Source organism: Ferrigenium straubiae, from assembly GCF_051257895.1.
Taxonomy (GTDB): domain Bacteria; phylum Pseudomonadota; class Gammaproteobacteria; order Burkholderiales; family Gallionellaceae; genus Gallionella; species Gallionella straubiae.
Genome location: NZ_CP194331.1, coordinates 686,633 through 1,148,005 on the forward strand (window position 1 = coordinate 686,633; position 461,373 = coordinate 1,148,005).

The 461,373-nt window shown below is 60.2% G+C and carries 419 protein-coding genes, 12 tRNA genes, 2 pseudogenes and 1 riboswitch (1 of these 434 running past the window's edge); of the genes and pseudogenes, 153 read left to right on the forward strand and 280 right to left on the reverse strand.

Annotated features, from left to right (window positions below; translation table 11 throughout):
* Positions 1-76 precede the first annotated feature (76 nt).
* From rplU to proB, 4 genes are all read left to right on the forward strand, one after another.
* Entirely contained in the window at positions 77-388 is a 312-nt protein-coding gene (gene rplU, locus ACRRNM_RS03135) for a 50S ribosomal protein L21 (protein ID WP_435626789.1), read from the forward strand.
* A 21-nt stretch (positions 389-409) separates the two neighbouring features.
* The gene (rpmA, locus tag ACRRNM_RS03140; RefSeq protein ID WP_435626790.1) at positions 410-667 is read left to right on the forward strand and encodes a 50S ribosomal protein L27; all 258 of its coding nucleotides are present in this window, start codon (positions 410-412) and stop codon (positions 665-667) included.
* A 67-nt stretch (positions 668-734) separates the two neighbouring features.
* A complete protein-coding gene (obgE, locus tag ACRRNM_RS03145) occupies positions 735-1,799 on the forward strand; it encodes a GTPase ObgE (RefSeq protein WP_435626791.1) in 1,065 nt (354 codons plus the stop codon).
* Between the two features lie 3 nt (positions 1,800-1,802).
* Positions 1,803-2,921, forward strand: a complete 1,119-nt coding sequence (gene proB / locus ACRRNM_RS03150; RefSeq protein WP_435626792.1) for a glutamate 5-kinase — start codon at positions 1,803-1,805, stop codon at positions 2,919-2,921.
* 304 nt (positions 2,922-3,225) lie between these two features.
* Here the strand turns inward: proB and pbpG are convergent, their stop codons facing one another.
* The 11 genes from pbpG to ACRRNM_RS03205 all read right to left on the reverse strand — a co-directional run bounded on the left by pbpG (position 3,226) and on the right by ACRRNM_RS03205 (position 13,167).
* Entirely contained in the window at positions 3,226-3,990 is a 765-nt protein-coding gene (pbpG, locus tag ACRRNM_RS03155) for a D-alanyl-D-alanine endopeptidase (protein WP_435626793.1), read from the reverse strand.
* 198 nt (positions 3,991-4,188) lie between these two features.
* Complete coding sequence (locus ACRRNM_RS03160; protein ID WP_435628631.1) at positions 4,189-5,985, reverse strand: ABCB family ABC transporter ATP-binding protein/permease; 1,797 nt, start codon at positions 5,983-5,985, stop codon at positions 4,189-4,191.
* 78 nt (positions 5,986-6,063) lie between these two features.
* Positions 6,064-7,245, reverse strand: coding sequence for a cardiolipin synthase ClsB (gene clsB, locus ACRRNM_RS03165; protein WP_435626794.1), 1,182 nt, complete (start codon positions 7,243-7,245; stop codon positions 6,064-6,066).
* The gene (locus tag ACRRNM_RS03170; protein ID WP_435626795.1) at positions 7,242-7,997 is read right to left on the reverse strand and encodes an endonuclease/exonuclease/phosphatase family protein; all 756 of its coding nucleotides are present in this window, start codon (positions 7,995-7,997) and stop codon (positions 7,242-7,244) included. The genes clsB and ACRRNM_RS03170 overlap by 4 nt, the downstream gene beginning before the upstream one ends.
* Positions 7,998-8,088: 91 nt before the next feature.
* Positions 8,089-9,243 carry a quinolinate synthase NadA gene (gene nadA, locus ACRRNM_RS03175; protein ID WP_435626796.1) on the reverse strand — a complete coding sequence of 385 codons (1,155 nt, stop codon included), beginning with the start codon at positions 9,241-9,243 and terminating at the stop codon, positions 8,089-8,091.
* Positions 9,240-9,695: a dihydroneopterin triphosphate diphosphatase gene (nudB, locus tag ACRRNM_RS03180; protein ID WP_435626797.1), complete on the reverse strand. Its 456-nt coding sequence runs from the start codon at positions 9,693-9,695 to the stop codon at positions 9,240-9,242. Before nudB ends, nadA begins: the two co-directional genes overlap by 4 nt.
* Positions 9,696-9,698: 3 nt before the next feature.
* The gene (locus ACRRNM_RS03185; RefSeq protein WP_435626798.1) at positions 9,699-10,097 is read right to left on the reverse strand and encodes a barstar family protein; all 399 of its coding nucleotides are present in this window, start codon (positions 10,095-10,097) and stop codon (positions 9,699-9,701) included.
* Between the two features lie 2 nt (positions 10,098-10,099).
* On the reverse strand, positions 10,100-10,462 hold the full coding sequence (locus ACRRNM_RS03190; protein WP_435626799.1) for a ribonuclease domain-containing protein: 363 nt from the start codon (positions 10,460-10,462) through the stop codon (positions 10,100-10,102).
* 3 nt (positions 10,463-10,465) lie between these two features.
* A complete protein-coding gene (aspS, locus tag ACRRNM_RS03195) occupies positions 10,466-12,265 on the reverse strand; it encodes an aspartate--tRNA ligase (RefSeq protein WP_435626800.1) in 1,800 nt (599 codons plus the stop codon).
* A gap of 28 nt (positions 12,266-12,293) precedes the next feature.
* On the reverse strand, positions 12,294-12,914 hold the full coding sequence (locus ACRRNM_RS03200; RefSeq protein WP_435626801.1) for a DUF502 domain-containing protein: 621 nt from the start codon (positions 12,912-12,914) through the stop codon (positions 12,294-12,296).
* A 7-nt stretch (positions 12,915-12,921) separates the two neighbouring features.
* Complete coding sequence (locus tag ACRRNM_RS03205; protein WP_435626802.1) at positions 12,922-13,167, reverse strand: FmdB family zinc ribbon protein; 246 nt, start codon at positions 13,165-13,167, stop codon at positions 12,922-12,924.
* Positions 13,168-13,388: 221 nt separating this feature from the next.
* On the opposite strand from ACRRNM_RS03205, the gene ACRRNM_RS03210 reads away from it, so the two are divergent.
* Positions 13,389-15,317: a methyl-accepting chemotaxis protein gene (locus ACRRNM_RS03210; RefSeq protein WP_435626803.1), complete on the forward strand. Its 1,929-nt coding sequence runs from the start codon at positions 13,389-13,391 to the stop codon at positions 15,315-15,317.
* A gap of 46 nt (positions 15,318-15,363) precedes the next feature.
* Here the strand turns inward: ACRRNM_RS03210 and uvrB are convergent, their stop codons facing one another.
* Positions 15,364-17,388: an excinuclease ABC subunit UvrB gene (gene uvrB, locus ACRRNM_RS03215; RefSeq protein WP_435626804.1), complete on the reverse strand. Its 2,025-nt coding sequence runs from the start codon at positions 17,386-17,388 to the stop codon at positions 15,364-15,366.
* A 162-nt stretch (positions 17,389-17,550) separates the two neighbouring features.
* Here uvrB and ACRRNM_RS03220 point away from each other — a divergent pair, with 162 nt between their 5' ends.
* The 3 genes from ACRRNM_RS03220 (at position 17,551) to ACRRNM_RS03230 (ending at position 20,161) form a co-directional block, all read left to right on the forward strand.
* Positions 17,551-17,856, forward strand: a complete 306-nt coding sequence (locus tag ACRRNM_RS03220; RefSeq protein ID WP_435626805.1) for a hypothetical protein — start codon at positions 17,551-17,553, stop codon at positions 17,854-17,856.
* Positions 17,857-18,045: 189 nt separating this feature from the next.
* The gene (locus ACRRNM_RS03225; protein ID WP_435628632.1) at positions 18,046-18,435 is read left to right on the forward strand and encodes a DUF2784 domain-containing protein; all 390 of its coding nucleotides are present in this window, start codon (positions 18,046-18,048) and stop codon (positions 18,433-18,435) included.
* 532 nt (positions 18,436-18,967) lie between these two features.
* A complete protein-coding gene (locus ACRRNM_RS03230) occupies positions 18,968-20,161 on the forward strand; it encodes a pyridoxal phosphate-dependent aminotransferase (RefSeq protein WP_435626806.1) in 1,194 nt (397 codons plus the stop codon).
* Between the two features lie 101 nt (positions 20,162-20,262).
* Here ACRRNM_RS03230 and ACRRNM_RS03235 read toward each other — a convergent pair whose 3' ends face one another.
* Positions 20,263-23,823 (reverse strand): adenylate/guanylate cyclase domain-containing protein, encoded by a 3,561-nt coding sequence (locus ACRRNM_RS03235; protein ID WP_435626807.1) that lies wholly within the window; start codon positions 23,821-23,823, stop codon positions 20,263-20,265.
* A gap of 42 nt (positions 23,824-23,865) precedes the next feature.
* Positions 23,866-25,575: a hypothetical protein gene (locus tag ACRRNM_RS03240; RefSeq protein ID WP_435626808.1), complete on the reverse strand. Its 1,710-nt coding sequence runs from the start codon at positions 25,573-25,575 to the stop codon at positions 23,866-23,868.
* A 70-nt stretch (positions 25,576-25,645) separates the two neighbouring features.
* On the opposite strand from ACRRNM_RS03240, the gene ACRRNM_RS03245 reads away from it, so the two are divergent.
* A tRNA-Asn gene (locus ACRRNM_RS03245) sits at positions 25,646-25,721 on the forward strand.
* A 155-nt stretch (positions 25,722-25,876) separates the two neighbouring features.
* Entirely contained in the window at positions 25,877-26,131 is a 255-nt protein-coding gene (locus ACRRNM_RS03250) for a winged helix-turn-helix transcriptional regulator (protein WP_435626809.1), read from the forward strand.
* 289 nt (positions 26,132-26,420) lie between these two features.
* Here the strand turns inward: ACRRNM_RS03250 and ACRRNM_RS03255 are convergent, their stop codons facing one another.
* Positions 26,421-27,296, reverse strand: coding sequence for a hypothetical protein (locus tag ACRRNM_RS03255; protein ID WP_435626810.1), 876 nt, complete (start codon positions 27,294-27,296; stop codon positions 26,421-26,423).
* Between the two features lie 121 nt (positions 27,297-27,417).
* On the reverse strand, positions 27,418-28,707 hold the full coding sequence (locus ACRRNM_RS03260; protein ID WP_435626811.1) for a hypothetical protein: 1,290 nt from the start codon (positions 28,705-28,707) through the stop codon (positions 27,418-27,420).
* A 345-nt stretch (positions 28,708-29,052) separates the two neighbouring features.
* On the opposite strand from ACRRNM_RS03260, the gene ACRRNM_RS03265 reads away from it, so the two are divergent.
* On the forward strand, positions 29,053-29,694 hold the full coding sequence (locus tag ACRRNM_RS03265) for an MBL fold metallo-hydrolase (protein WP_435626812.1): 642 nt from the start codon (positions 29,053-29,055) through the stop codon (positions 29,692-29,694).
* 510 nt (positions 29,695-30,204) lie between these two features.
* Here ACRRNM_RS03265 and ccmI read toward each other — a convergent pair.
* The 17 genes from ccmI to ACRRNM_RS03350 all read right to left on the reverse strand — a co-directional run bounded on the left by ccmI (position 30,205) and on the right by ACRRNM_RS03350 (position 47,376).
* Positions 30,205-31,455: a c-type cytochrome biogenesis protein CcmI gene (gene ccmI, locus ACRRNM_RS03270; protein WP_435626813.1), complete on the reverse strand. Its 1,251-nt coding sequence runs from the start codon at positions 31,453-31,455 to the stop codon at positions 30,205-30,207.
* Positions 31,452-31,940 carry a cytochrome c-type biogenesis protein gene (locus tag ACRRNM_RS03275; protein ID WP_435626814.1) on the reverse strand — a complete coding sequence of 163 codons (489 nt, stop codon included), beginning with the start codon at positions 31,938-31,940 and terminating at the stop codon, positions 31,452-31,454. The genes ccmI and ACRRNM_RS03275 overlap by 4 nt, the downstream gene beginning before the upstream one ends.
* A complete protein-coding gene (locus tag ACRRNM_RS03280; RefSeq protein WP_435626815.1) occupies positions 31,937-32,464 on the reverse strand; it encodes a DsbE family thiol:disulfide interchange protein in 528 nt (175 codons plus the stop codon). The genes ACRRNM_RS03275 and ACRRNM_RS03280 overlap by 4 nt, the downstream gene beginning before the upstream one ends.
* Positions 32,461-34,452: a heme lyase CcmF/NrfE family subunit gene (locus ACRRNM_RS03285; protein ID WP_435626816.1), complete on the reverse strand. Its 1,992-nt coding sequence runs from the start codon at positions 34,450-34,452 to the stop codon at positions 32,461-32,463. Before ACRRNM_RS03285 ends, ACRRNM_RS03280 begins: the two co-directional genes overlap by 4 nt.
* Positions 34,453-34,468: 16 nt before the next feature.
* Positions 34,469-34,954 (reverse strand): cytochrome c maturation protein CcmE, encoded by a 486-nt coding sequence (gene ccmE, locus ACRRNM_RS03290; RefSeq protein WP_435626817.1) that lies wholly within the window; start codon positions 34,952-34,954, stop codon positions 34,469-34,471.
* A 1-nt stretch (position 34,955) separates the two neighbouring features.
* Positions 34,956-35,138 (reverse strand): heme exporter protein CcmD, encoded by a 183-nt coding sequence (gene ccmD, locus ACRRNM_RS03295; RefSeq protein ID WP_435626818.1) that lies wholly within the window; start codon positions 35,136-35,138, stop codon positions 34,956-34,958.
* 145 nt (positions 35,139-35,283) lie between these two features.
* Complete coding sequence (gene ccmC, locus ACRRNM_RS03300; RefSeq protein ID WP_435626819.1) at positions 35,284-36,021, reverse strand: heme ABC transporter permease CcmC; 738 nt, start codon at positions 36,019-36,021, stop codon at positions 35,284-35,286.
* A gap of 5 nt (positions 36,022-36,026) precedes the next feature.
* Positions 36,027-36,710, reverse strand: a complete 684-nt coding sequence (gene ccmB, locus ACRRNM_RS03305; protein ID WP_435626820.1) for a heme exporter protein CcmB — start codon at positions 36,708-36,710, stop codon at positions 36,027-36,029.
* Positions 36,711-36,723: 13 nt separating this feature from the next.
* Positions 36,724-37,338 carry a cytochrome c biogenesis heme-transporting ATPase CcmA gene (gene ccmA, locus ACRRNM_RS03310; protein WP_435626821.1) on the reverse strand — a complete coding sequence of 205 codons (615 nt, stop codon included), beginning with the start codon at positions 37,336-37,338 and terminating at the stop codon, positions 36,724-36,726.
* A gap of 170 nt (positions 37,339-37,508) precedes the next feature.
* Positions 37,509-38,675: a cytochrome b/b6 domain-containing protein gene (locus tag ACRRNM_RS03315; protein ID WP_435626822.1), complete on the reverse strand. Its 1,167-nt coding sequence runs from the start codon at positions 38,673-38,675 to the stop codon at positions 37,509-37,511.
* A 2-nt stretch (positions 38,676-38,677) separates the two neighbouring features.
* Entirely contained in the window at positions 38,678-39,196 is a 519-nt protein-coding gene (locus ACRRNM_RS03320) for a diheme cytochrome c (protein ID WP_435626823.1), read from the reverse strand.
* Positions 39,197-39,209: 13 nt separating this feature from the next.
* On the reverse strand, positions 39,210-39,599 hold the full coding sequence (locus ACRRNM_RS03325; RefSeq protein ID WP_435628633.1) for a DUF1924 domain-containing protein: 390 nt from the start codon (positions 39,597-39,599) through the stop codon (positions 39,210-39,212).
* A gap of 367 nt (positions 39,600-39,966) precedes the next feature.
* On the reverse strand, positions 39,967-40,374 hold the full coding sequence (locus ACRRNM_RS03330; protein WP_435626824.1) for a hypothetical protein: 408 nt from the start codon (positions 40,372-40,374) through the stop codon (positions 39,967-39,969).
* Positions 40,375-40,467: 93 nt separating this feature from the next.
* Entirely contained in the window at positions 40,468-43,230 is a 2,763-nt protein-coding gene (locus ACRRNM_RS03335) for an MtrB/PioB family outer membrane beta-barrel protein (RefSeq protein ID WP_435626825.1), read from the reverse strand.
* 20 nt (positions 43,231-43,250) lie between these two features.
* Entirely contained in the window at positions 43,251-44,204 is a 954-nt protein-coding gene (locus ACRRNM_RS03340; protein WP_435626826.1) for a DmsE family decaheme c-type cytochrome, read from the reverse strand.
* Between the two features lie 365 nt (positions 44,205-44,569).
* Complete coding sequence (locus ACRRNM_RS03345) at positions 44,570-45,937, reverse strand: sigma-54-dependent transcriptional regulator (RefSeq protein WP_435626827.1); 1,368 nt, start codon at positions 45,935-45,937, stop codon at positions 44,570-44,572.
* A complete protein-coding gene (locus ACRRNM_RS03350) occupies positions 45,934-47,376 on the reverse strand; it encodes a sensor histidine kinase (RefSeq protein ID WP_435626828.1) in 1,443 nt (480 codons plus the stop codon). The genes ACRRNM_RS03345 and ACRRNM_RS03350 overlap by 4 nt, the downstream gene beginning before the upstream one ends.
* Positions 47,377-47,877: 501 nt before the next feature.
* Between ACRRNM_RS03350 and ACRRNM_RS03355 the strand changes: the two genes are divergently transcribed.
* Positions 47,878-49,197, forward strand: a complete 1,320-nt coding sequence (locus tag ACRRNM_RS03355; protein ID WP_435626829.1) for an enoyl ACP reductase FabMG family protein — start codon at positions 47,878-47,880, stop codon at positions 49,195-49,197.
* Positions 49,198-49,280: 83 nt separating this feature from the next.
* On the opposite strand, the gene ACRRNM_RS03360 is transcribed toward ACRRNM_RS03355, so the two are convergent.
* The 19 genes from ACRRNM_RS03360 to sdhC all read right to left on the reverse strand — a co-directional run bounded on the left by ACRRNM_RS03360 (position 49,281) and on the right by sdhC (position 68,875).
* Positions 49,281-51,173 (reverse strand): SurA N-terminal domain-containing protein, encoded by a 1,893-nt coding sequence (locus tag ACRRNM_RS03360; protein ID WP_435626830.1) that lies wholly within the window; start codon positions 51,171-51,173, stop codon positions 49,281-49,283.
* Between the two features lie 70 nt (positions 51,174-51,243).
* Positions 51,244-51,320 (reverse strand) — tRNA-Asp (locus ACRRNM_RS03365).
* 15 nt (positions 51,321-51,335) lie between these two features.
* A tRNA-Val gene (locus ACRRNM_RS03370) sits at positions 51,336-51,411 on the reverse strand.
* Positions 51,412-51,422: 11 nt separating this feature from the next.
* Positions 51,423-51,710: an HU family DNA-binding protein gene (locus ACRRNM_RS03375; protein WP_435628634.1), complete on the reverse strand. Its 288-nt coding sequence runs from the start codon at positions 51,708-51,710 to the stop codon at positions 51,423-51,425.
* Positions 51,711-51,837: 127 nt separating this feature from the next.
* Positions 51,838-54,264 (reverse strand): endopeptidase La, encoded by a 2,427-nt coding sequence (lon, locus tag ACRRNM_RS03380; protein WP_435626831.1) that lies wholly within the window; start codon positions 54,262-54,264, stop codon positions 51,838-51,840.
* Positions 54,265-54,363: 99 nt separating this feature from the next.
* Positions 54,364-55,623 (reverse strand): ATP-dependent Clp protease ATP-binding subunit ClpX, encoded by a 1,260-nt coding sequence (clpX, locus tag ACRRNM_RS03385; RefSeq protein WP_435626832.1) that lies wholly within the window; start codon positions 55,621-55,623, stop codon positions 54,364-54,366.
* A gap of 43 nt (positions 55,624-55,666) precedes the next feature.
* Positions 55,667-56,275, reverse strand: coding sequence for an ATP-dependent Clp endopeptidase proteolytic subunit ClpP (gene clpP, locus ACRRNM_RS03390; protein ID WP_435626833.1), 609 nt, complete (start codon positions 56,273-56,275; stop codon positions 55,667-55,669).
* A gap of 4 nt (positions 56,276-56,279) precedes the next feature.
* Complete coding sequence (tig, locus tag ACRRNM_RS03395; RefSeq protein ID WP_435626834.1) at positions 56,280-57,578, reverse strand: trigger factor; 1,299 nt, start codon at positions 57,576-57,578, stop codon at positions 56,280-56,282.
* A gap of 35 nt (positions 57,579-57,613) precedes the next feature.
* Positions 57,614-57,698 (reverse strand) — tRNA-Leu (locus tag ACRRNM_RS03400).
* A gap of 43 nt (positions 57,699-57,741) precedes the next feature.
* A complete protein-coding gene (locus ACRRNM_RS03405) occupies positions 57,742-58,887 on the reverse strand; it encodes an oxidoreductase (protein ID WP_435626835.1) in 1,146 nt (381 codons plus the stop codon).
* Complete coding sequence (odhB, locus tag ACRRNM_RS03410) at positions 58,887-60,128, reverse strand: 2-oxoglutarate dehydrogenase complex dihydrolipoyllysine-residue succinyltransferase (RefSeq protein WP_435626836.1); 1,242 nt, start codon at positions 60,126-60,128, stop codon at positions 58,887-58,889. The genes ACRRNM_RS03405 and odhB overlap by 1 nt, the downstream gene beginning before the upstream one ends.
* Positions 60,125-62,977, reverse strand: coding sequence for a 2-oxoglutarate dehydrogenase E1 component (locus ACRRNM_RS03415; RefSeq protein ID WP_435626837.1), 2,853 nt, complete (start codon positions 62,975-62,977; stop codon positions 60,125-60,127). Before ACRRNM_RS03415 ends, odhB begins: the two co-directional genes overlap by 4 nt.
* Positions 62,978-63,053: 76 nt before the next feature.
* Positions 63,054-64,340, reverse strand: coding sequence for a citrate synthase (gene gltA / locus ACRRNM_RS03420; RefSeq protein WP_435626838.1), 1,287 nt, complete (start codon positions 64,338-64,340; stop codon positions 63,054-63,056).
* A gap of 24 nt (positions 64,341-64,364) precedes the next feature.
* The gene (locus ACRRNM_RS03425; RefSeq protein ID WP_435626839.1) at positions 64,365-64,598 is read right to left on the reverse strand and encodes a succinate dehydrogenase assembly factor 2; all 234 of its coding nucleotides are present in this window, start codon (positions 64,596-64,598) and stop codon (positions 64,365-64,367) included.
* Positions 64,595-65,290 carry a succinate dehydrogenase iron-sulfur subunit gene (locus tag ACRRNM_RS03430; RefSeq protein ID WP_435626840.1) on the reverse strand — a complete coding sequence of 232 codons (696 nt, stop codon included), beginning with the start codon at positions 65,288-65,290 and terminating at the stop codon, positions 64,595-64,597. Before ACRRNM_RS03430 ends, ACRRNM_RS03425 begins: the two co-directional genes overlap by 4 nt.
* Before the next feature lie 11 nt (positions 65,291-65,301).
* Positions 65,302-66,378 (reverse strand): nuclease-related domain-containing protein, encoded by a 1,077-nt coding sequence (locus tag ACRRNM_RS03435; RefSeq protein ID WP_435626841.1) that lies wholly within the window; start codon positions 66,376-66,378, stop codon positions 65,302-65,304.
* Between the two features lie 18 nt (positions 66,379-66,396).
* Positions 66,397-68,160: a succinate dehydrogenase flavoprotein subunit gene (gene sdhA / locus ACRRNM_RS03440; RefSeq protein ID WP_435626842.1), complete on the reverse strand. Its 1,764-nt coding sequence runs from the start codon at positions 68,158-68,160 to the stop codon at positions 66,397-66,399.
* Positions 68,160-68,507 (reverse strand): succinate dehydrogenase, hydrophobic membrane anchor protein, encoded by a 348-nt coding sequence (sdhD, locus tag ACRRNM_RS03445; RefSeq protein WP_435626843.1) that lies wholly within the window; start codon positions 68,505-68,507, stop codon positions 68,160-68,162. The genes sdhA and sdhD overlap by 1 nt, the downstream gene beginning before the upstream one ends.
* Complete coding sequence (sdhC, locus tag ACRRNM_RS03450) at positions 68,501-68,875, reverse strand: succinate dehydrogenase, cytochrome b556 subunit (RefSeq protein WP_435626844.1); 375 nt, start codon at positions 68,873-68,875, stop codon at positions 68,501-68,503. The genes sdhD and sdhC overlap by 7 nt, the downstream gene beginning before the upstream one ends.
* Before the next feature lie 124 nt (positions 68,876-68,999).
* On the opposite strand from sdhC, the gene ACRRNM_RS03455 reads away from it, so the two are divergent.
* From ACRRNM_RS03455 to ACRRNM_RS03495, 9 genes are all read left to right on the forward strand, one after another.
* A complete protein-coding gene (locus ACRRNM_RS03455) occupies positions 69,000-69,983 on the forward strand; it encodes a malate dehydrogenase (RefSeq protein ID WP_435626845.1) in 984 nt (327 codons plus the stop codon).
* Between the two features lie 180 nt (positions 69,984-70,163).
* Positions 70,164-70,382 (forward strand): YfhL family 4Fe-4S dicluster ferredoxin, encoded by a 219-nt coding sequence (locus ACRRNM_RS03460; RefSeq protein ID WP_435626846.1) that lies wholly within the window; start codon positions 70,164-70,166, stop codon positions 70,380-70,382.
* Positions 70,383-70,625: 243 nt separating this feature from the next.
* Positions 70,626-73,682 carry a formate dehydrogenase-N subunit alpha gene (gene fdnG / locus ACRRNM_RS03465; RefSeq protein WP_435626847.1) on the forward strand — a complete coding sequence of 1,019 codons (3,057 nt, stop codon included), beginning with the start codon at positions 70,626-70,628 and terminating at the stop codon, positions 73,680-73,682.
* A 9-nt stretch (positions 73,683-73,691) separates the two neighbouring features.
* Positions 73,692-74,567, forward strand: coding sequence for a formate dehydrogenase subunit beta (fdxH, locus tag ACRRNM_RS03470; protein ID WP_435626848.1), 876 nt, complete (start codon positions 73,692-73,694; stop codon positions 74,565-74,567).
* Positions 74,564-75,196, forward strand: a complete 633-nt coding sequence (locus ACRRNM_RS03475) for a formate dehydrogenase subunit gamma (protein WP_435626849.1) — start codon at positions 74,564-74,566, stop codon at positions 75,194-75,196. Before fdxH ends, ACRRNM_RS03475 begins: the two co-directional genes overlap by 4 nt.
* Positions 75,196-76,152 carry a formate dehydrogenase accessory protein FdhE gene (gene fdhE / locus ACRRNM_RS03480; protein WP_435626850.1) on the forward strand — a complete coding sequence of 319 codons (957 nt, stop codon included), beginning with the start codon at positions 75,196-75,198 and terminating at the stop codon, positions 76,150-76,152. The genes ACRRNM_RS03475 and fdhE overlap by 1 nt, the downstream gene beginning before the upstream one ends.
* The gene (gene selA / locus ACRRNM_RS03485) at positions 76,149-77,594 is read left to right on the forward strand and encodes an L-seryl-tRNA(Sec) selenium transferase (protein WP_435626851.1); all 1,446 of its coding nucleotides are present in this window, start codon (positions 76,149-76,151) and stop codon (positions 77,592-77,594) included. The genes fdhE and selA overlap by 4 nt, the downstream gene beginning before the upstream one ends.
* Positions 77,533-79,524: a selenocysteine-specific translation elongation factor gene (gene selB / locus ACRRNM_RS03490; protein ID WP_435626852.1), complete on the forward strand. Its 1,992-nt coding sequence runs from the start codon at positions 77,533-77,535 to the stop codon at positions 79,522-79,524. The genes selA and selB overlap by 62 nt, the downstream gene beginning before the upstream one ends.
* A 59-nt stretch (positions 79,525-79,583) precedes the next feature.
* Positions 79,584-79,680 (forward strand) — tRNA-Sec (locus ACRRNM_RS03495).
* A gap of 208 nt (positions 79,681-79,888) precedes the next feature.
* Here ACRRNM_RS03495 and ACRRNM_RS03500 read toward each other — a convergent pair.
* The gene (locus ACRRNM_RS03500; protein WP_435626853.1) at positions 79,889-81,403 is read right to left on the reverse strand and encodes a fumarate hydratase; all 1,515 of its coding nucleotides are present in this window, start codon (positions 81,401-81,403) and stop codon (positions 79,889-79,891) included.
* Between the two features lie 142 nt (positions 81,404-81,545).
* Here ACRRNM_RS03500 and ACRRNM_RS03505 point away from each other — a divergent pair, with 142 nt between their 5' ends.
* From ACRRNM_RS03505 to ACRRNM_RS03525, 5 genes are all read left to right on the forward strand, one after another.
* Positions 81,546-81,752, forward strand: coding sequence for a SlyX family protein (locus ACRRNM_RS03505; RefSeq protein ID WP_435626854.1), 207 nt, complete (start codon positions 81,546-81,548; stop codon positions 81,750-81,752).
* Positions 81,753-81,800: 48 nt separating this feature from the next.
* Positions 81,801-82,256: a TerB family tellurite resistance protein gene (locus ACRRNM_RS03510; protein ID WP_435626855.1), complete on the forward strand. Its 456-nt coding sequence runs from the start codon at positions 81,801-81,803 to the stop codon at positions 82,254-82,256.
* Positions 82,257-82,501: 245 nt separating this feature from the next.
* The gene (locus ACRRNM_RS03515) at positions 82,502-83,113 is read left to right on the forward strand and encodes a LexA family protein (RefSeq protein WP_435626856.1); all 612 of its coding nucleotides are present in this window, start codon (positions 82,502-82,504) and stop codon (positions 83,111-83,113) included.
* A gap of 6 nt (positions 83,114-83,119) precedes the next feature.
* Positions 83,120-83,596 carry a LexA family protein gene (locus tag ACRRNM_RS03520; RefSeq protein ID WP_435626857.1) on the forward strand — a complete coding sequence of 159 codons (477 nt, stop codon included), beginning with the start codon at positions 83,120-83,122 and terminating at the stop codon, positions 83,594-83,596.
* Between the two features lie 104 nt (positions 83,597-83,700).
* Positions 83,701-84,051 carry a hypothetical protein gene (locus ACRRNM_RS03525; RefSeq protein WP_435626858.1) on the forward strand — a complete coding sequence of 117 codons (351 nt, stop codon included), beginning with the start codon at positions 83,701-83,703 and terminating at the stop codon, positions 84,049-84,051.
* A 67-nt stretch (positions 84,052-84,118) separates the two neighbouring features.
* Here ACRRNM_RS03525 and ACRRNM_RS03530 read toward each other — a convergent pair.
* Positions 84,119-84,230 (reverse strand) — tRNA-Arg (locus ACRRNM_RS03530).
* Between the two features lie 332 nt (positions 84,231-84,562).
* Here ACRRNM_RS03530 and ACRRNM_RS03535 point away from each other — a divergent pair.
* The 3 genes from ACRRNM_RS03535 to ACRRNM_RS03545 all read left to right on the forward strand — a co-directional run bounded on the left by ACRRNM_RS03535 (position 84,563) and on the right by ACRRNM_RS03545 (position 86,712).
* The gene (locus ACRRNM_RS03535) at positions 84,563-85,318 is read left to right on the forward strand and encodes a hypothetical protein (protein WP_435626859.1); all 756 of its coding nucleotides are present in this window, start codon (positions 84,563-84,565) and stop codon (positions 85,316-85,318) included.
* Between the two features lie 173 nt (positions 85,319-85,491).
* The gene (locus tag ACRRNM_RS03540) at positions 85,492-86,010 is read left to right on the forward strand and encodes a hypothetical protein (RefSeq protein ID WP_435626860.1); all 519 of its coding nucleotides are present in this window, start codon (positions 85,492-85,494) and stop codon (positions 86,008-86,010) included.
* A 36-nt stretch (positions 86,011-86,046) separates the two neighbouring features.
* Positions 86,047-86,712, forward strand: a complete 666-nt coding sequence (locus tag ACRRNM_RS03545) for a DUF2026 family protein (RefSeq protein ID WP_435626861.1) — start codon at positions 86,047-86,049, stop codon at positions 86,710-86,712.
* Positions 86,713-87,199: 487 nt separating this feature from the next.
* Here ACRRNM_RS03545 and ACRRNM_RS03550 read toward each other — a convergent pair.
* The 3 genes from ACRRNM_RS03550 to ACRRNM_RS03560 all read right to left on the reverse strand — a co-directional run bounded on the left by ACRRNM_RS03550 (position 87,200) and on the right by ACRRNM_RS03560 (position 88,676).
* Positions 87,200-87,276, reverse strand: a tRNA-Arg gene (locus tag ACRRNM_RS03550).
* A 15-nt stretch (positions 87,277-87,291) separates the two neighbouring features.
* A tRNA-Ser gene (locus ACRRNM_RS03555) sits at positions 87,292-87,385 on the reverse strand.
* A gap of 55 nt (positions 87,386-87,440) precedes the next feature.
* Positions 87,441-88,676, reverse strand: a complete 1,236-nt coding sequence (locus ACRRNM_RS03560) for an aspartate kinase (protein ID WP_435626862.1) — start codon at positions 88,674-88,676, stop codon at positions 87,441-87,443.
* A 123-nt stretch (positions 88,677-88,799) separates the two neighbouring features.
* On the opposite strand from ACRRNM_RS03560, the gene ACRRNM_RS03565 reads away from it, so the two are divergent.
* The 5 genes from ACRRNM_RS03565 (at position 88,800) to ACRRNM_RS03585 (ending at position 96,985) form a co-directional block, all read left to right on the forward strand.
* On the forward strand, positions 88,800-90,653 hold the full coding sequence (locus tag ACRRNM_RS03565; protein ID WP_435626863.1) for a single-stranded-DNA-specific exonuclease RecJ: 1,854 nt from the start codon (positions 88,800-88,802) through the stop codon (positions 90,651-90,653).
* Between the two features lie 4 nt (positions 90,654-90,657).
* Positions 90,658-91,920, forward strand: coding sequence for an MgtC/SapB family protein (locus ACRRNM_RS03570; RefSeq protein WP_435626864.1), 1,263 nt, complete (start codon positions 90,658-90,660; stop codon positions 91,918-91,920).
* 267 nt (positions 91,921-92,187) lie between these two features.
* Positions 92,188-93,292 (forward strand): peptide chain release factor 2 gene (gene prfB, locus ACRRNM_RS03575; RefSeq protein ID WP_435626865.1). Its coding sequence is split into 2 segments (ribosomal slippage): positions 92,188-92,268 and positions 92,270-93,292, totalling 1,104 coding nucleotides; the frame shifts between segments, so codons are not numbered across the junction.
* Positions 93,293-93,308: 16 nt separating this feature from the next.
* A complete protein-coding gene (lysS, locus tag ACRRNM_RS03580) occupies positions 93,309-94,808 on the forward strand; it encodes a lysine--tRNA ligase (RefSeq protein WP_435626866.1) in 1,500 nt (499 codons plus the stop codon).
* A gap of 11 nt (positions 94,809-94,819) precedes the next feature.
* Positions 94,820-96,985 (forward strand): heavy metal translocating P-type ATPase, encoded by a 2,166-nt coding sequence (locus ACRRNM_RS03585; protein ID WP_435626867.1) that lies wholly within the window; start codon positions 94,820-94,822, stop codon positions 96,983-96,985.
* A 66-nt stretch (positions 96,986-97,051) separates the two neighbouring features.
* Here the strand turns inward: ACRRNM_RS03585 and ACRRNM_RS03590 are convergent, their stop codons facing one another.
* Together ACRRNM_RS03590 and ACRRNM_RS03595 are read right to left on the reverse strand one after the other, a co-directional pair.
* Positions 97,052-97,537, reverse strand: coding sequence for an FKBP-type peptidyl-prolyl cis-trans isomerase (locus tag ACRRNM_RS03590; RefSeq protein WP_435626868.1), 486 nt, complete (start codon positions 97,535-97,537; stop codon positions 97,052-97,054).
* Positions 97,534-98,013, reverse strand: coding sequence for a peroxiredoxin (locus ACRRNM_RS03595; RefSeq protein ID WP_435626869.1), 480 nt, complete (start codon positions 98,011-98,013; stop codon positions 97,534-97,536). Before ACRRNM_RS03595 ends, ACRRNM_RS03590 begins: the two co-directional genes overlap by 4 nt.
* A 194-nt stretch (positions 98,014-98,207) precedes the next feature.
* On the opposite strand from ACRRNM_RS03595, the gene ACRRNM_RS03600 reads away from it, so the two are divergent.
* Positions 98,208-98,699 carry a hypothetical protein gene (locus tag ACRRNM_RS03600; protein ID WP_435626870.1) on the forward strand — a complete coding sequence of 164 codons (492 nt, stop codon included), beginning with the start codon at positions 98,208-98,210 and terminating at the stop codon, positions 98,697-98,699.
* Between the two features lie 129 nt (positions 98,700-98,828).
* Here ACRRNM_RS03600 and ACRRNM_RS03605 read toward each other — a convergent pair whose 3' ends face one another.
* From ACRRNM_RS03605 to dapA, 4 genes are all read right to left on the reverse strand, one after another.
* The gene (locus ACRRNM_RS03605; protein WP_435626871.1) at positions 98,829-99,113 is read right to left on the reverse strand and encodes a hypothetical protein; all 285 of its coding nucleotides are present in this window, start codon (positions 99,111-99,113) and stop codon (positions 98,829-98,831) included.
* A gap of 62 nt (positions 99,114-99,175) precedes the next feature.
* Positions 99,176-99,943 carry an MBL fold metallo-hydrolase gene (locus ACRRNM_RS03610; protein ID WP_435626872.1) on the reverse strand — a complete coding sequence of 256 codons (768 nt, stop codon included), beginning with the start codon at positions 99,941-99,943 and terminating at the stop codon, positions 99,176-99,178.
* A gap of 18 nt (positions 99,944-99,961) precedes the next feature.
* Positions 99,962-100,645 carry an outer membrane protein assembly factor BamC gene (gene bamC / locus ACRRNM_RS03615; protein ID WP_435626873.1) on the reverse strand — a complete coding sequence of 228 codons (684 nt, stop codon included), beginning with the start codon at positions 100,643-100,645 and terminating at the stop codon, positions 99,962-99,964.
* Between the two features lie 25 nt (positions 100,646-100,670).
* Positions 100,671-101,549, reverse strand: coding sequence for a 4-hydroxy-tetrahydrodipicolinate synthase (gene dapA, locus ACRRNM_RS03620; RefSeq protein WP_435626874.1), 879 nt, complete (start codon positions 101,547-101,549; stop codon positions 100,671-100,673).
* Between the two features lie 92 nt (positions 101,550-101,641).
* Between dapA and ACRRNM_RS03625 the strand changes: the two genes are divergently transcribed.
* The 7 genes from ACRRNM_RS03625 to ACRRNM_RS03655 all read left to right on the forward strand — a co-directional run bounded on the left by ACRRNM_RS03625 (position 101,642) and on the right by ACRRNM_RS03655 (position 110,853).
* Complete coding sequence (locus tag ACRRNM_RS03625) at positions 101,642-101,905, forward strand: FeoA family protein (protein ID WP_435626875.1); 264 nt, start codon at positions 101,642-101,644, stop codon at positions 101,903-101,905.
* Entirely contained in the window at positions 101,902-103,689 is a 1,788-nt protein-coding gene (gene feoB / locus ACRRNM_RS03630; protein WP_435626876.1) for a ferrous iron transport protein B, read from the forward strand. Before ACRRNM_RS03625 ends, feoB begins: the two co-directional genes overlap by 4 nt.
* 518 nt (positions 103,690-104,207) lie before the next feature.
* Positions 104,208-105,536: a TolC family protein gene (locus tag ACRRNM_RS03635; protein ID WP_435626877.1), complete on the forward strand. Its 1,329-nt coding sequence runs from the start codon at positions 104,208-104,210 to the stop codon at positions 105,534-105,536.
* Positions 105,533-108,628 carry an efflux RND transporter permease subunit gene (locus tag ACRRNM_RS03640; protein ID WP_435626878.1) on the forward strand — a complete coding sequence of 1,032 codons (3,096 nt, stop codon included), beginning with the start codon at positions 105,533-105,535 and terminating at the stop codon, positions 108,626-108,628. Before ACRRNM_RS03635 ends, ACRRNM_RS03640 begins: the two co-directional genes overlap by 4 nt.
* Positions 108,625-108,933, forward strand: coding sequence for a DUF3240 family protein (locus ACRRNM_RS03645; protein WP_435626879.1), 309 nt, complete (start codon positions 108,625-108,627; stop codon positions 108,931-108,933). Before ACRRNM_RS03640 ends, ACRRNM_RS03645 begins: the two co-directional genes overlap by 4 nt.
* A gap of 100 nt (positions 108,934-109,033) precedes the next feature.
* Complete coding sequence (locus ACRRNM_RS03650) at positions 109,034-109,459, forward strand: hypothetical protein (RefSeq protein WP_435626880.1); 426 nt, start codon at positions 109,034-109,036, stop codon at positions 109,457-109,459.
* Positions 109,460-109,605: 146 nt separating this feature from the next.
* On the forward strand, positions 109,606-110,853 hold the full coding sequence (locus ACRRNM_RS03655; protein ID WP_435626881.1) for a carbohydrate porin: 1,248 nt from the start codon (positions 109,606-109,608) through the stop codon (positions 110,851-110,853).
* Between the two features lie 111 nt (positions 110,854-110,964).
* On the opposite strand, the gene ACRRNM_RS03660 is transcribed toward ACRRNM_RS03655, so the two are convergent.
* The 3 genes from ACRRNM_RS03660 to ACRRNM_RS03670 form a co-directional block, all read right to left on the reverse strand.
* Entirely contained in the window at positions 110,965-112,959 is a 1,995-nt protein-coding gene (locus ACRRNM_RS03660; protein ID WP_435626882.1) for a UvrD-helicase domain-containing protein, read from the reverse strand.
* 541 nt (positions 112,960-113,500) lie between these two features.
* Positions 113,501-114,592, reverse strand: a complete 1,092-nt coding sequence (locus ACRRNM_RS03665) for a hypothetical protein (RefSeq protein WP_435626883.1) — start codon at positions 114,590-114,592, stop codon at positions 113,501-113,503.
* A 249-nt stretch (positions 114,593-114,841) separates the two neighbouring features.
* Complete coding sequence (locus ACRRNM_RS03670; protein ID WP_435626884.1) at positions 114,842-115,720, reverse strand: SUMF1/EgtB/PvdO family nonheme iron enzyme; 879 nt, start codon at positions 115,718-115,720, stop codon at positions 114,842-114,844.
* 252 nt (positions 115,721-115,972) lie between these two features.
* On the opposite strand from ACRRNM_RS03670, the gene ACRRNM_RS03675 reads away from it, so the two are divergent.
* The 6 genes from ACRRNM_RS03675 (at position 115,973) to ACRRNM_RS03700 (ending at position 120,636) form a co-directional block, all read left to right on the forward strand.
* A complete protein-coding gene (locus ACRRNM_RS03675; RefSeq protein ID WP_435626885.1) occupies positions 115,973-116,176 on the forward strand; it encodes a hypothetical protein in 204 nt (67 codons plus the stop codon).
* Positions 116,177-116,496: 320 nt separating this feature from the next.
* Positions 116,497-117,618, forward strand: a complete 1,122-nt coding sequence (locus tag ACRRNM_RS03680) for an efflux RND transporter periplasmic adaptor subunit (protein WP_435626886.1) — start codon at positions 116,497-116,499, stop codon at positions 117,616-117,618.
* A gap of 3 nt (positions 117,619-117,621) precedes the next feature.
* Positions 117,622-118,812 carry an ABC transporter permease gene (locus ACRRNM_RS03685; RefSeq protein WP_435626887.1) on the forward strand — a complete coding sequence of 397 codons (1,191 nt, stop codon included), beginning with the start codon at positions 117,622-117,624 and terminating at the stop codon, positions 118,810-118,812.
* Positions 118,813-118,815: 3 nt separating this feature from the next.
* The gene (locus ACRRNM_RS03690) at positions 118,816-119,523 is read left to right on the forward strand and encodes an ABC transporter ATP-binding protein (protein WP_435626888.1); all 708 of its coding nucleotides are present in this window, start codon (positions 118,816-118,818) and stop codon (positions 119,521-119,523) included.
* Between the two features lie 51 nt (positions 119,524-119,574).
* On the forward strand, positions 119,575-120,162 hold the full coding sequence (locus ACRRNM_RS03695) for a TetR/AcrR family transcriptional regulator (RefSeq protein WP_435626889.1): 588 nt from the start codon (positions 119,575-119,577) through the stop codon (positions 120,160-120,162).
* A gap of 132 nt (positions 120,163-120,294) precedes the next feature.
* Positions 120,295-120,636, forward strand: coding sequence for a cytochrome c (locus tag ACRRNM_RS03700; RefSeq protein ID WP_435626890.1), 342 nt, complete (start codon positions 120,295-120,297; stop codon positions 120,634-120,636).
* Positions 120,637-120,680: 44 nt separating this feature from the next.
* On the opposite strand, the gene ACRRNM_RS03705 is transcribed toward ACRRNM_RS03700, so the two are convergent.
* From ACRRNM_RS03705 to surE, 4 genes are all read right to left on the reverse strand, one after another.
* Entirely contained in the window at positions 120,681-121,535 is an 855-nt protein-coding gene (locus ACRRNM_RS03705; RefSeq protein ID WP_435626891.1) for a radical SAM protein, read from the reverse strand.
* A gap of 106 nt (positions 121,536-121,641) precedes the next feature.
* Positions 121,642-122,556, reverse strand: a complete 915-nt coding sequence (locus tag ACRRNM_RS03710) for a peptidoglycan DD-metalloendopeptidase family protein (protein ID WP_435626892.1) — start codon at positions 122,554-122,556, stop codon at positions 121,642-121,644.
* Entirely contained in the window at positions 122,553-123,209 is a 657-nt protein-coding gene (locus ACRRNM_RS03715) for a protein-L-isoaspartate(D-aspartate) O-methyltransferase (RefSeq protein WP_435626893.1), read from the reverse strand. Before ACRRNM_RS03715 ends, ACRRNM_RS03710 begins: the two co-directional genes overlap by 4 nt.
* Positions 123,206-123,949, reverse strand: coding sequence for a 5'/3'-nucleotidase SurE (gene surE, locus ACRRNM_RS03720; RefSeq protein WP_435626894.1), 744 nt, complete (start codon positions 123,947-123,949; stop codon positions 123,206-123,208). Before surE ends, ACRRNM_RS03715 begins: the two co-directional genes overlap by 4 nt.
* Before the next feature lie 301 nt (positions 123,950-124,250).
* Between surE and ACRRNM_RS03725 the strand changes: the two genes are divergently transcribed.
* Positions 124,251-124,907, forward strand: coding sequence for an FkbM family methyltransferase (locus ACRRNM_RS03725; protein WP_435626895.1), 657 nt, complete (start codon positions 124,251-124,253; stop codon positions 124,905-124,907).
* Here ACRRNM_RS03725 and ACRRNM_RS03730 read toward each other — a convergent pair.
* Positions 124,851-126,011 carry an IS30 family transposase gene (locus tag ACRRNM_RS03730; RefSeq protein WP_435626700.1) on the reverse strand — a complete coding sequence of 387 codons (1,161 nt, stop codon included), beginning with the start codon at positions 126,009-126,011 and terminating at the stop codon, positions 124,851-124,853. The two genes, ACRRNM_RS03725 and ACRRNM_RS03730, sit on opposite strands and share 57 nt — an antisense overlap.
* Before the next feature lie 184 nt (positions 126,012-126,195).
* Here ACRRNM_RS03730 and ACRRNM_RS03735 point away from each other — a divergent pair, with 184 nt between their 5' ends.
* A complete protein-coding gene (locus ACRRNM_RS03735) occupies positions 126,196-126,420 on the forward strand; it encodes a hypothetical protein (RefSeq protein ID WP_435626896.1) in 225 nt (74 codons plus the stop codon).
* 64 nt (positions 126,421-126,484) lie between these two features.
* On the opposite strand, the gene ACRRNM_RS03740 is transcribed toward ACRRNM_RS03735, so the two are convergent.
* Genes ACRRNM_RS03740 through ACRRNM_RS03760 form a run of 5 tightly spaced genes read right to left on the reverse strand, consistent with a single transcriptional unit; the run spans position 126,485 to position 131,841 of the window.
* A complete protein-coding gene (locus tag ACRRNM_RS03740) occupies positions 126,485-128,065 on the reverse strand; it encodes an AAA family ATPase (protein ID WP_435626897.1) in 1,581 nt (526 codons plus the stop codon).
* Complete coding sequence (locus tag ACRRNM_RS03745; protein WP_435626898.1) at positions 128,062-128,277, reverse strand: DUF2997 domain-containing protein; 216 nt, start codon at positions 128,275-128,277, stop codon at positions 128,062-128,064. Before ACRRNM_RS03745 ends, ACRRNM_RS03740 begins: the two co-directional genes overlap by 4 nt.
* Positions 128,274-129,062 (reverse strand): formylglycine-generating enzyme family protein, encoded by a 789-nt coding sequence (locus ACRRNM_RS03750; protein ID WP_435626899.1) that lies wholly within the window; start codon positions 129,060-129,062, stop codon positions 128,274-128,276. Before ACRRNM_RS03750 ends, ACRRNM_RS03745 begins: the two co-directional genes overlap by 4 nt.
* 1 nt (position 129,063) lies before the next feature.
* On the reverse strand, positions 129,064-129,459 hold the full coding sequence (locus tag ACRRNM_RS03755; RefSeq protein WP_435626900.1) for a DUF1257 domain-containing protein: 396 nt from the start codon (positions 129,457-129,459) through the stop codon (positions 129,064-129,066).
* 33 nt (positions 129,460-129,492) lie between these two features.
* Positions 129,493-131,841 (reverse strand): protein kinase domain-containing protein, encoded by a 2,349-nt coding sequence (locus ACRRNM_RS03760; protein ID WP_435626901.1) that lies wholly within the window; start codon positions 131,839-131,841, stop codon positions 129,493-129,495.
* 259 nt (positions 131,842-132,100) lie between these two features.
* Between ACRRNM_RS03760 and ACRRNM_RS03765 the strand changes: the two genes are divergently transcribed.
* The 7 genes from ACRRNM_RS03765 (at position 132,101) to ACRRNM_RS03795 (ending at position 140,490) form a co-directional block, all read left to right on the forward strand.
* Positions 132,101-132,241 carry a hypothetical protein gene (locus tag ACRRNM_RS03765; RefSeq protein WP_435626902.1) on the forward strand — a complete coding sequence of 47 codons (141 nt, stop codon included), beginning with the start codon at positions 132,101-132,103 and terminating at the stop codon, positions 132,239-132,241.
* Positions 132,242-132,250: 9 nt separating this feature from the next.
* Positions 132,251-133,234: a patatin-like phospholipase family protein gene (locus tag ACRRNM_RS03770; protein WP_435626903.1), complete on the forward strand. Its 984-nt coding sequence runs from the start codon at positions 132,251-132,253 to the stop codon at positions 133,232-133,234.
* Between the two features lie 70 nt (positions 133,235-133,304).
* Positions 133,305-135,275: a RelA/SpoT family protein gene (locus tag ACRRNM_RS03775; protein ID WP_435626904.1), complete on the forward strand. Its 1,971-nt coding sequence runs from the start codon at positions 133,305-133,307 to the stop codon at positions 135,273-135,275.
* A gap of 147 nt (positions 135,276-135,422) precedes the next feature.
* Positions 135,423-135,908, forward strand: a complete 486-nt coding sequence (locus tag ACRRNM_RS03780) for a bacteriohemerythrin (RefSeq protein ID WP_435626905.1) — start codon at positions 135,423-135,425, stop codon at positions 135,906-135,908.
* A gap of 142 nt (positions 135,909-136,050) precedes the next feature.
* A complete protein-coding gene (locus ACRRNM_RS03785; RefSeq protein ID WP_435626906.1) occupies positions 136,051-138,537 on the forward strand; it encodes a tetratricopeptide repeat protein in 2,487 nt (828 codons plus the stop codon).
* Between the two features lie 219 nt (positions 138,538-138,756).
* Positions 138,757-139,065 (forward strand): hypothetical protein, encoded by a 309-nt coding sequence (locus ACRRNM_RS03790; protein ID WP_435626907.1) that lies wholly within the window; start codon positions 138,757-138,759, stop codon positions 139,063-139,065.
* A gap of 207 nt (positions 139,066-139,272) precedes the next feature.
* Complete coding sequence (locus tag ACRRNM_RS03795) at positions 139,273-140,490, forward strand: hypothetical protein (protein WP_435626908.1); 1,218 nt, start codon at positions 139,273-139,275, stop codon at positions 140,488-140,490.
* 254 nt (positions 140,491-140,744) lie between these two features.
* Here ACRRNM_RS03795 and ACRRNM_RS03800 read toward each other — a convergent pair whose 3' ends face one another.
* From ACRRNM_RS03800 to ACRRNM_RS03830, 7 genes are all read right to left on the reverse strand, one after another.
* Positions 140,745-141,845: a DUF484 family protein gene (locus ACRRNM_RS03800; protein ID WP_435626909.1), complete on the reverse strand. Its 1,101-nt coding sequence runs from the start codon at positions 141,843-141,845 to the stop codon at positions 140,745-140,747.
* A 190-nt stretch (positions 141,846-142,035) separates the two neighbouring features.
* Positions 142,036-142,359: a (2Fe-2S) ferredoxin domain-containing protein gene (locus tag ACRRNM_RS03805; RefSeq protein ID WP_435626910.1), complete on the reverse strand. Its 324-nt coding sequence runs from the start codon at positions 142,357-142,359 to the stop codon at positions 142,036-142,038.
* Positions 142,360-142,469: 110 nt separating this feature from the next.
* Complete coding sequence (locus ACRRNM_RS03810) at positions 142,470-144,083, reverse strand: AAA family ATPase (protein WP_435626911.1); 1,614 nt, start codon at positions 144,081-144,083, stop codon at positions 142,470-142,472.
* A gap of 67 nt (positions 144,084-144,150) precedes the next feature.
* Positions 144,151-144,774: a 4Fe-4S cluster-binding domain-containing protein gene (locus ACRRNM_RS03815; RefSeq protein WP_435626912.1), complete on the reverse strand. Its 624-nt coding sequence runs from the start codon at positions 144,772-144,774 to the stop codon at positions 144,151-144,153.
* Between the two features lie 170 nt (positions 144,775-144,944).
* Positions 144,945-146,567: an Hsp70 family protein gene (locus tag ACRRNM_RS03820; RefSeq protein ID WP_435626913.1), complete on the reverse strand. Its 1,623-nt coding sequence runs from the start codon at positions 146,565-146,567 to the stop codon at positions 144,945-144,947.
* On the reverse strand, positions 146,564-147,097 hold the full coding sequence (locus ACRRNM_RS03825) for a nucleotide exchange factor GrpE (RefSeq protein WP_435626914.1): 534 nt from the start codon (positions 147,095-147,097) through the stop codon (positions 146,564-146,566). The genes ACRRNM_RS03820 and ACRRNM_RS03825 overlap by 4 nt, the downstream gene beginning before the upstream one ends.
* 67 nt (positions 147,098-147,164) lie before the next feature.
* On the reverse strand, positions 147,165-148,994 hold the full coding sequence (locus ACRRNM_RS03830) for a hypothetical protein (RefSeq protein WP_435626915.1): 1,830 nt from the start codon (positions 148,992-148,994) through the stop codon (positions 147,165-147,167).
* 171 nt (positions 148,995-149,165) lie between these two features.
* Here ACRRNM_RS03830 and ACRRNM_RS03835 point away from each other — a divergent pair, with 171 nt between their 5' ends.
* Complete coding sequence (locus tag ACRRNM_RS03835) at positions 149,166-149,366, forward strand: hypothetical protein (RefSeq protein ID WP_435626916.1); 201 nt, start codon at positions 149,166-149,168, stop codon at positions 149,364-149,366.
* 684 nt (positions 149,367-150,050) lie between these two features.
* Here the strand turns inward: ACRRNM_RS03835 and ACRRNM_RS03840 are convergent.
* From ACRRNM_RS03840 to ACRRNM_RS03885, 10 genes are all read right to left on the reverse strand, one after another.
* The gene (locus tag ACRRNM_RS03840; RefSeq protein WP_435626917.1) at positions 150,051-166,712 is read right to left on the reverse strand and encodes a VCBS domain-containing protein; all 16,662 of its coding nucleotides are present in this window, start codon (positions 166,710-166,712) and stop codon (positions 150,051-150,053) included.
* A gap of 15 nt (positions 166,713-166,727) precedes the next feature.
* The gene (locus tag ACRRNM_RS03845; RefSeq protein WP_435626918.1) at positions 166,728-166,970 is read right to left on the reverse strand and encodes a hypothetical protein; all 243 of its coding nucleotides are present in this window, start codon (positions 166,968-166,970) and stop codon (positions 166,728-166,730) included.
* A gap of 14 nt (positions 166,971-166,984) precedes the next feature.
* Complete coding sequence (locus ACRRNM_RS03850) at positions 166,985-167,284, reverse strand: hypothetical protein (RefSeq protein WP_435626919.1); 300 nt, start codon at positions 167,282-167,284, stop codon at positions 166,985-166,987.
* Between the two features lie 294 nt (positions 167,285-167,578).
* Positions 167,579-167,872, reverse strand: a complete 294-nt coding sequence (locus ACRRNM_RS03855; RefSeq protein ID WP_435626920.1) for a hypothetical protein — start codon at positions 167,870-167,872, stop codon at positions 167,579-167,581.
* A gap of 183 nt (positions 167,873-168,055) precedes the next feature.
* Complete coding sequence (locus ACRRNM_RS03860) at positions 168,056-168,967, reverse strand: integrase core domain-containing protein (RefSeq protein ID WP_435626921.1); 912 nt, start codon at positions 168,965-168,967, stop codon at positions 168,056-168,058.
* Between the two features lie 181 nt (positions 168,968-169,148).
* On the reverse strand, positions 169,149-169,499 hold the full coding sequence (locus ACRRNM_RS03865; protein WP_435626922.1) for a hypothetical protein: 351 nt from the start codon (positions 169,497-169,499) through the stop codon (positions 169,149-169,151).
* Positions 169,500-169,544: 45 nt separating this feature from the next.
* Positions 169,545-170,912 carry an HlyD family type I secretion periplasmic adaptor subunit gene (locus ACRRNM_RS03870; protein ID WP_435626923.1) on the reverse strand — a complete coding sequence of 456 codons (1,368 nt, stop codon included), beginning with the start codon at positions 170,910-170,912 and terminating at the stop codon, positions 169,545-169,547.
* Positions 170,913-171,105: 193 nt separating this feature from the next.
* Positions 171,106-171,190, reverse strand: a riboswitch (cyclic di-GMP riboswitch).
* 264 nt (positions 171,191-171,454) lie between these two features.
* On the reverse strand, positions 171,455-173,683 hold the full coding sequence (locus tag ACRRNM_RS03875; RefSeq protein WP_435626924.1) for a peptidase domain-containing ABC transporter: 2,229 nt from the start codon (positions 173,681-173,683) through the stop codon (positions 171,455-171,457).
* A 320-nt stretch (positions 173,684-174,003) separates the two neighbouring features.
* Positions 174,004-174,642, reverse strand: coding sequence for a tyrosine-type recombinase/integrase (locus ACRRNM_RS03880; protein ID WP_435626925.1), 639 nt, complete (start codon positions 174,640-174,642; stop codon positions 174,004-174,006).
* Between the two features lie 187 nt (positions 174,643-174,829).
* Entirely contained in the window at positions 174,830-176,482 is a 1,653-nt protein-coding gene (locus tag ACRRNM_RS03885; protein ID WP_435626926.1) for an SEL1-like repeat protein, read from the reverse strand.
* Between the two features lie 155 nt (positions 176,483-176,637).
* Here ACRRNM_RS03885 and ACRRNM_RS03890 point away from each other — a divergent pair, with 155 nt between their 5' ends.
* From ACRRNM_RS03890 to ACRRNM_RS03910, 5 genes are all read left to right on the forward strand, one after another.
* The gene (locus ACRRNM_RS03890) at positions 176,638-177,012 is read left to right on the forward strand and encodes a helix-turn-helix domain-containing protein (RefSeq protein WP_435626927.1); all 375 of its coding nucleotides are present in this window, start codon (positions 176,638-176,640) and stop codon (positions 177,010-177,012) included.
* 485 nt (positions 177,013-177,497) lie between these two features.
* Positions 177,498-177,653, forward strand: a complete 156-nt coding sequence (locus ACRRNM_RS03895) for a hypothetical protein (RefSeq protein WP_435626928.1) — start codon at positions 177,498-177,500, stop codon at positions 177,651-177,653.
* The gene (locus ACRRNM_RS03900) at positions 177,650-177,913 is read left to right on the forward strand and encodes a hypothetical protein (RefSeq protein WP_435626929.1); all 264 of its coding nucleotides are present in this window, start codon (positions 177,650-177,652) and stop codon (positions 177,911-177,913) included. Before ACRRNM_RS03895 ends, ACRRNM_RS03900 begins: the two co-directional genes overlap by 4 nt.
* Positions 177,903-178,169: a hypothetical protein gene (locus ACRRNM_RS03905; RefSeq protein WP_435626930.1), complete on the forward strand. Its 267-nt coding sequence runs from the start codon at positions 177,903-177,905 to the stop codon at positions 178,167-178,169. The genes ACRRNM_RS03900 and ACRRNM_RS03905 overlap by 11 nt, the downstream gene beginning before the upstream one ends.
* Positions 178,166-178,792, forward strand: a complete 627-nt coding sequence (locus tag ACRRNM_RS03910) for a hypothetical protein (protein WP_435626931.1) — start codon at positions 178,166-178,168, stop codon at positions 178,790-178,792. The genes ACRRNM_RS03905 and ACRRNM_RS03910 overlap by 4 nt, the downstream gene beginning before the upstream one ends.
* A gap of 3 nt (positions 178,793-178,795) precedes the next feature.
* Here the strand turns inward: ACRRNM_RS03910 and ACRRNM_RS03915 are convergent, their stop codons facing one another.
* Entirely contained in the window at positions 178,796-179,077 is a 282-nt protein-coding gene (locus tag ACRRNM_RS03915) for an integration host factor subunit beta (RefSeq protein WP_435626932.1), read from the reverse strand.
* A 479-nt stretch (positions 179,078-179,556) separates the two neighbouring features.
* On the opposite strand from ACRRNM_RS03915, the gene ACRRNM_RS03920 reads away from it, so the two are divergent.
* Both ACRRNM_RS03920 and ACRRNM_RS03925 read left to right on the forward strand, forming a co-directional pair.
* A complete protein-coding gene (locus ACRRNM_RS03920; RefSeq protein WP_435626933.1) occupies positions 179,557-180,108 on the forward strand; it encodes a hypothetical protein in 552 nt (183 codons plus the stop codon).
* A gap of 108 nt (positions 180,109-180,216) precedes the next feature.
* Positions 180,217-182,616, forward strand: coding sequence for a S8 family peptidase (locus tag ACRRNM_RS03925; protein WP_435626934.1), 2,400 nt, complete (start codon positions 180,217-180,219; stop codon positions 182,614-182,616).
* A gap of 125 nt (positions 182,617-182,741) precedes the next feature.
* On the opposite strand, the pseudogene ACRRNM_RS03930 reads toward ACRRNM_RS03925, so the two are convergent.
* The 4 genes and pseudogenes from ACRRNM_RS03930 to ACRRNM_RS03945 form a co-directional block, all read right to left on the reverse strand.
* A pseudogene (locus ACRRNM_RS03930) lies at positions 182,742-182,897 on the reverse strand (transposase); the annotation flags it as partial.
* 72 nt (positions 182,898-182,969) lie between these two features.
* Positions 182,970-184,196: an IS256 family transposase gene (locus tag ACRRNM_RS03935; RefSeq protein ID WP_435626935.1), complete on the reverse strand. Its 1,227-nt coding sequence runs from the start codon at positions 184,194-184,196 to the stop codon at positions 182,970-182,972.
* Between the two features lie 135 nt (positions 184,197-184,331).
* A complete protein-coding gene (locus ACRRNM_RS03940; protein ID WP_435626936.1) occupies positions 184,332-185,585 on the reverse strand; it encodes a type II toxin-antitoxin system HipA family toxin in 1,254 nt (417 codons plus the stop codon).
* Positions 185,572-186,024: a helix-turn-helix transcriptional regulator gene (locus ACRRNM_RS03945; RefSeq protein WP_435626937.1), complete on the reverse strand. Its 453-nt coding sequence runs from the start codon at positions 186,022-186,024 to the stop codon at positions 185,572-185,574. The genes ACRRNM_RS03940 and ACRRNM_RS03945 overlap by 14 nt, the downstream gene beginning before the upstream one ends.
* A 602-nt stretch (positions 186,025-186,626) precedes the next feature.
* On the opposite strand from ACRRNM_RS03945, the gene ACRRNM_RS03950 reads away from it, so the two are divergent.
* Together ACRRNM_RS03950 and ACRRNM_RS03955 are read left to right on the forward strand one after the other, a co-directional pair.
* Complete coding sequence (locus tag ACRRNM_RS03950; protein ID WP_435626938.1) at positions 186,627-187,853, forward strand: IS256 family transposase; 1,227 nt, start codon at positions 186,627-186,629, stop codon at positions 187,851-187,853.
* A 188-nt stretch (positions 187,854-188,041) separates the two neighbouring features.
* Positions 188,042-188,248, forward strand: a complete 207-nt coding sequence (locus ACRRNM_RS03955; protein ID WP_435626939.1) for an Arm DNA-binding domain-containing protein — start codon at positions 188,042-188,044, stop codon at positions 188,246-188,248.
* Between the two features lie 134 nt (positions 188,249-188,382).
* Here ACRRNM_RS03955 and ACRRNM_RS03960 read toward each other — a convergent pair whose 3' ends face one another.
* From ACRRNM_RS03960 to ACRRNM_RS04005, 10 genes are all read right to left on the reverse strand, one after another.
* Complete coding sequence (locus ACRRNM_RS03960; protein WP_435626940.1) at positions 188,383-188,901, reverse strand: phage virion morphogenesis protein; 519 nt, start codon at positions 188,899-188,901, stop codon at positions 188,383-188,385.
* Positions 188,902-188,989: 88 nt separating this feature from the next.
* Complete coding sequence (locus ACRRNM_RS03965) at positions 188,990-190,258, reverse strand: PBECR2 nuclease fold domain-containing protein (RefSeq protein ID WP_435626941.1); 1,269 nt, start codon at positions 190,256-190,258, stop codon at positions 188,990-188,992.
* Positions 190,251-190,748: a DNA N-6-adenine-methyltransferase gene (locus tag ACRRNM_RS03970; protein ID WP_435626942.1), complete on the reverse strand. Its 498-nt coding sequence runs from the start codon at positions 190,746-190,748 to the stop codon at positions 190,251-190,253. Before ACRRNM_RS03970 ends, ACRRNM_RS03965 begins: the two co-directional genes overlap by 8 nt.
* The gene (locus ACRRNM_RS03975; protein WP_435626943.1) at positions 190,748-192,316 is read right to left on the reverse strand and encodes a DUF935 domain-containing protein; all 1,569 of its coding nucleotides are present in this window, start codon (positions 192,314-192,316) and stop codon (positions 190,748-190,750) included. The genes ACRRNM_RS03970 and ACRRNM_RS03975 overlap by 1 nt, the downstream gene beginning before the upstream one ends.
* Complete coding sequence (gene terL, locus ACRRNM_RS03980; RefSeq protein WP_435626944.1) at positions 192,306-194,042, reverse strand: phage terminase large subunit; 1,737 nt, start codon at positions 194,040-194,042, stop codon at positions 192,306-192,308. Before terL ends, ACRRNM_RS03975 begins: the two co-directional genes overlap by 11 nt.
* Entirely contained in the window at positions 194,035-194,529 is a 495-nt protein-coding gene (locus ACRRNM_RS03985) for a DUF1804 family protein (protein WP_435626945.1), read from the reverse strand. Before ACRRNM_RS03985 ends, terL begins: the two co-directional genes overlap by 8 nt.
* A 1-nt stretch (position 194,530) precedes the next feature.
* Positions 194,531-194,935 (reverse strand): hypothetical protein, encoded by a 405-nt coding sequence (locus tag ACRRNM_RS03990; protein ID WP_435626946.1) that lies wholly within the window; start codon positions 194,933-194,935, stop codon positions 194,531-194,533.
* Positions 194,925-195,458, reverse strand: coding sequence for a lysis system i-spanin subunit Rz (locus tag ACRRNM_RS03995; protein WP_435626947.1), 534 nt, complete (start codon positions 195,456-195,458; stop codon positions 194,925-194,927). The genes ACRRNM_RS03990 and ACRRNM_RS03995 overlap by 11 nt, the downstream gene beginning before the upstream one ends.
* On the reverse strand, positions 195,455-195,691 hold the full coding sequence (locus ACRRNM_RS04000; RefSeq protein ID WP_435626948.1) for a hypothetical protein: 237 nt from the start codon (positions 195,689-195,691) through the stop codon (positions 195,455-195,457). The genes ACRRNM_RS03995 and ACRRNM_RS04000 overlap by 4 nt, the downstream gene beginning before the upstream one ends.
* A complete protein-coding gene (locus ACRRNM_RS04005; protein WP_435626949.1) occupies positions 195,688-196,206 on the reverse strand; it encodes an N-acetylmuramoyl-L-alanine amidase in 519 nt (172 codons plus the stop codon). Before ACRRNM_RS04005 ends, ACRRNM_RS04000 begins: the two co-directional genes overlap by 4 nt.
* 134 nt (positions 196,207-196,340) lie before the next feature.
* Between ACRRNM_RS04005 and ACRRNM_RS04010 the strand changes: the two genes are divergently transcribed.
* Positions 196,341-196,526, forward strand: a complete 186-nt coding sequence (locus tag ACRRNM_RS04010) for a hypothetical protein (protein WP_435626950.1) — start codon at positions 196,341-196,343, stop codon at positions 196,524-196,526.
* Positions 196,523-196,744 carry a hypothetical protein gene (locus ACRRNM_RS04015; protein WP_435626951.1) on the forward strand — a complete coding sequence of 74 codons (222 nt, stop codon included), beginning with the start codon at positions 196,523-196,525 and terminating at the stop codon, positions 196,742-196,744. Before ACRRNM_RS04010 ends, ACRRNM_RS04015 begins: the two co-directional genes overlap by 4 nt.
* A gap of 122 nt (positions 196,745-196,866) precedes the next feature.
* On the opposite strand, the gene ACRRNM_RS04020 is transcribed toward ACRRNM_RS04015, so the two are convergent.
* Genes ACRRNM_RS04020 through ACRRNM_RS04030 form a run of 3 tightly spaced genes read right to left on the reverse strand, consistent with a single transcriptional unit; the run spans position 196,867 to position 198,575 of the window.
* Positions 196,867-197,418, reverse strand: coding sequence for a hypothetical protein (locus ACRRNM_RS04020; protein ID WP_435626952.1), 552 nt, complete (start codon positions 197,416-197,418; stop codon positions 196,867-196,869).
* Between the two features lie 18 nt (positions 197,419-197,436).
* Positions 197,437-198,213, reverse strand: a complete 777-nt coding sequence (locus ACRRNM_RS04025) for a hypothetical protein (RefSeq protein WP_435626953.1) — start codon at positions 198,211-198,213, stop codon at positions 197,437-197,439.
* Positions 198,210-198,575 carry a helix-turn-helix domain-containing protein gene (locus ACRRNM_RS04030; RefSeq protein ID WP_435626954.1) on the reverse strand — a complete coding sequence of 122 codons (366 nt, stop codon included), beginning with the start codon at positions 198,573-198,575 and terminating at the stop codon, positions 198,210-198,212. The genes ACRRNM_RS04025 and ACRRNM_RS04030 overlap by 4 nt, the downstream gene beginning before the upstream one ends.
* Before the next feature lie 87 nt (positions 198,576-198,662).
* Here ACRRNM_RS04030 and ACRRNM_RS04035 point away from each other — a divergent pair, with 87 nt between their 5' ends.
* From ACRRNM_RS04035 to ACRRNM_RS04250, 44 genes are all read left to right on the forward strand, one after another.
* Positions 198,663-198,842 carry a DNA-binding protein gene (locus ACRRNM_RS04035; protein ID WP_435626955.1) on the forward strand — a complete coding sequence of 60 codons (180 nt, stop codon included), beginning with the start codon at positions 198,663-198,665 and terminating at the stop codon, positions 198,840-198,842.
* Positions 198,843-198,844: 2 nt separating this feature from the next.
* Positions 198,845-199,075 carry a hypothetical protein gene (locus ACRRNM_RS04040; protein ID WP_435626956.1) on the forward strand — a complete coding sequence of 77 codons (231 nt, stop codon included), beginning with the start codon at positions 198,845-198,847 and terminating at the stop codon, positions 199,073-199,075.
* A gap of 74 nt (positions 199,076-199,149) precedes the next feature.
* Positions 199,150-200,112: a hypothetical protein gene (locus tag ACRRNM_RS04045; protein ID WP_435626957.1), complete on the forward strand. Its 963-nt coding sequence runs from the start codon at positions 199,150-199,152 to the stop codon at positions 200,110-200,112.
* Positions 200,109-200,495, forward strand: coding sequence for a hypothetical protein (locus ACRRNM_RS04050; protein ID WP_435626958.1), 387 nt, complete (start codon positions 200,109-200,111; stop codon positions 200,493-200,495). Before ACRRNM_RS04045 ends, ACRRNM_RS04050 begins: the two co-directional genes overlap by 4 nt.
* Positions 200,482-202,167 carry a Mu transposase C-terminal domain-containing protein gene (locus ACRRNM_RS04055; protein WP_435626959.1) on the forward strand — a complete coding sequence of 562 codons (1,686 nt, stop codon included), beginning with the start codon at positions 200,482-200,484 and terminating at the stop codon, positions 202,165-202,167. The genes ACRRNM_RS04050 and ACRRNM_RS04055 overlap by 14 nt, the downstream gene beginning before the upstream one ends.
* A complete protein-coding gene (locus ACRRNM_RS04060) occupies positions 202,167-203,111 on the forward strand; it encodes an AAA family ATPase (protein ID WP_435626960.1) in 945 nt (314 codons plus the stop codon). Before ACRRNM_RS04055 ends, ACRRNM_RS04060 begins: the two co-directional genes overlap by 1 nt.
* An 8-nt stretch (positions 203,112-203,119) precedes the next feature.
* Positions 203,120-203,440, forward strand: a complete 321-nt coding sequence (locus tag ACRRNM_RS04065; RefSeq protein WP_435626961.1) for a hypothetical protein — start codon at positions 203,120-203,122, stop codon at positions 203,438-203,440.
* Complete coding sequence (locus ACRRNM_RS04070) at positions 203,437-203,778, forward strand: hypothetical protein (RefSeq protein ID WP_435626962.1); 342 nt, start codon at positions 203,437-203,439, stop codon at positions 203,776-203,778. Before ACRRNM_RS04065 ends, ACRRNM_RS04070 begins: the two co-directional genes overlap by 4 nt.
* Positions 203,765-203,962, forward strand: coding sequence for a hypothetical protein (locus ACRRNM_RS04075; protein WP_435626963.1), 198 nt, complete (start codon positions 203,765-203,767; stop codon positions 203,960-203,962). The genes ACRRNM_RS04070 and ACRRNM_RS04075 overlap by 14 nt, the downstream gene beginning before the upstream one ends.
* Positions 203,959-204,204, forward strand: a complete 246-nt coding sequence (locus ACRRNM_RS04080) for a hypothetical protein (protein WP_435626964.1) — start codon at positions 203,959-203,961, stop codon at positions 204,202-204,204. The genes ACRRNM_RS04075 and ACRRNM_RS04080 overlap by 4 nt, the downstream gene beginning before the upstream one ends.
* Positions 204,194-204,457 carry a hypothetical protein gene (locus ACRRNM_RS04085; protein WP_435626965.1) on the forward strand — a complete coding sequence of 88 codons (264 nt, stop codon included), beginning with the start codon at positions 204,194-204,196 and terminating at the stop codon, positions 204,455-204,457. Before ACRRNM_RS04080 ends, ACRRNM_RS04085 begins: the two co-directional genes overlap by 11 nt.
* A gap of 12 nt (positions 204,458-204,469) precedes the next feature.
* The gene (locus ACRRNM_RS04090) at positions 204,470-204,685 is read left to right on the forward strand and encodes a hypothetical protein (RefSeq protein WP_435626966.1); all 216 of its coding nucleotides are present in this window, start codon (positions 204,470-204,472) and stop codon (positions 204,683-204,685) included.
* Positions 204,686-204,703: 18 nt separating this feature from the next.
* Positions 204,704-205,324: a DUF3164 family protein gene (locus tag ACRRNM_RS04095; protein ID WP_435626967.1), complete on the forward strand. Its 621-nt coding sequence runs from the start codon at positions 204,704-204,706 to the stop codon at positions 205,322-205,324.
* Between the two features lies 1 nt (position 205,325).
* The gene (locus tag ACRRNM_RS04100) at positions 205,326-205,616 is read left to right on the forward strand and encodes a hypothetical protein (RefSeq protein ID WP_435626968.1); all 291 of its coding nucleotides are present in this window, start codon (positions 205,326-205,328) and stop codon (positions 205,614-205,616) included.
* Positions 205,613-205,885 carry a hypothetical protein gene (locus ACRRNM_RS04105; protein WP_435626969.1) on the forward strand — a complete coding sequence of 91 codons (273 nt, stop codon included), beginning with the start codon at positions 205,613-205,615 and terminating at the stop codon, positions 205,883-205,885. The genes ACRRNM_RS04100 and ACRRNM_RS04105 overlap by 4 nt, the downstream gene beginning before the upstream one ends.
* 67 nt (positions 205,886-205,952) lie before the next feature.
* A complete protein-coding gene (locus ACRRNM_RS04110) occupies positions 205,953-206,228 on the forward strand; it encodes an HU family DNA-binding protein (RefSeq protein ID WP_435626970.1) in 276 nt (91 codons plus the stop codon).
* Positions 206,229-206,299: 71 nt separating this feature from the next.
* The gene (locus ACRRNM_RS04115) at positions 206,300-206,512 is read left to right on the forward strand and encodes a hypothetical protein (RefSeq protein ID WP_435626971.1); all 213 of its coding nucleotides are present in this window, start codon (positions 206,300-206,302) and stop codon (positions 206,510-206,512) included.
* Complete coding sequence (locus ACRRNM_RS04120; RefSeq protein ID WP_435626972.1) at positions 206,512-206,979, forward strand: regulatory protein GemA; 468 nt, start codon at positions 206,512-206,514, stop codon at positions 206,977-206,979. Before ACRRNM_RS04115 ends, ACRRNM_RS04120 begins: the two co-directional genes overlap by 1 nt.
* Positions 206,979-207,383, forward strand: a complete 405-nt coding sequence (locus tag ACRRNM_RS04125; RefSeq protein ID WP_435626973.1) for a hypothetical protein — start codon at positions 206,979-206,981, stop codon at positions 207,381-207,383. The genes ACRRNM_RS04120 and ACRRNM_RS04125 overlap by 1 nt, the downstream gene beginning before the upstream one ends.
* Positions 207,384-207,393: 10 nt before the next feature.
* Positions 207,394-207,651 (forward strand): hypothetical protein, encoded by a 258-nt coding sequence (locus ACRRNM_RS04130; protein ID WP_435626974.1) that lies wholly within the window; start codon positions 207,394-207,396, stop codon positions 207,649-207,651.
* A gap of 187 nt (positions 207,652-207,838) precedes the next feature.
* The gene (locus ACRRNM_RS04135) at positions 207,839-208,861 is read left to right on the forward strand and encodes a phage protease (RefSeq protein WP_435626975.1); all 1,023 of its coding nucleotides are present in this window, start codon (positions 207,839-207,841) and stop codon (positions 208,859-208,861) included.
* A 27-nt stretch (positions 208,862-208,888) separates the two neighbouring features.
* The gene (locus ACRRNM_RS04140; RefSeq protein ID WP_435626976.1) at positions 208,889-209,809 is read left to right on the forward strand and encodes a Mu-like prophage major head subunit gpT family protein; all 921 of its coding nucleotides are present in this window, start codon (positions 208,889-208,891) and stop codon (positions 209,807-209,809) included.
* A gap of 87 nt (positions 209,810-209,896) precedes the next feature.
* On the forward strand, positions 209,897-210,301 hold the full coding sequence (locus tag ACRRNM_RS04145) for a hypothetical protein (RefSeq protein WP_435626977.1): 405 nt from the start codon (positions 209,897-209,899) through the stop codon (positions 210,299-210,301).
* 116 nt (positions 210,302-210,417) lie between these two features.
* Entirely contained in the window at positions 210,418-210,909 is a 492-nt protein-coding gene (locus tag ACRRNM_RS04150) for a phage protein Gp36 family protein (protein WP_435626978.1), read from the forward strand.
* Positions 210,909-211,391 carry a phage tail terminator protein gene (locus ACRRNM_RS04155; protein WP_435626979.1) on the forward strand — a complete coding sequence of 161 codons (483 nt, stop codon included), beginning with the start codon at positions 210,909-210,911 and terminating at the stop codon, positions 211,389-211,391. Before ACRRNM_RS04150 ends, ACRRNM_RS04155 begins: the two co-directional genes overlap by 1 nt.
* On the forward strand, positions 211,388-212,848 hold the full coding sequence (locus tag ACRRNM_RS04160; RefSeq protein WP_435626980.1) for a hypothetical protein: 1,461 nt from the start codon (positions 211,388-211,390) through the stop codon (positions 212,846-212,848). Before ACRRNM_RS04155 ends, ACRRNM_RS04160 begins: the two co-directional genes overlap by 4 nt.
* Before the next feature lie 75 nt (positions 212,849-212,923).
* Positions 212,924-213,286 (forward strand): phage tail tube protein, encoded by a 363-nt coding sequence (locus tag ACRRNM_RS04165; protein WP_435626981.1) that lies wholly within the window; start codon positions 212,924-212,926, stop codon positions 213,284-213,286.
* Positions 213,287-213,293: 7 nt separating this feature from the next.
* Entirely contained in the window at positions 213,294-213,623 is a 330-nt protein-coding gene (locus tag ACRRNM_RS04170; RefSeq protein ID WP_435626982.1) for a phage tail assembly protein, read from the forward strand.
* Entirely contained in the window at positions 213,620-213,748 is a 129-nt protein-coding gene (locus tag ACRRNM_RS04175) for a hypothetical protein (RefSeq protein WP_435626983.1), read from the forward strand. Before ACRRNM_RS04170 ends, ACRRNM_RS04175 begins: the two co-directional genes overlap by 4 nt.
* Positions 213,749-213,766: 18 nt before the next feature.
* Positions 213,767-214,075 (forward strand): Gp49 family protein, encoded by a 309-nt coding sequence (locus ACRRNM_RS04180; protein WP_435626984.1) that lies wholly within the window; start codon positions 213,767-213,769, stop codon positions 214,073-214,075.
* Positions 214,076-214,165: 90 nt separating this feature from the next.
* Positions 214,166-216,253 (forward strand): phage tail tape measure protein, encoded by a 2,088-nt coding sequence (locus ACRRNM_RS04185; protein ID WP_435626985.1) that lies wholly within the window; start codon positions 214,166-214,168, stop codon positions 216,251-216,253.
* Complete coding sequence (locus tag ACRRNM_RS04190) at positions 216,250-217,434, forward strand: DNA circularization N-terminal domain-containing protein (protein WP_435626986.1); 1,185 nt, start codon at positions 216,250-216,252, stop codon at positions 217,432-217,434. The genes ACRRNM_RS04185 and ACRRNM_RS04190 overlap by 4 nt, the downstream gene beginning before the upstream one ends.
* Positions 217,427-218,440, forward strand: a complete 1,014-nt coding sequence (locus ACRRNM_RS04195; protein ID WP_435626987.1) for a phage baseplate assembly protein — start codon at positions 217,427-217,429, stop codon at positions 218,438-218,440. The genes ACRRNM_RS04190 and ACRRNM_RS04195 overlap by 8 nt, the downstream gene beginning before the upstream one ends.
* On the forward strand, positions 218,437-218,952 hold the full coding sequence (locus tag ACRRNM_RS04200) for a phage baseplate assembly protein domain-containing protein (RefSeq protein WP_435626988.1): 516 nt from the start codon (positions 218,437-218,439) through the stop codon (positions 218,950-218,952). The genes ACRRNM_RS04195 and ACRRNM_RS04200 overlap by 4 nt, the downstream gene beginning before the upstream one ends.
* Positions 218,952-219,350, forward strand: coding sequence for a phage GP46 family protein (locus ACRRNM_RS04205; RefSeq protein ID WP_435626989.1), 399 nt, complete (start codon positions 218,952-218,954; stop codon positions 219,348-219,350). The genes ACRRNM_RS04200 and ACRRNM_RS04205 overlap by 1 nt, the downstream gene beginning before the upstream one ends.
* A gap of 62 nt (positions 219,351-219,412) precedes the next feature.
* Positions 219,413-220,465, forward strand: a complete 1,053-nt coding sequence (locus ACRRNM_RS04210; RefSeq protein ID WP_435626990.1) for a baseplate J/gp47 family protein — start codon at positions 219,413-219,415, stop codon at positions 220,463-220,465.
* Between the two features lie 2 nt (positions 220,466-220,467).
* Positions 220,468-220,782, forward strand: a complete 315-nt coding sequence (locus ACRRNM_RS04215) for a hypothetical protein (RefSeq protein ID WP_435626991.1) — start codon at positions 220,468-220,470, stop codon at positions 220,780-220,782.
* Positions 220,783-220,821: 39 nt separating this feature from the next.
* The gene (locus ACRRNM_RS04220) at positions 220,822-221,034 is read left to right on the forward strand and encodes a hypothetical protein (RefSeq protein ID WP_435626992.1); all 213 of its coding nucleotides are present in this window, start codon (positions 220,822-220,824) and stop codon (positions 221,032-221,034) included.
* Entirely contained in the window at positions 221,027-222,217 is a 1,191-nt protein-coding gene (locus ACRRNM_RS04225; RefSeq protein WP_435626993.1) for a hypothetical protein, read from the forward strand. The genes ACRRNM_RS04220 and ACRRNM_RS04225 overlap by 8 nt, the downstream gene beginning before the upstream one ends.
* A gap of 13 nt (positions 222,218-222,230) precedes the next feature.
* Entirely contained in the window at positions 222,231-222,647 is a 417-nt protein-coding gene (locus tag ACRRNM_RS04230) for a hypothetical protein (RefSeq protein ID WP_435626994.1), read from the forward strand.
* Between the two features lie 147 nt (positions 222,648-222,794).
* Positions 222,795-222,983, forward strand: coding sequence for a Com family DNA-binding transcriptional regulator (locus ACRRNM_RS04235; RefSeq protein WP_435626995.1), 189 nt, complete (start codon positions 222,795-222,797; stop codon positions 222,981-222,983).
* Positions 222,955-223,119: a hypothetical protein gene (locus ACRRNM_RS04240; protein WP_435626996.1), complete on the forward strand. Its 165-nt coding sequence runs from the start codon at positions 222,955-222,957 to the stop codon at positions 223,117-223,119. Before ACRRNM_RS04235 ends, ACRRNM_RS04240 begins: the two co-directional genes overlap by 29 nt.
* A 60-nt stretch (positions 223,120-223,179) precedes the next feature.
* Positions 223,180-223,692, forward strand: coding sequence for a DNA-methyltransferase (locus ACRRNM_RS04245; RefSeq protein ID WP_435628635.1), 513 nt, complete (start codon positions 223,180-223,182; stop codon positions 223,690-223,692).
* Between the two features lie 163 nt (positions 223,693-223,855).
* Positions 223,856-224,842 carry a tyrosine-type recombinase/integrase gene (locus ACRRNM_RS04250; protein ID WP_435626997.1) on the forward strand — a complete coding sequence of 329 codons (987 nt, stop codon included), beginning with the start codon at positions 223,856-223,858 and terminating at the stop codon, positions 224,840-224,842.
* A 14-nt stretch (positions 224,843-224,856) separates the two neighbouring features.
* On the opposite strand, the gene ACRRNM_RS04255 is transcribed toward ACRRNM_RS04250, so the two are convergent.
* The 10 genes from ACRRNM_RS04255 to ACRRNM_RS04300 form a co-directional block, all read right to left on the reverse strand.
* A tRNA-Pro gene (locus ACRRNM_RS04255) sits at positions 224,857-224,933 on the reverse strand.
* A 43-nt stretch (positions 224,934-224,976) separates the two neighbouring features.
* Complete coding sequence (locus tag ACRRNM_RS04260) at positions 224,977-225,342, reverse strand: MerR family transcriptional regulator (RefSeq protein WP_435626998.1); 366 nt, start codon at positions 225,340-225,342, stop codon at positions 224,977-224,979.
* Positions 225,323-225,634 (reverse strand): integration host factor subunit alpha, encoded by a 312-nt coding sequence (locus tag ACRRNM_RS04265; RefSeq protein WP_435626999.1) that lies wholly within the window; start codon positions 225,632-225,634, stop codon positions 225,323-225,325. The genes ACRRNM_RS04260 and ACRRNM_RS04265 overlap by 20 nt, the downstream gene beginning before the upstream one ends.
* A gap of 9 nt (positions 225,635-225,643) precedes the next feature.
* On the reverse strand, positions 225,644-228,070 hold the full coding sequence (gene pheT, locus ACRRNM_RS04270; protein WP_435627000.1) for a phenylalanine--tRNA ligase subunit beta: 2,427 nt from the start codon (positions 228,068-228,070) through the stop codon (positions 225,644-225,646).
* A gap of 10 nt (positions 228,071-228,080) precedes the next feature.
* Positions 228,081-229,064, reverse strand: a complete 984-nt coding sequence (gene pheS / locus ACRRNM_RS04275) for a phenylalanine--tRNA ligase subunit alpha (protein ID WP_435627001.1) — start codon at positions 229,062-229,064, stop codon at positions 228,081-228,083.
* 78 nt (positions 229,065-229,142) lie between these two features.
* Positions 229,143-229,502 (reverse strand): 50S ribosomal protein L20, encoded by a 360-nt coding sequence (gene rplT, locus ACRRNM_RS04280; protein ID WP_435627002.1) that lies wholly within the window; start codon positions 229,500-229,502, stop codon positions 229,143-229,145.
* 10 nt (positions 229,503-229,512) lie between these two features.
* Positions 229,513-229,710, reverse strand: coding sequence for a 50S ribosomal protein L35 (gene rpmI, locus ACRRNM_RS04285; protein WP_435627003.1), 198 nt, complete (start codon positions 229,708-229,710; stop codon positions 229,513-229,515).
* A gap of 133 nt (positions 229,711-229,843) precedes the next feature.
* Positions 229,844-230,368, reverse strand: coding sequence for a translation initiation factor IF-3 (infC, locus tag ACRRNM_RS04290; RefSeq protein WP_435628636.1), 525 nt, complete (start codon positions 230,366-230,368; stop codon positions 229,844-229,846).
* 24 nt (positions 230,369-230,392) lie between these two features.
* Positions 230,393-232,306 (reverse strand): threonine--tRNA ligase, encoded by a 1,914-nt coding sequence (gene thrS / locus ACRRNM_RS04295; RefSeq protein ID WP_435627004.1) that lies wholly within the window; start codon positions 232,304-232,306, stop codon positions 230,393-230,395.
* Between the two features lie 47 nt (positions 232,307-232,353).
* A tRNA-Val gene (locus ACRRNM_RS04300) sits at positions 232,354-232,430 on the reverse strand.
* A gap of 260 nt (positions 232,431-232,690) precedes the next feature.
* Between ACRRNM_RS04300 and tpx the strand changes: the two genes are divergently transcribed.
* A complete protein-coding gene (gene tpx / locus ACRRNM_RS04305; protein WP_435627005.1) occupies positions 232,691-233,200 on the forward strand; it encodes a thiol peroxidase in 510 nt (169 codons plus the stop codon).
* 21 nt (positions 233,201-233,221) lie between these two features.
* On the opposite strand, the gene dnaB is transcribed toward tpx, so the two are convergent.
* The 8 genes from dnaB to ACRRNM_RS04345 form a co-directional block, all read right to left on the reverse strand.
* Complete coding sequence (gene dnaB / locus ACRRNM_RS04310; protein ID WP_435627006.1) at positions 233,222-234,604, reverse strand: replicative DNA helicase; 1,383 nt, start codon at positions 234,602-234,604, stop codon at positions 233,222-233,224.
* Between the two features lie 105 nt (positions 234,605-234,709).
* The gene (gene rplI, locus ACRRNM_RS04315; protein WP_435627007.1) at positions 234,710-235,159 is read right to left on the reverse strand and encodes a 50S ribosomal protein L9; all 450 of its coding nucleotides are present in this window, start codon (positions 235,157-235,159) and stop codon (positions 234,710-234,712) included.
* Between the two features lie 11 nt (positions 235,160-235,170).
* Positions 235,171-235,443: a 30S ribosomal protein S18 gene (gene rpsR, locus ACRRNM_RS04320; protein WP_435627008.1), complete on the reverse strand. Its 273-nt coding sequence runs from the start codon at positions 235,441-235,443 to the stop codon at positions 235,171-235,173.
* Between the two features lie 9 nt (positions 235,444-235,452).
* Positions 235,453-235,749, reverse strand: a complete 297-nt coding sequence (priB, locus tag ACRRNM_RS04325) for a primosomal replication protein N (protein ID WP_435627009.1) — start codon at positions 235,747-235,749, stop codon at positions 235,453-235,455.
* Between the two features lie 2 nt (positions 235,750-235,751).
* Positions 235,752-236,135, reverse strand: a complete 384-nt coding sequence (gene rpsF, locus ACRRNM_RS04330; RefSeq protein ID WP_435627010.1) for a 30S ribosomal protein S6 — start codon at positions 236,133-236,135, stop codon at positions 235,752-235,754.
* 154 nt (positions 236,136-236,289) lie between these two features.
* Positions 236,290-237,066 (reverse strand): TrmH family RNA methyltransferase, encoded by a 777-nt coding sequence (locus ACRRNM_RS04335; RefSeq protein WP_435627011.1) that lies wholly within the window; start codon positions 237,064-237,066, stop codon positions 236,290-236,292.
* A gap of 92 nt (positions 237,067-237,158) precedes the next feature.
* A complete protein-coding gene (locus tag ACRRNM_RS04340) occupies positions 237,159-238,397 on the reverse strand; it encodes a cation:proton antiporter (RefSeq protein ID WP_435627012.1) in 1,239 nt (412 codons plus the stop codon).
* Between the two features lie 293 nt (positions 238,398-238,690).
* A complete protein-coding gene (locus ACRRNM_RS04345) occupies positions 238,691-238,894 on the reverse strand; it encodes a hypothetical protein (protein ID WP_435627013.1) in 204 nt (67 codons plus the stop codon).
* Between the two features lie 15 nt (positions 238,895-238,909).
* Between ACRRNM_RS04345 and ACRRNM_RS04350 the strand changes: the two genes are divergently transcribed.
* The gene (locus ACRRNM_RS04350) at positions 238,910-239,263 is read left to right on the forward strand and encodes a hypothetical protein (protein WP_435627014.1); all 354 of its coding nucleotides are present in this window, start codon (positions 238,910-238,912) and stop codon (positions 239,261-239,263) included.
* A 200-nt stretch (positions 239,264-239,463) separates the two neighbouring features.
* Here ACRRNM_RS04350 and ACRRNM_RS04355 read toward each other — a convergent pair whose 3' ends face one another.
* Together ACRRNM_RS04355 and ACRRNM_RS04360 are read right to left on the reverse strand one after the other, a co-directional pair.
* The gene (locus ACRRNM_RS04355) at positions 239,464-239,652 is read right to left on the reverse strand and encodes a hypothetical protein (protein WP_435627015.1); all 189 of its coding nucleotides are present in this window, start codon (positions 239,650-239,652) and stop codon (positions 239,464-239,466) included.
* Between the two features lie 162 nt (positions 239,653-239,814).
* Positions 239,815-240,288 (reverse strand): DUF4124 domain-containing protein, encoded by a 474-nt coding sequence (locus ACRRNM_RS04360; RefSeq protein WP_435627016.1) that lies wholly within the window; start codon positions 240,286-240,288, stop codon positions 239,815-239,817.
* A gap of 264 nt (positions 240,289-240,552) precedes the next feature.
* Here ACRRNM_RS04360 and ACRRNM_RS04365 point away from each other — a divergent pair, with 264 nt between their 5' ends.
* A complete protein-coding gene (locus tag ACRRNM_RS04365) occupies positions 240,553-241,557 on the forward strand; it encodes a metal-dependent hydrolase (RefSeq protein WP_435627017.1) in 1,005 nt (334 codons plus the stop codon).
* Positions 241,554-241,994 carry a YbaN family protein gene (locus ACRRNM_RS04370; RefSeq protein WP_435627018.1) on the forward strand — a complete coding sequence of 147 codons (441 nt, stop codon included), beginning with the start codon at positions 241,554-241,556 and terminating at the stop codon, positions 241,992-241,994. Before ACRRNM_RS04365 ends, ACRRNM_RS04370 begins: the two co-directional genes overlap by 4 nt.
* On the opposite strand, the gene ACRRNM_RS04375 is transcribed toward ACRRNM_RS04370, so the two are convergent.
* The 5 genes from ACRRNM_RS04375 to earP form a co-directional block, all read right to left on the reverse strand.
* Complete coding sequence (locus tag ACRRNM_RS04375) at positions 241,995-242,624, reverse strand: tetratricopeptide repeat protein (protein ID WP_435627019.1); 630 nt, start codon at positions 242,622-242,624, stop codon at positions 241,995-241,997.
* 78 nt (positions 242,625-242,702) lie between these two features.
* On the reverse strand, positions 242,703-245,000 hold the full coding sequence (locus ACRRNM_RS04380; RefSeq protein ID WP_435627020.1) for a GAF domain-containing protein: 2,298 nt from the start codon (positions 244,998-245,000) through the stop codon (positions 242,703-242,705).
* 17 nt (positions 245,001-245,017) lie between these two features.
* Positions 245,018-245,458: a hypothetical protein gene (locus ACRRNM_RS04385; protein ID WP_435627021.1), complete on the reverse strand. Its 441-nt coding sequence runs from the start codon at positions 245,456-245,458 to the stop codon at positions 245,018-245,020.
* Positions 245,459-245,610: 152 nt separating this feature from the next.
* Positions 245,611-246,165 (reverse strand): elongation factor P, encoded by a 555-nt coding sequence (gene efp / locus ACRRNM_RS04390; RefSeq protein WP_435627022.1) that lies wholly within the window; start codon positions 246,163-246,165, stop codon positions 245,611-245,613.
* 2 nt (positions 246,166-246,167) lie between these two features.
* On the reverse strand, positions 246,168-247,427 hold the full coding sequence (earP, locus tag ACRRNM_RS04395; protein ID WP_435627023.1) for an elongation factor P maturation arginine rhamnosyltransferase EarP: 1,260 nt from the start codon (positions 247,425-247,427) through the stop codon (positions 246,168-246,170).
* An 81-nt stretch (positions 247,428-247,508) separates the two neighbouring features.
* On the opposite strand from earP, the gene fliD reads away from it, so the two are divergent.
* A complete protein-coding gene (gene fliD, locus ACRRNM_RS04400) occupies positions 247,509-248,471 on the forward strand; it encodes a flagellar filament capping protein FliD (protein WP_435627024.1) in 963 nt (320 codons plus the stop codon).
* 49 nt (positions 248,472-248,520) lie between these two features.
* Here the strand turns inward: fliD and ACRRNM_RS04405 are convergent, their stop codons facing one another.
* From ACRRNM_RS04405 to ACRRNM_RS04475, 15 genes are all read right to left on the reverse strand, one after another.
* Positions 248,521-249,720, reverse strand: coding sequence for an ABC transporter permease (locus tag ACRRNM_RS04405; RefSeq protein ID WP_435627025.1), 1,200 nt, complete (start codon positions 249,718-249,720; stop codon positions 248,521-248,523).
* Positions 249,721-249,732: 12 nt separating this feature from the next.
* Positions 249,733-250,938 carry an ABC transporter permease gene (locus tag ACRRNM_RS04410; RefSeq protein WP_435627026.1) on the reverse strand — a complete coding sequence of 402 codons (1,206 nt, stop codon included), beginning with the start codon at positions 250,936-250,938 and terminating at the stop codon, positions 249,733-249,735.
* Positions 250,935-251,621, reverse strand: a complete 687-nt coding sequence (locus ACRRNM_RS04415) for an ABC transporter ATP-binding protein (RefSeq protein WP_435627027.1) — start codon at positions 251,619-251,621, stop codon at positions 250,935-250,937. Before ACRRNM_RS04415 ends, ACRRNM_RS04410 begins: the two co-directional genes overlap by 4 nt.
* A 67-nt stretch (positions 251,622-251,688) precedes the next feature.
* Positions 251,689-252,222 (reverse strand): manganese efflux pump MntP, encoded by a 534-nt coding sequence (locus tag ACRRNM_RS04420; protein WP_435627028.1) that lies wholly within the window; start codon positions 252,220-252,222, stop codon positions 251,689-251,691.
* Positions 252,219-253,397, reverse strand: a complete 1,179-nt coding sequence (locus ACRRNM_RS04425; RefSeq protein WP_435627029.1) for an efflux RND transporter periplasmic adaptor subunit — start codon at positions 253,395-253,397, stop codon at positions 252,219-252,221. Before ACRRNM_RS04425 ends, ACRRNM_RS04420 begins: the two co-directional genes overlap by 4 nt.
* 68 nt (positions 253,398-253,465) lie before the next feature.
* Positions 253,466-253,541 (reverse strand) — tRNA-Thr (locus ACRRNM_RS04430).
* An 83-nt stretch (positions 253,542-253,624) separates the two neighbouring features.
* Positions 253,625-254,545 (reverse strand): 4-hydroxy-3-methylbut-2-enyl diphosphate reductase, encoded by a 921-nt coding sequence (gene ispH, locus ACRRNM_RS04435; protein ID WP_435627030.1) that lies wholly within the window; start codon positions 254,543-254,545, stop codon positions 253,625-253,627.
* On the reverse strand, positions 254,526-255,002 hold the full coding sequence (gene lspA, locus ACRRNM_RS04440) for a signal peptidase II (RefSeq protein ID WP_435627031.1): 477 nt from the start codon (positions 255,000-255,002) through the stop codon (positions 254,526-254,528). The genes ispH and lspA overlap by 20 nt, the downstream gene beginning before the upstream one ends.
* Entirely contained in the window at positions 254,995-257,862 is a 2,868-nt protein-coding gene (gene ileS, locus ACRRNM_RS04445) for an isoleucine--tRNA ligase (RefSeq protein ID WP_435627032.1), read from the reverse strand. Before ileS ends, lspA begins: the two co-directional genes overlap by 8 nt.
* A 9-nt stretch (positions 257,863-257,871) precedes the next feature.
* The gene (locus ACRRNM_RS04450) at positions 257,872-258,798 is read right to left on the reverse strand and encodes a bifunctional riboflavin kinase/FAD synthetase (protein WP_435627033.1); all 927 of its coding nucleotides are present in this window, start codon (positions 258,796-258,798) and stop codon (positions 257,872-257,874) included.
* 44 nt (positions 258,799-258,842) lie between these two features.
* On the reverse strand, positions 258,843-259,730 hold the full coding sequence (locus ACRRNM_RS04455; RefSeq protein WP_435627034.1) for an MBL fold metallo-hydrolase: 888 nt from the start codon (positions 259,728-259,730) through the stop codon (positions 258,843-258,845).
* The gene (locus tag ACRRNM_RS04460) at positions 259,727-260,590 is read right to left on the reverse strand and encodes an HDOD domain-containing protein (protein ID WP_435627035.1); all 864 of its coding nucleotides are present in this window, start codon (positions 260,588-260,590) and stop codon (positions 259,727-259,729) included. Before ACRRNM_RS04460 ends, ACRRNM_RS04455 begins: the two co-directional genes overlap by 4 nt.
* Before the next feature lie 103 nt (positions 260,591-260,693).
* Entirely contained in the window at positions 260,694-262,160 is a 1,467-nt protein-coding gene (gene tldD, locus ACRRNM_RS04465; RefSeq protein ID WP_435627036.1) for a metalloprotease TldD, read from the reverse strand.
* A gap of 3 nt (positions 262,161-262,163) precedes the next feature.
* Positions 262,164-263,003 carry a carbon-nitrogen hydrolase family protein gene (locus ACRRNM_RS04470; RefSeq protein ID WP_435627037.1) on the reverse strand — a complete coding sequence of 280 codons (840 nt, stop codon included), beginning with the start codon at positions 263,001-263,003 and terminating at the stop codon, positions 262,164-262,166.
* 12 nt (positions 263,004-263,015) lie between these two features.
* Positions 263,016-266,951 (reverse strand): YhdP family protein, encoded by a 3,936-nt coding sequence (locus ACRRNM_RS04475; RefSeq protein ID WP_435627038.1) that lies wholly within the window; start codon positions 266,949-266,951, stop codon positions 263,016-263,018.
* Between the two features lie 174 nt (positions 266,952-267,125).
* Here ACRRNM_RS04475 and glnE point away from each other — a divergent pair, with 174 nt between their 5' ends.
* From glnE to ACRRNM_RS04495, 4 genes are all read left to right on the forward strand, one after another.
* On the forward strand, positions 267,126-269,828 hold the full coding sequence (gene glnE, locus ACRRNM_RS04480) for a bifunctional [glutamate--ammonia ligase]-adenylyl-L-tyrosine phosphorylase/[glutamate--ammonia-ligase] adenylyltransferase (RefSeq protein WP_435627039.1): 2,703 nt from the start codon (positions 267,126-267,128) through the stop codon (positions 269,826-269,828).
* A gap of 74 nt (positions 269,829-269,902) precedes the next feature.
* Complete coding sequence (locus tag ACRRNM_RS04485) at positions 269,903-270,091, forward strand: type II toxin-antitoxin system HicA family toxin (protein ID WP_435628637.1); 189 nt, start codon at positions 269,903-269,905, stop codon at positions 270,089-270,091.
* A 4-nt stretch (positions 270,092-270,095) separates the two neighbouring features.
* The gene (locus ACRRNM_RS04490; RefSeq protein ID WP_435627040.1) at positions 270,096-270,308 is read left to right on the forward strand and encodes a type II toxin-antitoxin system HicB family antitoxin; all 213 of its coding nucleotides are present in this window, start codon (positions 270,096-270,098) and stop codon (positions 270,306-270,308) included.
* 273 nt (positions 270,309-270,581) lie between these two features.
* Positions 270,582-271,187: a hypothetical protein gene (locus ACRRNM_RS04495; protein WP_435627041.1), complete on the forward strand. Its 606-nt coding sequence runs from the start codon at positions 270,582-270,584 to the stop codon at positions 271,185-271,187.
* 69 nt (positions 271,188-271,256) lie between these two features.
* On the opposite strand, the gene ACRRNM_RS04500 is transcribed toward ACRRNM_RS04495, so the two are convergent.
* The 13 genes from ACRRNM_RS04500 to ACRRNM_RS04560 form a co-directional block, all read right to left on the reverse strand.
* Entirely contained in the window at positions 271,257-273,038 is a 1,782-nt protein-coding gene (locus tag ACRRNM_RS04500) for an adenylate/guanylate cyclase domain-containing protein (protein ID WP_435627042.1), read from the reverse strand.
* Positions 273,035-273,850, reverse strand: a complete 816-nt coding sequence (locus tag ACRRNM_RS04505) for a hypothetical protein (RefSeq protein ID WP_435627043.1) — start codon at positions 273,848-273,850, stop codon at positions 273,035-273,037. The genes ACRRNM_RS04500 and ACRRNM_RS04505 overlap by 4 nt, the downstream gene beginning before the upstream one ends.
* Complete coding sequence (locus ACRRNM_RS04510; RefSeq protein WP_435627044.1) at positions 273,831-274,772, reverse strand: MlaD family protein; 942 nt, start codon at positions 274,770-274,772, stop codon at positions 273,831-273,833. The genes ACRRNM_RS04505 and ACRRNM_RS04510 overlap by 20 nt, the downstream gene beginning before the upstream one ends.
* Positions 274,769-275,197, reverse strand: coding sequence for a hypothetical protein (locus ACRRNM_RS04515; RefSeq protein ID WP_435627045.1), 429 nt, complete (start codon positions 275,195-275,197; stop codon positions 274,769-274,771). The genes ACRRNM_RS04510 and ACRRNM_RS04515 overlap by 4 nt, the downstream gene beginning before the upstream one ends.
* 210 nt (positions 275,198-275,407) lie before the next feature.
* A complete protein-coding gene (locus ACRRNM_RS04520) occupies positions 275,408-277,831 on the reverse strand; it encodes a S41 family peptidase (protein WP_435627046.1) in 2,424 nt (807 codons plus the stop codon).
* 16 nt (positions 277,832-277,847) lie between these two features.
* Positions 277,848-279,482, reverse strand: a complete 1,635-nt coding sequence (locus ACRRNM_RS04525; protein ID WP_435627047.1) for a DUF4384 domain-containing protein — start codon at positions 279,480-279,482, stop codon at positions 277,848-277,850.
* A 43-nt stretch (positions 279,483-279,525) separates the two neighbouring features.
* Positions 279,526-281,904 carry a CHAT domain-containing protein gene (locus ACRRNM_RS04530; protein WP_435627048.1) on the reverse strand — a complete coding sequence of 793 codons (2,379 nt, stop codon included), beginning with the start codon at positions 281,902-281,904 and terminating at the stop codon, positions 279,526-279,528.
* A 39-nt stretch (positions 281,905-281,943) separates the two neighbouring features.
* On the reverse strand, positions 281,944-284,211 hold the full coding sequence (locus tag ACRRNM_RS04535; protein ID WP_435627049.1) for a CHAT domain-containing protein: 2,268 nt from the start codon (positions 284,209-284,211) through the stop codon (positions 281,944-281,946).
* A 169-nt stretch (positions 284,212-284,380) separates the two neighbouring features.
* Positions 284,381-285,175: a DUF4384 domain-containing protein gene (locus ACRRNM_RS04540; RefSeq protein ID WP_435627050.1), complete on the reverse strand. Its 795-nt coding sequence runs from the start codon at positions 285,173-285,175 to the stop codon at positions 284,381-284,383.
* 280 nt (positions 285,176-285,455) lie between these two features.
* A complete protein-coding gene (locus ACRRNM_RS04545; RefSeq protein WP_435627051.1) occupies positions 285,456-287,540 on the reverse strand; it encodes an SUMF1/EgtB/PvdO family nonheme iron enzyme in 2,085 nt (694 codons plus the stop codon).
* Positions 287,541-287,686: 146 nt separating this feature from the next.
* Positions 287,687-288,445 (reverse strand): ABC transporter permease, encoded by a 759-nt coding sequence (locus ACRRNM_RS04550; RefSeq protein ID WP_435627052.1) that lies wholly within the window; start codon positions 288,443-288,445, stop codon positions 287,687-287,689.
* Positions 288,446-288,456: 11 nt separating this feature from the next.
* Positions 288,457-289,284, reverse strand: coding sequence for a hypothetical protein (locus ACRRNM_RS04555; protein ID WP_435627053.1), 828 nt, complete (start codon positions 289,282-289,284; stop codon positions 288,457-288,459).
* A gap of 81 nt (positions 289,285-289,365) precedes the next feature.
* Entirely contained in the window at positions 289,366-290,673 is a 1,308-nt protein-coding gene (locus tag ACRRNM_RS04560) for an adenylate/guanylate cyclase domain-containing protein (RefSeq protein ID WP_435627054.1), read from the reverse strand.
* Between the two features lie 187 nt (positions 290,674-290,860).
* Here ACRRNM_RS04560 and ACRRNM_RS04565 point away from each other — a divergent pair, with 187 nt between their 5' ends.
* The 4 genes from ACRRNM_RS04565 (at position 290,861) to ACRRNM_RS04580 (ending at position 294,600) form a co-directional block, all read left to right on the forward strand.
* Positions 290,861-291,781 (forward strand): branched-chain amino acid transaminase, encoded by a 921-nt coding sequence (locus ACRRNM_RS04565; protein WP_435627055.1) that lies wholly within the window; start codon positions 290,861-290,863, stop codon positions 291,779-291,781.
* Positions 291,782-291,792: 11 nt separating this feature from the next.
* Entirely contained in the window at positions 291,793-291,993 is a 201-nt protein-coding gene (locus tag ACRRNM_RS04570) for a zinc-finger domain-containing protein (RefSeq protein WP_435627056.1), read from the forward strand.
* A 205-nt stretch (positions 291,994-292,198) separates the two neighbouring features.
* The gene (gene waaF / locus ACRRNM_RS04575; RefSeq protein WP_435627057.1) at positions 292,199-293,227 is read left to right on the forward strand and encodes a lipopolysaccharide heptosyltransferase II; all 1,029 of its coding nucleotides are present in this window, start codon (positions 292,199-292,201) and stop codon (positions 293,225-293,227) included.
* Entirely contained in the window at positions 293,227-294,600 is a 1,374-nt protein-coding gene (locus ACRRNM_RS04580) for a phosphomannomutase/phosphoglucomutase (RefSeq protein ID WP_435628638.1), read from the forward strand. The genes waaF and ACRRNM_RS04580 overlap by 1 nt, the downstream gene beginning before the upstream one ends.
* A 47-nt stretch (positions 294,601-294,647) precedes the next feature.
* Here ACRRNM_RS04580 and ACRRNM_RS04585 read toward each other — a convergent pair whose 3' ends face one another.
* The 26 genes from ACRRNM_RS04585 to ACRRNM_RS04710 all read right to left on the reverse strand — a co-directional run bounded on the left by ACRRNM_RS04585 (position 294,648) and on the right by ACRRNM_RS04710 (position 320,119).
* Positions 294,648-295,112 (reverse strand): response regulator, encoded by a 465-nt coding sequence (locus tag ACRRNM_RS04585; protein WP_435627058.1) that lies wholly within the window; start codon positions 295,110-295,112, stop codon positions 294,648-294,650.
* 12 nt (positions 295,113-295,124) lie between these two features.
* Positions 295,125-295,289, reverse strand: a complete 165-nt coding sequence (locus ACRRNM_RS04590; protein WP_435627059.1) for a hypothetical protein — start codon at positions 295,287-295,289, stop codon at positions 295,125-295,127.
* Positions 295,286-298,024 carry an alanine--tRNA ligase gene (gene alaS, locus ACRRNM_RS04595; RefSeq protein WP_435627060.1) on the reverse strand — a complete coding sequence of 913 codons (2,739 nt, stop codon included), beginning with the start codon at positions 298,022-298,024 and terminating at the stop codon, positions 295,286-295,288. Before alaS ends, ACRRNM_RS04590 begins: the two co-directional genes overlap by 4 nt.
* A 115-nt stretch (positions 298,025-298,139) precedes the next feature.
* Positions 298,140-298,604 (reverse strand): recombination regulator RecX, encoded by a 465-nt coding sequence (recX, locus tag ACRRNM_RS04600; RefSeq protein ID WP_435627061.1) that lies wholly within the window; start codon positions 298,602-298,604, stop codon positions 298,140-298,142.
* A complete protein-coding gene (gene recA / locus ACRRNM_RS04605) occupies positions 298,588-299,688 on the reverse strand; it encodes a recombinase RecA (protein ID WP_435627062.1) in 1,101 nt (366 codons plus the stop codon). Before recA ends, recX begins: the two co-directional genes overlap by 17 nt.
* 82 nt (positions 299,689-299,770) lie before the next feature.
* Positions 299,771-300,262 carry a nicotinamide-nucleotide amidase gene (gene pncC, locus ACRRNM_RS04610; RefSeq protein ID WP_435627063.1) on the reverse strand — a complete coding sequence of 164 codons (492 nt, stop codon included), beginning with the start codon at positions 300,260-300,262 and terminating at the stop codon, positions 299,771-299,773.
* A complete protein-coding gene (locus ACRRNM_RS04615; protein WP_435627064.1) occupies positions 300,262-301,431 on the reverse strand; it encodes an O-succinylhomoserine sulfhydrylase in 1,170 nt (389 codons plus the stop codon). The genes pncC and ACRRNM_RS04615 overlap by 1 nt, the downstream gene beginning before the upstream one ends.
* 222 nt (positions 301,432-301,653) lie before the next feature.
* On the reverse strand, positions 301,654-303,180 hold the full coding sequence (gene purF / locus ACRRNM_RS04620) for an amidophosphoribosyltransferase (protein ID WP_435627065.1): 1,527 nt from the start codon (positions 303,178-303,180) through the stop codon (positions 301,654-301,656).
* A gap of 38 nt (positions 303,181-303,218) precedes the next feature.
* Positions 303,219-303,713: a CvpA family protein gene (locus tag ACRRNM_RS04625; RefSeq protein WP_435627066.1), complete on the reverse strand. Its 495-nt coding sequence runs from the start codon at positions 303,711-303,713 to the stop codon at positions 303,219-303,221.
* Positions 303,710-304,348 carry an SPOR domain-containing protein gene (locus ACRRNM_RS04630; protein ID WP_435627067.1) on the reverse strand — a complete coding sequence of 213 codons (639 nt, stop codon included), beginning with the start codon at positions 304,346-304,348 and terminating at the stop codon, positions 303,710-303,712. Before ACRRNM_RS04630 ends, ACRRNM_RS04625 begins: the two co-directional genes overlap by 4 nt.
* 24 nt (positions 304,349-304,372) lie before the next feature.
* Positions 304,373-305,635, reverse strand: coding sequence for a bifunctional tetrahydrofolate synthase/dihydrofolate synthase (gene folC, locus ACRRNM_RS04635; RefSeq protein WP_435627068.1), 1,263 nt, complete (start codon positions 305,633-305,635; stop codon positions 304,373-304,375).
* Between the two features lie 268 nt (positions 305,636-305,903).
* Positions 305,904-306,785 (reverse strand): acetyl-CoA carboxylase, carboxyltransferase subunit beta, encoded by an 882-nt coding sequence (accD, locus tag ACRRNM_RS04640; protein ID WP_435627069.1) that lies wholly within the window; start codon positions 306,783-306,785, stop codon positions 305,904-305,906.
* A 111-nt stretch (positions 306,786-306,896) separates the two neighbouring features.
* Positions 306,897-307,697 (reverse strand): tryptophan synthase subunit alpha, encoded by an 801-nt coding sequence (gene trpA, locus ACRRNM_RS04645; RefSeq protein WP_435627070.1) that lies wholly within the window; start codon positions 307,695-307,697, stop codon positions 306,897-306,899.
* A gap of 27 nt (positions 307,698-307,724) precedes the next feature.
* Positions 307,725-307,934, reverse strand: a complete 210-nt coding sequence (locus ACRRNM_RS04650; RefSeq protein WP_435627071.1) for a type II toxin-antitoxin system HicB family antitoxin — start codon at positions 307,932-307,934, stop codon at positions 307,725-307,727.
* Between the two features lie 2 nt (positions 307,935-307,936).
* Positions 307,937-308,188 carry a type II toxin-antitoxin system HicA family toxin gene (locus ACRRNM_RS04655; protein WP_435627072.1) on the reverse strand — a complete coding sequence of 84 codons (252 nt, stop codon included), beginning with the start codon at positions 308,186-308,188 and terminating at the stop codon, positions 307,937-307,939.
* 2 nt (positions 308,189-308,190) lie between these two features.
* Complete coding sequence (gene trpB / locus ACRRNM_RS04660; protein WP_435627073.1) at positions 308,191-309,432, reverse strand: tryptophan synthase subunit beta; 1,242 nt, start codon at positions 309,430-309,432, stop codon at positions 308,191-308,193.
* Positions 309,368-310,000, reverse strand: coding sequence for a phosphoribosylanthranilate isomerase (locus tag ACRRNM_RS04665; RefSeq protein WP_435627074.1), 633 nt, complete (start codon positions 309,998-310,000; stop codon positions 309,368-309,370). Before ACRRNM_RS04665 ends, trpB begins: the two co-directional genes overlap by 65 nt.
* Positions 309,997-310,785, reverse strand: a complete 789-nt coding sequence (gene truA, locus ACRRNM_RS04670) for a tRNA pseudouridine(38-40) synthase TruA (protein WP_435627075.1) — start codon at positions 310,783-310,785, stop codon at positions 309,997-309,999. Before truA ends, ACRRNM_RS04665 begins: the two co-directional genes overlap by 4 nt.
* Positions 310,782-311,396 carry a CbiQ family ECF transporter T component gene (locus ACRRNM_RS04675; RefSeq protein WP_435627076.1) on the reverse strand — a complete coding sequence of 205 codons (615 nt, stop codon included), beginning with the start codon at positions 311,394-311,396 and terminating at the stop codon, positions 310,782-310,784. The genes truA and ACRRNM_RS04675 overlap by 4 nt, the downstream gene beginning before the upstream one ends.
* A 208-nt stretch (positions 311,397-311,604) precedes the next feature.
* Positions 311,605-314,268 carry a FimV/HubP family polar landmark protein gene (locus ACRRNM_RS04680; protein ID WP_435627077.1) on the reverse strand — a complete coding sequence of 888 codons (2,664 nt, stop codon included), beginning with the start codon at positions 314,266-314,268 and terminating at the stop codon, positions 311,605-311,607.
* 87 nt (positions 314,269-314,355) lie between these two features.
* Positions 314,356-315,378 (reverse strand): aspartate-semialdehyde dehydrogenase, encoded by a 1,023-nt coding sequence (locus ACRRNM_RS04685; protein ID WP_435627078.1) that lies wholly within the window; start codon positions 315,376-315,378, stop codon positions 314,356-314,358.
* Positions 315,379-315,551: 173 nt separating this feature from the next.
* Complete coding sequence (gene leuB / locus ACRRNM_RS04690; protein ID WP_435627079.1) at positions 315,552-316,619, reverse strand: 3-isopropylmalate dehydrogenase; 1,068 nt, start codon at positions 316,617-316,619, stop codon at positions 315,552-315,554.
* 104 nt (positions 316,620-316,723) lie between these two features.
* Positions 316,724-317,368 carry a 3-isopropylmalate dehydratase small subunit gene (leuD, locus tag ACRRNM_RS04695; RefSeq protein ID WP_435627080.1) on the reverse strand — a complete coding sequence of 215 codons (645 nt, stop codon included), beginning with the start codon at positions 317,366-317,368 and terminating at the stop codon, positions 316,724-316,726.
* Entirely contained in the window at positions 317,368-317,487 is a 120-nt protein-coding gene (locus tag ACRRNM_RS04700) for an entericidin A/B family lipoprotein (RefSeq protein ID WP_435627081.1), read from the reverse strand. The genes leuD and ACRRNM_RS04700 overlap by 1 nt, the downstream gene beginning before the upstream one ends.
* A 10-nt stretch (positions 317,488-317,497) precedes the next feature.
* Positions 317,498-318,901, reverse strand: coding sequence for a 3-isopropylmalate dehydratase large subunit (leuC, locus tag ACRRNM_RS04705; RefSeq protein ID WP_435627082.1), 1,404 nt, complete (start codon positions 318,899-318,901; stop codon positions 317,498-317,500).
* 39 nt (positions 318,902-318,940) lie between these two features.
* Positions 318,941-320,119, reverse strand: coding sequence for an MFS transporter (locus ACRRNM_RS04710; protein WP_435627083.1), 1,179 nt, complete (start codon positions 320,117-320,119; stop codon positions 318,941-318,943).
* 39 nt (positions 320,120-320,158) lie between these two features.
* Here ACRRNM_RS04710 and grpE point away from each other — a divergent pair, with 39 nt between their 5' ends.
* The 5 genes from grpE (at position 320,159) to ACRRNM_RS04735 (ending at position 325,216) form a co-directional block, all read left to right on the forward strand.
* Positions 320,159-320,761, forward strand: coding sequence for a nucleotide exchange factor GrpE (gene grpE, locus ACRRNM_RS04715; RefSeq protein WP_435627084.1), 603 nt, complete (start codon positions 320,159-320,161; stop codon positions 320,759-320,761).
* 173 nt (positions 320,762-320,934) lie between these two features.
* On the forward strand, positions 320,935-322,878 hold the full coding sequence (gene dnaK, locus ACRRNM_RS04720; protein ID WP_435627085.1) for a molecular chaperone DnaK: 1,944 nt from the start codon (positions 320,935-320,937) through the stop codon (positions 322,876-322,878).
* 33 nt (positions 322,879-322,911) lie between these two features.
* Positions 322,912-323,274 (forward strand): four helix bundle protein, encoded by a 363-nt coding sequence (locus ACRRNM_RS04725; RefSeq protein ID WP_435627086.1) that lies wholly within the window; start codon positions 322,912-322,914, stop codon positions 323,272-323,274.
* Between the two features lie 36 nt (positions 323,275-323,310).
* Entirely contained in the window at positions 323,311-324,429 is a 1,119-nt protein-coding gene (gene dnaJ, locus ACRRNM_RS04730; protein WP_435627087.1) for a molecular chaperone DnaJ, read from the forward strand.
* A 343-nt stretch (positions 324,430-324,772) separates the two neighbouring features.
* Positions 324,773-325,216, forward strand: coding sequence for a VOC family protein (locus tag ACRRNM_RS04735; protein WP_435627088.1), 444 nt, complete (start codon positions 324,773-324,775; stop codon positions 325,214-325,216).
* Here the strand turns inward: ACRRNM_RS04735 and ACRRNM_RS04740 are convergent.
* The 21 genes from ACRRNM_RS04740 to radA all read right to left on the reverse strand — a co-directional run bounded on the left by ACRRNM_RS04740 (position 325,208) and on the right by radA (position 349,283).
* A complete protein-coding gene (locus tag ACRRNM_RS04740; protein WP_435627089.1) occupies positions 325,208-327,487 on the reverse strand; it encodes a PAS domain S-box protein in 2,280 nt (759 codons plus the stop codon). The two genes, ACRRNM_RS04735 and ACRRNM_RS04740, sit on opposite strands and share 9 nt — an antisense overlap.
* Entirely contained in the window at positions 327,484-327,933 is a 450-nt protein-coding gene (locus ACRRNM_RS04745) for a response regulator (RefSeq protein ID WP_435627090.1), read from the reverse strand. The genes ACRRNM_RS04740 and ACRRNM_RS04745 overlap by 4 nt, the downstream gene beginning before the upstream one ends.
* Positions 327,933-330,317, reverse strand: coding sequence for an ATP-binding protein (locus tag ACRRNM_RS04750; RefSeq protein ID WP_435627091.1), 2,385 nt, complete (start codon positions 330,315-330,317; stop codon positions 327,933-327,935). The genes ACRRNM_RS04745 and ACRRNM_RS04750 overlap by 1 nt, the downstream gene beginning before the upstream one ends.
* Positions 330,314-331,561 carry an ABC transporter substrate-binding protein gene (locus ACRRNM_RS04755; protein ID WP_435627092.1) on the reverse strand — a complete coding sequence of 416 codons (1,248 nt, stop codon included), beginning with the start codon at positions 331,559-331,561 and terminating at the stop codon, positions 330,314-330,316. Before ACRRNM_RS04755 ends, ACRRNM_RS04750 begins: the two co-directional genes overlap by 4 nt.
* A gap of 59 nt (positions 331,562-331,620) precedes the next feature.
* Positions 331,621-332,418: a dienelactone hydrolase family protein gene (locus tag ACRRNM_RS04760; protein ID WP_435627093.1), complete on the reverse strand. Its 798-nt coding sequence runs from the start codon at positions 332,416-332,418 to the stop codon at positions 331,621-331,623.
* Positions 332,419-332,561: 143 nt separating this feature from the next.
* Complete coding sequence (locus tag ACRRNM_RS04765) at positions 332,562-333,389, reverse strand: 3',5'-cyclic-nucleotide phosphodiesterase (protein WP_435627094.1); 828 nt, start codon at positions 333,387-333,389, stop codon at positions 332,562-332,564.
* A gap of 153 nt (positions 333,390-333,542) precedes the next feature.
* Complete coding sequence (locus ACRRNM_RS04770; RefSeq protein ID WP_435627095.1) at positions 333,543-333,848, reverse strand: DUF190 domain-containing protein; 306 nt, start codon at positions 333,846-333,848, stop codon at positions 333,543-333,545.
* Positions 333,849-333,858: 10 nt separating this feature from the next.
* The gene (gene crcB, locus ACRRNM_RS04775; RefSeq protein WP_435627096.1) at positions 333,859-334,242 is read right to left on the reverse strand and encodes a fluoride efflux transporter CrcB; all 384 of its coding nucleotides are present in this window, start codon (positions 334,240-334,242) and stop codon (positions 333,859-333,861) included.
* Positions 334,243-334,249: 7 nt separating this feature from the next.
* Complete coding sequence (locus ACRRNM_RS04780) at positions 334,250-334,564, reverse strand: hypothetical protein (protein WP_435627097.1); 315 nt, start codon at positions 334,562-334,564, stop codon at positions 334,250-334,252.
* Positions 334,565-334,633: 69 nt separating this feature from the next.
* Entirely contained in the window at positions 334,634-335,917 is a 1,284-nt protein-coding gene (locus ACRRNM_RS04785; protein WP_435627098.1) for a hypothetical protein, read from the reverse strand.
* Complete coding sequence (locus ACRRNM_RS04790; RefSeq protein ID WP_435627099.1) at positions 335,914-336,480, reverse strand: chalcone isomerase family protein; 567 nt, start codon at positions 336,478-336,480, stop codon at positions 335,914-335,916. The genes ACRRNM_RS04785 and ACRRNM_RS04790 overlap by 4 nt, the downstream gene beginning before the upstream one ends.
* Positions 336,481-336,511: 31 nt before the next feature.
* On the reverse strand, positions 336,512-337,708 hold the full coding sequence (locus ACRRNM_RS04795) for an acetyl-CoA C-acyltransferase (RefSeq protein ID WP_435627100.1): 1,197 nt from the start codon (positions 337,706-337,708) through the stop codon (positions 336,512-336,514).
* A gap of 17 nt (positions 337,709-337,725) precedes the next feature.
* Complete coding sequence (locus tag ACRRNM_RS04800) at positions 337,726-338,007, reverse strand: type II toxin-antitoxin system RelE family toxin (RefSeq protein ID WP_435627101.1); 282 nt, start codon at positions 338,005-338,007, stop codon at positions 337,726-337,728.
* Complete coding sequence (locus ACRRNM_RS04805; RefSeq protein ID WP_435627102.1) at positions 337,997-338,251, reverse strand: type II toxin-antitoxin system Phd/YefM family antitoxin; 255 nt, start codon at positions 338,249-338,251, stop codon at positions 337,997-337,999. The genes ACRRNM_RS04800 and ACRRNM_RS04805 overlap by 11 nt, the downstream gene beginning before the upstream one ends.
* A 130-nt stretch (positions 338,252-338,381) precedes the next feature.
* Positions 338,382-339,197: an NYN domain-containing protein gene (locus ACRRNM_RS04810; protein ID WP_435627103.1), complete on the reverse strand. Its 816-nt coding sequence runs from the start codon at positions 339,195-339,197 to the stop codon at positions 338,382-338,384.
* A gap of 33 nt (positions 339,198-339,230) precedes the next feature.
* On the reverse strand, positions 339,231-341,816 hold the full coding sequence (locus ACRRNM_RS04815; RefSeq protein ID WP_435627104.1) for a 3-hydroxyacyl-CoA dehydrogenase/enoyl-CoA hydratase family protein: 2,586 nt from the start codon (positions 341,814-341,816) through the stop codon (positions 339,231-339,233).
* A gap of 120 nt (positions 341,817-341,936) precedes the next feature.
* The gene (locus tag ACRRNM_RS04820) at positions 341,937-342,335 is read right to left on the reverse strand and encodes an acyl-CoA thioesterase (RefSeq protein ID WP_435627105.1); all 399 of its coding nucleotides are present in this window, start codon (positions 342,333-342,335) and stop codon (positions 341,937-341,939) included.
* A 1-nt stretch (position 342,336) separates the two neighbouring features.
* Positions 342,337-344,241, reverse strand: coding sequence for an AMP-dependent synthetase/ligase (locus tag ACRRNM_RS04825; RefSeq protein ID WP_435627106.1), 1,905 nt, complete (start codon positions 344,239-344,241; stop codon positions 342,337-342,339).
* 119 nt (positions 344,242-344,360) lie between these two features.
* Complete coding sequence (locus ACRRNM_RS04830) at positions 344,361-346,808, reverse strand: acyl-CoA dehydrogenase (protein WP_435627107.1); 2,448 nt, start codon at positions 346,806-346,808, stop codon at positions 344,361-344,363.
* A gap of 59 nt (positions 346,809-346,867) precedes the next feature.
* A complete protein-coding gene (locus ACRRNM_RS04835; protein ID WP_435627108.1) occupies positions 346,868-347,857 on the reverse strand; it encodes a GGDEF domain-containing protein in 990 nt (329 codons plus the stop codon).
* A 67-nt stretch (positions 347,858-347,924) separates the two neighbouring features.
* A complete protein-coding gene (gene radA / locus ACRRNM_RS04840; RefSeq protein WP_435627109.1) occupies positions 347,925-349,283 on the reverse strand; it encodes a DNA repair protein RadA in 1,359 nt (452 codons plus the stop codon).
* A gap of 223 nt (positions 349,284-349,506) precedes the next feature.
* Between radA and ACRRNM_RS04845 the strand changes: the two genes are divergently transcribed.
* Positions 349,507-349,806, forward strand: coding sequence for a DUF1540 domain-containing protein (locus ACRRNM_RS04845; protein WP_435627110.1), 300 nt, complete (start codon positions 349,507-349,509; stop codon positions 349,804-349,806).
* Positions 349,807-349,845: 39 nt separating this feature from the next.
* Here the strand turns inward: ACRRNM_RS04845 and ACRRNM_RS04850 are convergent, their stop codons facing one another.
* Complete coding sequence (locus tag ACRRNM_RS04850) at positions 349,846-350,931, reverse strand: lipid A deacylase LpxR family protein (protein ID WP_435627111.1); 1,086 nt, start codon at positions 350,929-350,931, stop codon at positions 349,846-349,848.
* Positions 350,932-351,234: 303 nt separating this feature from the next.
* On the opposite strand from ACRRNM_RS04850, the gene ACRRNM_RS04855 reads away from it, so the two are divergent.
* The gene (locus ACRRNM_RS04855; protein WP_435627112.1) at positions 351,235-351,981 is read left to right on the forward strand and encodes a fused MFS/spermidine synthase; all 747 of its coding nucleotides are present in this window, start codon (positions 351,235-351,237) and stop codon (positions 351,979-351,981) included.
* 55 nt (positions 351,982-352,036) lie between these two features.
* Here ACRRNM_RS04855 and ACRRNM_RS04860 read toward each other — a convergent pair whose 3' ends face one another.
* From ACRRNM_RS04860 to ACRRNM_RS04870, 3 genes are all read right to left on the reverse strand, one after another.
* Entirely contained in the window at positions 352,037-352,555 is a 519-nt protein-coding gene (locus tag ACRRNM_RS04860; RefSeq protein ID WP_435627113.1) for a cytochrome b, read from the reverse strand.
* Between the two features lie 221 nt (positions 352,556-352,776).
* The gene (locus ACRRNM_RS04865) at positions 352,777-353,763 is read right to left on the reverse strand and encodes a formylglycine-generating enzyme family protein (protein WP_435627114.1); all 987 of its coding nucleotides are present in this window, start codon (positions 353,761-353,763) and stop codon (positions 352,777-352,779) included.
* 105 nt (positions 353,764-353,868) lie between these two features.
* A complete protein-coding gene (locus ACRRNM_RS04870; protein WP_435627115.1) occupies positions 353,869-355,740 on the reverse strand; it encodes a TolC family outer membrane protein in 1,872 nt (623 codons plus the stop codon).
* A gap of 359 nt (positions 355,741-356,099) precedes the next feature.
* Between ACRRNM_RS04870 and ACRRNM_RS04875 the strand changes: the two genes are divergently transcribed.
* A complete protein-coding gene (locus ACRRNM_RS04875) occupies positions 356,100-356,759 on the forward strand; it encodes a transglutaminase-like cysteine peptidase (RefSeq protein WP_435627116.1) in 660 nt (219 codons plus the stop codon).
* Positions 356,760-356,786: 27 nt separating this feature from the next.
* Positions 356,787-358,709, forward strand: coding sequence for a bifunctional diguanylate cyclase/phosphodiesterase (locus ACRRNM_RS04880; protein WP_435627117.1), 1,923 nt, complete (start codon positions 356,787-356,789; stop codon positions 358,707-358,709).
* A gap of 98 nt (positions 358,710-358,807) precedes the next feature.
* Here ACRRNM_RS04880 and ACRRNM_RS04885 read toward each other — a convergent pair whose 3' ends face one another.
* The 13 genes from ACRRNM_RS04885 to ACRRNM_RS04945 form a co-directional block, all read right to left on the reverse strand.
* The gene (locus tag ACRRNM_RS04885) at positions 358,808-359,602 is read right to left on the reverse strand and encodes a FecR family protein (protein ID WP_435627118.1); all 795 of its coding nucleotides are present in this window, start codon (positions 359,600-359,602) and stop codon (positions 358,808-358,810) included.
* A 295-nt stretch (positions 359,603-359,897) separates the two neighbouring features.
* On the reverse strand, positions 359,898-363,284 hold the full coding sequence (locus ACRRNM_RS04890) for a retention module-containing protein (RefSeq protein ID WP_435627119.1): 3,387 nt from the start codon (positions 363,282-363,284) through the stop codon (positions 359,898-359,900).
* Between the two features lie 138 nt (positions 363,285-363,422).
* Positions 363,423-364,043: a helix-turn-helix transcriptional regulator gene (locus tag ACRRNM_RS04895; RefSeq protein ID WP_435627120.1), complete on the reverse strand. Its 621-nt coding sequence runs from the start codon at positions 364,041-364,043 to the stop codon at positions 363,423-363,425.
* A gap of 5 nt (positions 364,044-364,048) precedes the next feature.
* The gene (locus tag ACRRNM_RS04900) at positions 364,049-365,743 is read right to left on the reverse strand and encodes an HlyD family type I secretion periplasmic adaptor subunit (RefSeq protein ID WP_435627121.1); all 1,695 of its coding nucleotides are present in this window, start codon (positions 365,741-365,743) and stop codon (positions 364,049-364,051) included.
* Complete coding sequence (locus ACRRNM_RS04905; protein WP_435627122.1) at positions 365,740-367,947, reverse strand: type I secretion system permease/ATPase; 2,208 nt, start codon at positions 367,945-367,947, stop codon at positions 365,740-365,742. The genes ACRRNM_RS04900 and ACRRNM_RS04905 overlap by 4 nt, the downstream gene beginning before the upstream one ends.
* 304 nt (positions 367,948-368,251) lie before the next feature.
* On the reverse strand, positions 368,252-372,250 hold the full coding sequence (locus ACRRNM_RS04910) for a pilus assembly protein (RefSeq protein WP_435627123.1): 3,999 nt from the start codon (positions 372,248-372,250) through the stop codon (positions 368,252-368,254).
* 17 nt (positions 372,251-372,267) lie between these two features.
* A complete protein-coding gene (locus ACRRNM_RS04915; protein WP_435627124.1) occupies positions 372,268-372,753 on the reverse strand; it encodes a hypothetical protein in 486 nt (161 codons plus the stop codon).
* The gene (locus ACRRNM_RS04920; protein WP_435627125.1) at positions 372,750-373,790 is read right to left on the reverse strand and encodes a PilW family protein; all 1,041 of its coding nucleotides are present in this window, start codon (positions 373,788-373,790) and stop codon (positions 372,750-372,752) included. The genes ACRRNM_RS04915 and ACRRNM_RS04920 overlap by 4 nt, the downstream gene beginning before the upstream one ends.
* Entirely contained in the window at positions 373,787-374,359 is a 573-nt protein-coding gene (pilV, locus tag ACRRNM_RS04925; protein ID WP_435627126.1) for a type IV pilus modification protein PilV, read from the reverse strand. Before pilV ends, ACRRNM_RS04920 begins: the two co-directional genes overlap by 4 nt.
* On the reverse strand, positions 374,356-374,826 hold the full coding sequence (locus ACRRNM_RS04930) for a GspH/FimT family pseudopilin (protein WP_435627127.1): 471 nt from the start codon (positions 374,824-374,826) through the stop codon (positions 374,356-374,358). The genes pilV and ACRRNM_RS04930 overlap by 4 nt, the downstream gene beginning before the upstream one ends.
* Before the next feature lie 2 nt (positions 374,827-374,828).
* A complete protein-coding gene (locus ACRRNM_RS04935) occupies positions 374,829-375,227 on the reverse strand; it encodes a type IV pilin protein (RefSeq protein ID WP_435627128.1) in 399 nt (132 codons plus the stop codon).
* A gap of 326 nt (positions 375,228-375,553) precedes the next feature.
* The gene (locus ACRRNM_RS04940; RefSeq protein WP_435627129.1) at positions 375,554-377,467 is read right to left on the reverse strand and encodes an ATP-binding cassette domain-containing protein; all 1,914 of its coding nucleotides are present in this window, start codon (positions 377,465-377,467) and stop codon (positions 375,554-375,556) included.
* A 70-nt stretch (positions 377,468-377,537) separates the two neighbouring features.
* Positions 377,538-378,713 (reverse strand): MFS transporter, encoded by a 1,176-nt coding sequence (locus ACRRNM_RS04945; RefSeq protein ID WP_435627130.1) that lies wholly within the window; start codon positions 378,711-378,713, stop codon positions 377,538-377,540.
* A 73-nt stretch (positions 378,714-378,786) separates the two neighbouring features.
* On the opposite strand from ACRRNM_RS04945, the gene ACRRNM_RS04950 reads away from it, so the two are divergent.
* Positions 378,787-378,861 (forward strand) — tRNA-Arg (locus ACRRNM_RS04950).
* 680 nt (positions 378,862-379,541) lie between these two features.
* Here ACRRNM_RS04950 and ACRRNM_RS04955 read toward each other — a convergent pair.
* The 5 genes from ACRRNM_RS04955 to alr all read right to left on the reverse strand — a co-directional run bounded on the left by ACRRNM_RS04955 (position 379,542) and on the right by alr (position 385,422).
* Positions 379,542-381,509, reverse strand: coding sequence for a bifunctional aldolase/short-chain dehydrogenase (locus ACRRNM_RS04955; protein ID WP_435627131.1), 1,968 nt, complete (start codon positions 381,507-381,509; stop codon positions 379,542-379,544).
* A gap of 169 nt (positions 381,510-381,678) precedes the next feature.
* On the reverse strand, positions 381,679-382,755 hold the full coding sequence (gene mtnA, locus ACRRNM_RS04960; RefSeq protein ID WP_435627132.1) for an S-methyl-5-thioribose-1-phosphate isomerase: 1,077 nt from the start codon (positions 382,753-382,755) through the stop codon (positions 381,679-381,681).
* A gap of 75 nt (positions 382,756-382,830) precedes the next feature.
* Entirely contained in the window at positions 382,831-383,358 is a 528-nt protein-coding gene (locus ACRRNM_RS04965; RefSeq protein ID WP_435627133.1) for an adenine phosphoribosyltransferase, read from the reverse strand.
* 119 nt (positions 383,359-383,477) lie between these two features.
* Positions 383,478-384,338 (reverse strand): S-methyl-5'-thioadenosine phosphorylase, encoded by an 861-nt coding sequence (locus ACRRNM_RS04970; RefSeq protein WP_435627134.1) that lies wholly within the window; start codon positions 384,336-384,338, stop codon positions 383,478-383,480.
* Positions 384,339-384,357: 19 nt separating this feature from the next.
* Positions 384,358-385,422, reverse strand: a complete 1,065-nt coding sequence (gene alr, locus ACRRNM_RS04975; protein WP_435627135.1) for an alanine racemase — start codon at positions 385,420-385,422, stop codon at positions 384,358-384,360.
* A gap of 96 nt (positions 385,423-385,518) precedes the next feature.
* Between alr and lplT the strand changes: the two genes are divergently transcribed.
* The gene (lplT, locus tag ACRRNM_RS04980; protein WP_435627136.1) at positions 385,519-386,745 is read left to right on the forward strand and encodes a lysophospholipid transporter LplT; all 1,227 of its coding nucleotides are present in this window, start codon (positions 385,519-385,521) and stop codon (positions 386,743-386,745) included.
* A 103-nt stretch (positions 386,746-386,848) separates the two neighbouring features.
* Here lplT and ACRRNM_RS04985 read toward each other — a convergent pair whose 3' ends face one another.
* From ACRRNM_RS04985 to ACRRNM_RS05015, 7 genes are all read right to left on the reverse strand, one after another.
* Positions 386,849-390,559, reverse strand: a complete 3,711-nt coding sequence (locus ACRRNM_RS04985) for an EAL domain-containing protein (RefSeq protein ID WP_435627137.1) — start codon at positions 390,557-390,559, stop codon at positions 386,849-386,851.
* Positions 390,560-390,808: 249 nt separating this feature from the next.
* Positions 390,809-391,561: a uracil-DNA glycosylase gene (locus ACRRNM_RS04990; RefSeq protein ID WP_435627138.1), complete on the reverse strand. Its 753-nt coding sequence runs from the start codon at positions 391,559-391,561 to the stop codon at positions 390,809-390,811.
* The gene (gene rimI, locus ACRRNM_RS04995) at positions 391,554-392,012 is read right to left on the reverse strand and encodes a ribosomal protein S18-alanine N-acetyltransferase (RefSeq protein WP_435627139.1); all 459 of its coding nucleotides are present in this window, start codon (positions 392,010-392,012) and stop codon (positions 391,554-391,556) included. Before rimI ends, ACRRNM_RS04990 begins: the two co-directional genes overlap by 8 nt.
* Entirely contained in the window at positions 392,009-392,698 is a 690-nt protein-coding gene (tsaB, locus tag ACRRNM_RS05000; RefSeq protein ID WP_435627140.1) for a tRNA (adenosine(37)-N6)-threonylcarbamoyltransferase complex dimerization subunit type 1 TsaB, read from the reverse strand. Before tsaB ends, rimI begins: the two co-directional genes overlap by 4 nt.
* Positions 392,698-393,171 (reverse strand): 2-C-methyl-D-erythritol 2,4-cyclodiphosphate synthase, encoded by a 474-nt coding sequence (gene ispF / locus ACRRNM_RS05005; protein ID WP_435627141.1) that lies wholly within the window; start codon positions 393,169-393,171, stop codon positions 392,698-392,700. Before ispF ends, tsaB begins: the two co-directional genes overlap by 1 nt.
* On the reverse strand, positions 393,168-393,857 hold the full coding sequence (gene ispD / locus ACRRNM_RS05010; protein ID WP_435627142.1) for a 2-C-methyl-D-erythritol 4-phosphate cytidylyltransferase: 690 nt from the start codon (positions 393,855-393,857) through the stop codon (positions 393,168-393,170). The genes ispF and ispD overlap by 4 nt, the downstream gene beginning before the upstream one ends.
* A 42-nt stretch (positions 393,858-393,899) precedes the next feature.
* A complete protein-coding gene (locus ACRRNM_RS05015; protein ID WP_435627143.1) occupies positions 393,900-395,174 on the reverse strand; it encodes an O-acetylhomoserine aminocarboxypropyltransferase/cysteine synthase family protein in 1,275 nt (424 codons plus the stop codon).
* Positions 395,175-395,354: 180 nt separating this feature from the next.
* Between ACRRNM_RS05015 and mfd the strand changes: the two genes are divergently transcribed.
* Both mfd and ACRRNM_RS05025 read left to right on the forward strand, forming a co-directional pair.
* On the forward strand, positions 395,355-398,759 hold the full coding sequence (mfd, locus tag ACRRNM_RS05020) for a transcription-repair coupling factor (protein ID WP_435628639.1): 3,405 nt from the start codon (positions 395,355-395,357) through the stop codon (positions 398,757-398,759).
* Positions 398,760-399,180: 421 nt separating this feature from the next.
* Positions 399,181-399,633 (forward strand): hypothetical protein, encoded by a 453-nt coding sequence (locus ACRRNM_RS05025; protein ID WP_435627144.1) that lies wholly within the window; start codon positions 399,181-399,183, stop codon positions 399,631-399,633.
* A 78-nt stretch (positions 399,634-399,711) separates the two neighbouring features.
* Here the strand turns inward: ACRRNM_RS05025 and ACRRNM_RS05030 are convergent, their stop codons facing one another.
* The 15 genes from ACRRNM_RS05030 to ACRRNM_RS05100 all read right to left on the reverse strand — a co-directional run bounded on the left by ACRRNM_RS05030 (position 399,712) and on the right by ACRRNM_RS05100 (position 419,395).
* Positions 399,712-401,232 carry a cytochrome b N-terminal domain-containing protein gene (locus ACRRNM_RS05030; protein WP_435627145.1) on the reverse strand — a complete coding sequence of 507 codons (1,521 nt, stop codon included), beginning with the start codon at positions 401,230-401,232 and terminating at the stop codon, positions 399,712-399,714.
* A gap of 441 nt (positions 401,233-401,673) precedes the next feature.
* Positions 401,674-403,050: a hypothetical protein gene (locus ACRRNM_RS05035; RefSeq protein ID WP_435627146.1), complete on the reverse strand. Its 1,377-nt coding sequence runs from the start codon at positions 403,048-403,050 to the stop codon at positions 401,674-401,676.
* Between the two features lie 35 nt (positions 403,051-403,085).
* Entirely contained in the window at positions 403,086-403,652 is a 567-nt protein-coding gene (locus tag ACRRNM_RS05040; protein WP_435627147.1) for a hypothetical protein, read from the reverse strand.
* Complete coding sequence (locus ACRRNM_RS05045) at positions 403,645-405,579, reverse strand: FAD-binding oxidoreductase (RefSeq protein ID WP_435627148.1); 1,935 nt, start codon at positions 405,577-405,579, stop codon at positions 403,645-403,647. The genes ACRRNM_RS05040 and ACRRNM_RS05045 overlap by 8 nt, the downstream gene beginning before the upstream one ends.
* Before the next feature lie 77 nt (positions 405,580-405,656).
* Positions 405,657-406,505 (reverse strand): SCO family protein, encoded by an 849-nt coding sequence (locus ACRRNM_RS05050; RefSeq protein WP_435628640.1) that lies wholly within the window; start codon positions 406,503-406,505, stop codon positions 405,657-405,659.
* A 214-nt stretch (positions 406,506-406,719) separates the two neighbouring features.
* Positions 406,720-407,583 (reverse strand): heme o synthase, encoded by an 864-nt coding sequence (cyoE, locus tag ACRRNM_RS05055; RefSeq protein WP_435627149.1) that lies wholly within the window; start codon positions 407,581-407,583, stop codon positions 406,720-406,722.
* Between the two features lie 200 nt (positions 407,584-407,783).
* A complete protein-coding gene (locus tag ACRRNM_RS05060) occupies positions 407,784-409,490 on the reverse strand; it encodes a cbb3-type cytochrome c oxidase subunit I (RefSeq protein ID WP_435627150.1) in 1,707 nt (568 codons plus the stop codon).
* Positions 409,491-409,496: 6 nt separating this feature from the next.
* Positions 409,497-410,054, reverse strand: coding sequence for a hypothetical protein (locus tag ACRRNM_RS05065; protein WP_435627151.1), 558 nt, complete (start codon positions 410,052-410,054; stop codon positions 409,497-409,499).
* A 346-nt stretch (positions 410,055-410,400) separates the two neighbouring features.
* Entirely contained in the window at positions 410,401-410,544 is a 144-nt protein-coding gene (locus ACRRNM_RS05070) for a hypothetical protein (RefSeq protein ID WP_435627152.1), read from the reverse strand.
* A 438-nt stretch (positions 410,545-410,982) separates the two neighbouring features.
* The gene (dapB, locus tag ACRRNM_RS05075) at positions 410,983-411,789 is read right to left on the reverse strand and encodes a 4-hydroxy-tetrahydrodipicolinate reductase (protein WP_435627153.1); all 807 of its coding nucleotides are present in this window, start codon (positions 411,787-411,789) and stop codon (positions 410,983-410,985) included.
* Positions 411,790-411,799: 10 nt separating this feature from the next.
* On the reverse strand, positions 411,800-412,555 hold the full coding sequence (bamE, locus tag ACRRNM_RS05080) for an outer membrane protein assembly factor BamE domain-containing protein (protein WP_435627154.1): 756 nt from the start codon (positions 412,553-412,555) through the stop codon (positions 411,800-411,802).
* 45 nt (positions 412,556-412,600) lie between these two features.
* The gene (gene recN / locus ACRRNM_RS05085; RefSeq protein ID WP_435627155.1) at positions 412,601-414,262 is read right to left on the reverse strand and encodes a DNA repair protein RecN; all 1,662 of its coding nucleotides are present in this window, start codon (positions 414,260-414,262) and stop codon (positions 412,601-412,603) included.
* 21 nt (positions 414,263-414,283) lie between these two features.
* Positions 414,284-415,156 carry an NAD kinase gene (locus ACRRNM_RS05090; protein WP_435627156.1) on the reverse strand — a complete coding sequence of 291 codons (873 nt, stop codon included), beginning with the start codon at positions 415,154-415,156 and terminating at the stop codon, positions 414,284-414,286.
* A 136-nt stretch (positions 415,157-415,292) separates the two neighbouring features.
* The gene (locus ACRRNM_RS05095) at positions 415,293-418,364 is read right to left on the reverse strand and encodes an efflux RND transporter permease subunit (protein ID WP_435627157.1); all 3,072 of its coding nucleotides are present in this window, start codon (positions 418,362-418,364) and stop codon (positions 415,293-415,295) included.
* Positions 418,361-419,395, reverse strand: a complete 1,035-nt coding sequence (locus ACRRNM_RS05100) for an efflux RND transporter periplasmic adaptor subunit (RefSeq protein WP_435627158.1) — start codon at positions 419,393-419,395, stop codon at positions 418,361-418,363. The genes ACRRNM_RS05095 and ACRRNM_RS05100 overlap by 4 nt, the downstream gene beginning before the upstream one ends.
* A 355-nt stretch (positions 419,396-419,750) precedes the next feature.
* Between ACRRNM_RS05100 and ACRRNM_RS05105 the strand changes: the two genes are divergently transcribed.
* The 7 genes from ACRRNM_RS05105 to ACRRNM_RS05135 all read left to right on the forward strand — a co-directional run bounded on the left by ACRRNM_RS05105 (position 419,751) and on the right by ACRRNM_RS05135 (position 425,696).
* Positions 419,751-420,278, forward strand: coding sequence for a pyridoxamine 5'-phosphate oxidase family protein (locus tag ACRRNM_RS05105; RefSeq protein ID WP_435627159.1), 528 nt, complete (start codon positions 419,751-419,753; stop codon positions 420,276-420,278).
* Positions 420,275-421,219, forward strand: coding sequence for a radical SAM protein (locus tag ACRRNM_RS05110; protein ID WP_435627160.1), 945 nt, complete (start codon positions 420,275-420,277; stop codon positions 421,217-421,219). The genes ACRRNM_RS05105 and ACRRNM_RS05110 overlap by 4 nt, the downstream gene beginning before the upstream one ends.
* A 141-nt stretch (positions 421,220-421,360) precedes the next feature.
* Positions 421,361-422,017: a thermostable hemolysin gene (locus ACRRNM_RS05115; protein ID WP_435627161.1), complete on the forward strand. Its 657-nt coding sequence runs from the start codon at positions 421,361-421,363 to the stop codon at positions 422,015-422,017.
* 13 nt (positions 422,018-422,030) lie between these two features.
* Complete coding sequence (locus ACRRNM_RS05120; protein WP_435627162.1) at positions 422,031-423,554, forward strand: AMP-binding protein; 1,524 nt, start codon at positions 422,031-422,033, stop codon at positions 423,552-423,554.
* A complete protein-coding gene (locus ACRRNM_RS05125) occupies positions 423,541-424,218 on the forward strand; it encodes a TenA family transcriptional regulator (RefSeq protein WP_435627163.1) in 678 nt (225 codons plus the stop codon). The genes ACRRNM_RS05120 and ACRRNM_RS05125 overlap by 14 nt, the downstream gene beginning before the upstream one ends.
* Positions 424,215-425,021, forward strand: a complete 807-nt coding sequence (locus ACRRNM_RS05130) for an SDR family oxidoreductase (RefSeq protein WP_435627164.1) — start codon at positions 424,215-424,217, stop codon at positions 425,019-425,021. Before ACRRNM_RS05125 ends, ACRRNM_RS05130 begins: the two co-directional genes overlap by 4 nt.
* Positions 425,022-425,057: 36 nt before the next feature.
* Positions 425,058-425,696 (forward strand): hypothetical protein, encoded by a 639-nt coding sequence (locus tag ACRRNM_RS05135; protein ID WP_435627165.1) that lies wholly within the window; start codon positions 425,058-425,060, stop codon positions 425,694-425,696.
* Between the two features lie 74 nt (positions 425,697-425,770).
* On the opposite strand, the gene gstA is transcribed toward ACRRNM_RS05135, so the two are convergent.
* Positions 425,771-426,385, reverse strand: coding sequence for a glutathione transferase GstA (gstA, locus tag ACRRNM_RS05140; RefSeq protein ID WP_435627166.1), 615 nt, complete (start codon positions 426,383-426,385; stop codon positions 425,771-425,773).
* Between the two features lie 159 nt (positions 426,386-426,544).
* Here gstA and ACRRNM_RS05145 point away from each other — a divergent pair, with 159 nt between their 5' ends.
* Together ACRRNM_RS05145 and ACRRNM_RS05150 are read left to right on the forward strand one after the other, a co-directional pair.
* Entirely contained in the window at positions 426,545-426,991 is a 447-nt protein-coding gene (locus ACRRNM_RS05145) for a hypothetical protein (RefSeq protein WP_435627167.1), read from the forward strand.
* Positions 426,975-427,235 (forward strand): hypothetical protein, encoded by a 261-nt coding sequence (locus ACRRNM_RS05150; RefSeq protein WP_435627168.1) that lies wholly within the window; start codon positions 426,975-426,977, stop codon positions 427,233-427,235. Before ACRRNM_RS05145 ends, ACRRNM_RS05150 begins: the two co-directional genes overlap by 17 nt.
* Before the next feature lie 264 nt (positions 427,236-427,499).
* Here ACRRNM_RS05150 and ACRRNM_RS05155 read toward each other — a convergent pair whose 3' ends face one another.
* The gene (locus tag ACRRNM_RS05155) at positions 427,500-428,876 is read right to left on the reverse strand and encodes a diguanylate cyclase (RefSeq protein WP_435627169.1); all 1,377 of its coding nucleotides are present in this window, start codon (positions 428,874-428,876) and stop codon (positions 427,500-427,502) included.
* A gap of 56 nt (positions 428,877-428,932) precedes the next feature.
* Positions 428,933-429,769 (reverse strand): phosphoserine phosphatase SerB, encoded by an 837-nt coding sequence (gene serB / locus ACRRNM_RS05160; RefSeq protein WP_435627170.1) that lies wholly within the window; start codon positions 429,767-429,769, stop codon positions 428,933-428,935.
* Positions 429,770-429,911: 142 nt separating this feature from the next.
* Here serB and ACRRNM_RS05165 point away from each other — a divergent pair, with 142 nt between their 5' ends.
* A complete protein-coding gene (locus tag ACRRNM_RS05165) occupies positions 429,912-430,526 on the forward strand; it encodes a pentapeptide repeat-containing protein (protein WP_435627171.1) in 615 nt (204 codons plus the stop codon).
* A gap of 54 nt (positions 430,527-430,580) precedes the next feature.
* Here ACRRNM_RS05165 and ACRRNM_RS05170 read toward each other — a convergent pair whose 3' ends face one another.
* From ACRRNM_RS05170 to smc, 20 genes and pseudogenes are all read right to left on the reverse strand, one after another.
* The gene (locus tag ACRRNM_RS05170; protein ID WP_435627172.1) at positions 430,581-432,275 is read right to left on the reverse strand and encodes a putative bifunctional diguanylate cyclase/phosphodiesterase; all 1,695 of its coding nucleotides are present in this window, start codon (positions 432,273-432,275) and stop codon (positions 430,581-430,583) included.
* A gap of 31 nt (positions 432,276-432,306) precedes the next feature.
* Entirely contained in the window at positions 432,307-433,380 is a 1,074-nt protein-coding gene (locus ACRRNM_RS05175; RefSeq protein ID WP_435627173.1) for a protein-glutamate methylesterase/protein-glutamine glutaminase, read from the reverse strand.
* The gene (locus tag ACRRNM_RS05180; RefSeq protein ID WP_435627174.1) at positions 433,368-433,889 is read right to left on the reverse strand and encodes a chemotaxis protein CheD; all 522 of its coding nucleotides are present in this window, start codon (positions 433,887-433,889) and stop codon (positions 433,368-433,370) included. Before ACRRNM_RS05180 ends, ACRRNM_RS05175 begins: the two co-directional genes overlap by 13 nt.
* The gene (locus tag ACRRNM_RS05185; protein ID WP_435627175.1) at positions 433,889-434,755 is read right to left on the reverse strand and encodes a CheR family methyltransferase; all 867 of its coding nucleotides are present in this window, start codon (positions 434,753-434,755) and stop codon (positions 433,889-433,891) included. The genes ACRRNM_RS05180 and ACRRNM_RS05185 overlap by 1 nt, the downstream gene beginning before the upstream one ends.
* A gap of 29 nt (positions 434,756-434,784) precedes the next feature.
* Positions 434,785-435,090 (reverse strand): hypothetical protein, encoded by a 306-nt coding sequence (locus ACRRNM_RS05190; protein WP_435627176.1) that lies wholly within the window; start codon positions 435,088-435,090, stop codon positions 434,785-434,787.
* Between the two features lie 80 nt (positions 435,091-435,170).
* Positions 435,171-437,048, reverse strand: coding sequence for a methyl-accepting chemotaxis protein (locus ACRRNM_RS05195; RefSeq protein WP_435627177.1), 1,878 nt, complete (start codon positions 437,046-437,048; stop codon positions 435,171-435,173).
* A 42-nt stretch (positions 437,049-437,090) separates the two neighbouring features.
* On the reverse strand, positions 437,091-439,001 hold the full coding sequence (locus tag ACRRNM_RS05200) for a methyl-accepting chemotaxis protein (RefSeq protein WP_435627178.1): 1,911 nt from the start codon (positions 438,999-439,001) through the stop codon (positions 437,091-437,093).
* Positions 439,002-439,039: 38 nt separating this feature from the next.
* A complete protein-coding gene (locus ACRRNM_RS05205) occupies positions 439,040-440,536 on the reverse strand; it encodes a methyl-accepting chemotaxis protein (protein WP_435627179.1) in 1,497 nt (498 codons plus the stop codon).
* 130 nt (positions 440,537-440,666) lie between these two features.
* Positions 440,667-441,212, reverse strand: coding sequence for a chemotaxis protein CheW (locus tag ACRRNM_RS05210; RefSeq protein ID WP_435627180.1), 546 nt, complete (start codon positions 441,210-441,212; stop codon positions 440,667-440,669).
* Positions 441,213-441,332: 120 nt separating this feature from the next.
* Entirely contained in the window at positions 441,333-442,973 is a 1,641-nt protein-coding gene (locus ACRRNM_RS05215; RefSeq protein WP_435627181.1) for a methyl-accepting chemotaxis protein, read from the reverse strand.
* A 144-nt stretch (positions 442,974-443,117) separates the two neighbouring features.
* Positions 443,118-445,295: a chemotaxis protein CheW gene (locus ACRRNM_RS05220; protein WP_435627182.1), complete on the reverse strand. Its 2,178-nt coding sequence runs from the start codon at positions 445,293-445,295 to the stop codon at positions 443,118-443,120.
* A gap of 115 nt (positions 445,296-445,410) precedes the next feature.
* Positions 445,411-445,683 (reverse strand): annotated as a pseudogene (locus ACRRNM_RS05225) (winged helix-turn-helix domain-containing protein); the annotation flags it as partial.
* 113 nt (positions 445,684-445,796) lie between these two features.
* A complete protein-coding gene (locus ACRRNM_RS05230) occupies positions 445,797-446,120 on the reverse strand; it encodes an STAS domain-containing protein (RefSeq protein ID WP_435627183.1) in 324 nt (107 codons plus the stop codon).
* A 19-nt stretch (positions 446,121-446,139) separates the two neighbouring features.
* Positions 446,140-446,508 carry a response regulator gene (locus ACRRNM_RS05235; RefSeq protein WP_435627184.1) on the reverse strand — a complete coding sequence of 123 codons (369 nt, stop codon included), beginning with the start codon at positions 446,506-446,508 and terminating at the stop codon, positions 446,140-446,142.
* Between the two features lie 9 nt (positions 446,509-446,517).
* The gene (locus tag ACRRNM_RS05240; RefSeq protein ID WP_435627185.1) at positions 446,518-447,702 is read right to left on the reverse strand and encodes a methyl-accepting chemotaxis protein; all 1,185 of its coding nucleotides are present in this window, start codon (positions 447,700-447,702) and stop codon (positions 446,518-446,520) included.
* Positions 447,703-447,960: 258 nt separating this feature from the next.
* Positions 447,961-448,608 (reverse strand): response regulator, encoded by a 648-nt coding sequence (locus ACRRNM_RS05245; protein WP_435627186.1) that lies wholly within the window; start codon positions 448,606-448,608, stop codon positions 447,961-447,963.
* A complete protein-coding gene (locus tag ACRRNM_RS05250; protein WP_435627187.1) occupies positions 448,605-450,107 on the reverse strand; it encodes a histidine kinase in 1,503 nt (500 codons plus the stop codon). Before ACRRNM_RS05250 ends, ACRRNM_RS05245 begins: the two co-directional genes overlap by 4 nt.
* Before the next feature lie 16 nt (positions 450,108-450,123).
* Complete coding sequence (locus ACRRNM_RS05255; protein ID WP_435627188.1) at positions 450,124-450,576, reverse strand: response regulator; 453 nt, start codon at positions 450,574-450,576, stop codon at positions 450,124-450,126.
* Between the two features lie 9 nt (positions 450,577-450,585).
* Complete coding sequence (locus ACRRNM_RS05260; protein ID WP_435627189.1) at positions 450,586-453,453, reverse strand: MASE3 domain-containing protein; 2,868 nt, start codon at positions 453,451-453,453, stop codon at positions 450,586-450,588.
* 317 nt (positions 453,454-453,770) lie between these two features.
* Positions 453,771-457,301 carry a chromosome segregation protein SMC gene (smc, locus tag ACRRNM_RS05265; protein WP_435627190.1) on the reverse strand — a complete coding sequence of 1,177 codons (3,531 nt, stop codon included), beginning with the start codon at positions 457,299-457,301 and terminating at the stop codon, positions 453,771-453,773.
* Between the two features lie 168 nt (positions 457,302-457,469).
* Here smc and queF point away from each other — a divergent pair, with 168 nt between their 5' ends.
* The gene (gene queF / locus ACRRNM_RS05270) at positions 457,470-457,889 is read left to right on the forward strand and encodes a preQ(1) synthase (RefSeq protein ID WP_435627191.1); all 420 of its coding nucleotides are present in this window, start codon (positions 457,470-457,472) and stop codon (positions 457,887-457,889) included.
* A 12-nt stretch (positions 457,890-457,901) separates the two neighbouring features.
* Here the strand turns inward: queF and ACRRNM_RS05275 are convergent, their stop codons facing one another.
* Complete coding sequence (locus ACRRNM_RS05275) at positions 457,902-458,087, reverse strand: hypothetical protein (protein WP_435628695.1); 186 nt, start codon at positions 458,085-458,087, stop codon at positions 457,902-457,904.
* A 33-nt stretch (positions 458,088-458,120) separates the two neighbouring features.
* Positions 458,121-458,384, reverse strand: coding sequence for a hypothetical protein (locus ACRRNM_RS05280; RefSeq protein WP_435627192.1), 264 nt, complete (start codon positions 458,382-458,384; stop codon positions 458,121-458,123).
* Positions 458,385-458,450: 66 nt separating this feature from the next.
* Here ACRRNM_RS05280 and ACRRNM_RS05285 point away from each other — a divergent pair, with 66 nt between their 5' ends.
* The 3 genes from ACRRNM_RS05285 to ACRRNM_RS05295 form a co-directional block, all read left to right on the forward strand.
* Positions 458,451-460,241: an EAL domain-containing protein gene (locus ACRRNM_RS05285; RefSeq protein ID WP_435627193.1), complete on the forward strand. Its 1,791-nt coding sequence runs from the start codon at positions 458,451-458,453 to the stop codon at positions 460,239-460,241.
* Positions 460,234-461,106 (forward strand): lysophospholipid acyltransferase family protein, encoded by an 873-nt coding sequence (locus ACRRNM_RS05290; protein WP_435627194.1) that lies wholly within the window; start codon positions 460,234-460,236, stop codon positions 461,104-461,106. The genes ACRRNM_RS05285 and ACRRNM_RS05290 overlap by 8 nt, the downstream gene beginning before the upstream one ends.
* An 88-nt stretch (positions 461,107-461,194) precedes the next feature.
* Positions 461,195-461,373, forward strand: partial view of a GNAT family N-acetyltransferase gene (locus ACRRNM_RS05295; protein WP_435627195.1) — the beginning only. It continues 622 nt past the right edge of the window; only the first 179 of its 801 coding nucleotides appear in the window; its start codon is at positions 461,195-461,197; the stop codon falls past the right edge of the window.

Consider the following 461,373-nt stretch of genomic DNA (forward strand, 5'->3'; position numbering starts at 1 on the left):
CGAATTCGGATATTTATGTATAATTCGCGCCTTCGCGAAAGTATCGCCCAAAAATCACCATAGTAAGAGGTTGTTTATGTATGCAGTCATCAAGACCGGCGGAAAGCAATATCGTGTCTCTTCCGGCGAAACTTTAAAGATCGAGACCATCCCCGGCGACGTGGGCAGCGCGGTTGTGCTGGACAAGGTACTGATGGTTGCCGACGGCGACAAGCTGTCCGTGGGCAAACCCATGCTGACCGGTGCCTCCGTGCAAGCGACCATCGTATCGCATGGCCGTGGCGACAAGGTGCATATTTTCAAGATGCGCCGCCGTAAGCACTATCGCAAGTCGCAAGGTCATCGTCAAAATTACACCGAAATCCGCATCGACGGCATTTCCGCATAATTCTTGTAAGGAGCAGATAGCATGGCATCAAAAAAAGGCGGCGGCAGTACCAGTAACGGACGCGACTCACACTCGAAACGACTGGGCGTGAAGAGCTACGGCGGCGAACTGATCAATGCGGGCAGCATCATCGTGCGCCAGCGCGGCACGCAATTCCACCCCGGCGAGAACGTCGGCATGGGCAAGGATCACACGCTGTTTGCCAAGATCACCGGCAAGGTAGTATTCGCCATCAAGGGCGCGCAAAAGCGTAGAACTGTTTCGATCGTCGCCGCATAAGCCGCGCCGCTCGAAACAAATCGGCCCTATCGCAAGGTAGGGCTTTTTTATTTTGGGTATAGACCGTATGAAATTCATCGACGAATCCAGGATCGAAGTCTTTGCCGGCAAGGGTGGCAACGGCGCGGCCAGCTTTCGACGTGAAAAATATATCGAGAAAGGCGGACCGGACGGCGGCGACGGCGGGCGCGGCGGCAGCGTCTATGCGCTGGCGGACCGCAACATCAATACGCTGGTCGATTACCGCTTCACCCGCGTGCATCGCGCCAAAAACGGCGAATCCGGGCGTGGCTCAGACTGCTACGGCAAGGGCGCGGACGATATCGTGCTGCGCATGCCGGTCGGGACGGTGATTACCGACATCAACAGCGGCGAGGTCATCGCCGACCTCACCCACGACGGCGAGAAGGCCCTGCTGGCAAAAGGCGGCAAGGGCGGCCTAGGCAACCTGCATTTCAAGTCGAGCACCAACCGCGCGCCGCGCCAATGCACGCCGGGTGAACCCGGTGAGGAACGCGAATTGCAGCTCGAACTGAAGGTGCTCGCCGATGTCGGGCTGCTCGGCATGCCGAATGCCGGAAAATCAACCTTTATCCGCGCCGTTTCGGCTGCGCGCCCCAAGGTGGCCGATTACCCGTTCACCACGCTGCACCCCAATCTGGGCGTGGTGCGCGTATCGCATGAGAAGAGCTTCGTCATCGCCGACATCCCCGGCCTGATTGAAGGCGCAGCGGAAGGCGCCGGACTGGGGCATCAATTCCTGCGCCACCTGGCGCGCACCCGCCTGTTGCTGCATCTGGTAGATATTGCGCCGATGTACGAGGGAACCGATCCGGTTGCCGAAGCGCGCGCCATCCTCAACGAATTGAATAAATACGACCGGTCACTCTATGAAAAACCGCGCTGGCTGGTGCTGAACAAGCTGGACCTGCTGGAAGACCGCGAGGAGAAAGTAGCCGCCTTCCTCAAGCAGTTCAGTGATTTCGACCGCCACTTCGCCATCTCGGCGATCAACGGCGAGGGCTGCAAGGAACTGACTTATGCGATCATGGAGCATTTGCAGGAAATGGCCGCACGAGAGCAGCAAGCCGCTGCGAACAGTGCACAGGAAAGCGATGCAAGCACAATTTAGATCATGAAAACCGTATTGACCCAATGCAAACGCATCGTCGTCAAGGTCGGCAGCAGCCTGGTGACCAACCAGGGGGCGGGGCTGGATCTCGACGCGCTGGGCAACTGGGCACGGCAGATCGCCGCGCTCAACGCCGCTGGCCGCGAGGTGGTGCTGGTCTCCTCCGGCGCAATCGCCGAAGGCATGCAACGCCTCGGCTGGCACACCCGCCCGACCTCGATACACGACTTGCAGGCTGCTGCGGCAGTCGGGCAGATGGGGCTGGTGCAGGCCTATGAAAGCTGTTTCCGCAAACATGATCTGCATGCCGCGCAGGTGCTGCTCACCCATGCCGATCTGGCCAATCGCGAACGCTACCTGAACGCGCGCACCACGCTGACCACCCTGCTCTCGCTACGCGTCATCCCGATCATCAACGAAAACGACACGGTGGTAACCGATGAGATCAAGTTCGGCGACAACGACACGCTGGGCGCACTGGTCACCAACCTGATCGACGCCGATGCGCTCATCATCCTCACCGACCAGAGCGGCCTGTACACCGCCGACCCGCGCAAAGACCCCAATGCCACACTGGTCAGCGAGGCTCAGGCAGGCGATGCGCAGCTGGAAAGCATGGCGGGTGGCGCAGGCAGCACTATCGGGCGCGGAGGCATGATCACCAAGATACTCGCGGCGAAACGCGCGGCGCGCAGCGGTGCGCATACCGTCATCGCATCGGGTCATGAGCACGATGTGCTGCTGCGCCTGATGCAGGGTGAGGCCATCGGCACCCTGCTCACCGCCCCATCCCTCCCCTTGGCCGCGCGCAAGCAATGGCTGGCCGGCCATTTGCAGGTTGCGGGGAAGCTGGTGCTGGACGGCGGCGCGATCAAGGCGTTGCGCTCCGGGGGCAAAAGCCTGCTGCCGATAGGCATCAGGAACGTATTCGGGGAATTCGAGCGCGGCGCGGTCGTCGCCTGCGTAGCCGAAGACGGCAGCGACATCGCGCGCGGGTTGACCAACTACAACGCCGAAGAAGCACGGCGCATCGCGGGCCATGCCAGCCAGGAAATCGAAACCTTGCTCGGCTACGGCGGCGATGAAGAAATCATTCATCGAGACAATCTAGTTTTGCTGTGAAACAGCAAAACTAGATTGCGGTGGAGGCTAACTTGCGAAGCAAGTTAAGTCGCAAAGCGACGGCCGGAACCACAACTACCTCTACCGTAAAAACAGCAAAACCAAGTTGCGGCGCAGGCTCATATCGGCAAAGCCGATGTGAAGCTGCACAGCAGCGTGTCGGAGCCACAACTCTGCTTATGCGCTACTGTTTGGAAAAATATTTAGGTCAGCACAGCGCAATCATCGCGACCGCAATGCAATCACCACGACCGCGACCAGCACTACCAGAATGATCAACTCGATAAACAATATCGCGACGCGATCAGCTGCGGGCCGCCATTTGAAGGTGAACGCGCGCGTTGCTGCTCTCCATCCATTTCTTGATGCGGTTGGCATCGCCGACACGGGTATTTTTCCCCCATGAATCAAGCAGCACGATAATCACCGGGCGCTGGTTGATGGTCGCCTCCATCACCAGACAGCGTCCCGCCTCGCTGATGTAGCCGGTCTTGCTCACGCCGATATCCCACGATGCGTTCCTGACCAGGGGGTTGGTGTTGACGAAGCGCATCTCGCGCCCTCTCCAGCCGTCCACGGAGTGCGACGAGGCGGTGGTGTATTGGTGTATCAGGGGATAGTTGCGTGCCGCCGAGACCATCTTGACCAGATCATGCGCCGTCGAAACATTGCTGCTGTTCAATCCGGCAGGGTCAAGAAAGCGCGTGTTTTGCATGCCGAGTTCGTATGCCTTGACGTTCATTGCCGAGATTGCCGCGTCATGCCCGCCCGGATATGTGCGTGCCAAGGCATTGGCAGCGCGGTTCTCCGAGGCCATCAATGCCAGTTTGAGCAGTTCGTTGCGTGTCGATTTCATGCCGATGCGCAGGCGCGAATGCGTGCCTTTGAGTGTATCGATGTCCGCTTTATCGATGGTGATTTCTTCATCAAGGGGCAGCTGCGCATCCAGCACCACCATCGCCGTCATCAGCTTGGTAATTGACGCTATGGGAGTCTGCGTATCGGAGTTTTTGGCATACAGCGGACTCTGCGCATGCTGGTCGTAAATCAGCGCAATCGCAGAATGCAAACGGGGTGCGGAACTGGTGGCGGCTATTACGCCGGACTGAGCGTGAGCCGGTTTGAATACGGCTCGCTTTCCATGATATTCACCCGCATGAGCCACTAACATTTGTCCGGCCAGCAGACAAATCAGCAGTATTTTTTTCACGTAAAACTCCCCCTGAGCCACTTATTTTTGCGTAGCATACATGAATATTGATGTAAATCAATAGACAGGATGGATTTTCTCCTCTTGCTTCTGAAGATTCCACATTTGCGCATAAAGCGCGTTGTGCGCCAGCAACTCGCGATGCGAACCGCGTTCGACGATGCGCCCCTTGTCCATCACCAGGATCTGGTCGGCATCCACCACAGTGGACAGGCGATGCGCGATGATCAATGTGGTGCGGTTCCGCGCAATCGCATGCAGTTCGGCCTGAATCGCCTTCTCCGATTTCGAGTCGAGTGCGGAAGTCGCCTCGTCGAAAATCAGGATCGACGGATTCTTCAGGATGGCGCGCGCGATCGCCACACGCTGTTTCTCGCCGCCGGATAGCTTCAGGCCGCGCTCGCCCACCGGGGTGTCATAACCCTGCGGCAGCGATATGACGAAATCATGGATATGCGCGGCCTGGGCCGCGGCAATGATTTCCTCATGCGTCGCATCGGGGCGGCCATAGGCGATGTTGTAGTAGATCGTGTCGTTGAACAGCACGGTGTCCTGTGGTACGATGCCGATCGCCGTGCGCAGGCTGCTCTGCGTCACCGAGCGGATATCCTGGCCGTTGATGAGGATGCGCCCCTGCTGCACATCGTAGAAACGGAACAGCAGCCGCGACAACGTCGACTTGCCCGCCCCGCTCGCGCCGACCACCGCCACGGTGTGCCCCTCCGGGATCGCAAAGCTCACATCGAACAGAATCTGCCGGTCCGGCGCATAGCCGAAGCTAACGTCATCAAAACGCACTTCGGCCCTGCCTGCCTCCAGAAGTTGTGCGTCCGGCGCGTCCGCGACTTCGCGATGCTCATGCAGCAGGCCGAACATTTTCTCCATATCCGCGAGGGCATGGCGAATTTCGCGATACACGAAACCGAGAAAATGCAGCGGCATGTACAGCTGGATCATGAATACGTTGACCAGCACCAGATCTCCCATCGTCATCGTTCCCTTGACCACCTCGTCCGCAGCCAGCAGCATCAGCGCGGTGATCCCGATGGCGACGATGAAGCTCTGCCCCGCATTCAGGTAGGCCAGTGAGGTGGTGTTGCGCACCGCCGCGACCTCCCAGTGCCGCATATTCTCGTCATAACGGTGTGCCTCGTACTGCTCGTTGCCGAAATACTTCACCGTTTCGTAATTCAGCAGGCTGTCTATGGCGCGGCTGTTTGCCTTGGAATCGAGATCATTCATCGAGCGGCGCACCACCATGCGCCACTCGGTGACGAACAGGGTGAACGCGATGTAGACCAGCAGCGTGATGAACGTGATCGCCGCAAACCAGATGTTGTATTTGCCGAGCAGGATCGCGGCCACCAAGCCGATTTCCAGCAAGGTCGGCAGGATGTTGAACAGCATGAAATTCAGCAGGAAGCCGATGCCGCGCGTACCGCGCTCGATGTCGCGCGACACTCCGCCGGTCTGGCGGTCGAGATGGAAGCGCAGGCTCAAGCTGTGCAGGTGCTCGAACACCTGCAAGGCCACGCGCCGGATCGCGCGCTGCGTCGCCTTGGCAAACACCGCATCGCGCAATTCGCCGAACAGCGTGCTGAGCATGCGCAGCACGCCATAGCCGACAATCAGGAATACCGGCACCGCCAGCGCCGCCTGCGGCTTGTCCAGCGTATCGATGATCTCCTTGAGCACCAGCGGCACGGAAACATTGGCGAGCTTGGACAGCACCAGCAGGGTCAGTGCGATCGCGACGCGCCACTTGAATTCCCATAGATAAGGCAGCAGGGAGCGGATGGCCTGCCAATCGCCGCGGTGATCGTTGTGGGCATCAGAGTGCGTGGAAGGTCGCATATCGAGGCAGGAAAAATAACCGGGACGCATTATATCCGTACATCATGCGCAAGATGGGCGACTGGCTCAGATACTAGGCTACGAACCCTGCCCGTGGTTTCCCGCCATACCGATCAACAGGCGCACCACGCTGTAACTGAGACGCGCGATCAGGCGGCCGAAAAAATGGCGTGTCCCGCGGTATTCATCCCCGATACGCACTGCATCGTTGTCGATTGCAGACAGCAGACTTGAGCGCAGCTCGCCGGCAAATCCCGCATCCCGTATGGCGAGATTCGCCTCGCGCGCCAACAGCAAACTGAACGGGTCTATGTTGGAGGAACCCACGGTCGCCCATTGACCGTCTACCACGGCAACCTTGGCATGCAGATAACTGGCCTGGTATTCATAAATTTCCACGCCCGCCGCCAACAACCGGTCATAGAGCGCATGCGTCGCATAGTGCTGCAAGCGGTATTCGACCTTCCCCTGCAGCAGCAGCATTACACGGACACCGCGCCGCGCCGCACGCTTCAGGGCACGGCGAAAAATCCGCCCGGGCAGGAAATAGGCATTGGCGATGATGATTTCGTGCTGCGCGCCGGCAATGGCCTTAAGGTAGGCACGTTCAATATCGCGCCGGTGGCGCAGGTTGTCGCGCAACAGAACAGCGATGTCCGGCGCAGCCGCAGGCTCCATTTTCTCCAGAATAAATCGCTTGATTTCCTTGCTGCGCCGGCGGAAGTTGGCCCATGACACCACCCCCCACAGGCGCCGCATGGCCATATGGATTTCGCCGGCGACCATGCCTTGCACGCGTACTGCATAGTCCAGCCGCGGCATGGTGAAATCGCTGTACTCCGGAATATCGTTGGTGATGTTGATGCCACCGACGAAGGCCACCTTGCCGTCCATTACCGCCAGCTTGCGGTGCATACGCAGCAGGCGGCGCTTGCGGCTGCGCTGCAGGGTAAAGGGAGAAACTTCGCGCCTGAACCATTGCACCTCGACTTCCGCCCTGCGCAACTCGTCCACCCGGTATTGCGGTAGCTCCGCCGAGCCGAAGCCGTCAAGCAGGACACGCACCGCCACCCCGCGTGCCGCGGCACGCCGCAAGGCATCGGCGATCATGTGCCCAGTTTCGTCCTCGGCGAAAATATAGGTTTCCAGATAAACCGAATGCCGCGCGGCATCGATGTCGGCACACAATTGCGGGAAAAACGCCGCACCGTTCTGCAGCAGCGCGAGTTGATTCCCGGCAACTTGATGGCCGGCGCTCATGTCATTTCGGACAGCCGCCTTAACCGCGTCGAAAGCGCGGCATGGTCTGACAAACGCCCCCAATTCCCGCCGGCATGCACATCGCTGTGCAGCACGCTGAAGCCGCGCACATAAATGCGGTCGAGGCGAAACAGCGGGAGGCTGGCCGGGTAGCTGCGCGCCGGCCTCCCACCGTGCAGGTGGAAGACATCCTGCATGCCCAGATCGCTCGCGATGGTCCGACCCATCTGGTTGCGCCAGTCGTTGAAATCTCCGGCGATAATCAGCGCTGCTTCAGGAGGAATGTTGTTGCGGACATATTCGACGAGGATGCGCCCCTGCTCGCGCCTGCCCTTGGCAAACAGGCCGAAATGCACGCACAGGCAGTACACGAGCTGCCCGTCAAGATCGATCTCGCAATGCAGCAGTCCGCGGCTTTCGAAGCGATGCGCGGAAACATCCATATTCAGCGATTTCACGATCTGGAAGCGGCTGAGGATCGCATTGCCGTGATGCCCCGCCTCGTATACGCAATTCTTGCCGTAGACGCAATGCGGCCAGACCTCTTCCGCAATGAACTCGTGCTGCGCGCTGTCCGGATAGTTGTGGTAACGCTCGGCATGACGCGCGTGCTCGCCCTGCACTTCCTGCAAAAACACGATGTCGGCATCCAGCTCGCGCAGGCGGTCGCGCAACTCGTGTACCACCACGCGGCGATTGAAATGGGAAAAGCCCTTGTGAATGTTGTAGGTGGCGATTTTCAGCGTAGTCATGGGCGCATTATCAATTCAAGTCGCAGGCACAGCAAGGCCGCGGCGGCAAAACTCTCATGCCGCAGACCGCAAAATGCATTGTGAATCAAAATCAGGCGTTGCCGATGCCGCGCGTCGGCAGATTGATCTGTTTCGCGAAGTCCAGCATGCGCCGGATCGGCAGCGCGGCGCGCCGGATGACCGCAGGATCGACGAAAATCTCGTTCTTGCCCGCACCCGCAAGGGGTAGGCCGGTGGGTACCCCGCCGCTACGCGGCGACCCTCCCGCTCTCTCCAGCACTTCGGCGAGGTTGATGAGGCCGTTCATCGCCATCCACGGGCAATGGCTGCAACTGGTGCAGGTCGCCCCGTGCCCGGCAGTCGGCGCTTCGAGGAACACCTTGTGCGGCGACAGGGTGCGCATCTTGTGCAGGATGCCGTTGTCGGTCGCGACGATGAATTCGTTTGCATCGAGCTGCTGCGATGCCTTGATGAGTTGTGTCGTGGAGCCGACCACATCCGCCAGCTTGACCACCGCGCGCGGCGCTTCGGGATGCACCAGCACCTTGGCTTGAGGGTGCTGCGCCTTCAGCTCGAGCAGTTCGCGCGCCTTGTATTCGTCGTGCACCACACACGAGCCCTGCCACAGCAGCATATCCGCGCCGGTCTGTTCCTGCACGTAGCTGCCGAGGTGCCGGTCCGGCGCCCAGAGGATTTTTTCGCCGCGTTCCTTGAGGTGCCTGACGATGGGCAACGCGATCGAACTGGTCACCATCCAGTCGGCACGCGCCTTCACCGCCGCGCTGGTGTTGGCGTATACCACCACGGTACGGTCGGGGTGTGCGTCGCAGAACGCGCTGAATTCGTCCGCCGGGCAGCCCAGATCGAGCGAGCATTCCGCCTCCAGGTCGGGCATCAGCACGCGCTTCTCCGGATTCAGTATCTTCGCGGTCTCGCCCATGAAGCGCACGCCGGCGACCACGATGGTTTTCGCCGGATGCTGGTGGCCAAAATTGGCCATGTCCAGCGAATCGGACACGATGCCGCCGGTCTCCTCCGCGAGGTCCTGCAGGTCGGGGTGCACGTAATAATGCGACACCAGCACGGCATCCTGCTCCTTGAGCATGCGCTTGATACGCGCGATCAGCTCGGCCTTTTCGCCCGGCTCAGGCTCGCGCGGCCGCTTCGCCCACGCCTGCATCGTGCTGCAGCCGGTCTGCGCGGCATCTGGATGTTCGTACGGGATATGGATCACGTTCTCGTTCATGGTGTCTTTCTGGCCGCGCGGCCGGGCAGTTCCAGGATCGCGGCGCGATTGCTCGGCGAAAAAACCTTCTCCGCCGCCTCCTGCCACGCCAGCCACTGGAAGTTCAGATGCTCGTGCGGCGTCAATTGGACAGGCAGGCGCCGCGGGAGTTGCAGGCCGAACACATGCTCGGTGTTGCGCGTGGCGCCAGGCGAATAACGATGGCGCCAGTGCGGGTAAATCTCATATTCGTTCTGCGCCTGCCAGTCACTCAGCACATATTGCTCCACCTCCAGCCCGGTCTCCTCGCGCACCTCGCGCAACGCCGTCTCGCGCAGCGCCTCACCCGGCTCGCAGCTGCCGGTGACCGACTGCCAGTAGCCCGGGTGATCGGCGCGCTCCAGCAGCAGCACTTCAAGTTCGGCGGTATAGACCACCACCAGCACCGAGACCGGCTGTTTGTAGCGCGCCATACCTCAGACGAAAAAGATCCAGAACGGCTTGTTGCGCTGCCGCCAGTACACCACCGTATCTGCAAGGATATCCTGCGCAATTTCGCGATCGTTGGCGGACAGGCCGAAGGTGTCGCTGACGTTGCGCAGCAGCAGCACGTGACCCGCCGCCCCGCCATGCCACGACAGGTCGCACAGCGCATCCGCCAGCGCATCCCAGTTCGCGCCGAATTCGGGCGGAAATGCGGCTGCTTGCGCCAGCGCATTGAGCAGATTCAGCTTGCCCTTGACTCCCCTGAGGTCGGCATCGAACAGCGCGAAGCCGGCCTCGCTGGCCGCGTTGCGCAACTCGTCCACGCTGCATCGCAGCGTATAGCTGCCTGCCGCAGCAGTATCGTTTAATTGTTGTGTCAGCGAATTCATGGCTATTCTCTGATGCGTTTGAAGGTTCGGTAATGGTCGGGGCTGTAATAACATTCGGGCAATGGCCCGCACACGATGCGCCGTGCACCGCGATTGCGCGCCCCGGGCGTTTTCACCGTATATTCGTAATAGTAGCCGCGCGGCTGCTTGGGCAGGATGCGTTCATAGTTCCTGAACACCACACCGTCGCGCTCATAGGCGAATGGCCCGCCACGTTTGATGGCCTGCAAGGTGTCGCGCGCCTCAGCGGGCAGCTCGGCCACCGCGATGAGCGGCAGGCTGGCCTGCCCTGCCGTATCTGCCGCCTGCACCTGCGGCAACCACAGCAACGCCGCCAGCAGCCAGAGGCGCAAGTGACGCGACATCGTCTAGCCCTTCGCGACTTCCACCGATGTCTGCACCTGCTTGCGCAGATGGATATGCAGTTCGCGCAACTGTTTTTCGTCCACCGCGCTCGGCGCGTGGGTCAGCAGGCATTGCGCGCGCTGCGTCTTGGGGAAGGCGATCACGTCGCGGATCGATTCGGCGCCGGTCATCATGGTGACGATACGGTCCAGCCCGAATGCCAGCCCACCGTGCGGCGGCGCGCCGTATTGCAGCGCGTCGAGCAGGAAGCCGAATTTGAGTTGCGCTTCCTCCGCGCCGATGTTGAGCGCGCGGAACACCTGCGACTGCACCACCTCGCGGTGGATACGCACCGAGCCGCCGCCAAGCTCCCAGCCGTTCAAGGCTAGGTCATAGGCCTTTGCCAGACAGCGCCCCGGATCGCTTTCCAGGAATTGCAGATGCTCGTCTTTGGGCGCAGTGAACGGATGATGGCAGGCCGTCCAGCGCTTTTCTTCCTCGTCGTACTCGAACATCGGGAAGTCCACCACCCACAGCGGCTCCCAGGCCTTGCCGTTGGTGTAACCCTTTTCATGGCCGATCTTGCTGCGCAATGCGCCGAGCGCGTCGTTGACAATCTTGGTCTTGTCGGCGCCGAAGAAGATCAGGTCGCCGTTCTGTGCGCCGGTGCGCTCGATGACGGCCTTCAGCGCCGCCTCGTGCAGGTTCTTCACGATCGGCGATTGCAGGCCGGTCTCGTTGAGCTGCGTGATGTCGTTGACCTTGATGTAGGCCAGTCCCTTTGCGCCGTAAATCTTCACGAACTCGGTGTAACCGTCGATCTCGCCGCGCGTGAGCGTAGCGCCTCCGGGAATGCGCAGCGCCGCGACGCGGCCGCCGCTGGTGGCCGGCCCGGAAAACACCTTGAAGGCGACATCCTGCACCGCATCAGTCACCTCGGTCAGCTCCAGCGTAATGCGCAGGTCCGGCTTATCCGAGCCAAAGCGCGCCATCGCCTCGGCATGGGTCATACGCGGGAAGGGATTGGGCAGGTCGACATCCAGCCCTTCCTTGAACACGGTGCGGATCAGCTCTTCCATCAGCGCGGTGATCTGCGTCTCGTTCAGGAACGAAGTCTCGATATCGACCTGGGTGAATTCCGGCTGGCGGTCGGCGCGCAAGTCTTCGTCGCGGAAGCACTTGGTAATCTGATAATAGCGGTCGAAGCCGGCCACCATCAGCATCTGCTTGAACAGCTGCGGCGACTGTGGCAGTGCGAAAAATTCGCCCGGATGCACGCGCGACGGCACGAGGTAGTCGCGCGCGCCCTCCGGCGTGGACTTGGTCAGCATCGGCGTTTCGATGTCGATGAAGCCGCGGCTGTCGAGGAAACGGCGGAACGCCATCGCCACCTTGTAGCGCAGCATCATGTTCTTCTGCATCTGCGGGCGGCGCAGGTCGATCACACGGTGTGTCAGACGTACGTTCTCGGAAAGATTTTCGTCATCGAGCTGGAACGGCGGCGTCACCGAGGTATTCAGCACCTCGATCTCGTGGCACAGGATTTCGATTTCGCCGCTGCCGATATTGGCATTGGTCGTGCCCTCCGGGCGGCGGCGCACCTTGCCGGTGACGCGCAGCACGAATTCGTTGCGCACCGATTCGGCGATCCCGAACATCTCCGGGCGGTCGGGGTCGCAGACAACCTGCGCCAGCCCTTCGCGGTCGCGCAGATCGATGAAGATCACCCCGCCGTGGTCGCGGCGGCGATGCGCCCAGCCGCACAGGCTGACGGTTTGGTCGAGTTGGTCGATGTTGAGCAGTCCGCAATAATGAGTTCGCATGGTTGTTTCTGGAAAGATCCGTTCTGAATTAAGGGTTATGGGTGATGGCACGGTGCTTTGCGGTTTCGGTATCCGCGACCACCCCCATCGAGACGATGGAGCGCAATGCCACGTCCACCGTCATCTCCAGCTCGATGGTGTCGGCCTTGCGCACGTAGAAATAAAAACCGTTCACCGGGCTGGGCGTGGTGGGTATGAACACTGCGACATATTCCTCGTCGAACTGCCCTGCCACCTCGCCCGGCACGCTGGTCTGAAACGCCAGTGACCAGGCCTGCGGGTGGGGGTAACGCACCAGCAGCACCTTGCGGAACGAGTTGCCGCTGCCGGACAGCAGGGTGTCGCTGACCTGCTTGACGCCCTTGTAGATGCTGCCGACGAACGGCACATGCAGCATCGCCTTTTCCGATGCTTCCCAGAGTCGCTGGCCGAACACGTTGCGCATCAGCAGTCCGGTCAGCACCACCACACCCAGCGTCAGGATGATGCCCAGACCGGGAATGTGGAAAGGCAGCAGATTGTCCGGACGCCAATGCTCAGGCAGCAGCAGCAGCGTCTGGTCCATCGTGCCGATGACCAGATTCAGCGCCCAGATGGTGATGCCGAGCGGCACCCAGACCAGCAGGCCGGTGATGAGGTATTTCTTCATCGGCTAATCAGCTTGCCGCCGCACAGGAACCGCCGCCGCAGCAAGGTGCGCTGGCGGGTTCAGCCTTGGTCGGGTTCTTGAAGTCGGTGGCGTAATAGCCGTTGCCCTTCAGCTGGAAACCGGCTGCGGTCAATTGTTTGGCAAAGGTTTCCTTGCCGCATTCCGGGCAAGTGGCGAGCGGCGCATCGCTCATTTTCTGCAGGACATCCTGTTGCAGGCCGCAACTGGAACAAGCGTAAGCATAAATAGGCACAATTTCCTCCTATCCGGGTAATTTCAAAGGGGCGCATTATACATTAGGGGCGGTGCTTGCCGCGAATCTTGAAATAACGTTTAATCCGCTCAACACAAAGAAATCCGAGGCGCCAGTCGAAGGAAGGATTGCCCGGCAATTCCAGAGTGCGCAACAAGATTACAACCTGTACCACAGAAGATCGGCTTCACATAAGTTGTTAATATATAAGGAGTCATTTCATGCTTCCCCGCAGCCTCCAAGCGAAATTCATCCTGCCCGTTTCAGCACTGGTCGTCGTCGTCACGCTTATCCTCGTCGCAGCCATTTCGATCGGCAACAGCCGCAGCATCGAGCAGTCTGCCCAGAGTGAAAGCCAGGAAAAGCTCTCCAACATAGCGCGGATTCTTGCCGTTACCGACGCTATCATGATGGAGCGCGTGAAGGGCTCGATGAAACTGCTCATCGAGCGCGGCGGCGCTATCGGCGTTCCGCGCCAGGGCAATCCGGTGGAAGTCGAAGGCAAAATGCCGCCCGACCTGATTTTTAGCAACCAGCCCCAGGCACACCACTTCGAACTGGTGGATGGCGTGACCTCCAGCCAGGGAGGCACCGCCACGTTATTTTCCAAGTCGGGCGAGGAATTCGTGCGGATCAGCACCAACGTGAAAAAAAGCGACGGCAAACGCGCCATCGGCACGATACTCGACCCCAACGGCAAGGCCATCAAGGCTATCCGTGCAGGCCAGGCTTTCTATGGCCAGGTAGACATCCTGGGCAACCCATTCCTCACCGGCTATGAACCCATACTCGACGCCCAGAAAAATACTGTCGGCATCTGGTACGTGGGCTACAAGATCGACATGCAGGCCTTGCAGCAATCCATCTCTAGGAGCCGCATCCTGAGCGGCGGCTTCATCGCGCTGCTGGACGACAAGGGCAAGGTGCGATTCCATTCCGAAAACGTCACCCCCGAAACAGTTCTGGGTGTTGCAAACGGCAACATCCAGGGATGGGAGATCAAACGGGAAACCTTCACCCCTTGGGGTTTCGGGATCGTATCGGCCTACCCCAGGGACGAAGTGAGCGGCGCGGTCAACAAGGCCATCTTCGTCGTCGTGGCGATAGGCGTGGTGCTGGGCGGCATTCTGGTGGGCTTGCTGTTCTGGCTGTCGCGTTCGCTGGTTATCAACCCGTTGAACGAGGCGGTTGCCGCCGCCGGAAAAATCGCCAATGGCGACCTGTCCAATCTGGTCAGCACCCGGCGCGAAGATGAAATTGGTGCATTGCTCAATGCGCTGGGTCACATGCAGGAATCCCTGCGCCAGATGATCGGCAACATCACCAGCAACGCGCGGCACATTTCCGAGCTATCCGATTCCCTTTCCACCACCTCCAACGATGTGGCGAGCCAGTCCGGACAGCAAAGCGAAGCGGCGGCTTCAGCGGCGGCGGCAGTTGAAGAACTGACCACCAGCATCGAGCACATGGCCGAGAATGCCCGCGATTCCTTTGCGCTGGCCCAGGAAGCCGGCGAAACCGCCAAACGAGGCGCCGGCATCGTAAGCCAGGCTTCGGCGGAAATGAGCAACATTGCCGAGAGCGTGAATCAATCCTCGCAGCGGATCCTTTCCTTGGGTGAACACTCCGCCAACATTTCCGCGATTGCCAGTGTTATCAAGGACATTGCCGACCAGACAAACCTGCTGGCGCTCAACGCCGCCATCGAAGCGGCGCGCGCCGGCGAGCAGGGGCGCGGATTTGCCGTGGTGGCCGACGAGGTCAGAAAACTCGCCGAACGCACCGCCAAATCCACCGATGAAATCACTGCCATGATCGGCGCCATCCAGTCCGAAACGAAGCACGCCGTGGAAACCATGCATCAAGGGCAGCAACGCGTCGATACCGGAGTGGCGATGGCCGGGGAGGCCGGCCTGGCCATGGGCGAAATCAGCAGCGGCTCGGAACGGGTGGTGGATGCGGTCAACAGCATTTCTGCCGCCCTCCAGCAGCAAAGCTCCTCCAGCGGCCTGATTGCATCCAACGTGGAAAAAATCGCCACCATGTCGGAACAAAATGCTCTTGCCATTCAGGATGTCGCCCAGGCATCCGCCCAGTTACGGGAATCCGCCAACTCACTGCAGGCTGCGGTGGCGCGGTTCAGGGTATAAATCCTCCAGGGCCTCGGCAAGTTAAAGCTTTCCGAGACCCTGGATCTTACAGCGCCGACAAAAACACGCTCTCGCGCAGTTTTTTCAACTGGTCGCGCAGCTCGGCGGCACGCTCGAATTCCAGGTTTTTCGCGGCTTGCAGCATTTCCTTCTCCAGCCGGGCGATTTCCTTCGACACATCCTTTTCGCTCATCGCCAGATATTTTGCCTGCTCCTGCGCAGCCTTGAGTTGGCTGCGCGCGGCTTCCGGCTCGTACATGCCCTCGATGATGTCCTTGATACGCTTCTGCACGCCCTGCGGCGTGATGCCATGCGCGAAGTTATAGGCCACCTGCCTGGTGCGGCGGCGCTCGGTCTCGTCGATCGCGCGGCGCATCGAATCGGTGATCCTGTCGGCATACAGCAGCGCCTTGCCGTTGAGGTGGCGCGCGGCGCGGCCGATGGTCTGGATCAGCGAGCGCTCTGAGCGCAGGAAGCCTTCCTTGTCGGCATCGAGGATCGCGACCAGCGACACCTCGGGGATGTCCAGCCCCTCGCGCAGCAGGTTAATGCCGACCAGCACGTCGAACATGCCGAGGCGCAGGTCGCGGATGATCTCGACGCGCTCCACGGTCTCGACGTCGGAATGCAGATAGCGCACCTTGATGCCGTGCTCGGAAAAATATTCGGTGAGCTGCTCCGCCATGCGCTTGGTCAGTGTGGTCACCAGCACGCGCTCGCCCTGCTCCACGCGCAGGTTCACCTCGGACATCAGGTCGTCCACCTGGTACGTCGCGGGGCGCACCTCGATCTGCGGATCGATCAACCCGGTCGGGCGCACCACCTGCTCCACCACCTGGCCGGCATGTTCGGCCTCATAGGTCGAAGGCGTGGCGGAGATGAAGATGCTCTGGCGCATCACCTTTTCGAATTCGTCGAAACGCAACGGGCGGTTGTCCATCGCGGAAGGCAGACGGAAGCCGTAGTTGACGAGATTCTCCTTGCGTGCGCGGTCGCCCTTGTACATGCCGCCGATCTGCGGGATCGTGACATGGCTCTCGTCGATGAACATCAGCGCATTGGGTGGCAGATAATCCAGCAGCGTCGGCGGCGGCTCGCCGGGCTTGCGCCCCGACAGGTGGCGCGAGTAGTTCTCGATGCCCTTGCAGAAGCCGATCTCGTTAAGCATCTCGATGTCGTGGCGGGTGCGCTGCTCGATGCGCTGTGCCTCAACCAGCTTGTTCTCGCGCTGATAGAACGCGATGCGCTCGGCCAGCTCGACCTTGATGGTCTCCAGCGCGGCCAGCACCGTGGCGCGCGGCGTGACGTAATGGCTGGAGGGATAAACAGTGTAGCGCGGCACCTTTTGCAGGATATGCCCGGTGAGCGGATCGAATAGCGACAGCGTTTCGACTTCGTCGTCGAACAGCGTCAGGCGCAACGCGTGCTCGCTGCTTTCTGCAGGGAAGATGTCGATAACGTCGCCGCGCACGCGGAACGTCCCGCGATGGAAATCCAGCTCGTTGCGCTGGTACTGCATCTCGACGAGGCGCTTGATCACGTCGCGCTGCGCCATTTTTTCGTTGTGGCGCAGGTGCAGGATCATGCCGTGGTAATCCACCGGATCGCCGATACCGTAGATCGCCGATACCGTCGCGACGATCACGGCATCCTCGCGCTCCAGCAGCGCCTTGGTCGCCGACAGGCGCATCTGCTCGATCTGCTCGTTGATGCTGGAATCCTTCTCGATGTATACGTCGCGCGACGGGACATAGGCCTCGGGCTGGTAGTAGTCGTAATAGGAGACGAAATACTCCACCGCATTCTCGGGAAAGAAATCGCGCAGCTCGGAATACAGCTGTGCCGCCAGCGTCTTGTTCGGCGCCATCACGATGGCCGGCCGCCCGGTACGTGCAATGACGTTGGCCATGGTGAACGTCTTGCCCGAGCCGGTCACGCCGAGCAGCGTCTGGAACGACAAGCCGTCCTCGACCCCCTCCACCAGCTGCGCGATGGCCGTGGGCTGGTCGCCTGCCGGTTCGAATGGCTGGTGCAGGCGGTAGAGGCTGTTGGGGAAGGTGATGACGTTCATGATGAGGCGCGTATTGTACGGGGAATGGGGCAATTGCCAAACGGGAAGCCATCGCGGAAAATGCTTCCACAGCAAGGGGCGAAAAACCGTTTCGATCATGACCCGGTTTCTAACCTTGGCTCTGGTTCTTTTCTGCCGGGCATTATCGGAGAGGTGATATAAATGAAAACATTAGTAAACGTTCTGGTGCTTGTGGCCGGGTTGTCAGTGTTACCGGCACCGGCCGCCTATGCCGCCGCGGTGGTGAAGTACGAACCCAAGACAAACACCACGATGAAGGAAGCCCTGCTTAATCTCAAGAATGAGCGCGTGACTCTCACGCTCGAATCGGGCCAGGAGATTGAAGGAAAGGTGACTATGGTTGGGGACTCCGTTGTGTATATCACGCAACTTGCCGGAAAAGTTTTTTTCGACGCTGTAGTGAACATAGACAAGATTAACGCTATCGTCTTCAGAAAAGAATACTGATCCAGCACGGATCAAACATCTCACATTATTTTTTCAACAGCGCATCAAAAGCCAGTGGGGACATCACCAACGGCTTGGTTTATTTGACTTCTCGATCTCCTCCGCCAGTTGCGCGATAGCCGTTGACTACCCGCCCGCTGGTTTAAACGGAGATACCTTTAGCTAAGGGGGACGATCATCTACCTGTTCCTGGCCGATCTAATTCTTGCCACCCATGCATTGTTCGCAGCATTTGTCGTTCTGGGGTTGGCTGCGGTTCTGCTCGGGAAGTATCGGCAGTGGGGCTGGGTCAAAAATTGGTGGTTCAGGCTAGCGCACCTTGTAGCTATCGGCATCGTAATTACGGAGTCATGGCTGGGCCTAGTATGTCCGCTCACCGAATGGGAGAGCCGTGCAAGAGAGGCGACGGGTGGTGAAGCCTACTCAAGCTCTTTCATCCAGTACTGGTTGCAAAGAGTGTTGTTCTATGACTTTCCCCCTTGGGTCTTTACGGTTGCCTATACAGCATTCGGAATGCTGGTGCTGGTTGCCTGGCTGCGCGTGCCACCAGAACATCCGCAAAAACAGAAATCCGGCTAGGCATCCCGTCTCATCATTTTGCAGAGAATGGATAGCGAAGATTACCTTTGACAGGCTTGCAAAACATGATATGGTTGCAAAAAAATGCCGTACGGCATGAACCGTACGGCACAAAGCCAGCTGTTGCTGGCATGCTTCACTTGGAGAGAGGAAGCAAACCTGTAGGGAGACGTACATCAAGCGGCCTTATTTCTGAAGCCCGCTTCTCAGGCATGATTTTCAGAATCCAACCATGCATAAAAATCACTTAACGATCATATGGCTAGCTAAAATTACGGCCGCCAGCCCGAAGCACCTCCCCCAATACCCGCACAGATTAAAAGGTTTTTACAAAAGAAGCCCTGATGTGCGTCAACTCATGGTCAATTAAGGATCGAAAGGCTGCCGATTCCTGAAAGCCGGCATGGCTTTCTGCTCTGGGGATCCGCCCGCTCATCAAGCCGTACCTCATTTTTTCCGCCTTTTAATCCATCCCCTCTTCCCTGCCGCATAGGTATAATTCGCTCCCTCGTTCAAACAGCAAGGACATATCTTGAAACTCTCGACTCGCGTACAGGCCATCAAGCCCTCACCAACTCTCGCCGTCACCGCCCGTGCGGCGAAGCTGAAAGCCGAAGGTAAGGACATCATCGGGCTGGGTGCGGGCGAACCGGATTTCGATACGCCGCAGCACATCAAGGATGCGGCTATCGATGCAATCAACAAGGGGCTTACCAAATACACCCCTGTGGGCGGCATCCCCTCGCTGAAACAGGCCATCATCGCGAAATTAAAGCGCGACAACGGGCTCGACTACGCCGCTAAGCAGATCCTGGTCTCGTGTGGTGGCAAGCAGAGCTTCTTCAACCTCGCGCTTGCCTACATCAACCCCGGCGACGAGGTCATCATCCCCGCACCGTACTGGGTGTCCTATCCCGACATCGTGATCATCGCCGAAGGCAAGCCGGTGATCGTTGAGGCAGGCATCGAACAGGGTTTCCGCATGACCGCCGCGCAACTCGAAGCCGCGATCACACCGAAAACAACGATGGTGGTCATCAACAGCCCGAGCAACCCGTCCGGCGCGGTGTACACCTTTGAGGAACTGAAGGCCTTGGGCGAGGTGCTGCGCAAGCATCCCAACATCCTCATCGCCACCGACGACATGTACGAGCATATCGCGCTGACCGATGCGAAGTTCGTCAACATCCTGAATGCCTGCCCCGACCTGTATCCGCGCACCATGGTGCTGAACGGTGTGTCCAAGGCCTATTCCATGACCGGCTGGCGCATCGGCTACGCGGCGGGGCCGGAGAACATCATCACCGCGATGGAGAACGTACAATCGCAGAGCACTTCCAACCCGACCTCTATCTCGCAGGTGGCGGCGGAAGCTGCATTGAACGGCGACCAGGGCTGCATCACGCCGATGCTCAAGGCATTCCGCGAGCGGCATATGTTCGTGGTAAATGAATTGAACAAGATAGCCGGCGTGCAGTGCCTCATGGCGGGCGGCGCGTTCTACGCCTTCCCGGACATGCGCGGGGCGATCACAAGGCTGCACCAGCGCGGCACGATCAAGGCCGCGACCGACATCGCGCTTTCCGAATATCTGCTGGAACAGGGTGGTGTCGCCGTGGTACCCGGCTCGGCCTTCGGCAGCGAAGGTTATGTGCGCCTCTCGTTCGCCACCTCGATGGACAATCTCATGAATGCGCTGGAGCGCATAGCGAAGGCGCTTTCCTGAGATTGCGGCTTCGACTACCTTCAGGTTGGTCGAAGCCAAAATCTCCTGTACTGGAGCGCCTCACCAAGGCATTAGGTTGATTTTCTGCAGGTGGATTGGAATTACCGTGCCATCTGCAATGACGGGCTGTCGGTAGTCCCGCCGACCTGCAGCGCAGCCGATCCCATCCCTGTGCGCATGGTCAAGTCGGCGACGATGCGCCCGGACATCTGCTGCTTGGCGATGTCCACTGTGCCCGTTGCATTCAACACCCCGGCATTCATCTTCAGCTGCCTGAAGTGGTAGTCCCCGTTGGCATAATACAAATTGCCGCTCAAGTCATCGAAATGGGTACGTCCGCCTGGGAGGTTTTCCTTGCTGCGCAGGCGGGCGGTCTCGACGATATCGACGCCGCTGATGACGCCTTTCCGGACGACGAAGGTGCCTTCCAGTGTCGCCGCTTCGGTGAGTTTGGACAGACCCGGCGACTGCATCTGGAAGCGCGCCGTACCGTCCATGTCGCCGCTCAGCAGCTTGTTCACGTTCTGCAGGGTGATGGTCTTGGCGGTCAGGCTGCCTTGGGCGCGCCAGCCGGAACGCCAGTCGATGCGCGCATCGCCGAGCAGCACCCCGCCCATGATGCGGCTGTCCATCTCGGTGATCACCAGGCTGTCAGCAGTCAGCTCTCCCTTCGCGCTCAAGTCGTCGAAAACCCAATTCGGCAGCAGCGGCAATGCACCGCGCACCGCGATCGATACCTGCATCTTGTTTTCCGGCACGGCATTCATGTCCAGCGCAAGCTTGTCTCCCTCGGCATGTAATTTCGCCTGGATGAACTTCCCGGCCTGATCGAAACGCAACTCTCCGCCGATGCCGGACAATTGCACGCCATCCGCTTCCAGCTTGCCTTGGTTCAGTGTAATACGTGCAACCGGATACTGGGTGTCGGCGGCGATTTTTTGCAGCCAGGCGGACACTTGCGGCAAGGCCGCACCGTTGACCTGCACCCCCTCCAGTTCGATCCCGGTAATCGGCTTGTTAGAGGAAAATAAGGCGGGCAACGCGAAATCGACCCGTGCCTGCTGTGCCTGGATCGGCCTGGTCTCGCCTATCGATACGTCCTTCAATTCCAGGCGCGGGGTAGGCAGCAGCCGTCCTGTCAATTGCCCGACATGCACCGGCTGCTGCAAGCTGGCAGTGAGCGCTTTTTCGATGCCGGTCGCGTAGTCTTTCATGGGCAGCAACGGCGGGGCGACAAACAGCGCGACCACCAGCGCCACGAACGACCCGGTGCCGATCTTGCCCCAAGGCAGCGGTTTGCGGTGCGCCCGTGGAGCCGGCACCTCCTTGGCGGAGCGCGGCGCCTCTTGCGGCTGGGCGGCGCGTTCTGCGCTGGCCTTGGCGGCGCGCTGCTCGGCCTCCGCCCATGCCTTGGCCTGTGTTTCCGCAAGCTTCGCCACCTCCTCAGCCGAAGGCATGCGTGCCTCTGCGGCAGGCTTGGCCGCGGCTTCGGTGGGCGGCGTTCCAGGCACACTCGCCGGAGGCAATGGCGCTGCCGACGGCTGTTCAGGTACGGCCTGTGCCGCCTCGACCGCTTTCCCTTCTTCCGGAAGCTTGTATTCAGGAAGTTTGAACTGGTCCTGCCCCCCCATCAGTGTGGCAGCCTCCCCCTGAGGTTCGGGCTCTTCATGGGCCACGGCGGGTGATCCAGGAGGAGTCACTGCCTCGGGCATGGCAAAGCTGAACGGCTCCAGCTTGATCGCCACAGCAGGCTCACTGGCTTGCGGCAATACGGCTTGCGCAACCGGTGCCGCAGCATCCACCAATTCATAGACGGTGTGCTCTCGCTCGTGTTTGTCTTTTTGCAGGCCGCGATACTGGAACAGATCGGCATATTCGTCGCTCAGTCGCGAAACGAAATCATAATAGGGGCGGGAAATGTATATCTGGTCGATGCCGGCGAAGCTCATCACGCGCTGCGCATCGTTGATGCCGTCGCCGACCATGTTGCTCCGGCCGTTCATGTCCTTGGCGATATTGACCGGGCCAAGATGAATGCCGATGCGTACATTCAGGTCGGGGAAATCCTTGTGCTGATTGGCCATCACCGTCTTGCGGAATTGCATCGCCACTTCCAGCGCATCCTCCGGATGCTGCAAGAAACCTATCGCCGCGCCGTCTCCGGTATCCAGAATGATGCGCTCACCTTCATCAAGCGTGTTCAGGCAATCGGAAACCAACTGGTTGAACTGTTTTTTGATCTGGATTTGCTTATTGACGGATTGCTTGGTGTAGCCGACCACATCGAAAAACAGCACGGTCACGCTGGTGGATCGCGCCGTCGCCGCTGCCACGGCCTTCGGCCTGGCTTCGGCTGCCGCTTTCTGCCTGGCGAGTTCCGCTTCTTCGCGTGCCTTGGCGGCCTCCTGTTCGGTCTTGAGGCGTGCCGCTTCGACCTCCTGCTGCGCCTTCAATCTGGCCGCCTCGGCTTCCTCCTGCACACGGCGCTCCGCCTCTTCCCTGGCTTTCGCCTCTGCCTCGGCTTTCGCCTTGGCTGCTTCAAGTTCGGCGCGCACTCGCGCAGCCTCCTGCTCCGCCTTCACCCGCACGGCTTCCGCTTCTTCTTTGGCGCGGCGTTCGGCTTCCTCACGCGCCCTAGCTTCGGCTGCCGCTTTCTGTTTGGCGAGTTCCGCTTCTTCTCGCGCCTTGGCCGCTTCCCGTTCCGCCTTGAGGCGCGCCGCTTCGGCTTCCTGCTGCGCCTTCAACCTGGCCGCCTCGGCTTCTTCCCGCACACGGCGCTCCGCCTCTTCCCTGGCTTTTGCCTCAGCAGCAGCCTTCGCCTTGGCCGCTTCAAGTTCGGCGCGCACTCGCGCGGCCTCTTGCTCCGCCTTTACCCGTGCGGCTTCCGCTTCTGCCCTGGCGCGGCGTTCGGCTTCTTCGCGCGCCCTAGCCTCGGCCAACGCCTTCTGTTTGGCGAGTTCCGCCTCCTCGCGCGCCTTGGCGGCTTCGCGTTCGGCACGGAGGCGGGCTTCTTCCGCCTCCTTTTGCGCCTTTAATTTCGCCGCTTCGATCTCCTGCCTGGCTTTAGCCTCAGCGCGTGCCCTGGCCTCCGCTTCGGCCTTGACCCGCGCGGCTTCAACCTCTTGCTTAGCCTTGGCTTCGGCCAGCGCACGCGCTTTGGCTTCAGCCTCTGCCTTGGCCTTGGCCGCCTCGAGTTCGGCGCGAGCCCGCGCCGCTTCCTGCTCGGCCTTCTGCCGCGCTGCGTCAGCTTCCTGTTGCGCCTTTAATTTTGCCTCTTCAGCCTTCTTCGCCTCGGCCGCCAGCGCTTCCGCAGAGGGCGCGCGAAATGCGGCGGTGAAGTCCAGTTCCTCGACGCCTTCATCCGCCGTTTTTTTAAGCGGAGTAGCCATCTTGAGCGGGGTAGCCATCTTGGGGGTGCCAACAGGCGCGACTTTTTTCTGAGGAAATTTATCCTGGATGAAACCGCCCTTCTCCAAGTCCTTGAACATCTCATCGAGGACGCTGCGCAGGCTGGGTGCAGCGCGTTTGCTGATTTCGCCGAAAGTTGCGGTTCCGTCCACCATCGACAAGGCGCGCCTCATATCCCCGACAAGGTACGCACTCCTATTGCGTACCTCATCTTCGCCCTTGGAGGTTCTGACAAAAGTAGTATTACTGTCCATGTCGCATTCTAACTGATGGCGCGCTTTATTTTTGGTTGTTAATTACTTCGTTGCGGGCGCGGTATTTTTGTTGCCGTTTTTATCGTCGTTCTTGCCAAATAGTTTGTTCAAAAATCCGCCGACCTTGATCCCCACCGCCGTCCCGAACCCCGGCCCGAGGATCGCCGTGCCCACCGCTGCCCCCGCCAAGGCCGATCCGCTCGGCCTGACTGCCGGTTTATCCAGCGTCCCCGAAACTGTCAGCGGCATACTGACCAGGCCAGCCGTTCCCTTCACATCCGCATCCAGCGCCCCTTTCAGCAGCAGCGAATGGCTGATGTCCAGTTTGCCCTCGGCATTCAGCGAGCCGGATGCAATTTTTAGTTTTTTGAAATGATAACCATTCGCATCCATGGTAAGCAAGCCGCTCAGATCATCGAAGCGGGTCACGCCCCCCTTGGCATAGGCCTTGCCGGGGTTGCTTGCCGCCTGCACCAGATCCACCTTGGTCAGCACGCCGTTGCGCAGGTGAAAATTCCCGGTCAGGCCGAGGTTTTGCGGGAACTGCTCCAACTCGTCCAGGCGCAGGGAAAGTTTTGCCGCGCCATCCATGCTGCCGGTAAACAGCAATTCATCGGTAAGGGCTTCCACCAGGGACTGCATCACAATCCTGCTCACGGCGATTTCAGCGGCCAGCAAGGCATTCTTGCGATCGATGCTCATCGTCCCCGCCAGCTTGCCTCCGTACAGCCTCGCCTCCAGCGCATTCAACTCCATACGTTCCGGCTGCACCACAATGCGCGTCTTGATCTGATCGAACACCAGTGGATTCCGCAATCCATCAGCAATATGCACCGTGGCATGGCTGACCAGCACTTCGCCGGAGAAACGAAGATTGCTTTTCAAGCCACTCAAGGTGTTTGCCTTGCTGCCAAGCGTTCCCTTTGCAGAGATCGCACCGGTCAATTCGACCGGCTTACCCAGCAAGGCCACCACCTGCTCCAGTTGCGCATCTGCCCGGCCCAGTGTCGCCTGCACCTGCCAGCCATCCGAAAAGTCAATTTTGCCAGAGCCGACCACACGAATGCCGTGCGATGCCACGGAAAAATCCCGCACCACAAAATCCCGCTCGCCCAGCATACCCACCACCTGCAATTCGTCCATTTGCATCGGCGGAAATTGCGGGGATTGCGGCAAGGTCCAATCCCGCGCCTGCATCACCACACCAAAGTATCGATCGGGCTGCGGCACCAGGATGGCCGTCACCTTTTTCCCGTCTATCGAAAACGACGCGAGTTTCAATTGGCCAGTATCCGCAAATTCCAGCTTGCCCTCGACCGGCCCCAGCGCCATCCCCGGAGTTATCAGGCTCATTCCGGACAACTCCAGTTCGCGCACCGGCACGCTCTGCGCGATAACAGGAGTGCTGGTAAACAAATCCAGTAGTTTGCGCACCTGCGCAAGATGCGCTGTGCCATCCTTCAGGGTGATGTGCTCCACCACGACCTTACCCGCGAGCAAGCTGGGCAAATCCAGCCCCACAACAACCGACTGGGCGGCAACCCCTTGCTCTCCACCCACCTGTACATCCTGCAACTCAAGATGCGGCAAAGGCAGTGCGGTGATGCGGAGATGCCGGACACTGACTGGCTCGCGCAACTGCCCGCCCAGAACCTGCTCAATCTCGGGCACATAGGCATCCAGCGGGGTCAGGTAAATCGCCACCATTGCCAGCATCAGCAAGGCAAGCACACCAACTAACAGACGCTTCAACCACTTCATGAGAAGCCAAATTTGAGGTTGACCGGACAAGGCAAAATCTCTATCATGCGCACCTCTTCATTCCCTGATAGCTCAGTCGGTAGAGCGACGGACTGTTAATCCGCAGGTCCCTGGTTCGAGTCCAGGTCGGGGAGCCAGAATTTTTAGCATATAGATTCAATCGCTTAGGCCATCCTTTCAGGGTGGCTTTTTGCTTTTCGAGGTAACTTACGAGTGATTGATATTCAGATAGTCCGCAGGTCAGCATTAGAAAGTCCGTGGGTCGCATAACAAAACTGGAGGCACCGCAATTATGAATGAAATCCTACAGTATCTGAAAAAGAATGGTGAGCAACTCGACACTGAGATTGCAGTTGCTACAGGTAACTCGCTTGCCAGCGTTCGCCGCCACCTGTCGGAGCTCACCTCCAAAAACGAGGTCGTAGCGTGTTACACGATCAGGTATGTGAAGGGCAAGAAAGTCGAAGGGATGGCTTGTCGTGTAGCTGGATATACCCCTCCTGCAGCACCGGGCAGGAAATCAAAGGCTCAGCAGGCGGCTAGTTAGAAACTCATTTGGCAACTATTGGGCCACTCTTCGGGGTGGCCTTTTTGTTTTTCTGGGGGATAGTTATAGTGATCGGTATTCAGATGACGCTGTGGTTGCCGGAAAGCCAGGCTAACTACACTCCCCTGAAGAATCACTGGTGAAATGTCAGCAAACGACCCGAAGCGGAAGTCATGTTGGGCGACTCGGCCGTCTGCTCCTCGGCCGAAGCGGTCGTTTTGACGGTTGGGATTTTCTGGCGGTTTTTGCCTTCAACTAGTCACTAGGTAATCCGGGAGTATTCGTGCTCCTACTGGAAAGTGTGTAGTTTCGCTCTCATCAGTACATCGCCTAACCGTATTTCGCTATAGCTACGGATTTTTACGCAGCCACTAGCTGTCACTCCAAGGCGGGCATTGCTGGTATCGACAAGCCACCATGGAAACTTAGGTTTGCTTCCTGCGAAGTTCGGAGGCAAATCTTGCAGACGCTCCATCACAAGATACTTGCCGGTGCGGGAGCATTCCAGTGTGCCAAAGAATTGGTATTCGTCGGCATTCATGTCCGATAACGCCCAATGGACCAAGAACTCAATCCTGTTTGATCTATGAGATAAAGTGCAGACTTTGATCACATAATCTGCATGTCCCTTAACTTTGTGAACACTGCGCCCATTATCAGTACCGATTCGTTCGCCAAGAAGGGCGGTGTAGTCCTGATCAAACCCGTTCGGAAAAAGTCTTGCTTGAGGTTGTTCATCGAATCGTATATTCCATCCTGCTAAGACATCATCCAACCTCAACATCCCGTAATCGCGAACCTTCACTTCGCCCAACGTTGTCCGTCCGAAGGCTGAGGGTTTCCTATCGTTAAGCCAAGCCGGGTATTTAATACCACTCAACGAGCCACTAACGTCATCCAACCGTTCCATGATGAGATATTTTCCTGTGGCACTAATGGATTTGACCTCGCCGACTAGTTTTGCAGCAGGCTCTGGCCGCCCATGCAACGCGCTGCTGACCAAATACTCGCACCAATTGGCGAAAGTATTGTCGTCCTTGCTGATCTTCATAACAAGATTGGGAAAGCCATTTACATGATGGACAAAGCGATGCATCCCTTCGGCAAATACTTCTCCGCAAAAGTCTTCGAAGATGGAATCTTGGCTCTCGGGTACAGGGATCATGGTGTTCTTAGTAGTTGGTGATTTTTTGACTGTGCGAACTCAAGAGGTTTTTTCAAAGCATGCATGGCTAGAATTTTAAACACGGCGAGCTGATCCTTGAGCCATTTCGGCGGAACCAATCTCATGGCACCTCAGAATTTCCCATCCATATGACGTTGCTCTTGGTCACAATTGGCGGCGCAAGATCAGGCAACTGTGAGTAAATGTGGTCAACTGCCAACCTAAGTTGCTTGAGATAATTGTGACACGATAAGTTATCGACTTTCGTCATCACTTCAGAGGCTTGTGTATGCTGATCAATGTCGGTTTCGTGTTCTTTGGCATGCATAAAACCGTTGCGCAATGCCCGAAGTTCATCAAGGGAATCGTATGCAATTTGCCCAGCTACTAGCGGCGCATAAGCAGCACCCTTTCGACTGGCCAATGCAGAGGCGGCGTCGTTGATTTTACTAAGGGGCGTACGCTTATCATTGTGGCTTGGGTGCGCGGCTGTTTGAAGGTAAACCAATTTATTGGCTATCGCCTCAATACAGGCCGCGGCCGCCACTGCGCAGTAGATTCCGTGAGCGAATGCCTCATCTTTCCTGCCAGCTGCGCGGTGGGCCTTCATTGCATTAAATTCGACAAGGGCCTTCTCGTAGTGGAGTAAGGCAAATGACACTTCGATCTTCGGTTGCCCTCCTGAGTTATGGGTTGGGCGGTCGTACTTCGTTAAGATAGGGGCATCATAATCGACCGATTCCATATCTACAGAAATACGAGCATGAAACACCTCTGCGGCAGACAAGCTCAACACATTCTGCTCAAATGTTTCGTCCATCAACGCCGAGAGTGCCTCCAGATCCGGAAGTGAGGCCTTAGGTGCATTGAGGTATTCGTTGTTGTATCGATCCCTCAGATCAGACAACTTGGTAAGATCGAAGTGGGGGGAACTGGTCCGGCTTTGGCCTTGAACAGTGATTAATTCTCCAAACTGGTGTTGATAGACATCAGCCCCATTGATATAGATAAAATGCGTTCCTTCTGCACACCAAGGTGTGCTTCCTATAATCAATGGAGTGTTGAAATTCATCAATCCGTGCGCTTTAGAATTAGCCTTTCCGATAACAAAGGCTCGGCTATTATTGCCGAAGCCGGCATTCGTGCCGCCACCTCCCAACAGCCCCAACAAGCGAGATGCAACGTCTTCAGCGCGAAGGTTCTGCCACAACTGGCCACTGGAAAATACGGGAAAGTACGTGAGTGATGCTACTTTTTCCTGTAGACGTGTGAAATTGATTGCCAAGTAGGGCCATTCTGGGGCGACCGTCCAAACATCTCTATCGCGTTGTAGGATGTGTTCAATTTTCAGTTGCTCCAGGCTTGAGGCAAACTGGATAGAGGCCCCGTTAGTTGTTTTAAAAGTATCCATATTTGTTTCCAATGCTGATCAACGAAGGTCAATCATAGGATACTGAGGAAAATTTCGCATTCAGCCTGATGTCTACTTCTGGCACGAAGCCGTCTTTTGTTTCCTATAGCGGCACACCCGAAATCCGCTGCACATGTAATGAGGCCCTGCGCCTACCCGACTTTCCCCACAATTTCCGTGGATGCCCCTGTCGATACCCTGTGGACAACGCCTGATTTTCCAGCCGGATCAGGTCACTACCCTCACTGATTAAATTCCGCACGACTTATCCCTGTCTCGGGCTTTTTTATTTGTCAGAAAGGTTTGCGCCTTATAATTCCACCGCCCTAATCTTTCAGAACTGTCATGAAATATCGCGTCATACCTGTTACACCTTTTGAGCAGAACTGCACCTTACTGTGGTGCGAAAAAACCCGTCATGGTGCCGTAGTGGATCCCGGTGGGGATGTACCAAGGATATTGGCCGCAATAGCAGAGGAAGGGGTTACAGTCGATAAATTGCTAATCACGCATGGGCATATTGATCATGCCGGTGCTGCTGCCGAGCTGGCCAAGAAACTCAATGTGCAGATCGAAGGGCCACATGCCGATGATGCCTTCCTGCTCGATGAGCTGCCGAGGCAATCGCAACGCTATGGCTTTCCTTTGGCCGCACCCTTTACTCCAAGCCGCTGGTTGAAGGATGGCGACAGCATACAGATCGGCGAAGAAAAGCTAACGGTATTGCATACACCGGGACATACACCTGGCCATGTGGTGTTTTTTGCCCCCAATGTAAATCTGGCGCTTGTTGGGGATGTGCTGTTTCGTGGCTCGATAGGGCGCACCGATTTTCCGCGCGGCGATTTCAGCACACTGATTGCCTCTATTCGTGAGAAGCTGTTACCACTGGGAGATGATGTAGCTTTTATCTCCGGGCATGGCCCGATGTCCACATTCGGCAAGGAACGCCGCTCAAATCCGTTTTTAATCGACAATAATGGCTGACTGGCCACTCCTCATGGTGCATCGCCTCAGAAGCAGCCGTTCAGTGATCTTTGCCATTACCGCGTCTGCCCTGCTTCAGGCTTGCATCTACGTACCAGTTACGAAGGAAACTTACGACGCAGACTGCCGAATCGCTTCAAAGCATATGGAGCTTGAGCCGGTACAAATTGCAGCTATCAACCACTGCAGGCATGATGAGTGCGTTGCCATTCTTGCCGCTGCCTCAGCGACCGCAGCAGCCAGTGCAGTCATTTCGGGGAGTATCGTAGTCGCAGGAAATGTAGTCTACTGGTTTGAGAAACAGGGTCAGTGCAATATGGCGTTGAAATAACGGATCGTCCAGGTCGGGCAGATAGATAAGGGTTGCAGCAATGACAACCATCCTCAGCAAGCATCAAGGTTTCCATCCGGAATAATTTCTGCAGTTGCGTGATATGCCAGCCTGGTTGGATCAAAAAAAACGGCATCCAATTCTGCAATCAGATGCCGCGATAGTAGAGCATTCAGCAGTTATTGCACGATCGAATCAATCACGATATTCAAGCCCTTGGCACCCGGCTTGACCGTACCCGTCGATCCCTGCAGGTCGCCGGGCTGGGCGATCGGGTTGCCTGATTTGGAGACGCGCGCCACCACCACAACCTGGTCGAAGCCGGACAGTTTCGCCTGTGGTTGCATCGCCATGCTGTCGTCGAGCGTGAATTGCAGCGGCAGGTCTTTCACCTGCTTGCGCAAGACGGCAAGCAGCGTCTTTTGACCCTGTGCCTCGCGCGCAAAAATGAACACCACATCGTCCGGCGCGGCTTTGCCGGCTAATGCCGGGTTCAATGAAACCTTGCCGCTGATCGGTTTGGTCGACGTTTGTTCCGGGGCCTTGGCGGCAGGCAGCTTGGCCAGCTTTTCCTTACCGCCTTTTTGCAGCGCAAGGAATTGGCGCGCCTGCTGGATGCCGTTGTGGATCATTGGCAAATCGGGATTACCCTGCGGCAGCAGATCGGCCAGTTTCGTCCAGTACGTGATGGCCGCTGCATAGTCGCCGCGCTCCATCGCCGCCGAACCTGACAAGGCCAGCACCATGGTGTTGCTGCCGTCCAGTTCCAGTGCCCTGTTGAGGAACTTGGTCGGTTCGCCCAGCAGGGACTGGTTGTTAGTCATCGCATAAACATCGGCGTAACTCGCCCATATCTGCGCTTCGTCGGGCACCAGCTTGACCAGTTGCCCATAGGCGCGCACCGCATCGGGAAAGCGCTGTAACTCGCTGTAGGAACGCGCCAGCACCACCCAGCCATCAGGATTCTCCGGCCGTTGTGCCAGTTCTTTTTCCAGCTCCTGCAGCTTGGCTTCGGAGCGGATGATGCCGAAATCGCCTGCCATGGCGGTATCCTGCTGCGGCGACAGCGCCTTGGTGTTGCCGGTTGTAAGGTAGAGCGGCACGCTGACCAATGGCAGCAATATCGCCAGCACGATCGCCAGTATTTTGGCAGGATGGCGCGGCGGCCTGGATGGCTGTTCGGCAATCCTGACCTCTTCCAGCAGGCGCGCCTGCAACTCGCGCTTGCCCTGTTCGTAGGCATCCTGCGTCAGCATCCCGTCGCGCAAATCGGCTTCGAGCTCCGCCAGCTGGTCGCGCAGAATCTCCAGGTTGGCGGCATCGCGCCGCACCTCGCCAGCGGCATTATTGCCGCTACGCCACAGGGGCAACACCACGAACGGCAGCGCCACGATCAGCAACACTGCGCAGATTATCCAGAATAAGGTCATGCTTGCGGGCCTTTCGGTTGTTTCGGCGAGGCCGGCGTTTCGTTCAGTAATTCAGCGGCGCGCTGCGCGTCTTCCGCCGACAATTCGGCTTCCGGAATCTGGCTTTTGCGCTTGCGCAACTGGTAGATCAGCATGCCCGCACCGGCCAGCAACAGGATGAACGGGCCAAACCAGAGCACCAGCGTGGATTTTTTCATCGGCGGGTCGTACAGCACGAAGTCGCCGTAGCGGGAAACCAGATAATCGATTATCTCCTGGTCGCTCATGCCCTTCTGCATCTGCTCGCGCACCTCGCGGCGCAGATCCTCGGCGAGATCGGCATGCGAACTGGCCAGCGATTCGTTCTGGCAGACCAGGCAGCGCAAATTTTCCGCTAAACCGATCATGCGCTTTTCCAGCACCGGGTCGGCGGCCATGTCCTTCGCTTCACCGGCATGGGAAAGAGCCGGCAGCAGGCACATCAGCAATATCAACAGATACTTCATTTGGCTTGCAGCTCCTTGACCAGCGGAATGATTTTCTCTTTCAGGATTTCCGGCGTCACCGCGCCGATCTGCTTGTGCTGGATGACGCCCTGCTTGTCGATCACATAGGTTTCCGGTACGCCGTATACGCCGTAATCGATGCCCACGCGGCCTTCGGCGTCGGACACAACCAGGGTGTATGGGTTGCCGTGCTTGCGCAGCCAAGCCTCGCCGTCCTCGCGTTTATCCTTGTAGTCCATCCCGTAGATCGGCACGATGTTCTGGCGCGCCAAGTCCACGAACACCGGATGCTCGTTTTCGCAGGCCGTGCACCACGACGCCCAGACATTGAACAGCCACACCTTGCCCTTCATGTCCTGCGGCGAAAACTGTTTCGCCGGCTCATGCAACTGCGGCAACGTGAACGCGGGCGCCGCCCTGCCGACCAGCGGCGATGGTACTTCGCGCGGATTCAGCCCCAGCCCGACAAACATGAAAGCCGCTACAATCAGAAAAACTACCAACGGAAGTATGAAACGCATCATGATGATTTGCCCTCTGTCGCCAATTTGTCACCCGTGATGCTATCGTCTCCGGGCTTACGGTGCAGGCGGTAACGGCGGTCACTGATCGCCAGCACCCCACCCAAGGCCATCAACAGGCACCCCGCCCAGATCCAGTCGACAAACGGCTTGATATAGACGCGCACCGCCCACGCTCCCTTGCTGTCCGGGATCGGCTCGCCCAGGGACACGTACAGGTCGCCCAGAAAACCGGTGTCGATTGCCGCTTCGGTCATCGGCATGCCGGATACGTTGTACTGGCGTTTTTCCGGATACAGCTCGGTGACCAGCTTGCCGTTCTTGCTGACCGTCACCCGCCCTTTTGCCGTCACGTAATTGGGGCCTTCTGTTTCCGTGATGCCGTTGAAGCGGAATTCGTAGCCGCCCGCCTGCACCGTATCGCCAACATCCATGCGCACATCGCGCTCGGTTTCATAACCTTTCACCAGCGTTACGCCGATGATGAACACCGCCACGCCGAGGTGCGCAAACTGCATGCCGTAATAGCTCAGCGACTGGTTGCGCATGCGCTGTATGAAATTGCCGCGCCCGGCCAGGCGCTCACGCAGGCTCAGCAGCACCGAGGCGATGATCCAGAATGCCAGCAGCAGGCCCAGCGCGATCATGGCCGTCCATTTGCCCATCGTCAGCGGCAGCAGCAGCGCGATCAGCAACGCGCTGGCAAATGCCCAGCGCACGCGCTTGGCCAGTTCCGGTGCGGAGAATTTTTTCCAGCGCGCCAGCGGCCCCAGGCCCATCATCAGTACCATCGGCACCATCAGCGGCACGAATATCGCGTGGAAATACGGCGGACCTACCGAGAGCTTGCCCTGGCCGAGCGCATCCATGAACAGCGGATAGAGCGTGCCGATGAACACCGAGGCCGAGGCGACCGACAGCAGCACGTTGTTCGACAGTAGCAGCGATTCGCGCGACAGCAGATCGAACTTGCCGCCCAAACCGATCTTCGGTGCGCGCCACGCAAACAGCAGCAGCGACGCGCCGATCACGACCACCAAGAAAGACAGGATGAAGATGCCGCGCTTGGGGTCGGTGGCGAAGGCATGCACCGAGGTCAGCACGCCGGAACGCACCAGGAAGGTGCCCATCAGACTCAGGGAGAATGCCGCGATGGCGAGCAGCACCGTCCAGCTCTTGAATGCGTTGCGCTTCTCAGTCACCGCCAGCGAATGCATCAGCGCGGTGCCGACCAGCCACGGCATGAACGAGGCATTTTCCACCGGATCCCAGAACCACCAGCCGCCCCAGCCCAACTCGTAATAAGCCCACCAGCTGCCCAGCGCAATGCCGCCGGTCATGAATACCCATGCCACGGTCGTCCATGGGCGCGACCAGCGCGCCCAGGTGGCATCCAGTTTCCCGCCCAGCAAGGCGGCGATGGCGAATGCAAACGCCACCGAGTAGCCCACATAACCCATGTACAGCATCGGCGGGTGCAGCACCAGTCCGGGATCCTGCAACAGCGGATTCAGGTCGCGCCCATCAACCGCAGCAGGCAGCAGGCGATCGAACGGGTTCGAGGTGAGCAGCATGAACAGCAGGAAGCCCACCGCAACCAGCCCCATCACGCCAAGCACACGCGCCACCATCTCTTCCGGCAAGTGCCGGCTGTACACGGCAACGGCCAGCACCCATGCGGACAGGATGAACACCCATAGCAGCAGCGAGCCTTCATGCCCGCCCCACACGGCGGCGACGCGGTAGGCGACGGGAAGCTGGGAATTGGAATGCTGCGCGACATACAGCACGGAAAAATCGTTGACAACGAAGGCGTAAGTCAGGCAGGCAAAAGCGATAGAAATGAACACAAACTGGCCGTACGCAAGAGTACGCGCGGTGCCCATCAATACCACGTTGTCGCGTGCCGCGCCGATGATAGGCAGTACACCGAGGCACGCCACCAGAAACAAGGAAACAATTAACGCAAAATGACCAATCTCTGGAATCATGCTGAAGCTTTCAAAATTATTTGGCGGCAGTCGCCGCAGGTGCGCTTGCCGGAGTGGCCGCAACGGCGGAAGCGTTCGCGGTCTCGGCTTTCTTCAACGCATCGGCGGCCTCGGGCGGCATATAGTTCTCGTCATGCTTGGCGAGCACCTCGTCGGCATGCATCACGCCGTCGGCCCCTACCTTGCCTTGCGCGACCACGCCTTTGCCTTCCGTAAACAGATCCGGCAGGATGCCCTTGTATACGACCGGTATGCTTTTGTGCTTGTCGGTAATCACGAAATGCACCGTCAACCCGTCCGTCTGGCGCTTCACGCTGCCTTCCTCTACCAGGCCGCCGATACGGAAGCTGCGCCCATGCGGCGCCTCGTTGTTGAAAACCTGGGTTGGGGTGAAATACAGGCTGACGTTGTTTTGCAGCGCGTTCAGCACCAAGCCGACGACCAGGGCCAATGCGGCAACGGCAACCACGATAAATACAAATCTTTTCTGGCGCGGCTTCATCTCAGTTATTTTCTCCAGCTTCGTCTTCCGCCTCACGCATCAGGAGCACCTGCTGCAAGGTAATCTTTCTCTTGTGCCTGACCATCGCAATCTCAATCGCAAAGATGAGGAAGGCAACGGCGTACGAACCCAGCCAAACATAGGTGAGCGGATTTTCCCGCATCCAGATATCCAGGCCGCTCATGACCGCACCTCCGACACGTTATCGATGGAATCAGCAGATTGCAGTTGGAGGTGCGAGGCGGTCATTGGCTCCGGCATCACGCGCTGCGCGCATGAGCCTGCACCGCAACTGCGTTGTCCCGCCCCGGATGCTTCGCAACGCCGTGTCATGACCGCACCTCCGGCAATTCGTTGATCCAGGTAGTGTTGCGTTCGCGCTCCAGGATGATGCTGCGCACGCGCGCCAGCACCACCGCGATCGCATACAGCCAGCAGGCCGCCAGCACGGTGAACATGGCCTGCTGCATCGCGACATGCATGGAGGTGCCGCTGAATTTGATGCTCGCCCCCTGATGCAGGGTGTTCCACCACTTGACCGAGAAATAGATGATCGGCACGTTCACCGAGCCCACGATCGCCAGCAGGGCGCTGGCGCGATCGGCGCGGCGCGGATCGTCGATCGACGCGTGCAGCGCGATGAAACCCAGATAGAGGAATAGCAGGATGAGCTCGGAAGTCAGGCGCGCATCCCAGACCCACCATGCGCCCCACATCGGCTTGCCCCACAACGCGCCGGTCCACAGCGAGATGAAGGCGAACAGCGCGCCGGTAGGTGCGATGGCGGTAGCCATCATGGCCGAAAGGCGGGTATTGAAAACCAGCCCCAGCGCCGCATAGCCCGCCATGACCAGATAGAGGAACATGGACAGGATGGAAGCCGGCACATGAATGAAAATGATGCGGTAGAACTCGCCCTGCTGGGCATCGACCGGCGCCACCGCAAAGCCGATATACAACCCGATTGCAAGCAGAATTGCGGCGGAAAGCGCAAACCACGGAATCAGTTTACCGGCCAAACCATAAAAGGTTGTCGGTGCGGAATATTTAAACCAGTTTATTGCCAACTTAATTACTCCATCGAAATACGTAACGCCTGCGCCGTCACCCAGGGGGTGAATACCAGCGCCAACACCAGCAACGCGCCCAGCAATGACAGGTGCGACGCCGCGCTCAATCCGGTTGAAACCGCCTCGACCGCCCCAGTGCCGAAAATCAGTACTGGAATGCACAGCGGCAACACCAGCAGCGACAACAGCACACCGCCGCCGCGCAACCCCAGCGTCAGCGCTGCGCCGATCGCACCTATCATGCTCAACACCGGCGTCCCCAACAGCAGGCCGATAACCAATACACCCAGCGCCTGCGCCGGCATGTCGAACTGCAAGCCCAGCACCGGCGCCATCAGCACCAGCGGCAGACCGGACACCATCCAGTGCGCGGCCATCTTGCCCAGCACCAGCATGGACAAGGACTGCGGGGCGAGCATCATCTGCTCCAGCGTGCCGTCCAGATAGTCCGCCGAGAACAAGCGCCCCAGCGACAACATCGAGGACAGCAGCGCTGCCACCCACAACACGCCCGCGGCCATCTTGCGCAGCATGTCCATCTCAGGCCCGACGCCCAGCGGAAACAGGCTGACCACCATCACGAAGAAAATCAGCGTGGTGAGCACATCCGCGCGGCGGCGCATCGCGAGCACCAGATCGCGCCGGATCACCAGCGCCAGCAGTCCGGACAGCGAGGATTTCTTCATGCCGCTGCAACCATCATGACAACGACAGGCCGTGCATTTCCACTCCCGCCACCTGCAGCGGCTGATGCGTGGTGAAAATCACCATTCCCTGCCGCGCCAGATGCTCCGCAACCAGTTCCTGAATCAACGCCACGGCTCCGACATCCAGTGCGGTCAAAGGTTCATCCAGTATCCACAGCCGGGCATCACTGACCAGCAAGCGCGCCAATGCCACGCGCCGCCGCTGGCCTTGTGAGAGCACCTTGGTCGGCAGCCTCTCGCGGCCGCGCAGCCCCATGCGGCGCAACGCGGACAGCGCCTCTTTTTCATCCAGCTCAATCCCGGAAAGCCCGGCGGAGATGCGCAGGTTCTCCAGTGCGCTCAGTTCATCTTTGATCGCATTCAAATGCCCGAGATACAGTACCTCGGCATAATAATCCTCGTCCAGATCGCAGGTGTTTTTGCCGCCCCAGGTGATCGCCCCCTCGTCCGGCATCAAAAAGCCGCACAGCGTGCGTAGCAGGCTGGTCTTGCCGCTACCGTTCGCGCCCTGCACTTGCATGATCTGGCCGGGGTGCAACGCAAAGCTCAATCCGGAAAACAATCGATGATCGCCGCGGCTGCACGCAAGATTGCTGACTTCCAGCATGGATGGAAACCTGAAATTAATACTATGGGATTATATACGATTGAGCGATGGGAATGCGCGCACACGCACCCTAAAATTAAGGCAAAACTCTCCTGCCACCACCTTGCTCTTGTCAGGAAAGGTTCAAGAGCGCGGCGATGGCAAAGGTGCGAGGCCTGCCAGCCAGCGGATCAGCGCGGAATAAACATGGCGGCATCTTCAAATGTTCCGGCTTCGGCATCCAGATGGCAGGCAGCGCAATTGGCTTTGCTTTTCACCTTGGGTGAATGCCACACGGATTCCGCAACACCCTGGTGTTTTTTGACCCAGTATGGCGTCTCCGTAACACGCAATGGAACATCCCCGGCCTTGATGGATTGGTTGATTTTATAGGCGGCCTCCCGGCTGCTGTTCTCGGCGGCGTTATTCACTAGAAATGCGAGCAGGACTTCGCTCGTGGCATTATCCAGTGCCAGGTCCGTCCCGAAATGTTTCTCCTGCTCGGCCATCATTTTCTGCCAGGAGCGCGCGGGCAAAAGGCTTGGGTGAAAGGCCAAGTGGCAGCTGCCGCACTCTTCGCGCCACTTTTGATCATCCGCCAGCTTTGGCCCGGCAAAAGCGACTCTCGGCAATCCGTGGTCCCCATCCTCATATCCGATAAGCCCTTCAACGGGCTCATGCAGCGCATAGGAAAACCACCACCCTCCGAAGGTCACGGTGGCCACCAATAACAGAATACCAACCCTGCGATACGGTCTGGATACGGGCGTCCCTTCCGGCGCCTCCTTCATTCCCGTGACCATCGAGCGCGGCAGGTTTTCCCTGTGCAGCCAGCTCTCCATCGCCACCCCCGCCAGATGTCCGAATACCAGAAGCAACATCAGGTTGGCGGCAATATCATGGCCTGCCTTGAATATCCCGGCTGTCGCGATATCCACCACATCGACAACCGCTCCGTGATGCTCTTCCCCGCCTTGCGTGAACAGGCCGGTAATCGTCACCACCAGTGCCAGGGCAATCAACAGATAAACCGCCTGACTCCCTGCCGGATTATGCCCGATATGGCGCGCACCGCCGCCTGATATAACCTGGCGCAGGTAAGACAAACCGGCTATCGGACCATACAAAAATGAAGTGAAGCGGGCGTAATGTCCGCCCACCATCCCCCAGATCAGGCGAAACCCGATCAACCCGAGTATCAGATAACCGAAGAAGGTGTGGACGGAAAGCCATTGGTCGTTTTCACTGGTAAGCCACGCGGCAGCAAAGCTTATGGCAAAAAGCCAGTGAAAAAGCCGGGTCGGCACATCCCAAACCAAAACACGCCGACTCAAGATAACCCCTTGCAGCTTGAGCATACTTATCGTTGTTTTATGCCGAAATGACTGCGCTCCATCTGCAGATGGCAAGCCGCACAATTGGCGCGGCTCTTTACTTCCGGGTCTTCCCATGCACGTGCGGGAATTTTTCGCACCCCGTGCCTGCGCTTGAACCAATCGGTTTCTGTGATGCGCAAGGGTGTTGTACCTTCAGTCCAATGGTTGTTGGAATTGTTCGCCAGGAAAGCGCTGATCTCTGCGTTTATTTGCTCGGGCACAGTCGCATCGGCGCCAAAGTGCTTATCCAGGCTGCCCATGATTTTGCGCCAGGATTCGGTTGGCAACAGCCCTGGTTCGAAAGCAATGTGACATGAGCCGCATTCGGTTTTCCAGTTGTCGTTGGCCTGCACGGTTGCGGCCAGGTTGCCGCGCTTTTCCCCAAATCTCCCATGTAACGCACCATCTTGCTCATCTTCGGCCTGCGCGGCAGGCATCATTCCAATCATGATCAATGCAGCAACGGCAAGCCGCCGAAAAAGTTCCGGATAGTAATTCAACATGGCAATATCCTTACTAACGGAGGGTAAGCAGGTAGGTGAGCACGTCGCCCTTTTCCTGCGCCGTACATTCACGGCCAAGCACATCGTTGCAATTGCGCTTGAACCATTTTTCCACCTTGCTTGGGTCGGAAAAACGTTCCGCATTGGCCGATGGCGCAAGCGGCTTGACGAGTTTTCCTGTTTTCGCATGCTTTCCCTGTGCTGCGGGGTTTTCGGTGTGACAGGAAGCACAGCTCCATTCACCGCCATGCGTTGTCTTGAAAAATGCTTCTCCACGTGCAGCCGAGAATCCCTTGAAACCCGACATGCCTTCTCCCGCATCCTGCCGAATAGCAGACAGAATCTCATCCGGAGTTTGAGCGAAAACCGGTGACGCAGCCAATCCGGCAACGGCCATGAACACCAGGCCCAATATATGAAATCCTCGAAACACTTTTGATCTCCTTCAATCAAACTACGCAATTACAAAACAACAGACCAATCTTCCTGCCTAATCTCTCCAGAAATTTCACACTACCTATATGGCGGCATTATGGCTTGGCATTCATTCGAATATTCAAGGAGAATTGTTTCAAAATGTTGTCGCATGGATTCTCGTGAATGAATAATTCGACAAAGGCGTCATAGACGGCAGGGCGACAACGAAAGGGCACGTCATCCATCAAGGCAGGATATGTTGTGGCGCCCGTCAAATGAATCAAACACCAATACAGAACCGGCGGCATCGCTGAAGCTCACAGCCGGAATTGAACAACTCGACTGTTGCCTGTTTATTTTTTTGCCGGCACCACGCTATCCACAAATATGATGGTGTCGAACGTGCGGTTCAGTGACTTGCTGAAGAACTTGTTCATTACCACACCGTCCGAATATTCGACGCTGGTGCCCTTGGTGATATTGTTTTTATAGGCGGCAAGCCATACTGGTTCCTTGTCGCCGGTTACCTGCAGGTAGGTGTACATGGGTGAGTCGATCACCTCCAGCACTTTTCCCTTGTGGGTAAGCGGGATAGACGGTGTAGCGGTGACCGCCATGTGCCCGGCAGGCAGTGAAGGAGCCGGTTTTGTGGCGGGTGTGGCTGCGGACTTGGCTGTATCGGTGTTTTGCTGATCGGTTGCCGCAACGGCAGTGCCGGCGATTGTAGCCAGCGTCAGCAGCGCAAAAACGGTTTTCATCATGATTTCCTTAAGTGAACAAATGGCATTCGCGTTCCAGAGAATGAAAAAAATGGGGCAGCCAGGTTCTGGCCACCCCATAACTCTCTGGGAGAATTACAGCTTGAAATCTAACATGACGCCCACCGCGTGGGAGCGATAGTTCTGCGGCCCCATATCGAAAACAAACCCGTCGGTCACACCGGCAGCAGTCAAACTCGCAGCAGGAGAAGCCTGGATGGTAGTGTAGTGCCAGTCGGTAATCCTGCCCTCCTCAAAGTGATAGAGCAATTTGATCGACAAGTCCTTAGTCTGGGGGATCAGCAGCTTCAGATCCAGGGTGTTCTGGTCAAAGTTCATGTCTGGCATGCCAAACCCGGTGAGGGGACCGGCTTGCAAAGCTGCAGTCGGCCCATAGGTATAGCCGGTTGTCGTGACTCCCCTGGTATGGGTGAAATCCGCCTGCAGTTTGGTCTTGCCAAAGTCGTACAACATGCTCAAGCCAAGAATATCGTTTCGGTCCTTGGTGTTGATGTCGAACCTGGCCAGCCTGTTGTATGGCAACGCGCAACCGCCGGGATTATTCAAATCCGTACAGGTGAGAGCCCAACCAGCCGGGTTAGGTGCAACAGCGAGTGTGCCGGCAGCAATACCGGCTGTGGCACTTGCCATGTTGTAGTTGCCCGTCTGATAGGTATAGAAGGCAGAAGCCGACAACTCTGTCGAAGGCTGGTAAGTCAGATCCAAGTTAAGCGTATCCTGATTTCTTTTGCTGGTACCCAGAAGGGCATCCGGAAATTTGCCGCGCTTCACCTGCATGGACGCCCCTGCATCCAGCTCCGGCGTCACGAGATAGTTAAAGCGGGCGTTGAGGATGCCCTGATCCCGGTCTGCCACATCCATCCTGCGCGTCTCGTACAAGGCTGTAGTCTGATAGGCGGCCGCCGGCAATACAACGGCCACAGGAAGGGCGGGATACAAGGCACCGCTCATCTGCGTGGTACGGAACTGTGTGGTGGTGTATTGGGAGCCGCGGCGCGTATCGTACTCATAAGATACGCGCAGGGTTCCTTTCTCATACCCGCTGTTGACGAAGCCCAGTTTGAGCTTGTCTTCCCAGGTCTTGTCCCGCTCACGGAAACTGCGCTTCACGTCTTCCCTTTCCAGTGCGGCATTCAGGCTAGAGTATTTATCGAGCTTATAGTCTGCCGAGATACCGTAATTGGTTTGCCTGGAATCGTAGGGCGTGTTCTGGATATAGATGGCGGTAGACGGTGCGGCGATGTTGGGCTGGAAAAGGCTGACTGCCGCACCATCGTTGAGAATACGTCCCCATACGCCATTGCACCCCAATGCATTGATTCCCCCGGGCGTAATCCCGGCAGCAGGGCTGTTGTCCGCATAGATGGCATTCGGGTTACATGCCAGATAATGCGTACTGTTCTGGGTCGCGTAATGGCGCAGCTTGGCCTTCACGTCCAAATCATCCTGCGGCTTGAGCGCCAAGCCCAGGTCAATCAGCTGGTTGTTGATTTTCGCGCCCGCTGTTAACTGGCTGAGCGCTCCGGTGGTATTCCAGGCCCCGGCCGCCGTGTTGGTTACGTTCATGGCGGCAATTCCAGGTATGGCATTCACGCTAGGCGGAATCAGCGCGTCGTTCTGCCGGTTGGTGCCCACCGAAACCGTGGCGGTGAAACGGCCTTTCATCCAGTCGGGAAGCTGGCGCTCATATTCGGCAGTGGCATTATAGGCCTCGTTGTCCGGAACCAGGTCGAAACGTCCCTGCGTCAAGGCTCGAGCAGCCACACCGTCCGCAGCTACAGCAAAATTCCCGAACGGAATCTGTATCGTTTCGGTGCCGATATGGTTGCGGAAAATGGAAGCCGAGAGGCTCAGATTGAGGCTGTTGAGGCCATCGGCGTACTGGATGCCCGCCAAAAGATCATGAGTGTTGTAATCGATCGATTCAGGCGCCTCAATGAACGGCGTGGCCTGCCCACCGCCGCCACCGATCCCCGCCACCATGCCGAATGGCCGCGAGCCCACGCGATGTTCATTGGTGTAGCTGGCATAGACCTTGGACTCGTCGCTCACATTCATGTCGAGGCGCGCTCCACCCTTTTTGCGCACGATGCTCAGTTCAGTACCTGCGTTGGCATTTGCGACAGCAATGACGCTGGCTGCATCCGCCGGGGTTATCCCCGGTGCAACTGCACCGGCGCCTGTACCCCCCGCCACCAGGCCTGGCTTCAGGGTGAGAGTACCTGTCCCGACGCCGTTAAAGATGTTGCGGTAAGAGGTGGTGAAAACATGCGGTGTCTCGTTGTAAAACGCTTTGACTTTCCAGTCGTTGTAGCGGCCGAAGGACATACCATAGTACTGATCGCTGTTTGTGACCCCGCCGCCGCTCAGGCTCAAGAAGCTGGCAGAGTCAGCCTGCTCCGCCTCCACGCCGAAGTTGTTGATATACAGGCTGTTGGCGGGGTCTTTGTACATCCTGAAGAGGGCATTCTTCTTGTTGTTGTCGCCGCCCATGATGCCGATTTCCAGATTTTTTGTGGAAGTCCACCCTGACGAGTTCTTCTCACCCTCCTCAGACAATGCGTAAGGAGTGCCATACAACTGACCGGTCGGGGTGTGTCTCCCATACGAAGAATTCGCCTCCAGCGATACCGGGCCGGCAGGATAGCCGGGGTTGCCGGCATTACCGAGCACGGTGTCTACCCCCACGCCCGAATCGGCAAGGGCGGGAACGGATGCCATCTGGGCAAACGCCGCTCCTATGCAGACAGTGAAAAGCTTCAAGCGAGGACTGATACTCATGGAAAATCTCCTATTACGTTTTGTTTCGACCTGACCGGAAAATGCTATGCGTTTCATGTTGTCGTCTCCTCGTCAGATCAACGCTGGAAGCGCGCGCCGGATGGATGGTTGCTGCCGTGTATCTGCGAGTGGCAGCTCTGGCAGGAACGCCCCAAGGCACGGTTACTGTTTTGACCGCCGCCAATAGCTATGCCAGGCACGGTATCCTGGTTATTGATAAAGTTGAACTGGTGGCCGCTCTGGTGGCATTGCTGGCACAGGAAGGGGCGAGCCACATTGAGCAGCTTGTCCTGATTCGAACCGTGCGCCGCATGACAAGTCAGGCAGCTTTCCTTCGCCGGTGCATGCTCCCAAAGGAAGGGACCGCGCTTTTCGGCATGGCAGGTGTAACAGATGTCATTGACGCTTTTCGCCTTGAGCAACGGCTTGGTCACCGAACCGTGCGGATTGTGGCAATCCACGCAACTCATCTTGCCCTCGGGAACCGGCATGTGCGAACGCCTCCTGAATTCGGATTGCTGTTGCTTGTGACAGGATTGGCAGGTCTCGGTAATGCTGGCTTTCTTCAGCAGGCCGCCAGGAGAGAATTTGGCCATCGGGTTGTGACAATCGCTGCAGCTAAGCTTGTTGGTATCGTGAGTCGAACCGGACCAATACAGGCGGTTCCCGCCCTTATGACAGGACAGGCAGGTGCTCGTCTGTTTCTCGGCCGGGGTTCCCCATTCCCGGGAGAAACCGATGATGGCGCTCTTGTCGGTAGGATTCTCGGCATGAATGGAACCCGGCCCGTGGCAGGCTTCGCACACCTGCTTTTCCATCTGGTTCCGCGGATTTTCGCGGAATACCTTGGCATGCAGGGTGTGCCCGAAAACATTGCTCTGAACATCATGACAGGTGGCACAGACTTTTTCGCCAACATAGCCGGCGGCATTTTGCGCCGCAGCGGCAGGTTCAGCGGCCAGTGCCATCCGGCCGGCAGACAAGCCTAGCAACAACATGACAAACCCCACCAGCGCTGCACCCCTACCCAAGAATCGCTCCCAAATCATTTTCTACTCCCCTGGAATAAAACAAAAAAACTAAATAAAAACCCAACCGGAAAACTGGAACACGCACCAATCCGCCCAAGAAAACATGGGGATAAAGATCACTGTCGGAGATATAAACCAGGTTTACAGACTCCCCTTACAGCAACCCCAAGCTCTTGATCGGCCTATACGGGTTACAAGCTGTTACAAAATGCAATCAAACAGAAACAAAATCCATTTAGTTAACGCAATCTTCGTGCCAAGATAGCGGCCAAATGGCAAACTCATTTAATCAATGAGTTGCTGAGGGTATGGAGAGGGAAAAAACAGGAAGGTAATTTCAGGCTGTCATGAAAACATAACAACTGTCATGCATCCATGACAAGCCCGAGTCGTTTCAGGTAGGGATAGAGATTTTGGCGCGCCATTCCAGAAAGGCGTGCGGCTTCGGACACATTTCGGCCGGCAGCCTCAAACAGGCGTGAAAAATATTCGCACTCGAATTCCTCGCGTGCATCGCGGAAGGTCGATAACGGACGTGGGGTACCGTCCGCCGCGGCCACCGCTGCACCGAGAGTGCCCAGGTCGCTCGCTGCGATCAGGCCCGAAGACTTTATTGCCACGACACGCTCGATGATGTGCTGCAGTTCACGCACATTGCCTGACCATGTCGCCGTTTCGAGGCGTTCCATTGCCTCAGGCGTGAAAGGGCCGACTTGCCTGCCAAACTTGCGGTTGAAGTGGCTGAGAAAATACTGCGCCAGCGGCATCACATCCTCCACCCGCTTACGTAGCGGCGGAATATGCAACGCCACCACCTTGAGGCGGTAGTAGAGATCGCTGCGGAATCGGCCGGCGGCCACCTCGTCCTCCAGCGACTTGTTGGTCGCACAGATCAGCCGGAAATCGCTGCAGCGCTGCGCCGTGGCGCCCAGCCTGGTAAACTTGCCCTCCTGCAGCACACGCAACAGACTGGATTGCAGCTTGGCGCTCATATCGACAATCTCATCAAGAAACAGCGTGCCGCCATCGGACTTTTCAAAATAACCCGCCGTGGATTTTGCCGCCCCGGTAAACGCCCCCTTTTCATAACCGAACAACGTGCTTTCAAGCAGTTGTTCGGAAAGCGCACCACAATTGACTTCCAGCATGGGGCTGTCCGATCTGGAGCTGGAGCGATGAATAAGCTGGGCAATCAGTTCCTTGCCGGTACCGCTCTCCCCCTCGATCAGCACCGTTGTGTCCAGCGGCGCCACTTGGCGCACTTGGGCGAGCAACCCCTCGATGGCCGCCGAGCGGCCGATAATCACCGGCGCAGCTCCTTGTGCATCCAGGCTCTCGCGCAGCTCGGCAATCTCGCGATAGGCGCGATCCAGTTCGAGGGAGCGGGCAATGACGGCATCCAACTCCTCGATATTCTCAAAGGGTTTTGTCAGGTAGTCGAACAGGCCTTCCCGCACAGCACGCACTGCGTCGCGTACCTCGGCATACCCTGTGATCAGGATCGCCACCTGATGCGGCCGTTCGCGTCTCATTTCGGCAAAAAGATCCAACCCGTTGCCGTCCGGCAAGCGCTGGTCGAGGAGGATGAGGTTGAAATCGGTTTGGAGGAAGACTCTGCGTGCTTCGGCCGCATTTGCCGCCATCTTCAGATCGACCGGCTGCGCGCGCAGCAGCCCCTCAACCAGCCGCTGCGTAAAAGGGTCATCGTCAACCAGCAGTATTTTTGCCTTCATTCTTCAATATCCTTCTGAGGCTCCGCCGCGATGGTCGTTTGCGCCGGCAGCCAGATAATGAAGCTGGCACCGCCCTCAAAATTGTTTTCCGCATATAACCGCCCGCCATGCTGGGACACGATATGCTGTGCCACCGACAGCCCCAGTCCGATGCCGTTCTTGCGCGTCGTGTAAAACGGTGTGAACAGATGTTTCATGGCATCGGGTGACAATCCCGAACCATGGTCAGTGACTGTAATCGCCCAGCCGTCCACTCCCTCGTACGGTTTGGCCGAAATGCTGATCCAGATCGGCCCGAGCGGATCGGACTGGACGGCGTTGCTGATCAGATTGAACAAGGCGTGACGCAGCAGTACAGGATCGACCTGCAGCACCACCTCCCTGTCTGATGCGACCAATCCCACGGATGGTCCACCCTCCACGCTTTGCGAGAAGAAGTTGATGGTATCGTTCATCAACCAGTTCATCTCCGTCGGTTGCGGCTCGGAGCGCGCGAGCTGGTTGAAGCGCAGCATGCGCTGCACGAAGTTGCGGCAATGCTCGCCGGCTTTGCGGATATCACCCAGGAGTTCGCGGGTGCGTTCCGGCTTGTCGATCTCGCGCTCAGCCAACTGCGCCAGGTTGACGACTCCCACCAGCGGATTGTTGATCTGGTGTGCGATTTCGCTGACCATGCGTCCCATGGCCGAGAGCTTCTCCATCTGCACGATGCGCTCATGCTCGGTGCTTAGTTGGCGGAACTGTGTTTCCGCATCACGCTGGCGGCGATAGACCGAGCGAAACAGATGAAACAGTGCGAAGAACAGTATCGTTCCACCGATGGCAATAACCAGCCACAGCAACAACACACCATGCCGCAGGGTACTGATCAGGTCGTCTGCCGAGCGGTACACCTCCACCAGGCCCTTGATTTCCCCTCCGGGAGCCCCCGTTTTTTTAATCGTGATCGGCACAAAGAACTCGATCAACCTGGTGTGCGGCAGGGGATGCTTTAGATGTGACGGGGGATTGTATGGGTCGAAGATGCCACTGGGAATTCCTCCCCACATCTGAGCGAGGCGTTCCCTGGTTCTCGGTTTTTCTTGGCCGACCATTTCCTTCACATCCGACCAGATGACGGTGGTATCGGCGTTGTATAACTTGATGCGTATCACGCCCGGAATGTTTTTCAACAGCAAGAAACTCTGCTCGAAGTGTAGTTGCGACGAGGTGCTCTTGTAATTGTCAAAATCCTCGGCCCTCAATTCCTCCCGTGCAAGAAAGAGCACCATTTCGCGAACAATTACCGATTCATGCTGAATGAGCTCGTCCTCGAAGAATCTTGACTGTGTATAGCCAGTCGCTGCAACCATGACCACAATCAGTACCAGGCTGACCAGTGTGAAAGTGCGCGGTGGTGTGCTTTTAACCCAACGTCTATTCCAAATTTTCATCGACATCCTAACCACCGGCTACAGCCATCAACCAACCCGTTTGTCTTAACCGTTGTTGCCATGTTAATTCCATTCCGGTTAACCCGATAAATATATCTCCGCAAAGCAGGAGAGCGTCTTGCGCCCGCACTCCGTCGAACGAACACATTCGCTTTGGCAATATCGCCTATTCATAGCAGCCCTGTCAATCAATAGTGCCGCCCCTTTCCAGCATGTGTGTGAACCTGAAATTGAACAGCGTTGGAATATATATGTTGGCTCCTCGAAAAACCTGCCGCACAACTCGATTCCACCGCCATATGAAGTTCTTTCCAAACATCCCTGCGAATACCAGGGCCACCGTCGCTCTCTACTCTCATGTCAATTAAGGTAAACTCGGCAGCTGTAAATCAGGATTCTCATGGAATGAAAAGCACCAGATTGGCTCCGGCAAAGGGTTTGGCCGGAAGCCAAATCGAGCTATCATTAGTAGAATAATAACTGTTCGTTAAGCGGAAGGCAGGTTTTATGAGTTCACGAGTGTCGTTGAGGGAAATTCCGAAGAAAAATATCTTTCGGAAGGGTGATGTTTTCGTGCTTTTTGGCGAGCTGTTTGGCCGGGGCTATGCCAACGGCCTGATCGACGAGGCCCGCAGGACGGGCATGACGATCGTCGGCATCACCGTCGGCCGCCGCGACGAAAACAACGCCTTGCGCCCGCTGACCGACGAGGAACTCTCCCAGGCCGAGGCCAATCTCGGAGGACGCATCATCAATGTTCCCCTGATGGCAGGGTTCGATCTGGACGCACCCACCGGCGAACCGACACCGACGGATCTGCTTGGCAACATGACCCTGAAAAGCTGGCAGGACGACAAACTCGATTGGCAGCATATCGAGAAATGCCGCGAAGCCGGTGTGCGGCGTTTCAAGAATTCGCTGGCACAAGTGATGTCCGAACTGGATGGCATGATTCCGGACGGCAGCAATGTCTTCTTCGCCCATACCATGGCCGGCGGCATCCCCAAGGTGAAGGTCTTCCTAGCCATCGCGAACCGGATATACAAAGGCCAGGGCGAACGCTTCATGTCTTCGCGAGCATTGCTTGACAGCGATCTTGGCAAGCTGATCCTGATGAATTTCGACGAGGTCACCGCCAACACATTCCAGCACCTGATCGAGGGCAGCGCCGCAATACGGGCTCGAGTGGAAAAGGCCGGGGGGCAGGTGCGCTATACGGCCTATGGTTACCACGGCACCGAGGTCCTTATCAATGGCGGTTACGAATGGCAGACCTACACCAACTACACCCAGGGTTACGCCAAGATGCGTCTCGAGCGCGCCGCCGAATCCGCTTGGGCCGCCGGCATCAAGGCGACGGTATACAACTGCCCCGAGATACGCACCAATTCTTCCGATATCTTCGTCGGCGTCGAGCTCTCCCTGTTCCCCCTGCTGAAGGCGTTGAAGCGGGAAAATGGCGGCGCCTGGGCTGAATCGCAATGGCAGGTTTGCAGTGCTCTGTTGCAGGAAGGCTCCACGCTGGAAGGGCTATTGCAGAAGATCAACGACTACAACGCAAGCGAGGTAATGAAAGGCTTTCGCAATTTCGAGGCCTGGCCGATGGACAACAGCCGGGAACTGGCCGACCTGATGATAGGCACGTCGGATGAAATCACCCAGATGCACAAAGACCGCAAGGCGCTGGTGACCGATTTTCTGAGCGCCCTGGTGCTGGAAGGAACCGGGCCGTTGATGTTTTACGAAACCTCGGATCCCGCTGCCCCGGTTATCTGGCTGAATCACGACATCATCGCAAAGCAACTCATTGAAAGACACTGCAAGTAAATTTGGCGCAACTCGAGCTTGCCGCCAAATAAAAACGCCACCCAAGGGTGGCGTTTTTATTGGGTCATGCCTTACGCGCTTGTTTAATTCCCCGGCGCCTTTTCCGGCAAAGTCACTTTGATGGTTGCCTGCTGCTTGGCGTCGGCCAGATAAGCCTTGAACATCTCCTCGCCGGCCAGTTGGCGCAATCTTTGCGCATAGCCGGCCAGTTTTGCATCGTCAGGCTTACCGCCTTCCTTGACAGCCTCTATGCGCACCAGCAGATAGCCGTTTTGCGGCGTTTCCGCCCCGGCATACCGCGGCAGCTTGACTGCATCCGCCTGGAATATCTTGCGTACCAACTCCTTGTCCAGCGAACCATGTTGCGCACGGCTGATGGATTGGGGGGGAGTCCAGCTCAGCGCAGGCTTATCGCCGTGCTGCAATTGCTCCAGCAGCGTTTTGCCCTGTTTGACAGCCAGCTCCATTGCCTGTTGGCGCAGTAATTTCTGGCGGATCATTTCCTGCACCTCGTCCAGCGCACGTGCAGCGGCCGGCTTGTATTCCAGAACCCGTGCGGCAACCAGCGTGTTGGGGGCCACCTCGATCGCCGCGGTATTGCGTTTGTTTTTCACGGTTTCATCGGTGAAGATTGCCTGCAGCATTTTTGTCGTCCAAGGCTCGCCTGCGGCAGCCCCCTTGACCAGCCACCCGCTCTGCTCCATCTTCGCACCGACCAATTCAGCCGCCGGCTTCAGGGTATCGCTCTGTTCATAGACGGTATTGCTGAATTTTTCCGCCAGTTCGGCAAACAGGTCGGCAGCTTTTTGCTGGCGTAGTTTATTGATGACACCTTCGCGCACCTCCTCGAATGGTGCAATTTTTGCGGGTTTAACCGCGAGCAGCTTGATGATGTGATAGCCAAAATCAGATTTCACCACCCCGCTGATTTCCCCTTGTTTGAGCGCAAAGGCGGCATCGTCGAACGGCTTGACCATCATGCCTCGGCCAAAGAATCCGAGACTCCCGCCATTCGCTGCGGAACCAGGATCCTGCGAGTTCTGCTTGGCCAGCTCGGCAAATCCCTCGGGGGTTTTTCTGGCCTGTTGCAGCAACTGTTCGGCCTTTGCCTTGGCTGCTTCCTGCTCGGCCTGCGGCGCGGCTGCGGCTACCGCAATCAGGATATGCGCCGCCTGGCGCTCCTCCGGCGTACCGAAATCGCCCTGATGTTCGTCGTAATACTTGCGCGCATCTTCCGTTTTCACTTCGGCTTTTGGCAGCAAATTCGCCACTGAAAGCTTCACATATTCGACTCTGGCCTGCTCCTGAACCTGGAATTCTTTCTGGTTTTGCTCGTAATATTTTTTCAGCGCGGCCTCATCCACTTTCGCCTGCGCCAGATAGGGCTGGAATGATACGGGCGATATGCTCACCACGCGCTGCTGTTCCATCAGGCGGATAACGTTATCCGCCACACTGTTAGAAACAAATCCATTCTGCAGGTAGGCATCGCGCAACTGCTGGCCGAGCAGCTCACCGCGCAGGCGCGCCTCGAACATCAACGGCGACATATTCTGGTTTGCCAGCGCAGCCTCGTAACGCTTCTTGTCAAACTTGCCGTTATCCTGGAACGCTTCGATACTTTGAATAACCTGCGCCATCTGCTCGTCGCTGACTGCCAGGCCGACAGCCTTGGCGCGCTCAATCAGCAGGCGCTGCGCAACCAGGTTGTCTATCACCGCATGCCTCATTTCAGGATTGTCCAGCATTGCGGCATCAAAATTTGCGCCCAGCATCTGGCGCAAACGGTCCTGTTGCTGGCGCAGTGAATTTTCAAACTCCTGCTGGGTAATCTTTGCATCGTTCACCGTGGCGACTACTTCCGCCGTATTCCCGGATTGCCTGTACGAGTCCATTCCCCAGAATGCAAACGGCAAGATGATGAGCGCCAGAACTATCTGCACCAACCGCTTTTTTTCATGGACAAAATCAAACATAGTGGCAGCACCAAGCTATTGATTTAAAAGAAACAGATGTGAAAAAGGCGAACTTTCGTTCGCCTTGATTTGGCGGAGTGGACGGGACTCGAACCCGCGACCCCCGGCGTGACAGGCCGGTATTCTAACCAACTGAACTACCACTCCAATAAACTTGCTTGTTGGTGGGTACTGACGGGATCGAACCGCCGACATTCGCCTTGTAAGGGCGACGCTCTACCAGCTGAGCTAAGCACCCAACAAAGTCGACTAGTTTACAGCATCCTTCAGACCTTTGCCAGCTGTAAATTTTGGAACCTTGGCTGCCTTGATCTTGATCGTCTCGCCGGTGCGAGGATTGCGACCAGTACGTGCAGCACGCTTGCCAACTTTGAAGGTGCCGAAACCGACCAGGCTTACCGTATCGCCTTTTTTCAATGCCTTTTTAATCGAATCTACGGCTGCATCCAGCGCACGGCCGGCAGCTGCCTTGGAAATATCAGCGGATTTTGCAATTGCATCAACCAGATCAGATTTATTCACGTAAGCCCCCTTAATTATTGAGTGGTTAAAAACAGGATGAAGTCCTGCAACGGCTTTATATCAAGGCTTCGCAGCTTTGGTCAAGCGATTGCGAAAATTTTTTTCATCTTGCACCACGACCGACTAGCTGCTATCAATTTTTCTAGTGCTTGGTTACCAGCGTCGCTTCCTGAGTGCCGCCGGCTGCCGGCAATCCAGCAGGTGCGGTGGTTTCAGGCGATTCCGGCAGAGGCTCCGGGGTGCGCTCCAGAGCCAGTTCCAGCACTTGGTCTATCCATTTAACCGGGTGGATATCCAGCCGGTTTTTGATATTGTCTGGAATTTCTGCAAGGTCCTTAGTATTTTCTTCCGGAATCAAAACTATCTTGATCCCCCCGCGCTGAGCCGCCAGCAGCTTCTCCTTCAGGCCGCCGATCGGCAACACTTCACCGCGTAGGGTAATTTCACCGGTCATCGCCACATCGGCGCGTACCGGTATCCCGGTCAACGCCGAGACGATGGATGTGCATATACCAATCCCCGCGCTCGGGCCATCCTTGGGGGTTGCCCCTTCGGGCAAGTGGATATGCAGATCCGACTTCTGGTAAAACTCTTCATTTATGCCCAGCCGCTTGGCACGACCGCGCACCACACTGATGGCGGCCTGGATGGATTCCTGCATCACTTCGCCAAGCTTGCCGGTGGTAGTGGTCTTGCCCTTTCCCGGCAACACGGCGGTTTCGATGGTGAGTAACTCACCGCCTACTTCCGTCCATGCCAAACCGGTGACCTGACCGACCTGGTTGTTCTTTTCGGCTATCCCGTATGAATAGCGACGTACGCCGAGGTATTTATCGAGGTTGCGCGCATTGACCACGATTTTCTTATCGCGCTCTTTCAGCGAAAGCGACTTCACCACCTTGCGGCAAATCTTGGAAATTTCCCGTTCCAGGCTGCGCACTCCCGCCTCGCGCACGTAATAGCGCACGATGTCGCGCAACGCACTCTCGGAGATGTTGATTTCCTCAGGTTTCAGGCCGCTGTTCTTGATCGCCTTGGGTACCAGGTAGCGCGTGGCGATATTGATCTTCTCATCTTCCATATAGCTGGAAACATGAATAATCTCCATGCGATCCAGCAACGGTTCAGGAATGTTCAGGGTATTCGCGGTCGCCACGAACATCACGTCGGAAAGGTCATATTCCACCTCGACGTAGTGGTCGACAAACGTGCTGTTTTGCTCCGGATCGAGCACCTCCAGCAGCGCGGAAGATGGATCGCCGCGCATATCCATACCCATCTTATCTACTTCGTCGAGCAGGAATAAGGGGTTTTTCACCGCGACCTTGCTCATGTTCTGCAGTATCTTGCCCGGCATAGAACCGATATAGGTACGGCGGTGGCCGCGAATCTCGGATTCATCGCGCACCCCACCCAGCGACATGCGCACAAATTTGCGGTTGGTGGCACGCGCGATGGACTGCCCCAGCGAGGTCTTGCCCACGCCAGGAGGACCGACCAGGCAGAGTATCGGGCCTTTCAATTTGTTCACCCGCTGCTGCACGGCGAGATATTCGAGGATGCGTTCCTTGACCTTATCCAGACCGTAATGGTCTTCTTCCAGCACCACTTCGGCCTTTTTCAGGTCGGCGCTGATCTTGGTTTTTTTCTTCCACGGCAGACCGACCAGCACATCGATGTAGTTGCGCACAACGGTCGCCTCGGCTGACATCGGCGACATCAGGCGCAGCTTCTTAAGTTCCGCTTCAGCCTTGCTACGCGCCTCTTTGGGCATATGTGCAGCCTTGATTTTCTTTTCCAGTTCATCGAGGTCGGTGCCCTCCTCACCCTCTCCCAACTCCTTCTGGATCGCCTTGACCTGCTCGTTCAGGTAATACTCGCGCTGGCTCTTTTCCATCTGGCGCTTCACGCGGCCGCGGATGCGCTTCTCGACCTGCAGGATATCGATCTCGGCCTCCAGCAGGCCGAGCAGGTGCTCCAGCCGCTGGCGCACGCCAAAGACCTCCAGCACCTCCTGCTTTTGCTCCAGCTTGAGCGGCAGATGGGCGGCGATCGTGTCGGCCAGGCGCCCGGCATCATCGATACCGGCCAGCGAAGTCAAGATTTCCGGCGGGATTTTCTTGTTGAGTTTCACATACTGGTCGAATTGCGCAATCAAGGCGCGGCGCATGGCCTCGGACTCGCTGTCCGTTCCATCTTCGGCAGGAACGATTTCCACCTCGGCGTCGAAATGGCTGTCAGCATCGAATACGCGCAGCACATTGACGCGCTGCGTGCCTTCCACGAGCACCTTCACCGTGCCGTCAGGCAATTTGAGCATTTGCAAGATGTTCGCCATGCTGCCGACGGCATACAAGTCTTCCTTGGAGGGATCATCCTTGGCCGCCGATTTCTGCGCGACCAGTACGATACCCTTGCCTGCCTCCATGGCCGTTTCCAGCGCCTTGATGGATTTGGCGCGCCCGACGAACAGCGGGATGACCATATGCGGAAACACCACGACATCGCGCAATGGCAGCAGCGGGTGCAGGTTGGCTGTTACGACGTTTGAAGTATCTTGTTCTGACATGGCGGTAACCTATTCGTTGACTGTGAGGTTAGATGGGGGTGGTTCTGAAAAATTCAACCACCCCGGAACAAGGCATCAAAACAAGCGTTTAGGGCTTAATCAGGCTGCCTTGGGCGTATCCGCATAGATGATGATGGGTTTGATTTCCCCCGCCAGGCCTGTTTCGTCCAACACCACTTTGCTGACGTTTTCCGTCGATGGCAGATCGAACATGATGTCCAGCAAGGCGGTCTCGAGGATCGAGCGCAACCCGCGCGCACCGGTTTTGCGCGCCAAGGCCTTGCGCGCGATGTTCAGCAGCACCCCCTCGCGGAATTCCAGCTCCACGCCTTCCATCGCAAACAGCTTCTGGTATTGCTTGGTCAGCGCATTCTTCGGCTCGGTAAGGATTTGCACCAGTGCGGCCTCATCCAGCTCCTCCAGCGTCGCCACGACCGGCAGGCGCCCGACAAACTCCGGGATCAGGCCGAACTTGATCAGGTCTTCCGGCTCAACATCGCGCAGGGTCTCGCCGGTCTTGCGCTCGTCCTTGCTGCTGATGGTCGCGCCAAAGCCGATGCTGGCCTTGGCGGAGCGGTTGCGGATGACCTTCTCCAGCCCATCAAACGCGCCGCCGCAGATGAACAGGATGTTGGTGGTATCCACCTGCAGGAATTCCGTATTCGGGTGCTTGCGCCCGCCCTGCGGCGGAATCGACGCCTTGGTGCCTTCGATCAGTTTCAACAGGGCCTGCTGTACGCCCTCACCGGAAACGTCACGCGTGATCGAGGGGTTGTCCGATTTGCGCGAAATCTTGTCGATCTCGTCCACGTACACGATGCCGCGCTGCGCTTTTTCCACGTCGTAATCGCAGGCCTGCAATAGCTTCTGAATGATGTTCTCGACGTCTTCGCCGACATAGCCCGCCTCGGTCAGCGTGGTGGCATCTGCCATCACGAACGGCACATCCAGCAGGCGTGCCAGCGTCTGCGCCAGCAGTGTCTTGCCGGAACCGGTCGGGCCGATCAGCAGGATGTTGCTCTTGGCCAGTTCCACGCCGTCCTTGTCATCGCTCTTGAGGCGCTTGTAGTGGTTGTACACCGCAACCGACAGAATCCGCTTGGCCCGCTCCTGCCCGATCACGTATTCATCGAGCGTCGCATGGATTGCCTTGGGCACGGGCAGATCCGCCTTGCCATCCTTGCCTGTCTTGTCCTGGTCATTCTGGATTTCCTCGCGCATGATGTCGTTGCACAGCGCGATGCATTCGTCGCACACAAACACCGACGGGCCCGCAATCAGCTTGCGCACCTCATGCTGGCTCTTGCCGCAGAATGAGCAGTAAAGCAACTTGTCACCCGATTTTTTATCGCCAGCCATCGCTGTTACCTCTGTATCGTGTTATCGGCAATTCAATAAAATCTTAAACGCGCTTTTCCAGTACCTGGTCCGCCAGGCCGTATTTCACCGCATCCGGCGCGCTCAGGAAATTATCGCGATCCGTGTCGCGCTCGATGGTCTCGACCGGTTGGCCGGTATGCTGCGCAAGCAATTGATTGAGCTTCTGCTTCAGGTACAGAATCTCGCGCGCGTGGATTTCGATATCCGACGCCTGGCCGCGGAAGCCACCCAGCGGCTGATGGATCATCACACGCGAATTGGGCAGGCAGAAGCGCTTGCCTTTCTCGCCCGCCGCGAGCAGAAACGCACCCATGCTGGCCGCCTGGCCGATGCACAGCGTGCTGACATTCGGCTTGATGAACTGCATGGTGTCGTAAATCGCCATGCCGGCAGTCACGGACCCCCCCGGCGAATTGATGTAGAAATGGATATCCTTGTCCGGGTTTTCCGATTCCAGGAACAGCATCTGCGCCACGATCAGGTTCGCCGTGTGGTCGTTGACCTCGCCGACCAGGAACACCACACGCTCCTTGAGCAGGCGCGAATAGATGTCATACGCCCGCTCGCCGCGCCCGCTGGTCTCTACGACCATCGGGATCAAACCGATATTCTGTGGCTCCACATAATGCATCGCGTCATTTCTCCATCAATTCGTTAAAGGGAATGGCCTTGTCCGTCGCCTTTGCCTGCCCCATCGTCCATCCTACGATGTTTTCTTCCAGCACCAGATTCTCGATCTCCTGCAACTGAGAGGGATTTGCGTAAAACCAGCGCACCACCTCTTCAGAGTCGTCAAAGCTTTGCGCGTAATCCTCTACCAGAGCGCGCACCTGCTCGGGTTTTGCTCTCAGGTCATGTTTCTGCGTCAGATCGGCCATAATCAGGCCGAGCCTGACGCGCCTTTCTGCACGTTCGAAAAACAATTCCGGCGGCAATGCCATGTCCTTCATCTTCATGCCGCGCGATTCCATTTCCTGGGCGGTTTGCTGCATCAGGCTCCGTGCCTCCCATTCCACTAGCGCCTTGGGCACATCGAACTTCGCCGCCTTCAGCAAAGCGTCCATCGCCGTTTCCTTGTTGCGCAGCTTCAGGCGACGCGCCACTTCACGCTGCAGGTTGGTGCGCACCTCGCTCTCCAGCTTGCTGACATCGCCACCCTCGATGCCGACGTCTTCGGCAAACTTGGCGTCCGCTTCCGGCAGCTTGGGCGCCTCGACCTTGTGCAACGTAACGGTGAAAGTCACCTGTTTGCCCGCCACATCCTTGCCGTGATAATCGGCCGGAAAAGTCATGTCGAAAGATTTGGTCTCACCGGCCTTCATGCCGGTGATGGCCGATTCGAACTCCGGCAGCATGCGCCCCACCCCCAGTTGGAAAGGGTAATCCCTGGCTTCGCCGCCCTGGAAGACCTCGCCGCCCAGCTTGCCGGTAAAATCGATGCGCACCTGATCATCGGCTTGTGCGGCGCGATCCACCGGCTCGAAGGTGGCACGCTGCTTGCGCAGCGTCAGGATGGTGTTGTCCACGTCGGCCTGCGACAATTCGCAAACCACGCGCTCCAGCGCCTCACCCGACAGATCGCCCATCGCCACTTCCGGGTACACCTCGAAAGTTGCGCTGTATTCAACCTGATCGGCACTCAGATCGTTGGTCTTGATCTCGAATTGCGGATACCCAGCCACCCTCAGGTTATTGAGTTGTGCAGCCTCGTCGAATGAACGCTGCAGCGCCTCGCCCAGGGCTTCCTGATGCGCCTGCGCGCCGTAATGCTGCTCCAGTATCTTTGCCGGGATTTTGCCCGGACGGAACCCGGCAATCTTTGCGGTACGGCCGATCTTTTTCAGCCGGGCAGCAACCTCACCGCGGATGACTTGTTGAGGAATGGCTGCGTTAAGACGGCGTTCTAACGCGCTCACAGTTTCTACGCTGGACATGCTTGAGTTCCTTGAGTTGAAGTTAAATTAGTTGCTGGTGCGAAAGGAGAGACTCGAACTCTCACGCCGTGAGGCGCTGGAACCTAAATCCAGTGCGTCTACCAATTCCGCCACTTTCGCGCTGTTTATTCCAGCCTGCCGGGCGGATTATAGCATCAGGAGTTCATTTTATCCCCACCACCGTGCGCCCGCGCAGCCTGCCTTGCAGCATCAGCGGAAACACTTGCGGCAGCTCGGCGAAGGGCACGCTATGCGCCACCTGCGCCAACAATTTCGGGCGCAGGTCAGATGCCAGGCGCCGCCAGATTTCGCGGCGCAGCGGCATCGCGGTGGCGGCGGAATCGATGCCGATCAGGCGCACACCGCGCAGGATGAAGGGTATCACCGTGGTGTGCAGCTCGATGCCGCCCGCGTTGCCGAAGCTCGCAATCACGCCGTCCTGCTGCATGGTGCGCGTGAGCCACGCCAGCGTCTCGCCGCCCACCGCGTCCAGCGCACCCGCCCACTGCGCCTTTTCCAGCGGGCGCGTGCCCATCACCAGTTCCTTGCGCGGCAGGATTTCCGCCACGCCGAGCGATTTCAGGTATTCGTGTTCGGCTTCCTTCCCGGTCAACGCGACTACATGGTAGCCAAGCTGCGCGAGCATCTGGATCGCGAGGCTCGCTACCCCGCCGGTCGCCCCGGTCACGATCACCTTGCCGCTCTCGGGGCGCAACTCGTTCTGCTCCAGTCGATGGATGGACAGCGCGGCGGCGAAGCCCGCCGTGCCGATCGCCATCGCATCGAATAGCGTCAGCCCCTGCGGCAACTGCGCCTCCGACACGTTACTGGTGGAACTACTAGCCATTCGACTAGGCGAGCCAACTACGCTCGCCAAGTCGCTGGTTATGGCGAAGCCGGCCGCTTGCGGGAGGAGGTGCGATGCTGTTGCTCCCGCACCCGTCGGCTCCGCCGCACCGTGTCGCAACAGCACCACCCAGTCCGCCGGCACCCGCGCGTACTCGGCAAATCCGCCGTCGTGATCCACACCCATGCCATAACCGGTGACCAACACCTCGTCGCCGGGCTTGTAGCGCGCATCCGACGAGCTTGCCACCACGCCCGCCGCATCCACTCCGCCGACACAGGGGAAGCGGCGCACCACCCTGCCCGCGCCGGTCGCCGCGAGCGCGTCCTTGTAGTTCACGCTGGAGTAGTGCACGCGAATCACCACCTCGCCGGGATCGAGATCGTCCAGCGCGAGCTCGACGAAACGGCCGGCAGATTTGCCGTTGTCTTCGAAAATCCGGTAGGCGCGAAAGAGGCTCATCACAAGTCCAGCAACACCCGTCCCGGATATTCCAGGGCTTCCTTGATGGCGACGAGGAACTGCACCGCCTCGCGCCCGTCGATGATGCGGTGGTCGTAGGACAGCGCGAGGTAGTTCATCGGGCGGATCACCACCTGGCCGTTCTCGGCCACCGGGCGATCCTTGGTGGCGTGGATGCCGAGAATGGCGGATTGCGGCGGGTTGATGATCGGAGTGGAGAGCATCGAACCGAACACGCCGCCGTTGGTGATGGAGAATGTGCCGCCGGCGAGCTCTTCCATCGTGAGCTTGCCGCTCCTGGCGCGTTCCGCAAAATCGGCGACCTGCTTTTCGATGGCTGCGAAGGAAAGCTTGTCCGCATCGCGAATGACCGGCACGACCAGGCCGCGCTCGCTGCCAATGGCCATGCCGATGTCAAAATAGCCGTGGTAGACGATGTCGTTGCCGTCCACAGAGGCGTTGACAATCGGGAACCTCTGCAAGGCCTGCACCGCCGCCCAGATGAAGAACGAGGAGAAGCCCAGCTTCACGCCGTGCTTTTTCTCGAATGCCTCCTTGTACTTGTTGCGCAACTCGATCACCGGCTGCATGTTCACCTCGTTGAAGGTGGTCAGAATCGCGGCATTCTGCTGCGATTGCAGCAGGCGCTCGGCGATGCGCTGGCGGATGCGCGTCATCGGGACGCGCCGCTCGGTGCGCTCGCCGGAAGAGATGGCTGTGCTCACTCCCTCTCCGCCCCCTCCCTCCCCCGCGGGGGGGGAGGGGGTCTGTTTCGGCGGCTGCACGACGCCCAGCACATCCTCCTTGGTGACGCGCCCGCCGCGGCCGCTGCCCTGCACTGCGGCAACATCGACTTCGTGCTCATGCGCGAGCTTGCGCACCGAGGGCGGCGCGGCAACTGGCCTGGCCCCCTCTCCTATCGAGGGATAGCCAGCGACTTGGCCGCTGTTTTGTAGCGGCCTAGTCGAATGGCTAGTTGTTCCATCAGAGGGAGTTGCCGCCACCTCCGTATCCAGCATGGCGATCACTTCGCCGCTCGCCACCTTTTCGCCACCGCCTTTCACGATCTTGCTCAACACACCGTTGGCGGGAGCGGGCAACTCCAGCACCACCTTGTCGGTCTCGATATCGATCAGGTTTTCGCCCTCCTGCACCGCCTCGCCCACCTGTTTATGCCAGGCCAGCAGCGTCGCCTCGGTGACTGATTCGGAAAGCTGCGGCACTTTGATTTCAATGCTCATGAGTGACTCCCGGGGATGATCTTGATGTCGAGGTCGAGGCGGAAGGCGGCGGCGATCACCGCCTTCTGCTGCTCCTGGTGTACCGCGAGATAGCCCGCGGCGGGCGCGGCGGACGAGGCGCGTAGCGCGTAGTCGAGGCGCATGCCGGGGCGCAGATGGCGCAGCAAATAATGCTGGATGCGGTGCCACGCGCCCTGGTTGCCCGGCTCCTCCTGACACCACACCAGTTCGGTCGCGTTCGGGTACGCCTCGACCTGCGCCACGAAGTCGTCGTGCGGGAATGGATAGAGCTGCTCGATGCGGATGATCGCCATATCCTGGATGCCCCTGGCGCGCCGCGCCGCGAGCAGTTCGTAATACACCTTGCCGCTGCATGCAATGATGCGCCGCACCCTGCCGGCCTCCAGCGCATCGACTTCGGCGATCACCGGCTGGAATTTTCCCTGTGCCAATTCCGCAAGCGGCGAAGCCGCATCCTTACTGCGCAGCAGGCTCTTGGGTGTGAACACGATCAAGGGCTTCCTCATCGGGCGCAGCATCTGGCGACGCAACAGATGGAACATCTGTGCCGGATTGGAGGGAATGCACACCTGGATGTTGTAGTCAGCGCACAGCTGCAAATAGCGTTCGATGCGCCCCGAAGAATGCTCCGCGCCCTGCCCCTCGTAGCCGTGCGGCAGCAGCAGCACCAGCCCGCAGAGCCGCCCCCACTTCACCTCGCCGGAGGCGATGAATTGGTCGATCACCACCTGCGCGCCGTTCGCGAAGTCGCCGAACTGCGCCTCCCACAGCACCAGCGTGTCGGGTTCGGCCGTGGCATAGCCGTACTCGAAGCCGAGCACCGCCTCCTCAGAGAGCAGCGAGTCGATCGCGATGAAATCCGCCTGTCCCGGCGCGAGATTTTGCAGCGGCGTGTAGGCGCCCTCGTGGCGCTCGCGGCGGTTCTGGTCGTGCCAGGTGGCGTGGCGGTGGAAGAAGGTGCCGCGCTGGCTGTCCTGACCGGAGAGCCGCACCGGGTAACCCTCGGTGAGCAGGGTGGCATAGGCGATGGTCTCCGCCATGCCCCAGTCCAGCGGCAGGTCTCCCTTCGCCATCGCGATGCGGTCCTCGACGACTTTCTGCACGCGCGAATGCAGCATGAAATTCTGCGGCACGCCGGTCAACGGCACGGCCAGCTGCCGCAGGCGCTCCAGCGGCACGGCGGTGTCCACCGGGACATTCCAGGGGATATCGCGCTGGAATTTCTTCCAGTCGGCCGCGATCTTGCTGTCGTGTTTTTCCAGCGCCGGCAGGATCGAACTGTCCCCAGCCTCCAGCGCCTTGCGGTAGGCGGCAATCATCGCGTCCGCCTCGCCCGGTGCGATCGCGCCCTCTTCCTCCAGCCGCCGTGCATACAGCGCGCGCATGCCGGGATGCTGGCGGATCAGGCGGTACATGTAGGGCTGCGTGACCAGCGGCTCGTCCTGCTCGTTGTGCCCCAGCTTGCGGAAGCACACCAGGTCGATCACCACGTCCTTGCGGAACTGCATGCGATAGTCCAGCGCGACCTCGGAGACCAGCAGCACCGCCTCGGGATCGTCCGCGTTCACGTGGAAGATCGGCGCATCGACCATCTTCGCCGCATCGCTGCAATACGCGCCGGAGCGCACGTCGCGCAGGTCGGAGGCGGTGAAGCCGATCTGGTTGTTGACGACGACATGCACCGTGCCGCCGGTGCGGTAGCCGCGCGTCTGCGACATGCTCAGCGTCTCCATCACCACGCCCTGCCCGGCAAACGACGCATCGCCATGCAAGAGAATCGGGATCGCCTTCGAGCCATCCAGGTCCTTGCGGCGATGCTGGCGTGCGCGCACCGAGCCTTCCACCACCGGATCGATGATTTCGAGATGGGACGGATTGAACGCCAGCGCAATATGCAGTTCGCCGCCCGGTGTCGCGATGTCGGCGGAAAATCCCTGATGGTATTTCACGTCGCCGGAGGTCAGATGTTCGGTGTGAATGCCCTCAAATTCGGCAAACAGCATCTGCGGCTGCTTGCCGAGGATATTCACCAGCACGTTCAGCCGCCCGCGGTGCGCCATGCCGATCACCGCCTCCTGCACTCCCTGTGCACCGCAGCGTTGCAGCAAGTGGTCGAGCAGCGGGATCAGCGGCTCTCCGCCTTCCAGCGAGAAGCGCTTCTGGCCGACGTATTTGGTGTGCAGGTAGCGCTCCAGTGTCTCGGCGGCGGTCAGCCGCTCCAGGATGCGGTGGCGCTGCGCGGCGGCGTAATTGGCCTGTCCGTGCACGCCCTCCAGGCGCTCCTGAATCCAGCACTTCTCCTCCATGTCGCCGATGTACATGTATTCCGCGCCGATGCTGCCGCAATAGGTCTGGCGCAGCAGATCGAGGATTTCGCGCAGGCTCATGCGCACGGCCCCGAAGTCGATGGCGACCTCCATATCGGCCGCCTCCAGGCCGTAATGCGCCGGATCGAGCTCGGCGATCACCGGCTTGATGCGGCGATCCAGCGGATCAAAGTTGGCGGCACGCATGCCGAGGGAACGATAGGCGTCGATGAGCTGTAACGCGCGGGACTGCCTACACTCCAGGCCGGCAACCGGCGAAGGCGCATGAACGGCGGGTGTTTCCGGCAGAATCGTAAAGGCGCGCCGGATGGGGCCGTGCGCCACGTCGCGCGCACCATTTGCCGAGGGCGGCAGCGAGTCGAACCAGGCGCGCCAGGCATCCGGCACGGCGCCGGGGGCGGCGAGGTATTGCTCGTACAGTTCCTCGATGAAGGGCGCATTCGCGCCGGACAGCGCCGAGCTGTCGTGCATGGCCTGCATGTAATTTTCCGGTACGGCCATAAGATCGCCCTCTGGTCCAACCGTAAAACGGCAGATCGAGGTTGGCCGATAAAACCGCCAACCCTGCCCGTAACGCCTACCGCTTGTCTATCGGCACGTAATCGCGCCGTGTCGCTCCGGTGTATAACTGCCGCGGCCGGCCGATCTTGTGGTCGGCGTCCGCGATCATCTCGTTCCATTGCGAAATCCAACCCACGGTACGCGCCACCGCGAAGATCACCGTGAACATGTTGACCGGGATGCCCAGCGCGCGCAACACGATACCGGAGTAGAAGTCCACGTTCGGATACAGCTTGTGATCAATGAAATACGGGTCGCTCAATGCGACGCGCTCCAGTTCCATCGCCAGCTCGAACAGCTTGTGGTTCTCCAGCTTGAGCTCCTTCAGCACTTCGTAGCAGGTCTTGCGCATCACTGCGGCGCGCGGATCCATGTTCTTGTACACGCGGTGGCCGAAACCCATCAGGCGGTATTTCTTGTCCTTCACGCCCTGCACATATTCCTTCACGCGCGAGATGTCGCCGACCTCTTCCAGCATCTTCAGCGCGGCCTCGTTCGCGCCGCCGTGCGCCGGCCCCCACAGCGCGGCGATGCCGGAAGCGATACAGGCGAACGGGTTCGCCATGCTGGAGCCGGCCAGGCGCACCGTCGAAGTGGAGGCGTTCTGCTCGTGGTCGGCGTGCAGGATCAGAATGCGGTCCAGCGCGCGCACCAGCACCGGGTTCGGCTCGTAATCTTCAGCCGGGGTGGCAAACATCATATACATGAGGTTTTCCGCGTAGCTGAACTTGTTCTTCGGATACATGAACGGCGCGCCGGTATAGTACTTGTGCGCCATCGCCGCGAGGGTCGGCACTTTCGCGAGCATGCGCATCGCGGATATCTCGCGGTGCTGCGGATTACTGATGTCGAGCGAGTCATGGTAGAACGCCGATAGCGCGCCCACCACCCCGACCATCACCGCCATCGGATGCGCGTCGCGGCGGAAACCGGAATAGAAACGTGCGATCTGCTCGTGCACCATGGTGTGGTGCGTCACGGTATCCTTGAATCCGGCGGACTGCGCGGCATCCGGCAACTCGCCGTTTAACAGCAGGTAGCACACCTCGAGGAAATCGGATTGCTCGGCCAGTTGCTCGATGGGATAGCCGCGGTAATAGAGCAGCCCGGCATCACCATCGATGAAGGTGATCTTCGAAGCGCAACTGGCCGTGACAAAGAAAGCCGGGTCGTAGGTGAACATCCCGAGCTTGGCTAGGTTGCGGATATCCAGCACGTTCTGCCCCAGCGTGCCGGAAAGAATCGGCAGCTCGATGCTGCGCCCGTCGTCCAGAGTCAGTGTTGCGATGCGTTTGCCTTCCATTATTTTTCTCCCAAGTCTGTGCGATCAGGCAGTCCTGATCTTGTCCAGCAATGCCTGCTGCTCGCCGAATGCCGCTGCCGTCCGGCCCGCAACCATGTCCCAGAGCGGGTTGTCGGGCATGTCCAGCAGCGCCTCGAACGCCCGCCGCTCCGCCTCGCCAAGCTGTGCGTAGTGCGCCTCGACGAAGCGCCCCAGCACAATGTCCAGTTCCAGCAGTCCGCGCCGGCAGCGCCAGCGCACGCGCTCCAGGTCCTTCATACGATGCGCCTCACCATCATGTCCTTGATGTTGCCGATCGCCTCGGTCGGGTTCAATCCCTTCGGGCACACATCCACGCAGTTCATAATCGTGTGGCAGCGGAACAGCCGATACGGATCTTCCAGGTCGTCGAGACGCTCGGCGGTCGCATGATCGCGCGTATCGGCGAGGAAACGGTAGGCCTGCAGCAAGCCTGCCGGGCCGACGAACTTGTCCGGGTTCCACCAGAACGACGGGCACGCGGTCGAGCAGCAGGCGCAGAGGATGCACTCGTACAAGCCATTCAGGTGCGCGCGCTGCGTGGGCGACTGCAGCCGCTCAGTTTCCGGCGGCGGGTCGTTGTTGATCAGGTAGGGCTTGATCGAATGGTACTGCTTGAAGAACTGCGTCATGTCCACGATCAGGTCGCGGATCACCGGCAGACCAGGCAGCGGGCGCAGCTCCACCGGCTCCTTCAGCGACGCGAGCGGCGTGATGCACGCCAGCCCGTTGCGCCCGTTGATGTTCATCGCATCCGATCCGCACACCCCCTCGCGGCAGGACTTGCGCACCGACAGGCTGTCGTCCTGTTCCTTCAGCAGCAGGATAGCGTCGAGCAGCATCTTGTCACCCGGCTCGATGTCGAGGTCGTAGTCCTGCATGTACGGCCCTGCATCCACATCAGGGTTGTAGCGGTAGATACGGAATTTCATTGCTTCATTCCCTAGCTATTGACGTGAAACAAACGGCTTGTATTGCATGGTTTGCATTCAAGAAAAAATTTATTACTTTTCTTATGGGGTATTTCAACCGAGCCACAACTTGAGCATACAGACTTCAACGGGCTGTTCTTGTTGCAGTCGTTGCAGTGGAAATAGTAGTTACGCCCAAAAAGTATCGAGACATTCTCACTTGAGCAATGACTGCACACACCGCCGATCAGTCTTTCATTGACATGTGGAGCGAGGGCCGCTGTTGTTTCAACTACCGCATCTGGCAAGCCACTCGTTTTATTCTCATGTGCATTTTTTTGAGCCTCCACCTGCAATGCGGCAATAGACGAAACCATATGAGACGTCATGCGAGAGGCAGATTGAACCATAGCCGTTTGCATTCCGGTCACTAGCTTTTCAATAGCTTTTACCCTACCCGCAAAAGCCTCTTGATATTTTGGTGGGTAATTCTCTTCCACTCGCAAATGTAGCGGTTTGTGAGCTGCGCAAAGAAAATCAGCTATCTTGGCAAGATGCTCTGTACCCATTGGTGAAGGGGCGTCATGCATTTCCGCGAATTCGGCGATTCGTTTTTCGATGCGTTCGGCCACTTGATCCGCCTTGCAGACCTCCGGCAAATTTCCCGAGGTTGGCCACAAAATAACGCCGCTATCAGAGATTGCCACCTGCACGTCAAAAGCGTAGCGATCAAAAACTCCTTTGGGTTTGACGGCAAGATTCAAATAGTCGCGCATAAATCTCAATTGCAGCTTTGCCTGAATAATTGGCGAGGCCATGCCAGTAGAATCTTTCCCATACCAACGTATCCATTGGCCATCATCCTTGATTTGCACCTTACCTGCGACGCTCTTGCTTTCCACCACAACGATGCCATAACGATGCAGCACCAGGTGATCCATCTGAGCAGCGTCGCCGGCATGCTCAAGACGAATGCCGTTAAGTACAAACACATCAGGACTGGGTGCAAAAAAACGTTTCAGATAAAACGCCATTTGCTCTTCGGCTTTTTGTCCAGCAGCAGCATATTTATCTTCTGCCACAAACGGATCTAATTCCTTTTTAATCATCTTCTATATCCAAATGAATTAGTACACTCGCGCCTTGAGCGGGAACGATTCCACCGTCAATGGTTTCAAGCGCACCGGTTTGTAGGCGAGGCGCTGGCCTTCGCTGAAGTACAGGCTGTGCTTCAGCCAGTTCTGATCGTCACGCTGCGGGAAGTCGTCGCGCGCATGGGCGCCGCGGCTCTCGGTGCGCGCCGCGGCGGCGATCATGGTCGCCTGTGCGACCTCGATCAGGTTGTCGAGCTCCAGCGCCTCGATGCGCGCGGTGTTGAACACCTTGCTCTTGTCGTGGATTCCGGTGTGCGCGGCGCGCTCGGCGACCTGCCTGATCTGCTCCACGCCCTCGGCCAAGAGTTCCGGGAAGCGGAACACGCCGCAATGCTTCTGCATGGTCTTGCGCATCGCATCGCCGACATCGTGAACCCGCTCGCCGTCCTTCTGGTTTTCCAGCCGCGCGAGGCGCACCAGGGAATAGTCGGCGGAGCCGGCCGGCAGCAGCTTGGGGTGTGGATGGCTCTGCAAGTCCTCGATGATCTGCCGCGCCGCCTCACGCCCGAACACCAGCAGGTCGAGCAGCGAATTGCAGCCCAGCCGGTTCGCGCCGTGCACCGACACGCAGGCGCATTCGCCCGCCGCATACAGGCCGTGCACCACCTCCTCCGGCCCATGGTGATAGGGGGCGACGACCTGCCCGTGATAGTTGGTGGGGATGCCGCCCATCATGTAATGCGCGGTCGGCACGACGGGGATTGGTGCCTTCGCCGGATCGACATGCGCGAACTTCAGCGCGATGTCGCGGATGCCGGGCAGGCGCTGCTTGATCACGTCGTCGCCGATGTGGTCCACCTTGAGCAGGATATGGTTGCCGTGCGGGCCGCAGCCGCGCCCTTCCTTGATCTCGGTGGCGATCGCGCGCGACACCACGTCGCGGCTCGCGAGGTCCTTCGCGGTCGGCGCGTATCTCGGCATGAAGCGCTCGCCGTCCTTGTTCACCAGATAGCCGCCCTCGCCGCGCACCCCTTCGGAAATCAGCACCCCCGCGCCGTACACGCCGGTGGGATGGAACTGAAAGAACTCCATGTCCTCGAGCGGAATGCCCGCGCGCGCCGCCATGCCAAGCCCGTCGCCGGTGTTGATGTAGGCGTTGGTGCTGGACTGGAAGATGCGCCCCGCCCCGCCGGTGGCGAGCAAGGTGGCGCGTGCCTGAAAGATCATCGTCTCGCCGGTCTCGATCTCCATTGCGGTCACGCCGAGCACGTCGCCGTCCGCGTCGCGGATCAGGTCGAGCGCCATCCACTCGATGAAGAAATGCGTGTTGGCCTTCACGTTCTGCTGATAGAGCGTGTGCAGCAAGGCATGGCCTGTGCGGTCGGCCGCCGCGCAGGCACGTTGCACCGGCGTCTTGCCATAGTCCTGCATGTGCCCGCCGAACGGGCGCTGGTAGATCTTGCCCGAATCGAGCCGATCGAATGGCATGCCGAAGTGTTCCAGCTCGTACACCACTTCCGGTGCGGCTCGGCACATGAACTCGATGGCGTCCTGGTCGCCGAGATAATCCGATCCCTTCACCGTATCGTACATATGCCAGTGCCAGCTGTCCTTGCTGACGTTGCCCAGCGACGCGGCGATGCCGCCCTGCGCCGCGACGGTATGCGAGCGCGTCGGGAACACCTTGGACAGCACCGCCACCTTGAGTCCGGCATGCGCCAGATGCAGCGCCGCGCGCATCCCCGAGCCGCCAGCCCCGACCACCACCACGTCGAAAGTCCGTTTCGCAACCGCCATCACATCTCCCAAAGAATCTGCACCGCCCAGATCACGTAAAGAATCAGCACCAGTATCACCAGCACATGGATCGCCAGTCGCACCCCGGCCGGCTTCACGTAATCCATCACGATGTCGCGCACGCCGACCCACGCGTGGTAGAACACGCTCAGCAGGAACAGCAGGGTGAAGCTGCGCATCGGCTGGCTGGAGAACAGCGCCGTCCAGGTGTCGTAATCCACATAGGGCTGCAGCAGCAGGTAGCCGGCCAGTGCCACGCTGTACACCGCCATCAGCGCTGCCGTGACGCGTTGGACCAGCCAGTCGCGCAACCCGTAATGCGCGCCCGTCACCACACGGTTCACCATAGCTTCGCTCCGAGTAGAACAGTCAGCAGCAGACTCGCCGCCAGCACCACCTTGCTGCTTGCGCGCGCCTGCGCCAGTTGCACACCGTAACCCAGGTCGATCGCCAGATAGCGCAGCCCGGCGCAGAAATGATGCAGGAGCGCCCACAGCAGGCCAAGCAGCATGAGTTTTGCCAGCGGATGCGCCAGCATGTCCATAAGCCGGGTGTAAGTCTCGATGGAAAGCAGGCTGTATTGCAGCATCAGCAACAGCAGCGGCAGCGCGAGAAACAGCAATAAACCGCTGATGCGGTGGAGAATGGAGACGAAACCGGGGAGCGGCAGCTTGATGAGGTGCAAGGCGAGATGCTTCGGGCGTTGTTTGTTCATATTAGTCCCTGCCTGAGGCAATACCGATTTGCGTAATGCTACACCTTTTTCCGTGGCGCGAGAAAATCAAAACAATTATGATTCGGTTTTATTTGCTCTGGCTATTTGCTCATAGGAAAGAAACATGAAAGCACCCATCCGCGTCACCATCACCGGAGCAGCCGGCCAGATCGGCTATGCCACCCTGTTCCGCATCGCCAACGGCGACATGCTGGGGCACGAGCAGCCGGTCATCCTGCAATTGCTCGACCTGCCGCAGGCGCAGACGATGCTGCAGGGCGTGATGATGGAACTGGAGGACTGCGCCTTTCCGCTGCTGCAGCAGGTCATCATCACCGACGACCCCAAGGTCGCATTCCGGGACACCGAGATCGCCCTGCTGATCGGCGCACGGCCGCGCGGCAAAGGCATGGAACGCAAGGACCTCATCGAGGCCAACGGTGCGATCTTCTCCGAGCAGGGCAAGCTGCTCAACGAATATGCGACGCGCCACGTCAAGGTGCTGGTGGTGGGCAATCCCGCCAACACCAACGCGCTGATCGCGATGAAAAACGCCCCCGATCTCGACCCGCGCAATTTCACCTCGATGATGCGCCTCGACCACAACCGCGCCGTCGCGCAAGTCGCGCAGAAGCTGTTCCAGCCAATCCACGACATCAAGAAGATGATCGTCTGGGGCAACCACTCCGGCACGCAATACCCCGATCTCGACCATGCCGAAATTCGCGGCAAGCTGGTGCGTGAAATGCTGCCTGACCTGGGCTGGGTGGAAAAAGAATTCATCCCCACGGTGCAGAAGCGCGGCGCCGCGGTCATCGAGGCGCGCGGCCTGTCCAGCGCGGCAAGCGCCGCGAATGCCGCCATCTCGCATATCCACGACTGGATGCTCAGCGCGCACCATAACAACTGGGTGTCCATGGGCGTGCCGTCCGACGGCAGCTACGGAATTCCAGAAGGCGTGATTTACGGCTTTCCGGTGAGATGCAAACAGGGCGAATACCAGATCGTTCAGGATCTGCCGCTCAGCGAACAGGAACGCGAGCGCATGCAGGACAGCTACCGCGAACTGGTCGAAGAACGCGAGCACGTAAAACACCTGCTGGGATAAGGGTTTCGGCCACAAAAAAATTTCCGGGCGGATGCAACCGAACCGGGGCATCCGCTGTCTGACCTCCCCGAAGCGCAGCAAAGCACCCAACGATTGCGTGGAATGCGTATGCATTCGCTACGCCCTGTCCTCTGACGGGACATCATTTTTAACGGATCAAGCAACAAGGAAATCAGGAAAATGGCACTATCGATCACCGACGACTGCATCAACTGCGGCCTCTGCGAGCCGGAATGCCCGGTAGGGGCAATCTCCGAGGGCGACTACGTCTATGAAATCGACCCGAACAAATGCAACGAATGTGTGGGCTACTTCGACCAGCCGCGCTGCGTCGCCATAGGCCCGATAGATTGCTTCCTGGATGCCAACGGCAACCCGTACCGCCTGCTGCACCCGTAACAGCCCTTTCAACCGACCCGATACGCCGCATTTGTGGCCAGACATGGAGATGCCCGGCCACCGGTTTTTGCATAAATCAGCAAAAGCCTTTATTGACAATAATCCCTCAAAGTGGTCTGATGACCCTACAGAGAGCCTGTGTTTTCCCATCCTGATTTAGTCTTTGCACCGTCTTGATCCTGTCTTTAGTTCGACCCTGGTTTAGTAATGTCACCCGTTACCTAAATGAAGGAGGCAGAGAAAATGCAAGTCACACGAAGGCAATTCTTCAAGATATGCGCTGGCGGATTGGGCATGTCCGGCGTGGCGCTTCTGGGTTTCTCGCCAAACGAGGCACTCGCAGAGGTGCGCCAGTTCAAGCTGACGCGCACCACCGAGACCCGCAACACCTGCCCCTATTGTTCGGTGAGCTGCGGCCTGATCATGCACAGCATGGGGGACCGGTCGAAAAATGCCGCTTCCGAGATCATCCACATCGAGGGCGATCCCGATCATCCGGTGAACCGCGGAACGCTGTGCCCCAAGGGCGCGGCGCTAGTCGACTTCATCCACAGCCCGAACCGCCTCAAGTACCCCGAGTATCGCGCCGCCGGCTCGAACGAATGGAAGCGCATCTCCTGGGACGAGGCGTTCACCAGGGTCGCGCGGCTGCTCAAGGACGACCGCGACAAGAACTTCGTCGCGAAAAATACCGACGGCGCCACAGTCAACCGCTGGGTCAGCACCGGCTTCCTCGCGGCATCGGCGGCGAGCAGCGAAACCGGCTACATCACCCACAAACTTGTAAGGAGCCTCGGGGCTCTCGCGTTCGATAACCAGGCGCGTGTCTGACACGGACCTACGGTGGCAAGTCTTGCCCCTACGTTCGGCCGCGGCGCGATGACCAATCACTGGGTCGACATCAAGAACGCGAATGTGGTGATGGTGATGGGCGGCAACGCCGCCGAGGCGCACCCCTGCGGCTTCAAATGGGTGACCGAGGCCAAGGCGCACAACCAGGCCAAGTTCATCGTCGTCGATCCGCGCTTCACGCGCTCGGCATCGGTGGCGGACTACTACGCCCCGCTCCGCACCGGCACGGATATCGCTTTTCTGGGCGGGGTAATCAACTACCTGCTGGCCCGGGACAAAATCCAACACGAGTACGTTAAGGCGTATACCGACGCGAGCTTCATCGTGCGCGAGGATTACAAACACGAGGAGGGATTGTTCTCGGGCTACAACCCCGCAAAGCGCAGCTACGACAAGGCAAGCTGGATGTACGAGATGGGGCCGGATGGCTACGCCAAGGTCGATCCTGCACTCCAACATCCGCGCTGCGTGTTCAATCTGCTCAAGCAGCACTATTCCCGCTACACGCCGGAAGTCGTGAGCAACATCTGCGGCACGCCGAAGGACCAGTTCCTCAAGGTGTGCGAGATGATCGCCACGACGGCGGTGCCGGACCGCACGCTGACCATTCTCTATGCCCTGGGCTGGACCCAGCATTCCACGGGCTCGCAGATGATACGTACCGCGGCCATGCTGCAACTGCTGCTCGGCAACATCGGCATGGCCGGCGGCGGGGTGAACGCGCTGCGCGGCCACTCCAACATCCAGGGGCAGACCGACCTCGGGCTGCTGTCGAACCTGCTGCCGGGCTACCTGACCCTGCCGGGCGAAAAGGAGACCGACTACCAAGCGTACATCGACAAGCGTACCCTCAAACCCCTGCGGCCGGGGCAGATGTCCTACTGGCAGAACTACCCCAAGTTCCACGTCAGCCTGATGAAGTCCTGGTGGGGCGACGCGGCCACGAAGGAAAACAACTGGTGCTTCGACTGGCTGCCGAAACTCGACAAGGTGTATGACGTGTTGCAGGTGTTCGAGCTGATGGGCCAAGGCAAGATGAACGGTTATGTCTGCCAGGGCTTCAATCCGGTCGCCTCCTTCCCGAACAAGGCCAAGATCAGCGGCGCCCTCGCCAGGCTCAAGTTCCTGGTGGTGATCGATCCGCTGGCGACCGATACCTCCGAGTTCTGGAAGAACTTCGGCGAGTTCAACGACGTGGATGCGTCGAAGATACAGACCGAAGTGATCCGGCTGCCCTCCACCTGCTTCGCCGAGGAAGATGGCTCGCTGGTCAACTCGGGCAGGTGGCTGCAGTGGCACTGGAAGGGTGCCGAGCCTCCCGGCGAAGCGAAGGCCGACCCGGAGATCATCGCCGGCATCTACCTCAAGCTGCGCGAGCTGTACAAGAAGGAAGGCGGCCCCTTCCCCGATGCGCTCCTCGGTCTCACTTGGCCCTACAAGATTCCCCACGCCCCCTCCCCCGATGAGCTGGCCAGGGAATACAACGGCAAGGTGCTGGCCGACCTCACCGATCCCAAGGACCCGACCAAGGTGATCCTCAAGGCGGGCCAGCAGCTGGACGGCTTCGCCCAACTCAAGGACGACGGCAGCACCGCCTGCGGCTGCTGGATCTACTCCGGTGCCTGGACCGAGAAAGGCAACATGATGGCGCGGCGCGACAACTCGGACCCGAGCGGTCTGGGCAACACCCTCAACTGGGCGTTCGCCTGGCCGGCCAACCGGCGCATTCTCTACAACCGCGCTTCCGCCGACCCCGCGGGCAAGCCATGGGATGCGAAGCGCAAGCTGATCGGCTGGGACGGCGCCAAATGGGGCGGAACCGATATCCCGGACTTCAAGGCCGACGTGCCTCCGGGCGACCCCATGAACCCCTTCATCATGAACCCGGAAGGCGTGGCGCGCCTGTTCGCCGTGGACAAGATGGCGGAAGGCCCCTTCCCCGAGCATTACGAGCCTTTCGAGACGCCCCTTGACACCAACCCGCTTCATCCCAAGGTGGTGAGCAACCCGGCGGCGCGCGTGTTCAAGGCCGATATGGAGGGCTTCGGCAAATCCAGGGAATTCCCCTATGCGGGCACCACCTACCGCCTCACCGAGCACTTCCACTTCTGGACCAAGCACACCAAACTGTCGTCTATCCTCCAGCCCGAGCAGTTCGTGGAGATCGGCGAGGAGCTCGCGAAGGAGAAGGGCATCAAGGCAGGCGACCGGGTGAAGGTTACCTCCAGCCGCGGCTACATCAAGGCGGTAGCGGTGGTGACCAAGCGCATCAAGCCGCTGCAAGCCAACGGCAAGACAGTCCACCACGTGGGCATTCCGATCCACTGGGGCTTCAAGGGCGTGGCCAAAAACGGCTACATCGCCAACACCCTGACCCCCTTCGTGGGTGACGCAAATACCCAGACGCCGGAGTTCAAGTCGTTCCTGGTCAACATCGAGAAGGCATAGGAGGCGATCATGACACTTCAATCCCTTGATATCCGGCGTCGTTCCGCCACCACCACCCCGCCGCCCGGCCAGCGCAAGACGCTGGAAGTGGCGAAGCTGATCGACGTCTCCAAATGCATCGGCTGCAAGGCCTGCCAGGTGGCCTGCATGGAATGGAACGACACACGCGACGCGATCGGGACCAACACGGGGGTTTACGACAATCCGCGCGACCTCACCGAAAGTTCGTGGACGGTGATGCGCTATACCGAACTGGAAACTGACCGTGGACTGGAATGGCTGATCCGCAAGGACGGCTGCATGCACTGTTCCCATCCGGGTTGCCTCAAATCCTGCCCCGCGCCGGGCGCCATCGTGCAGTACAGCAACGGCATCGTCGATTTCCACGAGGAATACTGCATCGGCTGCGGCTACTGCATCACCGGCTGCCCGTTCAATATCCCGCGCATCTCCAAAAAGGACGGCAAGGCATACAAGTGCACGCTGTGCTCCGACCGCGTGGCGGTAGGGCTGGAGCCGGCCTGCGTCAAGACCTGCCCCACCGGCGCGATCGTGTTCGGCAGCAAGGAGGACATGCTCCAGCACGCCGAGGAGCGCATCGTCGATCTCAAATCGCGCGGCTACGGGAATGCCGGGCTGTACGACCCGCAGGGAGTTGGTGGCACGCATGTGATGTACGTGCTGCAGCACGCCGACCATCCGCAGCTCTACAATGGGCTGCCCAAGGACCCGCACATCAGCCCGCTGGTCAGCCTGTGGAAGGGCTTCGCCAAACCGCTGACCTCCTTGGCGATCGGGCTCGTCGCCATCGGCAGCATCTTCCACTACGTGACGAAAGGGCCGAACGAGGTTTCCGAAGACACCGAGAAGGAGCTCGAGCCATGAAACACGATCCCGACGATGTGGTCCGCTATACTGCCGCCGAGCGCCTCAACCACTGGATGGTGGCAATAACCTTCATCCTGCTGGCGCTATCGGGCCTGGCTTTCTTCCACCCCATGTTCTATCCGCTGATCCAGCTTTTCGGCGGCGGCACCTGGACGCGCATCCTGCACCCCTTCATCGGGGTATTGATGGCGCTCTCGTTCACCTCCATGTACTTCCGCTTCTGGAAGCTGAACATCGTGACGCCCGCCGACCGTGAATGGCTGCGCCATGCCCGCGAACTGGCGGAGGGCAACGAGCAGAACATGCCGAAGGTCGGCAAGTACAACGGCGGCCAGAAAGTGCTGTTCTGGCTGCTGGTGGGCAGCATGGCGATACTGCTCGTGTCCGGCTTCGTCATGTGGCGAGCCTATTTCTCGGCGCTGTTCCCGATCGGCCTTATCCGCCTTTCCTCGCTCGCGCACGCGGCGGTCGCGGCGCTCATGATCATCCTGATCATCGGGCACACCTATCTCGCCATCTGGACCAAGGGTTCCATCCGCGCCATGACCCGTGGCACCGTCAGCCGCGCCTGGGCAAAACAGCACCATGCGCTCTGGTATCAGGAAACGACAAGGAGCGAAAAATAATGAGCTCGACGATACTGCAACCGGGAGAAATCGAAACGCCGGCAGGCAAGATTCCCTTTCTGCACCTGCCGGAACGCCAGAGCGTTTTCCGGCAACGTGCGCAGCGCCTCAGGAGCCTCGCGGCAAATCACCCGATGGCGGACTTCCTTTTTTTCATGGCGCATCTCGCGGATGCGCAGCAGGCGGCGCTGGAGACCTTCCCCGACGTTCCCCTGCCCGACGCGGAAGCGCTGCATCTGTGCCGCGAGCACGGCATGCCGCCCCTGGCCGCGATGGGATGGCAGCGCGATCCCGCGTGGCGGACAATGCTGCAGGGGATGATGCTCTGCCTGGCTCCACACGCCAATGCTACGGTGGGAAAAACGATCCTCAGGCTGCAGGGGATGCCGGCTCACGAACTGGAAGCACTCGCCGGAAGGATACTCCGTGTGGAATGCGCCGATGCCGACCTTGCACCGGCACCCCTCGTGGCGTCCGCCCTGCAGGTCTACTGGGCTCACATGGCGACCTCCCTCGGCGAAGGCGCTTTTGCCCGCGGCGACATCGCCAACCTCTGCCCGGTCTGCGCCTCGGCCCCGGTGGCGAGCACGGTGCAAAACGGCGGAGCCGAACACGGGCTGCGCTACCTGCAGTGTTCGCTTTGCAGCGTGGAGTGGCACATGGTGCGCGTCAAATGCAGCAACTGCGAGGCGACCAGCGGCATCTCCTATTACGGCATCGAAGGCTCCGAGGCCCCGGTCAGGGCGGAAGCCTGCGAAGAGTGCGGCTCCTACCTGAAAATCCTGTACATGGAAAAAGACCCGCATGTCGAAGCGGTAGCGGACGACCTTGCCACCCTCGCGCTGGACGTGATGATGAACGGGAACGGCCTGCCGCGCAGCGGGCCGAACCTCCTGCTGGTCTCCGCCTGCGACATCGGGGACCATGACGCGATGTCCCGCCGGTATTCCGCATGAGCGCCCGCGCTGCTGCAACCGAATCCAGCCTGCTTTCCATTCCCTCGGTGGACCGCGTGCTCAACCTGCCCGCGGTGCGCGCGCTCGCGGAGGAGTTCGGCCGCAACGCGGCGCTGGCCGCAACGCGCACCACGCTGTCGCAGATGCGCGACAAGGCGGCGCAAGGCGGCATCCTGCCGGGCGACGCATTCGCCGAACCGCACCTCGCCGCAGCCCTGCGCGCCTGGCTGGAGGCGGCCTCGCGGCCTGCATTGCGCGCGGTCTTCAACCTCACCGGCACCGTGCTGCACACCAACCTCGGACGCGCCCTGCTGCCCGAAGAGGCAATCAGCGCCGTGGCGCAGGCGATGGCCTGGCCCTGCAACCTGGAATACGACGTCAAGGGCGGCGCGCGCGGCGACCGCGACAGCCTCGTCGAGCCGCTGCTGTGCGAGCTCACCGGAGCCGAGGCCGCGACGGTGGTCAACAACAACGCCGCCGCGGTGTTCCTCGCGCTCAACACCCTGGGCCGGAGCAAGGAGGTCATCGTCTCGCGCGGCGAACTGGTGGAAATCGGCGGCGCCTTCCGCGTGCCGGACATCATGAGCCGCTCCGGCGCGAAGCTTAAGGAAATCGGCACCACCAACCGCACCCACCTCAGTGACTTCGCGGCCGCCATCTCGCCGAAGACCGGCATGCTGCTCAAGGTGCACACCAGCAACTACGCCATCGTCGGCTTCACCGCTGCCGTGCCGGAACCGGAGCTCGCGCAGCTTGCGCATGCGCATGATCTGCCGTTCATGATCGACCTCGGCAGCGGCACGCTGGTCGACCTCGCGCGCTGGGGACTGCCCGCCGAACCCACGCCGCAGAAATCGCTGGCTGCGGGCGTCGATCTCGTCACCTTCAGCGGCGACAAGCTCCTCGGCGGCCCGCAGGCGGGCGTCATCGTCGGACGGCGCGACCTGATCGCGAGGATCAAGAAGAACCCGCTGAAGCGCGCGCTGCGCCTCGACAAGATGACGCTCGCGGCGCTCGAAGCCATCCTGCGGCTGTATCGCGACCCCGACCGCTTGGCCGAGCGCCTCCCCACCCTCCGCCTGCTGACGCGGCCGACGGACGACATCAAGGCCGTTGCCGCGCGGGTGCTGCAGCCGCTGCAGAACACGCTTGCGCAAGACTACAGCGTTTCGCATTACGCCTGCTCCAGCCAGATCGGCAGCGGCTCGCTGCCGGTGGAGCGCCTGCCCAGCCATGGCCTCGCCATACGCTCCGCTAGGAAAGGGCGCGGCGAAGGTTCGGCGCTGGAAAAACTCGCCACCGCCTTCCGCGCCCTGCCCGCCCCGGTGATCGGGCGCATCGAGGATGGCGCGCTGGTATTGGACCTGCGCTGCCTGGAGGATGAAGCCGGCTTCGTCGCGCAACTGGAAAAACTCAGCTTTAAGGCCAGAGGCCAGGGATGATTTTCGCTGCGTAGTTTTTCTTCCAAAAATTTCTCCGCATGATTACATGATCGTCGGCACCGCAGGCCACATCGACCACGGCAAGACCTCGCTCGTGAAAGCACTCACCGGCGTGGACACCGACCGCCTCAAGGAAGAGAAGGCGCGCGGCATCACCCTCGATCTCGGCTACGCCTACTCGCCCCTGCCCGAGGGCGGCGTGCTCGGGTTCATCGACGTGCCGGGCCACGAGAAGCTGGTGCACAACATGCTCGCGGGAGCGACCGGCATCGACTTCATGCTGCTGGCGGTGGCCGCCGACGACGGCCCCATGCCGCAGACCCGCGAGCACCTGCAGATCCTCAGCTTGCTTGGCCTCACGCGCGGTGCGGTGGCGCTGACCAAGATCGATCGCGTGACGAAACAGCGCCTCGATGAAGCCTATGCCGAAACGGCATCGCTGCTGAAGGGAACTCCGCTGGAGGACAGCCCGATCTTCCCGCTCTCCACGGTGAGCGGCGAAGGGGTGGAGCTGCTGCGCAATTACCTCGCGGAGGCCGCAGCCGCCCTGCCGCCCCGCCCTCCTGCGGGAAATTTCCGGCTGGCGGTGGATCGCTGTTTCACTCTCGCCGGCACCGGCACCGTGGTCACGGGCACGGTGTTTTCGGGGGCGGTGCGGGTGGGCGACCATCTGTTGCTGTCGCCGTCCGGCATCGAAGTGCGGGTGCGCAGCATCCACGCGCAAAACCGCCCGGCGGAAACCGGGCTGACGGGCCAGCGCTGCGCACTCAATCTCGCGGGAACGGATTTCGACAAAAGCGGCGTGCGCCGCGGCGACTGGCTTCTGGCCGAAGCCGCGCATGCGCCGACGCAGCGCCTCGACGTGCGGCTGCGGTTGCTGCCGGGCGCGGAACGCGCGCTGCGCCACTGGTCGCCGGTGCATTTCCATCTCGGCTCGGCCGATGTCCCGGTGCGGGTGGTGCTGCTGGAGCACGAGCTGCTCGAACCCGGAGCCAGCGGCCTCGCGCAGGTCGTGCTCGATCGTCCGATTGGTGCTCTGCGCGGCGACCGCTTCATCATCCGCGACCAGTCCGCGACCCGCACCGTCGGCGGCGGCATGGTGCTCGACCTCTTCCCGCCGGCACACAAGCGCCGCACGCCGGAACGCCTCGCCATGCTTGCCGCACTCGAACAGCCCTCCGCGCACGCAGCCTTGCGAGGCATGCTCGACGCCGCGCCCAACGGCATCGATCTCAGGCGCTTCATCATCTCCGCGAACCTCAGCCCGGCGGAAGCCGACGCGCTGCGCCGCGCTGTGCCGCTGACTGAGGTCAACGGCACCGCCTTCCCCGTACATGCCTGGAACGAGTTGCGGCAGACTGTGCTGGATTGCCTCGCAGATATGCACCGGCTGTCTCCCGACCTTCTCGGACCGGATGCGGGCAAGCTGCGCACGCTGGCAGCGCCGCATCTGCCGCATGCCGTCTTCGGCAGCCTGCTCCGGGAGTTGCGCGATGAGGGGCGCATCGTCCAGAGCGGCCCCTGGCTGCACCTGCCGGAGCATCGCATCGCGCTTTCCGCCACCGACCAGAAGCTCTGGCAGAGGCTCGCGCCGCTGCTGCTGGAGCAGCCCTTCCAGCCGCCCCGGGTGCGCGACCTGGCGCATGCCCTGCAGATGGGCGAGGCGCACGTCCGGCTGCTGTTGCAGCAGGTGGCAACGCTGGGGGAAGTTTACCGCGTGGCCCACGACCACTACTTCATGGCGCAGTCGGTCGGGCAGCTTGCCGCCATCGTGCGCGAAATCGCGGCGAAGCAAGCAGACGGCAAGGTCACCGCGGCCCTGTTCCGCGACCGCATCGGCACGGGACGCAAGCTCGCCATCCAGATCCTGGAGTTTTTCGACGCCAGCGCAGTGACCCGGCGCGCGGGCGACGCACATCACCTGCGCTGAGGCGTTTGGGATATCCTACGCGCTGCCAGTCAATTGTCCTGATCGAAAATCTGATTGCTGGAAGAGATACGTTCCCCGGTGGGGCGGCCAGACTTCAAATCTGGCAAGGGCCGTCAGTCGGTTCTTGGTGGGTTCGACTCCCACTCTTTTCCGCCAGAAATTTCAGCCTGCGAGATAGTTCCCTCCGTCATACCGGCGAAGGCCGGTATCCAGTGGCGCGCAATGCGCGCCAGTCAAAATAAAAGCTCGCTTCCCTTCGACAAGCTGATGGAACTACTAGCCATTCGACTAAGCCCGCAAGCGGGCAAGTCGCTGGTTATCAGGGCGAACGGGCTTCAAAGACCTCTGGTGGAGATCAATGAGCTCAGGCTTTAACCGCCTTGCCGATCTTCACGCGCCATTCCGCCGGGCCGGTCTCGTGCACCGAGGTGCCCTGACTGTCCACCGCCACCGTGACCGGCATGTCCTGCACGGTGAATTCGTAGATGGCTTCCATGCCGAGGTCGGCGAAGGCCAGCACCTTCGAAGCCTTGATCGCCTTGGATACTAGGTAGGCCGCGCCGCCGACCGCCATCAGGTACACGGCCTTGTTGCGCTTGATGGCTTCGATGGCCTCCGGGCCGCGCTCGGACTTGCCGACCATGCCGATCAGGCCGGTCTTTTCCAGCATCATGCCGGTGAACTTGTCCATGCGCGTCGCGGTGGTGGGGCCGGCGGGGCCGACCACCTCGTCGCGCACCGGATCAACCGGACCGACGTAATAGATGAAGCGGTTGGTGAAATCCACCGGCAGCTTCTCGCCCTTCGCCAGCATGTCGGCAATGCGCTTGTGCGCGGCGTCGCGCCCCGTGAGCAGCTTGCCGGAGAGCAGCAGCGTCTCGCCGGGTTTCCAGCTCGCCAGTTCCTCGCGCGTGACGGTATCGAGGTTGACGCGTCGCGACTCAGCGGAGGCATGCCATTCGATCTTCGGCCAGTCGTCCAGCGAGGGAGGCACAAGCTCAGCCGGGCCGCTGCCGTCGAGGGTAAAGTGGACGTGGCGCGTCGCGGCGCAGTTGGGAATCATCGCGACCGGCAGGCTCGCGGCATGGGTCGGGTAGTCCATGATCTTCACGTCCACCACGGTGGTGAGGCCGCCCAGCCCCTGCGCGCCGATGCCCAGCGCGTTGATCTTCTCGAACAGTTCCAGGCGCAGTTCCTCGATGCGATTTTTCGCGCCGCGCGCCTGCAGCTCCTGGATGTCCACCGGCTCCATCAATGCTTCCTTGGCGAGCAGCATGGCCTTCTCCGCCGTGCCGCCGATGCCGATGCCCAGTATCCCGGGCGGGCACCAGCCCGCGCCCATCTCGGGCAGGGTCTCCAGCACCCAGTCCACGATGCTATCCGAAGGATTGAGCGCGGCGAACGCGGATTTATTCTCCGAACCGCCGCCTTTCGCGGCGAGGGTTATTTCCACCTTGTCACCGGGGACGATCTCGAAATGGATCACCGCGGGCGTGTTGTCTTTCGTGTTCTTGCGCGCACCGGCCGGGTCGGCGAGCACCGAGGCACGCAGCGTGTTGTCGGGGTTCAGGTAGGCGCGGCGCACGCCCTCGTTGACCATGTCGGCGACACTCATCTTCGCATCATCCCAGCGCACGTTCATGCCCACCTTGACGAAGGCCGTCACGATGCCGGTGTCCTGGCAGATCGGCCGGTGCCCCTGCGCGCTCATGCGCGAGTTGGTGAGGATCTGCGCGATCGCGTCGCGCGCCGCGGGCGACTGCTCGCGCTCGTAAGCCTTGCCCAGCGCCTGGATGTAGTCGAGCGGATGGTAGTAGGAGATGTATTGCAGTGCGTCGGCGACGCTGGAGATGATATCTTCTTGGCGGATGGTAGTCATTTCGGGTTTCGGAAGTTAAGCATGCGGATTTCAGGGCGCGATTCTAGCGGAATACCCCGTTCGGTTAAACCCGCACCACGCATGAATCCCGATCCCGCGCTAAAATAGCTCCCGAGGCAGCCGCCGAACTTGCAGAGCCATCATGACCGAAGAACGTCTGGAAAACATCGAAGCAAAAATCACCTATCAGGAAGACCTAGTCGAAGAGCTGAACAAAACGGTCTATCAGCAGCAAAAAAAGCTGGAACGGCTAGAAGCGATTTGCCAATCGCTCGCAGGGCAACTCAAATCGCTGACTGAAGCAAGGAATGAGGGAATGCCCGCGAACGAAAGGCCGCCGCATTATTAGCGCACCGCCTATGTCATCAAGAATTCCTGTTGAAAATAGCGACCCGCCATGCTGAACAAATTAAGTGATTTTCTCTCTGCGACCATTGCCCCCGCCGACACCGGGAGCCGCCCCGAACACACCCTGCAACTGGCAACCGCCGTGCTGCTGATCGAAGTCATGCAGTCGGATGCCGACAGCACCGGCGAAGAGCAGGCGGCAATACTCAATATCCTCAAACAGAGATTTTATTTGTCGGATGCGGAAGTGGCGCAACTCTCCGACCTCGGACACCGCAAGTCAAAAGCTGCCAACGATCTTCAGCAGTTTACGTCCCTCATCAACCGGGAACTGGAGCTGTCCGAAAAGGTTTGCATCATCGAATACATGTGGCAAGTCGCCTATGCCGACGGGAAAATCAGCGCACATGAAAACCATCTGATGCGCAGGATCGTCGATCTCCTCCACATCCCGCATGGCGACAACATAGCCGCCAAGATGCGCGCCAAACCTGCCGGGCTGTAAAACACAAGGAAATTACTGGATTGAGCGAGTCAGGGAACGGGTGTATAAAAAATCGAAGTCGCAGTAAATTTGCAAACACGGGGGGCTCCAAATACATTAGCCCCGAACACTAGCAGCAACCTCCCCTGAAAACCATATGCCGAAATATCCAGGCATAGGCGGGAAGCCGCCTTTCCCATAAGGCTTGACAGCAGAACGTTCGTTCTTTTATAGTGCCAGTACGTTCGTTCTGTACAGGTGTCCCCATGACCGATTTCGATTCCCCCTCGCCCGAGTCCAACCCCAGGGACGCGGAGTATCTCGCCCGGCTGCAGGACTATTACGCCGACTGGAAGAGCATCCCCTCCTACGCTTCGCTGTGCGAGGTGTTCGGCATCGCCTCCAAATCCTGGGTCAAGGCGATTCTGGACCGGCTCGGCAAGGCCGGTTTTATCGAGCGCACGCCGGACGGGGTCTGGGTGCCGACACGCCAGTTCTTCGCGCGGCCGCTCGCCGAGTCTTCGGTGCAGGCCGGCATGCCGGTGTCGGTTACGGCAACGCAGGGGGACTATTACGTCATCGACGAGTTGCTGATCGACAAGCCCTCAACGACGACGCTGATCCCGGTGAAGGGCGATTCGATGATCGACGCCGGCATCCATGATGGAGACATCGCCGTCGTCGAGAAGCGCCTGACCGCCAACCTCGGCGACATCGTGGTGGCCATCGTGGACAACGAGTTCACGCTCAAGACCCTGGACAAGGAGCGCGGCCAGTTCGTGCTGCGCCCAGCCAATCCCGCCTTTCCGGTGATCCGCCCGCACGGCTCGCTGGAAATCTTCGGCGTGCTGACCGGCCTGATCCGCAAATACCGGTAAATAATCATGCAACAGACCCTACCCGGCCTTGGCCGCCGCACCCCGCCTTCCGCCCTGCTCTCCCTGACACACCCGAACCGGGAGCTTTTCCACCGGCATCACGCCCTGCTGCGCAAGGCGGTTCCGGCGGGCATCCCCTCGCCCGCCGACGACCAAGTGAAGCAGCACCTGAGCCTCGACGAGCATCTCGTGGAGCACAAGGAATCGACCTTCTTCATGCGGGTCGGCGGCGATTCGATGCGCGGCCTCGGCATCTTCGACGGTGACCTGCTGGTGGTGGACCGCTCCGTGCTCGCCGCCCACGGCTGCGTAGTGATCGCAGTGGTGGACGGCGAATTCACCGTGAAGCAGTTGCTGCACACGCCGGAAGGCAAGATGCTGCGCGCGGCACACCCGGACTACCCCGACATGATGATCGGACCGGGGCAGGATTTCGCCGTCTGGGGCGTGGTGACCTGGAACGTGCATAGGCACAATTCGTAGGCCATGCAGCGCCATCGCGCTGCAACTTCGCAGCACGAAAAAACTCAAGAAACACCGCAGCCTGCCGATAACAAGGCTGTTCAAGGCTTTATAAACTTATAAAAATGGCAAAGGACATCACCGATTACCGAACCCATGATTTCATCAAGGCCGAACCGAACGTAGTATGCGGACAGGTACTGATGGATCGCCAGCGGCATGTCGCCATCGTGGCGAAGAAGATGCCCTCCTCCTTCCACCTCATCTGCGTCAATTCCGGAACGCTGAAGGTCAGGAAGTACACGCCGCAGCAACTCACCGACGAGTGGATGGACGCGGAATATCCTTACGAGAAGGCATTAGCCCATCTGCTGAACATGGGCCAAAAGCACGGCGCTACCGAAACCGCCCGATCCCTGCTGGATGAATTGGTTAGAAACGGGAAAGAGCCAATGCAGGGCAGGCTGTTCTGGTAAGCGGCAACAATCCAGTCGCTGAAAAGAAAAATCGCCTAGCGAGTCAACGCTAGGCGATTTGTTAATTTGGCGCGCCCGAAGAGATTCGAACTCCTGACCCCTTGGTTCGTAGCCTGTGACATCAGGCGGCATGGCTAATTTAATCAAATAGTTGTTCATGCTACCACTTCTTTAAGCGCCTATAAATGTCTATGAGTGCGGTAAAAGTCGTGCAACACTTAAGTAGCCGGCAGTCGATTAATCCAACACAAAGTTGTATGGGCTGAAGCACTTGGTAGTGCTGCCTAAATTTGTAGTAGTCGCGATCTGACCTAGCAGGCTCGATGTCCGATAGTCGGCCATTACTTGCCGTTCAACCCTCCCCCGCTTGAACGGCTGCAGTAGCGCACAAAGCTGCCTGCGCAGTCTCTACAAAACCCGGGGCGATTCACTGTTTGCCGACGTAAAACATTCGTGCTACGCTATTCAACATGTTCCGTTTCGGCGGACTGGGCCATCTGCGGCCTCGGTTATGAGCGACCCAAAACGCAGGATGCTGAGTGGCACCATCGATACGAGTGCCCCCAAAACAGCATCGAATCATTTGTTTTACGTTGGCCAGTACAGATCTTTTTCAGTCATGTGCATTTGGCCGGTTAAACGCTCAGACGGCACGCACACCTACGACTTGAAGAGGCTTTTTATGCGCCACAAAATCGACATCGATTACACTAAACAAGCGGCAGACCATCTGCGCGAAGAAAGCAAGCGCCTTGGCGCAAGCTCAGAAATCAAATCTGGTCACGCTCACATGCTCGTAGCCGCAGCATTCGGCTACAACACGCGCAAGGCGATGCAGGATGACCCCAAGGGTCCATATTTTCACGACCAGAGGCTTAGCAGTGAAGCCGGAGACGTTGAGAAGATCAAGGAAGTTATCGGGCACATGAATGGGGCACCGGTTCAACCCGAACAGGCTCCGTTGATCGCCGGCATCATCCAAGATGGTCTGACGCCTGCATGCATCGAATGCGGCACCCACAGCTCTCATAGCGAACCGCTTGGCCTTGTTGAACCTGGTGATGATTCGGAATGGGTTTGCCCAAGTTGCGCAAGGGACGAATACCAGTACGGACGTTGCCGCTGCTGTGGTGATGACAAGCTCTTCCGCTTGGAGGACTTGGACGACAAAGGGCTTTGCAAAGAGCACGAGGGTGAATTCGATTACAGCCAGGAAGAATTGGACGACATGGAGAGTTTTATCGAAAACGTCCAAAAAGACGGCTGACCAGATAAGTTCTGAGTGATTTCTTTTTTGACAGGCCCCTTCTTGGGGCTTGTTTTTTGGCTGTTCAACTCACGTAATCCCCACTTACAATCGACGGCTATTCAATGTGGATGGACGAAGCAGCCTTTCTGCTAAGCCAATATCTGCTGTTCTGCTTGTGATGGGGATTAAGAGTGGAAGCATTTCGCGCATTTGTGACCGGACCATATCAAACGGCCAAGATCGATTTTGAAAATAAGAGTTGGCACACCGATGCGGGCATCAAGGATGTGCCTGGCTGGTATTTCGTGACGACGAACGCTCCGGTGTCCGTGCTGGCTGCCCAGACGCTTTGGGATACCACCTACATCCAGAAGCAAAACAAGAAGAAGGCTTCGGTCAAGAATTACAATCTTGCGGTGCGAGCTGGCCGACACACAGACGATCTGGCGCGGTTCTGGAATACGACGATTGTCTATTCCGGGATGGCATCAAGCCTGAGAAACCGTGCCAGGGAACACACGTTTGGTGATCCCGGCACAGGTGGCCTAGCTCTCTATCGCTATCCTGCGCTGGCCGACTACAACTGGACTTTCAGCTTCCTGCGCCTCGATGCCCACTTCGAACATTGCGACGACACGGCCACCATTTTGAAGCTGGGTGAGCAGATGTGGCGATCTGCCAACGGCTGGCCGCTGCTTTGCGCTGAATGACCTGAATAGCTACTGAACCTCAGAATTGGCTTAGCAATGAAAAAAACTAAATCAACACCACTCCCGCTCTCCTTTGCCGACTACGGACGGCTGAACCGTATTCTGGTTACCGTCCTAAACAGCGTGGATGCTCATACCGCCAACGGGTGCGTGTTTTTCACGATGGTTGGTAGCTATATCCTCGACAAGGCATTCGGGCTTAAAACTCAACCCGTCTGCGGTTCTGCCTTCTTCCATGTCGATGATGCAACTGACTTTGTGATGGCTTTTACGGACATGGAGACTTTCGAAAAGGGAGAAGTCGCCAGCCACAACGAAGCCTTTCATGCTTGGATCGAATGCAATGGCGTTGTGATTGACCTCATGGCACCGATCTTCCGGGAGAACCTTCTGAAGAAAATCCCGGACTCGAAACTGCGCCTGCCACGGAAAATGTTCCAGAGGCCCAAATCAGAAATGGCCAATTCCCCATTCGAACTGGTACGAGAAGGCGACTTCTATCTGCAAGTGAATCCGGCACTGACCAATGAGTTGATCAAGTTGTTCATGAGCCGAGCTGAAAATGGTGACCTGGCAGATGTCTGCCGACAGTGGTTCAAGCCGACCCCAAAGGCAATTCTTTCTGAGCTTGGCCTGGCAAGTAACGACGGAACACAGAGGGTGATGAAGCTGGAAAAACTGGAACTCGTCGGCAAATGGTGATCAATCGTCGAACGACGATCTATGCCAGTCATCGTGATCATGAAGGAGACTTGTCGAGTCGTTAAGCATTTCGTTGTCGAATCCGTATGGGTTAGCTGCTACATCAAGCCCGGGCGGGTCCGAAGTTTTGTGTAAACCGGACGTGTTCGACTCATCCCCGGCAGACCGCTTTGGCCGACTATCGGACATCGCCTGCCAGATCAGGTCGCGACTACCACACCTAATTAAATTGTAGATATCCGCCATTCCTTCAACCCTCTAAGGTGGGGAGAAATTGGCGCTTACGAACTCAGAAAGGATTGAACTCCTGACCCCTTGGTTGAGCACCAAATCTATACTGGGAATATTTTGGGCCACGGATTCAACACATTGAAAACATGTGAGGATAGAGTTAGTGCCGATGAGTGTTTATAGGTGCGAAATCGTGCAAAAGTCGTGCAGAAAGAAAAACGGGCTAAGCCATTTCTGACCTAACCCATTGATTTTATGGCGCGCCCGAAGAGATTCGAACTCCTGACCCCTTGGTTCGTAGCCAAGTACTCTATCCAGCTGAGCTACGGGCGCGTAATGCTAGTTGCCTGGCGGAGAGGGAGGGATTCGAACCCTCGATACAAGTTTAAGCTCGTATGCGCCCTTAGCAGGGGCGTGCCTTCGACCTCTCGGCCACCTCTCCGAAGGCCGCGCATAGTAATGTATCCGACCCGAAAGGTCAAACGATTACGCGCGTATTACGCATCTTCCTGATCGAGATCGAAGGCTTTGTGCAGCACGCGCACGGCCAACTCCAGATACTTCTCGTCGATGACCACGGAAATCTTGATTTCGGAGGTGGAAATCATCTGGATGTTGATGCCCTCTTCCGCCAAAGTACGGAACATTTTGCTGGCAATGCCGACATGCGAACGCATCCCGACGCCAACCACCGAGACCTTGGCGGCCTTGTTGTCGCCGACCACGTCGCGTGCGCCGATGTGCGGTTGCACCTTGCCTTTCAGGATGTCCATCGCCTTGACGAATTCGTTGCGATGCACGGTGAAAGAGAAGTCGGTCGTGCCGTCCACGCCGACGTTCTGGATGATCATATCCACGTCGATATTGGCGTCGGAGACTGGCCCCAAAATCTGGTAGGCGATGCCGGGCTTGTCGGGCACGCCCAACACGGTGATCTTGGCTTCGTCGCGGTTGAACGCGATTCCGGAGATGATGGCTTGTTCCATTTTGTCGTCTTCCTCAAAAGTAATCAGCGTGCCTTCGCCCGGCTCATCCAGAAACGAAGACAGCACGCGCAGCTTGACCTTGTATTTCCCGGCGAATTCCACCGAGCGGATTTGCAGCACCTTGGAGCCGAGGCTCGCCATCTCCAGCATCTCCTCGAAGGTGATGCTCTTCAGGCGACGTGCCTCGGGCACCACACGCGGGTCGGTGGTGTAAACGCCGTCTACGTCGGTGTAAATCTGGCATTCGTCAGCGCGCAGCGCTGCGGCAACCGCTACGCCGGTGGTATCCGATCCGCCGCGTCCCAGCGTGGTGATGTTGCCGTGCTCATCCTCACCCTGAAAGCCGGCCACGACCACCACGCAGTCGTTGGCGAGATCGGCGCGGATGTTCTGCTCGTCGATACTCACGATGCGCGCCTTGGTGAAAGCACTGTCGGTGAGGATCCTGACCTGTGCGCCAGTGTAGCTCTTCGCCTTCAGGCCGATGTCCTTAAGCGCCATCGCCAGCAGGCCGATGGTGACCTGCTCGCCGGTGGAAATAACCACATCCAGCTCGCGCGGATCAGGGTGTTTCTGGATTTCATGGGCCAGCGCAACGAGACGGTTGGTTTCGCCGCTCATCGCGGAGACCACCACCACGACCTGATGCCCCTGCGCCTTGAACTTCGCGACGCGGCGCGCCACGTTTTTGATGCGCTCGGGGCTGCCGACCGATGTGCCGCCGTACTTCTGAACTATCAATGCCACGATATTTATGTCCGACTTGAAAAATGGACGCAATTCTAACGCACCTGCCCGAAAAAAACGAGGCGGCAAACGGCCAGTTTGCTACACTCGCACCAATTTTTCAGGATTCCACGCAGCAGCCCCATGCCCAAAATCACCCCGCGCAGCATCCCCCCCTCAGCCCTGCAGCGCCTGCTCGACAGCGGCTATACGCCGGCCCTGGCCAGGATTTTTGCAGCGCGCGGCATCGCGGATAGCGGACAACTGGACACCTCGCTTGCGGGCCTGCTGCCGTTCGACAGCCTGAAGGGTGCGCGCGAAATGGCGCGCTTGCTGGCCGATGCCATTGCGGCACACAAGAAAATCCTGGTCATCGCCGACTACGATGCCGACGGCGCAACCGCCTGCGCGGTGGCGGTGCGCGGCCTGCGCGGCTTCGGCGCGCAGGTTGATTTCATCGTGCCGAACCGCTTCGAATACGGCTATGGCCTGACGCCCGAGATCGTCCACCTCGCTGTGCAGCTGCCGCTTCGATACGGCACCGACAAACCATCCGATAGCGGAGAAACGGCAAAGCAGTTACTCCCGCAATCGGCTGGCTGCGCCATAACCAGCGACTTGGCGAGCGTAGTTGGCTCGCCTAGTCGAATGGCTAGCAGTTCCACCAGTAACGTGTTGCAACTGCCCCCGGACATCCTGCTCACGGTGGACAACGGCATCGCCAGCGTCGAGGGCGTCGCCGAGGCCAACCGCCTCGGAATGCAGGTGTTTGTGACCGACCACCACCTGCCCGGCGATACGCTGCCCGATGCGGCGTGCATCGTCAATCCGAACCAGCTCGGCTGCGCCTTCCCGAGCAAGCACCTCGCGGGCGTCGGCGTGATGTTCTACGTGCTGCTGGCGTTGCGTGCCGAGCTGCGAACCAGAGGGCTGATAACCGAGGAGCAGGGACGGAAACTCCTCGAGTTGCTCGATCTGGTCGCGCTGGGCACCGTCGCCGACGTAGTGAAGCTGGACCGGAACAATCACATCCTCGTGCAGCAAGGCCTGCGCCGCATCTGCGCCGGACGCGCCTGTGCCGGCATTAACGCCCTGTTGCAGGTAGCCGGGAAGCGCGCAGAAAAAATCTCCAGCCAAGACCTGGGCTTCACCGTCGGGCCGCGCCTGAATGCGGCGGGAAGGCTGGACGACATGAGCCTGGGCATCGCCTGCCTGCTGGCCGATGACGATGCCGCCGCGATGCAGATTGCCGCAAGGCTGGACGCCCTCAACCGCGAACGGCGCAGCATCGAGGCCGACATGCAGGACAGCGCGCTGGTGGCGCTGGAGCAAGTCGATGTCAGCGGCAACTTCAGCCTCGCGCTGTTCGACGAAGCCTGGCATCAGGGCGTGATCGGCATCCTCGCGTCGCGCCTCAAGGACCGGTTCCACCGCCCCGTGATCGCCTTCGCGCGTGCCAATGATGGCGAACTGAAAGGCTCGGGGCGCTCCATTGCAGGGCTGCATCTGCGCGATGCACTCGATCTCGTCAGCAAGCGCCACCCTTCGCTCATCAGGAAATTTGGCGGGCATGCGGCCGCCGCGGGCCTGAGCATCGCCGAAACAGATTTTGCAAATTTTGCCGCCGCCTTCGAGCAGGTCGCCGCCGAACTGCTCGATGAAAGCGACCTCGCGCAACGCATCGAGACCGACGGTGCGCTGGAGCATGCCGAGATGAGCCTCGACGTGGCGCGCCTACTGGACGAACAGGTATGGGGCCAGGGCTTCCCCGCCCCGCAGTTCAACGACGACTTCGCCGTGCAAAACCAGCGCGTGGTCGGCGAAAGACATCTGAAGTTGCACCTGAAGAAGGAAGGAAAAACAATCGAGGCGATACTGTTCGGGCACAACGAGCCGTTGCCCGAACAAATCCATGCCGTATACAGCCTGAGCGTCAATGAATACAATGGTTCGCAGAGCCTGCAACTCATCATCCGCCACTGGCACGCAAGGGAGTGAAGCAATGGAAACCGGCTTTCTGCAGGGCAATGGCATCGAAGCCTTGCCGCAGTTCCTCACCAGCCTCGCCATTGGCCTGCTGATCGGGCTGGAGCGCGAACGCAACCCCTCGACCAAGGCCGGGCTGCGCACCTTCGCGCTGGTCGCCGTGTTCGGCACCATGGCCGCGCTGCTCTCCACGAAACTCGCTTCGCCCTGGCTGCTGATTGCCGGTCTAATTGCCGTGGCCGGAACAATCGTCGCCGCCTACCTCAACAGCCCCCGCGAGGAAAGCGATCCCGGCACCACCACCATCATCGCGCTCGTGCTGTGTTACGGGCTGGGCGCAATGGTCTGGTACGGGCTCGCAAAGCTCGCCGTAATGCTGGCGATCGGCATCACCGCCCTGCTCTACTTCAAGCCCGAACTGCGCGGCCTGTCACAGAAACTCACGCGCCGCGACCTGGTTGCAGTGCTGCAATTCTCCGTACTGACTTTTATTGTGCTGCCGATTCTGCCCAACCAGAATTACGGCCCCTATGATGCCTTCAACCCGCATCAGGCCTGGCTGATGGTAGTACTGATCTCCGGCATCAGCTTGGCCGGCTATGCCGCGCTGCACATGGTAGGAACCCGCTATGGCGCGCCGCTGCTGGGCTTCCTCGGCGGCTTGGTTTCCAGCACCGCCACCACGATGATCTACGCAAAGCACGGCAAGAGCAACCAGGCCATGCTGAACCTCGCCGCATCGGTGATCGTGATTGCCGGCATGGTAGTGCTGCTGCGCCTCATGGTGGTCAGCGCCGCGGTCGCCTATGGCGCGCTGCCCGGCCTGCTGCCGGTGCTGGCAGGTGGCCTGCTGTTCGGTTTGCTGGTCGCGCTGTACAACTGGCGCAAGCTGGGCAAGGCCGCCGAACTCTATGTGCCGGAGACCACCAACCCGGCCGAACTGCATGCCGCAATCGGCTTCGGCCTGCTGTATGTCGCCGTGCTGCTCGGCTCGGCGTGGATGACAGACATCGCGGGCAGCCAGGGTTTGTATGCCGTGGCGCTGGCATCTGGGCTGACCGACGTGGATGCCATCACCCTGTCCAGCCTGCGCCTCTTCAACCTCGGCCAATTGAGCGAGCAGCAGACCGTCACGGCGATCGCGCTCGCCGTCCTGGCCAATCTCGCCTTCAAGTTCGGCATGGTGTTTTTCATCGGCGGCCGGGCGCTCGCCAAACAGGTCGCCACCGGCTTCAGCGCAATCGCCTGCGGGGTAATAGCGGGTTTGTTTGCGCTATAATCGCGCCCTTTCTGATTCCGTCCACACTGACTGCCTCTAGAAATTCGTTTCTCGGGATAGCAGGCCGGACACGGTGATGCGAAGCATTTGGTGCGGGTAGGCCTGCTGCTCCGCGCTCCCGCACCGGGAGGCTGCGCCACACCGTGTCGCGCGGGCACCGCAAGGAGCCGCACAGCGAATGACGAGGCATATCGGATTGATAGACGAGAAATGAGCGAGCACGCGACGCCGCGATTCGCCCGATAAACGGATTTATAGAGGTAGTCCATGGAAGCCGAACAACTCAACGCCCTTTCCAACCAGCTGCAGGACTTAAGTCTGCGTAGCGCCGAACTGCGGAGGTATCTTTGACTTCGATACCAAGCAGGAACGTTTAGTCGAAGTCTCGCAGCTCTCCGAAGACCCCGCCATCTGGAACGACGCGAAGCGCGCGCAGGAACTGGGACGCGAGCGCAAGATGCTGGAAGGCGTAGTGCTCGGCCTGACGGAAATCCAGCAGAATCTTTCCGACGCCGCCGAGCTGTTCGAGATGGCGAAGGCGGAAAACGACGAGGGCAGCCTCCAGAGCATCGCCGCCGACGTGGAGGACGTGCAGAAGCGCGTCGAGGCGCTCGAATTCCGCCGCATGTTCTCCAACCCGGCCGACCCGAACAACTGCTTCATTGACATCCAGGCCGGCGCCGGCGGCACCGAGGCCTGCGACTGGGCATCCATGCTGCTGCGCATGTATCTGCGCTATTGTGAGCGCAAGGGGTTCCAGGTCGAAGTGCTGGAAGAAACGGCGGGCGACGTCGCCGGCATCCGCAGCGCCTCGCTGAAAGTCGAAGGGGAATACGCCTACGGCCACCTGCGCACTGAAACCGGCGTACACCGCCTGGTGCGCAAATCGCCGTTCGACTCCTCAGGCGGCCGTCATACCTCGTTCGCCAGCCTGTTCGTCTATCCCGAAGTGGACGACTCCATCGAGGTCGAAATCAATCCCGCCGACCTGCGCGTGGACACCTTCCGCGCATCCGGTGCCGGCGGCCAGCACATCAACAAAACCGATTCGGCGATCCGCATCACCCACATCCCGACTGGCATCGTGGTGCAGTGCCAGAACGATCGCTCGCAGCACAAGAACCGCGCCGAAGCCATGTCCATGCTGAAATCGCGCCTGTACGAAGCTGAATTGCGCAAACGCCAGGCCGAACAGCAGAAACTGGAGGAAACCAAATCCGACGTCGGCTGGGGTCACCAGATCCGCAGCTACGTGCTGGACAACTCCCGCATCAAGGATCTTCGCACCAACGTAGAAATCTCCAACACGCAGAAGGTGCTCGACGGCGACCTCGACCCCTTCATCGAAGCCAGCCTGAAACAAGGCGTTTAATAAAAAGAGAACTATCATGACCGAACAGACCGCACAATCTCAGGACACCAACCAGATCATCGCGGAACGCCGCGCCAAGCTGAATGCGATCCGCGAGCAGGGCGTCGCCTTCCCGAACGACTTCGAGCGCAAGCATCTCGCGGGCGATCTGCATGCCGAGTATGGCGAGAAGACGCACGACGAACTGGAGGCCGCGCAGGTTCACGTCGCGGTGGCCGGGCGCATGATGCTGAAGCGCGTGATGGGCAAGGCCAGTTTCGCGACCATTCAGGACATGAGCGGGCGCATCCAGCTATTCGTCAGCAACGGCGACACTGGCGAGGAGGCTCACAGCACCTTCAAGCACCACGACCTCGGCGACATCCTCGGCGCGGTCGGCGTGCTGTTCAAGACAAAGACCGGCGAGCTTTCCGTGCGCGTTACGCAAATACGCCTGCTGACCAAGGCGCTGCGTCCGCTGCCGGAGAAGTTCCACGGCCTGTCCGATCAGGAGCAGAAATACCGCCAGCGCTATCTCGACCTGATCACCAACGAGGACGCGCGCAAGGTGTTCATGACGCGCACCCGGATCATCCAGGCAATCCGCGAATTTTTCATCCGCCACGGTTATCTGGAAGTGGAGACGCCAATGATGCACCCGATCCCCGGCGGCGCGTCGGCCAAGCCGTTCGAGACGCACCACAACGCGCTGGACATGAAGATGTATTTGCGCATCGCGCCGGAACTCTACCTCAAGCGTCTGGTGGTGGGCGGCTTCGAGAAGGTGTTCGAGGTCAACCGCAACTTCCGCAACGAGGGGCTGTCCACGCGGCACAACCCGGAATTCACCATGCTGGAATTCTACGAGGCGTACCGCGATTACAAATACCTGATGGATTTCAGCGAGAGCCTGTTCCGCGAAGTGGCGCAGAAAGTGCTGGGCACAACGCTCATCACCTACCAGGGCAAACCACTCGACCTGGACAAGCCGTTCCACCGCCTGACCATGGTGCAGGCGATCCAGAAATACCATCCGCAATTCACCGGCGCGCAACTCAACGACCGCGAGTTCGTCGTCAGCGAGCTGCAGGACCTCAAGGCGAAGTACAAGCCGGAGGACGGCCTCGGCGGGCTGCAACTGTCGCTGTTCGAGGAGCTTGCCGAGCCGCACCTGTTCGAACCGACCTTCATCGTCGATTATCCCGTCGAGGTATCGCCGCTGGCGCGCAGCAGCGATACGCGCCCCGGCATCACCGAGCGCTTCGAACTGTTCATGGTCGGCCGCGAGATCGCCAACGGTTTCTCCGAACTGAACGACGCCGAAGACCAGGCCGCGCGCTTCGACGCGCAGGTCGCGGCGAAGGAAGCCGGCGACGAAGAGGCAATGTACAAGGACAACGACTATGTGCGCGCGCTGGAATACGGCCTGCCCCCGACCGCCGGCCAGGGCATCGGCATCGACCGCCTGGTGATGCTGCTCACCGACAGCGCGAGCATCCGCGACGTGATCCTGTTCCCGCACATGCGGCCGGAGTAACGCAGTCGCGCATGGCCGGACCAGCCCACATCGACCTGCAAATCACCGGCATGCACTGCGCGTCCTGCTCGGCGCGCCTCGAAAAAGTCCTGAACCAGTTGCCGGAAGTGGCGGCCACGGTGAACATCGCCACCGAAAAGGCGCATATCGACTACAACCCGCAGCAGACCGACCTTGCCGCCCTGATCAAGGCCGTGCAGGGTGCCGGCTTCGATGCTGCTCCGTTGCGCGACTTCGCCGCCGAAAAGCAGGCGCGCCTTGTCGCCTACCGCCGCGAGCAGGTGCAATTCGCCATCGCGGTGCTGCTCTCCCTGCCGCTGCTCATGGAAATGCTGCTGATGTTCTTCGGCGTCCACCTCATGATGCCTGGGTGGCTGCAATGGCTGCTTGCCACGCCGGTGCAATTCTGGAGCGGGCGGCGCTTCTACTCCGGCGCATGGAGCAGCCTGAAGAGTGGCGGCAGCAACATGGACGTACTGGTCGCACTCGGCACGAGTGCGGCCTACTTCCTCAGTTGCGCGGTGCTGCTCTTCAATTTCGACCAGCCGCTCTACTTCGAGGCGAGCGCCGTACTCATCACGCTGATCCTGCTCGGCAAGCTGCTCGAGGCGTGCGCCAAGGGCAAGGCCTCGGGCGCGCTGGAGGCACTGGTCAACCTGCAGCCGAAAATGGCGCATGTCGAGCGCGACGGCGTCATACAGGAACTGGCAGTCGAACGCATGCAGGCGGGCGATATGTTCCTGGTGCGCCCCGGCGAGAGCGTGCCGGTCGACGGCATGGTGCTGGAAGGCTCATCCAGCATGGACGAGGCCATGCTCACCGGAGAAAGCCTGCCGCAGGGCAAGCAGGCCGGCGACAAGGTCTATGCCGCGACGCTCAACCAGCACGGCCTGCTCAAATGCCGCGCGCTGGCAGTTGGCTCGCATACCCAGCTCGCCGCGATCATCCGCCTCGTGGAGCAGGCACAAGGCTCGAAGGCCGCGATCCAGAAGCTCGCCGACCAAATTTCCGCCGTGTTCGTGCCGGTTGTGCTGGCCATCGCACTGCTGACGCTGGCCGCCTGGTGGCTGCTCGGCGGCAGCTTTACCACCGCGCTGATCAACGCGGTGTCCGTGCTCGTGATCGCCTGCCCCTGTGCGCTCGGATTGGCGACACCCACCGCCATCGTCGTCGCCACCGGGCGCGCCGCGCAAGCGGGCATCCTGGTCAAGGATGCCGCTGCGCTGGAGCGCGCCCACCGGCTTTCGGTGCTGGTGGTGGACAAGACCGGCACGCTGACCGAAGGAAAACCGGGCGTAACCGACCTGCTGCCCGCACCGGGAATCTCGCCGGACGAACTGCTGCAGACCGCGGCGCGGCTGGCGCAAGGCTCCACGCATCCGCTGTCGCATGCCCTGCTCGATTGCTCACGCGAGCGGCAGATCGTCCCGGCGCAGGCCGCCGGCATCCGGGAAGTCCCCGGCCACGGCCTGCATGCAGACATTGACGGGAGACGCTACCTGCTTGGCTCCCCGGCCTTCGCCATGCGCGAAGGAGTCACAATCGACGAACAACAGATTCTCGCCCTTCAGCAACAGGGCAAGACGGTGATCGCGCTCGCGTACGACGGGAAGTTGCTGGGCTATATCGCTCTCGCCGACCAGTTGCGCCCCGGCAGCCACGCCGCGGTGGCACAGCTCGCCGCAATGGGCGTCCGTGTGGTGATGCTGAGCGGCGACAACCGCGCCACCGCACAGGCCATCGCGGCACAGGCGGGCATTTCGGAATTCCACGCCGAGGTGCTGCCACAGGATAAGGCCGCGCAGGTGCAATCGCTCAAGACTGACGGGCAACTGGTCGGTATGGCCGGCGACGGCATCAACGACGCACCTGCGCTGGCCGCCGCGGATGTGAGCTTCGCGATGCGCAGCGGCAGCGACATCGCCATCGAGGCGGCGGACCTCACCCTGATGCGCAACGACCTCGCGAGCGTGGCGGACGCGATCTCGCTGTCGCGCGCCACGTTGAAGAAAATCCGCCAGAACCTGTTTTTCGCCTTTGCCTACAACGTGCTGGGCATTCCACTCGCCATGCTCGGCATGCTCAATCCGGTGATCGCCGGCGCGGCGATGGCGATGAGCTCGGTGTCGGTGATCAGCAACGCGCTGCTGCTGAAGCGCTGGCAGCGGCAGGCATAAAATGGAGTTATTCGGCTTCTCTGCAGAAGCGCAGGCGGTTAGGACCGTTCCTGCTGGAGTAAAACACTAGTGAATATGGCCACCTTCATCGTGCACATGCCCATGCGCCAGCTCCTCTGAGGTAGCCGGGCGCACGCCGGTCACGGTGCAATTGAAGGACAGCGTCTTGCCGGCCAGCGGATGGTTGCCGTCCACCGTCACTTCGTCGTCGGTCACATCCACCACGGTGTAGAGCAGATAATCCTCATCTTCGGAATTATCGGGGCCGCCCTCGAACTGCATGCCAACCTTGACATCCTCGGGAAATGCATTGCGCGCCTCCACCTCGACCAGCTCGTGGTCATATTCGCCGAAAGCATCGTCGGGCTGCAGGGTCACGTTGCATTGGTCGCCGACATCCTTGCCGTGCAAGGCCTCTTCGACCAGTGGAAAAATACCGTCATAGCCGCCATGCAGATAGCTGACCGGATCCTCGACCTTTTCCAGCAGTTCGCCCGTGGAGTCGAACAATTCGTAGCGCAGCGAAACAACGGTATCTTTGGCAATTTTCATTTCAGTTCCTTTATCAGTTTAAAGACTTCCTGCGCGTGTCCATGTGCATGAACGCCATACATCACATGGCGCAACATGCCCTGCTTGTCAATCACAAAAGTGGATCGTTGGACGGCATGCTTTTTGTGCCCGTCCACTTCCTTTTCAACCATCACGCCATAGCGCTTGCAGACACGCGCCTCGGGGTCGGAGAGCAGCAGTACCGACAGCCCGTATTTGTCGCGAAACGACGCATGGCTCAGGCAATCATCGCGGCTGATGCCGACCACGAGGGTATCCAGCTTGACGAAATCGTCATCGAGTTCGCTGAACTCGTTGGCTTCCATGGAACAGCCCGGTGTATTGTCCTTGGGGTAAAAATACAGCACGACATTTTTTTTGCCCCGCTGCGAGGTAAGCACAAAAGTTTCCATGTCCGCATCCGGCAATTCGAAATGCGGTGCTTCCATTCCGGTAGTGAGATGAACAGTCTGCATAGATGTTTCCCCCTATGCGGCATTTTAAACACATTTCGGCTGCATTATAAAAATTTTTGTGCCGCCATATCCGGCATGGGACAACTATAATCCTACCCATTAAAAATTGTGCTGCATGCCCGATCGGATGAAATGCTTTACCGGCGATACTTGGGCAGCTAATATTTTCCCCCTCTGGATTTCAGGAGCAAATCATGAGTGACGGCACGCTGCAACACACCAGACTGGACGGCATCGTGGACTACACTGCCGCACTGGATACGCTGTGCAAGCTGGCGCGCCGCGATCTGTGTCTGTTTGACAAGAACTTCGACGGCCTGGGATTCAACACCGAAGTGCGTTACGAGACGCTGCGCAGTTTCCTGCTCGCAAGCCCCGCCAACCGGCTGTTCGTGCTGGTGCACGATACCCGCTACCTGTCCACCCTGTGTCCACGCATGATGATGCTGCTGCACCGGTTCGGCAGCAGCATGTTCATCCATCAAACGCCTGACAGGCTTCATCAGGTCACCGAATCCTTTTCGGTTGCGGATGACGCCCATTATGTGCGCCGTTTCCACTTCGACGACCCGCGCGGCATCCTGGCGCAGCACGACCCGGAAAATGCGCGCATCCTGAAATCCCGTTTCATGGAAATGTGGGGGGCTTCACACCCGGCAGCAGCCACTTCAAGGCTCGGGCTGTAAAAAATAGTTGCCGCCCCCCCTTGTTTTCCTGTATGCAAGAGCTAGAATACGCCGCCTTCGATTTGGGGGTATTCCCGTTTCGATTTCGGGAGCTTCAAAATCAGGTAAAAAATTTTGTGCTTTTTAACTTCAATCTCCCAAGGAAATTAATAATGAAACTCTCTGCTCTCGTTGCTGCTCTGCTGGCTCTTGCCTTGACCGCTTGTGGTGGAAAACCTGCTGAAGCTCCTGCTGCCGCACCGGCTCCTGCCGCTGCTCCCGCACCGGCTCCTGCTGCTGAAGCCGCTTCCGCACCTGCTGCAGCTGCAGCTCCCGCTGCTGAAGCTGCTCCGGCTGCTGCTGCCGCTCCTGCTGCAGCAGCACCTGCAGCAGCACCTGCACCTGCTGCTGCACCTGCTGCAAAGCACTAAGCATCGCGCTTCTCAAGCAGTACAAAAAGCCGGCGCAAGCCGGCTTTTTTATTTTCCTCACCCTGCTCAGATAATTTCGCGCCAGCCGAACCCCTCTTCCTGCGTCGCCACTTCCACCCAGCTCGCTTCGCAGTTCAACGCGCCACTCAACGCCTGCACCGCGAGCCCTGCAGTGTTGTTTTTGCGGCTCAGGTGCGCGGCAACCAGATGCTGCAGACGGCTCGCATCCAGCCGGCCCAGAATACCGGCAGCATCCCGGTTGTTCAGATGTCCGAAGCGCCCGCCCACGCGCTGCTTGAGACTGTATGGATAATCGCCGTCCCTCAGCATGCCGCTGTCATGATTGCATTCCAGCACCAGCGCATGGCAACCACTCAGGGTCTGTTCGATATATGCCGTGCTGCAGCCGGCATCGGTCAGTACGCCAAGCCGCCGTGCGCCATCGCTGAAAACAAACTGTACCGGCTCGACTGCATCGTGCGGAACCGGGTAGGGGGTAATTTGGATCTCACCGATTGCAAATGCTTGGTGGGGATCGATTTCATGGAGACAGGTAATATCGGAAAAATCTACTGCCTGGCTGCGCAAGGTGCCGTGGGTAAGCCAGACCGGCAGGTTGAATTTTCGCGCCAGCCGTGCCACACCGCCAATGTGGTCGCCATGCTCATGCGTGACGGCAATGCCGCTCAGTTGATCAGCGGATACTCCCAGCCGCGCCAGCCGCGAAACCGTGTCCTGCAAGCCGAAGCCGCAGTCCATCAGCACCAGCGTCCGGCCGGCAGCAACCAGCAGTGCATTGCCTTCGCTGCCGCTGCCCAGAGAGGCGAACTTCATGAAGCAGGCTGCCGGCAACTACTGATTGATATTCTTGTAAATCGCCTCAACCATCTGCTTGGCCGCATCATCGCTCGCGCCGTCCTGATCGGTAACGGACACTTCGCATGCCGCACCGCCATCCTTGACGTTCACGCGATAACGCGTATTGTTGTTTTCGCCGCTCTTCCAGAACTGCAGCTTATCCAGCCAGTCGCGCTCCACCTTGGCCGGGCGCAGGAAGTAGATGCCCCTGGCACGATCCTTGTCTTCCACCGCCAGCCCGGCGCGCTCGATAGCCAGCCCTGCCCTGCGCCAAGAGCGGTCGAACGTATCGTTAACCACGATAATCTTGCTGCCGTCGAAAATCTCCTCCAGGCTGGCCGATCCTGCCGGTCCGGAGGCATTGATCGTCGTTTTGCTGCTTGTTGCCGTCACGCTGGCTGCCCTGGTTTCGCTCGCTGACGCTTCCTTGGTATCGCCGGCTTGGGCTGCACCACCCTTGCGGTACTGGGAATAAGTCGCCACCCCTTCATCTTCGCCCTGCGGCACCTTGAAGCGTTCATCGCTAGGGGGCGTAGTCAGGTCAGGCGGCACTTCGAGCGCCGGAACCTGGCCAGCCTCGGTACCGTAATCGACACGCTTGCCGCCCAGGCCAAGCGACTTGCAACCCGCCAGCGAAACCAGCGCCACACAGAAAATCCCGATCTGCCAAACTTTCATTGTTTCTCTCCTGCTATACAGCCAATTAATTGAGTGCGCCGGCCTGGCGCATCGCCACCTCGACCGCCCCGTGCGCAGATTGCGACAGGGGCGTGAGCGGCAGGCGCAACGCATTTTTCATCTTGCCCATGCGCGCCACCGCCCACTTCACCGGGATCGGATTAGCCTCGACGAACAAGTTGCGGTGCAAGCCGAGCAAGCGGAAATTGATTTCGCGCGCCCTCGCAACCTCGCCGTTCAGGGCCGCCGCACACATCTCGTGCATCAGCCCCGGCGCGATGTTCGCCGTCACCGAAATCGTGCCGTGCGCGCCGAGCAGCATCAAGGCCAGCGTGCTGGCGTCGTCGCCGCTGTATACCGCAAAGCCTTCCGGCGCGCGCTGCAGCAGGTCGCTGCCGCGCTCGATGTTGCCGGTCGCGTCCTTGATGCCGACGATATTGGAAATCTGCGCCAGGCGCAGCACGGTGTCGTTGCTCATGTCCGCCACAGTGCGTCCCGGCACGTTGTACAGGATGTGCGGCATATCCACCGCCTCGGCGATGGTCCTGAAGTGCTGGTACAGACCTTCCTGGGTCGGCTTGTTGTAATAGGGCACCACCGTCAGCGACGCCTCCGCGCCGGCCTTTTTCGCGAACGCCGCCAGCTCGATCGCCTCCCGGGTCGAGTTCGCCCCGGTTCCGGCGATGACTGGAATGCGCCCGGCCGCGTGCTTCACCGCCTCGGCGATCAGCAGCTCATGTTCCGCCACGTCCACGGTGGGCGATTCGCCGGTGGTACCGACCACCACGATGCCGTCCGTCCCCTGCGCGATGTGAAAATCAATCAATGCCCGGAATGCCACCAAGTCGAGGCTGCCGTCCTCGTGCATCGGCGTGACGATTGCAACGATACTGCCCTTGATCATTTTTCCTGCCACCAAAATAAAGTGCTGCATTCTACCGCAATACGGCAACGCGCCAAAGGGCGGCGCGACAAAAGATGCGCCCCTGTGGAATAATGGCGCCACTGTTGAATTTACCCTTTGCCATGCCTTCGACCACCCTGGCCACCCTGCACCCCGGCGAGTCCGCGACCATCGTCGCGATCCACGCCGAAGAAGCCCTGCATCAGCGCCTGCTCGCGCTGGGCTTCCGCAGCGGCAACCAGATCGAGCTGATCCGCAAGGCCAGCTTCTCCGGCCCCCTGCAGGTGCGCATCGGCACCACCGACATCCTGCTGCGGCGCAGCGAGGCCGCCAAGATCACGGTGTGCAAGGTATGAAGCGCGTCGCGTTGCTCGGCATGCCCAACACCGGCAAGTCCACCCTATTCAACCGCCTGACCGGGGGCGCGGCGCGCGTCGGCAACTGGCCGGGCATCACCGTCGAACTGCTCAGCGGCAAGATCCTGCTGGGCAGCGACATGGTGGAAGTCATCGACCTGCCCGGCATCTACGACCTGCACGGCTTCTCGGACGACGAGCAGGTGGTGCGCCACTTCCTGCACGACAACGTGCCGGATCTCGCGCTGGTCATCCTCAACGCCACGCAGATCGAGCGCCAGATGAGCCTGCTGCTGCAGCTCAAGCAGCTCAACATGAACATGGTGGTGCTGCTCAACATGGCGGACGAAGCCAAAAAATACGGCATCACCATCGACGGCCGAAAAATGTCCGATCTGCTGGGCGTGCCAGTGTTCCTGCTCAGCGGCAAATACGGCAACGGCTACCCGGAAGCCCTGCAGGCGATCACCAAGGCGCTGCGCTATCCCACGCCCGGCATGGCCGAACAACTGCGCAGCAAGCTCGAGCAGGACGTGCATATCGAAGCGGAAATGGCGCGCGTGCTCAAGCATGCCGTACAAATCCCGGCGCAACTGCCGGAAAACCTCACCGAGAAACTCGACCGCGTGATGCTGCACCCGTGGCTGGGGCTGCCGATCTTCTTCGCCATCATGTACCTGCTGTTTCAGGGTATCTTCCTGCTCGGACAGCCGCTGCAAAACGGCGTCGCCGCGCTGTTCACCTGGCTGCGCGAGGCCGCGCTCGCACCGCTGCTGGGCGGGCTGCCGCAAGCCGTGCAAGGGCTGCTGCTCGATGGCATCTACAACGGCGTCGCCACCGTCGCCGCCTTCGTGCCGGTCATCGTGCTGTTCTTCCTGTTCATGGCGATGGTGGAAGACAGCGGCTACCTGTCGCGCGCCGCATTCCTGATGGATGCGCTGATGGCGCGCCTCGGGCTGGACGGGCGCGGCTTCGTCATGCTGCTGATGGGCTTCGGCTGCAACGTGCCCGCGCTGATGGGCACCCGCGTGATGCGCTCGCGCGCGATGCGCCTGCTCACCATGCTGGTGATTCCGTTCTCGCTGTGCTCGGCGCGCCTGCAGGTGTTCGCGTTCATCACCGCCGCGCTGTTCTCACCCAGGAACGCGCCGATCGTCTTGTTCAGCTTGTACCTGTTCAGCTTCGTCGCCGCGATCCTCACCGCACTGCTGTTCAAGAGCAAGTTCCAGAGCAGCGAACCGTTCGTGCTGGAACTGCCACCGTACCGATTCCCCACTGCCTACCAGATCGTCATGCGCGGCTGGCTGGAAATCCAGCACTTCCTGCGCCGCGCCACCAAGTTCATCATCGCCGGCGTCGTGCTGATCTGGCTGCTAACCCACCTGCCGCCGTCCGCCGCGCCCGCCAGCAGCGACACGCTGGCCGGCATGATCGGCGGCTTCCTGCAACCTATCTTCGCACCGATCGGCATCAACGAACAGCTCACCATCGCGCTGCTCTTCGGCTTCGTCGCCAAGGAAATCGTCATCGGTGCGCTCGCGGTGATCTACGGCCTGAGCGGCACAGCGCTGAGCAACGTGCTGGGGCAGCAACTGGACTGGGTGCAGGCCTACAGCTTCATGCTGTTCACCCTGATCTACATGCCGTGCATCTCGGCCATCGCCACGCTGCGCAGCGAATCCAAGAACATGGGCTTCACCCTGTTCTCCATCGGCTGGTCGCTGGCCCTCGCCTGGCTGGCAAGCTTCGCGTTCTACCAGGGTGCGCGGGCGCTGGGGTACTAAGCAGCATTTCAATGCTGCAATGGCAGACGCTGACAACCGCAACAATGCGTCACTATTAGTGGTATAGTCCGCCGCCATGCGTACTTGCCTTCTGTTTCTTCTTACTATCGTGCTCTCGCTGAATGCCGCCTATGCAGCATCAGTAGGCATTTGTGATGCTTTGGAACAGAAGCAGGGGCATGCTTCACATATCGGACACCATAACCACGAACATGGCGATGACCACGACACACCGCCGCCCGGTGCAGATGATGCAGGCAAGACGCACAACCACGACCATGCACACCCTAGCTTCTCCTCCATTCTGCCGGGTATCGTTAGCGTAATGCCGCTGTCAGGATACAGCCTCCGGTTTACAACTCCAGCCGGTACTTTCGTCTCGGCACCACCACATCTCATCGAGCACCCACCCAGAGCAACTCTCGCCTGATCCGGCGAGGTTCTTCCAGTATCGTTTTTTCGCAATCAGCGACACTAGGCCTCGCCAAATTCAAACGTAGTTGCGTCTGGAGAATCCGATGCTTAGATTGTTATTGCCGCTGGGAATGGCGGCACTGTATTCCATCCCCGTTATTGCACAAACAACCATCGCCACGGCACCTGTTGATTCCATTAAGGCTGACACCTTGTCGGAGCCAGCAAGAAATACCAAAGTCTGGACGCTTGAATCGGCAACCCGTCGCGTGCTGGAAGTGGCGCCGGAGCGCCGGCAGTCCGACGCCGCAGTAGATATGCGCCAGGAGGAATTGACCCAGGCGGGAGCTTGGCCAAATCCAAGCATCGACCTGCGTGCTGATAACAGAATCGGGCAATTGAGCGGACAAGGAGGAACAGGTCTCGCACAGTTGGCACTCTCCCAGCCGCTTCCGTTCCGGCGAATTTCACGTCAACGTGCCGCAGCCGAGTCAGGCCTTTCGGCAGCGCGAGCTAACCGCCAGGCCCAGTCTCTGTTGCTGGAACATGAAGCGGCCAACGTCTTTCATGCGGTGCAGTTTGCCGCAGCGAAACGCCAACTAGCCAAAGAGCGCCTGGAATTTACCAATAATTTCGCAGCAGGCCAGATAACAGCCTATGGAGATCGCCTGAAACGCTATCTGTCGCCGCTTGAACTGGGGCGGCTCGCAATCATGCGCGAGGATGCCCGTCAGGGAGCCATCCTGGCCGAGCGCGACTATGAGAATGCCCGCATCGGGTTCAAGAATCTGCTTGGCCTTGCGGACGGAGCCGCTGCCGAGACCACTCTGCTGACTCTTCCAGCTCGTCCAGCTTCGTTCGAAGCCTTCGCTCATGAACTCGATCGCCATCCCGCCATCGAGGCGGCGCGCCATGAGACGGAGGCAGCGAGGGAGGGAATCGAAGTGGCCGAATCGCAGCGTTATCCGGATCCCGTATTGAAACTGTTCCGTGACCGGGATTTCAACAACGGCGCAACGATCAACGTAACGGGAATAGGCGTCGGCATGGAGATTCCGATCCTGAACCGGAATCGCGCTTTGGAAGGCAAGGCCAGGGCCGAGGCCGAGGCAAGCCGTGCGCGTTACGAGGCGCTGGTTCGGGACGCCAGGACGCGTCTGGAGCAGGCATACGCGCAACTGCTCCGCCTGCAGAACCAGACCGAGCAGGTGAACGCGAACCTGATTGAACCCGCACGCAAAATCTTTGAACTTACGCGCCGCAGTTTTGCCGCAGGCGAGTCCAACGTCCTTGCGCTGGTGGACGCGAACAACGCCTACTTCGATGCCCGTGCCCGTTATCAGGAGTTGTTGCAGGCATGCGCGCTGGCCTCGGTCGATCTGCGGCTTGCTGCCGGATTGTCCATCGTCGGCGGGCAGGAGGTTCAGCCATGATCGCCGCGCTCATCCGATTCGCGCTGATCCAGCGCCTGATGATGCTGATCATCGCCGTCGCGGTGGTTGCCGGCGGCCTGTGGGCGTTCCGCACGCTGCCCATCGACGCCTTCCCCGACATTTCGCCGCCGCAAGTACAGGTGCTCGTCAAGGCGCCGGGTCTTGCGCCGACCGAGGTTGAATCGCGCATTGCCTTCCCGATCGAGATGGAGATGCAGGGCATCCCGCGCCTGAAACTCCTACGTTCGACCACCAAGTACGCAATATCCAACATCGTCATCGATTTCGAGGACGGCACCGACATCTATTGGGCGCGCCAGCAGGTCGCGGAGCGCCTGAACCAGGCCAAGGGCGCGCTGCCCCAGGACGCCGAAGTGGTGCTCGCGCCGATAGCCACCCCCTTGAGCGACATCTACATGTACCGCGTCAGGGGCGAAGGCTATTCGAGCAGCGAACTGCGCAGCATCCAGGACTGGGTGATCCGCCCACAGCTGCGCGCCGTGGACGGAGTGGCCGACGTGAACTCGATGGGCGGCCTGGTGCGCGCCTTCGAGGTGCGCCCAGACCCGGGCAAACTCGCCGCTCAGGGTTTGGCCATCGACGATCTGGAGCGCGCTATCGGGCGCAACAACCGCAATGCCGGCGGCGACCGCGTCAACCGCGAGGACAAGATGCTGCTGGTGCGCACTGTCGGGCAGCTCAGGGATGCAGACGACATCCGCCGCATCACCGTGGTGACGCGCGGCGGCGTGCCGTTGCGCATCGGCGATGTCGCACAGGTCGCGGAGGGATCGCTGGTGCGTTACGGCGGTGTCACGGCGGACAGCGAAGGCGAGATCGTAACCGGCCTCGCGCTGCTGCGCGTCGGCGCCAACAGCCGCACCGTGGCAGAGGCCGTCAAGCAGGAACTCGCACGCCTTACGCCCACGCTCCCGAAGGGCGTCACCATCGAACCATACTATGACCGCACCGACCTCATCAACGCTGCCGTGCTCACGGTGGAGAAGGCGCTCGGCGAGGCGGTAATACTGGTGATCCTGGTGCTGATCGTGCTGCTCGGCAATCTGCGTGCGGCGCTCACCGTGGCGCTGATCCTGCCTTTGACGGTGCTGTCCACCTTCATCCTGATGAACCTGTTCGGCGTCAGCGCCAACCTGATGTCGCTCGGAGGGCTTGCCATCGCCATCGGCATCCTGGTGGATGCTGCCGTGGTGGTGGTGGAGAACATCCACGCCCAACTCGCGCATGCACCCAAGGGGGTGAGCCGCTTGCATCTGGTCTATCGCGCCGCGGCCGAGGTTTCCACCCCGGTGCTGTCCGGCATCCTGATCATCGTCATCGTGTTCCTGCCGCTGTTCTCGCTTACCGGACTTGAAGGCCGCATGTTCGGACCGCTGGCGCTGACCATCGTGTTCGCGCTGATGGGGTCGTTACTGCTGTCGCTCAGCGTAATCCCGGTGCTGGCGAGTTTCCTCATGCGCTCCGGCGCGCATGGCGAAGATCGCATGCTGGCGGCGATCAAGCGCGTGTACCTGCCGGTGATGCGCTGGGCGCTTGAATATCGCAAGTCCGCCGTGCTCGGGGCGATTTTGCTGCTCGTAGCGGCTGGGTCGTTGTTCCCCCTTATCGGCAAGGAGTTCATGCCGGCGATGGACGAGGGAAAAACGGTGGTGAACCTGGAAAAATCCTCGGACATATCGCTCGAGGCTTCGCTCGCGCTGGACAAGCCGATCCAGAAGGCGATCCTGGAAATTCCCGAGGTCACCGGCATGATCTGCCGTAGCGGGGCCGACGAATTGCGGCTCGACCCGATGGGTTTCTACCAGACCGACTGCTTCCTGCAGACCAAGCCGCGCGAGGATTGGGGCTACGGGCTCGAAGCCTTCCAGGAGAAGCTGCGCGAGAAACTCGAACCCTTCGAGGCGCTGGGCGTCGAGGCGGGTTTCAGCCAGCCGATCGACATGCGCGTCTCCGAAATGCTGTCCGGGGTACGTGCCGATGTCGCCATCAAGCTCTTCGGCGAAGATTTCGCCGTGCTTGAGGAATTGTCCGGCAAGATCGAGGCAATCGTCCAGCGCACCCGAGGCGCGAGCGACATATTCCGTGCGCGCCTTTCCGGGCAAGGTTACCTCACGGTCGCCATCGACTCGGCAAAACTCGCACGTTACGGTCTCAACAACGAGGATGTGAACGCCGTGGTCGAATCCGCGGTCGGCGGCAAGGTGGTGACCGAGATCATCGAAGGTAGCCGTCGCTTCGGCGTGCTGGTGCGCTACCCGGAAGCCGCGCGCGCCTCGTCCGCAGCAATCAAGGAACTCCTCATCAAGACCGCGGGTGGCGCGCTGGTGCCGCTCGGAGAAGTCGCCAAGGTGAGCGAAGTTGACGGCCCGGTGCTGATCCAGCGCGAATCGGCGCGGCGGCTGGTCGCCGTGCGCACCAACGTCGAGGGGCGCGATGTCGTAGGCTTCGTCGAGGAACTGAAGGCCGCCATCGAACGTGAGGTAAAACTGCCCGAAGGCTACCACATCGACTACGGCGGTCAGTTCGAGAACCAGCAGCGCGCGGCGCAACGCCTGGCGGTGGTCGTGCCGGTATCGATTGCGCTGATTTTCTTCATGCTGTTTTCGACCTTCCGGTCAGTTCGCCAAGCGGGTTTGATTATCCTGAATATCCCGTTCGCCCTGATCGGCGGGGTGGTGAGTCTCTACCTCTCCGGGCTTTATCTATCGGTGCCGGCATCGGTGGGCTTCATCACGCTGTTTGGCGTGGCGGTGCTCAACGGTGTAGTGATGGTGGCCTATATCAATCAGTTGCGCGAAACTGGACGCACGGTGCTGCAAGCGGTGCAGGAAGGTGCGGAGCGCCGACTGCGGCCGGTGCTGATGACGGCGCTCATTGCCAGCCTCGGCCTCGTGCCGATGCTGCTCGCCACCGGCCCCGGCTCCGAGCTACAGCGGCCACTGGCCGTGGTGGTGATCGGCGGGCTATTCACCTCCACGCTGCTTACGCTGGTGCTGTTGCCCACACTCTACGCCTGGATCGAGACACGTGCCGAGCTGCGCATCAGGAATCCCCAAAGGAGCCCCCTATGAAAAATCTTACGTTGATCGTGCATGCCGATATTCAGCGTGCGCTTGCGGATACGCTGCACAGCCTTGAGCAGGTAACCGGATTTACCTTCATCCAGGTCGAGGGGCACAGCCCTCAGGATGAATATGACCCGGCGCTTTCCGCGCGCGACCGCGTGATCGGCTATACGCCGTACGTTCGTGTGGACATTCTGCTCAAGGACGAGGATGTGGACGATGTCTTGCAGGCGTTGCGAGCCGCCGACTGCGGTCTGACCGGGCGCGGCATCTATCAGGTGACTACGGTTGAAAAACAGGGGGCGTTATGAATCAGATGAACTTGCGGCATGAGGAAATCACCGGCTGTGTTGCTTTTCGAGCGCTTGATATAAATCAAGCAGCTTCAACTTTTTAATGAAAGGAATTACCATGAGCAAATATTACTTGAGCATACTGGCAATCTTGATGTTTACAGGTTGCGCCAGCCCAACTCACCCGTTGGACAAACAAGGCAGTGCACCGTTTGTTGGTGGCGAATTGGTGCATGATCGTGGGGAAGGCAATCTCCTTGTGCTGGAAGCGCCGGATCGCCGTTATGAGGCTCGCGGCTTTGCCGTCGATCGACAGACCAATCTGGCGGAACTGCGCAAGCGCTACTATGGCGTCAATCCGAAGCACTGGGATCGAATCTTTTCCGGTCTCGATACCGAACATGTGGTTTACTCCATTGAGACGATTGCCAGATCCGCAGATGGACATGAAGTCTCGTGCCGCTTGGTATGGAAATTCAACACCAAGCCAGCGGGAGTGTGTGCCGATCAGGCCGGGGGCTCGTTCCCGGTTCGATTTAGGTAACGTTTAAGGGTAGGTTGTCTTGTCAGCCAAGTCGTGCATTTTTGGGAAGGAATTGTGCGACTTTGGCTAGAGGATGTTGTTCTGTGTAGTGGCTAGCTTTCAACAGACGGACAGTGTCGCTGTGATAATAAAAAAGGGGGGGGGGAATGATTCTTCAATATGTTTTTACCTTGGCTATAGCCATTGGTTGCATCGGTTCTGTTGTGGCCGCAGAAGAGAAGGGGCCAGACTGGAATACGGAGACGCTTACCGGTGATTGGGGGGGCGTGCGCTCCAACCTTTATAACAAAGGAATTGAGCTAGGCTTTACCCACAAGAGCGATGTTCTTTCCAATCTATCCGGCGGGATCAAGCGGGGCACGGTATGGATGGGCAACACAGAAGCCAGGGTCAAGATGGACCTGGAAAAGCTGTTGGGATGGAAATCCACTACTGCTTACGTCCAATATCACAGCCAACTCGGTAGCAAATTTAACCGGGATTATGTCGATAGTTTCGTTATCGTGGACAACATCGAGGCGAATAACACGGCACAGTTTTTTCAGGCCTGGATTCAAAAGGGTTTCTATGATGAAAGCCTGTCCGTACTGTTCGGCCTGTATGCGATAGATTCCGAGTTCTACGTCAACGATACCTCCGCTGTGTTTACCCAGACCCCTTATGGCATGGCGAATGATTTGGGGCAGTCTGGCATGAATGCTCCGCCTATCTTCCCTGTGGGAGCATTGGCGCTCCGTTTAAAATACACCTCGCAGGATAAAGGCTTCTACGCTCAATACGCGCTGACGGATGGAGTGCCGGGCGACCCCAACAACCCGCGCGGCACGCATATCCAGTTGAACAAGGGCGATGGGACGCTTTCCATTGTAGAACTTGGGCTCACGCCGCAACCTGCCCCGTCGGAAGAAGGCGAGTATTTCAACAAGACGGCTATTGGCTATTGGCGCTACTCCTCTCGTTTTAGCGACCTTGACCCTCTCAACCCCATACTTCATCCAAGTCAAGGAGCTTATTTCCTGGCGGAGCGCACGCTGATGAACGAAAAGGATCATCCGGAACAAGGATTGGCAGGCTTTGTGCGTTACGGTGTCGCCAGCAAGGACATTCATCAGTCGGACTGGACCGGCAGCATAGGTCTGCGTTATCACGGCCTGATTGCCGGACGCGACGACGACATCGCAGCCATTGGCGTTACCGTCAGTCATGCCAGCCCAACATTTCAACGGCTGAATAACAGCCTGAGCAGCGAAACAAGCACCGAAGCGACCTACCGTATACAGGTTAATCCTTGGCTTGCGGTTCAGCCAACGGTGCAATATGTCCTCCATCCGAATATGAATCCCGCGCGGCAGAACGTATGGATCGCAGGGGCTCGTGTGGAAATCAATTTCTAATCGAATAGCTAAAGGGAATAGGCAATGGCAAATTGCTGCAACGACAAGGCCTGTGGGATTGAAGCGCCTCACGTTGCGTTGGGCAACCGGGGCAATCAAGAACTTCCCTGATTAGCCCGGCTCCTTGTTCAGCATCGCCTTCAGCCGCGCCAGCTTGTCCATGCCCTCGCCCTTGCTGACGGTCGGCGCGGCTTCCTTGTGGCCTCCCGCATAGACCAGCTCCCCTTGCGGCATCTCCTCCAGGAAGCGGCTCGGCTCGCAGGCCGCCCAGTCCTTGCCGCGCTTGCGGCGGTTGCAGTAGCTGATCTGCAGGCTGCGCTCCGCGCGCGTGATGCCGACATACATCAGGCGGCGCTCCTCCTCGATCTGTTTCTCGTCGCTGTCGCGAAACGGCAGGATGTCCTCCTCCGCGCCAACGATGAACACATGCGGGAACTCCAGCCCCTTGGCGGCGTGCAGCGTGGAGAGCGTCACCGCATCCGGCTCCTCATCCTTGCCCTCCAGCATGTTGATCAGCGCGATGGTCTGCACCATGTCGATCAGCGACTTTTCGTCGGCCTCGGCCCTGCGCTTGAGCCAGCCGATGAATTCCTGCACGTTCTCCCATCGGGTCTGCGCCTGGCGTGGCTCGTGGCTGTCGTACAGCCAGGCCTCGTAGTCGATCGCGCGCAGCAGCTCGTCGAGCAGTTCGCCGCACGGGTCCTTGTCGGCGCGCTCCTGGAGGCGGTTGATGAAGTTGCAGAAAATCAGCAGGTCTTCGTGCTGGCGCGGCGGCAGTTGCTGCTCCATCTCGACCTCGAAAGCCGCCTCGAACAGGCTGACCTGGCGCGCCCCGGCGTGTGCCCCGAGCTTTTCCAGCGTGGTGTTGCCGATGCCGCGCTTCGGCGTGGTGATCGCGCGGATAAAGGCGGGATCGTCGTCCGGATTGGCGATCAGCCGCAAATACGAAGTGATGTCCTTGATCTCGGCGCGCTCGAAGAACGACTGGCCGCCGCTCACCGTATAAGGCGCGTGCTGCGCGCGCAGTTGCTCCTCGAAGGCGCGTGACAGGTGGTTGCTGCGGTACAGGATCGCGTAGTCGGCAAAGCGCGTGCGGTGCTCGAACTTGTGCGCCATCAGCTTCATCACCACGCTCTCGGCCTCATGCTCGTCGTCGCGCGCCGCGTAGACGCGCACCGGATCGCCGATGCCGTGATCGCTCCACAGGTTCTTCTCGAACACCTTGGTGTTGTGGTTGATGAGGTGGTTCGCCACCTTGAGGATGCGCTGCGAGGAGCGGTAGTTCTGCTCCAGCTTGATGACGCGCAGCTTCGCGTAGTCGTTGCGCAGGTTGTGCAGGTTCTCGATGCTCGCGCCGCGCCACGCGTAGATCGCCTGGTCGTCGTCGCCCACCGCGGTGAACGCGGCGCGGTGCCCCGCCAGCAGCCGGGTCAACTGGTACTGGCAATCGTTGGTGTCCTGGTATTCGTCGATCAGCAGGTAGTGCAGCCGGTTCTGCCAGCGGAACAGCGCCTCGGGGTGCTCCTTGAACAGCACCACCGGCAAATGGATCAGGTCGTCGAAATCCACCGCCTGATAGGCGCGCAGCGTCTCCTGGTAGCGCGCATAAATCCGCGCATGGATCCTGGCTTCGTCGTTCTCCGCGACCTGCGCGGCCTGCTGCGGCGCGATGAAGGCCGACTTCCAGTTGGAAATCTGTGTCTGGATGTCGCGGATTTCCTGCTTGTCGCCGGAATTGGCCAGCTCGCCGATGATCTTCCAGGTATCGCCGGAATCGAAGATCGAGAACTGCGGCTTGTAGCCCAGCAGCGCAGCCTCCTTGCGCAGGATGTTCATGCCCAGCGAGTGGAAGGTGCTCACCACCAGCCCCCTCGCATCCTTGCCCTGCAGCAGCGCGCCGACGCGCTCGCGCATCTCGCTGGCCGCCTTGTTGGTAAAGGTGATCGCGGCGATGTTGCGCGGCGCATAGCCGCACTGCTGCACCAGATGGACGATCTTCTGGGTGATGACGCGCGTCTTGCCGCTGCCCGCGCCGGCCAGCACCAGCAAGGGGCCGTCGAGATAGGTCACCGCTTCGCGCTGCGCGGGATTGAGCTTGTCCAACATTTCAGGGAGTTAACGGGTGAATGAGTGTTTCTGGAAGGGGCGCATGATACCAAAGCATCCCTGCCGGGGCGATGACGTCCGCGCTATTATAGATAGAGTTCCTGACTTCCAACCCCAACTGGTGGAGGCAAGCTTGGTGTCAGCGCGCCCTCAGGTGGTTAACGTCACGACTCCCCGAAATGCGATCAATTTCTTACACCTGTACCGATATTCCGCTGCCTCTTGCAACTCTTGTCGCCCGGCTCGCACTCGGCCAGTTCGCGGAATTTTTCCTGGCAGTGCCGATCAGCGAGTCCTCGGGTTTGGGGCCGGTTGACTGCACCTGTCAAATACTGTTGCTGCCTCTGGTTTGGCAGGCGCACTGGCCGACGACGCCATGATCTGCCATGGCCATATCCATCGCCTTATTGCAGGCCTCATCACGCACTGGGAGCCGTAGCCATGGAAGTGTAGATTGCGCCGCCGCCCACAGCCGCTTTTGGCAGCTTGCACAGATAGCCGCCATGGTCACCGTGAAGCCGTTGTCATTTGCGAATCCGGTTCAGTTGCACCCGGGCCGGACATCCGTCACTTCTATCCGAACTTGATCCAGCGCACATGCAGGCTTGGGTTCGATCTTGGAGTTGTCCATTCCCCATCCGATAAAGTTGGTTAAAACACCGTTACTGGTAACCCGGCTGCCCGGACAGCTCGCCTGGTAGTACACGTCAATACAAAAAAGCACCTTCTTTATCTTTGGCATTGACCCGGTGGCGCGATAAGAAGGGTCAAATTCTTGTACGACCCGGAGGCGTATACCCTGCTTCATCGCGGCCAAATAGGCCTCTTTCGCCTGCTGTTCCGCTGCCTGCTCCGCCTGCTTTTTGGCCAGGCGATCCGCTTCCTCGCGCTGGCGCTGCTTTTCCCGCTCACTGGCGCGCTCCTGCTGCGCCTGCTCGTCCCTGCGGCGCTGTTCCTCGCGCTGCTGCGCCTCGCGTTCTTGGCGCTGGCGTTCGGCGGCACGCTCCGCCTCCGCACGGCTCTGGTTTTCGCGGTCGCGCACATCCGCCTGCGCCAGTTTCTCGCGCGACTGCCGCGCCTCCTCGTTTCTCCGGGCTTCCCCCCGCTGTTCCGCCTCTCGCTCCTTCCGTTCCGCATTGGCGTGTTTTTGCGCAGCGGCCCGTTCGGCTTGCGCGCGATTGATTTCCCTCACAGACGCGAGTGCCTGACGGTTCATTCTGTCAATGGATTCGAAATTTTTGTTGATTCCATCCATCATGGCCGCGTAAGTCTCGGCGCTGGAATTCCCGGCATACTCCCGCTCCTCCCGTTGTCCCTCCCGTTCCTCTGCCTCCCTCCGTGCCTGCCGTTCGCGTTCTTCCATGGCCTCCGCCAGCTGGCGTGCTTCCTCTTCGCGCCTGCGTGCTTGCTCGGCGCGCTGCCGCTGCTCCTCGGCGATGCGTGCCTTCTCTCCCACGACACCCTGGCGCGCCGCCGCCAGGATCTTCTTGTCTTTCCCGCCGTTCGCCACCTTGGCCGCCTTGGCGAGCTCCTTTTCGCTGCACGAAAAATCGCGCGCGCGGGTGCAATCGTTGGCGCGGTCGATGGCCGCCTGGAAATCCTGCTTGTCCATCTGGTCGAGTTGCTCGGCCATGTCGAATAAATTTTCCTGGGTTTTTGCCTGCACCGGCGCGCAGGCAAGAACTGCGGCAGCCAGGATTGCCGCGAACGGCAAGGAGTCGCGTAACGGGATAATTTTCATGGTGATCCTTTAACAAAATTATTCGTGGGGGCTTCGCCCCCGTTCCCCAAAATAAAAACCTGATCTCCGTTGCCGCGTTCACCGCAAATTTCACAAGGTGTAAAGGGGTAATGCCGAAGGGGTAAGCTCCTTACGCTATCGCTACGGCAGCGTCCTGGCCAGACGAAATCCGAAGTGGCTGTTCCGGATCGTCGGGCCGTACTCGTAACGGTATGTCGCGCGCATGTTCTCCGGACTGTTGCTGTCCCAGGAACCGCCGCGAAGCAAGCGCTCCTCGCAATTTGTCCCGTTGCAATTGCTTAGCCATTCCAACACATTGCCGCTCATGTCGTACAGGCCGTAGCCGTTCGCCTGCTTCTGGCCTACCGGATGGGTCTTGCCGCCGCTGTTGCCTCCGTACCACGCCACCGCGCCGATGCTGCTGCCGCCGCAGTATTCGCTCCGGCTGCCGCCGTAGCAGGCGTATTCCCATTCGGCTTCGGTGGGCAGGCGGTATTGTTTGCCGGTTTTCTGGCTCAGCCTGGTGAGGTATTCCTGTATGTCGTTCCAGCTCACTCTTTCCACCGGGCAGGTGCCGCAGCCTTTGAACATGAGTTCCGGCGGATCCTCACCCATCACCGCTTTCCATTGCCCCTGGGTGACTTCGGTTTTGCCCATCGCGTAGTTTTTGCCGGGGATGGCGACCATGCCCGCTTCGATACTCATAAGTGCCAGGCGCATTTTTTCTTCTTCACGACGCTTGCCCGCCGCGTTAAGCTCCAGCGGACCTAACTGCACCTCGACTTTTTTCACCACGCCGTCGCCCATGTAAATTTCCCGCTCGAACAGGCGGGGCTCGTGCTCCGCATCCCCCCTCTTCTGCACGCGCAGTTTCAGCTTGCCTTCCGGCACCTTCATGTCCAGCGGGCATTCGCCCTTGAGCTTGCCGTTGACATACACCTCCGCGCCCTCGGCATCTCCGTCGCAGACGATGCGCAGCGCCGCCGAACCGGCGGCACTTGCGGCTGTAGATATCAACAAGGCAAAAGTAAACAATGATGTTGAAACAACATTCGCAAGCGGTGTATTTGGCATTTACTTAGTCTCCTTATTTTTCAGTTGGGCCGTTCCGAAACTACCGGATGAGCGAGTATTCCAGGAAGGCGCGCATGATACCAAAGCCCCTTTGCCGAGACGATGTTGATGTCCGCGCTAAATTATTCACGCCCCCTGCCGATATGCTTACCAAAGGGCGGCGCAATGTGCAAAGCCAGCAGAAACAGGAGGTTTATCATGGGCACAGTCAGCATGGACATGAGCAGCTACGAGATCGAACGCGACGATGCGTCCGGTTACGGTGAAGAGGTGTTGTGCGCCGGGTGGGTTCCGGCCCTGGCGCTGCATCAGCCTCGCGAAGAACATCAGTCGATGCCCGCCGATCTGGCGGCGATAGATGTGGAAGCCTTCCTGCGCAAGATGTACACCTGCCAGCGCTGATTTATTACGACTTCTCCTCATCTTTCTCAAAGAGGGTACGGACAGCGGCGCTGAATATGCTGCGCCTGCCCCTTTCTCCATTTCAACGGCAATCTGCGGTAAAACCGCATTTGGCATTCATCCGCCTCCATCGGCAAAAAGCCGCAAGTTCAGCCGAGCCGTGCACTTTGCCCCCCCGCAAACAAACATCGGCATATCTCCCGTGAAACGGTGTTGCATTTTTTGCAGCCCCCATTAAGATAGCAATCAATTACTAACTTAATGGGTGCATTATGCTTAGTCAGAAGATTCGATTGTGGGGGCTGGGAGGTGGAGGAACCTTGATCTTTGCCTGGGTCGTAATGACCCAAGGGCCGCTGGCGCCGGTCAAGGTCACGGTGGACAAGGTTCGGGCTGGAAACATTTCCAGCGGTGTATTCGGCGTCGGAACTTTAAAGGCCAGATACAACTACAACCTGGCGCCGACTGTGACAGGCCGGGTAAAAAGCGTGCTGGCCGACCAGGGTGACCAGGTTCTTGCGGGGCAGGTGCTGGTTGAGATGGATCCTGTCGATCTGGGGGAAAAACTGGCTGGCAGCCAGCGTGTCATCGAAAAAGCAGCCAATTCAATCCTGGCATTGGAAGCAATGCAGAGCGAAGCGCAGAGCCGGCTGAATACGCTCTCTTCGACGTTCATACGTTATCAGGAATTGCGCACGCGCGGCTTTGTCAGCCAGGAGATGTTCGAAGCGAAGCAGCATGAGAAAAATGTCGCCGCCGCAGCCTTGTCAGCGGCGACTGCCAATCTGGCCGCGGCGCGTGAGGAATATGCCAAAGCTCAAGCCGATTTGCGCGGAATCGGAAAATTGCATGCACAGACCAGATTATCCAGCCCGGTCAACGGCGTGATCGTAGCCAGGCTGGTCGAGCCAGGCAGCACCATAGCCGGCGGCCAGGTTGCGCTTCAGGTCATTGATCCGTCCAGCCTGTGGGTAGAAACGCGCATCGCACAAAAGCAGGCCGGCCAGGTACGCATCGGGCAGGAAGCAGAGATTGTGCTTCGTTCGCAACCCCAATCGCCAATCACTGGCAAGGTGGCGCGCGTGGACATGGTCAGCGATACGGTGACCGAGGAGCGGATCGTCAATGTGTCCTTCAACACCGACCGTCCCGGCGCCAGTATCGGTGAATACGCGGAGGTCACCATCAAGCTGCCCGAGCTGGATAACGCTCGCACTATTCCAAGCGCGGCGGTGAAACGCATCGATAAGCAGGATGGTGTCTGGGTTCTGCAAAACAAGGAAGTGAAGTTCAGGCCGATCAGGATCGGAGCCTCGACCATGGATGGGCGCACGCAAATACTGGATGGCCTCGGAGATGACGACGCGGTCATCGTATACAGCCAGCAACCGCTGCGCCCGGGACTGAATGTGAAAGTCGTGCCCGAACTGGTTCGGGGGTAGGCCGTGATCAACCTCGCGAGCCGGGACATTCTGCATAGCCGGGGGAAATTCGTTTTCACCGGCCTGGGGCTGGGCTTGCTGATCGGAGTGACGCTGACCATGGCGGGAGTCTACCGCGGCATGGTGGACGATGCGCAGGTGCTGATCGAAAACGCGGGCGCCGACCTGTGGGTCGTGCAACGGGATACATTGGGCCCCTATGCCGAACCGTCCAGCGTGCGCGATGACGTGGCCAACGACCTGCTGGGCCTGCCGGGTATACGCGAAGCAGGCAACGTGACCTACCTGACCATGCAGATCCGGCACAACCGCAGGGATATCCGCGTGATGCTGGTGGGATATGAAACTGGCAAGCCGGGCGAACCCGCCTATCTTATTGCAGGCCGCCCGATCGCCCGATCGCACTACGAGGCGCTGGCCGACATCAAGACCGGCTTTGCCGTGGGTGACCGCATCATCATCCGGCGCCACGAGTACACCATTGTCGGCCTCACGCGCCGCATGGTCTCTTCCAGCGGTGATCCGATGGTGTTCATCCCTCTCAAGGACGCGCAGGAAGTGCAGTTCCTCAAGGATAACGATGCCTTGCTCAATGAGCGCGCCCGCACTGCCGCCAACCCTGCCTTCAACCGCCCCGGCGTGTCCGGCCTGCTGGATGCGATACAGGCCAGCCAGACATCCAGCCACTTCGTGAATGCGGTTCTGGTGCGGACAGTTCCGGGCATGGAAGAGGATGTCGCTGGGCAAATCGAACGCTGGAAACACCTGCAAGCCTATACCAGGAGCCAGATGGACGAGATACTGGTGGCACGCCTGATCGCCACCTCGTCCCGGCAGATCTTCATGTTCCTGGTGATACTGGCCATCGTCAGCGCGGCCATCGTCGCCTTCATCATTTACACCATGACCATGAACAAGGTGCGCGAGATCGCCGTGCTCAAGCTGATCGGCGCAACCAACCACACGATCAGCGGGATGATCCTGCAACAGGCATTAGGGCTTGGCGTCATCGGTTTCATTGTCGGCAAGCTGTCGGCGACACTGTGGGCACCCTTGTTCCCCAAATATGTTTTGCTATTGTCAGGCGATGCCGTCAGGGGCTTGATACTGGTCATGCTGATGTGTGCCGTCGCCAGCACATTCGCCATTCGCGCCGCATTGCGCATCGATCCGGCGACGGCGATCGGGGGTTAAGCCATGAGCGAGCCGGCCATCCACATCAAAAACCTGAAAAAGCGCTACGGCGAGGGCGAGACGGCAGTGGATGCGCTCATGGGCGTGGACATGACCATCTGGCCGGGCGAAGTGGTAGGCTTGGTCGGCCCGAGCGGCTCCGGCAAGAGCACGCTGCTCAAGTGTCTGGGTGCGGTGATCGAGCCTACCGCAGGGCAAATGACGCTGGGCGGGCAAATGATCTTTGACGAACGATGGAAGATCGATGACTTGCGCACGCTCAGGCGGGATCGCATCGGTTTTGTGTTCCAGGCGCCCTATCTGATCCCGTTCCTGGATGTCACCGACAACGTTGCGCTGCTGCCGATGCTGGCCGGCGCCTCGAATGCCGATGCGCGCAGCCGCGCACAGGAGCTGCTCGATGCGCTGGATGTCGGTCATCGCGCCAAGGCCGGGGTTTCGCAACTGTCAGGCGGTGAGCAGCAGCGCGTTTCCATCGCGCGTGCATTGGCCAACCGCCCCCCTGTCATCCTCGCCGATGAACCCACCGCGCCGCTGGATAGCGAGCGCGCGCTGAACGTGGTTCGCATCCTGAACCGGATGGCGGAGCAATACCAGACAGCTATCATCGTCGTCACGCACGATGAAAAGATCATCCCCACCTTCAAGCGCATCTATCACATCCGCGATGGGCGCACCTATGAGGAAACCGGCGAAGGCAGGCATGTTTGAAAGCATTTTTGAAGGAGAGCTATTTTGAATCAGGGAACAACAAAGCGGCGCTTGAGCACCGAAGAGAGGCAAAGCGAGATCATCCGCGTGGCAGTCGAACTGGCGGCCGAAAAAGGGGCGGACAGCGTTACGACGCAGGACATGGCAGATGCGATGCAACTCACCCAGGGGGCGATCTTCCGGCACTTTGCAACCAAGGATGACATCTGGGTCGCCGTGATGCAGTGGATACGCGACCGCCTGATGAAGGTGCTGGACAAGGCCGCGGCCGATGCCTCCGACCCGCTGGAGGCCATCGAACGCATGTTCTTCGCGCATATCGCATTCATCGGCAAGCATCCGGCCATTCCACGCCTGCTGTTCTCCGAACTGCTGCACAAAAAAAACAGCAAACTGCGGCAACTCATCCAGGAAATCATTTCAGGCTACGAGGCCAAGGTCGCGGGGCTGCTGGAATCCGCAAAATCGCAATCCCTGGCGTCAGACGATCTCGACAGCAAGAGCGCTGCCGTACTCTATATCGGCATGATCCAGGGGCTGGTCATGCAGGCATCGATCTTCGGCGGGAAACGCGCCCTTCAGCAAGAAGCCGAAAAGGCCTTCCCGATCTTTCTTCATGGCATCAAAAAACGTAAATAGCACAATTAAAACCAACCATACGAAAGGGAGCTGCAAATGAAAAAATCATCACTGCTGATAATCGCAACCATGTTCCTCACATTCACAACCCCTGTCGCACAAGCCGCGGAGCCTCTCGAGTTGCAAAAAATCATGAAAGACCTGGGCAAGCACATGCAGGCGGTCACCGATGGCATTTCCCGTGAAGATTGGGATACGGTAGCCAGGACGGCTCCATTGATTGCGGATCACCCTCAACCATCGTTGACCGAGAAAATGCGCATCATGGCCTTCATGGGCTCCGATATGCCGAAGTTCAAGGCATTCGACGGTAACACGCATGATGCCGCCGCAGAGATGGGCCGGCTGGCGCAGGAAAAAAACGGACAGAAGGTCATCGATTCGTTTCATAAGCTGCAATCGGCTTGTCTGGGCTGCCACCAGACATTCCGTACACCCTTCGTGGAACACTTCTATGGCAAACCGACAAACTGATCGGGAGCTAGATTCGCAGAGCGGTCAGCATGTGCAAGACGCGCCTATGTATTTACCCTGACCGGCAAGCCAAGCTTTTCGATGCGTGCCGCAAATGCCTGCAGGCTCTCTACGGGCAGCGCGGACAGGCGCGGCGCTTCCGGCTGCGTGGAAGGCCGCGCCAGGCCATAGAGCAGCACGCCCTGCGGCCTGTGGCCTTCGCGCAGCAGCGCTTCGATGAATTCCAGATAATCCTCTTCGTCCTGCTTGCCGGGCGGCTTGCTGTCAAGCGCGAACCAGCAGGTCTGCAGCCAGGTCGGACACAGCGCGATGGCAGCGATGAGGTTGTCGCGCACCCTGTCCATGCCGGTGGCGGTGTCGTTGATGAGCCTCATTCCCGCCTCGCTCGCGCGGTCCAGCTTGAACCACACTTCGCCGTTGAGCCGTGCTATCGCGCGCACCCCCTGCTGCACTTCGCCGCGGTGCAGCAGGCTGCCGTTGGTGATGAGCACGGTCTTCACTTCTTCCGGCAGTCCGGCCTCGCGGCGCACGCGGCCGATGAGTTCGACGACCTCGGCGAATTCGGCCGCGCTGGTCGGCTCGCCGTTGCCAGATAGCGCGATGTCGTTGATGCGCCGCATGCCTTCCGGAACGCGGCTTTGCATGAAGTCGCCCTGCAGCAGCTCATTTAGAAAATCGCGCAGCTCCTTTTCCAGCAGGGCCAGATCTACCGGCGGCGCGGCGCCGCGCGTCAGGTCGGGAACCTGACAGTAGATGCAGCGCCAGTTGCAGGCGTTGTTGGGGTTGAGGTTGATGCCGACCGAGACGCCACCCGCGCGGCGCGACACCACCGGGTAGACGTAGCGCAACTCTGCGCTGCCTCGGTCGTGATCGGTAACGCTGAGGTTTGTTGCGTTCAAGAAGGCCTCTGAAAATTGCACTTCGACAGGCTCAGTGCGAACGGCTCTACCGCATGCAGTGTATTACCCGTTCGTGCTGAGCTTGCCGAAGCATGGACGGAGGTGCTCAGGACTTCCCGAGCGACAGATACTTCGCCGGATCCACCGGCTTGCCGAAGCGCCGCACCTCGAAATGCAGCTTGACCTGGTCGGCGTCGGTGTTGCCCATCTCGGCGATCTTCTGCCCGCGCGTGACGGTCTGCCCTTCCTTCACCAGCACCTGGTCGTTGTGCGCGTAGGCGCTGAGGTAGGTCTTGTTGTGCTTGATGATGACCAGCTTGCCGTAGCCGCGCAGCCCGCTGCCGGCGTACACCACCTTGCCCGGCGCGCTCGCGGTGACCGGCTGTCCGAGCTTGCCCGCGATGTCGATGCCCTTGCGGTTGGCCGCTTCGGAAAACTCGCCGATCACTTTGCCCTGGGCGGGCATACTCCATTCCAGCGCCTCGTCCGCGCCATTATCGGCATCGCCATCCGGCCTGGCTTCCGGTTTCGTTTCCGGTTTGGGTTTGACTTCTGGCTTGGAGGCGGCCTCGGGCTTGGCCTCCTGAATCTTCTCGATCTGCGCCACCGCTTTGTCGCTGTAGGCGTACTTCGCAAGCCGGGGCTGTTCCTTCACCGGCGGCTCTATCGGCTTGATCTCAACCGGAGCGGCGGGGCGAATGGCCGCACTGCGGAACAGGCGGATCTGCTGGCCGATCTGGATCACGCTGGGGTCCTGGATGCCGTTCAACTCGGCGAGTTCTCGGTAATCGAGCCCGTGATTGAAGGCGATGCTGTAGAGCGTGTCACCCTTCTGCACGACATAGGCCTCGGGGCGCCAATCCTTTTCACGCGGGGCTTTTTTGCGCACTTCCTCGGCCTTGGCAACGCTCTTTTTGGGCGCTTCGCCGCGCTCGACAACCGGCGCGCGTTGTCCGCTCGAAGCGCAGCCAGCCAGAATGGAAGCCGCCACCAACAACATATAAAATTGCTTCGATTTCATTGCTTCCCCATCAATAGCGGTACGAATTTCACCGGCTCCAGTTTGGCCTCGCGGAATCCGCCGGCCTCGCGTTCGACCAGGTACAGCTGCTGCTCCTGCATCCCGACCGGCAGCGCCATTCTACCACCCACCGCGAGCTGCTCACGCAGCGCGGCGGACAGCGCGGGTGCGGCGCAGGCCATGATGATGCCGTCGAACGGGGCCAGTTCCGGCAGGCCGGCGGTCCCATCAGCGTGGCGCACGCTGATGTTGCGCAGTTTCAGGTCGCGCAGCTGTTTCCGGGCGCGCTCGTAGAGCGGCTGGATGCGCTCCACGGTATAGACCTCCTTCGCCACCTGCGCCAGCACCGCCGCCTGGTAGCCGCAGCCGGTGCCGATCTCCAGCACGCGGCCCAGCGGCTTGCCGGCGCGCAGCACCTCGATCATGCGCGCTACGATGTAGGGGCGGGAAATGGTCTGGTTGAAATTGATCGGCAGCGACACGTCGTCGTAGGCGCGGCTCGCCAAGGCCTCATCGACGAACAGGTGGCGCGGCACCTCGAACATCGCCGCGAGTACCGCCTCGTCCCGGATGCCCTGCTCACGCAGCCGCTCGACCATGCGCGCACGCGTGCGCTGCGAGGTCATGCCGATGCCGCTGAGCCGCGTACTCATTGTCCGACCCAGCCGCGCACCGCATCGAGCTGGTTGTATTGGGTAAGGTCGATCTGCAGCGGGGTAAGCGAAACGCGCTGCCGCGCGAGCACATGGAAATCCGTGCCCTCTCCCGCGTCCTGCGCCTTGCCTGCCGCGCCTATCCAGTACACGGTCTCGCCGTGCGGGTTGCTGGCCTTCACCACCGGCTCGGCCTTGTGGCGCTTGCCGAGGCGCGTTACCTCGATGCCCTGCAAACTATCGTGCGGCACATCCGGCACGTTCACGTTGAGCAGCCAGGGATGGCTGTGCGTCTGCCCGGCAAAGCGCTGCACCAGGTCGCTCGCGACCCGCGCGGCCGTCTCGTAATGGGCAAACTCCTTGCCCACCAGCGAAACCGCGATGGAGGGGATGCCGAGCAGGAATCCTTCGGTCGCCGCCGCGACCGTGCCGGAATAGATGGTGTCGTCGCCCATGTTGGCTCCGGCATTGATGCCGGACACCACCATGTCCGGCTGCCGGTCCAGCATGCCAGTGACGGCGAGATGCACGCAGTCGGTCGGGGTGCCGTTGACGTAATAAAAGCCATTCGCGGCGCGGCTCAATCTGAGCGGACGATCCAGGGTCAGGGAATTGGAAGCACCCGAGCGGTCCCGCTCCGGCGCAACCACCACGATATCGGCGACCCGCGCCAGATGCTCGGCCAGGCAGGCCAGGCCGGGCGCGAAATAGCCGTCGTCATTGCTGATCAGGATAAACATCGGTGGATGGGAAATCGGGTCATAAAAACATGGAATAGAGCGGACGGTAACAACGTCAACGCAAGGCGCCACATGATAGCCGTTTCATTGTGGTTTCGCCATAAATTCACGGATGTACAGCGCCCGATCGAGCGCAGCCCGTGGGGTGCCCTGAAGCGGGTGTGCGTATTTTTTCGCTGGCAATCCATTGTCGATGCCGATGAGCTGGCGCCTCCCGGAAATTCATCCTTAAGTTTTCCTTAAGATTCGATTTATATGCTGCATTTCGGGATTCGCCCTATCGAGTAAGAGAGAAACGAGCATGGCCTGCAATATCGACTTATCCCCCACTTCCGCCTTCAAAATCAAGGAAGGGTACCTGAACCGCCGGGTGTTTAACCTCAGGAATAGCATCTATAAGTGGCTTAGGCGCAGGTCCTTACCGTTATTTTTCCGCGGAGGAGATGTCATTTCAATGACATCGATTGCCAACGGCGTCTATGAACCGCATATAAAGTCCCTCATCGATTACCTGGCAGGAAAAGGATATTCGGATTTCCTGATAGACATAGGCGCCAATATTGGCCTGACATCATGCCAGTCCGGGAGGAATTTCAGGGAAATCCACATGTTCGAACCCAATCCCGACTGTGTAAACATACTCAAGGTCAATTCAAAAATTGCCCTGGGCGGATGCAGGTACCACATACATGAATATGGGCTGGGTAATGCCAACGAATCCCTGAAGCTATATGTTCCGCGAAACAACTGGGGAGGCGCTTTCATTAAGCACCCATCCAACAGCTATTCGGACGGCCTGCTGGCAGGCAAGGATGGCTATTCGTCTTTCGACCCGGAAAACTATGATCTTGCGGATATAGAAGTCAGGGCGGCCGATGAAAGTCTGGAAAAACCTGCGGATTCAACCCGTCGATGCAACAAGTTGGTTAAATCGTTCAGCCGGTGTTTCGTAGTTTAGCGTCTTCCTTGGACGTTCATTTAGCTTCCTCGCCACGCCATTTAGCTGTGCTTGCGTGTATCCGGAGATGTCCATCCCTTTTGGGAAGTACTGTCTCAACAATCCATTGGTATTTTCATTCGTCCCGCGCTGCCAAGGATTCTGAGGGTCACAGAAATAGACCTTGATGTCGGTCGCCAAGGTAAAGCGCTTGTGGTCCGCCATCTCCTTACCTCGATCCCACGTCAGCGATTTGTAAAGTTCCTGCGGCAGCTTGTGAGCATGTTTGATCAATGCATTTATGACGGTCTCGGTATCTTTTCCTGCCACCTTCACCAACATCACATAGCGTGTCTGGCGCTCAACAAGTGTCGCAATCTGGCTACTTAAAGTCCCACACAGCAGGTCGCCCTCCCAGTGGCCTGGCACTGCCCGGTCTTCTGCCGTGGCCGGACGCTCGCTAATCGATACCGCATCGGTGATTCGGCCATGATTATCCGTCTTCTGCGTATGATGCCGCGAACGGCGCATGACTCGCGTGCGCCGCAGGTGGGCCAGAAGTTCCTTCTTCAATGCGCCTCTGGCCTGGATGTAGAGGCTGCGATAGATGGTCTCGTGTGACACCTGATAGTCCTCGTCATCTGGATAGGTGCATTTTAGCCATCCGGCAATCTGCTCCGGTGACCATGCCATTTTCAGTTTGCCTGCCACGATATGTGCCATCGCGCGGTTCTTCACCAGTTTACAAGGTTGGGGGCGATGCGCACGCTCCCAGGCAGCCTGGTCGGCCTGGCTTGCGCGATAGCTCTTTCGATCACCGTTACGTTCGATCTCTCGACTAATTGTCGAAGCGGCACGGCCAAGCTTCTTGGCGATAGAGCGGATTGAATCCCCTGCAACGACTGATCGAGAGATTTCTTCACGTTCAGACAAGGTTAGTGCCAGTCTCGAACGACGTCGAGGAATCGGCCGAATGCCGCCGGCCTCAGACAAAATTCGCTCGATTGATGAATGGTATCGATCAAACAGCTGCGCGATCTGCTGAAGGGAATCGCCTTTCTGCCAGCGATCCCACATCAGCGCCTTCTGGGATTCAGTGTAATGAATGCGAGGTCTTTGTTTCATCTGCAACACTCCTTTCGCTTTCGCAAAGTTTAGTGTGTTGCATCGACGGGTTGAATCCGCACTTTTCTCCGGTCTTTCGAGCCAGCAACTGTCGTGCGGCGTAGTGAAGATCGATGTTGAAGGTTTCGAGTTACCCATATTGAAAAGCATAGTCGATACCCTCCCCTCAAATTTCAAATTAATCGTGATTTTTGAAAATTGGGGACATTCGATCAATGTCGAATGCCTTAAGAGGGCCCATCAGAACATCTGCCTGAAATATCTCGAAAAGAAGAAAGTTCTGCATCCCTGGCTGCCCAAGTGGCTGAATTCGCTGTTCTTGTTTTTCATCGGCGGCTACGACATCGTGCTGTCAACGACCGATGAAGTTTCAAGAGTCGGCGACTATGTCCTGGAGATCGGTAATTAGACCGGTTTCGCTGTAGCCGCTTTGCCGCATTTCCCGTTTTTTTCGCGAGCGAATCGAATCCGCTTCAGATATCCAGCGCCCTTACGCGGCGGCTGGCGATGCTGTCGGCGTCGCCCTCCTCCTCGCTTGCCGCCATGCGGCAGTTGACGGTGGCCCACTGGCGCAGGGTTTCGATGTCGCGAGCGCGGGAGCGCGACAGGGGGATGATCTGCCGCGCCGAGTTGAGCAGGTGTTCGGTCTTCAGCGTCTGCTCGGGGGAGGAATAGGCTTCATAGAGCGCGTCGATCACAACCTCCTCCAGCTCTGCGCCGCTGAAGCCTTCACTGGCATGCACCACGGCGGGAATGTCGTAGTCGCTCGGCGTGCGCTGGCGGCGCGCGAGGTGAATCATCAGGATTTCGGCGCGCGCGCGCGGCGTCGGCAGGTCGACGAAAAAGATTTCGTCCAGGCGCCCCTTGCGCAGCAACTCGGGCGGCAACTGGTCGATGTTGTTGGCGGTCGCCACGACGAACACCGGATGGCTCTTTTCTTCCATCCAGGTGAGCAGCGTGCCGAACACTCGCGTCGCCACACCGCTGTCGCCGCTGCCGCCGATACCGGCGAGCCCCTTCTCCATCTCGTCGATCCACAGCACGCAGGGCGCGACGTTTTCGGCCACCGCCAGCGCCTTGCGCATGCGCTCTTCCGACTCGCCGACCAAGCCGGCGAACACGCGCCCCAGATCGAACTTGAGCAGCGGCTTCTGCCATTCCGCTGCCACCGCTTTCGCGCACAGACTCTTGCCGCAGCCCGGCACGCCCACCAGCATCACGCCGCGCGGATTGGGCAGGCCGAAGTCGCGCGCCTTCTGCGAGAAGCCCTCGTTGCGCTGACCGAGCCAGCGCTTGAGCTGGCCGAGGCCGCCGATGCCGTTGAAATCTTCCACCGCCGCGGTGTATTCGAGGATGCCCGACTTGCGGATGATCTGTTCCTTCTCGTCGAGGATGGACTTCACGTCCCGGCCGGTGAGGCCGTGCCTGGAGACGACCGACTTGTAGAGCGCGTTCTCCGCCTCGGAGCGGGTCAGGCCCTGGCAGGCCTTGACGATGGCGTCGACGGCATCCTCGTCGAGATCCACGGTCACCGTCGGGTTCGCGCGCGCCTGCGTCACCGCCTGTGCCACCACCTGCCGGTATTCGCTCTCGGTCGGCAGCGGCAAGTCCACCACCGTCACATCCTTCTGCAGCTCGGGCGGAATCTGCATCATCGGCGACAGCCACAGCAGGGTGCGCGGCGAACCCTTCAGCACCGGCACCAGGTCGCGCAACTGGCGGATCAGCAACGCAGCGCCGGGCGAAGTGTCTTTCAGGTAGGGATGGAAATCCTTGAACAGGAACACCGCCTCCTCTTCGCATTCGGCGACGAAGGCCAGCGCTTTCTCCGGCGTGCGCGTGTCCTCCTTGCTCGCCGGGCGATCCTTTGCATCGACCAGGCCGCGCGAGATCGACCAGACGAACAGCTTGCGCGCGCGCTTGGCCATCTCTCCCTGACGCAGCATCTCGTCGATCAACTCGCGCGCCCGGTCTTCCTCGCTGGAGACGATGGTGACGATGGGATAGCCGGCGCGGATGTAGATGCCGAGATCGTTGACGAATGACTGGGTCATAATTTTTCCCGCGTCTTCACGCCCTCGCGCGCAGCCACCGCGAGAGGATCGTGTTCATGAAATTCGGCGGTGAATTCGCGCTGCCGCACCGTACCCAGCGCCTCTTCGACGGCGCGCGTGAAGGCCAGACAGTTATCACCCTCCCCGCCCTCGACGCGGATCGTGGTAGCGCCGTCGCGGCCGATGCGGACGATCATTTTTTTTGCAGTCATGCCGATGCTCCTTGATCCTGCAGTGCGTTTCTCACGAGGCGCAGCCCCAGATAGTAACCGCGGAAGCCGGGGTGATAGCCGTATCGGTCGGCAGCGCGGAACTTGACCGAAGAGAGGTACCACCAGCAGCCGCCGCGATAAACGCGCGTCTGCCCTTCGCCCGGCCCGCGCGGATCGCGCTTCGGCAAATTCTGGTAATACTTCCAGTCATACCAGTCGGCGCACCACTCCCATACGTTGCCGCTCTGGTTGTACGTGCCGTACCCGCTCGCGCCTGCCGGGTAGCCGTGCACCCGGCAGGTTTCCTCTTCCCCGCGGTTGCCGGCGTAACGGCATTTCTCCGGGTCCCACTCGTTTCCCCAAGGATACACCAGCCCCAGCGGCCCGCGTGCCGCTTTCTCCCACTGCGCCTCGCTCGCCAGTTCGCAGCCCGCCCAGGCCGCATACGCCGCGCTGTCCTCCCAGCTCACACCGACGACCGGGTGGTCGGCCTTCTCCGCCGCAAACTGCCCTTTCCTCCACACCCGCGTTCCATAATCCATCTTGCCCGGCGCCCGATGCCCAGTCTCCTCGACGAACTTCAGGTACTGCGCATTGGTCACCGCATACACCCCGATCCAGTAGCCGGACAACTCCACCCGGTGCGCGAGGCAGTTCTCGCCGACCCCGTCGCCCATCGTGAATTCGCCCGCCGGCACATATACCATCACGCTGCCATCCTTCGCGTTGACCGCGATGCGGTTGTGCAGCGCTTCGTGCCTCCACCGTTGCAGTAACGTCGTCATCTCAATAGCGCTCGCTGACCACCAGCTCGATCTCGCCGTTGGGCAGCACCTTTTCCTGTTCGATGATCAGCCCCTGCTCCAGCACCTGCTGCTTCACCGTCAGGTGCGCATAGGTGCGGTTGAGCGCCTGCATGAAAGTCTCCTGGCGGATATTGGTGTTGAACTCCACCCCCCACCAGTCGGCGCATACCGCGAAGCTTCCGTCTTCCTGGCGCTGGATGCCGATGTCGTAGCGGCTGCCGGTGTCGATCACCACCTGGGCGCGCTCGGTATTGCCCTGGTAGCCGCGTATCGTCACTTCCTCGCCGGCCTGGAAATCGAATTGCAGCTGCCGCAGGCTCTCCTCGAGCAGCGCCCGGTCGCGGATTACGGTCTGCACCTGGGTGAAATGGGACATGGTCAGGTTCTCCTTAACATCGAGCGTAACGATTCAGCAGGCCATGGCGCCGGGGCGTTCGCGCACCTGTGCCGGACGGGCGTTCTCCTCCGCCCAGGCGTGCAACCGGGCGATATCGGCGGCGCGCGATTTCGCGAGCGGCACGGCGGCCTCCAGCGCGGCACGGATATCCGCTTCCGCGAGCGGCCGGGCTCCATCGTCGAAGGCGCGATACAGGCCGTCCACCACCGCCGCCTCGATCTCCGCGCCCGAATAGCCTTTGGCGGCCTCGGCCAGCACGGCGACGTCGAAACTTTGCGGGTCGCGCCCGCGCCTTGCAAGATGCAAATTGAAGATGCTCGCACGCTCACGTTGGCTCGGCAGGTCGACGAAAAATATCTCGTCGAAACGCCCCTTGCGGGTGAATTCCGGCGGCAGGTGCTGGATGTCGTTGGCCGTGGCGGCGACGAACACCGGCGCGGTGCGGTCTTCCAGCCAGGTGAGGAAGGTGCCGAACAGACGCCGCGCCACGCCGTTGTCGCGCACGTTGCCGAGGCCGCTGAAGGCTTTCTCCAGCTCGTCGATCCACAGCACGCAGGGGCTCACCGCCTCGGCGGTGGATAGCGCGCGCCGCAGCCGGTCTTCCGATTCGCCGAGCAGCGAGCCGTACACCTTGCCGAGGTCGAGGCGCAGCAGCGGCACTTCCCAATCGGCCGCGAGCGCCTTCGCGGTGAGGCTCTTGCCGCAGCCGGGTACGCCCGCGAGTACCACGCCGCGTGGCGGGCGCAGACCGAAGCGCAGGCCCTCGGGATCGAATGCCTGGCGCCGCCGCGCAAACCAGTTCTTGAGCGGCTCCAGCCCGCCGACGTCGGCGAAGCTCACGCGCGGGCGGCAGAATTCCAGCACGCCGTCCTTGCGCACCGTCTGCTCCTTTTCGTCCAGCACGCCCTCGGCGCAGCCGGCATCGAGCGCGCCGCGCTGCGCGATGCCGCGGCGCAGCACGCGCTCCGCCTCGCGCCGCGTGAGCCCGAGTAGCGCGCGCGCGAGCGTGTCCCTGATTTTTCCGTCGGGCGCCGGCTGACCTTCCTGCGCGGCAACCTCGTCCGCGAGCCGCTCCATCTCCGCCAGGTCGGGCGGCGGGTAGTAGAACAGGGTCGCGTCCGCGCCCAGCTCTTCCGGCACCTCCGCCGATGCCCCGACGAACACCAGGCTCTTGCGCATGTGCTTGACCGTCCATACCGCATCGCGGATCAGGCGCACGATCACCGGCGTGAAGTGCCGCTGCATGTCGAGGAAAACGTAGATCGCCTCGGCGGGGCCGTGGAACACGTGCTCCAGCGCCTCCACCGGATCGCCGGCAGTCTGCGGCGCGACCTCCTTGCCCTCGCGGTCGCACAGGCCGCGCGTCGCGCTCCACACGTAGAGGCTGATGTCCTTCTTCGCCGCCATCGCCTCGCGCACGCGCAGCAGCGAGGCCAGCGCGCGCTCTTCCTCATGGGTCTGCAGCCAGAGCAGCGGAAAATGGGCGCGCAGATGGACCTCGATGCGGCCTTCGACATCGTTCGCCATCGCGGCGTGGCGCGCTACGGTGCGCAGGTCGGCGACGAATTCCGCCGCGCTCTTGTAGCGCTGCTCCGGGTCTTTCTCCAGCGCCTTGGCAATCACGCGCGGCAACCGTACATCGAACGCGCCGGTTTCCAGCGGCGACAGGTCGGGCTGGTCGTAGAGGATGCGCTGCTTCAGGGCTTCTTCGTCCGGCGCATTAAAAGGCAGCTTGCCGGTCAGCGCCTCGAAGACGATCACCGCCAGCCCCCACAGATCGGCGCTGCAACCCGCGCCGTCCCCGAACTGTTCGGGCGCGAGATAGGCCGTTGCCGTCCGTGCGGATTTGGAATGCTTCATCAACCGGGTCAGGCCGAAGCCGAGGATTTTCACCGCGCCGTCCGGCTGCACGACGATGCAGGAAGGCCGGATGTCGCGGTGTACCGTCAGCCCCTGATGGGCGTAGTCGAGAGCGGCACCGGCCTGCGCCGCGATGCCGATCGTCTCGGCGAGCGGCAGCGGGCCGCGCCGCTCGAGCATGCGGTCGAGGGACTCTCCCTGCACCAGCTCCGCCACGGCGAACAAACAGCCGTCCGCCTCGCCGATGCCAAACGCCGTGGCGATGCCGGGATGCTGCAGCGTGCGAACCGCGCGCAGCTCATGTTCGAGCAGCGCGCGCGCCTCCTCATCCTGCGCATGGGGGATGCACACTGCCACGCGCTGCGGCCAGCCGTTTCCCTGCGGCGCAAGGTTGCCGGCGGCATATACAGTCTTGAACCCATCCCGCTGCAGCGGCGCCTGATCGAGGGCAAAATCGCCCACGCGCTTTTGCGGCGTATCGGTCGAAGTGGCTGGACTCATGCAGTCATGCCTTTCTGTATGTGGTCGCGGTTATGAGTGATGCGAAAATTGTTACTACAGCAAACCTCTGAATCCGGCATCCCCCCGAGCAATTTAGCACATGTGCAATCCGGCGCCATATGGGTAATTTAACGCATTGACCGTTGGCCGGGAAAGACATAGATTGCGGCTAGCCTGTGCTGTACGGCGTACCCAGGCGGACGGTAATGGACGTATGATGCGCCCGAAATGAATATCCGATATTGAAGGGAGCCGCGTCATGGACGAAAGCACAATGGAAAAATCAACAAACGGCAGCGAGGCAAACCACCGCCCGCCTTTCACCGCTATCGACTGGATAATCGCGGCGTTCAGCATCGCCTTGATGGTCTTCATCCTCCTGAACCTCCCTGTTTTTTAGCCTCCCGACATGCAGTCCATCGAGCCTGACCGTCGCCCCGGGGTAGGCTTGGCGCTGGGCAGCGGCTCGGCGCGCGGACTCGCGCACCTGGGCGTGATCCGCGCCATCGAGGACGCCGGCATCGAGGTCGGATTCATCGCGGGCACCAGCATGGGGGCGCTCATCGGGGCGATCCACGCGGCCGGCAAGCTGGACGAACTGGAAGCCGCCTTCCTCGGCTTCGACTGGAAAAAAACCGCCTCCTTCTTCGACGTCGTCCTGCCCAAGTCCGGCCTGCTCGACGGCGCGAGAATCAGCGAACTGGTGCGCGCGCATATCCATGCCGACAGCATCGAGGCGCTGCCGCTTCCTTTCGCCGCCGTGGCGACGGACATCGTCAGCGGCGAGGAAGTCGTCATCAGGAGCGGCGACGTGATCGAGGCGGTGCGTGCGAGCATCTCGGTGCCCGGCATCTTCACGCCGGTGCGCAGCAACGGGCATATCCTCGTGGACGGCGGCATCACCAACCCGGTGCCGGTGAGCGCGGCCCGCGCCATGGGCGCCGGCATCGTGATCGCGGTCGACCTCAACCACGAGATCGTCGCCGGAAAAAACCTGAAACCGCTGCTGAACGGGGAAAAGGCGGACACCGCACCCGGCATGTTCTCGCGCTGGGTGGGCGATTACCGCCTGTCGATGAAGGACATCCGGCAGAAGCTCCTCGCGGGGGACAATCCCGTCTCGGCGCAATTCAGGCAGTGGGCTTCCCAGGAGCCGCTGCCGAGCATCTTCGAGGTGCTGCTGGCCTCGATCAACATCATGGAAACGCGCATCACCCGGACGCGCCTCAGCCTGGACCGGCCGGATGTCATCATCCAGCCGCCGCTCGGGCATATCCGCTTCCTGGAATTCGACCGCGCCGAGGAGATCATCGCGATCGGCTACGAGCACACGCGGCGGCAACTGGCGGCGCTGCCGCCCGAGATGATCGAAAAAATATCCTCTCCCTCGTAATGCCGCGGTAGTGAACGCGGCTCAATCCGTGTAATCTCCGCATCAGGATTTTCCACCGAGCCTGAAACACATGGTTTCCGTCCAGCACGACTTTCCCCCTCTCGCGGGCGAGGACAGCGCAGACATCCAGGCCTGGCTGGCCGCGCTGCCTCCCGCTTATCCGCCCGCCGAGATTGCGCTGATCCGCAAGGCGTGCGAATTCGCCGCGCCGCTCTACCACGGGCAGACCGAAGTCACCGGCACGCCGCTTTTGCGGCACGCGTTCGGCTCGGCGGCCATCCTGATCGGCATGCGCCTCGACCACGAAACCATCGCGGCCGCCGTGCTGCACGCCGTGCCGGATTACCTCGATGAATGGGCCGAGGCGCTGACCGGGCTTTTTGGCCGCAGCGTGACGGCGCTGGTCGAGGGCATCTCGCGCGTGGAGCGCATCCGCCTGTTCAGCGAGATACGCGGCGCGCAGGACAAGGACGAGGCCGCGCGGCAGATCGAGAGCCTGCGCAAGATGCTGCTGGCGATGGTGGAAGACATCCGCGTCGTGCTCATCAAGCTCGCCGAGCGCACCCAGACCCTGCGCAACCTGTCCGGCGCAAGACCGGAGCAGCAGGAACAGATCGCGCGCGAGACGCAGAGCATCTTCGCCCCGCTCGCGAACCGGCTCGGCGTGTGGCAGCTCAAGTGGGAACTGGAAGACCTGTCGCTGCGCCACCTGGAGCCGACGCTCTACAAGAAGGTGGCGAGGCTGCTCGACGAGCGCCGCGTAGACCGGGAGCGCTACATCGCGGAGGTGATCGCGCGGCTCAAACAAAAGCTGGATGCGGCCGGCATCGCGGCCGAGGTGACCGGCCGCCCCAAGCACATCCACAGCATCATCAACAAGATGAAGCGCAAGCGTGTCGAGTTCGGCGAGCTCTACGACGTGCGCGCTGTGCGCATTTTGGTAAGCGATGTTCAGAATTGCTACGCGGCACTCTCGGTGGTGCACGAGCTCTGGCCGCCCATCGCCAGCGAGTTCGACGACTACATCGCGAACCCCAAGGGCAACGGCTACCGCTCGCTACACACCGCCGTGACCGGCCCGAAAGGCCTTGCCGTGGAAGTGCAGATCCGTACCCACGAGATGCATCACGACTCGGAACTCGGCGTCGCCGCGCACTGGCGCTACAAGGAAAACAAAAAGTCCGAAACCGGATTCGATGACAAACTCGCCTGGCTGCGCCAGATTCTCGCGTGGAAGGCGGAGCTGGCCGACAGCGGCAACCTGCAGGAGCAGTTCAGGAACGAATTGCTGCAGGACCGCGTGTACGTATTCACGCCGCAGGGCAAGGTGCTGGACTTGCCGAGGGGCGCGACCCCGGTGGATTTCGCCTACACCCTGCACACCGATCTCGGCCACCGCACGCGCGGCGCCAAGGTGGACGGCAACATCGTGCCGCTCAAATACCCATTGCAGAACGGGCAGCGCGTGGAAATCCTCACCGCAAAACAGGGCGCGCCGAGCCGCGACTGGCTCAGCCCGCGGCTCGGCTACATCAGGAGCGCGCGCGTGCGCGCCAAGGTGCGGCACTGGTTCAAGACGCAAAACCTCGACGACAGCATCGCGCAGGGAAGAACGTTGCTCGAGCGCGAACTGCAGCGCCTCGGCGTGAGTTCCGTCAACCAGGAGAAAATCGCGCAGCGCCTGCACTTCCACAAACTGGAAGAACTGCTCGCCGCCCTCGGACGCGGCGAGATCACTCCGCACCGCGTCAGCCTTGCCGTCCAGCAGGAGGTTCCCGCGAAGCCGGCAGCCGCTCCGCAACCCGTTTCCCGCAAGCCCGCCATGCGGCGCAACTCCGCAACGGGCGTGCTGATCGAAGGAGTGGACAACCTGATGATCAAGCTGGCCAGGTGCTGCAAGCCGGAGAAGCCTGCGGCCATCACCGGCTACGTCACGCGCGACCGCGGCATCACCATCCACCGGCAGGATTGCGCCTTCATGCAGCGCGTGCCGGAAGACAAGCGCGACCGGATGCTCGGCGCGGTCTGGGCGAGAGAGTAGGAAAAATCCGATCGCCAATTCGCCAAAAGAACTAGTCCGTATTACCCGAAAGAACTAGGCCGAAATATATAGGCATTCAGGCATATATGAATTTCCGGAGAGGATGGATATAGTGCGCGCCTTTTTTACAGCGGCCTTTAACGGACAATGGAAAAAATCATATGGTGGAAAAGCAGGCGCCCGGCTGGCTTTGCCTGGTCGAAGCAGTTGAGTATTGGAAACGCAATACTGGACTCGGAGCATCGAAACCTGATAAGCAAGATCAATAACATCCTGCGCATGATCGAAGCGGGGAATGCCGCCGAACTGCCTGGTGCGTTTGAACTGCTCGAAACCTGGCTGGTGACTCATTTTGAAAATGAGAGAATCTTTGCGCTCTCCATCGGCCTTGATTTCGGCCGCCACGACCTCGCGCATCGGCGTTTGCTGGACGAGCTTCAATACCTGCGGGACGAACTGGCAGCAAACAACTGGACCATGCCCGGCAACAAGATCAGGACGCTCTATCAATTTCTGCGCGATTGGCTGGTCGGGCATATCACCGAGGATGACATGCAGATGAAGCCGGCTTTTGGGAACTGCCAGTATGAATATATCCCGTCGTACAAAAACTCCCTGGCCATGGGCAATTAAGCGGCAAGCTTTCCGAAGCCTCGCATCCCGCCCCAAAACGCGCCCCCGCGTAACAGGTGAAGCCTCATAATGGGCAGAGGAGGCTTGCCCGGCAGGCTATGCGAGGCGCTCTCCGGTGCATCGACGAACAAGGATGGCAAGCGTGAAATCCGGAAGAAACGACCCCTGCCCCTGCGGCAGCGGAAAAAAATACAAGAAGTGCTGTTCCGACAAACTCGAAGCAGGCGCGGCATTTCCGCCTCCGCGGCCACCGGCTCATTTCGCTGCGCCAGAAGTGCCTGCCGCACAAGGGACGCCCGGCCATCGGGAAATCGGCGCCCTGGTGTCGCTCTTCAACCAGCAGCGCTACATGGAAGCCGAGCATCTAGCGCGCTCGGTGACGGATAATTTTCCGCGCTACGGTTTCGGCTGGAAGGTATTGGGCGCGGCAGCCAATCAGTTGGGTCGAAGCGCGGACGCGCTGGCCTCCCTGCAGAAAGCGGCGGCACTGCTGCCGGACGACGAAGAGGTGCACTACAACCTCGGCAGCACGCTGCATAACCTGGGGCGGCTGGACGAAGCCGCCGCAAGCTACCGCCGCACGCTGGCGATCAGGCCGAATTACGTCGAAGCGCATAACAATCTCGGCAACACCCTCAAGGACATGGGGCAGCTCGATGAGGCCGCCGCGAGCTACCGGCGTGCGCTGCAGATCAGGCCGGGTTACGCCGAGGCGCACTGCAACCTCGGCAACACCCTCAGCGAACTGGGACAGCCCATCGATGCCGAAGCCAGCCTGCGCCTGGCGCTGCAGATCAGGCCGGATTTCGTCGAAGCGCTCAACAGCCTCGCCCTGCTGCTCAATGCGCAGGGCGATCCGGCAACGGCCCTGAACGTCGTGTACCACTCCCTGCAATACAGAGAAACGCCGGAAGCCAGAAACATCTTCGTCGCCTGCGCGAAACACCTGCACTTCACGCAGGACGACAGCGGCGTCCGCGCGGCGATGGTGCGCGCCCTGACCGAACCCTGGGGGCGGCCGAGCGAACTGGCGCAGGCCGGCTTCGGCCTCGTCAGGCTCAACCCGGACATCGGGGAATGCGTGGCGCGCGCAGCCAATGCCTGGCCTCAACGGCTCGCGGCGCAGGAGCTATTCGGCCCCTCCCCTCTCCCCAACCCTCTCCCGATGCCCTCTCCTCAATCCTCTCCCGCAAGCGGGAGAGGAGGCGAACGAAAAGAGCAATCTTCAATCCCTGCGGGCGAGGGGGCAAACGAATCGCTACGCGGGCCTTATGTTGACGGCCTTGCCGCGCTCGCCAACGATGCGCTGCTCATCGCCCTGCTCGATGCGATGCCCGTCTGCGATATCGAAACGGAACGCTTCCTGACCCTCGCGCGCCATGCCCTGCTCGAAGCCTCCATGGCGGGCGACGAAACCGGTGCCGCCTTGAGTTTCTGCAGCGTGCTGGCGCGCCAATGCTTCATCAACGAATACGTGTTTTCGTTCACCGATGGAGAAATCGGCAAGGCGGGAGAATTGCGCGACTCGCTGGCCGCGGCGCTGCAAGCGGGTGCGCAAATACCTCCGCTGTGGCTTGCTGCGGTCGCGGCCTATTTTCCGCTCGGCTCCCTTCCGCTCGCCGGGCGGCTGCTTGAAAAACAATGGCCCGAGGAAGTCGCGGCCATCCTGAAACAACAGGTGCAAGAACCGGCGGAAGAGCGGGAACTGCGTGCCGCCATACCGCGGCTGACCGCCATCGAGGACGAGGTGTCGCTGCTCGTGCAGAACCAGTACGAGGAGAACCTCTACCCGCGCTGGATCAGGCCCGATCCTGTGGTGAAGGCAAAAGACATCTCCGCCTATCTATCGCAAAAGTTTCCGCTGGCTTCCTTCAAGCGCCCCGGCAAAAGCGACAGCATCGACGTGCTCGTCGCGGGCTGCGGCACCGGCCAGCATTCCATCGCCACGGTGCAGCGCATCGAAGGCGCGCAGGTGCTGGCCATCGACCTCAGCCTGAGCAGCCTCGCCTACGCGAAACGCAAGACGCAGGAGCTCGGCCTGACCTCGGTCGAATACGCGCAGGCCGACCTGCTGAGGCTCGGCTCGCTCGGGCGCAGCTTCGACGTGATCGAATCGGTCGGCGTGCTGCACCACCTCGCCGACCCGTATGCCGGATGGCAGGCGCTGCTCTCCCTCTTGCGCCCCGGCGGCTTCATGGAGCTCGGCCTCTACAGCGCGACGGCGCGGCGGAACATCACAGGCATATGGGACTTCATCGCCGAGCGCGGCTACGGCTCCTCGCCCGAAGAAATCCGGCGCTTCCGCCAGGACCTGATCGATGCGGGCAACCATGCGGAGTTCGGCGCGGCGCTGAACTCGGCGGATTTCTTCAGCACCAGCACCTGCCGCGACCTGCTGTTCCACGTGCACGAACACGGCATGACGCTGGCGGGCATCGAGGAATTCCTGCGAAAAAACAAGCTGACCTTCCTCGGCTTCGAAATCGGCGCCGAGGTGCTGCACGCCTACCGGCAGCGTGTCCCCGAAGACCGCGCCGCCACCGATCTTGCGCAGTGGCAGGTTTTCGAGAACGAGAATCCCGATACCTTCGGGAGCATGTACCACTTCTGGGTGCAGAAGAATGAGTGAGGTTTACAAATTGAAGAGCGCGGAATGAAATCAGGGGAATCAAAAAATTCCGCCACTCCGGCGCAGGCCGGAATCCAGCAAGACAAAAATGCATTTTGTTTTAAACCCACTGGATTCCGGCCTGCGCCGGAATGACGGCGCGGGTGTCACACAACTAGCCGCTGCCGGCACACGCATGTATAGTTCGGCGAGCCAGTTGAATAACAATCAGGAGATAAAATGCAAAGTCAGTTGATCAGGGTCAAGACGATAACGGGAGCACCGATTTACATCAGCCTCTGCGCCGATGAAGACCAGAAAATCTTCGTCCTCATGAACATCACCGCGTTCACCGTCGGCACCTATTTCGAAAGCGCGGAAAAAGCGCTGAAGGAATGCATCGACGTCATCAACAAGGTCCTCGAATACCGGAGCAAGGGCGACAAGATCGAGGCGCTCCATTCGGATCACGGAGGCGCATTCCTCAGCAACGAGGAGATGGCGAGCATCCTGAGCCAGCCGCCCGCCGAGACTTCCCGGAAACACTGAAGAGAACAAACCACCCGCTACTCGAAGGTGCCTTTCCCGGGATTTTTTAGGGCGTCTACTTTATGTTAGCCATCATCAATGTTGTCACCTGCATATGGGATTGATGCCGCGTCGCTACTCTTGGGAATTGGCACTTCAGCGCTCGCCAGTTGGCTTGCGTACTTCATAGCCAAGAGACGCAGAGCATTTGCCCAAGAGGAAGAATCGATGTCACAGAAGGACCGACTAAAAATACTGAACGAAGCACTAACCGTATGCTCTCTGGGCCATATCGCGTTTGATAAGCCCGGCTCAAGACAGACTTTTGGCTTTGGGCCAGAAGCTCTGAACATTGTCGGCGATGACAACAGAAGAACGTTTGACCAAACGATCAATAAGCTTATGGAAACAGGTGTCTCTGGCACCTTGTCAAAAGCAAAGTTTACACAACTGCTAGTGCCAACCTTACAGATCAAGAAGAAGGCGGCTATTGACTTTACGAAAGGAGATTGCGATGTATTCTGGAAAAGCATAGAGGCAATTCCAATCGTAGAGCATCGCGTACTTCGAGAGGTGTTTGGCGCATCTTTCTCCAATAGCACGGACCCGCTGAACATATCGTGCTTTACGATCTACGATTGGCATCGCCACAAATCGCTGATTACAGGGCCACATGTAACTAATGATTCTTGGGTATGGAACGAATCTAAGCATGGCCTGCTGGCTGAATGTAAGGTTCAGGCCCGAGACGAACAGAAGGCCCTGGAACTTGCAGACATTCTCTTTGCCAAGCTGGAATCGACCATACGTTTCATGATTGGCCACCGAACGGAGCGCTTTGAATTCGGCATCCTCAACTATGCTGGCTCACGCCTTTCTCAGCACTACCTGTTCAATGACAATCACATTACTGCGGGCAATTCTCGCAAAGGCTCGATAGAGGCCATCCCCCTTGACGATGAGTATTTTTCTAAGCCAAGCCAAGAGTTTGCACGGTTGCTCGGTCTCTTAGCCTCTCAGTGCAACAGTCTTGAGAGGCGAATACTTCGCAGCGTTGAATGGACTGCACAGGCCCTCATTGACCCAAATCCGGCTAGCGCATTCATCAAGGCAGCTACTTCCCTCGAAGTCCTCTTTAGCGCGACCGAAAAAGGTGTAATTACTCCATCAATCATGGCGCAGATATCTGAAAGTTGCGCTCATATCCTGGGAAGCACGCCTGAGTCGTGTGTGCATATTGAGGCTACTGTTAAGCGACTCTACGGGATTCGATCCGCAGTCGTTCATTCCGGTAAAGATAGCGTTCCCGAAGAAGACCTCGCCACATTCATACACATTGCTCGATCTGTCGCAATTGAGCTCTTAGCCAACAGTAGCTACTTGGCTATTGAGAGCATCGAAAAGCTACATGAAACGCTAAGAATCAAGAAATACCAAGCGCCATGACGATGGCTAACCTCTCGGTCAACACGGACCTCGCGCAACAAGCAACTAAAAGGGGCAGCCTCGCATTATTTTACAACCCGAAGCCGTGGATTGAATTAAGCGAGGCAGCTACCTAGAAGCTGCCTTAAAAATTCGCGAGGAGGGATGGATGCAAGGCGCACGGAGCGCAGCAACCGGAATGTACACAAGTACATGAGGATTGCGAGCACCGCGCAACGCCGCAGACGCCCTCCGCAGCAATTTTGAAGGCAGCTTCAGGCAGGCTCCCCGCAGATCACCCTGTTCCGTCCCTCATGCTTGGCCTGGTAGAGCGCCTTGTCCGCGGCGGCAACCATGCGGTCGGCGAGCTGGTGGTTCCCTGCGGCAGGGTCCGCGGCGGGCAGCATGGAGATTCCGATCGAGATGGTGAGGTTGATCGACTGCCCGGATTGCGCGTAGATGTTTTCTTCTGCGATGCAGCGGCGTATCCGTTCCGCGATCTGGCTGGCATGGTACATATCGGTCTGCGGCAGCAGCACGACGAATTCCTCGCCGCCATAGCGCGCGATCGTGTCGCCCACGCGCAACTGCGACTGGATGAAGCTGGCCACGCCCACCAGCACCTCGTCGCCCGTCTGGTGGCCGTAGGTGTCGTTGATGCTCTTGAACCTGTCGATGTCGAGAAACATGCAGGCCAGCGGATGCTTGTGCCGGCGGGCCTGGCTGATTTCGATCTGGCAGCGGTGCTCGAAGTAGCGGCGGTTCTGCACGCCGGTCAGCGCGTCGGTCAGCCCCATCCGCTTCAGGCGCTCCTGCGAGAGGGCGTTCTCCAGGCAGATCGCGACGATTTCGGCCAACCGTTCGAGGAAGTCCGTCCCGCAGCCGGCGCTATAACGCTCCGGGTTGGCGCTGCCGAGATGCAGGCTGCCGATCAGTTCGCCGTGCCGCATGAGCGGCATGAGCGCGACCGATGCGACCGCCTTCGCGGGAGCCTTGAAGAGGGGCTGGTGGTGCCTGGCGTCGAAGGCGCCCAGATACGGACTGCGTTTCCCGCCGTACAGGGCTTCGAGCGCGGCGGGCGACTTGAGCAGCGTGAGGCCGTTGCGTGCCTCTTCGTTGCCGGCCCCGCTTTCGAGAATCCGGCTGGCCTCGTGCTCCCGATCGACCAGCGCCAGCGTGACGAACTCCACGCCGAACGCCAGCCTGTACTCGGAGAGCAGGAGGTGAATCAGTTCCGGGAGGGAATCGGCGCCGATCAACTGGCGCTGGAGCTGGTCGAAGCGGCGCATCTTGCTTTCGTTCTGCCGTGCCTCGTGCAGCAGCGCTTCGAGCTGCTGGCGGAGTAAATGATTCTCGGACTGGAGATGATTATTCATTTCCTGCGTTATCGGCTACCCAATCCGGTTCTTTAGGAGCTGCTTTCCGAAGTGGCCCCTTGTTTTGTGACGTTCCCCCTTCGATACCTCAGGGCGAACGTGATTTATATTCATGCCGAATCAATAGCCGCCAATCGTCAGTTGAATAACCATCCATGGCTAACTAGCGACTAGCGTCTAACGACTGTTTTCACCAGATCACGTCAGGCAATTTCAGCCTTTCCACGGGCTTGTCGCCGAGCAGGTGCTCCTCGATGATGGCGTTCACGTCTTCCGGTTTTACGCCACCGTACATCACGCCTTCCGGATAGACCAGCACGCTGGGGCCGGTGCCGCAGGTGCCGAGGCAACTGGTGCCGGCTACCGCATAGCGCCCCCACAACTGTCTCTTTTCAAACTGCTGCATGAACTCCTGCAACACGGCCCCGCTGCCTTTCGCCGCGCATGAACCGCGCGGATGATCCTCCGGGCGGGATTGCGTGCAGATGAATACGTGTTTTTTTGGCTTGCCCATTCCTGTCTCCTGGTTAATCTATTATTGGTTCCGGTTTCATCCATGCCGGAGGGGCCGCCATTGTAAGGGAGGAATCCCTGTTCTTGACAAGCGCGCTGCATTTTTCCGCCCTACAGGTCCATCTTGCGTTCCACCCTGCGCGGCTCGCCGGGGGCGCGATTGTCGTCCAGCTTCTCGATATTGACCTCCTCGGTTTTCGCGCTGCGCGATGCGTTGCGCGCCTGGCCGAAGATGACCAGCTTGCGCAGTTCCTCGATATGCTCGCGGTGCGATTTGGCGAGCGGCACCATGGTGGCGGCGGCAGCGAGCAGATCGGCGGTCTCGACCTCGCGCCCGCCGTCGATGAAGGCCGGGAACTGCGCGGCGTTGACCACCGCCTCCAGTTCCGCCCCGACGAAGCCCTCGGTTGCTTTCGCGACGTGCGACAGGTCGAACTTGTTGCGGATGTCGGTGATGCGGTTCTGCCGGAGCAGCACCTCCAGGATTTCTTCGCGCTCGGTGAGGGTGGGCAGGTCGAGAAAGAACACTTCGTCGAAACGTCCCTTGCGCAAAAACTCGGTCGGCAGGTGCCGGATGTTGTTGGCGGTCGCGAATACCGACACCGGAGCCTGCTTCTCCTGCATCCAGGTCAGGAAGGTGGCGAGCACGCGTGCGGCGGTGCCGCTGTCTCCTATCGAGCCGGCAAAGGCCTTCTCGATCTCGTCCACCCACAGCACGCAAGGCGCGATCACCTCGGCGATCTCCATCGCTTCGCGCATGTTCTTTTCCGACGCGCCCAGCAGGCCGCCGAACACCGCGCCCATATCGAGGCGCAGCAGCGGCTGCGCCCACATGCCCGCCGCGACCTTGGCGGTCAGGCTCTTGCCGGTGCCGGGAATGCCGATCAGCGCGACGCCGCGCGGCTTCGACAGGCCATAGTTGCGCGCCTCTTCGGAGAAAGCCATGCGGCGCAATTCCAGCCAGTCCTTGAGTTCGTCCAGGCCGCCGATGCGGTCGGCGTTCTCCACATAGGGATAGAGTTCCAGCATGCCGCTCTCGCGGATGATCGCGCACTTCTCCTCGGTGATGAGGTCGGCGCAGCGCTCGTCCAGACGTGCGCCGGAACGGCCCCGGCTCGCCGTCACCACGGCCTTGCGGAACACGCGCTCGGCCTGGGTGCTGGTCAGTCCGAGCGCGGCCTCCACCAGCTTGATGCGCAGCGACGGCTCGACCTGTTCAAGCGCGCCGCTCGCGCCGGCGGTGCGCTCCAGCAGCGCGTCCATCTCCTCGGCGTTGGGCTTGGCGAGCTCCAGCACCGGCACGTCGTGCTTGAGCTCCAGCGGCAGGCAGTATTCAGGTGTGATGATGACGATGTTCTTGCGTGGCTGAATTTCCGGCAGTTGCGCCGCGAGGTTGCGCAGGCTGCGCAGCGCGCCGCGCTTGGCTTCCCATATCTGGTGGAAATCCTTGAGCACGAAGGTCGCGCTGCCCCTGTAGTCGCGGATCATGCGCAGGATGGTGTCGGCCGTGGCCTCGCGCTTGTCGTCAAACGGCTCTTTCGCGCGCCTGAGGCAGACGAACTGGTCGCCGATGTCCCAGGTATAGAGCCCCTCGCCCTCGGGCCAGCCGGGACGTCCGGACAGCTCCATGAGTTCGCGCAGCACCCGCCCCTCTTCGCTGGTGACCACGTTGACCACCGCGATGCGCGCGTCGAAATGCAGTTTCAGTTCGTCTTGAAAGGACATGTGCGGCTCCTGGTTATCGTGTAATTCCAACTCCGTCTAGTGGCGTCTCTGGAATCATTAAAACTTGTCATGGCTCCCGTAGGTCGGGCTTGAGCCCGACATGTCGGCCTGAAGGCCGACCTACAACATCTACATCAACCGGGAATCCCGTCACCGACACGCTGCCATCTACGCCGATACGGAATTCGCTGCGGCGCGGCCCTAACTCTACGCCGCGGTAGCGTTCGGTCAAGTACAGCAGTTCCTGGTTGCTGCTCGCAAGCAGCGGGTGGTGCTGCGGCAGGTCGCGCCGGTAGGGGCCCGCCGCGAGCAGGTCGGCGGCGGCAAGCAGCCGCCGCACGCCGGGGTTGCGGCTTGTGCGCAGGGTCGCGGCCTCGTAGCCGGTGAAGACCATCACTCCCTTGCCGACGGCGCGCACCGCCTCCGCCACCTCGGCCAGCGCCGCGGCCTGCGCGAAGGGCTCGCCACCCGAAAAGCTCACGCCCTCGGTATCCGCTTGTGCCAGCAGCAGCGCGACCGCCTCGTCCACCGTAGATTCGTAACCGCCCGCGAAAGGCTGGAAGTCCGGGTTGAAGCAGCCTTCGCAGCGTAGCGCGCAGCCATGCACCCACAGCACCGAGCGCAGGCCGGGGCCGTTGGCGCGCGAGTGCGGCAGGAATGCGGCGAGCCTGAGGGTGGATGGTTTGCTCATTACAAGAAACTCACTTCACCACGAAGGACACAGAGATCACGAAGATTTCTCAGGGAATTGCTTGATATTGGAAGATTACCCATAAGGTGAAACCAATTTTGTAGATAGCCCATTGTTCTTCTTCGTGGCCTTCGTGTTCTTCGTGGTTCAAATATGGAATTCATCGTCGCTTAGAGTTTCACGAACGGCATGTTCTTCACCGGCAGCTCCATCTTCTCGCCGCTGGACAGCTGCACATACGAACGGCTGTCCGGGTGCAGGTCCTTCAGCGACAGCGTGAGGCGCTTGTTGGCATCGATGCCGAAGCCCGCGACGAAGCGCTTCTCGCCGAGGGTGCAGGGCGGGTCGGCGTGGATGAATTCCGAGTCGCCGGGATTCATCTGGCGCAGCGCGATGTCTTCGCGGCGCAGCACCTGCACCGGCCTGAGGCTGCCGCCTTCGATCTCGTAAACCGTTTCCGGGCGCACCATCACGGAACGCTCGGTCACCACGAGGCCGAGCCTGGTCGCCCCCTCGCAGGCGGCATTGATGAATTTGTTGCTCACCGTGCCCTCGGTCGGATAGGCGGTTCCCTTCGGCACCACCGGCACCAGCACGTAATCCTTCGCTTCGCGGTCCCAGCTGCGCAGGCAGTAGTCATGCACCAGCTTCTGGTTGAGGTCTTCGCCGGCATAGCGGCACGCGCCGCGCGCAACGGCCTCGAACGGGGATTCGCAATGCACCGGACAGCCGCCGAACTGCTCGCGCACGCGCTGCGCGATGCCCAGCAGCAGGCTGGAGCCTCCGGCGAGGAAGACTGCGCGCACCTGCGATTTTTCCGTGCCGTATTTCCTCGCAGTTTCCAGCGCGCGATCCAGCGTGCGCACCACCAGCCCATAAAGGCTCACACCCCGCAATTCGGGACGCGGCCGTTCAAGCAACTCGCGCAATTCAGTGACGGTAAAGGCGTGGCCGATGAGGCGGCCGGTGATGTCGTTGAACTGCTCGATCTCGACGCGCTCTTCGCCGCCCGAGAGGCGTATCTTGGCATCTTCCACCGCATGCAGCAGGGCGACGCCGACGTCCGCCAGATCATCTTCGGTAAGCTGTTTGGCCTCCTGCATCCGGCGCAGCAGCCACTGGTCCACCAGCGCACCGCCGATCTCCTCCCCGGCGCGCCCGAGCACGTCGCACAATTGCGTCTCCCCCGCGCCCATGTCGCGCGTCTTCACCACCGACACGTCCAGCGTGCCGCCGCCGAAATCGAACACCACGTAGACCTGGCCTTCGCGCACGTGCTCGCCGTAACCGAGGATGCAGGCGGTGGCTTCGTCGAGCATGCGCACCGTGCCGTGATAGCTCTTCAGCACGGCGTCCTGCAGCCAGTCGGCATACTTGTCGTAGGCCTCCACCGGCAGCGTGACCACGAGGTCTTCGCCGGCGTGGTTTGCGGCGGACATCAGGATCTGGCCGATCAGGTCCTCGCCGGCCTGGCGCGGGGTGATGAGGTCGCCGTGGATGCGGCGTGCGCGGTTGTTGTCGCGCAGGATGTCGAGCTTGAACTTACTGAAGGTGCCGCGATGGCTCGCAAGCCCGGCGTTTTCCACCTCGGCGCCGGTGCGTAGCGTATGGCTTTCGCCGTAGTGCGCGAGCGACGGGATTACGGCCGATTCCTGCACAGAGTTCTCTCCCGGCAGCCGGTAGCGGTAGGTCTTGGTCAGCCCGTCCAGGCGCAGGGTTTCGGCGCGGCGCGTGGCTGGGTTCCAGCGTACCAGCACGGTGTTGCAGGTGCCGAAATCCAGCGCCAGCGTCATCTTGTTTCCTCGCCTGCGCGGCTGGCCATGGCTTTGAGCAGCACGTTCTCGCCCATGCGGTAGCCGACGAAGCGCACCCTGATCCTGTCACCGTCATCGACCTCGGCGCCGCCGATGCGCTGATGCCAGCGCGCATCGAAGGCGGCCTCTTCGCCCACCGCACCGATGCGCGCGAGCCCCTCCTCGGCCAGCACCTTTTCCAGCATGCCGAACAGCCTGAACACGTCTTTGAGACGCGGCGCACGCTCCCCGCCCGCCAGCGATTCCATAGTCGTAAGCTGAGCCAGCAGCGGTGCGAGGCGCCGCGCCAGCGCATCGAATCCGGCGCTCGCCGCGCTGTCGCGCTCGCGTATGCCCTGCTCGCGCAGCCGCTCGTATTCTTCGCGCAGCGCGGCGATCTCGCCGTCCTTCTGACGCAGATCGAGCTCCAGCGACGCGACGCGGTTGCGCATATCTTCCGGGGCGCTTCCCGCCAACGCGCCCAACGCGGCGCGGAGGCGGGACATGAAATTATTTGGTTGCGCTGTCATGATCGGATTCCCATTGTTCCTTTCGATAGACCGCCAACAAGAAGTTCAGACATCTTGAAAATTCTTCTCAGAATACTTCATCGGGAGCATCCTCGACTTCGATGGCGTGGTGATCGGTAGCCTCGGCGCCCGTATCCACCGTAATGCCGGCGCCGACAAAAACTTCCTGGAATGCGCACAGGATTTCCAGCAATCCGAGGTTGCGCACATCCAGCTTACCGGCCGCGAGCAGCGCGGTGTGGCGTGCATACTCCTCGGGCGTGCCGCCCACCGGCGCATTGAGCAGCGCAGCATCACAGGCAAATGCCGAGGCCCAGAATACGTGATCCTCGCCGGGCTGTGCGCAGAATGCCAGATCGACGAGCCGCGCGATCAGCCGCTCGGGCCAATGCGCACTCGCTGCCGCAGCGGCGATTCGCGACGCATCGGCGATGCCACGCTTGTAGCCGAGATAGAGGCCACGCGCCTTGACGAAGGGATCGTCGGCCTCGAGGTCGCTGCGCAGCTGGGCATCGTCGGGCTCCTGCACGCGCCACCCGTCGAAGATATCCAACATACCGGGGGGAAGCGCAGGGCCGCTCTCCGCCTTTATTCCTTTCAGGCGCCGGTAGGCGGCTACTGCGCGGTCGACGGCGGCACGCTGGCTGACGCCGCCGGGGCGTGCGGCAATGTCTGACCAGCGTTCGCAGAGATCGAGAACCTGCATCAGTCTGAGGGAGCGGCAGGACTCGAAGAGGCCGTCTTCGTCGGCAACCAGCCTGAGGTTATCGACGCTGCGGGTCGCGTCGGCACCGCTGCCGGCCAGTGCTTCGCGGTAGGCGGCCTTGATGCGGCGGTCGTGGCTCGCGGCGACCGCGCGTGCGAGCCGTTCGCGCAGCGGCTCGGGCGCCATCGCATAGGACTGGATCAGCAAATGGCCGCTCTCGTCGTGCAGCGCTGCATAGCGCTGCAGCCTGCCCGCCACCAGCGCATGCAGCGCTTCCAGCACGGGGTTGCCGGGCTGTCTTTCCTGCTCGGTGATGAGTTGTTCCAGATCACCCGATTGGGAACGCACCCACGCGGCGTAGATGGCGTCGTTGATTTCCTCATCCGTCACCGTCAGGCTGCGTGCGAAGAGGGTGACCGCTTGCAGAATTTCCGGGGCTGCATCTTGATGTGCCGCAGCGAGAATGTCGCGCGTTGTTCTGGCCTGCGCCGCACAACTCGGCGGCCAGCCCAGATGCGCGAGAATGGCCGCGACTCGCACGGTGGGTGCCTGCGCCCAGTGCCCCCACAAAGCCAACACCTTGCCGGTGTCGTGTTCGGCTGTAAGCTGCCGCAGAACGGCGTCGATCCGCGCGGCATCGGGATGATTGCTGTCGAGCGCCTGGGCCAGCGCAATTGCCGCGGCCGGCGTGCCGGGCTGCCTTCCCTGCTCGACGATGAGTTGTCCCAGCTCAACCGATCGCGAACGCACCCATGCGCCGCAGAGGACATCATTGATTTGATCCTCCGCCAGCGGCAGGCTGCGCGCGAAAACCGCCACTGCTCTCAGTATTTCCGGGGCTGCGTCTTGATGCGCTGCAGCGAGGATGTCGCGTACTGTTTCTGCCTGCACGCCCCTATCCGATGGCCAGCCCAGATGCACGAGAATGGATGCGACCGGCGCATTCGGCACCTGCGCCCAAAGCTCCCACAGAGCCCGCACCTTGGCAGTGTCACGCTCGGCTGAAAGTTGCCGCAGGGCGGCGTCGATCCGCGCGGTATCGGGATGCCCCCGGATCAGCGCTTCGGCAAGAACAACTGCCGATGCCGGGTCGGATGACGCCGTCAATTCGCGGATGGCAGACAGCCTGCGAAACCTGCCCAGCAGGAAGGTGCCGTCGTGGAGCTTGCGCCTCTCTTCTTCGAGCGTCATATGCATCGCATTGTGCGTTCGTTATGTTCCCCGTTCCCTCACCTGCCCGGCATTTTAAAGGCACAGATGCGCATGATGCCACTGTACTTTCTTGATGCGCAAGGTTTTAAGCGCACGCTGCGACCAATATCATTTCTGGTGGGTGAATGACCGATTTCGGGCGCTTGCCCCATGAAAAATTCAGCAGCAGACGAGCGGGGAATGACTGTTCATGCGACAAGGCAGGAGCCGAACGGCGCCGATGTTGCCAACAAACAGAGAAGGGAAGGAAAAGCGGGAAAAGCTGCGCCGATCAAAACTGTCGCAATTCAAATTGCGCACACATCGCGTAATGCGCTTGATTTTATTACTGGTCGGGGCGAGAGGATTTGAACCTCCGCGGCGATAGGTCATGATAACCCATGACCAATGAAGCCACCAATAGCAATGCAGCTGGTTGAGCATGATTCATCATAATTCGGCTATTGACCGCCACAAAAACGCCACAAATTCGACGTTGTAGCGCGCAGCTCATTCCGTTTAACCATTGGTAATATCAACAGCCAAGAACTATGGCCCTGAACTTGATCAATCAGTGACAGATCACAAATACCCGTTGATGACCGCAGTTTATTGCGATGTGAAGAACCCAGCTGTATCCACCATCGCGTATGTATCCAACTCACAATACTTGAGCAGATTGTGAGCTTTAACGCCCCGCTCGGACGGATCAGTCTCAAGATTAATGTTGCCCATACAAATAAAAACGACACTAACTTTATTGTTGTTATTCATAATAATATGTTTCGATAAGCCAGAAAAATTGAAGCAATTTTAGTGTATTTCACACCTTATAAAATCAATATGTTGCAATTTAGTTTTGGGGAAACCTTCGAGTCAACTGAATATCGATACGAGGGTTTTGGAAGTGCAAATTTTGGATAACTGCACTTCCACGAACAGAGGCATTAAACGTCCTGCAGAATAGCTGAGCTTGGCTATGAGCCAGGAATAACGCGCCCGACACCGGCGAGGCGAGGTACTTCTGGTATGCCGTAATAAGCGTGCGGCAGTCCGTTAACAACCCAGCCTCTCCAGCCCCTCCTTGAGCCCCGTGAACGTGTGCATCTGCTGGCCGTTGCCCGCTCCCATCTGGGAAATGCCCTGGCGGCCTCCGGAGCCGGAGAGGCCGAGCCTGGAACCAGCGCCTGGGTCGGCATAGATGCCTTCATCGCCGCCGGATTGCTCGAGGTGTTTCTTGAGCCGTTCATTCATCCGCTCCCATTCCGAGCTGATGTCACCCGAGACACCCTTGGCAACGTTCCGCTTAACCTGCCAGTCGATCTGCCCTCCCCAGGAGCCATGCCGATCCAGGGTGCCGAAGGAAGAATATTGCTCGCTTACGCTTTCCTCATCGAACCAGGAGCGGATCAGTTCGTCCGTGCGGCGGGTGCCGGAATCCCCGGCATCCTGCTGCGGGGTATCGTCCTTGTGTTTTTTCGCATCGGAGGAGTGGTCTTGCTGCTCCTGCTCGTTCGGGTGCGCTGCGGAAGCCGTCGGATAATTTTTACCGGCTTTCGCGCCCGGACGGCCCGGTGCGGCGCCGGCGCCGTCGTTGCGGTTATGGTCGTGGCCGGCCGGTGGGGCGTCTTGGCCGTTGCCCAATCCTTCGTTGCCGTGGTTGACCGAGATGCGGAAGACATCCGAGGCGGAGAGGCTGCCGGCCGTGCTGCCGCTGGCGGCCACCTTGTCGGTGGCGGTCACGCGGACATCCACGAAGCCGGTTTCCTTCGGGGTCTCGCCCGAGAAGGTGCGGGTGGCGGCATCGAAGTTCAGCCAATCCGGCAATGCCGAGCCGTCGGCCAGCGTCGCGGCATAATCGAGCGTGTCGCCCTGATCGATGTCGGTGAAGCTTCCGTCCGGCACCTGCCAGGAGAAGTCTTTGTGGAACGTGAAATTCTGGTCGGCCAGCGGTGCGACCAGGATGGGCGCGTCGTTCGCCCCGTTCAGGAAGATATCCAGCACCGAGGATGCGCCGGTGATGCCGTCCGTCGCGGTGTAGCCGAAATGCTCGACGACCTGCGCGTCGCGCCCCAGCGACTGCACCGCCATGGAGGCATTGTCCACGGCATAGCTGTAACCGCCGTCCGCCGCAAGGGTCAGGGTGCCGTAGCTGCCTGCCCTGGTTCCGGCATCGGCCACGCTCAGGACGGTGCCCCGATCGACATCGCTGTCGTTGGCGAGCACATTGCCGGTTGCCACGATGCTCAGGTCTTCCTGGACGGTGGCCGTATCGGCAACGGCGACCGGTGCGTCGTTGACGCCCGCGATGGTCATGCTGACCTGCGCGGTGCTGGTCGCTCCTGCCGTGTCGGTGATGGTGTAGTTGAAGGTGTCGGTGACGGTCTCGCCCTGGGCCAGCGACTGGTAACGGTCGCCGATGTCGAACACCAGGTTGCCCGCCGCATCCATGCTGACCGCATTGCCGAGGGCGGTGATGCTGTCGAATCCGGCGATGGACAGCGTATCGCCCACATCCGGGTCGGTGTCGTTGGACAGCAGGCTCGCCGCCGTAAGCGTAGTTTGCGGCGTGTCTTCATCCATCGTCGCGCCGTCGCCGTTGGCCTGCGGGCCGTCGTTGACGCCGGTGATGGCGACGTTCACGGTGGCGGTGGAAGTTGCCCCCGCGCTGTCGGTCATGGTGTAGCCGAAGCTGTCCATGACGGTCTGGCCCGCCATCAAGCTGTTGAACTGGCCGCCGTGGTCGTACACGATTTGGCCGTTCACCAACGACACGTTCGAGCCCAGCGCGGAGACTGCGTCCACGCCGACGAGCGCCTTGGTGTCGCCGATGTCCGCGTCGGTGTCGTTCGCCAGCAAGACGCCGGGCTGGATCGCAAGCAGGCTGTCCTCATCGATGGCGGCCGCATCGTTCTGCGCCACCGGCGCGTCGTTGGTGCCGGTGATGGTGACGGTGAGCGTGGCCGGGGTGGCCGCGATGCCGTCGGTCGCCTGGTAGGCGAAGGTCTCGGTGACGGTCTGCCCGGCCAGGAGTCCCTGCACGGCGGCACTGGCGTTGTCCAGCGCATAGACATAGCTGCCGTCGGCGTTCAGCACCAAGCTGCCGTAGTTGCCTTGTAGTGTGCCTGCATTGGCGACGCTCAACACGGTGCCTTGATCGATGTCGGTGTCGTTGGCAAGCACGTTGCCCGTCGCGGTGAGAGCGGAATCTTCCTGCACGGCGGCGGCATCGTCGGCCGTGACCGGGCCGTCGTTCACGCCGGTGATGGTGACGTTTACTATGCTGCTTGCGGTCACACCCTTGCTATCGCTGATCGTGTAGACAAAGCTATCGGTTGCAGTTTGCCCTTGCGCCAGTGACTGGAACAGCGTGCCGATGTCGTATTGCACCTGGCCGTTCACCAGCGCCACGGCTGCGCCGACAGCGGAGGTTCCTACGGAAATCACGGAAATGACATCGTTGGTATTCGGATCGGTGTCGTTGGCCAGCAAGGCCGCCACCGGCACATTCATTACGCCGCCATCCTCATACACGGTGAACGCGTCCGGGTTGGCAACCGGCGGGCGGTTCAGCAGCCCCTCGATGCCGGCATGATCGAGGAAGGAGCCGTCGCCGAATTCGATACGACTTACCCCTTCGCCTTGCGCGAACCAGTTGTTCAGCGTGATGAAGTCGGTAGTGCCGAGCACATTAATGACCATATTATCGCCATCGCGCACGCCTTCCAGATTGGCCTCGGTCAGACCGCCGCCGATGTAGAGCGTATCGCTGCCCAGTGCGTCCACGATAGTGTCCGCACCATCGCCGGAATTAAACACATAGCGGTCATTGCCCGCACCGCCCATCAGGGTGTCGTTACCCGCACCACCGATTAGCGTATCCGCGCCAGCGCCGCCATCGAGCAGATTCGCACCACTGTTCCCGGTGAGAGCGTTGTCGAGTGCATTGCCGCTGGCGTTGATATTCATGGCACCAGTCAGCACGAGGTTCTCGACATTGTCCGAGAGGGTATAGCTCACGCCGGACTGAACAGTGTCGATTCCCGCATTGGCCGCTTCCACCACCATGTCACCCACATTGTCCACCACGTAGGTATCGTTCCCCATCCCGCCCGCCATCGTGTCAGCCCCGATGCCTCCATCCAGGGTGTCGTTGCCTTCCATGCCCGCAAGCGTATTGTTTCCGCTATTGCCCGCGATGAAGTTATCCAGCGCGTTGCCCGTGCCGTTGAGGCCGGCAGTCCCCGTGAGAAGCAGGTTCTCGATATTGGCGCTCAGCGTGTAATTCGCACTGGCCAGAACCGTATCGAGTCCTTCATTCGCTGCCTCCACGACAACATCGGCTGTGTTATCCACCACGTAAACATCATCGCCCATCCCGCCTGCCATGGTGTCTGAGCCGGCACCGCCGTCGATCAGATTGTTGCCTGCATTGCCGGCAATCGTATTGTCGAGTGCATTGCCTGTAGCGCTGAGCGCCTCCACGCCGGTCAAAGTGAGGTTTTCGATGTTATTGCCAAGGGTATAACTGATGCTGGACTCGACCGTGTCGATGCCCGCATTCAGCGCTTCGGTCACCACGTCGCCGATGTTGTCCACGACGTAGGTGTCGTTGCCCAAGCCGCCAGCCATTGTGTCCACGCCCAAGCCGCCGTCCAGCGTGTCGTTGCCCGCGTTGCCGGTCAGGGTGTCGTTGCCTTCCAGGCCGGAGAGGACGTTGTTGCCGGTGTTGCCGGTGATGACGTTGTCCAGTGCGTTGCCCGTGCCGTCGATTGCCGCCGTGCCGGTCAGGATCAGGTTCTCGACGTTGCCGGTCAGGGTGTAGCTGATGCCGGATTCGACCGTGTCGATGCCCGCATTGGCGTTTTCGACCACTGTGTCGCCTGCGTTGTCCACCACGTAGGTGTCGTTGCCCAGGCCGCCCATCATCGTGTCGGCACCCAGGCCGCCGTCGATGCGGTTGTTGCCGCTGTTGCCGACGATGAGGTTGTCCAGCACGTTACCCGTGCCGTTGATCGCGGCCGTGCCCGTCAGAGTCAGGTTCTCGACGTTGTTGGTCAGGGTGTAGCTGATGGAGGACTGGACGTTGTCGATGCCTTCGCCAATATTCTCGGTGACGAGGTCGCCCGCGTTGTCTACCACATAGGTGTCGTCGCCTGCTCCGCCCGCCATGCTGTCCGCGCCTGCGCCGCCGTCCAGCACGTTCGCGGCCGTATTGCCGGTGATCGTGTTGTTGAGCGCATTGCCCGTGCCGTTGATGGCATCCGCACCGGTCAGGGCGAGGTTCTCGACGTCTGCTCCCAGGGCATAGGAGATGGAGGACTGCACCGTGTCCGTCCCGGAATTCAGCGCTTCCGTTACCACGTCGCCTGCGTTGTCCACCACGTAGGTGTCGTTGCCTGCTCCGCCCGCCATGCTGTCCGCGCCAATCCCGCCGTCCAATGTGTCGTTGCCCGCATTGCCGATGAGGGTGTCGTTGCCGTCCAGGCCGGAGAGGATGTTGTTGCCGGTGTTGCCGGTGATGACGTTGTCCAGCGCATTGCCCGTGCCGTCGATCGCGGCCGTGCCGGTCAGGGTCAGGTTCTCGACGTTGTTGGTCAGGGTGTAGCTGATACTCGACTGGACGGTGTCGATGCCTTCGTTGAGATTCTCCGTCACCACGTCGCCTGCATTGTCCACGATGTAGGTGTCGTCACCCGCTCCACCCGCCATGCTGTCTGCGCCTGCGCCGCCATCCAGCAGGTCGTTGCCGTCGCCGCCGATCAGGGTGTCGTCGCCAGCGCCCGCATAGAGGGTGTCCGCGCCCAAGCCACCGTCCAGCACGTTCGCCGCCGTGTTGCCGGTGATGATGTTGCTGAGCGTGTTGCCCGTGCCGTCGATGGCATTCGCGCCGGTCAGCGTGAGATTCTCGACGTTGTCGGTCAGGGTGTAGGTGATGCTCGACTGCACGAGGTCGGTGCCCGCGTTCAGTGCTTCCGTCACCACGTCGCCTGCATTGTCCACCACGTAGGTGTCGTTGCCCGCTCCACCAGACATCGCGTCCGCGCCAAGGCCGCCGTCCAGTATGTCATTGCCGTCGCCACCGATCAAGGTGTCGTCGCCAGCGCCGGCATAGATGGAGTCCGCACCCGCGCCGCCATCCAGCACGTTCGCCGCCACGTTGCCGACGATGAGGTTGTTGAGCGCGTTGCCCGTGCCGTCGATGATGTCCGCACCAGTCAGGGTGAGGTTCTCGACATTGTCGGTCAGGGTGTATGAGATGCTGGATTCAGCGGTATCGATGCCGGCGTTGATTGCTTCGATGACCAAATCGCCAGCGTTGTCCACAACATAGGTATCGTTGCCTGCACCACCGCTCATGCTGTCTGCACCCGAGCCGCCGTTCAGCACGTTTGCTGCTGCATTGCCGGCGATCACGTTATCCAGCGCGTTGCCCGTGCCGTTGATCGCCGCCGTGCCTGTCAGGGTGAGGTTCTCGACGTTGCCGGTGAGGGCATAACTGACGCTCGACTGGACGCTGTCGATGCCTTCATCAATGTTCTCGGTGACGAGGTCGCCTGCGTTGTCCACCACATAGGTATCGTCGCCCACTCCGCCCAGCATGGCGTCCGCACCCGTACCGCCGTCCAGCAGGTCGTTGCCCGCGTTGCCGGTCAGCGTGTCATTACCCGCCAAACCGTACATTCCGTTATTGCCGCTGTTGCCGATGAGAATGTTATCCAGTGCGTTGCCGGTGACATCGATATCCGCACTGCCCGTCAAAGTGAGGTTTTCGATGTTATTGCCAAGGGTATAACTGATGCTGGACTCGACCGTGTCGATGCCCGCATTCAGCGCTTCGGTCACCACGTCGCCGATGTTGTCCACGACGTAGGTGTCGTTGCCCAAGCCGCCAGCCATTGTGTCCACGCCCAAGCCGCCGTCCAGCGTGTCGTTGCCCGCGTTGCCGGTCAGGGTGTCGTTGCCTTCCAGGCCGGAGAGGACGTTGTTGCCGGTGTTGCCGGTGATGACGTTGTCCAGTGCGTTGCCCGTGCCGTCGATTGCCGCCGTGCCGGTCAGGATCAGGTTCTCGACGTTGCCGGTCAGGGTGTAGCTGATGCCGGATTCGACCGTGTCGATGCCCGCATTGGCGTTTTCGACCACTGTGTCGCCTGCGTTGTCCACCACGTAGGTGTCGTTGCCCAGGCCGCCCATCATCGTGTCGGCACCCAGGCCGCCGTCGATGCGGTTGTTGCCGCTGTTGCCGACGATGAGGTTGTCCAGCACGTTACCCGTGCCGTTGATCGCGGCCGTGCCCGTCAGAGTCAGGTTCTCGACGTTGTTGGTCAGGGTGTAGCTGATGGAGGACTGGACGTTGTCGATGCCTTCGCCAATATTCTCGGTGACGAGGTCGCCCGCGTTGTCTACCACATAGGTGTCGTCGCCTGCTCCGCCCGCCATGCTGTCCGCGCCTGCGCCGCCGTCCAGCACGTTCGCGGCCGTATTGCCGGTGATCGTGTTGTTGAGCGCATTGCCCGTGCCGTTGATGGCATCCGCACCGGTCAGGGCGAGGTTCTCGACGTCTGCTCCCAGGGCATAGGAGATGGAGGACTGCACCGTGTCCGTCCCGGAATTCAGCGCTTCCGTTACCACGTCGCCTGCGTTGTCCACCACGTAGGTGTCGTTGCCTGCTCCGCCCGCCATGCTGTCCGCGCCAATCCCGCCGTCCAATGTGTCGTTGCCCGCATTGCCGATGAGGGTGTCGTTGCCGTCCAGGCCGGAGAGGATGTTGTTGCCGGTGTTGCCGGTGATGACGTTGTCCAGCGCATTGCCCGTGCCGTCGATCGCGGCCGTGCCGGTCAGGGTCAGGTTCTCGACGTTGTTGGTCAGGGTGTAGCTGATACTCGACTGGACGGTGTCGATGCCTTCGTTGAGATTCTCCGTCACCACGTCGCCTGCATTGTCCACGATGTAGGTGTCGTCACCCGCTCCACCCGCCATGCTGTCTGCGCCTGCGCCGCCATCCAGCAGGTCGTTGCCGTCGCCGCCGATCAGGGTGTCGTCGCCAGCGCCCGCATAGAGGGTGTCCGCGCCCAAGCCACCGTCCAGCACGTTCGCCGCCGTGTTGCCGGTGATGATGTTGCTGAGCGTGTTGCCCGTGCCGTCGATGGCATTCGCGCCGGTCAGCGTGAGATTCTCGACGTTGTCGGTCAGGGTGTAGGTGATGCTCGACTGCACGAGGTCGGTGCCCGCGTTCAGTGCTTCCGTCACCACGTCGCCTGCATTGTCCACCACGTAGGTGTCGTTGCCCGCTCCGCCAGACATCGCGTCCGCGCCAATCCCGCCGTCCAGTGTGTCGTTGCCCGCATTGCCGATGAGGGTATCGTTGCCGTCCAGGCCGGAGAGGGCGTTGTTGCCGGCGTTGCCGGTGATGACGTTGTCCAGGGCGTTGCCCGTTCCGTTGATCGCGGCCGTGCCGGTCAGGGTGAGGTTCTCGACGTTGTTGATCAGGGTGTAGCTGATGGAGGACTGGACGTTGTCGATGCCTTCGTTGAGGTTCTCGGTGACAATGTCTCCTGCGTTATCGACGATGTAGGTATCGTCGCCCGCTCCACCCAGCATGCTGTCCGCACCGGTATTGCCGTCCAGTACGTTATTGCCGCTGTTGCCAATGATGACGTTGTTGAGCGCGTTGCCGGTGCCGTTAATATTGGCCGCACTGGTTAGCGTCAAATTCTCCACGTTGGAAGTCAGCGCATAGCTGACCGAGGAATAAACCAGATCGGTGCCGGCATTGACGGCTTCCGTTACGATGTCGCCTGCGTTGTCCACGATGTAGGTATCGTTGCCCGCTCCGCCTGCCATGCTGTCGGTGCCCGCGCCGCCGTCGATGACGTTCGCGCCGCTGTTACCGGTGATGGCGTTGTTCAGCGCGTTGCCCGTGCCGTCGATGTTGGCCGTGCCGGTGAGGGTGAGGTTTTCGATGTTGTCGGACAGCGTGTAGGTCGCCGAGGCGTAGACGCTGTCGGTGCCTTCGTTGAGGTTTTCCGCAATGGCATCGGCCGTGCTGTCCACGTAGTAGGTGTCGTTGCCCACTCCCCCCGCCATCGTATCCACACCTGCGCCGCCGTCCAGAACGTCGTTGCCCGCATTACCCTGCAGCAGGTCGTTTCCGGCTTCGCCGTACAGCGCATCGTTGCCGTCGCCGCCGATCAGGGTGTCGTCGCCCGCTCCCGCATAGAGGGTGTCCGCACCCAGGCCGCCGTCCAGCACGTTCGCCGCCGCGTTGCCGGTGATGATGTTGTTGAGCGCGTTGCCCGTGCCGTCGATGGCATTCGTGCCGGTCAGGGTCAGGTTCTCGACGTTGTCGGTCAGGGTGTAGGTGATGCTCGACTGGGCAAGGTCGGTGCCCGAGTTTAGTGCTTCCGTTACCACGTCGCCCGCATTGTCCACCACGTAGGTGTCGTTGCCCGCTCCACCAGACATCACGTCCGCGCCAAGACCACCGTCCAGTGTGTCGTTGCCCGCATTGCCGATGAGGGTGTCGTTGCCCTCCAGGCCGGAGAGGATATTGTTGCCGGTGTTGCCGGTAATCACGTTGTCGAGCGCGTTGCCCGTTCCGTTGATCGATGCCGCACCCGTCAAGGTCAGGTTCTCGACGTTGTTGGTCAGCGTGTAGCTGATGGAGGACTGGACGTTGTCGATGCCTTCGTTGAGGTTCTCGGTGACGAGGTCACCCGCGTTATCGACGATGTAGGTGTCGTCGCCCACCCCGCCCAGCATGGTATCGGCGCCTGCACCGCCATTCAGGGTGTCGTTGCCTTCCAGGCCGGTCAGTACGTTCGCACCGCTGTTACCGAGGATGATGTTGTCGAGGACGTTACCCATGCCGTTGATCGCGGCCGTGCCGATCAGGGTGAGATTTTCGGTGTTGTCCGTGAGCGTGTAGGTAATGGACGACTGCACGAGATCCGTGCCCTCGGCAAGATTTTCCACGACGAGATCGCCGACGTTGTCCACGATATAGGTGTCATCGTTCAAGCCGCCCTGCATGGTGTCCGCGCCCGCTCCGCCGTCCAGAACGTCGTTGCCCGCATTGCCCTGCAGCAGGTCGTTTCCGGCTTCGCCGTACAGCGCATCGTTGCCGTCTCCGCCGATCAGGGTGTCGTCGCCCATATCCGCATAGAGTGTATCCGCACCCAGGCCGCCGTCGAGCACGTTCGCCGCCGCGTTGCCCCTGATGAGGTTGTTGAGCGCGTTGCCCGTGCCGTCGATGGTATTCGTGCCCGTGAGGGTCAGGTTCTCGACGTTGTCGGTCAGGGTGTAGGTGATGCTCGACTGGGCAAGGTCGGTGCCCGAGTTCAGTGCTTCGCTCACCACGTCGCCCGCATTGTCCACCACGTAGGTGTCGTTGCCCGCTCCGCCCGTCATCGCGTCCGCACCAATCCCGCCGTCCAGCAGGTCGTTGCCCGCATTTCCGGTGAGGGTGTCGTTGCCGTCCAGGCCGGAGAGGGCGTTGTTGCCTGTGTTGCCGGTGATGACGTTGTCCAGGGCGTTGCCCGCGCCGTTGATCGATGCCGCACCCGTCAAGGTCAGGTTCTCGACGTTGCCGGTCAGGGTGTAACTGATGGAGGACTGGACGTTGTCGATGCCTTCACCGAGGTTCTCGGTGACGAGGTCGCCCGCGTTGTCCACGATATAGGTGTCGTCGCCCGCATTGCCCGCCATGCTGTCCGCACCCGTGCCGCCGTCGAGCAGGTCATTGCCGGCATTTCCGGTCAGGGTGTCGTTGCCCGCGAGTCCGTACAGGCCGTTGTTGCCGGTGTTGCCGATCAGGATGTTGTTCAGTTCGTTGCCGGTCGCGTTGATATTATCCGTGCCGGTGAGAGTGAGGTTTTCGACATTGGATGCCAGGGTGTAGCTCACCGAGGAGAGCACGGTGTCGATGCCAGCATTGAGCGCCTCGACTGTCATGTCGCCTGCGTTGTCCACGATGTAGGTATCGTTGCCCGCGCCACCCGCCATGGTGTCGGCGCCCGCGCCGCCGTCGATGACATTCGCGCCGCCGTTGCCGGTGATGGCGTTGTTCAGCGCGTTGCCCGTGCCGTCGATGTTGGCCGTACCGGTAAGAGTGAGGTTTTCGATGTTGTCGGAAAGTGTGTAGGTCGCCGAGGCGTAGACGCTGTCCGTGCCTTCGTTGAGGTTTTCCGCAATGGCATCGGCGGTGTTGTCCACGTAGTAGATATCGCTGCCTGTTCCACCCGCCATGCTGTCCACACCCGCTCCGCCGTCCAGAACGTCGTTGCCGCCGTTGCCGGTCAGGACGTTTGCCCCGCCATTGCCGGTGATCACGTTGTCCAGCGTGTTGCCTGCGCCGCTGATGTCCGCCGCGCCCGTCAGGGTCAGGTTCTCGATGTTGCCGGACAATGCGTAATCCGCCGAAGCGAACACGCTGTCCGTGCCTTGCCCCGCGTTTTCAACGATTGCGTCCGCGCTGTTGTCCGCGTAGTAGGTGTCGTTGCCCAGTCCGCCCATCATCGTATCGACGCCCGCGCCGCCATCGATGATGTTGGCGCCGCTGTTGCCCGTGATCGTGTTGTCGAGTGCATTGCCGGTGCCGTCGATCGATGCCGCACCCGTCAGGGTCAGATTCTCGACGTTGTCGGTCAGGGTGTAGCTGATGGAGGACTGGACGTCGTCGATGCCTTCGCTGAGATTCTCGGTAACGAGGTCGCCCGCGTTGTCCACGACATAAGTGTCGCTGCCCGCGCCGCCCGACATCGCATCCGCGCCTGCGCCGCCGTCCAGCAGATCGTTACCCGCGCCGCCAACGAGCGTATCGTTGCCTTCCAGGCCGCTCAGGGTATTGCCGCTGTCGTTCGCGGTAATGACGTTGTCCAGCGTGTTGCCCGTGCCGCTGATGGCGTCGGCGCCGGTCAGTGTGAGATTGTCGAGGTTGTCCGCCAGCGTCCAGCTCAGGCTGCTCCTGACTGTGTCCACGCCCTCGCCCGCTGCCTCGGTGGTGACGTCGCCCGTGTTGTCCACGATATAGGTGTCATTGCCCGAGCCGCCCGCCATCGCATCCGCACCTGCGCCGCCATCCAGAAGGTCATTGCCCGCATCGCCTGCCAAAGTGTCGTTGCCCGCCATGCCATACAGGGCGTTGTCTCCGGCGTTGCCGGTGATGACGTTATCCTGCGCATTGCCCGTGGCATTGAGGTTGCCCGCCCCGGTGAGCGTGAGGTTTTCCACGTTGTCGGAAAGCGCATAATCCGCCGAGGCGAACACGCTATCCGTGCCCGCGCCCGCATTCTCGGCCACCGCATCGGCCGAGTTGTCCACGATATAGGTATCGTTGCCCGCCCCGCCCGCCATGGCATCCACGCCAGCGCCGCCGTCCAGCGTGTTGTCGCCGCTGGTGCCGGTAATGCTGTTGTCCAGCGCATTGCCGGTGCCGTTGATCGCGGCCGTGCCGGTCAGAATAAGGTTCTCGACATTATCGCTCAGCGCGTAGCTGACGCCGGCCTTGACGGTGTCCACGCCCTCACCCGCATTTTCGACGACCACGTCGCCCGTGTTGTCGGCGATATAGGTGTCGTCGCCCGCCCCGCCCAGCATCGTATCCGCGCCTTTGCCGCCATTAAGCGTGTCGTTGCCTTCCAGTCCGCTCAACGTATTGGCGGCATCGTTGCCGGTGATGACGTTGTCGAGCACGTTGCCCGTGCCGTCGATGGCCGCGGTTCCCGTCAGGGTGAGGTTCTCGACGTTATCGGTCAGCGTATAGGTGATGGAAGATTTGGCGAGATCGATGCCTTCGGCAGCATTCTCGATCACTGCATCGCCGCTGTTGTCCACCACGTAGGTGTCATTGCCCGTGCCGCCCAGCATGGTGTCCGCGCCCGCGCCGCCATCCAGCGTGTCGTTGCCTTCCAGCGCGGTGAGCGTGTTGTCCGCCGCGTTGCCGGTGATGACGTTGTCCAGCACGTTGCCCGTGCCGTCGATGGCTGTGGCACCGGTCAGGGTGAGGTTGTCGAGGTTGTCCGCCAGCGTCCAGGTCAGGCCGCTCCTGACGGTGTCGATGCCTTCGCCCGCCGCTTCAATCGTGGCGTCAAGCAGGCTGTCCACTACATAGGTGTCGTTGCCGGTTCCGCCGATCAGCGTATCCGCGCCAACCCCGCCGTCCAGCGTGTCGTTGCCCGCCAGTCCCGTCAGGGTGTTGTTGTTGCTGTTGCCGGTGATGACGTTGTCGAGTTCGTTGCCCGTGCCGGTCATGGCAGAACCCAGCCCCGTGCCTTCGGCGAGGTTGAGGTTCTCGACGTTCGCGCCGAGTGTATAGTCGAACGGCGCGATGACGGTGTCCGTGCCCTGCCCCCAGGACTCCGTGACGGTGTCGCCGATATTATCGAGGAGGTAGGTGTCGTTGCCGTAGCCGCCCGCCATCGCGTCCGCGCCGATGCCGCCGTCCAGGATGTTGTTGCCGCCATTGCCGGTGATGACGTTGTTCAGTTCGTTGCCGGTGCCGGTGACCGCGCTGCCGGTGAGGGTGAGGTTTTCGACATTGCCGCCCAGGGTGTAGTCGATGCCGGACTGCACGGTGTCGGTGCCTTCGCCTGCGTTTTCCGTGACGGCATCGCCCGCATTGTCCACCACATAGATGTCGTTGCCGGTGCCGCCGATCAGCGTATCCGCACCGCCTCTGCCATCCAGCGTGTCGTTGCCTTCCAGCCCGGTGAGCGTGTTATTGGCATCGTTGCCGGTGATGACGTTGTCGAGCACGTTGCCGGTGCCGTCGATGGTGGCTGCCCCGGTGAGGGTGAGGTTCTCGGCGTTATCGGTGAGCGTGTAGATGATGGAGGACTTGACGGTGTCGATGCCCTCGGCCGCATTCTCGACGACGAGATCACCTGCATTGTCCACGATGTAGGTGTCGTCGTCCGTGCCGCCCAGCATGGTGTCCGCGCCTATGCCGCCATTGAGCCAGTCGTTGCCCGCATTACCGGTCAGGGTGTTGTCGTTGCTGTTGCCGTTGATGACATTGTTGAGTTCGTTGCCGGTCGCGTTCAGTGCCGTGCCTTCGGCGAGGGTGAGGTTTTCGACATTCGCGCCGAGGGTGTAGTCGAACGGGGCGATGACGGTGTCCGTGCCCTGTCCGCTGTTCTCCGTAACGGTGTCGCCGAGGTTATCCAGGACATAGGTGTCGTTGCCGGTGCCGCCCAGCAGGGTGTCCGCACCTGCGCCGCCGTCCAGCGTGTCGTTGCCCGCGTTGCCGGTCAGGGTGTCGTTGCCGTCCATGCCATAAAGCGCGTTGTCGGCGTTGTTGCCGGTGATGAGGTTGTCCTGCGCGTTGCCGGTGCCCGCGATTGCGCCGCTGCCGACGAGGGTGAGGTTTTCTACATTGTCGGCAAGCGTGTAGCTGGCGCTGCTTTCCACCACGTCCACGCCGTTGGTCAACGGCGAGCCGGTGAGCGGGTCGGCGGTTTCGACGACGACATCGTTTGCATTGTCCACCGAGTAGGTGTCGCCGCCCGCGCCGCCGCTCATGGCGTCCGCACCCGCGCCGCCCAGCAGCCAGTCGTTGCCGTCGCCCCCGGTGATCGTGTCGTTGCCCGCACCGCCCGCGAGTATCTGGTTGATCGGGATGCCGCCCGGTGCGGTGGCCAGCGCGTTGAGCGTGTCGGCATCGATGCTGCCGAGTTGCAGGGTGGTGAGGTCGTAACTGCGCCCGTCGGCGAAGGTGACGGTGTCGAGTTTGTTCTTGTCCGAGGCAAACCAGTGCGCAACGGTGACGCTGTCGCGGCCGTTGATGTGGCGGAACACCAGCGCGTCGCCTTCCTGCGCGATGCTGATGTCGCCCGGGGTGATGGGGAGTTGGCCGGAGCTTGCCGATGCGCCGAAGTGCAGGGTGTCGATCCCGGTATCGCCGAAGGTTTCGAGTATGGTGTCGTGGCCGTCCCCGGCATTGAAGACGTAGGTGTCGTTGCCCGCGCCACCATGCAACAGGTCGTTGCCGGTTCCGCCGATGAGGGTGTCGTTGCCATTGCCGCCCAGCAGCATGTCGTTGCCTGCACCGCCGGAAAGAACATCATCGCCAATTTGACCGGCGACGATGTCATTGGCGCTGCCGCCGTCTACCGTGCCCGTGGCGTTGGTGTGGATGCCGCCGTTGTAGCCGAAGTCGGCGAGGGTGGTGGCGACGGCGGGGTCGGTTGCGTCGGTGGCTGCCCAATCGGTGAGCAGCGCGAGACCATCCCAGCCTGCGCCTTCCAGGGTGGCGCCCATCAGGCGGCGCAGGTCGAGCAGGTCGCCGATGGCTGTGTTGGCATTGCCGGTGTGGGCAGTCGTCAAACGTGTGTCGAGCGCGGTAAAGTCGAGACTGAAACTCCCGCCCGCATCCAGCGTCAGGCCGATATCGTCGAGGTAAGGCTTCAGGCGAGTCTGCACCACGAGCGCGTCGTACACCGATTCCTTGAGTGCGCTGTAAGCCTGGTCCAGCAGCGTAAGCTGGGTGAAATTCATAAAGATGCTGATATGGCTGCCGGTGATGCTCATGCCGGTGACGCCGCCTTGGGCGTTGGTGGTTTCCCACGGCATCTTGTAGAAGCTGCGTCCGTTGAACTGCTCGAGTGCATTGAGCCGTGCCTGATGCACCGCATCGAGGTTGGTGCTGATGGTGTAGCCGTGCGCGGCGGCTTGGGTTTGCATGTCTTCGAAGCCGGAGGTAGCGCCCCAGTCGGCGATCAGGGTATCGAGCAATGCGCGCTGTTCGTTGCGCGTGGTGGCGACAGAAAACTGACCAAGCGAATTGGCGAGGCTGGCGCCTTCAGTTGTCAGAATGCTGGCAGCCTGACGCAGGTCACGCACCACGCCCGAGCCGTGCATATCCGGAAGAGCTTGAGCTTCGGTGGTGAGCGGGATGGCGTCGGCAAAAGTGCGGTGGAAGGTGTCCACGGCGAGGTTGATGTCGGCCATGCCTGCCGTCACACCCGCCGTGCCCGTGGTGCCGTCGGTGCGGGTGTAGCTGCCGGTGTCGGCGATCTGGTTGCCATTCGATAGCAACTGGCTGTGATTGATGCTGGCGACGTTGAAGCTTTCGATGCCCAACTCGGCGAGGGTCTTGAGTTCGCCTGCTTGCGAAACTCCGTCCTGATTCAGGTCTTGCCACACGCGCAGATTGGAAAAATTCGCATCGGCAGAATTCACGACGCCGTCGGCATTGGTGTCTTGTGCAGCGAGCGCTTCGAATCCATCAGCGGCTTTACCAATCACAGCGCCGGTTGCATCAACCAGCGGCGTGGCATCGCCGAACAATTCCGTGCCGTCGTTGATAACGCCGTCACCGTTGCGATCCAGCACTAGAAAACCATCGTTGGGCGCTACCCAGCCCACACTGGTTTGCACGCCCTCGCCGGTGAGGTCGAAGTAGACGGGGTTGACGGCGTTGATGGGGACGGTTTCGAGGCCGTTGCCGTTCAAGTCCAGGGTCAAAGGATCGCGGCGAGGGACGAAGCGTTGGGCGGCGGAAAACAAATCGGCTATTTGATGGGCGACAACTTCGCCGCCGATGCCTCCTGCAATACCTGCCAATAAAGTGAGCCCGCCCGCAATGATCGCGCCCGCCGGGCCTGCGGCATAGAGCGGCAGCAATGCGCTACCCACGAGCTGGGCAGCCGCAAGGCCGCCAGCCAGTCCGCCCGCAAAATCCAGCAGGCCGTTCTTGATGATTTGTTCGGCCCCGGCGGTATCGCCGTTGGCATAGGCGGCGTTGGCATCAAATGCAATCAAGCCCAGTGCGAGGGCATCGCCAATGATGCCAAGCTTGTCGAGGTATTTTGCCGCTGCTGCGGTTTTGGCAGCATCGCCTGCGGCTTCGGCAAGGGTATGGCGTTCTTGTCCGTATTGTTGATAATGCTCATTTGCTAATTGAGCGTTAACTATTGTTTCGCGAGTCTGAGGCATCGATGGAGGATTACCCACCATGTCGGCAGGTAAATCGGCACCGCCAGTCAATCCGACTTTATTGAAGTAATCAGTCGTGCCTACGCCAAGCAGATTTTTGCCTGTTGCATCCGTCGCAATGGATAACGCGCGAGCTTGTTCTGCCGAGGCAGTATTGACTGCATCAAACACAACACGATTCGTGTAGTCGATATGCTCCGGCGTGATCGTGCTGGCGGAGTTCAACACATCAGCTCTCATCCGCACCAAATCTTCGCGAGGGATGCCGTTGATGGTAGGAGCATTGCTATTTAATGCTGCATCAATTTCGGTTTGTGCGAAGACACCGTCTATTGAGGCATTGGGGGTGAAGGTAAGAATATCGCCAGTCGCTGAACTGGCAAGATTGCGCGAGGCATCGTCCCAAAACGATGCGCTGCTGACGCGCGTGGTATTGGTCGCGTCGTAACCACCGTAGATTAAGTTGTAGGTTTGGTCAACACCACCAACAGCACTCTTAAGTGCTTCTGTGAAGTCCATATGACTTAATAAAGCATAAACTGGCGTATCCGCAATCGTCACGACTTGTTTCAATCCATTTCTCAGCGTGGCATTGCTGGTTGCCATCGCCACATCGGAGGCGTATTGACCACCTACTTTTCCGCTAAACAGCAGCAGCCTAGCATCCGGTGCCGCATTGACAGGAATGGCAGAGGTTTCATTCACCAGCCGCCTCAGGCCATCCACGCCTGTGTAGCCAGCCGTCCCAATCTTGCTCAGTGCTTGTTCTAAAGTCAGTCCCATGGTCGGCTCCCCGCTTTATTTGAATTCGACGTTGAAAGAAAGAATGTTCCACCGTACTTTCATGTTCGGCTGGGCGATGGTTCCTCCATCTGCAAATGGATTGAAATATTCATATTCCTGTAATGCTTCTTTTATGAGTTCCTTGATTTCTTCGCGGCGACTTTCAAGTGCTTGCGGGATACGCAGGTTAGAAATTTCTTTAACTTTGTTTAATCCAGTTACGTTGTCTCCTGCCCCCTTTCCGACTACGTTAAACAATATGATCTGCCCATCTACAACCAAAGCGGCATAAGGCAAACGACCATCATCGAGGTATCTCCCCCCCCCCCCCCTAAACCAATCAGGTAAACATTCCGCTTGCGATCAATCGTCCAGAAATTGGAAATCAGGCTGAATGGATGCACGTGGCTATCAATCGCACTGATAGATTGATAATTGACGAGCGCATTCACTTTTTGCTTGTCTTGTTCCGGTATCGCTTCATTCACGAATGCCATGATGGTGTTCTCCTGTTGAAATTGTTCGAATCGGTTGCCGTTGAATTTCGCTGCTTGTACTGATTTAGTCATCATGCCGCAATCCTCCAGTAAGTATCGTTTGCCGATGCCGCCACATTCGTTTCAAATATCCAGTCGTTGCCCGCGTTGACGCAAAGCGTGTCGTTGTTATCCAGACCGGCTGTGACTAAATGTAGTCAACTCAAATTGCCTTTTCTGAAACTCGTTCATTCCAAACCTCGCTTAAGAACTGGCCAGTTCAATTCGCTCCCGTTATCACAGATAGCCATTCCAGATTCAGGGCGCAACCCTACCCGCGTCGCGGCTTAATAACCATATGCCGAAATGTCTATATATTTCGGCCTAGCACTAGGCCGCCAACGGCATTGGATCGTTCGCCGCTTCAATCGTGACATCGGACAGGCTGTCCACGATATAGGTATCGTTGCCCGCCCCGCCCGCCATGGCATCCACGCCAGCGCCGCCGTCCAGCGTGTTGTCGCCGCTGGTGCCGGTAATGCTGTTGTCCAGCGCATTGCCGGTGCCGTTGATCGCGGCCGTGCCGGTCAGAATAAGGTTCTCGACATTATCGCTCAGCGCGTAGCTGACGCCGGTGTCCCGTCCGCGTGTCCGCAGTTCGTTTCCTTGAGTCAATTTCTCCATTTTTTCGCGTCTCCTATCGGTTTTTACTGCTCTAATTCGCTTCGCCAATCTGTTTTTCGTTCGTTATGTTTATCGCCACATCATTCATCTTCCCATTTCACGCTTTTAGCGCGTGACATCGCGGACAGTATGGTTTGCTTCCCCGCTTCGATTTCTGTTTGCCGCGTGTTCCATTCACGCCCGCTAATACCTCAGGTAGTAGCCCGACAGCAGCCCATCCCATGCCTCGAACCAGTGCTCTTTTTTTGGCAGTTGTTTGTGTGGATCAGTGCCGCTCCACGCTTCTGCCGGTGTTCTGCCATCGAGGTTCTGGTGCGGTCTGACGTGGTTGTACCAGTAGCGAAAGATGCCAAGGTCGATATTGAGTTGTTCGATGCCCGTTACGATCCATTGGTCGAGAACTTGTTTCAACGTACCGAACAGACGCTCGACCCTGCCGTTTTGCCACGGGCAGCCGGGTATGGTTCTTTGATGGCGGATACCGAGTCGTTCGAGCCCGAGACGGAATTGTCTTGAAGTAAAAATAGCTTCGTTGTCGGTGCGGATGATCCTCGGTTTGCCGTAGGCGCGGATGACCCGGACGATGCTGGCGATCAGGGTGCGCGAGGTCTTGTCATGCAGCGCCTGCATGTGAAGTAACGCCCTGCTGCCGTGGTCGATGATCCCAAACAGGGAGTGCAGCTTGCCATGGGCATCCGTCTTGCCGGTGAGGTCGATGGCCCAGATGAGGTTGCGTGCCACGGGCTTTGGTTTGGCATGCTTGAGCTTGCGGCGCAGAATCTGGATCTCGTAGTCGTGACGCTGCAGTACGTAGTGGACATAGGTTTTGCCTACGCTGACTTGGCGGGAAGCGGCAAAGCGGCGATTGCAGATGTCGGCGATGGTGCGGCATCCGGCTTGCGGCATGAGCGCCTTGAGGCGGAGGATTTCGGTCTTGAGCCATTCGGGTTTGCGGGGCGAATGGCGGTGTTTGTCCGCATCAATCCCTTGCGGGAGTTTATGGCCATGGCGAGGATACACAGGCGCGCGGAACCAGCGCAACAGGCACTCGGCACAGAGCTGCAACAGTTCGATTATCGTCAACAATATCAGCATTTCAAATAACTCAAATTAGCCACACTGATCGTGCGCCATCTTCCGTTCATGGTTCGACATAACCAACGACCTGGCTGGCGTCTTTTGGCAGCCTAGTCGGATGGCTAGTAGTTCCACCAGGCCTGTCCTGAGCCACGCCGAAGAAGGGCTCACCACGAACGGAGGGATATTCAGCGCTTCCTTATTCTGGACAGGCATCTTTAATTCCTGCTTTCGACTGTATATCCGTAGCAACCGAGCGTAATTTTTCCGCTACGACCCTCAGACTGTTCATTTGCACCCTGGCGGCTTCAACCTTCTCCGCATCGACCGGCTGCCCGTCGGACAGGACCGAATTCGTCACCCGCTCTATGGCGTCGGCAAACCGGTCCAGTGCGTTCGCCCGAGCGAGATAGTTTTCAGTCTTGGCCGTCACCGATTTCCATATGGAATGACTGAAGTCGTCCACCTGTTTCAACAGTTCATCTACAAAAACCTCCCCGCCAGCCAAGCCACGCAACAAAGAAACCGGCTCTTCGTCATGCTTTTTCATTTCGCTTCTCCTGTCAGGAAATCAAAGTTCTCTTGATCGTTGCGCTCACCGCTCCCTCCCCGCTTCCTGGAACGCCCCCAGCACCGGCGAAAGCAGGTATTCGAGGATGGTCCGAGTGCCGAGGTGTATCTCCGCCGTAACCTGCATGCCGGGGCTAAGGCTGTGGCGCACGCCGTCGGCGATGAGGTGCTGGGCCTTGAGGTCGATCAAGGCGCGATAGGCGAACGGGAGGTTGCTGCCGGCCTTGTTGCCGGGCTGCTGTTGCGGGTTGTTGTCGCTGGCGTCGGCGGAGAGGTGCGCGACCTCACCCTCGACCATGCCGTACTTCTGGAACTGGTAGGCGGCGAACTTGATCTTGACCGGTTCGCCGGTGTGGATGAAGCCGACGTCCTGGTTGCCGACCCAGACTTCGGCGCGCAGGATTTCGTCGTTGGGGACGAGGGTCATCAGGATGGTGCCGGGGCTGATGACGGTGCCGGGGGTGTGGGTGGCGAGGTCCTTGACGATGCCGTCGTGCGGCGCCCTGAGTTCGTGGAGGCCGTGGCGGTATTGCTGCTTGGCGAGTTCGCCCTTGGCCTTGTCGAGCTTGTCTTCGATGTCGGCGCGTTCGTTCTGCAGGTTGCGCCGGTAGTCGGCGGTGATCTGGGCGAGCCTGCGGGAGGATTGGTCGAGGCTGGCCTGGGCGCTCTGGATGAGGTATTCCTGCGACTTGAGGTCCTGTTCCTTTTCGATGCGTTCGCGCGCCTTGTCGTTGGCCATGATGCGGCTGACGAAGCCGTCCTTGACGAGCTTCTCGTAGGCCTCGTCCTGCTGGCGGTAGTGCGGCAGGGTCTTGAGCAGCTTGGTGCGAACTTCCTCGGCGGCGGCGAGGTCGCTCTGCGCCTTGGCGTGCAGGCTGCGTTCCTGGGCGAGTGCAGTCTCGTAGGCGAGGCGGTTGGCCTGGTGCTGGGCGCGCGCCTGGCTGTAGAGGTCGGCGGGGTCCCCGGCTTGTTTGGCGAAGGGGCGGCCTGAAAGCTCGGTGTCGATGCGGCGCAGGGTGAGGCGTTTGCTCTGCGCATCCGTATTCAGCGTGGCGACATCGGTTCCGGAGAGGGTAGTGTCCATGCGCATGAGCACCTGTCCGGCTTTGACCCGCTGCCCCTCTTCGACGAGGATGTCGCGGATGACGCCCTGTTCGGAGGGCTGGACGATCTTGAGGTAGCTCTGCGGGATGAGCTTGCCCTCGGCGCTGGCGACGACATCGAGCTTGCCGAGGGCGGACCAGATGAACAGGAGCCCCAGCAGGGTGAGCAGGATATACAGCAGGGTACGCGCAAACGGCGCGGGCGGTTGCGCCTGGATGCGCAGCAGGCCGGGGGAGAAGTCGAGGGGATCGACGCCCGTGAGTTGTTTTTTCCAGCGCTTGGCGCGCATTTATTGCTCCCCGGAGGATTTCAGTTGGATCAATCCGGGCTCGATCCGGGGAGAGGCTACGAAAGATATATCGGGAGAAAATACGTCTGACATGCCGCTTACCGCACCGCGATAAGGGAGATGTACTTTTGCAACTGACCTCACCAACATGACGCCCCTCTCTCCACAAACAAAGGAGCTGCCGAAAACTACCATTGGCAGCCCCGCCATCATAGGTTTTACCCCTTAGACCGGAAACTTTGCGTCCCTGCCTTTCGGCAGGTTTGCCTTTTTCATTGGTGCCCCGGAAAAATCCGGTGGCAAGGAAACTGAACAAGTACGTTTGCCCTGAGCCTGTCGAAGGGCGGGCTTTACGGCTTGCGGATTTCATTCCATGCTCCGTTCATGGTTCGACAAGCTCACTACGAACGGAGGACTTATTCACGCTTCCCTAATTATTTTTGTTTGGGCGTAACGTTAATCCGCGGACAGGCATAAAACAATATGCCGAAATGCATATATATTTCGGCCTAGTCATTTGGGACAATCCGGCGATTTCGTGCCTAATGGCTCACCGCCGCAGCTGTCCCCGCCTCAGGTTTGCCGAACTCGATCACTTCGTCCACCTGCAGCGCCTTGGGCAACTGGTGGGTGATGAACAGCATGGTGACCTTGCCCTTGAGCTTGTTGATGGTGCCGGCGAAGTGTTCGGCGGTCTGCATATCGAGGTTGCTCACCGATTCGTCGAAGATCAACACGCGCGGGCGCTTGAGCAGGGCGCGCGCAATGGCGATGCGCTGGCGCTGCCCGCCCGAGAGGCCGATGCCGTTCTCGCCCACCGGGGTCTGGTAGCCTTGCGGGAGCTGCTCGATGACCGCATGTATCTCGGCCATCTTGCAGGCGTGGACGATCTCCTCGAAGCCGGCGTGCGGATTGGCCAGTTGCAGGTTGTCGTAGAGCGTGCCGGAAAAGAGGCGCGTCTCCTGCGGGACGACGCCGAAGTTGGCGCGCAGTTCGTTCGCGGCGAGGTGGCGGATGTCGTAGCCGTCGAGCAGCACGCTGCCGTCGGTCGGCCAGTAGAACCCCTGCAGCATCTTGGCCAGCGTGCTCTTGCCGCAGCCGGACGGCCCCATCAGCACGGTGAGCTTGCCCGCGGGCAGGGTGAGGTTGAGATTGCGGTACAGGTAGGGATGCTTGTCGCTGTAGCGGAAGCTGACCTCCCTGAGCTCGACCTTGCCCCCTGCCCCGCCGCGCGCACGCGCGGGAACGAGGGCATGCGGTTCGGCGGGGGCGTCCATCAGGTCGCCGAGGCGCTTGACGGCGATGTCGGCCTGCTGGAATTCCTGCCACAGCCCGGCCAGGCGCAGCATCGGCTGGCTCATGCGTCCCGCGAACATCTGGAATGCGACCAGCATGCCGATGGTGAAGCCTTCGTTCCGCATCACGAGCAGCGCGCCGACCACGAGGATGGACAGGGTCATGATCTGTTCGAGTGCGTTGGCGGCGACGTTGTAGCTGTTGGAGAGTTGGCGCGTGGAGAAGCCGGCGGCGAGATAGTTAGAGAGCAGGTCGCCATATTTCTGTTCCAGCACCGGTTCCATCTGCAGGGATTTGACGGTCTCCATGCCGGCGACATATTCGGTGACGAAGGCCTGGTTTTTTGCGCCCAGCAGGAACTGGTGGTTGAGCTTGTCGCGCAGCGCGGGCGTGACGGCGAAGCTCAGGGCGCAGATGAGCGACAGCAGCAGGAGCGCGATCAGGGTGAGCTGCCAGCTGTACCAGAACATCACGGCGAGGAAGATGAGCAGGAACGGCAGGTCGAGCAGCAAGGTGACGGCCGCGCCGGAGATGAATTCGCGCACCGTCTCGACGCCATGCAGGCGCGCGACCAGCGTGCCGGTGGGGCGGTGTTCGAAGTACGGCAGCGGCAGGTGCAAGAGGTGGCGGAACACCTGGCTGCCGAGCACGGCGTCGATGCGGTTGCCGGTGTGCAGCACGAAGTACTGGCGCAGCCAGGTCATGGCGCTGTTGAACAACATGAACATGACCAGCCCCACGGCGATGGCGATGAGGGTGCTCTGTGTCTGGTGAACGATGACCTTGTCAATGATGACCTGGGTGAACAGCGGGGTGACGAGGCCGACGAGCTGGATGGCGAGCGAGGCGATGAGGATGTCGCGCCAGACGCGCTTGTGCTTCATCAGCTCCGGCACGAACCAGCGGAAGCCGAACGGTGTGTGGCCGGGCGCGGGGGGCTGCGGGGCGGAGTCGGTCTGTTCCTCTTCGAGGTCGGCCGCGGTCTGCGCGGTGTCGCGCGCGACCAGCAGGATGTCGTTGCGGAAGTGTTGCGTGAACTCGGCGAGCGGAACGGTCTCGGGCTGCTCGGCTCCTGCGCGGAAGAACAGCACGCGCTCTTCGTCGGCCTTGACGAGCAGCGCGGGGGTTGCAAGCTTGGGCGGCGGAGCCTCCTGTCCTTCTTCCGGATGCGGGACAGCAGCCTCAGTTTCGGTTGCCGGAGCTTCCCCCTGCGTATCTGCTTCGTCTTCACGCAGGAAGGCGACCACGGGGAACGGCATGCGCTCCAGCGTGGCGATGCCCTCTTCATCCAGCACCGTCTCGCCGACCTTGAAGTCCAGTGCCTGCAAGGCGGCGATCAGCGAGGTGCGCGAATACGGCGGCGGAAATTGCTGGCGGATGAGCTGCGGATCGAACGGAAGACGGAATACGCGCGACAGGCTGCCGATCAGCCATAACATGTCCTGCCCGGTGTAGTGCATCTCCTGCCCTTTCAAAAAATCTATCGGTCAAGCATGAGCCTGACATCATGCAAATAATACGGTGTACTTGTTTTCGCAACCACAAACGGTGCGATTCTGAAGCAAGCGCTCCCACCTGACCATAGACCGAAATGCATAGATAATTCGGTCTATGCTGTTATTTAAAGTGAAGATATGCCCCCATTGCCATGTATTTTGCGGCTAACGAAATCAACTATCAGCACGACTACCGGCTAGCGCCAGTGCCCGCACCAGCCGTTGGTCATCCCTGGCGCGTATATGAAACCGGCCTTCCAGCCATCTGAGTATCTCTTCGTCTTGTATGCGCATTTTCTTTAATCCTTCCAGAAGCCCTTGAACCGGTCCGGTGATAGCTGGGTATAACGGACGGTGTGCTGGATGTTCTTGTGCCCCAGATAATGCTGGATGGCGCGTGTGTCCTGCCCGCCCTGTGCCAGCTTGTATCCACAAGCATGGCGCAGCATGTGCGGGTGAACGCTGAATGGCAATTTAGCTTCTTTCCCTGCCCGGCCGACGATCTTGCGGATAGCATCGTCGGTAAGCGGCGCCTTGCGCTCGCTGTTGAACACGTAAGGCATCATGGGATAGTCGCGCTGCAGGCGACGCAGTGCGCGTAGCTCTGGGCCACGTAAGGGATGGACGCTGGGATTACCCTGCTTGAGGCGATTGATGTGTATCAGACCTTGCTTGAGATCGACCTGCTCCCAGCGCAGATTGACCAGTTCGGTGACACGCAAGCCATGACGATATGACAGCAGGATTAAAGTCGCATCACGGTGGCCGTGCCGCCCTACTCTACCGGCCGCATTGATGATCTTTTCGACCTCCTGTTCGGTTAGATATTCACGGCTACGGTAGTCCGCATTCTTGCGGCGCAACGGAACTTTCCGATTTACGGTGTTTGGCGTGTTGCGGATTGGAAACCGCAAGACTGCATTGCTATTTAGCTGCATTGAGTGAACTCTCCGTATAAGGGGCTTTTTACGGAAAGTTTCGAAGTCCTTCCGTAATCAGCAGTTCACTCAATTTACCTAGATTGGAAAGTTTTCAAAGCGATTTTTAATCATCGTGGGAGGTAATCCCATAGAAGTGCCCGTTGATCTTTTTCACTGTCGCCTCGCTATGTGCCGTTTTTACAAATTAGCAAGAACCAGAGTCCCACTCAAACTGCCCATTGAATGGATTCATTTTCTGTTTCGCATGGAAGTGCACCTCACGTCCATCGTCGTAAGTCCGATAACAGTCACCATTCATGCAGTTGGTGTTGCAGCTTACAACGCCGGGTTGTTTAGCAGGTCGAACGGGATAGGGCCCACTGCTTTTAGATGTCTTGATTGGAGCCACCGATGGAGAAGAGCTTGCCTTATCTTTAGCGGATGTTTTCTTTTTGACCTTATTCAACACGTCCATCGCAATTTTGGTGCGCCTATCGGCCTCTTGTGTAATAGCTACATCCAACGCTTCGAGGAACTTGCCATGCTGGCTGATTTTTCTCGACAGGTCTTGTGCCTTGATGATTTCAGCTTCGCTCATTGACTCGGACAGCTTATCTCGATTAGCGGCAGCCTTGTTGGTGGATGAGAAATCTGTCGCTGCTGATATGTTAAATAGGGCATATGCTATAGAATTAACTTTGAATATATATTCATACATCACTCCAAGATTGTTCATCGCATCCGCATCACCTTGATTAGCGGACAGACGATACCACTTCACAGCTTCTTGATTATCTTGCAATACCCCATTGCCCTTCGCATATTGAAGCCCCATATAAAATTGCGCCGCAGAATCACCTTGGTCGGCAGCAAGGCGATGCCATTTAGCCGCTTCCGCATAGTCCAGAGCCACACCTCGCCCGATGTAGTACAAATAACCTAAACTTCTCTGAGCAGATGCATCACCTTGATTGGCGGCAGCCGTGAAAAGCTTTGCCACCACAGCATAGTCTTGCGTCACACCTTGTCCATTATTGTATAGCCGCGCAAGATTTCTTTGAGCTGTTGCATTACCTTGATCCGCAGACTTTCTATACCATCGAGCGGCCTCAGCGTAGTCCTGTGGCACACCCTGACCGTATTCATATTTTGCCCCCAGATTATTTTGAGCCAATGCATAGCCTTGCTCGGCCGCTTTGGAATACCACTTCACTGCCTCCGCAAAATCTTGAGCCTTCCCCAATTTGTCATACATGGCACCGATTTCATGCTGAGCCTCCTTCTGCCCTTGGCTCGCTGATTTTTGAAACCATTTTGCTGCTTCCGTAGCGTTCTTTGACACCCCCTGCCCTGCTCTATACATGAGTCCTAACATGTATTGAGCAGACGGTTCACCTTGGTTCGAGGCTTTGCTGCACATAGCAAACGCTTCTGCATCATCATGCGGCACACCTTTTCCAATAGAGTACATTGCACACAACCAGCGTTGGGCAGTAGCGCTCCCCTTCTCAGCGGATATATGAAACCATTTTGCTGCTTCAGCAAAATCCTGCAACACACCTTTTCCGAAGTAATACATTCCCCCAAGGTTATTTAGCGCTGCTGCATTACCTTGATCTGCCGATTTTCTATACCACTTCACCGCTTCAGCGTAGTCTTGTGCCAAACCTTGACCATTTTGATATAGCAATCCAATCCCGTTCTGCGCATCTGCATTCCCTTGATCCGCTAACGCTTTCCACTCTTTATATGCGTTCGCATAATCATTTGCTTTATAGGCTGCATATCCCTCATCCCACCCAGCTAATGCTGAGACTGAAAATACCAACCCCAAAAATAGTGCTGCGATTCTCTGCATAATTTTTTCCCCTTGTTATTTGATTCAGGAGCTACTGGCATCCAATGTTGATTGGTGCGTATTCAACATTTAGTACCGATACGCAACAAATAATATCATTCTTCATTGATTGTCGAAGCACAACAATATTTGTCGGCACATCTGGAGCGGCAAATATGGCAGCGACAAAGAAGAATCAGGGCAGCAAGCTGGGCGTGATACTGGGCGCGAACATCTCCGAGCGCCGCAAAAAGCTGGGCTGGACGCAGGCGGAACTGGCTGAGCGCATCGGTGTGGATACGGAAACGGTCTCGCGCTTCGAACGCGGCAGCAACCTGCCATCCCTCCAGCGATTGGAGAAACTGGCCGATTCACTCAATATCCCGCTCTATCGTTTGGTCGCGGCCTCCTCTCCCAGAGCTGATGATCAGTCGCACATCCTCAATGAGTGGATCTCCGAATTAACACCAAAGGATCGGGAATTTGCCCTGAGCACGCTCAAGCAGTTGTGCGTGCATCTGGCCACAGCCAAACGCGCGCCTAAGGTGTAGTTTTATAGAAGCACCCTTTCCTCCCCTTCACAGATCACTCTTTTTTTTTCCTCGCCTTTGCCTGTAACGGACTTAGTGCGCAGCCTGCGCACCGTTTTTGCAAATAGTGCTTCGGGAATTTTTCGACCTAGGTAGATTTGCTCCACTCACTAGAGAAAGGAGCAAAAAATGCACTACCGGAAACATTCCCCATCAACCTCCCCGGCATCCCCTGATGTTGTCCCCACGCACCGTTATCGCTTCGATGCCCTGGACAGGATCGCAGCAGGCAACCCCCTGTGTTTATCACCTACCAGCTGTGCTGAAGCTAGGGGCGATGATGAATCTTCTAAAAACATACACCTTGACCACCGAACGGCCGGATACATTCCTGGTTTACTGGACCAACAGCATCATCCGCCCAAAGGGGGTTCTGCGTGTTCAAGTCCTGCCGCAGATCGTCATCGGTACATGAGGTATCGCGCCGGAGCCTGTGGGCGGGTGCCATGAACAGTAACCACGGCAAGCAGGAAGCTCGTTATTTCCTCAACCTGAAGCACAAACTGATCCTGGTCGTGACAGATAACCAGAGCGGAGGGAAACGAGTGGTCACCACCTACCCTGCTACCCGGCATTTCCATCCCATGCCGAAGGCGGCTTGAGCAAGACCATGGAAGAGCAAATGATTACTCAAAAAAGAATGCAGAAATATATCGCCTGGGGGCGCAAAGCAATTGGGTACTCGATGCTTTTGCTGCTGATCAGGCCGCGCGCGCTGACGGCGCAGGATGATGCTGAAATGGCTAAACTCAAAGCCCTGCTGCGCAAATACAACGAGTTGATGGCGCAGTACGAGCAAACCAAAGCAGTTGCTGTCGCTGCCAATGATGAAACTTTCCTGGGAGACATGCATGACCATTGAACACGACAAAGCAACCCTGCTTGCCGCACTCAGAAAACCCGTGCTCATTCAGCAGCAGCTGGACAAGATCATTTCCCGGGCATCTCGTACGGCAAGCCCCCTACCCCCACCGCCGCACAAAATCCCGTTATGGCGGCTTTATAAAGAGTCGACAGCATTCTTGGCTGACGGTATGGCAGTCTGGCCGGCTTTGGGAATAGCCACTCATCTGGATTATCTCCAGGGTTGGATGCACCAGTTATGGATGGCGCTATGATGAGCCACGATCAGCGACTGCATTTACGCTATGCCCATACCGACCGCACTCGGATATTGAAGGATGTTCGCAAAAAGCGGACTTCAGAATTGGCCTGCGATCAGATTTATTTCGTTGGATTCCGCATCAAGGGTGAGGGAGATGGCCGCTATCACCATGCTTTGATCCTCGCGGATGACCATGACAGCTTTCTGGACGGAATCGCCGGGGAATTCAATGCCATTCTGGGCCAGCCATCGGTGGCTTCCGTGAAGGATATTGCTTTGGTATTCGTGCGAAACCTGATGATCCTTGATCCCGAACTGGCGGTCTCTGCCGAGTCGCAAAACATCACAAGCGATATCCAGGAAGAACTGATCCGGAGAAATGATGGCCAGTATCGGTGCACGGGATGGTTGGCGAAGAACGTATTTGCCTGGTCAAGGTTCAAGCCGGCGATGCACTGTTGGCCATGGACAGTGCACGCCGGTCAGTCATGGCAAAGTATCAGAAGGAATGCTTCCCTTGGAGGTGTGCCAGCCACATCCGGAACGGCAGAGTGCTGTGCCTTGTTTGATGCCACAGCGGAGAGGATCAAGCCCTTGCTCAGCTGCGAATCCACCGACAGCGCGTATCTGCACTAAGATTCATTTTGTGTCGACGCGCTCGCGCAGTTCCTTGCCGGGTTTGAAGTGAGGGGCATACTTGGCCGGCACCATGACGGTCACACCGGTCTTGGGGTTACGCCCTTTGCGCGGCGGACGATAATTAATGCCGAAGCTGCCAAAACCGCGCACTTCGACCCGCCCGCCCCTGGAGAGAGTTTTGGACATTTCATCGAGGACGAGCCGAACGGCAAGGTCGATGTCTTTAGTAGTGAGCGCCGGATACAGCAAGGCCAGATGATCGATGAGTTCTGCGCGTATCATGTAACCGCAGCCGATTGCTCGGCCTTGAATTTGCAATTGGAACAGGCTATTAAATTGGAAGATTATACCGGAAGGATTGCATATCCATCAAAACTCTCGCTGTATCAAGCAGTCTATTCACCGCGACATTGGCACGCTAATTCGCTAGCGGCAGACTTGTGGAACCGTAATTTCCTGAGCGGACATGACGAACTCACACAATCGACCCAAAGCGGAAGTTCTGGCTGTGTGCTCAGACCGTCTACTCTTCGGTGCGGCCATTTTCAACAAATAAGGGGAATGTCGACTTTACACATTTTTCCAGACAACCTCATTCATCGAGACTAGGCCGAAATATCTAGATATTTCGGCCTATGTATTCAGGCATGGCAGTGTGCTTAAATGCGCTCGGAGTCTGCGCCCCCATTTCCGTAATGTAACAAAGAGACGCAGGAATTTAGAAGTGAAAATATTTATAACGATAGACCTGAAAGTGTGAAATGGAAAAGTCCACAGTTGCAGCAGCTATAATTGCGCTTCTTGGCGGTTTGCTTGGTGTGTTTGTGGGGCAGAAGATGAGCGCCACGACAGAATCTGACAAATTGATTCGCGAAAAGCTAGATCAGGCATATGTGAATACGCTGGCCCTCCCGTCCCTCGCGCTTGACCTACACTCAGCCGTCCTCGACCCCATATCCGACGCAAATTTCCTTTACACAGCAGGGCGCTACGAGACAGCTCGTACCAAGTATCGTGAAGGCATAGCGCGCGTTGTCGCCGTCAGCGACCTCTATGAACCCAGACTCGATGCTTCCACACAGAAAGTGGCGGATTGCGCGAACAGGTTTAGCTCCGCAGCGGGAGATCAATTTCTTTTGAGGGCAGAACTTGGCGGCAAAGTCATTGTTCATCCCCCGTCCTATATCAATCCCAGCTCACCGCTGGTATTGCCAGAATCAATCAATATGACGGTGGCTTTGCGGCTGGAGTGCGAGAAAGCGACCAATGAACTAAAGAAGTCAGTCGCCTCCGCAATGGAATTACATCTGTGATAGTACAACCAATATCTGCCGGCCAACCCAGCGGTGCAGGGGACGCTACGCGATAAAAGCCGCGCAGCGCCTCTGACCTTGAACGGTTAGCGTTTTCGCAAAGGAGTAATGAGTCTAGAAGATAGGTTGACCGGTTGGATTGGTCCTTCAAGTGACACAGAGCAAGACAAACAAGATCGGACAGAGCGAATGATCCGAGATGCCATTAGCTCTCACGCTCCTTTTAATAATTGCTCTCTAAAAATATATGCGAAAGGAATTGGTAAGCTGAAAAGCTTTCAAAATAATGGAAAGAAGGGGAATAAATTGGAGCGTATTAAAACAAATACTGTATTGATGCTTTTCATTGCGTTGACTTTACCAGCGTGTTCTACGCCAACTGCAAAATACTATTCCGATAATGCATATCTTATGAAAATTAGGGGGCGGTCTGATTTATCACTTGTTGACCAAAAAAAAACGCCTTTGAGTGAGATGGGGACTTATGGGAAGCCTCTTTTAACAGTCCCATCATCATTTATTCATGGAGAAGATTTAACTATTCAAAATACAGACAGTACTCAGACGTTGAGGCTTCAGGGGCTATATGATTATTGGCATTCATTCAGGGCATCAAACGATCCAACTGCAAAATCTCTTGGGGGCGAAGATCATCAAAATGAGACGAAGCCTATTCCGCTAGGTGATGCTTGGGAGAATGCCTATAAAAAAGCTGAAGAAATACACAAAACTTTATCGGCAAACAAAACCTTAGTTGCAAATGATGAAGGGTATGACCTAATCGAATTTGAACCTAATGTGTATATTGAAATGACTGAGGATGTTAATAGAAGTAAACCACCAAGTGACGTATGGGGGTATGAGAAGGATGAGAACGGGAATCCAATTCCAGATTGGTATTTTACAAATAAATATTCACAACTGAACCAAGCAAGGGAAGTTCTCTCAAGTAAGAAGATTGCCGATAAAGATCGAGTGCTGATTGCCCATCTTGATACTGGATTTAGTTCTAAAGATGCCTTGCTGTTAATGAATCCGACAGAGACTGCAAGATCAACTTACAAGTTGGAATACCGTCCTCCGTATGTGCAGGATTGGAAATATGGAGAATTTAAAATTGAGGATTCCCAAAATTTCTTTCAAAAAAAATGTTCTGAAAATTTTGAGGTTCCACCTTTAAACCAAGAGCATGGAGAGTGTCCTGGTCATGGTGTAAAGACTTTATCGGTACTATCAGGTGGCGAGTATAAGTTTGATATTAATGGGAAGACATATATTGTCGGTGCAAACCCATATGCCAATGTAGTGGGGTATCGAATAAAGGATGGTCCGATACATTTTCGTACAACTGAAATGGTTGAGGCGATTAATAGCGCAATTCAAAGGAATGTAGATGTTATCAGCATGAGTGCGGGTGGATTTCCAAGTGGAGCCCAGAGAGATGCTGTAAACCTTGCTTATGATAAGGGTGTTGCGATTTTTGCAGCTACTGGTGATTACTTTAAGGTTCCATTCTTATCAATATTTGGGTTTGGTCAGACCCCATCGATGGTTGGATATCCGGCACGTTATAACCGAGTAATGGCAGTTGCTGGAACGACATATGGTTATAAAAGCTATGGGGATGATCCTTATAGCGAGTGGGTTGGAATTTTTAAAAACGGGCTGAACTGGGATAAATGGGCTGACTGGATGTTGCGAGGAAACTATGGTCCTAAATCGATTATGTCTGGTGGTAAAGCTGTATCAGCGTATGCGCCAAATGTTATGAGTTCACAGCCGTCGCTAGCTAATGGCCTATATACCTCAGTTTCTTTAGCTGGAGCGGGGACATCTCATTCAACTCCACAGGTCGCTGGTGCAGCTTCAATTTGGTTGCAATTGCAACGAGAAAGAATCGTAAGTTTGGGAAAATGGAGGGATAGTTGGGAAAAAGCTGAGGCCGTATATCAGGCCGTTTCGGTCTGTAGTGCTGCTAAAACAAGGCCTGTTGGAATGAGTGATAGTGATTTTGTTAATTACTTTGGGTCTGGGCATCTTAAGGCATTCGATGCACTAAGCTATCAGTTTCCCACTACTCCAAATACATTGCATAAGCGGGCGGAGTCGAGAATTGGACACACGTGGATGATTGACTTATTTATGACCATGAGGAAAGGGGATGTGTTTGATCCATCATGGGAACGTATTCGGAGCTCTATGATGGCTTTAGAGGCCGTCCAGTTTGCAACAATTGACAAAGGCCTTGCCAAAGCAAAAGCCGCATTGGATCAATGTCTATTGGCAGCCGCGACTAAAGACTCCGATTATCAATGCAAGGAGAAAGCTGTTGATTTTCTGGATGCTCTTGAGGCATATCCGGAATTATCCTTGACCTTGCGGAAAGCGGTTGCTCAAGCTTTATCTAAGATTGATCTACGGATATTTGATAATCAAATTAGACTTATTCGTGATGCTCTTGATGAAACGAACCCAGATTCCTGCAAATTGAATAAAGCTGGAGCATGAATTGTTCAATGGCTAATTTGTGCAGGTTACGGCTGACTCCAGTGAATTGCGCACAGTGTGCCCAGCAGTGGAGGCTGGCGTAACCCACCTATACGAGGGTATCCCGAATTTTGTGTAAACGGGATTTCCCTTTCCTTTACGTGAATGCAGTCCAGATAGACGATGGGATACAGCGCATCCAGCGGGCGGGACTGCAATGCCTTCACCTCATTGGCCACGGCATCGGTCACCGAGGAGATCAGCGTCGGTGACACCTCCGTGCCATACATTTCTTCCTGGTGCAGGCCGGTGAAAACGTTGAATGCCTGGTATTGATTGGAGGGTGTCCCGAATTTTGTGTAAACGGGGTTTCTCTACTGTTGCGGCATCCGATCCTCGAACTGGATAGTAAACCGGTTTAGCGCAGCCTTCCAATCCCTGATGGGCATCGTCCATTTCTTGCTGATGTTATTCAGCGCCAGGTAGAACAGTTTCAGTAATGCCTCGTCGCTTGGGAATGAGCCCCGGTTTTTGGTGATCTTGCGCAGGCTCATGTTCACCGACTCGATCGCATTAGTGGTGTAGATCACTCGCCTGATCTCCGGCGGGTAGTCAAAGAACGGGATGATACGCGCCCAGTTGCGCCGCCATGACTGGATGATCGGCGGGTACGCCTCACCCCATTTTTCCTCGAGTTCGGCCAGCCGCAGCCCGGCATCCTCGACGGTGGCGGCGCTATAGATGGCGCGCAAGCCGGTTACGACCTCTTCACGCAACTTCCACGAGACATAGTTCAGGCTGTAGCGCACCAGATGCACGATGCATAACTGCACGTCGGTCTTGGGGAATACGGCCTCGATGGCTTCCGGGAATCCCTTCAAGCCATCGACACAGGCTATGAAGATGTCCTGCACGCCACGGTTCTTCAGTTCGGTCATCACCTGCAACCAGAACTTGGCGCCTTCGGTCTGGGCGATCCAGATGCCCAGCAGCTCCTTCTCGCCGGTCATGTTGATGCCCAACGCCAGGTAGACCGCCTTGGCGCGGACGGTGCCGGCATCCCTTACCTTTACGTGAATGCAGTCCAGATAGACGATGGGATACAGCGCATCCAGCGGGCGGGATTGCCATGTCTTCACCTCGTCGGTCACGGCATCGGTCACCGAGGAGGTCAGCGTCGGCGACACCTCCGTGCCATACATTTCTTCCAGGTGGGACTGGATCTCGCGCACGGTCATGCCACGGGCGTAGAGCGACAGAATCTTGTCGTCAAATCCAGTCCAGCGGGTCTGGTGCTTGGGGATGAGTTGCGGCTCGAAGCTGCCGTGGCGATCGCGAGGAATCTCGATGGGGAGCTCGCCGAATTCACCCTTGAGTGTCTTTTTGCTTTTGCCGTTGCGGGTGTTGCCCGCAGGATTGGTGACGGCTTCATTCTTGCCGTAACCAAGATGCGCTTCCATCTCGGCATTCAGCGCACGTTCGACCAATGCCTTGGTGAGCTGCTTGAGCAGGCCGTGCTCGCCTATCAGGTCTTCCGGTTTCTTGTAGTCAGCCAGCAGGCTGTCGATCAGTTCTTGCGGTAGTGCTTTCGCTACGGTCATGTCCTCTCCTTGCAAAGTGGCGGCAGTTTCCTGCCAAATGACCGTTTACACAAAAATTCTTACACCCTCGACCGCTTGCCTTCGAATCTATCGTAGCTCCACGCCTTAACTTTGGCTGTGCCCTTATATGTGTCCTTATATTAGGAAAGCCGACTTCATTCGGTCGCTTTCGACAGCCGATAATCCCAACCCCTTGGCTACTTCTGTCCATCCAGATACGGCATTGACGACTTCCTCTAGGATGTCTAATGCCTCGTTCTCTTTCAGGCGGTAGAACTCGGCGGTGGACAGGGCTACCTCGATGTCTGGCTCGGGGCTGGTATCATCCAGCGCGAGTGCGTGGAATTCCTTGTTCAGATTCGGATTCATGTCGAACGCATCCGAGAGTCGCCATCCGTCTGTAACCCGGATAAATCCATGGTTGCGTAGGTGATCGTCCCGATTGCTGACTAGCACGTTAAAAAGAACACGCCGAAATAGCTGCGCTAGGTCGGTTTGAATAGAGCCTCTTGCGCCTTGGTTGCTGATGAACTCGGCCATCTCTAAGTAGCTACCAAATTCGCCGTCCTTTTTCTCAAGCAGTGTCATGGCTGACGCATACATTCGCCGAGAGGTCTCTGTTCGGTCGAATCGCTTTACACAAAAGGTGTGATACTTGGATGCAAGCTGGATTGCATGTGAGGGAGGTACCCGGATTTTTGCCTTTTCAGCTAGACGATGTATCACGAGTTCCCAAGCGCCAACGTCGTAAATATCGTCTTTCGCTGGAAATTTCGCGATCCAGAGGCTGCTATCACTCTCTTCGAAATTAGCTTTCGGTCGGGCGCCGCCAAGGGAAGAACCTGGGGCAATCAGCAAGGAAAGCCACTTCTCATACTCGGGAAGTTCCTCAACCCCTTCTTCTTCCAAACGGTCACAGATCAATGCTAACTCGTTAAGATCGGTCACAGAAGGGGTTGGTAGTTCGCTGTTATCCAGGAATGGACCATCTGGGCGGCGAAAGCGCAGGGCGCCTTGTCGAGTGTGGTCATTTACCCCGAGTAGAAAATCCATTTCCTGAAGCGTTCTGCGGGGGCGCCCCTCTTTTTTGGCTTGGATGGCTTCGCGTCGTTCCATGAGTACGCGGCCCCAGCGGTCAGGAGCCGAGTCCAGAAAGACCCCAAAGGAAAATGAGTCTCCGACAGGGTGTTGCTCCCCAGCGTATAACTCCAGTCTGGGATCCAGCATAAAAAGTTGTTGGGCAATCCATTCTGCGGTGTATTCGAAGGATGGTGGTAGAGCGGTGCGAAACTTGTCACGATATAGCGTGCCGACGGAGCCGGAATAATCAAGTTCCTTGGCTTCGAGAAAGACTTCGAAGGCGTCTCGCGCAGGATTATTTTTCGCCATTGGCATTCCCTTTGCGCCGCCCCTTCAGTAACTGGGAAAGGACTTCCCGGTTTCGTTCTCTTGGGTTTTCGTGCTCTAGCGTAGCCGTTCTTGCAAGACGAAGCCGCGTAGCGGCCTCTATGGCAGCAGTGCCCATTTGGGCATTTCTACGAGGAGGCAACGCCCGATCTTGCAGTTTGCGGCCAATAACATCATCCCTAGCCACTTGATCGATATCTTGGTCCAAGCCTAATACCCGCAATGCTTTCATATAAGTACCAATGGCGATATTGGGATCCCCCTTTTCCAAACGGTTCAACGTATCTCGGGATACGCCAAGCCGCTCGGAAAAAAGCACGGTTGTCAATTCCCGGCGTAGCCGGGCATCTCGTAGCCGCTCGCCAAGGGCAGTCAGTTGCTTCGTGATAGACGGAAAAGGGGAATGAAAAGATCTAGCCATGTCCGTTACTTTATGCAAATTTTGAGTATTTGTCAAAAGTATCGGCCATTTATCTATTCTTGCTTGGACTGCAATCCGATCAGTCAAAGATAGATAAATGTCCGATACTAAGGACAACAAATGAGAATTTGCATAATTTATCGGACGCCATCAATTGCCAAGATGTCCGCAACGGCCGATTAGGTGACTTGGCTGGTTCTCGGCCCAGACGGACTTGTGGTTTGGTCGCCAGCGCTTCTGCTCCTCGCATAGCAGGCGAACGTGTCTAGTAACTCGATGGGGGGCACTAGGCTGAAATATCTAGATATTTCAGTCTATGTATTCCAACATAGCAATGTGATTCAATGCGCTTTCGCGAAGTTACCCAAGAAGACCGGTGACATAAAACGGATTGTTGTTCAGTTTCTTGCGGGCTCGGCTGGAAAAGGTAATTACCTACAAAACTCGGAACGTACCATACCAATGAAATTTCACCCAAACTATCCCAATGATAATAATAAAGGACAACGCGAGATATGGCGTGCGTTAAAGAAGAGGGTGTAAGAATTTTTGTGTAAACGGTCATTTGGCAGGAAACTGCCGCCACTTTGCAAGGAGAGGACATGACCGTAGCGAAAGCACTACCGCAAGAACTGATCGACAGCCTGCTGGCTGACTACAAGAAACCGGAAGACCTGATAGGCGAGCACGGCCTGCTCAAGCAGCTCACCAAGGCATTGGTCGAACGTGCGCTGAATGCCGAGATGGAAGCGCATCTTGGTTACGGCAAGAATGAAGCCGTCACCAATCCTGCGGGCAACACCCGCAACGGCAAAAGCAAAAAGACACTCAAGGGTGAATTCGGCGAGCTCCCCATCGAGATTCCTCGCGATCGCCACGGCAGCTTCGAGCCGCAACTCATCCCCAAGCACCAGACCCGCTGGACTGGATTTGACGACAAGATTCTGTCGCTCTACGCCCGTGGCATGACCGTGCGCGAGATCCAGTCCCACCTGGAAGAAATGTATGGCACGGAGGTGTCGCCGACGCTGACCTCCTCGGTGACCGATGCCGTGACCGACGAGGTGAAGACATGGCAATCCCGCCCGCTGGATGCGCTGTATCCCATCGTCTATCTGGACTGCATTCACGTAAAGGTAAGGGATGCCGGCACCGTCCGCGCCAAGGCGGTCTACCTGGCGTTGGGCATCAACATGACCGGCGAGAAGGAGCTGCTGGGCATCTGGATCGCCCAGACCGAAGGCGCCAAGTTCTGGTTGCAGGTGATGACCGAACTGAAGAACCGTGGCGTGCAGGACATCTTCATAGCCTGTGTCGATGGCTTGAAGGGATTCCCGGAAGCCATCGAGGCCGTATTCCCCAAGACCGACGTGCAGTTATGCATCGTGCATCTGGTGCGCTACAGCCTGAACTATGTCTCGTGGAAGTTGCGTGAAGAGGTCGTAACCGGCTTGCGCGCCATCTATAGCGCCGCCACCGTCGAGGATGCCGGGCTGCGGCTGGCCGAACTCGAGGAAAAATGGGGTGAGGCGTACCCGCCGATCATCCAGTCATGGCGGCGCAACTGGGCGCGTATCATCCCGTTCTTTGACTACCCGCCGGAGATCAGGCGAGTGATCTACACCACTAATGCGATCGAGTCGGTGAACATGAGCCTGCGCAAGATCACCAAGAACTGGGGCTCATTCCCAAGCGACGAGGCATTACTGAAACTGTTCTACCTGGCGCTGAATAACATCAGCAAGAAATGGACGATGCCCATCAGGGATTGGAAGGCTGCGCTAAACCGGTTTACTATCCAGTTCGAGGATCGGATGCCGCAACAGTAGAGAAACCCCGTTTACACAAAATTCGGGACACCCTCTCCTCTGATCACACTCCCAAAGCTCGCCCAAGAGACAGGCTATTCCGAGGACGCTTTGCGATCCAAGATCGCGCGCGGGGATTTCGCGGAAGGAATTCATTTCATCAAGGCACCCGATGGGCGCATACATTTCTTAACTGAGGCATATCTACAATGGGTGGGATCAAGCAGCACGGGAAGGGAATCCAAATCACTTTCTACTGGAACGGTAAGCGGTACAGGCCGACCCTCAGGATCGAGCCGACAGCGACCAATCTGAAGTATGCAAACCGTTTGAAAGGGGAAATTGAAGTAGGGAGGTGGGGGAAATCGGATAGTGAAAAAACCAGAAAACACCCCACGAAGCCACGTAAATACTAGATAAAACGGGAAATACCAAAATTCTTGATTCCCGGACAGTTGCGGTATAAATATACGGGATTTTCTGGAAGAATATAAGGGAAATTATCAGGGGAGGTAGGGTATTTACCCCACTTCAAATTCGATTTAATAGGTTATCGAACGCGATTTAATATCACCCTGAGGTAGTCTTCAACAACTTCACCGGCCAGCCTTTGGTCAGAGTCAGGAAAACCAACAAGCTGACGCTGGGGAAGGCCGGGATGCCTTACCCTCTTCCGATACATACCACCGAATTTGAGTGCCTTCGCCTTCCGTGGGCTGATGGTGTACGGATTGGTGCCTGAATTGTGCCACGCAGCCCTCAACGATTCGGTTGCACCGTCAAATCCTAGCCGCAATGTTTCACCATCCACCTGATAATTGAAGCTTTGCAGCATGCGGCCGGATTTCTGCAACGGCCCGCCTTTGCGAGGTTCTTTCAAGGTCAGCGGGGAAAGCTCCTTCCATTTCGAGCCGTCTGGATCAAGGCCAGCATTGTGCCGGTCACGATTTACCCGCAGTAGCGATTCACCAATGCTTCCAAGCAGATCGTGAGGCTGCTCGATTGCCTGTCTGGCGGCGGCCAAGGCGCGCTCAAGATGCCCTACTTGAAATTCAAAGGAAAATTCCATATCATGACTCCCGTGGTTTGGTCAGACTGCGCTTCGGCGCTACTGCACAGTATCCAGACCTCAGACGCGGCCCCTAAAAAGGCCGCGTTTACTTTTTGTATACCAGCCGACCAATGCGCTGTTTGTCGAAGTACGCCGCGCGCGCCGCCTCGGTTTTCTGCGTTCCCATGAAGGCGGTCGCGCCCGTCCAGCCGGTTCTTCCCCACTCGAACACCGCCACGCCGTATTCGTTCGTTCCATCCAACTCGAAGGCGCGCAGGTAGCGGCGCTTGAGCCGCCATTTTCCCTTGTCAACGGTGTCCTGCACCCATACCCACCAGATTTCATCCGGCTCGATCAGCGTCATGGCCAGCAGGTTCACGTATTCCAGGCGATGCGTCTTCTCCGCCTTCGACAGCCATTTGAACTCACCCGAGCCGTCCTGGAACAGGGCTTTTGTGATCGCCAGCGTGCTTCCAGCGGCATCGGTAAAGGCCGCGCCTTGTTCCATGCTCGCGCCGAATACGTCGAGGAAATCTGCAACCGCAACCTCCGGCGCGGTTTCTGCCGGGAGCAAGACGGTATTCGGTACGCTCGTCGGTTTCGGTACCGCTGGCGGTTTGAACGTTGTCGGCCACGGGCGGCCGCGCTCCTTCAGCACGGCGTCGTATCCCTGCAACGGCGGGACGGTGTGCGGCTCCAGCCACGCCTTTCCGGGGTTGTAGGCAAAGCCTGGATCGATGCCTTTCGGAACGCGAACCGTGCGTGGGTTGCTGCCGTTCTTGCCGACAACGCGCTCTTCCCATTCAATCGGCGGCGCGGTATCTGGCCCGGATTTTCCGGACTTTTCCCATAGCTTCTGCGCTTCGGTAGATGTAAGAGAGTCGATTCCGCACTTACATCCCCAACCGTTCTGAGGCTCGTGGGTATCAAACCACGGATCGTCGGATGGCAGGATCAGGCCATCCCATGCCTTGTGTTCGAGGCGCGGATGCTCGATGCTGTGATGTCTATATCGCGCATATGGCCGGAACTCTTTGAGGGCTATCCGTTGTTTATATCGCCCAGCGTTGTAAGCCTGCGTGATATTGGTGTCGTAGATGATCTTACTGCGCCAGCTGGGCGCACCGTTGTGCGCCAAGCCGTGCTTGGCCACGATCTCGTCGAAGCGGGTGCGGAATTCGTCGTAGCCGCCGCCTTCCCACTTGGCTTTCTGGATCGCGTTGTAGAAGTCCTCAACCAGCGCATCGTGCGCAGCGCCTGCCACCACGAAGGCGTGGCTGTGCTGCTCCTGCCAGATGTCCGTCCAGCCTGAGGACGGCAGCTTGATCTTGTTGCGATAGAACTCAATCGCCTGGTCGAATTGAAATTTAGACATGCACGAACACCCCGCGATCGCTGAGTTTCTGTAATGCCCTGGCGCATTCTTCGCCAAATGCCAATAGGACTGTACCCGCGCCACATCTGGATTTCTTATGTTGATTTTCTCGCCCAGGAACGAATTCAATCCTTCCTGCCACAAATAGCATGGCGGTAGATTGCTTCATGGCCTCTTGGCACCAACTGGCATCGGTGCGGCTAAATACCAATGCTATGCCATTGCCGTGTTGAATCAATCTGCGTATCCACATACCAGTATCAGGTCCATAAGGTGGATTTATCCAGATCCTTCCGAACCATGGTTTTTTCAGTCCGTTATCAAAGATCGTGTATTTAACAGTGGCCGGTACCGCTGTTTCCATATCGTGAGGGCTTGCTGGGTCAAGATCAAACGTCAAGCCGAGTTCATCAAAAACCCAAGCGGGCGTGTACCACTCAACGCTTTTGTGTTTTGATATTTCCCGGTGTTCTCCGAACATGCCGCTCATTATTCGGCCCCAACATCGTTCCGCCCAGCCAAATCCGCCGCCGCCATGCCCAGCGCCACATCATCCGCCCACTGCGGGTTGTTCGCGGTCAGCGCCTCCATCCCGGCCAGCGCATCGTCGAAGCTGCCTGCTTCGGCCACGATGGCGCTGATCTGCTGGATAAGCTCCTGTTCGTGTGGGGCGCACAGGGCGGCGAGCTGTGCGCCGTAGGCGCTGGTGATGTCAACGCCTGCATCGACGCGGCGCTGCGCAGCGAGCACAGCCAGGCGCGTCAGAGCAGCATCGGCCGGGCTTGGTTCTGGCTTGTTGCCCGAGGAAACGAGCAGCTTCGCATCCTTCTTCGCGCGCGGTATCTGCATAATCTTGTGGGCATAGTCCACGTCGATTTCCATACCCATTTCTGCGGCCTTGCTAAGCACATCGCCCATTTTCGCCTGATCAACGGTTTCCTCGGTCTGGTAGCCGAATTTCGGCACGCGGTCGGGCGCGAACATGCCGTTGATGAGCGCGATAGGCCTCACCAGTTGATTGTTCCATGTCGGCTCGATCTGGCGCACGTCATGCAGCATGATTTCGCGCCGTACCTTGTCATGCACCTTTCCGAGGGCGTTGGTCGAAGTCTTTCCATCGGCCTGGCTGGTCAGCGTCCCGCCCAGGATCGCCATCGACTGCTTGCGTTCCCAATAGGCCGTGGCATTCAGGAAGTCGTCAACCTTGCCCGCTTGCGCCTGGATGAAATCGATGGTCATTGTGTTAGGCACTACGCCCGCGCCGTCGCTGCCTATGGCGCGCACTGCGCGCAGCAGTTGATCGCGTGACTCTTTACCGATCCCGGCCGGATATTTACCCAGGCGCAGCGGCAGCCCGTACACCTCAAGGAAGCGTTGCATGTCGCGGATGTCGTATGCCTTGTAGGCATACGTCCACGCCAGCACGCGGAACAGCGCCGCCTGCTCGATATATCCGCTCTTTGCGCGGTGTTCGTGCACAATCCAGCCGCCCTCACGCAACGGTTCCGGCATACCGTCCCGCAGGTACATCAGCTTGCCGGTCTTGCTGTCCACCTGGAACATGCGCTGGGGAATGAAATTTAGCGCCTTTGGATACCAAAGGCTGCCCGTCTGCCAATCGATCTCAAGCGGGGAGATGCCCTTGCCGATGGCGTCGGTCAGGTCGTATTGCGCATCCTCGAACTTTGGGATGCCCTTGAGCATGTCAGTCAGTTCGGCGGTGCGGTCGATCTCGGACTGGTCTGCGTCATCCTTCGGCGTCAACTGCCAGCCGAGGCCGGTCACTGCGCGGCGGCGCTTGGATAGCTCCGAGAAGATATGCGGGTCTTGCTCCTCGACCAACTCATACAGCGCCGCCTGTTCGGTGATGTAGCCCTGATCTGCCTGCGCGAACGCGCCGGCCAGGCGAGACGGGTCAAGCGTCTGCACCGAGTTGTAATTGAGCGCGTTGCCGCTCGCCGATCTAGGCCCGGCCTGCAACTCGGTGTCTGGCTTCACGATCTTGTTCACCAAGGGAATCTTGCCTGCAAGCGCTGCCAGTCTGGTTTTAATCATCATCGTCCCAATCGTCCTCGTTGTTGCCGCTACTGCGGCGGCTGTAGCTGCGGCGGTCGCTCTTGGAACGCGCCGCCGACGTGTATTCCCATTCCCCGGCAAACTGCGTTGCGATCCTGTGCAGCATTTCCAGCGCGTCAGGGCCGTCGTCATGGTCTGCCTCGGGGTAGAACTTGAGCTGCTCGATCAGCGTGGTCTGGCTGCGGTGCAAGCGAATCAAGCCGTTCGCAACGTGAGGCTGCAATGACATGATCGCCAAATTCTTGTCGCGCCCTGTCGGCCCCGGCATGGCCGGGAAAGCGATTCCACGCTGGCCAGCACGCTTGATAAGTTCGGTGTACAGGAATTCCTGGAACGCAATGGCCTCGACAGACCACGACAGGCACCCGTATTCGGCCTGCAGGTCGATGGCTCGCGCAATTATCAGGTCGGGCACGCGGCGGCACACGTCCGCCTCCACTACATCAAGCACCATCGTCTTGCGGTTAAGCCCGCCGACCAGGATCGCGGACGGGTCGCGCGCCTTGTTGCTCTTGCCAAGGGACGGGTCGATAGCCCCGAAGAAAATCCAGTCATTCCTCCGGTCAACCCAGAACTGAACATTCTTGAAAGGCGCGGTATCGTCGTTCCCGGCCTCGTTCTGCTGCTCCTGGTTGAACGCATCGTGATCGGTCGCGCGCATGCACATCAGGCGGTACAGCGGGCGCACCTCGGGCCATGACACCACGGCACCGGCGTCCATCGCCGCCTTGTTCGCCTGATAGAAGGCCAGCGCCTCGGCCTCTGCGGCCTCGCGTGCGCCGTCATCGTCTCCGCCGCCGGTATAGATGCCTTCCCACTTGTCCCACAAGTCCATGCGGTCGGGCCACTGCATGATGGATTTGAAGATGCGCCGCCGCCAGCCAGGCTTGCGAGAAACGCGGTTGATCGCGGCGTCGTAGTGCAGGCTGGTTCCGTCCCAGAACACGTCCATCCCGCCAGCCGGGCCAGCAAGTCCGAGCACGGCGGAGAGGACGAACTTTTCGTCCTTGTCGCGCTGCGCCTTCTGGCGCACGTTTTCATCGTTTTCCAGATCGTCAAGGAACACCAGGTCGGGACGGTGAGGCCCGTGCTTCATGCCGCGCAGCTTCTTTCCGGTACCGCCAATGCGAATCTTGATATTGTTGGCCGTGATGGCCGTAGTGGCTTGCCACACGCGCCCGCGCCCGGTCGCATCCGGGAAGTCCATCGCCAAACGCGGGTTGGTATCCAGCTCGGCCTTGATGGATTCCAGCATTTCGGCGGCCTGCTCTTCCGTGTTCATCACGATCACGATCATGTGCTTGCGCGCCTTGGCAGGCAGACCCAGCTCCGCGATGAACTGCGCCCGGCAGATGCACCACAAGGTGCCTAGCTGCGTCTCGTAGGTGGACTTTGCCTCGCCGCGCGGCGCTTCGTGCACCTCGCGGCCGTCGGTAGGGCCGTCGATCACCTCAGGCAGGCGCTTGAAAACGAACTGCTGAAACTTCGAGAAATGCGGCGTCGGGACGTAGTGCGGGAAGTAGGTCTCGCAGAAATACTTGTAGTCCACGATGGCGCGCATGCGCCGGGCAAGGCTGGCGTCCGGGTCGGTCAGAAACGCCCCGCACTCCAGCTCAATCTGGTTGCGGATGTCCTCGCCCAGCTTCGCCAGCTCGATCTCGAACTCGCGCCAGTTGCGGATTTCCTTGATGTCGAGATCGTTAGCCATACCTCTTGCCCAGGATCGCGCCCACGTCTTCAAAGTGCGGTTGAAGCGCCTTCAAAGCAGCCGGGTCTTTCATGCGCAGATGGTCGGCGATGGTCTTGAGGGTATCCAGCGCCACCGACAGCCCGGAGAATTCCGGGTTGATGCGCGCGAACGCCTTGCTGAACTTGGCGTAGGCGTCGGCCAGTTGGGCGAGCAGTTGTGCTTTTTGAGCGGCCGGTATCTTGGCCTGTTCAAGCTCGCGCGTGGTGGTGATCACCTGGCGTGCGAAGTCCTCGACGAGCTGCTGGTTGAGTTCGTCCACGCCCTGTGCGCTGATGCGGTAGGCCGCGCGTGCGGTGTCCCAATCGTCGCCTTTTTCCTTGGCCTGCGCCTTCCATTCGCGCGCGGTGTCGTAGCTGACGCCGCAGGCGATGGCAGCGCCCTTGAGCGGCATGCCCTCGATGTAGAGCTGGCGCACCTTGTCGCGCGTGTCTTGAGTATGGGCCATGCTATTTGGTGGTGTGCTTGATGAGTTCGACCACGGCCGTCACCAGAGCGCCGCCCACACCGCCGCCCAGGGCGCTCATTTTGGCGACCTTCTCGATGATCTTCTTGTCCTCGGCTTCGAGGTTGGTGACGCGGCCACCGAGGCCGTCGATGCGCTGGTTGATCGTTTCGCTGAGGTCGGTGATGCGCTGGCCGACGTTTGCCTCGACGTTTTCGATGCGCTGGCCGAGGCTGTCCTCAATGCGATCCATACGGTCGCTCTGCGCCTCCTCGGCCCGGCGGATGTCAGACCTGATGTCCTCGATACGAGCCGTCAGCCCCTGCTGCATCGCATGCACCGCACCGGTGAGCTGGCCGAGGCTGTGCATCACCTGGGCGTTGTTTACTTCGTTGTTGTTATCGCCCATTGCAATCCCTTCGATACGTTTTAACGACCTCCTGGCACCGGCCAAGCTGCTTGACTACCTCGTCGGCGTCGGAGGCGAGTCCGACAAGAAATTCAGAAGCCTCGACAGAAAGTTCGGCTCGCGCTCCACCATCACGTCCGCCGGTGGCGGGGGCAGCTTCGGGGGCTGAATCTCCACAGGCTGCGCTGGTGGCGGCAACGGGGACGCGCAACCGGAAAGCGCCGCCACGCAGGCCAGCAATAACGCGATCTTTTTCATATTTGACATGCTTCAAGTCCTCCTGGTATTTGAACGAGATAACGGCGATGGCGTCGGCTGCGTCCTGCTCCTGCTGCCGGTATTTTTCTTCGAGCGCCTTGATGTTGGCATTGGCCGCCGCCAGTTCGGCGTTCTCGCGCTTGAGCCACACCGCGCGCTCCGCCTGCTCGCCCAAGCCGAACTGATGCTGGCCGTAGGCGTAGGCAAGCGCCACCGCCAGCAGCAGCGCAGCCGCCACGAATGCGGACTTGATCGAGGGCGTCATTCCGCTTTACCTCCGGGGCCGAAGGCAAGAGGCGCGGCGGTGATCACGCGCAGTACGGCGTTGAATACGGTGAGCATCACCGCAAACCACGCGTACACATTGCCCGGCAAATAGGGCTGCAAGAGCGTGAACTGCGCCTCAAGCGCGATCAGCGCGGCGGCGATCAGGTTCAGCCACAGGGTCTTTGATTGCCACCAGGGCTTGGGCTGTGCGGGCGTATTGGTGCTGGTCATGCGACGGCTCCGGGTTCGGGGTTGTAAAGGCGGTTGGCGAGCGGCAGGAGGCCTTGTTTCAGCCATTCGGCCACGTCGAAGTTGGGGCAGGTCTTGTCTTTATTCAGGTCGCGGTGCGCGGTCACGCGGGCCTGCGGATACTGCTTCTGCAAGCCTTCGACCAGTTGTTTCAGGGCGTTCCACTGCTCAATGGTGAATTGATCGCGCCCGATCATGCAGATGCCGAGGCTGGCGGCGTTGTATCCGCGACAGTGCGCGCCAACCTCTCCCTGATGGCGGCCGGTCGCCACCGCGCCGCGCGCGTAGACAACGAAGTGATAGCCGATGCTGGTTAGCTCCGGGTTGAACCGCGCGCGCCATTCAGGGTGACGCTTGAAGCCGCGCTCGCGGTGCCAGTTGTCGATCTCCTGCACGGGCGTGGTGAAGCCTTTCTCGCCGGGCTTGCCGGTGAAAAGCGTCCTGCCGTTCGGCGAATCGGAACAGTGGATGATGATAGTGTCGATATTGCGCGCCATGCCGCAAACCCTCGGTCGATTGATGGCCGAAGGTTACGCGGGCGCGAGAGGGGTGATTAGGCGGGAAACATTTCCCGAGTGAAGTATTGAAGAAGAGAGTGGTGGAATGTGCGCCTCAACACAGGAGGCACATCATGGACTGGTCAAATCAACTTCAAAACCAGCACGAAAAGGCGTTCAATGCAGCCAGCGCGATACCGGTGCACCAGGCTGAGGAAATCCGTCAGCAGATCGAGGTTTTACAGGGTAAGGGAGTTTCATCCCGTGCAGCATGTAGATCATTGCGGTGCCTGGTCGCGCGAATTCAGGAGGGCGCATGATGGAAATCATCGCAGCATTTATTCTGGGATTGGCTACAGGGGTTTGGGCGGCGTATCAGCTCAGGCCAATTAAAGCAGGACGCAGCGGGGACCAATCTTGCGACATTTGCCGCGAGACCGCAGCAGCGGAAATTCGACGGCAAATACCCTGCCTCGGAGCTGACGGGTGTGAATACTATCGCCCCGTCCATCCGTTGCCAGAATCTCGCAAGCAGTAAGCACACGAACGCCCTCTGCGCTGCGCTCGAAATACCAGCGGACCAATGGGACGCCGAGCGCAAGGCCAGTGGTGAATGCGCCAAGATAAAGCAGAGCTTGAATCATTGCTGGGTAGATTCTTTCATTTCCCGTACCCAGGCATACGCAGGTGATTCTTACACTGCTCCGCAGTTTCATTTGAATATGCGGAAATCTGTTTTTTCAGGTTCATTTCAGCATCGCTTACCGGCCCGTTCAGCGGGTATGCCGTTTTCCAGGCTGAGAATACGGCAGCAACGAACACTTTGCACACCTGAATATCTGCGGCGCTAAATAAATTATTCCCGGCATCCGCCCAGCGAATTAAATAATCACCGTCGTCCTTGTATTGCTTCTGCGCCTTGATGATTTGCTTTGCCGAATCACTTATTCCGTAAGGGGTTCGTTCAATCGCAGCTTGAGCGGTAGCGCTGTACTTCACCATGAAGTCGATAGCGACATCCGCGCTCGGCTTGTTCCCCGTTGCAACAAATGTCGGCGGTTCCGGTCGATCATTAGCCTTTAATGATCCATAAGCCTGAGCGATCCAGCTAAACACCGCAAACAAAGTTGACATGGCGAGAAAGAAAACAGCAATCTGTTTCCAGCGTGGCCAATGGCCAATACCGAGCGGGTCTTTGTTGTCTGTGGTCATTTCGGATACCTTCCCTAGTTATGGCGGCAGCAGCTTGTAACTGTTGCCTTTCTTGATGCGCTTGATGTGGCCGAGTTCATTGGCGAAGTAAAGCACGTAGCGCATCTGTTCCTTGATGTGGTCTGGCTGCCCCTTGTAAATTTGGCTCTGCAGCATGCCGGGGTTGGCCTGCACCAAGGGGATCACCCTTGCCATCACCTCTTGGTAGAGTGGGTCTTCCCTGGCAAAGTCGGTCATTAAACGCGTGAAGCTTTTCCGCTGCGCATCGGTGACAGAATCGCCGACCATGCCATAAGCGATTTTCTGCAATTGCTGGCGCGCCCAGTCATAGTCACCGCGCGCCCAAGCGGTTTCTATGTCAGCGCAGAGATCATGATGCTGATCGCTGTAGCTACGCCCGGTGGCGTAGGTTATACCGACATCCTTATTCCGTCTTACAGCAGCGTTTCCGGATGCTTTTCGTTGTTCCTTCTCGTGGTGTTTTTTCAGGAAGTATTCCCGCTGCGCCTGCCGTTCGCGCTCTTGAATGATTCGGAGGTTTTGGGCGTGGAACTCTTCGGCTTCGCTCGCCTTTCTGGCGGATTGTTCCGCTGCAGATTCTGCTGGAATGGATTCTTTCTGCGTCTTCTTCCAGTTTTTGTAGGCAAAAATGGCAGCCGGAATTCCGATCACGATGGCGAAGAAGAGCTTGCCACCGACCTGCTCGTACAACCAGACGAAGGGATAGATGACGACAAGAATGATCCCGGCGAAAACTGCGCCGATACCCCCCGCGACATTTGGCCCCTTGCTCATTTCTTACCTGGTCGCGAGGCGGGTAGCTGTAACTCTAACGTACCTGACCACAGTAGGCCGATTTGCAGGTATCGCTTGCGGTCTGCTGCATTCATCATCTGGTAGCACTGCAATACGCTAGCTTCGTCAGTGCTGGCAGTCTCCATTCTTACGCTTGAGCCTGTAACGATTAAGTCAGGGTCTAGGCCAAGTTCTGGCCTTTGGTGAGCCAAGGCGAATACCTCCTTTATCGGGAAGCTTCCGCGTTTTTTTCGCTCCGAAAAAGCAGACTTCGTCAAACCCAATAATGACGCGATTCCCTGATCTTCCAATATGCCAGTTGCCTTTTTTAGTCGTAGCAACTGCTCATCAAATCCACTCATATATCGCCTCAAATAAATGTTGACACAGTCCATATTTATGGACTGCAGTTCAGTTGTATTCAATACTCAACCATAGGAGGTCCGATTATGACACCGCAACTCGCCAAAGAGAAATTGGCACAACAGGGCATCACCGCGCTTGAGTTCTCCAAACAAAACGGTCTGAACTACAAGACGCTTCTGGCCGTGCTTAACGGCACCAACAAAGGTCGTTACGGCGAAGCCCACCGCGCTGCCGTGGCGCTCGGTCTCAAGAAAGCGGCCTAAAGATGAACGTCCTCCCTCCCTACGTGTTTAAAGGGCGCGCAGCAAAGATGATTGCGGTTCGTGTGCGAATTAAAAAGCCTGCCGCCGATGCACCGGGTATCCATTTTTATCCATTAAGTTTTTTCCGATGCGAGCATTTTTGGACGAGGGACTGGAAAGTCGTGCGTATACAAAAAGGCTTTGTGGATCGCCTTAAGCGGGAATCAATTCTTGAAGTAGAGGAAGTGCACTAAAGATCAACGGGAGCCAGAGCGTCAGAGCAGCAAGACAGCCAGAACGCCAGCGCTTCCACCAGACGGGAGAGAACATGAAGAAAGTTGATGGAAATTCAAAATCACCGGACGTTCGGTTGTTTGAACTGACAGAGCTGGATGTTGAGGCCGCGCAATCGCTGGGAATCGTGCTTGCCGGGACGGCAGATGATTGCATCAGCCGTGCGATTTCTGCACAAAACTCCGCTTTGAGGCTGGCGCTGGAAGCCGGATACCTGTTGCTCAAAGCGAGGGCAGACATTCCGCACGGAGAATTCATCAAGCATGTCGAAGCGCGCGGCCTTGCGCAACAGCGCGCGTCTGAATTGATGCGCATGGCGCGCTTCTACACCGCCACGCCGCCGGAACGGCGCGCGCAGTTGGTCGGGATGAGCAAGTCGAAGCTGATGCTGCTCGCCGATGCGGATCAAGAGGTCATCGAGGACATCCTGGACGATCCCGAGGGCGAGCTGGAGTCCTTGAGCGTTCGCGGCCTGCGTCAGCGCATAACCGAGCTGGGGCACGCGAAGAACAACGAAGCCATCCGGGCCAACAACGCAGAAAGGAAGGCCGCAGACCTGCTCAAGAAAAACCGTATCACCCAGTTCACCCCATTCACCGAGGAAGTGCGTGCCGAGGTGATGGCGCTCCAGCGCGAGGCCGAGCTGCCGATTGATGGACTGCTTGCGTTGTTCGAGCGCGCGGCGCTCGGCTACGACGGCTCGGTCGAGGCGCGGCTGCGCGTTGAGCATATCTGGATTGCCGCCAATGCCGTGCTGGCGCGGGCGGCAGATGCAGTTGCCTTATTGAAAGAGCAAGCCCCCGATGCGCTGCCGGACAGGCTGCAAAGCCAGCATTACCTCACGCCGGAGGAAGCCGCCGAATGGCGTCGTATCGGGCAGGAAATTCAAAGCTCATTTGAAGGCCGTAAGGTTGTCCGGCAACAAGAGCGCGCCGCCGAGCAGCCGCGCAAGCCTGGCCGTCCACCAAAGGCCAAGCCGAAAGGCGGTGAAGCATGAACGGCCACCCTGATGTTGAGTGCGATCTGTGGATCATCCGCGAGTGGCAGGCCAAAGAGTCGCTTCGCTCCGGGAATGTACTCGCCTGCAACGCGTTGCTCGAAGAAGAGCTGGCCGATGAACAGGCTGGCTATGAGCTACCTGAAAACTATTCCGCAGGGCCGCGCCTGCATGTGTTCGGTAGCGATGACTGCGAGGTGTGGCTTGGTTGCTTGAATGGTCATTGGATTTCACCGGAGGCCGTTTGTCGGCTAATTACCCTCCTGATTGGCGATCTGAATATGGCAGAAGCGGTCGGCATGGATGGGGCCTATGTGGTTGCGCTCGATGGGCGCAGCGTGTCAGACGTATATCACAGCGTGGTGCGCCATGGCGCTGCCTAAGCCGCATATGGTTACCCCTATCCAGGGTGGTGCTCCCGTCGTACTGCCAACCGCAAAGGTGCTGGCGCTGCGCCAGCGCGACCCGTGGAAGGAATCCACCGAGACGGCCAGGCAACGCGCGATACACCGTGAAACGGTGGTGCTTTACGTGCGCGGGCTGACAGAAAGCGGCGTCTCGCAAAACAACGCCGTCGCAAACCTGCTGCTCTGCGCCGCCGATGGGAGCCTGCCAGGGCATTACGCCAGAGCCCTGTGCGAAACAGCCGTGGGCAGCCGCAAATACCCAAGCGACAAGGCCATCAAGGAATGGTGCAAAGCCTACCGCGAGGGCGGTATCACGGCCCTCTTGCCGGATCACAAGGGCCGCGTGGTCGAGGCCGCCGGATGGTGGGGGCCAGCCCTGGAGTACTTCAACCAACCCGGCAAGCCGGACATGTCCGCCGTATATCGCCGCCTCACCGAAGTGGACGGCTTTGCCGTGACCTACGACCAAATCCGAAACTACCTGACAGGAGTCCCCGCCATGATTGGAAGAAACAGCCCGGCCCGCATCGGCAAGAACCTCTACCGCCTCACCGAGAAAGCCTTCATCAGGCGCAGCACCGAGAACGCCCTGCCCGGCGACGTGTACGTGGCCGACGGCTACCGCGCCGACGTGTACCTTGCGCACCCGCTCACTGGCGACATCTGGCGGCCCGAGCTGACCGTGGCGATAGATATGCGCAGCCGCTACTGCGTGGGCTGGCGCGCAGACGAACACGAAGGCACCTATGCCGTGCAGAACATGTGGGCCGAGTGCTTCGCGCGCCACAGCCACGTGCCGCCGTTCATCTACGTGGACAACGGCAGCGGCCACAAGAACAAGCTGATGAGCGACGAACTCACCGGATTCTATTCCCGCGCCGGCGTGCAGCAGATCATCCATGCCATACCCGGCAACCCGCACGGCAAGGGCTGGGTTGAGCGCTTCTTCCGCATCGTCCGCGACGACTTTCTCAAGCTCTGGATGCCGCAGTTCTACTGCGGGCCGGACATGGCCAAGGAGGCGCTCGACCACACCGCGCGCGAAATCAAGGCGGGCCGCTTGATACCGCCATCACTGGCCGAATTCGCGGCGGCGTTCAACGCCTGGCTGGAGCGCTATCACGCCCGCCCCCACCCCGAGGACAAGGATGTGACGCGCGCTCAGGTGTGGGCGGGGCTCATACCGATCCCGCCGCATGCCAGCGTGCTGGAACTCAAGCGCCGTGCCGTAACGCTCAAGGTGCGGCGCGCCCAAATAAAGCACCAGAAGCGCATCTACATGCACCCGGAATTGCACGCCTTCAACGGCCAACCGTTGCTGCTCGAATACGACCTGATGAACAACAGCATCGCGGTTGTCAGAACCATTGATGGCAGATGGATTTGTGATGCGCATCTGGTCAACGCCATAGACGCTATCGAGCCGACGCGCATGGAAGAGGCCAAGAAAAACCGTGCCGAAGACGCCATCAAGCGCTTGGAGAAGAAGATCACCGAGCAGAAGGCCCGCGCCGGCCGCGTGTTCGACGCCGAGGCCGTGGCCGTCGGCGCAATGCAAGCACTGCCGGGAGAAGTAAGCCGGATCGAAGTTGAAGACGAAGAAACACTGTTGCTTGACCTAACCCTTGATAACGAGGAGACCCTGTAATGACCGAAAAGACCTACCCGCAGCACTACACGCAAGCCGACATCGCCGCAATCGAACGCATCCTGAAGTGGATGGAGGATCGCAACTACAAGCAGGCCGCGCTGGCCAGGCTGTCGCGCGTGGCCGCAAGCACGCTCAACCAGATACTGAACGGCGTGTACATCACCAGCCCGAGCAAGCAGCTCGCCGCGCTCGAATCGGCGATGCGCCATGCCGACGAAGCCAGCACCGACTCAATCGCGCCGGTGGAAACCAGCGTGTTCAAGCTCGCGCAGACCAGTTGCGCGATGGCGCGGCGCTACCGCAACTTCGCCGTGCTCACCGGCTTCGTGGGCACCGGCAAGACCTTCGGCATCAAGCGCTATGCAGCCACGCACAGCAACACCCACCTGATCGAGGCCACGCCTACCATGACGCGCGCCAGCATGGTCAAGCAGCTCGCGCGCGTGGTGGCCGGATACGACGGCAAGGGCAGCATAGACGACAGGTTCCGCATCGTGGTGGATGCGCTGCGCAACACCGACAGCCTGCTGATCGTGGACGAGGCCGAGACCCTCACCCCGGCTCAACTGCACACCCTGCGGCGGCTGCGCGACCTTGCCAACGTCGGCATCCTGCTGTGCGGCACGGAGCGCCTGCACAGCATCATCAAGCCGGAGCACGGCCAGTTCGACCAGATACGCAGCCGTGCCGGGTTCTGGCCCGAGACGGTGCGCCACATCACCCAAGAGGACGCAGCCGCCCTGGTGCAGTCCGGCTTCGGCACCGAGGACGTGCCGGATGACGTAGTGCAGCGGCTCTACCAGTACTGCCAAGGCAGCGCCCGCATGCTGGTGGAGGGGCTGATCGCGGGAATCAAGGAATTCCGCAAGAACCGCCCGCTGGACGTGAAGCTGGTAGACGCCGTGGCCAAGCAGGCGCTGTGCCTGCAATCGTTGGCGTAGGGGGCGAGATGACAGCCGATCACGCATCGCGCATCAAGGCGCAACAGCAACAGGACGCCGAACTCGCGGCCATCAAGGAACTGGAAGAACGCACCGCGCCGCTGTTATGGGCGGTCTATGGGGCGGTGCTGGTTGTCGGGTTGATCTTCGCCATCGGAAACGCCGCCGGGTTTGTGGAGGGCTACGAGCGGCGGATCGACCAACTGGCGCAGGAGAACGCCGCGCTCAAGGCCGATGTCGCGCAGTTTGTCGATTGTCTTAACGGGGGCCGGTTCGATGTGGACGGCCGTGAATTGACCTGCAAGATCAGGAAGGGAAAACCATCATGAATATGGCAGTAATGAAAGCAATGCAAGCCGAACCCATCGCCCGGTTCAACCAGGCACCGCGCCGCGTCTACAACGCGGAGTTGCGCCGCCAGATCGCCGCCAAGGTGCAACAGTGCACGCGCTGGCTGCGCATAAGCGGGTACGAGGTGGTTGAGGTAGCCGGTGGCCTGCGGCAGCCGCGCGTCGTCATCAAGCATAGCCCGCTGTGCAACCGCCTCGAAGGCGCGGCGGAGGCCTACGAGCGCACGCCGCGCGGGGGGCGCCGCTACCGCTATGTGGTGCGATTCGATTGCATGGTTGAGTGGGAAAAAAGCGAGGCGAACCATGCAGGCCAATAAATTCGAGGTGGCAAAAAAACTCGCTGGCGCGGCCTTCGTGCTGGACAACACACGGTGTGAATGGCCGGACGAGGATCAGGCAGCATTGCTGCACCTGGTTGTGCTGATGCACAACACAGCAGAAAGACTGGTCTGTTTCCGCAAGGATGAAATGCACCGGATGATCGCTGGAGCGGCGCTATGAGCCTCGTTATCAACTTGCAGCAGTACGAAGCGCTCACCGGCCTGCGCAAAAAGATTGCAGCCGCCATCAGCGACAACAACGCCGAGGAAATGCACCGCGCCATCGGCATGGTGCATGGCTACCTGATCGGCCTGTTCACGGCAGGTGAGATCGACATCAACGATGTCAACTCGCTGGAGGCGGAGACGATGGCTAACGTCGATTTCCTGCTCAACGTCCGGAAGGTCTGCAATGGCCGATGACCTGAAAACCGCCATCCGCGCCGCCCTGGCCGGGTCGAGCAGCCAGAAGCCGGTGGACGTGTCCGCGCTCTACAAGCTCGGCAGCGTCGCCAGCGTGCAGGCCGCGCTGCTGGAAATGTACCGCAGCCGCGAGCGCGAGGTTAATTGCTGCCTGACCGTCAAGAAGCGCAAGGAAACCAGCGTGTGGTGGCTGGTGGGCAGGGTGCCCGCGCCGCACAGCTACGGCAGGACGGGCAGGAGCGTATCGGCATGAACGGGGCGGCGCATGGACAAGGAAGCCTTCGAGGAACGAGCCGCGATCCTGGAATTCGACGCCGGAATGCCGCGCGCAATGGCGGAAGCGCGGGCGCGGCAACCCGTAGCGTGCGCTGTGCGCACGGCACGATCCGCGCCGCCGCCGTTGCCGCAGGAAGACAGGCAAACGCCGGGATACATGGAGTTCCGCGACAAGTGGCATAGCAGGACAAGAAAACTTTTTTAACGACCAAAGGAGAGCACGATGAGCACCACCCAAACCATACCAGCAGGCTACCGCAAGGACGCAAGGGGCTGCCTGATCCCCGAGACCATGATCAAGCCGGTCGATCTCAAGCGCGACGAACTAGTGCGCGTGATCGCCGATCAGGCCAAGGCGGTGCAGGAAATCCTGCGCGAATTCAAAGTGAATGTGATGCACAACATCAATGCATTCGTGGACTACTCCGCCAAGGAATACAACGTCGCGATGGGCGGCAAGAAAGGCAACCTCACGCTGTACAGCTTCGACGGCGCATTCAAGGTGCAGGTCGCCATCGCCGAGCACATGGTGTTCGACGAGCGCCTGCAGGCGGCCAAACACCTGATCGACGAATGCATCACCGAATGGGCGAAGGGCAGCCGCGACGAAATCAAGGTGCTGGTGCAGGACGCCTTCCAGACCGACAAGGAAGGCAAGATCAACACCGGCCGCGTGCTCGGCCTGCGCCGCCTCGACATCCGCGACGAGAAGTGGCAGAAGGCCATGCTCGCCATCGGCGAAAGCCTCCAGGTGGTCGGCAGCAAGGAATACGTGCGCTTCTACGAGCGCATCGAGGGAACGGACGAATACCGCCCGATCTCGCTTGATGTGGCGGCGGTGTGAGATGAATCGTAAAGAGTACTTGCTGACCTGCCTTGCTGAAGAGTGTGCGGAGGTTGCACAGGCGTGCTCCAAAGCGCTGCGCTTCGGTCTCGATGACAAGAGGCCGAATCACACGCTTACAAACGCCCAATACATTTCGGCCGAGATAAACGACGTGATTGCGCTGGTTAAGATGCTGGAAGAGGAAGGCTTGCTTCCAAGACAGAACAGCTTCCGTGAAATCGAGGCAAAAAAAGCCAAGATGGAACACTTCATGGAATACGCCAAACAGCGTGGGACTTTGACTGTATGAGCGCCCTCTTCATTTTCACCGCCACCTTCGCCGTGGTGCCGTTCCTCGGGCTGCAAAGCCTCAACGTGAACGGCGGACACAAGACGGCGGCGGTGCTGACTAGCTTCGGCATCGGTGCCGCCAACCTGTTCATCCTCAAGATCATGCCCGGCCCCACCGGCTGGCTGGACGTTGCCGCCTACCTTACCGGCGGGCCGCTGGGCATCCTGGCCAGCATGCACTTGCACCCGTGGATGGTGCGCATGTTCAAAAAACAGGGCCACGGCTAAAGGGCGCGCCGTGGTTCGCATCACCCGCCCATGTTTCACATTGACCATCTACCCAAAGGAGCAAGGAATGACTAAGCAAGAACTGATTGACGCAATCGCAGCAGGCACCGACCAGAGCAAGAAAAACATCGACCAGGTGTTGAACCATCTCGGTTTGGCGGTAATGCATGAGCTGAAGAACGGCGGCGAAGTGACCCTGCCCGGCCTCGGCAAGCTGCACGTCGAGCACAAGGAAGCGCGCAAGGGGCGCAACCCTTCCACCAGGGCCGAGATCGACATCCCGGCCAAGAACGTGCCCAAGTTCAGTGCTGCTAAGGCGCTCAAGGATGCGGTGAACAGCTAAACCATCGCCTGCAGCCCGTTATAGATAGAGGGCTGCGGGAGGCGGTTTAACGCATAGCTACGGAGAATGACATGCAGAAAGAACACCCAGCAGAGAAGGTTGTAATTGCGTTCGACGAAATGCGCGAATTATGTGGTGACTACCACGGCATCAAAGAAGACCACGACAGTCTCCAGTGTACTCATCAAGACGCTGACGACAGAAATGGCAACTGGTGCGCTATGGATACATGCCCATTACTGCGCGAAAAGGCGCGCGAATATAACTTGGGATGGGACTGGTGATGACCAAACTGATCAAACACTACCGCCAGCTCGTCGGCATCGCCAAGGGTTGGGCAATGGCGAATCTGCCGGGCTGGAGCGACGATAGCCACCGCGATCTGCTGCAGCGCCACGGTGCGGTCGAGATCGAGGGGCGCATATCCGCCAGCAGCATGAACGTGCCGCAGCTCGGCGCTGTGCTGGAAGACTACGAGCGCCGGGGCTGGCCGCGCAACAAGCGCGTGTTCAACCCCGCTTCGACAGGCTCAGGGCGAACGGAAAAACGTTCGGTGCCGCCGCGCATCGCCTTCGTGGTGCGCCTGTGGGGAAAGCTCGGCAAGGCGGGCAAGGTGCAGCACGCCGACCGGCGTGCGCTGCTGGCCTTCTGCGCGCGCCAGGTGGGGCATGACGTGCCCGATCTGGACAGCCTCTCGGTGGACGAGTGCCAGAGGATCACCGAGGCCATGAAGGGCTGGCTGGGGCGCTGATGAATACCAACTGGCCCGCCGTCGATCCCGAGCTGCTGCGCTCGCTGCCGCCCGTGCTGGCGGCGGTGGTGCGGGCGCTCGGCTTTGGCCGGGCAAAGGCTTTCCTGGTGGCCCAGGGCGGCGTGAATGTCAACATCCCGAAGTTTCGCTGCAGCTCGCTCGGCCTGGAGCCGGACGAGCTGGAAAGGCTGCGCGAAACGCTCGAACCGCACATGGACGCAGCCGGGCGCGTGTGGATGCCGAAGCCTGACAAGCTGTTTCAGATCGTGCGCAATGCGCACATCCGCACCACGAAGTACAATGCCAGCATCAATGCCCAGGCGCGTGAAAACAACCTTTCAAGCCGCCAGATACTCAACATTCGGCGCGAGGAAGATGATGGTTGTCAGGGTGCGCTGTTCTAGGAGACTTCGAATGAGCAACGGAAACGGATTTACGGAATGGCTGCTGATCGGCGGCCCTTGGAACGGAAAGAAACTGCGCATCAAGGCAGGCAAGTCAGTAATCCTGGAAGCTGACGGGAAAAAATATCTCTACGAAGGGCGAGAGTTTTTCCTGGCTGGAAAATATTATCGCATAGGCGTCACTGAGGAGATTCCAGATCGGGAAATCTTGAATCTGATCTTTGAGACTGGATTGGAGCCTGTGCGTATCATCGCAACCCCCATTTAAAAACCGCACAGACCCATTTAAAAAACCCGAGCACCACACCGCCCGACCCATCACCCCACCCGCAGGGGTGAGCCGCTCAAATCGCGTTTAAACGCGTTTCGCAAAAACCGCCTTCAGGCGGGAAACATTTCCCGCCTAATTTCAAATCCCGCCGCGCGCGAAGATGCGTTCCATCACAGGAGCGCACATGCCGCAAACCAAACAACCGCAGCACAACCTTTCATTCGCCGCTCTTACTTACGAGCTCGTTACCGGCGCGGACGGTATTACCACCGAGGCGCACCTGTTGCCGCCCGGCCCGTTCCGCTCGACTGACGTTCGTCCGGTGGGGTGCGCCGCCTGGCAACTTGACGCGCAGATCGCGGCGCGCGTGATCGCGCTGGCATCGGCAAGGAAGACCGACACGCTGATCGACTACGAGCACCAGTCCCTGCGCTCCAGGGACAACGGCAAAAAAGCGCCTGCCGCCGGATGGGTGCCCAATACATTCGAGTGGCGAGAAGGCAAGGGTCTCTATGCCGTCGGCATTTCCTGGACTGACGACGCCAGGGCCGAGATCGTCGCGAAGAAATATCGCTACATCAGTACGGTCTTTTTTTACGACGCAGAAACCGGCGAGGTGCTGGAGATCGTTTCCATCGCCCTGACCAACACTCCGGCCCTGGACGGGCTGGACGCGCTGGCCGATCTGGCGCGCAAGTTTTCGACCGCCGGGGGTCTGCCGCCCGGAAACCAAAACAGAGGAGATGTTGATATGCCCGACGAAAAGCAAGTGGCGGCGCTCACCGCCGAGCGCGACAAAGCAACCGCACAGGTGGCGGCGCTGACCGCCGAGAAGGAAACCCTGAACAAACAAGTGGCCGACCTGACCAGCAAGAACACCGAGCTGACCGGCAAGGTTGCCGGTTTTGAGCAGGAAAAGGCCTCCGCCGCGCTCGCCGCCGACAAGGCCAAGCACGCGGAGCTGCTCAAGGCGGCGCTGGCCGACGGCCGCATTCCTCCCGCGCTGAAAGGCTGGGCGGAAAAGAAGAGCCTCGCCGATCTGACCGAATACCTGGAATCCGTCAACCCGCTCGCGATGCTGAACAAGCAGGTCGGAGACGGTAAGCCTGGCGACGGCAGCCACGGCTTGAGCCGGGTCGAGCTGGCGGCTTGCGCGAAGGCTGGATTGACGCCGGAAGCGTTTGCGAAGGCAAAAAAAGGCATGTAACCGTAACTTAATAGAGAGGAAAACAACATGGGAGCACTGATCAATCTTACCCAATCACAGCTCGACGCAATCAATACAGCGTTGGTCGCCAGGTTTAACAATGGTCTTACGCAAGGAAAACCAGACTGGAAGAAGCTCGCTATGCAGATACCCAGCGACAGCGATTCCAATACGTATGCATGGCTGTCACAGTTCCCCGCTTTCCGCGAGTGGGTCGGTGCGCGCCTGCACAAGCTGTTTAGCGAAACTGCTTATCAGGTCAAAAATCGCAAGTTCGAGAACACGGTCGATATTCCCGTGGAAAAACTCGAAGATGATAAGTGGGGGATGTACGCCGGTCTCGCGGAAATGCACGGTATCTCAGTCACTGATTTGCATAACGAGTTGGTGTTTTCCAAGGTTGCGGCCGGATTTTCCGAAGTTTGCTACGACGGCCAGTTCTACTTCGACACCGACCACCCTGTTTACCCTAACGAGGATGGCACCGGTGTTCCAACGACCGTCAGCAACATGCAGGCCGGTGTAGGCGAGCCATGGATTCTGTTGTGTACAGACCGTGCCCCAAAGCCACTCTATCTGCAGGAGCGCTCCCCAGCGCAGTTCTGGATCAAACCGAACGCCCTGACCAGTGACTATGTTTTCGACAACGACGCTGTTCCCGTTGGCGGACGATGGCGCGGCGAGGCCGTATTCGGCTTCTGGCAGTTGGCGTTCGGCTCCAAGGCTGCTGCGACCGTCGAGAACTTTGAGGCGGCGTTCAAGGCAATGGAAACGGTGAATCGCGATGGCGAGAAACCGATTGGTGCCACCCCGAACTTGCTGGTTTGCGGCCCGAACAATCGTTCCGCATTTGAGCAGATTCTGAAGACACAAAAGAATGCGGCCGGTGCAGACAACATCAACTACAACAAGGTCGAACTGTTCGTCACGCCCTGGGTGCGTGCCTAAGTAACACCTGAGAGAGCGTAGCACGCTACCCCGGAGGCGATGGCCTCCGGGTTGTGTAAGAGAAACCAACAAACCAGGAGAAAGACTATGGCAACAATCATGTATGTGCGCGTGCACCCCAAGAGCGGTCAGACGAAGTTCTTCCGCTGTGGCATTGGCTTCACCAAGGAATGGCAGAAGGTGGAAGTCGATGCGGCCACCGAAAAGCGCCTCAAGGAAGAGCAGATGCTGGAAGTATCGGAGACCGAGCCGGAAGGCTATTCCGCAGGCCAGCAGGATGCCGGCCAGGGCAATGCGCCCGTCGTTCCGACCGATCCGGCCGAGCGCATCGCGGCGATCAAGGACGCCATCGGCAAGCTGGACAAGGCCGATGCCGCGCTGTGGACGAACAGCGGTATGCCAAAGGTTCCCGCCATCTCGGCGGTGATCGGCTGGGAAATTACCGCCGCCGAGCGTGATGCGGCCTGGGCTGAAATTCAGGACGGGCAGTAGTCCTTCGACAAGCTCAGAACGAACGGATAAGAGGCATCCATGACTACGCGCTGCGCGCCCCCTCACCCTAACCCTCTCCCGCTTGCGGGAGAGGGGACAACCGTGAAAGGCGTCCTATGACCTTTGCCACCCGCGCCGATCTGCTGGCACGCAGCAACGCTCGCCGACTTGCTCAACTGGCGGTTCCCGCCGATGTTGACATGCCGCCGGACGATGCGCTGCGGGTCGCGGTTGCGGGCGGCGATCTCAGCGGATACACCGTGGCGCAGCAGGCATCTCTGACGCTGGCGCTGGACGCCATCGACAAGGCGCTGGGCGACGCCGAGGAGCTGGTGATTTCCTACGGCATCCCGGCGGGTACGCAGACGCCGTTGCTGGCCAGGCTGACCTCGACGATTGCGCTCTACTTCCTGCAGGGCGCGGAGCGCATGACCGACGACGTGAGCAAGGCATACGACGGCGCGATAGCTACGCTCAAGGCGCACGCTCGCGGTGAACTCAATCTGGTGCCGGTTGCCCCTGCCGTTCCGCCGCTGCCGGCCGATCAGGTGTTGATGGAAAGCGCGCCGCGCCGGTATGGCGGCCAACAGCCTGCGGGAGATTGGTGATGATCTCGCTGAAGCCGTTGATCGCGCTGTTGAAGGCGAAGCCGGATTGGTTTGACGGGCAGTGGTTCCGTGATGTTTCCGGGGCGGCAGACTATGCCAGCCTCAATCCTGATGCACTCCCGCTGCCGGCCGCATGGATTGTGCGTTCTTCGGAAAGCGCAAAGAGCGCCGGAGAGCGCGCGGTACGCCTGAAGCTGTCTTTCGATGTAGTGATCGCCATAAGCAACGAGCGCATCCATGCGCACATGGATGCAGATGAAACGCTGTTGCAATACCGCAAGGCCGTTGAGGCGCTGCTGCTCGGCTGGGAGATCGAGGCAGACGTGCGCCCCGTCCAGTTCGAGGGCGGCCGCGTTATCGAGTATGCGAAGCGCGACATTTTCTGGGCTGACAAATACAGCTTCGAAGCCCTCATCACCAACTATTTACCCGACCCCGTCGCCTATGGCGGCTTAACCAACACAGGAGGTAGCACCCTATGATCTCGTTCAAATACATCCCGGAGGCGCTGCGCTATCCGGGCGCATACATCGAAGTTGACGGCTCGCAGGCCGGGCTGGGCGGCGATATTCCGGCCGTGCTGCTGGTCGGCCATAAGCTGGCGACCGGCACCGCCCCGGCGGGCGAGATCGTGCGCCTGGCTGGCCCGGAAGACGCTAAGGAAAAGGCCGGTGATGGTTCGATGTTGCACCAAATGGCAAAGCGCTATCGACCCATCGATAAGGTACTTGATATCTACATGCTGCCCTATGCGGACAACGTGGCCGGTGTGCAGGCATCCGCTCCCATTACCGTGACCGGTGTGCCGTCCTCCAACGGCGTGCTGGCGCTGTACATTGCAGGCAAGGTGGTTAATGTAGCCATCACCGCCAACCAGACGGTTGACCAGGTTGCCACCGCGATTTCTGACGCGATCACGGCGGCCGGTACCGATATCCCGGTGACGGCTGCAGCCGTTGCGGCCGTGGTCACGCTCACCGCGCGCCACAAGGGCACCTGCGGCAACAATATCGACATCCGTTTGGCGCTTTACGGTGAGCCGATCCCGGCCGGACTGGCCCTGACCACCACCGCCATGTCCGGCGGCGCGGGAGATCCCGTTCCTGGCGACCTGACTGCCATCCTCGGGCCGCGCTGGTATCGCTACATCGCCCTGGGCATCAACGATGCTGCCACGCTCGCCGCCTGGGATGCGGAAAGCAAGCTGCACTATCTTCCGCCGATCCAGGCAGGCTTCCGCTGCTTCACGTCCCATCGCGGCGACTACGCGGCAGCGGCGGCATTCGGCGAGACCAAGAATTACGAGCACATCGCCGACCTCAGCCTGGAGCTGAACCCGACCAGCACCTGGGAAGCGGCGGCCATCGTCTGCGCCGCCGCAGCGCCGCGCCTCTACAACAACCCGGTCGAGTCGCTGGAAGGCATCTCATTGCCCGGCATGATCGGCGTGAGCTACCACGATTGGACGAACGCCAACAGCCTGCTGTTCAAGGGTATGTCGGTGATGCAGGTCGGCAAGGACGGTTCGTGCAGCATCAAGCGCCTGATCTCGATGTACCAGTTCAGACCGGACGGTAGCGCCGACGATGCGTTCCTGGACATCAACACCGCCGAAGTGATGGAGCGCATCCGCTACGAGCAGCGCATCGGCGCGATCAAGCGCTTCACCGGCACGGCAGCGGCCAAAAGCAACGAAGGCTATCGCCCCGGCCTGCGCATCACCACGGTGGACGATGTGCGCGCCTACCTGCTGAGCCTGTACAAGAACACGCTGATGCAGGAATTCGGTTGGGTGCAGGAATACGGCTACTACAAGGATCACCTGGTAGTCGAGCAGCACCCGACCAACCCGAGCCGCTTCAACTTCAAGGATGAGCCGGTGCTGTTGTCGCCGTACTACATCCTGGCGGGCGTCGGACAGTTCCGCAAGGCGGTCTAACCTCTTCCCCCTCTCCCGCTTGCGGGAGAGGGATGGGGAGAGGGTCATTAAACTTGATTTGAAAGGAATTCAAACATGGCTCAATTGAACAACATCCGCACCGTGTCGGTGCCTTCCATCGGCAAGCTGCCGCTGGCCGAAAAGCCGGGCACCTTCACGCCCAGCGGCACGAAACGCGACCACAAGCCGGGCCGCTTGCCGGAAGACGGCGGTTACACCGAATCCGGCGTCGGCGCGAAGCTGGAACTGAACCTCAACCTGCAAGGTGGCATCGACGCGCAGACCTTGAACAACATCAAGGACGAGGACGTGACGGTGCGCCTGGCCGACGGCAGCGTGCATCTGTTGAGCCGCGCTTTCGTCACCGAGCCGGTGGGCGTGAGTGATGGCGAAAGCAAGCTGACCATCATGTCCAACACTTCCGAAAAGATCGCGTAGGTGCGGCATGGCGAAGCTCAAACTCAAGCACCCGCTGACCTTCGGTAAAACGACCGTCGAAGAGCTGACGTTCCGCGATTATCCCATCGCGTCGGACTATCTCAGCTTCGACCGGCGCGGCGGCGTGGCGCAACGCATCGCGCTGATCGCCAGCCTGACCGGAACCGACGAACAGGTGGTCGAGCACCTGCATGGTTCCGACTATCGCAGGGCCGAGGCGATGGCCGACAAGATGATGGCGGACGACGAGGCCGAAGCGCTGACCGACGAAGAACTGTTCCCGAAGCCGAAAACGCCGGAACAGGAGGCGGCGGAAAAAAAGTCACAAGAATCGTGACGGCTGCGTCGCTGGTGATGAACGTCCTGCACCAGCCCGAACCCATCGTCATGTCCTGGCCGCTGCCCAAGCTGTTCATGTACGCCGGGATCGCCGCCTCGATGTCAGGACGGAAATTTGACTAACCATGTATGGAGACAACTATGAGCAAAGACGAACAAGCCATCGAAGCAGAAATTCAAGCCAAGGGACTCAACGCCCCGCGTCTCTCGCCTGAGCGGATTGACGCAGTGATCGTGGAAGAGGACTACCACGTCTTCCCCGGAACGACGCTGACGGTGTGCTGCCTCAAGTTGCGCAACGGCTTCACCGTGACCGGCGAGAGTGCGGCGGCCAGCCCGGAGAACTTTGACGCCGAAATCGGCCGGAAGATCGCCAGAAGCAACGCCCGCGACAAGATTTGGGCGCTCGAAGGCTACGCCCTCCGCGAACGTCTGTCCGAGAAAGAGTAAGGCCCATCATACGGGCGGGAAACATTTCCCGCCTGACCGCGCCACCCGCGCGCGCGTAAGCTCCGGTGTAAATCCATCGGAGCTTTTTTCATGTCAGAACCAGCCGTCCGCGCCGAGCTTCAAATCACCTTAAAAGACGGCTCTACAGCCGGTTTGAAAGCTATCGCCGCCGAGGCGGAAAAGACGGCGAAGAAAATCTCGTCCGCCTCCGAAGAGGCGGCCAAGAAATCGACCTCAGAAACCGAGAAATCAACCTCTCGCCAGCGCTCAAGCTACGAACGCCTGTCCCATGCGCGCGAAGTGCTGGGCGTCCGCTCCGAGCGCTCCATCCAGCGCGAAATCCAGCAGACCGAAGCCGCCTACAAGCGCCTTGAATCTTCCGGCACGGTGTCTTCCGAGGCACTGGCCCGCGCCGCCGAAAAGACCCGCGAGAAGATCACCAGGCTGACCAACGAAATGGGCAAGCTGACCGCCGAGCAGAAGCGCGCTGCGCAGGAAGCGGAGAAGTTCGAGAAGATCAACACGCGCATCCGCACCGGCATCGCCGTCGGCGCGGGTGTCGCCGCCGCCGGTTACACCCTGTCCGGCCCGGCCAGGGCGGCGATGTCGTTCGATGAGCGCCTGGCCAGCATGTCGAATACCGCTTATGCCGAGCGTGACGCCGCCGGGCGCGTAATCGGCATGCGGGAGCTGGAAGCTGTCATCAACAAGGCCGTGCGGCCCGGCATCGGCGGCGGAACGCGCGAGCAGGCGGCCGAGGCGCTGGATGCGATGATCGCCAAGAACACGCTGGGCTATCAGCGCTCGATTGAGTTCCTGCCGACGGTGATGAAGACCGCCAGCGGGGCCAGCGCAGACCCGACGCAGATCGCCAACCTGGCAAGCGTCCTGGTCGGCCAAAAAGTGGTGTCGAACGACGCCGAGCTGAAGACCGCGCTGAACATGGTCACCGCAGCCGGGCAGGCCGGAGGATTCGAGATCAAGGATATGGCGCGCTGGCTTTCCCAGCAGATGCCGCTGGCGGGCAAGGCTGGCCTGATGGGGTTGGACGGCCTGCAGAAAGTGCTGGCCATGAATCAGGCCGCCGTGCTGACCGCAGGCACCACCGACGAGGCCGGAAACAACGTCAAGAACCTGCTCGCGAAGCTGGCCTCACGGGATACCGCCACCGACTTCGAGAAGGCCGGACGCGGCGACCTGACCGCGTACATGATGAACCAGCGCCTGAAGGGCGTCGACGCCGTCAGCGCCTGGCAGAACATCATCGACAGCGAGGCCGAGAAAGACCCGCGCCTGCAAGCCGCCATCGCCAAGCTTAACCAGACCAAGGACAAGGGCGAACAGGCGCGGATACTCGAATCCATCAAGGCGCTGTCCGAGGGCGGCGTGATCGGCAAGTATTTCCAGGACATGCAGGCCGTCGGCGCGCTGATGGGGCTGCGCAACAAGGACGTGGTCGGCAACGTGGAAGCGGCGATCTCGCGCAACCGCAAGGAATTCGGCGTGAACGACGTTAACTACGAGGTGATGAGCGGCACCTCTTCGTTCCAGGTGCGTGCGGCATCGCAAGCGAAGGAGGCCGCCCAGAAGAGCGCGATGGACGGCCTTACCCCGGCCATCGGACGCGCGGCCGAGATGTTCACCGACATCGCCAACAAGCACCCGGTATTGATCGGCGCGACGACGCTGGCCACCGCCGCACTCGGCGCGCTGGCCACCGCCGCCGGTTTATCTTCGATGGCGCTGGGCGGCAAGGGCAACGCCATTGCCAGAACCGCCGCGAAGTACATGCCGACCGTCGGCAAGACCGCCCGCGCGGGTGGAATCGGTGTCGGCGCGCTGGTGGGAGGCTATGCCCTGGACAAAGCCTTCGGCGAAGAATCGGCGATCTCGCGCTACGGTTCCAGCATGCTCAACGGTGCCGCCATCGGCGCAACCGTCGGCAGCTTTGTCCCGGTGCTGGGCACCGGGATCGGCGCAGCGGTCGGCGGCGGGATTGGTGCGCTCTACGAGGGCATCAAGGATGCCTTGAAGCCTGCCGAGCAAAAGCCGGTGGACGTGGATGCCAAGCTGACGGTAGGCCTCGCCCCCGGCCTGGTGTTGCAGAGCCAGTCGGTGCAGACATCCGGTCAGGGTAACGTGCAGATGAACACCGGCAGCCTGTGGAGTACTCCGTGAGCTGGCGCGAGCGCCTGGTGCGCGCCGAGCTGCGCGGTTTCGAGTTCCTGACCGACAGCCACGATACCAAGGGCGGCCGCCGCTTGGTGGTGCACGAATATCCGGGCGGCGATGTTCCGGCAGTGGAAGACCTCGGCGAAAAGGCCGGTGAATGGAACCTGAACGCTTATTTCATCGGCCCCGATTACGACCTGGAGCGCAATGGTTTTCTGGGAATCCTGAATCAGCCTGGCGCGACATGGTTGATGCACCCGTGGCTCGGCCGGATATGGGTGCGCGTGCGCGACTGGTCGGCCCACGAAAGCAACCGGGACGGCGGCATGTGCACGGTCTCCGTCCACTTCGTGCCGGGCGGGTCAAGCATTCAGCCAATATCGGATAGGGTCGATATTGCAATCGACCGGGTCATCAAGTTCAAGCAGGTCGTTCAGGACAAATTCGCGCTTGAGCCGATGTCTGCCGCCTCGATGACCAGCATGATCGCTTCGGTGCAGGGCCAGCTCGACCGCGTGCGCAGCCTGATCTCGCTGGCGACCTTACCGCTGACCCTCGCTAACCAGGCGCGCGGTGTGATCGACGGCATCAAGGGCGACGCGGCGGCGCTGATGGCTGTTCCGGCTCAGTACGCGGCGGCCATGCGGTCTTTTTCCAACCTGCTCGGCTCGGGCGATGCGGCGGGCAACTCGGCTTCCTCGACTGGCTATTCGTCCTCCGGCGTCTCGGACACGGCTTTGCCGCAGGTGGTGGATAGCCTGGTGTCGATGACAAAGCTGCCCGCGCCGGTGCCGGGCGGTGCGGGCGACTCACCGGCCTTGCGCGTAAACCTGCGGCGTGAGGACGATTGCCGCCGCCGCCTGATGCTGGCCGGTGCGGCGCAGGCCGCGCTGGCCGACTATCGCTCGGCAGAAGACCGGGACGCTGCGCTGGCCAGCGTGCTGCAGGCGATGGACAGGATGCTGCCGGACATGTCCGACGAGGTGTTCGAGGCGGCGCTCGATTGCCGCGCGACGCTGATCGATGCGCTGCTCGCGCAAGACCTCGAACCCGCCCAGGTACGCGACATCGTATCCCCGCTCCCGGCTACGGTGCTGGCGCACCGGATGGAAGTGGACGAGGCGGTGTTCCTGGTGCGCAACAAGGTGCGTCACCCGCTGTTCGTGAGGGGGCGCGTCCGTGGCTAACCTGGTGGAAATCCAGTTCGACGGCAAGCGCTACGGCTTCTGGAAGAACGTGCGCATTCGCGGCTCGGTGGACGAATTGTGCCAGGCAGTGCAGCTCGGCGTGACCCTGCCGGGTTCCGGAGATTCGCTCGGGCTGAATGCAAACACCGTGGTGCGGGTGCTGATCGACGGCGAACTGGTGGCGACCACCCGCACCGGGAAGATTCGCCGCAAGGTCGGAGCGGAAGAGCACGCCATCCGCTTCGAGGCACGTTCGCTGGCGCGCGAGCTGGTCGATTGCCAGTACTCGAAGACGCTGTCGGGCCTCAAGCTGGGCGAGATCGTGAAGCGCCTTTGCGGCCTGTTCAAAGTGCCTGTGAAGATCGAGGCCGACACCGCCGTGGTGCCGGAATTCTCGATGCAGTGCGAGACTCCGGCCAATGCCCTCATCAACGCGGCGCGCACGGCCAATGTGCTGCTCTACCCGACGCCTGACGGCGGCCTGGTGCTGGCCGCGCCGTCGAACGATGCGCCGGTGGCCACGCTGGTGTACGGCGTGCACATAAAAAGCTACGAGATCGTGGACGACTACGACATGCGGTTCTCGGAGTACGTGGTCAAGAGCTTCGACTACGAGGGCGGCGCGGCGCTGAAAGGCGCGGTCAAGGATGACGGCATCGGCTTTTTTCGCCCGATGCACATCGTGTCCGACCGCCACGGCCACAGCACGGGCAGTTGCACCCGGCGCGCGGAACTGGAGCGCAGCCGCAGGCTGGCGCGGGCGCATGCGATCCAGTTGGAGGTGTACGGCTGGCGGCATGAATCCGGCCTCTGGCCGCTCAACAAGCAGGTGCGCGTGGTGATCCCGCAGGAGGGCATCGACGGCGTGTTCCTGATCGGCGACCGCGAGTTCATCCAGGACGACAAGTCGGGCACGGTGGCCATGCTGCAGGTGATGCACCGCAACGCGTTCCTGGGCGAGCCGCCGAACAAGAAAACCAAGCGCAGCGCGGGAGCAAGGAAATGATCCGGCAGATGTGGAGCCGCCTGCAACTGATCGTCGCCCAGGGTGTGGGGGTGATGACCACCCGCGACAAGGTCCAGGTGACGGTGCTCGATGGCGACGACGTGCCGCAGAACGTGCGCCGCGTCGAGCCTTACGGATTCAGCTACCGCCCGCCGCGCAAGGGCTTTCAGGCGTACATGGTGTTTCCGGCCGGAGACCGCTCGCACGGCCTGTGCCTGATCATCGGCGACAAGCGCTACCAGATGGACTTGCAGGAGGGCGAGACGGCGCTGCATGACGACGAGGGCAACCATGTCCACATCAAGCGCGGCGGCGTGATCGAGGTCAAGGCGGCGACCAAGGTGATTGCGCAAACGCCGCTATTCGAGACCAGCGGAGACGCGAAGATCGGCGGCAAGCTGACGGTGCTGGGCGGCGCGGACATCACCGGCGCGATGAAGAACAACGGCAAGAACGTCGGCGACACGCACACCCACGCTGAGACCGGCGCAAACACTTTAGGGGTGAACTGATGCTGAAACTGGTGCAGATCGACAACGGTGTATTTGACCTGGCATTCGACGATCCGGCGCTGGCCGACGAGGACGCGGCCGTGGCGACGCTGGTCTACGCGGTGCTGTTCTCCGATTCGGAGGCTCCGCCAGAGCGCGTTTCCGACCGCTACGAGCGGCGCGGCTGGTGGGCAGACCCGGAGGCGGGAAGCGGCCTGTGGCATGTGCGCCGCCAGCCGCTTGGCAGCGCGGCTCGGCGCGAGACGCTGGCGATGATCGAAAACGCATTGACCAGCCACGGGCTGGCCGGTGTTCAGGTGACCGAGCAGGCCGATTCGGCGGGAAACGTTTCCAGCGTATTGCTCCAGGTAACGGGGCGGCACAATGGCCGTAACTTCACCGTGAAAGTGCCGTTGTGAAAAATTTATTTTTACGTTCGTCCCCTCGCCCGCTTGCGGGAGAGGGTTAGGGAGAGGGTTTCGTGATCCCGTATAACCGCCCCGCCTATCTTGCGCTGCTGACGCGCGTCGAAAGCGATCTGGCCGCGCTGCCTGCGGTGCTGCGTCTCCAGCTCTCCGCGATGTGGGCGCGCACGGTCAACGGCATGCACGGGCACCTAGACTGGATCAGCCTGCAAAATTCCCCGCTGACCTGCGAACTGGAGCGGCTCTACGATTGGGCCGCCCTCTACGAGGTAGATCGCCTGACGGCAAGCAAGGCCGAGGGCGCGGCGCTGGCCAGCGGCGTGGCCGGTACGCAGTTGCTGGCCGACACCTTGCTGCGCGGGTTGAACGGCCTGGATTACGTTGTGCTGTCCGCCGTGGCGCTGGGTGCGGGCGATACCGCCGTGTCCATCCGCTGCACCACGGCGGGCAGCGCCGGGAACCTTGTCTCCGGACAGACATTGACGCTGGTTGACCCGGTGCCTGGCTGCGGCAGCACGCTGACCGTCGGCGCGGGCGGCATCACCGGCGGTGCGGAAGACGAGGCGGTGAACTCATGGCGCGCCCGCGTGGTCGAGGAATGGGCGACGGTGGTATCGAGCGGAGCGCGCTCCGGCAGGCCGGACGATTATCGTTTCTGGGCGCGCAGCGCCCACCAGTCCGTGACCGGCGCGCTGGTGCAACTGCACACCCTGGGCATGGGCACGGTGCTGGTGCGCCCGGTCTGCAACGGGCTGGCCGACCGCCTGCCGACGCAGGCCGTGCTCGATGCCGTTGCGGTCAAGTTCGCGGCCATTGCGCCCGCAAACGCGGACTGGAGCGTTGCCGCGCCGTCGGTGCACCCAGTCACGCTGACCATCCACCTGCTGCCCGCCGTAGATACCGCCGAGAACCGTGCGGCAATCCAGGCGACACTCAATAACCTCGTGCTGACCAAGGGCGGCACCAGCGACGAATCCCTGCAACTGCTCTGGGCCGAGGTGGATGCGGTGATCGCCGTCATCACCACGCAGTACGCGCTCGACGAGTCCGGCAGCATCACCTGGCTGGCATACGAAGTTCCGGTGCTGCAGCCGGTGAACTGGATATAGCCATGAAGCTGCCTATTTATACCGCCTCAAATTATGCCGCCGCCCAGGGCGCGCTGCTGCAGCCAGGCGCGGCCTTCAAATGGCCGCAAGGCGGCTTCGGCGACACGCTGTTGAAGGGGATGGGCGCGGAGCTGGAACGCATCGGGGAAGGCGCGCAGGCCGCGCTCGACGCGGCCATTGATGCGCATAGGCCGAAGTACACAAACTGGCACATCGACGAATACCGCCGCGTGGCCAATGAGGCGATTGCAGGCGTGGCCGAGACCATGCCGCGCAAGCCGTTTACGGCAGGAAGCAAGGCCGGACAGCGGCTCTGAAGCCATGCGGCACCTGGACTGAATTTCCCGGTGCCGCTGGTGCAAGTCGATCACCTGCTCGGCCCATTCCGGGCTGGCAGCAAGGCTGGGCAGCAACTATGGGGGACGCGCAGCCGCTATGTGCTGCGCGTGCGCTACTACCGCTCGGTGGTAAACCCCAGGCCGCTGTGGGACGCGCTCAATGCATTCAAACAGGCGCACGTGCGCCTGTGGTTCGAAGACATCACAGGAACAGGAGGAAGCTATGCATAAAATTGATGGGGCCGGACACGTCAATCACACTTTCGTGAACGAAGACCCGGCGACGAACAGGCCGGGGACGGAGGTCACGCCGGAATGGCTGAATGCCCTCCAGGAGGAAAATACCAACGTTATCGAGTTAGCGCAGATCGCGCTGAACAAGGGTGACAACACCCAGCTCAAACAGGCACTGTTAGCGCTGTTCCCCTTGAAGGAAGGCTCCGCCGGGGTGCTGCGAACTTTGACTCCGGCCGGAGGTGCGCGCGTGCGCGAGCTGGGCGACATCCCCAACGCCGCCACGGTCGGAGGCATCGAGTACGGCATTGCCTACAACTGCAACATCGACCCAGTCACCGGCGTGTGGGCCGGACGCGACGTGGCGGACATCTGCTGGCTGGAAAAATGGACGGACGTCGGCGGCGTGAAGGAATTCTGGTACGCGCCGAATGCGGCGGATGGGGCGGCACCGGCCTGGGCGCTGGCCGGGAAGATCGACCTGGTGAACGGCATTCCGCAGTTCGACACCAGCAAGCGACTGGCAACGATGGAAGCCTTGCAGCGGGCGCTCGGCAATATGCAAGGCAGCGTAGACATTAATGCTGCCACCGTGCTGACGAGTGCAGATGTCGGTAAGGCATGCCTGTGCTACGGCGGTGCCGGTTTTACTGTCACCATTCCTGACTCGTCTACTTGCCCTCCTGGCTCGGTGATCGAGATCGAGTCATATCTAACAGCTGGAAACGTAGTAACGATCAATCGTTCCGGAGCGAATTTGTTTTACGGTAATTCGTCCGGAATCACATCATTTACGCTCAATCCAGGAGATAGCGTCAGACTGATGAACAGCGCATCTGGTAACCGATGGATCCTCACTGGAGGATCCGCGCAGTTGGAGTACTCGGGCGGACGAATCGGAGTGAACCAGTCCTGGCAGAACGTAAGTGCGAGCCGTGTAATGGGGACTGCTTACATAAACACCACCGGAAAGACTATGGCCGTATCTGTCTTGGCAATTATTACATCGAGTGGCAATACGCTGCAGGGAATAGTTAATGGAGTTGCGGTTGTAAATTCATGCGCAACGCCTGCCGGCACTAATTCTGGGCTGATGGTATTGGTTCCGCCTGGTGCAACCTACTCAATAGGTAATGCTGGCGGTGGTGCAGGTGCTCATAATTGGTATGAACTTCGTTAAATAAGGATTAAGCATGCGCTACTTTCAAAATCCGACTGATGCAAACAAAATATATGGCTACGACAGCACTGATCCGTCACAGGAAGAACTGCTGCAAGCTGCTATTGATGCTGACTGGCTTGAAGTTACAGGGAGCTGGCCTCCACCGCCTACCACCGAGCAGGTCATTGCTGGCTTCACCATCGATATTCAGAAGCGGCTGGACGACTTTGCCAAGACGCGCGGCTACGATGGCATCCTGTCGGCCTGCACCTACGCGACCAGCTTGGTGCCGACATTCAAGGCGGAGGGGCAGTATTGCGTCGAGGCGCGCGACAATACTTGGGCAGTGGCATACGCAATCATGAATGCCGTGCAATCCGGACAGCGCCCCATGCCTACGAAGGCCGAAGTGATTGCAGAACTGCCAAACCTGATATGGCCAGCATGATGTACTCGCGCTGGTAAAAAAAGACGGTGCGACCGTTGCAGGTGCTGGAACACCAGTAACGGCCACCTTCCGCAGAATGAGCCTGCGTTTGGCCTCGGCACCGTGCTGTGCACACAGCGGTTCGAGGCTATCACGCGGATTAGTTAAGTGGAAACCATACGATGCGGTAAATGCAGCAAGCTGCTGGCCAAGGCCAGCTACTCGAAACTAGAAATCAAGTGCCCCCGCTGCGGGACGCTTAACCAGTTGAGGGCCGAGAGCCCCAAACCAGAACGCCATGGAGCGTCAATCCGAAAGGAAACGCTCCATGACAAGCAAGGAACAGCAGCTCTTTAACAATTCGAACCACGTTCAATTGGCCGGTGCCGATCTGTACCGGGGCGACTGCCTAGCAATTATTCCAAACCTGCCCGGCCAGTTTGACGCCATCGTGACCGATCCGCCGTATTCGAGCGGTGGCCAGTCCAAGTGAGACCGGGCGCGCGGCACCGGCTCGAAGTACCTGAACGGTTCGAGTAAGTACCCGGACTTTCTGGGCGACACCAAGGATCAGCGCTCCTATCTGCACTGGTCTGCCCTCTGGATGGCCTTGTGCTACGACAAGCTGGCCGACGGTGGCCTGATGATCGCATTTACCGACTGGCGGCAGCTCCCGGTAACGACCGATGCGATCCAGGCGGCCGGATTCACCTGGCGCGGGGTTGGCGTATGGGACAAGACCGGTAGCGCGCGTCCCTACAAGGGCGGCTTTCGCGCCCAAACGGAGTTCTTCTGCTGGGGCAGCAAGGGGGCGTTGAATGGTGACAAATACTCCCCAGGCCTGTTCCGCGTCCCTCCGTTGGCAGGCGGCAAGTATCACCAGGTCGGGAAGCCGCTCCCCTTGATGGAGGAACTGGTCAGCGCCTGCGGCCAGCGCATCCTCGACCCGTTCATGGGTTCCGGCACCACCGGCCTTGCCGCCCTCGGTCAAGGCAAGGAATTCACCGGCATCGAGGTGTGCGAGTATTACTACCAGGTGGCCGTAGATCGTCTGAAGGGTGGTTAAGTGGAAAATAAACCGCCTGTGAAGGCGGTTTATTTGTATCCTGAAATCAAGCGATTTATGCTTTAATTCCCGTCCTGAAATCAAACGCTATCTGTCCGAAAATCAAAGCCGCTTTACTATTGAGCGTGCAATTTCGCTAGGAATGTACACGCAGGAACAATTCGTGGCGCACTTCCCTACCTCAAGGGTAGCCAAGGGCGCTCCTATCCCATCGCAAATACCTACATTCCAGGATATGTCCAAGCGCTGGTTAGCGGCATCCAGCCACCTGTCTTCTGGCACCTTGAAAAAATACACCCAAGCACTTGAATTCTGGCTAGAGAGGCTCTGCGCAGAGCAGATCGACAACATCACCTATTCCACCATAGCTGCACTTGCAAATGCTCAAGGCTGGAAAGCAAAAAATCGAAACAATATGCTTATTCCATTGCGCGGTGTCATGGAAATGGCCTACCTCGATGGGATTATCGAAAATAATCCCGCGGGCCGGATCAAGAATGCCAAGGTTCAGAAGGAGCCTCCGGATCCTCTTGAAGCGGAAGAGGTTGATAGCATCGTCAAATACCTACGCTGGAAGTATGACGACCAAGTCGCCAACCTGATTGAATTTTCTATCTTTACCGGCATGCGCCCAAGTGAGGTCATATCCCTGCAGTGGAAAGACATAGACCACCGGCGTGGCCTCGCCAGGGTCGAGCGTGCCCGAACGTTTGGAGAAGAACATGAAACGAAGACATTCAAGGTTCGCGATGTCGAGCTTAATGCTCGTGCCAAGGCTGCACTTTCACATCAAAAGGCACATACTTTTAAAAAAGGTGGTTATGTGTTCGAGAACCCGGTAACTGGAGAGCCATATACCGAGGAGCGGCCGATTCGTCGTGCCTACTGGAATCCCACGCTTAACGCGCTTGGTATCAGACAGCGCACCTTCTATCAGACACGCCACACCTATGCCACCTTGAATCTCATGGCCGGCGCCAATCCAATGTGGGTAGCGCGGCAGCTAGGTCATGTGAATATGAATATGGTTCTCACCGTCTATTCCAAGTGGATAGATGGTGCAGACAAGAGCAAGGAACGCGGGAAAATTGACGCGACGTTCTGTGGCACCGCCACAAATACGCCACAAAAAAATGAAAATATTACGTAACTTACTGATTTAACTGGTCGGGGCGAGAGGATTTGAACCTCCGACCACTTGCACCCCATGCAAGTACGCTACCAGGCTGCGCTACGCCCCGAGGGCGCGGATTATAGCAGAGCGGGATGAATCATGAAGCGTTTTTACGCGTTCAACAGCGCAAGAATCTCGCGAATCTCGTGGCGCAATGCGGCGACGTTCATTCCGGCCGCAGGCTCAGCAACCTGCGGTTGAACCTCACCGGGATGATCCAGGCGGTTGCGTGCGCCGCTGATGGTGAAACCCTGCTCGTACAGCAGCTCGCGGATGCGCCGGATCAGCAGCACTTCATGGTGCTGGTAGTAGCGACGGTTGCCGCTGCGCTTGACCGGTTTGAGCTGGGTGAATTCCTGTTCCCAGTAGCGCAGCACATGCGCCTTGACCCCGCACAATTCGCTGACTTCACCGATGGTGAAGTAGCGCTTGGCGGGAATTGGCGGGAGTTCGGAACTAGGTTTGTGGTTTTCCATGATAGGACTTTTCCACCATGGTCTTCAGTTTCTGGCTGGGGTGGAACGTCACCACGCGCCGCGCGGTAATCGGAATTTCCTCGCCGGTTTTGGGGTTGCGTCCGGGGCGCTGCGGTTTGTCACGCAACTGGAAGTTGCCGAAGCCGGACAGCTTGACGCTCTCGCCCTTCTCCAGTTGTGCGCGGATTTCTTCGAAGAATGCCTCCACCATGTCCTTGGCTTCGCGTTTGTTGAGCCCTACTTTTTCGAACAGCAAATCGGCCAGTTCGGCCTTGGTTAACGTCGTTGTCATTTCTCTCCCTTACATACGCAGCTGCGCGCCGTGCCGTTGCATCACATCCACCAGCAGCGCGACGCTCTGTTCGATTTCCGAATCTGTCAGCGTCTTTTGAGTATCTTGTAATAACACACGGAATGCAAGGCTTTTTTTGCCTTGCTCCACGCCCTTGCCGCGATACACGTCGAACAGCGCAATTTCCTGGACATAGGGCGCGTTAGCCTGCTGCATGGCGTCCAGCAAGGTCTGCACGGCAACCGCCTCGTCCGTCAGCACCGCCAGATCGCGCCGTACCGGCAGGAATTTGGCGATTTCGCTCATGCGCGGCACATTGGCTTGTGTCAGCGCACCGAGTTCGACTTCGAACCATACGGCGGGCTGCGCCATGTCGTATTGCTGCTGCCATTGCGGGTGCAGCTCGCCGATCCAGCCGATCGCCTCATCACCGCAATAAATCTGCGCGGAGCGCCCCGGATGCAGGGCCGGGTGGACTGCCGCAACGAAGCGCAAGGCTTGGGGCGCGAACAGCGCCTCGACATCCGCCTTCACGTCGTAGAAATCTACCGGTTTCGCGGCTGCACTCCATTGTTCGGGATGCGTGGTGCCGTAGGCAATGGCCGACAAGCGCAGGCTCTGCACGTACTCGTCATTCCGTTTGGCAAAGCACGCGCCAGTCTCGAACAGGCGCACCCTCCCCTGCTTGCGGTTCAGGTTGTAGCGCAATGCGCCGATCAGGCCGACGATCAGGCTGCTGCGCATCACCGCCATGTTGCTCGCAATCGGATTTTGCAGCGCGACTGGATCGGCATTGCCGCACAGCTCGCGTTCGGCCTGCTCTTCGACAAACGCGTAACTGACGATTTCCTGGTAGTCGCGCGAGACGAGTATCTGCTGGATGCGCGCCAGCGGACGCTGCGACTCGCTGTAGGGCAGCATGGACAGCGCGGCCTGCGGCGCCAGCGCGGGAATGTTGTCGTAGCCGTGCACACGCGCGAGTTCTTCGATCAGGTCGGCCTCGATGGAGAGGTCGAAACGGAAGCTCGGCGGGGTCACGCGATAATCGTCGTCTGATGAAGGCCTCGCAGAGGCGGCGATCGCCCCCTCTCCCGCTTGCGGGAGAGGGTTGGGGAGAGGGCCGTTTGTCGTGAACTCGAATTGCAGGCGCTTCAGCAGGGTGGCGATCTCTGCGTTGTCCAGTTCAATGCCGAGCACGCGCGAGACGCGCGAACGGCGCAGCGCAATCGGCATGCGCTTCGGCAGTTCCCCGCGCACTTCGCCGACAGGCCCGGCGCTACCGCCGCAGATTTCCAGCAACAGTTGCGTGGCGCGCTCCATGGCCTGGCGCGTCGCCGCGAAATCCACGCCGCGCTCGAAGCGGAACGAGGAATCGGTCGCCAGCCCGAAGCGGCGCGCCCTGCCGGCGATCGTGTCGGGATGGAAAAAGGCGCTTTCGAGGAATACATCCTGCGTCGCAGTTTCCACGCCGCTGCCCTGCCCGCCCATGATGCCCGCCAGCGCCAAGGCTCGCACCTCGTCGGCAATGACCAGTACTTCCGCGTCGAGCCTCACGGTCTGTTCGTTGAGCAGGGTCAGTTCCTCGCCGTCGCGCGCGCGGCGCACCGTGATGCCGCCGGAAAGCTTCGCGAGATCGAAGGCGTGCATGGGCTGGCCCATCTCCAGCATCACGTAGTTGGTGATGTCCACCACCGCGCTGATGCCGCGCAAGCCGCTGCGCTCCAGGCGGCGCAGCATCCAGGTCGGCGTCGACGCGGCGGCATTCACGCCACGCACGATGCGGCCGCAATACAGCGGGCAGGCCTGAGCATCGAGCACCTTGACCGGCAATTGCTCGGACAACACGACCGGCTGAGCCTTAATTCCCAGTTGCTTGAGCGGGCTGCCGGTCAGCGCCGCAACTTCGCGCGCGATGCCGGCCATGCCGGAGCAGTCGCTGCGGTTCGGCGTGAGCTTGAGCGTGAACAGCTTGTCGTCCAGTTCCAGGTATTCGCGCAGCGTCTTGCCCACCGGCGCATCGCCGGGCAACAGCCACAGCCCATTGCTTTCCTCGGCCAGGCCGAGTTCCTTCGCGGAACACAGCATGCCGAACGATTCGACGTTGCGCACCTTGGCCTGCTTGATGTTGAAATCGCCTGGCAGGGTCGCGCCGATGCGCGCGCACGGCACCTTTACGCCAACCGCGACATTCGCCGCACCGCACACGATGGTCAGCGGCTGCGCCTCGCCGACGTTCACCTGGCACACGTTCAGGCGATCCGCATTGGGATGCTTGACCACTTCCAGCACTTCGGCGACCACCACGTTGTTGAACGCAGGCGCAACGGCTTCCAGCGCCTCGACTTCCAGCCCGGCCATGGTCAGCAGATGCGCCAGCTCATCGCTGGACAGCGCCGGATTGACCCAGGTTCTCAACCAGTTTTCGGAAAATTTCATCGCTATATGCTCAGTTGAATTGCTTGAGAAAGCGCAGGTCGCTCTCGTAGAACAGGCGCAGGTCGTTCACGCCGTAGCGCAGCATCGCCAGGCGTTCCACGCCGAGGCCGAATGCGAAGCCGAGATATTTTTCGCTGTCGATATTGACGTGCTTCAGCACGTTGGGGTGCACCATGCCGCAGCCACCGATTTCCAGCCAGCCGCCGTTCCAGCTCATATCCATTTCAGCCGATGGCTCGGTGAACGGAAAAAACGAAGGGCGGAAGCGCACCCGCAAATCGTCGCGCTCGAAGAAGCGCTGCAGGAAATCCTGCACCACGCCCTTGAGATTGGCGAAGTTGATCTCATCATCAACCCACAGGCCCTCGACCTGATGGAACATCGGCGAATGGGTGGCGTCGGAATCAACGCGGTAGACGCGTCCGGAAGAAATGATCTTCAGCGGAGGCTGATGCGCTTCCATGTAACGCACCTGCACCGGCGAGGTGTGGGTGCGCAGCACATGCTGCGGATCAATGTAGAAGGTATCATGCATCGCGCGCGCCGGATGGTTTTCCGGGATATTCAGCGCGGTGAAGTTGTAGAAATCGCGCTCGATTTCCGGGCCGGACGCAGTGGCGAAGCCCAGCGAGTGAAACAGCTGCTCGATGCGTTCCAGCGTGCGCGTCACCGGATGCAAACCGCCCGTGTCCAGGCCGCGCCCGGGCAAGGTCACGTCCAGCGCTTCCGCCGCCAGCTTCTGCTCCAGTTTGTTTTGCTGCAACGCATCGCGACGCTGCTGCAGAGCGGCTTCGATACTTTGCTTGACCTGGTTGATACGTGCGCCTGCGGCAGGGCGCTCTTCCGCCGACAGCTTGCCCAAGCCTTTGAGCAAGGCAGTCAGGCTACCCTCCTTGCCCAGGTATTTTGCCTTGACCTGCTCCAGTTCGGTTTCATCACCGATTGCGGCGAACTGCTGCAGGGCCTGATCGAGAATTTGTTGAAGCTCTTGCATCTATAACACCACTACCCAAAGGGAATGCCACAAACAAAAAAGGAGGCTTACCGCCTCCTTTGTTTTTCAAGCTTGCGCTTAAACGCCGAGGCTGGCTTTGGCTTGCGCCACGAATTGCGCAAACGCCGGCTTGTCGAACACGGCGATGTCCGACAGCACCTTGCGGTCGACCTGGATGTCGGCCTTCTTCAGCCCGTTCATGAACACGCTGTAGGTCAGGCCCATCTCGCGTGCTGCCGCATTGATACGCGCGATCCACAGGGTGCGGAACTGGCGTTTCTTCTGGCGGCGGTCACGGTAGGCATATTGCCCGGCCTTCATCACCGCCTGTTTGGCGATACGGTAGACGTTCTTGCGGCGACCGCGATATCCCTTGGCTTGCGCCAATACTTTCTTGTGGCTGGCGCGCGCGACTACTCCACGTTTTACTCTTGGCATGATCTACTCCTTATGCGTAAGGCAACATGGCGCGAACCGATGCTGTGTTGGTTGAGTGGACTTCGGCAGTGCCACGCAGCTGACGCTTATTCTTGGTGGTTTTCTTGGTCAGGATGTGGCGCTTGAACGCTTGTGAGCGTTTGACGCTGCCACCGGCGCGGATCTTGAACCGCTTGGCCGCCCCGCTTTTGGTTTTCATCTTGGGCATGGTTGCTCCTTAAATTATGATGCCAGGTGTTTTCCGGTGGAAAAGCTTGATAACCCATACACCACTTTTTGTCGGGGAACTATTTGTTACATCACCTCGACCATCCCCTTGCTGTCGAGACAACTGAATTCGTCTACTTCTTCTTGGCCTTGGGCGACAACACCATCACCATCTGCCGGCCTTCCATCTTGGGAAACTGCTCGACCACACTATGCTCTTCCAGATCATCCCGGACGCGCTGAATCAAACGCATACCGATTTCCTGGTGGGCCATTTCACGACCACGAAAGCGTAGTGTAATTTTGGTCTTGTTACCGTCTTCCAGAAACTTGACCAGATTGCGCAATTTGATGTTGTAGTCGCCCTCGTCCGTACCCGGGCGAAACTTGATCTCCTTGATCTGGACCTGTTTTTGCTTAAGCTTGGCCTCGTGCTGCTTCTTGCTTTCGGCATACTTGAATTTGCCGATATCCATGATGCGACACACCGGCGGCTCCGCCAATGGCGATATCTCCACCAAATCCAGCTCTGCTTCATCCGCCAGACGCAACGCCTCCGCGATGGTCACGATCCCGAGGGGCTCTTTTTCGACACCAATGAGCCGCACCTGCGGTGCGGTAATCATCTCGTTGGTGCGCTGCGTTTTTTCTTGTGCTATCGCAATATCTCCAATTGGACAATACTAAGCCGTGCTTCCCGCTTTTGCCTCGGTCTTTAAGCGCTGAAGCAATGCTTCCAGCGTCATCTGTCCGAGATCCTCACCACTGCGGGCGCGCACGGCCACCAGTTTTCCAGCCACTTCCTTATCGCCGACAACCAGCTGATAAGGCAATTTCTGCAAGCTATGCTCGCGTATTTTATAGGTAATCTTCTCGTTGCGCAAATCCAGTTGCACGCGCAGTCCGGCTTCGCGCAACACTTGAGCCACTTGCAGCACATATTCCTCCTGCGCCTGCGAGATATTCATCAGCACCGCCTGCACCGGCGCCAGCCACAGCGGGAACGCCCCGGCATGGTGCTCGATCAGGATGCCGATAAAGCGCTCCATCGAACCGAGGATCGCGCGGTGCAGCATCACCGGCGGCTTGCGGCTGTTGTCCTCGTCGACAAACTCCGCGTCCAGCCGCACCGGCAGGTTGAAATCCAGCTGGATCGTGCCGCACTGCCACAGGCGGCCGAGGCTGTCCTTCAGCGTGAATTCGACCTTGGGGCCATAGAACGCACCCTCGCCGGGCTGCACTTCATACTCCAGTCCGTTCTGCTGCAGCGCCGACGCGAGGCCGGCCTCGGCCCTGTCCCAGGTCTCGTCGGAGCCGACGCGTTTCTCCGGGCGGGTGGACAGCTTGACCAGCACCTCGTTGAAGCCGAAATCGCGGTATACCTCGTTGAGCATCACGATGAAGTTCGACACCTCGGACTGCACCTGGTCTTCGGTGCAGAAAATATGCGCATCGTCCTGAGTGAAGCCGCGCACGCGCATCAGGCCGTGCAGCGAACCGGAAGTCTCGTTGCGGTGACAGGAGCCGAATTCTGCGAGGCGCAGCGGCAGGTCGCGGTAGCTGTGCAACCCGTGGTTGAAAATCTGCACATGCCCCGGGCAGTTCATCGGCTTCACCGCATAATCGCGGTTCTCCGAGCAGGTGGTGAACATGTTGTCGCGGTAGTTTTCCCAGTGGCCGGATTTCTCCCACAGGGTACGATCCATGATGGTCGGCGTGCGCACTTCCTGATAGCCGTGCTCACGGAACTTGCGGCGCATGTATTGCTCGACTTCCTGCCACAGCGTCCAGCCCTTGGGATGCCAGAACACCATGCCGGGCGATGAATCCTGCATGTGAAACAGTTCGAGTTGCTTGCCGAGCTTGCGGTGGTCGCGCTTCTCGGCTTCCTCGATCTGGTGCAAGTAGGCGTCCAGCTCTTCCTTCTTTGCCCAAGCCGTGCCGTAGATGCGCTGCAACATCTCGTTTTTCGAGTCGCCGCGCCAGTAGGCGCCCGCGAGCTTCATCAGCTTGAAGGCCTTCAGCTTGCCGGTGGATGGCACATGCGGGCCGCGGCACAGGTCGGTGAATTCGCCCTCGCTGTACAGCGACACGTCCTGGTCTGCCGGGATCGACGCTATGATCTCGGCCTTGTACTGCTCGCCGATATGCTTGAAGTACGCCACCGCCTCGTCGCGCGGCAGCACGCGGCGCGCCACGGGCAAATCCAGTTTGGCGATCTCGCCCATGCGCTTCTCGATGGCCGCCAAGTCTTCCGGCGTAAACGGGCGCTTGTAGGAAAAATCGTAATAGAAGCCGTTCTCGATGACCGGCCCGATGGTCACCTGCGTATCGGGAAACAGCTCCTTCACCGCATGCGCCAGCAGGTGCGCGGTGGAATGACGGATGATCTCCACGCCGTCCGCATCCTTGTCGGTGACGATCGCGAGCGCGGCATCCTGCTCAATCAGATGCGAGGTATCCACCACCTTGCCATCCACCTTGCCCGCGAGTGCGGCACGCGCCAGACCCGCGCCGATGCTGGACGCAACGTCGGCGACGGTGACGGGTTGCGCAAAACTGCGCTGCGAACCGTCCGGCAAGGTGATGACTGGCATATCGGTTCCCGGAAATACAAAGTGCGGCAACGCCGCACTCGAAATGTTGGTAGGCACGATTGGACTCGAACCAACGACCCCTACCATGTCAAGGTAGTGCTCTAACCAGCTGAGCTACGCGCCTAATGGGGTCGCATTGTATCCGAAAGCGTTGCAGGCTACAAACGGAAATCGCGCGCAACCATGAAGGCGGATTGCCACGGGAAGCTACAAAGGATGCATTGCCTTAAATTGCCCGCAACCTGAATGGCCGCACTTCGAACTTAACGCAATTTAGTTGACGCACGTCAGGGTTTTCCGGCCCAAACCCGATTTAAGCTGCAAGCGGGAAAAAAATTTACAACCCGCGGCATCACGCCATTTATTTCAATCTTGGAGAACAACATGACACACAGCACTACCCTCGGCGGCAACCCCGTACAACTGAACGGCAACTTCCCCAAAACAGGACAAGCCGCGCCGGCCTTCTCGCTGGTGAACAAGGATTTGCAGGACATCACCCTGGCCAGCTTCGGCAACAAGCGCAAGGTGCTGAACATCGTGCCGAGCCTGGACACGCCGACCTGCCAGGCTTCCGCACGCCGCTTCAACCAGGCCGCGAGCATGCAGAACAATGTTGTGGTGATCAACATCTCCGCCGACCTGCCGTTCGCCATGTCGCGCTTCTGCTCCAGCGAAGGGCTGGACAACGTGGTCAACCTGTCCGTGATGCGCGGCCGGGAGTTTTTGCGCAACTACGGCGTGGCGATCGCGAGCGGCGTGCTGGCCGGGCTGGCGGCCCGTGCGGTAATCGTGCTGGACGAAAGCAACGTGGTGCGTTACACCGAACTGGTCGGCGAGATCAAGAATGAGCCGAATTACGACGCGGCACTGGCAGCACTGTTGGTCTGTTGAGTAAGGCTGGCTTCCGGCGGCTCAATAGCCGCCGGAAGCCAGGTTGTCGAAGCGCGTGTATTCGCCGCGGAACGCGAGTTCCACCTTACCGATCGGGCCGTTACGCTGCTTGCCGATGATGATCTCGGCCTTGCCCTTGTCGGGGGAATCGCTGTTGTAGACTTCGTCGCGATAGATGAAGAGGATCAGGTCGGCATCCTGTTCGATAGCGCCCGATTCGCGCAGATCGGACATCACCGGGCGTTTGTTGGGGCGCTGCTCCAGGCTGCGGTTCAACTGCGACAGCGCGATCACCGGCACATGCAATTCCTTCGCCAGCGACTTCAGGGAACGGGAAATTTCCGAGATTTCCGTGGCGCGATTCTCGCTCGCCTTGTTGCCGGGCGAACTCATCAGTTGCAGGTAGTCCAGTACGATCAGGCCCAGCCCGTTGTTCTGGCGGTGCAGGCGGCGCGCCCGCGCGCGCACTTCGAGGGCTGACAGCGCGGCGCTTTCGTCGATGTAAACCGGCGCGTCGTTGAGCCTGCCGAGCGCATGGGTCAGCCGCCCCCAGTCGTCGTCCTGCAGGCGGCCCGTGCGCAGGTCATGCTGGTTGAGCTTGCCGACCGAACCGAGCATACGCATCGCCAGTTGCGATGCGCCCATTTCCATACTGAAGATCGCCACCGGCAGCTTGCCGTCCAGCGCGACGTTCTCGGCGATATTGATGGAGAAGGCGGTCTTGCCCATACTCGGGCGCCCCGCCACGATGATCAAATCGCCCGGCTGCAAGCCAGATGTCATGCGATCCAGATCGGTGAAACCGGTGGCCGTACCGGTTACGTCGCTCTGGTTGTCGCGCCCGTAGAGCGTCTCGATGCGCTCCACCACCTGGGTCAGCAACGGCGGCATGGACATGAACCCCTGCTTGCCGCGCGACCCCGCCTCGGCAATCTCGAACACCTTGCTTTCCGCCTCGTCGAGCAGTTGCGCGGCGTCGCGTCCGGCCGGGCTGTAGGCGCTGCTGGAAATATCGGTGCCGACCTCCACCAGCTTGCGCATGATGGAACGCTCGCGCACGATCTCGCCGTAGCGGCGGATGTTGGCTGCCGACGGCACGTTCTGCGCCAGGCTGCCCAGGTACGGCAGGCCGCCGACCTTGTCCAGCTCACCGGCGATCTCCAGCGCCTCGGCGACGGTAATCACGTCCACCGGCTTGGCCATCTCGCTCAGGCGTACGATCTGGCGGTAGATCAGGCGGTGCTCGTGACGATAGAAATCGTCGTCGGTCATCAGGTCGGCAATCTTGTCCAGCGCGCTCGCCTCGAGCAGCAGGCCACCCAGCACCGACTGCTCGGCTTCCACGGAATGCGGCGGCAGTTTGATCTGGTCGAGTTGTGCGTCGGCAGCGGAGAAATTGTTCATTTGGCAGATTGCGCCCGAGGTGTAAGCGGAAGATATTTTACTCTGATGGAAACAAAAAAGGACTGTCGCCAGTCCTTTTCCGTATCGCCTTGATGCAAAGGCGGATTACTGTTCGCCGAGCACCGAGACGGTGATGTCAACGACCACATCGGTGTGCAGCGCAATGCTGACCGGATGGTCGCCGATGGTCTTGAGATGGCCGGTGGGCATGCGCACCTGCGCCTTCTCGATCTCGAAGCCCTGTGCAGCCAGTACCACCACGATGTCGGCATTGGTGACCGAACCGAACAGCTTGCCGTCCACGCCGGCCTTTTGCACGATCTGCACCGTCAGGCCGGCGAGCTTTTCACCGCGCGCCTGCGCTTCCGCCAGCCTGGCCTTCTCGGCCGCCTCGATCTCGGCGCGGCGCGTTTCGAACTCGGCCATGTTGGCTGCGGTCGCGCGCTTGGCCTTGCCTTGGGGGATCAGAAAATTGCGGGCAAAGCCGTTCCTGACCTTGACCACATCGCCCAGTTGGCCGACGTTGGTCACTTTTTCCATCAAAATTACTTGCATGACTTCGCTCCTTAGTGCAGATCGGTGTAGGGCAGCAAGGCCAGGAAGCGCGCGCGCTTCACGGCAGTGCTCAGTTGGCGCTGATAGCGAGTCTTGGTGCCAGTGATGCGCGCCGGGATCAGCTTGCCGTTTTCGGAGATGAATTCCTTGAGGATATTCACGTCCTTGTAGTCCACCTCGGCGATTTTCTCGACCGTGAAGCGGCAAAACTTGCGGCGTTTGAACAGATTGTTGCGGGAAGAACGCTTGTTCTTGTCATCCTTCTTCTTGTCTATACGAGCCATGATATTTCCTTATTCCAAAATTATGTCATTGATATGCAAAACCAGTTGCCGGCTGCGGATGCTTTGCTGCGCCAGGAAGCCACGTACCTTCACGGTCTGCCCTACTGCGAACTTCGCGGCCTTTTCGGCCACTCCGGCAAACGCCAGCGCATTCACTTCGCACCGCACCTGCCGCATTCCATCCGCTTCGGGCTGTTGCGAGCTGTGGCTCAATGTCAGCGCCACTCTCGCCACCCCGGCCGGGGTATACCGCATGCTTTCCAGCGCGATCAGCTCACCGCTGATGACAACCTGGTTACGCGCCAAGCCTACGCTGCCGCGCCTTCTTCAGCCTGCGGCGCAGCGGCGCCTTCGACCGGCACGGAACGGGATTTCTCTTCCTTCATCATCGCAGACGGCTCGGTGACGGCAGCCTTGGTCTTGACGGTCAGGTGGCGCAGCACCGCGTCGTTGAAGCGGAAGGCATGCTCCAACTCATCCAGGGTTTCCTGGTTGCATTCGATGTTCATCAGCACGTAGTGTGCCTTGTGGATTTTCTGGATCGGGTAAGCCAGTTGGCGGCGGCCCCAGTCTTCCAGGCGGTGAATCTGGCCGCTCTTGGAAGTGACCAGCGTGCGGTAGCGTTCGATCATCGCGGGCACCTGCTCGCTCTGATCGGGATGCACGATAAATACGATTTCGTAATGACGCATTACATCTCCTTATGGTTAAAGCCCCCCGCCATGCGTAACGGTGGAGCAAGGTATGCGAAGCTGCCTATCAGCCTCACAAGGGCGCGCATTATAGCGGAATAGGCTTATGCGTCAAGGATTTTGGGGATTTATGGCATACCGGAACGAGGTGATGCTACATGCGTTGCCGCACCGCCTCGAACAGACAGATCGCCGTAGCCGCCGCGGCGTTCAGCGACTCGACCCTACCGGGCATCGGGATGGCAATGGTCTGCGTGGCGAGTCTCAGCAAGCCGCCAGACAGCCCTGCCCCTTCGTTGCCGACCAGGAACGCCACCTTGCCGCGCAAATCGCAGTCATACAGGCTGTGCGTGGCCTGCAGACTGGCCGCCAGCAGCGCACCACGGAATGCCTTGGCCACCTCCGGCAAATCCTGCCGCTCATGGATATCCAGCGCAAAATGCCCGCCCATCGCGGCGCGCAGCACCTTCGGCGACCATGCATCGGCGCAGCCTTTGGAGAGAAACACCGCATCGCAGCCCGCTGCCGCCGCCGAGCGCAGCATCGAGCCGAGATTGCCGGGATCCTGGATATCCTCCAGCATCAATGCAAGGCGGCTGTCGGCCGCCGTTCCCGCCGGATGCGGCAGATCGATCACGGTGAGGATGCCGGTCGGCGTTTTCAGTTCGCTGAGTTCCGCGAACAGCCTGTCGTCCAGCTGCGTCACCGGTATGCCTGCAGCGCGTTCGAGCAACGCCGCTATTTCCGCATCGTGCAACGCGGCCGCATTCAGCAGAATGTGCTGCGGCTGTTTCCCGGCATCCAGATACGCCGCCAGCAGATGCGCGCCGTCCAGCAGGGTCTGCCCGGCCTTGCCGCGTTGCCGCGCCGAACCGGCAAGCCTGGAGAGTTCCTTGAAAAAGGGATTGTCGCGGGACTGGATCGTTTTCATGCTGCGTCAATATCCGATCAACCATCGGAGATGGACGGAGCATAACATAACCGCATTGCGCGCCGCCCAAGCGGCAGCCAAAGAAGGCAGCGCTAGTCTTCCGCCAGTAAATCCAGTTTCTTCGCCAGCCACTTGGTGGTGGTGGCCTGGATCAGAATGGTCACGAGGATGGCGATGAAGGTCACCGAGGCGATGATCTGCGCGCCGGGCGCTTTCATACCGACCAGCATGCCGGCCAGCGCACCGGGGATCACGCCGGTCTCGCGGGTCCAGCACATGAACAGCATCTCCCTGAGGCTCCACTTGGCGCGGCGATCCGGCAGGGTACACAGGAACACCGTCGCCGGACGCGCGACCAGCATAAACACCGCCACCACCGCTCCGCCTGCAAGCAGGTACTGGTTCATCAGGCCGAAATCCACCTGCGCGCCGAGCAGGATGAAGATAAACATGCGCATGATCAGCGCGGTGGTCATGATGAAATCCTCGAGGATGGCCTCGTCATGCTTGACGCGCTCGAAACCGAAGGATTCCTGGTTGCCGAGCATGATGCCGAACACGAACACCGCCATGAAGCCGCTGGCATGCATGCCGTCCGCACCCATGTAGGCGCCGATCACCGCCATCAGGGTGACCACCGGCGCATATTCGGCGAGGAAACCGAATTTTTCATGCGCGATAAAGAAGGCCGCCATGTAACCCAGCATTCCGCCGATCATGATGCCCAGCAGCGATTGCTTGAGCAGGTCGATGAGCGCATCGCCCGCCGAGAATTCGCCCGCACCCATCGCAATACCCAATATCGTAAAAGTGAGGATGGCGCCCATCGCGTCGTTGAAGGCAGACTCGCTCATCACCGTCTGCGCGACGCGCTCCCTGATCCTGACCTGCTTGAACACCGGCACCAGCGTCGCCGGATCTGTGGAAGCGAGCACGGCACCGAGCAGCAGCGCGACGATGACGGGAACACCGAGGAAATAATAGGCCGCTGCGCCGGTGATGGCGCCAGTGATCAGCACGCCGACGGTAGCGATCACCACGATGGTGATCCATACCTCCTTCAGCACCTTGAGGCGGATCGTCGCGCCGCCGTCGAACAGGATGTAGCTGGCGCCGAAGATCAGGATCAATTGATTGATCGCGGAATCGGCCTTGATGTCCACCAGCCCCAAGACGCTGGGGCCGAGCAGCATACCTACCAGCAGGAACACCACCACGTCGGGCACCCGAACCAATCGGGCCAGCAGGCCGGAGAAGGTTCCCACGGCGAGGACGATGCCGAACACCAGCAGGACATGCTTGGCCAATTCAAGTGAGGCTGAGGTTTCCATTATGATCTTTCAATGCAAGCGCCAGAAGAACAGGCGCGCTTATCCCGGCGCAATCCCATCGGCTTTTCGATGGTTTATCCCATCGGGGCATTAGCGTCCCGGGTGCCTGGGCAGTATAATGGCGCAGAAATAAAATTTCTGCCCCGTCCGCGTGCCCGCCGTTCGTTTCCTTGAGTCGATTTTTCCATTTTTTCGCATCTCCTGTCGGTTTTTACTGCTCTAATTCGCCTCGCCAATCTGTCTTTCGTTCGTTATATTTATCGCTGCATCATTCATCTTCCCATTTCGCGCTTTTAGCGCGTGACATCGCGTTTGCCGCAGGCGCAGATGGCTTGGCCAATGCTGGCGATCAGGGTACGCGAGGTCTTGTCATGCAGGGCCTGCAAGTGAAGTAACGCCCTGCTGCCGTGGTCGATGATCCCCAACAGGGAGTGCAGCTTGCCATGTGCATCGGTCTTGCCGGTGAGGTCGATGGCCCAGATGAGGTTGCGTGCCACGAGCTTCGGTTTGGCATGCTTGAGCTTGCGGCGCAGGATCTGAATCTCGTAGTTGTGACGTTACAGGATGTAGTGGACACAGTTTTTTTCCACGCTGATCCGGCGGAAAGCGGCAAAGCGGCGATTGCAGGTGTCGGCGATGGTGCGGCATCCGGCTTGCAGCATGCGCGCCTTGAGGCGAGGATTTCGGTCTTGAGACCTTCGGGTTTGCGGGGCGAATGGCGATGTTTGCCCGCATCGACCGGTACGGGAACTTATGGCTGCAGCGATGATGCGCAGGAACGTGAAACCTGCAACAGGCGCTCGGCACAGAGCTGCAACAGTTCGATTATCGTCAACAATATCAGCATTTTAAATGACTCGAATTAGTCACGCTGATCGTGCGCCATCTTCCGTTCATGGTTCCATATGCCTATCCTGAGCAATGCCGAAGGGCTCGCCACGAACGGAGGGATTATTCAGCGCTTCCTTATTCTGGACAGACATCTTTAATTTCTGCTTTCGACTCAGTAGTGTCCGGTCAGAGTCTGGCTATTTGATCGCCGCACATCCAAAAAAGTAAGCTACGGTCACTCTGCTTCGCCGACATCATCGAAGCAGTCATGACGCCAGCCGCACTCCTTCTTGTCGCAGTAATTGCTGTTGGATGTGGCATAGCAAGGAGTCTGCCCATTGTTGACCTGTATCTGCCGAATAATTTCGGCCTGCAAGCTGAATGATTTGATTTCTACTGGCTTTGCGATGGTTTCGGTGTTCATCGGCGGCTCCTTGGTTAGATTTCGTGGCGAGAAATCTACCACCGTAACCGGAAGATACCTATATGCCGAAATGCCTATATATTCCGGCCTATTGACTGGAGGGGTGAACTAGGTCTGTGCAGGAAACTTATGTTTGTGAAGGGGCCGGATCGCCCGGCCTGGTCATTTGCAGTAGGTATTGATGTCCTGCTGGGCTTTTTCGATGCGCTGGCGGCGCTGGTTGTCGTCCAGGTAGGAGCGTTCGCCTTTGGCGTCGATCTCGACCAGGCGCATCCCCTCCTGCAGGACGCGCAGGTTCTGTTGGGCGGCGGCACAGTTGACTTTCTCTGCGTCTACCCTGGCCTGCTCCTTGGCAGCCTTGTCGGCGGCTTCCTTCTTCGCCTGCTGTGCCTTTTTCATTTCCGCCTCGCGTTCCGCGATGGTCTTGGGCCCGGCGGGCGCGCTCGTGGCAGCCACGCCGCTTGTGCTCACGGGGGCCTCAGCCGCCGAAGGAAGGCGCAATTTCTCCACCTTCACGTTGGGAGGCGGAGGCTCGTCGGAATAATGCACCTTACCGTTTGCGTCCACCCATTTGCTGAGCCCGGCAAAAGCGTTTGCACTGGCCAGCACCAGCAGAGTCAGCAGAATTTTTTTCATCGCGATCGCCCTCGTGGTTCAGGAGTCATTTCAGCAGGCCTCATCCCCTGCGCCGTTTGCGTCTAAGTCTAGCACAGGGGATTGCGGCCGCACAGGAAGCACGGTCTGCCCGCAATGGACATGGATTGGTGCGATTGATAAACTTGCGGCTCCGGCATCCTGCCGGGCATCGATACACCGACCGGAACCAGACCCCTTGGAAATGCAGCTTCGCTTCCCGTGCCGTCGAGCGGCCTGCCTTCTCCGCACGACGGAACGCGGCTGATGGACATCCTGACCCACGGCCTGCTGGGCGGAACTCTCGCCCAATCGTACAGCAGGAAAGAAGAGACGCGCGCCGCGACGGCGACGGGCTTCCTTGCCGCACTGGTCGCGGATGCCGACGCGCTGATCCGCTCCGACGCCGACCCGCTGCTGGTGCTGGAATACCACCGCCAATTCACCCACTCGCTGGTTTTCATTCCCGCCGGCGCCCTGCTGGTTGCGCTGCTGCTCTGGCCCGCGTTTAAGGCACTCCGGCGTCCGATCGGCTTCCGCCGCATCTACCTTTACGCCCTGCTGGGCTGCGCGACGAGCGGCCTGCTCGATGCCTGCACCAGCTACGGCACGCACCTGCTGTGGCCGTTCACCGGGGAGCGCATCGCCTGGAGCATCGTGCCGATCTTCGACCCGCTGTTTTCGCTAGTTCTCGGCGCGGCGCTGCTGCTCGGTCTGCGCTCGCGCAAGACGATGGCGGCGCGCGCCGGCCTCTTGTTGGCAGCGGTCTACCTCTCCCTCGGCTGGTTCCAGCACCAGCGCGCCGAAGGCGCAATGCGCGCGACCATCGCACAGCGCGGGCATGAGGCCGCAAAACTCACCGTCAAGCCGACCATGGGCAATCTGCTGCTGTGGCGCTCGATCTACCGCTCCGGTGGAATCTACTACGTCGATGCGGTGCGGGTGGGCGGAACCGCAAAGGTTTATCCGGGCAATACCGCGCGCGCCTTCGACCTGTCGCGCGACCTGCCGGGGCTTGCTCCGGGTTCGGTGCTCTACCGCGACATCGGGCGCTTCGATTTCTTCTCCGACGGCTACCTCGCCCTGCATCCCGAAGATCCGGGCCTGCTCGGCGACGTGCGCTACGCGATGCTGCCCACCAGCACACGTCCGCTGTGGGGCATCCGCCTGGACATGCGGCAGCCGGAAGCCCATGCGCCGTTCGAGGCCTCGCGGCAGATGTCGCGCGAGGAGATCGACCGCTTCATCGATATGCTGAGGGGGAAAGATTGAACAAGGCCAGAACCGTGGAACGCCGCGACTACAGCCACGAGGTGCGCAAGCACCGCTTCCTCTGGGTGCGGGTGGTCTTCGCCGCACTGGGCACGCTGTTCCTGCTGGTCGGCATCATCGGCATCGTCACGCCCATCCTGCCGACCACGCCCTTCCTGCTGCTCGCCACCGCGTGCTACGCACGCTCGTCGCACCGCTTCTACAACTGGCTGATGAACCAGCCGGCCCTGGGCCCGCTGATCGTCGAATGGCGCACCTACCGCAGCATTCCGTGGCGGATCAAGCTGGTGGCGGTGACCACGATGACCCTGACCTTCGGCAGTTCGATAGTTTTCTTCATCAAGGACGGCTGGCTGCAGCTGGCGCTGGCCTTTTTCGGCCTGACGATGGTGGCCTGGCTCTACCGCATCCCGTCGCGCGACCGCCCAAAGCCCTGACTACTTGTGGGCGTCGCTCTCGACGGTTGGCTTGTGCTTCGCCAGCCATTCCCTCGCGAGGGATTTCGCCTTTTCGATCTGCTCGGGGCTCATCCTGGCTTCAATCCCTTCCATGTTGTAGCGGGCGGCCTCAAAACCTGCTGTCACGGCCAGGTTGTACCACATATGCGCCTCCACCGGATCGGGCTTTACCGTTGTGCCCAGCCCTTGTTCGTAAACCTCGCCGAGAACATATTGCGCCTCGGAAAACCCCTGCTCCGCTGCCTTGCGAAACAGCGACACGGCCTCCCTGTCGTCCTGCTTGACCCCGGTTCCATTCTTGTACATCACACCGAGCGCAATCTGTGCCGGCGCGCTGCCCTGTTCGGCCGCCTTGCGGTACCAGAATGCGGCCTTCGCGTGATCCTGCGGGATGCCTCGCACACCGCCGTACATGCCCCCGAGGAGCAGTTGCGCCTTCATATCGCCCTGCTCCGCAAGGGGTGTGAGTTCCTTCATTGCAACGGTGAAGCTGCCTCTCCTGTAGGCGGCGACCCCTTCCTTGAGACCGGCCTGCGCGGCGGTGCTGCCCGCGAGGAAGACGATAGCCAGGACGAGCCCGAGCGATTTTTTCTTGATTGACTTGTTCATGATTTACCTTGATTGCAGAGAGAAAATAACTGGGAAAATTATACGGCATGCCGCAAAACAGCGGCCGGAAATGCAGGGCTATTTCGACTCCATCACCCACATCCCGGCCCAGTCGTCGGGTGGCGGATTGGCCTTGAGGTGCCCGGCGCGCTCGATGTAGAGCTTGCTCGGCTTGTCGTTGGGGTTGAGCGCCGCGGCCTCCTTGAACAGCTTGATGGCCTGATCCCAGCGGCGGGCGCGATAGGCGGCCAGCCCGTCCTTGAACAGCTCCAGCACCTCGGCAATATTGGGGAAGGTCTCCTCGGTGTGGTAGGCGAGAATTTCGTAGATCGACACTGGCTCGGTCTTGCCCTTGACCACCACCAGGTCGATCTCCCTCTTGCGGTAGGTGCCCTGCAGCTTGCGCACCGTGAATTCGCTGATGAGGATTTTCGTGCCGTATTGCTTGCACGCCGACTCCAGGCGCGAGGCGAGATTGACGCCGTCGCCGATGATGGTGAAATCCATGCGCTTCTTCGAGCCGATGTTGCCGGACACCACGCTGTCGGTATTCAGGCCGACGCCGATATTGACCGGCAGCCTCCCCTCGCCGATGCGCTGATGGTTCCATTTTTCCAGTGTCTTGATCATGGCGACCGCGGCGCGCACCGCGCGGTCGGCATCGTCCTCATGGTTCTCCGGGATGCCGAACGCGGCCATGATCGCGTCGCCGATGAACTTGTCCAGCATGCCTTCCTCGTGCTGGATGCAATCCACCATCAGCGTAAAGTATTCGTTGAGCAACGCCACAGTCCCCTGCGCGCCGAGTTGCTCGGTCAGCGTGGTGAAGCCGCGGATGTCGGAGAACAGCACCGTGCATTCGACGTTCTTGCCGCCCAGCACCTCAGCGCCCGCGGCGACCAGCCGGTCGGCGATGCCGGGATCCATGTAGCGCGACATGGTGGACTTGATGCGTTTCTCGCTGCTGATATCCTCGATCACGAACATCGAGCCGATATGCTTCTGGACGGCGTCGAGCAGCGGCTGCACGGTAAGGTTGACCGACAGCGTCTCGCCCGCCGCCTGCAGCGGCGCGTCCATGGTGGTCTGCTGCTGCCCGCCCTCGGCCACCTGCCTGAGCTTCTCCAGCACCCAGGCATTATCGCCCGCGAAGAACTCCGCCGCCGGCTTGTGCAGCACTTCTTCGGGGCGCGCCTTGAGGATGCGCAGGCCGGCCGCATTGCAGGTGGCGATGCGCTCATTCTCGTCCAGCGTGATCAGCCCGTTCGACATGGACTCCAGCATGGATTCGTTGTAGTTCTTCATCGACTGCACGTCGGCGAACAGCTTGGCGTTTTCCAGCGCGATGGAAATCTGCGCAGTGAAGGCGCGCAGCCGCGACTCGTCATCGCTCGTGAATGGCCCGCCGCGCCGGTTCAGCACCTGGGTCACGCCGATGGTCTTGCCGTTCTTGTTAACGATGGGCACGCACAGGATGGAGCGCGTGAAGAAGCCAGTCTTCTTGTCGAAGGCCGGATTGAAACGCAGGTCGGCGTAGGCATAGGGAATGTTGATGGACTTGCCCGAGGTGAACACAGCGCCCGCGATACCGAGATGGTTGGGCAGGCGGATCTGCATCGACTCCAGCCCCTGGCCGACTTCCGACCATAGCTCGCCGGTCTTTTCGTCGTTGAGGAACAGCGTCGAGCGCTCGGCATTGAGCATGCGCGTCGCCTCGCCCATCACGCGCTGCAGCAGCGAGCTGAGCTTGATGTCGGCGGTGACTTCGGAAACGATGTCGATAAACTCCATTTCCTGCTTGTGGCGTGCCTTCATGCGCTCGATAAACTGTGCGCTCTGCAGCGCGAGCGTCCCCTGGCTGGTCATCGCCTGGAGCAGATGCAAATCATGCTGGGTAAATTTGCCTTTGAGCTTATTGAGAGTCTGCGCGACACCGATGACTTCGCCTTTCAGCGTCTTGATCGGCACGCACAGAATGTTCTGCGTGACAAAGCCGGTCTGCTCGTCTATGGAACGGTTGAAACGCGAATCCGAATAGGCGTCATGAATGATCAGCGGCTCGCCGCTGGTGAACACGAAACCAGCAATCCCGCTGGTGTTGAGCATGCGGATCTCACGCTTGATGTTACCCTGTACGGCGCGCGAATAGAGTTCGTTGGTGGCCGGATCGTTGAGGAACAGCGAGCCGCGCGCGGCGTTGAGGTGGGTGGTGGTCATTTCCACCAGAGCGTTGAGCACCTCGTCGAGGGTGTCGAACTCCGCCATCCGGTGCGAGACAGCAAGCAGCAATTCGGCCGTGTGCAGGCGGCGGCGCTGCTGCGCGTCGCTGTCGGCGGCAGATTTCTTTTTTCTGGTTTTGGCGGTCGGCTGGTCCATTTTTGCTGGTTCGAGTTTCAGGCTGCGGCTTTGGCGGACAACGCCTCGACCTGCTCGCGCAAGGTGCGGATTGTGCCATGCAACTGGGCGATTTCGGCATTCGCCGTGCTGACCGCCTTTTCGATGCCGCTTTCCTTGTCGATGCGCGCAATTTCAAGGCTATCGCGCAGTGCTGCGACAGTCGCCTTCAATTGCTGGATGTCGTTGTGGCTGGCGGCAACGGCCTGCTGCACCGCCCTTTCGCGTTCCGCCCGCGCCTCCTCCAGTTCCTCGCGCAATGTGACCACGGTAGCTTCAAGCTGTGTGGCCTCGGCCTTGGCGTCCACGGCAGCTTTGCGCAGCCGCGCATCCGACTCCGCTTGGGCATTCTCCAGTTCCTGGCGCAGGGCCAGCACCGTGCGCTTGAAATCGCGCAACTCCGCCTGTGCCTGGATCAGTTCGTCGTTCTGTTGCGCCATCCCGGATTCCGCCGTGTTATTAGTACCGCTGCCCATCGCCGGCGCATTCTACCATCGGCGACCGGCTTTTGCGGATAGCGTGCCCTGCAAACGGCAGACAGAAAAAAGGCCAGCTGGGGGCTGGCCTTTCGCTACCCGCAAAGCGGTATCGATTAAGCGCGCTTCTTGAACTCGTTGGTGCGGGTGTCGATTTCGATCTTGTCGCCGATCTCGATGAAGGCCGCGACGGGCAGTTCGTAACCGGTGTTGATCTTGGCGGGCTTCATCACCTTGCCGGAAGTGTCGCCGCGCACGGCGGGCTCGGTGTAGATCACTTCGCGCACGATGGTGTTGGGCAGTTCGACGGAGATCGCCTTCTCGTTGTAGAACACCACTTCGCAAGGCATGCCGTCTTCGACGTAGTTGATCGCGTCGCCCATGCATTCCGCCTCAATCTCGTACTGGTTGTATTCGCCGTCCATGAACACGTACATCGGGTCGGCGAAGTAGGAATAGGTGCACTCCTTGCGGTCCAGGATGATCTGGTCGAACTTGTCGTCGGCGCTGTACACGGTTTCTTTTGGCGCCTCGGTCAGCAGATTCTTCATCTTCATCTTGACCACCGAGCCGTTGCGGCCGGAACGGCTGTATTCTGCCTTCAGCACAACCATCGGGTCGTTGCCGATCATCACAACATTACCTGCGCGGAGTTCCTGTGCTGTCTTCATGTTTACTGCCCCTCAATTTTGAAGGCGCGCATTCTACCGGTTTCCCGGAAAAAATCCAGTAGATTCAACGCCAGATTGTTTTCTGCCAATTCCAGCGCCCAGCCCTGGGCGCGCTGCCGCAGCATAGACTGGTGCTCACGAAAATCGTTCCATGCCTGGCCGACCGGAATGGGCAATGCTCCACCGCTGTTCCACGCCTCCCACAGCCCGCGCAGCGCCGCTTCCGCTTCCGGCGGCAACCCGGCGCAATACCGCGCCATGAATGCGCTCAGCTTCTGCATATGCACACCGTCGTGCTGCGGGTAGATATGCCAGACGAAGGGCCTGGCCGCCCACTGCGCCCGCACGCAGGAATCCTCGCCGCGCACGAAGTTGATGTCGCACGCCCAGAGCAACTCATCGTAACGCTCCTGCTCGACGAACGGCAGCACGCGCACTTGCAGCTTGCCGCGTGAGTAGCCGGCCCTCTCCCCTAACCCCTCTCCCGCAAGCGGGCGAGGGGAATCCGGATCGCCGAAGTATTGTCCCACCTGCGGCAGGATGCGCCCCTCCGGCACGAGGCACAGCACCGGCTGCTCGCCGCCCGCCCAGGCGTCGAGCAGCCCCACCAGCGCATCGTTCTCGTAGCCGAACAGCGAGACCTTCAATGTCTCTTCACCCGGCACTTCCATGCCGAACGACGCCCAGAACGCCCGCTGCCGTACGGCATCGTTCCGGAACGCATCGCGCTGCGCGAAGAGGTCGCGCTCCAGCAGTAGCCCGCCAGTTTTTGGAGTAAACCCCGGGAAGAAGAAGTACCGGGTCAGCGGCAGGCTGGGCTGCGGCGAAGGCAGCTTGTGGTGCGTCCCTACCCATTCTTCCGCGCTCAGGTATTCGAGATTGATCCACACCGGCTTGGGCTCCCGCGCCGCCATCGCCTCGAGGTAGCCCTGCGGCAGTTTGCAGGCGAACGCCTCGACCACCAGTTCGGCGGGCTGAATCGCCTCCTCTTCCCCGTTCGCCCTGAGGTATCGAAGGGTGAACGGCCTGTCCGCCCCCTGCCAGCGCCGCACCTCCACACCCCGGCAATGCTGGACATCCCGTGCCGCGTCCGCCTCCGGGCACAGCTTCACCAGGCTGTCCAGATCGTCCACCCACAGCCTCACGGTCAGCCCATGCTCCTGCGCCAGCTGCCGCGCCAGCCGCCAGCACACGCCGATGTCGCCGTAGTTGTCGATGACATTGCAGAAGATGTCACAGCGGTTTGGTATGTCGTTGATCATAGAAGAAATAGGCGGCAGACTGGATAACCCTTATCATATTGTCCCACAATGGACAAAACTAATTCGTGCCCGTCTGGTCTTATGGCGCAACTGGTCACCAAGCCAGAGATAAACAAAGGAATAAGCCACGTGAATATCTCGCCCGTTTCTGTCTTGCTTATGAAATCCCAGGTGTTGAGTTCGCTGACAAGCTCGGCGTCTAATGCCAAGGGCAACGACTCATGGGCGGCCATGTTCTCGCTTCTGACTTCAAAAAGCGGCGCCCAGCCTACCCAATTATCCTCAGACCCGCTATCCCTGCTCATCCAGAGCAGCAATGTAAACCAAAGCAGCAGCACAAAAGGCATCTCCCCCACTGGCCGCAATATGGCGCTAGCCGATCCTGAATCGGCCTACACGATGATGACAGTCATCAACAAAAAAGATGTTTACTACAAGGCCCAGTTCTCGGAACTGAGCCAGATGAAATCAGCTATCTCCCGGATGCAGGATGCAGGTCTGAGCCTGGGCAGCATTGTGTCATCCGACGGCAATGACAGCATAAAGTCCCGGTTGCAGGCCTTTGTGGGGCAGTACAACAACTGGATTCAGAGGTTTGCTCCCGACTTGCAGGAAGGCGGTTTGTTATCCGATACCCGGGCAGCCCAAGTGTCTCAATACGAGTTGGAGCAAAGCGTTAGCTACCGTTTCTTCGGGATCGAGAAGGGCGTGCACGGCCTGGGCGATCTGGGCATCGCTATTGCCCCCGGTTCCCGGTTGGCCTCCCTGGACACCACCAAACTGGACTCGCTACTGGCAACCAACAAACAGGGTGTCGTGGATGCGGTACAGGAATTCGGCACAAATTTTGCCAAGTCGGCAAGCTTGCTCAATTCGGACGGCAATTTTGTCTTGAGCCGGCTCGACAACCTGAATCGCGCCATTCATTACATCGCCGACAACAAGGACTCATTGCAGAAGGAGTTCGGCACCGGCGACGCAGCCAAGCCTGCGGGGCAGATCGCCCAGGCGCTGGCCGCATATAACCAGACGTACGGCGTTTAGAACCTGTTTCAGGGCAAAATCAGTCAAATCACTTTCGCAAGCACTGTTTTCACTCCGTCCGCAACGCCTCCACCGGGTCTAGCCTCGCCGCGCGCCTCGCCGGCATCACGCCGGCCGCGAGGCCAATAGTCGCCGCACTGAGTTCGGCGACCACCGCGAATTCCCACGGCGTGTGCACCGGCAGCGCAGGAAATAGCTGGTGCAACGCCTGCGCGATGCCGACTCCGAGCACCAACCCGGTGAGTCCACCCAGCGCGGAGAGCAGCATCGCCTCGCCGAGGAACAGCGCCAGCACCTGCCGTTCGCGCGCACCCAGCGCGCGCAGCAGGCCGATCTCCGAGGTGCGCTCGGTGACGGCCATGGTCATGATGGTCAGGATGCCGACTCCACCGACCAGCAACGAGATGCCGCCCAGTGCGCCGACCGCGAAGGTGATCACATCCAGCACCGAGCCGAGCACTTCGAGCGCCTTTTCCTGCGGAACCAGCGTGTAGTCTTCACTGCCGTGCCGCGCCGTGAGAATGCCGCGGATGCCCGCCTCGACCTGTTCAAGCTCGGCGCTGGGGCGGTAGGTGACGTGGATTTCCATCAGGCCGGAACGGTTGAACAGCTCCATCGCGCGCGCGGCGGGAATGTAGACGGTGTCGTCCAGGTCGAAGCCGAGCACCTGACCTTTCGGCTCCATCACGCCGATCACGCGGTAGCGCTGCCCGCCCACGCGCAGGTAGCTGCCGAGCGGGTTCTGCCCGGCAAACAGTTCCTGCCTGATCTTGGCGCCAAGCACGACGAAGGCGCGCGCCTGCTCGGGGTCGTCGCGGGGCAGGAAACTGCCGGTCTGCACGTACATGCGCAGCGCCTGCGGCATCTCGGGGCCGACGCCGGACACGATGGTGCGGCGCGTCTTGCCGTCGGCGCGCACCTCGGCGTTGCCCGTCACGCTGGGGCTGATGTATTCGACATAAGGCAGGCGGCGCAGCGCCTCGGCATCGTCCAGCGTGAGCGGCCTGACCGAGCCGAGCATGCCGACGCTCGCGCCGTGAGTCTGCTTCTTGCCCGGCTGGATGCCGATCAGGTTGGTGCCGAACTGGCTGAACTCGGAGAGCACAAACTGGTGCAGCCCCTCGCCGATAGAGGTCAGCAGGATCACCGCCGCAATGCCGACCGCGATGCCCAGGCCGGTGAGAAAGCTGCGCACGCGGTAGGCGAGGAAGCTGGATGAGGTGAGGCGGATCAGGTCGGGAAATAACATTTCTCGGGCACCTCAGCTCCGCGCCAGCGCCATCACCGGATCGAGCCGCGCCGCGCGCCGTGCGGGCCATACGCTGAACAGGATGCCGGTGCCTGTTGCCGTACCAAACGCCGCGAGCACCGCCCACCAGGGGGCTGCCACCGGCAGCGCCGGGTAGATTTGCGCGATCACCCGTGTGCCGATCTCGCCGAGCACCAGCCCCGCCACGCTGCCGATGCCGGAGAGCAGGATCGCCTCAGCGAAGAACAGGTTCCTGATCTGGCTCGCCGGCGCGCCCAGCGCCTTGAGCAGGCCGATTTCCCGGACGCGCTGCGAGACGGCGATGAGCATCACGTTCATGATGAGGATGCCGGCCACCGCCAGGCTGATCGCGGCGATGCCCGCGACCGCGAGCGTCAGCGCGCGCAGGATGCGGTCGAAGGTGGCGAGCACGGCGTCCTGCGTGATGACCGTCACGTCGCGCTCGCCGTGCCGCTGCGCCAGGATCTCCTCGGCGTCCCGCTTGGCGCGCTCGATGGAATCGCGGCTTTTCGCCTCCACGAGGATGCGGAACAGGCCGACGGTATTGAACAGGATGTGCGCCGAGGCGACCGGCACGATGACGATCTCGTCGGTGTTGAAGCCCATCGATTCGCCCTGCGCCGCGAGCACGCCGATCACGCGGAAGCGCCGGTCCCCGAGCCGCACCCAGGCGCCGATGGCATTCTGCTGACCGAACAGCTCGCGCTTGAGCTTGGCGCCGAGCACGCACACCGATTCGCTGGAATACACATCCCCGGCGGGAAGAAACTGCCCCTGCCCCATGTTCATGTGGCGCACCTCCAGCAGGTCGGCCGTCGAGCCCAGCACGGCCACTTCGCGGTTGAGCGCATCCCGCGAAATCTGCGATGCACCCACCGTCAGCGGCGCGATGCGCCCGATGGCGCGGCTGCGCAGCAGGGCCTGCGCGTCGTCCAGCGTGATCTCGCGCGGAATCTGCCCGAGCAGCATGCCCGGCCCGAATCCCGTCGTCTCGGTGCGGCCGGGAAACACGATCAGCAGATTGGTGCCCAGCGAGGAAAACTGGCCGACGACATAGCGGCGCGCCCCTTCGCCGAGGCCGGTGAGCACCACCACCGCCGCCACGCCGATGGACATCGCAAACATCATCAGCAGGGTGCGGGCACGGCTGCCGCGCAGGCTGCCCGAGGCAAACTGCACGACATCGACGAACCTCATGCGCCCGCCGGCCGGCCGGTCTCGCCGGTGATCCGCCCGTCCACCATGCGCACCTGGCGTGCCGCGCGCCCGCCGATGACCGGGTCATGGGTCACGAGGATCAGCGCGACCCCCTGCCCGACCAGTTGCTCGAGCAGGTTCATCACCTCCTTTCCGGTGGCCTGGTCGAGGTTGCCGGTCGGCTCGTCGGCCAACAGCACGGCGGGGTGCATGCTGGTGGCGCGTGCGATCGCGACGCGCTGGCGCTGCCCGCCGGAAAGCTGGTCGGGCCGATGGTCGGCGCGGTCCGCGAGGCCGTAGTTTTCCAGCAGCTGCGCGACGCGCGCCTTGCGTTCGGCGGGAGAAACCCCCGCCAGCATCAGCGGCAGCTCGATGTTCATCGCGGCGGTGAGGCGCGGCACCAGATGGAACGACTGGAACACGAAGCCGACTTTTTCGCTGCGCACCTTGGCCTGCTGCCGGTCATCCAGGTCGGTGACGTCCCCGCCGTCCAGCCGGTAAGTGCCCGAGGTCGGGCGGTCGAGCAGGCCGATCAGGTTGAGCAGCGTGGATTTTCCGGAGCCGGATGGCCCCATGATCGAGACGTAATCGCCCGCCGCGATCTCGAGATCGATGTCGCGCAGCGCGGCAACCTGCTGGTCGCCGACGGTGAAGATACGGCTGATCTGGCTAAGCGCTATCATTCAAACACCACTCCGGTTGGAATTCACGGGTGGGATGCAAGCAACTGCCTGCACCCTGCTTCGCGAATCAGAAAAGAAGTATCTTGAACCCTATCGATATCAAGACGATTCCGCCGAAAATTTCCGCCTTGTTTTCGAGCCAGGTGCCGCTCTTCCTGCCGATCAGAACGCCGGCCCAGCTGAAGGCGAAAGTCGTTGTTCCGATGATGAGGCAGGCAACATAAGGGTTTACCTCCAGCAGCGTCAGGCTGAATCCGGCCGCCATCGCATCGATGCTGGTAGCGATGGCCAGCACCAGCATCATCTTGCTGGTGACGTCGGAGATGTCCTCTTCGATGCCTTCGCTGAGGCCTTCGTAAACCATTTTCGCGCCGATCAGCACCAGCAGCCCGAAAGCGATCCAGTGGGCATAGGCGTCTATCCAGCCCAAGATACCCTTGCCGCCCAGATATCCGATGAAGGGCATAAGAGCCTGGAAAACGCCGAAGTAGAAGCCGGCTTTCAGCGCCAGGCCGGGCGTGTCTTTCTTGGCGCCCAAGCCGATGGAGACAGCAAAGGCGTCCATGCTGAGCGCCACCGCCAAAATAATCACTTCTATCATTTTGCGGTCTTCGCAGCCTCCGGCTGCACGCGCACGCCGGCCTTCACCCCGGCCGCATCGAGCGACATCACCACGCGGTCGCCCTCGTTCAGGCCGGAGGTAATCTCGGTGTATTCCCAGTTGGCCAGACCGGTCTCGACCTTGCGCTCTTCGAGGACGCCATCCGGCCGGTAGAACAGCACGCGCTTGCCTTCCAGCAGGGTCTGCGTGGGGATGCGCAGCACCTTTTCATGGGAGGCATGCACGATCTCGACGTCGGCGCTGTAGCCGATCAGCAGGTTCTCCTGAGTAGGCGGTTCAACAAACTCAACTTCCACCTCCACGGTGCGCGCCTGCTTCTCCAGCTCCAGCACATAGGGAGCGATGCGTTTGACCTTACCGGCGAAGGACTTGCCCTTGATCGCATCCAGCACGATGCGGCCTGGCTGACCCACCTTGATGCTGGCCGCGTCCACCTCGTCGATCGGTGCGCTGACGAACATGCAGCTGTCGTCGATCAGGTCGATCGCGGGCGGAGTCGGGATACCGGGCGGCGAAGGCGTGGTGTATTCACCCAGTTCGCCGCTGATGTCGGCCACGACACCGCCGAACGGCGCGCGCAGCACCATGCGCCGCAAACCGGCCTGCGCCACGTTGATGCGCGAACGCGCCTGTTCGATCTCGCTGCGCGCCGCCGTGCAGGAAGCCCGTTTGGCTTTTGCGTCCGCCTCGGCGCGCTCCAGTCCTTCCGGCGAGATGAAGCCGCGCTCGCGCAACTGTCGCGCGCGCACAGCCTCCTTGCTGCTCATCTCCGCGATGGTGCATATCTCATCGACACGCGTGTTCGCCGTATTAAGCTGCTGCTCCGCGAGCCGCGCCTGCGCCTGCAGGTCGTCGTTCCACAGCTCCAGCAATATCTGGTCGGCCTTGACCCGGTCGCCCTTCTTCACCAGCAGGTGCGCGATCTGCCCGCCCACCGGCGGCGCCAGCTTGGCGCGGCGGCAGGCCTTGACTGTCCCCGCACGGGTGTTGCTCACCGTCGCCTCCACCGTGCCGCGTTCAGCCTTGGTCAGTTGCACGCGAACCGGCTCGGGGCGCGTGAAATACCAAGTCGCCGCCGCCAGCAATAGCAGCACCGCGAGATAAGGGAGGTATTTCAGGAGGCGATTTTGTTCACGTTGCCGAGACAATGTCATGCGATTTCCCCAAGTGCTGGGTCAGCCATGCTGACAGAATGTTGGGCTTGCATTGGCCCCGGATTGGATGGTGCTGGAGAGAGGAATCGAACCTCCGACCTACGCGTTACGAGTGCGTTGCTCTACCAACTGAGCTACTCCAGCAGAAACGGGGGCGATTATAGAGGACGCGCTGCGACAAGGGAACATTTAGAGCGTTGGCGCTCCTCATTATTGCAGCGCGCTTATTACTGCAACGCACGGGGCAGCGGGAATATGACGTTCTCGCGGATGCCTTTCAGTTCGGTGACGCTCTCCGCACCCAATTCGCGCAGGCGCGCGACCACGCCCTGCACCAGTAACTCGGGAGCGGATGCGCCGGCGCTGATACCGACGCGCGTCTTGCCGGCGAACCATTCCGGCTGCAATCCGCCGGCATCGTCCACCAGATAGGCCGGCACGCCGACCTTGGCCGCGACTTCGCGCAGCCGGTTGGAATTGGAACTGTTCGGCGACCCCACCACGATCACCACGTCGCATTGTCTGACCAGCAGCTTGACCGCATCCTGGCGATTTTGCGTGGCATAGCAGATGTCGTCCTTCCTCGGCCCGGTGATATTGGGAAAGCGCGCCTTGAGCGCGGCGACGATGCCGCTGGCATCATCCACCGACAGAGTGGTCTGTGTGACAAAGGCGAGATTATTTTCGTCGTTTACCTTGAGGCCGGCGACCTGTTCGGGCGATTCGACGAGGTAGATCCCGCCGTCGCACTGCCCCATCGTGCCTTCCACTTCCGGATGCCCCGCATGGCCGATCATGATGATTTCCTTGCCCTGGCCGCGCAGCCGCGATACCTCGACATGCACCTTGGTCACCAGCGGGCAGGTCGCATCGAACACCGTCAGGCCGCGTGCCTCGGCCTCGCGGCGCACCGATTGCGGCACGCCGTGCGCGCTGAAAACCAGGATGCTGCCGGGCGGCACTTCGGCCAGGTCTTCGATGAATATTGCGCCCCGCTGGCGCAAGCCGTCCACCACGAATTTGTTGTGTACCACCTCGTGGCGCACGTAAACCGGCGCGCCGTGCAATGCCAGCGCACGCTCGACGATGGTGATGGCGCGGTCCACACCGGCGCAGAAACCGCGCGGATTAGCCAGCAGCAGATCCATGCTTGCGCTCCTTGAGGCTGTCCAGGATCAATAAAAACGCGCCGCAGGTAATCGCTGAATCGGCGACGTTGAAGGCCGGGAAGTAATATTCGTCCCAGTGGAAATGCAGGAAGTCCACCACATGGCCGTAGGCGATGCGGTCGATCAGGTTGCCCAGCGCGCCGCCGAGGATCAGGCTCAGCGCCAGCGCGAACAGCGTCTGCGCGCCGTGCCTGCGCAGCAGCCAGACGATCCATACCGAGGCGACAACGGCGATCCCGGCGAACAGCCAGCGCTGCATCCCGCCCGCATCGCTGAGGAAGCTGAATGCCGCGCCGGTGTTGTGTGCCAGCACCAAGTCGAACACGCCGAGCACAGGAAGGCTCTCGCCCAGGACAAAGTGGCTGGTGATCCACGCCTTGCTCGACTGGTCGAGCACGATCACCAGAAAACTCAAGCCCAGCCAGCGATTAAGCATAGCGCCGCGCCTCGCCGCCGCCGAACAGGTTGCTCACACACCGGCCGCAAATGGTCGGGTGATCGGCATCGCCGCCCACGTCTTCGCGGTAATGCCAGCAGCGCTCGCACTTGTCGTGCAGGCTCGCGGAGACATCGATGTGCTGGTCGGCTTCCGTCGCGACGCGATGCACCGTGGCACGCGAGGTGATGAACACGAAGCGCAGGTCGTCGCCGAGGCGCGCCAGCACGTCGTAGTCCTGTCCCGCCGCATACACGTCCACTTCGGCGGCCAGCGCCGAGCCGATCAGTCCGACGGTACGCGCCTCTTCCAGTTGCTTGTTCACCCTGGCGCGCCATGCGGTGATAGCCTGCCAATCGGCAAGACTCACCGCTTCCCGCGACTTGGCCGGAAGCGCGTGCCACTCGCCAGTGAACACACTTTCGTCCTCCCTGCCGCACAGCACCGCCCAAGCTTCCTCGGCGGTAAAACTCAGGATCGGCGCCATCAAGCGCACCAGGCTGTGAGTGAGGTGGTACAGCGCGTTCTGCGCGGAGCGGCGCGCCGCGGAATTTTCCCCGGCGGTGTACAGGCGGTCTTTCAGGATGTCGAGATAGAAACCGCCCAGGTCTTCGGAACAGAAGGTCTGCAATTTTTGTGCGATCAGGTGGAATTCATAGCGTGCGTAATCTGCGACCACCTCGTCCTGCAAACGTTCCACCAGCGCCAGCGCATAGCGGTCGATCTCCAGCCACTGCTCCACCGGCAAGGCATGCCGCTGCGGGTCGAAGTCCGAGATATTGGCGAGCAGGAAGCGCAGGGTGTTGCGGATGCGTCGGTAGCTCTCCACCACGCGCTTGAGGATTTCGTCGGAGATGGTCAACTCGCCGGAGTAGTCGGTCAGGGCCGCCCACAGGCGCAGGATGTCCGCGCCGAGCGTATCGAGCACCTTTTGCGGCGCGATCACGTTGCCCTTGGACTTGGACATCTTGTGACCCTGCCCGTCCACGACGAAGCCGTGTGTGAGCAAGGCCTTGAACGGCGCGCGGCCGTCGATCGCGCAGCCGGTCAGCAGGCTGGACTGGAACCAGCCGCGGTGCTGGTCGGAGCCTTCGAGGTACAGGTCTGCCAGATAACCATCCGGGGCCGAGCGCAGTTCCGTGCGGCGCCGCAGCACCGCCGCATGCGTCGTGCCCGAATCGAACCATACGTCCAACGTGTCGGTGAGCTTGCGGTAGTGCACCGCGTCTTCGCCGAGCAGGTCCACCGAGTTCAGGTCGAACCATGCCTCGATGCCGTCCTGCTCGACGCGCTTGGCGACTTGCTCCAGCAATTCCGGGGTGCGCGGGTGGAGCTGCATCGTCTCCCTGTGCACGAAAAACGGCATCGGCACGCCCCAGTTGCGCTGGCGCGATACGCACCAGTCGGGGCGGTTGCGGATCATCGCCTCAAGACGCGCGCGCCCCCAGGCGGGAAAGAATTCGGTACGTTCGACCGCGCGGTTCGCGAGGTCGCGCAGCGTCTGGCCGTCGTGGCTCGCGTGGGAGCGGCCTTCCCGGATCAGCCTCTCGGCATCCGCCGCGATCGGGTAGGCGGCGTTATCCATGCCGATGAACCACTGCGGCGTGGAGCGGAAAATGATCGGCGTCTTGTGCCGCCAGCAATGCGGATAGCTGTGCTGCACTTTCTCCATATGCAGCAGATGGCCGCTGGCCTGCAACGCGCTCAGCACGATGTCGTTCGCCTTCCACACGAACACCCCCGCCAACGGCGTATCGCCGGCAGGCGGCGTGGTAGAGATGAACTTGCCGTCGTCGCCTACCGGATTGTCGGTCGGCAAATGGTATTTCTGGCCGACGAAGTAGTCGTCCAGGCCGTGCGCGGGCGCGGTGTGCACCAGACCGGTGCCCGCTTCCAGCGTGACATGTTCGCCGCAGATGATAGGTACGATGCGGTCGTAGAACGGGTGCCACAACGGCAGCAATTCCAGCATCGCACCCTTGCAGCGCCCGGCTGTTTCGCCACTCAGCTGATAGCGCTGCAGACAGCTTTCCATCAACTCCGCAACCAGCAGCAGATAACCCCTGCCGGTCTTGATCAGGCAGTACTCATGCTCGGGATGCACGCTCACCGCCTGGTTGGCGGGCAGCGTCCACGGCGTGGTGGTCCAGATCACCGCATAGACTTTCGCATCGACCGGCAACGACACGCCGAACGCCTTCTCCAGCGCAACCCTGTCCTTGACCTCGAAGCCCACATCGATCGCGGGCGAGGTCTTGTCCTCGTATTCCACCTCGGCCTCGGCCAAGGCCGACTGGCAATCCAGACACCAGTTCACCGGCTTGCGCCCCTGGTAGAGGTAGCCGCGCTCGTAGATGCTGCCGAGCGCGCGCATGATGTCGGCCTCGGTCTGGTAGTCCATCGTCAGGTAGGGGTGCTCCCAGTCGCCCAGCACGCCGAGGCGGATGAAATCCTTCTTCTGCCGCTCGATCTGCTCCCTGGCATATTCGCGGCACAGCACGCGGAACTGCGCGGGCGGGATCGCCTTGCCGTATTTCTTCTCCACCTGCAACTCGATCGGCAGGCCGTGGCAGTCCCAGCCCGGCACGTAAGGGGCGTCGAAACCCGCGAGTGTCTTGCTCTTGACGATGATGTCCTTGAGGATCTTGTTCACCGCATGGCCGATGTGGATGTCGCCGTTCGCATAGGGCGGGCCGTCGTGCAGGATGAACTTCGGCTTGCCCTGTCTGGCCGCACGGATTTTTTGGTAGCGCTGCTGCGCCTGCCAGTTTGCGACCATCTGCGGCTCGCGCTTGGCGAGGTCGCCGCGCATCGGGAAAGGAGTATCGGGAAGATTGAGCGTGTCTTTGTAATCGGTCATTTCGGGTAGTCAATCATTTCGTTTAAACCATTGCTTTGCGTTCTGCACATCCAGCGCGATCTGCCGCGTCAGCGTTTCCACATCGGGATATTTTTCCTCGTTGCGCAGCTTGTGCAGGAAATCCAGGCGCATGTGCCGGTTGTAAATCTGCTGCGCAAATTCGAAGAGGTGCACTTCCAGCACCGGCCTGCCGCCCTGATGCACCGTCGGGCGCACGCCGAGGCTCGCCACGCCCTGCAGCACGCCCATGCCCTCGGCATGCGCCTGCACCACGAAGATGCCGGACAGCGGCGGGCGGTTGTGCTTCAGCTGGATGTTGGCAGTCGGGAAACCGATCCGCCTGCCCAGGCCGTCGCCATGCTCGACGCGCCCGCTGATGCTGTAGGGGCGTCCCAGGTAGGACTGCGCCTTGCGCATGTCGCCCTCCGCGAGCGCCGCGCGCACCGCCGTGCTGGAGATGCGCACGCCGTTGTGCAGCACGCTGCGCACAGCCTGCACCTCGAAGCCGTGCTGCATGCCGATTTTTTCCATCAGCGCGAAATCGCCGGCGCGCCCGCTGCCAAAGCGGAAATCGTCGCCGATCAGCACGAATTTGGCCGACAGTTTTTCATGCAGCGCATGAATGAAATCCGCTGCGCTCATCTGCGAAAAACGCGCATTGAAGCGGCACACATGCACGCGGTCGATGCCCATCGCGTCGAACAGTTCCAGCTTCTCGCGCAGATTGGTCAGCCGCGCCGGCGCCTGCTGCGGGGCAAAAAACTCGCGCGGATGCGGCTCGAAGATCACCACCGCCACCGGCAGGCCGCGCGCCTGCGCCGCAGCGCGCAGTTCGCTCAGCAACGCCTGATGGCCCAGATGCACCCCGTCGAAATTGCCGATGGTGAGCGCGACAGGCTGGGTGTCGTGGGAATGGAGTCCGCGAAAAATCAACATGGGCGCGGATTATACCCGACGGGTACCGGGTTACGCCCAGTGTCTTACAGAAGGATTTCTTCGCCCTCCCGGGCCAGACGGCATTCCAAACCGCCACTTTCCCCGGAAAGATTGGCCAGCGCCTTTGCAAATTCCCGTTCCAGCGCCTCGTCACTGCGGGTGGGCTCGTGGTGGGTGCAGTACACGATTTTTGCGCCGGCTCTTTTCGCCATCGCGATACAGGAATCGAAAGTGCCGTGCCCCCAGCCCCTCTTCGACGGGTATTCCCCGGTCGTGTAGGACGAATCGACAATCAGCACATCCACGCCGCGCATCGCCTCGATGATGGACTTTTCCTTGTCCTCGATCAGCGCCTGGTATTCCTCGTAGCCCTCGTCCTCGGGGGCATAGATGTTGTAGGGAGGTTCGTAATCGCCGGTAAAGAACACCGATTTACCGTTGCAGTCGATGCGGTAGCCGAAGTTGATGACCGGGTGGTTGAGCAGCGTCGGCGTGATCGTGGCCGAGCCGATCCGTACGCTCTGCTCCGGCATCAGGGTCTCATATTCGATGCTGGCCTTCATTTCGGCCTTGCGCACCGGGAAAAAGCTGTACTGCAACTGCACGTCCATGACCTGCTCGATGCCGCACCCTGAAACGGGATCGAATGCGCCATGCAGGCGCAGAGTGTTGCCGGGAATGAAGACCGGGATGAAGAACGGCAGGCCCTGGATATGATCCCAGTGGGTATGGGTGATGAAGACGTTCGCGGTAACCGGCATTTCCCTGAGCAGCGTTTGCGACAGCGCAAAAATCCCGGTGCCGGCGTCGAGGATGATCAGCTCGTTATCGTCGGTGCGGATTTCGATGCAGGTGGTGTTGCCGCCGTACTTGGCGGTATGGGGTCCGGGCGACGGGATCGAGCCGCGCACGCCCCAGAATCTGATTTTCATGCGTCGACTCCGACCTGGGAAAACAATTGTGCTTCCTCGGCCATTTTCGACAGGTCGCCGAGGGAAGCGATGACTGCATCGAGATCGCCGCCGAAATAGTTGCGGGCTGCCGGTGGCAGCGCCTCGACGCAGGGATCGCCGCTATCGCCGAAGGACATCTTGTTGCTGATCTGGTTGGCGGTATAGACGCTGGCCCACATCCCGCTTTCTGCACCTTCCGTGGAATGGTGGTTGCGGATGCAATCGACCAAGGCCGGATGGAATTGCCACTTCTCCGCCAGCATCGAACCCACGACGCTGTGGTCTACGCCGATAACCTGGCTTTCCGCCACATGCAGCGGTATGTTCTCGCTATGGCTCTTCTGCATCGCCTGACTGAACTCGTCGGCCATAAACTGTGCGAACACTACCTTGCCGAAATCATGCAACAACCCCGCAATATAGCAATCCATCGGGTCGGTGCCCTTCAGCTTGCCGCCCAGTGATTTTGCGATGCCGGCAGTGGTCAGGGAGTGCAGCAGATAGCGCTGCATATCGAAACCGGCGTCATTGTACTTGGGCAGAATGCCGACCGAGGCGATGCCGAGCGCGAGATTCTTGATGGTATTGAAGCCGAGGAAAGCCACCGAGTGGTTGACCGAGGTAATCTTGCTGGGCAGGCTGTAATAGGCCGAGTTGAGCACCCTGAGGATCTTGACCGTCATCACTGGGTCTTTTTCGATCACCTGCACCAGATGCTTGGGCTCGCAGTCCAGGTTCCTCGTCAGTTCCAGGATTTTCTGCACGCTCTTGGGAAAGGCAGGCATTTTTTCCACGGCCAGGGTGAGTTTTTTTGCCAGTTCCGGCGAAATCTGGTTCATGTCGTCGAATAAATTGATATGTAAGAGCCTATTTCAGCAGGTTCATACCCAACGTGGGGGCATGAAACCTGCTGAAATAGGCTCTTAAGCATAGCATGACTTGCTATGCCGTTCCGCCCACCGTCAACCCGTCGATCTTCACCGTAGGCTGCCCCACGCCGACCGGCACGCTCTGGCCTTCCTTACCGCAGGTACCAACGCCGGGATCGAGCGCCATGTCGTTGCCGATCATCGAGATGCGTGTGAGCACGTCGGGGCCGTTGCCGATCAGCGTCGCGCCTTTCACCGGCCGGGTGATCTTGCCGTCCTCGATCAGGTAGGCCTCGGCGGTGGAGAACACGAACTTGCCGCTGGTGATATCCACCTGTCCGCCGCCGAAATTCACCGCATACAGGCCGTGCTGCACCGAGGCGAGGATTTCCTGCGGGTCCTTGTCGCCGTTGAGCATGTAGGTGTTGGTCATGCGCGGCATCGGCAGGTGCGCATAGGATTCGCGGCGCGCATTGCCGGTCACCGGCACGCCCATCAGCCGCGCATTCAGCGTGTCCTGCAAATAGCCCTTGAGGATGCCGTTCTCGATCAGCGTGGTGCATTGCGCGGGGTTGCCCTCGTCGTCCATCTGCAGCGAGCCGCGCCGCCTTGCCAGCGTGCCGTCGTCCACCACGGTCACGCCCGGTGCCGCGACGCGTTCGCCGACGCGGCCGGAAAACGCCGAGCTGCCCTTGCGGTTGAAGTCGCCCTCCAGCCCGTGGCCGATCGCCTCGTGCAATAAAATTCCCGGCCAGCCGTTGCCCAGCACCACGGTCATGTTGCCCGCCGGGGCGGGCGCGGCATCGAGGTTGGTCACCGCCTGGTGCACCGCCAGCGCGGCATATTTGCGCAGCATCGCATCGTCGAAATAAGCGTAATCGAAGCGCCCGCCGCCGCCCGCCGAGCCCTGCTCGCGCTTGCCGTTTTCTTCGACAATGACCTGCAGCGACAGGCGCACCAGCGGGCGGATATCGGCATTCATCAGGCCGTCGCTGCGCGCCACCATCACCACTTCGTATTCGCCGGCCAGCCCGGCCATCACCTGCACCACGCGCGGATCGAGCGCACGCGCGTAGCCCTCGAGGCGCTCGAGCAACGCGACCTTGTCGGCATCCTTGAGGCTGGCGATGGGATCGTGCGGCAGGTAAATCTCGCGCCGCGAGCCGTGATACAGCGTCGGCACCGCCTGCTCGCCGCCCTGCCTCGCGATCGCGCGCGTGGCCTGTGCCGCGCTTTCCAGCGCGTTCAGACTGATGTCATCGGAATAGGCGAAGGCGGTCTTCTCGCCGCTCACCGCGCGCACCCCGACGCCCTGATCGATGTTGAAGCTGCCGGACTTGACGATACCTTCTTCCAGCGCCCAGCTCTCGGCGCGGCTGTACTGGAAATACAGGTCGGCGTAATCGAGGCGGTGCGCCATCATGCTGGCGAACACCTGCTCGATGTGGCGCGTCTCGATGGAATGCGCCGCGAGGAGCGATTGCTGCGCCGTGACGAACAGCGTATCGAAGGGCTGATCTTGCTGCTGGCTATTCATCATTGCCTAGAATAAAACGCGGTGCGTCAATGCCGGCAGGCTGGCGCGCAGGCTGGCCTGGTAGGGCGGGTTTACTTCGGCGATCACTACGCCGGAGCCGCGCGGCAGCCGGTCCAGCACGCTGCCCCACGGGCCGACGATCATGCTGTTGCCGTGCGTCTCGCGCCCGCTGACGTGATAGCCGCCTTGCGCGGCGGCGATCACATACGCCAGGTTTTCCACGGCACGCGCACGCACCAGCACTTCCCAGTGCATCTTGCCGGTGGTCTCGGTGAATGCGGAAGGCAGGACGATGATATCCACGTCCTGCATCGCGCGGAACAGCTCGGGAAAGCGCAGGTCGTAGCACACCGCGAGGCCGATGCGGCCGAACGGGCTGTCCACCACCACCACCTGACTGCCCGGCTCGATGGTCCTGGCTTCGTCGTAGCGCTCGTTGCCCAGCTCCAGATTGAACAGATGGATCTTGTCGTAGCGTGCCACCTGCTCGCCCTGCTCGTCGAACACCAGGCAGCTGTTCAGCACCTTGTCCGGCGCATTGGCCGCGAGCGGGATCGAGCCGCCCACCAGCCATATCCTGTGCTGACGCGCGGTTTCACTGAGGAACGACTGGATCGGCCCCCGCCCCGGCTGCTCGCGCGCTACAACCTTGTCCTGCTCGGACATGCCCATGATGGCGAAGAATTCCGGCAGCACCACCAGGCGAGCGCCCTGCTCGGCAGCGTTGGCGATGAGGCGGCGCGCCTCGTTCAGGTTGCCCGTGACGTTCGGGCCGGAAGCCATCTGGATGGCGGCTACCTTGAATGCGTTGGTTTGCGCGCGCTGTACGGGGTTTGCCTGCTGCATGAAAATTATTTCCTATTTGTTTTGATTGCTTGCCTTGACCGGCGTTTTGCCAGCCTTGACTACCTTCGGATCGCTCCAAGTACCGCTGACATTGTATTCAAACGACGCCAACTTATCGAGCGGTTCGCCCAATACTTTATTGATGAGCAGCGAACTGATACCCGCCACCGGCCCGGCGGCAAAGGCGCCGAGCAGAGATACGCTGTCGCCCAGCGTAGGCAATATCTGCACGCGCAGATCCTGGGTTTCGCTGTTCAAATCGACGCGGCCCTTCATGGTCACCTTGGCGGACGAACCATCGAGATGCAAATCCTGCGTATCGATCACGCCGTTTTCGATGGCCGCGTTGCCGTTGATGTTGTCGAACTGGAAGCCGTCGCTGAACACGTCGGTGAAATCCAGCGTGATACGCTTGGGCAACGCCTGCAGGCTGAGGATACCGAGCAATTTGCCGATGCCCGGATCCATCTTGAGGAACTGCCCCTTGCTGGTATCCAGCTTGAGCGTGCCGTCCAGCGTGGCATAGTTGAATTCGCCGGGGTTGCCGTCCCATGACAGGTTCACCGCCAGCTTCCCGCTGCCGCCCTTGACGGTGCCAGGATAACCGGAGCGCGCCAGGACTTTCCCCGCATCGCTGATCTGCAGCAGCAGGTTGACCTGGGTCTGTGCGCCGCCCGCCTGGCCGCCGCGCCAAACCCCGTCGCCGGTCAGGCTGCCGTCCGGGTTGGCGATGTTCAGGCGCCGCATCCGCCAATCGTTGCCCTCGGGATGCCCTACCAGTTCCAGCCGCCCGATCTGCTTGTCTTTCATCTGGAAATTCTCGACAGAAACCTGCAGCGCGGGCAGGCTGCCGGGTGATGCCGGCGTAACCCGAACCGCCTGAACGGAAGCAGGAGCGGTAGCAGTACCGCCATTGCCGCTCCACAGCAGGTTCTGCAAGCGCGCCGTCAATTTGCCTTCTCCGCGCGGCTGCCACTCCACCTCGCCATTCAGCGCACTGCCGGACAGCCGCGCGAACAAGCCGTCGCCGCGCTTGTCGGCATTGATGCGCAGATCGTCGATGTGCATGCCGAACCCGCTTACCCTGCCGATCGTGAGATCTGCACCGGCAATCGGCAGGCCATTCTCCGCGCCGCCCGCCGCGCCAAGCAGATCGCCCCAGCCTTGCAGGGACAGCTCCGGCAGGCTGCCGGTCAGCGATACACCACTCCTGCCGCGCGTGGAGTCGATGGCCCCGAGTTGCTCCAGCAGCCTCCTTGTGCCCGACCGCCGGCTCCTGCTGGCGGAAATGTTTTCCTCGCCGAAATTGACGATGCCGCGCCTGATGACCATCGCACCGTTTTCATCGCGCCGCGCCAACCGCGCACTGAGCAGCTTGCCCAACTGGGCAGTGATGACATCCTGCCCCTCGGTGACATTCCTCTTCTCCACGCGCAACGGCATTGCTTCCTGCGCCTCCTTGGCAAAGGGCTGCGGCAGTGTGGAGCCCAGCCCCTGCAGGCTGGAGTTGATGGTCAGCTGCGTGGATTTTTTCACCACCGTGATATCGGCATCCCATGCCGCGCCGCCGGACAGGTGGTTCAGCAGCGGATGCGGATTGATCCGGCGCAATGCATCGAGGTTGCTGCGCCCTTTTACGGCGGCATGCACCACGCCGCCCTGTTCTGTTTTCACGTCGATATTGGCGGCCCCGCCGAGTATCTCCGCCGACACGCCGCTGGCCTGCATGCCCGACTCGGTGAACGCCAGCTCGCCGCGCGTCTTGCGCAGCAGCGGTACTCCATTTCCCAGGTCGATGTCGTTATCCTGTACGCGAAAAGCGCCGGATACCTTCACCGGCTTGTCGCCTTGCAGAGGGATATGCACCGACAGATCCAGATGCCCGTTGCCGCTGGCGCTCATGCCGTCGGTGAATCCGTCTATATAGCCGCGCACCGGGCTTTGCTGGATGAATCTCAGAAAGGTATTGCTCGCCCCCGTCGCGCTGCCCTTGATCTCCAGCGGCAGGTCGTCGCTCTGCAAGTCCGTGATGGCGACCGTGAGGTTCTGCAATCGGGCGTCCAGGATGGTCGCAGATGGCGCCGTCACTTCCATCCGGTTGCCGCGTATCCAGAATTCGCCCGAGATGTTTTCGATGCGCGGCCAGCCCTTGTCGAATTCCAGCACGACATCCCGCGCATGTCCGCCGACTTCGAGCAGCGCATCCTGCTCTCCGCCTTTCAGGGGGAAGTCGCTCAAATTGCCCTTGACGCGCACGCGGAAGTCCTCGGTATGCCCGGCCAGCATCGCGCCGCTCAGCCAGTCGTTGCCCTCCTTGTCCAGCGCGACCAGCGGGGTGTAGCGCGCGGCACGCCTCACGTCGCCGCGCGTCAGGCTGACCGTCAGGTCCAGCACACCCAGCGTACCGGCCCTGGTCTGGTAGCTCCCATAAAGATTGCCCGCCAGGTCGTCGTTGGCAACGGCGACATTATCGACCTTGACCAGCAATTCCCCGCGCTTGCGCTGCCAGCCGGCCTGTCCGGTCAGCGTGGCGAAAAGCAGCGGTTCGCGCATCGCCCCCGGCGCATCCACAACCAGATGGCGCGAATCGATATGCAGACGGCCGCTTGCATCACTGCCGTCCACCTCCACCGACAGACCGGAAAAGCCCGGCAGCGAACCAACCTGGCGCAGCGCAAGATTTTCAAACTGCCCCTTGATTCCGTAGCTCGGGATTTTGTAGCTACCCGGCTTTTCGAGCACGCTCTGCCATTGTGCATTCAGGTTGGACACCGTTCCCCTTGGCGCATAGGCGTCCAGTTTGGCGCGCAGATCGGCTTCCAGCGGGAGGAAATTGGCCAGGCCGGCGAGACTTTCCAGCTGCAGCAGGCTGGCGCGTATTTCGTTGGCGGTGGATCGTCCATCGCCGGCCTTTGCGGTGCGAAAATAGAAGTCCGTCGGCTGCAGCTCGACACCATTTCTCAAGCGTAGCGCCAGATGCCGGGTGGAAACCTCCATGCCGCCCACTGTTTCTTTCCATGCGGCGCGGCCGCGCAAATCGAGCAGCCGCATTTCCGGCACATCTTCGGCCAGCTTGGTCACCACATCGTGCAGGCCCAGGTCGGCGGTGATCCCCGTTACCTTGCCGCCTTCGACATCCAGCCAGCCGCGCAGCGCACCGCGGCCACGGCTGAATTCTCCGGGCAAATCCAGCCAGGGCCGCCAGGCCGTCACATCGGTGTAATCGAGCCGTGTATAAACCTGGCCGTGCCAGGCGCCCAGGTCATCGAAACTCGCCCCGTAAAAATCGCCGCGCACATCCAGCGGCGTTGCCAGATCGGCCGGCGGCACGGCGCGCAGGGCGAAGAGGTGGTGGCTGAACAGGTTCTCGATACGCAGATTGACGCGTTGCAGCACCAGCGGCGGCGCACCGCGCTGCTCGTCCATCCAGACGATGAGCGCATCGCGCGCCACCATGTGTGACTGGCGCAGCAGCCAGTCGGATAAATCGTTATTGCCGCCCTGTTTGGAGAGCGCCACGCCGCCGATGAAAATCTGCCCCTGCACATCGCGGCGGATCCGCAGTTCCGGCCTGTCGATTTCCAGGCTGGCCAGCCGCAACTCGAAGGCGAACAGCGACATCCACGACACGCTGCCGTCGATGCGCGGCAGCACCAGCGCGGGTTGCCGCTGCTCGTTCAGGATATGCACGTCGGTAAAACTCAGGCGCGGCCGGAAGCCCATCCAGTCGCCCTCGATCCTGCCGATGGCGACCGGATTGCCGATCGCACCTGCCAGCGAAGCGACAATCCGCTCGTGATGCTGCTCGACATTCGGCAATATCCAGTAACGCAACAGGATGATCGCCAGCGCGGTCAGCACGGCCAGCACCGCCGACGCGACAATGGCAAGCCGCGTCAGCCAGTTCAGGCTGTGCCACAGCAGGCGGATGGGAAGAGAGTTCAACATAAGTTCAGTTGCCAGCTGTTAGCCGTTAGTTACTAGTTGGTGGTTACAGATGGGTTTAACTAGCCACTAGCATCTAATGACCAGCGACTGCTTTTGACTTAACTAAACGACTTAACGACTAGCGACTAACGACTAATCATTGGACAATGCACATTCTAACTTGAAGCCCTACCCATGAATACCGCAAACTTGCCGCCCTTCGATAACCTGCTGAAAAAGGCGCTGCATTGCAGCCGCTATGCCATGCATGTTCTGGAAGCAGACCATTCGCTGCAGGATTGGTTGCAGAAAAACTACACCACGCCATGCAACCGTGCAGAAATGCAAGCTTTGTTGCAGCAGTATGGCCTCAGCCCCGACAACGAAGCCGGCCTGGCACGCGCCGTGCGCAGGCTGCGCAAGCAGGTGATGGTCAAACTGATCCTGCGCGACCTCAACGGGCTGTGCGATCTCAATGAGGTAATGCAGGCCATGACCGCACTCGCGGAAGTGAGCATCCAGCAGGCGCAGGCCTGCCTGATGCAATCCTTGCAGGCGCAATACGGCACGCCGCTCGGCGAAACCGGTGCCGCGCCGCAGCCCCTGCTGGTCATCGGCATGGGCAAGCTGGGCGGTGGCGAACTGAATGTTTCATCCGACATCGACCTGATTTTCGTCTATCCGGAAGACGGCGAAACGGACGGGCCGCGCAAGCTGGGCAACCACGAATTCTTCACCCGACTCGGGCGCCGCCTGATCAGCCTGATCAACGAACCGACCGGCGACGGCTACGTGTTCCGCGTGGACATGCGGCTGCGCCCCTACGGCGACAGCGGCCCGCTGGTGATGAGCTTCGCCGCGCTCGAGGAATACCTCGTCAGCCAGGGGCGCGAATGGGAACGCTACGCCTGGATCAAGGCGCGCGTGATCTCCCCCGCCGATTGCGCGCAGACCGCCGAGCTCATGCAGCTCGCGCAGCCCTTCGTGTTCCGCAAATACCTCGACTTCGGCGCGATCGATTCGATGCGCAAGCTGCACGCGCAGATCCGCCAGGAAGTGCAGCGCCGCGAGCGGCTCAACAACATCAAGCTCGGCCCGGGCGGCATACGCGAGATCGAGTTCACTGCGCAAGTGTTCCAGCTGATCCGCGGCGGGCGCGATGCCGAGTTGCGCATCCGCCCCACACAGGCGGCGCTGCAATTGCTCGCAAAGAACGGCCAGTTGCCCGATGCCGTCGTCGCCGAGCTGGATGCGGCCTATGTGTTCCTGCGCAACCTCGAGCATCGCCTGCAATACCTGGACGACCAGCAGACCCAGGAGCTGCCCGAGAAACCCGAAGACCAGGCCATCATCGCCGAGGCGATGGGCTACGCGGATTACGCCGCGCTGCTCGCCGACCTCGACCGCCATCGCGCGTTGGTCAACCAGCAATTCGAACTGATTTTCGGCGAGTCGCAGGAAGAACAGGACGAGGGGCAATTCTGGCATGAAGGGGTCAGTACCGAAGAGTTGCAGGCTCACCTCGAAGGCCTCGGTTACCGCGCCGCGAGCGACAGCGCGCAGCGCCTCCTGCAGCTGCAAGCCGGCAACCGCTATCGGCAATTGCCCGACCTCAGCCGGCAGCGGCTGGACAAGCTGATCCCGCAATTCATCGCCCTGTGCGCGCAGCAAGCCAACCCGGACGAAACGCTGTCCAGGCTGCTCGCCCTGCTGGAAGGCATCAGCCGCCGCGCCTCCTACCTCGCCTTCCTCGCCGAGTATCCGCAGGCCATGCAGCGCCTGGCCAAAATGGTTTCCGCCAGCAGCTGGGCGGGCGAATACATGACCCAGCACCCGGCGCTGCTCGACGAACTGCTGGATGCGCGCGAGATGTACCAGCCGCCGCAGTGGGAGCAGATCGACTGCGACTTGCAGCGCCGCCTCGACGACTGCGTCGGCGATGCCGAGCGGCAGCTCGACATGCTGCGCCTCGTCCAGCAGGAACAGACCTTCCAGTTGCTGGCGATGGACCTGCAGGGCCTGCTGCCGCTGGAAAAGCTCAGCGACCACCTCTCCGACCTCGCCGATCTGATGCTGCGCCATGTGCTGAGGCTGAGCTGGGCGACCGCGCGCAAGCAGCATCGCGACGAGCCGAAATTCGCCGTCATCGCATACGGCAAGCTGGGCGGCAAGGAGCTGAGCTACGCCTCCGACCTCGATCTGATCTTTCTCTACGACGACCACCACCCGGATGCGCAGGAAAACTACGCGCGGCTCGGGCAGCGCATCAACACCATGCTGAGCAGCTACACCTCATCCGGCCGCCTCTACGAAACCGACCTGCGCCTGCGCCCGAACGGCGCGAGCGGCCTGCTGGTCAGCACGGTCGAGGCATTCACCGAATACCAGCAACAGCAGGCCTGGATATGGGAGCACCAGGCCCTGACGCGCGCACGTTTCTGCGCCGGAGACACGGAAATCGGCGCCGCCTTCGAGGACATCCGCAAGCGGGTGCTCTGCCAGCCGCGCGACCTCGCCGTCTTGCGCGGGGAAATCCTGGCGATGCGCCGGAAGATGCTCGACGGCCACCCCAACGACACCGGGCTGTTCGACATCAAGCATGACCGTGGCGGCATGGTGGACATCGAGTTCATGGTGCAATACCTCGTGCTCGCCTACGCCCGCCAGTACCCGCAACTGACCGGCAACATCGGCAACCTTGCGCTGCTCAAGCTCGCTGGCGAACTCGGGCTGATCCCTGTCGAGCTTGCCGAACAGAACCGCACGCTGTATCGCGCATTGCGCCAGACGCAGCACCGCATCCGGCTTAACAGCCAGTTGCCGTGCCGCGTATCGCATGAGGAAATCGACACCCGGGCGAGCGAGAAACTGTGGGGGGAATTGTTCGGGGTGGATTAGCGCTTGGCGAGGGTCAGAAGCGCCACTCGTTGGCCATTTTTGGCAGTACCCCGGCAATCTGCTATTCTCGCCGCATGAAAGTAAGCGAAATTCTGGCGAAACTAAATGCGGATGGCTGGTATCTCGCGGCAACACGCGGCAGTCACCGGCAGTTCAAACATCCCGCCAAGAGTGGACGTGTCACCGTACCCGGGAAACCAAGTGATGATCTTGCGCCCGGCACGTTGAATAGCATCCTCAAACAGGCTCAATTAAAGGACTAATCTCATGCGCTACGCAATCGTTGTAGAGAAGGTAGGAAACAATTATTCGGCTTATGTACCGGACTTGCCTGGGTGTGTCGCCACCGGGGCAACCGTCGAAGAGACCGAACGCGAAATTCGCGAGGCAATTACCTTCCATATCGGAGGCCTCATCGAAGATGGTTTGCCAGTCCCCGCTCCGGCAAGCATCGTCGAGTACCTTGAAATCGCTGCCTGACCCCGAGCTCGAAGGGGCGAAATTGTTCGGGGGTGGATTAGCGTTCGGCGAGGTGATAATCATGCGAGACCCATACGACAGTTGTTATTAGGCTATGCGGCAGAAGCGCCGCACAATTCATAGTCAGCCTTCTTCAAGGAAGCTCACATGCGCTTAATGGTTCCATGTATGCAATGCCTACATGAGCTCGGGAAGCCAAGCAACGAGTTTACACGTGTAGAGTTCCGAGATGATGGTCGGTATGAATTTGAGTGTTCGGTTGGCCACAGGACGATGACTATCCTTCAGCAACAGAAATTCGAAGTGTTATTCGAGATTGGTGCCTATGCAATTCTTGACAGCTACTACCGGGAGGCTGTTTCATCCTTTTCCACTAGCCTTGAACGGTTCTACGAGTTTGCGGTACGAGTCTTTCTTGAGAGCGCCTCGAAGTCCGACACACTATTTCAGAACTGCTGGAAGAAAGTCGCGAGCCAATCTGAGAGACAGCTAGGAGCATTCATCTTCTTGTGGTCACACCACTTCAATGAACCACCTGAACTCCTATCCAATTCTCAAATTTCTTTCCGCAATGATGTGGTTCACAAGGGCAAGATCCCAACCCGAGATGAAGCCACCAAGTATGGCGACTCCGTACTTAATATTCTTCGTCCTAAACTTTCAGCTCTGCAACGCAGATTCCCCGAAGAGGTCCAAAGGGTCACTTTGTATCACCTCCGTGACTGCCGCTCAGAATCGGATCACGGGCGAACAGTATCAACAATGGGTATCTCGACAATCGTAAACCTCGCTTCTGGCGACATCACCCATCAGAAGAAAGTGCTCAATGAGTATTTAGTCCATCTCACAAAGTGGAAGCAAGTGGCTAGTGGTGCCTAGTACTAGCTGTTGCTTCGAGGGAAACAGAGAAGCTGACGTTGAAGCTGTAGAAAAACACCTCACTGCGCATCACCCCAGCCTATCCAGAATCGCCGGTTTCCAGCCGAACAGGTGCATGGGCGCATGCCCGCGGACAGAATGCTCGCCCAGATCAACCAGCTCGGTAGATCCCTTCACCGCACCGGCCACTGCCGACGAGCAGACGACCGGGTAGCCCAGCGTCTTGGTCATGCCCTCCAGCCGCGAGGCGGCGTTTACCGTGTCGCCGATGGCGGTGTATTCGTGGCGCGCCTCGGAGCCGATATAGCCGAGGATGACATCGCCGGCGTGGATGCCGATGCCGATGGCGATCGGCTCGACGCCCTGACCTGTCAGCGACTGGTTGTAGCGATGCAGGCGCAGAAGCATCTCCTGGGCGGCTTCCAGCGCCTTTCTTTCGGGGTGTTCGATGGACTGCGGCGCGCCGAAGAAAGCCATCAGCCCGTCGCCGATGAACTTGTCCACCACGCCGCCATGCTTGTGTATCGCCTCGGTCATTTGCGCGAAGTAGCCGTTCAGCAGCTCGATGATGGCCTCCGGCGTCGTCTGCTCGGAGCGCGCGGTAAATCCCCGGATGTCGGCAAACAGCACGCACACGCGCCGGCGTTTCCCCGCGCCGAGCTGGACGTTGCCCGCCAGTATTTCATTCATGACCACCGGGCTGACATGGCCGCCGAACGCCTGCTTCAGGAAGCGCTTCTCCCGGTACTGCCGCATCGAGTCGAACGCGGCACGGCCCGTGAATGCGATCCAGGCCATGCCGATGGCATCCACCGGCGGAAGAAACTGCCCCTGCCACAGGCGCAGGGTGCTGATCGCCAGCACGGCGAGGCTGAACGCGAAGAGCGCGGCCACCTTCGGCCACGCGCTTCTGCCCCACCAGAAGGCCGCCGGCAGCAGCGCCAATAACAGCAGCATGCTGGGATGGACGGTTGCGACGGGGCCGCGGTTCAGCATGGAGCGCAGCGCCTGGGCGTGGATCAGGACGCCGGGCAGGCGCCGGTTCTCCGGCTCCCATCCGGCAAGCGGAACCGGCAGTTGCATGCGGTCGCTGAACGGCAGGATCACCCCGAGCAGGACGGGCCTGCCCTGGAAGACGCGCGCCAGTTGCTCGGTGTCGCCCTGCTCATACCAATTCAGCACCTGGGTAAACGGAATGTACTGGATCGCCGCCCCCAGGGAATAGTCGATCATGCCGCTCCATGCATGCCTGGCTCCGAGTTTTGCGGACATCGCTTCGGATAGCGTCATGCCGCGCGAGCGGTTGGCGCACTCCGCACCGTCCAGCCGCCGCGGCACGCCGTCCCGGTCGAGGCAGACCAGCGGGAACGCCATGGCATCCACCCCGGCCACCGCGACGAACGGCGGAAAGATGGGGCGGACATTTCCCTGGTCGTCGAGCGACTGGCTGAGAACCACCGGGACCGTTCCGCGCATGGCGATCAATCCCTGCATCAGCGCCTGATCGTAGCCGGGAGCGAGGAACTGATAGGAACGGTCGGGCAGCACGATGTCCATGCCGACCACCGAAGGCCGCGCGCCGGCCATGGCCTGGAAGAATTTGCCCAGATGCGGGTGCCACAGCGCAAACGGTTCGCGAAACTGTTTGAATGTCGCCTCGTCGATGCCGACCACCACGACGTCGTTGGCGAGTGGCTGCGGATGCTCGCGCAATAGGGTGAACTGGCGATCCAGCACGAAAAGCTCCAGCGGGCTCCACGCCCGGTTCAGGTGCAGCGCCAGACCCAGCGCCAGCACGATCAGGAAGCCGATGGGATGGGAGTAACGGCGCAATTTATCCGGCAGGCTCATGGCGCCTTTTTCTCTAGCGCCGAACGGATCGCGCGCTCCCGGCCGCGGTACGATTCCGCCTCTACGCGCCGCCCCAGCATGTCTTGCGTATCTGCCAGCAGATGCAGGTCTGCGGCGATCTTCTTCGGCAGGCCGAGCTGCTTGTCCAGCAACAGCGCGTTCTCGAGCAGGGGCATGGCTTCTGCCGCGGCGCCCAGGTGCAGCCGCATTTCGCCGAGCAATCTTTTTGCGTTTGCCAGTTCGACAGGCTGTTGCGTTTTATCGGCGATGTCCGCGGCGCGGCTCGCCAGATCGGCGCTTGCCTGGGTCTGTCCGAGCGCGAAAGCGGCGCGTGCCTGAAGATTGGTGATTGCCGCTTCCAGCGCGCAAGCGGCAGCCTTGCAAAGGGCCTGCGCCTGTTGCGCCGACTCGGCTGCCTTGCCGGGCTGCTTCGACAGCAGCGCCACTTGGGCGGAGCGCGCCGCAGCATCGGCCCTCGCATCGGCCGCAAACAAATGATCCCTGTTGTCCAGGATGAGTTGCAGCTTCGCCCCTGCCCGGTCGTATTCGCCGCGCTCGAGATGCAGCTGTGCGAGGCTCAGCAGGTTCGCCGCGATGCCGCTTCCATTCTCGATACCGGTGTTGAGCTGCAGGGCCTTTTCATAATACCGGCCGGATTGCTCCATGTTCCCGTTGAGATAAGCCCTCTCGCCCTGGGATGCCCACTCCAGCGCCTGCTTGTGCCGGGCGCTCCGGGTATCCGGCGCCGATGCACATCCGGATAGAACGATGAGCAGCGCCAGCCGGCAAAAATCAGGGATTGTTCGGGACATGGCTATCCAGAGGCAAGGAACGTTCTTCCTGGGGCGGCAGCAGATTGCGCACCGGCCAGCTGCCCTTGACGGCATTCACCACGTCATGGGTATCCTGCAGCGTTTCGCGCCCCTCGCTGACTGCCGGGGGCAAGTCCTCCGCCAGCTTGCCGGTGATTGCGTGCACGTCGGCGGTTGCTCCCTCGACATGACGCAGGCTGGTATCCATGCGTCCGATCAGGCGCGGCAGTTCGGTGTTCAGCGTGGCCAGCGCGTTCGACGCATTGGTGATGGCCGACTGGATCTGCTGCTTGTTGCGCCGCGTCGTGTCGCTCACGTCTTCCCCGGCATCCGCGAGCGCGGTGCTGGCGCGCTTCAATTCCCGGACGGTTTTCTTCAGGTCGCCGTCGGGGTTGTCGACGTAAGCCGTGATATTTTTCACGTCCGCCAGGATGGGCTGCAACTGGTTGGCCAGCCTGCCGATCTCCTCGCCGATATCGCGCGCGCGCTCGAAGCCGATCACCGCGTTGTTTTCCACGACAGGTGCATTTTCCGAACCGGACAATATCTCGATCACGCTCTCGCCGATCAGGTCTTCCTTGGCCCAGCGCGCCCTCGCGTCCTTATGGATCAGGTGCACATATTCGTCGCTCACCCGCAGCACCATGCTCACCCGCCCGTCCGCATCCATCACCAGCTTGCCCAGCGTGCCGACCTTGAACCCGTTGAGCTTGACCGCCATGCCCGGCACCATGCCCTTCGCGCTGTCCGCGAAGAAATGCAATTGAGTGGTGCGCTGGAACAGGCCCTTCTGCACCGACATGAAGATTATTGCGGCCATCGCGATCAACACCGCCCCGGCGACGAACCATCTCACCCTGCGCTCGCGCGCCCGGGATTCGGCATTTCCGGGTTCCGCAAACTGCTCCAGGCCGGTTTTCATGCGGCGCGCTCCGTATCGTTCAATGCCTCTTCCTGAGCGCGATACAACAAAACCCGGAACGGAAAGCGCAGGCGGAACACTTCCGGCCACCGCGCAGCCTTCTCCTTCTCTGCTGCCGTAAGGCCGTCGAATACATCATCCAGCACCAGCACCCCCGGCTCCAGCAACAACGCCCGCACGAATCCCGCCAGCCGTCTCTCGTACAGGGACAAGGCGTCCGGGTAACTGCCCATCAAGCGCGGCAGGTTCGCCTCGTCTTCGCCGCACAGCACGAATAGCAGTGCGGCATCCTCCGCGGCATGCTCGACATCCCGCGCGCGGTATTCCAGCGGCAGGATCAGGTTTTTCCACACGCTCAAGTGGCTCATCAGTCCGCCGTCGCGATCGACCCGCACCGTCGCCGGAAAGGCGGACAGAGCGAGCATATCGGCTTCAGTGCTGCTCCCGATGCGATAGTGGCCACCCGCCTGAAAAACCGGCGGGGCTCTTTTCTGACTTTCTACTCGCAACGTTTCCATTTTTCCCAAAGAAATTTTGCCTTGTTGAGTTTTACCCAAGTTGAAAGCAATGTCCAAAACAGGTGCGACAATAAGCGAAATTCACCACTCCTGCCTACGATGGCTTCGCAGGCTGGCCTATCTCTTCTCCATCACCACCCTTAGTTGGGCCAGCGCCCGCTGCAGCTGTATATCCTTGGCAGGATCTGCCGCATCCGATGATGGCATGGGCACCAGAACATTGGGTTCAATTCCTTGCCCGTCGATAATCCGGCCGCTCGGCGTCCGGTAAACCGCCGTGCTCAATTTGACAGCAGCCCCTCCAGAGAGGGCAATAATCGCCTGGATCGATCCCTTGCCGAAAGTCCGGTTGCCGACGACGATTGCGCGGTTTGAGTCCTGGAGCGCCCCAGCGAGGATTTCAGCGCCTGCGGCACTGCCTTCGTTCACCAGAACCACCATCGGAATATCGACATACCTCTTTTTCCCGCTGGCTGTCAGGCGCATTTGGCTTCCGGGGGATCTGCCTTCCGTGGTAACAACAAGCCGCCCATCATCCAAAAATTTACCCGCGACCTCAACCACGGCATTGAGCAGGCCGCCTGAATTGTTTCGGAGATCGAGGATGATTCCTCGCAGGGCAATCACTCCCAAAGAGCCGCCCTGCCATTTATCAAGCACCGCCTGCAACGCATCCGGAGTGCCCTGCTGGAATTGGCGAATTGATATATAGCTGATTCCCGGTTCGATGTCGCGGCTGCGCACTGACTGGAGGCGGATGATCTCACGCGTGATCACGAAGTCTCGCGGCGAGGTCCAGCCTTCGCGCATCACACTCAACGTAACCTGTGTCGCCGGGAATCCGCGCATTTGCCTGACCACGTCTGCAAGCTTGGTGCCCTTGGTATCGGCGCCATTGATTGCGACAATGCGGTCGCGCGTTTGTATTCCTGCCCGCTCCGCCGGGGCACCCTCGATAGGGGTCACCACCGTCAGCTCGTCTTCCTTGATTCCAACCTCAATACCAATACCACCAAAAGTCCCGCTGGAAGCTGTCTTAAGCTCCTGGAACTGCTCCGAATTGAGAAAATCCGAATGCGGGTCAAGATTCGCAAGGCCCGCACCGAGCATTGCCTCTTCCAGTTTTGTCTGGTCGAGGCCGGGCACAATCTCGCGTGCCAGACTCGCGCTGAAAATAATCTCTTTCTGCAAATCCCCCAAAGTTTTTGGAGAGGCAAGCACCACTCTGGTTGGGGCATTATTAGGCGCTACATAAGCAAGTGCCGCTCCATCATTGGTCTGCGAGATGCTGACCGTACCGCTCGGTACAGTCTTCTCGATCCCGTGCAGGGCACCAAGCAGGAATCGCCCCAGATCGGGTTGGGTGACGTAATTTTTATCGACGCTCGCAACGACTTCAGACAGCAATGCGGCGCCCATACCGGGCATAGAAGGCTCTATGGCGATGGCCACGGTTGTTTTGCTTCCGGGAGACACTTCGATAGTCTGTTCCCAAATCCGGCTGTCCTTGCGCGCGAGGACGCGATGGCGGCCGCTATCGAGGTTGGATACAAGCATTTCGCCGCTGGCGCGTGTTTCCCCAATCTTGTTGTCATCCACCCACACTTCGGTTCCGGCCGCCCTCGATACGACACCAACGCTACCGGGTGCTCCACCAGCAACGCTACCTTGCTGCCCTGTTTCCTGCTCGCGACCGAGCGGTGCTTCAATCTTGTGCATGGCAAGCTGCGCCGCCCCCCCTGCGTCGCATCCGGCGAAGCAGAAATCGCCCTCGATACTGCCTTCCATCCATGGTTCCTGACGGCCTTGCGAGGCGTTCTTGACTTCGGTGACGACGCGCTTGAGAGCAAGTTCGATCTGCAGGGGGCTGTCCATTTGTTTGAGCAGTTTGCTGGTGTACAGGCCATTGCGCCCGTCGCCATCCGCCGCCACGCTTCCCGGACGGGTGGCATAGGAAATCAATGTACCGGAAGGCGCACTGATGCGCGCTAGGCCGTCTCCGGCAGCCGAGCGGAAGCTGCGCGAATAAGGGTTGTTGCGGCAGGCATCCAGAAACACCAGATTGAGGCGGGTCTTGGCAGTATCCAGAACGTCCATGATCTGTCGCACGGAAAGGCTCTGGTTGGGCACATCCTCCTCGGCGCCAATCTCGGCATCCACGGCGGGCAGGTAATTTTCCCCCTTGATCTGGAGTCCATGCCCGGCATAGAACACGAGAGCTACCGCACCCGGAGCAAGTCTTGACCGGAATTCGCTCAGCATGCGGCCGATTTGTCTGGTTTGCAGGTTGTTCCGCTCGATCACCGTGAACCCCTGCTTGCGCAATTTTGCCGCGACATCCTTGGCATCGTTGACCGGATTGCGCAGCGCCCCGCTGCGATAGGCGCTGTTGCCGATCACCAGCGCAATGCGCTGCTCGCTTGCTGCGACATTTACCTGCTTGACGGAAAGGTTGCGGCCCTTCTCCGTGGCCAATGCCGTGTAACTCATCGACAACAGTACTGTGAGCAGCAGCGCAGGGGTGCCAAACAACTTATTCATGCCGCTTTCCATATGGCTATTCCACTTCCTCCACCGTTGTCAGCGCCGCGCCGTAGGCATCCGAACAGACCCGGTTGACCGCGAGGGTGCGCTGTTTCGGCGTGGCGCATTCATCCCGCAAGGCGGGTGTGGGCGAGTCAGTCACCAGCTGGATGCCGCGCTTGCCGCTGCTGGTGGCCTCCACCACGGAGAACGGCCCGGCATTCGCCACCGGAAGCCTGGCCAGATCGCGCGGCGCATCGGCGACAATGACAAGGATGTGGTCTTTCCCGCGCGGACCCTGGGTGGTGACTTCCCATGTGGTGCGTGGCAGTTGCAGAAGCTGGCCCGCCTGGATGAAATTATTGTTGTCCAGCTTGTTCGGGAAAAGAAGATCGAAGGTCTTGCCGTCGGAGCCCGCCATCAGCAGGTACAGATACCCCGCATGGCTGGAGCGGATGCTGAAGCTCAACTTATCCTTGCCGATTTTGAGCTTGCTCCGGGCCAGCATGACTTCCACCGTCCGGAGATCGTCGCGTCCGTTGAAAATATCCCGGAAGGTCGCTGGGGGAACCAATTCAACCGCGGGGGTTTGCGTGACAGGCTGCGGGGCCGGTTGTGCCTGGACAGCTTGCTCCTGATGGGCCGGCACTGGAGGAGCCGGTGCCAAGACCGGGGCTGGAACTGGAACTGGAACTGGAACTGGAACTGGAACTGGAACTGGAACTGGAACTGGAGCTGGAACTGGGGCTGGAACTGGGGCTGGGGCCGCCGTTACCACGGGCTCGCCCGGGCTATCGGCCGCCAGCGTCATCACCAAATTTGAATTGCCGGTCACGTTGATGTGGTGCGGCAGGAAGCCCGCCACATCTCTCAACTGGGCGTCGATTTTTTCCTGTGCGCAACTGCGGATTTCCTCGACGGTCAGCCCGCCGCTCCCATCCCTGTCCACCGCCCCGCCGGACATGCAGGCCAGCCACGCCTGGGTGGCGACCCCGCCCTTGCCCGGCTGATCCAGGGAGATTTCGTTGTCTTTCGCCGCGGCAATATAAACATAGTTATTGCTCCCGCTCCCCACGGTGCGCGCAGCCAGGCCAAGGTTGCGGGTGATGATGTTCACCGGCTTCTCGCAGGTTTCCTCCCCCCCTTTGCTCCAGAACTTCGGCGCGAACGCTCCATTATTCATACCGCGCACCGTTGCCCCGCCCGAATGGCAGGAATCGAACATGGCGATGATTTTTTGCGCCCGCTTGGCAAGCTGTTTGAGGCGCGCCTCCATTTCCGCATCGGTCAGGCCATACCCGTTCGCGGCCACCAGAGACTCGGCGCACCGTTCTTCCGGATCGTTGACCCGTTGCCTGCTCCCATGGCCGGAGTAATAAATGAACACCTTATCGCCCACGGCAACGCGCTTGTCCAGTTCGTCGAAAGCCTGCTGCATCCCTTTCAGGGTCAATTGCTCGTCATGGAACTGCAAGATATTCTCGTCCTTGACACCCAGCAGATGCGCTATCGAGCGGGCGCTTTCGCGGTCGTACATGACGCCTTTCAGGCTGGGGATCCCGGCCTGGTAATCACCTATCGTCATGATCAGCGCATGGATTTCCGCGCGCGCCGCGCCGGACGCAATCGACCCCAAAACCATCAAAAAGCCGAGCCACCAATTTTTCATATCGATCTTCCAGTTTCCAGATAATTCAACCCGGCGTCAGCGTCTAAATCGCATTCCCGGTGAGCTGGAACGCCGCCCAGTAATAAGGATGGGCATACTTCTTCCGGGTATCCAGCTGGGCCTGACGCAGCGCTTCGCGTTTATCCCCACCCTTGAGATTATCGTAGAACCTCGTCATCAGATACGAAGTCGCCTGGTCGTCCACTTGCCACAGGCTGGCGACGATGGTCGACGTGCCTGCATAGAGGAAGCCGCGCGTCAGCCCCACCACGTCGTCGCCGTTGGCGATCTTGCCCAGCCCCGTCTCGCAGGCGCTGAGGGTAACCAGGTCGGCATCCAGCTTGAGTGAGTAGAGCTTGTCCACGGTCAGCATGCCATCGTTCTGCGCATCCCTGGACAACAGCAGGGCGGATTTGAGCGGAGCATCGGCATTGAATTCCCCGTGGGTGGCGAAGTGCAGGTAACGGAATTCGCTGCCGTATTGTCGGAAGGCGGCCTCATTCGCAGCCTTGCGCAGCAGCACCTTGGATTGCGGGCGGTTCTTGGTGACGGCAATGGCTTCGGCCTGGGCGTAGGCAAGGTCAAACTTGGGGTTGCCGAGGTCGGGATTGCCGAAGGCGAGAATGTCGCCCGGCTTGGCCACCGGTTTGGCGCGCAGGTATTTGAGGACGCTCGCGCTGGGCAGCATCCGCAGGCTGTAGCGTTCGATCAGATAGCCTCGTCCATCGTGCAGGGCATTGAACGGCAGGTAATGCAGCGGGCCATGCGCAACAACGATGAGTTTTTCGGCATCGATTTGGGCGGTGACGGGGCGTACCAGCTGGTCGTAGAGGCGCTTGGACAGTTCGAGGTAGCCCCTGGAGTTGGCGCTTTCGAGTTGTTTGCGGTACTGGCGGACGTTATCCAGCAGGCCGCTGCCGTCGAGCCGGACGGCGCTCAGCCCCTTGGCGGTAAGGACGAAGGCGATGAGGTCGGGCGCATTGTAGTAATACTCGACCAGCACTTCGTCCGGCGGGATCAACGCCTGGATTTCCGCGGTCGCCAGGGAGGAAACGTTGACCAGCGAGGCCAGCTCGGGCGATTCGCTGCCCAGTTGCTGCCGCGCGCTGACGACCAGGCTGCGGGTCTGGGGTTTTTCCGCGGCGCCGCCCTGCGTCATCGCCTCCGCTTCGGCAGTGTTGGCCATCGCCAGCAGGTTCTTAACCTTGTCGGGATCGCCGCTCGCCACGGCAAAGTCCTGCTTCGCGGCGAGCATGTCCACCAAGGCGCGCGATTTGGAACGCTCGACATATTCGAAGGCCGCGTCATATTGCCGGTCGGCGAAGAGCGCGGCGACCAGTTGCCGGTACACCGCCTGCTTGTCGCCGACGAAACCGATCTTGCTGGTCTCGGTGTTGATGGTGGAACGCTGCTGTTCGATCACGTCCACCGCCTGGCGGTAATAACCGACCGCGCCCTTCAGGTCGCCTTCCTTCTCCGCGATGCGGCCACGGTCATACAGGATCAGCCAGTAGATGTCGCCGTTGTCGCGAATTTTCGATTTCTTCAGCAGGTCGTCGTAACCCACCTTGGCCTCCTTGATCTTGCCCACTTCGAACTGGCACTTGTAGCGCAGGAAATCGGCGGGCAATGTCTGGAATTCCCACATGCTCTCACCCGCCTTCGAACCCGCCACCATATCGGCAACACCCCGCGCAAACAAATCAAACGCACCCTCCTGGATTTCCATGAAATGCAGGGCGCGCTGGTAGTCGCCCAGGGACACATAGGTCTTGGCCAGCCAGACATGCTTGTCGATGGCCAGGAGGCCGTAAGGATAGGAGGTGCTGATCGCTTCCATTTGTTTGGCGTACGCAAGGGCTTTCTCCCGTTCGCCGCTCAATGCATGCGCCAGCATCAACGGCCCGAGCGTATTGATCTCATGCCACTTCTCCTGATTCCAGTCCTTGGGCTTGGCCGCGATTCCCCTCTTGGCATCCTCGATCGCCTTGCCGTATTCCCCGATGTCCATATAGGCCTCGGCACGCATGATATAAAGCATTGGCGTCACATCCTGCTCCAGGCTCACACCCGACATTCCCGACCCCATCTTCGCCAGCCCCATCATGAACGGGCTGTCCTTCTCCATCTGCTCGATGTCGGTCATGTTGGTGTCGCCGTTCTTTACGTTGATCTCCATCTGGTCGAGACAGGGAAACAGCTTGTTGTACTTTTTCAGCTTCACATAAGCAGCACACAGCGGGAACAGCTTGACCGTCTTGCTCTTGGTTATGTCCGGAACATCCTCGAGGGCATGCTTCTCGAGGTCTCCGTAGCGCGCCGCCGTCATCGCCCCGCCTTTTTTCCCCAACAGATCCGAGGCGCAACCGGACAGGAACAATGCTGCCAGCAGAACAAAACCAACCTTGAATTTTTGCAACATGATTAGCTCCCTGAAATCTACCCAATTTTTTCCATTCATTTACTGCGAATTGCCGGTCAACTGAAACGCCGCCCAATAATACGGGTGAGCATACTTGTCCCGCGCGTAAATCTGCGCTTGCCTTAACGCCTCGCGCTTGTCCATGCTCTTCAGCCCTTCATAGAATTGGCGCATCAACTCGGAAGTGGCGCGGTCGTCCACCTGCCACAGGCTCGCGACGATCGTCGAAGCGCCTGCGAACAGGAAGCCGCGCGTAAGTCCCACCACGTCGTCGCCGTTGGCAACTTTACCAAGCCCGGTTTCGCAGGCCGAGAGCGTCGCCAGATCGATATCGAGGCGCATCGAATACAACTTGCCCACCGTCAGCAAGCCATCGCTGGAGGCATCTTTCGCGAGTATCAAGGCCGAATTGAGCGGCGCATCGGCATTGAATTCGCCGTGGGTGGCGAAATGCAGATAGTTGAAGCCTGCCGCATTCTCGCGCAGGGCCGCCTCGGTAGCATCCTTGCGCAACACGGCGTGCGACTTGGGTACTGTCTGGATGATCGCCTTCGCCTCTTCTTCGGCAAACTTCAGGTCGTATTTCGGGTCACCCAGATCGGGGTTGCCAAAGGCGAGGATGCCGCCGGGTTTGCGACTCTGCTCGCCGCGCAGGTATTTCACCACGCTTGCGCTGGGCAGCAGGCGGAATGCGTACTTGTCGAGCAAAAACCGGCTGCCGTCATGCAATGCCGCAAACGGCACGTAATGCAGCGCACCCTGAGGAACGATAATCAGCTTCGAACGCCCGGCCAGCAGCGGCTCGATCGGCTTAATGAGTTGGCTGTAGAGCTGTTGCGCGATGGGCAAGTATGCATTCGATTTCGGCGCGGCAATCACATCTCGCAGCGCCTTGACCTCTGCATCAAGGCCCACGGTATCGGTTCGCAGTACCTGCAATCCCTGCCGCGAGAGCAGAAAGATAAATAGCGAGCTGTCGTCGTAATAGTATTCGACCAGCGTTTCATCCGCAGGGATACGCGCCTGGATTTCCTCAATGGGCGTCGAAGATACCGATACCAGCGAGGCCACTTCCGGCGCGGTTTCGGTGATCGCTTTTTTCACCGCCGACACCGCGAGGCTGCGCTGTCCGGAAGCGGGTACGGATGATGCAGCCTGCGAATCCGTCCCGGCTGGCGCACCGCCCTGCGCCGGCCCATCCATTTCGGTCTGCTCGGCTTTGGCCAGCAGTTCGCTGACTTTGGCCGCATCGCCTTCATGCACCGCAAAATCATTCTTCGAGGCCAGCATGTCGACCAGCGCACGGGACTTGGAGCGCTCAAGGTAGTCGAATGCCTCGGCGAACTGCTGGTTCTTAATCAGGGTGGCAATCAGCCTTTTGTATACATCCTGTTTGTCGCCGACGAAACCGATCTTGCTTGCCTCGGTGTTGAGCGTGGCACGCTGCTGCTCGATGACATCCACGGCCTGACGGTAGAAACCGATCGCGCTTTTCAAATCACCTTCGCTCTCTGCGATTCTGCCGCGCTGAAAAAGCGCCACGCGATAGAGCGCACTGTTGTCCTTGATCTGCGAGAAACCCAGCAGTTCGTCATAGATCGACTTCGCTTGGCTGGCTTTCCCTGTTTCCATCAGCGCCATCGCTTCCATGAACTTGAACGGGATCTCCACATAGCCCATCATGCCCAGACTCAGGACTTTCCCGATCCCCACCCAGGCGCCTGCCCCGTCCTGAATGTTTGCCAGCGCACGTTCATATCTTCCCAGGGCAATATTGGCTCTGGCCAATGCGGCGCTTTTACGCGGTGAGACTATGCCGCGCCCCCGAATGCCAATGTCATATGACTCAAGTATTTTCTCGTATTTCGCCGCCTGCTCCTTGTCACCGTCCAAGGCTTTCGCCAGAACCATCTTTTCAAGAGCATCCAGTGCATGCATCGACTTTTCATTGGCCAAAAAGCTGTTCGAGAAATTTTCCGTGCCTTTATAGGCCAGCTCGGCGTATTGAAAAGCTTCCTGGTATCTCCCCAGTTCCAGGCTGGCTTCCGCGCGCATGTTGTACAAGGCGGGCGTGCCATCCGTCTCGCCTATCCAGTTGGGGTAAACGATAGCCTTGTCTCCCTTCTGGATGCGCGCCTCCATCCGATCCAAACATGCGGATAGCTTGCTGAACACCCTCAAGTTCAGATAGGAGCTGCAAAGATTGTACAAGGCCGCCGTGGTTTCGCCTCTTTCCTTTATCTGCGACTCCTCGTGAGCGGCCAGATCCCCATATCTGGCTCCGGCACCAGCCATTGTGCGGTGCATGGAAAACTCCGACGCACATCCGGAAAGAATAAATATCGTGAAAAAAGCGAGACAGATTTTCAATTTTTTTTGCGCCACCATAATCCCTAATGAATTGACCGCAATCTATTTCCAGCGCTCCTGCATGTTACCGGTTTGGCGGCATGCCGCACAAAAACGACATGCATGCCTACTGCCGGTGCTGCAGCGCGACCGATTCCGCAATGGCCGCATATTTCCCCGGAGCGACCTCCTGCAGCAAACCCGTACCCTGGGCATTTTCCTGGCGGTGCACCCTGGTCTGTGCGGCGGCTTCGCCCTGCGCGCGCGGGTCGCGCAGGCTGATGACCAGTTTCTCCTCGCCGGCAACCTCGTCGAACTGGAAGAAACTGTCCGGCTCCAGCGGCAAAATCACCGGGGTCCCACTCCTGAACCTGACCACCTGCTCCGCACTGGACGGATAAAGGCGCTTGCGCTCGCCTTGCGGGTCGATATTGTCGAGCGTGAGTTCACCCTCGAAGGTAGCACCAATGCGGATACGGAATTTCTCCCCCGATACGAAACCGGCACTGACCGGCCTCACGGCAAGCGTCTGCCCGTCGGGCTGCAAAACCAGCAGCGCGAGATGGGCGCCCTGGTAATTCTCCCTGCCGCCGTCGACAGTCAGGGGGCTGCCGGGCGCTTTATCGGTAACCCTGGATGCTATGAACACAATGCCTTTGGGTGCGGGCACCAGCGTTGCGGCTCCCGGCGCGGTGACCGCAGCATCGCGCGGCAGCATTAATGGCTGCGCCTTCCCCTGGAACATTTTTTCCGCAGTCCACTGGAAGAAAATCTCGAATGCCTTCGACGCGGCGAACTTGAGCAGGATGCCCCAGATAAATTTGGGCTGGGGCGCCTCGGCGCCGGACGATTCGGTCGTATCCTTGCCTGGCGGCGCATCTTGGGCGACCAAGACAGATGGCAACAAAAATAATGCCAACATGCACGCCGCCATAGGGCGTCGCCACGCCGATGAAGAAAATTGGATCATGCTTGGAAACTCCTTTGTCGTTATATCAGTTTTGCAATTTCATATTTCGCAAGCTGGTTTAAACACCAATGCAAAACGGTTTTTCGTAGGGTGGGCAAGGTTTTGTTGCCCACGCGTCGCGTTGTTGTTTCACATTCATTCCGCATGGGCACAACAACGTGCCCACCCTACCGGGCTCACCCGCAAGGAGTGGGCCGTGGTTGTAAAGCCGGCAAACCGGCAACAACCGCGCTCACGGAAGCGTCCTGGCTAAACGGAAACCGAAGCCGTTATCCCGCTTCAACGGTACGTAGCTGACCCAGAACGCCGCGCGCACGTTCTGCGGAGCGTCGAACCACGAGCCACCGCGAAGCGCGCGCCCGTAATCCGTTCTGCTGCCATCGTACCAGTTCTCCATCCATTGCCAAGCGTTGCCGCTCATGTCGTATAGCCCGTAGCCGTTCGCCTGTTTCTGGCCTACGGGATGGGTTTGTTTGTTGCTGTTGCCGTCGTACCACGCCACGGCTTCGATATTGTTGCCGCCGCAGTATTCGCTCTGGCTGCCACCGTAGCAGGCGTATTCCCATTCCGTCTCGGTAGGCAGGCGGTATTGCCTGCCCGTCTTTCTGGATAGCCACTGCGCATAGGCCTGCGCATCGTGCCAGTTCACGCAGGTCACCGGGTGACTGTCGTCCTGGGTGAAGCCCGGGTTACGCCAGTTGTTTCCGCTTCGGTTATCCCAGCTTAAACCAGTCGATGCATAACAGGAGTTGCCCGCATCGTAGCCGGTCGCGTTCACGAACTCGGCAAACTCTTTCCGCGTGACGTGGTATTTGCCCAGCTCGTAGTTCTTGCCGGGGATGGCGACCATGGCCGGGCCTTTGGCTTCTTCTTCCTTGATGGCCTCGAGTTTGTCGCCCGCCGCCGCGAGGTATCTTCCCGACGGGTATCTATTGAGGTAGGCTTCCACCGCTTTTCTGTCGTTGCCGCTCTCGGCTTTTTTCCACAGCTCGGCTTCTTCTTTCGCGGCGAGGTCGTTCTTGAGCTTTTCCTGTCGCGCCCTGGCCAGCCCGACGTATCTGCCGCCGGGGTAGCCCTTGAGGTAGCGGGCGTAGCTTTCTTCGCTGTTTTCCTGTTGCGCCGCGTCCCAGGCTTGCTCGGCTTGTTGTTCGGCTGCGGCCTGTGCGTCGCCCTGGATCTTTTTGATGCGGCTCTTGGCCAGGGCCGCGTATTTTCCCTTGGGGTATTGGTCGAGGTAAGCCTGGTAGTCCTCGCGGCTCGTGCCCTTCTGCGCTTCATTCCACAGCGCCGTTTCGCCGTCTTCACGGCCCGTGGCAATCTGGGCGGGGGCCGGCTGCTGCACCTGTTTCTTGAGGGCGGCAAGTTTCACCTTGGCCTGGGCGACATAACGCCCCTTGGGATAGCCAGCAAGGTAGGCGTTGACCGCCTCCACGGTGTTGGCTTCTTCCGCCGCGCTCCAGGTGTCGTCTTCGATCTTTTCCTTGCTTTTGATCCGCGCCGCTTGCGCTGGCACTGGAACGAGGCTGTCCACCTGGACGCCGTCGTCGGGCTTGAAGTAGAACGCTCCCGTCATGGAGGAGCTGTCCCACGGCATCTGGGCGTCGCCGCTCCGGGTCGCCACGCTGGCTCTGACTTTCCTCATCAGCATCCCCAGTTCCAGCCCCGGCTCGTTTATCTGCTTGAGCAGTTCCTGGGTGAACAGGCCATTCCTGCCGTCGCCGTCCGCCGCCGTCTTGCCGGGTGAGGTGGCGTAGGCGATGAAGCTGCCCTTGGGGGCGTCCATCTGCGCCAAGCCGCCGCCCATTTTGCGAAAACTGCGCTCGAAGGGGTTATTGCGGCAGGCGTCGAGGATGACGATGCTCATCGTGCTCGCGGCGAGTTGGTCCATCACGGTGTCCATGTCCACGGTCACCGCCCGCACTTCCGCTTCACTGTTGATCTGGGCGTCAACTGGGACAAGGTAGTTCTTGCCCTTCACTTGCAGGCCGTGGCCCGCGTAGAAGAACAGCGCCGCCGTGTCCGTGGACAGCTTTTGCCCGAAGCTTGCAATGGCGAGATTCATTTCCCGCTGCGTCGCGTTTGTCACTTCTATCACTTCGAAGCCGAGCTTGTTCAGGGTATCCGATATGTCCTTTGCGTCGTTCAGGGGGTTCTTCAGTGCCGTGATGCCCTGGTAGGCGGCGTTGCCGATGACCAGCGCCACGCGCCTTTGTTCGCCCGCGCTCTTGGCGACGGCGAGGTTGCGCTGCGCGGCGTGGGCATGGCTCACGACGAGCGCCAGCGCCAGCGCCAGCAGAATAATGGTTGAAATCCTCACTTTGCTCTCCTGTCATTCAATCTCATCACAGGGCAGGCAAGCAGTTTTACGTTTACCCACGCGTTTCATTTTTCGTTCCGCGTGGACACAAAAACGTGCCCACGCTGCATTTCTATTTCTTATTGGCAAAAAACGCGGTCACTCCGCTATCCGATCATTGCAGAAAGCAGCACGGCTCCCACATCCAGCACCCCCAACGCCAGCAGGCTGCGCGTCAACGCCTCGCTCCCGGCCTGCGAGAGGCACTTGGCATCGCGTTCCACCACCAAACCATAGTAGCAGGACACCAGCGCCACCACCCCGCCGAACAGGCTGCATTTCAGGACGGCGATGAACATGCTCAACGGGTTCACGACTTCGAAAAAACGCGCCAGTTGCGGCAGGAATGAAAAATCGCGCAAGAACGAGGCGATCAACATCCCGCCCAACAGGGCGCAGGCCATGAAATAAATCCCCAGCAGGGCGCTCACGAAGAGCAAGGAGACGACGCGCGGAACGACGAGATAATCCACAACGGGAATATCGATCGCGGCCAGATGCTCCAATTCGCCGCGAAAGCGCATCAGCGCCAGATCCGCCCCCATGTTTGGCGCGACCCGTGCGGCTATGAGAAACCCGACAGCCAGCGCCCCTGCCTCGCCGAACAGTGTCCAGCCCAGCAGCTTGACCGGAACCTCTCCGGCCGCCCCCACCATCCCGACCGACTGTTCGATAATGACGGTGCCGGAGAGAATGCCTATTGCCCCGACCAGGCCGAGCGACCGGATGCCTGCCGATTCGAGCTGGTTCAACAGTTCTTCGCGTACCGGAGGAAGCCTGAAGAGTGGCCAGCGGGTAAGGCTGTAGACCAGCGCCTGATAAAGCCATTTGATCAGGCTCGTATTTGGTTTAATCCCGGCCGGCATGGCGGCGGTCCTCAGCGGGTTGAATGTTCTTTTGCCACCGCGTCATCCGGGCGTTCTTTTGCCAGTTCTTTCCAGATGCGCCTTGCATCGTATTTGTAGCCCTTTTCTTCCAGAAAAACTGCGTACAAAACACGATCGGAAAACGAAGCCCCGGCTTGCGGCCTTTGCGCCCGAATGGCCTTGGCGGCGGCGCTGCCGGCCACGCTGAAACTCCCCCGTGCCGTCAATACCTCGCCGTTCTCCAGGGTCGCCCTGATTTCCCACTCGTAGGCGCCGCCCGCCTTCAACAAACCGGCGGAAGGCGTCCAGGAATTGTCGGCCAGGGACACGTGGTGCAGGAGCCGTTTGCGGCCGTCGTAAAGGCTCAGTTGATAACCATCGGCCGGGCGCGGGCCGTCCCAGCTGAAAGCAAGATCGTCCCCGATCAGACGGGTGTCCACGGGGTCGCCGAGGCGCAGCCCCGGCCGCACCGCACGCATTTCATAGGCGGCCTGCGCAACGCTCTCGCGCTGGGCGACCGTAAATTTTTTCGCGGCAGAAGTTTTTTCCAGCGAGACCGGCTGCGCTTCGGCCTTGCCCTCATGCGCCAATATCCGTCCCGCTTCCACCGTCAGCTTTGCCGGCCCGGTAAAGCGGTACTCAACCGGCTTGGCAAACAGCGTTATCGAAAGGCGGGCGTGATCATCGAGTTGAATTACCGTGCCCGGCTCAAGATAGGCCAGCAGCGGGATTTTTTTATTTTTTCCGCCTGAAACGGCGAACACCCCGCCGCTCGCATCCGTCACCATCGCCACCGGCTCCGCCAAAGCCATACCTGCCGACAACAGCCCCGCCAGCAATATGCCGGAAATCATTCTAAGTTTCATCTTGCCCCCTCATGTATCTTGCGCATATTCATCCGACTGAAACCTTGCTTCATCTCATGATTGTTCAGGCGCGTCGATTTCCGGCGCAGCAGCCGGCGACAGCGCGCTGCCCCGGTGCGGAGCATCGCCCAGGCGCGCGGTGAGGCGATACATGATCACTTCGCCCTTGCCCTTGACGTGGATCGTGACGGGAGGCTCGAAGGCATACTCATGCCGGATGCGGTTGTAGGTTGTCCGGTCCACCTGGATCACTCCCGGCGTCGCCTCATCGGTCAGGCGGCTGGCGATGTTCACCGTGTCGCCCCACATGTCATAGATAAAGCGCTTGGTGCCGATCACCCCGGCGACCACCGGGCCGGTGGCGATGCCGGTGTGGATGCCCAGCTTGAACCTGGAAAGCTCGGGATGGCCGGCCACAAACCGGCGCATCTCCAGCGCCATGTCCGCAATGTCGCAGGTGTAGTCCGTCCTGTCGTGATTCAGCCCGCCGACCGCCATGTAGGCGTCGCCTATCGTCTTGATTTTCTCCACGCCGTATTTCTCGCTCAACTCGTCGAAGCCGGAGAAAATGGTGTTGAGCAAGGTGACCATCTGCTCGGGGGGCAGCGACTCGGTCAGTTGTGTGAAATTCACCAGGTCGGCGAACATCACCGTTACGTCCGCATGACCGTCCGCGATCAAGCCCGGATGATTTTTCAGGCGCTGCGCAATGCTGCCGGGCAATATATTGAGCAGCACGCGCTCGGATTTTTTCTGCTCTTCGGCCAGCAACTGGTGCTGCCGGTCAAGCTGCTCCCTGATCTTGTCCATCTCTACAACAAAGTAGCGCACCAGGAAATAGATGATGGACGACATCGCGGCAAAATTGAGTGCGAAGAACACGCCGATGGTTTTCATCGGCAATCCGCCTTCGGTACCCGTACCGAGGAAATAATCGAATAAACCGGAGACGGCCGTCATCACGACATACGCAACAAACCAGGGGATGGACTCGCGCCAGCCCGACACGACCAGCGCGCCGATCGGGGCAAGCAGCGCCCACAGCATCACGCCGCTCGATGTCACCGAACTGCCGATACTCCACTGCATGACGAACGGCGCGAACAGGAACAGACTCAACTGCACGAAGCGGAACGGCGCAAACCGCCGGGTCTTGAAATAGTAGATCAGCGAAGCCACGGAAATGAGCTGGTATCCCAGCGGCACGTTCGCCGAGAAATGCAGCCCCATCATCCAGTAGATCGCCAGCCATAGCACCACCGCCAGGTTCATGAAGGCGCAGGCGAAAATCAGCAGGCTCTTGCGCAATTTTTCTTCTTGCGTATCCGTAGTTCCTGCGGTGATTTCAGGCAGATCGATCATTGGTGCGGTTCCCTTCGGATAGGGATTATCGAGATGTTGTCCAACCAACGCGGCCATCATACCCGAATTAGCGTCCGGAAAATAAGGCCTGCCGGCCGGAGCGGATATTTACCGTGCTCCCTTCATAAACCTCGCGGAAAACGCTAGAATCCTCGCTTTGCAACCGACCCATCAAAGGAATTCCATTATGTCGATGTCCGACCGCGACGGTTTTATCTGGTATGACGGCAAGCTCGTCCCCTGGCGCGATGCCACCACCCATGTGCTGACCCACACGCTGCATTACGGCATGGGCGTGTTCGAGGGCGTGCGCGCCTACAAGGCCGAGAAAGGCACGGCCATTTTCCGTCTCCAGGAGCACACCGACCGGCTGTTCAATTCGGCGCATATCTTCCAGATGAAGATGCCCTGGGACAAAGAGACCGTCATGGAAGCGCACCGTGAAGTGGTGCGCGTCAACAAGCTGGAATCCTGCTACATCCGCCCGATCGCGTTTTACGGCTCGGAAGCGATGGGCATCGCCGCGAAGACGCTGTCCACCCATGTCGCAATCGCCGCCTGGCCGTGGGGCGCATATCTCGGCGCCGAAGGCATGCAAAAAGGCATCCGCGTCAAGACCTCCAGCTTCACCCGCCACCACGTCAACGTGAACATGTGCCGCGCCAAGTCGGTGACGACCTACGCCAACTCGATCCTGGCGCACCAGGAAGCCGCCAACGACAACTACGACGAAGCCCTGCTGCTGGACGTGGACGGCTACGTCGCGGAGGGTTCCGGCGAGAACATCTTCATCGTCAAGAAGGGCAAGCTGTACACGCCCGACCTGACCTCCTGCCTGGAAGGCATCACGCGCGGCTCGATCTTCACCCTGGCCCGGGAAATGGGCATCGAGGTGGTCGAGAAGCGCATCACGCGCGACGAGATCTATTGCGCCGAAGAAGCCTTCTTCACCGGCACCGCTGCCGAGGTGACGCCGATCCGTGAACTCGATCACCGCACCATCGGCGGCGGTTCGCGCGGCCCGGTCACCACCCGGCTGCAGCAGGCGTTCTTCGACTGCGTCGCGGGCAAGCATCCGCAGCACACCGATTGGTTGTCCTACGTCTGAGGGAGGAAATCGTGAGCAATAAAGACATCACCCAGCGCTACATCGAAGTGACCGCGCACGACCTGCCGCTGACCTGCCCGATGCCGAACATGAGCCTGTGGAACGCCCACCCGAAAGTGGCGATCCCCCTCAACAACGGCGGCGAGGCGCGTTGCCCGTATTGCGGCACGCTGTACAAGTTCAAGGGTGAGCTGCCCAAGGGGCATCACTGAAAACCTGTTGTGCGATTCGATAGCGGCGTTGCGCGGTGCTCGAAATCCTCATGTACCTCAAGTACATTCCGGTTTCTGCGCTGACCAGCGACTTGGCTGGCGTTTCCTGCCAGCCTAGTCAAATGGCCATGCAAGGCCCGTGCGCCTTGCTCTCGAACCGCTCGCGACGGTTTTGAGTTATTCCAACCATGAGCAATCTGGCGTAATGCAGAAAATTCTGGTTATCGCACCGAGCTGGGTAGGCGACTGCATGCTGATGCAGCCGATGCTGATGCGCCTCGGGCAACGCCATCCCGGCTGTCTGATCGACGTGTTCGCCCCGCCGTGGACGGAGAAGCTGCTGCGCCAGATGCCCGAGGTGCACGACGTCATCATCAACCCGTTCCCACACGGCGCACTGAACCTGGCTGCACGCCACCGGGTCGGCAAACAACTGCGTGCCGCGCGCTACGACCAAGCCATCGTACTGCCCAACTCATGGAAATCCGCGCTCGTTCCGTTCTTCGCGCGTATCCCGTTGCGCACCGGTTTTGTCGGCGAGTCGCGCTATATCCTGCTCAACGATGCGCGCAGGCTCGACAAGCATAAACTGCCGCTGATGGTGGAGCGCTTCGCGCAGCTCGCCGAGGATACGCGGGGCGAAATCCCGCGCCCGCTGGCGAATCCGAAACTGACGGTCTCCGAGGCGCAGCGCGACGCCGCACAGCAAAAGCTGAACCTGACGCTGGACCGGCCCGTCGCGGCCTTCTGTCCCGGCGCCGAGTACGGCCCGGCCAAGCGCTGGCCGGCCGCCTACTACGCGAACATCGCGCAGCGCCTGGGGCAACACGGCTATGCGATCTGGCTGATCGGCTCGCCCAAGGACAGGCATGCCGCCGAAGAAATCAACCAGCTCGCCGAAGGCCAGTGCATCAACCTGTGCGGCCGCACCGATCTGGGTGATGCCATCGCGCTGCTGTCATGCGCGCGCCTGGTCATCAGCAACGACTCGGGCCTGATGCACCTGGCCGCCGCGCTGGATCGGCCGATGATCGCGCTGTTCGGCTCCAGCAGCCCCCAGTTCACCCCGCCGCTGTCCGCCAAGGCGCAGGTCGTGAAGCTCGACATCGAGTGCAGCCCGTGCTTCAAGCGCGAATGCCCGTTCGGGCATTTCCACTGCATGACGAAACTGACCCCGGACATGGTCTGGGACAGACTAACCCATATCATTCAAAATCAAGGCGAATCATGTTGATGAATTTACCCAAGGAAATCTTCAAGGCCTATGACATCCGCGGCATCGTCGGCAAGGCGCTGACCGCCGAAGTGGTGGAGGCCATCGGCCATGCACTCGGTTCGGAAGCCGTGGTGCGCGGGCAGCGCGCGATCGCGATCGGGCGCGACGGCAGGCTGTCCGGCCCGGAACTGGTCGCCGCCCTGGCACGCGGCATCCGCAAAAGCGGCATCAACGTGATCGATGTGGGACTCGTCGCAACACCGATGGTGTATTTCGCCGCCTACCAGTTGCAGACCCACTGCGCGGTGATGCTCACCGGCAGCCACAACCCGCCGGATTACAACGGCCTGAAAATGGTGCTGGCCGGCGAGACGCTGTCCGGTGAGACAATCCAGAAGCTGCGCCAGCGCATCGAGCAGAACGATCTGGTGCACGGCGCCGGCAGCTATACGCAACAGGACATAAGTGCGGATTACCTCGCGCGCATCGTCTCCGACATCAAACTGTCCAGGCCGATGAACATCACCGTGGACTGCGGCAACGGCGTGGCCGGCGCTTACGTCGCGGAGCTGTACCGCAAGCTCGGCTGCAAGGTGGAGGAAATGTACTGCGAGGTGGATGGAAACTTCCCCAACCACCACCCCGATCCGTCCGACCCGCACAACCTCGAAGACCTGATCGCTGCGCTGCGCACCAACGACAGCGAGCTGGGCCTGGCATTCGACGGCGACGGCGACCGGCTCGGCGTGGTCACCAGGGACGGCAGGATCATCTACCCCGATCGCCAGCTGATGCTGTTCGCCGCCGACGTGCTCTCCCGCAACCCCGGCGCGGAGATCATCTTCGACGTGAAATCCACGCGCAATCTCTTTTCCTGGATACGCGAGCGTGGCGGAAAGCCCACGCTATGGAAAACCGGGCATTCGCTGGTCAAGGCCAAGATGAAGGAAACCGGCGCGCTGCTCGCCGGCGAAATGAGCGGCCACATGTTCTTCAAGGAACGCTGGTATGGCTTCGACGACGGGCTATACAGCGGCGCGCGCCTGTTGGAGATATTGAGCAAGGCCGCCGACCCGAGCGCCGTGCTGAACGCACTGCCGGATGCGGTTTGTACGCCGGAGCTGCACATCCACACCGCCGAAGGCGAAAACCACGCGCTGCTCGCGCAACTGCAGCGCACCGCGAGATTTGCCGATGCGAAGGAGATCATCACACTGGACGGATTGCGCGTGGAATATGCCGACGGCTTCGGGCTGGCGCGCCCCAGCAACACCACGCCGGTGATCGTGCTGCGCTTCGAGGCGGACAACGAAGATGCGCTGCGGCGCATCCAGGACGATTTTCGCGAGATGTTCCGGCAGGCCGCACCTCATCTGCAGCTGCCGTTCTAGAAGGCGGGGTTTACCAGAAGAGCTAGAGTTGTGCTACCGGGTGTAAATCAGGAACGGCCTTTTGCGCCCTGCCCCGAAGCAAAGGCAAGTTCGCGCTGGCGCGGCTGCATCCAGTAGGCCATCTGCTCGCGGAAAAACCCGCTGAACTGTTCAAGATCGGCAGGCTTGGCCACGAAACTGTTTGCCCCGGCCCGGTAGCTCATCTGCACGTCTGCCTGCGTGTATTCCACCGAAAACGCCACGATCGGGATGTCGCGGGTGGCGGCATGCAGGCGCAGCTTGCGCAACACCCCCAGCCCGTCCAGCTTCGGCAGGTTCAGGTCCATCAGGATGATATGCGGCATCTGCTCCTTGTTCGCGACGCTCTCGTTCAGCCAGTCCAGCACGGCATCTCCGCCCGCCACCACGGTCAGGCTGATTTCGGGGCAGCGCTCGGCAGCGGCACGGCGCGCCAAGTCTGTCGCCACCGAATCGTCCTCGACCAGCAATACGCTATAACGGCCTGTTTTCAACTGTATCGTTCCTTATAAACGTGCCTTGACCCAATCTGTAACGGAAGCTAGTGCAGCAGCCAGATGCTCGGGTTGCGTGCCGCCGGCCATCGCCATGTCCGGTGCCGCTGCGACACGGTGGCGGCGCAGCCGCTTTGGTGCGGTCGCAGCGAGCAAGGCCGGACTCACCAAACTCATAACTTTGCCTTCAGCCAGACTGAAACCGAAGCCAGTGCCGCAGCCAGATTCTCCGGTTGCGTGCCGCCTGCCATCGCCATGTCCGGCCTCCCCCCGCCTTTGCCGCCGACCTGCTGCGCAACCATGTTCACCAGTTCTCCAGCCTTGATTTTCGCGGTCAGGCCGGAAGTCACACCGGCAGCCAGGCTAATCTTATCACCGTCCACCGCCGCCAGCACGATGGCGGCATTCCCGAGCTTATCCTTGAGCTTGTCCATGGTCTCGCGCAGGGCCGTTGCATCCGCGCCTTCCAGTCTGGCCGCGAGCACCTTCACACCACCGATGTCCTGCGCCTGATTGACCAACTCGTCGCCCTGCGCGGAGGCGAGTTTCGACTTCAAGGCGGCGAGCTCCTTCTCCAGTGACTTCACGCTATCGAGAATCTGCGCGACGCGCGCTGCTGCTTCCTGCGGCTGTGCCTTCACGGCGGCGGCGACCTGCTGCAACTGCGCCTCCTGCTGCTGCACCAGCGCCAGCGCGCCCTCGCCGGTCACCGCCTCGACGCGCCGCACACCCGCCGCCACGCCGCTCTCCGCGACGATCTTGAACAGGCCGATGTCTCCGGTGCGAGCGACATGCGTACCACCGCACAGCTCGCGGCTGGAGCCGATGTCCAGCACGCGCACCTCGTCGCCGTACTTCTCCCCGAACAGCATCATCGCGCCGGTCTTCTGCGCGTCCTCGATCGGCATCACGCGCGCCCGGCATTCGGCATTGGCCAGAATTTCCGAGTTCACGATGGCTTCCACCCTGCGGATTTCCGCATCGCTCAGCGGCTGCGTGTGCGCAAAGTCGAAGCGTGTCTTGTCGGGATCGACCTGCGAACCCTTCTGCTGCACGTGTGCACCCAGCACCTCGCGCAGCGCCTTGTGCATCAAATGCGTCGCCGAGTGGTTGCGCATCGTGCGGTAGCGCGCCGCAGCATCCACTCTGGCGGTCACGCTGTTGCCGACGGTCAGCTTGCCGGTCGTCACCGTCCCGTGGTGGCCGAACACCGTCGCCTGGATCTTCTGCGTGTCCTCGACGGCGAAGATACCGTGCACGCTGCGCAGCTCGCCGCGGTCGCCGACCTGGCCGCCGGATTCGGCATAGAACGGCGTATCGTCCAGCACCACCACGCCAAGATCGCCCTCGACGAGTTCATTCACCTCGACGCCGTCCTTGTACAGCGCGAGGATGTTGCCCTTGTGCTCCAGCGTGTCGTAGCCGCGGAAAATTGTCGCCGGGCCTGAGTATTCGAGGTTCGCCGCCATCTTGAACTTGCCCGCCGCACGCGCCTGTTCCTTCTGCCGCGCCATGGCGGAGTTGAAACCCGCTTCATCTACCTTTACACCATGTTCGCGACATACATCCTGAGTTAGGTCGAGCGGGAAGCCATAGGTATCGTGCAGCTTGAACGCAAGATCGCCATTCAAAATCTTTGCGGGAGCATTAGAGATTAATCTTCCTTGAGAATCAGCAGCAGATTGAAGATGCTTCAATACGTCACTAGCGCTAGCACCGGATTTCAATATGCCATCAAGATTCAGCGTATTCCGAGTTGTCTCAAGCTCAATCTGCGACAACGCAGCCTCAAGGATGGCCATGCCGTGCTCGATGGTCGTGAAGAAGCGCTCCTCCTCTTGCTTCAGCACCTCCATCACGCGCACCTGAGCGGCGGTGAGATCGGGATAGGCCGCACCCATCTGCTCGACCAGGTCCGGCACGATCTTGTAGAAAAACGCTTCACGTGCGCCGAGCTTGTAGCCGTGGCGGATCGCGCGGCGGATGATGCGGCGCAGCACGTAGCCGCGCCCCTCGTTACCGGGAATCACGCCGTCGGCGATCAGGAAGGAGCAGGCGCGGATATGGTCGGCCAGCACCCTGAGTGAGGGCGAATCCATGTCCGCGTCCGAGGTCTCGCGCGCCGCCGCCTTGATGAGGTGACGGAACAGGTCGATCTCGTAGTTGGAGTGCACATGCTGCAACACCGCCGAGATGCGCTCCAGCCCCATGCCGGTATCCACCGAGGGCTTGGGCAGCGGGTGCATCACGCCGTGCTCGTCGCGGTTGAACTGCATGAACACGTTGTTCCAGATTTCGATGTAGCGGTCGCCGTCTTCTTCCGGCGTGCCGGGCAGGCCGCCGCGGATATGCGCGCCGTGGTCGTAGAAAATCTCGGTGCAGGGGCCGCAGGGGCCGGTGTCGCCCATCATCCAGAAGTTGTCCGAGGCGTAGCGCGCGCCCTTATTGTCGCCGATGCGGATCACGCGTGAGGCTTCGAGGCCGATCTCCTTGGTCCAGATGTCGTAGGCCTCGTCGTCCTCGGCATACACGGTGACATAGAGTTTTTCCTTGGGCAGCCTGAACACCTCGGTCAGCAGTTCCCAGGCGTACCCGATCGCGTCGCGCTTGAAGTAGTCGCCGAAGCTGAAGTTGCCGAGCATCTCAAAGAAGGTGTGGTGGCGCGCGGTGTAGCCGACGTTCTCCAGGTCGTTGTGCTTGCCGCCGGCGCGCACGCACTTCTGGCTCGATGCGGCGCGCGTGTAGGGGCGCTTGTCGAAGCCGAGGAACACGTCCTTGAACTGGTTCATCCCCGCGTTGGTGAACAACAGCGTCGGGTCGTCGTGCGGCACGAGCGAACTGGAGGGAACGACGGTATGGCCCTTGGAGGCGAAGTAGTCCAGGAATTTCTGGCGGATTTCACTGCTTTTCATTGTGCACCGGATATGGCGTTATTCATCGGAAGACCGCTCCACGAGCGGAATCAGGCGCGAATCATACCATTTGACGGGCTTGAGCGGCAGGTCGGAGACAGAGAGCAGACTCGATTCAGACTGAGCCGTCTTCGGGGTTGTCGGCTTGCAGTATTTTGAAGATCGCATCCATGGAGAATCCGCGCGATTGCAGGAAGCGCACCTGCCGGGCTTTTTCCCTGGCGTCCTGCGGCAGTGCGCCGAACTTCTTCTGCCACACGTTGCGCGCCGCATCCAGTTCGGTTTCCTTCAGGCCCGGCAACGCCTCGCCGATCAGATCTTCCGCAATGCCTTTCTGGCGCAGCTCCTGCGCGATGCGTTGCATGCCGAAGCGGCTGCGTTTGGCATGCAGCAGTTGCGTCGCTGCACGGGCATCGGACAGCCAGCCGCGTGAAGTCAGGTCGTCCAGCAGCGCGTCGAGGTCTTCACCTTCTTGCACATGGGGCAGCAACTTGCCGCGCAGTTCGGCGCGGCTGTATTCGCGGCGCGCGAGGTATTGCAGGGTGCGCGCGCGCAGGCTCAACTCAGGCTTTTTCCTCACCCGGGTGCCCAGCCAAAAGTTTCTCGGAAGCCTTGGAAGCTGATTTTGCGCCGGCCTTCTCGGCCTTCACCGGCTTTTCGACGCCCTCCAGCAGCGCCACGCCGAATGCCTCGCGCACCCGGTTCTCGATCTCGAAGGCGACTTCCGGATGTTCGCGCAGATACTCGCGCGCGTTGTCCTTGCCCTGCCCGATCTTCTCGCCCTTGTAGGCGTACCAGGCGCCGGACTTGTCGACCAGCTTCTGCTGCACGCCCAGCTCGATGATCTCGCCCTCGCGCGAGATGCCCTCGCCGTACAGGATGTCGAACATCGCCTCGCGGAACGGCGGCGCGACCTTGTTCTTGACCACCTTGACGCGCGTCTCGTTGCCGATCACCTCGTCGCCCTTCTTGATACTGCCGATGCGGCGAATGTCGAGGCGCACCGAAGCATAGAACTTGAGCGCGTTGCCGCCGGTGGTGGTTTCCGGGTTGCCGAACATCACGCCGATCTTCATGCGAATTTGATTAATGAAAATCACCAGGGTGTTGGAGCGCTTGATGTTGGCGGTCAGCTTGCGCAGCGCCTGCGACATCAGGCGTGCATGCAGGCCCATCTGCGCATCGCCCATCTCGCCTTCGATTTCCGCCTTGGGTGTCAGCGCGGCGACCGAGTCGATCACCACCACGTCCACCGAGGAGGAACGCACCAGCATGTCGGCGATTTCCAGCGCCTGTTCGCCGTTGTCCGGCTGCGAAATCAGCAGGTCTTCCACCTTCACGCCGAGTTTCTGCGCGTACTGCGGATCGAGCGCATGCTCCGCGTCGATGAACGCCGCCGTGCCGCCGAGCTTCTGCATCTCCGCGATGACCTGCAGGGTTAGCGTGGTCTTGCCGGAAGATTCCGGCCCGTAGATTTCCACCACCCTGCCGCGCGGCAGGCCGCCCACACCGAGCGCGATGTCCAGCCCCAGCGAACCGGTCGAAACCACCTGGATGTCCTTTGCCACGTCGTGCTCGCCGAGGCGCATGATCGAGCCCTTGCCGAACTGTTTTTCGATCTGGCTCAGTGCCGCCGCGAGCGCTTTGCTCTTGTTGTCATCCATCACGATCTCCCCTTTTGAAATTGGTGCCGGATTGTGGCACATCAATTTTGATTTGTACAGAACGTTCGTTCTTTATATTAATTCAGGCGATTTTCGTGCGCCGCCCGAGCAGGTCGAGCACGCCCTGCAACGCGATATGCACGGACTGCGCGCGCACTTCGGCACGGCTGCCGTTGAGTTGGCGGCGCTGCGCGTGGGTCACGCCGTTTTTGAGACCCCACGCGAACCACACCGTGCCGACCGGTTTGTCCGGCGTGCCGCCGCCCGGCCCGGCGATGCCGCTCACCGCCACGGCCACCTGCGCCGCGCTGTGGGCCAGCGCGCCCGCCACCATCTCGCGCACCGCCGCCTCGGACACCGCGCCATGCTGAGTGAGCGTTGCCTCGCTCACGCCCAGCATCTGCTGCTTGGCCAGGTTGGAATAGGTGATGAAGCCGCGCTCGAACCATGCCGAACTGCCCGCCACGTCGGTGATGGCCTGCGCCACGCCGCCGCCGGTACAGGATTCCGCCGTCACCAGCTTCAGGCCGTGTGCCTTCAGCGCCCCGCCGACTTGTGCGGCAAGGACATCCATTACAGGCCGCGCGCCAGATCGTTCTGTATATCGACCACCGCCTCCAGCCCCACAGCGATGCGGATCAGGCCGTCCGTGATGCCCGCTGCTGCACGCGCCTCGGGCGCGATGCGCCCGTGGGTGGTGCTCGCCGGATGGGTGATGGTGGTCTTGGTGTCGCCGAGGTTGGCAGTGATCGAGACCATGCGCGTATTGTCGATCACGCGCCAGGCCGCCCCTTTCCCGCCCTTCACCTCGAACGACACGATGCCGCCGCCGCTCTTCTGCTGGCGCATGGCCAGCTCATGCTGCGGATGCGATGGCAGACCCGGATAGAAAACGCGCGCCACGTTGGGCTGCGCCTCCAGCCAGCGCGCCAGTTCCAGCGAGTTGGCGCTGTGCGCGTCCATGCGGATTTTCAGCGTCTCCATGCCTTTCAGGAATATCCAGGCATTGAACGCGCTCATCGTCGGCCCGGCGGTGCGCAGGAAGCCGTACACGCCCTCCATGTTCTTTTTGCTGCCCAGCACCGCGCCGCCCAGCACGCGCCCTTGCCCATCGATGTACTTGGTCGCAGAGTGGATCACGATGTCCGCGCCGAGGTCGAACGGGCGCTGCAGGATCGGCGTGCAGAAGCAGTTGTCCACCGCGAGCAGCGCGCCGCAACCCTTCGCCACCGCAGCGATCGTGGCGATGTCGGAAATCTCGGTGAGCGGGTTGGACGGCGTCTCCAGGAAGAACAGTCGGGTGTTCGGGCGCACTGCCGCAGCCCACTCGGACGGGTCGGTCGCGGAGACGTAAGTCGTCTCCACGCCGAATTTCCTGATGACGTTGTTGAACAGATTGATGGTCGCACCGAAGATGCTGCGCGAGGCGACGATGTGGTCGCCGCTCTTGAGCAGCCCCATCACGCACGCCAGGATCGCCGACATGCCCGAGGCCGTGGCGACACACTGCTCCGCGCCTTCCAAGGCGGCGAGACGCTCCTCGAACATCGTCACGGTCGGATTGGTGAAGCGCGAATAGATGTTGCCAGGCTCCGCGTCGCTGAAACGAGCGGCGGCCTGCGCGGCACTCTCGAAGGTGAAGCTGGAAGTCAGGAACAGCGCCTCGCTGTTCTCGCCGAATTGGCTTTGCACCGCTCCGGCGCGCACCGCCAGAGTTTCCGGTTGGTATTTTTGTTCGCTCATCTCACTCTCAATATTTCTGGTTTATGTTCTCTGAAAAAACCATAAAAATTCGCGAGGAGGGATGGATGCAAGGCGCACGGAACGCAGAAACCGGAATGTACTTAAAGTACATGAGGATTTCGAGTACCGCGCAACGCCGCATAACCAGCCACTTGGCTGCTGTATTTTTGCAGCCTAGTGGAATGGCTAGTAGTCCCATCAGACGCCCTCCGCAGCAATTTTTTACATCGACGATGCGCTCATCACCAGATCCAGTTCCATCTGATCGTCGTCCATCGGTCTGTCGGCTTTCCCGTCGCCGCGCCGCGCTTCCACCATGTCCAAGTACTGCGGCGTGATATCGCCGGTGATGTAATTTCCGTCGAAACACGATGCGTCGAAGTTCGTGATGCCCGGGTTGAGCTTGCGCACCGCCGCCTTGAGGTCTTTGAGGTCCTGGTAAATCAGGCGGTCGGCGCTGATCTCGCGGCAGATTTGCTCGTCGTTGCGCCCGGTGGCGATCAGTTCCGCGCGGCTCGGCATGTCGATGCCGTACACGTTCGGGAAACAGACCGGCGGTGCAGCCGAGGCGAAATACACCTTCAGCGCGCCGGCATCGCGCGCCATCTGCACGATCTCGCGGCTGGTGGTGCCGCGCACGATGGAGTCGTCCACCAGCAGCACGTTCTTGCCCTTGAATTCCAGGCCAATGGCATTCAGCTTCTGGCGCACCGATTTCTTGCGCATCGCCTGGCCGGGCATGATGAAGGTGCGGCCGATGTAGCGGTTCTTCACGAAGCCTTCGCGAAACGGGAGGCCGAGGCGGTTTGCGAGTTGCAACGCACTGGGGCGGCTGGAATCGGGGATCGGGATAACCACGTCGATGTCCACTCCGTCCCATTCGCGCTTGAGCTTGTCGGCAAGGTATTCGCCCATGATAAGGCGCGTCTCATAGACCGACACGCCGTCGATCACCGAATCGGGGCGCGCAAGGTAGACATACTCGAAGATACACGGGTTCAGGCTGGGGCTTTCGCTACATTGGCGGCTGTGCATGTTGCCGTCGAAGTCGACGAATATCGCCTCGCCGGGCGCAACATCTCGCAGAAACTTGAAGCCCAGCGTATCCAGCGCAACGCTCTCCGAGGCGATCAGGTATTCAGGCCCATGCTCGGCCTCGTGCAAGCCCACCACCAGCGGGCGGATGCCGTGGCTATCGCGGAACGCCAGCAGGCCGTAGCCTGCGATCATCGCGACCACGGCATAGGCACCGCGGCAGCGCCGGTGCACACCGGAGACCGCGGCAAAAATGGTCGGCACATCCAGACGCAGCCCTTTGGACTTGGCCTGCAACTCGTGCGCCAGCACATTCAGCAACACTTCCGAATCGGAGTTGGTGTTGACGTGGCGCAGGTCTTCTGCGAACAGTTGCCGCTTGAGTTCCTCGGTGTTGGTCAGGTTACCGTTGTGCCCGAGCACGATGCCGAACGGCGAATTCACGTAGAACGGCTGCGCCTCGTTGTGGTCCACCGCGGAACCGGCGGTGGGATAGCGCACATGCCCGATGCCCGCATTGCCGGTCAGCGCGCGCATGTTGCGCGTGCGGAACACGTCGCGCACCAGCCCGTTGCCCTTGTGCAGATGGAAGGTGCGCCCGTCCAGCGTGGCGATGCCGGCGGCATCCTGGCCGCGATGCTGCAAGACCTGCAGGCCGTCATACAGCAACTGGTTGGCCGGTGTTTGCGAGACTACTCCGAGTATGCCGCACATGATTCACTACCCCAAAAATTAACTACCCAGAAACCAAACTAACTGCGGGCACCGTAACGGATGCGCCGCGCGATGCTGTCCGGCAACCATGCCTTGGTCAGCAAGGCAACATTTTCCGCCGCCCGGCTCGTCTGCGCGCCGCGCCAGAACGGCTGCTCCGGAATGGCCGTCAGTCCGGCCAACCACACCAGCGCGAGGATCACCAGCACGCCGCGCAACACGCCGAACAGCGCGCCCAGCGACCTGTCCAGCCAGCCCAGCCCGACCGCCTTCACCAGCCTGGAGAGCAGCCAAGCCAGCACACCCCACACGATCAGGGCGGCAATGAATACTGCAGCATAGCCCAGTGCGAGCCGCACCGTCTCCTGCGTTCCCGGCATCAACGGCGCGACGCTGCCGCCATACAGCTTGCCCAGCACGAACGCGACTGGCCAGCCCGCCAGCGACAGCACTTCGTAAACCATGCCGCGCCACACACCGATCAACAGCGAAACCAGCATGACCGCGATTACAGCAAAATCAAATCCGGTCATTTGGCGCTGGTCACCACCGGATGCAGCCCGTGTTTTTCCAGCAACAGGCGCACCTTCTCGGCCTTGTCGCGCTCCGCATACGGCCCGACGCGCACTCGGGTCTTGTCGCCGGCCTTTTCGGTATAAGCCCTGAAACCCAGCTTCTTCAGCCGATCCGCTTCCAGTTTTGCGGTATTGGGGTTGGCGTAGGCACCGACCTGCGCGACGAAGCTTTCGCCGCTCGGTTTGGCCGCACTCTTCGCTCCCGCCGCTTCCGGCTGTTTATTGGCGGCTTGTATCTTGCCCTGCGCTTCAACCTTGGGGTTGCCTGCGGCAGCTGCCGCAGCCACCGGTTTGGCCTGTGCCACGGCGGAAGCCGCAACTGCCGAAGCGGCAGCCGGCGCAGCCTCGACTGCAGAGACGGCCAGCGGCGCAGCCTGCGCCACCTCGGAAGCCGCCGCGCCCGGCACGAATTCGCCGACCTTGTCGGGCGCCGGGATGCGCAACTCGATGTCCTGCCCGGTGGACTTGGGCTCGCTGTCCAGCACCATCGGCAGGATCACCACCACCGCGAGCGTAAGCGCAACCGCCCCGATCAGGCGGCGGCGCGCCTTGCGCCTGAGGTCCAGTTCGTCGTCTGTCGGTTGTTTTGCCATGCCTGGTAAACCTTTGGAAAAATCCTAAAACTTCAGTCCTTTTGCTGCCATGACTTCCGCCACGGTGTAGAACGAACCGAAGGCGGCAATTCTATCATCTTCACCCGCCTCGTTATAGGCATGGCGCAACGCCTCTTCGACGCTATCGAAGGTCTGTATCGCACCGCGCACACCGGCACTTTGCAGCACTTGCGCCAGTTCCGCGGCAGTCGCGCCGCGCGGCGCATTGATGCCCGCGACCAGCCAGGTGTCGATATATGGATCGAGCGCCGCCGCCACCCCCGCCATGTCCTTGTCCTTCAGCATCGCGAACACCGCAAAGGTCTTCGCGGGCGGCATGCTGGCGAGATTCTGCGCCAGCGAACGCGCCGCATGCGGGTTGTGCGCCACGTCGAGGATCAGCTTCGGCCGGCCCGGTATGACCTGGAAACGCCCCGCAAGTTGCACCTCGACCAGCCCGCGCCGCACCGCCTCCATGCTCACCGGCAATTTATCCTTGAGCGCATCCAGCGCCGCGAGCGCCGCGCTCGCGTTGTTGAGTTGGAACGCGCCGCGCAACGCGGGATAGGACAGCGCGTTGCGCGCGCCGATTTTGCTGCAATAGTCCCACTGCCCCTGATGCGGCGAAAAGCCGAACTCGCCGCCGATGCACCACAGTTCCGCGCCGATCTGCTGCGCATGGTTGCGGATCGCCTGCGGCACATCGCTGTCCGCACAGATCGCCACGTGGTCTTTGCGGAATATCCCCGCCTTCTCGAACGCAATTTCCTCACGCGTCTCGCCGAGGTAATCGACGTGATCGATGTCCACGCTGGTGACCACCGCGCAGTCGCTGTCGAACGCATTCACCGCATCCAGCCGGCCGCCCAGCCCGACTTCGAGGATCGCGACCTCCACCTTGTGCTCGACGAAACACAGCATCGCCGCCAGCGTGCCGAACTCGAAATAGGTCAGTGGGGTTTCGCACCGCGCCTGCTCGACCTTCTCGAACGAAGCGCACAGCTCCGCGTCGCCCGCCGATTGCTTGCCGATGCGCACGCGCTCGTTGTAATGCAGCAGGTGCGGCGAGGTGTAGCAGCCGACGCGGTATCCGGCGGCATGCAGGATGGCCTCCAGCATCGCGCACACCGAACCCTTGCCGTTGGTGCCGCCGACCGTGATGATGGAAAAATCGGGATCGAGATTGAGGCGCTGCTTGACCTGCGCCACGCGCTCCATGCCGAGTGCGATGGTCTTGGGGTGCAGGGATTCGAGGTAGGTCAGCCAGCCGGCTAGTGTATTAGGCATCAGATTTTGTAGGGTGCATAAGCGCAGCGCATGCATCAGTATCGTTGAAACATCCGGCGCAATGCCCGTTGGTTATTGCGCCCTACGCTTGCTACTCTGGTTGCCGGCAATCGCTTGGTGAATTTCAGAAGCTGCCAGAAAAATTCGCGAGGAGGGATGGATGCAAGGCGCACGGAACGCAGCAACCGGAATGTACATAAAGTACATGAGGATTGCGAGTACCGCGCAACGCCGCAGACGCCCTCCGCAGCAATTTTAATGGCAGCTTCTAAGCCGCCTCGATCTCCGCGACCGCCGACTGCTTGGTCAGCAGTGTGATCAGCGTCGCAAGCTGGTCGCGCATCTCGCGCCGATCCACGATCATGTCGATCGCGCCGTGCTCGAGCAGAAATTCCGCACGCTGGAAGCCTTCCGGCAGGGTCTCGCGTACTGTCTGCTGGATCACGCGCGCGCCGGCGAAGCCGATCAGCGCGCCGGGTTCGGCGATCACCACGTCGCCGACGAAGGCGAAGCTCGCGGACACGCCGCCCATGGTCGGGTCGGTCAGCACCGGAATGAACGGCAGTTGCGCCTGGCTGAGTTGGGTGAGCGCAGCGCAGGTCTTGGCCATCTGCATCAGCGACAGCAGGCCTTCCTGCATGCGCGCGCCGCCGCTCGCGGAGAAGCAGATGAACGGGCATTGCTGCTCCAGCGCGACCTGCACGCCGCGCACGAAGCGCTCGCCCACCACCGAGCCCATCGAGCCGCCCATGAACTCGAACTCGAATGCGGCGGCGACCACCGGCACCGCATGGATGCTGCCCTGCATCACCACCAGCGCATCCTCCTCGTCGGTGCTCTTCCTGGCGGCGACGAGGCGCTCCGAATACTTGCGGCTGTCCTTGAACTTGAGCGTGTCGACCGGCAGCACTTCCGCGCCGATCTCGAAGCGGCCCTCACCGTCGAGCAGCAAGTCCAAGCGGGTGCGCGCCGAAATGCGGTGGTGGTGGTTGCACTTCGGACAGACGCTCTGATTCTTCTCCAGGTCGGAGTGGTACAGCACCGCCTGGCAGTTCGGGCATTTGTGCCACAGGCCTTCCGGGACGCTCTTCTTGTCCTCGCTCTCGCGGCGCTTGATCTTAGGCGGCAATAATTTCTGGAACCAACTCATAGTATTTCCCTTTTCACCTGGCGTACTCGACAGCACACAGTTTTTCACTTCCCTCTCCCGGCCTTCGGCCACCCTCTCCCGCTTGCGGGAGAGGGGTTGGGGGAGAGGGCTTCAGGCCTGATCGACGGCCTGTCTCAATTCCCTGACCAGCTTGCCCACATTGGCAACGACGTTCTGCCCGTTTGAATTTTCAATTTCCTGCACGATGCGGCTGCCGACCACCACGCCGTCGCTCAGCTTCGCCACCGCCAGCGCGGTCGCGGCATCGCGGATGCCGAAGCCTATGCCGATGGGCAGGTCGATATGCCTGCGCAACTGCGGGATCTTCTGCTCGATGGCGGCCAGGTCGAGGTGCCCTGCACCGGTCACGCCCTTGAGCGACACGTAATACACATAGCCACGCGCCTGCTTCGCGACGAGCGCGACGCGCGCATCGCTGCTGGTCGGTGCGAGCAGGAAAATCGGATCGATACCGTGCCGGGTCAGGTGCGCGAACGCCTCCTGGCTCTCCTCCGGCGGGAAATCCACGGTCAGCGCACCGTCCACGCCCGCCTCGGCGCAACGTCTGGCAAAAGTTCCCCAGCCCATCGCCTCGATCGGGTTGCCGTAGCCCATCAGCACGACGGGCGTGGTCGCATTGCTGCGGCGGAATTCGGCGACCATGTCCAGCACGTGGTGCAGCCCGACGTGGTGCCTGAGCGCGCGCTCGGAGGCGCGCTGGATGGTCGGCCCGTCCGCCATCGGGTCGGAGAACGGCACGCCGAGTTCGATCACGTCCACTCCCGCCTCCACCAGCGCGTGCATCAGCTGCACCGTGAGCGCCGGATTGGGATCGCCCGCCGTGAAGAACGGAATCAGCGCCTTGCGCTTCTTCTGTTTGAGATTCTCGAAAACTGTCTGGATACGGCTCATTACTCATCTTTCCGTGGAAATTTCATTTCACGCATACATCAAGCGCCCGCGCGGTTCTGGAATCTGGCGCCCCAACTCCTGCGCCACTTCGACCCAAGCTGCCATCGCCTCCTGCGCATGATGCAGCGCCTCGTCCTGCGTATCCCCATGCGCCATGCAGCCTGGCAATTCCGGCACTTCCGCGATGAACGCGGCATCCTCTGTGCTCCAGTAAAGAATGATTTCATAACGGTACATGGTTACTCTCCAATCAACTGGTATTTCACGATAATGTGCCTCACCTGCCTGACCTGATAGAGCTTGGCCTTATTGCCCGCGGGCTGGATATTGATGATTTCCTCAACCCCCTCTTTGCTGAACAAGTGGTGGCTGCCCTTGATGCGTTTTTCAAACCCCATGCCCTCCAGCAAAAAGACCAAATCATCGAATGCGATATTCTGGTCGCTGCCCACTTTTAAAACCTGCCATAGAATCTTTTCCAGCTTCCCCATCGCTAAAGTGTGATCCCCTTCAAGCGCGCCACTGTGTTGATGTCCTTGTCGCCGCGCCCGGAAATATTCACCAACATCACCTTATCCTTGCCCATAGCCGGCGCGATCTTGATTGCGTGCGCGAGCGCATGGCTGGATTCCAACGCGGGGATGATGCCCTCGAAGTGGCACAGGTCATGGAAGGCGCGCAGCGCCTCGTCGTCGTCGATCGCGACATATTCGGCGCGCCCGCTATCCTTGAGCCAAGCGTGCTCGGGGCCGACGCCGGGATAATCCAGCCCGGCCGAGATGGAATGGGTCTCGATGATCTGGCCGTCCGCATCCTGCACCAGATAGGTCTTGTTGCCGTGCAGCACGCCGACCGGGCTGTTCGCGGTCAGGGGTGCGGCATGCTCGCCGCTCGCGATGCCATGCCCGCCGGCTTCCACGCCGATCAGTTTCACGCCGGGCATGTCGATGTAGTGGTAGAACACGCCCATCGCGTTGGAGCCGCCGCCGACGCAGGCGATCACCGCATCCGGCTGGCGGCACGCCAGCTCGGGCATCTGCGTCACGCATTCCCGGCTGACGACGGCGTTGAAATCGCGCACCATCATCGGGTACGGGTGCGGCCCGGCCACGGTGCCGATGATGTAGAAGGTGTTCTCGATGTTGGTCACCCAGTCGCGCATCGCCTCGTTGAGCGCATCCTTAAGCGTCTTCGAGCCGCTCTCCACCGGCACGACGGTCGCGCCGAGCAGCTTCATGCGGAATACGTTCGGCGACTGGCGTTGCACGTCCTCTGCGCCCATGTACACCACGCACTCCATGCCGTAGCGCGCCGCGACGGTTGCCGTAGCGACGCCGTGCTGCCCCGCGCCGGTCTCGGCAATCACGCGCTTCTTGCCCATGCGTTTCGCGAGCAGCGCCTGGCCGATGGTGTTGTTCACCTTGTGCGCGCCGGTGTGGTTGAGGTCTTCGCGCTTGAGATAGATTTGCGCGCCGCCGAGGTGCGCCGACAGGTGCTTCGCGTGATAGATCGGGCTGGGGCGGCCCACATAGTGCTTGAGGTCGGCATTCAGTTCGGCGATGAATTCCGGGTCGTTGCGGTATTTCTCGTAGGCCTCTTTCAGTTCTTCCAGCGCGCCCATCAGGGTCTCGGCGACATAAATGCCGCCGTAGGGGCCGAAGTGGCCGGTGTTATCGGGATAGTTGTAAGTCAATCTGCTTAACCTCGTTAATGAATGCGGCGACCTTCGCCGCATCCTTGATTCCTTTGCTCGCCTCCACGCCGCTGGACACGTCCACCGCGTAGGGTCGTACCAGACGGATGGCTTCCGCCACATTGTCGGGATGCAGGCCGCCGGCCAGGATCACCGGCAGCGGCACGGCTTGCGGGATCACCGCCCAGTCGAGCGCCACCCCGGTGCCGCCGTGTGCGCCTTCCACAAAGGCGTCCAGCAATAAACCCTGCGCCATCCGGTAATGCGCCGCGCATTGTATCAAATCCACGTCGTGCCTCACCCGGATCGCCTTGATCCAGGAGCGTCCGAAGCGCGCGCAGAATTCCGGTTCTTCTTCGCCGTGGAACTGCAGCGTGTCCAGCGGCACCTGGCGCAACACTTCACGCATCGCGTCTTCGGCAGGGTTCACGAACAGCCCCACCAGCGTCACGAACGGCGGCAGCACAGCCGCTACCCGTGCAGCCTGCTGGATGCTCACATGACGCGGGCTTTTTTCGTGGAACACCAGCCCGATCGCATCCGCACCGCTCTGCGCGGCGGCCAGCGCATCTTCAGGGCGGGTGATGCCGCATATCTTGACGCGCGTCACAGCAGCTCTCCCAACATTGTTTCGTTTTCCATTTGCGGCAGCCCCCACTTCGCCTCATATTGTATGCGGCGCAAGTATAAGCCATCCGGCGCGAAGGTCGGTGCGGCCATGGTGCGGCTGCGGCCTTCGAGGATTTCCTTCATCCAGTCTGGCGGATGCTTGCCTTTACCGACATAAATCAAACAGCCAACGATGTTGCGCACCATGTGGTGCAGGAAGGCGCCGGCGCTCAGATCGAAGACCAGCATCTCGCCTTGCCGGTAGATGTCCATCTGGCGCAGATGTTTGACCGGAGATTTGGCCTGGCATTCGGACGAGCGGAACGCGCTGAAGTCGTGCTCGCCCAGCAGGTATTCTGCGGCGGCCTGCATCGCCGCGATATCCAGCGGCAGGTGGAACCAGCCCGCCTTGCCGGCATGGAGGGCGCTGCGTACCGGGCGGTTGATCAGCAGGTAGCGATAACTGCGCCCGTGCGCGGAGAAGCGCGCATGAAACTCATCCGGCACCGGATGCGCCCAGCGCACCGCGACGCTCTCCGGCAGCACGGCATTCGTGCCGCGCACCCAGGCGGGAAGCGGACGCTCAACCTGGGTATCGAAATGCACCACCTGCTCCAGCGCATGCACACCGGTGTCCGTACGCCCCGCTGCTATGATTGAAATCGGCTCGCCCGCAATCTGGCTCAACGCGCGCTGCAGCGTGTCCTGCACGGTGCTCTCCTCCGCTTGGCTCTGCCAGCCGCAATAAGGGCGACCATCGTATTCGACACCTAAAGCAACCCTCATCGCAGCGCCCCCCACAACAGCAGCAGCGCGAAGCCCAGCAGCAGCGCATCGCCGATGCCGAAGCGGTGCAGCGGCAGCTCCATGTGCCGGTCGGCCTCGCCGTGCGGCTCGAACAAACCGTTCAGGGTTTCCTGCCAGCCGCCCTTGCTGCGCAGCATCGCGACCTCGGCGTAATGCAGGGTCAACGCGAGCCGCACCGCGAGCCGTTCGCGCGACAACCCGATCAGGCGCAAGGGCGCGAACAGGGTGTAGAGCCCTGCTATCAAATGCTGGCGGTGCAGGCGATCCAGCAGGATCGCCAGCGCGGCCAAAGCGGCCAGCAGGCGGACCAGTTGCAGCGTACCGTCAACCAACCCTTCGCGGGTCGGGCCGAACACACCGAGAGATTCCGGCAACGCCTGGCCCGGCGTGCTCCAGGCGTAGATCAGCAGCAGCGACAGCATGATCCAGCGGGTGCGGCGTACCAGTTGCACGAATTTATGCCGGGAAACGGCGAATGCGCCCAGCAGCACCAGACCGGCGGCTACCAGCAAGGTGCCGGACGCCAGCACCTGCATGGCGGCAACCAGCAGGCACCAGGTCAGGATTTGTGCGGCGGGATGGAATCTCATTCCTGAAATAGTGCTTGAGCCACGAAGGACACGGAGATCACGAATGCTCCCTTAGGATTGCGCACTGTTGGCCGCGTACCGCAGGGTTACCGGAATTTTCGGTGCAACCCGGTGTTCTTCTTCGTGGTGAAATGTTTTTCATATTCAACGGTTGCCCCAAAAGAAAACGGCAGCCCGGTAGCGGGCTGCCGTCGTCACGATGCCGTGATCAACCGATCTGGTCGAGCATGGACTGCGCTGCCTCACGCTGCCCCTCATCGCCCTCACGCAGAACCTCTTCGAGGATTTCCCGCGCGCCGGTCATGTCGCCCATTTCCTGATAGGCCTTGGCCAGATCGAGTTTGGTGGCAACCTCATGCCAATGCTCGTCCTTGCCTTCTGCAGCCGATTCGCCCAGCGTCCCGATGTCTTCCAGGTTCAGGCTGATGCCGGCAAAATCGGTTGCGGCGGGTTGCGCCGCGGGGGCAGGCTTCTCGGCTGGCGCCTCGATCGGGAAGTCCAGCGTGAATTCCATGCCGCCTTCGTCGGCCGCAGCGGCCTTGGCCGGCTCGGCCTCCGGCTGCGCCGCAGGCATCGAAGGATGGGTGGCGGTGACGTCGAAAACCAGGTCGTCCAGATTGGGCAGTGCGGCTTCCGTCTCTGCGCCAGCCGCAGGCATCGACGGGCTGGTCGAGGTGATGTCGAAATCCATCTCGGTCGGTGCGCTCATCGACGGGCTGGTGGAAGTCACATCGAAGTCCATCGCCTCGGATGCAGCAGCCAGCGAAGGACTGGTGGAAGTAATGTCGAAATCCATGGCTTCCGCCTGGGCCACTGCCTTCTCTTCGGTGGACAGTGTCGCTGTCTTCTCCGTGCCGCCCAGATCGAAATCCACTTCGGGAGCCGCCGTCCCGCCCAGATCGATATCTGGCATGGCGCTAAGCACCGTCGTTTGCATGGTTGCGCTGCCGTCATCCTCGATGGTTCCGGCACCGCCGTACATCGGATTGTTCGGCTCGAGCTTGCGCCCCATGGCCGCAGCCTGTTGCCAGGCCTCTTCATCGCCGGAATCCTTCAGCTGGCGTGCAATGGTCGAGAAGGAATTCACATCTTTGCGGTTTGCGTAGATGCCCAGCAGCTTGAGATGGATCTGGTGATTGTTCGGCGTGTTCTGCATTGCTTCCTTGAGGATTTCCTCCGCCTGCACATCGCGGCCGAAATTCAGGAACAGATCCGCTTCGCTGATCGGGTCCACCTCCTCCGAGGTGACAGCCGCCGCTGCGGCATGCTCCCCTGTGGTGCTGGTGAAATCGCCAGTCTCGGGAGAAGGCGCGGCCGGCGGGGTCAGGTGGCCGGTTATCGCACCGGCATCTTTGCTCGTCCCGCCTGGTGCAGCAGCCTGCCTGCGGCGGTTCAATATGAAGCCCAAGCCGCCAAGGCCAAGCAGAATCGCCGCGCCGCCGGCGAGATAAAGCGGATTGCCCAGAATCTCATCCGTCAGCGAGGGTTGCGGCACCACCACCGGCTGGGGCTTGGGTTTGGGCTTGGCAACAGGCGCCGGCTTGACTTCGCTGGCAGCAGCAACCGCGGAGGCAGTTGGGACTGCGGATGCGGCGGCGACTGCGGAAGCGGCAACCTGGGGAGCCACAGCCGAAGGTTGCGCCGCCAGCGCCGCGGCCTCGGATTTCAGTTGCGCGAGGCGTTGCATATCCTTGAGGTTCTTTTCCAGCAAGGCGGTGCGTGCCTGCTCTTCCTTCAGCGCCTTACCCTTTGCGATCACATCTTCCTGCTCGGCATTCTTCTTTTCCTGGGCAGTCATTTGCTTGCCTCCCGCAGCGGCGGCAGCCTTGTCTCCGGGAGCCTCACCCTTGGACAGTTTCAGCACTTCCTTGGCGGACTCCTTGGCAACCGGCGCCTTGTCGGCAACCGAACTAGCGATCTTGCCGGTGGCAACCTGCTGGGCTTCCTGAGGCTGGGCGGCGGCCGGAGCGGCAGCGGCCAGTTTTTGCCGGTAGGCATTCCAGTCGGCCGTCTGGGCGCGGATTTCCTTGGCTGCATCGGATTGCGCCACGCTCATCAGTTCGTTCTGGTCGGGCAAGCGCAGGATCTTGCCGGCCTTGATGCGGTTCATGTTCTTGCCGTCGAATTGGTCGGCATTGGCGCGGTACAGCGCGACCAGCATGCGCTCCAGACTGACTTCGGCCGGTTTGTTCTGCACCGCGACCTTGTGCAGCGTGTCGCCCTGCTTGACGGTAATATCGCCGGTCGCGACGACTGCCGGTTTCTGCTGCGGCGCGGCCTTAAGAACCTTTTCGTCCATCGGCGCGGTAGCGCGCATCGGCCTGGTTTCCTTCTCAACCGGGGCTGCGGGGGCCGGAGCCGGGACCGCAACTGCGGGAGCGGCTTGCTCAACCGGCTTGGCGGCAGCTTCCAGCGGCGCGGCCTGCACTGCCGGGGCGACAGCTTGCACTTCCGCAGGCTTGGGCTGTTCCGCGACGTAATCCGGCGGGTCGAGCAGGAAGGTGTATTCGCGCAACAGCTTGCCGGAGGCCCAGGTCAATTCGACCAGCAGGCTCACGAAGGGATCGTTGATCGGCTGCGCGCTGCTCACCCTGATATACGACTCGCCGTTCGCGCGGCTCTCGATCTGAAATTTGAATTTGTTGCCGAAAGGATATTCCAGCCCGGCACCCCGGTAGACGTCGGGTGATGCGAGGCGGGCAACCAGGCTGGCCTTGTCGGCCTTGCCGACCGCTACCAGTTCGACCTCGGCCTTCAGCGGCTGCCCCAGAGCGGATGCCACACTGATCCCGCCCATGCCGACGGCGGAAACATATGTGGACAGCATCAAACCAGCAAGAACCCCGAGCAGTTTCAGTAGTGACTTACGCACGCTATCACCTTATGGTTATTCGTTGAACAAGTAAAATAACATCATGGAGTTATAAGCACAAGCTCATAATGTTTTTTGCATGATGTCCTAATTGAGGTATTTTGCGATCAAAATCTCCGCAATCTGTACGCTGTTCAACGCCGCTCCCTTGCGCACATTGTCGCTTACCACCCACAGATTCAAGCCCAGCGGGCACGAAATATCCTCGCGGATGCGCCCGACGTAGGACGCGTCGTTGCCGGCCGCCTCGATCGGGGTCGGGTAACCGCCCGGTTCGCGCTTGTCCATGACGATCACGCCCGGCGCCTTTTCCAGCAGGGCGCGCGCCTCGGCGGCGGTGATCTTCTTTTTGGTCTCGATGTGCACCGCCTCGGAGTGCCCGTAGAACACCGGCACGCGCACCGCGGTCGCGTTCACCATGATGGTGTCGTCCTCCATGATCTTCTGGGTCTCCCACACCATCTTCATCTCTTCCTTGGTGTAGCCGTTTTCCATGAACACGTCGATCTGCGGCAGCACGTTGAAGGCGATGCGCTTCGGATAGACCTCGACCGCCACGTCCTGCTGGTTGAACAGCGCACGGGTCTGGCTGGCCAACTCCTCGATCGCCTCCTTGCCGGTGCCGGAGACCGCCTGGTAGGTCGCCACGTTGATGCGCGCGATGCCCACCGCGTCCTTGATCGGCTTGAGCGCGACCAGCATCTGGATGGTCGAACAGTTCGGGTTGGCGATGATGCCGCGGTTCTTGTATTGCGCAATGGCGTGCGGGTTCACTTCCGGCACCACCAGCGGAATATCGCGGTCGTAGCGGAAGTGCGCGGTGTTATCGATCACCACGCAGCCGGCGGCTGCGGCGAGCGGCGCATATTTTTCCGACACGCTGCCGCCCGCCGAGAACAGGCCGATCTGCGCCTTGGAGAAGTCGAAGCCTTCGACGTCGATGACGTCGAGCTCCTTGCCGTTGAAGCGCACCTTGGAACCCGCCGAACGGCTGGAAGCCAGCGGATAGAGATTGCGCACCGGAAACTTGCGCTGTTCCAGGATGGCCAGCATCGCCTCGCCCACCGCGCCGGTCGCGCCCAATATGCATACGTCGTATTGCTTGCTCATTTTTGTCTCTCTAGAAATTGAAACAACCTTCACCACGAAGAGCACGAAGGATTAACGATGGTCGACCCCATCAATCCGGATCACGCTTTACGATACGCATCAATCATGAATCCATCCCGGCCTGCGGACAGGCCAGGATTCTTCTTCATGAACTTCGTGGTTAAAAAATTACGTTACGACAACGCCGCAACCACCGCGTCGCCCATCGCCGCGCAGCCGATTTTTTGCATGCCGGCCTCGGCGATGTCGCCGGTGCGCAGCCCCTGCTGCAGCGTCTTGCGCACCGCGCCTTCGATGCGCTGCGCGATGTCTTCGCGCGCAAAAGTGTAGCGCATCATCATCGCCACCGACAGGATGGTCGCCAGCGGATTGGCGATATCCTTGCCCGCGATGTCCGGCGCCGAACCGTGGCATGGCTCATAGAGACCCTTGTTCTTCGCGTCCAGCGAGGCGGACGGCAGCATGCCGATCGAGCCGGTCAGCATCGAGGCCTCGTCGGAGAGGATGTCGCCGAAGATGTTGCCGGTCAGGATCACGTCGAACTGCTTGGGCGCGCGCACCAGCTGCATCGCTGCGTTGTCCACGTACATGTGCGACAGCGCGACCTCGGGGTATTCCTTCGCCACCTCGATGACGATCTCGCGCCAGAACATGCTGGTGTCGAGCACATTGGCCTTGTCCACCGAACACATCTTCTTATTTCGCTTCATCGCGATCTGGAAGCCGACATGCGCCACACGGCGGACTTCCGACTCGCTGTAGAGCATGGTGTCGAAGCCCTGCTGCTCGCCGTTGTCCAGCGTGCGGATGCCGCGCGGCTGGCCAAAGTAGATGTCGCCGGTGAGTTCGCGCAGGATCATGATGTCCAGCCCGGCGACCACTTCCGGCTTCAGGGTCGATGCATTGGCGAGCTCGGGGTATACCAGAGCGGGGCGCAGATTGGCGAACAGCCCTAGTCCCTTGCGGATGCGCAGCAGCCCCTGCTCCGGGCGCAGCGGGCGCGGCAGGTTGTCGTACTGGTAGCCGCCCACCGCGCCGAGCAGCACCGCGTCGGCTTCGTTTGCCAGCTTCTCGGTCGCGGGCGGATACGGATCGCCCGCCGCGTCGTAGCCCGCACCGCCGAGGTGCGCGTATTCCATCTCGATCTTCAGGCCGTCGCCACGCAACGCCTCCAGCACCTTCACCGCCTGCGCGACGATCTCCGGTCCGATCCCGTCACCGGGCAACACTGCAATTTTCATATTTCCTCTCAAATAATCCGTGAAAGGTGAAACGTGAAAGGTGATGTCCACCCGGCGCTACGCGCCACCCCCTGCCGGGAGGGTTACGTTTCACATTTCACTTTTCACATTTCACAAAAAAGCCACGGCTGCGCCGCACGATGCTTCGCCTCGAACGCCTTGATTTCGTCTACATGCTGCAAGGTCAGGCCGATGTCGTCCAGGCCGTTCAGCAGGCAATGCTTGCGGTGGGCGTCCACCTCGAAACCGTACACCTTGCCGTCCGGCGTCGTGATGCTCTGCCGTTCCAGGTCGATCTTCAACTTGTAGCCAGGCGCCGCTTCCACCGCCTTGAACAGACCGTCCACGATCTGCGCGTCGAGCCTGATCGGCAGCATGCCGTTCTTGAAGCAATTGTTGAAGAAGATGTCGGCGAAACTCGGCGCGATGATGGCATGGAAACCGTAGTCTTCCAGCGCCCAGGGCGCGTGCTCGCGCGAGCTGCCGCAGCCGAAATTTTCGCGCGCCAGCAGGATTTGTGCGCCTTGGTAGCGCGGCTGGTTCAGCACGAAATCGGGGTTCAACGGGCGCTTGCTGTTGTCCATGCCAGGTTCGCCATGATCCAGGTAGCGCCATTCGTCGAACGCATTCGGTCCGAAACCGGAGCGCTTGATCGACTTCAGGAATTGTTTGGGGATGATCGCGTCGGTATCGACGTTGGCGCGATCCAGCGGCGCGACCAGTCCATCAAGCAGGGTAAATTTACGCATTATTTGTTCGCCGCCTTTTCCAGCTTCGCTCCACCCTTCTGGATATCCTTGCCCAGGCCTTCCATGGTATTGCAGCCAACCAGCATCAGCGCTGCCAGAAACAATGCAACCACTCTCATCGCCATCTCCTCACTCAAGAATACTTACATCGACAAAATGACCGGCAATCGCCGCCGCCGCGGCCATCTCCGGGCTTACCAGATGAGTGCGCCCGCCCTGCCCCTGGCGCCCCTCGAAGTTGCGGTTGGAAGTCGAGGCACAGCGCTCGCCCGGCTCCAGCCGGTCGTCGTTCATCGCCAGACACATCGAGCAGCCCGGATCGCGCCACTCGAAGCCTGCCTCGGTGAATATCTTGTCCAGTCCCTCTTTTTCGGCCTGTGCCTTCACCAGGCCGGAGCCCGGCACCACCATCGCCAGCTTCACATTCGGTGCAACCTTTTTGCCCCTGGCTACCGCCGCCGCGGCGCGCAAATCCTCGATGCGCCCGTTGGTGCAGGAGCCGATGAACATCTTGTCGATCGCGATCTCGGTGACCGGCGTGTTCGCCTTCAGCCCCATGTAGTCCAGTGCACGCTGCCAGTCGTGGCGCTTCGTTTCATTCGGCGCGGAAGCTGGATCGGGCACGCGCCCGTCGATGGCCACCACCATCTCCGGCGAGGTGCCCCAGGTCACTTGCGGGCGGATACTCGCGGCATCCAGCTCCACCACCGCGTCGAACTGCGCGCCCGCGTCGGAATGCAGTGTGCGCCAGTAGGCCACCGCCTGGTCCCATGCCGCGCCCTGCGGCGCGAACGGCCGCCCCTTGATGTAATCGATGGTCGTGTCGTCCACCGCGATCATGCCGGCGCGCGCACCCGCCTCGATCGCCATGTTGCACAGCGTCATGCGCCCTTCCATCGAAAGATTGCGGATCGCACCACCGGCGAACTCGATCGCATAGCCGGTGCCACCCGCCGTGCCGATCTTGCCGACCACCGCCAGCGCGATGTCCTTCGCAGTCACACCACGGCCCAGCGTACCCTCCACCTTCACCAGCATGGCCTTCGATTTCTTCGCGACCAGGCACTGCGTCGCCATCACGTGCTCGACCTCGCTGGTGCCGATGCCATGCGCGAGCGCCGCGAACGCGCCGTGCGTGCTGGTATGCGAATCACCGCACACCACCGTCATGCCCGGCAGGGTCGCGCCCTGCTCCGGGCCGATCACGTGCACGATGCCCTGGCGGATGTCGTTCATCCCGAATTCGGTCACGCCAAACTCGGCGCAGTTCGCGTCCAGCGTCTCCACCTGGAGGCGCGAGATCGGGTCGGCGATGCCCGCCGCGCGGTTGGTGGTCGGCACGTTGTGATCCGGCACCGCCAGCATGGATGCGGTGCGCCACGGCTTGCGGTGCGCAAGCTTCAAACCCTCGAATGCCTGCGGACTGGTCACCTCGTGCACCAGTTGGCGGTCGATATAAATCAGCGCGGTGCCGTCGGCTTCCTGCCGCACCACGTGTGAATCCCATAGTTTGTCGTATAAAGTTTTGCTCATTGCTGTTCCCGTTTGAGCCTGTGATTATGCCACAGCCGCTTAGTTCTCCGCCACGTTGCGCAGCTTCCACCACATCAGCAGCATGCCGCCCAAGGCCATGGCCGCACTGAAGGAATACAACACGCTAGGGCCGTAGTGCTGCCAGATCGGGCCGCTCGCGAGCCCGCCCAGCATGCCGCCCGCGCCGTAGGTCACGCTGCCGAACAGCGCCTGCCCCTTGGACTGGTGCCGCCCGCGGAAGAACTCGTGCACCAGCCCGACCGAGGCGGCGTGGTAGGCGCCGAAGGTCGCGGCATGCAGCGCCTGGGCGATGAGGATGAGCAACAGCAAATCGACCGCCCAGCCGATCAGCATGAAGCGCAACACCGCCGCCGCGAGGCTGAACAGCAGGATGCGCATGAAACCGTAGCGCCGCGTCAGCCAGGGCATCAGGAAAAATACGCCGATCTCGCAGATCACGCCGAGCGCCCACAGCCCGCCCACCGCGCTCTTGGCGTAGCCGTGCTCGACGAGGTAGATCGAGAAGAAGGTGTAGTACGGCCCGTGCGCGACGGACATCAGGAAGCACGCGCCGAACAGCGCCAGCACGCGCGGCTGCAGCACGATGTTGCGGATCGACTGGCTGTCGGTGTGGTGCGCGAGCACTTCGGTGGGCGGAATCTGGCGCGCGAAGAGCAGGATGCCCAGCTCGCAGACCACCCCTGCCCACAGCAGCCACGCGATGGCGATGTAGTCGAAGGCATAGCCCAGCCCCACCACCGAGACGATGAAGCCGATCGAGCCCCAGGAGCGGATGCGCCCGTAATGGGCGGTGTTCTTGCCGAGCCAGGTCAGCGTGGTCGCCTCCACCAGCGGCATCGACGCGCTCCAGAAGAAGCTCATCAGCCCCAGCACCAGCAGCATGCCCCAGAAGCTGGTGGTGGCGAACACCCCGAGATAGAACACCGCGCTGAGCGATGCCGCCGCGACCACCACTTCCCTGCGCTTGCCCGAGCGGTCGGCCAGCCAGCCCCATACGTTTGGCGCGATCATGCGCATCACCGGCTGCACCGACATCAGGATGGCGATCTCGATGGCGTCGAAGTGGATCGATTTGAGATACAGGCTCCAGTAGGGCGCGAACATCCCCACGAAGGCGTAGTAGAAGAAATAAAAGCCGGCGATGCGCCAGTGGTAGTTCCTGGTGGTGTGCATGGTTTCGAGGTATCCGAACGGCATGCATTATCCCATGCCGCAAAAATAATTTTGCCGCCGCCCTTGAAAACGCCAGCTTCACCCCAACTTCCTGCGAGTCGCAAACAGGAGAGGCCAATGGAACAGCAGGAAAATACCCCGAAAATCGAACAACAGCAGGCCGCCCCGGCCGCGGAGTCCGCCGCGGCAAACGCACCTGAGATCATGCCCAGCCTGGAGGAGATGCTCAAGGAGGCCGAGCGCAAGGCGCAGGAGCATTACGACGCATGGATGTACGCCAAGGCCGAGGGCGAGAATATCCGCCGCCGCGCGGCCGATGACGTCATCAAGGCGCAGAAATTCGCCGTGGAGCGCTTTTCCAATGAAATGCTCGCGGTGAAAGACAGCCTCGAAGCGGGACTGGCGGTCACAACGCAGAACGTGGAAAGCTTCAAGAGCGGCATGGAACTGACCCTGAAACAGCTTTCCAGCGTGTTTGAGAAGTTCAACATCGCCGAGATCAACCCGGTCGGCGAGAAACTCGACCCGCACAAGCACCAGGCGATCGGCATGGTGGAGAGCGACCTGCCGACCAACACCGTGGTCAGCGTGATGCAGAAAGGCTACGCGCTGAACGAGCGGGTGCTGCGCCCGGCGCTGGTGATGGTTTCGAAAGGCAAGGAATAAACCTGGGAAGGGTTAAGGGGGAAGTGAGAAGGGCAAACCCGGCTCATTTAATCCGGAGAGGCGTTTTCACCCTTCCCCCTTCCCCAACAAAGCTCTTGAAATAACCGCCCCCGCCCCCATCTCAGGCGGCAAGGCAGCATCCGACTCACGCATTCAACTGAAAGGAAAGCATCATGGGAAAAATCATCGGTATTGACCTCGGCACGACCAACTCCTGCGTGGCGATCATGGAAAACGGCAAGCCCAAGGTGATCGAAAACGCCGAGGGCGCGCGCACCACGCCTTCGATCATCGCCTACATGGAAGACGGCGAAGTGCTGGTCGGCGCGGCAGCCAAGCGCCAGGCCGTGACCAACCCGAAGAACACGCTGTACGGCGTGAAGCGCCTGATCGGTCGCCGCTTCGAAGAAAAGATGGTACAGAAGGACATCGGCATGGTTCCCTACAACATCGTCAAGGCCAAGAACGGCGATGCATGGATCAAGGTGCGCGACAAGGAAATTTCCGCACCGGAAATTTCTGCGCAAGTGCTGGCGAAGATGAAGAAAACCGCCGAGGATTACCTGGGCGAGCCGGTCACCGAAGCGGTCATCACCGTGCCGGCCTATTTCAACGACAGCCAGCGCCAGGCCACCAAGGATGCCGGGCGCATCGCCGGGCTGGAAGTGAAGCGCATCATCAACGAGCCGACCGCGGCCGCGCTGGCCTTCGGCCTGGACAAGCAGGAAGGCGACCGCAAGATCGCGGTGTATGACTTGGGCGGCGGCACGTTCGACATCTCCATCATCGATATCGCCGAGATCGAAGGCGAGCACCAGTTCGAGGTGATGTCCACCAACGGCGACACCTTCCTCGGCGGCGAAGACTTCGACATGCGCGTGATCGAGTTTCTGGTGGAAGAATTCAAGAAGGAAAGCGGTATCGACCTGAAGAAGGACATGCTCGCGCTGCAACGCCTGAAGGACGCGGCGGAAAAGGCCAAGATCGAGCTGTCTTCCGCACAGCAGACCGAGGTGAACCTGCCTTACATCACGGCGGATGCGAGCGGCCCGAAACACCTGGCCGTGAAGATCACCCGTGCCAAGCTGGAAAGTCTGGTCGATGACCTGATCGCGCGCACCATCGAGCCATGCAGGATCGCGATGAAGGATGCGGGCGTATCCAATTCCGACATCGCCGACGTGATCCTGGTCGGCGGCCAGACACGTATGCCGATGGTTCAGGAGAAAGTGAAGGAATTTTTCGGCAGAGATCCGCGCAAGGACGTGAACCCGGACGAAGCCGTTGCGGTCGGTGCGGCGATCCAGGGCGGCGTGCTGCAAGGCGAGGTCAAAGACGTGCTGCTGCTGGACGTGACCCCGCTGAGCCTGGGTATCGAGACCATGGGCGGCGTGATGACCAAGCTGATCAAGAAGAACACCACGATCCCGACCAAGGCATCCCAGGTGTTCTCCACCGCCGACGACAACCAGAACGCAGTGACCATCCACGTGCTGCAAGGTGAACGCGAGATAGTTTCCGGCAACAAGAGCCTCGGGCAGTTCAACCTGTCCGACATCCCGCCCGCGCCGCGCGGCATGCCGCAGATCGAAGTGACTTTCGACATCGACGCGAACGGTATCCTGCACGTATCGGCGAAAGACAAGGCGACCGGCAAGGAGAACAAGATCAAGATCCAGGCCAGCTCCGGCTTGAGTGAAGCTGAGATCGAACGCATGGTGCAGGATGCCGAAGCGCATGCCGAAGACGATCGCAAGGCGCTGGAACTGGTGACCGCACGCAATCAGCTCGACGCGCTGATCCACTCCACGAACAAGTCGATGAAGGAATACGGTGAGCAACTGACCGCAGATGAAAAATCAGCCATCGAAGCTGCCGTGAAGGAAGCCGAGGAAGTGGTGAAAGGCGACGACAAGGAAGCCATCGAAGCCAGGACCGAAGCGCTCGCGACCGCTGCACAGAAGCTCGGCGAGAAGATGTACGCCGCCGAACAGGCCAAGGCGCAGGGCGCGGAAGGCTGCGGAACCTGCGGCCCCGGCGAAACCTGCTCCGACCCGAAGAAGGACGAAGGCGACGTGGTGGATGCGGAATATACCGAGGTGAAGGACAAGAAGTAGCGGCGAGAAGGGATAAGAGAGAAGGGGAAGGGTGTGAAGCGCGGGCACCGCAACTTGAAGGCTTGGCAGCAAGCCATGGAGTTGGTGACCGCGATTTACACTACAACCTCTTCTTTCCCCGCGCAGGAAAAATTTGGATTATCCAGCCAGCTGCAATGTGCAGCTGTTTCTGTTCCGGCTAACATCGCAGAAGGATTTGCCCGCAATGGAACAAAGGAGTTACTGCACTTTTCAAGCATCTCCGCTGGCTCGTTATCCGAATTGGATACATTGATCGAACTTGCCGCAAGATTGGGTTACCTGAATAACGCAGAGGAGTTGAACGGAAAAGTGGATGAAGTCTCGGGATTGTTGATGGGGTTGCCGGCATCGATCAAGCGCCGTGCCACCTCGTAACCCTTCCCCCTTCCCCCTTCTCCCTTCCCATATTGAATGAGCAAAAAAGACTACTACGAAGTCCTCGGCGTCAACCGCGACGCTTCGGACGAAGAAATCAAGAAGGCTTATCGCAAGCTGGCGATGAAGCACCACCCCGACCGCAACCCTGACAACCCGAAGGCGGAGGAGCACTTCAAGGAAGCCAAGGAAGCCTACGAGACGCTCTCCGACGGGCAGAAGCGCGCGGCCTACGACCAGTACGGCCATGCGGCGTTCGAGGCGGGCGGCATGGGCGGCGGCGCGGGCGGCGCGGCGGGCTTCGACTTTTCCGATATCTTCGGCGATATCTTCGGCGGCGGACGCGGAGGCGGCGGGCGCAGCAATGTGCACCGCGGCGCCGACCTGCGCTACAACATGGAAATCACGCTGGAACAGGCCGCACGCGGTACCGAGACGCAGATACGCGTGCCGACCATGGCGGAATGCGAGACCTGCAAGGGCAGCGGCGCCAAGCCCGGCACCAGTCCGACCACCTGCAGCACCTGCGGCGGAATGGGCCAGGTGCGCATGCAGCAGGGCTTCTTCTCCATCCAGCAAACCTGCCCGCGCTGCCACGGCAGCGGCAAGATCGTCACCTCGCCGTGCAAGGACTGCAGCGGCAACGGGCGCATCAAACAGCACAAGACGCTGTCGGTGAAAATTCCGGCGGGCGTGGATAACGACGACCGTATCCGCCTGTCCGGCGAGGGCGAGCACGGCGTGAACGGCGGGCCGCCCGGTGACTTGTACGTGGTGATCCACATCAAGCCACACGCGGTGTTCCAGCGCGACCACAACGACCTGCATTGCGAAATGCCGATCAGCTTCAGCACCGCCGCGCTGGGTGGCGAAATCGAAATCCCCACACTGGACGGCGCGGCGCGCATCAAAATCCCGCCCGAAACGCAAAGCGGCAAGCAATTCCGCCTGCGCGGCAAGGGCATCAAGGGCGTGCGAAGCTCGACCTACGGAGACCTGCACTGCCACGTCATCGTGGAAACGCCGGTGAACCTGACCGAACGGCAGAAGGAACTGCTGCGCGAGTTTGAAGCGATCAACGCAACCGACAGCGGGCACCACAACCCGCGCGCAAAATCCTGGATGGACAAAGTAAAAGACTTCTTTGGCCAATAGGCCAAGAAGTTTTTTACTTTGCGGCGTAGGCTAACTTGCGCAGCAAGTTAAGCTGCCCAACGGGCAGCGGCCGGAACCACAAAGTGAAGGATTTCTTAGGCCAGTAGACCGGGAAGTCCTTGACCTTGCGGCGCATGCTAACATGAGCGCAGCGAATGTTAAGGGCGCAAGCCCGGCCGAAACCACAAGGTGATATAGCAAAATTCCGTTCGGGCTGAGCCTGTCGAAGCCCATCCCGAACTTCTGTGATAGCCCATTCACCCTTCGACAGGCTCAGGGCGAACGGGCTTTAAATTTCATCTAGCTGTCAAACAGGGCTCAGGCCCCAGTAAAGGAGGCAACCATGCAAATCAAAACCCTCGGCCATGTGGTGCTCAAGGTGCGCAGCCTGGAACGTTCGGTTGCCTTCTACCGCGATCTCCTCGGCATGAAGGAAGTCGCGCGTTTACGGGACACGATGGTGTTTTTCTCACTAGGGCAAAGCCACCACGATCTCGCGCTGCTGCAAGTCGGCACACAGGCCGAATTGCCCGGCCCGCACAGCCTCGGCCTGTACCACGTCGCCTTCAAGGTCGGCGATACGCTCGAAGAATTGCGTGAGTGCAAGGCACATCTGGAGCGGCATGGCGTCGCCATCCGCGGCAGCAGCGACCATGGCGTAAGCCAGTCTCTTTACATCGAGGATCCGGACGGCATCGAGATCGAGTTGTACGTGGATGCCGATCCCGCGCTGTGGCGCGACAATCCGGCCGCGGTAATGACCATCCGGCCGCTGAAGCTAGACTGAAGCGTGCGCCGGCGCAGCCCCGGCCATCCCGGACAGCAACTCGTTGAGCGCCTTGAACGTTACCGGTTTGACTAGGAAATGATCGCAGCCGGACGCCCGCGCCTGCGCCCTGATTGCACTGTCGGCATAGCCGGTCACCGCCACCAGGCACAAGCTGTACCCCTCCGGCAGTTGCCGCAACCGTTGCGCGGTCTCGAAACCGTCCATCCCCTTGAGACCGATATCCAGCAGCACGACCTGCGGCCGGAATTCCGGAACCTGTTCCAGCGCCACCTGCCCGCTTTCGGCGATGCGCACCTCATGCCCTTCCATCTCCAGTAGCACGGCGGTGCTGTCGGCCACGGCAGGATCGTCTTCCACCAGCAGCACCCGCATGCCGACAGCAAAGCCGTGCCGGCTTGCAGGCTCGGGCACATGAAGCGGTGCAGACATGACTCTGGCCGGCAGCCGGACGGTGAAGGTCGAACCCTGACCGGGTCCCGCGCTGTACACCTCCACTCGTCCGCCGTGCATTCCAACCAGGCGCTGCACCAGCGTGAGGCCGATACCCAGCCCGCCCTGGGCGCGGTCCAGCTTGCGCTCGTCCTGCTGGAACATGTCGAACACACGGGGCTGCAGTTCCGCCCTGATGCCCATGCCGCTGTCGCGCACGCTGATCTCGATTTCCGGCCCGGCCATGCGCGCGGCAAACTCGATCCGGCCGCCATCCGGGGTGTATTTGATGGCATTGTCCAGCAGGTTGAACAGCACCTGTGACAGGCGCACCGGGTCGCCATCCATCTGCACTGCCTCCTCGGGCAGCCGCACCGTCAACTCATGCCCATTGCTCTCGGCAAGGGGGCGGGCGGCCTGCATGACCTGCTCGGCCAGCGCGGCAAACTCGATGGTTTCCCACTTGAGCAGAATCTTGCCGCGGGCAATGCGCGAGACGTCCAGCAGATCGTCCACCAGGCGGGCGAGGTGTGCCACCTGCCTCTCGATGGTTTCCTGCGCCCATTTGATCCTCGGCTCCGCCAGTTCCAGCCGGCCAATGACATGGGCGGCGTTGCGGATCGGTGCGAGCGGGTTGCGCAGTTCGTGGGCCAGCATGGCGAGGAATTCGTCCTTGTGCCGGTCTGCATCAACCAGCGCCTGCTCGACCCGCTTGCGTTCGGTGACATCGCGACTCGAAGCATAAATGAAGTTCTGCCCTTCCAGCCTCACCCCGGATGAGCTGATTTCGACATCGAACAGCGTGCCGTCCTTGCGGTAGTACTGTGTCTCGAAAATGGCGCCACAGCCGACGATATCCCTGAATCGCGCCCTGAACTCCTCGACCGATAACGGCCTCTCCCAGTCGGCCACGTTGAGGCTGCCTATTTCCTCCTGTGTGTAGCCCAGCATGCGGCAGAAGGCGTCGTTAGCCGCCATGATGTTGCCCTGCATGTCCATCACGTGGATGCCATCCATGGAGGTCTGCATCAGCGCCTGGTTGCGCAGCAGCAGCGTCTCGGTTTCCCGCTGGGCCCGCTTCCGTTCGGTAATGTCGCGGCTCAGGGCAAAAAAGAAATCCTGCCCGTCCATCTCCACGTGGGAGGCGCTGATCTCGACATTGATCAGCGTGCCGTCCTTGCGGCAGTGCAACGTCTCGAATACGGCGCTCTGGCCGACAATCTCCTTGAAGCGCGCCAGCAGTTCCTCGGCCGTCCACTGCGCATCCCAGTCGGCCACATTGAGGCCGGCAGCTTCTTCCTGGCTGTAACCCAGCATGCGGCAGAAGGCGTCGTTGGCCTCCACGATATTGCCCTGGCCGTCCATCACATGGATGCCATCCGCGGAGTTTTGCATCAATATCCGGTTGCGGTGCAGCAGCCTTTCCGTTTCCTGCATCAGCCTCCGGTTCTGCTCGCGCTGCGCATGCGACGCCATGACCCGCTCGATCACCCCGGGCAACAGCCGCAAGTATTGCCCCGCGGTGTCCTTCACGAGGTAATCGGAAGCGCCGAGCTTCATCACCTCGACGGCCACCGATTCGCTGCCCTCCCCGGTCAGCATGATGAGGGGGGCGGGCGGGCCGGAACATCCGGCAAGCACCTTGACCAGGCTGAGTCCGTCGAGATCGGGCAGGTTGTAATCCAGCAGGATCACGTCCGGCCTGTGGTCGGCCATGCATATGAATCCATCCTTCGCCGATGACGCCATCACGAAGCGGCAGTCAACATCCTTGAGCGCGCGCCGGTAGAGGCGCCGATCGTCTTCGCTGTCGTCGATGACGAGGATGGTTGCGGTCATTTGTTCTTGGGCAGGATGGAGACGTTGAACCAGAAATCGGTGAGACGCGCGACCGACTGGATGAACCCGACCAGATCCACGGGTTTCTGCACATAGGAATTCGCGCCCGCGGCATAGCATTGCTCGATGTCCTGCTCGGCATTGGAGGTGGTCAGGACGATGACGGGGATCTTCTGCAGATCCGGGTCGGCCTTGATCATGCCCAGCACTTCCCTGCCGTCTGTACCCGGCAGGTTCAGGTCAAGCAGGATGATGCTCGGCCGGGGCGCCTTGCCGTTGCCGGAGAATTCCCCGCGCCGGAGCAGGTAGTCCATCGCCTGGTCGCCGTTGGTGCAGCGCCGCACAGGATTGACCAGGTTGGCCTTCTTGAAGGCGCGCACCGTAGCCAGATAATCGTCGTCGCTGTCCTCGACGATCAGGATGTATTGAGATTTCATTCCAGCCATTATGCATCCTCGCTCAAAGTAAAATAAAACGTGGTGCCTTCCCCGGGGGTGGAATCCAGCCAGATGCGACCGCCGTGAAGCTCGATGATTTTCTTGGTGATTGTAAGGCCGGCTCCGGTCCCGCCGCCATACTTGTTTTGCTCGTGCAGCCGCTTGAAGATCCGGAACACGGTTTCCTGATGATGGGGCTGGATACCGATGCCATTGTCGCGCACGTAAAAAACCGGGACGGGGCCGCTCCGGTCGCAGCCGACCTCTATCCATTTCAATGGCTTGTCGTTGTATTTTGCCGCGTTGGAAATCAGGTTCTGGAACACCTCACCGATGCGGGTGGCATCACCCTTGACAACGCCCAGCCTGCCATTGCGGCGCAACTCGATCCCCATTCCTCCATGCGAATCAGAGCTCCAAAAACGGCTCAAGTCTTCCGCCACGGCGTCGACCACCGCATCGACATCGACCGGAACCCTGGCAAGCTCCGTGCTGCCCAGACGAGAATAGGCCAGCAGGCGGTCGATCAGGGCGGATAGGCGCTCGGCCAGCCGCTGGATGCTGCTGATGTATTGCCCCGCTTCCCCATCCAGCCGGTCGCCGTAGTCTTCCTTGAGGAAGCTGGTGTAGTTGTGGATGCCGCGCAGCGGCTCCTTGAGATCGTGCGCGGCGATGTAGGTGAATTCATCCAGTGCCTTGTTGGTAGCCTGCAGCAACGCTATGGACTCCGCTATCTGCGCTTCGGCCTGCTTGCGCTCGGTGATGTCCTGATTGACGACAACTGCGCCGCTGATGCTCCCATCGCTCCTGCGCAGCGGCAGGGCGGAGTTGAGAATGGTCTTATGCGTGCCGTCGAGGCACTCGATCTCGATTTCCTCCTCGATGGAAGTTTCGCCCTTTGCGATAGCGCGCGCCTGCGCCCATTCATGGGGTTCTATCGGTTGATTATTGCCCAGCCACCAGCCCTTGCGTTCCCCGAACTGCCCGGCTCCCAAGTCGTGTGCCCCACCCCAGATTTTTCGTCCGGCAGTGTTTTCGAAGATGATTATCCCTTCTGCGTTAATGATCCAGACCCCCACCGGCAGAAGTTTCATGACCGAGGTCAGCAGCTCTTCGTTCTCCCGCAAGGCCGCTTCGATCAGTTCACGCTCGATGATCTCCTCCTGCAACTGCTCGTTGCTTACATTCAGCTCACGGGTGCGCTCCTCGACACGGTCTTCCAGCGTGCGGTACAGCGACTGCAGGTTTCCGGCCATGTGATTGAAGGCGCGCCCCAGCACGCCGATCTCGCCCAGACCGGACTCGGCGACGCGCCTGTCCAGATCGCCCCGCGCCACCGCATCGGCAGTCTGCGCAAAACCCTTGAGCGGCACGACCAGCCGCCGCCCGAAATACAGCGCGATAACACCGGCCAGCAGCACCAGCGCGAGCAGGATCTGCAGCAGGATCTGCCGCTGGCGGTAAATGGGCGCAAAAGCCTCGTCGGCATCCATCTTGACCACCATCCCCCAGCGCAACTCCGGCACGTAGCGCCAGGCGGCGACCACCTGCCGGCTGCTGTAGTCGGTTTCTATCCCGCCGCCATGCCGCCCGAGCAGGGCATTACGCATCGGGATGTTTGCCGTCTTCATGTCTATCCTGCGCTTCATGGCCGCCTCCGGGTCATGCCGGAGCGGCGCGACGAACAGGGCTTCGTCGGGGCCCGTCAGTCTGGCGAGCAGCGTCTCCCCGGTCGCGCCCAGCCCGCTGGCGTCCATCGCCACGCGGTAGACGTTCTCGGTGCTGAGCTGGAAAGCGATCACGCCGTGGAATGCGCCGTTGTAGATAATGGGGGCGGAAATAAATGCCGCCGGAGCGCCGGAAGGGGTGTAAGTCTCGAAGCCGGAGAAGTTGCTCTCGAAGGTCAGGCTGGATTCGCGGAACGCCCTGGCCAGCTGCGAATCGCGGTGTGACCCGTGGAGCAGGTTGGTGGCGAAGTCCGCCTCGTGCTTGTCGCTGTAGATGATCTCGCCCTGCGGCGTGATCAGGAGGATGTCGTAAAACAGTGCGCTCTCATCGATATACGGAGAAAAGCGCCCGCGGAACTGCCGGTCCGCCTTGAGATACTCCGGAGAGTCCGGCCCGTGTTGCGCGTAGGCGCGCGACAGGGTGCCCATGGCCTGCTCCATCAGGGTGCTGCGCGCCAGCATCTGGGCGTTCTGGGCGCGCTCGGCGAGATAGACCTTGATCTCCATGGTCTTCTTGTCCACCAGGCGCGACATGCGCGCCTGCGTCTCGGTGCGCAGCGCGGTCTCGTTCTGCTGCAGGCTCAGGTAACCGAACAGCAGCAGCGGCAGGAGTGCTACGGCGATGAACCACAGCACCAGGTGATGGGTAAGCGAGGTGAATCTCATGGCGCGCTTCCCATCAGGCTTTTCTGTTCCGCGAGCCATTCCTGGCGGCTGCGGTAGAACGGGAACGGCGCCGGGTGCACGGCGTCTTCGGATTGCCAGACGATGTCGAATTGCCCATCCGGGCGCGCTTTGCCGATGCGCACGGTCTTCCACAGGTGCCCGGTGTTGAAGTCCACCGCGACGATGCCTTCGGGGGCGGACATGCTCTGTTGCGCGAGGACGTTTTTCACCGGAGCCAGGTCCGTCGTGCCGGCGCTACGCACGCTGTCCGCCCACAGCATCGCGCCGATGTAGGAGGCTTCCATCGGGTCGTCGAGCACGCGCCCCTTGCCGAAACGCTGCCTGAAGCGCGCGATGAAGGCCTTGTTTTCTGCGCTGTCCACGCCCTGGAAGTAGTTCCAGGCGGCGTAGTGCCCCGCGATCAGTCCGGGTTCCATCGCCGCGAGTTCAACTTCGGCGATGCTGGTGGAGAAGACGGGGATTTTTTCCGCGTCGATGCCGGCCTCCTTGAGGGCGCGGAAGAAGTACCGGTTGCTGTCGCCGTTGAGGGTGTTGAGGATGAAGTCGGGACGCCTTGCGGCAATTTCGTTCACCGCGGCCGCCATGTCGCTCGCACCCAGCGGTTGGTAGCGTTCGCCCGTCAGTTGTCCGCCTTGGGCGAGCAGGACGTCCTTGACCATGCGGTTGACGGTGCGCGGGAAGACGTAGTCCGAGCCGATGAGGTAGTAGCGCTTGCCGTATTGCCGCAGCGCCCAGAGCGCCATCGGGATGATTTGCTGGTTAGGCACGGCGCCGGTGTAGACGATGTCGGGGGATTGTTCGAGACCTTCGTACTGCAGGGGGTAGAACAGGAGGTGGTGATGCTTTTCGACGACGGGTTTGACGGCCTTGCGGCAGTTCGATGTCCAGCAGCCGAACAGGGCCTGCACCTTGTCCTGCGCGATGAGTTTTTCGGCCTGCTCCGCGCAATAGGCATCGTCCGAGCGGCAGTCGGCGACGATCATCTCGACCGGCCGTCCGTTGAGTCCACCGGTCTGGTTGGCTTCTTCGACGGCGAGCCGGATGGCGTCAACCAGGGGGGCTTCGCTCGCCGCCATGGTGCCGGTCAGCGAGTGCGGCACACCGATCTTGATGGGGGGTTTGGCGCGTCCGTACTGGTCGTACAGCAGCAGGCCGGCCAGCAGGACGGCGGCCAGCAGGATGATGGCCGGCAGTTTGGATCTTTTGCTAAGCAGGTTTTGCATAAACGATCCCGGCCCGCCTTGAATATGCCCGATTGGAAATTATATGGGACTTTCCGGAATCAGTGCATGCCGAACGTCTCACGCAGGAATGACGTGGCTTGCCGCCATGAATCGCGGTCGGCGGCGGCATCGTAGGCCAGCGGCAGGTTGAATTTCCGCCCCAGTTCATCCGCATCGGGGTTGGTGAAACTATGCTTTACGCCGGGATAGGTGACCACGCGGAAGTCCGCCCCCGCGCTTTCCATCTCCTTCCTGAAGGCGGCGACCGCATCCGCGGGGATCATCGGGTCGGCCTCGCCGGTGAAGGAAATGATGCGCGCCCTGACCTTGCCGGGCTGCGCGGGACTGTCGGTGCCGAGCGAACCGTGGAAACTCGCCACGCCTCTCAGGTTCACCCCGGCACGCGCCATATTGAGCACCACGCCGCCGCCGAAACAGTAGCCGATCGCCGCGATCCGTTCGGGATCGACGGTTTTCTGTTTGCGCAGCAAGCGCATGCCCGCTTCGAAGCGCGCCTTGGCGAGCGGCATGTTCTTCGCCACCTCCGTCGCAAACTTGCCCGCGTCGTCCGGATGGTTGGCCTGTTTGCCGCCGCCGTACATGTCCACCGCCAGCGCGGTGTAGCCCAGCCCGGCCAGCATGTCAGCGCGCTTGCGCGCATAGGCGTTGTGTCCCCACCACTCGTGCACCACCAGCACCGCGGGACGCTTGCCCTTCACGGCATCGTCCCAGGCGAGATAGCCCTTGAGAACCGTGCCGTCCGCGCGATAGCTCACCTCCTTGCCCTGCACCGCGGCCTGCGCCGCGGGAACAACGGTCAGGCAAAACAGCGAAACCAGCATCATGATTTGCTTCATGGCATCCTCCCTGTTGTAGACAATCGATCAAAAAAGCACTTCACCACGAAGGTCACGAAGATTCCTGCGGCGCAACATTTCCCGGTGACTTTCGTTCTTCTTCGTGCTCTTCGTGTCCTTCGTGGTTCAAAGCCTTTGCAAGATCAAAAAACGAACTCTTGCCCCTGCTGCAACTGCTGCGGCCGGAATGCGCCGCAGGTGGCCATGACTTCCGCCATGGTGCTCTCTTCCCTACCCGGTTCCATGTGAGAGATGAACAGTTGCACCGGGCGCTGCAGGCGCGCTAGGCCGCGCGCGAGGAGTCCGGCGGTGAAGTGCCCGGACTTCGCGGCGGCGGTTTGGATGGCATCGAGGAAGGTCGTTTCGACCATCAGGTAGTGCAGGTTTTCGATGCGGTTCAGCGCCGCCCAGAATTCCTCGCAATCGGTGGTGTCGCCGCTGTAGACGAAGCTCGCGGCGCCGCTGTCCACGCAATACCCCACGGCCGGCACCGCATGGCGCGCGGGCAGCGTCGTGATGCGCCGCCCGCCGAGCTGCAGCGTGGTGCCGACCGTCAGCGGAAAGAAGCGGATGTAGGGATGGTCCGCGCTCGGCAAGACGGTGTAGTCCGGCCACAGTTCGCCGTTGAGCATGTGCTGCCTCAGTGCGGTAATGGTCTGCGGCAGGGCATGGACGTTCAGCGGACGCTGGCGCAGAAAGGCGGCGGCATCCGCGAGCAGCGGCAGGAAGCCGCTGTGGTCGAGGTGCGCGTGGGTGAGGAAGACATGTTCGAGGAGCGCCATACGCTCCAGCGTGAGGTCGCCCGCGCCGCTGCCCGCATCGATCAGGATGTCGTCGTCGAGCAGCAGCGAGACGGTGCGCCGCACCCCGCCGATCCCGCCACAACAGCCCAGCACAGTCAGGCGCATCGCAGCCTCCCTGAAAACCGGATTATCGATACCGGCGGCAACGCCGGCATTATTGATCGGCACGAATAGAAATTACATTCCGTTCGACCTGAGCCTGTCGAAGGCCATGCAGCCATTCATGTTTCGACGAGCTCAACACGAACGGCTTCATGCTCTATTCGTGCGGCACAGTTAAGCAATCACTACAGGGCCGATAGGCCGATGGCCAACCGGACGTTAAACGATTCCGGACTCGACCTTGCTGCGCACATAGAAGATGTTGAGGCTCTGCGAGTGCACCCGCTGCAACATCTGTTCGGCGAGCTTGTCGTCCACGATGAACTCAACCTGCACCGCCAGTTCCCCGGCCAGCTCGAAGAAAGTCTCCTCGCGCAGTCTGCCGTGCCGTCCGAACCCGGCGATGGCGCGGAATGCCGAGCCGCCGAGGATGCCGAGTTCCCTGGCCTCTTCCAGCAGCCACTCATAGAGAGGCTCGCCGGAATGGAGCTGTTTTTCGGTGACATAGAAAGTAAGCTGATTCATCGTCGTTCTCCTAATTTTGAAGCCACTTGAAAGTCTGTATACCCAGCACCGTCATCAGCAGCGAACCGCCGAGATGCGCCGCGATGATGGCCGTGCCCCACGCATACTGCCCGCGCAGCAGCAGGGTGACGGTCTCCGCCGAAAAGGTGGAAAAAGTGGTCAGCCCGCCGAGGAAACCGGTGATGACGAGCAGCCGCCATTCCGGCGACAGCGTCGGGTGCTGGACGAAGAAGGCGATCGCGAGCCCGATCAGGTAGCCGCCGATGAGGTTGGCCGCGAGTGTGCCGAGCGGCAGCTCCGGCAGCGCCGGGTTGAACCACAGCCCCAGGCCCCAGCGCAGCCATGCGCCGACGGCCGCGCCGATCCCCACCGAGAGAAATGCGTAGAGCGCCATGTTCCGCTTATTGTTTCCAGGCCTTGTCGAACGCGGCTTGCGCCTTGTCGTGCTGCTTCCTGCTTTCGAGGTAGCGTTTTTCCGACTGCGTGGCCTTCTTGCGCTCCGCCTCCAGTTGGCCCTTCAGCCGCGCCACTTCCTTCTCGATCGCCGCGAGGCGCTTCGCATCCGCATCGCGCTCCGCCTCGGCGGCCTTCATCTCGTCCTGCGCGAGCCGCAGCGCGGTCTGCGCGGTGGACACGTCCCTCGCCAGCGCCGTAGCCGAGAGGCCGGACAGGAGAAGCGCGAATGCGCCAGTCAACAGCAGTTTGTTGCGAAACATGACTACTCCTTCAAAGAGGTATGTTGCAAACCCCAGAAGCCGTTTTAAAAATCCGCGGGGGAGGAGATTCTACTCCACCACGCGCACTACTGCGAAGCCGCCGCCCGGTGTGCGGAAGTTGGTGGTCTGTCCCTGGTAGAGGCGCGCCACGACGAGCTGCACCCGCCTATCGTAAACGTAGCAGCGCACATCGCACTTGAGCGGCTGCGGCTCCGCCCCCTCGACGCAGACCATGCGCTCGCCGGGTGCTGCCATGCGCTGCGCGACGTAGCCGCCCCGCATGATCTCCTCGAACACCCGCTTGGTGAGCTTCGCGCCGCTGTAGCTGCCCTTGCTGCCGTAGCCCGCGGCGGGCTTGAAGAACCAATGCTTGCGCTCCTGCCACCAACGGTCATGGTCCGCCGCCTGCACCAGCCGGGTCTGCGGCACGCCCGCCAGCAGCGTGGCGATGTCGGCCTCGCTCGCGCCGAGCGCGCGCAGGCCTTCCGCACCGGTCAGCCGCGCCAGCTTGCGCTTGTCGGCGTAGCGCGCATAGTGCGCGGGGCCGGGCGTCACGACTGCGCCACCCTCCAGATACGCCTGCCGCAGCGCGGGATATTTCTGCAGGGAAAAATCCGTCAGGCGGTTGTACACCAGGTCGATCTTCTGCTCGCCAAGATAGAGTTCATTCCCGCGCAGTTGCAGCGCGGACGGGTCGGCGATGCAGGCCATGATCCCGGCGCGCCCGAACATCTTCTGCGCGAGCAGGAATTCGGGATACAGGTACTGCGCCTCCGGCTGCTCGTCCACGATGGCGACAGCCTGCAGCGGCACACCGCTGCGCGCCAGCCGCCACTCGTTGCGGAACATCGCGAGGAACACATCATTCAGAGAAACATCCGTTTGCCCTGAGATATCGAAGGGTGAACTCTCATGCTTCGATACGCTTGGCGTACCCTGTGCTGAGTCTGGCGAAGCATCAGCATGAACGGGAAGTATTGCCTCGCGCTGGCTGTCGAGCAGCAGCGCATTCAGGAGCCCGCCGCCCGCGTTGCTGTTGATCTCGATGAGATGCGCGCCGTCGCTGTTGAGGTGGAAGTCGTAGCCGTAGAACACGCCAAGTGCAGAATCCGGCGCGGAGCTTTGCTCCCACCCCGGCAGCCTCACCACCCGCTCCACCGCCTCGATCACTGCGCGCATCTGCCGCATCTGCGCAGCCGTGACGAACACCGCCACATCGGCGAACAGGTGCGGGCAGCGCTCCGTCACCAGGTCATACCACGCCTCGCCTTCGCCCTGCATCGCGCGCCGTAGCGCGGCTCGGTCCAGCGTGGCAGCATGACAATCCGCGTTAAGCCGTTCCGCCTCGCTCATCGTCCACCCAACAGTTTCTGCTTGAGGTCGGCCTGTGCCGGCTTGTCGCCGAGCCAGACTTTCAGCAACGCGCCGTAGAACTGCGCACCGCCGACTATACCCTTCGGGACGCCGTTCACGCTGACCTGCGTGCCGCTGCCCGGCAGATAGTCCAGCGTCACGACATCGCCTTTCTCGATTTCATCGATCGCGCGAAAGATCGCCGCGAATTCCTTGAGCGGCCTCTCCAATGCGCTCAATTCAGCGGGGGTGTGATTGGCAGCAATGGCATTGTTCAGCGCGCTGAACAGGTGATCGGCGCTGATGCCGATCAAAAGGTGCAGCGCCATGCGCTTTTCGCCGCCGTCAGCCTGCACCGCCGCCCAACTGACGCTTTTCCCCGGCAGGTAAAGCGCCGCGATGTACAGGTCGAGAAAGAACCTGCTGCGCACCCCGGCACCATTAAGTTGCAGATCGCGGCTGCCGAGATGCACGCTGTCCGGCAGTTTCACGCCGTCCACCTCGGCGGCTCGCGCGTACGCGCACAGGCAGAGCAACAACATGCCCAGCCATAATTTTCGCATCAGGATTTTTCCTTGAATCATTACAGGAATGCTAAAGCGCCTCGAAAATACCCGCCGCGCCCATGCCGGTGCCGATGCACATCGTCACCATGCCGTACTTCTGCTTGCGGCGGCGCAGGCCGTGCAGCAGCGTCGCGGTGCGGATCGCACCGGTCGCACCCAAAGGATGGCCGAGTGCGATCGCGCCGCCGAGCGGGTTGACGATAGCCGGGTCGAGGCCGACATCGCCGATCACCGCGAGCGACTGCGCGGCGAAGGCCTCGTTGAGCTCGATCCAGCCCAGGTCGGAAAGCTTCAGGCCGGTCTGCTGCAGGACGCGCGGGATCGCCTCCTTCGGCCCGATGCCCATGATCTCCGGCGGCACGCCCGCGACGCTGAAGCCGAGAAACTTGCCGATGGGCGTAAGGTTGAAGCGCTTCAACGCGGCCTCGGAGCACAGCAGCACTGCCGCCGCGCCGTCCGACATCTGCGAGCTGTTGCCCGCGGTGACCGAGCCCTTTTGCGCGAATACTGGCCTGAGTTTCGCGAGCGCCTCGAGCGAAGTGTCGGCGCGCGGCCCCTCGTCGTGCATCGCGAGGCGGCGCTGCTCCGTCGCCTCGCGCTCGATCAAATCCGGCCGGTGCTCGACGATCTCGAAAGGCGCGATCTCGTCCGCGAACTCGCCGTTCGCGATTCCCGCGAGCGCACGCCGGTGGCTCTCGCAGGCGAACGCATCCTGCGCCTCGCGCGACACCTTCCATTGCGCGGCCACCTTTTCCGCCGTCAGCCCCATGCCGTAGGCGATGCCGACATGTTCGTCCGCGAAGATCGCCGGATTGAACGCGACCTTGTTGCCCATCATCGGCACCATGCTCATGCTCTCTGCGCCCCCCGCGATCATCACGTCGGCTTCGCCCAAACGAATCCGATCCGCCGCGAGCGCCACCGCCTGCAGGCCGGAAGAGCAGAAGCGGTTCACCGTCATGCCCGGCACGCCGTTCGGCAGCCCCGCGAGCAGCAGCGCGATGCGCGCCACGTTCATGCCCTGCTCCGCCTCCGGCATCGCGCAGCCGACGATGACATCACCAATAACAGCCGGATCGAGCGAAGGCGCCTGCGCCAGCACGCCCTTCAGCGCATGCACCAGCAGATCGTCGGGCCGCGTGTTGCGGAACATCCCGCGCGGCGCCTTGCCGACCGGCGTGCGCGTCGCGGCAACGATGTAGGCTTCCTGGATTTGTTTGGTCATGATGTCTCCTCCACCGATTAACGTTTCGCAGCCGCGCGATAAACCGCATTGCGCTCCCGCTTGCCGACCGCGACCACGATCACCAGCAACACGGTATCCCGCACCTCATACACCAGCCGGTATCCCACGCTGCGCAGTTTGATTTTATATCGGTCTTTATGGCCTGCAAGCCTCGCCGAGGGAGCACGCGGATGCTGCAAGCGCTCGGCCAGTTTCTTCTTGAATTGTTCGCGGACTGTCGTATCCAGCTTGCGCCACTCCAGCAGCGCATCGGGATGAAAACTCAGCTCATAGCTCATCGAGCTTGACCCGCACCGGACGCTTGCCGTCCTTCAAGCGCGCATCGGCAATTGCGTTCAACTCCAGGTCTTCCAGCTTATCCATCAGTGCCTCATAAGCTTTCGCAGGAACGCAATAGAAAGTCGGCTCATTGCGGTTCAAAATCGCCACCGGAAAGCCTTCCCCGGCCGCAACCGTCGCCATCGGGTTCTTTTTCAACTCGGAAACACTCGCCGTCGTTTCCGCAAGGATTACATGTGCCATTTGGTTCTCCCTCCATTTAACGGAGCCAAGAATAGCACCCGGAACAGGTCTCGGCAATGGTCTCGCATTATGGAGTTAGCGAAAAGCGAAGCTGGCCCCTTTTAATCCTGATGCCGGCCATTTTTTGCTTCTAATCTGCCCACTTTGCACGCAAGTATAAAACCTTCTGATTTGACCCTGGGGCTTGCCGTTCTTCAGTCACAAATATTTCTGACTTGGCTTTGACGAGATCAGAAAGTTTCTTATAGCCATACAACCTAGGGTCAAAATCAGGTTGTAGCTTTGTAAGGTAACTCCCGAATGTTCCAAGATTTGCCCAACCAGAGTCGTCAGTTGATTGCTCAAGGGCTGTAAGAACAAATGTTCTGGGGAACTCCTGCTTTGGTTCTACGACCTCCGTAGATGTTTGAGGTTTAACTGGCTTTTGTTCGCTCCCAGCTTTCGATGGTTGGGCGGGTGGCTCAACTGCAGCACTTGTGCGAAGAACCTCAGTAAACACAAACTTGTGGCAAGCATTACGGAACGCTTCTGGTGTTTTCTTTTCACCAAAACCAAAAACAGTGAGACCTTCCTCACGTAATCGCATTGCAAGGCCGGTGAAATCGCTGTCGCTAGTAATCAGGCAGAAGCCGTCAAATTTTCGTGTGTACAACAAATCCATCGCATCAATAATCAGCGTACTGTCAGTAGCATTTTTTCCGGTCGTATATGCAAACTGTTGAACTGGCTTAATAGCATAACGCTGCAACACCTTTTTCCACGATGAACTACTTGAAGCAGTGAAATCACCGTATATGCGCTTTACGGTTGCCTCCCCGAATCTTGCAATTTCCGCCAAAAGGCCATCAATAACAGTAGCTTGAGCATTGTCAGCATCAATTAAAACAGCTAAACGAAGGGTTGACTCTTCTGACTCAGTTTTTGCGGCTAAGCGAGGGGATACCATGGTGACTCCAGTTTCATGAATACAAATAACGCCCTAATTCCTTAGTGGTTTCCCGTTCTTCAGCATGTGCTCGATCCTTGCCTGCGTCTTGTCGGTGGCAATGAGTTCCATAAAGTGCTTGCGCTCCAGGTCGAGCAGCCACTGCTCGTCCACGAGGCTGCCCGCATCCACATCGCCGCCGCACATGGTCTCGGCGATGCGGCAACCGATGTCGTAGTCGTGCTCGGAGATAAAGCCGCCTTCGAGCAGGTTGACCATCGCGGCCTTGAGGGTGGCGATACCGGTGCGGCCGGCAACCGGTATCTGGCGGACTTGCAGCGGCGGGCGATACGCGGTGGCGTTCAGCGCCCTGGCTTCTTCCTTCGCGACATGCAGCAACTCGAAGCGGTTCATCACGATGCGGTCGGACTGCCGCAGGTAACCCATCTCTCGCGCGAGCTCGGCGCTCTTGGCGACTTCGCCCGTAGCGATGTTCTGGAAGTAGCGCTTGAGGTGCGGAAAGATGCCGGCGCGGCCTTCGATGGCGAGGCGCTGAGCCTCCTGCGCGGCGCGCAGCGCCATCTCCTTGCAGCCGCCGCCCGCAGGCAGCAGGCCGACGCCGACCTCGACGAGGCCGATGTAGCTCTCCAGCGTCGTGACGATTTTTGAGCAGTGCATGGAAAATTCGCAGCCGCCGCCGAGCGCGAGGCCGTCCACCGCGGCGATGGTCGGCACCTGCGCGTACCTCAGGCGCTGCGAGACCTGCTGGAATTTCGCGACCACGTCCGCGACGCGCGGCACGTGCCCCGTGGCGGCGTTGAGCACATCGCCCAGCCCGCCGCCGCCCGCGACGGTGTATTTGACGCGCGTCGCCGCGCCCTTGAGTTTGTCGAGCAGGCCGCCCTCTTCTGCGCCTTCCTGCATGCCCTGCATCGCCTGCAACAGGTTCGCGCCCGCCGAGAATGGCGGCTCGGCCTGCCAGAGGATCAGCGCGCTGAAATGTTCCTCGGCCTCGTCCACCGCGCGCAGGATGCCGTCGAGCACCTCGTTGCTGACGGTGTGCATCTTGGTCCTGAAGCTGAGGATGGCGATGCCGTCGCCCATGTGCCACATGCGGATGTCGCCGTTCTCGAACACGGTCTCGCCGTAGTGCGCGATCTCGCCGAGCAGGCGGTCGGGGAAGAGTTGGCGCTTATATACGGGGAGTTGGGAGCGGGGTTGGTAAGTTCCTGATGACGTAGGGTGGATAAGCGGAGCGCATCCACCTTTATCCGCAGAGGGTGAGGCTCCGGTGGATGCGCTGTGGCTTATCCACCCTACATTTGGAGAAAATGAACCCTGCGCAGTGTGTACGCCGCTGCGGTTCGGCTCGCTCGCCCAGCCGGGCAGCGGAACTTCGGACATCGCCTTGCCTGCGGCGATGTCGGCGGCGATCCAGCCTGCGACCTGCTGCCAGCCCGCCGCCTGCCAGATTTCGAACGGGCCGCTGTCCCAGCCGAAGCCCCAGCGCACGGCGAGGTCGAGGTCGCGCGCGTTGCTGGCGATGCTTTCGAGTTGCAGCGCGCAGTAGTGGAACACGTCGCGGAACGTCGCCCAGAGGAACTGCGCCTGCGGGTGCGAGCTGCCGTGCAGCCCGGCGAGTTTCTTCGCCCAGTCGCGCTCGCGCAGGATGTCTTTCACGGCGTCGTCGATCTTGCTCTCGGAGAGGCGGTAGGCCCCGTCGTGCAGGTCGAGCACGTGGATGTCCCTGCCGATCTTCTGGTAGATGCCGCGCTTGGTCTTCTGCCCGAGCGCGCCCTGGTCGACCAGTTGCCCCAGCCAGCCGGGGAGCTCGAAGTGCCTGTGCCACGGATCGTCGGTCAGGTTCTCGCGCATGGTGTTGACCACATGCGCGAACACGTCCAGGCCGACCACGTCCAGCGTGCGGAAGGTCGCGCTCTTGGGGCGGCCGAGGTAGCGGCCGGTGAGCGCGTCTACGGTGTCGAAGCCGAGGTTGAACGCCGCCGCATGGTGCCGGGTCGCGAGCATCGAGAACACGCCGATGCGGTTGGCGATGAAGTTGGGCGTGTCCTTGGCGCGCACCACGCCCTTGCCGAGCGTGGAGACGAGGAAGGTCTCGAGCCGGTCGAGCAGCGGCGCCTCGGTCTGCGCGCAGGGGATCAACTCGACGAGATGCATGTAGCGCGGCGGGTTGAAAAAGTGGACGCCGCAGAAGCGGTGGCGCAGGTGCTCAGGGAAGGCCTCGGCGAGCCGGTTGATCGACAGGCCGGAGGTGTTGCTCGCGAAGATCGCGCGTTCGCCGAGATGCGGCACAACTTTTTTGTAGAGATCGGATTTCCAGTCCATACGCTCGGCGATGGCCTCGATCACGAGGTCGCACTCGCGCAGCTTGTCGAGATGCTGTTCATAGTTCGTGGGCTGGATGAAGGAAATCTTCGCCGGACTCGCCGCGGGCGCGGGATCAAGCTTGCGGAGATTATCGAGCGCCTTGTTGACGATGCCGCCCGGGTCGCCTTCCTTCGCGGGGAGATCGAACAGCAGCGTCTCGACGTTGGCGTTGACCAAGTGTGCGGCAATCTGCGCACCCATCACGCCGGCTCCCAGCACCGCAACCTTGCGTACCCGAAAATTCTCGCTCATAACGGCCTCTTGTTTGTTGTTCTCATGTTCCGCGCGGGGAACGATCAATTTCGTAGGGTGGGCAGGGTTCATCTGCCCACGCAGTGCTGATTCACGCGTGGGCACAAAAACGTGCCCACCCTACGCCGGCACGACGCGCGGCCGGCGGTTCTCGTCCACCGCGACATAGGTCAGCGTCGCCTCGGTCACCTTCACGCAGGTCGGCTGCTCGGGGTCGCGCTGCGCGTACACCTCGACGCTCACGGTGAGCGAGGTGCGCCCGACCTTGGTAATGCTCGCGTAGAAGCTCACCACGTCGCCCATGAACAGCGGCTGCTTGAAGATGAAGGAATTCACCGCGACGGTCACCACCCTGCCCCGCGCGCGGTGCAGTGCGGGGATGCTGCCCGCGATGTCAACCTGCCCCATGATCCAGCCGCCGAACACGTCGCCGGTGTAGTTGCAGTCGGAAGGCATCGCGACCATGCGCAGGGTGGGCTCGCGCTGGGGCAACGTCGTGGTTTGCGGCTGATTTTCCATATCAACGCCTCTCATAGAGTTGTTTGATTTGCCCGGCGAATTGCTGCGCGATCTCGGCACGCTTGATCTTCAGGGTCGGCGTCAGCAGGCCGTTATCGATGCTCCACGGTTCGCGCAACAGCAGCACGCGGTTCACCTTGGCATAACCCGGAAAGCCGCGCAAGTTGCGCGCGACGCGTCTCAGTATCCTGGCCTCTACGTTGCTGTCGGTCAATGACTCCGGCATGTCGCCACGGATACCGACCTCCTTCGTGAAATGCTGCCAAGCCTCTTCATTGAGCACCGCCAGCACGACGAGGTAGGGATGCGCCTCGCCGAACACCATCACCTGGTCGAACAGCGGGTCGTGCAGCAGCGCGATCTCCATGTCGCTCGGCGGGATCTTCTCGCCGTTCGACATGACGATGATGTCCTTGATGCGTCCGGTGATGTAGATGTGGCCGATGGCGGAGATATGCGCGACGTCGCCGGTGTTCAGCCAGCCGTCCGCGTCTATCATGGCGCGCGTCGCCTCGGGATTGTTCCAGTAGCCGAGCATCACGTTCGGCCCCTTCACCAGCAGCGCGCCCTGCTCGCCGAGCCTCACCTGCACGTCGCGGATCGGCTGGCCGACGCTGTCGGGGTAGTTGTTCTCCGGACGGTTGCCGCTGATCACTGGGCTGGTCTCGGTCAGTCCGTAGCCCTGCACCACCGGCAGCCCAAGGCCGACGAACACCCGCGAGATTTCGGGGGCGAGTGCCGCACCACCGCTGACCGCCACGCGCAACCTGCCGCCGAGGCGATCCAGCACTTTTTGTGCGACCAGTTTTTGCAGCAGCGGCCAGAGCAGGAAGGACGGCTTCCACGGCCCGCGCCCCTGCTCGCGCTCGAAGCGAGCCCAGCCGGTTTCCACCGCCAGGTGGAACAGCTTGCGCCTGAGCGACGAACCCTCATCGAGGCTGGCGCGGATCGCGGCATACATGCGCTCGTAGATGCGCGGCACGGAAATCAGGATGGTGGGACGGATGATCTGCAGGTCTTCGGCCAGTTGCGGGATGGAGCGCGCGAACGCGACCGTGGCGCCGGTCATCACCGGCAGGTAATAGCCCAGCGTGCGCTCGAAGGTGTGCGACAGCGGCAGGAAGGAGAGGAACAGGTCGTCGCGGTGCACCGCGAAAGTGTCCAGGCAGGCGTGCGCGTTGCTCAGCATGTTGGCATGGCTCAGCATCACGCCCTTGGGCTTGCCGGTGGTGCCGGAGGTGTAGATGATACTGGCCAAATCGTCTGAACAAGTCCCGCGCAGCGGATCGTTTGCCCCCTCGCCCGCCTGCGGGAGATAACCAGCGACTTGCCCGCTTGCGGGCTTAGTCGAATGGCTAGTTGTTTCATCAGGGTTGGGGAGAGGGCTCGGTGCCGCCGGTGGCAAGAATTCCTGTGCAGACTTCAGGCGCGGCGCGGCACCGTTGCGCATCGCGTCGATGCTCACGAAGCACTTCACGCCGCCAAGCCGCTCGCGCACCGTGCGCAGCGCCTGCCACTGCTCTTCGTTCTCGAACAGCAGCACCTTCACGTCGGCATCGTTGACGATGTAGGCGATGTTGTCCGGCCGGTCCACGGTATAGAGCGGCACGACCACCAGCCCCAGCGACATCGCAGCCTGGTCGAACATCATCCAGTAAGGACAGTTGCGCAGCATGATCGCGACGCGGTCGCCGCGCTGCAAGCCGAGGCCGGCCAGCGCCGCCTGCCAGCGCGCGATTTCGGCGAGCATCTCGCGCCAGGTCAAATCACGCCACTCGTTGCACTCGAAGTGACGATAGGCGACCCGCTCCGGCGAGCGGCGCACGCGCTCCAGGAACAGCCCGTGCAGCGTGCCCGCTTGTTCCGGCGTGATGACATCGGTTTGTGGCGCCTCAATGTTGCCCATTTATCCTCTCACGCTAAAAAAACACTTCACCACGAAGAACACGAAGGGCACGAAGCTTTCTGCGAATCGCATTCCGATGCCCCTGTCTTATCTTCGCGTTCTTCGTGGTAGCTGCTGTTTCAGGATTTGCTTCCCGCCGGCAACTCCTCCGGCGCGAAATCGTCCACCATGATGACCTTGCGGCGCAGCGCGTAGTCGCGTTCGAGTTGCAGCGCCTGTTCCGGCGTGATGATGCCCTGCGCGCGCGCCTCGGCGATGCGCGGCAGCTCCTGCAGTTCCTTCAGTTTGCCGGCCTTGAATACCTTGTCCAGTTCGGCCTGCAGCGGCTCGCAGGCGAGCGTGCTCGCGAGCGCCGCTTCCAGCGCGCCCACCGCGTCCTGATTGTCACTCGGTAAATACATCCCCGCAGTGAGGCGGTCGCGTGTCGCGCCGGGCTGCATCAGCAGCGTGGCAACCTCGTGGCCGAGATGGTCGGAAGGCGGCGACAACTGCCTGCCCGCCGGAAAGATCAGCGCGCTCAGCAGCCAGCGTGCCGCGGCATTCGGAAAATTGCGGATCACGCCGTCGAGCGCCTGCTGGGCCTTGTACAGCGCGTCCCGCATCGCCCAGTGCAGCAACGGCAGGTCTTCGGCTGGGTGGCCGTCGTCCTCGAAGCGCTTTAGTGCCGCCGAGCACAGGTAGAGCATGCTCAGCACGTCGCCGAGGCGCGCGGAAATTTTTTCGCGCCGCTTCAGCGAACCGCCCAGCACCGCCATCGCCATGTCCGCGCTCAGGGCGAAGGCTGCGGAGAAGCGCGTCAGCTGCTGGTAGTAGCGGTCGGTATCCTCCAGCGCCGAGACGGGGGCGGGAATGCCGCGCCCGTTGGTCAGGCCGAACACGAAGCTGCGCGCCGCGTTGCTCAGGGTGAAGCTAATGTGGCCGAACAGGGCTTCGTCGAACTGGTGCAGGGCAAGCTTGCGGTTCGGTTCGCGCGCCGCGGCAACCTCCTTCAGCACGTAGGGATGAGAACGGATCGCGCCCTGGCCGAAGATAATCATGCTGCGCGTCAGGATGTTCGCGCCTTCCACGGTGATGGTGACCGGCGCCAGCTCGTAGCTGCGCCCCAGGTAGTTGTCCGGACCGAGACAGATGCCCTTGCCGCCGTGCACGTCCATCGCGTCGTTGATGGCGGCGCGCCCGGCCTCGGTGGCGTGGTATTTGACGATGGCAGAGATCACCGACGGCTTCTCGCCCAGGTCCACCGCCAGGGCGGTGAAGCGGCGCGCCGAGTCGATCAGGTAGGTAGATGCGCCGATGCGCGCCAGCGGCTCCTCGATGCCTTCGAATTTGCCGATCGGCATGTGAAATTGCTTGCGCACCCGGCTGTATGCGCCGCTGGTGCGCGCCGCGAGCTTCATGCCGCCGGTGCTGCTCGCGGGCAGCGAGATCGAGCGCCCCGCCGCGAGGCATTCCATGAGCATGCGCCAGCCCTGCCCGATGCGCGGCATGCCACCGATGACGTAGTTCATCGGGATAAACACGTCCTTGCCCTGCGTAGGGCCGTTCAGGAAGGCGGAGTTCAGCGGGAAGTGGCGGCGGCCGGTCTGCACGCCCGGCGTATCGGTCGGGATCAGCGCGAGGGTGATGCCGCGCTCGGCGTCTCCGCCCAGGATGCGACCCGGGTCGTACAGCTTGAACGCCAAGCCGAGCAGCGTCGCCACCGGCGCGAGGGTGATGTAGCGCTTCTCCCAGTTGAGGCGGATGCCCAGCACGCCTTGTTTTCCTCCGAATTCGCCGAAGCAAACCTCGCCGTAATCTGGAATCGCGCCGGCATCCGATCCAGCGAAGGGGCCGGTCAACGCAAAGCACGGCACTTCCAGACCGTACGCGAGGCGGTGCAGGTATTTTTCCTTCTGCTCTTCGGTGCCGTAGTTCAACAGCAATTCGGCAGGGCCGAGCGAATTCGGCACCATCACCGTCACCGCCGCCGTACCGCTGCGCGATGCGATCTTGCTCACTACCGCCGAATGCGCCTGCGCGGAAAACTCCAGGCCGCCGTAGCGCTTCGGGATGATCATGCCGAAGAAGCCCTTGGCCTTGATGAACTGCCAGACTTCGGGCGGCAAGTCGGCGCGCCGGTGCGTGATGTCCCAGTCGTCCAGCATCGCGCACAGTTGTTCGGCTTCGTTATCGAGGAAGGCCTGCTCCGCGTCGCTCAGCCCGCATTTGGGGAAGGCCAGTAACTTGTTCCAGTCGGGGTGCCCACTGAACAGGTCGCCATCCCACCACACCGTGCCGGCATCGATCGCCTCCTGCTCGGTCGCGGAAATTTGCGGCAGGGTCTTGCGGAAGATTTTAAGGATGGCGCCACTGATAATGTTGCGGCGCAGCGAGGAAATGCCAAACAGGACGATGAACAGGAACAGCGCGATGTACACCGCCTGCAGCGCGGCATCCGAAACGCGCGACTGGATCGCCACCACCGGCACGATCACCATCATCGCCAGCACCCAGCTGGTGATGGAGGCGCGAAAAAAGGCCAGCATCAAGATTACGACCAGCACTGCCACCAGCATCAGTATTGCCACTACCCGCTCCCATTACTAATCGTTATTATGCGCCTGCCCTGGCCGCAAAGCCGGATGCCTCAACTGCGCGAGGCCGCCATTATTACCCGGTTGCCGCCGTCCGCCTTGGCCCGCCGGAGCGCTTCATCGGCGACAGCCAGCGCCGCATCCAGCGCCTCACCGGGCTGCACCACGGCAATGCCGAGCGAGACCGCGACATGCTCTGCATGAATCGGCTGGGTAGCGTCGGCGGCACCCTTGCCGAAACGCAGCACAGGGGTTGTAACAGCTTCGTGCAGGCGCCCGGCCATTTTCATCGCGCCGTCGGGCGCTTTTTCCGGCAGCAACACGGCAAACCTGTCGCCGCCCAGGTAGGCCAGCAAGTCCTGCGGCCTGAGGTTTGCCGCCAATATCCGCGCCACACCCTTCAGGACGCCATCGCCCGCAAGATTGCCGTGCTTGTTATTGAATGCCTCGAAACTGTCGATGTCCGCCAGCAACAGGAAGAGCGGAACCCCGCTGCGCTCGCAACGCTGTTCCATGCGTGAGAATGCATCGTCCATCCAGTTCCGGTTGTGCAATCCCGTCAGCGTGTCGATGTGGGTGGCCACCTCGAATTCGAGGCTGCCCTCGGTGGCCGTCACCTGCAGCAGGTTGTCGTTGCGGATGCGGCCAGCCAGGATGGCCAGCAAGTTGCGCGCGATGGTGTGCGATTTGTCCACCATGGCCCAGACCGACTCATGCGGCACCACCAGCAGGCGCGTATCCTGCGCCGCCATGACCAGCGCCGCCGAACTCCCTCCATCGACCAACGACAACTCGCCGACGCATTCTCCCGGCCCCAGCACGGCATGCACCGGCAGGCCCCGGCCGTGCAGGTAGACGCGCAGTTCGCCCTCCAGCACGAGGTAGAGCGCAGTGTTTTTCTGGCCGACTTCCAGCAGCGTCGCGCCGCTTTTCAGGGAAAGGGGCTGGCACTCTCTCAGGGTGTGCTCGACGCTCTCCAGGCTGATATCGCGGAACAACTTGTTCCGTTCCAGCAGCGCGCGATCGGAAATGGTTATCGTCACAGTCTTCACCTTTGCGTAATGACCCAAGTATACACAAAGGCCATTGAAATTTGCGGGGAAGCGACCCCTAACGCATACGCTCGACCGCCTGCTCGACGCGCTCCACCGCAATGATCTCCATCCCGGCGATCTTCTGCTTCGGCGCGTTCGCCTTGGGGATGATCGCCTGCGTGAAGCCGAGCTTGGCGGCTTCGCGCAGACGCTCCTGGCCGCGCTGCACCGGACGCACTTCGCCGGCCAGCCCGACTTCGCCGAACACCACCAGCTTCTCCGGCAGTGGCTTGTTGCGCAGGCTGGAGACCATCGCGAGGATCACCGCGAGGTCGGCGCCCGGCTCGGTGATCTTCACGCCGCCGACCGCGTTGATGAACACGTCCTGGTCGAAGCAGGCGATGCCCGCGTGGCGGTGCAGCACCGCGAGCAGCATCGCGAGGCGGTTCTGCTCCAGCCCGAGCGACAGCCGCCGTACGTTCGGCGAATGCGCCTCGTCGAGCAGCGCCTGGATTTCCACGAGCAGCGGGCGCGTGCCTTCCTGCGTGACCATCACGCACGATCCGGCAACCTGTTCGCCGTGCTGCGACAGGAACAGCGCGGAGGGGTTGCTCACCTCGCGCAGGCCCTTCTCGGTCATCGCGAACACGCCGAGCTCGTTCACCGCGCCGAAGCGGTTCTTGAACGCGCGGATCAGGCGGAAGCTGGAGTGCGTGTCGCCCTCGAAGTACAGCACGGTGTCGACGATATGCTCCAGCACGCGCGGCCCGGCGAGCGCGCCTTCCTTGGTGACATGGCCGACCAGGATCATCGTGATGCCGCTGCTCTTGGCGATGCGCGTGAGCTGGGCGGCGCATTCGCGCACCTGCGCCACCGAACCGGGCGCGGAGGTGAGCTGCTCGGAATACATGGTCTGGATCGAGTCGATCACCACGATGTCGGGCTTGTCGGCAGCGATGGTCGCCTGGATTTTTTCGAGCTGGATTTCCGGCAGCAAACGCAGGCCGCGCGCATCGAGAGATAACCGCTTCGCGCGCAGTGCGATCTGCTGCGCCGATTCCTCGCCGCTGACGTACAGGGTGTTCTGCTGGCTGGAGAGGTGTGCAAGCACCTGCAGCAGCAAGGTGGACTTGCCGATGCCCGGATCGCCGCCAATCAGCACCACCGCGCCTTCCACCAGCCCGCCGCCGAGCACGCGGTCGAATTCCTCGATGCCGGTCGGCGTGCGCGACACTTCCGTCGCCTCGACTTCGGAGAGCCTCTGCACCTGGCCGCTCGCCGCGAGCGCGCTGAAGCGGTTGCCGCCCTTCGCAGCCGGCTCGGCCACCGACTCGGTCAGCGTGTTCCATGCCATGCAGTGCGGGCACTGCCCCTGCCACTTCGGCGTCTGCCCGCCGCACTCGGTACAGGAATAAATCGTTTTCGCTTTCGCCATGCTGTCTCCAATAATGCCCGCACAATAGCGCACAACAAAATCGCGGCGCAAGCCGGATCAGGACTCTTCTCTACGGTGAATTGCTAATTGAAATATCCGGCCAGGCGTCTAAGCTGACGAACCCCGCTCCCTGCAGCATGGCGCTGTTTCTGCTGGCCTGCCGGGGCACCCCGCCAGGCCAGCCTCAATGGCCTGATCAGCAACCAGATAAGGAGCTTATCCCATGAACAAGATTTGCATTGAAATGCCCACGGTCAAAAAATGCATGGCAAGCGAGTGCGCCTATAACGTCGACAGAAACTGCCATGCGCGCGCCATTACCATCGGCGACGCCACCCGTCCCGGCTGCGATACCTTTCTGAAGGGATCGACCCACATCAGGAAAGCCCAGCAGGTCGCCGGCATCGGTGCGTGCAAGACCTCCAGTTGCAAGTTTAACGACGACCTCGAATGCATGGCGGACAACGTCCAGGTCGGGATGATCCAGAGCGAGGCCAATTGCATGACTTTCACCATGCGCTGAACCGGTGGCGGCGGGAGAGCCGCCGCCTTCAGGCAGGACTCAGAGATCCCATTCGACGTTCAGCGTGGCAAAGTTGAAGATCGCTCCCGGCCCGGCAGGGGAGCGGAATTCCGACCCGCGCCGGTGAATAAGCAGGCTCAGGCGCAAACCATCCTGCTGCCCGCCGTCGTTGTATTTCCACTCCGCCACGCCGCCGAAAGTGAGTTGGGGAACGATGCGCTTGCTGCTCAAATGGGAGGCATGCGGCTCCCCGCGCAGCAGGCTACCGTCGATGAAGGCATTGTGGGCGACGCCCTTCATGTCCAGCCGCGCGAGTAAATACAGCGCGTCGTCGGGCGCCCTGAACTGGCCGATGGACGGGCTCTCGATCACATTGGGCGCCGCATCCGTCAGCCGGCCGCCGAAACGGAACGTAGCGCCGCCGTTCACGTAATCGAACAGGGTTCCCGCCGCGCCGCCGTAGTGCCAGGAAAAATCCAGGTGCGAGTTGATGCTGTCCGGGTACTTCCAGACACGTTTGATGCGCGTATAACTGAACTGCATACCGGGCTCGGTCTTGATCTGGTTGCCCCAGCCGGCCGGCATGGTCGAATTGCTGAGCGCATGCACCACCCGCTGCACCTGCTCGGCGCCCGAAAGGGGGCCGGTTACGCCAACGTCCAGTTCCAGCGTCTCCAGTTCGTCCCTGTTTTGCCCTTCCGGGCGCCGGCTGTCATGCGGCTGCCTCTGCACCACGATGCCGCCGTACAGCCAGCCGCCCCAGAAACGGTCCATCAGCTGCGGCGCGGTGGTGGTAAGATTTTTCGGGGTGAACATCAACTGCCCGAAGACATGCCCCGTCTGGATGGCGTAACCGGGATTCCCATCCGGCTGTACATCGCGCAATTCCCCTATCCAGTCATGCAGAAAGCCGAGCCAATAATCCGGGATGCAATCCCGCTTGTCGCTGCCATAGAACTTGAAACCATTCGTGTACCACTTGTCCGAACGGCCGAACAGCTTCCCCGTGAGCACGTCGTTTTCCCACAGGAGATGCTTGCCCTTTTCCGTTTCACAACGGTTTCCGGTTTGCGGTACGGGTTCCGCCCATCCCGCACTGCAACCCGCCCACAACAAAACCAGCAAACTGCAACTTCTTCTCCAGAATCGCATGACTTCTCCCCTGGCAGCCGCCTCTCTGCGGAGGCTTTGCCGCACGCCCGTTAAAAATAGTAGTCGAATACCCCCTGTAAAAATTCCTCTATGCTGTTCCGAAAATCGCCGCTCCACCGGCGACCCCACTATAATGTTGCCCATGCCGGAAAACCATATATCCATCGGCCTAGATATTTCGGCCTATATGCCTGCCCACACTGCATTTACCGTAGCGTTGGATGACGCTGCCGCCGAGATCAATTACTGAAGCAGCCTCGCAACTATAGAGACGGCATGACTACTCCCATCGAAATCCGCGAAGAAGCCGGTGTGCGCACGCTGCACTTCGGCTCCGAATGGATACAGGGCGCGATGCGCATCGCGCGGCCGTGGAACCTCGAACTGGAATACACGCGTGAGATGATGGCCGCGCTGCTATTGCGCGATGCGCCGCGCAGGGTGCTGCTGATCGGTCTCGGCGCGGCTTCGCTGACCAAGTTTCTGTACCGCCACTACCCGCTCGCGCATCTCACCGTGGTGGAGATCGAGCACGCTGTGGTCGCAGCGGCGCGGCAGTTCTTCAAGCTGCCGGAAGACCCGAAGCGGCTCAACATCGTGATCGGCGACGGCGTGGAATACATGCTCGGCAGCAGCAAAAAATTCGACCTGATCCTGGTGGACGGCTTCGACCAGCATGCGCGCGCAGGGGCGCTGGAGACCCTGCCGTTCTACCAGGCGTGCCGCAGCCGCCTGAGCAACGACGGGGTGATGGCGGTAAACCTGCTGACGCATGGCCGCAGCTTCAAGCGGGCCTGCGCTCAAATCGCGGAAGCGTTCGAGGATCGCGCGCTGCTGTTTCCCTCATGCGAGAGCGGCAACGTGGTGGCGCTGGCAGCGGCCGGCCACACTATCGAATTGTCTTTCGACGACCTGAAGGAAAGTGCGCAGGCATTGAAGGAGCAGACCGGCTTGAACCTGCTGCCGACGCTGGCGCGGCTCGCGCAGGCCAAGACCTGCCTGAACAACCGGCTGATGCTATAAATCCAGAAACAAAAAGGGCGGGAAAAACCCGCCCTTCGCATCCGTTCCGTACGGATCACTTCCTGCGCAGCGACATCCGCTCCATCAGGCCGTCTTTCGTGATGAACTGGTGCTTGATCGCGCCCAGTATGTGTACCGCCACCAGCACGATCAGCACTGTCACCAGTACCTCATGCACGGTATGGGGGGCTACACCGGTAAATTTTTTGGGAAGCAGGGTTGCATCGCCGGCCAGCAAGGCCTTGCCCACATCGCTCGTCACAATGGTCATAAATCCGCTCACCGGCAACAGGATGAGCAGGAGATAAAGTGCGTGATGAACGCCCTTGGCCACCTTATCCATCAGGGTCTGGCCCGCCGGGGGCGGTGTGCCGTCCTTGCTGCGGAAAGCCAGGCGCAATATCGTCAGCAGCAACACCGTTCCGCCGACCAGCGCGTGCACAATGTATCCGGCAATCGTCGCGCCCTGTTCATGCCTTGCCTCGTCCAGTTCATCGCCAAGGAACCAGGCGGCGATCACCAACGCCAGGGTCAGCCAATGGACGATTACCATGCGCTTGCTGTATTGCGTCATAACTATCTCCTGAATTGATGGAAGCGGCGGAACAGCGCACATTCCGGATGGGATGTGCTGCAAAAAACAAGCGCGCAATTTACCCGAAATGCGCTTGCCGTGCAGCTGTTTTTTGCCATTCTTCCCGCCTTCGCCGACGGGCTGGATTGCAAGGCGCGGCACAAAGGATCACTAACGCCTCGTGGAGGCTTCTTCGTGAGGCCTTTTTGAAATGGCACGTGCTACGGGAGCGTTCTGGCGACGCGGAAGCCGTCGTCGAAGTCGCGGGCGCCGGTATTGTCGCTGTAGCGGAAGGTGGAGCTCACGCCGCGCGGATCGTAGAACCACGATCCGCCGCGCATCATGTGCCTGTCGCAGGTGAGGTAACAGTCCTCAATCCACTCGCAGGCGTTGCCGTTCATGTCATGCAGACCGAAAGCGTTCGCCCGGAAGCTGCCGACCGGCGCGGGCTGCTTGCCGTCCCACTGGCTGCCGCAGCCGTCGCAGTTTGCGTTGCCGCTGCCTATGGCATCGCCCCACGGGTAGGCCGTGGTCGTCCCGGCCCGTGCCGCATATTCCCATTCGACTTCCGTCAACAGGCGATAGTCATGGCCGGTTTTTTGCGACAGCCATCGCACATATTGTTTGGCATCACTCCAGCCGATATCTATCGCCGGTTGCCGCCCGCGTCCCCATCCATGATCGTCCGGCCGGTATCCGGCGCATCCGCCATCCGCTACACAGGCATCCCACTCCGCGAAGGTCACTTCGTATTTGCCCACCGCAAAGGCCCGGTCGATGGATTGCGCCTGCTGCAAACCGGGCATGCCCATCATGAAGCGCCCCGGCGGAACCAATACCATCTCGGGACAATCCCGGCAGTCCCTGAAGGACTTGCCGTTGCCGGGCTCCACGCCTTGCTCCTTGAATGCCCGCAAGACGGATGCCAGACGGCTACCGGGCTGTTTCGCCTCCGTTTCCTGCCGTTGTTCCACTGCCGGCAATCGGGTCGTCAGCCTGGCTTCCACTTTCTTTTTTTCATCATCGCCCAGCTGGAGTTCCTGCTCGAATACCCGCTCCTGGCCGGTGTCCGCCTCTTTCGCCACCCGCAATTTCAACGTGCCGGGCTTGACCTTCAATTCAATCGGGCAATATCCCACTAACTCGCCGTTGAGAGTCACCCTGGCATCCTGGTCCTCCCCGTAGCAGGCCACTTGCAGCTCGGACATGGCATATGCGGACAGCGGTGCGGCAATTATGGGAATGAGCATCAAATAACGGCAAATCGACATGTTCATTTGAATGGCCTCGCGCGCGTTGATGGATACGCAAAATCAAAGTGGGTTTGCTGCTTTGGCTTCTCCCTTGGCCTTGATTTTTGCGGCCTGTGCTTCCGCTTCCTGCCTTGCCTTTTCTTCTGCTGACTGTTGTTTTCCGGTTTCTGCCGCCTTGACTTCACCCGGAGTCATGAGGAATTTTTCGTCTTCTTTTGCCTTTTGTTCTTTTCCGGCTTCTTCCTTCGCACGCGCTGCTTCAACAGCCGCCCTGGCTTCCTCAACCGCGCGTGCATCAAGCTCCGCCTTCCGAATGTTGTTTGCGAGAGGCGCTTCCGGCGGGCAATTCTCCGCCCCATCCGAAGCGGTGCCAAGCAACTCTGGCAAATCCGCAGTCTCCAGATGCACAATCCCCAGGGCGTTGGCCAGCCGCCCCATGCCTGCGAGGGTGCGCGCATGGGCAATGGCCAGATCGTACTCGGCATTGATGTAGCTGCGCTTGGCCTGGTAAAGCTCGTTTTCGGTGTCCAGCAAATCCAGCAAGGTGCGCTGGCCGATGTCGAACTGCTTCTGATAGGCGGTGCGCGCTTTCTCGATCGACAACTGGTGCTGATCCAGATAGTTGAGCTGCTCCTGCAGTTTCGATATGTCGTTGTAGGCAATTGCCAGATTCATGCGGATGTCGCGGCATGCCTTGTCGCGCAGGTCCCGGGCGGCATTCATCCGCTCGGCGTACTGGCTCGACCGCGCGCTATCCGACCCGCCGTTGAACAGGTTCCAGTTCAGCGTAACCTTGGCTGTGGCGTTGCTCGTAGGGCCATCAATCCCGCCGAGATTTTTGCCGTGATTCTGGGAAACGCTCAAATTTACCGTCGGCTGATATTTTGCCCAGCGCCCGTACAGGTCGTAGCGCGCGGAACGCACATTCTCCACCGCGGCCAGAATGGCGGGATGATAATCGACCGCAACGGAAAGGATGGCATCGGCGGCATTCGGCAGTATCTGCCTGGCAAGCTTGGCCTGCGAAAGCGATTTGCGCATGTTCACGGGCGGAAGCTCCCCGACCACCCGCTGGAAACGGGCGTTCGCGTCATGGACATTGGCGTTGTCCAGCACCAAGTTGGACTCGCTCAAGGCAAGACGGCCTGATGCCTGCTCCAGATCGACCCGCCGCCCCACACCGGCCACCACCTTCAGCTTGATCTGTTCGTAGGCGGTGCGATGCCTGACGTAATTGTCTTCGGTCAGTTCGAAAAGCTTGCGCTGCCGCGACACATCATAAAACACCCGTACCGCTTCGAGCGCAGCATTTTCCGAGGCATCCAGCAGCTCGTAGTAGCGCGTCAGCTGCGCATTGTTCAGGCGGCGGACTTCGTTGCGCGTGGCAAATCCGTCGTACAGCATCTGCGTCAGCGTAAACGTGACCGTTTTGGTGTTTACCGTGTAGTTCGCATTGTTGAGTATCTGGGACTGGCCGTGCTCACGCCCGCTGTCGACCGCCATATCGAAACGGGGGAAATAACCGCCCCGCGCCGCGGTAGTTTCGCTGACGGCCGCCTGGAAATTGTGCCAGCGCGACAGCACATCGGGGTTTTGCAGCAAGGCCTTCTGGGCGAATTCCACCAGCATGTCGCTGCGTGCTGCTTTCGTCTGCGCCGCCTTGGCTTCGGCTGCCGCCTGCGCATCCGCCTGAGCCTTTCGTTCCGCCTTCAGGCGCGCGGCATTCCGGGCAAAATCCTCCTCGATTTCCTTTTGCGTCTTCGGCTTCGCAGCTTTGGTTTCCGCTGCCGCTTGCGCTTCCTGCGCAACCCCGGTTTTCGCTTCAGCGGCGGTTTCCTGCTGCGCCGCTGCAGTGCCCATCCCTCCCCCCGCGAGGAACACCCATGCCGAATAGAGCGTTATTGCCTTACGCGTCGTCCGATGCCTTGCCACAACCTCTTCCCCCCTGAATATCCCGCCAATATTTTTTTTATATGCGCCGAGGTACCTGCGCAGCATTCCCAGAGTTCTTGTTCTTATATTTTTCCTGCAATCAACGCTTGACTGAATTAAGGCGATGACTCTATACGCAAAATACTGTCTCAGTAAAGCGTTTTGATTTAGAATTTTCCGCAATTTGCCTTTCGGCGAGGACGGTATCCGGCAAACCTGCACAACGGCCGCGAATCGAGGCTACAGAACCCGATAAATCCCGCATAATGATTGTGCATTTCGGCAGATACCGATTTATGAGCAAACCCACCGCTTGGAAGCCGCACCAGAATTTGAAATCGCATTCAATAACTTACCGTATGTTAATGCTGTTCGCCGCCTCGATGATGCTGTTTTCGCTGGCGCGCGCGGCTGGTTTCGATGCGGACAGGCTCTTGAAATCCATCACCCAGCGTTTCGGGGCGCCGGCGACGCAAAAATTCCGCGACTGGCAAAAACTGGTGGCGGACACGGAAAAAATTGCCGACCCCGACCAGCAGATCCAGAAAGTAAACGAGTTCTGGAACCGGCGCATGCAGTTCATGGAAGACAAGGATGCCTGGGAGCAAAGCGATTACTGGGCGACCCCGATGGAATCGCTGGGGCACGGAAAGGGAGACTGCGAGGACTACGCCATCGCCAAGTATTTTACGCTGCTCTCCGCCGGCATGGACGTGTCGCAACTGCGGCTGATCTACGTCAAGGCCAGAATGGGCGGAACCGCCAGCAACATCACACAGGCCCACATGGTGCTGGCCTACTACAGCGACCCGGATGCCGAGCCGCAGATTCTCGACAACCTGCTCAGCGACATCCGCCCCGCATCACGCCGCCAGGACTTGTCGCCGGTATTCAGCTTCAACGGCCAGGGAATATGGGCAGGAGTCTCTGCCAGCGGCTCCGCCAGTTCGACCAGCACCAAGCGCCTCTCGCGCTGGGAAGAACTTCTGGCGCGCGCTCGCGCGGAAGGTTTTGAATAAACATAAACAGAAGATAACGAGGTAATCATGTCATTATTCCGGCAACTCATGTTGGCAGTCGCGCTCTCCACCCTCCTCGCGTTCATGGGAAGCGCAGTCGTCAGCCTGCTTTCCTCGCGGCATTACCTCGAGCAACAACTCATCCTCAAGAACGAGGACAACGCCAGCGCGCTTGCGCTGCTCATCACCCAGCAGAGCAAAGACCCGGTAAACATCGAGCTCTATGTCGCGGCATTATTCGATAGCGGGCATTACGAGCTGATCCAGATTGTTGATCCGAAGGGCAAGCCCATCGTCGAGCGCAAGTCTCCGCCGGACACCGGCGATGCACCCGCGTGGTTTACCCGCCTGTTTCCGATCAAGCCCACGCCCGGCCATGCGCAGATCAGCGACGGCTGGAAGCAGTACGGAACCATCGAGCTGCGCAGCCAGAGCAAGTTCGCCTACGGAGAGCTGTGGAAAGGCGCTACCAGCATGGCCGGCTGGCTGTTGCTGGCCGGCGCGATCAGCGGCTGGGTAGCCGCACTCATCCTAAAGCGCCTGCGCGAGCCGCTGGGACGGGTGGTCGATCAGGCGCGCGCAATATGCGAGCGGCGCTTCGGCACGATCGAAGAGCCGAAAGTGCCGGAACTCAAGCAACTCGCCTTCGCAATGAACACCATGGTGGGCCGGCTGAAAACCATGTTCGAGGAAGAAGCGGCGCGGCTCGAAGCGGTTCGCCGCGAGGTCAACTACGACTCGGTCTCGGGCTTTGCCAACCGCATGTTTTTCTTTTCCCAGTTTTCCGAGCTGCTGAAATCCGACGAGCAAGCCAATACGGGCAGCCTGCTCCTGCTGCGCATCGTCGACCTGGGTGGGATCAACCAGCGCCTCGGTCGCCTGGATGCAGACCGTTTCCTGAAGGCATTCGCAAAGAGCATAGAAGCCTCGGTGGCTGCGCATCCCGGCCACCTTGTCGGCCGCCTGAACGGTGCCGATTTCGCCGTGGCGCTGCCCGGACTCGAAGATGCGGAGGCGCTGGCGAACGAGTTGTTCGAGCGCATCGCCAGAGACACCTCGCACCTTTCCGATGGCAAGCCTGTCGTGCGCATCGGCTTCAGCGACTACCAGCAGGGCAAGGAACCCGGGCAACTGATGGGCATGCTCGACGGCGCGCTGGCCGAGGCGGAGGCCTCCGGCGACAACAAGCCGCGCCGTGCCCAAGCATCCAGCGGCTCACAGCAGCGCACCACCGCCGCCCAGTGGGCCGAGCAACTGGGACAGGCCATCGGGAACGGCTGGTTGCGCCTGGTGGGCCTGCCTGTCGTCGGCTTTGGCGGGACAAAACTGCTGCATCAGGAGTGCCCCCTGCGCATGCGCTTCCTCGAAGAAGGCGAATGGCATACCGCCGGCAAATTCCTCCCCATGGCAACCCGTTTGCAGATGACCGCGGAGCTGGATCTCGCCGCAACGCACCTCGCGTTGAACCAGCTCGCGGCAGAGCCCGGCTCGCCCGATCTCGCGGTCAACCTTTCGGGCGAATCGCTGCAATCAGAAGCCTTCCGCAAGAAGATGCGCGAATTGATGCAGGGGAATGCCACGCTTTGCCGCCGCCTGTGGCTGGAAGTTTCGGAGGCCAGCGCCTTCGCCAATCTCGAAGCCTTCCGTGCGTTCCGCAAGGACCTCGCGGAATTCGGCTGCCGCATCGGCATCGAGCACTTCGGGCGCGAATTCAGCCGGATCGGCACGCTGCATGACCTCGGCCTGCATTACCTGAAGGTGGACGGCAGCTTCATCAACGGCATCGACACCCAATCCGGCAACCAGGCCTTTCTCGAAGGGCTCTGCCAGATTGCCCACAACATCGGCCTGCTGGTGATTGCGGAAGGCGTCAAGCGGCCGGAGGAGCTGGCCACGCTGCCCAGGCTAGGCTTCGACGGCGCAACGGGTCCGGCTATTCCACGCGAGTAATCCGGAACCCGCAAAACAAAAACGGGACAATGAATATCCCGTTTTTTATTCAGCCACAGAGGCGCGATTCAGCAGATGGGGATTATGCGCAATCCAGGCTAGATCGGACATACCAGGGGAGCTGACTCTTTCCCATTTTCACCCGGATTCCCCGTAGTCTCCCCGGCTCCATGGTTTTCTCCATCCGAACCGCCCCTGACCTTGTCGATGAAAATCTTGGCGGGGACATCCACTCTCACGCCGCGCTCTTCCGGAACCATAACCGGAGGAGTGCTGAGGCTTCCCACGAAACCGAATTGCCCGGCATTCAGCAATTGGCTTCCCGCTGCGTTTCTGACGATGATCGTCCCTTCCAGCACGTCAAGATGGGTTCCATCCTCGAGCGGTTTGCCGTCGGCAGGCGGGGGAATATCGGTACAGTCCCCCTTGCAGAACAGCACGCCGAACTTGGTGCCGCGTATGCCCACCGTCGCCGTCTGCGTTTTGACGCCGTAGCTGTCGGGATCGCCACGCTTGCCGATCAATCCGCTGATGGCGCGCAAGCCTCCCTTGAGCAAGTTGAACTTGGCAGCATCTTTCCCCGGCTCCTGCTCGTCGTGATGATATTCCTCGATCTTGAACTGCGAGACCGGGCGCAGGCTGATCTGCCCGCCGTCGGAAAACTTGACGCGCGCATAACTGTCCTTGCCGGTGAACAAAGTATCGCCCGCGAGCACCTTGGCCCAGACCGCCAGCGGCCGAAGCACGCCATCCACCCCCTTGGCCGATAAAGCGCCTTCCACGTTCATGACCACGCCAATCCCGTCAGTAGCGGCAAGAGCGCCGGCCGCCACGCCGAAACACAGCCACATGAAACATGCCATCTGGCCAAATCTGCGGATTGCCTGTTTCATTCATCTATCCTCAGTAGAAAAACGCAATTGCACAAAAAACCAAGCCCTCACCGTTTGTCACCATATTACTCAGCAATCAGAAATCATGGCTACAGCAAATATGCCGTTTTTTGTAGGAGCGGGCTTACCCGCGAACACAAACTATCGCAGGCAAGCCCGCTCCCACAAGGTCGTGCCCCCGCTGCACACCATGAAAGGGTAGCTTACGGTGTAGCCATACTTACTGACTTCTGTGTGGTACTTAAAGCAAAAATAGGGACGTTACCGTCCCCATTTTAAGCCACCCTAATACATCTTAAGACAGAAGGGTAGTATTACCGTTCTGCAACATGGCTTGCAACTGGGCCAGTTGCTCGGTCACAGCACCAACATCCGGCTCGGCAGTTAATGTATCCGTCGCATCCGGATTGCTTGCCGCGACAGTTACTGCGGAAGCCGGGGAAGCCACATTCACCAGCAGATCAACGGTTTCCGGCGAAAGAACATCATTGATATTCAACCCGCTGCCACCGTGCTGCTGCAGGGCGCTCACTGCAGCCAACAAGTCTTGCGTCGCGGTGCCGACTGCGACATGAGCCTCATCCTGCGCGAGATCGACCAAGCTATCTTTAGCAACGGCGTCCTGCGCAGCAGCTATTGCCGTACCCGCTGCGGTATACAGGTCACTTGCGGTCTCGGTATCGGCAGCCAGTTTCGCTTGATCCGCAACCAGTGCATCCTGCGCTGCCTGCAAGCTGCTTGCCGCAGCTTCGGCTGCAGCTTTAGCGTCTGCCGCCGCTTGCTCAAGCGACTCGTATGCCGCTGCCGCACCCTGCGCAGCAGCCACCGCCGTATCGGCTGTGGCATGCAACCCATTCGCAGTCTGCATATCGGCAGCAAGCTTATCCTGATCGGCAGCCAATGTGTTTTGCGCTGCCTGCAAGCTGCTTGCCGCAGCTTCGACAGCAGCCTCGGCTTTTGCCTCTGCCTGCTCAATCGACTCATACGCTACTACCGCCTTGGCAGCAGCATCTGCAGCCTTATCCGCAGCAACATGAGCACTGTCGGCAGCAGTCTGGGCGTCCGCGACAGCTTTCTGCAAGGCAGCCACATCGCCATCGTCTACATCATGGTCATCCTTACCGTTTTTATCGTTTTTATCGTTGTTGTCGTTCTTGCTGCGGTTGTCATGGTCATCGCGATTATCACGGTTATCGCGCTTATCGTCATCATCATGGTCAGACTCAAGTGCAGCATTCAAGGCCGCTTGCGCTTTAGCAAGCTTGGCATCTGCAGCAGCAGCGACTGCAGCAGCATCCGCAGCAGCCCTTGCAGTACTTTCCACCTCGTCTTCAGCCGCATTTTTCTGTGCTTCTATTGCTTCAGCAACAGCGGCAGCTTGGTTGTATGCCGCGGTGAAGGTTCTAACTGCAGCCTGATCTGCACTTACTGCCTTCTGATCGGCTGCCACAGCGGCATCGGCCTTGGCAGCTGCGGTTACAGCCGCATCAGCAGCGGCATCCGTACTATTCACCAATCCTGCAGCCGCATCTTTCTGCCCCTCTAATGCATCGACTGCGACTACGGCAGCATCATATGCAGTGGCAAGTTTCTCAACTGCAGCTTGATCAGCGATCGCAGTCTTCTGATCCGCGGCAACCACAGCATCGGCCGCCAAGGCTGCCTCTGTGGCAGCGTTTGCAGCCGCAACAGCGCTAACTGCTTGTGCATCAGCTATCGCATCCGCACGATCCGCATCGGCAGCGGCTGCCACCGTATCAGCAACATGCTGGGCGGCGCTTTCGACATCGGCAACATCTCCGGCGATAACGGCAGCTTGGGCGGCAGCCTGGGCAGCGGCGTCTGCAGCAACTGCGGTGTTAGCTACCGCAACGGCGGTGTTGGCGGCAGCAGCCTGTGCGGCAGCTTGTGCGGCAGCAGCATCGGCTGCGGCATGGTTTCCGGCAGTCAGATCGATTGCGGCCTGTACTGCAGCGGTCGAAGCAGCGGTCGCAGCAGCGGCAGCAGCGGCAGCGGCAGCCTGGGCTGCGGCAGCTTGTGCGCCTGTATCAGCGGCAGCAGCAGCCTGGGCTGCGGCAGCAGCGGCAGTTGCGGCGTCCGCAGCGACCGCCGCGTTGGCGACCGCAACGGCGGTGTTGGCGGCGGCAACCTGTGCGGCAGCTTGCGCGGCAGCGGCTGCGGCTGCGGCATTGTTTCCGGCAGCCAGATCGGCAGCGGCTTGTGCTGCTGTTGTGGAAGCGGCAGTCGCTGCAGTTGCGGCAGCGGCAGCGGCAGCCTGTGCAGCAGCGGCCTGAGCGCCAACATCAGCGGCAGCGGCGGCTTGCGCAGTAGTCGCAGCGGCAGCGGCAGCGTCTGCAGCGACCGCGGCGTTGACAACCGCAACGGCGGTGTTAGCTGCTACAGTGGCCGCAGCCGCTTGGGTAGCGGCTGCGACAGCAGCTTGAGCCGCGGCAGCGGCGGCGGCTTGCGCAGCAACAGCAGAGGCATAGTTTGTCGTTTGAGCGGCAGTCGTGGCGGCGGACTGAGCCGCAGCAGCATCGGCTGCCGCTTGAGCGGCGGCGGCGCTGGCAGCAACAGCTTGGGCGGCGGCTTGGGCAGCAGCGGCAGCAACCGCTTGAGAAGTGGGGTTAGCCGCAGCGGCTTGGGCAGTGGCATCGGCAGCAACTTGTGCAGCAGCGGCATCGGTGGCGGCCTGAGCGGCTGCTTGGGCAGCAGCGCCGGCAGCAGCCTGCGCACCGACAACCGTAGCAGTGGTATCAACGATGACTTGATCGACAGGAGTACCGCCAGTCGTGCTCGTATTACCAGCACCGTCGGTCGCAGTAACTGTGACGGTGTAATTGCCTGTGGTTGCAGGCAGCGGCGCCGTAAACCCGCCAGTAGTCTGATCCACAGTAGTGTTCGAGGTCGTTGTGCTGCCTGTCACCATATCAGTAAAGGTGACTTGAACCTGATCGACGGTGCCGCCTGCGTCCGTCGCAGTACCGGTGACAGGCGCGTTGACTCCGGCGGGTGCGTCAAGCGTAATGGTTGGTGCCGTAGTATCGGCTGGGGCTTGTGCATCAGCCGGTTGGGTAGCGGTCGGAGTCGGAGCTTTGGCATCGGCCGTGGATTGTGCTTCGGCAGCAGCCTGAGCGGCAGCCAGCACATCAGCTTGGGCGGCAATCTGATTAGCAATTTGGGTAACGACCGGATCGATAACCGGCGCAGGTGCAGAGCTTGGGCTGGAATCCATGGTAAACGCCGGAGCCGGCGCAACCGTTTCAACGGCGCTCGTCAGCATCACAAAACTGGTGCCGCCATCGGAACTGTTGGAGTTGCTGCCAGCATCCAGGCCGGCAGCCGTCTCCTGGAGGAGCTTATCCAGGCTATTGCCATTGTTGATTGCGCTGACGACGCTGTCGATTTCGGCGCTGCTGGACAGGATGGCATTGTCCAGGGCATTCAGGGCATCGGTGGACAGGAATTCGTCGTTAAGGGTGACGGTCTGCAGCCCCTCGATCAGTTTCAGGCTGCCATCGGTCAATAGCAGTTCAACGTTCGCGCCGTCGGCCGTTTTGACGACCTCTCCCGCTTCAACCATGTCGCCTTCGTGGATCTCGCGCACCTCGCACTTGGCGTTGGTGGCGGTGACTTTCCCTTGAACATTGGTTGCTTTAGCGACAGCAGCGACTTCGGCCATGACGATCTCCCTGAAAAAATTATCGAGTAGGTATTAGAGTTTGTAACTGCGCGGCAATTTAACAGGATAAGCAAGAGAATCCATTGTACTGAAGTACAATGCGCCGAACCGCGCCCACAGCGATGGCGGCTTGGGAAATCAGCTTTTGACTATGCCGTTGACCAGCAGGGTGAGATGCATGCGGTCGCGCAGCTTCAGCTTGTCGAAGACCGAACCAAGACGCGCCTTAACGGTGCGTTCCGTGATATCGAGTTGACTGGCGATCTCCTTGTTGCCGAGGCCGCTTGCTGCGGCGCGGGCCACTTCGATCTCGCGCTCGGTCAGGCCGGACGCCCAGGCGGAAAGCTCGGGCGGGATGAATTTCGCGGCTGCGGCATGCGCTATCCCCGCCAGCAGCCGCTGCAGCAGCGATTGCCCGACCCACAAGCCCCCGTTCCGCACCGTATCGGCAACCAGCCGGAGCACCGCCGGGGCGGCATGCCCGTTGCAATACCCCACCACGCCGGCACCCAGGGCGGCCAGCCCCTGTTGATCTGCAGGCACATCGGAAATGGCGACGACCGGCAATTTGCCCACGGCGGAGCGGCACTCGGTGAGCAACTTTACGACATCGCCCTCTTCCGGCAACAGCACCCACACAACATCGGCATCAGAGCCCGCCGGAACCCTGTCGCGCAGCGAGGCGCCCGGAAATGCTTCCTGCCAGTTGGCCCTGAGTTTGGCGACCGGCGCAATGAAAAGATGCCGGGGTTGTTCCATTGATCTTACCTCTCCGATAGCGCACGGCTCTTGGCACGCAAAACAGGTTTCAAAAGGTAGCTCAACACGGACTTCTCGCCCGTCAGGATGTCCACTTCCGCCACCATGCCCGGCATGATGGGCATGCCTTCCCCGAGGCTGGATTTGTTGGTGCGGACTTTCACGGTATAGAAGGCATTGCCCTTCTCGTCCAGCACGGTGTCCGCGCCGATATTTTCCAGCGTCCCTTCCAGGCCGCCGTAAACGACGAAGTCGTACGCGGAGAACTTGACCGTGGCCTTGAGCCCCGGACGAAGGAATGCGATATCCTTGGGCTGCACCCGCGCTTCCAGCAGCAGATTGTCCTCCAGCGGGACGATCTCGATCACATCCTTGCCCGGCTGGACAACCCCGCCAACGGTATTGACCATGAGGCGCTTGACCGTGCCCTTGACCGGCGAGCGGATCACGGAGCGTGCCACCTTGTCGGAAAGGCCGACGCTGCCTTCGCTCAGGCTGTTGAGCTTGGCCAGCGTTTCGTTCATTTCCTTGCGCGCCTCGTTGCGGAACGCCAGTTCGACTTCCTGCACCTTGCGCGTGGATTCCGCAATCGCCGCTGACACACGGGCAATCTGCGCAGAAGCCATGTCGCGCTCGCCGCGGAAACGCGACACGTCGCGCTCGAGGCGCAATATCTCGACATCCGAAACGGCGCCGCTGGCCAACAACGGTTTGGTCGCCGCCAGCTCCTTGGCCGTCAGGTCATAGGCGTTGGACGCCTGCACCTGTTTGGCCCTGAGCTCCACCAACTCCTGCTGGCGTTGCGCCAGTTGCTGCCTGGCAATCGACACCGTGGCATCCAGTTCCGATTTCCTTGCTTCGTAGAGACGGCGCTCCTCTTCCGCGGTAGTGGGGTCTTCCTTGACGGCTTCTTCGGGCGGGACGAACGGACTTCCCTCGGCGAGTGCCCGCAGCCTTGCCGCCTTGGCCAGCATAGAAAGATACTGGGCGCGGCTCTCCTTCACCGAGGAAAGGAAGCGGGTCTGGTCGATGCGGATCAACTCCTGATCCTTTTGCACCACATTTCCCTCGCGCACCAGCAACTCCGAGACGATACCGCCATCCAGGCTTTGCAGCACCTGTATCTGACTGTAGGGAATCACCTTGCCTTCGCCGCGCGTGACCTCATCGACATGAGCAAAGCTCGCCCACACCAGGAAGATGCCGGTGATCCAGAGCAGCGCCCGCAACAGCGCCCGGGCGCGGATGGGTTCCTGCCTCAGGATGGCATAATCGGCCTCGGCGACAAAATCCTGGAGCTTCGAGTCGTCAAATTTTTCGCCGCCCCGGTTGATCAGCCAATCGAATAGCGGCTGGAGTTGCCGCCGCGGCTCTTCGAGCCGCTTCTTGATGCGCTCGGCAGTCGCATTCAGCCAGGGGAGTGACTCGACGACACGCTGCGCGGTGGGGTTCAGCCGGGAGAGCTGCGTCCCGATGCGCCGGGTAGCCGCGCTCCACCAGCAGCGCAGCCTGGCGAGGCGTTGCGCGGCCACATCCCAGAGCAGCCGCTTTTCTTTCGGCACCGGAACATCGGCCTCTGGCTTAACTGCACCTTCCGCTTGAGCCTGCATGACCGGTTCGCTGTTCGCACTCATCTCTTCGGCCCTGGCCTCCTGCCCGGCTTCCGGTTTCGCCGTATCGGTGTTCCGGCTGGTCGTCATGACGCTCTCCCCACCTGCCCTGACTTCAAGGCATCGAGCACTTCGGCCTTGGGTCCGTCGGCCACGACGCAGCCCTCGTCGATCACGATGATGCGCTCCGCCAGGTCGATCAGGCTGGAGCGGTGCGTAGCGATGAGCAGTGTTTTCCCGGGACTGAAACGCTTGGCAAAACGCCCCAGGCGGGTCTTGAATTCGCTTTCCGTGGTGTAGTCCATGGCGCTGGTCGGCTCGTCCAGCAGCAGGATGGGCGGTTCCATCAGGAAGGCGCGCGCGATGGCGACGCACTGGCGCTGCCCGCCGGACAGCGATTCGCCGCGCTCGCCGATATGCATGTCGAAGCCGCGCGGATGCTTGTTGACGAAATCCCTCAACCCCGCCAGTTCCGCGGCCGCGATGATGGCAGAGTCGTCCGCATAGGGCGCCCCATAGGCGATGTTCTCGCGCAGGGTGCCGTAGAAGAGCACCGCATCCTGGCTCACACAGCCGACATTGCGCCGCAGGTCGGCGGGATCAAGCTGGCGCAGATCGATGCCATCGACCAGCACCGAACCTTCCTGCGGCTCATACAGCCCGAGGACCAGTTTCTGCAAGGTGGATTTGCCGGAGCCCACCCGCCCGAGCACTACGACGGATTCGCCGGGATTGATCTTGAACGAAACATTTTTCAGGATCGGGTCGGCGTTGGGATATGCGAAGGTGACGTTGCGGAACTCGATGCTGCCGCGTATCTCGGGGCGGTGCACGAAGGTCGATTCGGGCGGGCGCTCGATGGGTTTTTCCATCAGCTTGTTCAGCGATTCGAGCGCGGTCTTCGCGCCCTGGTACTGGATCAGCAGACTGGCGAGCTGTCCCAGCGGGGCCATCGCGCGCCCGGTCAGCATGGTGCAGGCGATCAGGCCGCCCATGCTCAGGTAGCCGGCGTTGATGAGGTAAACGCCGGCAATCAGCACGGCGACGCCCGTCAGTTGCTGGACGGTCTGCACGCTGTTCGTCGCCGACAGCGAGAGCATGCGCAACTGGTTGCTGGTTTTTGCAAGGAATGCCGCCGTCTTCTCCCAGGAGGCCTGCACATGGCTTTCCGCGCCGAGACCCTTGATCGTCTCCATCGCGGTGAGGCTCTCGACCAGCGTGGCATTGCGCAGCGAAGCAGCGCGATAGGTAGTCTCGGAAAGCTCGTGCATCTTCTGCTGGATGGCGTAGATGTAGACGAACACGACAACAAAACCCAGGATCGGAATGAACACCAGCGGCCAGGCTATCCACGCGATGACCAGGTAGAACAGCAGCGCAAAGGGAATGTCGATCAGGGTCGAAACCGTTGCCGACGCGATGAAGTCGCGCACCGTTTCAAAGGATTTCATCGTGGCGGCGAACGCGCCGACCGACGCAGGCTTGGCTGCCATCTTGAGCCCCAGCACGCGCTCCATCAGCACCGAGGAAAGCTGGATATCGATGCGCGCCGAGGCCAGGTCGACGAAATGTCCGCGCATCATCCGCAGCAGCAGGTCCAGCCCCAGCAGCGCCAGGATGCCCACGGCCAGCACCCACAGGGTGTCCACCGCATGGTTCGGTACCACGCGGTCATAAACGTTCATGGAGAAGAGTGGAATCGCCAGCGCGAAGACGTTGATCAGAAAGGCGGCGGTCAGCACATCGCGGTACACCTGCCACTGCTCCAGCATGACTCCCCAGAACCAGTGGCGCTTGGCGAGCTTCGCGACCTCGGGGGTGCGGCTATCGAATTTGACGCGCGGCTGAAGGAAGATGGCGATGCCCAGGTAGCGCGCCGCCAGTTCCTCATACGGCAGGTCGAACGCCGTCTGCCCGGATTCCGGGAACAGCACCTGCGCCCGCCCGTTCTGTTCGTCCCATCCCAGCAACACGCAGGACTCATCCCCTTTCAGCAGGAGGATGGCCGGCAACTGGACGGCGTCTATCTTGAACAGTTCGCGGCGGACGATTTTGCAGTTGAGCCCCGCGCGATTCGCCGCGCGCGCAACCAAGGAAGGCGTCAGGCGTCCGTTCTGGAGAGGCAGCCCCGCGGAAAGTGCCGCGCGCGTACTGGGCCGGCCATGGATGCGTGCGACATCCAGCAGGCTGTCCAGCAACGGGTCATGCAGCAGCAGATCCTCCCTTAGCCCCAGGTTAGTCCCGGTATTGCCCGGAACATCGCTACCCGGTGGAACTTTATTCTTATCACTCATCCTGTCTGGGCAACAACTTCATCAAATGTCATCGGAATCGGGCGTTTAGGTTACACCATCGCGCAATTATTGAATAGGATGCTGGATCAATGCCAGCCGGCACGGAGTATCTGAATGTTTCGTGTGCCAGATGACTGTTTGAGGAATTATTGACTTTAACCGTGGGAGGGGTAAAACAACACTGTATCCACCCTGGGTTTCACCGCAAAACCACTCTTCCAGCCCGGACGGAAATCAGCCTGCATGAAAGTGCGGGCAGCCGCTTCGGCAAAAATGGCGGACAAATCGGAGTTCACCAACCGGATTAATCGCTCTGGATATACCAAAATACCCGGTAACGTTGGCCCGTCGGGTTTATTTCCACCTTGCTGCCCTGTAGCGCGGATGAATTGGCTTCCGTGGTATCCACCCCGCCGATGATGAATGGCAGCTTGGTACCATCGACATCCACCACACCGGCTACCGGAGAGGGCGGCATGCCGCCGCCAAGAAAATATGCGGAGCGCGTACTTCCGGACGCCGGGTTGCCGGTGGTGAAATCGATGGCATAGCCCTTGGCGATACCCAAGTTTGCAAAACAGGAAGACCCGGCTGTCGGTGTAGGGGTATTGGTTCCGAAAAAAGTAACGCCGGCAACGGTCAACGGCTTGTTAACCGACTGTTCGCAGGAACCCAGGTTAAATCGCCAGCCGTAGGTGCTGATGCCAGCCTCATTGATTGGCGGCGTCGTGACGATAGTTACATCGGTCAGCTGAACCGGCGTGATTGGACTCGCCGGATAGGCGTTCGGGCGATCCTTGATCATGTAGACCTGGTTGGTCACGAAGGTGCCGGCAACGGGGAAAGCCTTATCCGCCTCAAAATTGTTGCAGGCATAGCTGCTGACCAAGGGGTGCTCGCGATCCCCGGAACCGATCAGCACGGCGTTGTATCCAGTGTAAGGAACCACGTTCGGCCCATTGATGAACTTGCGGGCGTGATTGGTCTCGCTCAGTTGCGCGATCTCGATGGCTGCGTAATTGGCATTGCTGCTCCATCCCGCCGCGACGAACGAAGCATCGCTGCTGCTTGCGGTGAGCGTCGTTCCATTGAAAGTGCCGACGTTGATGCGGTAGATGTCGCCATTGATGTCCGAGACATAGACATGGGTCACAAAGCCGCTGTTATTGTTCAGCAGCGAAAGATCCCCGGGAACGCTGGCGCTGACCGGAAAGGTGTGGATGATGACGCCGGTATCCGCATCCACGAACCAGACCTGGGCGCCCTTGCGCGCACCGGCACAAGGCGTCGCGCTGTCGTTGTCTTCGCATGAGTCGTAACCGCCGCCAAAAATCAGCACCGGCTTTGGTTTGTTTTGAAGCGCTGTGACGGCATAGCCTGCAGGGAAATTGTACCCATCGAGATAAGCAATCGTCGGCTTGGACCAGGTCTGCCCGATGCCGGACCAGCCGGTTGAGCAACTGGTGTCATTTGCCGTGTCATTGGTAAAGCAGCCTTTGCGCCATTTGAGCGTGGGAGCCATCGGCGTGCTGACATCGAAAGCATAGATAGCGCGGCCGCCGCGGCGCATGCCGGTGTACAGCCACACTGAACCGGATTGTTGATAAATCCCGATCGAGCCATCGAAGAAATAATCCTTGCGAGCCGTGCCGGCCGGGCGTGCCGAGACGGGATCGGCCGGAAAACTGATCAGCGACGTGGTGATCCCGTTATCCCTGAGGCGATGAAAGCGGCTGTATGTTTCAGGGGCGATAAACCCCCACAATTCGGTGCCGTCCGTGTCGAGCTGGTTACCCCTGACGGCATGGAAGGCGCCGTCGTCGGCGCCGTAGAACGCGACCACCCCGGTGCTTCCGCCGTAGTCCACCACCGCCGGTTGGGAATGCACCACCCCGCCATGCGCGGAGGGACGCATTTCATTGGTAATCGGATTCAGGCTCGCATCGAGATTGCCGTTCTCATTATCGACATCCTTGCCCCTGATCCAATTGACCAGGTTATCGCGTTCGGCAGCAACCGGTATGTTCAGATTAGCTGCGGTGATGGCCGCATTGGACACATCGAAGCTGGTCAGGGCAGAGCAACTGGTCGCACTGGAGCCATCGCAGGTCAGCAGTTTGCGGCATTGCGCCGTTTCCGGTGTCTGACCTGCGCCGCAGACGTTGTAGTTTTGCGAACTGGAAGTCAGGGTGCCGCTGCTCGACTTGACCCCGCGCAGGTGTTGGGCCGCCCCGCCCTTTTCCACCACCTCACCGTCCGGCAGATCCGAGAAAATAGAACTCGAGCCCGCGGTCGGAAAGGCCGAGGTGATAGCCGTGCAATCGCCGATCGCCTGCGAGCCAGGATAGTCCCAGTAGGCGCCGGAGTCGGTACTCCAGAAACTTGCGGCACAGGGGGTAACGAAGCCGGTGGTAGAGCTGATCGCCTCGTTGCCGCTCTTGTCGGCCAGGCGCAGCACCCCATTGAATATCTTGAACTCGTATTGTTTCAGGTTGCCCGCCCAGCGCGGCGTAGCCGTGCCCTCCGGCCGGAACATACCCATGAACACCTGGTTCAGGTAAGTGCCCTGCGTGTTGACGCTGACCGGCAGGCTGGAAGAGGCAAAAACGCTGTTGACCGCCTGGATTTCCGAGACAATCTTGCGCAATGCGGTCTTGATCGCGTTGGCATTGGTTGCCGAGAAGTATTTGCCGCCGCCTGCCCTGGCCATGCTCATCAGCAGCGCGGTCTGGTTTTCATTCTGCTGATCCTTGTAAACATCGATCGCGAAGGTGGTCACATTCTGCTGACCCGGCGCGGAACTCACATCGGTCCGGTTCAGGAAGCGCGCCCATTCGTCCGCGTAGCGGGCGCGGCTGGTCGGCAGCGAAAAGGTGCCGGTGGGCGTAGCCGCGGTGACGGTCGTCGTGTCGGTGCTCCATATCTTGTGGCCGTAAGTCGTAACGGCGCCACTGACAGTGCCTCTCCGCTGGTACATCAGGCCGGGACGATTATAGGTGGTTGCGGTGATTCTCCATTTTTTACCGGCGCTTCCACAGTTATCGACCGAGGTGCAACTGAAACCGCTATAGGACGGGTAGTGGCTATCGCCATAGTTGGTGCAGGAGGTTGCATTGGACAGATTGTCGCCGATGCAGCTGGTTTCCGACACGACAGTCCGGTTGGCCGCGGTGGTCGCCTCCGCTATCGTGCAGCTGGTCGCCGAGACCACGCAGGAGTAGCTGTCGTAACCCGTGTAGCTTCCAGGCAGGCTATTGAGGCACGCGGTGCTGGTGGCAAAGCACGCCTGTCCGCCCAAGTCTGAAGTGGCAGGTGAACCACCGGGGCAAGTTTCGTTCAGGGTGCAGGAAAAATTGCTGTAGCCGGGGAACAGGGTGGCCAGATGTGCATCGTCTGCGCTGCAAGCTGCCGTGCTTGCGGCGGCATCTGCGCCGGTGTAGGTACCGCACGCCGTGACACCCCGCTCGGTGGTCGCGGTGGAAGTCGTGGTGGTAACGGCAAGGTTGTTCAGCGGCAGTTGCGTGGTATCGCCGCCCACCCCGCTCAACAGGGTGGCGGCGGCGTCCTGCGCCGGGAAGCCGTTGCCGATGAAGATGACATAATTTTTGGCGCAGCTTCCCTCGCTGGTGATGGGAGGGTTATACAGTGTCTGCGTCGTATCCCCCGCAGGGGTAAACGCATACAGATCTGCAGAGGAGTTGGGGCCTGCATGGCGTTGGGGGCCAAAATGGGTGGTATCGACCGGTGCACCCGCCACTGCCGGGTCGGCGGTAGCATATTGCGGACTGGTATAACCGCCGAAATACTTGAAGACTTCGAACATGGCCGCACTGTAGTTGGCATTGTTCGTTTTTTCTCTAGGCGTATTGAAATTTTTGAAGATGCAGTTCGGTGTGCCGTTCAGGCTGTTTGCGCCATCCGTACAACCGGATGGGTAACCGATCAGTTCGGCGAAGGCAGACTTGTTGGTCTGACTCATCTGACGTACTTTGAAGCGGACATATCCACCGTCCACATTAGAGGTCAGCATCATCAGTCCGATGTTCACCTTGTCGTTCAGCTCAGAGGTAATAGTGCGTATGGCATCCAGTTCCGCCTCGCCCTGATACATGCCGGGAAAATGCTGAGCGTTATCCGCCCAGTTCGCGCTGTTGTCGATGACGATCAGAATATTGGGATTGGCCGCACCCGAAGTGGACTCTGGCCTGGCGTAAATATCGATGTCTTCCGCCCGGCTGGTGGCCGCAGGAAGTATCATGCCCAGCAGGGCAACGGCGAACAGGATTTTATTGAATTTATTCATGACAGCCTCCAATCAAATCAAACGCCACATTGAGCCAAAGCAGTATTCAGGCCGGCGATCGTTCTGATACCCTGATGGATGGTGGCTGTTGCACCGGAACCATGCAGGTCGGTCACCACCGCGGTGATATCCCAGACTGTCCAATAACAAACCGCGCCTATCGAGCCGAAACATATCGCAGGGACATTGGTATCCGTGGTGGCGACAGGGATATACGAAACGCATCTGGGAGCGGGGTTGAACGTAACCGCGTAATCATTAGTGCCATCCCGGTTGATATCGATGTTTTGCGGCGATGGTACAACCGTCTGAAAGTTGCTGTTGCTGACAACGGTCTCTATCGCCCGTTGCCCAGCAGCGTTGGCTTCTTCGCGGAATTGCGCATTACCGACCACCTGAATGCTGGTGGTGGTGGCATTCATTGCGGAAAGCGCAATCAGGGTCAGCAGCACCAGCATGACGAGCGCCACCAATAAGGTACTGCCGTGTTGTTTACTGATCATGGTGATTCTCTCCGGCTCGCCGGGTTAACCAGGCGAACCACCTGGGTATAGGCATGGCGTTTGTAATTGCGATCGCCGCCTGCGGGGGTGTAGCTTCCGGCCAGACCGAGGGAATAGGTTTTGGCATCGGTGTAACTCGCCGTCGTCTCGGTATTCCTGGCGATGATGTTAAGTTTTACCGAGACGATATTCGACCAGCATGTAACATCCGCACAGGTCTGGGCATAGCTGTCGGCCACGCCATCGTTATTGGTGTCCTGACCATACTCAACCTGGAGGTACTCGATACCCTCAACCAGGGGCGTGGTAACAAATGCGCCCGTACCAGCCGGATCAAGCTCCCTGCGCTTCAGGGTAGGAATTCCGTCGGAGCCATTGTTATTGGGCGAAACGAAATAGGTCTGCACGATAAATCGCCGCACATTGGCAAAAGGTGCGTTGTTGGCTGCGGTGCAATTGCGCTGGCTCAGGTTGAAACTGGCTGCAGCGTTGGCAATGATGAATGGCGTACCAACCTCATATTGGCAATTCGACACTTGAATGTAGTGAATGCCATCCGTTGCAGAACCCTGTGCAATCGGGTCGGAGGTGTCCGCGCGGCGCAACACCAGGATGTCGCTGCCGGCTTTAAGCGATGCGGAAGTCAGGCCGCAAGGCGGGCTTGCGATGGCCGAGCTGGCCGTAGCGGCGTTATAGCCCCCTACATGCAGGCGAATTGCACCTGCCATGTCCGCCGGTGTGGTTGAGCAGGGATCGGTAATGCTGGCTGGCAGGGCAGTTGAGGATGGGTCAAGCTCCCCATAAAAACCGGCTACCCGGAGATTTTCTGACAACACATCCAAAGCGTAACGCCCGTTGTCGATCATGCGATTCGATTTATCCAGTTCGCTGCGCGTCTTGCTCTGGTTGCTGAACAAAGTAGCCATGGACGAAAGAATGAGCAGGCCGATGGTGATGGAAATCATCAACTCGACCAGCGACAGGCCGCGTTGGGTTTGCCGGTTTGCGAGAGCACATGTGCGGATGGAGTAGTTCATGGCGCCAAGTCCGCAATCGCAACCGGCAGCGTAACCACTCGGCGCTTCGCCTCATCGCCATACTGACCGCTCCCGCAATCTACAGCGGGGGTTGCAGTGCTGTTGAACCCCTGCCAGGCAACGGCAACCAGATATTCCCCGGCAACGCCGCTTGCCGGTACCGTGACTTGATAAACACAACCGCGCGCACCTATCATCGCTCCGACATTGGCGCCGCCCTGCGTTTCCGCCGCGCCCAGCAGCGCATTGTGCCATTCGCACAGGTCAAGACTGCTACCGGTAAAACCGGAACAGTCCTGCACGGCAGAACCATTAAATCCTGTTCCGCGCGGTGCGGGAGTCACACCACTCGCATTGGTAATGTAAGCGGTGGCGTTATGACGGTTGGCGCTGATCCGGTCACCCATATCCTTCAGCAGGATCAGCGCCTGCGAGCGCTGATAGGCTTCCATCTGTGCAGTCACGGCGCGGCCCTGCAATCCGGCCAGCCCCAGCAATCCAACCATCAGGATCAGGATGGTGACCAGCACCTCGATCAAACTGAAACCGGCGTTTCTGAAAGCGCTCATGAGCAGGCTCCCTTGAGGGTGCGCGGCATCCCGCTCAGTTCGATCTTGATGCAGCGGCGAATGTCCGGATTCGCAGGCGTAACATCCATTTGAAAGGACACCGACGCGCTTGCCCGGCCGGTCCTTGCGTAAACCACGCTGGCGGGTGTGCCGGCCGCGACTACGGATACCCCTTTCAGCGCTCCCTGCGATTTGATGGTTTCTCCAGATGATGCTATCGCCCAACCCTTCCCCCAATCGTTAACATCGATCGGCGTCACCGTGACATTGCCATTGCGCTTGATGGCCTCGCTTCTTGCCAGGCTGAGGCTGGAGAACAATTCGAAGCTCGCATTTTTCACCTGCTGGTTCTGGGTCAGCGATTGGAAGCTGGGTACGGCAACAGCCGCCAGAATGCCCAGTACCGCCACGACCACCAGAAGCTCGGTGAGGGTGAAGCCGGATTCGGCCGAGTGCATTTTTTTCATGTTTACCACTTGCCGCTGGGACCTTTGGTGCCGTCGCTGGTCAAGGTCAATGCGCCATCAGCCGTCTGCTGGCTGCTGGTCGGGGTGGCGGTGATAGTAAAGGACGGCGGCGTTGCTGCCGGTGCAGAGATTGCAATGGTGTAGTGCTTGCCAACATCGCCCGGTACGGTCATGCCCAAGGCAGAAAAACCGCTGTTGTCAGCCACACTCACGTAACTGCGAGCGTCGAGCAAATATTGCTTCTCGCGGCTCGCTGCATCCACCATGAAAGCCTGTGCAGCCGCCCGATTGCTTTTGACGACATAATTCTGGTAGCTGGGGAAAGCCACTGCGGCAAGAATGCCGACAATCACGACGGCGATCATCAATTCGATCAGGCTGAAACCTTTTTGTATTTTCATTGCGTTCTCCTTTGGGCATGCATGGCAGGAGTCGCTCCAGATGCGCACATGGAATCCGGATTGAGCCAAGCGAGCGACGCAGGGCTGCCGGTTTCTGTGCCGGTCCGGAAATTGCTCGCACTACCGGGACGATGCAGGCAGCACGCCTATGTTGCAGGGGTTGGGAGAAAGCCGAAATACTGAAAAACCCGCATTTTCCGGCTGAAAACACCTTAACGGAAAACCAGATTCATCGCTCAAACTATCAGGTAAAGATGCGAGTGTGGATACTCAGGAGTTGAATTATCTGCCGAAACTCGTGTTTCACAGATAACGATGGCCCAATGTTACAGGGCTGAAGAACGCCGCTCCAGCTCTTCCCAGCGCTCCAATGCCGCCGCGATTTCCACCTCGATTTCCTCATTGCGCGCCTGCAACTGCTTGGCGCGTTTAGGATCGCTGCTGAAGATGCTGCCGTCGGCGAAATGCGCGGCGATGTCGCTCTGCTCGCGCTCCAGGGCCTCGATGCGTTTCGGCAACTCTTCCAGTTCGCGCGCCTCCTTGAAGCCGAGCTTGCTGGCAGGTTTGGCTTTCTCAACCTTGACCTCTGCGGCGCGCGGCGGCGTGGCGGCGGGTTTGACGGCCGCCACACCCGCCTGATATTTCTTCACGCGCACCCAGTCCTCGTAGCCGCCGGCGTATTCGATCAGCTTGCCATCGCCCTCGAAGGCGATCACCTGCGTCACCACGTTGTCGAGAAACGCGCGGTCGTGGCTGACCAGGAACAGCGTGCCCTCGTAACTGGAAAGCAACTCTTCAAGAAGCTCCAGCGTCTCGATGTCGAGGTCGTTGGTCGGCTCGTCGAGCACCAGCACGTTGGCGGGCTGGGTGAACAGCCGCGCCAGCAGCAGGCGGTTGCGCTCGCCGCCTGAGCAGCTTTTGACCGGCGAACGCGCACGTTCCGGCGCGAACAGGAAATCGCCGAGATAGCTGATGACGTGCTTCTTCTGTCCGCCGATCTCGACAAAATCAGAACCCTGGCTGATGGTATCGGCGAGCGTCGCTTCGTCATTCAGTTGTTCGCGCAACTGGTCGAAATACGCCACCGCAATCTTGGTGCCGAGCTTCACCTGCCCGCTGTCCGGCTGCAACTCGCCGAGGATGATCTTGAGCAGCGTGCTCTTTCCCGCACCGTTCGGACCGAGCAGGCCGATCTTGTCGCCGCGCTGAATGCGGCAGGAGAAATCGTCGATAATTTTGCGCGCGCCATACGACTTGCTGACATTGACGAGTTCCGCGACCAGCTTGCCGGAGCGCTCGCCGGCATCCACGCTCATCTCGACCTTGCCGAGTTTCTCGCGCCGCGCCGCACGCTCGCGGCGCAACTGTTCGAGACGCAGCACACGGCCTTCGTTGCGCGTGCGGCGCGCCTTGACGCCCTGGCGTATCCACACTTCTTCCTGCGCCAGCACTTTGTCGAACTTGGCATTCACCACCGCCTCGTCCGCCAGCATGCGCTCCTTGATCGCCTGATAGGCGGAGAAGTTGCCGGGGAAACCCGCCAGCTTGCCGCGATCCAGCTCGATGATGCGCGTCGCGACGTTGTCGAGAAAACGGCGGTCGTGCGTGACGAACAGCACCGCACCGCCGAAATTGTTCAGCAGGCCTTCGAGCCATTCGATCGACGCGAAATCCAGATGGTTGGTCGGCTCGTCGAGGATCAGCACGTCCGGCTCGGCCACCAGCGCCTGCGCCAGTGCCACGCGTTTGCGCTGCCCACCAGATAGTTCACCGACGCGCTTGTCGGCCTCCAGGTCGAGCTTTGCAATGGTGGTCTCGATGCGCGCCTGGATCGACCAGCCGTCTTGTGCTTCCAGTTGGGTCTGCAGGTGCTGCATCTGTTCCAGCAGTTTATCCACGTCCGCATCCGGCTCGGATATCTGATGCGACACATGGTGGTAATCGTGCAGCAGCTTCTGGATGCCGCCCAGCCCCTGCGCCACCGCATCGAACACCGTGTCATCCGCCCCCAGCACCGGCTCCTGGCTGACATAGCAGATACGCGCAGTCGGTGCGCACCACACCAGCCCGTCATCCAGATTCGCTTGGCCGGCCAGCACTCGCATCAGGCTCGACTTGCCGCCGCCGTTGCGCCCGATCAGGCCGACGCGTTCGCCCTCGTCAAGCTGGAAATCGGCGTGGTCGAGCAGCGCGACGTGCCCGAATGCAAGGCAGGCCTTGTCTAATGTGATGATTGGCATAAGTGAAAACTACTTGTTGAAGTATCTTGATTGATTGAAAAAAAACCGACCGAAAACCATTTGATGAAAATCACGCCGGATCGTTGAAACGCCAGAAGCGCAACAACAGCGCGCACAGCAACGCCAACGCCCCGGCAAAGAGAAATGCGGCACCGGCGTTCCAGTAATGCCATATCGTGCCGAACAACAGCCCGGCGGGAATGGCGCTCAGGCCGACGGCGAGATGATACCAGCCGAACGCCGTGCCGCGCTCGCGTTCGTCGGCATACAGGCTGATCAACGCGCGTTCCGAGCCTTCACCCATGCCGGCCAGCAAGCCATACAGCAGGGTGCAGGCCCATAGCGCGCTGCCCTGTTCGACCAGGCTGAGCGCCACAAAACCTGCGGCGTAGCCTGACCAGCTAATCATGGTCAGGCGGCGCCTGCCGAACTCATCCGCCATGCGCCCGCCGAGCAGCGAGGCAGCGGATTTGACGAGGTTCAGCGCCGCCCACAGCAGCAGCAACTGCACCACGCTCATACCCAACTCGTTGCCGCGCAGCAGGATGAAACTTTCCGAGACGCGCGCGAAGGTGAACAGCACCAGCACCCACAGATAGCGGCGCATGTTGGGTGACAGCACGGCCCACGCCAGCGGCGCCTGCGGCTTCTGCTGCGGCACTTCCGGGCGCGGCGTTTCGTGTACGCCGAACACCAGCACCAGCAACACAAGCACGCCTGGCACGGCCGACCACAGGATCACCTCACTCACCGACCAGTGCAGCCAGCTCAACGCGGCAACGGCGAGCAGTGTACCGCCCAGCGCCCCGGCGTTGTCCATTGCGCGGTGGAAACCGTAGGCGAAACCATGGATATCGGAATGCGCGCTATCCGCGAGCAACGCGTCGCGCGGCGCATTGCGCAGGCCCTTGCCGGCGCGATCCAAGCTGCGCAGCAGCAGCAACGCGCCCCAACTCGACACCAGCGCGAGCAGCGGCCGCACCAGGTTGGACAAGCCATAGCCGAACACCATCAACTGCTTGCGCCGCCCCTGCCCGGTATCCGAATAGCGCCCCGCCCACAGCTTGAGGAAGCTCGCCGCCGCATCCGCCGCCCCCTCCACCAGCCCGAGGATTACCGGCCCCGCCCCAAGCACGGTGGCGATCAGGATCGGGATGAACGGCGTCACCATTTCCGAAGCCAGGTCATTCAGGAAACTGACCAGGCCGAGCGCGATGACGGTACCGGGCAATTTGCGTTTTTCCATGGCATGCCCCCGATCGGGTTCTGATTAAGCGGCGTTTAGGCTAGAATGCGCACCCTGCATCCGCAGCCAGCCTGTCCTCGTAGTTAAATGGATATAACCGGCCCCTCCTAAGGGTCAATTACAGGTTCGATTCCTGTCGAGGACGCCAAAAAGCTGCACTTCTCCATCCATTCACGCCCATCGAACCAGCATAAACCCTGGCTTTCACACTGCATAACCGTTTCACGCCGTCTTTTCCCGTCTATTGCAATTTACCAGACGGTTGATAGAAACCCAAGCGCATGCGCCGGAAAATCCCCGAGCGATTGCGGGGCAAAATAATCGGGTGCGAAATGCAAAGGGATCATGCACTGACGTAGCAATGGCGAGGATGGGCCATGGCTTCATAGTTGACACAAAAAAAAAGGGGCAGTTGCCTGCCCCTAGGGGAAAACTAGGCATTGCGCCTAGCAGAGAGAAGTCGTACTACCGTGCCACATAGACCTAAAAAACCAACTTTCAGCTTCTGAAACATCGTTAAGTCGTGCGCAATTTAACCAACCTCGGGACGTAATGCCATAGCCATTCATCTGATCCAACACACCCGGAATGAAAGGTGCGGGAACGCGGATGAGCGGTTGAAATCAGGGGATGAACGGTTGGCCAGATGGGGGTGATTTCCGGCCAATTGTCGGTGAGTGCAATGTTTGCGGTCAGTGAAGCCTCAAAACTGCATCAGGCGCAGCAAAGTGCCGCCCCGTTATGCGGGGAGGTGCCTGCAGTATGAAAACATGCCCCTCGGATTGGCGCTTTGCGGATTGCGCTGCGCTAGTAATAGCCTGGTGCGTTTCAAATCACCCGCTCGTTTCCGCCATCGATCGGAAGCTGCGCGCCGGTTATTTTTGAGAACAGGGGGCCGCACATTTCCGCGATCAGCTCCGCCACGTCCTTGCTGGTGACTTCCTCGTGCAGCACGTTATTGCGCTTGTAGTCGTCCACGCTCATGCCGTAATGCGCGGCGCGCTGCGCCAGCACTTCCGGCGTCCAGATGCCGGTGTCGAACACCGCGTTGGGGTGCACGACGTTGACCCGGATGCCGTCCGCGCCCCACTCCAGTGCGGCGACGCGCGCTGCCTGGGTCAGCGCCGCCTTGGACGCTGAATAGGCTACAGCGCCCGGCCCCGGCGCAGGAACGTTCTTTGAGCCGTTCACCACCACGCGGCCATGCCTCGGCGCCGCCTTCAGCAAGGGATGCACCTCGCGCATGATGGACAGGTTGGAGTCAAGGTTGACCGCCATGACCTTGCGCCATTCCTCGTCGGACAGTGCCGCGATCTTCCTGCCGCCGGGAAAAACGCCAGCGTTCAGCACCAGCATATCGAGCCCGCCGTAATGGCGCAGGGCCTGTTCGATGACGTGCCGGATATCCGGCAAGGAGGTCAGGTCCGCAGTGATGCCGAGGTAGTCCGCGCGATTGCCGAATGAAGCCTCGATTGCCGGATTGATGTCCACGCCTACCACCGCCGCACCGCGGTTCAGGAATGATTGCACGCAGGCCCTGCCGATGCCGGATGCAGCGCCGGTCACCAGCGCGACTTCGCCCGCGAACGCCTTCGGCGCACCGGCCTTCTTCAGCTTGGCCTGCTCCAGGTCCCAGTATTCCATGCTGAACAGCGGAGCCTCGCCGAGCGCGCGGTAGCCGCCGAGCTTTTCGGCGCGCAGGATGATGTCCTGCGTGTGCAGGTAAATATCCTCGACGATCTGCGCGTCGCGCGCCGAACGGCCCGCGCTGACGAGCCCGAACTCCGCATCGAGAATCACGCGCGGCGCAGGGTCGAGCATCGTCAGCGGAGCCTTGGCCGATGCGGAATTTTTCTCGAAATAATTCCTGTACGCCTGAGCGTAAGCCTCGACATCGCGGCCGAGCAGCGGCAGGCGCTTGGTGCGGATGATGTGGTCAGGGGTCGCGGGGCCGCGCTGCGAGATTTCCGCGATGCTGGAATGACGCGCAAAGGCCAGCGCGGCGCTGCTGGAATTACTGCGCAACAGCATCGGGAAGCCGGCGGCGGCGGAAACCTTCTTGCGCAACTCTGGCAAGCCGGACCAGTCGACAGTCGGCTCGATGCCGGTTGATGGCACCAGTGACGCATGCTTCTGCAGGTAGCCCTCGGCACGGCCGACCAGGTCGATCATGCGATCATAGGCCTGCTTCGCAGTGTCGCCAAAGCTGAAGATGCCGTGGTTCATCAGCACCATGCCGATGGTGCGCGGAGTCGCCTGCTTCGGGAACACTTCGGCGCACAGCTTTGCGAGGTAGAAGCCGGGCATCACGTAGGGCAGCACGATGACCTCGTCGCCGAACAGCTCGCGAATGCGCGCCTCGCCGTCGGGCGTGTTGGTGATCGTCACGATTGCATCAGCGTGCGTGTGATCGACGAAGCGGTGCGGGATCAGCGCATGCAGGATCGCCTCGACCGAGGGCGCAGGCGCGGCCGGGTCGAGCGAGGCGAGCTTGAGCTCGCGCGCCATGTCGATGTCCGAGAGCTTTTCGAGGCGCGACAGCTTGAGCATCGCGTCAAGGCGCACCGCGACGAAGTCTTTTGCTTCTATCGTCGCGAGGTCGGAGCCACTGCCCTTGACGAACAGCGTTTCAATATCCTCACCGAAGATGTCCCTGCTGACACCCTTGACCGAGGTATTGCCGCCGCCGTGCAGCACCAGGTTCGTGTTCGCACCGAGCAGGCGCGACGAATAGACTCGCTCCGCGAGGATGTCCTTGTGCTTGCCTGCTTCCGTATCGTTCCAGAGATTTTCCATTGCTGTTCCCGTTTCTATAAAACTCATTCAGGAGTATCCGTCAGGTGCAACGCCACACAGCTTCCCCGAAACCGTTCGCCCTGAGCCTGTCGAAGGGTCGAACGGTTGCGCACTGGGACCGTTCATGCTTCGACAGGCTCAGCACGAACGGCCTGATGAATAATCGAGTTTATGTTGCCAGCACCCGCATCGCCTCGGCATCGGCCTTGACCACGCCGTGCTCGGTGATGAGCCCGGTCACCAGCCGTGCCGGGGTCACGTCGAAGCCGTAGTTGGCGGCGCGTGAACCCTTGGGGGTGACCTGCACGCTGCGCACCTGCCCGTCGCCGCACAGCCCGGCAATATGCGTCACCTCTTCCTCCGCACGCTCCTCGATGGGGATTTCCTTCACGCCGTCCTGCAGCGTCCAGTCGATCGTCGGCGTCGGCAGCGCGACGTAGAACGGCACGCCGTTGTCATGCGCGGCCAGCGCCTTGAGGTAGGTGCCGATCTTGTTGCAGACGTCGCCGCGCGCGGTGACGCGGTCGCAGCCGACGATGGCCATATCCACCATGCCGTGCTGCATCAAATGCCCGCCGGTATTGTCTGCGATCACGGTATGCGGCACGCCGTGCTGGCCGAGTTCCCAGGCGGTAAGGCTCGCGCCCTGGTTGCGCGGGCGCGTCTCGTCCACCCACACATGCAGCGGAATGCCCGCGTCGAACGCGGTGTAGATCGGCGCGAGTGCCGTACCCCAGTCCACCGTCGCGAGCCAGCCGGCGTTGCAGTGCGTGAGGATATTGACCGTGCTGCCCTTGCGTTGATGAATCGCGCGGATGATCGCGCTGCCGTGCTGGCCGACGGCCGCGTTGATCGCCACGTCCTCCTCGGCGATGCGCGCCGCTTCCCGCCATGCTGCTTCCGCACGCTCCGATTCGGGCAGCGGTGCGAGAAAGGCGCGCATCCGCTCCACGCCCCAGCGCAGGTTCACCGCAGTGGGGCGCGCCGCGAGCAGTACGCCGCAGCTCGCCGCGAGCGCGGCATCCGAGGCATGATCCTTCATCGACAGCGCCACCCCATAGGCCGCCGTCACGCCGATCAGCGGCGCACCGCGCACCTGCATGTCGCGGATCGCGCGCTCGGCGTCGCGCATGGTGTTCAGGCGCAGCGTGACGAATTCATGCGGCAGCCGCGTCTGGTCGATGATCTCCACCGTGTTGTCTGCGGAGGGCCAGATAGTGCGAAAGGGTTTGCCGTTAACTTTCATAATTTGTAGGGTGGGCAACTTGTTGCCCACCGATTTGTTTAATAGCCGCGTGGGCACACTGTGCCCACCCTACATTCAATCACCTTCAAATTCGCAGAGCGCAAACACCTTGTGCCCGAGCTTCTCCAGCCGCTTCCTCCCACCCACATCCGGCAGGTCGATCACAAAGCAGCATTCCACCACCGTCCCACCCATGTCCTGGATCAGCCCGGCGGCGGCTTCCGCCGTGCCGCCGGTGGCGATAAGGTCGTCCACCAGCAACACCCGGTCGCCCTTCTGGATCGCGTCGGTATGAATCTCGATGCGGTCGCTGCCGTATTCGAGCTGGTAGTCGCGCCCGACCGTCTCGGCGGGGAGCTTGCCTTTCTTGCGCACCGGCACAAAGCCGAGGCCAAGCTCATAGGCAACCGGCGTGCCGACGATGAAGCCGCGCGATTCGATGCCGGCGATCTTGTCGATCTTCACGTCCTTGTAGCGGCTGACGATCTCCTGGATCGTGGCGCGCAGGCCGACCGGGTCCTTGAGCAGGGTGGTGATGTCGCGGAACATGATCCCCTTGTGGGGGTAATGCGGGATGGTACGGATTCTGGATTTGATGGGCATACAGTTTCCTTATAACGTTTAACAAAGCCGTTGTTCGCATTAGCTGTAGGAGCGCAATTTATTGCGCGATGAGCTTGCACCCTTTCGCGCAATAAATTGCGCTCCTACAAAACCACTTTCTATTTCAGCACCCGCCCGGCCACGGCGGACAGCTTCTCCACCATCGCCGGGTCGCGCGCTTCCGGCGCGGTGATGATGGCGTATTGCAGCGCGCTGCGGCAGCCGCATTCCGAACCTTTTTCGTCGCCATGCACATGCGGCGCGACGCGCTTGACCAGGGCGCGCGCCTTGTCGGCGTTTTCCAGCAGCACCTTCACGATTGCATCAACCGTCACATGGTCATGGTCGGGATGCCAGCAGTCGTAGTCGGTCACCATCGCCACCGTCGCGTAGCAGATCTCGGCTTCGCGCGCGAGCTTGGCTTCCGGCATGTTGGTCATGCCGATCACGTCGCAGCCCCATGAGCGGTACAGTTCCGACTCGGCGAGGCTGGAGAACTGCATGCCTTCCATCACCATGTAGGTGCCGCCGCGCACCACCGGAATGTCGGCCTGTTGCGCCGCCGCATGCAGATGGTCGCCCAGGCGCCCGCACACCGGGCGCGCCATCGAGACATGCGCAACCAGGCCGCTGCCGAAGAAGCTCTTTTCCCGCGCGAAGGTGCGGTCAATGAACTGGTCCACGATGACGAACGTGCCCGGCGCGAGATCTTCGCGCAGCGAGCCCACCGCGCTCACCGAAATGATGTCGGTCACGCCGAGGCGCTTGAGCGCATCGATATTGGCGCGGAAGTTGATTGCCGAAGGCGGCAGGCGATGCCCGCGCCCGTGGCGCGGCAGGAAGGCAATGGACTGCCCCGCCAACTCGCCGATGAGAATTTCGTCCGAGGGTTCGCCGAACGAGGATTCCGCTTTCACCCAGCGGGTGTTCTCCAGCCCCTCGATGTTGTAAACGCCGCTGCCGCCGATAATTCCCAACATATACCTTTCCTCCGTTATCTCAAATCACAACCGGCACACGCGCGGTCAGCGCGCACATCAACTCATAGCTGGCGGTTCCCGCCGCGCGCGCCACTTCTTCGATCGGCATGCCTTCGCCCCACAGGGTGACGGCGCTGCCGACGCCAGCTTGCGGCAGCCTGCTCAAATCCACGTAAAGCATATCCATCGAGACGCGCCCCAGGGTCTGCACTGCCTGCCCGCCCACGAGCACCGGCGTCCCGTTCGGCGCATGGCGCGGATAGCCGTCAGCGTAGCCGCAGGCGACGATTCCGATGCGCATGGCATGTTCGGCACGGAACAGCGCGCCGTAGCCGATCTCGTCGCCGGCGCGCAGCTCCTGCACGGCAATGAGGCGGCTGCTCAGGGTCATCGCCGGCTGCAGGCCGAGTTGCCGCGCACCGGTCTCAATGAAAGGCGATGCGCCGTACAGCATGAGGCCGGGGCGCACCCACTCGCCATGTGTTTCGGGATAGCGCAGCAGCGCGGCGGAATTCGCGAGTGAGCGCGGCATGCGATATTGCGCGGCAAAACCGTTGAACAAGGCAAGCGGCTCCGCGATGCCGCGCGCCTCGTCGGCGTTGGCGAAATGCGTCATCAGGGTGATCTCGCGCACGGCGCGATGGCGGCGCAGTTGCTCCATCGCCTGCACCGCCTGCTGCGGCGTAAAGCCGAGGCGGTTCATGCCGGTGTTGACCTTGAACCAGACATCCAGCTTCCCGCTTTGCGGATAGGCGTCGAGCAGGGCGACCTGCCAGGCGCTGTGGATCACGCAGGCCAGATCGTAGCGGGCGACGATGGCCATATCTCCGGCGTCGAAAGCGCCTTCCAGCAGCAGGATCGTCTGGCGGAAACCCGCCTCGCGCAACTGCACCGCATCCCGGATGTCCAGCAGCGCGAAACCTTCCGCCGCGGACAGGGTTTCGGCCACCCTGCTCAAGCCATGCCCGTAGCCGTCCGCCTTGATCACCGCCATGATGCGCGCGGACGGCGCGGCGCGGCGCACCACGCGGAGATTGTTCTCCAGCGCGCTCTGGTCGATACGGGCTTGTATGGGGCGTGGCACGGAAATTACTTATCGCAAGGGTTTTGCAGGTGCTAATGATAGCAGGGGCCATGCTTTCGTGATATAAAACGGCCTGCCCAAAATGACCCGGTTGTAATGAATCTCGGTTTTTACATCATCCTCGCGGCGCAATTCCTGTCCGCGCTCGCCGACAATGCCCTGCTGTTTGCCGCGATTGCCCTGCTCAAGGACTTAAGCTCGCCAGCCTGGCATACACCGATATTGCAGCAGAGCTTCATCGTCTCCTACATCGTGCTGGCGCCCTTTGTCGGCGCGTTCGCCGACTCGCTGCCCAAGGGACGCGTAATGTTCATCAGCAACATCATCAAGCTGGCCGGCTGCCTCCTCATGCTGGCCGGCATCCACCCGCTGATCGCCTATTGCCTGGTCGGCCTCGGAGCGGCGGCCTACTCGCCCGCGAAATACGGCATCCTCACCGAATATCTCCCACCCGACCAGCTGGTCAAGGCGAACAGCTGGATGGAAGGGTTGACTGTTGCCGCCATCGTGCTCGGCGCGGTGGTGGGCGGGGTGCTCATCAGCCCGAAAATTATCGGCCCGCTGCTGCAAAGCTGGGACATTCCGCTGGTCGGCAGCATCGGGGAACTGGCCGTCGCCGTCATCGTGCTGATCTACGTCGCCGCCGCGATCTTCAACCTCTACATCCCGCGCGTGGCCATCGACCACAAGCCGCTCAGCCGCAGCCCCGCTTTCCTCGCCAGGGATTTCTGGCACTGCTTCAAGCTGCTGTGGAAAGACCCGCTCGGCCAGGTATCGCTGGCGGTCACCACGCTGTTCTGGGGCGCTGGCGCCACCTTGCGCCTGCTGGTGCTGGCCTGGGCGGCCGTCGCGCTGCATTACGACATCGGCAAGGCCGCCCAGCTCACCGCCTGGGTGGCCATCGGCATCGCCATCGGCTCGGTGCTCGCGGCGAAATTCGTCAGGCTGGAGCATGCGGTCAAGGTGCTGCCAGTCGGCATCGCGATGGGGGTCGTGGTGCTGATGATGATCCCGGTGACAAATAGCATGCTGGCGATCCTGCTGCTGATCGCGATCGGCGCGATGGGCGGCTATTTCGTCGTGCCGATGAACGCGCTGCTGCAGCATCGCGGCCACCTGCTGATGGGCGCGGGACGCTCGATCGCGGTGCAGAACTTCAACGAGAACCTCAGCATCTTCGCGATGCTGGGGCTATACGCCGTGATGCAGAAACTGGATTTCAGCATCTACTTCATCATCCTGGTCTTCGGCCTGCTGCTGTCCGGCATCATGGCTGCACTGTACCGGCGCCACGGGCACGACCAGGACAAGGGGCAGAGATAAGAGCCAAAAACGACCCTTCACCACGAAAAACACAAAGGTCACGAAAAATTTCCATATGAAATAACCTTCTGTTCCTCTTCGCGATCTTCGTACGCTTCGTGGTTCAATCCCCCCGCAACTTTCCGAGCAGCGCTTCAAACTCCCCGACCGGCAGCGGCTTGCCGAACAGATACCCCTGATACGTCATGCAGCCATTCTGCTTGAGGAAGCCCAATTGCGCCTCGGTCTCCACCCCTTCGGCGATCACGCCCATGCGGAAGTTCTGCGCCATGTCGATGATGGTTTGCACCATCACTGCATCGTTCGGATCGGTTGCAAGGTCGCGCACGAAGCTCTGGTCGATCTTGAGCTGATCGAGCGGCAGCTTCTTCAGGTAGGACAGCGACGAATAGCCGGTGCCAAAATCGTCCAGGGACAGCTGGACGCCGAGTGCTTTCAATGCGTGCATCTTGGTCACCACGTCGGTGACATCGTTCAGCACCACGCTCTCGGTCAACTCCAGCTTGAGGCGAGACGGATCAATGTGATGGGTATGCAGCGCTGTTGCAATCTTGTCCACAAAATTGTGCAGGCGGAACTGTTGCGCACTGACGTTGATGGCCACTGTCAAATGGCGCATCCGCTCATTTTCACCCCATTGCGCAAGCTGCCGGCAGGCGGTATCGAGCACCCAATGCCCGATATCCAGGATCAGCGAACTCTCCTCGGCGACGGGGATGAATTGCACGGGTGAAACCATGCCGCGCCTGGGATGCTCCCAGCGCACCAGCGCCTCCGCACCCAGCGGATGATGCTCGCTGTCCACCTGTATCTGGTAAAACAGGCGCAATTCCCCGTTGGGTACGGCGCGGCGCAAGTCTGCCTCCAGTGCGGCGTGCAACTCTACCGCGTGCTGCATCGCGGGATCGAAGAAACGTACCGTATTCCGTCCCGCCTCCTTGGCCTGGTACATCGCCAGATCGGCATGCTTGAGCAGGGTATCCACCGATTGCTCGCTGCCCCGATACAGGCACACACCGATACTCGGCGAACTGTGATGCTCGTGCCCCTTGATCTGATAGGGTACCGACAGCGCCGCGCGTATCTTCTCGGCGATCAGCGCAACTTTCTGCGAAGCATCCTGCGCGTTCGTGCCGATCTCCTCGATCAACACCACGAACTCATCACCGCCCAGCCGCGCCACGGTATCCACTTCGCGCACGCAGAACTGGATGCGTTCGGCCACCTCGACCAGCATCAGGTCGCCATGGTCGTGCCCCAGCGTATCGTTGAGCACCTTGAATTTGTCCATATCGAGAAACAGCACCGCGCCGTAATGATGGCTGCGCGCCGACACCGAAAGCGCCAGGTGGAAGCGGTCCAGCAGCAGGCGCCGGTTGGGCAGCTTGGTCAGCGCGTCATAAAACGCGAGGTTGCGGATTTCCTCCTCGGCCTCCTTGCGCGCCGTGATGTCGCTGAAGATGGCGACATACTCGGTCGTCTCGCCCCGTTCGTTCTTGATGGCGGTGATGGTCAGCCACTTCGGGTAAACCTGCCCGTTTTTGCGCCTGTCCCACATCTCACCAGTCCACGAACCGGTTTCCAGCAATTGTTGCCACATCTCCGCATAAAAGGCCTTGTCCTGGCGGCCCGAGCTGAGGATGCGCGGATTCTTGCCCAGCACCTCTTCTGCGCTGTAGCCGGTCGTTTCCTCGAAGGCACGATTGACGCGGACGATATTCGCATTCGCATCGGTGATCAGGATGGCCTCGTGCGTCTCGAAGGTCGCCGCGGCAATGCGCAGCGCCTCCTCGGCCTTCTTGCGCTTGGTGATGTCGTGGCAGAAAACGAACAATTGCTGCGATTCGGCCATGTAAGTGGCGGACACCTCGATATCGATCTCGTGCCCGTCCTTGTGGTGATGGCACGTTTCGAACCGTTCGTAGCCCTGCGCCATGATTTTTGCGATATGCGCCCGGACTTCTTCCGCCGATTGTTCCTTGGCTTCCAGCTTGCTGATGTTCATGTTCACCAGCTCATCGACCGTATAACCCGATATCTTTGCGTAAGCCTCGTTGGCCTCCTGCAGATTTCCCCTCATATCGGTCATCCAGAACCCGTCTATTGCGGTATCAATCACCAGCTTGTGCCGCTTCAGCACCTCTTCGTACCGTTTGCGCCCGGTGATGTCGCGGCTTGAGGCATAGATGAATTCCTGCCCCTCCAGCGCAACGCCGGAAGCACTGATCTCGACGTTGATCAACACGCCATCCTTGCGGCGATGCAGGGTCTCGAACCTGGAGCTCCCGCCGATAAGCCCCCTGAATCTTACCCGCAACTCCCCGATCGGCCATTGCGCATCCCAATCGGCCACATTGAGGCCGGCCACCTCGTCCTGGGTATAACCCAGCATGCGGCAAAAGGCATCGTTGGCTGCCAGCAGGTTGCCTTGCGTATCCATTATATGAATGCCGTCCATGGAGGTCGTCATCAATGCCTGGTTGCGCCGCAGCAGCGATTCGGTCAACTGCTGCGCCTGCTCCAGTTCCATGGTGCGCTTTTTTACCCGCTCTTCAAGGTTCTCCGACAGGTCGCGCAGGCGCGCTTCGTTTTCGCGGGAGGCCTCCAGCAAGGTGCGGAAGCCGAAGGCCATTTCGTTGAAACTGTCGCCCACCTGACCAAGCTCGTCGCGCGTATCGATGCTGACCCGTTCATGCAGGCTGCCGTCTGCAAAAGCGTGAGCCGAACGGGCCAGCGACCGGATGTTGACGATGATGGCGCGGCTGATGCCCACCGAGAAATAGGCTGCCACCAGGAACAGCAGGAAGGCGGTGCCAACGCTGAAACGCACCGTGCTTTCCGCCCGTTCGATACGCTCCCGGATAAGGGTCTCGGCCATTGGCAGCAGCTTTTCATATAACTGCGAATAACTCCTGTCGATGGCCACCGTGGACATTCCGGAAAAAGCATCGGGTTGTGTGGCAAAACGTCCGGAAAGGATGTCCGACGTCACCAGGCCGGCAACCTGCCGTGCCGAATCGGCGATGTCCCTGGATGCTGTGGAGATTACGTCCTGAAGTGCCGGGTTGTGTCGGCCGGTCTTGTCAAGATTGGCCTTGAGCAGCGATATCGCGTCATCAAGCTTGGCAATCAGGATGCTCATCTCGATCTTCTGCTGCTCGCTAGCCTGTTTCTTTGCCAGCACTCCGGTGCCGTATGCGCGCAACCGCCCAAGGTGCTCAAGCGCATGCGGCAGTTTGTTGACGATGGTATCGATAAGATAGAACGTGCTGAGTTCCGGATCCAGGGTCAGCGCATATTCATCGGCAACCATCCCCTCGAATGACTGTATCCGGGCGATCAGGCGGGTATGCGCGGCAAAATTTTCAGCCGCTGTCCAGCTGAGTCCCTCCTTGCGCAGGCGCTCCCAGTCCGCCTTGATATGCTGCAAATCTTCGCCCGGGTTCATGCCGGAGAAGACCTGCCCCGACATTTCATTCAGCGCTTCGACCACTTGCCTTTCCGCGCCGGCACGGCTGTCCCGCATGCTTCCGTCGCCGCCGAGGAGCCCCGCTGAAAGCCCGCGGTGTTGCTGGAGAACATGTACCGTCCGGGGAAACAGCTCGATCAGCTTGAGGCCCTTCAGTTCACGTTGCCCAAAGCTGATGTCCTGCTCAAGCTTGGCAAACAGGCTGTATACCACCACTGCAATCGCAACCAGCGACATCAGCCCCAGCAGTACGAATTTCCTGGCGACATCTAGGCGGTTCATCAGGGTTACAGCAGGGGAAAAGAACGCCTGCAATATTTTCTTGCTGCTTCTGTTGTCCGTCATCACCAGACCTTTATAAAGTATGTGGTATCACACAGCCACATAGCGCTTCGTAATTCTCCCACACACTGCAGCCTAGTAAAGTTCAGGCCAGAAAACCATGACACACCTCAGCCTGGATTGCATGATGAGGTGCGACCCTCCCGTACCGTAAGGCTACGCCTCACCGTGTCGCGTCCGCGCCTCCGTCAGTGACTGCACAGCCGAAAAGCCGTGGTGGAGGCGCGTTGCGGATGCTCCCGCACCGGAAGGCTACGCCTCACCGTGTCGCGTCCGCACGGCAAATTGTAAATCTTCCCATGCCTTGGCCTTCTCCATCGGACTGCGCAAGAGGTAGGCGGGATGGTATGTGACGACCAAGGGCATGCCGTTGAAGTCGTGCAATGTACCGCGCAGCGAACCCAGTGCTGCCTCGCGCCCCAGCAGGGCGGTGGCGGCGGTCTTGCCCAGCGCAACAATAAGTTTGGGTTTTATCAGTTCGATCTGGCGCTTGAGATACGGCAGGCAGGCCGCGACCTCGTCCGCCTCCGGCGCGCGGTTGCCGGGCGGGCGGCACTTGACGATATTCGCGATGTACACGTTCTTGCCGCGCCTAAGCCCGATAGCCAGCAGCATGTTGTCGAGCAGCTTGCCCGCCTGTCCTACGAAGGGCTCGCCCTGCGCATCCTCGTCCGCGCCAGGCCCTTCTCCGACGAACAGCCACTCGGCCTGTTCGTCGCCCACGCCGAACACCGTTTGCGTGCAGCCGACGCGCAGCTTGCAGGCGGTGCAGTCGCGCACCATCGCCTTCAACTGCGGCCAGTCGAGTTCGCCGATATGTTGCTCGCGACCCCGCTCGCCATTTTCTGTTGCGGCGGATGCCGCACGTGGCGGTTCGGCAACAACCGGCGGCACAACCGGAACAGCAGCGGGAGCGGCAACCGTTGTGACGAGCACAGGCTCACCGCGCCGCTGCCACAGCGGATACAGGTTCAATTCGCGCAACACCGCCTCGTTCCTATCCATTGAACTCCCTCGTCAACTCGCACGCCATCATCAGCGCATCCTCGCTGCCGTTCGCGTTTTGGTAATAGCCGCGTCGCACGCCGATTTCGTCGAAGCCCGCGCTGCGATACAGGGCGATCGCGGCGGCATTGGAGGGGCGCACTTCGAGAAACACGCGGCGCATGTTCCTTGCCCTTGCCATATCCAGCATCTCCGACAACATCGCGCGCCCCAGTCCCTTGCGCTGCTGCGCTGCCGCCACGCCGATAGTCAGCAACTCCGCCTCATCCATCGCCGGCATCAGGATCGCGTAACCGCGTATCCCGCCTTCTTCCGTTTCATCCACGCGGCACAGATAGCCGCTGTCCAGCGCATCGACAAAATTGCCGCGCGTCCACGGAAAGCGCTGCACCGCCTGTTCGACGGCGAGCACTGCGTCCACATCGTCCTGCGTCATCACGCGCAACATCATGCTGAACGGGGCCCTTCGCGCTCAGAGGTCTTCAGCGCGACCTTGTCGCGCAGATACAGCGGCAAGGCCTCCGCCGCATCCACCCCGCGCCCCTGCGCAAACTGCGCCGCGCCGAGCACGGCGATCGCGGCGGCCTGCGGCACGGCGGTGCCGTCTATGTCCTGTAACTGCCCGGCATAGCGCCTGCTCAATGCCTCGCCATACATGGCGAAACCGCTGCCCGCGCCAAACCAGCCATTGCCCGGCAGCGGTGTAGCCTCGTCCGGTTTGCACAACTGCGGTTCGCTCACCGCTGCCCATGCATCGTCGCGCTTCTCATACGCGGCGTGATAAATCTCGCCCATGCGCGCATCCAGCACCGCGATCACGCGCGGCTGGCCGGAAGCCTCGGCCAGCGCCTGCAGGGTGCACACACCGGCCACCGGCAGGTTTGCACCGAACGCCAAGCCCTGCGCCGCACCGCAGGCGATGCGCACCCCGGTGAACGACCCCGGCCCCATGCCGAACGCGATGCCGTCCATATCCTGAATCCTGAAGCCCGCATCCTGAAGCAGCGCACCCAGCATCGCGATCAGCATTTCGGAGTGCTTCTGCACGGCCAGATCGCAGCGCTCCATAATCACGCCGTCCTGCCACAGCGCGACCGAGCAGTATTCGGTGGAAGTCTCTACCGCGAGAACGCGCATCAGTCGGCCAGCAGCAACACTACAGCCTGCGCCGCGATGCCCTCGGCGCGCCCGGTGAACCCAAGCTGTTCGGTAGTGGTCGCCTTCACATTGACTGCGCTCTTCTCCACGCGCAGGTCGGCGGCGATATGCACCACCATCTGCGGGATATGCGGCGCCATCTTCGGCGCCTGCGCGATGATGGTCGCATCGACGTTGCCGACACGCCAGCCCTGCTCGCGCACCCGATGCAGGGCCTCGCGCAGCAGGATGCGGCTGTCGATGTCCTTGTACTTCGCTTCGGTATCGGAAAAATGTTTACCGATGTCGCCCAGCGCCGCCGCGCCGAGCAGCGCATCGCTGATCGCGTGCAGCAGTACGTCAGCATCGGAATGGCCGAGCAGCCCCCGCTCATACGGAATTTCCACCCCGCCGATGATGAGCTTGCGTTCCGCCACCAGCTGGTGGACGTCGAAACCCTGTCCGATTCTCATGTTCGATTTCCTTGTTGATTCAGCAGCAACTCGGCCAGGAGCAAGTCCTGTGGATAAGTCACCTTGAAGTTGCTCGATTCGCTCAGCACCAGCTTCGGCTGCAAGCCCAGAGCCTCGACCGCCGACGCCTCGTCGGTGACCGTCTTGCATTGCTGCAACGCCTGCGCCAGCAGCCCGACGCGAAACATCTGCGGCGTCTGCGCCTGCCACAATCCGGTGCGTTCTTCGGTGCGCGCGATGCGCCCTTTGCTATCGGCGCGCTTCAGCGTATCCGCCACCGGTACGGCAAGGATGCCGCCCACCTCGTCGTTGCGCAATTCGGCAATCAGCCTGGCCAAGTGCACCTGCGTCAGACAGGGGCGCGCCGCGTCGTGCACCAGCACCCAGTCGTCCGGCTCCAGCTCGGAAGCCAGCAGGCCATTCGACACGCTCTCGGCGCGCGTCTCCCCCCCGCAATACAGCGGCTGCAGCTTGTCGCCGAAGCGCGACCAGTCGTAGGTATGGAACAGCGTGTCGCCGGGCGCCAGCACCACGAACACCGTGGAAATCTCGGGGCTGGCGCACAGCGTATTCAGCGCATGAAAAATCAGCGGCTGCCCGGCCAGCGGCAGGTATTGCTTGGGCAACTCATGCCCCATGCGTGCGCCGAAACCGGCGGCGGGAACAAGGGCGAAAAAATCCGGCATGCCTAAGCGATCAGAAAGCTGAAATCCCTGTCACTCGAGACATCAGGCAGCCGCAGCCAGCGCCTGGCGGATGTCATCGAGAATATCGTCGATATGCTCGATGCCGATGGACAGTCTCACCATGTCTTCCGACACGCCCGCTTTGGCCATCTCCTCGGTATTCAACTGGCGGTGCGTCGTCGATGCGGGATGGCAGGCCAGCGACTTGGCATCGCCGATATTGACCAAGCGCAGGATCATCTGTAATGCATCGATGAACTTCGCGCCGGCCGCCTGCCCGCCCTTGATGCCGAAGGTCAGGATGCCGGAAGCCTTGCCCTGCGTAATTTTCTGGCAAACCGGGTAGAACCTGCTGTCAGGCAGCGCTGCGTAATTGACCCATTCGACCTGCGGGTGGTTCTTCAGGAATTGCGCCACTGCCAGCGTATTTTCGCAATGCCGTTCCATGCGCAAACCCAGGGTTTCCAGCCCCTGCAACAACAGGAAGGCGCTCAGCGGCGCCAACGCAGACCCGGTGTTGCGTAGCGGAACGACGCGGCAGCGGCCGATATAGGCGGCCGCGCCCAATGCCTCGGTATAAACCACGCCGTGATAGGAGGGGTCGGGCTCGTTCAGCATCGGGAAACGCGCCTTGTTGGCAACCCAGTCGAACTTGCCGGAGTCGACGATGATGCCGCCGATGGTGGTGCCGTGCCCGCCGATATATTTCGTCAAGGAGTGGATCACGATGTCCGCGCCATGCTCGAACGGCTTGCACAGGCAAGGCGTCGCCACCGTGTTGTCGACGATCAGCGGTACGCCGTGGCGGTGCGCAATCTCCGCAAGTTTTTCCAGATCGACCACGTTGCCGAGCGGATTGCCGATGGATTCGCAATAGACGGCGCGCGTTTTGCCATCGATAAGCTTCTCCAGGCCGGTATAGTCGTCGTGCGATGCCATGCGCACCGTGATGCCCTGCTGCGGAAAAGTATGCGCGAAAAGGTTGTAGGTGCCGCCGTAAAGCTGGCTGGTGCTGACGATGTTGTCCCCGGCGCGGGTGATGCACTGGATCGCGTAAGTGACGGCAGCCATGCCCGAGGCAACCGCCAGCGCAGCGATGCCGCCCTCTATCGCCGCCATCCGCTCTTCGAGGACTGCGGTCGTCGGGTTCATGATGCGCGTGTAAATATTTCCGGCGACCTGCAGGTTGAACAGGTCGGCGCCGTGCTGCGTATTGTCGAAAGTGTAGGAAGTGGTCTGGTAAATCGGAACCGCCGAAGCTTTCGTAGTAGCTTCCGATTTGTAGCCGTGATGCAAAGCGAGTGATTCGAGTTTCATTGCCTATCCCCTTAATGATTTGGTTGTCTATTGCCCCGTTATCCACTATGAGGCAAGCATGTCCGGCACGCCTGAACCGGGTTGGATGCAAGTTTTTAAATGATAGCATGGGGCATAGCCAAAACACATTCTCCAGAGGCTTCCCTTATAATGCGCGCCTTTCCGGAGGTAATCCTGCCGATGCTGTTCCAGTCCTCCCATCCCCGCCCCCGCTACACCCAACTGTACGGTTCGTCCGATGCACTGGCGCTGGCGCAACATGCCGCACGGCACTCGCCATTGGCGGTGATCGTCGCGAATGCGCTGGAGGCGCAGCGCCTGCTGGAGGAAATCCCGTTCTTCGCCCCAAGCCTGCGCGTACACCTGCTACCGGACTGGGAAACGCTTCCTTACGACCACTTCTCGCCGCACCAGGACCTTGTCTCGGAGCGGCTCGCGACGCTGCACCATATCCGCAGCAATGCCTGCGACGTGGTGATCGTGCCGCTCACCACCGCGCTGTACCCGCTGCCGCCGGTCGAGCACCTCGCCGCCTATACCTTCCTTCTCAAGCGCGGTGAGCGCATGGATGTGGCGCAACTGCGCGAACAGCTCACCTTCGCCGGCTACAACCATGTGCAGCAGGTGCTCACCCCCGGCGAATACTGCGTGCGCGGCGGTATCATCGACCTGTTTCCGATGGGCAGCACGCTGCCTTACCGCATCGACCTGTTCGACGACGAGATCGAGACCCTAGCCACCTTCGACGTGGACACGCAGCGCACCCTGTACCCCGTGCCGGAAATCCGCCTGCTGCCCGCGCGCGAATTCCCGCTCGACGAAAAGGGTCAGGCGACCTTCCGCCAGAATTTCCGCGAACGTTTCGAGGGTGACCCGTCCAGGTCGCGCATCTACAAGGATGTGAGCAAGGGCATCGCACCTTCAGGCATCGAGTATTACCTGCCGCTATTCTTCGATCAGACTGCGACACTGTTCGACTACCTGCCCAAGACCGCCACGCTGTGCCTGCATCACGATGTGGATGCCGCAATTCAGCAATTCACTCAGGATGCGGCCTCGCGCTACAACCTGCTCAGGGGCGACCCGCAGCACCCGCTGCTGGAGCCGAAGGAGCTGTTCCTGGATGCAGAGCGGTTTTTCATCCACGCGAAAGAGTTTGAGAGACTGGATGTCGTCACCGGTGGAGGCGGCGCGACCCTTACCCCCTGCCCCACCGCCGCGATTCCGTCCATCGCCGTGGACCGGCGCGCCGAAATCCCCGTGCAGGCGTTCCAGAGCTTCCTGCAGTCATATCCGGGGCGTGTGCTGCTGCTCGCCGACAGCCTTGGGCGGCGCGAAATCGTCGCGGGCTACCTGAGGGAATATGGCCTCGCGCCCGCCACATGCGAAGACTATGCGGCCTTCCTCGCCGGCCGCGAGAAGTTCATGCTGTGCGTCGGCCCGTTGCAGAACGGCTTCCTCCTGAGCGATGAAAATATCGCACTGTTGACCGAGACCGAACTGTATGCCTCCCAGCCCAGGAACCGCGCCGCGCGCGCCGCGAAGAAGAGCAACGTCGAGGGCATGCTGCGCGACCTGTCCGAGCTCAAGCCGTGCGATCCGGTGGTACACGAACAGCACGGCATCGCGCGCTACCGCGGACTGGTCAACCTCGATCTCGGCGAAGGCGAGAACGAGTTCCTGCTGCTGGAATATGCGGGCGAGGACAAGCTCTACGTACCGGTCGCGCAACTGCACGTCATCAGCCGCTACAGCGGCGGCGCGCCGGAAGCGGCACCCTTGCACAAGCTGGGCACGACGGCATGGGACAAGGCCAAGCGCCGCGCGATGCAGCAGGTGCGCGATACCGCTGCCGAACTGCTCAACCTGTACGCACAGCGCGCCCTGCGCAAGGGGCATGCCTTCAACCTGAACTACCACGATTACGAGGCGTTCGCGGCGGGCTTCGGTTTCGAGGAAACCGCCGACCAGGCCGCCGCGATCGAGGCGGTGCTGGTCGACCTCAAGTGCGGCAAGCCGATGGACCGGCTGATCTGCGGCGACGTCGGCTTCGGCAAGACCGAAGTCGCGCTCCGGGCCGCGTTCGTCGCCGTGATGGATGGCAAGCAGGTCGCGGTGCTGGTGCCGACGACGCTGCTCGCCGAGCAGCACTTCCAGAACTTCAGTACCCGCTTCGCCGACTTCCCGGTGAAGATCGCCGAACTTTCCCGTTTCAGGTCTGCGAAGGAAACGACGCAGGCACTGAAGGATCTCGCCGAAGGCAGCCTGGACATCGTCATCGGCACGCACAAGCTGATCCAGAAGGACGTAAAGTTCCACAACCTCGGCCTGGTCATCATCGACGAAGAGCACCGCTTCGGCGTGCAGCAGAAGGAACGGCTCAAGGCGCTGCGCGCCGAAGTGGATGTTTTAACTCTAACCGCGACGCCGATTCCGCGCACGCTGGCGATGTCGCTCGAAGGCCTGCGTGACTTTTCGGTGATTGCCACCGCGCCGCAGCGGCGGCTATCGATCAAGACCTTCGTCAGCAACTATAGCCAGGGCGTAATCCGCGAGGCGGTTTTGCGCGAACTCAAGCGCGGTGGGCAGGTGTATTTCCTGCACAACGAGGTCGACACCATTGCCAACATGCAGGAGAAACTGGAGGCGCTGCTGCCCGAGGCGCGCATCCGCGTGGCGCACGGCCAGATGGGCGAGCGCGAACTGGAAGCGGCGATGCGCGATTTCACCCACCAGCGCTTCAACGTGCTGCTGTGTTCCACCATCATCGAGACCGGCATCGACGTGCCGACCGCGAACACGATCCTCATCAATCGCGCCGACCGCTTCGGCCTCGCCCAGTTGCATCAGTTGCGCGGCCGCGTCGGGCGCTCGCACCACCAGGCCTATGCCTACCTGCTGGTGGACAGCAAGGAAGGCCTCACCGCGCAGGCGAAAAAACGCCTCGAAGCGATCCAGTCGATGGAACAGCTCGGCAGCGGCTTCTACCTCGCGATGCACGACCTGGAGATTCGCGGTGCGGGCGAAGTGCTCGGCGAATCGCAGAGCGGCGAGATGCAGGAGATCGGCTTCAGTCTCTACAACGACATGCTCTCCGCCGCAATCACCTCACTCAGGCAGGGCAAGGAACCGGACATGGCGCACCCGCTGGGTGTGACCACCGAGATCAACCTGCACACGCCAGCGCTCCTGCCCGACGACTACTGCGGCGACATCCACCAGCGGCTGGTGATCTACAAGCGTCTCGCCAACTGCGCCACGCTGGAGGAACTGGAAGATATGCAGCAGGAACTCATCGACCGCTTCGGCCTGCTGCCCGAACCGACGCAGGCACTGTTTGACTGCCACCGCCTGCGCATCCTCGCCAAGCCGCTCGGCATCAGCAAGGTGGATGCCTCATCCGAGGCCATCGTCATCCAGTTTATCCCGAACCCGCCCATCGACCCGCTGAAGATCATCACCCTGATCCAGGGCAAACGTCATATCAAGATGTCGGGACAGGACAGGCTACGCATCGAGCTGAAATACGGCGACCTGCATCAACGCGTGCTGGCGATCAAGAATTTCTTTGCCGAATTGCGTTAGGGCCGGTGCCGAAATGGCTCCAACTCATTGAATAATTACCTGTAATCTGCATAAATACTCAGTACAACCTGGTTCGTCCGCAACCGCGCAGTCGCGGCTGATGTGCATCTTCAGGAAATTATTAGCTATTTATACAATCCCCTACCGTTCGTCCGGATAATCCAACCGTTCATACGCGGGATCATGGGTTATTCGGGACAATATTTACCGGCCATCCAAATGACCCAGCCATTCGTCTTGTATGAATTGATTCTTCCGGTGCCATTCAATAGCCTGCACTCACTTGGCAAACTTGCCGAAAGGTAAGAGTGCAAAGTCGCCGGGCTCTGGGGCTATGGCAATGGTGCTGCGACATGAATGATAGTTGTGTGCACAAATTGCGTACCCTCACGGTGTTTAGGTATATGGGAAGGAGAACAGCATGTCTGACTTCATTTCTTGCTTTAGATTTATTCGAGTGGCCATGCTTCGCATGTGCTCCGGGGTGATATTCGTTGGATTGGTCGTTGTGGCACATAAAGCCCAGTCCGAGGAAGACTTCTTTGCGCGCGACCTGGACATATTAACAATCCAGCCGATATTCTCCGGCACTGAATTGATGCCTCCGAACCTGATCAAAACGGACAGCGTTTTTTCCCATTCGGACAATATTGCGCCCGTTGAATCAGGGGTAAGCAACACCTTACGGTTGGGCCTTGTCGCCGAAACCAAAGCGAAGACTGCTTGGTCAGCAAACGCACAATGGCAAATTGCTCCCGGCAGTAACCGCGCTTCGTTGTCGCCTATCCTGCGCTTCGAATCGAAAGACGGGCAGATCGATATCAAGCCGCGGCGCCACTCGATTTGGGTTGTATGGCGTAAATCGTTTTATTGATTGCAGTGAATGGCTTGTGGCTTGCTGCGGCCCGTACAGGGCGGAACACTGTGGTTCCGCCCTGTATCCGCTAAATTTCTAATCGTTCACTTCCACTTGGGTAGAGGCCGAGCCGCGCAGGCCGATGCGGAACGATTCCAGTTCTTTGGACAATTCCTTGAAATCCGCAGAAGACGCCCAGAACAGCCTGATCCGCTGACGGTCGCGCTCGACGCGACCGCGCAGGCGCGGCTCGCGCTCCCTGGTCAGCCGCTGCGTCGTCCACATTCCGCCCATGCGGTGGTAGCAGTCATTCTCGCGGCAGCCGGTGATGAATACGCCATCGGCCTGATGCTCATGCAGCGCATATTCGATGAAGGATGGCGGCAGCATGGCCGTGCACGGCAGGCTCATGACGGCAATACCTTCGCCGCGCAATTTTTCGATGTCCGCCGCGTTGTCGCAGCCGAACACGATTACCCGCGCACCGCCCTTCAGTTTCGCCAAGTCGGCGGTCATCGCGGCGCGCAGCCCGGCCATCGGCATGGAGGGCATTTCGATTCCACTCACATAGCCGGCATCACTCCTGAAGGGAGTCGAGGAAGGACAGGCACCGGCGCAGATACCACAACTGACGCAGCGATCCGGGATGACCACGGCCTCTTCCTGGAAATGCAGGCTGTCGGTGCGCGGTTGCGTCACCACCGCCTCGTAGGGGCAGTCGGCAACACAGCGCCGGCAGCCGTTGCAATTCTTGAGGCTCACCTCGGCAATCGGGATCTGTTTGTTCCGGGTCGGCAGCCACGGCAGGATACTGATCAGCAGGGTGATGCCGACAGTCAGTGCCCATACCTGGCCAGCCGACCATCTGTCCAGCAGCGGGAAAATGAACATGTAGAACCAGTCGATGCCGATATCGCGCGGCTCAACCCCCATATCCGCCAGCCCCTGGCTCAGCGCCGGTTTGAGCAACGACAGAACCAGCATCGCCAGCAGCACCCCGAGCGCAAGCCCGCGCCTCGGGTTAACCACGGGGTAGCTGATGCGCATGATATGCACCCAGAGCAGGAACAGGATGATCAGCGGGATGGTTACATGGGAGAACGATATCAGCGAGAAAAACCGGTCATTAAGGACTTCCCGGGAGACGAAACTCTGCGACAGCGGCTCGCTGAAAATCGGCAGCCAGTCGAACCATTCCATGGCAGCCACGGTGGAATATTGGGCCAGCTTATCCCAGACCATCCAGTAGCCATTGACGCCGGCGGCAAAGATCAGCCAGATCAGCGGCACCCCCGTGAACCACGCAAACCAGCGCGCTCCGCGATAACGCCCCAAAATATATTCGCGCAACAAGTGCAGCAGCATCACCACCAGCAGTGCATCGGAAGCATAGCGGTGCAGGCTGCGCATGATGCCGCCGAGATACGGTTGTTCGAGTGTGAGGGACTCAACCGATTTGAAAGCATCTTCCACGCCGGTATCGTAGAAGATGTAGATATAGGCGCCACTGACGGCCACAACCCAGAAAAAATAGAACCCCAGCGCACCCAGATAGTAGAAAGGGTTAAGATCGTTGCCGAAAGCCTTATTCAGGATGCCTTCGAACCGGAGCAGCATCCTGCGTGCAACAGACTCGGTGTGCCTGGGAGTAGTCAAGGAAACCCTTGCATCAATACCAGCAATACAGCCGGAAACCGGTTAAATTCATCTGCCCAAAGCATGGCAGCATAATATAATGAGCGGGTCGCAAAATACTAATGGGGAATTAACTTGGAAGTTATTTATTACACTGTTGTAGCCGCATTTCTTTACTTCGCGTCCGACTGGATACTGGATCGCATCGAGGTTTCGCGCGGAGAGCGTTTCAAGAATCGCAGCGTCATCTTCTTTTGCATCATCCTGACGCTGGCATTTATCACGTTCAACTTCATGAAGTACCTCATAATTACCTCCGAGGTAGCGCCAAAGTAACAGGCTAAACGCCTACTTCAACTGATTCATATCCGCGCTCTGCCTGAAAACAGCAGGCAAGGCGCGGATTGAACAGCATTGCAGTCCTTACGCCGGCCGGCGCATGGCCTTGAAGACCACAACCAGGAACATGATTCCGCCGATCACGGCGACCAATCCGCCCAAGCCCATCAGTCCCATACCCGCCGTCTGCGCAAAACCATGCAGGCCTTGTGCAGCACCGGCGACTTTGCGCTGTACTCCGTATCCGCCCGACCACAACAGCCCGATGATGTGGAGCAGTTGGCCCGTGCCGTAGATGTAGGACATCAACGTGGCCCACTTCAAATCCGGTGTGCGGTAGCCGAGGCGCGGCAGCAGGTGTATGGCCAGTCCCATGAAGGCCAGGCTGATTGCCCCGCCGGTTCCGTGATAGTGTGCGGTGATGATGGTGTTGCTGTCCCCGATCATCAGGCTTATCCCGCCACCGATGGCAAACAGGATGACGGACGAGAGCAGCGCGGCGCGTTGCGGCTTGGTCGCCGGATCGCTTCCTGCCGCGCCGATGCCGTATAGCACCGCCAAACCGAGCGGCACGGGGGCAAAAGCACCGCCAATTTTCATCAACTGGGTGAACTGCTCCATGTAGCCGCCCATGTCACCGGCAAAAGACAGGTAAATAACGGGAACGTAGAATACTGGCAGCAGCCCCAGCACGAGAAAGCCCGACGCCAACCTCGAGGTCAGCGGAATTTTCGCGCCGCAGGCATCCGCCAGCCACAGCCAGCCGGCCAGCATCAACAGTGAATAGGTGAATTGCAGCACATGGCCGCCACCCCAGAACAGCATGTCATAGTACTGTGTGCTTTCGAAAATTCCCCGCGGAATGATGTTGTAGGACCAGCCGAAAGCAATCAGGGCAACCAATGTGGAGATGGAGGCGGCATAAAAACCGAGGCGTATCGAGCCTTCGCCGCCCTGCCACATGCCGGCAGGCGGCACCGCCACCAAGCTGCGCAATACCAGCACAGCCACGCCGACGGCAAAAATAATCAATCCCGTAAAGAAGAAGGTGCTTTCAATGACCGGCACGTAATTGCTCATCAGCGGCTTGCCGACCGCGATGAAGGGAGACAGGACGATCACCGCAGCGCCCACGGTAGCCAGCACCAGCGCCAGCCAGCCTGCGCCGATGAATCTGGACGATGAATTCAGGCTCCACAGCACACCGGCGAATGCCATGAACCAGAGCAACACCGATAAATCCACATGCACCACCAGCGCGGTATGGAAAAAATCGACCCAGGGAAAAATATCCTGGACATAGGGGGTACGCGAAAGCACCAGTAGAATGGCAAACAGCCCTGCGCCTACCAGCGATGCGATGCCGAGCTTCAGCCAGCCTGCAGCCAGCTTGCGGCTGACCTCCGACGGCATGGTGAGGGAAAACCCGCTCCCGTGTTTTTCTTCTCCGCCTGCGTTCATTCCTTGCCCGGCACCTGCTTGCTGATTTGCTGAATTCATTCCTTACCCTCTGGCTGCACTTTTGTTTCTGGTTGCACTTTTACTGCTAAGTTTTTGTTCCTGAAAATAAACCCGCCGGTCGCCGCCTTGAAATCGATCACCAGGATACGCCCTGGCGCAAGGTCAACTGTTTCATTGCTCACATAGTTGAAATCATCCCCAGGGTGATCCTTCAGGCGTGCCGTCAACGTATGAACGCCCGCCTTCACCGGAATGCGCCGGTAAATGTTTGCATTACTGCTGTGTGCCATCCCGGTCGGCCTCAACGTTTCATGATAGAGCCGTTTTCCATCCATTTCCAGTTCAACGACCACATCGGATCGCCCGCGCGGGCACACCTTGGTGCCTCCCTTACGCTGGTATTCAGGCAATTTGGCCAGCTCCTCCGCAGAACGCTCGCGACATTCTCCCACATGCTGGCCTGCATGTCTGAAGCTTAATTTGATCAATGTCTCATCAGGCGGCAAATGAGTGTATGTCGGAAAAGTAGAAAAATAGCCGATCACACCCATAAACAGGGCATAAAAAATCCCTTGGCCGATATATTGCATTGGCTTAGCCATGTGTCACCCCCTCGGAGGATACTGATGCTTCCGCAGCCGGAGCCTTGTAGCAGGCAACCGTAAATGCGTCAGAAAAATACTGATCTTCAGGTAGCCCCTTGGCCATGAACGGCGCACGGCCTGCCTCAACCATCCCGGATGAACCGCAGGCATAAACCTGATAGCCGTCCAGTTGCGGGTAATCCTGCAGGATGGCCTCGTGAACCAAGCCGGTTCGGCCCTGCCAGCCATCTTCCGGTTTCGGTTCGGATATGACCGGGATGAACTTGAAATTGTTATGCTCCCGCTGCCATTTTTCCGGCAGATCCGAATACAGGTCGGCCGGTGTTCTGGCCCCCCAGTACAGCGTCATGGGGCGATTCAGCCCGATCTTGAAGGCATGTTCCACCATGCCCTTGACGGAGCCGAAACCGCAACCTCCCGACATGAAGATGATGGGTTTGTCGACTTCCTCGCGCAGGAAGAAAGTGCCCAGCGGGCCTTCCGCCTGCAGCACATCGCCCACTTTCATTTTATTGAACACATGCGTGGTGAATTTGCCGCCCTCCACCAGGCGGATGTGCAGTTGCAGGTGGTCCGATTCATGCGGGGCATTGGCGATGGAATAGCTGCGCTTGCTGCCATCCTCCAGATGCACGGCGATATATTGGCCGGCGATAAAATTCATTTGTTCGCCGCCTTCGGGGCGCAACTCGATCAGCATGACTTCCGGCGCTGCCCGCTCCATTTTTTCCACGCGGAACTTCATGGTCTTGACCGGAAATTTCCCCAGTTCATCGACTTCCGTGCATTCTATTGCCAAATCCGACAGCGGCTTGGCGCAGCAGAATAGGGCCTTGCCCTCCGCTTTCTCCGCATCGGTGAGCACACCCTTCTGGTAGGTGCCGTAATCGACCGTTCCCTTGAGGATATTGCCCTTACAAACCCCGCAGGCGCCGTCGCGGCACACATAGGGCAGGTTCAACCCCTGGCGCAGTGCAGCCTCAAGGACAGTCTCGCCCGGTTTAGCCATCACTGTATGGCCGGCGGGAGCAGTAATGATTTCGTATTCACCCTTGCCGCGTCGCCCTCCGAGGAACGGCAGCAATAATAAAAGTCCGGAAACACCTCCCACCAATATCCAGACTTGGCTCGGGTTCCATGAATAGAGCAACGGATAGCTCCAGAAGTAGAACCAGTCCAGATTCAGAACCATAGGCGCAGAGTCCAAGTCTGCATGCCCTTGGCTCAAAGCCGGATGAATCAAGGAAAGTACGACCATGGACAGGATCAACCAAATCGTGATTGCCTTGGGCGGAGAGGTCTTGGCCTGCGGTACGCGCTGCGTGTGCACCCAGATGATCGCAAAAGCCCCCAGCGGGATGCCAAGGTGAATAAACGAAAGCAGGGAGAAGAAGCGATCATTCACGCTGCCCTGCTCCAGGAAATTGCGCACCAGCGGAGCGCTGAATATCGGCAACGCATCCAGCCATTCCGCGGTTCCCACGGCCGCAAACTGGGCCAGCTTATCCCAAGGCAACCAATAGCCATTTATGCCCGCTATATAGATCAGCCACAACACCAGGATGCCCGTATACCAGGAAAACCACCGGAAGCCGCGGTAGCGGTCGAAGGCGAAATTACGCAGCAGGTGCAGGACGCCGAACACGATCATCCCGTCGGAAGCGTAACGATGCAGGCTGCGCATGATGCCGCCCAGGTACCATTGCTTATTGGTTAGCTGCTCCACCGAATCGAAAGCGTCGTTCACGCCGGTGTCGTAAAAAGCGTAGATGTAAAAACCGCTGACCACGATGATCCAGAACATCAGATAGGTGATCGCGCCCAGGTAATAGAATGGGTTCAAGGCTGGCCCAAAAATGCCATTGAAGGCGCTCTCCAGGCGCAAGAAAATGCCCTGGCCGATGCGGTGTACGAGTTTAATCATCGGTAACTCCTGAAAAAAACATTTTCAAACAAATACAAAGAACGCGCCTGAGCAAAAAAACGTTATTCTGGCGTAAATCAATCATGGCGCGGGTAATTACGTTTCGGGCTGCGGCGATATTCGTACACGAGCCACCATCCAATAAGCAGCGACATGATGATCCCCGCCCCCATCGCATAAAAATAGTTGTAGCTCACTTCATACTTCCCCGATTTTTCGTCGTAGACCGTACAAAAGAGCTTCACTTTACTCGAAAATCCGGCCAGTCCAGGCTGTGCCGTTTTTATTTTGTAAATCATATCCTTAAGCGGCTCTAGCAGCGTCTTGTTCTCGAACTCATCACCGTAGATTTGACTGTAGACCTTACCCCGTCCATCGACAAAGGTGGTCTGCGTTATATGATTAAAACCACCCTCCTCGGTAGGGTAGTAACTGAATCCCAAATCCTTGCTCAGTTTTTTGATCGTTTCCGGGTCGGCACTGACAAAATCCCATTTAGGCAGATCCACCCCCATCCGCTTGGCAAAATCGTCCATCGCTTCAGGCGTATCGTTCTCAGTATCGAAACCCACTGTCAACACACCGAAACTGTCCACTCCCAGCGCTTCTTGAGATAATTTGAGCGCAGTCAAGCTGCGCGTGGTAGTCGCGCAGATAATCGGACAATGGGTATAGATCAAGCTGATGACCAGCGGCTTGCCACGGTAATCCGCCAAACGCACGGTACGTCCGCTGCGATCCAGCAAAGTGTAATCGCCAAGCTGGTTGCCTATTGCAGCCTGGCTTATTCGCAGGGCTTCTTTTTCACTAAAAACCTGTGCATCTGCCACTTCCGGCTGCGCCTGCGATTTCGCCGTCGATACATTGGCCTTATATAGCTTCATGCCGCTGATATCGCGACCCTGCGCCAAGGATGGCAGTGTCACCGACAAGAGAATCGCACAGCTTAGCGTTAACGAAGAGAGGTGCATACCTTAGGCCTTAATACTTGTATAGGGATCGACTGAACAATACCCGACTATTTTAATATGCTATATCGAAAACGCAAGATAAATTATATTTTTCTAATATACTTTTTTAGGGGATAAAAAAACCCGTCTGCGGCAAACCTTAGACGGGTTTTTCTCCTAACAATGAAAATCAGGCGCCGAAATTCACTTCCAGCATCAACGCTATCATCAACACGCTAAACTGCACCAACGAGGCAACAAAGTTGGCCATAGCCGCCTCTTTGGTTGGATTGCGCACCAATTGCACACTTTTAACTATGAAATAAATTCCACCCACCAAGGCACCGGTCAGATATACCCAGCCCAAACCGTAAAACATCGGCAAGAGCGAGACGGCAACCAGAAGGATGGTATGCCCAAAAATAATGCGTGCTGCCTTTTTGTCACCCTTTACCACCGGCAGCATAGGCACCCCTGCAGCGGCGTATTGGTCGCGAATGACGATTGCCAGGCTCCAGAAATGCGGAGGCGTCCACAGGAATAGCACCAAGGCCAGCAGTCCGGGAAGCGGGCCAAACGAAGGATCAACCGCCGCCGCACCTGCAAGCACCGAGAAACTCCCCGCCAACCCGCCAAATACGATATTCAACCAGGTACGGCGTTTCAACCAAGCTGTATAAACTATGGCATAAGTAAACGCGCCGAGGAAAATATTCAGCGCCGTCATCGCGTTAAATGCAAAGGCAGCGGAGGCTACAGAAACTGCAAGCATCGAGCCGATGACCACCAGCCACTTGCGGCTATGCTGAAAGTAGCCGTTCAAGAATGGACGATTTTTGGTTCGCGTCATTTTTGCATCGATATCGCGCTCGAAGTATTGATTGAAAGCGCCTGCAGCCGCAGAGGCCATCATGACCGTCAGCGACAAGATAAAAACTTGCCAGCTGGTCAACGCCTGCCCTGGGGTGATTGCCATGCCGCCCAAAGCCGCCAACGTAATTACCACGCCAATGCGCAATTTGAAAAGATTAATACACTGCCTGACCATCATCATCTTAACGACCGTTCCTTCCTCTCTCCGCTGCTTTGGAGAAGGTATTAGTTGATCTTCCAATCTGTTGAAACCTCTAACCTAAACCGCGCATTGTGCACTTGGCAATTGCTTTTCTGGTTTAGGTTAGAGGTTTCCCTCTAACCTGAATATTCACTACCTTGGAGGGGTGCCAAAGGCACCCTCCCCGTCATCTCATTTCTTTAAGACATGCCCCACACAGTGGACAGGTACTTGAAGTTAATGAAGTAGTACAGCACGATCGTCACGAAAAGAATCATGGCGAGTATGAAGGTGCCGGGCGCTTCCATACCCCACATACCAACGTGATGCTTTCCGGTCCTTTCGGCCACAACGTCAGCATCTTCAACCTTAGGCCATGGAGCGGAACCTTCAGGAATCTTCTCGCCCGCAAAGATGGAGGCCAGAACAACCAGAATGAACATAACCGCACCGACCGCCATGACTATACCGAAGATTTCGCCCAAGTCCATCAGACCCTTGGCGATTTCAGGGTATTCATAAGCCAGTGGCTGACCTGCAAAGGTGATATCCGCATGACGGCGCTGCACACCCAAGGTACCTGCCCCCATCAGGGCGATGGAGAAAACTCCAGAGCCGATGGCGAAAACATAGGGTTGCAACTTTGCCATTCCAGCCAGAGCGATCTTGCGCTGGAATACCACCGGGATCAGCCAGTAGGTGACCGCCATGAATGCCAAGGTAGTACCGGACACCAGCGTGCCATGGAAATGGCCCGGCAGGTAAACGGTGTTGTGGATAACCATGTTGATCTGCTCCACGCTCATCACCACGCCGGTGATACCGCCGATAAAACCGAAGCCCACCAGCGACAGGAACATGCCGGAGAAAATCGGATTACCCCAAGGAGCCTTACGCAGCCAGGTAAACAGACCGGTATCGAGACCTTTCCTGCGCTGCGCAACTTCAATGGCACCAGGAACGGTCAAGCCGTGGATCATACTAGCCAGCACAGCCAGATAAATCATGTAGCTGGTATTGAATATCTTCCAGGCGGAAGTCAGACCCGGGTCAGACAGCAGATGGTGCGCGGAACCCAGTTGCAGGAACAGGATATACAGCAGGAACGCACCACGGCTTACCTTCTCGGACATTGGCTTGGCACCAAACACCAGCGATGCAATGAGGTACCAGATGGAGATATGGGTAACCACGTTGATTTGCTGCGAAGAGTGGCCGAAACCCCACCAGATAACCCGATACATCATCGGATCAATGTGGCTGATCAGCCCGACCGACCAGAGGAAAGTCGGGATCAGAATCAAGGCGCCGGAAACGATGGTGAACACTGCAATCACCGTAGCTGTCACACCGCCAAACACCACCAGCGGAAGCGACCCCTGATAAGTATTCTCCCTCTTGGCAACCACCAGCGTACCGAGGAACACGAAACAGCCAATCAGTGCACCCACGGCAAACAGGATCAACCCCAGATAGAAATGCGGCTCAGCCTGAAGCGGCGGATAGGAAGTCATCATCACGCTAGACTTGCCACCCAGCACTGCCACGGCAACCAGGGCTGCACCTACAAGCATGAGCCAGAACTGCGCCCACGCCCACTTCGGTCCCGCAATCCGGTTACCCAGAACATGCGCGCCAAGGAAATACAACACTGCCATTTCAAAGAAAATGATCCACACCGCCAAGCTCACCAAGCCGTGAGCCGTCAGCGCCATGTAGAACAATTCCGGGCTGAGCAGTTGCACGCTCGGCATACGGGTAAGCGCCACTCCGAGACCAAACAGACCGCCAACCAGCAAAAACACCACAGACGCAAACGCGTTCCATTTGACCAGCGTATTGGCCGTCCGGTGAATCTTGAGACCCGACACCGGATCAATGCGAAAATCAGACATTGTCGTCGCCATTATTCTTTACTCCTTTACGTAAATTCTGCCCAGCATCGTGTGATGCCCCATGGCATCAACGCCGCCACAGTATTCGCCACAAGCTATGGCAAAAGTACCGGTTTTGTTGGGTGTCATGGTAGTAACCTGCTCATAGCCAGGATAGACTTGGAAGTTGATGTTCTCAGGCTGCAACGAGAAACCGTGCCCCACATCAAGCGACGAAATATGTATGCGATACTTCTGCCCTTTTTGCAGCTCAAGGATGGGGCGATACTGCCAAGACATGGCGGCCAGATAAACATCGCTGCCGGGTGGCGGTGCCACGACATCTTCACCAGTAGCCTCATCCTTGCGGACAGTGTACTTTGCCTGCATATCGGCAACCTTCTTGGAAAACACCTCAGGGGTCGTCTTGTAAGTTTCGTTGCTCATGTTTTGCGGCCCCATAAAGTGCCAGCCGGTCATCCAGACAAACATGAATACACACCATGCAAATGCAAGAACAATCCACCATATTTCGGTGCGTTCGATTGGCTCACGCCACCAATCAGGGTTTGTTGGGGGGGTATAAGACGTTCCCATAATTCCTCTCTCCTTGTTAATTAATCAAACGTGGCACTTTTATGGGGCCGTCGGTATATTGATAATGTCATACAAACCCCACCCCGTATAAAGCACCAGAGGCACCAAGTTGGCCAACAACAACATAAGCCACTGGTTATCCAGGATTTTTTGCATGAAATGAGGGCTTGCACCACTTGAAGTTAGTCCTGACATCTTTTACTCCTCCCTTGACAATTGATGGCTGACGCCATTGATAGTTGACACAAAAACAACCCAAATAAACTCGTTTTTTTCTTTACCTACTCGGCCTCCATTCAAGCCGCCACTTGCGAGGCAACCAGAATATCCTAGATTTAAAGAGGCTTTAGCGACCGAGCAACATGAAAAGACCAATACCAAAGTAAGCCACAGCGCTGACGGCTATCAGTACGGTCAACATCAGCATTTTGTTTTGCAGCACTTGCCGCGTGAAAGGAACTGGCGCGCTCCCAGCGTTGGATGATTCCATTGGATACCTCCCTCCCGTTATATTTACGTCATATTTCACGCGATTGTTCTGCGACAATTTGACGCGCCCTCAAATTCTGTCCCAAGCAACCAGATGTGTCAAGCATAAATAGCAAGTATTTTTATCAAGTATTTTTTACGATCCGATTTCAAATACTCCAGCACACATCAACCAAGCTAAAATCAACTAAAATCCAGTTAGTTACCTTCCCGTTACAATGAATAATTCAACACCATGCATCGTTAAAGGCTCATAAAAATCCAGGCTCTTACCATGCATTTTCCCAAGCCTTCCACAGCGTCAAAAAGTCCAATGACGACGAAGCACGTTCCGGCAAAATAATGCAAATATTTTCTGCTGACGCAGTTCGACGGGGAGCTGCCCACCAGCACGCCGATTCCGGGAGCGGCGATCCATGCCAGCGACGTCCAGAATAAATTACTTCAACCCCAGCACGTCCTGCATGTCGTAGAGGCCTGCCGGATGGGACTTCAAATACTTTGCAGCGCGTAACGCACCCAGTGCAAAGGTAGCGCGGCTGCTGGCCTTGTGGGTAATTTCGATGCGCTCGCCGGTACCGGCGTAGAGCACGGTATGGTCGCCGACGATATCGCCGCCGCGCACCGTGGCAAAGCCGATGGTGGAAGGGTCGCGTTCGCCGGTCACGCCTTCGCGTCCATACACGGCACATTGCGCCAAGTCGCGCCCCAGGGTGCGTGCAATGACCTCACCCATGCCCAGCGCGGTGCCGGACGGCGCATCCACCTTGTGGCGGTGGTGCGCCTCGATGATCTCGATGTCGTAGCCCTGACTCAAGACGCGCGATGCGGTCTCCAGAAGCTTGAACACCAGGTTCACGCCGACACTCATGTTGGGTGCGAGCACGATGCCGACATCCTGCGCCGCGCTACCCAACTGCGCCTTCTGCTGCGCATTCAGACCGGTCGTGCCGATTACCATGCTTACACCCAACCGGCGGCAGATATCGAGGTGATGCAGCGTGCCTTCGGGGCGGGTGAAATCAATCAGCACATCCGCACCTTGCAGGGCGGCTTCCGCATCCGCGCTGATTCTTACACCGCAGGCCGCACCGGACAGTTCGCCGGCGTCTTTGCCGAGCAGCGCGCTGCCGCTATGCTCAAGCGCGGCGTGCAGCAACAAATCGTCAGACTGCGCCACTCCTTCCAGCAAGGCGCGCCCCATGCGTCCACCGCTACCGGCGATGGCAATCCTGATTTTGCTCATATCGAATCCCTTATTTGGCAACCCGCTCGGAAATGATCCGCCACGTATCGCCGACCTTCTCCAGTTGCAATGTCTTATGCGTACTGTCGCGGTATTGATCGGAGCGATAGTTCTGGGTAAACGAAACCGTCGCGCGGCTGTCACCCTGCATGCTGACGCTGATTTCGCTCAGTTCAACTTCGATTGCCCTAGGTTTGCTGATGCGCTCCCGGCGCTGTTTCTCCCATGCCTCGCGGCTCACCCCCTCCGGCTTGTAATCCGGCGTATATGCAACCAAGTAGTCGCGCACATTCTTGGCGGACCAAGCCGCAGCCCAGGCTTGTACGCTTTTCAGCACATCGGCGGCAGGATCGGCCTTGGCAACGGGCTGCGGTGACGGGACTGCGGGAGCTTCCGCAACGGCGGGGGCTGCAACCGGCGGCGCACTCGCTGATGTCGCCTGCTCTGACTGGCGACCATCGTCTATGCGCACCAGCCTGTCGCCTTCAAAATAAAGCGTCAGCCGCTGCTTTTCGACCACTTCACCGTGCTGCTCCAAACTATATATATAGTCCCAGCGATTGCCGTGGAAGGCATCGCTGACCATCGGCGTACCCATAACGTAACGCACCTGCGATTTCGACATGCCGAGCTTGAGTTTCTCGCGCATCTCCGGCGTAATGTAGTTCCCCTGGCGAATGTCCATCTTGTACGGCGACAACACCGGCGAAGAAAGATAGCCGCAGGAAGCCAGCAGCGTGGAAAGTAAAACCAGTTTGATCCGCATGATAGTCTCAGTCAGTTACAGAATTTAAAGCCGCCGCATGATACCTCAAGCGGACGCACCCAACATCTCCGCCGCATGTTTGCGCGTCGTATCGGTGATTTTCACGCCACCCAGCATGCGCGCAATTTCCTCGACACGCCGTTCGCCGTCCAGTACGGCAATGCGGCTCAGCGTGACGCCGTTTTCCACCGCCTTGCTCACCTGCCACTGGTGATCGGCGGCGGCGGCAACCTGTGGCAGGTGCGTCACGCACAACACCTGCCCATCCTTGCCCAACTTCTTGAGCAACTGCCCGACGATTTCCGCAACGCGTCCACCGATGCCGCTGTCCACTTCGTCGAAGATCAGCGTCGGCACGCTGGCGACTTGGCTCGCGGCAACCTGGATCGCCAGGCCGATGCGCGACAGTTCACCGCCCGAGGCAACCTTGGCTAGGCTGCGCAGCGGCACGCCGGGATTGGCGGCGACCTGGAACTCCACCGTCTCCAGGCCGTGAGCATTCCCGTCGGCCAGCGGCAGCAGCGCCACCGCGAAGCTGCCGCCCTGCATCGCCAACGCCTGCATTGCCGCGGTGATCTCGCGCGCCAGCCTGTCGGCGGCTTTCTTGCGTGCCGACGTCAATTTCTGCGCAGCCGCCAGATAGCTTTGTTGGGCAGCATTTTCCTGCTGCTCAAGAGCGGCCAGATCGGCATCGCCGCCCAGTTCTTCGAGGCGCGTCACGATGCGCTGCAGCACCTCCCCCAGTTGCTCCGGCGCGGTACGGTGTTTGCGCGCGGCATCCATCACTCTGCGGATGCGCTGCTCCAGTTCGTGCAGGCGCTGCGGATCGGCATCCAGGCGCTGCTGGTAATGGCGCAGCGCATACACCGCCTCCTGCAACTCGGCCTGCGCGCTTTCCAGCATGCGCAGCGTTTCACCCAGGCTGGCATCGTGCGTCATGCCGTCGCGCAGACGCGCCGCCAGCACGTTGAGTTGTTCGAGGCAGGCGTTGTCCGCCTCACTCAGCGTTTCGATGCCGAAGGCGGCAGTCTCCAGCAGGCTCGCGGCATGGGCAAGGCGCGCGTAGTCCGCCTGCAATTCCTGCCACTCCCCAAGGTTGAAACCCAGCCCTTCCAGCTCGTCGCGCTGAAAGCGCAGCAGCTCGCGCTCGGCTGCCACCGCCTCTGCATTCTCGCTGAGGCCGATGCGGCGGCGGCGCAACGCCTGCCAGTCGCGGTACAGGGCTGCAGCCTTCCCGGCATCGACTGCCACGCCGGCATACCCGTCCAGCAGCATGCGCTGCGCATCGGAGCGCAGCAGCGATTGATGTGCATGCTGGCCGTGGATATCCAGCAATTGCTCGCCCACCTCGCGCATCTGCTGCAGCGTGGCAGCGCGCCCATTGATGAAACCGCGCGAGCGCCCCCCGGCATCCAGCACGCGGCGCAGCAGGCACACGCCTTCATCGCCGTCCAGTTCCTGTTCGCGCAACCAGGCTTGCAGATGCGGCAGCGCGGCAATATCGAATTCGGCGGCGATCTCGGCACGCTCGCAGCCGTTGCGTACCATGGCCGCATCGCCGCGTTCGCCGAGCGCCAGCGACAATGCGTCGATCAGGATGGATTTACCCGCACCGGTCTCGCCGGTCAGCGCGGTGAAACCGGAAGAGAAATCCAGTTCAAGCGAGGGAACGATAACGAAATCGCGAATGCCCAGAAATTTCAGCATTTATCTGGTCAACTTCAGCATTTAGAGGGTCTGGTTCCAGAGCAGCTTCTCGCGCAGCGTGTGATAGTAGCTGTGCCCCACCGGATGCAGCAGGCAGGCTGGCTGAGGGTGGCGCGTGACGATGATCTTGTCGTGCAGTTCCAAATCGTAGTTGGTGTGGCTGTCGAAACGCACGCGGATATCGCCGGTGCGGTGCATCAGGATTTCCAGCACCGATGAGCCTTTCACCACGATGGGACGGTTGCTCAGCGTATGCGGGCATACCGGCACCAACTCCAGCACATCCAGGCTGGGGTGCAGGATCGGGCCACCCGCGGACATCGCATAGGCGGTCGAACCGGTGGGTGTCGCCACGATGAGGCCGTCGGCGCGCTGGTTGTAGAGGTACTCGCCGTCGATGCGCACCTCGAACTCGACCATACTGCTGACATGGTTGCGGTGTACTGCCACTTCGTTGAAAGCAAGTCCGCTGAACACCTCGACCTCGCCGCGCAGCACGCTTGCCGACAGCAGCAGGCGCTGCTCGGTGACGAACTTGCCCTCCAGCATCGCTGCCATGGTGTCCTGCATATTCTCCAGCGTGAGGTCGGTGAGAAAGCCCAGCCTGCCCTGATTCACCCCGACCAGCGGCACTTGGTACGGCGACAGGGTGCGCGCGATGTTCAGCATGGTGCCGTCGCCGCCGATCACGATGGCCAAGTCCATCGCATGGGCCATCTCGTTCAGGTTCATCGCCGGATAAGGGCTGGTTTCGATCTGTTCGGCGGTCAAACTGTCCACCACCACATTCAGCCCTCTGGAAGACAAAAATGCAGCCAGACGCAACAATGGCCCAGCGATTTCCGGGGCCTTGTGTTTGCCGATCAGCGCGACGTTCTGGAAGGGGAATTTCATGGGCGCGATTAAACCATATCGCCCCTGCAATGACAAAGCGATTACCCTCCCTACCTCATGAAGGATTACTACATATACCGGCCCATTCCTATGATGCAAATGGCCTATTCCGCGCTTCCCCCGGCAGAGTGGGCCCTCAAGCCTCTTTCACCCGGAACCACGCCGCATACAGCGCGGGCAGGAAGAGGCAGGTAAGCAGCGTGGCGATGACCAGTCCGCCCATGATGGACACGGCCATCGGCCCCCAGAACACCTGGCGGGTCAGCGGAATCATCGCGAGGATCGCGGCGGCGGCGGTCAGCGAGATCGGACGGAAGCGGCGCACGGTGGAGCCGACGATCGCCTCCCATTGCGTCTTGCCCGCCTCCTCGTCCTGGCGGATTTGATCTACCAGAATCACCGAGTTGCGCATGATCATCCCGGCCAGCGCGATGAAGCCGAGGTTGGCGACGAAGCCGAACGGCACCTGGAACACCAGCAGCGCGAGCGTGACGCCGATCAGGCCGAGCGGCGCGGTGAGCAGCACGATGGCGGTGCGGCTGATGCTTTGCAGCTGGATCATCAACAGCGTAATCACACCGACCAGCATCAGCGGCATGACCGCCTTGATCGCGGTCTCGCCCTTGGCGGATTCCTCGATACTGCCGCCCATCTCGATGCGGTAGCCGATCGGCAGCGTGGCGCGCAGTTCGTCGAGCTGCTTGTCCAACTCCACCGACACGGTGGCGGGCTGGGTCTTGTCGGCCATGTCGCCGAGTACTGTCATCGTCGGCAGGCGGTTGCGCCGCCAGATCAGCCCCTCCTCCAGCACCGGCACCAGTTTTGCGACCTGCGCGAGCGGTACATGGCGGCCCTCGGGCAGCGGGATGTCGAGCTCGGGCAGCCGGTCCAGCGAACGCACCTCACGATCGGCAGTACCGCGCCACACGATGTCGATCAGCTGGTCGCCCTCGCGGTACTGCGCAAGCGCCACGCCGTTCAGCCAGCCCTGCAACGCCTGCGCAATCTCCTTGCTGGAGGTGCCGAGGCGGCGCGCCTTGTCCTGATCCACCTCGACGCGCATCGCCTTCACCTTGTCGTACCAGTCGAAGCTCACGTCCTGCAGGTGCGCGTTGGCGCGCATCAAGTCGGCGACCTTGTCGGCGATCGTCCGCACCTGTTCGACGTCCTCGCCCATCACGCGAAACTGCACGGGGTAGCCGATCGGCGGGCCGTTCTCGAGGCGCGACACGCGCGCGTGGATATGCGAGAAGCCGCCTTCCGCCGAGTCGAACAGCTCCGTCAGCCGGTGCTTGAGCTCCTCGCGCTCCTTCAGCCCCTTAGTGAGGATCACGATCTGCGAGTAGTTGTCGCTGAACAGGCGCACGTCGAGCGACAGGATGAAGCGTGGCGCGCCGTTGCCGATGTAGGAGGAAAAGGAGGCCGCCGCCGGGTCGCTCGCCAATATCCGCTCGATGCGCCTGGTCTCGGCCTCGGTCGCCCTGAGCGATGCGCCCTGCGGCAGCCAGACATCGACGATCAGCTCGAGGCGGCTCGCAGCCGGGAAGAACTGCTTCTCCACGAATTTGCCGAACGCGGCGATGGAGAGCAGAAAGATCAGCACCGTCGCGCCGATCACCTTCCAGCGGTTGCGCAGACACCAGGTAACGAGTGCGCGGAAGCGGCGGTAGAACGGCGTGTCGTAGATGTCCGCGCCGTGGCGCTGCGCCTTCGCCACGAGCTTCTTCGGGTCGAGCAGCCGATAGCCGAGGTAGGGCGTGAACACCACGGCGACGATCCACGAGGTGAGCAGCGCGATGGTCACGACCTGGAAGATCGAGATGGTGTATTCGGCCGCGGCCGATTTGGAAAAACCCACCGGGGTGAACGCGGCGGCGGTGATCAAGGTACCGGTGAGCATCGGGAAAGCGGTCGAGGTGTAGGCGAAAGTCGCGGCCTTGAAGCGGTCCCAGCCCTGCTCCATCTTCACCACCATCATCTCCGCCGCGATGATCGCATCGTCCACCAGCAGGCCGAGCGCGATTACCAGCGCGCCGAGCGAAATGCGCTGCAGACCGATGCCGAACGTCTTCATGAGGAAGAAGGTGATCGCGAGCACCAGCGGGATGGAGAGCGCCACCACCGTGCCGGTGCGCCAGCCGAGGCTCAGGAAGGACACCGCGAGCACGATCAGGATCGCCTCGGCCAGCGAGTTCTCGAACAGGTGGATGGAGCCCCTCACCACCTCCGGCTGGTTCGCGACCACATGCACGTCTACGCCCGCGGGAAGATCTGACGAGATTTTTGCCATCGCCTGCTGCAGGTTCTCGCCGAGGCGGATCACGTCGCCGCCCTTGTCCATCACGACACCGAGGCCGATGGCGGGCTGCCCGCCGACGCGCATCTGCGGATTGGGCGGATCGGCAAGGCCGCGCGACACCTTTGCGATGTCGCCCAGCCGGAAGTGCCGCCCGTTCACCAGCAGGTCGGCGTTGCGCACCCGCTCCACGCTGTCGAAGCCGCCCGACACATGCAACAACACCTTATCGGTCGCGGTATCGACGAAACCGGAAGGGTTCACCATATTCTGCTTCTGCAAAGCCTCGCCGATCTGGCCGGGCGTGATGCCGAGGTTCGCGAGGCGCTGCGGCGCGATTTCGAGGTGGATTTTTTCCTCCTGCACGCCGAACAGCTCGACGCGCCGCACGTCCGGCACGCGCTTCAGCTCCAGCGCGATGCGGTCCGCGTAGCGGCGCAAAGCCGCGAGGTCGAACCCGTCCCCGGTCAGCGCGAAGATGTTGATCTGCACGTCGCCGAACTCATCGTTGGGGTACGGCCCCTGCACGCCTTCCGGCAGGGTGTGGCGGATATCGTCCAGTTTCTTGCGCACCTGCCGCCAGGCCTCCGGCACCTCGGGCTTGGGCGTGTAATCCTTGAGCACCACGAAGACCATCGAATCGCCCGGCTTGGAGGCGGAGCGCAGCACGTCCACCCAGGGCGTTTCCTGCAGCTTCTTCTCGATGCGCTCGGTGACCTCCCGTTCGACCTCCTGCGCCGTCGCACCGGGCCACAGGGTGCGCACCACCATGACCTTGAAGGTGAAGTCCGGGTCTTCGGCGCGCCCGAGATTGAGGTAAGAGAGCACCCCCGCGCCCGTCAGCACGACGATCAGGAACAACACCATCTGCCGGTGCGCCAGCGCCCAGGCGGAGAGATTGGGTCCCTTCATTGCGCGCCGCTGCTCTCGATGATGCGGATTTTCTCTCCCGCCGCGAGCCGATGCACCCCGTTGCCGACGATGCGCTCACCCGCTTTAAGGCCGCTCGTGACGACTGCGCCGTCGTCGCGGTATTCGGCGATTTGCACCGGACGCAGGCTGATGGTGCGGTCGGCCGCGACGATCCACACCGCCGCCTCCTTGCCCTGCTGGAAAATCGCGCCCAGCGGAATCAGCAGGCCGTCGCTCTTTTTACCAGCGGAGAAGCTCACCCGCGCCGTCATGCCCAGCGCAACATCCGGGCCGGGCTGGCTCAGGGTCACGCGCGCCGCATAAGTGCGGCTGGCCGGATCGGCCGCTGGTGCCAACTCGCGCAGGCGTCCGGCCAGCGGCGCTGCACCTGAGGTCAACAGGGTGACTTCGGCGGGTGCGCCGATTTTGAGATCGGCCAGTTGCGACTCGGGCACCGCAATCGCCACCTCGCGCTCGCCATCCGGCGCGAGGCGCAGCACCGGCTGCCCGGCGGCGACCACCTGCCCGGCCTCGGCAAGGGTGGCCGCAACCACACCCGCCCGGTCGGCGCGCAGCGTGGTGTAATCGGACTGGTTGCGCGCCAGCCCGGCCTGGGCGGCGGCGGCCTCGAATGCGGCCTCCTTCGCATCCAGCGCCGCCTGGCTCACGAAGCCCTTGCCGCGCAGCTCGCGAAAGCGCTTCGCATCATTCTCGGCCATGCGGTGTTGCGCCTCGGCCGCACCAAGCTGCAGCCCGGCATCGCCGGGATCGAGGCGCATCAGCGCCTGCCCGGCCTTGACCCGTGCACCCGCATCCACCAGCCGTTCGATGATCTTTCCGCCGACGCGAAAACCCGGCTGCGTTTCATGGCGTGCGCGTATCTCGCCGCTGTAGGTGTTGCCGACATCGGTCGCGGCAGAACCCGCCACCAGGGTCAGCGCGGGCCGTTCAATCCTGGCTGCTGGAGCTGGTTCCTTGCTACAGCCGACGTAGAGGGGCAAGAGGAGTAGAAACAGGATACTGCGCTTCATGTTATTAACTTCTGGCAATACGGAAAAGGACAGGCAATGTAGGGGGAGGGCCGAAGACTGTCAACACTGCCATACTTGGCATGCAACCGTCCATGAAACGGCACGGCGGTTCCGGGGTGACGCAATAATATAGGCAATAAGCAATGCTTATCATCTTTATAAAAATAATTGACTATCTCTTATATAACCACCTGCCTATAGTCGCAACCTATTTACGATTACAAACGATTACAAAATTCGCTGCGGCAGCTCAGCCAAAAAGCTTGAACTTCACTACAATACCGCGGTCTTTGACGAGCAACCGATTTTTTGCCGGAACGACCTTTTTTCAGAACATTCTGCCGGGATAACTACCATGACCTCATCGCCCTTTCACACCGGCGAGCTTGACGCACAGCAACGCTGGGGCAACCCGGAATTGTGGACCGAAGAGCGCATCCAGCAGCTCATCTGGGACCGCATCCCGGAGCAGTTCCACGCCCGGATCGAGGCAGCGCCGTTCTTCTTTCTCGCTACCAGTTCCCCCGACGGGCGCTGCGACTGCTCGTTCAAGGGCGGCGGCCCCGGCCTGGTCAGGGTACTGGAGCCGAACCGCCTGGCCTTCCCCCATTTCGAGGCGCGCGTCAAAGGCAACGGCGCCTACATGAGCCTTGGCAACATCCTGCTCAACCCCTATGTCAGCATGCTGTTCATCGATTTCGCCGACGGCGCGCGCCTGCGCGTGAACGGCAAGGCGTCCATCCACGAGAACGCGGAGATGATGGAACACTTTCCGCAGGCGGAATGCGTCGTCGTCGTGGACATCGAAAAGGTTATGCCGAGCTGCCCCGCATATATCCCGCGCCTGGTTCCCGCCGAACTTTCCCCCGGTACCGTTAAATGAGTTCCTACCGCATCGCCGCCAACGTCGAGTGGACCAGCAAATGCAATGCGCTTTGCCCGATGTGCCCGAGAGACCTGATCGAGAACCCCATGCTCATGACCGAGCCAACCTGGAGGCAGGTGCTGGAGCGCCTGATGCCGCAGGACGTGTTCCGCGTGGTCATCGCGGGCTACGGCGAACCCACCACGCACACCAAATTTTTCGAGTTCGTGGACGACATGCGCGGCCACCCGATCCGCTTCGACATGGTGAGCAACGGCCACCAGCTCGACGCCGAACGCATCCGCCATCTGGACGGTGCAATCGACCTGCTGCTGATTTCCTTTTCCAGCATAGACCCCAAGGTATACGATCGCGTGCACGTCAACCTCGACCAGGCGCGCGTGATGGAAAACATCAGGACGGCGCAGCAACTCTTCAAGCACACGCAGCTGGCTATCAGCCTCACGCCCATGCCGGAATGCCTGCCCTCCCTGCCGGACACCATCGCCTGGCTGCGCGCGCAGGGCGTGGAAACCCTGACCATGTCGCCCACCCTGTACAACCGCGGCGGCACCCTGAAAGAGCATGAACTGGCCACCGAGAAGCTGCGGCAACTGATCGATCAGCACCATTTGCGCTCCCAGGAATTCGACTTCGTCCCCGGCGTACGGGATGTCATCCAGCAGTGGCGCAGCAACAGCTTCAAATGCATACCGCGCAACATCGACGTCTTCATTGCATCGAGCGGCGATTACCTGTACTGCTACAACGACGTCAGCCACAAACACCCTATCGGGAACGTTGCAAACATGAGTATCCGCGAAGTGCTGGCCAGGCGCGAGGGCATGGGAGCCATCCCGGAACTGTGCAACGGCTGCAACATGCTCAACCGCTACGACGCAAAGGAACTGGTAAAAGCGGGAATTTCCTATGCGCGCGCAAAACTGAAAGCAGCCTGATCCGGCACGACGCCATGACTTTGAACTTTTTTTATTCCAGGCAGCCTGAAGCCGTGTGTTTACACCGATTTGCTGTTTCGCAACTGGTAAAATAACGCGCTATCCATTTAGTATGGGCAACCAGCCAGCCTCACAAAATCGATGAATACCGTCATTTCCAACCCCGCCATCGGCCTGGCTGAACGCCCGTTCGACGTGCATTTTTCCCAACCCGGCGATAGCGACCGCGCCGAGGTCGAGCAATTCATCGGCGAAATTTTCTGCGAGGCGTACGGCGCAAAAATCCGGCGCTTCAAGCCCTGTTTGATGAGCCTGCGCGACCAGGACAACAAACTGGTTGCAGCCTGCGGGTTCCGTAGCGCCGCGCTCGGGCCGCTGTTCCTGGAAACTTACCTGGATCACCCCATCGAGGTGGTGCTCGCGGAGCGCACCGGCTCCCCGGTCGAGCGCAACGACATAGTCGAAGTGGGCAACCTGTCGGTCATCGAACCCGGTGTGGCACGCTACCTGATTACCGCCATCATCGACCGCCTGCATGCTACTTCCAAGCAGTGGGCGGTGTTCACCGCTGTTCCGGTGGTACGCAACGCGTTCATCAAGCTGGGGCTGAACCCGGTCCTGCTCGGCGATCCCGACAAGAGCCGGCTCCCTGTAAAAGAGCAGGCGGAATGGGGCAGCTATTACGAGCAGAAGCCGCAGATCATGGCGCTGCAGCGCATCGAGCGGCGCAGCAAGCTCCGGCCTGACGGCGGCTCCGCACCCAAACCAATCGACCTCTGCTGCAAGACCTGCACCTGACCCCGAGGAAAACATGAGCCTGTCCGTCATCGACGCCGTCAGCCGATGGAGCAAGGAATGTCCCGATTCCCCTGCCCTGCTCGGCAAACAACAGGCGCTCTGCTACCGGGAGCTCGCCGCCGCGATCGAACGATTCGGTGCGCAACTGCGCGCGGCCCCCGCCGGGACGATAGCGCTGGCGCTCGACAACTCGCCGCTCTGGGCCGTGCTCGACCTGGCCTGTTTGCACGCCGGCAAGCCGATCGTCCCGCTGCCGTTCTTCTTCTCGGCGGAACAGGTCGCCCACAGCATCCGCGACGCAGGCATCGATTGCATCCTCACCGACCAGCCGGAGCAATACCGCAAGCTGCTCGAGGCCGCAGGCATCGAAACCGGCGCGGTATTCACGCATGAGCTGAACGGCCAGACCTTCAGCGACATCCGCCTGCACAACATCGCCGCGAAAGCATTGCCCGCGGGCACGGTCAAGGTCACCTACACCTCCGGCACCACCGGCCACCCCAAGGGTGTATGTCTGGGTACCGACGCGCTGCAGCAGGTCGCCTCTTCCCTGCTGGCCGCGACGCGCGGCGATGCGGCCGACCTGCATGTCAGCGTGCTGCCGCTGTCCACCCTGCTGGAGAACCTCGCCGGCGTATATGTGCCGCTGCTGGCCGGTGCAAGCTGCCAATTGCTGCCGCTCGCCGAAGTGGGCCTGAGCGGCTCGACCGGGCTGGACGTAAAAAAAATGCTCGCCGCGCTCATCCAGTGCAAGGCGACGACCACCATCCTGACCCCGCAACTGCTGCACGCCATGATCGCCGCCATCGAGGCGGGGCATCCCGCGCCGCAACGGTTGCGCTTCGTCGCGGTGGGCGGCGCCCCCGTCGCGCCGCGCCTGCTGCAGCGCGCGGATAAACTCGGCCTGCCGGTGTTCGAGGGCTACGGCCTGTCCGAATGCGCCTCGGTGGTCGCGCTCAACACCGAAGCGGAACGCCGCATCGGCAGCGTCGGCAAGCCGCTGCCGCACGCGCGGGTGAAGTTCGCCAAGGACGGCGAGATCCTGGTGGCGGGGGCGACCCTGCTCGGCTACACCGGCGATGCGCCGCTGCAACCGGATGAATTCTGGCCGACCGGCGACACCGGCCACCTCGACGAGGAGGGCTTCCTCCACCTCACCGGGCGCAAGAAAAACATCTTCATCACCTCGTTCGGGCGCAACGTGTCGCCGGAATGGGTGGAACGCGAACTGACCTTGCACCCGGCCATCGCGCAGGCGGCGGTGTTCGGCGAGGCGCGCCCATGGAACATCGCGGTGATCGTGCCGCGCGGCGCGACGCCCGAGGCGCTTGCCGCCGTGAACCAGGCCATCGACGAGGCGAACCGCGTGCTGCCCGACTATGCGCGGGTCAAACACTGGCTTCCCGCACAGGCCCCATTTCTGCCGCAGAACGGGCAACTCACCGCGAACGGCCGCCTCAAGCGCGCGGCGATCTGGCAGCTTTATCAAACATCCATCGAGCAACTGTACAGGGAAAAATCAGATGACGGTCTATGAGCAACTGCTTGCCGCCACCGAGGCGGAGCGCAACGAACTGCAGGGCCTGCCCATCATTCGCGCCGGCGCGTCCGGCCAGGTCAGCCTCGCCGCCTACATCGCATTCCTGACCGAGGCCTACCACCACGTCAAGCACACTACCCCGCTGCTGATGGCCTGCGGCGCGCGCCTGCCGGAAAGATACGAATGGCTGCGGACCGCGGTGGCCGAATACATCGAGGAAGAAGTCGGCCACCAGGAATGGATACTGAACGACATCAAGGCCTGCGGCGGCGACGCCGAAGCGGTGCGCAACGGCAAGCCGTGCATTGCCACCGAGCTGATGGTGGCCTACGCCTACGACACCATCACGCGCGTCAATCCGGTCGGCTTCTTCGGCATGGTGCTGGTGCTGGAAGGAACCAGCGTCGCGCTGGCGACCCATGCCGGACAAGCCTTGCAGCAAAGCCTCGGACTCGGCAAGAACGCGTTCTCCTACCTGAATTCGCACGGCTCGCTGGACGTCGGCCATGTCGGCTTCTACGAGTCGCTGATCGACCGCATCACTGACCCCGCCGATCAGGCCTGCCTGATCCATTGCGCGAAAATGTTCTACAAGCTCTACGGCGACATCTTCCGCGATCTGGGCGATCGCTTCATTCCAACAACGGGAGGAACTGCATGAATCTGTCTGGCAAACGCATCATCCTGACCGGCGCGGCCGGCGGCATCGGCTACCGCCTCGCGCTGCTGCTCGCCGCGAAGGGCGCGAAGCTCGCGCTGGTCGAACGCAACGCGCCACGCGTTGAGGAAATCTGCGCCGAGATCAACAAGAACGGAGGCTCGGCCACAGCCGTCGCGCTCGACCTGTCCGCCGAGGGCGCACCGCAGCAGGCGGTGGACGCCGCGCTGCAGGCGATGGGCGGCGTGGACCTGCTCATCAACAACGCGGGCATCATGGACTTCACGCTGTTCGAGCGCCACGACCCGAAACGCATCGAGCAGATGATAGGCGTCAACGTCATCGCGCCGATGCTGCTGGTGCGCGCCGTGCTGCCGCACCTGCTGAAGCAGGACAGCGGGCGCATCGTGAACATCGGCTCGGCCTTCGGCTCGATCGGCTTCCCGCACTTCGCGACCTACTGCGCAAGCAAATTCGCGATGCGCGGCTTCTCCGAGGCGCTGCGCCGCGAGCTGGTCGACAGCCAGGTCGGCGTCACCTACGTCTCGCCGCGCGCCACCAAGACGCCGCTCAACGACGACGTCACAACCAGGATGCTGGCCGAGACCAAGACGAACATGGACGAGCCCGACTATGTCGCCGCCCAGATCGTGCTGGCGATCGAACAGGAGCGCAAGGAACATTTCATCGGCCAGCCGGAGTCCTTCTTCGCGCGGCTGAACGGCATGTTCCCGCGCCTGGTCGACAACGGCCTGCTGAAGAACACGCGCATCGCGCGCAAGTACGCCCAGTCCATCGGTAAGTAATCCCATCAACAAGCAACATTCACACAAGGAGGAGTTATGAAGAAGTACACCTGGCTGATCGCCCTGCTGTTCGCTGCCACCAGCGCATTCGCCGAAACCGCGCCGCTCGACGCCGCCATCCAGAAATTGCAGCACGACTGGGCAACCGCCTTTTACAAGACACCCGAAAAAGAAAAGGAAGCCGCGTTCGAGAAGCTCGTCAAGGAAGCACACGAAGTAAGCGCCGCCAACCCCGGCCGCGCCGAGCCGCTGATCTGGGAAGGCATCATCACCAGCACCCTGGCCAAGTACCAGAGCATCTTCTCGGCCGGCGGCACCGCCAAGGCCGCGCGCGACCTGTTGCTGGCTGCGGAAAAGATCGACGCCAACGCCCTGAACGGTTCCGCGCTGACCTCGCTCGGCAGCCTGTACTACAAGGTGCCGCGCTTCGGCTCTTTCGGCGACCACGACAAGGCGCGCGATTACCTCGAGCGTGCGCTCAAGGTCAACCCGGACGGCATCGACCCGAACTTCTTCATGGGTGAACTCATGGTCGAGCGCAACGAAAATGCCAAGGCGCTCGAATACTTCAAGAAGGCACTGAACGCCCCGGCGCGCCCCGGCCGCGAGGATGCGGACACCGGTCGCAAGGCGGAAATCCAGGATGCCATCAAGAAGATCGAGAAGAAGCACTAACTCGCATTCGACTCGGAACACCGGCCCCACCGCGATGGTGGGGCTTTTTTTGGATGGTGCTCAGCCGGCAAACATCACTCCACGGGCAGCCCTTCCGCTTTCATGGCGGCGACCACCGCGGGACGCGCGGCGACGCGATTGAAATATTCCCTTAACGCAGGCCAGGGCGACAAATCTATTCCGGTGAAAAACGTCCATCTGAGCATGGTGAACAAATACGCGTCGGCGACGGAAAACGTATCGCCCAGCAGGTAACTCCTTCCTTCGAGCGCGGATGCGGCGTAACCCAACCTCTTGTTGAGCCTTGCCTTGATGGCATTCCTAGTTTCCTCCGGTACCGCCGGATTGAACAGCATGCCGAAGCTCTTGTGAATTTCAGTCGAGATGTAATTGAGCCACTCCTGGAGCCTGTAGCGCTCCAGGGTCCCGGCCGCAGGCGCAAGGTTTTTCGCGGGCGCGAGATCGGCAAGGTATTGCACGATGGCAGGCCCCTCGGTCAGCAGCTCGCCGCTATTCATCACCAAAGCGGGAACATAGCTCTTGGGATTGATGGCCTCGTAGTCGGTGCCGGTATCGGTTCTTTTGGTCTTGAGATTTACCTTTTCTGCCTCGAAAGGGATTCCCGCCTCACGCAGGACGATATGCGGAGAAAGGGAGCAGGCACCCGGACTGTAGTAGAGCTTGATCATTCGCCTATCCTCTGCATTGACGTCACAGCGGCAACTTAGCAAGGATTCGGCCCTGCCTCAATAAATCAAACCCTGTAGGTAAAGACACTTATGTTTCAAACGCGGCCCGATCGTCAGAATGGCGTCCCCTGAATAAATAGCGGCCTATCAAACAAAGCCATGGCGGAAACCATCGATTCGAGAACAAGCGCGCATGACTCGCGGTTGGGCGATAAACGGGAGCTTGCCCTCCTGAGCCTCATCAAGGAAGGCGATTTCGATGCCCGGCAGAAGATGATCGCGCACAACCTGCGCCTCGCGCTCAACAGCACCCGGCGCTATGCCAACATAAGGCTTTTCGACCTGCTCAAGGCCGGCAACCTGGGGCTGGCGTACGCGCTGGAAAATTTCGAACGCGAAGGCCATGGGCGTTTTTCGGCCTACGCCGACCAGTGCATCCGCCAGAGTATCGAATACGCCATCCAGAATTGGGACGGTTGCGGCCCGGCGTGGCTCGAAAAACCGGACCATGACCGGTACCGTATCGTCGCGAACGACGATACAAATCCGTCGTCGGTGCATTTGATCCGTGATCCCGGTCTCCCTGCCCATGACCAAATTAACTGATTACGCCGACGCAGCCGCGACGGAATATTTGCGGGAGACGGGAAAAACCGAACTGGAGCCGCACTGGCTGGCCGAGTTTTTCCAGGACTGCGGCGTGCTGGATGAATACCCCCGCCAGGACCTGGTCGCTTTCCACGCCATGGTGCAAAAAGAGCTGATCAGAAGAGCCGAACGCACCGAAAAGCAAGCACGCCTGCGACTGGACAAGATCGCGCGCACCGCGAAGCCCCCGCACAAGCCGTAATTCCTCCAGGCAAGCCCGTCCGTATAAAAAATTTCAGGCAGTTGCGGCTGCCCTGCTGCCTGGAAGCGTATTTCATGGCATGACATTCTGGTTTGTGCCGGTAGCGGTCGTGCAGGCAGCTGTCGTCGAGTGGCCGATTCTCGACCCAGCCGGTCGCGCCAGTGATAAAAAGCCGTCGTGTTAGGCGCGGATTTTTGCGTCGTAACCCGACTTTGGGTACCGTCGGGTTACGCGATGAAACCGCTAATCCGACCTACGAGTTTTTCAGCGCCCCGACACCACGCAGCGATTGCGCCCGGCTTCCTTGGCCTCGTAGAGCGCGCCGTCGGCATCCTTCAGCATCGTCTCGTAATCCGGGTGGCCGTTGTAGGTGGCGATGCCGACGCTGGTGGTGACCTGGGTCGTCTGCCCATCGCCGACGCGCAGCGGCTCCGCGGCGAACTTCTGGCGTATGCTCTCCGCAACCTGCAGGGCCTGCTCCCTGCCGACTTCGACCAGCACCACGAGCATCTCCTCGCCGCCGTAGCGGAACACGAAGTCCCCGGCGCGCACGCTGCCGGTGACGAGGTCGGCGGCCTGCTGCAGCACCAGATCCCCCGCCGCGTGCCCGTAGGTGTCGTTGATCTTCTTGAAGCGGTCTAGGTCGAGCAGCAGCACCGCAAACGGCACGCTGCTGCGCCGCGCCAGCGCCATCTCCCGCGTCAGCACGGCGGGCAGGAAGCGGCGGTTCAACAGGCGCGTCAGCGCATCGCGGCCGCTTTCCACCTCGATGAAACGGTCGAACAGGCCGCCCAGCATGAACTTGATCTCGGCGATCCCCGCCTCGATCTCCTTCATCAGCGCGCCCCCATCGCCGGGATTTTTGCGCGACTCGATCAACTTGGGGAACAGCGATTTTTCCACGTCCTCGATGCGCCGGCGGATCTGTTCCAGCTCCGGCGCGGACTCGAAGATGATTGCAGCCTTGTGCTGCAGCCACATGCCGAATTCGGAGTGCTTGATGTCCGGCAACTCCGCCGCGCTGCCCTCGGCGAGCAGCTTGAGCAGGATCTGCTGCGCCCACTCCAGGATCGCCGCGCGCTGCCGCTCGCGCTCGGCCAGCATGTTCTGCCCCAGGGCGAACATGCGGTAGGCCTCGTCGGTGCGCGTCTGCTTTTCCATGTCGATCACGTAATAGTCCGTCATCGCATCCAGCGCCAGCTCGATCGTTTCCGCGACGAAGTTGCTCGCCTTCACCAGTTCGCCGCGCCCCAGGGTGGATTCCACCAGATGGCCGTGGATCGCATGCTTCAGCATGCGCGCACCGCGCATCACCAGCGCGATGGGCACCTGGATGCGCGCATGCACCTCGCCGATGTGGCATTGATGCTTGTAGATCGCCTCCGGATATTGCTGTTCGTCGGAAAACAGCTCACACAGCCAGCGTTGCATCGAAGCGTGCAGGCGCTGGTTGACGAGGTCGTTATCTAGGAACGTCCTGGCTTCCTCGTCGTCCAGCATGTTCCGGTAGAACAGATCGGCCAGCCCGGCGGCTTGCTGCCGCACGATTTCTCCGACCAGTCTGCGCAGCGCGACGGGAGTCTCTTCGGAGAGCCTTTGCCAGTCGGCGGCAAACTCCCTGCTTTGCTTCAGTTTGATCATGATTGCCTGCCCAGAAATATCTCAGGTTATTGTACCGGCAAACCCTCGCCCGGGCTTTAGCCGGCCAGCAGATTCAACATGCCGTCCAGCCCGACGAAATTCAGCGCATAGCTGGCCTGTTCGCGCACCACCGGCTTGGCGTGATAGGCGACGCTGATGCCGGCGCGCGCCATCATCTTCAGGTCGTTCGCGCCGTCGCCCATCGCGATGACCTGCTCCGGCCGGAGCTCAAGTTCCTCGCGGGTTTTCACCAGCCAGTCGGCCTTGGCCTGCGCATCGAAGATCTTGCCCAGCACCCTGCCGGTCAGTTTTCCATTCTCGATTTCCAGCGTGTTGGCATAGGCAAAATCGAGACCGAGACGCGCCTTGAGGCGCTCGGTAAAAAACACGAAGCCGCCGGACACCAGCAGCGTCCGGATGCCGTGCTCCTTCAATTTGGCCAGCATGATTTCCGCGCCGGGCGAGAGCCTGAGGCGCTCGTCGTACACGCGCTGCAGGGCGTGCTCGTCCAGCCCTTCGAGCAAGGCGACGCGGCGGCGCAGGCTCTCGGCGAAATCGATCTCCCCGCGCATCGCCGCCTCGGTGATCGCCGCGACCTGCGGCTTGAGCCCGTGCATGCCGGCGATCTCGTCGATGCACTCGATGGTGATCAGCGTGGAGTCCATGTCCATCACCAGCAGCCCGAAATCGCCCAGCGAGCGGCCGCGCGGCACGAAACCGTAATCCAGCTGGTGCTCGAAACAGTAGTGCGCAATCTCCGGATGCGACTGCGCTTCGGTCAGGCGGCAGACATGCCCGGCGACCTGCTCGCGCTGTCTGGCCTGTGACAGTTTGGACAAGTGATCCAGATGGATGGCGGCTATGGGGTGGATAGCCTGGACGATGAGGTTCATGGTTCGGTGATGTAAAAAGCGGTGCGGTTTTGCAGCGGCGATTATCCGTCATTTCGGCCGGATTTTCCCGCCCATCAAAAGACTAAAGGGTGCAGGCGCGGTAAACTGTCGGAAGTTAACCATGAACCGAGGAAAGCCCCCCGTGAAAACTCTTGCCAGCTGTCTTGCCCTTACCGCCGCCCTGCTGTTCGCCTCCGTTGCCGAAGCGCAGCAAACCGTCAACGGCTGCCTGATCAAACGCCGGACCACCTGCCCCGGCGCCAACCTCGCCGGTACTGACCTGACCAAATCCAATTTATCCAGCGCCGACCTGTCGGGCGCCAACCTCGCAGGCGCCAACCTGAGCTTCGACAAGATCGCCGACGCAAACCTGAGCAGGGCCAACCTGTCCGGCGCCAACCTCACCGGAACCGTCCTGACCGGGACTTATTTGAACAACGCGAATCTGTCGCGCGCCGTCCTGGACAAGGCTGACCTGTCGCAAGCCACCCTGACGGACGCCAACCTCAGGGAAGCAAGCCTTGCGGGCGCAAACCTGTCCATGGTCAACCTCAAGGGGGCCGACCTCACCGGCGCCAACGCCAGAGGCGCGGTGTTTGCGATGACGAGCCTGGTCAATGCCAACCTCACCCGCGCCGATCTCACCGAGGCAACGCTGATCGGTACCAACCTGGGCAGCACCATCCTGGAAGGTGCGAAATTCTGCAGAACCACCATGCCGGACCGTAGCGTCAACAACAGCGGCTGCGCGAAGTAAAGGCGCCGGCAGGCCTGCGGGAGCGGCAGGCACTGGCCGACCCGCACCGGAGCCCTATCCCTGGGCGTCACGCTCCAGCAGGCGCGCCAGTTCGCTGGCCTCCATCGGCTCGCCGTAAAAATAACCCTGGACTTCATCGCAGCCGTTGAGCTTCAGGAAGTCGGCCTGCATCTGGGTTTCCACGCCTTCGGCGATCACCTTCAGCTTCAGGCTGCGCCCCATCCCGATGATCGCCATGACGATGCCGTCGTCGTTGATGCACCCCTTGCAATCCCTCACAAACGACCTGTCGATTTTCAACTTGTCGATGGGGAAGCGCTTCAGGTAGCTGAGCGACGAATACCCCGTGCCGAAATCGTCGATCGCGATCTGGATGCCCATTGCACGCAATTCGTCGAGGATGGCGATGACCATCTCCTCGGCGTGCATCGCGATATTTTCCGTAATCTCCAGTTCCAGGCATCCGGGATTCAGCCCGGTCTCCTTCAGCGCATCCCCGACAACACCGGCAAGCCCCGGCTGCCGGAACTGCATCGCCGAGAGGTTGACGGCAACGCGGATGGGCGGCAGCCCCGCATCCTGCCATCGCCTGTTCTGGGCGCATGCCGTGCGCAACACCCATTCGCCGACGGCGACGATCAGGCCGGTCTCCTCCAGCAGGTGAACGAACTCGGCGGGCGGGACCATGCCCAGTTCCGGATGCCGCCAGCGGATCAGCGCCTCCGCCCCGACAATCCGGCCGCTGAACAGGTCGAACTGGGGCTGGTAGTGGAGCACGAACTGTTCTTTTTCCAGCGCGTGGTAAAGGGCGGTCTCCATGGTCAGGCATCCTTTTCCGCGGGTGCCCATTTCCGGCCTGTATGCCTGGTAGCTGCTGCCTCCATCCGCCTTTGCGCTGTAGAGCGCGGACTCCGCATTCCTGAACAGCTCGTCCCACTTCCTGCCGTCCCTCGGGTAGAAGCTCACTCCCACGCTTGCCTTGACGAACAGTTCCTGCCCGTCGACCCGGAACACTCCGTCCATGCATTGGTGGATCGCGGCCGCGAGTTCCGAGGCCTGCGCCTCACCGTCCAGATACGGCACGACGGCGACAAACCTGTCGGCGCCGAGCCGCGCGATGAAATCGTCTTCTCCGAACGCCATGCGCAGGCGCCCGGCCGAGTCGAGAAGCACCTTGTCGCCGGCTATCACGCCCAGCGTATTGATGATCTTCCGGAAACGGTTGAGGTCGATCAGGAAAACGGCGAACGGATTGCCTGCCGGGTGCAGCGTCATCGACCTGAGGTGCCTGAACAGGTGCTCGCAGTTCGGCAACCCGGTCAAACCGTCGAAATGCGATGCACGGTAGAAATCTTCCTGTATCTCCTGCAGCTCGGCCTGCATCGCCGCCTGAAGGAGTTCCCGCTCGACGGCCGGCGCCAGCCGCGACAGGTTGTCCTTGTGAATGAAATCCCTCGCGCCATGGCGCATCACCTCCGCCGCCACCTCATCCGTCATCAGCCCGGAAACGATGATGAAAGGCGTATCCCTGAATGTTTTCCGCACGATGCGCAGGGCCGACATCGAGTCCAGCGCGGGCAGGTTATGGTCGCAGATCACGACATCCCAGGGTTTTAGCTCCAGCACGGCCCTGAGCCTCTCCTCGGTATCGACGCGTTGATGCTCGACCGTGAATCCGCCCCCGGTCAGTTCGTTGCGGATCAGCTCGAAGTCGTCTTCGGAATCCTCTATCGCCAGAACACGCAGCATTTTCTCCATCGCACTCACACTTGCCTCCCTGCTATCGGTTCAACCCTGCAATCGCCCCGGCGATTGCGCCGAGCGGCAGGGTCTTGATGACCGCGCCCCGCTTGGCCGCTTCCTTGGGCATGCCGTACACCACGCATGTCTGTTCGTCCTGCGCGATCGTCAGCGCGCCCTCGTTGCGCATTTCGAGCAGCCCCGCCGCGCCGTCGTCGCCCATGCCGGTCATGATGATGCCCAGCGCATTCTTGCCCGCGCACTTGGCCACCGAGCGGAACAGCACATCCACCGAGGGGCGGTGGCGGCTCACCGGCGGCCCGTCCACGATATCGACGTGGTACTGCGCCCCGTTGCGCTTCAGCAGCATGTGCCTGCCGCCCGGCGCGATCAGCGCCCGCCCCGGCAGCACCCGGTCTCCGCTCCTGGCCTCGCGCACCTCGATCCGGCACAGCTCGTTGAGCCGCGCCGCGAATGCGCCGGTGAATTTTTCCGGCATGTGCTGCACGATGACGATGCCTGGGCATACCTGCGGCAGCGCGGTGAGTACCGCCTCCAGCGCCTGGGTGCCGCCGGTGGAGGTGCCGATCGCCACCACGCGCTCGGTGGTTTCCGCCATGGCGTGCGTCGCGGCGGAAAGGATCGCATCGGCGGATAGTTTGGGCGGCGGAGCAATTCCCGCCGCCGGCGCGGATGGCACCAGCTTGCGCGGGTTGGCATGCGCCGCAGCCTTGATCGTGCTGACCAGGTCGTCCGAGGAATTTTCCAGGAACTTCTTCAATCCCACCTTGGGCTTGGTGACGATGCTGAATGCGCCCGCCTCCAGCGCCTGCATGGTGGTTGCAGCGCCCTTCTCTGTCAGCGTGGAGCAGATCACCACCGGCGTCGGGCGCTCGGCCATGATCTTTTTCAGGAAGGTGATACCGTCCATGCGCGGCATCTCCACGTCCAGCACGATCACATCCGGCCAGCGTGCGCGCATCTTCTCCATGGCGAATACCGGGTCGGAAGCCGCACCGATGAGCTCGATGCCCGGCTCCTCCGCAAGCGCGGCGGACAGCACCTGGCGCACCACGGCGGAATCGTCGACGATCAAAACCTTTATTGCGAACATAACATTCCATTCTTGTTAGCGCCGCTTGCCGGAGGCTGATGGCGCACCCAGACATGGCCGCTCCAGATGTCGAAAAATATGTTGCGGTGCCCGGCCCCGCCCAGGTGTTCGGCACAGGACGAAAAACCATGCCGTTTCACCAGGATCCGCGCCATCTCGACGTTCTTCGCGCCTACGTGGTCGTCCCTGACCGCCTGATGCGCGGAAAACATGTGCCCGCCGCCGAACAGCTTGACCTGGTACTCGCCGGGCCGGGTAGCGGCCTTGCCTATTTCGCGCAGCATCAGCTCCATCGCCTCGTCGGCATAGCGCCCATCCAGCGCACTGCGTTTCCCGGCAGGGTGCCTGGGCAACATGTAGTGGCACATCCCCCCCAGCAGCAGATCGGGATGCCACATCGTGATCGCGACGCAGGAGCCAAGCAGCGTGCGGATGCGCGTATCGCGTTCGCCGAAATAAATTTCGCCCGGCTGCAGGAATATCTCGATGACATGCGCCGGTTTCTTCATCAGCCCGGTTTCCGGTACACCGAGGGCACGACCATCTGCATGGTATCCGTCACGCCGTTCAGGCTCTCGGAATGCCCCACGAGGAAATACCCGCCGGGGCGCAGCAGCGGCAGCAGCCGCGACACCACCTGGCGCTTGGTTTCCTGGTCGAAATAGATCATCACGTTGCGCAGGAATATCGCGTCGAACTCGCCCAGCTTGCCCGGCGTATCGGTCAGGTTGTGCTGCATGAACCGCACCCGATCGCGCAAAGACTGCTCGACCAGCAGCGTGCCGTCATACTCGCCGACTCCCTTGAGGCAATAGCGGTTCAAATAGGCTTTGGGAATTTCCGGCACGCGCGCAATCGGAAACAGCCCGCTGCGCGCCTTTTCCAGGACGCGCGCGCTGATGTCCGAGGCCACCACTTCCCAGGGTTCGCTGCCCAGCAGTTCGTCCAGCAGCATCGCGATGCTGTAGGGCTCCTCCCCGCTGGAACAGGCAGCGCTCCAGATGCGCAGCCCCTTCCCGGCCTTGCGCGCCGGAACGATGCGCTGGCGCAGGAAATCGAAATGCTTCGGCTCGCGGAAGAAATGCGTCTCGTTGGTCGTCAGCGAATCCACCGCAACCTGCAGTTCGGCCTTGCCATGCGCCGAGGTGATGAGGCGGAAGTAGTCGCCGTAACTCACGAGATTGTGATGCTTCAGCCGCTTCGCCAGCCGGCTGGAGACCAGTTGCCTCTTGGCAGGGGACATGCTGATGCCCGCAATGCGGTAGATCAGGTCGCGAAACTGCGCAAACTCCTGGTCGTGCAGCGCAACATTGGCATCCAGTGGATTTCCGCCATGCCCGTGCGCCGGTTTTAGATGTCCTGCCGTTTTGTGCATTCTTCCTCCTGTTCGTATCGGTACGCCGGTCAGCCCGCGTTCCCCCCGCGCATGTCGATCAGCCGCCTCGCCTCGTCGCTGAGCGACCTGACCCTCAAGTCCAGCAGGATGTCTCCCGCAGCAAACACCACCTCGCCTACCTCGGCCTGCAGGCCCGCCACGGCGGGCGGCTGCTGGTCGTTCGGCGGAGGAACGATGACCTGCAGATCGCACGCCATCCCGGCCGGCAAGGCATGTTCTCCGCGCAGCACCGCGCGGCTCGCGGAAACCTCCACCGCCCTGGTGGAGAACCGCCTGCCATCGCCCGATTCGACAAGTACCCGCCAATAACGCATTTCACAAAAACCGGTAAGGATGTGCCGGGAAATGCAGTTTTTCTATCCGCCGGACCGGGACCCGGCCTGCATCCCCGGCTTCACGCGGCCACCTTGAAGAACGTCATCAGGTTCTGCAGCTGCATCGCCTGGCCGCTCATCTCCTCCGCCGTCGCCGCCAGCTCCTCGCTGCTCGATGCGTTCTGCTGGGTGATCTGGTTGAGTTGCTCCATCGCGGTGTTGACCTGGCCGACTCCCGCCGATTGTTCTTCCGACGCCGCGGCAATCTCCTGCACCAGATCGGATGTCTTGCTGATCGCCGGAACGATTTCATTCAGCAGCTTGCCTGCGCTTTCGGCCTTCTCTACGCTGCCGCTGGCGAGTTCGCCGATTTCCTGCGCCGCGACCTGGCTGCGCTCCGCAAGCTTCCTGACTTCGGCTGCAACCACCGCGAAGCCCTTGCCGTGTTCCCCGGCACGCGCCGCTTCGATCGCGGCGTTCAGCGCCAGCAGGTTGGTCTGATAGGCGATGTCGTCGATGATGCCGATCTTGCCCGCGATCTGTTTCATCGCACCCACGGTCTGCGTCACCGCTTCGCCGCCCGCAACCGCCTGTTTGGCCGCCGTCGATGCCATGCCGTCCGTGACCTTGGCGTTTTCGGTGTTCTGGTTGATCGAGGCGGACATCTGTTCGACCGAGGCCGAGGTCTCTTCCACGCTCGCCGCCTGCTCCGAGGTCGCCTGGCTCATGCTCTGCGCCGTCGCCGAGACTTCTTCCGACGCGCTCGACAGCGCATCCGCCGAACTCCTCACTTCGCCGATGATGCCGGAGAGCTTTTCCACCATGCCCTTGGTTGCGAACAGCATGCTGCCGGTATCGCTATCCCTGGTTTGCACCTGCACCGTCAGGTCGCCATTGGCAATACGAGCCATCACTTCCGCCGCATAGGCTGGCTCGCCGCCCAGCTGGCGGAGAAGATCGCGCGCGATCAGAATGCCGGCCAAGCTGGCGACAAGCAGCGCAATCAGGGTAATGGCCAGATAGAGCAGCAAGGCATTACGAGCCTCTTCGGCGTGTTCGGTGGCATGCTCGTCGAGATACACGCTCATCTTGTCTTCCGCCGCCTTCAGCAAGTTGAGTTTCTGGGTGATTGTGCCAAGCCACTTGGCAGGATCGACACCGAAATTACCTTCTACCGCCTTGTCCAGTGCAATTTTTTGCATCGCATCCACTTCGCTGGCGATACTGCTCTTCTCGACATCCTGGTAAAGGCGCTTCATTTCCTCCGCCCCGTAATCCTGGAATGCCCTGAAATGCATATTCTGCTCTGTCAATATTGCCAGCAACCTGGGGTAATTCTCACGATCGAACTGGTTGGCCGCAAATATCGGATTGAGTGTTGCGCGTGCACGGCCCGTCATTTCCTTGCCTTCCAGGAAATGCATAAAAGCAGTGGTCTGCATCAGTATTTCGGAATTATTGCTGGCAAACACCGTGTGCTGGACGATCTCGATGAGCAGGGAAATGGTGCCGGTGTAGTAGACATAGCTTTCCTTGGGCGTGAATCTGAGAGTGCTGATGGATTCCCTGGCTTGAGCAAGCTTGGCCAGCTCGGCATCGGCAGCCTTGACCACGGCATTCATCCCACTGGCCGCTACCGTTCCGGAAGCCTGCTCAAGAAACGCCTTGAATTCGGCCAGCGCCTTGTCCGTAATCTGCCGCTGCGCTTTCAGCTCGGCCGAAAATTTCTCGCCCTTCGACGACAGAAACCCGGCAGTTAGCCCGCGTTCGGTCTGATACTCATGAATGACCGCACTCGTCTTGTTGGTCAGATCGATTAGAATTTTCAGCTCCGCCATGTTGTTCATGGTGCTGTACTTTTCCAGCAGCACATTCACGGAATAAAACAACAGCCCAAGCAGCGCCGGCAGCAACATCAACATCAGCTTTGCCCTGAAAGATAATTTTGTGACACTCATTTCAACTCTCTCCTAAGTTATTTCTCGTTTTTGATTTTTGATTTACTGCTTTTGATTTATTGCTGCCTTGCCGCCCCCATTCCCCGCCTTGAAGAACGCCATGAGGTTCTGCAGCTGCATCGCCTGGCCGCTCATCTCCTCCGCCGTCGCCGCCAGTTCCTCGCTGCTCGATGCGTTCTGCTGTGTGATCTGGTTGAGCTGGTTCATCGCGGTGTTCACCTGGCCGACTCCCGCCGATTGTTCTTCCGACGCCGCGGCAATCTCCTGCACCAGGTCGGATGTCTTGCTGATCGCCGGGACGATTTCATTCAGTAGCTTGCCTGCGCTTTCGGCCTTCTCTACGCTGCCGCTGGCGAGTTCGCCGATTTCCTGTGCCGCGACCTGGCTGCGCTCCGCAAGTTTCCTGACTTCGGCTGCCACCACCGCGAAGCCCTTGCCGTGTTCCCCCGCGCGCGCGGCTTCGATCGCGGCGTTCAATGCCAAGAGGTTGGTCTGGTAGGCGATGTCGTCGATGATGCCGATCTTGCCCGCGATCTGTTTCATCGCACCCACGGTCTGCGTCACCGCTTCGCCGCCCGCAACCGCCTGTTTGGCCGCCGTCGATGCCATGCCGTCCGTGACCTTGGCGTTTTCGGTGTTCTGGTTGATCGAGGCGGACATCTGTTCGACCGAGGCGGAGGTCTCTTCCACGCTCGCCGCCTGCTCCGAGGTCGCCTGGCTCATGCTCTGCGCCGTCGCCGAGACTTCTTCCGACGCACTCGACAGCGCATCCGCCGAACTCCTCACTTCGCCGATGATGCCGGAGAGCTTTTCCACCATGCCCTTGGTTGCGAACAGCATGCTGCCGGTATCGCTATCCCTGGTTTGCACCTGCACCGTCAGGTCGCCATTGGCAATACGAGCCATCACTTCCGCCGCATAGGCTGGCTCGCCGCCCAGCTGGCGGACTATGCCGCGCGTGACCAGGAAACCGATCGTGCCGGAGGCGATCAGCGCCGCTAGTGAAATTGCCAGATACAGCATGAATAAATTCCATGCCTCACCCGCGTGCTCGACCGACTTTTTGCCGATAAACCCGGCCTGCTTGTCTTCCGCATCCATCTGCGAGTCGAGCAGCTCGGTCATCGACTTGAACCATCTCTCCGGGGAGACTCCGAATCCGCCCTGAGTCGCCTTCTCGTCGAGGATTTTCAGCATTGCGCCGATTTCGCGCACATATTCGCTGTTGTTGTTTTCATTGTTGATGTCCAGCATTTCCTTCGAGGCAAATTTCCGGAAGGTGCTCAGGAATACGAATTGCGATCCCTGTTCGAATTTGATCTTGGCATAGCCGGCGTCATCCAGCTTGTCGACCGAAAATACCTTGTTGACCAGGGCGCGCAGCTTTCCGTTCTGCTCCTTGCTGCGCATGAGAGAAGTGTAGGCCATGAGCCATTGCGTCAACTCGTCGTCCCTCGAATAAAAAATCACCTTTTCGTTAACGGTGATGATCTGGTCGATGGTATTGGTGAAAAAACCGATGCCCTCATCGGGCGAAATTCCGAATGTACCGATGTTCTCCCTGATCTTGTCGAGCTTCCCGAGGCTGGCCAGCAATCCATCAACGTCGCTTTTCAGGTTGCCCAATTCCAGGATGGCCGAGTCGTGCCCGAAGGCAGTCTTGATTTCTGCAATCTCCTTGTCCACCGCCTGCCTTTGCTTGCCCAGTTCGGCGGAAAACTTTTCGCCCTTCGACGCAAGAAAACCGGCGGTCAGCCCCCGTTCCTTCTGCAGTTCGTGGGCCAGATCACCGTTGCGTTCGGTCAGTTTTATCAATACGGACAAGTTTCTCGCTTCGACCGCCTTGCTGTAGTTGTCCCGTAGCAAAATCGCCGAACAGACCAGCAACCCAAGCAAAGCCGGCAACAGCATCCATACCAGCTTTGCCCTGAAAGACAATTTCACACTACCCATTTCCCAACTCTCCCCATCAAGTCGTTTTCGTGCCCGGATTACTGCTGCCTTACCGCACTATCGACCTTGAAGAAAGTCATCAGGTTCTGCAGCTGCGTCGCCTGACCGCTCATCTCTTCCGCCGTCGCCGCAAGCTCCTCGCTGCTCGACGCATTCTGCTGGGTGATCTGGTTGAGTTGCTCCATCGCGGTGTTGACCTGGCCGACGCCGGCTGACTGTTCTTCCGACGCTGCGGCAATTTCCTGCACCAGATCGGATGTCTTGCTGATCGCCGGAACGATTTCATTCAGTAGCTTGCCTGCGCTTTCGGCCTTCTCTACGCTGCCGCTGGCGAGTTCGCCGATTTCCTGCGCCGCGACCTGGCTGCGCTCCGCAAGTTTCCTGACTTCGGCTGCAACCACCGCGAAGCCCTTGCCGTGCTCGCCCGCGCGCGCAGCTTCGATCGCGGCGTTCAATGCCAAGAGGTTGGTCTGGTAGGCGATGTCGTCGATGATGCCGATCTTGCCCGCGATCTGTTTCATCGCACCCACGGTCTGCGTCACCGCTTCGCCGCCCGCAACCGCCTGTTTGGCCGCCGTCGATGCCATGCCGTCCGTGACCTTGGCGTTTTCGGTGTTCTGGTTGATCGAGGCGGACATCTGTTCGACCGAGGCCGAGGTCTCTTCCACGCTCGCCGCCTGCTCCGAGGTCGCCTGGCTCATGCTCTGCGCCGTCGCCGAGACTTCTTCCGACGCGGAAGACAGCGCGTCCGCCGCGCCGCGAACTTCGCCGATGATCTGCGACAGCTTGCCGGTCATGTTCTGCATAGCAGAGAGCAACTGGCCGGTTTCGTCCTTGCTCGTCACTTCAACTTTCACGGTAAGGTCGCCTTCCGCGAGCCGGTTCGCCACTACAACCGTGTCATTCAACGGACGGGTGATGCTGCGCGTGATGAACCAGGCGGCAATGCTCCCCAGTGCGACAATGACGATACACAAGGCAACGATCCATTGGATTACCGCTGCGACAACATGGTGCATATGCGCCGATTCCTGCCCCATGGACTGGGCATTGCTTTCGAGAAGCTGCTTCAACCCCTGATTGACCGCCTTATCGGCGCTCTTGATGGCCTTATCGATCTCATTGGAATTCTTGCCTCCGGCCTTGAGTATCACCGCCTCTTCCATCGCCTTGCGGTAATTCGCGACACCGTCGATCACCTGTTTCAGAAGCTTGTCTTCTTCCGCACCAATTTCGCCGACGGCTCGATAATCGGTAACGGCCTTTTCAATCTCGGCCATGTGGTTGTTGAATTTGGCTGCATAATCGCCGCCGCGCAGCACGTAGTTCTTGAAGCTCTGAATGCCTTCCTGCAGGCCGCCGAAGCCGTCCGAGAGCGCGGCTTGTTTGCGCAAATTGATTGTCTCGAAACTATTCCACTCCGCAGCGATTTCCCGCACCTTCAGCCAGGAAATACCACCAAGCAGCAAGGCCAGCAGGATCACCAGACCGAACCCCATCCCCAGCTTTGCGCCGATTTTCATGTCCTTAAACATAATCAGATTCTCTTTCCAAGGCAGATATTAAAAATTTGTCATTCCGGCGCAAACCGGAATGACAAAATGGTTCTGGCTGACAATCCGCGCTAACGTGCGTGCGGCGCACGCTACGCTCGCTGCAATGCGATTACTGCGTATGAGCCTCGCCGCCGCCCACCCCGGCCAGGGTGGCAATTTCATCCACCGACAGCACCTGCTGGATGTTGAGGATGATGACGAACTTGCCTTCGATTTTTCCCATGCCGTCGATAAAATCAGCGCGGATATTGGCGCCAAAGGAAGGCGCCGGTTCGATTTCGCCGGCGGAAATTTCCAGCACCTCGTTCACCGCATCGACCATCACGCCGATGTCCTGGGTCTCCTCGCCGTTCGCCACCTCGATGATGACGATGCAGGTGCGCCGCGTGATATCGGTGGCGCGCTTGCCGAAGCGCGCGCCGAGGTCGATCACCGGCACCACCGCGCCGCGCAGGTTGATCACGCCGCGGATGAAATCCGGCATACGCGGCACCTCGGTGAGGTTGCCGTACTCGATGATCTCCTTGATCGCCAGGATGCCCATCGCATAGGTCTCGCCGCCCAGCATGAAAGTGAGGTATTGCTGCTGATCCTGTTGCGCGGCGGCGTTTGCCGCGGCTGGCAGGCTCTTGTTGATTTGTGCGACTGCGTTCATGTCTGTTCCTTTTCTGAAAGTTGTAGGTTGTTGTAGGTCGGGTTTTAACCCGACATGTCGGGCTGAAGCCCGACCTACAGGGGCTCCCCTCGCCACTTTGGGGAAGGGAGAGCCTCGCCCCTAGAACTTCACGAAACCGCCGCCTGCCCCTGCCGCCGCCAATGCGAGCTTGGGCGCGGGATGCTGCCTCTCTGCGGTCGGCTTGCCCGCTGCGGCCTTGGGTGCTGCGGGAGTATTCTTTGCCAGTGCCACGGAAGCCGTGCCATCCACCTTGAAGAACGCCATGAGGTTCTGCAGCTGCGTCGCCTGGCCGCTCATCTCCTCCGCCGTCGCCGCCAGCTCCTCGCTGCTCGATGCGTTCTGCTGGGTGATCTGGTTGAGTTGCTCCATCGCGGTGTTGACCTGGCCGACTCCCGCCGATTGTTCTTCCGACGCCGCGGCAATCTCCTGCACCAGATCGGATGTCTTGCTGATCGCCGGAACGATTTCATTCAGCAGCTTGCCTGCGCTTTCGGCCTTCTCTACGCTGCCGCTGGCGAGTTCGCCGATTTCCTGCGCCGCGACCTGGCTGCGCTCCGCAAGCTTCCTGACTTCGGCTGCAACCACCGCGAAGCCCTTGCCGTGTTCCCCGGCACGCGCCGCTTCGATCGCGGCGTTCAGCGCCAGCAGGTTGGTCTGATAGGCGATGTCGTCGATGATGCCGATCTTGCCCGCGATCTGTTTCATCGCACCCACGGTCTGCGTCACCGCTTCGCCGCCCGCAACCGCCTGTTTGGCCGCCGTCGATGCCATGCCGTCCGTGACCTTGGCGTTTTCGGTGTTCTGGTTGATCGAGGCGGACATCTGTTCGACCGAGGCCGAGGTCTCTTCCACGCTCGCCGCCTGCTCCGAGGTCGCCTGGCTCATGCTCTGCGCCGTCGCCGAGACTTCTTCCGACGCGCTCGACAGCGCATCCGCCGCGCCGCGAACTTCGCCGATGATCTGCGACAGCTTGCCGGTCATGTTCTGCATAGCAGAGAGCAACTGGCCGGTTTCGTCCTTGCTCACCACTTCGATCTTCGCCGTCATGTCGCCGTCCGCCAACTGGTTGGCCACGCCCACCGCCACGTTCAGCGGCCGGGTGATGCTGCGGGTAACCCAGAAGGCAAAACCGAAGGCGATCAGGATCGCGCCAGCGGCCAGAATCAGGATCAGGCGTTCGGTCTCTGTCGCCAGGGCGTTGGCTTCATCGCCCACCTTATTCATCGAGGCGGTCTGATAGTCGATCAGCGCTGTAACCGCACCGGTATAGTCGCGCTGCGATTTGCGTATTTTGGTGAGCATCAGATCGACGGCTTCATCGCGCTTTCCGGCCTTCATCAATTCCAGGAACTTTTCCTGGTCCACGACATAGATCGCGCGCGCATCCGTTACTGCACCGAACAACTTCTTGCCTTCTTCGGAACGGACCGTCTTCTCCAGCTTGCCGAGGTTCTCGTTGATTGTATTTTTCGCCTCACCAATCCGGGCAAGTTCGTTCGCCACGTCTTCGCTGCTTTTTACCAGCGCCATATTGCGCATGGCGCGGGCGATGGTATTGACCCCGTCGACGGTGTTATTTGCCCAAACCGTCTTGGGGAACTTGTCGGTGACCATGTCGGTGATGTTGTCGTTAAGCTGGTTTACCCGCACATACGAAACGGCGGAAATTATCACAAGGAGCAGCACGACTAAACCGAAGCCGAGTCCGAGCCGCATCCCGATACGTAAATTTTTTAACATTATTTTCTCCCTAAAAATTACAACCACTCCACTTCACGCTTACCCATTCCCAGGCGGGCTCCCGCAAAAAACCGATAAAGCAACAATCCCGATCCAACCGTTCCCGCAGAAACCCGAGCGACGCGCGTTGCGTTGACTCCCGGCCTACGTCGCCTGCTCCACTGCCGTGCCGCCGGAACGCACGGCCACCTGCCCCATCAGCCCCGGTACATCGAGGATCAAGGCGACCTCGCCGCTGCCCAGGATGGTGAAGCCGCCGATGCCGCTGACCCGGTTGAACACCTTGCCGAGCGGCTTGATGACGGTCTGGAATTCACCCATCAACCGGTCCACCACCAGTCCGGCCTTGTGCTCGCCGTACCTGACCACCACGACGTTCTCGCGCCGCGCGGGTTCGCCCTCCACCTCGAAGTGCTCACGCAGCCTGAGATAGGGCAGCACTTCGCCGCGCAGGTTGAGGTAACGCCCGTCGCCGCCCGAGTTCTCCCAGGCGGCGCGCTCGATGCATTCCACCACCATGTCGAGCGGCACAACGTAAACGGAGTTGCCGACGCCGACCAGGAAACCGTCGATGATCGCGAGCGTGAGCGGCAGACGGATGCGCACCGTCGCGCCCTGGCCTTCCTCGCTGTCCAGGTTTACCGTGCCGCGCAACGCGGTGATGTTGCGCTTGACCACATCCATCCCGACGCCGCGCCCGGAGAGATTGCTGATTGTCTCGGCGGTGGAGAAGCCCGCCTCGAAGATCAGGTTGTAGATTTCGCGGTCGCTGAGGTTGTCCCCTTCGTTCACCAGCCCGCGCTCGATGGCCTTCTTGAGGATGCGCTGCTTGTTGAGGCCGCCGCCGTCATCGGAAACCTCTATGACGATGCTGCCGGCATCGTGGTAGGCATTGAGCTTGAGCGTGCCCTTGGCCGGCTTGCCGCGCGCGATGCGCACCTCCGCAGATTCGATGCCGTGATCCATCGAGTTGCGCACCAGATGGGTCAGCGGATCGCCGATTTTTTCCACCACGGTCTTGTCGAGCTCGGTTTCCGCGCCGCTGATGACCAGGTCGATGTCCTTGCCCAACTCCCTGCTCACGTCGCGCACCACGCGCTGGAAGCGGTTGAAGGTTCCGCCGATCTGCACCATGCGCAGCTTGAGCGCGGAATCGCGCACCTCTTCCACCAACCGGGATAATGTGGCGGTCGCTTCGAGCAGGTCGGCATCGCCGTTGCGCTCGGCGATCAGGTTGGTGCCGGCGCCGGCGATGATGAGCTCGCCGACCAGGTTGATGAGACCATCCAGTTTGTCGGCATCGACGCGGATCAGGTTGGCTTCGGCGCTCTTGTGTTCCTTGACCTGTTTCTGCTTGTCCAGAGCGGCTTCCATTACCGGCTGCTGCACCATATGCGCCTCCACCAGCACTTCGCCGAGTGGGCGCGGCGGCGCCGTGCCGTCACCGTGCTGCAAGCGCAGCGCGGCATCCAGCTCCAACTGGGTCAGCGTGCCGCAGCGCAGCAGCATTTCGCCGACGCGCAGGTCTTCTTCGGGCAATTCTGAGATGAGCCGCAAATAATCGGTGATCTTGCTGCGCGGCGGAAGGATGCGGATCATGCAGTCCTCGCGCACGAATTCGAATACACCTTCGATGGTGGCCTTGTCGGCATTGCTCTCGAAGCTGATCTCAAAGCCGAGGTAACAGCTTTCCGGGTCCATCTCCCCGGCCGATGGGATATTGTTCAGCAGGGTGACGATATGCTGGATGTCGCCCAGCGTGCTCAGGTAGCGGATGAAGGACAGCGGGTCCATGCCGTTGCGCAGCACGTCCTTGCCGAAGCGCAGCGAAATATGCCACAGGTCGGTCTCGACCTCGCCGCCGCCTTCGCTGGTAAAGGAGTGCTCATGCTCTACCGGCATCGTCGCCTTGGTCGTTTTTGCCGTGTCGCCGCCCAGATAATCGCTCAAGCATGCGACAACCGCCTTGCTCTTTTCCTGGATTTCCTCCGTTGGCTCGACACCCCCCGCAGCCAGATACTCGATCAGTTCCGCGAGATGATCGCAACTGGAAAGCAGCACTGCAACCAGCTCTCCCTCGATGCGCAATTCGCCGTTGCGCACGCGGTCCAGCACGCTCTCCGCGACATGCGTGAAGGCGACGATATAGTCCAAGCCGAACAGCCCGGCCGATCCCTTGATGGTGTGTGCGGCGCGGAAGATGGCGTTGATCAGCTCCTCATCCTCGGGAGATTGCTCGATACGCAACAGCGCATCCTCCATGTCCTGCAGCAGCTCGCGGCTTTCCGCGATAAAGGTGTGCAATGCTTCGTCGAGATTCATGTTCTACCTTTCAGCCCAAAACGGCAGATGGCGCATGGGCCACCGTGTTCATCAAAACTGCATATGTACTCTGCATCGATTTCTCGTCCCGCTTTTCAGAACCATTCCGGATGCCGGAAAAGCGATAACCGCTTCCGTGCACGGTCTGGATCAGACCATCCAGCCCGAACGGCTCCAGTGCGGCGCGCAGACGCCGGATATGCACGTCCACCGTACGCACTCCGACCAACACTTTTCTGCTCCACGCCTGATCCACCAACTGGCTGCGGCTATGCACCCGTTCGGGGTGGCTCATGAAAAAAAATAGCAGGCGGAATTCCGCCGGCCTCAGCAAGACAAGGATGCCGTTTGCCTTCACACGGTATGTGTCGATGGATATTTCCAGGCCTCCTGCAATGATCTGCCTTACCCCTGCCTTCATTTCCGGACCATCACTCCCCGCACATTCAGTTAAATTCAGCACCAATGGCATCGTTTGCCCTTCCGGAAATTTGCCACCGTTCAACCTTGTGCAGACGAAATCACCACCGGATCGCCAAATACACCCGCCAGGTTGCACAAATCCAGCATGTCCAGCACCGCCTGGCTGTGCGCAACGAAATGCAGCGGCTTGTTACCTTCCGCCGCCTCGCGCTTGGCCAGCGCCAGCAACTGCAATCCGGCCGCATCGATTTCACTGACATACGCCAGATTCATCTCGATTTCATTGCAAGCCGCCATCGCGGCGAGCAGGCTTTCCTTTACCTGCGCCGCGGAGTAAATGGTCATTTCCCCATCGATGCCGATGCGGCAGATTCCGTTTTCATTTACGACATTGACGTTCATGGCGTTATCCCTTTCAACCTTACGGCATGATCAGTTTGGATACCGCGGCCAGCATCTGCGCGGGCTGAAAGGGCTTGACCACCCAAGCCTTGGCGCCGGCCGCCTGGCCTGCGGATTTCTTGCCTTCGCCGGATTCGGTCGTCAGCATGATGATCGGGGTGAACTTGTAGTCCGGCAGCTTCTTCGCCTCGGTCACGAAGGTGATGCCGTCCATGTTGGGCATGTTGACGTCGCTGATGATGAGGTGGATTTTCTGCCCGTTCAGCTTGGACAGCGCGTCCTTGCCGTCGCACGCCTCGAGCACGTCGTAGCCCGCGCCCTTGAGCGCAATGCCCACCACTTGGCGCAGCGATGCGGAATCGTCCACCACGAGTATTGTTTTTGCCATCTCGCCCTCCTAGAAAAATGAAATCTCAGATGCATTAGGTGCTGCTTGAATCTTGCCGCCATGGTTGCCATGTTCTTCCGCCATCGCATAGGTGCTCTCGATTTCCTGCAATAGCTGCCCGGCGGCGACCGGCTCGAGCCTGCCGTTGCATTCGAATTCCGTCTGGCTTTTCTCCAGATAACCCGGCAGGCTGCCGATGTTGTCGCGCACATGGCTCAATATCTGGCTGACGCGATCCTGGAACTGGAGCTGCACCAGCGACATCGCAACCTCGTCCTTGATGCCGTCGCTTTCCTTGCGCAGGATGCCGCTCGACTCGGAAAGCCCGTCGGTAACCTGTTTGAAATTGCCCAGCACGCTGCTGATTGCGGTTTCCGAAGCAATCAGCGCTCTCGCCTCGCCTGCCGCAGTCTGTTCGGATGTATTTACCGCCGCGCTGATCGCGGCGCTGATGACCTTTACTTTTTCGCTGATCTGCTTGCCGGTTTCCTTGGAAAGCGTGGAAAGCTTCCTCACCTCGTCAGCCACCACCGCAAATCCCCGTCCCGCTTCGCCTGCCCGCGCCGCCTCGATGGCGGCGTTCAGCGCCAGCAGGTTGGTCTGGTCGGCGATGCCCGCCACGTCGATGGCCATTTTTTCCAGTTCGGCGATGAATTGCAGCAGCTCGCTGATCTCGGCGAGCATGGTTTCCTTATGCCGCATCGCATCGCGCAGCGAACTGACCACCGCACCCAGTTCCTTCTCGCCGCTGGTGAACACGCTTACCAGGCCGCCGTCTATGCCTTCGGATGCCGCTTCGGATGCCTTCAGCGCCGCATCCAGCTTGTCCACGATGCCGGAGAAACGCACCATCAGGTCGAGAATGGCAGTCTCCATCTGGCTCCTGCCGGTTTCGACCTGGCGCACCCATACCGGCACGACATCGCGGCCCAGCATTTGCAGGCTGAGGAGATAATCCCCCGTTTGCGCCCTGAATGCCGCATCGGCTTCTGCCTGGATGGTTTTTTTAACGGATTCGATATCGGCGGCATGCCGGCCGGAAAGGAATGTGCAACCGGCAACGGTGGAAAGCAGAATTGCGAGAATGGCAATAGCGGCCTGCCAAGTGAAGCCGCCGATAACTGCCAAACCGATTATCCCTGTTACCGCCGGAACCGCCGTGTAGGCCCAGTATTTTTTTGAACTTATAGCCATGCTCCCATTTCACCCAGTCTCCCCCTCCTCACATCCTGCATGCATTGGCCCAAAATCAGCCTGCTGGCTTTCCGCAACGAATGCTCACAACATGTGCCATATTTTTTATATATCGGGGGGCGCGGCATATTGACGTGCCGACAGGAAAGAAACTATCGGACGATATTTAAAGTTCCAGTAGGAAGTCAGGAAGTGAGGCGGGTAGGAATAATCCTACAGGGCAAACGGGGCCGTGATACAACCAAACTATCTATCTATCTATAGATCGCCCGGCATCTCCACCAATTGGTGGCGGATGGCGTAATGGATCAATTCGGCGCTACTGGCCATTTTCATTTTCTGCAGGATTCTGGTCTTGTGCGTGCTGATGGTTTTCACGCTCAACGACAGTTCATCGGCGATACCGCCGACCGGCATACCGGCAACAATCATCCGGAAAATCTGGTACTCACGATCGGAAAGCAGCGTATGGGAAGCGGGGTTGTGATTGCAGCCAAGTTCAAGCGCCAGCCGCTCGGCGACCCCAGGGCTGATGAATACGCCACCGCCGGCGACTTTCCGGATCGCCGCAACCAGCTGGTCCGGTGCGCTTTCCTTGGTCATGTAGCCTGATGCACCGGCCTTCAGCGCCCTGACTGCATACTGTTCCTCCTTGTGCATGCTGAGCACCAGGATTGCCAGCTTCGGCTTTTCGGCCTTGGCCAGCCTGACCAATTCAGTCCCGCTCCGGCCGGGCATGGACATATCCATCAGCGCCACATCGAACGGCTGTTCGCGCAACAGCCTGAGCATTTCCACCCCGTTGGCGGCCTCGCCCTCAACGATGAAATCGCCCTGCTCGAACAACAGTTGTCTTAAACCGCTCCGCACGATCGCATGATCGTCGGCAATCAGTATCCGTATCATTCGTCCAATCCCGCAAAATCATCCGGCTTTACCGGGATGATGGTCAGCACCGTAGTGCCTCCTCCCGGCGTGCTGAACAAATGGAAGTTCCCGCCCAGGCTGTGAGCGCGCTCCCGCATCCCTATGATGCCCAGCGAATTGCCCCCCTTTTCGCCCGCCAAACCCATTCCCTTCCCGTTGTCCGCCACCATGAGCAGGAGTTTGCCATCGTAGCACCCCAGCGAAATCAGCACCTCCTCGGCTTGTGCATGGCGCGCGGCATTGGTAAGGGATTCCTGCACGATCCGGAAAGCGGCGGTGGACACTTCCGCACCCAGGCTCCCGGCATCCCGGCAGTTGCCGTCCCTTTGCTCCGTATCGATTTCCAGCCGAATATTGGTATTCGTTCGTTCGCCGAAATCCTCGACCAGCCATTCGAGCGCCGCCGCCAGACCCAGGTCGTCCAGCATCATCGGCCGCAAATCCGCCGCCACCCTGCGCATTGCATCCAGCGTCTCGTCGATCAGCTTCGACATGGAGGCAACCTTTTCCGCCATGCCCGGCTGCTCCCTTGGCAAATGTTTCGTGAGCCACATTGCATCGAGCTTGACTCCCGTCAGCATTTGCCCGAGTTCGTCGTGCAGTTCACGCGCAATCCGCGTTCTTTCCTCCTCGCGCACAGTCTGCGAATAGGATAGCAGTTCCCGCAACTGTTCACGCGACTCCAGCAACTCGCGCTCGGCCTGCTTGCGCCGGCTGATGTCCTGAAAGGCGACCACGGAAGCGACGGCCTTGCCGTTCTCCATGATGGCGCTGGCGACAAAGGACACCGGCATGAGCGATCCGTTCTTGCGCAGGAAGGCATCATCCTCCGTCCTGCACACCCCTCCGCTCCTCAACACTCCGAGCACCCCGCAACAGGATTCCGGCAAGGGCGGGCCATCCTGCTTCTGCGAATGGATAAACCGGTGCATATCCTTGCCGCGCAACTCGCACGCCGTCCATCCCAGCAGCCGTTCGGCCTCCGGGTTCATGAAAACAAGCCTGCCCTCGCTGTTGAGGACGAATATCCCCTCGCCGAGCGTGGCGGTAACCCCATCCAGCAGCCTCTCGTTTTCCTGCAGTCTTTCCTGCGCCTGCCGGTGCTCGCACCGCATCGCCGCTTCCCGCAATTCGCGCTCGATTGCCGGCACCAGGCGCGCAAGCTTGTCTTTCATGACGAAATCTCTGGCGCCCTCCCTCATCAACGAAACCGCGCGTTCTTCGCCTACGCAGCCGGATACAATGATGAAAGGGATATCCGCCTCCGTTTCGCGCAGCACCGCCAGGGCTTCATTGGCGCCGAACCTTGGAAGGCTGAAGTCGGAAATGACCACATCCCATCTGCCATCCTTCATCGCCGCGCGCATTTCCGCCCCGGTCTCCACCCTTTCGCTGACAACCTTGAAAGCCGCATTATTCAGTTCGAAAAGGATCAGGCCGGCATCATCCGGCGAGTCTTCAACCAGCAGAACGTGCAAAGGCCTCTGCTGCATTTTATCTACGGCATGTATTCACAGCTTCATTCCATACCAGCCAGTACAGGCCGAGCTGGCACACCGCATCAATGAACCGGTTGAAGTCCACCGGCTTCTGAATATAACTGTTGGCGCCCAACGAATAACTGTCGATCAGGTCTTGCTCCTCCCTGCTGGAAGTCAGCACTACGACCGGCAGGAACCTGGACCGCTCATCCGCCCGTATCCGCTTGAGCACTTCCAACCCGTTCACCTTGGGCAGCTTTAAATCGAGAAGCACCAGTTGCGGCATATCGCAGGCATCTCTTCCCGAATATTTTCCGGCCGCAAACAGGAAGTCCAGGGCATCCTGCCCGTCCCTGGCAACCACCAGTTCATAGGCAAATTTGCATTCCTTGAAGGCCAGTCTCATCAGCTCCTCATCATCCGGGTTGTCCTCCACCAATAGAATAGTGCGTTTATCACTTTTCATTCTGCCGCCTCATGTTTTTCTCACTCTTTGCGGCAACGTAAAGTAAAACGTAGCCCCCTGACCTTCTTTTCCTTCCGCCCACACTCTACCATTATGCCGGTGGATGATTCGCTGCACCGTAGCCAGCCCGATTCCGCTTCCCTCAAACTCATCCGCCCCATGCAGGCGCTGGAAGGTGCCGAATAATTTATGGACATAGTCCATGTTGAAGCCGTCGCCGTTATCGCGCACGAAAAAAACCTCTTCCCCATCGATGGTGCACTTGCCGAATTCGATTTCCGCCTCGGCTTTCTTGCCGGTGTATTTCCAGGCATTGCCCAGCATGTTGTCCATCACGATACGCATCAGCCCAGCATCAGCCCTCACAGGCATGCCGGGCTGCAAAATGAGCCGCACTTGCCGTTCCGGATTCGCCCTGAAAAGGTCATCTGCAACATGCTCCGCAACTTCGCTCAGATCAACCGGTTCCCGCCTGAGCGGGCCGCGCGCCACCTGAGAAAGCTGCAACAAATCGTCGATGAGACGATCCATACGCTGGCTGGCGCGGCACACGCGCTGCAAGTAATCCCTTCCCGTCGCATCCAGCTTGTCATGGTAGTTTTTCAGCAATATATGGCTGAAACCGTCGATGCTGCGCAATGGCGCACGCAAGTCGTGAGACACAGAATAACTGAACGCTTCGAGCTCCTTGTTGATGATTTCCAACTGGCGGGTGCGCTCCTTGACCCTCCGCTCCAAATCAAGGTTGAGCTGTTTGAGTTCGGTTTCCGCCCGTTCCCGGCATTCCCGTTCGGTAAAGGCATCCAGCGAAAACGAGATATCGGCGGCCAATTCCAGCATCAGGCTGACGATATCCGCCGTAAAAAATTGCGTTTCCGCAGCATAGACGTTCATTGCGCCAACCACGATGCCCGCTTCACGGATCGGAAAGGCGGCAGATGCGCGGAAGCCGCGCATCCGCGCCCCATCCCGCCACGGCATCATGCCCGGGTCATGCTCAATATCCTGGCAGACGGCATGCGCGCCTTCGCGGATCGCCCGGCCGGTCGGGCCGTTGCCGGTGCGCTCGTCGTCGAGCAGGATGTCGAATTTGCTCAGCAGATAATCCTTTTCCACACCGGCATGGGCGACGGGTATCACCCAGTTCTCGTCCAGCATGCCGATCCAGGCAAACCGGAAAAGCCCCGACTCGATGGCGGCCTCGCAGATCGCCGTAAAAAGCTCGTTTCTGTCCCGGGAGCGCACGATCGCTTCATTCACCCGGCTCAGCAAGCGATACGCCCGGCTTAGCCGCTCGATCTCCACTTGGGCGTTCTTGGCCGCGGTAATGTCCTGCATCATGCCCATGCCCGCAAGGATGTTGCCCTCCGCGTCGCGCTCGACCCGGGCGCAATTCCTTATCCAGCGCGTTTGCCCGCCGATCACGATGCGGTGCTCGATGTCATAAGCCGCACCCAGCATCGCCTCGCCCCAGGCATTGAGCAACAGTTCGAGGTCGTCGGGATGAATGGCTTTAACGAAAATTCCCGGATCAAAGACTTCAAGATTGAAGGCTTCCATATCCGACGCCTCAAGGTCGATGACAGGCTGTTGCGCGATGCCGAACAGGCGGCAAATTTCTTCCGAGCGCTCCGCCCGGCCGGTGCGGGCGTCGAAGCTCCAACTGCCGATCTTGCCGATGGTGCGCGCGATGCCGAGGCTCATCTCGTTGCGGCGCAAGGTTTCTTCCGCCTGTTTGCGCTTGGTAATGTCGCGCGACAGAACGATGAAGCGCGGCTCCTGCCCCGCCCCGACGGGTTTGCGGGAAACGGAAAGCTCGAACCAGCGCTTGTCTCGCGCAAGCGGCAATTCAAATGTCCTGCCATGCGACCGCCCGCTTTCCTGCGCCTCCCGCAAGGCCGACATGACCACGTTTGCCGCATCGGGCGGCAGCACATCGGCCACCGTTTTCCCCAACATGTCTTCAATAGGCATCGCCAGCAAATCCAGATGCGCGGTATGGCAATCGTAGTAGCGGCCATCCAGCCCGAGCTCGAACAGCAGGTCGGGAATGGCGTCGATCGTCGCCTGCAGTTGGTTTTGCGACGCGCCCAAGCGGCCGTAAGGGCTTTCAATCGTCTCGACGAAAATCGCCCGATACAGGAACAGGTAGGCAATCGCCTTGTACACATGCCCCATCAGGTTGTAAACATCGGCCACCCTGACATAGCGCGTGAAGAAAAATCCGCTCAACGCCATCACGCACACCGCGCCGAACAGCGCCGCCGCATCGAACGGCAGCGGCTTGCGCATGCGTCGCCACAGCACCAGCGCGGCGGCGAAATTGAGCGCGATGATCGCGTATTCCCAGCCGATCTTGATTGCGGTGAGCCCTTGTCCCGGAGCGAAGGTGCTCGGCAGTTCGTCCTGATGCGACAGGATCAGCCAGTAGGCAAATGCGGTAACAGAAACCACCGCCGCAAACAGCTTGTAGCGGGTCACGGCAGAGGTCAAGGGGCGCCACGGCATAATGACGGCCGCAAGCAACGCAACGGCGGCCAGCGACCGCTCAGCCAGCCAGAAATCGATCGCCTTCTCCGCGCCGCTCGGCGTCACGAAATCCGGCATGCCCTCATATGACAGCATGTGCGCGAAATTGAGCAGCCCCACCCCGAGGAATGCACAGGCAAGCAGTACGATATTGCCGGGTAAATTACGGTGATAGGAATGACAGCCCGCCGCAAAGATCAGCATGGATACGACGAGGGCAAAAGTCTCAAACAACATGTGCAGCGGCAGGTATCCCGGAAAGTTGCGCATGCCGGTGACGACGGAAAACGGGAGCGTCAACGCCGCGCCGATCGCCAGCAGCGTGATGACAATGGCAATGCGGAACATCGGTTCTCTGTGACTGGAATGCAGGCTCATCTCGCCCTTTTCCGGTATGCGTGCGGATTCATGCTGGTAGCGCTCTTGTGATGTAACGTCGATGTTTGATTTTTGCCCGTCTGGCCGCCTGCCGCATTGCAGTGGTGGCCTTTGGGTTGGCGAAGTTCGCGAATCAGCGCGGGAAGGTAGCGGAAATCAGGTTCAATGTATATATGCCATTCGGCCTATTTTGCATGCCCTGCGGCCGGTTCGCCGAACCGGCATTTCCTTGGGGATGGTGTGGTTTTTGCCGGCGGATATCAATCGCCAAGCGGGGGTTTGCAGGTCTACGCGGCGATCGGCTCGTCGCGCATGCGCAAGGCTTCCTCGATGTCCACCGCGACGACGTTGGACACGCCTTTCTCCTGCATGGTCACGCCGACCAGCTGCTGCGCGAGTTCCATGGTGAGCTTGTTGTGGCTGATGAACAGGAACTGGGTGTGCTGCGACATCTTCTTGATGAGCGCGCACAGCCGCTCGGTGTTGGTGTCGTCGAGCGGCGCGTCCACCTCGTCGAGCAGACAGAACGGCGCCGGGTTGAGCTGGAACAGCGAGAACACCAGGGAGATCGCGGTCAGCGCCTTCTCGCCGCCCGACATCAGGTGGATCGAGCTGTTCTTCTTGCCCGGTGGCTGCGCCATCACCTGCACGCCGCTGTCGAGGATCTCCTCGCCGGTCAGGATCAGGCGCGCCTCGCCGCCACCGAACAGGATCGGGAACATCTCCCCGAGGTGCTGGTTGACCTGGTTGTAGGTATCCATCAGCAGGTCGCGCGACTCCTTGTCGATGCGGCGGATCGCTTCTTCCAGCGTGGCCATCGCCTCGTTCAGGTCCGCGGCCTGCGCATCCAGGTAGGCCTTGCGCTCGGTCGCGGTCTGCAGCTCTTCGAGCGCGGCGAGGTTCACCGCGCCCAGTGCCTCGATGTCGGCATTCAGCCGGTTCAGCTCACTCTGCAGCGCATTCGGCTTGTTGTTGCCGGATTCCAGCAGCGGCAGCAGCGCCTGTTCGTCCACGCCCTGCAGCTGCTCCGCCCACTGCTCGAAGTGCAGGCGCGCCTCCTGCTCCTTGAGCGCGAGTTCGTTGAGCTTTTCGCGTAGCGGGTTGAGGCGGTGCTCGCAGGCGAGACGCTCCTGCTCAAGCTTCTGCAATCCGACCGTGGCGTGTTCCAGCGCGTTGCGCGCCTCGGCCAGCGCCTGTTCGGTGGCCTGGCGCGCCTCCAGCGCGGTCTGCAACTGCTGCTTGGCCGTTTCGTCCTCGCCGCCCGACAATTCCGCGCGCAGTTGCACGAGGTTCTGCTCAAACTGCGCGAGGGCCTCGGTGATCTGCTGGACGTTGTGCTGCAGGTCGGCAATCTTCTCGATGCAGGTCTTGGCGAAGAAACGCGCCTCCTGCAGCGCATGCTGCGCCTGCTGCGACCTTGAGCGCTGGTCGCGCAACGCAAGATCCTGATGGTTGGCCTGGCGCTGCGCCTCGTCCACCTGCGCATGGAACGCGGCGATCTGCTCGCGCAGGATTGCCGCCTGTTCGTCCACGCCCTGCTGCTGGCGCTGCTCGCCGCCCAGCTGGTCGGCGAGTTCCTGCATCTCGCGCTCGATCTGCATCGCGCGCTCCGCGCTGCGTTCCTGCGCCTGGCTCAGCTTGAGCAACTGCATCTGCAGGCCGTGCAGGCGCTGCTGCAGCTCGTTGCCGGCACTGCGCAGCGGCGCGATCTGCGCCTCGATGGACTGGTAGTGCTGCTCGGCCTCGGCAACCTGCTGCCGGGCAAGCTCCGCATCGCGGTTCTGCGCGGCCAGCTCCTGCTCCAGCCGCTCGATCTCGCGCTGTCGCGCGAGCACGCCGTGCAAGGTGCTGTCCGGCGCATGGAACAGCACGCTGTGCGCGCCGACCAGATGGCCTTGCGGGGTGACGAACCAGCCGCCCGCCGGCAATTGCGCGCGCTGCGCATAGGCCTGCGCGAGGTCCGCCGCCGCATAGACATGCGTCAGCCAGTCGCTCATTACCGGTTTTATCTGTTCGTCCTGGCACTGCACGTAACTCAGCAATGGACGCAGGTCGGGATTCATCCCGACAGCTTCGTCATGTCGGGATGAATCTCGACCTACGGAAAACAGCGCGAGCTTCGCCGGCGGCGCGTCATTCCATGCGGCGGCATCGGCAAGCGACGGCATGGCAATCGCGTTCAGCCGCTCGCGCAGCACCGCTTCCAGCGCGTCTTCCCAGCCGTTCTCGATGCGGATCGACTGCCACAGGCGCGGGAGTTTTTCGATCTGGCGCTGCTGCAGCCAGGCGTTGAGGTTCTTGTCGCTGTCGATATGCTGCTGCAGTTGCTGCAGCGCATGCAGGCGCGCCTCGGTCTGCGCGTGCAGGCGCTCCTGCTGCTGCAACGCGGTGCGCCGGTTGTGCCGTTCGCCGTCGGCCAGCGGCAACTGCTCCTGCAGTTGCGCGAGCCTCTCCACCTGTTCGGCGCGCTCCGCCTCCTGTTCGGCGATCTGCTGCTGCGCCTGCTGCAGCGCGCCGCCATCGGTGCGCGGCAGATTGTCCTTTTCCAGCAGCAGGCGCAAGCGGCGCGATTCCAGTTGCTGGATGTTGCGCTGCAGATGCTCGCGCTGCGTGTCGGCCAGTTGCAGTTGCTGCTGCAGTTGCAGTTGCTCGCGCTGCAAGGCGTTGTGGCGTTCCTGCGCGATGCGCGCCGCCTCTTCGGCCTGCGGCAGGTTCGCGCTTTCCAGTTGCGCGTGCTGCTCGGCCTCGGCGGCCTTGACCGCCGCACCGTCCTGCTGGCGCTGCCAGTGCTCCAGCAGCGAATGCACGCCCTGGCGCTGGTGCTTCTGCTGTTCGATCTGCTTCTCGGTGTTGGCGATCTGCTGCGCCGTGCGGTTCCGCTGATCGGCGACATGCTTGATGTGCTGCTCCAGCCGCGCGATCTCGGCATTCGCGGTGTAGAGCTCGCCCTGCTTGACGTGCAGCGCGTCGGAAAACTGGTAATGCCCGCTGCGCGCGGTTTCGAGCTGGCTTTCGATGTCGCGCAGCCGCGCGGTTTCCGCCTCCAGCTCGTTGCGCGTCTTCTCCGTCGCCTGCACGAACCGGACGCGCTGCGCTTCGGCCTCCTGCCGCTTCACGAGCCAGAACAGGTGCTGCGTAGTGTCGCGCTGCGCCTCCAGCGTGCGGTATTGCTTCGCCACTTCGGCCTGCTCGCCGAGGTGCACCAGTTGTTTTTCCAGTTCCTGCAGGATGTCGCTGACGCGCAGGAGGTTGTCGCGCGTGTCGCCGAGACGCAACTCCGTCTCGCGACGGCGGTCGCGGTATTTGGAAACGCCCGCCGCCTCCTCGAGGAACACGCGCAGCTCCTCGGGTTTCGCCTCGATGATGCGCGAGATCATGCCCTGCTCGATGATCGCATAGGCGCGCGGGCCCAGGCCGGTGCCGAGGAAGATGTCGGTAATGTCCTTGCGCCGCACGTGCAGGTTGTTGATGTGGTAGGTGGATTCGCCGTCGCGCTGCAGCACGCGCTTGATGGAAATTTCCGCGTAGCTCGACCACTGCCCGGCGGCCTTGCCCAGCGAATTGTCGAAGACCAGTTCCACGCTGGCGCGCGACACCGGCTTGCGCTTGCTCGATCCGTTGAAGATCACGTCCTGCATGGTCTCGCCGCGCAGCGCCGAGGCCTTGGATTCGCCCAGCACCCAGCGCAGCGCGTCGATCACATTCGACTTGCCGCAGCCGTTCGGCCCGACCACGCCCACGATCTGCCCCGGCAGCGCGATGTGCGTGGGATCAGCGAAGGATTTAAAACCGGCCAGCTTGATCTGGGAAAGACGCAATTTGGATTTCGTAACGTTTTATAATGCGCAGCATTCTAGCGGTCATGGCAATCAAAGTCACCCCCGGCCATAACCGCCCCTCTCCCCTGCCCTCTCCCGCAAGCGGGCGAGGGTGAAAAGGTGTCGCTTTGCGACGTTATAATTAGATAAACCTGACAGGCAGACCAAATGAGCACAAAACCGGGCAAAACGCTGGAAACCTTCCCCAACCCCAACCCGCGGCGCGATTACCATATCCACATGGAAATCCCCGAGTTCACCTGCCTGTGCCCCAAGACCGGCCAGCCAGACTTCGCCACGCTGATCCTCGATTACATCCCCGACCAGGCCTGCGTCGAGCTGAAGAGCCTCAAGCTCTACACTTGGTCGTTCCGCGACGAGGGGCACTTCCACGAGGACGTGACCAACCGCATCCTCGACGACCTGGTCGCCGCTACCCGGCCACGCTTCATGCGCCTGACCGCCAAGTTCTACGTGCGCGGCGGCATCTTCACCAACGTGGTCGCGGAACACCGCAAGGAAGGCTGGCAACCGCAGCCGCCGGTGGACCTGACGCAGTTCGAGGCACAGTCGAATACGCGCGGGTAACCCCTTCCGCTCTCACTCCCGCGCCGCACCCCCATACCACGCCTGCGTGGCATTGGCGATTCTCACCACCAGCAGCATCACCGGCACCTCGATCAGCACGCCGACCACGGTCGCCAGCGCCGCCCTGATGATGAAATACGCAGCCTGTAGGAGCGCAGCTCGCTGCGCGAAGGGTGCAATCGCCCGATGGTCTTGCATAGCCAATCCACTAATCCATCAAGAAACGATGGATTAGTGGCTGGTTAAATCTGGCTCCTGCGGCATATGGCCGACCTGCACCTCTAATAGCCCGGCTACTTCGGCTTGCAGGCATCCGTGTTCCCGCCGCAGCAGTTTTCCGTCAGATACGCCACCATGCCGTTTATCACCGCAAAATTCGCCGTGTAATAAACAAAGCGCCCCTCCTGCCGGCTCTCCACCACAATTCAAACAAGGATTGTTAGCGGGCACAACCCCACTTTCCCCAAGCAAATGGCCGTAATCAATCTGCAACATTGCCTTAACCCACCCGCAACAATCGGCAACTATCCTGCTGCGCATCCCACTCACAAGGGCAACCCGATGAAAACGCTTCAGGACATATTGAATCAACGCAGCCTTTCCGCGCTATTCCAGCCGATCATGAATATTTCGGACGGCACGTTCCTCGGCTTCGAGGGGCTGATCCGCGGCCCGGCCGACAGTCCGCTGCATTCGCCGATCAACCTGTTTGCAGCCGCCAAACAACAGGGGCTTTCACTGGAAATCGAGATGCTGTGCCGGCAGATTGTGCTGGAGTCCTTTGCCGCCCAGAACCTGCCCGGCAACCTGTTCCTGAATGTCAGCCCGGACGCCCTGACCCATCCCAGCTTCAAGAACGGGCAAACGCTGGGCTATCTGGAAAACCTCGGCATCGACCCGAAACGGGTCATCATCGAGATCACCGAAAACCAGCCCACCTTCGATTTCGAGGGGATGCGCAATGCGCTGCTGCACTACCGCAACATGGGGTTCAAGATCGCGATGGACGACCTGGGCGAAGGTTTTTCGAGCCTGCGGCTGTGGTCGGAACTGCGCCCCGAATTCGTGAAGATCGACATGCACTTCGTGCAGGGCGTCAACGCCGACCCGCTCAAGCAGCAGTTCATCCGGTCGATCCAGAGCATCGCCCTGAGCTCCGGCACGCAGGTGATCGCGGAAGGGATCGAAACGGACGCCGAATTCAGGGTGATACGCGACATCGGCATCGCCTGCGGGCAGGGCTATTTCATCGCCCGCCCGGCTCCCGTCCCGCCGCTGAACCCGCCCGCCGAGGTCGGCTGCCTGATCGGCGCAAACGGCGTCGTCGAACAACCCTATGGCAGCAGGCGCAGCATCACGGTGGAAGCGCTGTTGCGTTATACCGAGCCGTTCCAGCCGGACGCCGAAGCCGAGAAAGTTTTTGCCTGCTTCTCGGCAAACAAGGAGTTGCGCGCCGTTCCCGTCGTCAAGAACGGACGCCCGGTCGGGTTGATCAACCGCTATGAGTTCGTGGACAGCTTCGCCAAGCCTTTCCAGCGTGAACTGCTCGGTAAAAAACCTTGTGGGGGCATGATGAACACCGAGCCGTTGCTGGTGGAGAAATCCACCCCCATCCACGAATTGAGCAGTTTCCTGAGCGAATCGGCGATCAAGCATTTCACCGACGGCTTCATCATCACCGAACAGGGGCGCTACCTCGGGCTCGGCACCGGGCAGGATCTGTTGCGCGAAATCACCAACGCGCAGATCGAGACCGCGCGTTACGCCAACCCGCTGACCCTGCTGCCCGGCAATGTGCCCATCAACGAGCATATCGACTTCCTGCTGCAATCCGGCAAATCGTTCGCCGTCTGCTATTGCGACCTGGACAACTTCAAGCCCTTCAACGATGTGTATGGCTACCGCAAAGGCGACGAAATGATCCAATTCACCGGCAAGCTGCTCAACAGTGTCTGCGACCACCAGAACGATTTTATCGGCCATATCGGCGGCGACGATTTCATCCTGGTCATGCAAAGCAGGGACTGGGAGAAACGCTGCAACCAGGCCTTATCCTCCTTCGCGCAAACAGCCCTGATGCTGCTTGAGGAAAGGCATCGCTCCGCCGGCGGTTACTCAAGCGAAGACCGCCAGGGTCGCGTTGTCCACCACCCATCGCCCACGCTCTCGATAGGTGTGATTTGGGCTACTGCGGAGTCGTTCCACTCGCATCATGAAATAGCCGAAGCCGCCGCAGTCGCCAAAAAAATGGCCAAGAAAAAGCCGGGCAACAGCCTGTTCATCGAGCGGCGCGATCTCCGGCAACCAGCAATAGCCGACTCCCAACCCTTCCCGGACGCCTATCATGGATAAACGTCCGCCGAGCCTTCCAATTAGCCTGTTCAGGGGCGGGCGTCTCGCCCTGCATCTTTTTTACGCGGCGCTGCTGGCAATTTTTTACCCGCATCTCAAACAGGCAACACGGCGCCGCATCCTGAAAACATGGAGTCGGCAACTGTTGTCCATCCTCGGCATCGGCATCCGCACCGAAGGGCAATGGCCCGTGCGCGGCGAGGGCGGCTATCTGGTAGTCGCCAACCACGTCTCGTGGCTGGATATCTTCGTGCTGAACACAATATACCCGTCGCGCTTCATCGCCAGGGCGGAAGTGCGCGACTGGCCGCTCATCGGCTGGCTATGCAAACGCGGCAACACCATTTTCATCGAACGCTCCATGCGCCAAGATGCCGCGTCGGCGAACCGGCATGTCAGCACCCTGCTCAAGCAGGGCGTTTGCATCGGCCTGTTTCCGGAAGGCACCACGACGGACGGGAAACGGGCCGGGCATTTCCACTCGGCGCATATCCAGCCGGCAATCGACGCCGGCGCAATGCTTTGCCCGATCGCCCTGCGCTACCAGGACGGAAACGGCAAACAAAGTGCCGCTGCCGCCTTCACCGGCGATATAACGCTGGCGCAATCCATCTGGCGCATCCTGCGCAGCCCGCGTTTCGACGCCCTGCTGACGTTCACCCCTGCGTTGCCCGCCACCGGCGAGAACCGCAGGGCACTGGCGCGCGCCGCCCAAGAAGCCATTTCACAAGAGTTGCTGAACATTTCCGCCATGCGGTGCGCACCGGAACCGGAAACACCCTCCGCCGTTGCCGAAACGCTGCTCTCGGCGCAATCCGCCTATGTGCCGCCCCTCCGCCCGCTTCCCGTGCAAACGCCCAAGTAACGATTTCACAAACCTTTCATATCGCGGTCACTGCGCTGCAAAAAGAATCCCGTAATTTGCATGCATCTTCAACCAAAGGAGAAATGCAATGCTGGCATTCGACACTCATGCCCAACCCGCAACCCAACATCGCCTGATCACAAGCCTGGCGCGCGACGAGACCGAGATACAGGAAGCTCAGCGCCTGCGCTACAAGGTATTCGCCGAAGAGATGGGCGCAAGCCTGCCCAGTGCAAACGAAGGAATCGACCGCGATATCTTCGATAA

Bases quoted from the DNA above. Each gene is read 5' to 3' on its own strand.
- rplU (WP_435626789.1), top strand. From the start codon at position 77: ATGTATGCAGTCATCAAGACCGGCGGAAAGCAATATCGTGTCTCTTCC.
- rpmA (WP_435626790.1), top strand. From the start codon at position 410: ATGGCATCAAAAAAAGGCGGCGGCAGTACCAGTAACGGACGCGACTCA.
- obgE (WP_435626791.1), top strand. From the start codon at position 735: ATGAAATTCATCGACGAATCCAGGATCGAAGTCTTTGCCGGCAAGGGT.
- proB (WP_435626792.1), top strand. From the start codon at position 1,803: ATGAAAACCGTATTGACCCAATGCAAACGCATCGTCGTCAAGGTCGGC.
- ACRRNM_RS03160 (WP_435628631.1), bottom strand. From the start codon at position 5,985: ATGCGACCTTCCACGCACTCTGATGCCCACAACGATCACCGCGGCGAT.
- clsB (WP_435626794.1), bottom strand. From the start codon at position 7,245: ATGAGCGCCGGCCATCAAGTTGCCGGGAATCAACTCGCGCTGCTGCAG.
- ACRRNM_RS03170 (WP_435626795.1), bottom strand. From the start codon at position 7,997: ATGACTACGCTGAAAATCGCCACCTACAACATTCACAAGGGCTTTTCC.
- nadA (WP_435626796.1), bottom strand. From the start codon at position 9,243: ATGAACGAGAACGTGATCCATATCCCGTACGAACATCCAGATGCCGCG.
- nudB (WP_435626797.1), bottom strand. From the start codon at position 9,695: ATGGCGCGCTACAAACAGCCGGTCTCGGTGCTGGTGGTGGTCTATACC.
- ACRRNM_RS03185 (WP_435626798.1), bottom strand. From the start codon at position 10,097: ATGAATTCGCTGACACAACAATTAAACGATACTGCTGCGGCAGGCAGC.
- ACRRNM_RS03190 (WP_435626799.1), bottom strand. From the start codon at position 10,462: ATGTCGCGTCACTTGCGCCTCTGGCTGCTGGCGGCGTTGCTGTGGTTG.
- aspS (WP_435626800.1), bottom strand. From the start codon at position 12,265: ATGCGAACTCATTATTGCGGACTGCTCAACATCGACCAACTCGACCAA.
- ACRRNM_RS03200 (WP_435626801.1), bottom strand. From the start codon at position 12,914: ATGAAGAAATACCTCATCACCGGCCTGCTGGTCTGGGTGCCGCTCGGC.
- ACRRNM_RS03210 (WP_435626803.1), top strand. From the start codon at position 13,389: ATGCTTCCCCGCAGCCTCCAAGCGAAATTCATCCTGCCCGTTTCAGCA.
- uvrB (WP_435626804.1), bottom strand. From the start codon at position 17,388: ATGAACGTCATCACCTTCCCCAACAGCCTCTACCGCCTGCACCAGCCA.
- ACRRNM_RS03220 (WP_435626805.1), top strand. From the start codon at position 17,551: ATGAAAACATTAGTAAACGTTCTGGTGCTTGTGGCCGGGTTGTCAGTG.
- ACRRNM_RS03235 (WP_435626807.1), bottom strand. From the start codon at position 23,823: ATGGACAGTAATACTACTTTTGTCAGAACCTCCAAGGGCGAAGATGAG.
- ACRRNM_RS03250 (WP_435626809.1), top strand. From the start codon at position 25,877: ATGAATGAAATCCTACAGTATCTGAAAAAGAATGGTGAGCAACTCGAC.
- ACRRNM_RS03255 (WP_435626810.1), bottom strand. From the start codon at position 27,296: ATGATCCCTGTACCCGAGAGCCAAGATTCCATCTTCGAAGACTTTTGC.
- ACRRNM_RS03260 (WP_435626811.1), bottom strand. From the start codon at position 28,707: ATGGATACTTTTAAAACAACTAACGGGGCCTCTATCCAGTTTGCCTCA.
- ACRRNM_RS03265 (WP_435626812.1), top strand. From the start codon at position 29,053: ATGAAATATCGCGTCATACCTGTTACACCTTTTGAGCAGAACTGCACC.
- ccmI (WP_435626813.1), bottom strand. From the start codon at position 31,455: ATGACCTTATTCTGGATAATCTGCGCAGTGTTGCTGATCGTGGCGCTG.
- ACRRNM_RS03275 (WP_435626814.1), bottom strand. From the start codon at position 31,940: ATGAAGTATCTGTTGATATTGCTGATGTGCCTGCTGCCGGCTCTTTCC.
- ACRRNM_RS03280 (WP_435626815.1), bottom strand. From the start codon at position 32,464: ATGATGCGTTTCATACTTCCGTTGGTAGTTTTTCTGATTGTAGCGGCT.
- ACRRNM_RS03285 (WP_435626816.1), bottom strand. From the start codon at position 34,452: ATGATTCCAGAGATTGGTCATTTTGCGTTAATTGTTTCCTTGTTTCTG.
- ccmE (WP_435626817.1), bottom strand. From the start codon at position 34,954: ATGAAGCCGCGCCAGAAAAGATTTGTATTTATCGTGGTTGCCGTTGCC.
- ccmD (WP_435626818.1), bottom strand. From the start codon at position 35,138: ATGAGCGGCCTGGATATCTGGATGCGGGAAAATCCGCTCACCTATGTT.
- ccmB (WP_435626820.1), bottom strand. From the start codon at position 36,710: ATGAAGAAATCCTCGCTGTCCGGACTGCTGGCGCTGGTGATCCGGCGC.
- ccmA (WP_435626821.1), bottom strand. From the start codon at position 37,338: ATGCTGGAAGTCAGCAATCTTGCGTGCAGCCGCGGCGATCATCGATTG.
- ACRRNM_RS03315 (WP_435626822.1), bottom strand. From the start codon at position 38,675: ATGCTCAAGCTGCAAGGGGTTATCTTGAGTCGGCGTGTTTTGGTTTGG.
- ACRRNM_RS03320 (WP_435626823.1), bottom strand. From the start codon at position 39,196: ATGTTGAATTACTATCCGGAACTTTTTCGGCGGCTTGCCGTTGCTGCA.
- ACRRNM_RS03330 (WP_435626824.1), bottom strand. From the start codon at position 40,374: ATGATGAAAACCGTTTTTGCGCTGCTGACGCTGGCTACAATCGCCGGC.
- ACRRNM_RS03335 (WP_435626825.1), bottom strand. From the start codon at position 43,230: ATGAAACGCATAGCATTTTCCGGTCAGGTCGAAACAAAACGTAATAGG.
- ACRRNM_RS03345 (WP_435626827.1), bottom strand. From the start codon at position 45,937: ATGAAGGCAAAAATACTGCTGGTTGACGATGACCCTTTTACGCAGCGG.
- ACRRNM_RS03350 (WP_435626828.1), bottom strand. From the start codon at position 47,376: ATGTCGATGAAAATTTGGAATAGACGTTGGGTTAAAAGCACACCACCG.
- ACRRNM_RS03355 (WP_435626829.1), top strand. From the start codon at position 47,878: ATGAGTTCACGAGTGTCGTTGAGGGAAATTCCGAAGAAAAATATCTTT.
- ACRRNM_RS03360 (WP_435626830.1), bottom strand. From the start codon at position 51,173: ATGTTTGATTTTGTCCATGAAAAAAAGCGGTTGGTGCAGATAGTTCTG.
- lon (WP_435626831.1), bottom strand. From the start codon at position 54,264: ATGTCAGAACAAGATACTTCAAACGTCGTAACAGCCAACCTGCACCCG.
- clpX (WP_435626832.1), bottom strand. From the start codon at position 55,623: ATGGCTGGCGATAAAAAATCGGGTGACAAGTTGCTTTACTGCTCATTC.
- clpP (WP_435626833.1), bottom strand. From the start codon at position 56,275: ATGCATTATGTGGAGCCACAGAATATCGGTTTGATCCCGATGGTCGTA.
- tig (WP_435626834.1), bottom strand. From the start codon at position 57,578: ATGTCCAGCGTAGAAACTGTGAGCGCGTTAGAACGCCGTCTTAACGCA.
- ACRRNM_RS03405 (WP_435626835.1), bottom strand. From the start codon at position 58,887: ATGAGCCTCTTTCGCGCCTACCGGATTTTCGAAGACAACGGCAAATCT.
- odhB (WP_435626836.1), bottom strand. From the start codon at position 60,128: ATGAGCATTGAAATCAAAGTGCCGCAGCTTTCCGAATCAGTCACCGAG.
- ACRRNM_RS03415 (WP_435626837.1), bottom strand. From the start codon at position 62,977: ATGGCCGTACCGGAAAATTACATGCAGGCCATGCACGACAGCTCGGCG.
- gltA (WP_435626838.1), bottom strand. From the start codon at position 64,340: ATGGAAGGCAAACGCATCGCAACACTGACTCTGGACGACGGGCGCAGC.
- ACRRNM_RS03425 (WP_435626839.1), bottom strand. From the start codon at position 64,598: ATGAAGGACCTGGAGCGCGTGCGCTGGCGCTGCCGGCGCGGACTGCTG.
- ACRRNM_RS03430 (WP_435626840.1), bottom strand. From the start codon at position 65,290: ATGAAATTCCGTATCTACCGCTACAACCCTGATGTGGATGCAGGGCCG.
- ACRRNM_RS03435 (WP_435626841.1), bottom strand. From the start codon at position 66,378: ATGATTAAAAAGGAATTAGATCCGTTTGTGGCAGAAGATAAATATGCT.
- sdhA (WP_435626842.1), bottom strand. From the start codon at position 68,160: ATGGCGGTTGCGAAACGGACTTTCGACGTGGTGGTGGTCGGGGCTGGC.
- sdhD (WP_435626843.1), bottom strand. From the start codon at position 68,507: ATGGTGAACCGTGTGGTGACGGGCGCGCATTACGGGTTGCGCGACTGG.
- sdhC (WP_435626844.1), bottom strand. From the start codon at position 68,875: ATGAACAAACAACGCCCGAAGCATCTCGCCTTGCACCTCATCAAGCTG.
- ACRRNM_RS03455 (WP_435626845.1), top strand. From the start codon at position 69,000: ATGAAAGCACCCATCCGCGTCACCATCACCGGAGCAGCCGGCCAGATC.
- ACRRNM_RS03460 (WP_435626846.1), top strand. From the start codon at position 70,164: ATGGCACTATCGATCACCGACGACTGCATCAACTGCGGCCTCTGCGAG.
- fdxH (WP_435626848.1), top strand. From the start codon at position 73,692: ATGACACTTCAATCCCTTGATATCCGGCGTCGTTCCGCCACCACCACC.
- ACRRNM_RS03475 (WP_435626849.1), top strand. From the start codon at position 74,564: ATGAAACACGATCCCGACGATGTGGTCCGCTATACTGCCGCCGAGCGC.
- fdhE (WP_435626850.1), top strand. From the start codon at position 75,196: ATGAGCTCGACGATACTGCAACCGGGAGAAATCGAAACGCCGGCAGGC.
- selA (WP_435626851.1), top strand. From the start codon at position 76,149: ATGAGCGCCCGCGCTGCTGCAACCGAATCCAGCCTGCTTTCCATTCCC.
- selB (WP_435626852.1), top strand. From the start codon at position 77,533: ATGAAGCCGGCTTCGTCGCGCAACTGGAAAAACTCAGCTTTAAGGCCA.
- ACRRNM_RS03500 (WP_435626853.1), bottom strand. From the start codon at position 81,403: ATGACTACCATCCGCCAAGAAGATATCATCTCCAGCGTCGCCGACGCA.
- ACRRNM_RS03505 (WP_435626854.1), top strand. From the start codon at position 81,546: ATGACCGAAGAACGTCTGGAAAACATCGAAGCAAAAATCACCTATCAG.
- ACRRNM_RS03510 (WP_435626855.1), top strand. From the start codon at position 81,801: ATGCTGAACAAATTAAGTGATTTTCTCTCTGCGACCATTGCCCCCGCC.
- ACRRNM_RS03515 (WP_435626856.1), top strand. From the start codon at position 82,502: ATGACCGATTTCGATTCCCCCTCGCCCGAGTCCAACCCCAGGGACGCG.
- ACRRNM_RS03520 (WP_435626857.1), top strand. From the start codon at position 83,120: ATGCAACAGACCCTACCCGGCCTTGGCCGCCGCACCCCGCCTTCCGCC.
- ACRRNM_RS03525 (WP_435626858.1), top strand. From the start codon at position 83,701: ATGGCAAAGGACATCACCGATTACCGAACCCATGATTTCATCAAGGCC.
- ACRRNM_RS03535 (WP_435626859.1), top strand. From the start codon at position 84,563: ATGAGCGACCCAAAACGCAGGATGCTGAGTGGCACCATCGATACGAGT.
- ACRRNM_RS03545 (WP_435626861.1), top strand. From the start codon at position 86,047: ATGAAAAAAACTAAATCAACACCACTCCCGCTCTCCTTTGCCGACTAC.
- ACRRNM_RS03565 (WP_435626863.1), top strand. From the start codon at position 88,800: ATGCCCAAAATCACCCCGCGCAGCATCCCCCCCTCAGCCCTGCAGCGC.
- ACRRNM_RS03570 (WP_435626864.1), top strand. From the start codon at position 90,658: ATGGAAACCGGCTTTCTGCAGGGCAATGGCATCGAAGCCTTGCCGCAG.
- lysS (WP_435626866.1), top strand. From the start codon at position 93,309: ATGACCGAACAGACCGCACAATCTCAGGACACCAACCAGATCATCGCG.
- ACRRNM_RS03585 (WP_435626867.1), top strand. From the start codon at position 94,820: ATGGCCGGACCAGCCCACATCGACCTGCAAATCACCGGCATGCACTGC.
- ACRRNM_RS03590 (WP_435626868.1), bottom strand. From the start codon at position 97,537: ATGAAAATTGCCAAAGATACCGTTGTTTCGCTGCGCTACGAATTGTTC.
- ACRRNM_RS03595 (WP_435626869.1), bottom strand. From the start codon at position 98,013: ATGCAGACTGTTCATCTCACTACCGGAATGGAAGCACCGCATTTCGAA.
- ACRRNM_RS03600 (WP_435626870.1), top strand. From the start codon at position 98,208: ATGAGTGACGGCACGCTGCAACACACCAGACTGGACGGCATCGTGGAC.
- ACRRNM_RS03605 (WP_435626871.1), bottom strand. From the start codon at position 99,113: ATGCTTAGTGCTTTGCAGCAGGTGCAGCAGCAGGTGCAGGTGCTGCTG.
- ACRRNM_RS03610 (WP_435626872.1), bottom strand. From the start codon at position 99,943: ATGAAGTTCGCCTCTCTGGGCAGCGGCAGCGAAGGCAATGCACTGCTG.
- bamC (WP_435626873.1), bottom strand. From the start codon at position 100,645: ATGAAAGTTTGGCAGATCGGGATTTTCTGTGTGGCGCTGGTTTCGCTG.
- dapA (WP_435626874.1), bottom strand. From the start codon at position 101,549: ATGATCAAGGGCAGTATCGTTGCAATCGTCACGCCGATGCACGAGGAC.
- ACRRNM_RS03625 (WP_435626875.1), top strand. From the start codon at position 101,642: ATGGCGCCACTGTTGAATTTACCCTTTGCCATGCCTTCGACCACCCTG.
- feoB (WP_435626876.1), top strand. From the start codon at position 101,902: ATGAAGCGCGTCGCGTTGCTCGGCATGCCCAACACCGGCAAGTCCACC.
- ACRRNM_RS03635 (WP_435626877.1), top strand. From the start codon at position 104,208: ATGCTTAGATTGTTATTGCCGCTGGGAATGGCGGCACTGTATTCCATC.
- ACRRNM_RS03640 (WP_435626878.1), top strand. From the start codon at position 105,533: ATGATCGCCGCGCTCATCCGATTCGCGCTGATCCAGCGCCTGATGATG.
- ACRRNM_RS03645 (WP_435626879.1), top strand. From the start codon at position 108,625: ATGAAAAATCTTACGTTGATCGTGCATGCCGATATTCAGCGTGCGCTT.
- ACRRNM_RS03650 (WP_435626880.1), top strand. From the start codon at position 109,034: ATGAGCAAATATTACTTGAGCATACTGGCAATCTTGATGTTTACAGGT.
- ACRRNM_RS03655 (WP_435626881.1), top strand. From the start codon at position 109,606: ATGATTCTTCAATATGTTTTTACCTTGGCTATAGCCATTGGTTGCATC.
- ACRRNM_RS03660 (WP_435626882.1), bottom strand. From the start codon at position 112,959: ATGTTGGACAAGCTCAATCCCGCGCAGCGCGAAGCGGTGACCTATCTC.
- ACRRNM_RS03665 (WP_435626883.1), bottom strand. From the start codon at position 114,592: ATGGCCGAGCAACTCGACCAGATGGACAAGCAGGATTTCCAGGCGGCC.
- ACRRNM_RS03675 (WP_435626885.1), top strand. From the start codon at position 115,973: ATGGGCACAGTCAGCATGGACATGAGCAGCTACGAGATCGAACGCGAC.
- ACRRNM_RS03690 (WP_435626888.1), top strand. From the start codon at position 118,816: ATGAGCGAGCCGGCCATCCACATCAAAAACCTGAAAAAGCGCTACGGC.
- ACRRNM_RS03700 (WP_435626890.1), top strand. From the start codon at position 120,295: ATGAAAGACCTGGGCAAGCACATGCAGGCGGTCACCGATGGCATTTCC.
- ACRRNM_RS03710 (WP_435626892.1), bottom strand. From the start codon at position 122,556: ATGAAATCGAAGCAATTTTATATGTTGTTGGTGGCGGCTTCCATTCTG.
- ACRRNM_RS03715 (WP_435626893.1), bottom strand. From the start codon at position 123,209: ATGAGTACGCGGCTCAGCGGCATCGGCATGACCTCGCAGCGCACGCGT.
- surE (WP_435626894.1), bottom strand. From the start codon at position 123,949: ATGTTTATCCTGATCAGCAATGACGACGGCTATTTCGCGCCCGGCCTG.
- ACRRNM_RS03725 (WP_435626895.1), top strand. From the start codon at position 124,251: ATGGCCTGCAATATCGACTTATCCCCCACTTCCGCCTTCAAAATCAAG.
- ACRRNM_RS03730 (WP_435626700.1), bottom strand. From the start codon at position 126,011: ATGAAACAAAGACCTCGCATTCATTACACTGAATCCCAGAAGGCGCTG.
- ACRRNM_RS03740 (WP_435626897.1), bottom strand. From the start codon at position 128,065: ATGACCCAGTCATTCGTCAACGATCTCGGCATCTACATCCGCGCCGGC.
- ACRRNM_RS03745 (WP_435626898.1), bottom strand. From the start codon at position 128,277: ATGACTGCAAAAAAAATGATCGTCCGCATCGGCCGCGACGGCGCTACC.
- ACRRNM_RS03750 (WP_435626899.1), bottom strand. From the start codon at position 129,062: ATGACGACGTTACTGCAACGGTGGAGGCACGAAGCGCTGCACAACCGC.
- ACRRNM_RS03755 (WP_435626900.1), bottom strand. From the start codon at position 129,459: ATGTCCCATTTCACCCAGGTGCAGACCGTAATCCGCGACCGGGCGCTG.
- ACRRNM_RS03760 (WP_435626901.1), bottom strand. From the start codon at position 131,841: ATGAGTCCAGCCACTTCGACCGATACGCCGCAAAAGCGCGTGGGCGAT.
- ACRRNM_RS03765 (WP_435626902.1), top strand. From the start codon at position 132,101: ATGGACGAAAGCACAATGGAAAAATCAACAAACGGCAGCGAGGCAAAC.
- ACRRNM_RS03770 (WP_435626903.1), top strand. From the start codon at position 132,251: ATGCAGTCCATCGAGCCTGACCGTCGCCCCGGGGTAGGCTTGGCGCTG.
- ACRRNM_RS03775 (WP_435626904.1), top strand. From the start codon at position 133,305: ATGGTTTCCGTCCAGCACGACTTTCCCCCTCTCGCGGGCGAGGACAGC.
- ACRRNM_RS03780 (WP_435626905.1), top strand. From the start codon at position 135,423: ATGGAAAAAATCATATGGTGGAAAAGCAGGCGCCCGGCTGGCTTTGCC.
- ACRRNM_RS03790 (WP_435626907.1), top strand. From the start codon at position 138,757: ATGCAAAGTCAGTTGATCAGGGTCAAGACGATAACGGGAGCACCGATT.
- ACRRNM_RS03795 (WP_435626908.1), top strand. From the start codon at position 139,273: ATGTCACAGAAGGACCGACTAAAAATACTGAACGAAGCACTAACCGTA.
- ACRRNM_RS03800 (WP_435626909.1), bottom strand. From the start codon at position 141,845: ATGAATAATCATCTCCAGTCCGAGAATCATTTACTCCGCCAGCAGCTC.
- ACRRNM_RS03805 (WP_435626910.1), bottom strand. From the start codon at position 142,359: ATGGGCAAGCCAAAAAAACACGTATTCATCTGCACGCAATCCCGCCCG.
- ACRRNM_RS03810 (WP_435626911.1), bottom strand. From the start codon at position 144,083: ATGTCCTTTCAAGACGAACTGAAACTGCATTTCGACGCGCGCATCGCG.
- ACRRNM_RS03815 (WP_435626912.1), bottom strand. From the start codon at position 144,774: ATGAGCAAACCATCCACCCTCAGGCTCGCCGCATTCCTGCCGCACTCG.
- ACRRNM_RS03820 (WP_435626913.1), bottom strand. From the start codon at position 146,567: ATGACGCTGGCGCTGGATTTCGGCACCTGCAACACCGTGCTGGTACGC.
- ACRRNM_RS03825 (WP_435626914.1), bottom strand. From the start codon at position 147,097: ATGACAGCGCAACCAAATAATTTCATGTCCCGCCTCCGCGCCGCGTTG.
- ACRRNM_RS03830 (WP_435626915.1), bottom strand. From the start codon at position 148,994: ATGACGCTCGAAGAAGAGAGGCGCAAGCTCCACGACGGCACCTTCCTG.
- ACRRNM_RS03835 (WP_435626916.1), top strand. From the start codon at position 149,166: ATGAAAAATTCAGCAGCAGACGAGCGGGGAATGACTGTTCATGCGACA.
- ACRRNM_RS03840 (WP_435626917.1), bottom strand. From the start codon at position 166,712: ATGGGACTGACTTTAGAACAAGCACTGAGCAAGATTGGGACGGCTGGC.
- ACRRNM_RS03850 (WP_435626919.1), bottom strand. From the start codon at position 167,284: ATGATGACTAAATCAGTACAAGCAGCGAAATTCAACGGCAACCGATTC.
- ACRRNM_RS03855 (WP_435626920.1), bottom strand. From the start codon at position 167,872: ATGGAGAAATTGACTCAAGGAAACGAACTGCGGACACGCGGACGGGAC.
- ACRRNM_RS03860 (WP_435626921.1), bottom strand. From the start codon at position 168,967: ATGCTGATATTGTTGACGATAATCGAACTGTTGCAGCTCTGTGCCGAG.
- ACRRNM_RS03865 (WP_435626922.1), bottom strand. From the start codon at position 169,499: ATGAAAAAGCATGACGAAGAGCCGGTTTCTTTGTTGCGTGGCTTGGCT.
- ACRRNM_RS03870 (WP_435626923.1), bottom strand. From the start codon at position 170,912: ATGCGCGCCAAGCGCTGGAAAAAACAACTCACGGGCGTCGATCCCCTC.
- ACRRNM_RS03880 (WP_435626925.1), bottom strand. From the start codon at position 174,642: ATGCAGCTAAATAGCAATGCAGTCTTGCGGTTTCCAATCCGCAACACG.
- ACRRNM_RS03885 (WP_435626926.1), bottom strand. From the start codon at position 176,482: ATGCAGAGAATCGCAGCACTATTTTTGGGGTTGGTATTTTCAGTCTCA.
- ACRRNM_RS03890 (WP_435626927.1), top strand. From the start codon at position 176,638: ATGGCAGCGACAAAGAAGAATCAGGGCAGCAAGCTGGGCGTGATACTG.
- ACRRNM_RS03895 (WP_435626928.1), top strand. From the start codon at position 177,498: ATGAACAGTAACCACGGCAAGCAGGAAGCTCGTTATTTCCTCAACCTG.
- ACRRNM_RS03905 (WP_435626930.1), top strand. From the start codon at position 177,903: ATGACCATTGAACACGACAAAGCAACCCTGCTTGCCGCACTCAGAAAA.
- ACRRNM_RS03910 (WP_435626931.1), top strand. From the start codon at position 178,166: ATGATGAGCCACGATCAGCGACTGCATTTACGCTATGCCCATACCGAC.
- ACRRNM_RS03915 (WP_435626932.1), bottom strand. From the start codon at position 179,077: ATGATACGCGCAGAACTCATCGATCATCTGGCCTTGCTGTATCCGGCG.
- ACRRNM_RS03920 (WP_435626933.1), top strand. From the start codon at position 179,557: ATGGAAAAGTCCACAGTTGCAGCAGCTATAATTGCGCTTCTTGGCGGT.
- ACRRNM_RS03925 (WP_435626934.1), top strand. From the start codon at position 180,217: ATGAGTCTAGAAGATAGGTTGACCGGTTGGATTGGTCCTTCAAGTGAC.
- ACRRNM_RS03935 (WP_435626935.1), bottom strand. From the start codon at position 184,196: ATGACCGTAGCGAAAGCACTACCGCAAGAACTGATCGACAGCCTGCTG.
- ACRRNM_RS03940 (WP_435626936.1), bottom strand. From the start codon at position 185,585: ATGGCGAAAAATAATCCTGCGCGAGACGCCTTCGAAGTCTTTCTCGAA.
- ACRRNM_RS03945 (WP_435626937.1), bottom strand. From the start codon at position 186,024: ATGGCTAGATCTTTTCATTCCCCTTTTCCGTCTATCACGAAGCAACTG.
- ACRRNM_RS03950 (WP_435626938.1), top strand. From the start codon at position 186,627: ATGACCGTAGCGAAAGCACTACCGCAAGAACTGATCGACAGCCTGCTG.
- ACRRNM_RS03955 (WP_435626939.1), top strand. From the start codon at position 188,042: ATGGGTGGGATCAAGCAGCACGGGAAGGGAATCCAAATCACTTTCTAC.
- ACRRNM_RS03960 (WP_435626940.1), bottom strand. From the start codon at position 188,901: ATGGAATTTTCCTTTGAATTTCAAGTAGGGCATCTTGAGCGCGCCTTG.
- ACRRNM_RS03965 (WP_435626941.1), bottom strand. From the start codon at position 190,258: ATGTCTAAATTTCAATTCGACCAGGCGATTGAGTTCTATCGCAACAAG.
- ACRRNM_RS03970 (WP_435626942.1), bottom strand. From the start codon at position 190,748: ATGAGCGGCATGTTCGGAGAACACCGGGAAATATCAAAACACAAAAGC.
- ACRRNM_RS03975 (WP_435626943.1), bottom strand. From the start codon at position 192,316: ATGATGATTAAAACCAGACTGGCAGCGCTTGCAGGCAAGATTCCCTTG.
- terL (WP_435626944.1), bottom strand. From the start codon at position 194,042: ATGGCTAACGATCTCGACATCAAGGAAATCCGCAACTGGCGCGAGTTC.
- ACRRNM_RS03985 (WP_435626945.1), bottom strand. From the start codon at position 194,529: ATGGCCCATACTCAAGACACGCGCGACAAGGTGCGCCAGCTCTACATC.
- ACRRNM_RS03990 (WP_435626946.1), bottom strand. From the start codon at position 194,935: ATGGGCGATAACAACAACGAAGTAAACAACGCCCAGGTGATGCACAGC.
- ACRRNM_RS03995 (WP_435626947.1), bottom strand. From the start codon at position 195,458: ATGACGCCCTCGATCAAGTCCGCATTCGTGGCGGCTGCGCTGCTGCTG.
- ACRRNM_RS04000 (WP_435626948.1), bottom strand. From the start codon at position 195,691: ATGACCAGCACCAATACGCCCGCACAGCCCAAGCCCTGGTGGCAATCA.
- ACRRNM_RS04005 (WP_435626949.1), bottom strand. From the start codon at position 196,206: ATGGCGCGCAATATCGACACTATCATCATCCACTGTTCCGATTCGCCG.
- ACRRNM_RS04010 (WP_435626950.1), top strand. From the start codon at position 196,341: ATGGACTGGTCAAATCAACTTCAAAACCAGCACGAAAAGGCGTTCAAT.
- ACRRNM_RS04015 (WP_435626951.1), top strand. From the start codon at position 196,523: ATGATGGAAATCATCGCAGCATTTATTCTGGGATTGGCTACAGGGGTT.
- ACRRNM_RS04020 (WP_435626952.1), bottom strand. From the start codon at position 197,418: ATGACCACAGACAACAAAGACCCGCTCGGTATTGGCCATTGGCCACGC.
- ACRRNM_RS04025 (WP_435626953.1), bottom strand. From the start codon at position 198,213: ATGAGCAAGGGGCCAAATGTCGCGGGGGGTATCGGCGCAGTTTTCGCC.
- ACRRNM_RS04030 (WP_435626954.1), bottom strand. From the start codon at position 198,575: ATGAGTGGATTTGATGAGCAGTTGCTACGACTAAAAAAGGCAACTGGC.
- ACRRNM_RS04035 (WP_435626955.1), top strand. From the start codon at position 198,663: ATGACACCGCAACTCGCCAAAGAGAAATTGGCACAACAGGGCATCACC.
- ACRRNM_RS04040 (WP_435626956.1), top strand. From the start codon at position 198,845: ATGAACGTCCTCCCTCCCTACGTGTTTAAAGGGCGCGCAGCAAAGATG.
- ACRRNM_RS04045 (WP_435626957.1), top strand. From the start codon at position 199,150: ATGAAGAAAGTTGATGGAAATTCAAAATCACCGGACGTTCGGTTGTTT.
- ACRRNM_RS04050 (WP_435626958.1), top strand. From the start codon at position 200,109: ATGAACGGCCACCCTGATGTTGAGTGCGATCTGTGGATCATCCGCGAG.
- ACRRNM_RS04055 (WP_435626959.1), top strand. From the start codon at position 200,482: ATGGCGCTGCCTAAGCCGCATATGGTTACCCCTATCCAGGGTGGTGCT.
- ACRRNM_RS04060 (WP_435626960.1), top strand. From the start codon at position 202,167: ATGACCGAAAAGACCTACCCGCAGCACTACACGCAAGCCGACATCGCC.
- ACRRNM_RS04065 (WP_435626961.1), top strand. From the start codon at position 203,120: ATGACAGCCGATCACGCATCGCGCATCAAGGCGCAACAGCAACAGGAC.
- ACRRNM_RS04070 (WP_435626962.1), top strand. From the start codon at position 203,437: ATGAATATGGCAGTAATGAAAGCAATGCAAGCCGAACCCATCGCCCGG.
- ACRRNM_RS04075 (WP_435626963.1), top strand. From the start codon at position 203,765: ATGCAGGCCAATAAATTCGAGGTGGCAAAAAAACTCGCTGGCGCGGCC.
- ACRRNM_RS04080 (WP_435626964.1), top strand. From the start codon at position 203,959: ATGAGCCTCGTTATCAACTTGCAGCAGTACGAAGCGCTCACCGGCCTG.
- ACRRNM_RS04085 (WP_435626965.1), top strand. From the start codon at position 204,194: ATGGCCGATGACCTGAAAACCGCCATCCGCGCCGCCCTGGCCGGGTCG.
- ACRRNM_RS04090 (WP_435626966.1), top strand. From the start codon at position 204,470: ATGGACAAGGAAGCCTTCGAGGAACGAGCCGCGATCCTGGAATTCGAC.
- ACRRNM_RS04095 (WP_435626967.1), top strand. From the start codon at position 204,704: ATGAGCACCACCCAAACCATACCAGCAGGCTACCGCAAGGACGCAAGG.
- ACRRNM_RS04100 (WP_435626968.1), top strand. From the start codon at position 205,326: ATGAATCGTAAAGAGTACTTGCTGACCTGCCTTGCTGAAGAGTGTGCG.
- ACRRNM_RS04105 (WP_435626969.1), top strand. From the start codon at position 205,613: ATGAGCGCCCTCTTCATTTTCACCGCCACCTTCGCCGTGGTGCCGTTC.
- ACRRNM_RS04110 (WP_435626970.1), top strand. From the start codon at position 205,953: ATGACTAAGCAAGAACTGATTGACGCAATCGCAGCAGGCACCGACCAG.
- ACRRNM_RS04115 (WP_435626971.1), top strand. From the start codon at position 206,300: ATGCAGAAAGAACACCCAGCAGAGAAGGTTGTAATTGCGTTCGACGAA.
- ACRRNM_RS04120 (WP_435626972.1), top strand. From the start codon at position 206,512: ATGACCAAACTGATCAAACACTACCGCCAGCTCGTCGGCATCGCCAAG.
- ACRRNM_RS04125 (WP_435626973.1), top strand. From the start codon at position 206,979: ATGAATACCAACTGGCCCGCCGTCGATCCCGAGCTGCTGCGCTCGCTG.
- ACRRNM_RS04130 (WP_435626974.1), top strand. From the start codon at position 207,394: ATGAGCAACGGAAACGGATTTACGGAATGGCTGCTGATCGGCGGCCCT.
- ACRRNM_RS04135 (WP_435626975.1), top strand. From the start codon at position 207,839: ATGCCGCAAACCAAACAACCGCAGCACAACCTTTCATTCGCCGCTCTT.
- ACRRNM_RS04140 (WP_435626976.1), top strand. From the start codon at position 208,889: ATGGGAGCACTGATCAATCTTACCCAATCACAGCTCGACGCAATCAAT.
- ACRRNM_RS04145 (WP_435626977.1), top strand. From the start codon at position 209,897: ATGGCAACAATCATGTATGTGCGCGTGCACCCCAAGAGCGGTCAGACG.
- ACRRNM_RS04150 (WP_435626978.1), top strand. From the start codon at position 210,418: ATGACCTTTGCCACCCGCGCCGATCTGCTGGCACGCAGCAACGCTCGC.
- ACRRNM_RS04155 (WP_435626979.1), top strand. From the start codon at position 210,909: ATGATCTCGCTGAAGCCGTTGATCGCGCTGTTGAAGGCGAAGCCGGAT.
- ACRRNM_RS04160 (WP_435626980.1), top strand. From the start codon at position 211,388: ATGATCTCGTTCAAATACATCCCGGAGGCGCTGCGCTATCCGGGCGCA.
- ACRRNM_RS04165 (WP_435626981.1), top strand. From the start codon at position 212,924: ATGGCTCAATTGAACAACATCCGCACCGTGTCGGTGCCTTCCATCGGC.
- ACRRNM_RS04170 (WP_435626982.1), top strand. From the start codon at position 213,294: ATGGCGAAGCTCAAACTCAAGCACCCGCTGACCTTCGGTAAAACGACC.
- ACRRNM_RS04180 (WP_435626984.1), top strand. From the start codon at position 213,767: ATGAGCAAAGACGAACAAGCCATCGAAGCAGAAATTCAAGCCAAGGGA.
- ACRRNM_RS04185 (WP_435626985.1), top strand. From the start codon at position 214,166: ATGTCAGAACCAGCCGTCCGCGCCGAGCTTCAAATCACCTTAAAAGAC.
- ACRRNM_RS04200 (WP_435626988.1), top strand. From the start codon at position 218,437: ATGATCCGGCAGATGTGGAGCCGCCTGCAACTGATCGTCGCCCAGGGT.
- ACRRNM_RS04205 (WP_435626989.1), top strand. From the start codon at position 218,952: ATGCTGAAACTGGTGCAGATCGACAACGGTGTATTTGACCTGGCATTC.
- ACRRNM_RS04215 (WP_435626991.1), top strand. From the start codon at position 220,468: ATGAAGCTGCCTATTTATACCGCCTCAAATTATGCCGCCGCCCAGGGC.
- ACRRNM_RS04225 (WP_435626993.1), top strand. From the start codon at position 221,027: ATGCATAAAATTGATGGGGCCGGACACGTCAATCACACTTTCGTGAAC.
- ACRRNM_RS04230 (WP_435626994.1), top strand. From the start codon at position 222,231: ATGCGCTACTTTCAAAATCCGACTGATGCAAACAAAATATATGGCTAC.
- ACRRNM_RS04240 (WP_435626996.1), top strand. From the start codon at position 222,955: ATGACAAGCAAGGAACAGCAGCTCTTTAACAATTCGAACCACGTTCAA.
- ACRRNM_RS04260 (WP_435626998.1), bottom strand. From the start codon at position 225,342: ATGGAAAACCACAAACCTAGTTCCGAACTCCCGCCAATTCCCGCCAAG.
- ACRRNM_RS04265 (WP_435626999.1), bottom strand. From the start codon at position 225,634: ATGACAACGACGTTAACCAAGGCCGAACTGGCCGATTTGCTGTTCGAA.
- pheT (WP_435627000.1), bottom strand. From the start codon at position 228,070: ATGAAATTTTCCGAAAACTGGTTGAGAACCTGGGTCAATCCGGCGCTG.
- pheS (WP_435627001.1), bottom strand. From the start codon at position 229,064: ATGCAAGAGCTTCAACAAATTCTCGATCAGGCCCTGCAGCAGTTCGCC.
- rplT (WP_435627002.1), bottom strand. From the start codon at position 229,502: ATGCCAAGAGTAAAACGTGGAGTAGTCGCGCGCGCCAGCCACAAGAAA.
- rpmI (WP_435627003.1), bottom strand. From the start codon at position 229,710: ATGCCCAAGATGAAAACCAAAAGCGGGGCGGCCAAGCGGTTCAAGATC.
- thrS (WP_435627004.1), bottom strand. From the start codon at position 232,306: ATGCCAGTCATCACCTTGCCGGACGGTTCGCAGCGCAGTTTTGCGCAA.
- tpx (WP_435627005.1), top strand. From the start codon at position 232,691: ATGACACACAGCACTACCCTCGGCGGCAACCCCGTACAACTGAACGGC.
- dnaB (WP_435627006.1), bottom strand. From the start codon at position 234,604: ATGAACAATTTCTCCGCTGCCGACGCACAACTCGACCAGATCAAACTG.
- rplI (WP_435627007.1), bottom strand. From the start codon at position 235,159: ATGCAAGTAATTTTGATGGAAAAAGTGACCAACGTCGGCCAACTGGGC.
- rpsR (WP_435627008.1), bottom strand. From the start codon at position 235,443: ATGGCTCGTATAGACAAGAAGAAGGATGACAAGAACAAGCGTTCTTCC.
- rpsF (WP_435627010.1), bottom strand. From the start codon at position 236,135: ATGCGTCATTACGAAATCGTATTTATCGTGCATCCCGATCAGAGCGAG.
- ACRRNM_RS04335 (WP_435627011.1), bottom strand. From the start codon at position 237,066: ATGAAAACGATCCAGTCCCGCGACAATCCCTTTTTCAAGGAACTCTCC.
- ACRRNM_RS04340 (WP_435627012.1), bottom strand. From the start codon at position 238,397: ATGGAAACCTCAGCCTCACTTGAATTGGCCAAGCATGTCCTGCTGGTG.
- ACRRNM_RS04350 (WP_435627014.1), top strand. From the start codon at position 238,910: ATGCTTGAGCTTGCGGCGCAGGATCTGAATCTCGTAGTTGTGACGTTA.
- ACRRNM_RS04355 (WP_435627015.1), bottom strand. From the start codon at position 239,652: ATGAACACCGAAACCATCGCAAAGCCAGTAGAAATCAAATCATTCAGC.
- ACRRNM_RS04360 (WP_435627016.1), bottom strand. From the start codon at position 240,288: ATGAAAAAAATTCTGCTGACTCTGCTGGTGCTGGCCAGTGCAAACGCT.
- ACRRNM_RS04365 (WP_435627017.1), top strand. From the start codon at position 240,553: ATGGACATCCTGACCCACGGCCTGCTGGGCGGAACTCTCGCCCAATCG.
- ACRRNM_RS04375 (WP_435627019.1), bottom strand. From the start codon at position 242,624: ATGAACAAGTCAATCAAGAAAAAATCGCTCGGGCTCGTCCTGGCTATC.
- ACRRNM_RS04380 (WP_435627020.1), bottom strand. From the start codon at position 245,000: ATGGACCAGCCGACCGCCAAAACCAGAAAAAAGAAATCTGCCGCCGAC.
- ACRRNM_RS04385 (WP_435627021.1), bottom strand. From the start codon at position 245,458: ATGGCGCAACAGAACGACGAACTGATCCAGGCACAGGCGGAGTTGCGC.
- efp (WP_435627022.1), bottom strand. From the start codon at position 246,165: ATGAAGACAGCACAGGAACTCCGCGCAGGTAATGTTGTGATGATCGGC.
- earP (WP_435627023.1), bottom strand. From the start codon at position 247,427: ATGATCAACGACATACCAAACCGCTGTGACATCTTCTGCAATGTCATC.
- fliD (WP_435627024.1), top strand. From the start codon at position 247,509: ATGGCGCAACTGGTCACCAAGCCAGAGATAAACAAAGGAATAAGCCAC.
- ACRRNM_RS04405 (WP_435627025.1), bottom strand. From the start codon at position 249,720: ATGTTATTTCCCGACCTGATCCGCCTCACCTCATCCAGCTTCCTCGCC.
- ACRRNM_RS04410 (WP_435627026.1), bottom strand. From the start codon at position 250,938: ATGAGGTTCGTCGATGTCGTGCAGTTTGCCTCGGGCAGCCTGCGCGGC.
- ACRRNM_RS04415 (WP_435627027.1), bottom strand. From the start codon at position 251,621: ATGATAGCGCTTAGCCAGATCAGCCGTATCTTCACCGTCGGCGACCAG.
- ACRRNM_RS04420 (WP_435627028.1), bottom strand. From the start codon at position 252,222: ATGATAGAAGTGATTATTTTGGCGGTGGCGCTCAGCATGGACGCCTTT.
- ACRRNM_RS04425 (WP_435627029.1), bottom strand. From the start codon at position 253,397: ATGACATTGTCTCGGCAACGTGAACAAAATCGCCTCCTGAAATACCTC.
- ispH (WP_435627030.1), bottom strand. From the start codon at position 254,545: ATGGATCTGCTGCTGGCTAATCCGCGCGGTTTCTGCGCCGGTGTGGAC.
- lspA (WP_435627031.1), bottom strand. From the start codon at position 255,002: ATGCTTAATCGCTGGCTGGGCTTGAGTTTTCTGGTGATCGTGCTCGAC.
- ileS (WP_435627032.1), bottom strand. From the start codon at position 257,862: ATGACCGATTACAAAGACACGCTCAATCTTCCCGATACTCCTTTCCCG.
- ACRRNM_RS04450 (WP_435627033.1), bottom strand. From the start codon at position 258,798: ATGTTGATTTTTCGCGGACTCCATTCCCACGACACCCAGCCTGTCGCG.
- ACRRNM_RS04455 (WP_435627034.1), bottom strand. From the start codon at position 259,730: ATGAAAATCAGATTCTGGGGCGTGCGCGGCTCGATCCCGTCGCCCGGA.
- ACRRNM_RS04460 (WP_435627035.1), bottom strand. From the start codon at position 260,590: ATGAACCAGATTTCGCCGGAACTGGCAAAAAAACTCACCCTGGCCGTG.
- tldD (WP_435627036.1), bottom strand. From the start codon at position 262,160: ATGATGAATAGCCAGCAGCAAGATCAGCCCTTCGATACGCTGTTCGTC.
- ACRRNM_RS04470 (WP_435627037.1), bottom strand. From the start codon at position 263,003: ATGCAGCAGGCAAACCCCGTACAGCGCGCGCAAACCAACGCATTCAAG.
- ACRRNM_RS04475 (WP_435627038.1), bottom strand. From the start codon at position 266,951: ATGTTGAACTCTCTTCCCATCCGCCTGCTGTGGCACAGCCTGAACTGG.
- glnE (WP_435627039.1), top strand. From the start codon at position 267,126: ATGAATACCGCAAACTTGCCGCCCTTCGATAACCTGCTGAAAAAGGCG.
- ACRRNM_RS04485 (WP_435628637.1), top strand. From the start codon at position 269,903: ATGAAAGTAAGCGAAATTCTGGCGAAACTAAATGCGGATGGCTGGTAT.
- ACRRNM_RS04490 (WP_435627040.1), top strand. From the start codon at position 270,096: ATGCGCTACGCAATCGTTGTAGAGAAGGTAGGAAACAATTATTCGGCT.
- ACRRNM_RS04495 (WP_435627041.1), top strand. From the start codon at position 270,582: ATGACTATCCTTCAGCAACAGAAATTCGAAGTGTTATTCGAGATTGGT.
- ACRRNM_RS04500 (WP_435627042.1), bottom strand. From the start codon at position 273,038: ATGAGCCTGCCGGATAAATTGCGCCGTTACTCCCATCCCATCGGCTTC.
- ACRRNM_RS04505 (WP_435627043.1), bottom strand. From the start codon at position 273,850: ATGTCCCGAACAATCCCTGATTTTTGCCGGCTGGCGCTGCTCATCGTT.
- ACRRNM_RS04510 (WP_435627044.1), bottom strand. From the start codon at position 274,772: ATGAAAACCGGCCTGGAGCAGTTTGCGGAACCCGGAAATGCCGAATCC.
- ACRRNM_RS04515 (WP_435627045.1), bottom strand. From the start codon at position 275,197: ATGCTCGCTCTGTCCGCCTTTCCGGCGACGGTGCGGGTCGATCGCGAC.
- ACRRNM_RS04520 (WP_435627046.1), bottom strand. From the start codon at position 277,831: ATGAATAAGTTGTTTGGCACCCCTGCGCTGCTGCTCACAGTACTGTTG.
- ACRRNM_RS04525 (WP_435627047.1), bottom strand. From the start codon at position 279,482: ATGAAAAATTGGTGGCTCGGCTTTTTGATGGTTTTGGGGTCGATTGCG.
- ACRRNM_RS04530 (WP_435627048.1), bottom strand. From the start codon at position 281,904: ATGTTGCAAAAATTCAAGGTTGGTTTTGTTCTGCTGGCAGCATTGTTC.
- ACRRNM_RS04535 (WP_435627049.1), bottom strand. From the start codon at position 284,211: ATGCACCGCACAATGGCTGGTGCCGGAGCCAGATATGGGGATCTGGCC.
- ACRRNM_RS04540 (WP_435627050.1), bottom strand. From the start codon at position 285,175: ATGTTGGCATTATTTTTGTTGCCATCTGTCTTGGTCGCCCAAGATGCG.
- ACRRNM_RS04550 (WP_435627052.1), bottom strand. From the start codon at position 288,445: ATGCCGGCCGGGATTAAACCAAATACGAGCCTGATCAAATGGCTTTAT.
- ACRRNM_RS04560 (WP_435627054.1), bottom strand. From the start codon at position 290,673: ATGATCGATCTGCCTGAAATCACCGCAGGAACTACGGATACGCAAGAA.
- ACRRNM_RS04565 (WP_435627055.1), top strand. From the start codon at position 290,861: ATGTCGATGTCCGACCGCGACGGTTTTATCTGGTATGACGGCAAGCTC.
- waaF (WP_435627057.1), top strand. From the start codon at position 292,199: ATGCAGAAAATTCTGGTTATCGCACCGAGCTGGGTAGGCGACTGCATG.
- ACRRNM_RS04580 (WP_435628638.1), top strand. From the start codon at position 293,227: ATGAATTTACCCAAGGAAATCTTCAAGGCCTATGACATCCGCGGCATC.
- ACRRNM_RS04590 (WP_435627059.1), bottom strand. From the start codon at position 295,289: ATGAGTTTGGTGAGTCCGGCCTTGCTCGCTGCGACCGCACCAAAGCGG.
- alaS (WP_435627060.1), bottom strand. From the start codon at position 298,024: ATGAAAAGCAGTGAAATCCGCCAGAAATTCCTGGACTACTTCGCCTCC.
- recA (WP_435627062.1), bottom strand. From the start codon at position 299,688: ATGGATGACAACAAGAGCAAAGCGCTCGCGGCGGCACTGAGCCAGATC.
- pncC (WP_435627063.1), bottom strand. From the start codon at position 300,262: ATGGATGTCCTTGCCGCACAAGTCGGCGGGGCGCTGAAGGCACACGGC.
- ACRRNM_RS04615 (WP_435627064.1), bottom strand. From the start codon at position 301,431: ATGAGCGAACAAAAATACCAACCGGAAACTCTGGCGGTGCGCGCCGGA.
- purF (WP_435627065.1), bottom strand. From the start codon at position 303,180: ATGTGCGGCATACTCGGAGTAGTCTCGCAAACACCGGCCAACCAGTTG.
- ACRRNM_RS04625 (WP_435627066.1), bottom strand. From the start codon at position 303,713: ATGACCGGATTTGATTTTGCTGTAATCGCGGTCATGCTGGTTTCGCTG.
- ACRRNM_RS04630 (WP_435627067.1), bottom strand. From the start codon at position 304,348: ATGGCAAAACAACCGACAGACGACGAACTGGACCTCAGGCGCAAGGCG.
- folC (WP_435627068.1), bottom strand. From the start codon at position 305,635: ATGCCTAATACACTAGCCGGCTGGCTGACCTACCTCGAATCCCTGCAC.
- accD (WP_435627069.1), bottom strand. From the start codon at position 306,785: ATGAGTTGGTTCCAGAAATTATTGCCGCCTAAGATCAAGCGCCGCGAG.
- trpA (WP_435627070.1), bottom strand. From the start codon at position 307,697: ATGAGCCGTATCCAGACAGTTTTCGAGAATCTCAAACAGAAGAAGCGC.
- ACRRNM_RS04650 (WP_435627071.1), bottom strand. From the start codon at position 307,934: ATGTACCGTTATGAAATCATTCTTTACTGGAGCACAGAGGATGCCGCG.
- ACRRNM_RS04655 (WP_435627072.1), bottom strand. From the start codon at position 308,188: ATGGGGAAGCTGGAAAAGATTCTATGGCAGGTTTTAAAAGTGGGCAGC.
- trpB (WP_435627073.1), bottom strand. From the start codon at position 309,432: ATGCGGCGAAGGTCGCCGCATTCATTAACGAGGTTAAGCAGATTGACT.
- truA (WP_435627075.1), bottom strand. From the start codon at position 310,785: ATGAGGGTTGCTTTAGGTGTCGAATACGATGGTCGCCCTTATTGCGGC.
- ACRRNM_RS04675 (WP_435627076.1), bottom strand. From the start codon at position 311,396: ATGAGATTCCATCCCGCCGCACAAATCCTGACCTGGTGCCTGCTGGTT.
- ACRRNM_RS04685 (WP_435627078.1), bottom strand. From the start codon at position 315,378: ATGAGCAAGCAATACGACGTATGCATATTGGGCGCGACCGGCGCGGTG.
- leuB (WP_435627079.1), bottom strand. From the start codon at position 316,619: ATGAAAATTGCAGTGTTGCCCGGTGACGGGATCGGACCGGAGATCGTC.
- leuD (WP_435627080.1), bottom strand. From the start codon at position 317,368: ATGCGTAAATTTACCCTGCTTGATGGACTGGTCGCGCCGCTGGATCGC.
- ACRRNM_RS04700 (WP_435627081.1), bottom strand. From the start codon at position 317,487: ATGAGAGTGGTTGCATTGTTTCTGGCAGCGCTGATGCTGGTTGGCTGC.
- leuC (WP_435627082.1), bottom strand. From the start codon at position 318,901: ATGAGCAAAACTTTATACGACAAACTATGGGATTCACACGTGGTGCGG.
- ACRRNM_RS04710 (WP_435627083.1), bottom strand. From the start codon at position 320,119: ATGCCGTTCGGATACCTCGAAACCATGCACACCACCAGGAACTACCAC.
- dnaK (WP_435627085.1), top strand. From the start codon at position 320,935: ATGGGAAAAATCATCGGTATTGACCTCGGCACGACCAACTCCTGCGTG.
- dnaJ (WP_435627087.1), top strand. From the start codon at position 323,311: ATGAGCAAAAAAGACTACTACGAAGTCCTCGGCGTCAACCGCGACGCT.
- ACRRNM_RS04735 (WP_435627088.1), top strand. From the start codon at position 324,773: ATGCAAATCAAAACCCTCGGCCATGTGGTGCTCAAGGTGCGCAGCCTG.
- ACRRNM_RS04740 (WP_435627089.1), bottom strand. From the start codon at position 327,487: ATGACCGCAACCATCCTCGTCATCGACGACAGCGAAGACGATCGGCGC.
- ACRRNM_RS04745 (WP_435627090.1), bottom strand. From the start codon at position 327,933: ATGGCTGGAATGAAATCTCAATACATCCTGATCGTCGAGGACAGCGAC.
- ACRRNM_RS04750 (WP_435627091.1), bottom strand. From the start codon at position 330,317: ATGAGATTCACCTCGCTTACCCATCACCTGGTGCTGTGGTTCATCGCC.
- ACRRNM_RS04755 (WP_435627092.1), bottom strand. From the start codon at position 331,561: ATGCAAAACCTGCTTAGCAAAAGATCCAAACTGCCGGCCATCATCCTG.
- ACRRNM_RS04760 (WP_435627093.1), bottom strand. From the start codon at position 332,418: ATGAAGCAAATCATGATGCTGGTTTCGCTGTTTTGCCTGACCGTTGTT.
- ACRRNM_RS04770 (WP_435627095.1), bottom strand. From the start codon at position 333,848: ATGAATCAGCTTACTTTCTATGTCACCGAAAAACAGCTCCATTCCGGC.
- crcB (WP_435627096.1), bottom strand. From the start codon at position 334,242: ATGGCGCTCTACGCATTTCTCTCGGTGGGGATCGGCGCGGCCGTCGGC.
- ACRRNM_RS04780 (WP_435627097.1), bottom strand. From the start codon at position 334,564: ATGTTTCGCAACAAACTGCTGTTGACTGGCGCATTCGCGCTTCTCCTG.
- ACRRNM_RS04785 (WP_435627098.1), bottom strand. From the start codon at position 335,917: ATGAGCGAGGCGGAACGGCTTAACGCGGATTGTCATGCTGCCACGCTG.
- ACRRNM_RS04790 (WP_435627099.1), bottom strand. From the start codon at position 336,480: ATGCGAAAATTATGGCTGGGCATGTTGTTGCTCTGCCTGTGCGCGTAC.
- ACRRNM_RS04795 (WP_435627100.1), bottom strand. From the start codon at position 337,708: ATGACCAAACAAATCCAGGAAGCCTACATCGTTGCCGCGACGCGCACG.
- ACRRNM_RS04800 (WP_435627101.1), bottom strand. From the start codon at position 338,007: ATGAGCTATGAGCTGAGTTTTCATCCCGATGCGCTGCTGGAGTGGCGC.
- ACRRNM_RS04805 (WP_435627102.1), bottom strand. From the start codon at position 338,251: ATGGCACATGTAATCCTTGCGGAAACGACGGCGAGTGTTTCCGAGTTG.
- ACRRNM_RS04810 (WP_435627103.1), bottom strand. From the start codon at position 339,197: ATGGTATCCCCTCGCTTAGCCGCAAAAACTGAGTCAGAAGAGTCAACC.
- ACRRNM_RS04815 (WP_435627104.1), bottom strand. From the start codon at position 341,816: ATGAGCGAGAATTTTCGGGTACGCAAGGTTGCGGTGCTGGGAGCCGGC.
- ACRRNM_RS04820 (WP_435627105.1), bottom strand. From the start codon at position 342,335: ATGGAAAATCAGCCGCAAACCACGACGTTGCCCCAGCGCGAGCCCACC.
- ACRRNM_RS04825 (WP_435627106.1), bottom strand. From the start codon at position 344,241: ATGGGCAACATTGAGGCGCCACAAACCGATGTCATCACGCCGGAACAA.
- radA (WP_435627109.1), bottom strand. From the start codon at position 349,283: ATGGCGAAAGCGAAAACGATTTATTCCTGTACCGAGTGCGGCGGGCAG.
- ACRRNM_RS04845 (WP_435627110.1), top strand. From the start codon at position 349,507: ATGAACAAGATTTGCATTGAAATGCCCACGGTCAAAAAATGCATGGCA.
- ACRRNM_RS04855 (WP_435627112.1), top strand. From the start codon at position 351,235: ATGACTACTCCCATCGAAATCCGCGAAGAAGCCGGTGTGCGCACGCTG.
- ACRRNM_RS04860 (WP_435627113.1), bottom strand. From the start codon at position 352,555: ATGACGCAATACAGCAAGCGCATGGTAATCGTCCATTGGCTGACCCTG.
- ACRRNM_RS04865 (WP_435627114.1), bottom strand. From the start codon at position 353,763: ATGTCCGAGCTGCAAGTGGCCTGCTACGGGGAGGACCAGGATGCCAGG.
- ACRRNM_RS04875 (WP_435627116.1), top strand. From the start codon at position 356,100: ATGTTAATGCTGTTCGCCGCCTCGATGATGCTGTTTTCGCTGGCGCGC.
- ACRRNM_RS04880 (WP_435627117.1), top strand. From the start codon at position 356,787: ATGTCATTATTCCGGCAACTCATGTTGGCAGTCGCGCTCTCCACCCTC.
- ACRRNM_RS04885 (WP_435627118.1), bottom strand. From the start codon at position 359,602: ATGAAACAGGCAATCCGCAGATTTGGCCAGATGGCATGTTTCATGTGG.
- ACRRNM_RS04890 (WP_435627119.1), bottom strand. From the start codon at position 363,284: ATGGCCGAAGTCGCTGCTGTCGCTAAAGCAACCAATGTTCAAGGGAAA.
- ACRRNM_RS04895 (WP_435627120.1), bottom strand. From the start codon at position 364,043: ATGGAACAACCCCGGCATCTTTTCATTGCGCCGGTCGCCAAACTCAGG.
- ACRRNM_RS04900 (WP_435627121.1), bottom strand. From the start codon at position 365,743: ATGACGACCAGCCGGAACACCGATACGGCGAAACCGGAAGCCGGGCAG.
- ACRRNM_RS04905 (WP_435627122.1), bottom strand. From the start codon at position 367,947: ATGAGTGATAAGAATAAAGTTCCACCGGGTAGCGATGTTCCGGGCAAT.
- ACRRNM_RS04910 (WP_435627123.1), bottom strand. From the start codon at position 372,250: ATGAATAAATTCAATAAAATCCTGTTCGCCGTTGCCCTGCTGGGCATG.
- ACRRNM_RS04915 (WP_435627124.1), bottom strand. From the start codon at position 372,753: ATGATCAGTAAACAACACGGCAGTACCTTATTGGTGGCGCTCGTCATG.
- ACRRNM_RS04920 (WP_435627125.1), bottom strand. From the start codon at position 373,790: ATGAACTACTCCATCCGCACATGTGCTCTCGCAAACCGGCAAACCCAA.
- pilV (WP_435627126.1), bottom strand. From the start codon at position 374,359: ATGAGCGCTTTCAGAAACGCCGGTTTCAGTTTGATCGAGGTGCTGGTC.
- ACRRNM_RS04930 (WP_435627127.1), bottom strand. From the start codon at position 374,826: ATGAAAAAAATGCACTCGGCCGAATCCGGCTTCACCCTCACCGAGCTT.
- ACRRNM_RS04935 (WP_435627128.1), bottom strand. From the start codon at position 375,227: ATGAAAATACAAAAAGGTTTCAGCCTGATCGAATTGATGATCGCCGTC.
- ACRRNM_RS04940 (WP_435627129.1), bottom strand. From the start codon at position 377,467: ATGCCAATCATCACATTAGACAAGGCCTGCCTTGCATTCGGGCACGTC.
- ACRRNM_RS04945 (WP_435627130.1), bottom strand. From the start codon at position 378,713: ATGGAAAAACGCAAATTGCCCGGTACCGTCATCGCGCTCGGCCTGGTC.
- ACRRNM_RS04955 (WP_435627131.1), bottom strand. From the start codon at position 381,509: ATGGAAAATCTCTGGAACGATACGGAAGCAGGCAAGCACAAGGACATC.
- mtnA (WP_435627132.1), bottom strand. From the start codon at position 382,755: ATGAAAGTTAACGGCAAACCCTTTCGCACTATCTGGCCCTCCGCAGAC.
- ACRRNM_RS04965 (WP_435627133.1), bottom strand. From the start codon at position 383,358: ATGCCCATCAAATCCAGAATCCGTACCATCCCGCATTACCCCCACAAG.
- ACRRNM_RS04970 (WP_435627134.1), bottom strand. From the start codon at position 384,338: ATGTTGGGAATTATCGGCGGCAGCGGCGTTTACAACATCGAGGGGCTG.
- lplT (WP_435627136.1), top strand. From the start codon at position 385,519: ATGAATCTCGGTTTTTACATCATCCTCGCGGCGCAATTCCTGTCCGCG.
- ACRRNM_RS04985 (WP_435627137.1), bottom strand. From the start codon at position 390,559: ATGACGGACAACAGAAGCAGCAAGAAAATATTGCAGGCGTTCTTTTCC.
- ACRRNM_RS04990 (WP_435627138.1), bottom strand. From the start codon at position 391,561: ATGGATAGGAACGAGGCGGTGTTGCGCGAATTGAACCTGTATCCGCTG.
- rimI (WP_435627139.1), bottom strand. From the start codon at position 392,012: ATGATGTTGCGCGTGATGACGCAGGACGATGTGGACGCAGTGCTCGCC.
- tsaB (WP_435627140.1), bottom strand. From the start codon at position 392,698: ATGCGCGTTCTCGCGGTAGAGACTTCCACCGAATACTGCTCGGTCGCG.
- ispF (WP_435627141.1), bottom strand. From the start codon at position 393,171: ATGAGAATCGGACAGGGTTTCGACGTCCACCAGCTGGTGGCGGAACGC.
- ispD (WP_435627142.1), bottom strand. From the start codon at position 393,857: ATGCCGGATTTTTTCGCCCTTGTTCCCGCCGCCGGTTTCGGCGCACGC.
- ACRRNM_RS05015 (WP_435627143.1), bottom strand. From the start codon at position 395,174: ATGAAACTCGAATCACTCGCTTTGCATCACGGCTACAAATCGGAAGCT.
- mfd (WP_435628639.1), top strand. From the start codon at position 395,355: ATGCTGTTCCAGTCCTCCCATCCCCGCCCCCGCTACACCCAACTGTAC.
- ACRRNM_RS05025 (WP_435627144.1), top strand. From the start codon at position 399,181: ATGTCTGACTTCATTTCTTGCTTTAGATTTATTCGAGTGGCCATGCTT.
- ACRRNM_RS05030 (WP_435627145.1), bottom strand. From the start codon at position 401,232: ATGCTGCTCCGGTTCGAAGGCATCCTGAATAAGGCTTTCGGCAACGAT.
- ACRRNM_RS05035 (WP_435627146.1), bottom strand. From the start codon at position 403,050: ATGAACGCAGGCGGAGAAGAAAAACACGGGAGCGGGTTTTCCCTCACC.
- ACRRNM_RS05040 (WP_435627147.1), bottom strand. From the start codon at position 403,652: ATGGCTAAGCCAATGCAATATATCGGCCAAGGGATTTTTTATGCCCTG.
- ACRRNM_RS05045 (WP_435627148.1), bottom strand. From the start codon at position 405,579: ATGATTAAACTCGTACACCGCATCGGCCAGGGCATTTTCTTGCGCCTG.
- cyoE (WP_435627149.1), bottom strand. From the start codon at position 407,583: ATGATGATGGTCAGGCAGTGTATTAATCTTTTCAAATTGCGCATTGGC.
- ACRRNM_RS05060 (WP_435627150.1), bottom strand. From the start codon at position 409,490: ATGGCGACGACAATGTCTGATTTTCGCATTGATCCGGTGTCGGGTCTC.
- ACRRNM_RS05065 (WP_435627151.1), bottom strand. From the start codon at position 410,054: ATGGGAACGTCTTATACCCCCCCAACAAACCCTGATTGGTGGCGTGAG.
- ACRRNM_RS05070 (WP_435627152.1), bottom strand. From the start codon at position 410,544: ATGGAATCATCCAACGCTGGGAGCGCGCCAGTTCCTTTCACGCGGCAA.
- dapB (WP_435627153.1), bottom strand. From the start codon at position 411,789: ATGAGCAAAATCAGGATTGCCATCGCCGGTAGCGGTGGACGCATGGGG.
- bamE (WP_435627154.1), bottom strand. From the start codon at position 412,555: ATGCGGATCAAACTGGTTTTACTTTCCACGCTGCTGGCTTCCTGCGGC.
- recN (WP_435627155.1), bottom strand. From the start codon at position 414,262: ATGCTGAAATTTCTGGGCATTCGCGATTTCGTTATCGTTCCCTCGCTT.
- ACRRNM_RS05090 (WP_435627156.1), bottom strand. From the start codon at position 415,156: ATGAAATTCCCCTTCCAGAACGTCGCGCTGATCGGCAAACACAAGGCC.
- ACRRNM_RS05095 (WP_435627157.1), bottom strand. From the start codon at position 418,364: ATGAAGGGACCCAATCTCTCCGCCTGGGCGCTGGCGCACCGGCAGATG.
- ACRRNM_RS05100 (WP_435627158.1), bottom strand. From the start codon at position 419,395: ATGAAGCGCAGTATCCTGTTTCTACTCCTCTTGCCCCTCTACGTCGGC.
- ACRRNM_RS05105 (WP_435627159.1), top strand. From the start codon at position 419,751: ATGACCTCATCGCCCTTTCACACCGGCGAGCTTGACGCACAGCAACGC.
- ACRRNM_RS05110 (WP_435627160.1), top strand. From the start codon at position 420,275: ATGAGTTCCTACCGCATCGCCGCCAACGTCGAGTGGACCAGCAAATGC.
- ACRRNM_RS05115 (WP_435627161.1), top strand. From the start codon at position 421,361: ATGAATACCGTCATTTCCAACCCCGCCATCGGCCTGGCTGAACGCCCG.
- ACRRNM_RS05120 (WP_435627162.1), top strand. From the start codon at position 422,031: ATGAGCCTGTCCGTCATCGACGCCGTCAGCCGATGGAGCAAGGAATGT.
- ACRRNM_RS05125 (WP_435627163.1), top strand. From the start codon at position 423,541: ATGACGGTCTATGAGCAACTGCTTGCCGCCACCGAGGCGGAGCGCAAC.
- ACRRNM_RS05130 (WP_435627164.1), top strand. From the start codon at position 424,215: ATGAATCTGTCTGGCAAACGCATCATCCTGACCGGCGCGGCCGGCGGC.
- ACRRNM_RS05135 (WP_435627165.1), top strand. From the start codon at position 425,058: ATGAAGAAGTACACCTGGCTGATCGCCCTGCTGTTCGCTGCCACCAGC.
- gstA (WP_435627166.1), bottom strand. From the start codon at position 426,385: ATGATCAAGCTCTACTACAGTCCGGGTGCCTGCTCCCTTTCTCCGCAT.
- ACRRNM_RS05145 (WP_435627167.1), top strand. From the start codon at position 426,545: ATGGCGGAAACCATCGATTCGAGAACAAGCGCGCATGACTCGCGGTTG.
- ACRRNM_RS05150 (WP_435627168.1), top strand. From the start codon at position 426,975: ATGACCAAATTAACTGATTACGCCGACGCAGCCGCGACGGAATATTTG.
- ACRRNM_RS05155 (WP_435627169.1), bottom strand. From the start codon at position 428,876: ATGATCAAACTGAAGCAAAGCAGGGAGTTTGCCGCCGACTGGCAAAGG.
- serB (WP_435627170.1), bottom strand. From the start codon at position 429,769: ATGAACCTCATCGTCCAGGCTATCCACCCCATAGCCGCCATCCATCTG.
- ACRRNM_RS05170 (WP_435627172.1), bottom strand. From the start codon at position 432,275: ATGCTGCGTGTTCTGGCGATAGAGGATTCCGAAGACGACTTCGAGCTG.
- ACRRNM_RS05175 (WP_435627173.1), bottom strand. From the start codon at position 433,380: ATGTTCGCAATAAAGGTTTTGATCGTCGACGATTCCGCCGTGGTGCGC.
- ACRRNM_RS05180 (WP_435627174.1), bottom strand. From the start codon at position 433,889: ATGAAGAAACCGGCGCATGTCATCGAGATATTCCTGCAGCCGGGCGAA.
- ACRRNM_RS05185 (WP_435627175.1), bottom strand. From the start codon at position 434,755: ATGCACAAAACGGCAGGACATCTAAAACCGGCGCACGGGCATGGCGGA.
- ACRRNM_RS05190 (WP_435627176.1), bottom strand. From the start codon at position 435,090: ATGCGTTATTGGCGGGTACTTGTCGAATCGGGCGATGGCAGGCGGTTC.
- ACRRNM_RS05195 (WP_435627177.1), bottom strand. From the start codon at position 437,048: ATGAGTGTCACAAAATTATCTTTCAGGGCAAAGCTGATGTTGATGTTG.
- ACRRNM_RS05200 (WP_435627178.1), bottom strand. From the start codon at position 439,001: ATGGGTAGTGTGAAATTGTCTTTCAGGGCAAAGCTGGTATGGATGCTG.
- ACRRNM_RS05205 (WP_435627179.1), bottom strand. From the start codon at position 440,536: ATGTTTAAGGACATGAAAATCGGCGCAAAGCTGGGGATGGGGTTCGGT.
- ACRRNM_RS05210 (WP_435627180.1), bottom strand. From the start codon at position 441,212: ATGAACGCAGTCGCACAAATCAACAAGAGCCTGCCAGCCGCGGCAAAC.
- ACRRNM_RS05215 (WP_435627181.1), bottom strand. From the start codon at position 442,973: ATGTTAAAAAATTTACGTATCGGGATGCGGCTCGGACTCGGCTTCGGT.
- ACRRNM_RS05220 (WP_435627182.1), bottom strand. From the start codon at position 445,295: ATGAATCTCGACGAAGCATTGCACACCTTTATCGCGGAAAGCCGCGAG.
- ACRRNM_RS05230 (WP_435627183.1), bottom strand. From the start codon at position 446,120: ATGAACGTCAATGTCGTAAATGAAAACGGAATCTGCCGCATCGGCATC.
- ACRRNM_RS05235 (WP_435627184.1), bottom strand. From the start codon at position 446,508: ATGGCAAAAACAATACTCGTGGTGGACGATTCCGCATCGCTGCGCCAA.
- ACRRNM_RS05240 (WP_435627185.1), bottom strand. From the start codon at position 447,702: ATGGCTATAAGTTCAAAAAAATACTGGGCCTACACGGCGGTTCCGGCG.
- ACRRNM_RS05245 (WP_435627186.1), bottom strand. From the start codon at position 448,608: ATGATACGGATACTGATTGCCGACGATCATGCGATCGTGCGGAGCGGT.
- ACRRNM_RS05255 (WP_435627188.1), bottom strand. From the start codon at position 450,576: ATGAAAAGTGATAAACGCACTATTCTATTGGTGGAGGACAACCCGGAT.
- ACRRNM_RS05260 (WP_435627189.1), bottom strand. From the start codon at position 453,453: ATGTTCCGCATTGCCATTGTCATCACGCTGCTGGCGATCGGCGCGGCG.
- queF (WP_435627191.1), top strand. From the start codon at position 457,470: ATGAGCACAAAACCGGGCAAAACGCTGGAAACCTTCCCCAACCCCAAC.
- ACRRNM_RS05275 (WP_435628695.1), bottom strand. From the start codon at position 458,087: ATGCAAGACCATCGGGCGATTGCACCCTTCGCGCAGCGAGCTGCGCTC.
- ACRRNM_RS05280 (WP_435627192.1), bottom strand. From the start codon at position 458,384: ATGTTGCAGATTGATTACGGCCATTTGCTTGGGGAAAGTGGGGTTGTG.
- ACRRNM_RS05285 (WP_435627193.1), top strand. From the start codon at position 458,451: ATGAAAACGCTTCAGGACATATTGAATCAACGCAGCCTTTCCGCGCTA.
- ACRRNM_RS05290 (WP_435627194.1), top strand. From the start codon at position 460,234: ATGGATAAACGTCCGCCGAGCCTTCCAATTAGCCTGTTCAGGGGCGGG.